Origin of the sequence: Streptomyces sp. SID13666, assembly GCF_010548325.1 — a bacterium.
Taxonomy (GTDB): domain Bacteria; phylum Actinomycetota; class Actinomycetes; order Streptomycetales; family Streptomycetaceae; genus Actinacidiphila; species Actinacidiphila fildesensis.
This window is the reverse complement of sequence record NZ_JAAGLX010000003.1, coordinates 1-461,373: the sequence shown is the minus strand read 5'-3', so window position 1 is coordinate 461,373 and position 461,373 is coordinate 1. Positions and strand designations below refer to the sequence as shown.

The 461,373-nt window shown below is 69.9% G+C and carries 361 protein-coding genes and 28 pseudogenes (1 of these 389 only partly in view); 236 read left to right on the top strand and 153 right to left on the bottom strand.

Going from position 1 to position 461,373, the window contains the following annotated elements:
• On the bottom strand, positions 1–518 hold the start of the coding sequence (locus G3I60_RS08950) for an RHS repeat-associated core domain-containing protein (RefSeq protein WP_343240850.1). Its footprint begins 2,272 nt before the window's first position; 518 of the gene's 2,790 nt are visible here — the first part of the coding sequence; the start codon lies at positions 516–518; the stop codon falls past the left edge of the window.
• Positions 466–2,058: a DUF6531 domain-containing protein gene (locus G3I60_RS45260; protein ID WP_239069632.1), complete on the bottom strand. Its 1,593-nt coding sequence runs from the start codon at positions 2,056–2,058 to the stop codon at positions 466–468. The genes G3I60_RS08950 and G3I60_RS45260 overlap by 53 nt, the downstream gene beginning before the upstream one ends.
• Before the next feature lie 1,682 nt (positions 2,059–3,740).
• On the opposite strand from G3I60_RS45260, the gene G3I60_RS46740 reads away from it, so the two are divergent.
• The 3 genes from G3I60_RS46740 to G3I60_RS08935 all read left to right on the top strand — a co-directional run bounded on the left by G3I60_RS46740 (position 3,741) and on the right by G3I60_RS08935 (position 15,343).
• Positions 3,741–8,042 (top strand): LamG domain-containing protein, encoded by a 4,302-nt coding sequence (locus tag G3I60_RS46740; RefSeq protein ID WP_164293075.1) that lies wholly within the window; start codon positions 3,741–3,743, stop codon positions 8,040–8,042.
• A gap of 591 nt (positions 8,043–8,633) precedes the next feature.
• Positions 8,634–14,723: an RHS repeat domain-containing protein gene (locus tag G3I60_RS08940; protein ID WP_164293074.1), complete on the top strand. Its 6,090-nt coding sequence runs from the start codon at positions 8,634–8,636 to the stop codon at positions 14,721–14,723.
• Positions 14,724–14,914: 191 nt separating this feature from the next.
• Positions 14,915–15,343 (top strand): hypothetical protein, encoded by a 429-nt coding sequence (locus G3I60_RS08935; protein WP_164293073.1) that lies wholly within the window; start codon positions 14,915–14,917, stop codon positions 15,341–15,343.
• 754 nt (positions 15,344–16,097) lie between these two features.
• Here G3I60_RS08935 and G3I60_RS08930 read toward each other — a convergent pair.
• Both G3I60_RS08930 and G3I60_RS08925 read right to left on the bottom strand, forming a co-directional pair.
• Positions 16,098–16,517 (bottom strand): hypothetical protein, encoded by a 420-nt coding sequence (locus G3I60_RS08930; protein ID WP_164293072.1) that lies wholly within the window; start codon positions 16,515–16,517, stop codon positions 16,098–16,100.
• Between the two features lie 183 nt (positions 16,518–16,700).
• Positions 16,701–17,648, bottom strand: a complete 948-nt coding sequence (locus G3I60_RS08925; RefSeq protein WP_164293071.1) for a PD40 domain-containing protein — start codon at positions 17,646–17,648, stop codon at positions 16,701–16,703.
• Between the two features lie 453 nt (positions 17,649–18,101).
• Between G3I60_RS08925 and G3I60_RS08920 the strand changes: the two genes are divergently transcribed.
• Positions 18,102–23,105 (top strand): VWD domain-containing protein, encoded by a 5,004-nt coding sequence (locus G3I60_RS08920; RefSeq protein ID WP_164293070.1) that lies wholly within the window; start codon positions 18,102–18,104, stop codon positions 23,103–23,105.
• Positions 23,106–23,160: 55 nt separating this feature from the next.
• Positions 23,161–23,619, top strand: coding sequence for a hypothetical protein (locus G3I60_RS08915; protein WP_164293069.1), 459 nt, complete (start codon positions 23,161–23,163; stop codon positions 23,617–23,619).
• Between the two features lie 525 nt (positions 23,620–24,144).
• Here G3I60_RS08915 and G3I60_RS08910 read toward each other — a convergent pair.
• Positions 24,145–24,951: a site-specific integrase gene (locus tag G3I60_RS08910; RefSeq protein WP_239069664.1), complete on the bottom strand. Its 807-nt coding sequence runs from the start codon at positions 24,949–24,951 to the stop codon at positions 24,145–24,147.
• 836 nt (positions 24,952–25,787) lie between these two features.
• A complete protein-coding gene (locus tag G3I60_RS08905; RefSeq protein ID WP_164293068.1) occupies positions 25,788–26,684 on the bottom strand; it encodes a hypothetical protein in 897 nt (298 codons plus the stop codon).
• A gap of 1,793 nt (positions 26,685–28,477) precedes the next feature.
• On the opposite strand from G3I60_RS08905, the gene G3I60_RS08900 reads away from it, so the two are divergent.
• The 5 genes and pseudogenes from G3I60_RS08900 to G3I60_RS45250 all read left to right on the top strand — a co-directional run.
• Positions 28,478–28,840 carry a hypothetical protein gene (locus G3I60_RS08900; protein WP_164293067.1) on the top strand — a complete coding sequence of 121 codons (363 nt, stop codon included), beginning with the start codon at positions 28,478–28,480 and terminating at the stop codon, positions 28,838–28,840.
• A gap of 496 nt (positions 28,841–29,336) precedes the next feature.
• Entirely contained in the window at positions 29,337–29,546 is a 210-nt protein-coding gene (locus tag G3I60_RS08895; RefSeq protein WP_164293066.1) for a hypothetical protein, read from the top strand.
• 205 nt (positions 29,547–29,751) lie between these two features.
• Complete coding sequence (locus G3I60_RS08890) at positions 29,752–30,036, top strand: hypothetical protein (protein WP_203672448.1); 285 nt, start codon at positions 29,752–29,754, stop codon at positions 30,034–30,036.
• 223 nt (positions 30,037–30,259) lie between these two features.
• Complete coding sequence (locus tag G3I60_RS08885; RefSeq protein WP_164293065.1) at positions 30,260–30,676, top strand: DUF5958 family protein; 417 nt, start codon at positions 30,260–30,262, stop codon at positions 30,674–30,676.
• Positions 30,677–30,769: 93 nt separating this feature from the next.
• Positions 30,770–30,892, top strand: a pseudogene (locus G3I60_RS45250) (IS701 family transposase); the annotation flags it as partial.
• A 38-nt stretch (positions 30,893–30,930) separates the two neighbouring features.
• On the opposite strand, the pseudogene G3I60_RS08875 reads toward G3I60_RS45250, so the two are convergent.
• Both G3I60_RS08875 and G3I60_RS08870 read right to left on the bottom strand, forming a co-directional pair.
• Positions 30,931–32,064: pseudogene (locus G3I60_RS08875) on the bottom strand (helix-turn-helix domain-containing protein).
• A gap of 289 nt (positions 32,065–32,353) precedes the next feature.
• Positions 32,354–32,802 (bottom strand): annotated as a pseudogene (locus tag G3I60_RS08870) (IS701 family transposase); the annotation flags it as partial.
• 510 nt (positions 32,803–33,312) lie between these two features.
• Here G3I60_RS08870 and G3I60_RS08865 point away from each other — a divergent pair.
• Positions 33,313–34,401, top strand: coding sequence for a sensor histidine kinase (locus tag G3I60_RS08865; RefSeq protein ID WP_239069631.1), 1,089 nt, complete (start codon positions 33,313–33,315; stop codon positions 34,399–34,401).
• 20 nt (positions 34,402–34,421) lie between these two features.
• Positions 34,422–34,697, top strand: a pseudogene (locus G3I60_RS08860) (response regulator transcription factor); the annotation flags it as partial.
• Between the two features lie 2 nt (positions 34,698–34,699).
• On the opposite strand, the pseudogene G3I60_RS08855 reads toward G3I60_RS08860, so the two are convergent.
• Both G3I60_RS08855 and G3I60_RS08850 read right to left on the bottom strand, forming a co-directional pair.
• Positions 34,700–35,245, bottom strand: a pseudogene (locus G3I60_RS08855) (integrase); the annotation flags it as partial.
• Between the two features lie 217 nt (positions 35,246–35,462).
• Positions 35,463–35,849: a hypothetical protein gene (locus tag G3I60_RS08850; RefSeq protein WP_343240847.1), complete on the bottom strand. Its 387-nt coding sequence runs from the start codon at positions 35,847–35,849 to the stop codon at positions 35,463–35,465.
• A 541-nt stretch (positions 35,850–36,390) separates the two neighbouring features.
• Here G3I60_RS08850 and G3I60_RS08845 point away from each other — a divergent pair.
• The gene (locus G3I60_RS08845) at positions 36,391–36,594 is read left to right on the top strand and encodes a cold-shock protein (RefSeq protein WP_164293062.1); all 204 of its coding nucleotides are present in this window, start codon (positions 36,391–36,393) and stop codon (positions 36,592–36,594) included.
• 943 nt (positions 36,595–37,537) lie between these two features.
• Here G3I60_RS08845 and G3I60_RS08840 read toward each other — a convergent pair.
• The 4 genes from G3I60_RS08840 to G3I60_RS08825 are packed head-to-tail and all read right to left on the bottom strand — an operon-like array spanning position 37,538 to position 41,299.
• A complete protein-coding gene (locus G3I60_RS08840) occupies positions 37,538–38,428 on the bottom strand; it encodes an SDR family oxidoreductase (protein ID WP_203672446.1) in 891 nt (296 codons plus the stop codon).
• 2 nt (positions 38,429–38,430) lie between these two features.
• The gene (locus G3I60_RS08835) at positions 38,431–39,885 is read right to left on the bottom strand and encodes an NAD(P)/FAD-dependent oxidoreductase (RefSeq protein WP_164293060.1); all 1,455 of its coding nucleotides are present in this window, start codon (positions 39,883–39,885) and stop codon (positions 38,431–38,433) included.
• Positions 39,882–40,706 (bottom strand): ABC transporter permease, encoded by an 825-nt coding sequence (locus G3I60_RS08830; RefSeq protein ID WP_164293059.1) that lies wholly within the window; start codon positions 40,704–40,706, stop codon positions 39,882–39,884. The genes G3I60_RS08835 and G3I60_RS08830 overlap by 4 nt, the downstream gene beginning before the upstream one ends.
• Positions 40,703–41,299 (bottom strand): ATP-binding cassette domain-containing protein, encoded by a 597-nt coding sequence (locus G3I60_RS08825; protein ID WP_164293106.1) that lies wholly within the window; start codon positions 41,297–41,299, stop codon positions 40,703–40,705. The genes G3I60_RS08830 and G3I60_RS08825 overlap by 4 nt, the downstream gene beginning before the upstream one ends.
• Before the next feature lie 57 nt (positions 41,300–41,356).
• Here G3I60_RS08825 and G3I60_RS08820 point away from each other — a divergent pair, with 57 nt between their 5' ends.
• From G3I60_RS08820 to G3I60_RS08810, 3 genes are all read left to right on the top strand, one after another.
• On the top strand, positions 41,357–41,554 hold the full coding sequence (locus G3I60_RS08820) for a hypothetical protein (RefSeq protein ID WP_164293058.1): 198 nt from the start codon (positions 41,357–41,359) through the stop codon (positions 41,552–41,554).
• Positions 41,555–42,199: 645 nt separating this feature from the next.
• Positions 42,200–45,934 carry a S8 family serine peptidase gene (locus G3I60_RS08815; RefSeq protein WP_164293057.1) on the top strand — a complete coding sequence of 1,245 codons (3,735 nt, stop codon included), beginning with the start codon at positions 42,200–42,202 and terminating at the stop codon, positions 45,932–45,934.
• A gap of 137 nt (positions 45,935–46,071) precedes the next feature.
• Entirely contained in the window at positions 46,072–47,064 is a 993-nt protein-coding gene (locus G3I60_RS08810; RefSeq protein ID WP_164293056.1) for a helix-turn-helix domain-containing protein, read from the top strand.
• Between the two features lie 80 nt (positions 47,065–47,144).
• On the opposite strand, the gene G3I60_RS08805 is transcribed toward G3I60_RS08810, so the two are convergent.
• The 8 genes from G3I60_RS08805 to G3I60_RS08770 form a co-directional block, all read right to left on the bottom strand.
• Entirely contained in the window at positions 47,145–48,671 is a 1,527-nt protein-coding gene (locus G3I60_RS08805; RefSeq protein WP_164293055.1) for an NAD(P)-binding protein, read from the bottom strand.
• 153 nt (positions 48,672–48,824) lie between these two features.
• Positions 48,825–49,670 (bottom strand): neprosin family prolyl endopeptidase, encoded by an 846-nt coding sequence (locus G3I60_RS08800; RefSeq protein WP_164293054.1) that lies wholly within the window; start codon positions 49,668–49,670, stop codon positions 48,825–48,827.
• Positions 49,671–49,904: 234 nt separating this feature from the next.
• The gene (locus tag G3I60_RS08795) at positions 49,905–50,654 is read right to left on the bottom strand and encodes a neprosin family prolyl endopeptidase (protein ID WP_164293053.1); all 750 of its coding nucleotides are present in this window, start codon (positions 50,652–50,654) and stop codon (positions 49,905–49,907) included.
• Positions 50,655–50,732: 78 nt separating this feature from the next.
• Positions 50,733–52,088 (bottom strand): alpha/beta fold hydrolase, encoded by a 1,356-nt coding sequence (locus G3I60_RS08790; RefSeq protein WP_164293052.1) that lies wholly within the window; start codon positions 52,086–52,088, stop codon positions 50,733–50,735.
• Between the two features lie 35 nt (positions 52,089–52,123).
• Positions 52,124–53,860 (bottom strand): ABC transporter ATP-binding protein, encoded by a 1,737-nt coding sequence (locus tag G3I60_RS08785; protein ID WP_164293051.1) that lies wholly within the window; start codon positions 53,858–53,860, stop codon positions 52,124–52,126.
• Between the two features lie 82 nt (positions 53,861–53,942).
• The gene (locus G3I60_RS08780; protein WP_164293050.1) at positions 53,943–54,935 is read right to left on the bottom strand and encodes an ABC transporter permease; all 993 of its coding nucleotides are present in this window, start codon (positions 54,933–54,935) and stop codon (positions 53,943–53,945) included.
• A gap of 13 nt (positions 54,936–54,948) precedes the next feature.
• The gene (locus G3I60_RS08775) at positions 54,949–56,703 is read right to left on the bottom strand and encodes an ABC transporter substrate-binding protein (RefSeq protein ID WP_164293049.1); all 1,755 of its coding nucleotides are present in this window, start codon (positions 56,701–56,703) and stop codon (positions 54,949–54,951) included.
• Between the two features lie 26 nt (positions 56,704–56,729).
• The gene (locus G3I60_RS08770; RefSeq protein ID WP_164293048.1) at positions 56,730–57,740 is read right to left on the bottom strand and encodes an ABC transporter permease; all 1,011 of its coding nucleotides are present in this window, start codon (positions 57,738–57,740) and stop codon (positions 56,730–56,732) included.
• A 472-nt stretch (positions 57,741–58,212) separates the two neighbouring features.
• On the opposite strand from G3I60_RS08770, the gene G3I60_RS08765 reads away from it, so the two are divergent.
• From G3I60_RS08765 to G3I60_RS08685, 18 genes and pseudogenes are all read left to right on the top strand, one after another.
• Positions 58,213–59,601, top strand: coding sequence for a tetratricopeptide repeat protein (locus G3I60_RS08765; RefSeq protein WP_164293047.1), 1,389 nt, complete (start codon positions 58,213–58,215; stop codon positions 59,599–59,601).
• A 447-nt stretch (positions 59,602–60,048) separates the two neighbouring features.
• Positions 60,049–60,945, top strand: coding sequence for an SDR family oxidoreductase (locus tag G3I60_RS08760; RefSeq protein ID WP_164293046.1), 897 nt, complete (start codon positions 60,049–60,051; stop codon positions 60,943–60,945).
• 285 nt (positions 60,946–61,230) lie between these two features.
• Positions 61,231–61,932 (top strand): HemK2/MTQ2 family protein methyltransferase, encoded by a 702-nt coding sequence (locus tag G3I60_RS08755; RefSeq protein ID WP_164293045.1) that lies wholly within the window; start codon positions 61,231–61,233, stop codon positions 61,930–61,932.
• A 13-nt stretch (positions 61,933–61,945) separates the two neighbouring features.
• Positions 61,946–62,221 (top strand): CDGSH iron-sulfur domain-containing protein, encoded by a 276-nt coding sequence (locus G3I60_RS46735; RefSeq protein WP_187145111.1) that lies wholly within the window; start codon positions 61,946–61,948, stop codon positions 62,219–62,221.
• Complete coding sequence (locus G3I60_RS08745; protein WP_164293044.1) at positions 62,218–63,300, top strand: iron-containing redox enzyme family protein; 1,083 nt, start codon at positions 62,218–62,220, stop codon at positions 63,298–63,300. The genes G3I60_RS46735 and G3I60_RS08745 overlap by 4 nt, the downstream gene beginning before the upstream one ends.
• A 49-nt stretch (positions 63,301–63,349) precedes the next feature.
• On the top strand, positions 63,350–64,639 hold the full coding sequence (locus G3I60_RS08740) for a peptide ligase PGM1-related protein (protein ID WP_164293043.1): 1,290 nt from the start codon (positions 63,350–63,352) through the stop codon (positions 64,637–64,639).
• Between the two features lie 376 nt (positions 64,640–65,015).
• Complete coding sequence (locus tag G3I60_RS08735; protein WP_138352754.1) at positions 65,016–65,339, top strand: plasmid stabilization protein; 324 nt, start codon at positions 65,016–65,018, stop codon at positions 65,337–65,339.
• A gap of 229 nt (positions 65,340–65,568) precedes the next feature.
• A complete protein-coding gene (locus G3I60_RS46325) occupies positions 65,569–65,697 on the top strand; it encodes an LPFR motif small protein (RefSeq protein ID WP_275405880.1) in 129 nt (42 codons plus the stop codon).
• A 152-nt stretch (positions 65,698–65,849) separates the two neighbouring features.
• The gene (locus G3I60_RS08730) at positions 65,850–66,500 is read left to right on the top strand and encodes a carbonic anhydrase (RefSeq protein ID WP_164293042.1); all 651 of its coding nucleotides are present in this window, start codon (positions 65,850–65,852) and stop codon (positions 66,498–66,500) included.
• A 140-nt stretch (positions 66,501–66,640) separates the two neighbouring features.
• Positions 66,641–68,215 carry an FMN-binding glutamate synthase family protein gene (locus tag G3I60_RS08725; protein WP_164293105.1) on the top strand — a complete coding sequence of 525 codons (1,575 nt, stop codon included), beginning with the start codon at positions 66,641–66,643 and terminating at the stop codon, positions 68,213–68,215.
• 62 nt (positions 68,216–68,277) lie between these two features.
• On the top strand, positions 68,278–70,008 hold the full coding sequence (locus tag G3I60_RS08720) for a thiamine pyrophosphate-dependent enzyme (protein WP_164293041.1): 1,731 nt from the start codon (positions 68,278–68,280) through the stop codon (positions 70,006–70,008).
• A gap of 320 nt (positions 70,009–70,328) precedes the next feature.
• Positions 70,329–70,523 (top strand): annotated as a pseudogene (locus tag G3I60_RS08715) (sigma-70 family RNA polymerase sigma factor); the annotation flags it as partial.
• A 201-nt stretch (positions 70,524–70,724) separates the two neighbouring features.
• A complete protein-coding gene (locus tag G3I60_RS08710; RefSeq protein ID WP_232486016.1) occupies positions 70,725–71,840 on the top strand; it encodes an AI-2E family transporter in 1,116 nt (371 codons plus the stop codon).
• A 218-nt stretch (positions 71,841–72,058) separates the two neighbouring features.
• On the top strand, positions 72,059–72,229 hold the full coding sequence (locus G3I60_RS08705; RefSeq protein ID WP_164293039.1) for a hydrophobic protein: 171 nt from the start codon (positions 72,059–72,061) through the stop codon (positions 72,227–72,229).
• 285 nt (positions 72,230–72,514) lie between these two features.
• Positions 72,515–72,967 carry a hypothetical protein gene (locus G3I60_RS08700; protein WP_138352758.1) on the top strand — a complete coding sequence of 151 codons (453 nt, stop codon included), beginning with the start codon at positions 72,515–72,517 and terminating at the stop codon, positions 72,965–72,967.
• 105 nt (positions 72,968–73,072) lie between these two features.
• On the top strand, positions 73,073–73,996 hold the full coding sequence (locus tag G3I60_RS08695) for a hypothetical protein (protein ID WP_164293038.1): 924 nt from the start codon (positions 73,073–73,075) through the stop codon (positions 73,994–73,996).
• Positions 73,997–74,074: 78 nt separating this feature from the next.
• A pseudogene (locus G3I60_RS08690) lies at positions 74,075–74,326 on the top strand (permease); the annotation flags it as partial.
• A gap of 296 nt (positions 74,327–74,622) precedes the next feature.
• Positions 74,623–75,435 carry a VOC family protein gene (locus tag G3I60_RS08685; protein ID WP_138352760.1) on the top strand — a complete coding sequence of 271 codons (813 nt, stop codon included), beginning with the start codon at positions 74,623–74,625 and terminating at the stop codon, positions 75,433–75,435.
• Between the two features lie 149 nt (positions 75,436–75,584).
• Here G3I60_RS08685 and G3I60_RS08680 read toward each other — a convergent pair whose 3' ends face one another.
• The gene (locus G3I60_RS08680) at positions 75,585–76,097 is read right to left on the bottom strand and encodes a hypothetical protein (protein WP_138352761.1); all 513 of its coding nucleotides are present in this window, start codon (positions 76,095–76,097) and stop codon (positions 75,585–75,587) included.
• A gap of 455 nt (positions 76,098–76,552) precedes the next feature.
• On the opposite strand from G3I60_RS08680, the gene G3I60_RS08675 reads away from it, so the two are divergent.
• Positions 76,553–77,383, top strand: a complete 831-nt coding sequence (locus G3I60_RS08675) for a ZIP family metal transporter (RefSeq protein WP_164293037.1) — start codon at positions 76,553–76,555, stop codon at positions 77,381–77,383.
• A gap of 7 nt (positions 77,384–77,390) precedes the next feature.
• On the opposite strand, the gene G3I60_RS08670 is transcribed toward G3I60_RS08675, so the two are convergent.
• On the bottom strand, positions 77,391–78,689 hold the full coding sequence (locus G3I60_RS08670) for a HAMP domain-containing sensor histidine kinase (protein WP_203672445.1): 1,299 nt from the start codon (positions 78,687–78,689) through the stop codon (positions 77,391–77,393).
• 151 nt (positions 78,690–78,840) lie between these two features.
• Between G3I60_RS08670 and G3I60_RS08665 the strand changes: the two genes are divergently transcribed.
• The 10 genes from G3I60_RS08665 to G3I60_RS08625 all read left to right on the top strand — a co-directional run bounded on the left by G3I60_RS08665 (position 78,841) and on the right by G3I60_RS08625 (position 87,849).
• The gene (locus G3I60_RS08665) at positions 78,841–79,497 is read left to right on the top strand and encodes a hypothetical protein (RefSeq protein ID WP_164293036.1); all 657 of its coding nucleotides are present in this window, start codon (positions 78,841–78,843) and stop codon (positions 79,495–79,497) included.
• Complete coding sequence (locus G3I60_RS08660) at positions 79,497–80,222, top strand: ABC transporter ATP-binding protein (protein ID WP_138352766.1); 726 nt, start codon at positions 79,497–79,499, stop codon at positions 80,220–80,222. The genes G3I60_RS08665 and G3I60_RS08660 overlap by 1 nt, the downstream gene beginning before the upstream one ends.
• Positions 80,219–80,959, top strand: a complete 741-nt coding sequence (locus G3I60_RS08655; RefSeq protein WP_164293035.1) for an ABC transporter ATP-binding protein — start codon at positions 80,219–80,221, stop codon at positions 80,957–80,959. The genes G3I60_RS08660 and G3I60_RS08655 overlap by 4 nt, the downstream gene beginning before the upstream one ends.
• A complete protein-coding gene (locus G3I60_RS08650; protein WP_164293034.1) occupies positions 80,956–83,616 on the top strand; it encodes an ABC transporter permease in 2,661 nt (886 codons plus the stop codon). Before G3I60_RS08655 ends, G3I60_RS08650 begins: the two co-directional genes overlap by 4 nt.
• Before the next feature lie 85 nt (positions 83,617–83,701).
• The gene (locus tag G3I60_RS08645) at positions 83,702–84,442 is read left to right on the top strand and encodes a response regulator transcription factor (protein WP_164293033.1); all 741 of its coding nucleotides are present in this window, start codon (positions 83,702–83,704) and stop codon (positions 84,440–84,442) included.
• A 68-nt stretch (positions 84,443–84,510) separates the two neighbouring features.
• Positions 84,511–85,353, top strand: coding sequence for a hypothetical protein (locus tag G3I60_RS08640; RefSeq protein ID WP_203672444.1), 843 nt, complete (start codon positions 84,511–84,513; stop codon positions 85,351–85,353).
• Between the two features lie 100 nt (positions 85,354–85,453).
• On the top strand, positions 85,454–86,131 hold the full coding sequence (locus G3I60_RS08635) for a response regulator transcription factor (RefSeq protein ID WP_138352852.1): 678 nt from the start codon (positions 85,454–85,456) through the stop codon (positions 86,129–86,131).
• Entirely contained in the window at positions 86,128–87,429 is a 1,302-nt protein-coding gene (locus G3I60_RS08630) for a HAMP domain-containing sensor histidine kinase (RefSeq protein WP_239069629.1), read from the top strand. Before G3I60_RS08635 ends, G3I60_RS08630 begins: the two co-directional genes overlap by 4 nt.
• Positions 87,383–87,490: an ATP-binding protein gene (locus G3I60_RS46730; RefSeq protein WP_343241931.1), complete on the top strand. Its 108-nt coding sequence runs from the start codon at positions 87,383–87,385 to the stop codon at positions 87,488–87,490. Before G3I60_RS08630 ends, G3I60_RS46730 begins: the two co-directional genes overlap by 47 nt.
• Before the next feature lie 164 nt (positions 87,491–87,654).
• A complete protein-coding gene (locus G3I60_RS08625) occupies positions 87,655–87,849 on the top strand; it encodes a hypothetical protein (RefSeq protein WP_164293031.1) in 195 nt (64 codons plus the stop codon).
• On the opposite strand, the gene G3I60_RS08620 is transcribed toward G3I60_RS08625, so the two are convergent.
• Positions 87,838–88,452: a phosphatase PAP2 family protein gene (locus G3I60_RS08620; RefSeq protein WP_307811579.1), complete on the bottom strand. Its 615-nt coding sequence runs from the start codon at positions 88,450–88,452 to the stop codon at positions 87,838–87,840. The genes G3I60_RS08625 and G3I60_RS08620 overlap by 12 nt on opposite strands.
• Before the next feature lie 145 nt (positions 88,453–88,597).
• On the opposite strand from G3I60_RS08620, the gene G3I60_RS08615 reads away from it, so the two are divergent.
• Positions 88,598–88,993, top strand: a complete 396-nt coding sequence (locus G3I60_RS08615) for a BlaI/MecI/CopY family transcriptional regulator (protein ID WP_164293030.1) — start codon at positions 88,598–88,600, stop codon at positions 88,991–88,993.
• A 13-nt stretch (positions 88,994–89,006) separates the two neighbouring features.
• Complete coding sequence (locus G3I60_RS08610) at positions 89,007–89,948, top strand: M56 family metallopeptidase (protein WP_164293029.1); 942 nt, start codon at positions 89,007–89,009, stop codon at positions 89,946–89,948.
• A 155-nt stretch (positions 89,949–90,103) separates the two neighbouring features.
• On the opposite strand, the pseudogene G3I60_RS08605 reads toward G3I60_RS08610, so the two are convergent.
• From G3I60_RS08605 to G3I60_RS08590, 4 genes and pseudogenes are all read right to left on the bottom strand, one after another.
• A pseudogene (locus tag G3I60_RS08605) lies at positions 90,104–90,271 on the bottom strand (cobalamin biosynthesis protein CobW); the annotation flags it as partial.
• Between the two features lie 483 nt (positions 90,272–90,754).
• On the bottom strand, positions 90,755–92,287 hold the full coding sequence (locus G3I60_RS08600) for a S1 family peptidase (protein ID WP_343240846.1): 1,533 nt from the start codon (positions 92,285–92,287) through the stop codon (positions 90,755–90,757).
• 770 nt (positions 92,288–93,057) lie between these two features.
• A complete protein-coding gene (locus tag G3I60_RS08595) occupies positions 93,058–94,212 on the bottom strand; it encodes a ferritin-like protein (RefSeq protein WP_343240845.1) in 1,155 nt (384 codons plus the stop codon).
• Between the two features lie 618 nt (positions 94,213–94,830).
• Positions 94,831–96,165: a helix-turn-helix domain-containing protein gene (locus tag G3I60_RS08590; protein WP_343240844.1), complete on the bottom strand. Its 1,335-nt coding sequence runs from the start codon at positions 96,163–96,165 to the stop codon at positions 94,831–94,833.
• Between the two features lie 343 nt (positions 96,166–96,508).
• Here G3I60_RS08590 and G3I60_RS08585 point away from each other — a divergent pair, with 343 nt between their 5' ends.
• Entirely contained in the window at positions 96,509–97,765 is a 1,257-nt protein-coding gene (locus tag G3I60_RS08585) for an Ig-like domain-containing protein (RefSeq protein WP_343240843.1), read from the top strand.
• 104 nt (positions 97,766–97,869) lie between these two features.
• On the opposite strand, the gene G3I60_RS08580 is transcribed toward G3I60_RS08585, so the two are convergent.
• Positions 97,870–98,325, bottom strand: coding sequence for a MarR family transcriptional regulator (locus G3I60_RS08580; RefSeq protein ID WP_164293028.1), 456 nt, complete (start codon positions 98,323–98,325; stop codon positions 97,870–97,872).
• Positions 98,326–98,452: 127 nt separating this feature from the next.
• On the opposite strand from G3I60_RS08580, the gene G3I60_RS08575 reads away from it, so the two are divergent.
• A complete protein-coding gene (locus tag G3I60_RS08575) occupies positions 98,453–98,845 on the top strand; it encodes a nuclear transport factor 2 family protein (RefSeq protein ID WP_138352787.1) in 393 nt (130 codons plus the stop codon).
• A gap of 168 nt (positions 98,846–99,013) precedes the next feature.
• Positions 99,014–100,228 carry a S9 family peptidase gene (locus G3I60_RS08570; protein WP_164293027.1) on the top strand — a complete coding sequence of 405 codons (1,215 nt, stop codon included), beginning with the start codon at positions 99,014–99,016 and terminating at the stop codon, positions 100,226–100,228.
• Between the two features lie 460 nt (positions 100,229–100,688).
• On the opposite strand, the gene G3I60_RS08565 is transcribed toward G3I60_RS08570, so the two are convergent.
• A complete protein-coding gene (locus tag G3I60_RS08565; RefSeq protein WP_164293026.1) occupies positions 100,689–101,081 on the bottom strand; it encodes a hypothetical protein in 393 nt (130 codons plus the stop codon).
• A 404-nt stretch (positions 101,082–101,485) separates the two neighbouring features.
• Here G3I60_RS08565 and G3I60_RS08560 point away from each other — a divergent pair, with 404 nt between their 5' ends.
• The 4 genes from G3I60_RS08560 (at position 101,486) to G3I60_RS08545 (ending at position 107,885) form a co-directional block, all read left to right on the top strand.
• Entirely contained in the window at positions 101,486–104,419 is a 2,934-nt protein-coding gene (locus G3I60_RS08560; RefSeq protein ID WP_164293025.1) for a BTAD domain-containing putative transcriptional regulator, read from the top strand.
• A gap of 584 nt (positions 104,420–105,003) precedes the next feature.
• Positions 105,004–105,837, top strand: a complete 834-nt coding sequence (locus G3I60_RS08555; RefSeq protein ID WP_138352792.1) for a PIG-L family deacetylase — start codon at positions 105,004–105,006, stop codon at positions 105,835–105,837.
• Positions 105,838–105,991: 154 nt separating this feature from the next.
• A complete protein-coding gene (locus G3I60_RS08550; RefSeq protein ID WP_164293024.1) occupies positions 105,992–107,194 on the top strand; it encodes a PQQ-binding-like beta-propeller repeat protein in 1,203 nt (400 codons plus the stop codon).
• Between the two features lie 157 nt (positions 107,195–107,351).
• Positions 107,352–107,885: a YbaK/EbsC family protein gene (locus G3I60_RS08545; RefSeq protein WP_138352794.1), complete on the top strand. Its 534-nt coding sequence runs from the start codon at positions 107,352–107,354 to the stop codon at positions 107,883–107,885.
• A 303-nt stretch (positions 107,886–108,188) separates the two neighbouring features.
• Here G3I60_RS08545 and G3I60_RS08540 read toward each other — a convergent pair whose 3' ends face one another.
• A complete protein-coding gene (locus G3I60_RS08540; RefSeq protein WP_239069627.1) occupies positions 108,189–108,917 on the bottom strand; it encodes a carbon-nitrogen hydrolase family protein in 729 nt (242 codons plus the stop codon).
• A gap of 230 nt (positions 108,918–109,147) precedes the next feature.
• Between G3I60_RS08540 and G3I60_RS08535 the strand changes: the two genes are divergently transcribed.
• On the top strand, positions 109,148–109,294 hold the full coding sequence (locus G3I60_RS08535; protein ID WP_164606945.1) for a hypothetical protein: 147 nt from the start codon (positions 109,148–109,150) through the stop codon (positions 109,292–109,294).
• A gap of 335 nt (positions 109,295–109,629) precedes the next feature.
• Here the strand turns inward: G3I60_RS08535 and G3I60_RS08530 are convergent, their stop codons facing one another.
• On the bottom strand, positions 109,630–111,414 hold the full coding sequence (locus G3I60_RS08530) for a hypothetical protein (RefSeq protein ID WP_164293022.1): 1,785 nt from the start codon (positions 111,412–111,414) through the stop codon (positions 109,630–109,632).
• A gap of 477 nt (positions 111,415–111,891) precedes the next feature.
• Between G3I60_RS08530 and G3I60_RS08525 the strand changes: the two genes are divergently transcribed.
• Both G3I60_RS08525 and G3I60_RS08520 read left to right on the top strand, forming a co-directional pair.
• A complete protein-coding gene (locus G3I60_RS08525) occupies positions 111,892–114,786 on the top strand; it encodes an AAA family ATPase (RefSeq protein WP_203672443.1) in 2,895 nt (964 codons plus the stop codon).
• 153 nt (positions 114,787–114,939) lie between these two features.
• Positions 114,940–115,608, top strand: coding sequence for a hypothetical protein (locus tag G3I60_RS08520; RefSeq protein ID WP_164293020.1), 669 nt, complete (start codon positions 114,940–114,942; stop codon positions 115,606–115,608).
• 158 nt (positions 115,609–115,766) lie between these two features.
• Here G3I60_RS08520 and G3I60_RS08515 read toward each other — a convergent pair whose 3' ends face one another.
• Positions 115,767–116,837: a zinc-binding dehydrogenase gene (locus G3I60_RS08515; protein ID WP_164293019.1), complete on the bottom strand. Its 1,071-nt coding sequence runs from the start codon at positions 116,835–116,837 to the stop codon at positions 115,767–115,769.
• Between the two features lie 259 nt (positions 116,838–117,096).
• On the opposite strand from G3I60_RS08515, the gene G3I60_RS08510 reads away from it, so the two are divergent.
• Positions 117,097–117,330 carry an agmatine deiminase family protein gene (locus G3I60_RS08510; RefSeq protein ID WP_343241930.1) on the top strand — a complete coding sequence of 78 codons (234 nt, stop codon included), beginning with the start codon at positions 117,097–117,099 and terminating at the stop codon, positions 117,328–117,330.
• Between the two features lie 71 nt (positions 117,331–117,401).
• On the opposite strand, the gene G3I60_RS08505 is transcribed toward G3I60_RS08510, so the two are convergent.
• On the bottom strand, positions 117,402–118,619 hold the full coding sequence (locus G3I60_RS08505; protein ID WP_164606943.1) for an AI-2E family transporter: 1,218 nt from the start codon (positions 118,617–118,619) through the stop codon (positions 117,402–117,404).
• 276 nt (positions 118,620–118,895) lie between these two features.
• On the opposite strand from G3I60_RS08505, the gene G3I60_RS08500 reads away from it, so the two are divergent.
• The gene (locus G3I60_RS08500) at positions 118,896–121,055 is read left to right on the top strand and encodes an MMPL family transporter (protein ID WP_164606940.1); all 2,160 of its coding nucleotides are present in this window, start codon (positions 118,896–118,898) and stop codon (positions 121,053–121,055) included.
• A gap of 75 nt (positions 121,056–121,130) precedes the next feature.
• Here G3I60_RS08500 and G3I60_RS08495 read toward each other — a convergent pair whose 3' ends face one another.
• The 3 genes from G3I60_RS08495 to G3I60_RS08485 all read right to left on the bottom strand — a co-directional run bounded on the left by G3I60_RS08495 (position 121,131) and on the right by G3I60_RS08485 (position 125,724).
• Complete coding sequence (locus G3I60_RS08495; protein WP_164293015.1) at positions 121,131–122,612, bottom strand: alpha/beta fold hydrolase; 1,482 nt, start codon at positions 122,610–122,612, stop codon at positions 121,131–121,133.
• A 120-nt stretch (positions 122,613–122,732) separates the two neighbouring features.
• On the bottom strand, positions 122,733–124,097 hold the full coding sequence (locus tag G3I60_RS08490; RefSeq protein WP_164293014.1) for a carotenoid oxygenase family protein: 1,365 nt from the start codon (positions 124,095–124,097) through the stop codon (positions 122,733–122,735).
• Between the two features lie 145 nt (positions 124,098–124,242).
• Positions 124,243–125,724, bottom strand: coding sequence for an MFS transporter (locus tag G3I60_RS08485; protein WP_164293013.1), 1,482 nt, complete (start codon positions 125,722–125,724; stop codon positions 124,243–124,245).
• 423 nt (positions 125,725–126,147) lie between these two features.
• Between G3I60_RS08485 and G3I60_RS08480 the strand changes: the two genes are divergently transcribed.
• The 6 genes and pseudogenes from G3I60_RS08480 to G3I60_RS08460 all read left to right on the top strand — a co-directional run.
• Positions 126,148–127,500, top strand: coding sequence for a cytochrome P450, cyclodipeptide synthase-associated (locus tag G3I60_RS08480; RefSeq protein WP_164606938.1), 1,353 nt, complete (start codon positions 126,148–126,150; stop codon positions 127,498–127,500).
• A complete protein-coding gene (locus G3I60_RS08475; protein WP_164293012.1) occupies positions 127,497–127,889 on the top strand; it encodes a nuclear transport factor 2 family protein in 393 nt (130 codons plus the stop codon). The genes G3I60_RS08480 and G3I60_RS08475 overlap by 4 nt, the downstream gene beginning before the upstream one ends.
• Before the next feature lie 115 nt (positions 127,890–128,004).
• Entirely contained in the window at positions 128,005–130,014 is a 2,010-nt protein-coding gene (locus G3I60_RS08470; RefSeq protein ID WP_164293011.1) for an AAA family ATPase, read from the top strand.
• A 73-nt stretch (positions 130,015–130,087) separates the two neighbouring features.
• Positions 130,088–130,147 (top strand): annotated as a pseudogene (locus G3I60_RS47050) (hypothetical protein); the annotation flags it as partial.
• A gap of 89 nt (positions 130,148–130,236) precedes the next feature.
• A complete protein-coding gene (locus G3I60_RS46320) occupies positions 130,237–130,365 on the top strand; it encodes a hypothetical protein (protein ID WP_269286235.1) in 129 nt (42 codons plus the stop codon).
• Positions 130,366–130,415: 50 nt separating this feature from the next.
• A pseudogene (locus tag G3I60_RS08460) lies at positions 130,416–130,589 on the top strand (molybdopterin-dependent oxidoreductase); the annotation flags it as partial.
• 27 nt (positions 130,590–130,616) lie between these two features.
• Here the strand turns inward: G3I60_RS08460 and G3I60_RS08455 are convergent.
• A complete protein-coding gene (locus tag G3I60_RS08455) occupies positions 130,617–133,067 on the bottom strand; it encodes a tetratricopeptide repeat protein (protein WP_164293009.1) in 2,451 nt (816 codons plus the stop codon).
• A 187-nt stretch (positions 133,068–133,254) separates the two neighbouring features.
• On the opposite strand from G3I60_RS08455, the gene G3I60_RS08450 reads away from it, so the two are divergent.
• Positions 133,255–133,710, top strand: a complete 456-nt coding sequence (locus G3I60_RS08450; protein ID WP_138352809.1) for a carboxymuconolactone decarboxylase family protein — start codon at positions 133,255–133,257, stop codon at positions 133,708–133,710.
• Between the two features lie 164 nt (positions 133,711–133,874).
• Entirely contained in the window at positions 133,875–134,366 is a 492-nt protein-coding gene (locus G3I60_RS08445; RefSeq protein WP_164293008.1) for an iron chaperone, read from the top strand.
• Positions 134,367–134,428: 62 nt separating this feature from the next.
• Here the strand turns inward: G3I60_RS08445 and G3I60_RS08440 are convergent, their stop codons facing one another.
• Positions 134,429–134,803, bottom strand: a complete 375-nt coding sequence (locus G3I60_RS08440; protein ID WP_239069654.1) for a DUF4440 domain-containing protein — start codon at positions 134,801–134,803, stop codon at positions 134,429–134,431.
• Between the two features lie 122 nt (positions 134,804–134,925).
• Positions 134,926–135,393, bottom strand: a complete 468-nt coding sequence (locus tag G3I60_RS08435; protein ID WP_164293006.1) for an Lrp/AsnC family transcriptional regulator — start codon at positions 135,391–135,393, stop codon at positions 134,926–134,928.
• Between the two features lie 94 nt (positions 135,394–135,487).
• Between G3I60_RS08435 and G3I60_RS08430 the strand changes: the two genes are divergently transcribed.
• Entirely contained in the window at positions 135,488–136,351 is an 864-nt protein-coding gene (locus G3I60_RS08430) for an LLM class flavin-dependent oxidoreductase (RefSeq protein ID WP_164293005.1), read from the top strand.
• Positions 136,348–136,776 (top strand): nucleoside deaminase, encoded by a 429-nt coding sequence (locus G3I60_RS08425; protein ID WP_164293004.1) that lies wholly within the window; start codon positions 136,348–136,350, stop codon positions 136,774–136,776. The genes G3I60_RS08430 and G3I60_RS08425 overlap by 4 nt, the downstream gene beginning before the upstream one ends.
• A gap of 37 nt (positions 136,777–136,813) precedes the next feature.
• Here G3I60_RS08425 and G3I60_RS08420 read toward each other — a convergent pair whose 3' ends face one another.
• From G3I60_RS08420 to G3I60_RS46310, 5 genes are all read right to left on the bottom strand, one after another.
• The gene (locus tag G3I60_RS08420) at positions 136,814–138,157 is read right to left on the bottom strand and encodes an LLM class flavin-dependent oxidoreductase (RefSeq protein ID WP_203672442.1); all 1,344 of its coding nucleotides are present in this window, start codon (positions 138,155–138,157) and stop codon (positions 136,814–136,816) included.
• A complete protein-coding gene (locus G3I60_RS08415) occupies positions 138,154–138,699 on the bottom strand; it encodes a flavin reductase family protein (RefSeq protein WP_164293003.1) in 546 nt (181 codons plus the stop codon). Before G3I60_RS08415 ends, G3I60_RS08420 begins: the two co-directional genes overlap by 4 nt.
• Positions 138,696–138,827 (bottom strand): hypothetical protein, encoded by a 132-nt coding sequence (locus tag G3I60_RS46315; RefSeq protein WP_275405879.1) that lies wholly within the window; start codon positions 138,825–138,827, stop codon positions 138,696–138,698. Before G3I60_RS46315 ends, G3I60_RS08415 begins: the two co-directional genes overlap by 4 nt.
• 494 nt (positions 138,828–139,321) lie before the next feature.
• Complete coding sequence (locus G3I60_RS08410) at positions 139,322–140,182, bottom strand: class I SAM-dependent methyltransferase (RefSeq protein WP_164293002.1); 861 nt, start codon at positions 140,180–140,182, stop codon at positions 139,322–139,324.
• Between the two features lie 252 nt (positions 140,183–140,434).
• Positions 140,435–140,557 carry a hypothetical protein gene (locus tag G3I60_RS46310; protein WP_275405878.1) on the bottom strand — a complete coding sequence of 41 codons (123 nt, stop codon included), beginning with the start codon at positions 140,555–140,557 and terminating at the stop codon, positions 140,435–140,437.
• A 543-nt stretch (positions 140,558–141,100) separates the two neighbouring features.
• On the opposite strand from G3I60_RS46310, the gene G3I60_RS08405 reads away from it, so the two are divergent.
• Complete coding sequence (locus tag G3I60_RS08405) at positions 141,101–141,913, top strand: bifunctional terpene synthase/polyprenyl synthetase family protein (protein WP_164293001.1); 813 nt, start codon at positions 141,101–141,103, stop codon at positions 141,911–141,913.
• A 45-nt stretch (positions 141,914–141,958) separates the two neighbouring features.
• On the opposite strand, the gene G3I60_RS08400 is transcribed toward G3I60_RS08405, so the two are convergent.
• From G3I60_RS08400 to G3I60_RS08380, 5 genes are read right to left on the bottom strand one after another with little or no spacing between them, the layout of a single operon-like run.
• Complete coding sequence (locus G3I60_RS08400; RefSeq protein ID WP_164293000.1) at positions 141,959–143,431, bottom strand: cytochrome P450; 1,473 nt, start codon at positions 143,429–143,431, stop codon at positions 141,959–141,961.
• Complete coding sequence (locus G3I60_RS08395; protein ID WP_138352818.1) at positions 143,428–144,048, bottom strand: ATP/GTP-binding protein; 621 nt, start codon at positions 144,046–144,048, stop codon at positions 143,428–143,430. The genes G3I60_RS08400 and G3I60_RS08395 overlap by 4 nt, the downstream gene beginning before the upstream one ends.
• Positions 144,029–144,388 carry a DUF742 domain-containing protein gene (locus tag G3I60_RS08390; RefSeq protein ID WP_138352819.1) on the bottom strand — a complete coding sequence of 120 codons (360 nt, stop codon included), beginning with the start codon at positions 144,386–144,388 and terminating at the stop codon, positions 144,029–144,031. Before G3I60_RS08390 ends, G3I60_RS08395 begins: the two co-directional genes overlap by 20 nt.
• Positions 144,385–144,792, bottom strand: coding sequence for a roadblock/LC7 domain-containing protein (locus G3I60_RS08385; protein WP_138352820.1), 408 nt, complete (start codon positions 144,790–144,792; stop codon positions 144,385–144,387). Before G3I60_RS08385 ends, G3I60_RS08390 begins: the two co-directional genes overlap by 4 nt.
• 2 nt (positions 144,793–144,794) lie before the next feature.
• Positions 144,795–146,300, bottom strand: a complete 1,506-nt coding sequence (locus G3I60_RS08380) for a sensor histidine kinase KdpD (protein ID WP_203672440.1) — start codon at positions 146,298–146,300, stop codon at positions 144,795–144,797.
• Between the two features lie 767 nt (positions 146,301–147,067).
• On the opposite strand from G3I60_RS08380, the gene G3I60_RS08375 reads away from it, so the two are divergent.
• From G3I60_RS08375 to G3I60_RS08365, 3 genes are all read left to right on the top strand, one after another.
• On the top strand, positions 147,068–147,619 hold the full coding sequence (locus G3I60_RS08375) for a PadR family transcriptional regulator (RefSeq protein WP_164292999.1): 552 nt from the start codon (positions 147,068–147,070) through the stop codon (positions 147,617–147,619).
• A 22-nt stretch (positions 147,620–147,641) separates the two neighbouring features.
• Complete coding sequence (locus G3I60_RS08370; RefSeq protein WP_164292998.1) at positions 147,642–149,342, top strand: acyl-CoA dehydrogenase; 1,701 nt, start codon at positions 147,642–147,644, stop codon at positions 149,340–149,342.
• Between the two features lie 104 nt (positions 149,343–149,446).
• Positions 149,447–150,838, top strand: a complete 1,392-nt coding sequence (locus tag G3I60_RS08365) for a VWA domain-containing protein (protein ID WP_164292997.1) — start codon at positions 149,447–149,449, stop codon at positions 150,836–150,838.
• A 92-nt stretch (positions 150,839–150,930) separates the two neighbouring features.
• Here the strand turns inward: G3I60_RS08365 and katG are convergent, their stop codons facing one another.
• Complete coding sequence (katG, locus tag G3I60_RS08360; RefSeq protein ID WP_164292996.1) at positions 150,931–153,162, bottom strand: catalase/peroxidase HPI; 2,232 nt, start codon at positions 153,160–153,162, stop codon at positions 150,931–150,933.
• A gap of 82 nt (positions 153,163–153,244) precedes the next feature.
• Positions 153,245–153,439: pseudogene (locus G3I60_RS45240) on the bottom strand (transcriptional repressor); the annotation flags it as partial.
• Between the two features lie 194 nt (positions 153,440–153,633).
• Between G3I60_RS45240 and G3I60_RS08350 the strand changes: the two are divergent.
• The 4 genes from G3I60_RS08350 to G3I60_RS08335 all read left to right on the top strand — a co-directional run bounded on the left by G3I60_RS08350 (position 153,634) and on the right by G3I60_RS08335 (position 158,154).
• A complete protein-coding gene (locus G3I60_RS08350) occupies positions 153,634–154,044 on the top strand; it encodes a Fur family transcriptional regulator (RefSeq protein WP_164292995.1) in 411 nt (136 codons plus the stop codon).
• A 182-nt stretch (positions 154,045–154,226) separates the two neighbouring features.
• Complete coding sequence (locus G3I60_RS08345; RefSeq protein ID WP_164292994.1) at positions 154,227–155,423, top strand: cytochrome P450; 1,197 nt, start codon at positions 154,227–154,229, stop codon at positions 155,421–155,423.
• A gap of 158 nt (positions 155,424–155,581) precedes the next feature.
• Positions 155,582–156,820 (top strand): cytochrome P450, encoded by a 1,239-nt coding sequence (locus tag G3I60_RS08340; protein ID WP_164292993.1) that lies wholly within the window; start codon positions 155,582–155,584, stop codon positions 156,818–156,820.
• 77 nt (positions 156,821–156,897) lie between these two features.
• Complete coding sequence (locus G3I60_RS08335) at positions 156,898–158,154, top strand: MFS transporter (protein ID WP_164292992.1); 1,257 nt, start codon at positions 156,898–156,900, stop codon at positions 158,152–158,154.
• An 80-nt stretch (positions 158,155–158,234) separates the two neighbouring features.
• Here G3I60_RS08335 and G3I60_RS08330 read toward each other — a convergent pair whose 3' ends face one another.
• Complete coding sequence (locus G3I60_RS08330; RefSeq protein WP_239069626.1) at positions 158,235–159,536, bottom strand: serine hydrolase; 1,302 nt, start codon at positions 159,534–159,536, stop codon at positions 158,235–158,237.
• 328 nt (positions 159,537–159,864) lie between these two features.
• Between G3I60_RS08330 and G3I60_RS44515 the strand changes: the two genes are divergently transcribed.
• Positions 159,865–160,020, top strand: coding sequence for an SflA family class IV lanthipeptide (locus G3I60_RS44515; protein WP_187145120.1), 156 nt, complete (start codon positions 159,865–159,867; stop codon positions 160,018–160,020).
• Between the two features lie 66 nt (positions 160,021–160,086).
• On the top strand, positions 160,087–162,690 hold the full coding sequence (gene lanL, locus G3I60_RS08325) for a class IV lanthionine synthetase LanL (protein ID WP_343240837.1): 2,604 nt from the start codon (positions 160,087–160,089) through the stop codon (positions 162,688–162,690).
• Positions 162,691–162,773: 83 nt separating this feature from the next.
• Here lanL and G3I60_RS08320 read toward each other — a convergent pair whose 3' ends face one another.
• Complete coding sequence (locus G3I60_RS08320) at positions 162,774–163,658, bottom strand: sigma-70 family RNA polymerase sigma factor (RefSeq protein ID WP_138352830.1); 885 nt, start codon at positions 163,656–163,658, stop codon at positions 162,774–162,776.
• Between the two features lie 103 nt (positions 163,659–163,761).
• Between G3I60_RS08320 and G3I60_RS08315 the strand changes: the two genes are divergently transcribed.
• On the top strand, positions 163,762–164,523 hold the full coding sequence (locus G3I60_RS08315) for an SDR family oxidoreductase (RefSeq protein WP_164292991.1): 762 nt from the start codon (positions 163,762–163,764) through the stop codon (positions 164,521–164,523).
• Between the two features lie 10 nt (positions 164,524–164,533).
• Here the strand turns inward: G3I60_RS08315 and G3I60_RS08310 are convergent, their stop codons facing one another.
• A complete protein-coding gene (locus G3I60_RS08310; RefSeq protein WP_138352832.1) occupies positions 164,534–164,887 on the bottom strand; it encodes a helix-turn-helix transcriptional regulator in 354 nt (117 codons plus the stop codon).
• A 98-nt stretch (positions 164,888–164,985) separates the two neighbouring features.
• On the opposite strand from G3I60_RS08310, the gene G3I60_RS08305 reads away from it, so the two are divergent.
• Both G3I60_RS08305 and G3I60_RS08300 read left to right on the top strand, forming a co-directional pair.
• Positions 164,986–166,344, top strand: coding sequence for an NAD(P)-binding domain-containing protein (locus G3I60_RS08305; RefSeq protein ID WP_138352833.1), 1,359 nt, complete (start codon positions 164,986–164,988; stop codon positions 166,342–166,344).
• A 194-nt stretch (positions 166,345–166,538) separates the two neighbouring features.
• On the top strand, positions 166,539–169,019 hold the full coding sequence (locus G3I60_RS08300) for a SpoIIE family protein phosphatase (protein ID WP_164292990.1): 2,481 nt from the start codon (positions 166,539–166,541) through the stop codon (positions 169,017–169,019).
• 48 nt (positions 169,020–169,067) lie between these two features.
• Here G3I60_RS08300 and G3I60_RS08295 read toward each other — a convergent pair whose 3' ends face one another.
• A complete protein-coding gene (locus tag G3I60_RS08295; protein WP_164292989.1) occupies positions 169,068–169,718 on the bottom strand; it encodes a DUF1707 domain-containing protein in 651 nt (216 codons plus the stop codon).
• A 74-nt stretch (positions 169,719–169,792) separates the two neighbouring features.
• Positions 169,793–170,194, bottom strand: a complete 402-nt coding sequence (locus tag G3I60_RS08290) for a recombinase family protein (protein WP_164292988.1) — start codon at positions 170,192–170,194, stop codon at positions 169,793–169,795.
• 353 nt (positions 170,195–170,547) lie between these two features.
• On the opposite strand from G3I60_RS08290, the gene G3I60_RS08285 reads away from it, so the two are divergent.
• Positions 170,548–171,345 (top strand): maleylpyruvate isomerase family mycothiol-dependent enzyme, encoded by a 798-nt coding sequence (locus G3I60_RS08285; protein ID WP_343240836.1) that lies wholly within the window; start codon positions 170,548–170,550, stop codon positions 171,343–171,345.
• A 20-nt stretch (positions 171,346–171,365) separates the two neighbouring features.
• Here G3I60_RS08285 and G3I60_RS08280 read toward each other — a convergent pair whose 3' ends face one another.
• Entirely contained in the window at positions 171,366–171,776 is a 411-nt protein-coding gene (locus tag G3I60_RS08280) for a DUF1003 domain-containing protein (RefSeq protein ID WP_164292986.1), read from the bottom strand.
• Positions 171,777–172,023: 247 nt separating this feature from the next.
• Between G3I60_RS08280 and G3I60_RS08275 the strand changes: the two genes are divergently transcribed.
• The 3 genes from G3I60_RS08275 to G3I60_RS08265 all read left to right on the top strand — a co-directional run bounded on the left by G3I60_RS08275 (position 172,024) and on the right by G3I60_RS08265 (position 174,409).
• Positions 172,024–172,647: a DoxX family membrane protein gene (locus G3I60_RS08275; RefSeq protein ID WP_164292985.1), complete on the top strand. Its 624-nt coding sequence runs from the start codon at positions 172,024–172,026 to the stop codon at positions 172,645–172,647.
• Positions 172,648–172,806: 159 nt separating this feature from the next.
• Positions 172,807–173,799, top strand: coding sequence for a universal stress protein (locus tag G3I60_RS08270; RefSeq protein WP_164606936.1), 993 nt, complete (start codon positions 172,807–172,809; stop codon positions 173,797–173,799).
• 151 nt (positions 173,800–173,950) lie between these two features.
• Positions 173,951–174,409: a pyridoxamine 5'-phosphate oxidase family protein gene (locus G3I60_RS08265; RefSeq protein WP_138352840.1), complete on the top strand. Its 459-nt coding sequence runs from the start codon at positions 173,951–173,953 to the stop codon at positions 174,407–174,409.
• Between the two features lie 39 nt (positions 174,410–174,448).
• On the opposite strand, the gene G3I60_RS08260 is transcribed toward G3I60_RS08265, so the two are convergent.
• A complete protein-coding gene (locus tag G3I60_RS08260) occupies positions 174,449–176,164 on the bottom strand; it encodes a GAF domain-containing sensor histidine kinase (RefSeq protein ID WP_164292983.1) in 1,716 nt (571 codons plus the stop codon).
• A 283-nt stretch (positions 176,165–176,447) separates the two neighbouring features.
• On the opposite strand from G3I60_RS08260, the gene G3I60_RS08255 reads away from it, so the two are divergent.
• From G3I60_RS08255 to G3I60_RS08230, 6 genes are all read left to right on the top strand, one after another.
• Complete coding sequence (locus G3I60_RS08255) at positions 176,448–177,161, top strand: response regulator transcription factor (RefSeq protein ID WP_138352842.1); 714 nt, start codon at positions 176,448–176,450, stop codon at positions 177,159–177,161.
• Between the two features lie 241 nt (positions 177,162–177,402).
• Positions 177,403–177,894, top strand: a complete 492-nt coding sequence (locus tag G3I60_RS08250) for a Crp/Fnr family transcriptional regulator (protein WP_164292982.1) — start codon at positions 177,403–177,405, stop codon at positions 177,892–177,894.
• Positions 177,895–178,026: 132 nt separating this feature from the next.
• A complete protein-coding gene (locus G3I60_RS08245; protein WP_203672430.1) occupies positions 178,027–180,420 on the top strand; it encodes a phosphoketolase in 2,394 nt (797 codons plus the stop codon).
• Between the two features lie 79 nt (positions 180,421–180,499).
• Positions 180,500–180,733, top strand: a complete 234-nt coding sequence (locus G3I60_RS08240) for a DUF5133 domain-containing protein (protein WP_164292980.1) — start codon at positions 180,500–180,502, stop codon at positions 180,731–180,733.
• Between the two features lie 186 nt (positions 180,734–180,919).
• A complete protein-coding gene (locus G3I60_RS08235) occupies positions 180,920–183,232 on the top strand; it encodes a germacradienol/geosmin synthase (RefSeq protein WP_164292979.1) in 2,313 nt (770 codons plus the stop codon).
• 272 nt (positions 183,233–183,504) lie between these two features.
• Positions 183,505–184,407, top strand: a complete 903-nt coding sequence (locus tag G3I60_RS08230) for an oxidoreductase (RefSeq protein WP_164292978.1) — start codon at positions 183,505–183,507, stop codon at positions 184,405–184,407.
• A gap of 62 nt (positions 184,408–184,469) precedes the next feature.
• Here G3I60_RS08230 and fusA read toward each other — a convergent pair whose 3' ends face one another.
• The 3 genes from fusA to G3I60_RS08215 form a co-directional block, all read right to left on the bottom strand.
• A complete protein-coding gene (fusA, locus tag G3I60_RS08225; RefSeq protein WP_343240835.1) occupies positions 184,470–186,566 on the bottom strand; it encodes an elongation factor G in 2,097 nt (698 codons plus the stop codon).
• Positions 186,567–187,311: 745 nt separating this feature from the next.
• Complete coding sequence (locus G3I60_RS08220) at positions 187,312–188,670, bottom strand: hypothetical protein (RefSeq protein ID WP_164292976.1); 1,359 nt, start codon at positions 188,668–188,670, stop codon at positions 187,312–187,314.
• A gap of 81 nt (positions 188,671–188,751) precedes the next feature.
• A complete protein-coding gene (locus G3I60_RS08215; protein ID WP_187145353.1) occupies positions 188,752–188,976 on the bottom strand; it encodes a hypothetical protein in 225 nt (74 codons plus the stop codon).
• Between the two features lie 166 nt (positions 188,977–189,142).
• On the opposite strand from G3I60_RS08215, the gene G3I60_RS08210 reads away from it, so the two are divergent.
• Positions 189,143–189,652 carry a DUF664 domain-containing protein gene (locus G3I60_RS08210; protein WP_164292975.1) on the top strand — a complete coding sequence of 170 codons (510 nt, stop codon included), beginning with the start codon at positions 189,143–189,145 and terminating at the stop codon, positions 189,650–189,652.
• Between the two features lie 60 nt (positions 189,653–189,712).
• Here the strand turns inward: G3I60_RS08210 and G3I60_RS08205 are convergent, their stop codons facing one another.
• The 5 genes from G3I60_RS08205 to G3I60_RS08185 all read right to left on the bottom strand — a co-directional run bounded on the left by G3I60_RS08205 (position 189,713) and on the right by G3I60_RS08185 (position 194,938).
• Positions 189,713–190,726: a hypothetical protein gene (locus G3I60_RS08205; protein ID WP_164606934.1), complete on the bottom strand. Its 1,014-nt coding sequence runs from the start codon at positions 190,724–190,726 to the stop codon at positions 189,713–189,715.
• Between the two features lie 74 nt (positions 190,727–190,800).
• The gene (locus tag G3I60_RS08200; RefSeq protein WP_164292973.1) at positions 190,801–192,552 is read right to left on the bottom strand and encodes a serine/threonine protein kinase; all 1,752 of its coding nucleotides are present in this window, start codon (positions 192,550–192,552) and stop codon (positions 190,801–190,803) included.
• Between the two features lie 398 nt (positions 192,553–192,950).
• Entirely contained in the window at positions 192,951–193,865 is a 915-nt protein-coding gene (locus G3I60_RS08195; RefSeq protein WP_343240834.1) for a hypothetical protein, read from the bottom strand.
• Positions 193,866–193,932: 67 nt separating this feature from the next.
• On the bottom strand, positions 193,933–194,415 hold the full coding sequence (locus tag G3I60_RS08190; protein ID WP_164292971.1) for an N-acetyltransferase: 483 nt from the start codon (positions 194,413–194,415) through the stop codon (positions 193,933–193,935).
• A gap of 238 nt (positions 194,416–194,653) precedes the next feature.
• Positions 194,654–194,938, bottom strand: a complete 285-nt coding sequence (locus tag G3I60_RS08185) for a hypothetical protein (protein WP_138352464.1) — start codon at positions 194,936–194,938, stop codon at positions 194,654–194,656.
• 455 nt (positions 194,939–195,393) lie between these two features.
• On the opposite strand from G3I60_RS08185, the gene G3I60_RS08180 reads away from it, so the two are divergent.
• The 4 genes from G3I60_RS08180 to G3I60_RS08165 all read left to right on the top strand — a co-directional run bounded on the left by G3I60_RS08180 (position 195,394) and on the right by G3I60_RS08165 (position 198,721).
• Positions 195,394–195,912, top strand: coding sequence for a hypothetical protein (locus tag G3I60_RS08180; RefSeq protein ID WP_164292970.1), 519 nt, complete (start codon positions 195,394–195,396; stop codon positions 195,910–195,912).
• An 89-nt stretch (positions 195,913–196,001) separates the two neighbouring features.
• Positions 196,002–196,847 carry a DUF4097 family beta strand repeat-containing protein gene (locus tag G3I60_RS08175; RefSeq protein ID WP_164292969.1) on the top strand — a complete coding sequence of 282 codons (846 nt, stop codon included), beginning with the start codon at positions 196,002–196,004 and terminating at the stop codon, positions 196,845–196,847.
• 84 nt (positions 196,848–196,931) lie between these two features.
• Positions 196,932–197,933 carry an ATP-binding cassette domain-containing protein gene (locus G3I60_RS08170; RefSeq protein ID WP_164292968.1) on the top strand — a complete coding sequence of 334 codons (1,002 nt, stop codon included), beginning with the start codon at positions 196,932–196,934 and terminating at the stop codon, positions 197,931–197,933.
• Positions 197,930–198,721, top strand: coding sequence for an ABC transporter permease (locus G3I60_RS08165; protein ID WP_164292967.1), 792 nt, complete (start codon positions 197,930–197,932; stop codon positions 198,719–198,721). The genes G3I60_RS08170 and G3I60_RS08165 overlap by 4 nt, the downstream gene beginning before the upstream one ends.
• Positions 198,722–199,395: 674 nt before the next feature.
• Here the strand turns inward: G3I60_RS08165 and G3I60_RS08160 are convergent.
• Positions 199,396–199,848 carry a MarR family winged helix-turn-helix transcriptional regulator gene (locus tag G3I60_RS08160; RefSeq protein WP_164292966.1) on the bottom strand — a complete coding sequence of 151 codons (453 nt, stop codon included), beginning with the start codon at positions 199,846–199,848 and terminating at the stop codon, positions 199,396–199,398.
• Positions 199,849–199,927: 79 nt separating this feature from the next.
• Between G3I60_RS08160 and G3I60_RS08155 the strand changes: the two genes are divergently transcribed.
• The gene (locus G3I60_RS08155; protein ID WP_164292965.1) at positions 199,928–200,827 is read left to right on the top strand and encodes an alpha/beta hydrolase; all 900 of its coding nucleotides are present in this window, start codon (positions 199,928–199,930) and stop codon (positions 200,825–200,827) included.
• 141 nt (positions 200,828–200,968) lie between these two features.
• Positions 200,969–201,199 (top strand): annotated as a pseudogene (locus tag G3I60_RS45235) (diaminopimelate decarboxylase); the annotation flags it as partial.
• Between the two features lie 697 nt (positions 201,200–201,896).
• On the opposite strand, the gene G3I60_RS08145 reads toward G3I60_RS45235, so the two are convergent.
• The 3 genes from G3I60_RS08145 to G3I60_RS08135 form a co-directional block, all read right to left on the bottom strand.
• Positions 201,897–202,874, bottom strand: a complete 978-nt coding sequence (locus G3I60_RS08145; RefSeq protein WP_164292964.1) for a Ppx/GppA phosphatase family protein — start codon at positions 202,872–202,874, stop codon at positions 201,897–201,899.
• Between the two features lie 374 nt (positions 202,875–203,248).
• Positions 203,249–203,809 (bottom strand): hypothetical protein, encoded by a 561-nt coding sequence (locus G3I60_RS08140; protein ID WP_239069625.1) that lies wholly within the window; start codon positions 203,807–203,809, stop codon positions 203,249–203,251.
• A 120-nt stretch (positions 203,810–203,929) separates the two neighbouring features.
• A complete protein-coding gene (locus G3I60_RS08135) occupies positions 203,930–204,433 on the bottom strand; it encodes a hypothetical protein (protein ID WP_239069624.1) in 504 nt (167 codons plus the stop codon).
• A 221-nt stretch (positions 204,434–204,654) separates the two neighbouring features.
• Between G3I60_RS08135 and G3I60_RS08130 the strand changes: the two genes are divergently transcribed.
• The 6 genes and pseudogenes from G3I60_RS08130 to G3I60_RS45230 form a co-directional block, all read left to right on the top strand.
• Positions 204,655–206,508, top strand: coding sequence for an APC family permease (locus G3I60_RS08130; protein ID WP_164292963.1), 1,854 nt, complete (start codon positions 204,655–204,657; stop codon positions 206,506–206,508).
• A 460-nt stretch (positions 206,509–206,968) separates the two neighbouring features.
• Positions 206,969–207,058 (top strand): K(+)-transporting ATPase subunit F, encoded by a 90-nt coding sequence (gene kdpF / locus G3I60_RS08125; protein WP_078075662.1) that lies wholly within the window; start codon positions 206,969–206,971, stop codon positions 207,056–207,058.
• Positions 207,059–207,066: 8 nt separating this feature from the next.
• Positions 207,067–208,731: a potassium-transporting ATPase subunit KdpA gene (gene kdpA / locus G3I60_RS08120; RefSeq protein ID WP_138352474.1), complete on the top strand. Its 1,665-nt coding sequence runs from the start codon at positions 207,067–207,069 to the stop codon at positions 208,729–208,731.
• Positions 208,728–210,857, top strand: a complete 2,130-nt coding sequence (gene kdpB, locus G3I60_RS08115) for a potassium-transporting ATPase subunit KdpB (protein WP_164292962.1) — start codon at positions 208,728–208,730, stop codon at positions 210,855–210,857. The genes kdpA and kdpB overlap by 4 nt, the downstream gene beginning before the upstream one ends.
• 4 nt (positions 210,858–210,861) lie before the next feature.
• Positions 210,862–211,527, top strand: coding sequence for a potassium-transporting ATPase subunit C (locus G3I60_RS08110; RefSeq protein ID WP_164292961.1), 666 nt, complete (start codon positions 210,862–210,864; stop codon positions 211,525–211,527).
• Positions 211,528–211,660: 133 nt separating this feature from the next.
• A pseudogene (locus G3I60_RS45230) lies at positions 211,661–211,777 on the top strand (DNA-binding response regulator); the annotation flags it as partial.
• Positions 211,778–212,078: 301 nt separating this feature from the next.
• Here the strand turns inward: G3I60_RS45230 and G3I60_RS08100 are convergent.
• Together G3I60_RS08100 and G3I60_RS08095 are read right to left on the bottom strand one after the other, a co-directional pair.
• Positions 212,079–212,903: an SDR family NAD(P)-dependent oxidoreductase gene (locus G3I60_RS08100; RefSeq protein WP_164292960.1), complete on the bottom strand. Its 825-nt coding sequence runs from the start codon at positions 212,901–212,903 to the stop codon at positions 212,079–212,081.
• Between the two features lie 695 nt (positions 212,904–213,598).
• Positions 213,599–215,683, bottom strand: coding sequence for an APC family permease (locus G3I60_RS08095; protein ID WP_164606932.1), 2,085 nt, complete (start codon positions 215,681–215,683; stop codon positions 213,599–213,601).
• Between the two features lie 322 nt (positions 215,684–216,005).
• On the opposite strand from G3I60_RS08095, the gene chrA reads away from it, so the two are divergent.
• Positions 216,006–217,175 (top strand): chromate efflux transporter, encoded by a 1,170-nt coding sequence (chrA, locus tag G3I60_RS08090; RefSeq protein WP_343240832.1) that lies wholly within the window; start codon positions 216,006–216,008, stop codon positions 217,173–217,175.
• 36 nt (positions 217,176–217,211) lie between these two features.
• Here chrA and G3I60_RS08085 read toward each other — a convergent pair whose 3' ends face one another.
• Complete coding sequence (locus G3I60_RS08085) at positions 217,212–218,078, bottom strand: Fpg/Nei family DNA glycosylase (protein WP_164606930.1); 867 nt, start codon at positions 218,076–218,078, stop codon at positions 217,212–217,214.
• Between the two features lie 141 nt (positions 218,079–218,219).
• Positions 218,220–219,011 carry a trypsin-like serine protease gene (locus tag G3I60_RS08080; protein ID WP_138352578.1) on the bottom strand — a complete coding sequence of 264 codons (792 nt, stop codon included), beginning with the start codon at positions 219,009–219,011 and terminating at the stop codon, positions 218,220–218,222.
• 319 nt (positions 219,012–219,330) lie between these two features.
• Between G3I60_RS08080 and G3I60_RS08075 the strand changes: the two genes are divergently transcribed.
• The gene (locus G3I60_RS08075; RefSeq protein ID WP_164292957.1) at positions 219,331–221,550 is read left to right on the top strand and encodes an NADP-dependent isocitrate dehydrogenase; all 2,220 of its coding nucleotides are present in this window, start codon (positions 219,331–219,333) and stop codon (positions 221,548–221,550) included.
• A 220-nt stretch (positions 221,551–221,770) separates the two neighbouring features.
• Here G3I60_RS08075 and G3I60_RS08065 read toward each other — a convergent pair whose 3' ends face one another.
• The 3 genes from G3I60_RS08065 to G3I60_RS45225 all read right to left on the bottom strand — a co-directional run bounded on the left by G3I60_RS08065 (position 221,771) and on the right by G3I60_RS45225 (position 222,832).
• Positions 221,771–222,346 (bottom strand): YetF domain-containing protein, encoded by a 576-nt coding sequence (locus G3I60_RS08065; RefSeq protein WP_164292956.1) that lies wholly within the window; start codon positions 222,344–222,346, stop codon positions 221,771–221,773.
• Between the two features lie 109 nt (positions 222,347–222,455).
• Positions 222,456–222,611: a hypothetical protein gene (locus G3I60_RS47045; RefSeq protein ID WP_369334863.1), complete on the bottom strand. Its 156-nt coding sequence runs from the start codon at positions 222,609–222,611 to the stop codon at positions 222,456–222,458.
• Positions 222,608–222,832, bottom strand: coding sequence for a hypothetical protein (locus G3I60_RS45225; RefSeq protein ID WP_239069623.1), 225 nt, complete (start codon positions 222,830–222,832; stop codon positions 222,608–222,610). The genes G3I60_RS47045 and G3I60_RS45225 overlap by 4 nt, the downstream gene beginning before the upstream one ends.
• 10 nt (positions 222,833–222,842) lie before the next feature.
• Here G3I60_RS45225 and G3I60_RS08055 point away from each other — a divergent pair, with 10 nt between their 5' ends.
• The 26 genes and pseudogenes from G3I60_RS08055 (at position 222,843) to G3I60_RS07930 (ending at position 255,106) form a co-directional block, all read left to right on the top strand.
• Complete coding sequence (locus G3I60_RS08055) at positions 222,843–223,052, top strand: hypothetical protein (RefSeq protein ID WP_164292954.1); 210 nt, start codon at positions 222,843–222,845, stop codon at positions 223,050–223,052.
• A 164-nt stretch (positions 223,053–223,216) separates the two neighbouring features.
• Positions 223,217–224,527: an MFS transporter gene (locus tag G3I60_RS08050; RefSeq protein ID WP_164292953.1), complete on the top strand. Its 1,311-nt coding sequence runs from the start codon at positions 223,217–223,219 to the stop codon at positions 224,525–224,527.
• A 104-nt stretch (positions 224,528–224,631) separates the two neighbouring features.
• Positions 224,632–224,850 (top strand): hypothetical protein, encoded by a 219-nt coding sequence (locus G3I60_RS08045; protein WP_164292916.1) that lies wholly within the window; start codon positions 224,632–224,634, stop codon positions 224,848–224,850.
• 198 nt (positions 224,851–225,048) lie between these two features.
• Positions 225,049–226,581, top strand: a complete 1,533-nt coding sequence (locus G3I60_RS08040; protein ID WP_164292952.1) for a carboxylesterase/lipase family protein — start codon at positions 225,049–225,051, stop codon at positions 226,579–226,581.
• A gap of 86 nt (positions 226,582–226,667) precedes the next feature.
• Positions 226,668–227,681 carry a LacI family DNA-binding transcriptional regulator gene (locus tag G3I60_RS08035; RefSeq protein WP_164292951.1) on the top strand — a complete coding sequence of 338 codons (1,014 nt, stop codon included), beginning with the start codon at positions 226,668–226,670 and terminating at the stop codon, positions 227,679–227,681.
• Positions 227,682–228,623: 942 nt separating this feature from the next.
• Positions 228,624–228,942: pseudogene (locus G3I60_RS08030) on the top strand (sugar transferase); the annotation flags it as partial.
• 157 nt (positions 228,943–229,099) lie between these two features.
• Entirely contained in the window at positions 229,100–230,416 is a 1,317-nt protein-coding gene (locus G3I60_RS08025; protein WP_164292950.1) for a nucleotide sugar dehydrogenase, read from the top strand.
• Positions 230,406–231,671 carry a glycosyltransferase family 4 protein gene (locus G3I60_RS08020; RefSeq protein WP_164292949.1) on the top strand — a complete coding sequence of 422 codons (1,266 nt, stop codon included), beginning with the start codon at positions 230,406–230,408 and terminating at the stop codon, positions 231,669–231,671. Before G3I60_RS08025 ends, G3I60_RS08020 begins: the two co-directional genes overlap by 11 nt.
• Positions 231,668–233,035, top strand: a complete 1,368-nt coding sequence (locus G3I60_RS08015; protein ID WP_164292948.1) for a Wzz/FepE/Etk N-terminal domain-containing protein — start codon at positions 231,668–231,670, stop codon at positions 233,033–233,035. Before G3I60_RS08020 ends, G3I60_RS08015 begins: the two co-directional genes overlap by 4 nt.
• Positions 233,032–234,549: a Wzz/FepE/Etk N-terminal domain-containing protein gene (locus tag G3I60_RS08010; RefSeq protein ID WP_164292947.1), complete on the top strand. Its 1,518-nt coding sequence runs from the start codon at positions 233,032–233,034 to the stop codon at positions 234,547–234,549. The genes G3I60_RS08015 and G3I60_RS08010 overlap by 4 nt, the downstream gene beginning before the upstream one ends.
• 3 nt (positions 234,550–234,552) lie before the next feature.
• Complete coding sequence (gene asnB, locus G3I60_RS08005; RefSeq protein ID WP_138352492.1) at positions 234,553–236,478, top strand: asparagine synthase (glutamine-hydrolyzing); 1,926 nt, start codon at positions 234,553–234,555, stop codon at positions 236,476–236,478.
• A gap of 25 nt (positions 236,479–236,503) precedes the next feature.
• Positions 236,504–238,684, top strand: coding sequence for a bi-domain-containing oxidoreductase (locus tag G3I60_RS08000; RefSeq protein WP_164292946.1), 2,181 nt, complete (start codon positions 236,504–236,506; stop codon positions 238,682–238,684).
• Positions 238,681–240,663 (top strand): alginate lyase family protein, encoded by a 1,983-nt coding sequence (locus G3I60_RS07995; RefSeq protein ID WP_164292945.1) that lies wholly within the window; start codon positions 238,681–238,683, stop codon positions 240,661–240,663. Before G3I60_RS08000 ends, G3I60_RS07995 begins: the two co-directional genes overlap by 4 nt.
• Positions 240,657–242,189, top strand: coding sequence for a right-handed parallel beta-helix repeat-containing protein (locus G3I60_RS07990; RefSeq protein ID WP_164606928.1), 1,533 nt, complete (start codon positions 240,657–240,659; stop codon positions 242,187–242,189). The genes G3I60_RS07995 and G3I60_RS07990 overlap by 7 nt, the downstream gene beginning before the upstream one ends.
• 1 nt (position 242,190) lies before the next feature.
• Positions 242,191–243,432, top strand: coding sequence for an O-antigen ligase domain-containing protein (locus G3I60_RS07985; protein ID WP_164292943.1), 1,242 nt, complete (start codon positions 242,191–242,193; stop codon positions 243,430–243,432).
• A gap of 2 nt (positions 243,433–243,434) precedes the next feature.
• The gene (locus G3I60_RS07980; protein ID WP_164292942.1) at positions 243,435–244,676 is read left to right on the top strand and encodes a glycosyltransferase; all 1,242 of its coding nucleotides are present in this window, start codon (positions 243,435–243,437) and stop codon (positions 244,674–244,676) included.
• Entirely contained in the window at positions 244,673–245,917 is a 1,245-nt protein-coding gene (locus G3I60_RS07975; protein WP_164292941.1) for a class I SAM-dependent methyltransferase, read from the top strand. Before G3I60_RS07980 ends, G3I60_RS07975 begins: the two co-directional genes overlap by 4 nt.
• Positions 245,914–246,741 carry a glucose-1-phosphate cytidylyltransferase gene (locus tag G3I60_RS07970; protein ID WP_138352499.1) on the top strand — a complete coding sequence of 276 codons (828 nt, stop codon included), beginning with the start codon at positions 245,914–245,916 and terminating at the stop codon, positions 246,739–246,741. The genes G3I60_RS07975 and G3I60_RS07970 overlap by 4 nt, the downstream gene beginning before the upstream one ends.
• Positions 246,738–247,385: a PIG-L deacetylase family protein gene (locus G3I60_RS07965; RefSeq protein WP_138352500.1), complete on the top strand. Its 648-nt coding sequence runs from the start codon at positions 246,738–246,740 to the stop codon at positions 247,383–247,385. Before G3I60_RS07970 ends, G3I60_RS07965 begins: the two co-directional genes overlap by 4 nt.
• A gap of 3 nt (positions 247,386–247,388) precedes the next feature.
• Complete coding sequence (locus G3I60_RS07960) at positions 247,389–248,414, top strand: NAD(P)-dependent oxidoreductase (protein ID WP_164292940.1); 1,026 nt, start codon at positions 247,389–247,391, stop codon at positions 248,412–248,414.
• The gene (locus G3I60_RS07955; RefSeq protein WP_164292939.1) at positions 248,402–249,685 is read left to right on the top strand and encodes a DUF4910 domain-containing protein; all 1,284 of its coding nucleotides are present in this window, start codon (positions 248,402–248,404) and stop codon (positions 249,683–249,685) included. Before G3I60_RS07960 ends, G3I60_RS07955 begins: the two co-directional genes overlap by 13 nt.
• A 5-nt stretch (positions 249,686–249,690) precedes the next feature.
• Positions 249,691–250,998, top strand: coding sequence for a hypothetical protein (locus G3I60_RS07950; RefSeq protein ID WP_164293088.1), 1,308 nt, complete (start codon positions 249,691–249,693; stop codon positions 250,996–250,998).
• Positions 250,995–251,942 carry a glycosyltransferase family 2 protein gene (locus G3I60_RS07945; protein WP_138352503.1) on the top strand — a complete coding sequence of 316 codons (948 nt, stop codon included), beginning with the start codon at positions 250,995–250,997 and terminating at the stop codon, positions 251,940–251,942. Before G3I60_RS07950 ends, G3I60_RS07945 begins: the two co-directional genes overlap by 4 nt.
• Entirely contained in the window at positions 251,939–253,180 is a 1,242-nt protein-coding gene (locus G3I60_RS07940) for a polysaccharide pyruvyl transferase family protein (RefSeq protein WP_164292938.1), read from the top strand. Before G3I60_RS07945 ends, G3I60_RS07940 begins: the two co-directional genes overlap by 4 nt.
• The gene (gene rfbC / locus G3I60_RS07935; protein WP_138352505.1) at positions 253,177–253,728 is read left to right on the top strand and encodes a dTDP-4-dehydrorhamnose 3,5-epimerase; all 552 of its coding nucleotides are present in this window, start codon (positions 253,177–253,179) and stop codon (positions 253,726–253,728) included. The genes G3I60_RS07940 and rfbC overlap by 4 nt, the downstream gene beginning before the upstream one ends.
• Positions 253,729–253,780: 52 nt before the next feature.
• Positions 253,781–255,106, top strand: a complete 1,326-nt coding sequence (locus G3I60_RS07930; protein WP_164293087.1) for a glutamate-1-semialdehyde 2,1-aminomutase — start codon at positions 253,781–253,783, stop codon at positions 255,104–255,106.
• A 7-nt stretch (positions 255,107–255,113) separates the two neighbouring features.
• Here G3I60_RS07930 and G3I60_RS07925 read toward each other — a convergent pair whose 3' ends face one another.
• A complete protein-coding gene (locus tag G3I60_RS07925) occupies positions 255,114–255,797 on the bottom strand; it encodes a phosphatase PAP2 family protein (protein WP_164292937.1) in 684 nt (227 codons plus the stop codon).
• Positions 255,798–255,883: 86 nt separating this feature from the next.
• On the opposite strand from G3I60_RS07925, the gene G3I60_RS07920 reads away from it, so the two are divergent.
• Complete coding sequence (locus G3I60_RS07920; RefSeq protein ID WP_343240827.1) at positions 255,884–256,705, top strand: substrate-binding domain-containing protein; 822 nt, start codon at positions 255,884–255,886, stop codon at positions 256,703–256,705.
• Positions 256,706–256,718: 13 nt separating this feature from the next.
• Here the strand turns inward: G3I60_RS07920 and G3I60_RS07915 are convergent, their stop codons facing one another.
• Both G3I60_RS07915 and G3I60_RS07910 read right to left on the bottom strand, forming a co-directional pair.
• Positions 256,719–257,417 carry a phosphatase PAP2 family protein gene (locus G3I60_RS07915; protein WP_343240825.1) on the bottom strand — a complete coding sequence of 233 codons (699 nt, stop codon included), beginning with the start codon at positions 257,415–257,417 and terminating at the stop codon, positions 256,719–256,721.
• Between the two features lie 153 nt (positions 257,418–257,570).
• A complete protein-coding gene (locus G3I60_RS07910; RefSeq protein ID WP_164292935.1) occupies positions 257,571–258,521 on the bottom strand; it encodes an alpha/beta hydrolase in 951 nt (316 codons plus the stop codon).
• A gap of 390 nt (positions 258,522–258,911) precedes the next feature.
• On the opposite strand from G3I60_RS07910, the gene G3I60_RS07905 reads away from it, so the two are divergent.
• From G3I60_RS07905 to G3I60_RS07840, 15 genes and pseudogenes are all read left to right on the top strand, one after another.
• Entirely contained in the window at positions 258,912–259,475 is a 564-nt protein-coding gene (locus G3I60_RS07905; protein WP_164292934.1) for an ATP-binding protein, read from the top strand.
• Between the two features lie 177 nt (positions 259,476–259,652).
• A pseudogene (locus G3I60_RS07900) lies at positions 259,653–261,251 on the top strand (AMP-binding protein); the annotation flags it as partial.
• 3 nt (positions 261,252–261,254) lie between these two features.
• On the top strand, positions 261,255–261,725 hold the full coding sequence (locus tag G3I60_RS45220; RefSeq protein WP_232485188.1) for a thioesterase family protein: 471 nt from the start codon (positions 261,255–261,257) through the stop codon (positions 261,723–261,725).
• A 109-nt stretch (positions 261,726–261,834) separates the two neighbouring features.
• A complete protein-coding gene (locus G3I60_RS07895; protein ID WP_164292932.1) occupies positions 261,835–264,255 on the top strand; it encodes a bifunctional salicylyl-CoA 5-hydroxylase/oxidoreductase in 2,421 nt (806 codons plus the stop codon).
• 64 nt (positions 264,256–264,319) lie between these two features.
• The gene (locus G3I60_RS07890) at positions 264,320–265,417 is read left to right on the top strand and encodes a carbon-nitrogen hydrolase family protein (RefSeq protein ID WP_164292931.1); all 1,098 of its coding nucleotides are present in this window, start codon (positions 264,320–264,322) and stop codon (positions 265,415–265,417) included.
• Positions 265,414–266,526 (top strand): cupin domain-containing protein, encoded by a 1,113-nt coding sequence (locus G3I60_RS07885; protein WP_164292930.1) that lies wholly within the window; start codon positions 265,414–265,416, stop codon positions 266,524–266,526. The genes G3I60_RS07890 and G3I60_RS07885 overlap by 4 nt, the downstream gene beginning before the upstream one ends.
• 414 nt (positions 266,527–266,940) lie before the next feature.
• On the top strand, positions 266,941–267,846 hold the full coding sequence (locus tag G3I60_RS07880; RefSeq protein ID WP_138352513.1) for a fumarylacetoacetate hydrolase family protein: 906 nt from the start codon (positions 266,941–266,943) through the stop codon (positions 267,844–267,846).
• Positions 267,847–267,944: 98 nt separating this feature from the next.
• Positions 267,945–268,685, top strand: coding sequence for an Asp/Glu racemase (locus tag G3I60_RS07875; protein ID WP_138352584.1), 741 nt, complete (start codon positions 267,945–267,947; stop codon positions 268,683–268,685).
• Positions 268,686–268,816: 131 nt separating this feature from the next.
• Complete coding sequence (locus G3I60_RS07870; protein ID WP_164292929.1) at positions 268,817–269,644, top strand: PaaX family transcriptional regulator C-terminal domain-containing protein; 828 nt, start codon at positions 268,817–268,819, stop codon at positions 269,642–269,644.
• Positions 269,645–269,991: 347 nt separating this feature from the next.
• A complete protein-coding gene (locus G3I60_RS07865) occupies positions 269,992–270,939 on the top strand; it encodes an ABC transporter permease (protein WP_203672418.1) in 948 nt (315 codons plus the stop codon).
• Positions 270,936–272,861, top strand: coding sequence for a dipeptide/oligopeptide/nickel ABC transporter permease/ATP-binding protein (locus tag G3I60_RS07860; RefSeq protein ID WP_164292928.1), 1,926 nt, complete (start codon positions 270,936–270,938; stop codon positions 272,859–272,861). Before G3I60_RS07865 ends, G3I60_RS07860 begins: the two co-directional genes overlap by 4 nt.
• On the top strand, positions 272,858–273,919 hold the full coding sequence (locus G3I60_RS07855) for an ABC transporter ATP-binding protein (RefSeq protein ID WP_138352516.1): 1,062 nt from the start codon (positions 272,858–272,860) through the stop codon (positions 273,917–273,919). The genes G3I60_RS07860 and G3I60_RS07855 overlap by 4 nt, the downstream gene beginning before the upstream one ends.
• Complete coding sequence (locus tag G3I60_RS07850; protein WP_164292927.1) at positions 273,901–275,445, top strand: ABC transporter substrate-binding protein; 1,545 nt, start codon at positions 273,901–273,903, stop codon at positions 275,443–275,445. Before G3I60_RS07855 ends, G3I60_RS07850 begins: the two co-directional genes overlap by 19 nt.
• Positions 275,446–275,704: 259 nt before the next feature.
• Positions 275,705–275,945, top strand: a pseudogene (locus G3I60_RS07845) (ABC transporter permease); the annotation flags it as partial.
• Positions 275,946–276,079: 134 nt separating this feature from the next.
• A complete protein-coding gene (locus G3I60_RS07840; RefSeq protein ID WP_239069622.1) occupies positions 276,080–277,033 on the top strand; it encodes a DUF4352 domain-containing protein in 954 nt (317 codons plus the stop codon).
• Between the two features lie 25 nt (positions 277,034–277,058).
• On the opposite strand, the gene G3I60_RS07835 is transcribed toward G3I60_RS07840, so the two are convergent.
• The 3 genes from G3I60_RS07835 to G3I60_RS07825 form a co-directional block, all read right to left on the bottom strand.
• Positions 277,059–277,808 (bottom strand): DUF4232 domain-containing protein, encoded by a 750-nt coding sequence (locus tag G3I60_RS07835; protein ID WP_164606969.1) that lies wholly within the window; start codon positions 277,806–277,808, stop codon positions 277,059–277,061.
• 168 nt (positions 277,809–277,976) lie between these two features.
• The gene (locus G3I60_RS07830; RefSeq protein WP_164292926.1) at positions 277,977–279,167 is read right to left on the bottom strand and encodes a helix-turn-helix domain-containing protein; all 1,191 of its coding nucleotides are present in this window, start codon (positions 279,165–279,167) and stop codon (positions 277,977–277,979) included.
• 106 nt (positions 279,168–279,273) lie between these two features.
• Positions 279,274–280,710: an MFS transporter gene (locus G3I60_RS07825; protein WP_164292925.1), complete on the bottom strand. Its 1,437-nt coding sequence runs from the start codon at positions 280,708–280,710 to the stop codon at positions 279,274–279,276.
• 227 nt (positions 280,711–280,937) lie between these two features.
• Here G3I60_RS07825 and G3I60_RS07820 point away from each other — a divergent pair, with 227 nt between their 5' ends.
• The 4 genes from G3I60_RS07820 (at position 280,938) to G3I60_RS07805 (ending at position 289,782) form a co-directional block, all read left to right on the top strand.
• Positions 280,938–282,485, top strand: a complete 1,548-nt coding sequence (locus tag G3I60_RS07820) for an acyl-CoA carboxylase subunit beta (RefSeq protein ID WP_138352523.1) — start codon at positions 280,938–280,940, stop codon at positions 282,483–282,485.
• 127 nt (positions 282,486–282,612) lie between these two features.
• Positions 282,613–284,388, top strand: a complete 1,776-nt coding sequence (locus G3I60_RS07815) for a fatty acyl-AMP ligase (protein WP_164292924.1) — start codon at positions 282,613–282,615, stop codon at positions 284,386–284,388.
• Positions 284,381–288,769 (top strand): beta-ketoacyl synthase N-terminal-like domain-containing protein, encoded by a 4,389-nt coding sequence (locus G3I60_RS46305; RefSeq protein WP_343240821.1) that lies wholly within the window; start codon positions 284,381–284,383, stop codon positions 288,767–288,769. The genes G3I60_RS07815 and G3I60_RS46305 overlap by 8 nt, the downstream gene beginning before the upstream one ends.
• Positions 288,769–289,782 carry an alpha/beta hydrolase family protein gene (locus G3I60_RS07805; RefSeq protein WP_164606927.1) on the top strand — a complete coding sequence of 338 codons (1,014 nt, stop codon included), beginning with the start codon at positions 288,769–288,771 and terminating at the stop codon, positions 289,780–289,782. Before G3I60_RS46305 ends, G3I60_RS07805 begins: the two co-directional genes overlap by 1 nt.
• A 31-nt stretch (positions 289,783–289,813) precedes the next feature.
• Here G3I60_RS07805 and G3I60_RS07800 read toward each other — a convergent pair whose 3' ends face one another.
• Entirely contained in the window at positions 289,814–290,623 is an 810-nt protein-coding gene (locus G3I60_RS07800) for an ABC transporter permease (RefSeq protein WP_164292922.1), read from the bottom strand.
• Complete coding sequence (locus G3I60_RS07795; RefSeq protein ID WP_164292921.1) at positions 290,620–291,591, bottom strand: ABC transporter ATP-binding protein; 972 nt, start codon at positions 291,589–291,591, stop codon at positions 290,620–290,622. The genes G3I60_RS07800 and G3I60_RS07795 overlap by 4 nt, the downstream gene beginning before the upstream one ends.
• A 281-nt stretch (positions 291,592–291,872) precedes the next feature.
• On the opposite strand from G3I60_RS07795, the gene G3I60_RS07790 reads away from it, so the two are divergent.
• From G3I60_RS07790 to G3I60_RS07755, 8 genes are all read left to right on the top strand, one after another.
• On the top strand, positions 291,873–292,034 hold the full coding sequence (locus G3I60_RS07790; RefSeq protein WP_164292920.1) for a hypothetical protein: 162 nt from the start codon (positions 291,873–291,875) through the stop codon (positions 292,032–292,034).
• A 234-nt stretch (positions 292,035–292,268) separates the two neighbouring features.
• Positions 292,269–293,504, top strand: coding sequence for a cytochrome P450 (locus tag G3I60_RS07785; protein ID WP_164292919.1), 1,236 nt, complete (start codon positions 292,269–292,271; stop codon positions 293,502–293,504).
• Positions 293,505–293,509: 5 nt separating this feature from the next.
• A complete protein-coding gene (locus tag G3I60_RS07780; RefSeq protein WP_164292918.1) occupies positions 293,510–294,370 on the top strand; it encodes an HlyD family efflux transporter periplasmic adaptor subunit in 861 nt (286 codons plus the stop codon).
• Positions 294,367–296,706 (top strand): ATP-binding cassette domain-containing protein, encoded by a 2,340-nt coding sequence (locus G3I60_RS07775; RefSeq protein WP_164606925.1) that lies wholly within the window; start codon positions 294,367–294,369, stop codon positions 296,704–296,706. The genes G3I60_RS07780 and G3I60_RS07775 overlap by 4 nt, the downstream gene beginning before the upstream one ends.
• Positions 296,703–298,994, top strand: coding sequence for an ATP-binding cassette domain-containing protein (locus G3I60_RS07770; RefSeq protein ID WP_164606922.1), 2,292 nt, complete (start codon positions 296,703–296,705; stop codon positions 298,992–298,994). The genes G3I60_RS07775 and G3I60_RS07770 overlap by 4 nt, the downstream gene beginning before the upstream one ends.
• Position 298,995: 1 nt before the next feature.
• Positions 298,996–302,403: a type 2 lanthipeptide synthetase LanM gene (locus G3I60_RS07765; RefSeq protein WP_164606920.1), complete on the top strand. Its 3,408-nt coding sequence runs from the start codon at positions 298,996–298,998 to the stop codon at positions 302,401–302,403.
• A gap of 66 nt (positions 302,404–302,469) precedes the next feature.
• Positions 302,470–304,800, top strand: coding sequence for a TOMM precursor leader peptide-binding protein (locus tag G3I60_RS07760; protein ID WP_164293421.1), 2,331 nt, complete (start codon positions 302,470–302,472; stop codon positions 304,798–304,800).
• A 21-nt stretch (positions 304,801–304,821) separates the two neighbouring features.
• Positions 304,822–306,387 carry a SagB family peptide dehydrogenase gene (locus tag G3I60_RS07755; protein WP_164293422.1) on the top strand — a complete coding sequence of 522 codons (1,566 nt, stop codon included), beginning with the start codon at positions 304,822–304,824 and terminating at the stop codon, positions 306,385–306,387.
• Between the two features lie 28 nt (positions 306,388–306,415).
• Here the strand turns inward: G3I60_RS07755 and G3I60_RS07750 are convergent, their stop codons facing one another.
• Both G3I60_RS07750 and G3I60_RS07745 read right to left on the bottom strand, forming a co-directional pair.
• Entirely contained in the window at positions 306,416–307,099 is a 684-nt protein-coding gene (locus tag G3I60_RS07750; RefSeq protein WP_164293423.1) for a response regulator, read from the bottom strand.
• A 40-nt stretch (positions 307,100–307,139) separates the two neighbouring features.
• Positions 307,140–307,361: a hypothetical protein gene (locus G3I60_RS07745; RefSeq protein ID WP_138352537.1), complete on the bottom strand. Its 222-nt coding sequence runs from the start codon at positions 307,359–307,361 to the stop codon at positions 307,140–307,142.
• A gap of 714 nt (positions 307,362–308,075) precedes the next feature.
• Between G3I60_RS07745 and G3I60_RS07740 the strand changes: the two genes are divergently transcribed.
• The gene (locus tag G3I60_RS07740) at positions 308,076–309,053 is read left to right on the top strand and encodes a LuxR C-terminal-related transcriptional regulator (RefSeq protein WP_239069621.1); all 978 of its coding nucleotides are present in this window, start codon (positions 308,076–308,078) and stop codon (positions 309,051–309,053) included.
• Between the two features lie 69 nt (positions 309,054–309,122).
• On the opposite strand, the gene G3I60_RS07735 is transcribed toward G3I60_RS07740, so the two are convergent.
• From G3I60_RS07735 to G3I60_RS07720, 4 genes and pseudogenes are all read right to left on the bottom strand, one after another.
• Complete coding sequence (locus G3I60_RS07735) at positions 309,123–309,881, bottom strand: GAF and ANTAR domain-containing protein (protein ID WP_164293425.1); 759 nt, start codon at positions 309,879–309,881, stop codon at positions 309,123–309,125.
• 186 nt (positions 309,882–310,067) lie between these two features.
• Entirely contained in the window at positions 310,068–311,459 is a 1,392-nt protein-coding gene (locus tag G3I60_RS07730) for a S8 family serine peptidase (RefSeq protein WP_164293426.1), read from the bottom strand.
• A 165-nt stretch (positions 311,460–311,624) separates the two neighbouring features.
• Positions 311,625–311,903 (bottom strand): annotated as a pseudogene (locus G3I60_RS45210) (ECF transporter S component); the annotation flags it as partial.
• Positions 311,904–311,966: 63 nt separating this feature from the next.
• Positions 311,967–312,539 (bottom strand): histidine phosphatase family protein, encoded by a 573-nt coding sequence (locus G3I60_RS07720; RefSeq protein ID WP_164293427.1) that lies wholly within the window; start codon positions 312,537–312,539, stop codon positions 311,967–311,969.
• A gap of 265 nt (positions 312,540–312,804) precedes the next feature.
• On the opposite strand from G3I60_RS07720, the gene G3I60_RS07715 reads away from it, so the two are divergent.
• The 4 genes from G3I60_RS07715 to G3I60_RS07700 all read left to right on the top strand — a co-directional run bounded on the left by G3I60_RS07715 (position 312,805) and on the right by G3I60_RS07700 (position 316,550).
• Positions 312,805–313,026 carry a CbtB domain-containing protein gene (locus tag G3I60_RS07715; protein WP_138352543.1) on the top strand — a complete coding sequence of 74 codons (222 nt, stop codon included), beginning with the start codon at positions 312,805–312,807 and terminating at the stop codon, positions 313,024–313,026.
• A 15-nt stretch (positions 313,027–313,041) separates the two neighbouring features.
• Complete coding sequence (locus tag G3I60_RS07710) at positions 313,042–313,824, top strand: CbtA family protein (RefSeq protein ID WP_164293428.1); 783 nt, start codon at positions 313,042–313,044, stop codon at positions 313,822–313,824.
• Positions 313,825–313,935: 111 nt separating this feature from the next.
• Positions 313,936–314,343: a (2Fe-2S) ferredoxin domain-containing protein gene (locus G3I60_RS07705; protein WP_138352546.1), complete on the top strand. Its 408-nt coding sequence runs from the start codon at positions 313,936–313,938 to the stop codon at positions 314,341–314,343.
• 119 nt (positions 314,344–314,462) lie between these two features.
• Positions 314,463–316,550 carry an APC family permease gene (locus G3I60_RS07700; RefSeq protein ID WP_164293429.1) on the top strand — a complete coding sequence of 696 codons (2,088 nt, stop codon included), beginning with the start codon at positions 314,463–314,465 and terminating at the stop codon, positions 316,548–316,550.
• Positions 316,551–316,573: 23 nt separating this feature from the next.
• Here G3I60_RS07700 and G3I60_RS07695 read toward each other — a convergent pair whose 3' ends face one another.
• The 3 genes from G3I60_RS07695 to G3I60_RS07685 form a co-directional block, all read right to left on the bottom strand.
• Positions 316,574–318,010: an MAB_1171c family putative transporter gene (locus G3I60_RS07695; protein WP_164293430.1), complete on the bottom strand. Its 1,437-nt coding sequence runs from the start codon at positions 318,008–318,010 to the stop codon at positions 316,574–316,576.
• The gene (locus G3I60_RS07690) at positions 318,007–318,642 is read right to left on the bottom strand and encodes a ParH-like protein (RefSeq protein ID WP_203672414.1); all 636 of its coding nucleotides are present in this window, start codon (positions 318,640–318,642) and stop codon (positions 318,007–318,009) included. The genes G3I60_RS07695 and G3I60_RS07690 overlap by 4 nt, the downstream gene beginning before the upstream one ends.
• 99 nt (positions 318,643–318,741) lie before the next feature.
• Entirely contained in the window at positions 318,742–319,170 is a 429-nt protein-coding gene (locus tag G3I60_RS07685; RefSeq protein ID WP_244809591.1) for a helix-turn-helix domain-containing protein, read from the bottom strand.
• Between the two features lie 626 nt (positions 319,171–319,796).
• Between G3I60_RS07685 and G3I60_RS07680 the strand changes: the two genes are divergently transcribed.
• From G3I60_RS07680 to G3I60_RS07665, 4 genes are all read left to right on the top strand, one after another.
• Entirely contained in the window at positions 319,797–320,999 is a 1,203-nt protein-coding gene (locus G3I60_RS07680) for a hypothetical protein (protein WP_164606918.1), read from the top strand.
• Positions 321,000–321,081: 82 nt separating this feature from the next.
• Positions 321,082–323,166, top strand: a complete 2,085-nt coding sequence (locus G3I60_RS07675) for a tetratricopeptide repeat protein (protein WP_164293432.1) — start codon at positions 321,082–321,084, stop codon at positions 323,164–323,166.
• Complete coding sequence (locus G3I60_RS07670; protein ID WP_164293433.1) at positions 323,163–323,699, top strand: flavin reductase family protein; 537 nt, start codon at positions 323,163–323,165, stop codon at positions 323,697–323,699. Before G3I60_RS07675 ends, G3I60_RS07670 begins: the two co-directional genes overlap by 4 nt.
• Positions 323,700–323,823: 124 nt before the next feature.
• The gene (locus G3I60_RS07665) at positions 323,824–325,884 is read left to right on the top strand and encodes a restriction endonuclease (RefSeq protein WP_164293434.1); all 2,061 of its coding nucleotides are present in this window, start codon (positions 323,824–323,826) and stop codon (positions 325,882–325,884) included.
• 428 nt (positions 325,885–326,312) lie between these two features.
• Here G3I60_RS07665 and G3I60_RS07660 read toward each other — a convergent pair whose 3' ends face one another.
• Positions 326,313–327,062, bottom strand: coding sequence for a peptidoglycan-binding protein (locus G3I60_RS07660; protein WP_343240921.1), 750 nt, complete (start codon positions 327,060–327,062; stop codon positions 326,313–326,315).
• 190 nt (positions 327,063–327,252) lie between these two features.
• Here G3I60_RS07660 and G3I60_RS07655 point away from each other — a divergent pair, with 190 nt between their 5' ends.
• Positions 327,253–328,071: an AfsR/SARP family transcriptional regulator gene (locus tag G3I60_RS07655; RefSeq protein ID WP_343241929.1), complete on the top strand. Its 819-nt coding sequence runs from the start codon at positions 327,253–327,255 to the stop codon at positions 328,069–328,071.
• Between the two features lie 34 nt (positions 328,072–328,105).
• On the opposite strand, the gene G3I60_RS07650 is transcribed toward G3I60_RS07655, so the two are convergent.
• On the bottom strand, positions 328,106–330,175 hold the full coding sequence (locus tag G3I60_RS07650) for a phosphocholine-specific phospholipase C (protein WP_164293437.1): 2,070 nt from the start codon (positions 330,173–330,175) through the stop codon (positions 328,106–328,108).
• A 300-nt stretch (positions 330,176–330,475) separates the two neighbouring features.
• Here G3I60_RS07650 and G3I60_RS07645 point away from each other — a divergent pair, with 300 nt between their 5' ends.
• The 3 genes from G3I60_RS07645 to G3I60_RS07635 all read left to right on the top strand — a co-directional run bounded on the left by G3I60_RS07645 (position 330,476) and on the right by G3I60_RS07635 (position 332,979).
• The gene (locus tag G3I60_RS07645) at positions 330,476–331,216 is read left to right on the top strand and encodes a hypothetical protein (protein ID WP_164293438.1); all 741 of its coding nucleotides are present in this window, start codon (positions 330,476–330,478) and stop codon (positions 331,214–331,216) included.
• A gap of 270 nt (positions 331,217–331,486) precedes the next feature.
• Positions 331,487–332,230 carry a sigma-70 family RNA polymerase sigma factor gene (locus G3I60_RS07640; RefSeq protein ID WP_164293439.1) on the top strand — a complete coding sequence of 248 codons (744 nt, stop codon included), beginning with the start codon at positions 331,487–331,489 and terminating at the stop codon, positions 332,228–332,230.
• Complete coding sequence (locus G3I60_RS07635; RefSeq protein WP_164293440.1) at positions 332,227–332,979, top strand: aspartyl/asparaginyl beta-hydroxylase domain-containing protein; 753 nt, start codon at positions 332,227–332,229, stop codon at positions 332,977–332,979. The genes G3I60_RS07640 and G3I60_RS07635 overlap by 4 nt, the downstream gene beginning before the upstream one ends.
• Positions 332,980–333,010: 31 nt before the next feature.
• Here the strand turns inward: G3I60_RS07635 and G3I60_RS07630 are convergent, their stop codons facing one another.
• A complete protein-coding gene (locus G3I60_RS07630) occupies positions 333,011–333,544 on the bottom strand; it encodes a copper chaperone PCu(A)C (protein WP_164293441.1) in 534 nt (177 codons plus the stop codon).
• Positions 333,541–335,904, bottom strand: coding sequence for a cation-translocating P-type ATPase (locus G3I60_RS07625; protein ID WP_164293442.1), 2,364 nt, complete (start codon positions 335,902–335,904; stop codon positions 333,541–333,543). Before G3I60_RS07625 ends, G3I60_RS07630 begins: the two co-directional genes overlap by 4 nt.
• Positions 335,905–336,748: 844 nt before the next feature.
• Between G3I60_RS07625 and G3I60_RS07620 the strand changes: the two genes are divergently transcribed.
• The 12 genes and pseudogenes from G3I60_RS07620 (at position 336,749) to G3I60_RS07570 (ending at position 351,813) form a co-directional block, all read left to right on the top strand.
• A complete protein-coding gene (locus G3I60_RS07620; protein ID WP_164293443.1) occupies positions 336,749–338,191 on the top strand; it encodes an MFS transporter in 1,443 nt (480 codons plus the stop codon).
• A 132-nt stretch (positions 338,192–338,323) separates the two neighbouring features.
• Positions 338,324–339,358 (top strand): annotated as a pseudogene (locus G3I60_RS07615) (beta-ketoacyl-ACP synthase III); the annotation flags it as partial.
• Between the two features lie 42 nt (positions 339,359–339,400).
• Positions 339,401–339,673 carry an acyl carrier protein gene (locus G3I60_RS45205; RefSeq protein ID WP_232485180.1) on the top strand — a complete coding sequence of 91 codons (273 nt, stop codon included), beginning with the start codon at positions 339,401–339,403 and terminating at the stop codon, positions 339,671–339,673.
• 4 nt (positions 339,674–339,677) lie between these two features.
• Positions 339,678–340,571, top strand: coding sequence for a TauD/TfdA family dioxygenase (locus G3I60_RS07610; protein WP_164293445.1), 894 nt, complete (start codon positions 339,678–339,680; stop codon positions 340,569–340,571).
• 4 nt (positions 340,572–340,575) lie between these two features.
• Positions 340,576–341,109 carry an FcoT family thioesterase gene (locus G3I60_RS07605; protein ID WP_164293446.1) on the top strand — a complete coding sequence of 178 codons (534 nt, stop codon included), beginning with the start codon at positions 340,576–340,578 and terminating at the stop codon, positions 341,107–341,109.
• Between the two features lie 72 nt (positions 341,110–341,181).
• Positions 341,182–342,789: a long-chain-fatty-acid--CoA ligase gene (locus G3I60_RS07600; protein WP_343240923.1), complete on the top strand. Its 1,608-nt coding sequence runs from the start codon at positions 341,182–341,184 to the stop codon at positions 342,787–342,789.
• Between the two features lie 42 nt (positions 342,790–342,831).
• Positions 342,832–343,131 carry a phosphopantetheine attachment domain protein gene (locus G3I60_RS07595; RefSeq protein ID WP_164293447.1) on the top strand — a complete coding sequence of 100 codons (300 nt, stop codon included), beginning with the start codon at positions 342,832–342,834 and terminating at the stop codon, positions 343,129–343,131.
• Positions 343,118–347,602 carry a non-ribosomal peptide synthetase gene (locus tag G3I60_RS07590; protein WP_164293448.1) on the top strand — a complete coding sequence of 1,495 codons (4,485 nt, stop codon included), beginning with the start codon at positions 343,118–343,120 and terminating at the stop codon, positions 347,600–347,602. The genes G3I60_RS07595 and G3I60_RS07590 overlap by 14 nt, the downstream gene beginning before the upstream one ends.
• 90 nt (positions 347,603–347,692) lie before the next feature.
• The gene (locus G3I60_RS07585; protein ID WP_164293449.1) at positions 347,693–348,757 is read left to right on the top strand and encodes an ABC transporter substrate-binding protein; all 1,065 of its coding nucleotides are present in this window, start codon (positions 347,693–347,695) and stop codon (positions 348,755–348,757) included.
• A gap of 94 nt (positions 348,758–348,851) precedes the next feature.
• The gene (locus tag G3I60_RS07580; RefSeq protein WP_203672474.1) at positions 348,852–349,817 is read left to right on the top strand and encodes an iron ABC transporter permease; all 966 of its coding nucleotides are present in this window, start codon (positions 348,852–348,854) and stop codon (positions 349,815–349,817) included.
• Positions 349,814–350,614 carry an ABC transporter ATP-binding protein gene (locus G3I60_RS07575; protein WP_164293451.1) on the top strand — a complete coding sequence of 267 codons (801 nt, stop codon included), beginning with the start codon at positions 349,814–349,816 and terminating at the stop codon, positions 350,612–350,614. Before G3I60_RS07580 ends, G3I60_RS07575 begins: the two co-directional genes overlap by 4 nt.
• 155 nt (positions 350,615–350,769) lie before the next feature.
• Positions 350,770–351,813, top strand: a complete 1,044-nt coding sequence (locus tag G3I60_RS07570) for an alpha/beta fold hydrolase (RefSeq protein ID WP_138352571.1) — start codon at positions 350,770–350,772, stop codon at positions 351,811–351,813.
• Between the two features lie 121 nt (positions 351,814–351,934).
• Here the strand turns inward: G3I60_RS07570 and G3I60_RS07565 are convergent.
• The 3 genes and pseudogenes from G3I60_RS07565 to G3I60_RS07555 all read right to left on the bottom strand — a co-directional run bounded on the left by G3I60_RS07565 (position 351,935) and on the right by G3I60_RS07555 (position 353,072).
• Positions 351,935–352,208: pseudogene (locus tag G3I60_RS07565) on the bottom strand (helix-turn-helix domain-containing protein).
• 299 nt (positions 352,209–352,507) lie between these two features.
• Entirely contained in the window at positions 352,508–352,753 is a 246-nt protein-coding gene (locus G3I60_RS07560) for a hypothetical protein (RefSeq protein WP_138352572.1), read from the bottom strand.
• A 115-nt stretch (positions 352,754–352,868) separates the two neighbouring features.
• Positions 352,869–353,072 (bottom strand): hypothetical protein, encoded by a 204-nt coding sequence (locus G3I60_RS07555; RefSeq protein ID WP_164293452.1) that lies wholly within the window; start codon positions 353,070–353,072, stop codon positions 352,869–352,871.
• A 265-nt stretch (positions 353,073–353,337) separates the two neighbouring features.
• On the opposite strand from G3I60_RS07555, the gene G3I60_RS07550 reads away from it, so the two are divergent.
• Together G3I60_RS07550 and G3I60_RS07545 are read left to right on the top strand one after the other, a co-directional pair.
• On the top strand, positions 353,338–353,727 hold the full coding sequence (locus G3I60_RS07550; protein WP_164293453.1) for a hypothetical protein: 390 nt from the start codon (positions 353,338–353,340) through the stop codon (positions 353,725–353,727).
• Positions 353,728–353,794: 67 nt separating this feature from the next.
• Positions 353,795–353,983, top strand: a complete 189-nt coding sequence (locus G3I60_RS07545) for a hypothetical protein (RefSeq protein ID WP_164293454.1) — start codon at positions 353,795–353,797, stop codon at positions 353,981–353,983.
• A gap of 120 nt (positions 353,984–354,103) precedes the next feature.
• Here G3I60_RS07545 and G3I60_RS07540 read toward each other — a convergent pair whose 3' ends face one another.
• A complete protein-coding gene (locus G3I60_RS07540) occupies positions 354,104–354,460 on the bottom strand; it encodes a beta-1,3-glucanase family protein (protein WP_164293455.1) in 357 nt (118 codons plus the stop codon).
• Positions 354,461–354,650: 190 nt separating this feature from the next.
• On the opposite strand from G3I60_RS07540, the gene G3I60_RS07535 reads away from it, so the two are divergent.
• The 4 genes from G3I60_RS07535 (at position 354,651) to G3I60_RS07520 (ending at position 359,497) form a co-directional block, all read left to right on the top strand.
• On the top strand, positions 354,651–355,961 hold the full coding sequence (locus tag G3I60_RS07535) for an ABC transporter substrate-binding protein (RefSeq protein WP_164293456.1): 1,311 nt from the start codon (positions 354,651–354,653) through the stop codon (positions 355,959–355,961).
• 143 nt (positions 355,962–356,104) lie between these two features.
• Positions 356,105–357,067, top strand: coding sequence for a carbohydrate ABC transporter permease (locus G3I60_RS07530; RefSeq protein WP_164293457.1), 963 nt, complete (start codon positions 356,105–356,107; stop codon positions 357,065–357,067).
• Positions 357,064–357,993 (top strand): carbohydrate ABC transporter permease, encoded by a 930-nt coding sequence (locus G3I60_RS07525; protein ID WP_138354240.1) that lies wholly within the window; start codon positions 357,064–357,066, stop codon positions 357,991–357,993. The genes G3I60_RS07530 and G3I60_RS07525 overlap by 4 nt, the downstream gene beginning before the upstream one ends.
• A 73-nt stretch (positions 357,994–358,066) precedes the next feature.
• On the top strand, positions 358,067–359,497 hold the full coding sequence (locus G3I60_RS07520) for a GH1 family beta-glucosidase (RefSeq protein WP_164293458.1): 1,431 nt from the start codon (positions 358,067–358,069) through the stop codon (positions 359,495–359,497).
• A 25-nt stretch (positions 359,498–359,522) separates the two neighbouring features.
• On the opposite strand, the gene G3I60_RS07515 is transcribed toward G3I60_RS07520, so the two are convergent.
• Complete coding sequence (locus G3I60_RS07515) at positions 359,523–360,776, bottom strand: phosphodiester glycosidase family protein (RefSeq protein WP_164293459.1); 1,254 nt, start codon at positions 360,774–360,776, stop codon at positions 359,523–359,525.
• Positions 360,777–361,094: 318 nt separating this feature from the next.
• On the opposite strand from G3I60_RS07515, the gene G3I60_RS07510 reads away from it, so the two are divergent.
• The gene (locus G3I60_RS07510) at positions 361,095–361,874 is read left to right on the top strand and encodes a DUF6227 family protein (protein ID WP_138354237.1); all 780 of its coding nucleotides are present in this window, start codon (positions 361,095–361,097) and stop codon (positions 361,872–361,874) included.
• Between the two features lie 24 nt (positions 361,875–361,898).
• Here the strand turns inward: G3I60_RS07510 and G3I60_RS07505 are convergent, their stop codons facing one another.
• Together G3I60_RS07505 and G3I60_RS07500 are read right to left on the bottom strand one after the other, a co-directional pair.
• A complete protein-coding gene (locus G3I60_RS07505) occupies positions 361,899–362,399 on the bottom strand; it encodes a cupin domain-containing protein (RefSeq protein WP_164293460.1) in 501 nt (166 codons plus the stop codon).
• 158 nt (positions 362,400–362,557) lie between these two features.
• Positions 362,558–366,517, bottom strand: coding sequence for a discoidin domain-containing protein (locus G3I60_RS07500; protein WP_164293545.1), 3,960 nt, complete (start codon positions 366,515–366,517; stop codon positions 362,558–362,560).
• Between the two features lie 472 nt (positions 366,518–366,989).
• Between G3I60_RS07500 and G3I60_RS07495 the strand changes: the two genes are divergently transcribed.
• Positions 366,990–368,675, top strand: coding sequence for a discoidin domain-containing protein (locus tag G3I60_RS07495; RefSeq protein WP_164293461.1), 1,686 nt, complete (start codon positions 366,990–366,992; stop codon positions 368,673–368,675).
• Positions 368,676–368,761: 86 nt separating this feature from the next.
• Here G3I60_RS07495 and G3I60_RS07490 read toward each other — a convergent pair whose 3' ends face one another.
• Positions 368,762–369,508 carry an SRPBCC domain-containing protein gene (locus G3I60_RS07490; RefSeq protein WP_164293462.1) on the bottom strand — a complete coding sequence of 249 codons (747 nt, stop codon included), beginning with the start codon at positions 369,506–369,508 and terminating at the stop codon, positions 368,762–368,764.
• Positions 369,509–369,535: 27 nt separating this feature from the next.
• Positions 369,536–370,195: a helix-turn-helix domain-containing protein gene (locus tag G3I60_RS07485; protein WP_138354233.1), complete on the bottom strand. Its 660-nt coding sequence runs from the start codon at positions 370,193–370,195 to the stop codon at positions 369,536–369,538.
• Between the two features lie 105 nt (positions 370,196–370,300).
• Here G3I60_RS07485 and G3I60_RS07480 point away from each other — a divergent pair, with 105 nt between their 5' ends.
• From G3I60_RS07480 to G3I60_RS07470, 3 genes are all read left to right on the top strand, one after another.
• The gene (locus G3I60_RS07480) at positions 370,301–371,209 is read left to right on the top strand and encodes a LysR family transcriptional regulator (RefSeq protein WP_164606914.1); all 909 of its coding nucleotides are present in this window, start codon (positions 370,301–370,303) and stop codon (positions 371,207–371,209) included.
• Between the two features lie 129 nt (positions 371,210–371,338).
• The gene (locus G3I60_RS07475) at positions 371,339–373,360 is read left to right on the top strand and encodes an NADPH-dependent 2,4-dienoyl-CoA reductase (RefSeq protein WP_164293464.1); all 2,022 of its coding nucleotides are present in this window, start codon (positions 371,339–371,341) and stop codon (positions 373,358–373,360) included.
• Between the two features lie 104 nt (positions 373,361–373,464).
• Positions 373,465–374,022 carry a PadR family transcriptional regulator gene (locus tag G3I60_RS07470; RefSeq protein ID WP_164293465.1) on the top strand — a complete coding sequence of 186 codons (558 nt, stop codon included), beginning with the start codon at positions 373,465–373,467 and terminating at the stop codon, positions 374,020–374,022.
• Positions 374,023–374,250: 228 nt separating this feature from the next.
• On the opposite strand, the gene G3I60_RS07465 is transcribed toward G3I60_RS07470, so the two are convergent.
• From G3I60_RS07465 to G3I60_RS07455, 3 genes are all read right to left on the bottom strand, one after another.
• Positions 374,251–375,645 (bottom strand): DUF1254 domain-containing protein, encoded by a 1,395-nt coding sequence (locus G3I60_RS07465; protein WP_164293466.1) that lies wholly within the window; start codon positions 375,643–375,645, stop codon positions 374,251–374,253.
• 132 nt (positions 375,646–375,777) lie between these two features.
• Positions 375,778–377,040 (bottom strand): serine hydrolase, encoded by a 1,263-nt coding sequence (locus G3I60_RS07460; RefSeq protein ID WP_239069620.1) that lies wholly within the window; start codon positions 377,038–377,040, stop codon positions 375,778–375,780.
• Positions 377,041–377,477: 437 nt separating this feature from the next.
• Complete coding sequence (locus G3I60_RS07455) at positions 377,478–377,738, bottom strand: UBP-type zinc finger domain-containing protein (protein WP_138354227.1); 261 nt, start codon at positions 377,736–377,738, stop codon at positions 377,478–377,480.
• Between the two features lie 68 nt (positions 377,739–377,806).
• On the opposite strand from G3I60_RS07455, the gene G3I60_RS07450 reads away from it, so the two are divergent.
• Positions 377,807–379,405, top strand: coding sequence for a Na+/H+ antiporter (locus G3I60_RS07450; protein ID WP_164293468.1), 1,599 nt, complete (start codon positions 377,807–377,809; stop codon positions 379,403–379,405).
• A 49-nt stretch (positions 379,406–379,454) separates the two neighbouring features.
• On the opposite strand, the gene G3I60_RS07445 is transcribed toward G3I60_RS07450, so the two are convergent.
• Complete coding sequence (locus G3I60_RS07445) at positions 379,455–379,727, bottom strand: GlsB/YeaQ/YmgE family stress response membrane protein (RefSeq protein WP_138354225.1); 273 nt, start codon at positions 379,725–379,727, stop codon at positions 379,455–379,457.
• A 165-nt stretch (positions 379,728–379,892) separates the two neighbouring features.
• Between G3I60_RS07445 and G3I60_RS07440 the strand changes: the two genes are divergently transcribed.
• Together G3I60_RS07440 and G3I60_RS07435 are read left to right on the top strand one after the other, a co-directional pair.
• Positions 379,893–380,363 carry an SLATT domain-containing protein gene (locus G3I60_RS07440; RefSeq protein ID WP_343240926.1) on the top strand — a complete coding sequence of 157 codons (471 nt, stop codon included), beginning with the start codon at positions 379,893–379,895 and terminating at the stop codon, positions 380,361–380,363.
• A 228-nt stretch (positions 380,364–380,591) separates the two neighbouring features.
• Positions 380,592–381,041, top strand: a complete 450-nt coding sequence (locus tag G3I60_RS07435) for an RNA polymerase sigma factor (protein WP_164293546.1) — start codon at positions 380,592–380,594, stop codon at positions 381,039–381,041.
• Here the strand turns inward: G3I60_RS07435 and G3I60_RS07430 are convergent.
• The 4 genes from G3I60_RS07430 to G3I60_RS07415 form a co-directional block, all read right to left on the bottom strand.
• On the bottom strand, positions 381,006–381,578 hold the full coding sequence (locus G3I60_RS07430) for a hypothetical protein (protein WP_164606910.1): 573 nt from the start codon (positions 381,576–381,578) through the stop codon (positions 381,006–381,008). The genes G3I60_RS07435 and G3I60_RS07430 overlap by 36 nt on opposite strands.
• A gap of 61 nt (positions 381,579–381,639) precedes the next feature.
• Entirely contained in the window at positions 381,640–382,488 is an 849-nt protein-coding gene (locus G3I60_RS07425) for an alpha/beta fold hydrolase (protein ID WP_164293469.1), read from the bottom strand.
• 317 nt (positions 382,489–382,805) lie between these two features.
• The gene (locus G3I60_RS07420) at positions 382,806–385,154 is read right to left on the bottom strand and encodes an AbfB domain-containing protein (protein WP_164293470.1); all 2,349 of its coding nucleotides are present in this window, start codon (positions 385,152–385,154) and stop codon (positions 382,806–382,808) included.
• Between the two features lie 436 nt (positions 385,155–385,590).
• Complete coding sequence (locus G3I60_RS07415) at positions 385,591–386,820, bottom strand: glycoside hydrolase family 6 protein (RefSeq protein ID WP_239069618.1); 1,230 nt, start codon at positions 386,818–386,820, stop codon at positions 385,591–385,593.
• A gap of 377 nt (positions 386,821–387,197) precedes the next feature.
• On the opposite strand from G3I60_RS07415, the gene G3I60_RS07410 reads away from it, so the two are divergent.
• Positions 387,198–388,988: a cellulase family glycosylhydrolase gene (locus G3I60_RS07410; RefSeq protein WP_164293549.1), complete on the top strand. Its 1,791-nt coding sequence runs from the start codon at positions 387,198–387,200 to the stop codon at positions 388,986–388,988.
• A gap of 70 nt (positions 388,989–389,058) precedes the next feature.
• Here the strand turns inward: G3I60_RS07410 and G3I60_RS07405 are convergent, their stop codons facing one another.
• The 7 genes from G3I60_RS07405 to G3I60_RS07375 form a co-directional block, all read right to left on the bottom strand.
• Positions 389,059–390,153, bottom strand: a complete 1,095-nt coding sequence (locus tag G3I60_RS07405; RefSeq protein ID WP_164293471.1) for an aldose epimerase family protein — start codon at positions 390,151–390,153, stop codon at positions 389,059–389,061.
• A 71-nt stretch (positions 390,154–390,224) separates the two neighbouring features.
• Positions 390,225–391,241: a LacI family DNA-binding transcriptional regulator gene (locus G3I60_RS07400; protein WP_138354218.1), complete on the bottom strand. Its 1,017-nt coding sequence runs from the start codon at positions 391,239–391,241 to the stop codon at positions 390,225–390,227.
• Positions 391,242–391,375: 134 nt separating this feature from the next.
• Entirely contained in the window at positions 391,376–392,407 is a 1,032-nt protein-coding gene (locus G3I60_RS07395) for an ABC transporter permease (protein ID WP_164293472.1), read from the bottom strand.
• The gene (locus G3I60_RS07390) at positions 392,404–393,375 is read right to left on the bottom strand and encodes an ABC transporter permease (RefSeq protein WP_164293473.1); all 972 of its coding nucleotides are present in this window, start codon (positions 393,373–393,375) and stop codon (positions 392,404–392,406) included. Before G3I60_RS07390 ends, G3I60_RS07395 begins: the two co-directional genes overlap by 4 nt.
• Positions 393,372–395,030: a sugar ABC transporter ATP-binding protein gene (locus tag G3I60_RS07385; protein ID WP_164293474.1), complete on the bottom strand. Its 1,659-nt coding sequence runs from the start codon at positions 395,028–395,030 to the stop codon at positions 393,372–393,374. The genes G3I60_RS07390 and G3I60_RS07385 overlap by 4 nt, the downstream gene beginning before the upstream one ends.
• Positions 395,031–395,139: 109 nt before the next feature.
• Positions 395,140–396,222: an ABC transporter substrate-binding protein gene (locus tag G3I60_RS07380; protein ID WP_164606908.1), complete on the bottom strand. Its 1,083-nt coding sequence runs from the start codon at positions 396,220–396,222 to the stop codon at positions 395,140–395,142.
• Positions 396,223–396,633: 411 nt separating this feature from the next.
• A complete protein-coding gene (locus tag G3I60_RS07375; protein ID WP_164293476.1) occupies positions 396,634–398,766 on the bottom strand; it encodes a discoidin domain-containing protein in 2,133 nt (710 codons plus the stop codon).
• A 183-nt stretch (positions 398,767–398,949) separates the two neighbouring features.
• Between G3I60_RS07375 and G3I60_RS07370 the strand changes: the two genes are divergently transcribed.
• The 3 genes from G3I60_RS07370 to G3I60_RS07360 are packed head-to-tail and all read left to right on the top strand — an operon-like array spanning position 398,950 to position 399,838.
• Positions 398,950–399,138: a hypothetical protein gene (locus tag G3I60_RS07370; protein WP_138354212.1), complete on the top strand. Its 189-nt coding sequence runs from the start codon at positions 398,950–398,952 to the stop codon at positions 399,136–399,138.
• Between the two features lie 5 nt (positions 399,139–399,143).
• Positions 399,144–399,476: a metalloregulator ArsR/SmtB family transcription factor gene (locus G3I60_RS07365; protein WP_138354211.1), complete on the top strand. Its 333-nt coding sequence runs from the start codon at positions 399,144–399,146 to the stop codon at positions 399,474–399,476.
• Entirely contained in the window at positions 399,473–399,838 is a 366-nt protein-coding gene (locus G3I60_RS07360) for a hypothetical protein (protein WP_244809595.1), read from the top strand. Before G3I60_RS07365 ends, G3I60_RS07360 begins: the two co-directional genes overlap by 4 nt.
• Positions 399,839–399,941: 103 nt before the next feature.
• Here the strand turns inward: G3I60_RS07360 and G3I60_RS07355 are convergent, their stop codons facing one another.
• A complete protein-coding gene (locus tag G3I60_RS07355; protein ID WP_164293477.1) occupies positions 399,942–402,545 on the bottom strand; it encodes a discoidin domain-containing protein in 2,604 nt (867 codons plus the stop codon).
• A gap of 624 nt (positions 402,546–403,169) precedes the next feature.
• On the opposite strand from G3I60_RS07355, the gene G3I60_RS07350 reads away from it, so the two are divergent.
• The 8 genes and pseudogenes from G3I60_RS07350 to G3I60_RS07320 form a co-directional block, all read left to right on the top strand.
• Positions 403,170–404,306: a site-specific integrase gene (locus G3I60_RS07350; RefSeq protein WP_164606906.1), complete on the top strand. Its 1,137-nt coding sequence runs from the start codon at positions 403,170–403,172 to the stop codon at positions 404,304–404,306.
• Positions 404,307–405,614: 1,308 nt separating this feature from the next.
• The gene (locus G3I60_RS07345; RefSeq protein ID WP_164606904.1) at positions 405,615–406,961 is read left to right on the top strand and encodes a GTPase-associated system all-helical protein GASH; all 1,347 of its coding nucleotides are present in this window, start codon (positions 405,615–405,617) and stop codon (positions 406,959–406,961) included.
• Positions 406,962–406,966: 5 nt separating this feature from the next.
• A complete protein-coding gene (locus tag G3I60_RS45200) occupies positions 406,967–407,926 on the top strand; it encodes a hypothetical protein (protein WP_275416299.1) in 960 nt (319 codons plus the stop codon).
• Positions 407,923–408,771 (top strand): hypothetical protein, encoded by an 849-nt coding sequence (locus G3I60_RS07340; RefSeq protein WP_239069617.1) that lies wholly within the window; start codon positions 407,923–407,925, stop codon positions 408,769–408,771. Before G3I60_RS45200 ends, G3I60_RS07340 begins: the two co-directional genes overlap by 4 nt.
• Positions 408,740–411,256 carry an effector-associated domain EAD1-containing protein gene (locus G3I60_RS07335; protein ID WP_343241928.1) on the top strand — a complete coding sequence of 839 codons (2,517 nt, stop codon included), beginning with the start codon at positions 408,740–408,742 and terminating at the stop codon, positions 411,254–411,256. The genes G3I60_RS07340 and G3I60_RS07335 overlap by 32 nt, the downstream gene beginning before the upstream one ends.
• 39 nt (positions 411,257–411,295) lie before the next feature.
• Entirely contained in the window at positions 411,296–412,372 is a 1,077-nt protein-coding gene (locus G3I60_RS07330) for a caspase family protein (RefSeq protein ID WP_164606900.1), read from the top strand.
• A 193-nt stretch (positions 412,373–412,565) separates the two neighbouring features.
• A pseudogene (locus G3I60_RS07325) lies at positions 412,566–412,718 on the top strand (transporter); the annotation flags it as partial.
• 44 nt (positions 412,719–412,762) lie between these two features.
• A pseudogene (locus G3I60_RS07320) lies at positions 412,763–413,123 on the top strand (hypothetical protein); the annotation flags it as partial.
• A gap of 449 nt (positions 413,124–413,572) precedes the next feature.
• Here G3I60_RS07320 and G3I60_RS44510 read toward each other — a convergent pair.
• Positions 413,573–414,603: pseudogene (locus G3I60_RS44510) on the bottom strand (hypothetical protein).
• 69 nt (positions 414,604–414,672) lie between these two features.
• Positions 414,673–414,870 carry a hypothetical protein gene (locus tag G3I60_RS44500; protein ID WP_203672409.1) on the bottom strand — a complete coding sequence of 66 codons (198 nt, stop codon included), beginning with the start codon at positions 414,868–414,870 and terminating at the stop codon, positions 414,673–414,675.
• A gap of 379 nt (positions 414,871–415,249) precedes the next feature.
• Here G3I60_RS44500 and G3I60_RS07310 point away from each other — a divergent pair, with 379 nt between their 5' ends.
• On the top strand, positions 415,250–415,999 hold the full coding sequence (locus G3I60_RS07310) for a SpoIIE family protein phosphatase (protein WP_164606898.1): 750 nt from the start codon (positions 415,250–415,252) through the stop codon (positions 415,997–415,999).
• On the opposite strand, the gene G3I60_RS07305 is transcribed toward G3I60_RS07310, so the two are convergent.
• Positions 415,971–417,416 (bottom strand): NF041680 family putative transposase, encoded by a 1,446-nt coding sequence (locus G3I60_RS07305; protein WP_164606896.1) that lies wholly within the window; start codon positions 417,414–417,416, stop codon positions 415,971–415,973. The two genes, G3I60_RS07310 and G3I60_RS07305, sit on opposite strands and share 29 nt — an antisense overlap.
• A 140-nt stretch (positions 417,417–417,556) precedes the next feature.
• Between G3I60_RS07305 and G3I60_RS07300 the strand changes: the two are divergent.
• The 3 genes and pseudogenes from G3I60_RS07300 to G3I60_RS45195 form a co-directional block, all read left to right on the top strand.
• Positions 417,557–417,889 (top strand): annotated as a pseudogene (locus tag G3I60_RS07300) (PP2C family protein-serine/threonine phosphatase); the annotation flags it as partial.
• Positions 417,890–417,920: 31 nt separating this feature from the next.
• Entirely contained in the window at positions 417,921–418,403 is a 483-nt protein-coding gene (locus G3I60_RS07295) for a universal stress protein (RefSeq protein ID WP_164606894.1), read from the top strand.
• A gap of 311 nt (positions 418,404–418,714) precedes the next feature.
• Positions 418,715–418,858 (top strand): annotated as a pseudogene (locus G3I60_RS45195) (transaldolase family protein); the annotation flags it as partial.
• A 36-nt stretch (positions 418,859–418,894) separates the two neighbouring features.
• Here the strand turns inward: G3I60_RS45195 and G3I60_RS07285 are convergent.
• The gene (locus tag G3I60_RS07285) at positions 418,895–419,383 is read right to left on the bottom strand and encodes a carbonic anhydrase (RefSeq protein WP_164606890.1); all 489 of its coding nucleotides are present in this window, start codon (positions 419,381–419,383) and stop codon (positions 418,895–418,897) included.
• A 237-nt stretch (positions 419,384–419,620) separates the two neighbouring features.
• Here G3I60_RS07285 and G3I60_RS07280 point away from each other — a divergent pair, with 237 nt between their 5' ends.
• Positions 419,621–420,070: a universal stress protein gene (locus G3I60_RS07280; RefSeq protein ID WP_239069615.1), complete on the top strand. Its 450-nt coding sequence runs from the start codon at positions 419,621–419,623 to the stop codon at positions 420,068–420,070.
• Positions 420,071–420,404: 334 nt separating this feature from the next.
• Here the strand turns inward: G3I60_RS07280 and G3I60_RS07275 are convergent, their stop codons facing one another.
• The 3 genes from G3I60_RS07275 to G3I60_RS07265 all read right to left on the bottom strand — a co-directional run bounded on the left by G3I60_RS07275 (position 420,405) and on the right by G3I60_RS07265 (position 423,317).
• Positions 420,405–420,875, bottom strand: coding sequence for a VOC family protein (locus G3I60_RS07275; RefSeq protein WP_203672408.1), 471 nt, complete (start codon positions 420,873–420,875; stop codon positions 420,405–420,407).
• Positions 420,876–421,056: 181 nt separating this feature from the next.
• Entirely contained in the window at positions 421,057–421,446 is a 390-nt protein-coding gene (locus G3I60_RS07270) for a hypothetical protein (protein WP_239069614.1), read from the bottom strand.
• 89 nt (positions 421,447–421,535) lie between these two features.
• A complete protein-coding gene (locus G3I60_RS07265) occupies positions 421,536–423,317 on the bottom strand; it encodes a glycoside hydrolase family 15 protein (protein ID WP_269286017.1) in 1,782 nt (593 codons plus the stop codon).
• A 161-nt stretch (positions 423,318–423,478) separates the two neighbouring features.
• Here G3I60_RS07265 and G3I60_RS45190 point away from each other — a divergent pair, with 161 nt between their 5' ends.
• Both G3I60_RS45190 and G3I60_RS07255 read left to right on the top strand, forming a co-directional pair.
• Entirely contained in the window at positions 423,479–424,279 is an 801-nt protein-coding gene (locus tag G3I60_RS45190) for a universal stress protein (protein ID WP_343241927.1), read from the top strand.
• A gap of 329 nt (positions 424,280–424,608) precedes the next feature.
• Positions 424,609–425,844: a PP2C family protein-serine/threonine phosphatase gene (locus G3I60_RS07255; protein ID WP_239069612.1), complete on the top strand. Its 1,236-nt coding sequence runs from the start codon at positions 424,609–424,611 to the stop codon at positions 425,842–425,844.
• Between the two features lie 45 nt (positions 425,845–425,889).
• Here G3I60_RS07255 and G3I60_RS07250 read toward each other — a convergent pair whose 3' ends face one another.
• From G3I60_RS07250 to G3I60_RS45185, 3 genes and pseudogenes are all read right to left on the bottom strand, one after another.
• A complete protein-coding gene (locus G3I60_RS07250) occupies positions 425,890–428,673 on the bottom strand; it encodes an aconitate hydratase (protein WP_164606879.1) in 2,784 nt (927 codons plus the stop codon).
• 10 nt (positions 428,674–428,683) lie between these two features.
• Positions 428,684–428,893 carry a hypothetical protein gene (locus G3I60_RS07245; RefSeq protein ID WP_164606877.1) on the bottom strand — a complete coding sequence of 70 codons (210 nt, stop codon included), beginning with the start codon at positions 428,891–428,893 and terminating at the stop codon, positions 428,684–428,686.
• Between the two features lie 295 nt (positions 428,894–429,188).
• A pseudogene (locus tag G3I60_RS45185) lies at positions 429,189–429,338 on the bottom strand (acetylxylan esterase); the annotation flags it as partial.
• A gap of 127 nt (positions 429,339–429,465) precedes the next feature.
• Here G3I60_RS45185 and G3I60_RS07235 point away from each other — a divergent pair.
• A pseudogene (locus G3I60_RS07235) lies at positions 429,466–429,855 on the top strand (2-oxo acid dehydrogenase subunit E2); the annotation flags it as partial.
• 183 nt (positions 429,856–430,038) lie between these two features.
• Positions 430,039–430,461, top strand: coding sequence for a carboxymuconolactone decarboxylase family protein (locus tag G3I60_RS47040; RefSeq protein WP_203672405.1), 423 nt, complete (start codon positions 430,039–430,041; stop codon positions 430,459–430,461).
• Here the strand turns inward: G3I60_RS47040 and G3I60_RS07225 are convergent.
• The gene (locus G3I60_RS07225; protein WP_239069611.1) at positions 430,374–430,748 is read right to left on the bottom strand and encodes an STAS domain-containing protein; all 375 of its coding nucleotides are present in this window, start codon (positions 430,746–430,748) and stop codon (positions 430,374–430,376) included. The two genes, G3I60_RS47040 and G3I60_RS07225, sit on opposite strands and share 88 nt — an antisense overlap.
• Positions 430,749–431,076: 328 nt before the next feature.
• Positions 431,077–431,439: a DUF488 domain-containing protein gene (locus tag G3I60_RS07220; protein ID WP_164606872.1), complete on the bottom strand. Its 363-nt coding sequence runs from the start codon at positions 431,437–431,439 to the stop codon at positions 431,077–431,079.
• Positions 431,440–431,676: 237 nt separating this feature from the next.
• Between G3I60_RS07220 and G3I60_RS07215 the strand changes: the two genes are divergently transcribed.
• Positions 431,677–432,417: a uracil-DNA glycosylase gene (locus G3I60_RS07215; protein WP_164606957.1), complete on the top strand. Its 741-nt coding sequence runs from the start codon at positions 431,677–431,679 to the stop codon at positions 432,415–432,417.
• Between the two features lie 188 nt (positions 432,418–432,605).
• Here G3I60_RS07215 and G3I60_RS07210 read toward each other — a convergent pair whose 3' ends face one another.
• From G3I60_RS07210 to folE, 4 genes are all read right to left on the bottom strand, one after another.
• On the bottom strand, positions 432,606–433,127 hold the full coding sequence (locus tag G3I60_RS07210; RefSeq protein WP_164606870.1) for a DUF2231 domain-containing protein: 522 nt from the start codon (positions 433,125–433,127) through the stop codon (positions 432,606–432,608).
• Between the two features lie 117 nt (positions 433,128–433,244).
• Complete coding sequence (locus tag G3I60_RS07205) at positions 433,245–433,532, bottom strand: hypothetical protein (protein WP_164606868.1); 288 nt, start codon at positions 433,530–433,532, stop codon at positions 433,245–433,247.
• A 209-nt stretch (positions 433,533–433,741) separates the two neighbouring features.
• Entirely contained in the window at positions 433,742–434,635 is an 894-nt protein-coding gene (locus tag G3I60_RS07200) for a dihydrofolate reductase family protein (RefSeq protein ID WP_164606866.1), read from the bottom strand.
• A complete protein-coding gene (gene folE, locus G3I60_RS07195) occupies positions 434,628–435,329 on the bottom strand; it encodes a GTP cyclohydrolase I (RefSeq protein ID WP_164606864.1) in 702 nt (233 codons plus the stop codon). The genes G3I60_RS07200 and folE overlap by 8 nt, the downstream gene beginning before the upstream one ends.
• Positions 435,330–435,617: 288 nt before the next feature.
• On the opposite strand from folE, the gene tal reads away from it, so the two are divergent.
• Both tal and G3I60_RS07185 read left to right on the top strand, forming a co-directional pair.
• The gene (gene tal, locus G3I60_RS07190; RefSeq protein WP_164606862.1) at positions 435,618–436,769 is read left to right on the top strand and encodes a transaldolase; all 1,152 of its coding nucleotides are present in this window, start codon (positions 435,618–435,620) and stop codon (positions 436,767–436,769) included.
• Positions 436,766–437,998 (top strand): NAD(P)/FAD-dependent oxidoreductase, encoded by a 1,233-nt coding sequence (locus G3I60_RS07185; protein ID WP_164606860.1) that lies wholly within the window; start codon positions 436,766–436,768, stop codon positions 437,996–437,998. Before tal ends, G3I60_RS07185 begins: the two co-directional genes overlap by 4 nt.
• Before the next feature lie 99 nt (positions 437,999–438,097).
• Here G3I60_RS07185 and G3I60_RS45180 read toward each other — a convergent pair.
• Positions 438,098–438,290: pseudogene (locus G3I60_RS45180) on the bottom strand (ATP-binding protein); the annotation flags it as partial.
• A gap of 505 nt (positions 438,291–438,795) precedes the next feature.
• Here G3I60_RS45180 and ctaD point away from each other — a divergent pair.
• Positions 438,796–440,511 carry a cytochrome c oxidase subunit I gene (gene ctaD / locus G3I60_RS07180; protein WP_164606858.1) on the top strand — a complete coding sequence of 572 codons (1,716 nt, stop codon included), beginning with the start codon at positions 438,796–438,798 and terminating at the stop codon, positions 440,509–440,511.
• Between the two features lie 18 nt (positions 440,512–440,529).
• Entirely contained in the window at positions 440,530–440,874 is a 345-nt protein-coding gene (locus G3I60_RS07175) for a hypothetical protein (protein WP_164606856.1), read from the top strand.
• A 916-nt stretch (positions 440,875–441,790) separates the two neighbouring features.
• Here the strand turns inward: G3I60_RS07175 and G3I60_RS07170 are convergent.
• Positions 441,791–441,934, bottom strand: a complete 144-nt coding sequence (locus tag G3I60_RS07170) for a hypothetical protein (protein WP_164606854.1) — start codon at positions 441,932–441,934, stop codon at positions 441,791–441,793.
• A 290-nt stretch (positions 441,935–442,224) separates the two neighbouring features.
• Between G3I60_RS07170 and G3I60_RS07165 the strand changes: the two genes are divergently transcribed.
• The 7 genes from G3I60_RS07165 to G3I60_RS07140 all read left to right on the top strand — a co-directional run bounded on the left by G3I60_RS07165 (position 442,225) and on the right by G3I60_RS07140 (position 447,369).
• A complete protein-coding gene (locus G3I60_RS07165; protein ID WP_164606852.1) occupies positions 442,225–442,875 on the top strand; it encodes a carbonic anhydrase in 651 nt (216 codons plus the stop codon).
• Positions 442,876–443,629: 754 nt separating this feature from the next.
• On the top strand, positions 443,630–443,890 hold the full coding sequence (locus G3I60_RS46725) for a hypothetical protein (RefSeq protein ID WP_331284069.1): 261 nt from the start codon (positions 443,630–443,632) through the stop codon (positions 443,888–443,890).
• Between the two features lie 6 nt (positions 443,891–443,896).
• Positions 443,897–444,262, top strand: a complete 366-nt coding sequence (locus G3I60_RS07160) for a hypothetical protein (protein WP_331284070.1) — start codon at positions 443,897–443,899, stop codon at positions 444,260–444,262.
• A gap of 312 nt (positions 444,263–444,574) precedes the next feature.
• Complete coding sequence (locus G3I60_RS07155) at positions 444,575–445,777, top strand: globin domain-containing protein (RefSeq protein ID WP_164606850.1); 1,203 nt, start codon at positions 444,575–444,577, stop codon at positions 445,775–445,777.
• A 58-nt stretch (positions 445,778–445,835) separates the two neighbouring features.
• Positions 445,836–446,240, top strand: coding sequence for a cupin domain-containing protein (locus tag G3I60_RS07150; protein WP_164606848.1), 405 nt, complete (start codon positions 445,836–445,838; stop codon positions 446,238–446,240).
• Positions 446,240–446,668 (top strand): hypothetical protein, encoded by a 429-nt coding sequence (locus G3I60_RS07145; protein ID WP_164606846.1) that lies wholly within the window; start codon positions 446,240–446,242, stop codon positions 446,666–446,668. Before G3I60_RS07150 ends, G3I60_RS07145 begins: the two co-directional genes overlap by 1 nt.
• A gap of 254 nt (positions 446,669–446,922) precedes the next feature.
• Positions 446,923–447,369 (top strand): Rrf2 family transcriptional regulator, encoded by a 447-nt coding sequence (locus G3I60_RS07140; protein WP_164606845.1) that lies wholly within the window; start codon positions 446,923–446,925, stop codon positions 447,367–447,369.
• A gap of 169 nt (positions 447,370–447,538) precedes the next feature.
• On the opposite strand, the gene G3I60_RS07135 is transcribed toward G3I60_RS07140, so the two are convergent.
• The 7 genes from G3I60_RS07135 to G3I60_RS07105 form a co-directional block, all read right to left on the bottom strand.
• Complete coding sequence (locus tag G3I60_RS07135) at positions 447,539–447,847, bottom strand: hypothetical protein (RefSeq protein ID WP_164606842.1); 309 nt, start codon at positions 447,845–447,847, stop codon at positions 447,539–447,541.
• Between the two features lie 428 nt (positions 447,848–448,275).
• The gene (gene narI / locus G3I60_RS07130) at positions 448,276–448,995 is read right to left on the bottom strand and encodes a respiratory nitrate reductase subunit gamma (protein ID WP_164606840.1); all 720 of its coding nucleotides are present in this window, start codon (positions 448,993–448,995) and stop codon (positions 448,276–448,278) included.
• Positions 448,992–449,690, bottom strand: coding sequence for a nitrate reductase molybdenum cofactor assembly chaperone (narJ, locus tag G3I60_RS07125; protein ID WP_164606838.1), 699 nt, complete (start codon positions 449,688–449,690; stop codon positions 448,992–448,994). The genes narI and narJ overlap by 4 nt, the downstream gene beginning before the upstream one ends.
• Positions 449,687–451,345 carry a nitrate reductase subunit beta gene (gene narH / locus G3I60_RS07120; protein ID WP_164295532.1) on the bottom strand — a complete coding sequence of 553 codons (1,659 nt, stop codon included), beginning with the start codon at positions 451,343–451,345 and terminating at the stop codon, positions 449,687–449,689. The genes narJ and narH overlap by 4 nt, the downstream gene beginning before the upstream one ends.
• Positions 451,345–455,076: a nitrate reductase subunit alpha gene (locus G3I60_RS07115; protein ID WP_164606836.1), complete on the bottom strand. Its 3,732-nt coding sequence runs from the start codon at positions 455,074–455,076 to the stop codon at positions 451,345–451,347. Before G3I60_RS07115 ends, narH begins: the two co-directional genes overlap by 1 nt.
• Before the next feature lie 246 nt (positions 455,077–455,322).
• Positions 455,323–455,655 carry a cupin domain-containing protein gene (locus tag G3I60_RS07110; protein WP_164606834.1) on the bottom strand — a complete coding sequence of 111 codons (333 nt, stop codon included), beginning with the start codon at positions 455,653–455,655 and terminating at the stop codon, positions 455,323–455,325.
• A 510-nt stretch (positions 455,656–456,165) separates the two neighbouring features.
• A complete protein-coding gene (locus G3I60_RS07105; protein WP_164606832.1) occupies positions 456,166–456,312 on the bottom strand; it encodes a hypothetical protein in 147 nt (48 codons plus the stop codon).
• Between the two features lie 336 nt (positions 456,313–456,648).
• On the opposite strand from G3I60_RS07105, the gene G3I60_RS07100 reads away from it, so the two are divergent.
• From G3I60_RS07100 to G3I60_RS07090, 3 genes and pseudogenes are all read left to right on the top strand, one after another.
• A complete protein-coding gene (locus tag G3I60_RS07100; RefSeq protein ID WP_164606955.1) occupies positions 456,649–457,566 on the top strand; it encodes a nitroreductase family protein in 918 nt (305 codons plus the stop codon).
• A gap of 256 nt (positions 457,567–457,822) precedes the next feature.
• Positions 457,823–459,010: an MFS transporter gene (locus G3I60_RS07095; protein WP_164606953.1), complete on the top strand. Its 1,188-nt coding sequence runs from the start codon at positions 457,823–457,825 to the stop codon at positions 459,008–459,010.
• A 60-nt stretch (positions 459,011–459,070) separates the two neighbouring features.
• Positions 459,071–459,541, top strand: a pseudogene (locus tag G3I60_RS07090) (IS5 family transposase); the annotation flags it as partial.
• Between the two features lie 179 nt (positions 459,542–459,720).
• On the opposite strand, the gene G3I60_RS07085 reads toward G3I60_RS07090, so the two are convergent.
• The 3 genes from G3I60_RS07085 to G3I60_RS07075 form a co-directional block, all read right to left on the bottom strand.
• Entirely contained in the window at positions 459,721–459,900 is a 180-nt protein-coding gene (locus G3I60_RS07085) for a hypothetical protein (RefSeq protein WP_164606830.1), read from the bottom strand.
• Positions 459,897–460,124, bottom strand: coding sequence for a nucleotidyltransferase domain-containing protein (locus G3I60_RS07080; protein WP_164606828.1), 228 nt, complete (start codon positions 460,122–460,124; stop codon positions 459,897–459,899). Before G3I60_RS07080 ends, G3I60_RS07085 begins: the two co-directional genes overlap by 4 nt.
• 160 nt (positions 460,125–460,284) lie before the next feature.
• On the bottom strand, positions 460,285–461,307 hold the full coding sequence (locus tag G3I60_RS07075; RefSeq protein ID WP_203672452.1) for a DUF317 domain-containing protein: 1,023 nt from the start codon (positions 461,305–461,307) through the stop codon (positions 460,285–460,287).
• Positions 461,308–461,373 lie beyond the last annotated feature (66 nt).

Here is a 461,373-nt window from a genome sequence, read left to right as displayed (position 1 = left end):
GCGACGCTCGTGCCGTTCGGGTACACGACGGCGGTGAGGTTGTCGGCCGCGTCGTAGCCGAGGCGCGTGGTGCGGCCGAGCGGATCGGTGACGGCGGTCAGCAGCCGGTTCTGCTGGTCCCACTCCTGCACGGTGATGTTGCCGAGCGGGTCCGTGGTGCTGATGGTCCGGTAGGCGTCGTTGTGCACGTGTGTCGTCGTATGACCGAGCGAGTTGGTGAACCTGGTGGTCCTGGTCGCATCGTCGTAGGCGAACGTGCCGGACATGAAGCCGTCCGTCCCGGTGGTGCGGACGACTCGCCCCGCGGGGTCGTACATATAGCCGTACTCGGTGCCGTTGCGGTCGGACCAACTGGTGAGACGGTGCTGGTCGTCGTAGCTGAAGCCCAGCGGCAGCCCGGAGGAGTTGTAGACCTCGGCGAGGTTGCCGCCCTGGTCGTAGGCGAACCGGACGAGGGTCGGGGCGTCAGGATCGGACAGCAGCTTGAAGGAGGTGATCCGGTTCTCGTGGGACTCCACGCCTATGTGGTAGCCGCCGTGATGCCGGATCGTGCTCGATGACGAAGCGGTTGCCCTCGCGGTCGACGACAGCGGTCAGCGGCAACCGGACGGACCCGGAGGAGGAGCCTGGAGTATCCAGGGGCCGGAACTCGAGCCTGCTCGCCTCACCGGGCACAGTGACGGACATGACGCCGCCCGGCGTTCCGTCCCAGGTCAACGGCCAACGGGGGCCGACCACCGGCGTGATCTGCTGCCCGGGCGCCGGGACCTGATAGTGCAGCAGCATTCCATCGGCCGCGGCGAAGCGTACTCCTTGACCGTCGATCTCCAGGTGCTGGTCGACGGTGGAGGCCCACGACGGACCGAACCAGGTTCCGGCCCTATACGAGGACACGTGCGTGCGCTGGAGGAGCAGAGGGAGGATCCCGGGCAGCTCCACATCGGTCTGCTCCAGGACCATCTCACCCGTGGAGACGTCGACCGGGTCCGTCTCGCAGACCCGCTCGCCCATGGTCTTTCCGCCCCGCCGGAGCGAGCCGAGCCCTTTGCGGAGCGCGTTACCCAGGCCGCCGAGATGACTGCCCATGCCCTTCATGAGCTTGGGCAGGTTCTTGGCCATCTTGAGCAGGCCGCCGGCGGTGGTCAGGCCTTTGAAACCGGGGATGCAGTCGAGGGCGGCGAACAACACGTCCCAGAGGGATGCTTTGCCTTGCGCGTACTTGATGAGGGTGTCGGCGAGGACGACCAGGGCGGCGGCGAGCACGATCCAGGCCAGCGGACCGCCGATGATCATCACGATGATGCCGAGCACGGCCACGATGACCTTGCAGACCGCGACGATCTCGTCCCAGTGGTCGGCGACCCAGTCGACCGCCTTCTCCCACCAGTGCTTGTTCTTGATCCCCGCGTCCGACGCCTCGTGCAGCGCGTGCTCGGCGGTCGACGCGGCCGTGTCCCGCAAATGCGCGGCCTGGGCGGCCAGTTCCTTGGCCGCGTCCAGGCGCTGCTGGGCCTCGTGGACGGCGGAGTTCGCGGACTTCTGCGCGTTCGAGGCGTCCAGCGCGTTTCGGGTGGCCGTCCGGACCTCTTCCGCCGACGGCGGCTCCACGCCCGGCTTCGGATCGGCCTGGTACTCCTTGGACTTGTCCCCGGCCCGCTTCACCCAGTCGTCCGCGTTGCCCTGCGTGGTCTTCGCCGCGTCCAGGTCATGGCGGGCCGTACGGCCCTGCGCCAGCGCCCGGTCGGCGTCCGCCTGCGCGGTCTCGAGCTTCGGCCAGTACGTCTCCAACGCACCCGACGCCAACCGGTAGGACTTCTCCAACTTCGTCAGCTCACCGGGCAGATCCCCGAACTGCTCCCGGTACGCGTCCGCCGCCAACCCGGCCCAGTCCTGCACCGCGTTGTTGCCGCTCAATCCCTTGACCGACCGCAGCGCCGACGACACGTCGTCCGCGAAGTCCCCCAGCTTGCGGGCGAGTTCCTTCACCTCGTACGGATCACCCGGAACCGGATCCCGGTCGAGGTCGAGTATGTGCCAGTCCGTAGGCCGATTTCCCATGTACGTGCCCCCGCGCATCGACTACCCGCCGCAGCTCCTGCCACTGTGCGAACGCTTGACCCTACAGAAGGGGTTCGAACCGGTCGACCGTGCCATGAGGACGGAGGGCTTCCCGCCGCAGGTCAACCGTGGGGGTGCCCAATCTCCGCAACCGGCAGGGACTGTCGACTTCCCGCAAACGGGCGGATCAGTCTATGCAGCGGTCGGAGGACAAAGGGCCGTGCTCTCTCTCGCCTGTCTCTCACAGGCTCCTCAGGGACGGGGCGTCATGGAGCCGGACCAGTCGTCATGGTGGTGCTTGCGGAACAGGACCCGGCCTGGGTGTTGGGGACTGCACCGGACCAGCTGATACGGTCCGTCAGGCTTTAACGAACGCTGGGGGTCAAGGGGTCGCAGGTTCAAATCCTGTTCGTCCCGACGGTGTTTACGCAGGTCAGAGGCCGTCTCCGCATTGCGGAGGCGGCCTCTGGTGTCTGGATTGTTCGATTCCAAATGTGAGAGCTTGTGGGAGGCGCGCCGCGCCGCCGTCTCGCAGGTCACGGCCCGTTCGAATCGGGATTCACTTGATTCGTTGCACGTAACCATCGCGGTGACTCGGAGAGCCGGACGCTCTTTCGTTGATGCCCGCAATGGGGTGCTGGGTGGGCAGCGCTGGCGGCGTTGCGGGCGGCTGACTGTAGGCGGGAGCATCGCCGCCATCGGAGCTTCGACCCGGCCGGACAGAGCCGGCGCGGCGACGAGGGCGGGGTGGTGCTAGAAACCGCCGTCCGTCGCGGGATGGCCGGCCCTCGATCTTCTCGACAAAAGTACGGCGGGGGCACGTTGGCCGATCGCTGCCGAGCGGCGGACCGACATGCCGATGACTACCAGCAGTGCGTCGGTCGTGGCTTCGGCGATCCAGGCCATTGGACGCTCGCAACGGCCCACACAGACCGGCCCGTTGACCCTGTGGTGTCGGCGTTGCGGACGGTGTGCACGTCATGGCGTGCAGTGGGCTGGTTGTTCCTGGGCCCGCCAGTGAGCTGGCCCTGACCATGTACAGTCGCAATCCGGTTGACTCCCTGCAACTGGACGGCGACCGACTTATCGTCGACCAGCTCGTTGCCTGGGACCCAGATGAGTAGTGTGACGATGCGTCACATCGTCCGGCCCGAGGACATGCCTCCCGCCTACGGCGGCACGGTTCAGGTGCTTGCGGCCCGCGTCAGTGCCTGTTGCCAAGATGGCTGCCCGTGCGACGCATTCCCTGCCGACAGCGCCCGCTTCTCCGTAGCGACAGTTCGGACCTTTCCCGTACATCACCGCTGCGGATCTGACCGGTGGATCCGAGGATGTCCTGCTCCCCGGAGCAGGGAAGAGGCGCCCCGCAGAGCTCGGCTCGGCCGCGCGCCTCGGTGACCTAGTTCACATCCGCCGCTACAACCATGTCGGCTTCATCCTGTTTAAGGCGCCTGTCTGTTCGCGAAAATGAAGCCCGGCTTTTGCCGCGCCCGAGTCGGCCGTTGACAAGAAATCTGGGCTGACCGTTTACTGCCCCAGTTCCTTGTGTCGGTTGCGGGTGGGGGGAAGTTGTGGGGATTGTGGGAGCGCGTCCGGGTCCGAGACGCACGTGGCTGGCGGGATTGGCTGTCACGGGTGTTCTGCTAGGGCTCCCGGAGGTGGTGGGGGGATTGCCTCCCGCAGTGGCCGCCGACAATCCTTCGCCTGCAGCCGGCACGGGCCGGAGCGACCGCGCGCCGCTGGAAACCCCGGAGAGTTTGGCTGTGTCCGAGGCCAAACGGACCAAGAAGCCAGTGCAGGTCCCGGCGTTGACGTCCGAGACGAGCGAGGTGCTGGCGCAACCCGACGGCACATTGGCGTCGACCACGCATATCGTGCCGGTCCGCACCCGTAAAGCTGGTCGATGGGTCGCGATCGACACTGCGCTGAGCACTCGACCGGACGGTTCATTGGCGCCGAAGGCGATGTTGGCCGATCTGGCGTTCTCCGGCGGGGGTGACAAGCAGCCGCTGGTGGTGATGTCGCGCGCGGGCAAGGATCTCAAGCTCACGTGGCCCCGGCCACTGCCCAAGCCGGTGGTGTCCCACGGCACGGCGGAGTATCGGTCCGTGCTGCCGGACGTGGACCTGCAGTTGACCGCGACCGCCACAGGTTTCACGCAGTTGCTGGTGGTCAAGACCGCGCAGGCGGCGAAGAACCCCGAGCTGAACCAGCTCAAGCTGGGCCTGGCCAATGGCGGTCTGAGCGTGCAGGAGCGACCGGACGGTTCCCTGGCCGCGGTGGACACTTCCGCGGGCGGAACGGTCTTCGAGGCGCCCCGGCCAGTGATGTACGACTCGTCGGAGATGGCGAAGAGCGGGACAGCGCCGGTAGCGGCGCCGGCTGCGGCGGCCCGGACCAGCGCACCGCCCGCTGCGGCCCTTTCCACCGAGCTGTTCGCCGTCGCGCCGTCGCGTGTGGACGGTGCGTCGCACGCCGCATCGGTAGAGGTCCAGGTCCCGACCGACCAGAAGTCGATGGTCCTTACTCCTGACCAGGCCCTGCTGGACGCGCCGACGACGGTATTTCCAGTCATGATCGACCCGAAGTGGGATACCCCCCTCAAATCCGCGTGGACGGGCGTGTCCCAGTACTGGAACAGTCATGCGTACTGGCACTTCGGGGCGACGGACAATTACGACTTCGGCGTCGGATTCTGTGGGGACAAGGAGAACTGCGAGCCGCTGGACCGCAAGCGGGTGTTCTACGAGATCCCCTCGGCTCAGTTCGCGAACAAGCACATCTTGTCGGCCACATTCAGCGCGCACGAGTCGCACTCCTTCAGCTGTGCGAAGAAGAACGTGCAACTGTGGCTGACCAGGCGAATAGGATCCGGAACCACTTGGGACAATTCCCAAGGTACGGCCAAGGACCCGTTCTGGCAGAAGTGGCTCCAGACGGTGCCCGCGGCTTTCGGCTACACCGGGTGTGGCGCCGCTGAGGTGGAGTTCGGCGGCACCGCTACGGGCGCGGTGAGGGACCTGGTGCAGACGGCCGCGAACAGCGGTTGGCCGACGATCACCTTCGGCCTGAAGGCGGAGGACGAGAACGACAAGTACGCATGGAAGCGCTTCAGCGCCGAAGCGAGTCTTCATGTGTTGTACAACCTTCCCCCGCGCCAGGCGCCGATGAGCGACCTGTCCATGTCGCCCGGCTCGCAGTGCCTGGCCACGGGTGTGCAGATCAACAAAATGCCGCAGATCAGCGCCAAAGTCTCGGACCCGGACGGCGAGAAGATCGGGATCCAGTTCGGCGCGGCCTGGGATTCCGGCGACGGCAAGGGGGTCATCCGCCGTTGGTGGTCCACCGGCGCGGAGGCCACTGCTCCTGCCCCGAACACATTCAAGGCTTCGGGCTCGATGTTCTCGATCACCCTGCCTCCGGCCATTCCGCTGAACAAGTGGTTCGGCTGGGAGGTCCGAGCATGGGACGGCTCGGAATGGGGACCGTGGAGTTCCACCGGCAGTCCGACCGCCTGCTACGTCCAGGTGGATACGACGACTCCATCGGGCCCGACGGTGACCTCGCCCTCGTACCCGGGCTCCACCGACGCGCAGGCCACCCTTCCCTATACCGACGGCGTAGGCCGGTATGGCGCCTTCACCATGACGTCCGCCTCCCCCGACGTCACGAAGTATCAGTGGGGGCTCGACACGTCCCCTTCGGCGGCCAACCAGGTGAGTACCACTGGAGGTGCGGCACAGACGGTCAACATAATGCCGCCGTCGGCCGGCCCGCACCTGCTGTCCGTCCGTGCGCTCGACTCGGCCGGCAACGCCTCCCAGCCGGAGACCTATTACTTCAACGTCAGTAATGGCGCTCCGCAACGTGCTGGTTGGTCGATGGACGACAGCCCCGGGTCGAGCACATTTACCGGCACCGGAGGAGCGTTCACCGTGGCGCCCGCCTCCGGCGCCACGGCCGGCGCGGCAGGCCACAATGGGAATGCCCTGGCGCTGGACGGAACAACGAACGGCTATGCGGCCACCCAGGCATCGGTTGTGGACACCACGCGCAGCTTTACGGTTGCCGCATGGGTCAATCCGACTGCCGTCACGGGCAGCCACATGGTGGTCAGCCAGGACGGATATCCCTACACCGGCGGCTTCGGTCTGGGTCTTGACAACGGCAAGTGGGCCTTCATGACGACCGCCGTCGCCAATGGACCGGGCTTGCGCTGGCAGGTGGCGTTCTCCGATGCACCCGTGACCGCCGGGACGTGGACACACCTGCTGGGTGAGTACAACGCAGCGGCCAAGACGGTGTCCGTGTACGTCGACGGTTCCGCACCCGCTTCTGCTCCGGCTCCGCTTGCCGAGGAGGCCCGTGGTCCGCTGGAGTTCGGCAGGTTCCAACTGGTCGGTGCCTATACCTTTCCCTGGCAAGGTGCGGTGGACGATGTCCACATCTGGGACCGGGCGTTGCCCGCCGCCGATGCGGTCCAAGCCGCCGCCGGCACCGGGCCAACGGCGGGGACTGCGGCCAAGGTGATCTGGCCGTTCGACGAACCCACCGGTGCCGCCGCGCTCACCGGCAAGGCAGAATCCAGCGACGCAGCCGTCTTCGGGAATCCACAGAACGGCATCACGGGCGTGACCGGGAAAGCGGTGCACTTCGACGGTGTGGACGACTACGCCGTCACCGCCCGCCCGCAGGTGGACGGGGCTGCCTCCTTCTCGGTCTCGGCGTGGGTCCGGCTGCCTGCGATTGCCGCGGGCGATACCCGGACCCGTACGGTCCTGACCCAGGCTGGTCTGCACAACAGCGAGTTCGCGATGTACTACGCGCCCGATGTGAAGAAGTGGGTTTTCGGCCGGTACCGGGATGACATTTCCGCCGACACCCTGGTGCGCGCCTCGCAACCCGCCTGTGCCGGCCCGATCGGCACGACGCCGTGCTTCGGCGCCGCGGCGAACGAGTGGACACACCTGCTCGGTGTGTCCGATGCCACCGCCGGCAGGATTCGCCTGTACATCAACGGATACCTGGTCGGTGAGAACACCTACGTGCAGACCAAGCCGTGGACTGCTCCGGGCGGGATGCAGATCGGCGCCGCCAGCCGCGAGGGCAAAGCCGGTGAGTGGTTCGGAGGTGACGTCGACGACGTGCGCGTCTTCGACCGCGTGTTGACCGACCCCGAGGCTCACGAGATGGTCCAGCAACGCCCCCAACTGGCGGGCCACTGGAAGTTCGACACCGCCTCCGGTACACCGCTTGCCGCTCCCGACGAGGCAGGCCCGGCACACAACGCGGTCCTGTACAACCAGGCGTACATCGACGGCGCGGGTGGTGTGACCGGCACCGGCGGTCTGTCGACGAACGGTACGACCGACTATGCCGCCACCGTGGCGCCCCCGCTGCACACCGGCCAGTCGTTCACCCTCGCTGGTTGGGCGCAGACAGCCGGTTCGCCCGACCGGGACATGACCGTCCTATCACTCGGCGGCGGCACCAACAGCTCCGTGACCATCCGCTGGGACTTCCTGAAAACGGTCAGCGTTCCGGGAAGCCAGGAAGTCGAGAACCTCGGTCAGTGGCAGGTGGAGGTGACCGACAAGGACGCCTCCGGAGCCACCCGTACCGGTGCTGTCCACACCTTCGATCCCGCGATGCGGATGGGTTATTGGAACCATCTGGCCGTGGTCTACGACAGTTTCACCGACCAGCTGACGCTCTACGTCAACGGCCAACCCGAGAACCAGCTGTGTCCCGACGGCGATACGTCCGGTACGTGTACCGATCACGTCTCATGGACCACCGCGAGCCAGCCCTTCGAGTCCACCGGCGGACTGCAGTTCGGCCGCAACCGATCCGGCGCCGCTTGGACGGAGTACTTCTCGGGCGAGCTGAACGACGTGTGGGCCTACCAGGGTGTCCTCAGTGCGGCGCAGATCACCACCTTGGCCGACCCCACCGCCGGGCTGGACGTCACCACCGCACCATGACCGACGACGGGGGGAGGAGCCGGGCCACCGGCCCTCCCTCGCGCCCTGTTGAGTCCCTTCCCACCATTTGCACAGAGCCAGGCGCACCCCTTCACGGGTACCGCTGCGAAAGGGCTGGAGATGCGTACGACACAGACCAAGGCTGGCAGACCACGCCGCCTTGTGTCCGCCAGACTCGCCGTGATCCTTACGGCGGCCCTCGCGGGTACCCTGCTGCAGACCCTCCCGGCGGTGTCCCCCAGCGTCGCGGCGGAGACCGGGCATTCCGGCGCGCAAGTCTCGGAAACGCCGGTCAAGGGCAGCGCCGGCAGCGTCAAACCCCGTAAGAGGGAAGCAACTACGACGCCGTCCGCACCCGCGACCGTGTGGCCGCTCGAGAGCAGCACCGTTGTCAACCTGCTGCCCTCGGCGCAGGCAACGGCCCCACGGCGGGGTTTGAAGTCAGCCGCCGCGCTTCCAGTCACCCTCGCCGTGCCTGCTGCCCCCCGCTCACCGAACGCTGCGAAGGCCGCCGCACCGCCCGTGTCTGCCGCCACGGTGAAGGTTCTGAACCGAGCCGCCGCCGGCCGAGCCGGTGTGGACGGTGTCTTGATGACGTTGGGCCCGGTCGGCACCGCAGCCAAAGCCGGTCGGACGACGTTGACCTTGGACTACAGCGGCTTCGCCCGCGCCGCCGGCGCCGGCTACGGGTCGCGGCTGCGCCTGGTGCAGCTCCCGGCCTGTGCGCTGACCCATCCGGAGCGGACCGAGTGCCGCCAACAGACCCCGCTGGCAGGTGCCAACGACTCCGAGCGGCAAACAATCAGCGCCGACGCTGTGACCGTTCCCGCCGCTGCCACTTCGCGCGCACTGCCGGCCGCCATGGGAGGGGTGACGGTGCTGGCCGCGACCGCCACAACATCCGGCCCGAGCGGTGACTACAAGGCATCCCCGCTGTCCTCCGCCTCGACCTGGAAGACCGGCCTCAACAGCGGGTCGTTCTCGTGGTCGTACAACATGCCGGTACCGCAGGTCCCCAATCCTCTGAGCCCCAAGCTCGATCTGTCGTACTCGTCGGGCGCGGTTGACGGCCGGACGGCCAACAGCAATAACCAGTCGTCCTGGGCCGGCGACGGCTTCGACATCGCACCCGGTTTCGTCGAGCGCAGCTACAAGCCCTGCGGCGACGACGGCGTCAAGACCAATGACACCGAACCGGGAGACCTGTGCTGGGGGTACGACAACGCCACGATTGACTTCAACGGCCACTCGGGTGAGCTGATCGCGGTCTCGGCGGACGAATGGCGGATCAAGGGCGACGACGGCACCAAGGTCACCCGCGCGAAGGACCTCGGGCGCGGCAACGGCGACAACGACGGCGAGTACTTCAAGGCCGTCACCAAGGACGGTACCCAGTACTTCTTCGGCTACAACCGGCTGCCCAACTGGGCATCCGGCAAAGCGGAGACGCAGTCCGTCTACACCGTCCCGGTCTTCGGCAATGATGCCGGCGAACCGTGCCACGGATCCTCGTTCGCCACCTCGTGGTGTCAGCAGGGCTGGCGCTGGAACCTCGACCTGGTGCTCGACGTCCATGGCAATGACATCACCTACTGGTACCACCCGGAGAGCAACTCCTACGGCCGCAATCTCACGGACACCGACGACACCCCCTACGTGCGAGGCGGCACGCTCGACCACATCGAGTACGGTCAGCAGAAGTCCGACATCTACTCCGCAACCGTCAAGCCGATGGCACGGGTGGACTTCAGCCCCGCGGAGCGCTGCCTGGAGAGCACGACGGTCTGCGACCCCGCGACCATCGATGCCAACCGGCAGTACTGGTACGACACACCGTGGGACATGAACTGTGCCGCAGGCCAGACCTGCGATTCGGGCCGGCTGGCGCCGACGTTCTGGACGCGTACCCGGCTGGCCAAGGTGACCGCACGCACCCTGCAGTCCGATGGCGGCTACAAGGACGTCGACTCCTGGGCCCTTCATTACCACTGGGGTACCGCCGACAGCGACTACCAGCTGCTGCTCGACTCCATCCTGCACACCGGGCTCGCCGGCACCCCCTCCGCCGCACTTCCGGCCACCACTTTCGGCTACGACCAGAGGCCCAACCGTCTGGACCGGACCGGCGACGGCCGCTCCGCTTTCATCAAGGAGCGCCTCGGCACCGTCGACGACGAGCTCGGCGGCCAGCTGGACATCAACTACTCCGCAGCGGCGTGCGACGCGAACGCGCTGCCCACGCCGCAGGCCAACACCACCCGTTGCTTCCCACAGAAGTACCGGCCCGGCTACGACTCCCCGGTCACCACGGAGTGGTTCAACAAGTATGTCGTCGACTCGGTTCTCGCCACCGACCGTACCGGGGGCGCCCCCGACATGGTCACCCGCTACACGTATCTCGACGGTGCCGCTTGGCACTTCGATGACGACGACGGCCTGACCAAAGACGCGCTCAAGACATGGTCGCAGTGGCACGGGTACGGCCGTACCCGCGTCCAGACCGGCGGCACACAGAGGATGTCCACCCAGACCGACCACTATTTCCTCCGTGGCATGGACGGCGACCGCTCGGATCCGGCGGACAAGAGCAAGACCCGTTCGGTGAGGGTGCCGAACGGTGAGGGCTCTGCGGTCACCGACGATCCTGCCTGGGCGGGCTACGAGTACCGCACTGAGTACGACACGGGGCCCGATGGTCCTGTCTTGATCAAGTCGGTCAACACGCCGTGGAAGGAGGAGACCGCCAAGCGCATCCGGGACTGGGGTACCACCACAGCCGATCTGGTCGCAACGTCAGTGGCACGCGCATTCACCTCCCTCGACAACGGCGCCGGCGCCACATGGCGTGAGGTCCGAGTCAACACGACTCTCGACGCCAACGCGCGCGCCGTGCAGGTCGAGTCGCTGGGTGACGTGGGTATCGCCGGCGACGACACATGTGCCCGGTCGACCTACGCGGACAACACCACCGACTGGATATTCACCGCTGCGATCCATTCAGAAACGGTGGCGGGTAACTGCTCGGCGGCCGTCAACCGCGACACCCGGCCCGACGGATCCTCGGCAGTGCTGTCGGACTCCCGGACCCGCTACGACGGTCAGTCTTACGGCAAGGCACCCATCAAGGGCCTCGCTACCATGACCGAAGCCCTCAAGTCCCGCAGTGGCAACACCGCCATCTATCTGGACAACACAGCCGCCTACGACGCGTACGGGCGTCAGATCGCCACCACCGCCCTCGCTTCCACCAGCGTCTTCAACCCGTCCAGCGACGCAGTCGCGCCGATCACCACGGCCGTCGCCAACCCGCGGACCACGACCACCGCCTACACCCCGGCCACCGGCCGACCGACGAAGGCCGTTGTCACCACCCCGCCCGCGAAGATCGGCACCGCGGCCTCCGCACAGTCCATCACCACCGAGTACGATCCGCTCCGAGGTCTGGCAGCCGCCACCGTCGACATCAATGGCCTGCGTACCGACTTCCAGTTCGACGCGCTGGGCCGCTATCAGAAGGTATGGCAGCCGAACCGTTCCAAGTCCTCTGGTCAGTCGCCCAACTTCCAGTTCACCTACAACAGCCAGGACGGCGCGATCCGCTCCCTGGCCACCGCTTCGGTGAACAACGACGGCTCCCAGGAAACTGCTTACACCCTCTTCGACGGTTTCGGCCGGAAGCGTCAGACCCAAACCAGAGGCGACGGCGGCGGCCGGATCCTCACCGACACGTTCTACGACGAGCGCGGCCTGAACGCGCTCGCCTACTCCTCGTACTACGCCACAGGCGTCCCGACCGGGACGTTGTTCAAGATCGAGGACGCCACCGGCGTCGAGACGCAGAACTCAACGCAGTTCGACGGTCTGGGCCGTCCGACCAAGATCACCCAGCTGGCGGGGAACGGCGTCGGCACTCCGTTGTGGACCACGACCAGGGTTTACGGCGGGGACCGCCTCACCGTGACCCCGCCCAAGGGCTCGCCCCCGACCACCACCTTGATGGACGCCGCCGGGCGGGCGACCGAGTTGCGCCAGTACAAGGACGGCACAGCTACCGGCGCCTACGACTCGACCGCGTACGACTACGACGCCGCGGGGCGCCTCACCACGCTCACCGATCCGTCGCACACGGTGTGGTCATGGACCTATGACCAGTTCGGCCGCCAGGTCAAAGCGGTCGATCCCGACAGCGGCACCACCTCCAAGGCGTACAACGACCGCGGTGAACTGGTGACGACCCAGGACAACCGTGGCAAGGTCGTCGCGCACATCTACGACAACCTCTCCCGCCAGATCGAAACCCGGGACGGATCGGTCACGGGAGCTCAGCTCACGTCGCAGAGTTGGGATCCAGCCGGGAACAAGGGGGAAGTGGACTCAACCGTCCGCTACGTAACGGTCAGCGGTGCCACCTACCAGTACAAGGTCGCGTACAGCCTGTACGACGCCTTGTACCGCCCGCAGCGAACCACGGTCACTGTTCCGTCGCTGCCGGGCCAGGAAGGGCTCGCGGGCGTCTACACCACCGGATCCACCTACAACCTCGACGGAACGACCAAGTCGGTTGCCTATCCCGCCGCAGGACACCTCCCCGCTGAATCCGTTGCCTTCACCTACGACGCCCTGCACCGCCCGGTGGGCATCGGTGGCAATCTGTCGACCTACCTCACCGGCCAGACCTTCAGCCTCACCGGAAAACCGCTGAAGTCCACCCTCAACGCCGGCGCGAAGAAGACCTGGATCACCAATTCCTACGAGTGGGGCACCCAGCGTCTGTCCGGGAGCCGCACCGACCAGGAAGACGTCGCCGGAGCGGCCCGGGCCACTTCTTACAGTTACGACGAGACGGGCAACGTCACCTCGCTGACAGACTCCTCCCGCACTGGCACCGACCGGCAGTGCTTCACCTACGACTACCAAGCGCGATTGACAACGGCGTTCACCCCGAGCCGCGCCGATTGTTCCGCCGCACCGGACGCTTCCGCACTGGCCGGTCCGGCCCCGTACTGGAGCAGTTACACCTACAACACCGACGGCACCCGCCACACCCAGACCCAGCACGACACGGATGGCGACAGCACTCAGGACAAGTCCAGTACGTACACCTACCCAGCTCCCGGCGCGGCCCAGCCGCACTCCCTGAGCGCCACCAGCACCCGCACCGACGCCGGCGGCACTCCCGTCGACCAGAACTACGTCTACGACGCGTCGGGCAACACCATCGAGCGACACCTGAAGCTGAGCCCGGCCACCAGCAGTGACCAGCTGCTGACGTGGGATACCGAAGGCCACCTGGCCAAGGCCACCAGTTCGATCAAGACCGGAACCTCCAGCTCCACCAAGACCACCGACTACGTCTACGCCGCCGATGGCACGCGGCTGCTGCAGCACTCGACCGACACCGCCGTTCCCGCAGCGGAGAACACCACTTTGTACTTCGGTACGACCGAGCTGAACCTGGTGAAGGGGGCCGCCAAACCCACCGCGACCCGCTACTACCCCTTGGGCTCGGCCACCGCGGTCCGTACCGACGACAACAAGGTCGTCTTCCAGATCGCAGACTCCCACGGCACGGCCGACGCGAGCATCGATGCCGCTTCTGGGCTACTGACCCAGCGGCGCGAGAGTCCCTTCGGAGAGGACCGCGGCGCTCAACCGGCCAGTTGGGCGGGCACCAAGAGCTTCGTCGGCGGCGTCAAGGACACCGGCACCGGCCTCATCCACCTCGGTGCACGCGAGTACGATCCCGCTACCGGGCGTTTCCTTTCTGTGGACCCGCTACTCGCCGCCGACGACGTCCAATCTCTCAACGGCTACGTCTATTCCCACAGCAATCCCCTCACCCGGAGCGATCCGACGGGCCAGTACGACCCCGACGAGCGCGCCTATTGCACCAGCAATCCCACTCAGTGCAAGGACGGTCGATACACGGGCGGAGGTGTCCCGGAGGAGTCTGCCGCAACCGTCGGCGAACCGGACAAGGCCGACAGCGGCGCCCGGAAGCTCACGACCCGTGACGGCCGCGTCTACCGGCTGAGCAACCGCGAGATCAACGCCGACCCCGACGAGAAGTCGGTCTTTGAGTATCTCAATGCAGGTCTCAAGGACAGTGGCAAGTACTCGGAATTCGGCGACCAAGATGGCGTTCAGTACGTCGGAGTCCTCAGGAGCAATAAACCAGGTGTCCGTACCGCCGACATGGTCCGTCTCGAGTGGAAGGGCGGAAAGGTTGTCGAAGTCACGAGGGTCGACATCGTCACTCGCATGACCAACGCAGTGAACGGCGCCGTCATGCGGCTCAAGGACAAAGCAGGGCAGTTGGGCAAGGATCGGCAGTCGGACTCGGCTGTCGTCAACTTCAAGGGTGTTTCCGCGGAGGACGCCAGTAAGATCCTTGACGCCGCGAGAGACCAAGGGGTCGACATGGACGCGGTTCGGGCCATCAACACCGAAAAGAGTCAATGGTACGACCAACTTGTCGAGCTCAAGTCGGGTGGCGTCCGCCTCACGGACGTTGATCCGATTGTGGGCATCGGCGGTGGCGGCCCACCGATAATCGAGGACGGAGCTCCCGCCGCCCCGCGAGGAACGTCGCCCAACGAAGGCAGAGATCCGATGGAGGAGCCGGCACCTCTCCTGCCGGAAGAACCCGTAGCACCAATCGAGCCCATCGAACCCTTTTAGGTTTCGGAACCGCTTGGTACATCTAACCTGACGGATGCCCCGAACCTGCTAAAGTGCATATGCTTCACGTGCGTTGGCAGGTTCGGGGCATCTTCTGATGTCGCACAGAATGGGGAGAGGAATTGAGTGGCTTCAAATGCGCTTGTGGGAACATTTTCCGCGGTTCGAGTAGGACCGGCGAACATTTTCGAATGATTCCCGACGAGCACTTTGACACGATCGCCTGGCCGGACGTTGTCGATCTGGGCAGTGATGAGCGTCGAAGTGCTGTCGAGGCGTCGCTCGCCTCCCTGTATCTGTGCGGAAATTGTGGACGGTTGTATCGCGAAGATGCATCCGGCCATACGTTCGCTTACATTGCGAACGCTGCTCCACCCCGCGTCTGGGCCGACTTCACCGACCTCGACTCCCTGGGGCGGGTCCTGCTCCGCGGGGACCGGAGTCTTGCAGATATTCGTCGCCAAAAGCTCATTTTCAATCCGCCACTCGATGTGCTGCTCTATGACGACTCCGGTGCCGAATGCCCCGGCGAGGCAAATTTCGGCCTCTCGGCCTCCTCCGATTCCGAGAGTTCCGACGTCTACGATATGACGCTGTGGGCTGTCACACTGCAGAAGTGAGTTCGGCGGGAGCATCGCGGAGACATGTTCCGGCAAAGAAACCGTCGGCCGCCCGCTCCGCTTTCTTCCGCCGGAGCTCGGATGCGACGGGCGGGGCGACTCCGAAGCGCTCTGCCCTCGCCTCGCTCGGCGTTCAACTCCGTTCTACCGTCCGACCCGTCCCAGCCTCAGGTCCCCCCGAGCAGCGGATCCGAAGATCGCCGTGCCACAGTCGTGCCAGATTTGTCGGACGACGCCAGAACCGGGTCCCGTCCAGCAGCCGTCCTGCTCAGGTCGGCCAGGACGATCGACACCCGTGTTCCTGAAGCTGGTGTCTCTGGCAGGAACTGCTTGGGACAGACCCGCGCCGCTAGTAGACGACGCGCAGAGAGCCAGGCCACCGGGCTGATCCGGGAGTCTGGACCTCGGGGGTCGTCCGAACCCCCGCGGAGTCCTGTTCTGGCTGATCACGGCGTACAGGTCGATGGCGATCAGGGCGCGGCTGCCGGGCACTTCGGCGGCGAAGATCCCGTCTTTGGCGGTGCGTTGGGTTGCGGTCTGCAGCAGCTCCATGTGCGTCAGCAGTGGGGTGTCGATGTCATGGAGCCGCTCGTTGGGGTTGTCCCCGGGCAGTGCCGATCCGGTGCGGATGGCCTCGTATCCGGTCGCGATCCGGTGCTCCTGGACAATTGCGGTACCTGGGGTTGGTCTTGCTCTCATAGGTGTGGTCCGTCGTCCTACCAGACAGTGGTGTCGCCGATCCGCAGGCAGTTGGTCAGGTCGTGCATGAGTGCGAACGGCCGCTGTCGCGCCAGTGGCTCTCTACGGTCTCCAGCTCCGTTTTCAAGCCGGCCTTGCGCGCCATGATTCCGGGCGGTGCGTTTCGGCACAGGGCCAGGATGTACCGGCGGTGGTGGTTGAAGGCCCGCCAGGCCAATGCGTCACCTACCGAGCAGAACTGCCGCGCCACGCGCTCGCACAGCTCACGCTCGAGGATCCACGTCTCGATGTCGGACAGGGGTGGCCCTGACTGCGGTTCGGGCACACCGGCTTGGGGTCTTACCACCGCGCATGCGCTTGACGCCTTGCTGAAGGCGTTGCGGTGTTCCTCCACGTCGAGGAGGCGTCGAAGCAGGTCCTGTTGCAGTTCGTAGCTGTCCTGCGGGCTACGGCAGGCTCGTACGAGCTCGATCAACGGCAGCAAGTACACCTGTGCGGACTGGTGTCTGGGCGCGTGATCACCCCTTCGGGCTCAAAGCCAGATTCGAACAGTTTCACCCTCGCAGTGTCGTCCCACCATGCCCCGCAACGAGACAGATTTTCCGAGCTCCGCCTCAGCGAGCTGCCGTGGGTGTTGGGAGTTCCTCCATGCGAGGCGTTACGGCAGGGGCGACGCGTCCGGGGCGATGTCGACGACGGTGACCTGGATCGTCGGCTCGTGAGTGAGCAGGAGGCGCGGGTTGCTTCCGTCGAGGGCGGCGGTGCCGATGCCGTGGGGTGGAAACGGCCCGATCATCCGGCCGTTGCCGACGGCGATGCAGCCGTCGGGCAGGTCTTCGGTCTGGTCGATGCGCCGGGTCGTGCCGCTCACGACGTCGACGATGAGTGCGGGCGCCCGGGGAGTCTCGTCGTAGTCGACGTCTTCGGGGAACATGACGAGTTCCTGCTCGCTGAACCAGGAACCCTGTGAGGAGTCCAGGGCTTCCATCTCGGTGAAGTGGGTGACCAGTCTGCCGGTACTGGAATCGAGGACAGTGATGGCGCACGTCTCGTCGACATCAAGGTGGACGATGGCGATGAAGTGGCCGTCCGGCGACCAGCTGATGGCCCTCTCCGCGGGCGCGAGGCCCGGACCGGACCACAGGCGGCGCCGGTCGCCGGTGACGAGGTCGATGAGACTGACGATCAGCAGGTCTGCTTCGAACCGGTCGTCGGGCCCTCGGTCCTGGTCGGCGGACAGGACAGCGAGTGAGCGCCCGTCCGGAGAGAACCCCGCGCGCAGGTCCGAGCCGTCGGTCTCGGCGTCGAACCGTGCCTCGGTGCCGTCGGCCAAAAGGTGAACCACCAGCAGTTCCCTTCCGTGGCCGGAGGCGGTACTGCTGAGATAGGCCATTCGGCGTCCGTCACGGGAGAGGGCGATTGCGTCGGTGCGCGCATCTGTCGGCGTACACGGGACCCTGACGAACGATCCGCTGTCCGCGTCCTGGACGATCACTGTCCGACGTCCGTTGTCGGGCGTCTCCGCCTGGAGCAGCAGTCCGGCCCGCTCGATGCGACGCACCTCCAGCCCGTCCATCGACAGTTCCCATGGCCGATCCGCTGCCACCGAGCCTCCCACCGAAGTGATGCCTGCCTTCGCACTGCCGCCGGAAACCGTATCAGGCGGGTACGGCCGGCGAGGTGCGACCACTCATGGGCACGGGCACTTCCCCCGACCGCGGTCGAATCGGCGGAATTCGGCCCCGAAGACTTTCGATTCGGAATCCACCGTTCCGGAGGGAGGAATTCCGATTTTCCACGCCCGTGTCAAAATTGAGGCCCCCTTGTTGCGCGTGATCACCTCGGCTAGCATCACGTCCTCATGGGGATACTTCTGGGGTTTCGGCTGCGAACGGTGCGTCAACTCTGCATATTCGTGGCGGCCATTCTGGTCGCCGCATTGCTCGTTCCTGTTGAGGCTGCATGGTTCCCCCAAAAGGCTTTTGCTGCCACATGCACGAATAGCTCCGACTGGTCGGCGGGAACCCGCAAGGAGTCGGCCCGATGCATCAACAGTTTCATGTACAAGACGCGCCGTATCCTCAAGCCGAACCCGGGCTGCTTCGATAATGTCGCCCCCGTAGACGGCTACCTGCGATTCACCTGCGGCCCAGGCGTCGAGGCCATCGGCCAGGCGCGGGCCATCAAGTATCTGAGCGATCATTTGGAGAGCCCGAGCCAGGGGCTGATCAGCCCTAACGTGCAGTGGGAGATGTACCTGCCCGGGAACAAACGACCTGACATCTTCGTCTACGACCGCGCCAACCCGGCTGCCGGGGTGGATGTGATCGAGGCGAAGGTCAAGGGCGAGAACGCCGATTACGCGCAGTGGGGCACCCAGGTCGACGGCTACGTCCAGCAGTTCACCCAGCGGGGAATGGTGAATGTGCGGCGGGGTAACACCCTTAACCGGTGGGGTGCGTACGCCGACGAGTTCCTGGTCCGGGACACGAACAAGGCCTGCACATCCACAGGCGGCACCGGATACATCTGGCGGACCTACAAGGCCACCTCGCCGCAATCCGGCCTGCTGAGCATCGAGGAAGTCCGGGACAAGCGCACCTGCAGTGAGGAGAAGCCCCCGACGTCCTCCAATCCCCAGCCACCGGTGCTGATCGCCGTCCCCGACACGCTGCCTGAGGTGATCTCGACCGTGGCCGAGGACGGTGGACTCGCCGGTGATGTGGCTGCGGCGGGCGGACCAGAGGCCGCTGCTGCGGATTTGATCGCGGAGCTGGAGGTGATGCTGGGCGGCGCCGACGGCTCAGTGATCCTCGCGGAGGCCGGATTCATCACGGTGGAGGCGGCGTTGGGTGCCGGAGCCGTGGCGATCCTGCTGTTCGCCCTCTGGTATCTGATCCACCACGGCGGCCTGGCCAACGGCGATCCGCATATGACCACCGTCGACGGGCTGCACTACGACCTGCAGTCCGCAGGCGAGTTCACCCTCGCCCACTCGGATACGTACGGGATGGACGTCCAGGGACGCTTCACCCCGCTGAGTTCCTCCAGTTCCGTCTCCACGATCAGCCGCGTCGCGATGGAGGTGAATGAGCACCGGGTGGAGTTCACCTCCAGCCAGCTGTTCGTCGACGGCCAGGTGCGGAGCCTGGGCTACGGAAAGATCCTGTCGCTCGGCGAGGGCGGCTACGTCATCCACGATCCCAACGGCGGCTACCTGGTGCTGTGGCGGGGCGTCGGCGGACCTGTCCTGTCCTGGAAGTCCGGCTCGGCCGGCCTGTGGGTGCCGCCGTCCCAGGACGGCGACCTGACGGGCCTGTTCGGCAACGGCGACGGTAATCCGGACAACGACCTGCGGCTCGCCGACGGCACCCAGCTGCCGGCCGACACCTCGCCGACCGTCCTGCACAGCGATTTCGCCGATTCCTGGCGCATCAGCGCCGACGAGTCGCTGTTCACCTACGCCGACGGGCAGGACACGTCCACCTTCACCGACCTGACCTTCCCGTCGACCATCACCACCGTGCATGACCTGACTCCGGACCAGGTCTCACTCGCCTCTGCCCAGTGCGAGACGGCCGGCGTGGCCCCGGGCCCGGCCTTCAACAGCTGCGTCCTGGACCTGGCGCTGACCGCCAACACCGACTTCGCCACCGCCGCCGCCCAACAGCAGAACATCACCTACGACCCGACGGCCCGGGGCGTGGACGCCGCAGGCGATCTGTCCGTCAACTTTGAGAGCTCCTCGCTGCCGTCGAACCTGCTGCCCGCGCGGGTGTCCACCGACCCGGGCACGACCGCCTTCGCCGGTCCCTTCAGCGGCACCGACGCATACCGCTTCTATGTCCAGTCCCTACCGTCCCACCTGCAGGGGACTCTGAGCTTCAACCTGCTGACGATCGGCGACTGGACGACGGGTACCGACACCAAGTCCGTCACAGTGTCGACCGACCGGCAGGAGCCGTACACCATCAAGCCGCAGTCCCTGACGCCGGCGTCGACGGGCACGCTTGCCAGCAGTGTGCGCTACGCGGTGTATCGGGTGACGGTGCCCTTCACGCACGCCGACAGCCAAGCCGAGTTCAAGGTCTCCGCGATGGGTGTCACCGGCATCGCCGACCAGGCTTTCGGAGTCGACGACGTCGCACTGCACATCGACGTGGTACCACCCCAGACCTTCGCCACGTCCCTGCCGTTCTCAGTGTCCGACGGGACCCCTGCGGCCGGCGCCGGGAACCTCGAGAACGGCGCATCGGAGGACGACTACACCTTCGCCGTGACCGCCGGCGCATCGCTGTTCATCGACCCGCACACCTGCCCCGGCGGCACGCGACAACTCCAGTGGGAACTGGAGAACGCCGCGGGCCGAAAGGTCGCATCGGACTACAGTTGTATGGGAGACGAAGTCCATGACCTGCCCGCGGGCACTTACCGGCTGCGCGTCCACCCCCAGAACCAGACGCCGGGCCGATACACGCTCGGCGTCACCAACATCCCGGCCGACGCCTCCGCGATCGCCTCGCTGGACGGACCACCCTCGACGCTGACTACTACCTCGCCGGGACAGAACGGCACCTGGACGTTCACAGGAAACGCCGGACAGCGGGTGTTCCTCGGCTTCCACGGGGGCACCATCAGCGAGTACGACGCCGCGGTGACGGTGCTCAAGCCCGACGGCAGCACACTGCTGGACAGGCAGTACTGCGGGACCTCCTGCACCTTCGACACCACCGTGCTCCCGGTCGGCGGCACCTACACGGTGCGGTTCGACCCGAGCGGCAACGCCACCGGCGCGCTGACCGCGTCCCTCCTCACCGTGCCAGCCGACCTGGCCGCGGCGATCCCGACCAACGGCACGCCGTCCACGCTCACCACGACCATCCCGGGCGAGAACGGACGGTGGACGTTCACCGGAACGGCCGGGCAGAAGGTGTCCTTCGGCCTGTCAGGCGGCACGATCAGCCAGTACGCAGCCCACGCGTCGGTGCTCAAGCCGGACGGCAGCACGCTGCTGAACTGGCAGTACTGTGGGCAGTCCTGCAACTTCGGTGTCACGACGTTGCCGGTCGCCGGGACATACACGGTGTTGTTCGACCCGGATGGAAACCTCACCGGCGCACTGACCGCCAGCGTCTCCAGTCTCGCCACCGCAACCGCCACCGTCGGCGGGCCGGCCGTGACGCTGACGACCACCGCACCAGGGCAGAACGGTGTCTGGACGTTCACCGGCACTGCCGGGCAGCGGGTCTACCTCGACCTGGCGGGCGGTGCCTTCGGCCAGTACAACGCCCGGGTCTCCGTCATATCCCCGGACGGCAGCGTTTTCCTCGCCGAGCAGTACTGCGGGACCGCCTGCGGTTTCGACACCACCGCCCTCCCAGCAGACGGCACGTACACCGTCCTTGTTCGGCCCCTGAGCACTACCTACGGCGCTCTCGTACTTCGCGCTTACCAGGTACCCACGGATGCCGTTGCGGCGATCTCGACCACGGGCACGGCGTCCACACTGACCGCGGGTACACCGGGGCAGAACGGGTGGTGGACGTTCGCCGGGACCGCGGGCCAGAAGGTGGCTGTGGGTCTGTCGGGCGGCACGATCGGCCAGTACAACTCTCATGCTTCGGTGCTCAAGTCGGACGGCAGTGTGTTGCTGGCCGGGCAGTATTGCGGTGCGTCCTGCAACTTCGGCGTCACGACGTTGCCGGTCGCCGGGACGTACACGGTGCTGTTCGATCCGGACGGCAACGCCACCGGGTCGCTGACCGCCAGCGTCTCCGGGGTCGTCACCGCCACCGTCACCGTCGGCGGGCCCGCCATCACCCTCACCACCACCGCAGCGGGGCAGTACGCGAGCTGGGCGTTCACCGGGACCGCGGGGCAGCGCCTTTTCGCTGACCTCAGCGCCGGCGGCTTCGGGCAGTACAACGCCGAGGTGTCGGTGCTGAAGCCGGACGGTAGCGTGTTCCTCGCCGAGCAGTACTGCGGAACGTCCTGCGTCTTCGACGCCACCGCCCTGCCGGTGGCAGGCACGTACACGGTGCTCCTGCGTCCGGTCAGTACCACGCACGGCGCTCTCACCCTCCGCCTCTACCAGGTGCCCGCGGATGCCGGCGCGATGATCTCGACCACCGGCACGGCGTCCACACTGACTGCGGGCACGCCGGGTCAGAACGGCCGGTGGACGTTCTCCGGGACCGCGGGCCAGAAGGTGGCTGTGGGTCTGTCGGGCGGCATGATCAGCCAGTACAACTCTCATGTTTCGGTGCTGAAGCCGGACGGCAGTGTGTTGTCGGCCGCGCAGTACTGCGGGGCGTCCTGCAACTTCGGCGTCACGACGCTGCCGGTCGCCGGGACGTACACGGTGCTGTTCGATCCGGACGGTAACGCCACCGGGTCGCTGACCGCCAGCGTCTCCGGGGTCGCCACCGCCACTGCCACCATCGGCGGGCCCGCCATCAAGCTGACCACCACCGCAGTGGGGCAGAACGGGTCATGGACGTTCGCTGGAACGTCCGGCCAGCGGGTCTACCTCGACCTGACGGCCGGTGCCTTCGGCCAGTACAACGCCGAGGTGTCGGTGCTGAAGCCGGACGGCAGCGTGTTCCTCGCCGAGCAGTACTGCGGGACGTCCTGCGGCTTCGACACGACCGCTCTGCCGGCGACCGGGACGTACACCGTGCTGCTGCGTCCGGTCAGCACCACATACGGCGCTCTGAGCCTGCGCGTCTATCTGGTCCCGGCGGATGTCACTGCGGCGCTGCCCACCACCGGGACCGCGTCCAAACTGACGATCACCACGCCCGGCCAAAACGGGGCGTGGACCTTCGCGGGGACCGCAGGAAAGAAAGCCACCCTCACCTTCTCCGCCGGAACCCTCGGCCAGTACAACGCCGAGGTGTCGGTGCTGAAACCGGACGGCACGACGTTGGTCACCACCACGTACTGCGGAACCTCCTGCACCCCGGCGGCTGTGGCCCTCCCCACCACCGGCACCTACCGAGTCGTCCTCAATCCGCTGGCCAATGCCGTGGGAACGCTCACAGCCACCGTGAAGCTCGCCTGACGGTCCGGCGACCTGACCAGCTGACAACGTGATGAGACGACGAACAAGGAGAACCATGCGCAAGCCCTGGCGCCTGCTCGGCACGGCCGTGGCCCTGGCCCTGATGCTCACCGCGTGCGGAGCCTCAGCCAGTAGGCCCAGGGCCACCGCCTCCGCCCCTGCCCGCGCTGCGGCCCCCGCCGCTGGCGCTGACAGGGCGGTGGTCCAGGGCTATGAATCCGTCCCGCGCACGGCTCTCACCGGCTACCTTTCGTCCCTGCGCGCCATCGACCCCTCGCTCGCTGCCAACGACGTGGAGGCATGGCGGCAGGGCACCTTCCTCTGCTATGAGATCTACGCCGGCGGCCCGCCCCCGGCAGTCGCCGTGTTCGCCGCCCAGGCGTACCAAAGCCTGGGAGCAACGCCAGGCGACGCCGCTGCGATCGTGGCCGCGGCCAAGGCGCACCTGTGCGGGGTCCCCGCACTCAAGAAACAGTGGCAGCAGCACAGTTACCCCAGCTCCCCGTCGCGCTGACCCCTCCGGACCAGATATCCCGCACGAGCGGTCTCAGCCCTTGGCTGTCGTGCGTTGAGCAGGCACCTTACCGGACCCCGCTGTTGCAGGCCGAGACCAGCTCAGCGACGGTGGTGCGCGGCCCACAAAGCCGATATCACGAGTGCGAATTCAGTAGCTGGGCGGTTACGACTATCCTGCCTGGTTCCGCCAATTCGGCGTGGATTGGGCGGTCTGGCGGGGCTATGCGCGTCGTGCAATTGGAAGAAGATGAGAAGAAGCTGTAGCAACTACGAGTGGGGGCGCACTGGAGGCCCGCACGACCGTCACGGTACCTCTCTGGAGGCGCCTGAACGGAAGTCACGTCCCGGGCTTGCCTCACCTGGCTCTCACGGGCGTCTCACGGAGGGGGCGTCACCGAGCGGGACAGGTCGTCACGGCGGTGCTCGTGCAACAGGACCTGACCTGGGCGATCAGGACTGCACCGGACCAGCGGATACGGTCCGTCAGGCACTGACGAATGCTGGGGGTCAAGGGATCGCAGGTTCAAATCCTGTCGTCCCGACCAGCATTTTCGCAGGTCGGAGGCCGTTTTCGCAGAAATGCGGAGGCGGCCTTTTTGTTGTCTCTTTGGGCTGTGGTCGCAGTCTTTTGATCTTCTTGTTGGGGCGGTGGAGAAGTCGGGGAGTGGGGTGCCGGGTTGATCGCCGTGAGCTGGTTGTGGCTTTGGGGGATGTGGTCGTCAGGTGGTCGCGGCCGACCCTGGCGATCGGGGTCGGGGCTTGGTGGGGCGCTTGAGCTGAGGGTGTGGTCGATGCAGTCGACGGCTTGGCGGGCGGCTTGGGCGGTGAGGTGGCTGTAGATGTTGGCGGTGGTGGACAGGGTGGAATGGCGCAGCGTCTTGGAGACGATGGTGAGGGGGACGCCGCCCGTGATGGAGATCGTTGCGGTGAGATGGCGTAGGTCGTGGACGGTGGTGCGGGACACGGCTGCTTTGGCGGCGAGGGCGTGGAAGTGATTGAGGACGTATTCGGGGTGGAGCGGCTGACCGTCGGGTTGGTGGAAGACGTAGCCGCGCAGTGGCTGGATGGTGTCGTGGGCACGGTTGCGGAGTACGGTTTCGACGCGGGGTGATAGTGCGACCCAGGCTTTACTACTGCGGGTTTTGGGTGTGGTGAGGATGAGTTTCCTGTTGTCGATGGCGGATAGTGTCCAGCGGACGTAGAGGGCGTGTTGGTCCAGGTGGACCTCTTCCCAGTGGAGTCCTAGTGCTTCGCCTTTGCGTAGGCCGGTGCCGATGAGGACTTCGACGAGGTCGGCGAAGAGTGGGTCTGCTGTGTGGCAGTAGTGCAGGAATTGAGTTGCTTCGCCGGGTGTCCAGATGTGACGTTCTGTCGCTGCGGGGCGGGGGATGGCGGTGGGTCTGGCCGGGTTGCCGGCGAGACGGTGGTGGCGTACGGCGTCGCCGAGTGCGCTGGAAAGCGTCGCGAGGATGCGGTGGACGGTAACTTTGCCACGTCCTGCGGCGAGTTGGGTGCGGACGAGTGCGGCGATGTGGGGGTAAGCGAGGTCCGACGACCATGGCTGCTACCGCGACTACGTCACCCACGACCTCATCCCGCCCTCGGCGACATCGCCCTGGACGATTGCACTATCAGGTTCTTCGCCTCGAGCCACGCGGTGAGGTCGGCGAGGTCCGGTGTGGGCTGAATCTTCGCTGGGGTAGCCGCCGCGGCGGACGGTGTGCCGTCCTGGTGTGGGGGAGGGGAGGTCGACGGAGAAGTGCCTGCTCGAAGGGCAAAGCGCCGGGTTCACCGCCGACCCCAACCAGACCGTCGCCGACCCGATGGCGACCGCGGGTCGTACGTGGCCGCGGTGGGGGCTGCCATCCCGTCCGCCGACGTCCCAGGCAGAGCCGAGCAGCCGCGGCCCAGGGCGTCAAGGTCGTTCGTCCAGCAGAGCGCTCCACCTTGACGCCCTGAACCACGCCCGCTCCACGAAGTGTGGGACGACGGCAGGCGGGATGGCAGCCAGGAGCGTCGTGGCGAGCGCGCCGGACAAGTCCGCACGGATGCGGCCCGTGCCCAGCCTCAACTGGCCCGATTCCGGGGGCCGTCGATCAATTGCCTACCCGGAAAACTGGGCCTGACTGGATCGAAGAGCGCCCATCACCGAGAACCGGGAGGCGATCAAGGAAGGAGGCTACGGCCGGCGTCGTACAGGAGTTGCGCAACGCCGTCGGTGGAGTGCCGTACGAGGGTCTCCATCAGCCCATCCAGAGCCCGGCGTACGCGGCTCGGTTCAGGGGCGGGTCTGGTGCCTTCCTCTTCGAGGTGGAAGGCGTCGCGGACAATCTGCCCCCGGAGTTCATCCGTGATCTCTACCCGCGGCGCGGCTGCTAGCACCTGGCGAGCGAAGGCGATGAACTGAGAGGGATCGAAGCCAGAGTTATTGTTCTGGACGTTTTCCTGGCCGACTTGGATGTTGCTACCGCCGTGAATATCGATGTCGTAGGTCGGGAGGTGGCCGTTCTGCATAAGGAAGTCCTTTACGAGGAGTGGGCTCTCGGCGCATTGGATTCCTACTCCAGTCAGCGTCAAGAGAGCTTCGAGCGGATGCTGGGTGTTCCCTTCGTAAAGGGTAGCCAAGCCCCGTTCCACCAGATACCCCGCCGCTACGCGCACCTCGTCGAGGGTCAGGGAGTCGCCGTACATATGCGATTGAGGCATCGCGAGGAATGCTTCGAGACCGATGGTGGGGCTGTAGGAAGCGCGGGAGGCCGCGGTTATCAGGCCGTTGTGGGCATGCTGCTGGCGCCCTTCGGGGTCACGTCGCAGGTGCAGGAGCCGCCGCGCTTCCAGCTCACCAGCATGTGTGAGGCGGTACAGGTTACCCCGGCGGAATACGAAGTTCCGTTCCATCTGGCCTCGTCGGACCAGGTCGTTCAGGTCGGCACGGAGTCTGAAGCGGCTACCGCGTTTCCACTCCTCGGGGAAATCCTCCGGACCAGCCAGACCTCCCATTCCCTGCGCACTGCGCTCGTGCATCCAGATCAGTAGGTAAGCATCTGCCCCAACTCCCGTCATAGCTAGATGCTACGGCCGATCAGGCCTGCACGGACTGCTTATGTGTAGCCCGGCCCCATTCCCAGCTCCTTTTGACTGCCGGTGGTCGGGCGCAGCGCGACGGATGGTGCCCGCCGCCGACAACCTGGAGAACCTCGAAGACTCCCTGGAGCGGGTCGCACGGAAGATCCACCGTGCCGCAAGCGCGCTGGCTGATGCCTGTGGCCGAGGTTGCTTGGACCCTTCAGGTTCGGCCCCGAAAGATCACACTGAGTGACAGAAGTAGCAAGGTGAGAGTCCGCACTGGTCGCGGTACGGACTCTGGTGCAAAGGCAGCCAGGGGAGCGGGGGCTCTCCTCAGGGCGGACAACGGACAGATCGAACGACCCCCATAGGGGGTTCTACCTCATCTACAGGCAGCGCCAGTGGAAGCAGGAGCCGCCGCGCCTCGGCCAATCAGTGCACGTGCCCTTCGCGCAGAAGGCATACCTCGTGTGCGGATGGGTGTGCGCGGTCTTTGGAACCATCGCTCTGATAACGGCGGTAGGGGTGGCAGCAACCAACTGACGAGACGCCCCAGCGGTGGGGGTTGCGCAGGTGGGATCTGACATCGCCGAGTGACACCAACGGCGGCAACCAAGGCCGGAAGACCAAGGACTCAGTGCGTCCAGATTTCGGGTCTCCACCGACCACACAAAAGTCGCCCAGGATGACAAGACCCAGGCAGAAGAGGGGATTTGGGTCTTCCGCGGAGTCCCCCCGCCGTCCTCGGTCAGCGGTACATTGCCGATTGGACAGGCGAAAGGTGATCATGAAGTACCGGCCCAGGGACGGCGGATCTGTGGGTAAGGCCATGCCCTATTTGGGCCTGATCATCGCCGTGATCCTCTTGATCCACGGACTCTCCATGTATCGCCAGGGCGCCTCGCCGCTGTGGGTTATCACCGCAGGGGCCTGGCCTGGGCCCTGATCGCTTGCCGCGAGATCTACCAACAGATCCGCTCACGAGGCACCCCCACATAAGCGACGTGCCCGTGACGTGCCCGGTCCGGCGGGAAGCAGCGGGGGACTCGCGGGGAACCACGGCGGCGGGCCCGCTCCGGCCAAGGTCAGACGCTTCCCAGGTCGGCCGGCATCTGTATCCCTGGTCTTCCAAACTAGTGCTCGAACGGGCGGTACTCTCCTGAGCCACGGACGAAGGAGTAGGCACACAGGTGCGTCAGCAGATAAGCAAGTTCGGCACGTGGCTTCTGTGGTGCCTCGGGTTGCTGTGGTTTGCCATCCACGCGGTCATGAGCACTGGCGCCGTACAGGTGGGATCGACCATCATGCTCATCCTCATGTTGGCTCACGCTTCTCTCACTCTCTGGGAACGCACCCACCCGCGGTCCAAGCGTCGGCGAGTACGTGAGAGCGACAAGCGCGGCTGAGAGTCGGAGCACCCGCTTCTGTGATCTGGCCTGTAGTACAGCAGCGGAGTACCGCAAGCACAGCAACCGGCAGCGACCTGTAGCGACCCCTGGAAGTCCCTCAGGGACCGGTATGACCCTCAGCGACCGTTCTACCTAGAGCTACGGATCAGAAGGTCGATCTCCACCAGATGGGGCGGGGATCGGCGGTCAATGACGGGTAGACGGTGGGCCGCCAGGATTCTCGGTTGCGTCCATCGCCGTAGGTCAACATCCGTTTTCGGATCCGACCATCGGGGATTCCCAAGCTGATGGCACCCTCGGCCGAGAAACCGTCCGTCGGCGCCCCCTGCCCGTTCCGCCCAGCAGGGCCGGTCTGTCAGTGCGGTGTGGCAGCCTCCCGGCATGAGTTGCGACTTGGCTGTCTGGGACGGCGAGCGCCCTGCGGACGACAGGGTGGCTGGGCGAGCGTTCACAGACCTCTATGACCGCTACGTCGATACGGACGAGGAGCATGCACCGACCGAGCGCATAACGGCATACGTTGCCGCTCTTCTGGAAGGGTGGTGCGACCTGGCCGAGGACGAGGAAGACACCTCTCCCTGGTCGACGGGGCCGTTGATCGGGGAGGCGTGCGGCCCGCTCATCTACTTCCCGATGCGATGGAGCATGGCGGAGGAAGCATCCACCTATGCGGCGGCCCTCGCACACTCCATGGGGCTGGTCTGCTTCGACCCTCAAGAGAACCGGCTCAGGCCCTGCAGCTGAGGGGAGCGCTGCCGTCTCAGGTACTCGCCGAAACGGCCGGGGCGGAGCAGCTTCGGCGGCAGTTGCGGCTCGACCAGGCCCAGAGCGCTGGGGATCGTCGGTCGCGCAGTCGGTAGGTCGGTGTGGCTCTCAGAGTGAGGCCAGATCCCCGCGTGGACCAGGTCGGCCTACGCGGCCCGCGCTTGATGACGTCAAGGCAGTTCAGAGGTCGGATGGGGACGTGAGAGTGCCCCAAGAGTGCCCCGTCTTGAAAGCCGTTCGTTCACCAACGTGATGAGAGCCGTCGGTGCCGCGGATGCGGCAGAGAGAAACGATGGCTCCGCCGGGCCCACTCTCGGAGGGACCGGGGGTCGGCGCACGGGTGCTGCATTGACGTGGTGATTGTGACGGGTCGCGGAACGGCCCCACCCGCACAGCAGCAAGATGCCAGTACCAAGGCTCGGGCTTACCGTAGATGTAGCGCGGTTACCACGACCAACACATGTTGGAGTCCGGTATGGCCGACTACGAAGCACACGCCCAAGCCGCGAGCGATATTTTGGCGCGGATCAAGATCCATGGAATGACCGTCACCCCCGACCTGCTCACACAAGTTGCCCAGGTCCAGGCCCTGCTGGCGCTCGCCGCAGCCATAGCCGGTCGACAGACGGCAGCGTCATCCCAACCGCCACCGTACCCGCCCAACGGGATCACCGACTCCTACTGACAGAAGCAGCCGCCCTCTGGCGACGGCATACGACAGTAGCGGCCGAGTGTCTAGCTGCGCTACAACGGCCCCGTACTTCGGCGGACAACCGCGGACGCTCGGGAACTGTCTGCGCAGGTCAGCGGCGCTATTTCCCCACGTCGGGTGGGTGCGCGAATTTTGCTTCAGGACGAAGAGTCGCAAGATCTCGGGGGATGATGAGCGCATGAACTTCGAGTCCGACAGCGCTCCGCCGGCCAGCACACAGGTCACCGTCACGACGGATGCTGTCGCCCGGGTCTTCTCTTGGGAAGATGACGCGCGCATTGAGGTGCGCAACCTGGGCGGCGAGGTTGTCATCGAAGCGAATGCAGTAGGGCTGAGAACACTCGCCAACCACCTGATGACACTCGCCCAGGACGGCACTCCGAACGGGAGCCACCTGCACTTGGACGAGGGCAACGGCCTTGAAGACGGCTCCGTAGGGTTGGTTCTGGAACGCAACGAGTGAGGCTCCGCCATGGGCATCCGCAAGGGCCGAGGAATCCATGGGGGCCGTGCCACAGCCGTGCCAGATCGGACGGGGACTCACGGGGAATCGCGGTAGCGGGCGGGGTTCGAACCAGGTGTTGCCTTGCACCCGCCTAGTACTCCAGTCATACTCCGCGATCTGCTGCGATATCCTGCCGAGGTGTTGGTCTGAGCCGGTCTGAGCCGAGTCACGGGGTGGGTAGATGGACGGGCGCACGGTCAGGCTGAACGAGCTCGCGCAGGGACAGCGTTCGCTCGGACGGGGTGTCGAGTGGTTCAAGGGCATTTCCGCCGACGAGCAGTTCGAGGTCCTGCGTGACTTGAGCGGGTTCTGCATCCAGGCCCGCGCGACGGTGGAGGACGGCCCTGAGAGTGTTCGTCTGGCAGGCATCCGGCCGACGCATACGCCCGCGGTCCTGATCGTGCGCGGCCAACTGCCCGGACAGCTGACAAAGATCATCAATCTGCCGCAGGACGAGCGCGTGAAGGCATTTAGGTTATTGGTAGCTCTGCTGGGAGTGGCCGACAAGCGCCGCCGGGAGCGGTTCTGTGCTGACGGGTGCCCCCACGCCTGGCACCAGTTGGGTTCCGGGACCGATGCAGAAGCGGCCACCGCGTGATCATCAGAGGTTGTGTGGACTCCTGAAGATGGTGCGGTGGCCGCGGGCCATAGCGTGGACCCTGCCTGCTGGCGCGAGATGTTCGACCAGGCCATGGCCCGCATCGCGGGCCAGTTCCGGCGCGTTGAACCCCGGGCGACGGCGCGGGCGTTCGTGCTCGGGCTGCTGTCCGGTGTCGAACGCAAGAACTGCTGGCAGCTGGCCGAGCAGGCCGGACACGACCGTGCCCCTGTCGATAACCTCATCCGTACAGGTCACGCAGCATGTTGGTACTCGTGGAGGATGCCGCCGAGTCGTTCGCGTCTACGTATGTCGAGGCGGTCGATCTGTTCTGGATCGGTGACGGGAACCGGCAGCGGGTGCAGTGGGCGGGCGTTGGCGATGCCCTGATGGGGCCGGTGGGAGGTGTAGTGCTCTTCGAACTCCCGTAGCGCGTGCAGTAAGTGTCGCTGGTTCCAGATCAAGGTGCGGTCCAGCAGTTCGCGCCGGCAGGTCTGCACCCACCGTTCCATGATCGAGTTCATCCGTGGCATCCGTGGCATCCGTGGCATCCGTGGCATCCGTGGCATCCGTACGCCGCTGAGCACCACGTCGACCCCCGCGTCCGCCAGGACGGCGTCGAACAGGGCGGGGAACTTCCCGTCACGGTCCCGGATCAGGAACCTGGCCCGGCAGCCGGCGTCTTCGAGATCCATGACGAGGTTTTTCGCGGCTTGAATGACCCAGGTGGCTGTGGGGTGGGCGGTGGCGCCAAGGATCCGGATCCGCCGGCTGGCATGCTCGATCACCGCGAACACGTACAGCCGCGCCCCGGACAAGGTGACCGTCTCCAGGAAGTCGCACGCCAGCAGGGCGTCGGCCTGGGAGTGCAGGAAGTCCGCCCACGTACTGGAAGCGTGTTCGGGCGCCGGGTCGATCCCGGCATCCTTCAGGATCTCCCAGACGGTGGAGGCACTTACCTTGATCCCGAGAACGAGGAGTTCACCGTGGATGCGGCGTTATCCCCAGTGGGGATTCTCCCGTGCGAGCCGCAGGACCAGGGTGCGGATGGAGCGCACGGTGCGTGGCCTTCCCGGGCGCTTGGGCCGGGATCGGGCCGCGTGGCGGCGTGCGACCATGTCGCGGTGCCAGCGCAGCACCGTGTCCGGACGCACCACCACCCGTATCTTGCGCAGCGCCTCCGACGGCATCCGGTGCAGCAGGGCTGCCAGGAACGCGCGATCGCCCGGGGTGAACCGCACTCTGTCTTTGCCGAGTTGGCGCTGCAACACCGTGATCTGATGGCGCAACGCGAGGATCTCCGCGTCCTTGTCCCGGTCGCTCATCGGCAGCAGGCGGAGCATGGCGAAGGCGTTCGTGACGGTCAGGTAAGCCAGTCGCAACAGCACGCGATCATCATGGCGGGGCGGTGACCAACCGTGCGAGAGGCCCATTTTGTGCGCTGGTACCCGTGATCGCGCGCACCCCGTAAACCGGCTCCCACCAGGGCGGATGAGGTTATCGGCAGGGGCAACCCCGCCACCCGTCATGACGTGGGCAAAACCGTCAAACGCCCTGAGACACTGATCGAACGCGATCAAGCCCGACGTTAACGAACAAGTTCAATGACCCACAGAAATGCCGCTGAGACGGCGGTACATCATTGTTGCGTAGTACTCCAGCTGTAGATGGTGATCTTCACGCTTCGGCGGGTTGTCGTCGGTAGTGGCTGGCTCGGGATCTAGCCTGGTGGCGACGTCGCCAGTGAGACCAGTCGAGCCGATGAGCGACATGGTGGATGGGGCGGACCACGAGAGCGATGAACAGGCGCTGGATCTCGTTGCTCGTGAGCGGTACGAGATCTCCGGATGCAGGCTGACGGTTGTGTTCGTCTGCGCGTACGACCGCGTGGAAGGCGTGCGCGAGCATGGCCAAGGTGACCCACCGCGACCAGGAGGTACAGCGGCGGACCTGGTGCTCATCCAGGCCCGCCAAGCCCTTTCCGGACTGGAAGAACTCCTCCACTCGCATCGCGCACCGGCGACCCGGACCAAGGTGGTGAGCGGGACCGGCATGGGCGAGTAGCAGCGGTAGAAGGCGAGTTCGCCGGTGTTCGGGTTGCGGCGGATCAGCAGTTGACTGCTACCGGAGCTCCGAAGCGTCATCTGACAACGCGCGACGGCCAGTCAGCACAAGCCAACCTCTCGGCATCCAGCCGCCTTCACCAGCAAGATCGCGATCTACAGCTGGATTATTTGGGGCAGGGCTGATGTGTCTAGCAGGCTGAAGCACAGTTTGATGACGATGCTCACCGGAGTATAGTGCCTGTTCCACCGGGCCCGGTCTACCTGCCGGCAGCCAGCAGAAGCCGACCTACCGACCCGAGATGCTGTCCGCCCACAGGCCAAGATCAAGATCTACAGCTGGTACTAGGTTCACCATGAGATCGGGTACAGGTTTCATGGCACCGTCCTCCTTTGGTGCCCTAGCGTCGTGCCATGACGATTCCAGCTGGACTGAGACGCACGGTCCTCCGGGCGCGGCGGGACAGCGGCTTTCTTGCCGCTGGTGTGCTGCCGCACCTGGCGCTGGTGCCCGTGTGGGCCTGGGCGGCGACGACTACCGCCAGGACGGGGAACTGGCTCCTTACGGTTTCCATGTCGGCTGCCCTGGTCCTGCTCGGCACCCCGGTGCTGACGGCCGTTCAGCGGGCTCGCTACCGGGTGCTCATCGGTGTGGACGTCCCCCGGCTCACCCCCACCGCGCCGGAACAATGGACGTGGGCCTCGACCGCCCGGTGGCTCGCGGCGACGCGGCCTTGGCGCAAGATCGGCTACCACCTCCTGCTGGGCCCGCTGCTCGCGCTGCTGGAGCTGCTGGTGCTCGCGGTGACAGCGGCGTGCCTGGCGGGCGTCATCGCCTACGCCTGGTCAGGGGCGCTGCCAACCGGAATCCGCCAGGACTGGTTCGGCTACCTGACCCAGCTGCCGGCTTACACAGCGGCTGGACTCCTCCTCCTGTGCGCCCTGCCCTGGACCGCGCGGGCAGTAGCCCGGGCCGAGGCGCGGCTGGCGTTGGGCCTGCTCGGGCCCAGCCGGGCGCAGCGGCTCCAGGAGCGGGTCGATCAGCTGGCCGTGAGCCGGACCGACTTGATCGAGGCCGTCGACGCGGAGCGCCGCCGGATCGAGCGCGACCTGCACGACGGAACCCAGCAGCGGTTGGTGTCTCTCGCGGTCAACCTGGGTCTGGCCATTGCCACCCGCCCGGACCGGCCGAGTGATGCCCGCGAGGTGATCGCGAGAGCGCACCTGGAGGCGAAGGAGGCGATCGCCGAACTGAATGACCTGGTGCGGGGGCTGCACCCGGCCGTGCTCGAAGACCGAGGTCTGGACGCGGCGTTGTCCGGGCTGGCTGCCCGCACGCCCCTGCCGGTGCGGCTGCGGATCGATCTGGAGGAGCGGGTGGCACCCAACGTGGAGTCGGTCGCGTACTTCGTGATCTCTGAGGCGCTGACCAATGCAACGAAGCACGCCAACGCGATGCGTGCAGAGGTGATAGTCCATCAGGTCGGCGAGGTGCTGCGAGTGCGCGTTACCGACGACGGGCTGGGCGGTGCCGACGCCGCCGCCGGCACGGGGCTGACCGGGCTGGCCAAGCGGGTCGGCTCCCTCGACGGGGCCTTCCACGTCAGCAGCCCCGTTGGCGGGCCCACCACCATCACCGCGGAGCTGCCGTGCGCGCGGTGATCGCCGAGGATTCGGTGTAGTTGCGGGTCGGCCTGATCAAGGTGCTGGAGATGGGCGGGTTCCAGGTCGCCGCGGAGGCCGGCGACGCGGAGGGGCTGTTGGCAGCAGTGGCGGAGCACCGGCCCGAACTTGCCTTGATCGACGTCCGGATGCCGCCCGGCTTCACCGACGAGGGGGTGCGGGCGGCGATGGAGATCCGTCGGCGCTGGCCGGGGACGCCGGTAGTGCTGCTTTCGCAGTACGTGGAGGAGCGGTACGCGGCTGACCTGCTGTCTGCGAACAGCAGCGGTGTGGGCTAGTCGCAGGCGAGCAGAGCGTGTGCCTGGCTGCGCAGGAAGTCGGCCCAGGTGGTGTCCTGTCGTTGCGGCGCGGGTGGGATGCCGTGCTCCTTGAGGATTTCCCGGACGGTGGAGGCGGCGACCTTGATACCCAGGGCTGCGAGCTCGCCGTGGATGCGCCGGTATCCCCAGGAAGTGTTCTCTCAGGCGAGGCGCAGGACCAGGGCGCGGATCGAGCGGGCGGTGGGTGGTCGTCCACGCCGCTTCGGCACGCAGGATGCGGCATGGCGCCGTTCGAGCAGGTTGCGGTGCGAGCGCATGATCGTGTCGGGGCGTACCAGCAGCAGGAGCTGGCGCAGTTTGTTCATAGGGAGGTGGTGGAGCAGGCCGGCGAGGATGGCGCGGTCGGTGTCGGTGAAGGTGGGCTTGCCGACCTGGCGCTGTAGAACCAGCAGCTGGTGTCGCAGGGCAAGGATCTCGATGTCCTTGTCGCGGTCGCTCATCGGCAGCAGGCGCAGGAAGGCGAAGGCGTTGGTCGCGGCGAGGTAGGCCAGACGAAGCAGCACGACAGATCATGATGCCGCTGACGCCCTGCGGGTAAAGACATCAGAGGTGGGGGACAGCCACAGTGGATACCGGCGATCAAGACCGCGGCCTGGGCGGATGGTTAATCGGCACCCGCAGTGTCGGAGATTGCTTCCTCCTGGTGGGTGGGGGTCAGCGACGGTCGGCCTCGGCTCGGCGGCCTGCCCGCAGTTGATGAGGTCGGATTGCTGCCACGGTTCATCGGCGGCGTCCAGCGCCCGGGACCGCCCAGTGGATGGTCGGTGCGTAGGTGGGCTTCGGCGGGATCGGCCAGGCCGACGGCGGCGACGTGGAGGGTGCCGGACTGCGCTGCGGCGATCGGCCGGCAGCGGCCTGCGCGAGGCGGCAGCGGCGCTCCAGCACCCCGTCCGGCAAAGCGGGCCGCAGGGGGCTGACCGGGGTTGCAGGGTCGAGGGAGAGGTCGGCGTGCACGGCATATCCGTGACTGCGAAGATCCTTTACAGCCTGGCGTGTGCGGCGGGGGCCGTCACGCTCGGGTTCGCTGAGCCGGAACAGCCTGGGCTGGTGGGGGGCGGGCTCGAACTGCTCGCAGGCCAGGAACCATTCGGCGAGGTGCGGGGTCACGGAGGGGGTGAAGGAGGCGACGAAGCCGTGTTCGTCGTGGGTGCCCTGCCGAAGACGAAGTGGGTGCCAGGGTCCAAAGGGGCGGGACTCTCCTCACGTTGGTGGTGGTTGCGGGACGGTCCTGTTCGCCTGTTCGCCTGACGCGATGGCGACGATGCCCGCGTCCCGGCTGTAGGACAGGGTGATCTGCACGTCAGACATGGGTCAGGGCCTCGGGTAGGGTCCGCGACTTCGCGCGCAATGGTTCCTGCGAGAGCGCTGGAATTCGGGCTACGCGAGCGCCGCATGTGTCAGCTTTTGGTACGCAATCGGCTTTGGCCGTCAACTGGTTGGTGACTACGGGTGGCACATCAGTAGTCGAGACGAAGGTCGGTTTGACCAGCCGGGGGTTTCCGGCTGCAGACGATTTGGTGCTTGGCTCAGTCGGGGGAGGCGAGCCTCGTACGCGTCGGCCGTGCGGCCGACCTCTGGCCGTTTGAGCAGTCCGCCCTGGGGGGTAGCTTGTCCGAGATGACGCGTTTCTACCTTTGAGGAGTCAGACATGGCGCAGGGCACGGTGAAGTGGTTCGACGGTGAGAAGGGGTTCGGGTTCATCACGGTGGACGACGGGGGGAAAGACGTCTACGTCCACTTCTCCGAGATTCAGAGCAACGGCTACCGATCGCTGGAGGAGAACCAGCGCGTCGAGTTCGACGTCACACAGGGGCCCAGGGGACCACAGGCTTCAGGTGTGCGAGTCATCTGACGGCTCAGGAGCGAACCGACAGGAGTCGCTGACCGCCCGGTGCTGCCCGCGCTCCGCACAGCCATGTTGGGGTGGCATGGAGGACGGGCAGCGCGAACTCAGCGGAGATCGTAGGAGCCTCAGGAAGGGCCGCTACCGAACGTAGTCATTGTCAGCGGGATCGCGGATTTGCCAATCCGTTGTCACCCAAGCGCCTTCATTATCAGGGAAGTCGCGGATCCGAGACCTCGTGTAGGGAGCGCGCTTTCGTGAGCACCGGCTCCTGCGGAAACGCTGGTTTCCGCGAGAGGTGAGCAGAGGGCGTGTCGGCTGATCATGAGCAGAACGGCCCGCCGTACTCAAAAGAGCGGTCGCTCTCGGTGACGCACCGAGGATCCGGGCATCGCCACGAGGCCAGAGTTTGTGCGGTTCGTATGGGCTCCACGGGAAGCTCGTCGGGGGCTCGGGTGAACTTCAATGGTCGCGACGATCGCCGGTTACCCCAACCGGCGATCGTCGTCTATGTTGCGGTCGCTCGGCTGGTGCGGTCGTGCTTATACGGGCCCTCCGGCACTGCTGCGACCACGAACGCGCACCTGAGCTGAGTCACTCGTCACCTGGGCGTCCATCACGCTTATGACGAGGCGTCTCACTCGCCGAGCGAAGAACTCCGGGCGGCCGGTACGGCTCATGCAAGGTCATCCGGCGGATGAGCGTTTGCCGGGGTTAGTCGACTCTGAGTTCGCGGGCTGCAATAGGGCTGCGTGGTTCGTGTTCTCTGCGGGAGGCTCGTGGTTGTGGTGAGCTTCCATGGTCGCGACGATCACCGGTTGCCCAAACCGACGATCCTTGGCTATGTGGCCGCCGCTTGTCGGTGGCGCCCCGCCCGGGCCGCCGCCGACCGACATGGCATCGAGAGCGCACCAGGCGCTACGCCTCAGTGACGGACATGACGGCGCGAAGGTCACCCCAGGCGGCGGCACGACATCTGGGCCTGGTGCGCAGGGTCAGTCGCTGTCGTGACAGCACGCTTCGGGTCGGCAGGTAGGGCTGCGTGAGCAGCGGTGCTGAGGGCGCGTGCTGTGAGCATGTGGTTGAGCTTGTCGGCGAGGCGGGGTGTGTGCCGGTTGAGGCGATCGTAGGCGCGTGCGCGGGCGGGGGCGATGATGACGGCTTTATTGCGGGTGAGGCGGGTGAGGATGTGCTGAGCCAGGCGTTCGGGTGGGTAGGGCCAGGGGTGCAGGGTGCGCATGAGGGGTTTTGCGGCGGCTGCGAGGGCTGTTGCGGGCAGGTCCGGGTTGAGGTGGTCGAGGATGGGGGTATCGACCAGGCTGGGGCACACGACGTTGACGCGGATGTTGTACCGGGCGGCCTCGGCGCGAAGTCCCAGGCTCATGCCGACGACGGCGTGTTTGCTGGCGATGTAGGGGCTGAGCCCGCCGATGGCGACGCGGCCGGCGATGGATGCGGTGTTGATGATCTGGCCGTGCCCCTGTTCGATCATCAGGGGGTAGCAGGCGCGGACGCCGTGCACGACGCCGAAGAAGTTGACGTCCATGGCGCGTTGCCAGTGGGCGAGGCTGAGTGTTTCGGTGGCACCACAGGTGACGATGCCGGCGTTGTTGAAGACCATGTCCAGGCGGCCGTGGCGCTCGAAGACGCCCTGGTAGGTGCGGGTGACGGCGTCGGGGTCGGTGACGTCGAGAACGAGTGATTCCCGTCGGGGACCGTCGGGGCCGGGGTGCAGGTCCGCGGAAACTACGGTGATCCCGCGGTGGGTGAGTGCGTCGCACAGGGCCAGGCCGATGCCGGAGGCGCCGCCGGTGACGAGCGCGACGGCGGGGAAGGCGGGCACTATCAATTCTCCTGGTGCAGGTGGTAGTGGCCGCGGCGGGGGGAGCGGGTGCGCAGCCAGTACGCGACGGTGGACTTCGGCCACATGACGCGGTTGGTGCCGGTGCGGTCGAGGTACCAGCTGTCGCAGCCGCCGGTGGTCCATACGCTGCGGCGTGAGCGGCGTTGGATGTCGTCCTCGAAGCGTTGCTGTGCGTCGGCCCGCACATCCAGGGAGCGGGCTCCGGTCCTGTCCAGGAGACGCAGGCAGCGCAGGATGTAGTGCATCTGGGCTTCAGCCATGAACAGCACCGAGGTGTGTCCGGCAGCGGAGTAGGGGCCAAGCAGGAGGAACATGTTGGGAAAGCCGGCCACGTTCACCCCGAGGTAGGAGCTCAGTCCGGTGCTCCACACCTGTGCCAGATTGCGTCCGTGGGTACCAGTGATGTCCAGCCGGGCGTATTCGTCGATGACGTCGTACCCGGTCGCGCAGATGATCACGTCCGTCGGGTGCCGTGTGCCGTCTTGGGTGACGATCTCGTGTCCGCGGATCTCGCTGATCGGCTCGCTGACGGCGCGCACGTGGGGCTGGCGCAGTGCGGGCAGAAAGTCACTGGAGAGCAGGATGCGCTTGCAGCCGATGCGATAAAGCGGGGTCAGCGCCTTTCGCACGTCCGGGGCGTGCACGTGCCGGTGCAGGTGCCGGCGTGCGACGGCTTCCGCCAGCCGGCCCAGACGGGGCAGGGCGTACATGACCGGACCGCGGACTTCCAGGCTCCAGTAGGCCGCGGCCCGGCGAAGCCGCTGCAGTCCTGGCAGGCGCCGGGTGAGCCGCTGTTCCCAGAGGCGGTGGGTGCGTTGCAACCGGGGCAGGATCCAGGCCGGTGTGCGTTGGAAGACGTTCAACTGGGCTGCCTGGATGGCGATGTGGGGTACGACTTGAATGGCGCTGGCGCCCGTTCCGATCACCGCGACCCGTTTGCCCTGCAGCTCGCACGTGTGATCCCACTGGGAGGTGTGGAACGCCGTCCCGGTGAAGGAGTCGAGGTTCGGCATGAGCGGTTTGCTCAGTCCGCCGGTGGCCAGGATCAAAAACCGTGTCCGGTATTGACCGTGTGCGGTGTGGATGGTCCAGCGCTGGGTGTCCTTGTCGAAGGCAGCTGTGAGCATCTCGCGCCGGTAGGCGATGTGCTCTTTGATGCCGAAGTCCCGCACGCATTGCCGCAGGTAGGCCCAGATCTCTTCTTGCGGGGGGTAGGTGGAGGACCAGGGGTGGTGAGGGGTGAGGGAGAATGAGTAGAAGGTGGCCGGCACGTCGGCCCCACAGCCGGGGTAGGTGTGGTCGCGCCAGACCCCTCCTACATCTTCGCCCTTCTCCAGGACAAGGAAGTCGCGTAGCCCGGCCAGGCACAGCTTGATGGCCATGCCGATGCCGCTGAACCCGCCGCCCACGATGACAGTCTCGTGTTCGCTGATCATCCGCGTACCGCCCGAATGGCCGCTTCGGCCCCCGCCGCACCGCTCGGCGCCGTGGGTGTGCGATGGCCGAACGAGCGGGTCTTGTAGTAGAAGGCCAGCATTCCCGCGGCGCAGGACAGGGCGCACCAGACCAGGGCCCGCGCTGCCGTCCAGCCGGGATCGGTATGGGTGAGGGCTGCGGCGTTGACCGCCTGAGCCGGCCCGTAGAGCGGTAGGGCCCCCAGGCCGGTCTGCTGGGCGTGGGGGTTGGTGACGGGGTTCTGCAGGCTGGTGTCGAGGAACGTCGTCATGACGATGAGGAAGAACCCCTCCAACTCCCCGCGCACCAACGAGCCCGCCAGGATGCCGAGGCCGCCGTAAGCGAGGGCCGCGGTGGCCAGACCAGCGCACAAAGGTGCGGGCTGCAGGACGGGCCACGACAGTCGTAGCAGCACGGTCGCGTACAGGGACAGCACCACGGATGCTCCAGTCAAGGCGGTGACCTTGGCGAGCACCAGTTGCGGGCGGGGATAGCCCGCCAGCACCAGGCGTTCGTCCATGTCCCGGGCCGTGAACGTCGCCCGGAACATCATGAAACCGCAGATCACTGTGAGCGCGTGCAGAGCGCTGCTGATTTGAAAGATCCTGTCGATGGTGCTGGAAGCCTCGGTGCCCACCGCCCGCAAGTAGAAGACGACCGCAGTGGGATACGCGGTCACTTTGACTACCCAGATCCACACGGGAACGAAGAACACCGCCATGAGCAGGGCGAGTCGGTCGCGAACAAGACTCAGCACGGCGAACTGCAAGGCCACCGCATAGGCAGCCCAGGCACGGGTCACAGCGCCGCTACCCTCTCTTCAAGCAGCCCGTCGCACAGCTGGTACACCGCGTCGAAGTGCCGCAGGTCATCGGGAATGTGGGAAACCACGACCACGGAGCGGCCTTGGGCGCGCAGATGTCCTGCCAGTTCCCAAAACCTCTGGTGGGTGTCCCAATCGAAGCCCTGATACGGCTCGTCCAGCACTAGCAACGCCGGCTCGTGCATCAACGCGAGAGTGAGGTTCAACTTCTGCCGCGTTCCGCCGCTCAACTCGCCAGCGCGTCGGCGTCGGCAGTCGGCGAACGCCAAAACGTCCATCAACTCATACGCGGGACGTAGGTTCGTCTGTCGGTGAGCGATCTGGAAGAGCCGCAGATGCTGATCGACGGTGAGCATGTCGTTCACCACGGCCCGCTGAGGGCAGAATCCGACGGCTCCGAACCGCTCGACCCGCCCGGCGTCAGCAACCGTCCGTCCCACAGCGATCTGCAGCAGAGTGCTCTTGCCGGCACCGTTCTCACCGACCACGCCCGTCAACGTCCCGGGAAAAACCTCCAAATCGACTCCACGCAACACCGCACGCCTGCCGTACACCTTGCACACACCGCTCATCCGTAGACGAACCTGCGTTTCCACCGACCTCACCCTGCTAACAAGTACGCCGTTCCGGTGCTGGTCAACGATCAAGGGGCGGCGAAGACACCGCAGGCCGCCAAGGTCGAGAAGGTCATGCGCGAGCCCGTGCGACCGACAGCCTTCGTCAACTTGCCGGGTCCGGTGGAAGCCCAGCCACCAACTCGTAACCCGCATGCTTCACCCGCCGCATCCAAGAACTGCGCGCGCAGGTTCCGGGCGTTGGAGATCTGAGGAATCGCTTAGTGGGCGGGGCCTTTCATCAGATAGAGCGGCTTCGGATCATGGCTGGAAACCGGCGGTTCCGCGCCCTCTGCGAATGGTGCGGACTCACCCAAGTCGTCCTGCCGCGGCCTGCACGATCCTCCGGAATCGATCGTGATCAGTACTTCCCGGGCGCGTACAGCCGGGTGCCGACAACTGCGGAGAGATCCGCAGCGATACGCACCTCAACCGCGCGGAGTTGAGGATGCGTCAGCCAATGGATGCGGGGATGGTCCGGCGCTCCATTGAAATGCGGCGGCCAGGAAGTGGCCGGAGTGAAGTCGTCGATCACCACCGTCCTGCCGGGAACGAGCAGGTCTCCTGGATCAGCGACACCGTTGCCCCATTCCGAGCCCCACAGGGTCGCGCTGTGGGGCGGATCCGCCGTGGGCCGGTACCGCCCGGACGGTGTTCTCGACCTGCACGTGGCGCTCGTCACCGGGCCGCGAGCGGTCGACAAGGGCTTCGCGCTGCATCCGTTGACTGACTGACCACGTGCGGAAAGTGCGGTCTTGCCAAGATTCGCGCGATTTGCGGCCGACAAGTCTTTGCCATGGCGAGGACTTGCCGCCATGGGGCCTTCACGTCGTCGCTACCGGCCGATAGACCCATGGCATGTCCTCCCTCTCGCAACATTCCGCCTTCCGCCGCAGGCGCTGGCAGCTGATCGCGGCCGTCACCGCGGTGCCGCTGCTGGCGTCGGGGCTCGCGGTAATGCAAGCGCCCGCACAGGCCGCTCCGAGCAAGCCCACCGTTCCCGCCAAGCCCTCGGCGACCCACAAGGTCACCCTGGTCACTGGCGACATCGTCACGGTCACCACGATGGCCGACGGCAAGCAGACCGCCGACGTCGACCGGCCGGACAGCGCCGTCGGCGGCGTAAAGATCCAGGAAATCAAGGGCGACCTGTTCGTCATTCCGGACGAGGTGGTGCCGCTGTTGGGCATGGACAAGCTGGACCGGCGGCTGTTCAACGTCACCGACCTGATCGAGATGGGCTACGACGACGCGAAGTCGGCCGCGGTGCCCCTGATCGCGACCTACACCCAGCCGAAGTCTCGCTCGGCCGTTGAGCCGACAGCCCCCCGCGGCAGCAAGCTGACCCGCAAGCTCAAGGGCATCCACGGCGCCGCCCTCAGCACCGAGAAGCGGCAGGCCCGCACCTTCTGGACCACCGTCGCGCCGCAGGGCAGCGCGACGTTGGGCGCGGGTGTGGCGAAGCTGTGGCTCGACGGCCGCGTGAAGGTCAACCTGAAGGAGAGCGTGCCGCTGATCGGCGCGCCCGAGGCCTGGGCGGCCGGGTACACCGGCAAGGGCGTCAAGGTCGCAGTGCTCGACACCGGCATCGACGTCAACCACCCCGACTTCGCCGGCCTGATCGACGGTACGGTCAGCTTCGTGCCGGGTGAGGCCGTCACCGACGTCAACGGGCACGGCACACATGTGGCCAGCACGATCGTCGGTTCGGGCGCCGCCTCGGGAGGTGACTACAAGGGCGTTGCCCCGGGAGCCGACCTGTTCGTCGGGAAGGTGCTCGGCGGCGCGGAGGGCTCCGGCCAGGACTCCTGGGTCATGGCCGGCATGCAGTGGGCCGCCGAGTTCGGTGCGGACGTCGTCAACATGAGCCTCGGCGACTCCTACCCGACGGACGGCAGCGACCCGATGTCGCAGGAGGTCGACGCGCTGTCCGCGCAGTACGGCACTCTGTTCGTCATCGCCGCCGGCAACGCGGGCCCGGAGAGCATCTCCTCCCCGGGCGCGGCCGCCTCGGCGCTGACCGTGGCCGCCACGGACAAGCAGGACCAGCTCGCGTCCTTCTCCAGCACCGGCCCGCTGGCCAACTCCGGCGGCATGAAGCCGGACATCGCGGCGCCCGGCGTGGACATCACCGCGGCCCGCTCGCAGGACATGACCGACGGTGGTGCGGGCCTTTACCGCACCCTCAGCGGCACCTCGATGGCCACCCCGCACGTGGTCGGCGCGGCGGCGATCCTGGCCCAGCAGCACCCGGACTGGACCGGCGCGCAGCTCAAGGAACACCTGATGAGCACCGCGAAGGGCCTGGACGGCGGGTACTCGCCGTACGAGGTCGGCACCGGCCGTGTCGACGTGGCCGCCGCCGTGCGCACCACGGTCCGCGGCACCGGATCGCTCTTCTTCGGCAACTACACATGGCCGCACGAGCCGAGCGACATCGCCGTCACGAAGGACCTGACCTTCACCAACGCCGGTTCCACCGAGGTCACGCTGAACCTGGCGCTGACCAATGACGGCGGCCCGTTCGCGCTGGGAGCGACCAAGGTGACCGTCCCGGCGGGCGGTACTGCCGCCGTCCCGGTGACCGGTGACCCGCAAGCCGCCTCGGCAGGCCGGCACGTCGGATACGTGACAGGTACCGATGCGACCACCGGGAAGCCGGTGACCCGCACGTCCGTGGCACTGCTCAAGGAGGAGGAGCGCTACGACCTGAACATCAAGCTGGTCGGCCGGGACGGCAAGCCCGCCGCCGGCTGGGTCGGAATCAACCTGGCCGGCGACTCCTGGCCGTGGACGGTCTACGTCGACGGCTCGACCACCATGCGCATGGCACCCGGCCTGTACACCGTCGCGGGTTACGTCGACGTGGCCGGCGAGAAGGCGGACCGCTCGGGTCTGGCCGTGCTGGTCGCCCCGGAGACCGTGCTCAAGGACCGCTCCGCGAACGTGGTCCTGGACGCGAGCAAGGCACGCCTGCTGCAGACCGAGGCGCCGCAGCGCACCGAGGACCGCCAGCGCAAGGTCGACTTCAACGTCCACTACAAGGGACTCGACCCGTTCATGGACTACCGCAGCGCGTACGTGCTGCCGCCGACGTACGACGACGTCTACGTCGCGCCGACGAAGCCGATGACGCAGGGCGAGTTCATGCTGACCACCCGCTGGCGCAAAGGCGAGCCGCAACTCAGCCTGAGCACGCTGGGTGGCCGGCTCAGCTTCGAGGCACTGGTGCAGGGGGGCAGCGCCCTGGGCACCGCCACGGACAGGCTGGACGCCGTCTACGCGGGCAACGGCGCGGCGGCCGCCTACGGGAAGGTGAGGGCCAAGGGCAAGATCGTCGTCATCAACCGCAGCGACGAGGTCACGCCGCAGGAACGCACCCAGGCCGCGGTCGCGGCCGGTGCGAAGGCGCTGATCGTGGTCAACGACGGTGTCGGTGCCCTGATGGAGTACGTCGGTGAGTCGACCATCCCGGTCGCCACCGTGCACCGCGACGCGGGCAAGTCCCTTGTCCCGATGGCCAAGGCCGGCATCTTGAAGCTGACCGCACAGCAGACCCAGTACACGCCGTTCGTCTACGACCTGACCCGGGACTACCCCGGCCAGGTGCCGGACCGGGCCCTGGTCTACAAGCCGACCAAGAGTGACCTCGCCCGGATCGATGCCCGCTACTACTCGGCCACGGACGGCGGAGTGGCGGAAGGCTACAGGTCCGACTTCACACTCAGCCCGTCGTTCAACCTCCCCGAGCTCGAGTGGCACCCAGGCACCCGCACCGAATGGGTGACCCCGGACCAGGTCTGGAGAGAGTTCCACACTCAGGGCGTCGAGGGAGCCCTGCCCTGGTCAATGGTGTCGGGCGACAACACGTATGCCAAGGGCAGCACTACCCGTCTGAACTGGTTCGCTCCGGCGACCCGGCCCGGCCAGGGCGAGTCCTTCGGTGTGTACAACTCCCGTTGCCAGAACTACATGACCTGGAACGTGCAGGCGTGGGCCTCCGCCAGCGACAACATGCGGCTGGGGGGCTACCTGCCGTGGGGTGAGACACCGTCCCACCTGCAGGTCTTCCAGGGCGACACGCTGATCCACGACAACCCGAACGGCGGAGACATGCAGTGGGTGGAGGTGCCGGCGGGCAACCTGCCCTATCGCGCCGTCCTCGACGCGGAGCGGCCTGGTGATGTCTTCCGGCTGTCGACGCGCACACACTCCGAGTGGACCTTCATGTCCGACACGGTCGACTCGGACTTCTTCGAGCGATTCTCGGTGCTGAACCTGAACTACCAGCTGGCGTCGGACCTGCACGGCGACGTCAGGGCCGACGCGACCCAGCAGATCGCGCTCAAGCCGGTGTCGATGGACCTCGGCACCGTGCCGGGCACCGTCACCAAGGTGACGCTGGACGTCTCGTACGACGACGGAGCCACCTGGCAGAAGGTGACACTGACCAAGGTCGCCGGCGGCTATTGGAAGGGTTCGTTCAGGACGGCGAAGAAGCCCGGCGGCTTCATCTCGGTCCGCGCGAGCGCTGGGACGGACAGCGGTTTCAGCGTCAAGAACGAGATCATCCGGGCGTACGGCCTGCGATGAGTCGTACTGTCGGGCCCCGGGGAGGCGACTCCCCGGGGCCCTTCCCGTCACACCTGCTCCCAGCAGGGACTATTCACGGCTTGCCACCATGGCGCATACTCTCCCCGCTGCTGCAAGGGAAAGCGAGTCGGTCGCCGATGCTGGATGTTCTGGGCCTCGAACCCGATGACGAGCGCGTCTACCGGGCCCTGCTCGGGCGGCCGGACTCCACCGCGACGCTGCTGTCGGATCTGCTCGTCGTATCGCGGGCCCACGTCGACAAGGCTTTGTCCCGCCTGGTCGAGTGGGGACTGGTGATCGGGTCGGCGGATGAGCGGTTCACCGCCGCGCCGCCGGCCATGGCGCTCGGCGCTCTCATCAGCCAGCGCCGAGACGGGTTGCGCGTGGCCGAGCAGGCACTGGTGACCTTCGCCGAGGAACACCGGGCGGCGATGACCGGGAGCAGCATCAACGATCTGATCGAGGTCGTCACGGGCGTCGACGCCATCCGGCATCGGTTCCTACAGGTGCAGCAGGCAGCTCGCACACAGGTCCGCACCTTCATCACCGCACCGTTCGTGGCCGTACCGCCGGACGAGAACACCGCCGAACCGGTGGCCATCCGCCGCGGCGTGCACTTCCGGGCGGTACTGGACCGGGCGGTGCTGGCAGAGCCGGGCATCATCACCGATGCGATCGATTCACTGCACAACGGTGTGCAACTGCGGGTCGCCGACCAGCTGCCGATGAAACTCGTGCTGGCCGACAGCGACCTCGGCCTCGTCCCGCTCGCGGTCACACCGGCCGGAGAGCCCGGCGCGGTGCTGCTGCACCGCAGCGGCCTGTTGGATGCCCTGGACGCGCTGTTCGAGACGGTATGGCGCACCGCCCACCCGCTCCAGCTGTCGGGCACCGGCGGAGAATCCGAAACCACCATCGAGCACGGTGCGGACGGCCCGACCGACCTCGACCGAAGGATCCTCGCGCTACTGCTCGCCGGCCTGACCGACCCGACGGCCGCGACACAGCTTGGTCTGTCACCGCGCACGCTGCACCGACGGCTGCGCCACCTCATGGACATAGCCGGAGTACGGACCCGGATGCAGCTTGGCGGTCACGCCATCCGACACGGCTGGGTAGAGACACACTGAGGGTCCCGCGACATCAGCAATCTCCCCGCCGCCGACCCGCGAGCGGTGCCCTGCCGTCGCGGTGCGCGATTCGGTGTCGGTCACCGGTGTTCTCCCGGTGGGCTCGTGGGCATGGGCTCGGGTGGGTGACCGCAGTGGAGGCGGCCGGCGAGTGGGCGGGCGACGAGGCCCTGGCCGGGAAGGTCCAGATAGTCGCAGTCGGTGTCGGACACGACCAGACGCGGTTGCTCGCCGGTGAGGTGGGAGATGACGAAGACGGCGCTGGCCCTGGTGATGTCGCGGGTGTGACCGAGCGGCAGCAGGGACCGGGTCTCCGCTATGGCTTCGTTCTCGCCTGCCCGCAGTACGACGCGGATGCCGGGCGCGGCGCCATGCGCGGCGACGGCGACCGCGACGTTGTCGCGCTCGTCGGATCCCATCGCGGCCAGGGCGCGGGCACGGCGCAGTCCGAGGCGCTGCAGGACACTGCGGTCCTCGGCGTGGGCCAGAACGACGGGTATGCCCAGGGAGCGGGCCAGGCGCAGATTGGCCGCGGTGGGGTTGCGTTCGATGCCGACGACGGGGATACCCAGTTGCAGCAGGGTGTGGCACAGGCGGATGCCGACCTGCCCCAGGCCGACCACCAGGACGTGACCGGAGCGCGGTACGGCCCGCGGGCCGAGGATGCCGACGTGCCGGGAGCCGCTCATGCGGTTGACGAGGCCGGCGGTGAGCAGCGCGGTGAGGCCGACGGTGGTGAGCATCATCGCGGTGGAGACCATCTGGTAGGCGGTGTGACCGCGGTGGTCAGGGGCAGGGCCGACACCGGCGATGACGCGTGCGGCCGCGGCAAGGGCGTACGCGGCGGGTTCGTGGAAGGCGATGGTCGACCAGGCCCAGTCCAGTCCGAGGACGGTGGCGATGCCGGCCAGGCCACCGAGGAGCAGGCGGGCATCGGTGTCGTGAGGGCGTAGTTGTCCGCTCAGGCGCCCGACAAGAGCCTGGCGCCGGGCGGCTGAGCTGTCCCGCCAGGGCGTGCGGACGACAGTGGCGTGTTGCCGGCGTACCGCGGTGGTGGTGCGGCGGTCGGTTCGGAGCAGGGCGAGGGTCGCGGGGTCCGCGCACAGTCCTGCCAGGGTCGGCGCGAGGAGTTCGGCGGGGGACAGTACGGTGCACCGGTGCAGGAGGGTCCGCAGCTGCTCGGCGATGGTGCGGTCGAATACGCAGACCACGAGCGGCACGTCGGGGTGCACGTGGCGGACCGCGAGGGCGTAGCGCAGAGCGGATACGTCATCGTGGACGAGGACGGCGACACCTGGCGGCCCGTCGGCGGTGGCTTGCGCGAGTTCATGGTCGTCCGGTTCGGGAAGGTGGCGTGTGCGGTGCCGGCCCAGTCCCGCGCAGACCCGCCTGGCCAGGCTGGTTGCGCCGATGACGACGAATGTGGCTCCACCCGGGCCGAGGGGTGATGCGCTGCTGCTCGGATACGCCTTCGCGGGCACTGACGTGCCGCAGTCGTCGGACTGATAGGGCTCGCAGTGCTCGCAGCGCCATGCCGCGCAGCCGGAGCAGCGGTGCAGTGCCTGCCCGCAGTGGCATCGCGGGGCGGCGGGGGCGGATGCATCCATTGGCTGATCCCCTATGTGCGGCACGTGGGTTGGTTGCGGTACGGGGTGGGCGGGGTGCGGGGCCGGTTGACGGGATGTGAGCACCGGCCCCGCGGTTTGCGGTGTGCCGCGGTTGTCAGCGGGTGCTGTGACCGTCGGCGCTCACCGCGGTCTTCAGCACCGGCCGCTGCCGGACCCGCCGAGGCGGAAGGAGGTGGCCTTGGCCTTGCCGTAGGTGTAGAGCTGGGGGCTGCTGGCGCTCACGGTGAAACGAGGCTTGTCCGCGGCCTTGTACAGGCGGTAGTCGGATATCCATGAGGCGCGGGGGGAGGCGCCAGGTCGTCCGTTGCCCATGTCGGTACAGGAGGGGACGTCGGCGGTGTTGGCGGCGACTTCGCCGAAGGCGGTGACGACCTGGGCCCGGGAGTAGGTGCCCTTCCACAAGGAGCCGGGGAAGTATCCGACGTCGTGGTGGTCGTAGGAGATCCACCAGTCGCCGCCGATGTTGCGGATCGCGAAGTCGGCAGCGTGGCCGGGGCGCAGGGCCATCCCGGCGGTGAACTTGGTGGACACGGGGACGAAGCCACAGCCGTTGTAACAGGACGTCTGGCCGTCGACCCAGTGGTAGACGAACAGGTGCGGTTTGCTGTCGCCGTTGAGCTGGGGGTCGACGGTCCAGCCGACCTCGACGGTGGAGACCCGGTTGGTGTCCTGCAGGGCGAGCTCCTGAAGGGAATGTTCGCCGATCTGTGTGGGGTTGACCTCAGGATCTGAGATCTCCATCCGGACCGCCGCGCCGGCGGTGTCGGTGGTCTGGCGGCCGTAGACGTAGTCGTAGCAGGCGCCGAACCAGCAGGTGGGGCCGGTCGGGGTGGTCGCGTCGGCGGCAGGCGGGACAGTCGGGGCACTGGAGGTGGCGGTGGCGGGTGTCGGTTCGGTGGCGTGTGCCGGCGACCCGGTCAGCACGGCGAGGGCGGCGGCAGCGGCGAGGCCGACCGCGAAGGAGGTGCGTAGGTGCATGGTGGCTCCAAGGAGTGGATGTGGGTTTTGGCTGTTCGGTGAGGGCGGGAGGCGGTGGCGGGCGTGGTCGACGCACGCCACCTGGGGGTTTCGGCTTGTGGCCGCGTCGTGTCAGGTCGTCCGGCCGGCGCGCAGAAGTCCGGACGGCCCTGACACGAACGTGGTACGGGTGCGGCTGCGGAAGGGGGTGGGGGAGGACCGTCCGCAGCCGCACCCGGGCATGGGACGCGCCGGTCAGCAGGCTCCAGGGCCGCCGAGGGTGAAGGAAGTGGCGGTGGCGTGACCGGAGTTGTAGTAACTGGGGTCGGTCGCGGAGACGGAGAAGTGCGGGGCCGAGTTGGCTCCGTAGAGCTGGTAGCCGGCGATGGAGGAGGCGCCGGAGCCGCTGCCGTACTGGCCGTTGGCCATGTCGTCGCAGCTGGTCTGCCCGGAGTCGGCCACCTCTCCGAAGGCGCTGACGTTCTGCGCGGCAGTGAACCGTCCGCCCCACAAGGAGCCGGGGAAGTACCCGAAGGGCTGGTTGTCGTAGTACACGTACCAGTTGCCGCTGTAGTTGATGATGCTGAAGTTGGCCGAGGTGCCGGAGCGGACGGTCATGCCGGCCCTGATGCTGCTGGAAGTGGGCACGAAGCCGCAGCCGTTGTAGCAGGACGTCTGGTTGTTCACCCAGTGGTAGACGAACAGGTGAGGCTGGTAGTCGCCGTTGGTGACCGGGTCGACCATCCAGCCGATCTCGACGATGGCGCTGCGGTCGTCGGTGCGCAGGGCCAATTCCTGCAGCGAGTGGCCGGCGGTGACCTGGGGGGTGGCCTGGGTCATGGTGACGGAGGCGCCGGTGGCGCTGACCTCCTGCTGGCCCGAGACGTAGCTGAAGCACGAGCCGTACCAGCAGGTGGAAGCATTCGCGCTCTGGGCGGGGAGCAGGAGTGCCATTGCCAGCACCAGTGCCACACCGAGCGCGGTGAGTATCTTTCTCCGAGACATCGTCCGACCTTTCTGTGGGGGGCTGCCCGGGGCCTGATGTCCCGGGAGATGGGGGGGAGTGGGTGGCCGGACCCGGTGTCAGCCGTCGCCTCGGGCGGCGGTGAGCAGCATGTCCAGCACGGCGGTGCCGCTTGCGGCCAGACCGTCGTGCTCGTGGTCGCCCGTGACGACGGTGCGGGTGCTGCCGATGGCTGCCGCGGTGCGCAGCGAATCGCCCGCGTCGACGTACAAGTCGTCCTGGTAGACGACCGCGCAGGTGGGCACCTGATTGGCGGCCAGCAGCGCCTTGTCGTACAGCGGTGTCCACGACGTGTCCTCGGCCAGCAGTTGGGCCGTGTCGCGCAGCGGCCGCAGCGCGGGGTCGATGCGGAAGTGCCAGGGGTGGATGGTTTCGCCGGTGAACAGCAGCCGGGCGTGCGGGTCTTCGAGAGCGGCGCAGGCGTCGAACTGCGGGAACTCCGCGCGGACGCGTTCGGCCGCCCACGCGGTCGGCTGTCCGTCCTGGGCGTAGGCGGCCTCGTGCAGCACCGCGTACAGCGGTCGGGTCGCGAAGGACAGCAGGGACTGCACCTGGTGCTGGAAGGCGTCGGACAGTTCGGGGCCCCGGGTTCCGGACAGGAAGGCGCCTTCGAGGAGGTAGTGCAGGCGGGTCGCGCCGTCGATGGTTCCCAGCAGGATGCCCAGACTCTGGAATGCCTCGGCGGTCAACAGCAGGCCGCCGGGCAGCACGACCTCGTGCTCCCTGAGGTGCCGGGCGATGCTACGGGCCCGTTCCTCGTCCTCGGGATAGCGGGCGTAGTAAGCGACGTTCTTGCGTTCCATGCGGGGGTAGGCCGCGCGATAGACGGTTTCGGCATCCGAGTCCAGCCCGGGCAGGCCGCCGACGATGAACGCCTCACGCAGTCCTTCGGGCGCCAGGCAGAGATAGGTGACCGTACAGAATCCGCCGAAGCTCTGCCCGAGCACGCTCCACGGCCTTCCGCCGGTCAGTTGGCGGCGGATCATCTCGGCGTCGCGGACGATGGAGTCGGCCCGGAAGAAGGGCAGATGCTCCGCCTGGTGACGGGCAGTGCCGCGCAGCGGGAGGGTCTGCCGGTTCAGGGGAGCGGAGCGTCCGGTACCGCGCTGGTCCATCAGGAGCACGCGGTAGTCGCGGGCGGCGCGGGCGAGCCAGCCGCCGGCCGTCTGGGTGTCCAGCGGCCGCGGGGCGGCGCAGCCGGGGCCGCCTTCGAGGTAGAGCAGCCAAGGCCGCCCATCCGAGTCGGCCCCCGGGGCGGTGACTTCGCGGGCGAAGACCTCGATGTGCTCGCCGTCGGGACGGTGGTGATCCAGTGGCACCGTGAAGACGTGCTCGGTCAGCCGGAGCCCGGCCTGCCGGTAGGCGGGCGGCTGCTCGGTCGTGGGTTTCTCGGCGGGCGGTCGGTGCGCGGTCATCGAAGCCTCATGGATATCGGGGGCAGGCGGCTGGGTCAGGCGGTGGTGCGGAAGCAGGGGACCGCGTCGAGAAGGCTGCGCGTGTACGGGTGCTGGGGAGTCTCGAAGATCTCCTCGCGGGTGCCGGTCTCGACGATCCGGCCGGCTCGCATGACGGCGATGCGGTCGCAGAAGTGCCGCACGACGGCCAGGTCGTGGGAGACGAACAGGTAGGAGATGCCGAGTTCGTCCCGGAGATCGGACAGCAGGTTGAGCACCTGGGCCTGCACCGAGACGTCCAGGGCGGACACCGGTTCGTCGGCGATCAGGAGTTCCGGCCCCAGGGCCAGCGCGCGGGCGATGCCGATGCGCTGGCGCTGCCCGCCGGAGAATTCGTGCGGATAGCGATCCAGGTGCAGGCGTTCGAGTCCGACCTGTTCCAGCAGTTCGGCGGCCCGCTCGCGGCGTGCGTCGGCATCCAGGCCGGTGTGGACGCGCAGCGGTGCTGTGATGATCTGCGCGACGCTGCGCCGGGGGTTGAGGGAGGCGTAGGGGTCCTGGAAAATGATCTGGACGCGCTGGGCAAGCTCCGTGCGGACCGGTCCTGAGGCCGCCGTCACATCGGTGCCGCGGAACGCGACCGTGCCGGCGGTGGGCCGTATCAGGCCCATGACGACCTGCGCGGTGGTGCTCTTTCCACAGCCCGACTCGCCGACCAGGCCGAAGCTTTCGCCGGCGCCGATGGTGAAGCTCACGTCGTGCACGGCGTACGACCGGGGTGTCCCGTGCCACCGCAGCAGCGAATGAGGGGCGTAGTCGACGGTCAGTTCCTGGACGGACAGGATGTCGGCCCCGGTTGCGGCGGGCGCGGCAGCCCGGTTGCTGAGTGACACCGGTGTGGGGGCCCGCGGGGCAGGTGGCGTGGTCGCGGCGGACACCGTCGCCAGCCGAATGCCGGGCGGGGTGTCCATGGTGGGCACGGCGGCCACCAGCGCGCGGGTGTAGGGGTGCTGGGGGGCGGCCAGGAGCGCGTCGGTGGGACCTTCCTCGACCTTCTCGCCCCGGTACATCACCAGTGTGCGGTCCGTGGTCTCGGCGACCACGCCGAAGTCGTGGGTGATGAGGACCAGGGACAGGGACAGGTCGCGTCGCAGGTCGTTGAGGAGCGCCAGCACCTGTGCCTGGAGGGTGACGTCCAAGGCGGTGGTGGGCTCATCGGCGATGACGATCTCAGGCTCGTTCATCAGGGCCATGGCGATGCAGACGCGTTGACGCATGCCGCCGGAGAACTGGTGCGGGTACTGGCGGGATCTGCGGTCGGGCTCGGGGATGCCGACCCGGTCGAGCATGTCCACGGCTCGGGTCCTGGTCCGGGTCCGGCCGGCCCGCGGGTGGTGGAGCCGGTACATCTCCTCCAGTTGGGCACCGACGCGGTGGAAGGGACTGAGGGCGGCCAGCGCGTCCTGGAAGATCATGGCGATGCGGTTTCCGCGCACGTGGCGCATCACCGTCTCGGGCGCGTCGACCAGTTCCTCCCCGGCCAGTAGCGCACTGCCCGAAATGTGGGTGGTCGCCCGGGGCTGCAGTCCCATGAGGGCGAGCAGCGCCGCGGTCTTGCCCGAACCCGACTCTCCGACGATGCCCAGGGCCTCGCCGCGCTGAAGGTCGAAGGACAGATCCCGCACTGCGTGCACTCGGTTGCCGCGCGCCGCGAAGGTGACGTCCAGGCCGCGGACACGCAGTGCGGGTGGCGCCGCGACGGCCGGCGGAGCCTGAAGCGATGGCAGAGACATGGCGAACTCCCTGGTGGGCGCACGGAAGGAAGCGGAACGGCGGCGGGCATGGGCTGGGGCGGTGGGACGGCCCGGCTGGGAATCACGACAGGCGGATACGCGGGTCGAGCAGCGCGATCAGGCAGTCGGTGAGGGCGACGAAGACCACCACGAACAGCGCGGCGAGCAGTACCGTGCCGACGACGGTCGGCAGGTCGTTCTGGGTGATGGCGGTCAGGGCGAGCTTGCCGACTCCGTTGAGGCCGAAGACCGTCTCGGCGATCACCGACCCGCCCAGCAGCCAGCCGATCTCCAGGCCGATGAGCTGGACCAGCGGTGCCGCGCTGCCACGCGCGGTGTACTTCAGATGGGCCTGCCACCAGCCCATCCCCTTGCTGCGGGCGGTGCGGATGTACTCCTCGCCCATCGTGTCGAGCATCTGGGTGCGGGCGAGGCGGGCGTAGACCGCGGCACTGACCCAGCCGAGCATCAGCCAGGGAACCAGCATCCCGCGGAACCAGCCGGCGGGATCGTGCCAGGGAGAGGTGTAGCCGGGCTGCGGCAGCAGATGCGCCTGGTAGACCAGGTAGTACTGGACGGCGTAGCCGATGAAGATGAGCTGGACGCTGGCGCCGACCAAGGTGAAGGTGTTCAGAGCCCGGTCCAGCCAACTGCGCGGGAAGAGCGCCGAAAGGAAGCCGGTGCCGCCACCGATGACGGCGAGCACGAGGACCGCGCCGAGCGTGAGGGACAGCGTGACCGGGAACGCCTGGCCGATCGCGGTCACCACGGGCTCGTGCAGGAAGTAGGAGTACCCCAGGCACGGTGCCGGGCAGGCCACCGGGGCGCCGTTGATGTCCTGCAGGGTGCGGCCGGCGACCAACCCGCTGAGGTAGTGCCAGTACTGCGCCGGCACCGCCTGGTCCAGGCCCATTCCGTGCCGGATCGAGGCCACGGCGGCGGCGTCGCACTTGGCGCCGCAGGCGCTGCGTGCGGCGTCCTGCGGGCCGGCGTAGAACAGCGCGAACGTCACGGCACTGATGGCCACGAGGACCGCGAGGACTTGGGCGGTGCGCCGCACTGCGAAGGCGAGCATCTGTCGACTCCGTTCAGGCCACGTGGGCGCCGTTGAGGGGATTGCCGTTCGCCGCCCGGGGCAGCCGCAGGTTCACCCCGTGGATTTGGTAGCCCTGCGAGTACAGGTAGGGGATGACCGGGACGCCGGCCATGATCTTCTTCTCCAGGGCGATGTACGCGGCGGCCTTGGCGGAGGCATCGCTCAGGGCCGCGATGCGGTCGAACTCCGCGGTGTCGGCGGAGCTGTCGAACCGGGAGGAGTCGTACCAGGGGCCCTGCCGGGCGTCGAAGACGTTGGGCAGTACCGTCGACGGGGAGGGCCAGTCCGCTCCCCAGCCGGTCAGGAACATGTCGTACGGTGCGCCCTTGGCACCGATGGTGTCGTAGTACGTCGTCGCGTCGAGCGGTTTGGCCACGACATGGATACCGATCTTGGCGTAGGCCGAGGCCAGCACCTGCACCTGCTGCTGTCCGGCCCCGTCCCCGCTGCGGTAGGCGTACACCAAGGTGCTGAGTTTCTGCGCCGAGCGGGCCAGGTACTTCTGGGCGGTGGCCACGTCACCGCGCGCCGGAGCGTGGAAGGTGTCGTAGTCGCGGTAGCCCAGCAGATCAGGGGTGGTGACGGTGGTGCCGTACTGACCTGCGAACGCACCGCCCTGCAGCTGCCTGAGCTGCTCCTTGGGGAAGGCGTACAGCAGGGCCGTGCGCAGATTCACGTCGGTGATGCGGGCTGTGTTGATGGCGAACCAGTAGCCGAAGATCCCCTGCGGCTGGTAGGCGATCGACCCACGGTCCGCGCGGTTGTTGACCGTGTCGTTCAGAGAGGGTGCGATGGCGTTGCTGAGGCTCATGGTGGTGGGGCCGTTGCCGGCGGTGGACAGCATCTGCTGGTCGATGTTGACCAGTTCCTTGCCGAAACCGAACTCGTAGGCGTCGGCGTACTGGTAGCGGATCGGGTCGGTGTCGGCCTTCCAGTGCAGGTTGGGGACGAGCTTCATCGACACGTTCTGGGTGTGCGCGGCGATCTGGTAGGGCCCGCAGGAGTACGGACTGAGGTCGTAGGCGCTGCCGGTGTCCTTGTCCTTGCGGACCGGGCTGGCGGTTCCCAGCGCGGCGGCGAACGGCACGTCGGACTGCGGCTTGGGGAAGTGGAACACGATGGTGGATGCGTCCGGGGTGACGATGGCGGGCATGTCCCCCGTGGCGGGCCCGGCGTACTTCTTCTGGGCGTCGGTGATCGTGCTGGTGCCGGTCAGCCACTCCTGCCAGTACACCGGGCCGTTCTCGAAACCCTTCTGGAAGGAGCGCTCGATGCCGTACCTGACCTGCTGGGCGGTGACGGCTTGGCCGTCCTGCCAGGTCGCACCGGACTTGAGGTGGAACGTCCAGGTCCTGCCCTGGTCCGATGCCTGACCGGTGTTCGTGGCCAGGTCACCGACCAGGACCCGCTGCCCGTTGATCACGGTATAGCCGGTGAGCTGCCGGTCCACCATGTTCAGCACGTCATAGCCCTGGGAGACGTACACCTTCTGTGGGTCGAGGTGGTCGTAGTCGGCGGTGTCCAACACGGTGACGGTCCCGCCCCGTCCCGCACCGGAGATGACCGGCGCCGGGCCATGGCTCTCGGCCTCGGTACCCATCCGCACCGCACTCTGGCCGGCTTTGATGGCGGGCGCTTTGCCGTGCTGGGTACCGGTGTTGCCGCCCGCGGAGCTGCAGGCCGAGAGCACGGCGAGGGAGGTGGAAGCGGCGATCGCTGCGCACAGGGCGCGGGACATGGTTCTCATCGCGGGAGTTCCTTGGAGGGTTCGGTTCACGCGGACTTGGGGTCGAGTGCGTCACGGACGCTGTCGCCGAGCAGGTTGAAGGCCAGAACGAAGATCAACATTGCTCCGCCGGGGAAGAGCATGTAGGTGGGGTCGGAGTAGAAGACCTGCCCGGCGTGGCCGATCATTCGGCCCCAGTCCGGGACGGGCTCGTTGATGCCCTGTCCCAGGAAGGACAGAGCCGCCTCGAAAGCGACGTAGGCGGGGACCGCGACGGTGATGTGCACGATCACCGGGCCCCACAGGTTGGGCAGCAGTTCGGTGAGCACGATCCGACGCCGGCTCATCCCCAGCGCCCGCGCGGCCTTGACGAACTCCCGTTCACGCAGGGACCGCACCACCGACCGCAGCACCATCGCCTGGGTGATCCACCCGAACAGCGACAGCACCAGGATCACTGAGGTGAACTGCATCCAGGCCGGCTCGTTCTGGTCCGGTGCGACCAGCCGGGAATTGATCACCGGGGTGAGGGCGATCAGCAGCAGCAGTGAGGGGAAGGCGAGCATCACGTTCGCGACGAACTCGAAGCCCTTCTCCACCACCCCGCCCAGATAGCCCACCGCGATACCGACCACCGCGCCGATGAGGCTGGTGATCAGCACGCAGGACACCGCGATCAGCAGTGAAGTGCGGATGCCGTACAGCAGTTGGGTGAACACGTCCCGCCCGAGTCCGGGTTCCAGGCCGAACCAGAAGCGAGCGCCGATCCCGCCGTTGGCGCCCGCGGGGTACCCGCTGTCGGTGAGCAGGCCGGCATCGTCCTGCCCGTAGTGCTCGGCGGGATTCTTGCCGTAGACCCACGCGATCACCGGGGCCAGCGCCCCGATCACGACCACGCCGAGGACCACACCCAGGCACACCATCCCGACGCGGTCCCTGCGGAACCGGGCCCAGGCCAGCCGGGCCGGGGACTGCCCCGGCCGCTCGTCGGCGTTGTCGGTCCCGTCAGGCGGAGCCGTCGCCGCCCGGGGTATTACGGCTTGCTGCGGATCGGACATGACGCCTCAATCACCAGGGTCAACACGGAAACTGCATGTAAGTGAGCGGATAATCTCACTTACATGTGGAGTTAAGTTAGGGCTCGTGGTCGGGGTCCGCAAGGCCTACCGACGGGTTGCTTGGCCTCGGTTGGGTCACGACGGTCCGGCCGGGCGCCGGAGCGATCCCGTGCCCGATGCGGCCACGGGGGAGGACTCGGGCGCGGCCGGACCGGACCGGGAGGAGACGGAGTGTGCCCTCGGCCCGCTGGTCCAGTGGGTCCCGCTACCATGCAAATGGACGTATTGATGGAGACGCTCCCGGTTGCGCTGGGGACGCTCCGCGCACCCCAAGGGCTCCGGGGCAGTCACATCGCGTTCATGCGACCGAGAGCCGGTCGGCTCGTGGACGGCTCAAGCAGGTGCCCGTGCCGGGGGGCGTGATAGGACTTGTGCCGAGGGCGTCCGCCCGCGCGAAGCCAGGAAGGTGCGCATGCCCATCGGTGGTACGGACGACGGCGCGCCCGGCGACGCCAAGGGGATCGGGGAACGCGTTCAGTCCCTGCGGACCGGCCTGCGGCTCACTCAGCGCCAGTTGGCCGAACCCAAATACACTCCGGCGTACGTTTCCACCGTCGAAGCCGGAAAAGTCAGGGCGTCCGAGACAGCGCTGCGTTACTTCGCCGGCAAACTCGGGACCACTTATGAGCAGTTGGCGACCGGGGTCCCGGCCGAACTGCGGGCCGAACTGCGGGAGGGCCTCGCACAGGCGAGCGCTCTGATGGACAGCGGCTCCAGCACGGATGCCGAATCGCTGCTGATCGGCCTCATCGAGCAGGCGCAAGCGCACCAACTCCACGACCTTGAATCACAGCTGCGGGTCTCACTCGGGCATTGCATGTTGCGGCGCGGCGCGCTGGCAGAGGGGCGCTCACAGTTCGAGCGGGCCGAAAGCCTGATGGCGGACGAGCCGCTTCCCTCGCGGGTCCGCGCGGTGCGCGGCCTGGCCACCGCCCACCAGTTGGAAGGCGACGTGCGCTACGCCTGCTACCTGCTGGAGAAGACCATCAACGAACTGAACGCCGAGGGCCTGCCGGACCCCGAGGCGTTGCTTCTGCTGTACGTCACCGTCATCACCCCGTACATGGACCTCGGGGCCTACGAGCGCGCCGCCAAGGCCGCCGGCCTTGCCCTCGACCTCGCTCCCCAGGTGAAAGACCCTGTCGCGATTGCCGGCCTCCACCGGTCCGTCGCCCGAACCCTGGCCGCCCAGGGACGCTACGAGGACGCGGAGAACTACCTGGTGAAAGCCCAGGAGCTCTACCAGCGGCGCGAAATCCGCTCGGAACTGGCGCTGTGCCACTGGATGCACGGCTATCTGCACACCCAGCACGGCCGCCTGGCCGAAGCGGAAGACGAACTGCGCACGGCGCGCGAGATGCTCCGGGAGACCGGAGGAACGTTCTACGCCGTGCAGGTCGAGGTCGAACTCGCCGATGTCCGCCGCCGCCGCGGCCACGACACCGACGCCGAGCAACTCCTGCTCGACCTCCTCAAGGGGCTCGGACCAGGCCGGGGTGCCGTGCACGCCGCTGCCGCCCACCGGCTGCTCGGGCTGATCCACGAAGAACGAGGCGACACCGGGGGGGCCGAGCAGCAATACCTGGCCGCCATCCCCCTGCAGGAAGAAGCCGACGTCATCGGCGACCTGGCCGACACCTGCCGCCTCCTCGGAGATCTGCTCAACCGGCAGGGCCGCACCCAGGAAGCCATCGCCGTCTACCGCCGCGGCCTGACCCGTCTCGCCCGCCCGGGCACCGTGACCCTCGGTCCGGTTCCCGCCTTCCCGCCTCTGCGGACCCTCGGTGCCGACTCGATGTAAGCGGAGGCTCGTCCAGCGCATCGCCGACGCCTTCGCACTCACATCAACGACCTGCGCCACTCGGCGTCACCACCGAATGTGAGACAGAGCGTTAAATTGACACACCCGTACGCCCTGCTGTGAGGGCCGCAGATTCGGGAGGCCGGGCGCTGCCACGCGCCTTGCTCGGCGGAGTGCCGGCGGTCGCGCGGCGCACTCCGCACGGAGCGCTGTGCGACGCGTCCGGCCAGGCCCGCCGACGGACTCCTGGCGCGCTGGTGCGCGGCGACCGGGGTGGTGAGGGGCTGCGCGAGCCCCCCTCTGTGCGTGCCCAATCTGGTGAAATGAGCTTATTGAGGGCGTTAGGGGCAGGCGCTTCCGGGCACGCGAAGGGTGAAGCGAGTCGTATCGCCCCGGCATGCACCACTCATCAAGCATGCACCCTTCGTCATACCCCAGGAGCTCTCCGTGTCTCCAGATCAGTTCTCTCCACGTCACCCCGCGGAGCAGTACCCGCAGCCGGAATTCGAGGAGCAGGATCAAACCCATCCGGGGCTGAGCGGAGCCATGGATCCGGAGCCTGACTACGGCGAGGACACCTATCGCGGCTCCGGCCGGTTGCAGGACAGAAAGGCTCTGATCACCGGAGGGGATTCCGGGATCGGTCGTGCCGTTGCGCTCGCCTTCGCTCGTGAGGGCGCGGACGTGGCAATCTCCTACTTGCCGAGCGAGGAGGAGGACGCACAGGAGACCGTCCGGCTGATCGAGCACGCGGGACGTCGGGCGCTTGCCGTGCCGGGCGACGTGCGGCAGGAGGACTACTGCGGCGCTGTAGTGCGCCGCGCGGTGGACCAGCTCGGTGGCCTGGACGTCCTGGTCAACAACGCGGCCTACCAGATGTCTCAGCCCGATGGCCTGTCAGCCATCGATACCGAGCAGTTCGACCGCGTCATGAAGACCAATCTCTACGCGATGTTCTGGCTGAGCAAAGCTGCCCTTCCCCATCTGGCTCCGGGGTCGTCCATTATCAACACCGCCTCCGTCCAGGCCTACCAGCCCAGCCCGCACTTGCTGGACTACGCCATGACCAAGGGTGCCATCGTCACCTTCACACAGGGTCTGGCTCAGCAACTCGCAACCGAGGGGATCCGGGTCAACGCGGTCGCCCCCGGTCCGGTGTGGACTCCTCTCATCCCCGCCACGATGTCCCCCCAGAAGGTCGCCGAGTTCGGCAAGCAATCGCCCCTTCAGCGGCCGGCGCAGCCGGCTGAGATGGCTCCCGCCTATGTCTTCCTCGCCTCTCAGGAAGCCGGCTACATCACCGGGGAGATTCTGAACGCCACCGGCGGCACCCCACTGCCCTGACGGGCAGCAGGTCGTTCTCGCCCGGTTGTGCCGGGTCCCGTGAGCGGTGTTGTGAGGCCCGTGACGGGGGTGATGTGTGGGAAGGGGAAGCCGGGGCACGCGGGATTTGTGTGGGTTGGCCCGCTGAAAGGTCGAACGGTGCTGAATTCAGGAAGAGAAGGCCGTGACGCCGGCTGGCGGTCTTCGGCTGTGGAATGGCGGAGCGGTACGGCCCCGGAAAGGTCGCGGCGCGGCTCGGACGGGCGGAGCCTGGCACAGGAGCCGTCCGGCGGTGGCGGTGGTGTGATGACCCGAGAGGCTGCGGTGAGCGTCACCAGCGAGTTGTCTCCGTGGGCGGGCAGGATCCTGCGATTGCCTGGCGTGTACAGCCCACAGGCCGACAGTTCGCTTTTGGCAGCTGCCATGGGGCGGGAGGGTGTCGGTGCGGGGATGGACGTCCTGGACGTGTGCACCGGCAGTGGGGCGTTGGCTCTGCATGCTGCTCGGCTGGGCGCCAGGGTGACGGCGGTGGACATCAGCCGTCGGGCCGTGGCATCGGCGCGGTTGAACGCATCGCTTGCCCGTCTGCCGGTCCGCGTCCTGCGCGGGGATCTGCTGTCGGTAGTGCCGGGCCGTTCGTTCGACGTGCTGGTCTCCAACCCGCCGTACGTACCCTCGGCCAGTGCGCAACTGCCGCGACGTGGTGCCCGCCGCGCATGGGACGCAGGTGTCGATGGGCGGGCCTTGGTGGACCGGATCTGTGAAGCCGCTCCTACCGCGCTGCGTCCGGGCGGCGTGTTGCTCATGGTCCATTCGGGGTTCAGCGGCCCGGAGGAAACGGTGAGCCGACTTGTCCGGGCAGGGCTGAGCGCTTCGGTCAGTGATCGGGTGGCGATCCCCTTCGGACCGGTGATGCGCGGGCGACTGTCATGGCTCCGGGAGCGTGGTGTGGTGCCGGCCGGCACCGACAGGGAAGAACTGGTGATCATCCGTGCACACAAGGACTGAACAACCGCGCCGCGTGACCGTGGTGGACGGCGGCCCGATCCTCGTGGAGGGTCCCGTCGAAGTGATGACGGACGACGGGAAGCTGGTGGTCTCCGATCGGGTCGTCGTCGCGCTCTGCACCTGTCGGCGCAGCCGCATCCACCCCTGGTGTGACACCAGCCATCGCCGTCGGGAGCACATTCCCGCCGCGGCCGACACCGTCCGAGCCCCGGCGTGCGGAGCCGGAGCGACTTCCGGACGTGGAGTCGAAGGGACGGACGGAAGGCAGGACAAGGAGGGAGCACCGTGACCACTCGTCAGACGGAACACCTTGGCCGTATCACTTCGGAACCGAGCCTGCCTCCAGCACGCGGACCTCTCTCCGGCAGCGTTCTTGCCGCCCTGAGCGGCCGGCGTACGCCGTTGCCCTCCGAGGGCGAGATCCGTCAAGCCGATCCCTACGGCGATGATCTCCAGCTTCTTCTGTACGTCCTGTACGAACTGCATTACCGCGGTTTCGAGGCGGTCGACGAGGGCCTGGAATGGGACCCCGCTCTGCTGCGCGTGCGTGCAGCCGCCGAGGGCATCTTTCTGAGCGCCCTTCGCGCGCACACCTCAGGCGGCAGCGACGTGCGACAGACAGTGGACGCGCTGCTGGTGGAGCCGGTGGAGGACGACGGCCACAGCGTGAGCCACCACCTGCAACGCGAGGGGGAGCGCTGGCAGATTCGGGAGTATGCGGCTCTGCGCTCGCTCTACCACCTCAAGGAGGCGGACCCCCACCTGTGGGTGGTGCCGAGGCTGCGGGGGCGAGCGAAGGCGGCCATGGTGGCCATCGAGTTCGACGAGTTCGGTGCCGGCAGGGCGGAGAACATCCACGCGCAGCTGTTCGCCGACCTGATGGCCGACCTCGATCTCGACATCGCCTACGGGCGCTACCTCGAGGAGGGGCCCGCTCAAGCGCTGGCCACGGTCAACCTGATGTCCCTGTTCGGACTCCACCGATCCCTGCGCGGTGCGCTGGTCGGTCATTTCGCCGCAGTGGAAGTGACCTCGTCCCCGGGATCCCGGAGGATGGCGAAGGCGATGAGACGCGTCGGAGCAGGTGCCGCCGCGCAACGGTTCTACGACGAGCATGTGGAAGCCGACGCGGTCCATGAACAACTGGTCCGCCGCGATGTGATCGGCGGACTTCTCGAGGACGAGCCGTACCTCGCACCGGACATCGTTCTGGGTATCGAGGCCACCGGGCATCTGGAGAACCTCCTCGCCGACCATCTTCTGTCCGCCTGGCGGGACGGAAGTACCGCCCTGCGCACACCGCTCGGCGGAGCAACGCGGCCTGTGCCGGACGGAGCCCCGCCACCGGAAGTCGCGCCTCAGCACTGAGCCCGACCGGAAAGTGCGCCCGCCGGCAGGGCACCCATGATTCACCGTAGTGAACGAGGAGTTGGCCATGCTGCCACCCCGCCCACGCGACAGACCGTTGGTCATTCTGGCGAACTTCGCCTCCGACACAGCCATAGACCTTGAACAGAGCGCGATACTCCGGCGGTGGTCGCTCCAGGCTCCCCGTGAAATCTGGCTTGCGCGCCCAGGGGATGTGCTGCTCACCCCGGTCCCGCTGTCGCCGGCATTCATCCGCTACGCCTGCTCCGTGCTGGACATGCCGATCGACGCGATCGGCGTCCTCACCGTTCCGGATGTCGCGGGGGCGGCGATGGCCGACACCGTGCGGTCCACCCGCGCGCTCACATCGCTGCGCGACCTCGTTGCACAGCGGCCCGGATACCGCCTCTTGCCCACTGCTCTGGACAGCGCGACGGTGGCACTCGCGGCGGAGCTCGACATCCCGATCTCGCCCTACGATCTCAGCACTCGGGCGGCGGGCCCGGACGCTGTTGCTGTCACCGCGCTCCTCAACACCAAAGCGGGTTTCCGGACCGCAGCACAGGATCTGGGGATGCGGCTGCCCGACGGACAGCTCTGCGATGGCTCGCGGCTCCCGGCCGTGGCCCGGGAACTCATCGGCGCCTACCAGGACATCGTCGTGAAACCGGACCGCTCCGCAGGTGGCCACGGTCTGCGGTTCATCAGTGGCAGAGATCTGCCCCTGGCCGCGGAACCCGCCGCCGGCCAATGGGTGGTCGAGGAATACCTCGCCCACTGCAGATCGGTCAGCGCCCAGTTCCATACCGGGGAACATGAGCCCCGCATGCTGTTCAGCGGAGAGATGAGCACCCGCGACGGTGCCTTCACCGGCTACCGCTCACCACTGGCCGACGTGCCCGAATACACCGTGAAGAAGCTGGAGCGATGGGGCCTCGATCTGGGCGACTACCTCGCCGCGCGAGGCTACCGAGGCCCCTACAGCATTGATGCCTTGGTCACCCGGCAGGGTGGGCTGTACGCAACGGAAGCGAATGTGCGGCGCACGGCGACCACGACCCCGCACGCCATGATCACCCGGCTGCTTCCGTCCTCCCCGACGCCCGCTTGGCTGATGGGGACTCGTCGCGCCGACCGCGTGTACACGTTCCCCGAGGCTGTAGATCTCCTGGCGGCAGCGGGCCTGGCCTATGATCCCGGCACCGGTGCAGGTGTGCTGCTGTACGCGGACGACCCCGCTGACGGTATGAGCTGGCGCTATGCGATCACTGCGCCAGACCCCGACGGTGTCCGCCAACTCGACCGTCAGTTCGCCCTGCTCTTCGCCCCATCCTGTTAGGACGGGGATCAGTGAGCCGATCCGACTCAGGTCCCGAGCATGACGGAATGGGTCCTGGCCGGCCAGCGGTTTGGGCTCCGCGGCGGATCGCACTCCGGTGGACGTCCAGGTGGCACCTCCAGCCTCCGCTCCAGGAACCTCAACCGCAGGCTCGTCAGCTGCCATCGCTGTATCCCACCCGTCGGACCGGCTGACGACTGCCGGAAGGTCGACGTCGAGGTTCCCCTGGGACTGGTACCGGCACGGTCCCCATGTCGCTGCGCCACCCCGAATGGCGTCACCCAGGATGCCGGGCTCATCGACGGACGCGACGATCGGCGGGGACCGCCGGACAGAACCGAGCGGCTCCAACCACACGCGATATCAGGAGGCAGACATGCCGCAAGGTTCCACCGCCAAGGGGAAACGGCAGAACGAGCGCATCAAGGCCGGCTCGACCAAGCGGGGCGTGAGCGCACCACGCACCAAGAAGGTCACCACCCGCGCGGTGAGCAAGGATCGCGCTCCGGTGAGTGCGGCGCGCACCATCGCTCGCACCTCGCACAAGAACACCCCCGCGGCGCGGCGCAGCGGCCTGAGCTCCCACACCGGGCCGGCCAGCCGCACTTACGACCAGCTGTACGCAGAAGCCCGGCGTCGCCGCATCGAGGGTCGTTCCTCCATGCGCAAGGCCGAACTCATAAAGGCCCTCGGCCGCTGATCGCAGCGTCGTCAGAGCACCGTCGCTCCTGACGGTCATCGCGGGCTGCTCTGAGGAGGTGAGCGGGTCCGGGCTTCGCCGCCCGGGCCCGCCCACCTTACCTCTCTATCAGCTCGTGATGATCCATAGGGGGATTCCGGGCGCCCGCCCCGCCGCTGGCCCGGGATTCGGCGGCGTTCACATCTCAGCGACGTCTCGGCGTGTGGTGCATGACTGGAGGCACGTTCTCATGTTGAAGGCCATCGCAGATGCCCTGCGAAGCATCGGTTCAGCCATCGCCACTGTGGTCACACTGCCCTTCCGCCTGATCGCCAGGCTCTTCGGCGGCGCCTCGGACAGCGCACACGGCCGCCATTGACGTCGCCTTCCGCAGATTCAGCCCCTGCGATCCGAGAGCGGCTGGGGTGGCCTGGTGACCCCAGGACCATCCGTCTCCCGGTCACCGCACCGGAGCTTCCTTTGGCGGACCCTTGCGAGGTGGTGGGCTGGGGCTGGTCGTAGCCTGCTGCTATGACTGAGGCCCCGATGCTGACTCCCTCCGAAGCCTTCGAGCTGCTGCTGGCCGGCAACCAGCGTTTTGTTGCCGGCGAGCTGCAACACCCCAACCAGGACGCCGCGCGCCGCGCTGAGACCGCGGCCGGCCAGCGTCCGTTCGCCGTGCTGTTCGGCTGCTCCGACTCCCGTCTGGCCGCAGAGATCATCTTCGATCGGGGCCTGGGTGACCTCTTCGTGGTCCGTACTGCCGGCCATGTGGCGGGGCCGGAGGTGCTGGGGAGCATCGAGTACGGGGTGAGTGTGCTGGACTGCCCGCTGGTCGTGGTGCTGGGCCACGACTCGTGCGGTGCGGTCGCGGCCACCCGTGCCGCCCTCGTCGACGGCCTGGGGACCACGGGGTATGTGCGTGACGTCATAGAGCGCGTCACGCCGAGCGTCCTGGCCGCCCGCGCCGCCGGGCTCACCGGGGACGACGACTTCATCGCCGAGCACGTACGGCAGACCGTGGATCTCCTCCTGGACCGCTCGCGGGTGCTCGCAGACGGTGTCGCCACCGGACGGACCGCGGTGGTGGGGCTGTCCTACCGGCTGGCCGACGGCAGTGCTCGACGCCTCGCAGCCCGCGGCCTGCCGACGGAAGCGATTGCCACGGGGCCAGGCGCCTGAACGAGCACCATCACCGGCACGTCGTGTGCGTCCGGCGGCCCCACAGCCGCCGGACGGCCCGGTCCCCGACGCCGACCCGGAAGCAGCCACACAGGACCGCTTGATCTGCGCGATCGGGGTAGGCGCGTGGTGTGCTGAGGATGCTGTGGGTCGCGTTGCTGGGTTGTCTTGCTGTCGCCGGTGCCGTTTTGGCGCTGGTGGCCTCGCCGTGGTGGTGGTTTGCCGGGGGACCGCTGACGGCTTTGCTGGTGCTTGCGGTGTGGGATCTGGTGCAGCGGCGGCATTCGGTGCTGCGGAACTATCCGGTGCTGGGTCATCTGCGGTTCGCCCTGGAGGGCATCCGCCCTGAGATGCAGCAGTACTTCGTGGAACGCAACGTCGACGGCAGGCCGTTCGACCGGGACACCCGCAGCATCGTCTACGAGCGTGCCAAGGGAACCGACGCCGAGGAGCCCTTCGGCACGGAGCAGGACCTGTACGCGACGGGAAGCGAGTTCCTGGTCCCATCGATGGCCCCGCACCCGGTGCGTACGGATGTGCCGCGGGTGCGGGTCGGCGGCCCGGGCTGCAAGCAGCCCTACGACATGGCGTTGCTGAACGTTTCCGCGATGAGTTTCGGCTCCCTGTCCTCGAACGCGATCCTCGCGTTGAACTCCGGTGCCGCGTTGGGCGGTTTCGCCCACGACACCGGTGAGGGTGGCCTGTCGGAGTACCACCTGCGGCCGGGCGGGGACCTGGTCTGGGAGATCGGTACCGGGTATTTCGGCTGCCGCACCGATCAGGGCGGCTTCGACCCCGCGATGTTCGCCGACAAGGCCGCGCACGAGCAGGTCCGGTGCGTGTCTCTCAAGCTGAGTCAGGGGGCCAAGCCCGGAATCGGCGGGGTGCTGCCCGGCACCAAGGTCAACGCGGAGATAGCCCAGGTCCGAGGCGTCCCGCAAGGCAGGACCATCATCTCCCCGCCTTACCACCAGGTCTTCTCCACCCCGCGCGAACTGGTTGCCTTCGTGGCCCGGATGCGGGAGCTGTCCGGCGGCAAGCCGACCGGGTTCAAACTGTGCATCGGCTCCCGAAGCCAGTTCCTGGCGGTGTGCAAGGCGATGCTGGACGAGGGCGTCACACCCGACTTCATCATCGTCGATGGTGCCGAGGGCGGGACCGGGGCCGCGCCCCTGGAGTTCGCCGACAACCTGGGCATGCCCCTGACGGACGGCCTGACCACGGTCCACCAGGCCCTGGTCGGTACGGGCCTGCGGGACCGGATCAAGATCGGGGCCAGTGGCAAGGTCGCCACCGGCAGTGACCTGGTCAAGCGTCTCCTTCAGGGGGCCGACTACACCAACGCCGCCCGGGCGATGATGTTCGCGGTGGGCTGCATCCAGGCCCAGCGGTGCCACACCAACACCTGCCCGACCGGGGTGACCACCCAGGACCCGCGCCGGGCACGCGCCCTGGACGTCGGCGACAAGTCCCGGCGGGTCCAGCGCTTCCAGGAAGCGACCGTCAAGAGCGCCCTGCAGATCATGGCGTCGATGGGCGTGGACGAACCCTCAGACCTGGCCCCGCACATGCTGCGCCGCCGCATCGACTCCGTCACCGTCCGCTCGTACGCCGAGCTGTACCCGCCCCTGGCGCCGGGCGAGCTGATCCACCAGGCGCCGGAATTCTGGGCGGCGGACTGGAAGGCCGCGGACCCCGACCGCTTCACCGTCTGACCCGGCTGGCCCTGCCGGCCCGTTTCCCTGCTCGACCGCCTGACGAACCGGAGGATTTTTCCGTGGCACGCACTGTGGCTCGTGTGATCATCGACGCCCTGCAGGAACTGGAGGTCGGTCACGTCTTCGGCGTGGTCGGCGACGCGTTGAACCCGCTGACCGACGCCATCCGCACCACCGATGGTTTGGAGTGGGTGGGGTGCCGCCATGAGGAGGCCGCCGCGTTCGCCGCGAGCGCGCAGTCCCAGCTTTCCGGGAGTCTGGGTGTGTGCATGGGCACCGTCGGGCCGGGCGCGATCCACCTGCTCAACGGCCTCTACGACGCCGCGAAGAGCCGCACTCCCGTGCTGGCCATCGCCGGACAGGTACCGCTGGCCGAAATGGGCAGCGACTACTTCCAGGAGGTCGACAACGACCTGCTGTTCCGCGACGTCGCCGTCTACCGCGCCACCGTCACCTCACCCGACCAGATGCCCCGTCTCCTGGAGGCGGCTGTGCGCGCCGCGGTCGGCCACGGCGGGGTTGCGGTCCTGACAGTGCCCGGCGACCTGGGCGACCAGGAGCTGACGCAGGACCGTCCCGCCCGCTTCCCCCGGACCCGCCAGCTCACCCGCCCCGATGAGCCCGGCATCCTGCAGGCGGCCGAGATCATCAACGCCGCGTCCAAGGTGACCCTGCTGGTGGGACGCGGTGCCCGCGACGCCCGCGAGGAAGTCCTGGCACTGGCCGAGCACATTGGCGCGCCCATGGTGCTCACCCTCAAGGCCAAGGAGGGCTTCGAGGGCGACAACCCCTACCAGGTCGGCCAGACCGGCTTGATCGGCAATCCCGCCGCGGCCGGCGCACTCGACGAGTGCGACACCCTGCTCATGCTCGGCACCGACTTCCCCTACCGCGACTGGTACCCCACCGGCTGCCGTGTCGTCCAGATCGACACCCAGGAACAGAACCTCGGGCGGCGTGTACCCATCGACGCAGGACTGGCCGGCGACACCGGCGCCACCCTGCGCGCCCTGCTACCTCACCTGGACGCCAAGCCCGACCGCGCGCACCTCGATACCGCGCGCAAGCACTTCGCCACCTGGCACGATGGCCAGCAGCGCCTGGCCGAACCCGCGCACGACACCAAGCGCTGGACCGGACGGCTGCGCAGCGCACTGGACAACCCCGACCACGACATCCGGCCCGAAGCTCTGGCCGCCGCGGTCGACGCGTGCGCCGACGACGACGCGATCTTCACCTCCGACACCGGTATGGCCACCGTGTGGCTGTCCCGCTTCGTGACGATGCACGGTGACCGCCGTCTGATCGGGTCCTACAACCTCGGCTCCATGGCCAATGCCATGCCCCAGGCGCTGGGCGCACAGCTGTGGGCACCGGGCCGCCAGGTCGTCGCGTTCTGCGGCGACGGCGGACTGAGCATGCTGCTCGGCGACTTGATGACCATCAAGACGTATCAGTTGCCGGTGAAGCTGGTCGTCTTCGACAACCGCCGTCTGGGCATGGTCAAACTCGAACAGGAACAGGCCGGACTGGCCGAGTTCGGCACCGAGCTCGACAACCCCGATTTCGCCGCGGTCGCCACCGCCCTCGGGCTGACCGGCATCCGCGTCACCGACCCCGGCACCCTCACCGACAGCGTCCGCCGCGCCTTCGCCACCCCGGGGCCGGTCCTCCTCGACGTACTGACCAACCCGCAAGAAGTCGCCGTCCCCGGCAAGCCCACCGTCCAGCAGGGCTGGGGCTTCGCCATCGCCAAGGTCAAGGAACTCCTCCAGAGCCACGAGGGCTGACCACCAGGAGCACGGTAACGGGGTCCCCGCAGCCCTCTCTTCGGCCACCAGCAGACGCTTTCTGCAATGAACCCGGTGCGGCTTTCGTCCGTGCGCGACACGCGCCGAAATGCATCTCGGAACAGATGTTCGGCGTGCGGCGGGAATGGCTGGGGTGATACCGGGTATCCGCAGCTTCAGCACGCCAGGCAGCCACCACACTCCGGGAGTCAACTCATGGCCACTGCATCCGCAGCGATAGCCTCCCCGGCCACTCACGTTGCGACGGTGGCAGACCTGCCTTGGGTGGAGGATGCCGGGAAGGTCGCTCCGAAGGACGCCTGCACGTTCTCAAGCCGCTCATGGCGCAGCTGGGTGAGCGCGACCTGCGCATCCTACAGATGCGTTTCGGCGACGAGATGACCCAGGCGCAGATCGGCGTCGAGCTCGGCATCTCTCAGATGCACGTCAGCAGACTCCTGACCAAGGTCCTGGACCGCTTGCGGCAAGGAATGCTCGCAGAGGCCACCACCTGATTGCGCTCCCGTAGCCGCGAGATCACGCAGGCCCGCCCCGCATCGCGCGAGGCGGGCCTTTCGCTGCACGTCTGGAAGGGTGCAGAGGGGGAAGTCGACCGGTTGGCCGTGATGTCTTCGCGGTGGGTGTGTGGCAGGCCGCCGGGATCGCTCTGCAGTGATGACGATGCCCCGCGGGTCGCAGAAAGCAGAGGGCAGATCATGTCGTCGATATCCGGGCCCGCGCAGGACCCGGTCGAGATACCACCAGCACAAGGCCTGTCGGGGCCGGCGGCGCTGAATGTGCGGGGCATGCGGCGCAGGTCCTGGTTCGTCGCCGGATTCACCTTCACCCTGGGGGCCTTCCTGGCGTGGCAGGTCGCGCAGGCGGTGCTCCGGGCCAGTCAGGTGCTGCTGCTGGTAGTGCTGGCGTTCTTGCTGGCGGTCAGCCTGGAACCCTTGGTCGGGTGGCTGGTGGCGCGGGGGCACCGGCGCGGGCGCGCGGTGCTGATCGTGTGCGCCGTGTTGCTCCTGATCGTGGCGGGCCTGCTCGCCGTGGTCGTCCCCCCGGTGGTCACCGAAGTGGAAGCGCTCATCCACGCGGTGCCGGGCTGGCTGCAGCAATTGCACGACCACCAGTCGACCCTGGGCCGCTTGGAGGACCGCTACCACCTCACGGACAAGGCCAAGACCCAGATCGGCTCCGGTGGCGGATCCAGCATCTTCGGCGGCCTGTTGGGCGCCGGCCTGTATGTCGTCAGCGCCCTCACCGCGACTGCCGTGGTCGTGACCCTGACGGTGTACTTCATGGCCGGCATGCCTGCCATCAAGCGCTTCTTCTACCAGTTGGTCCCTGGCAGCCGCCGCGCCCGCACCCAGGAGATCACCGAGGAGATCCTGGTGCGCATCGGCAGGTTCATGCTCGGCAACGTGGCCACCTCCGCGATTGCCGGAGTGGCCACGTTCGCGTGGTGCGCTCCGATGAGCGTCCCGTACGCGGCGGCACTGGGAGTGTTCACCGCGGTGATGGACATGATCCCGATGGTCGGCTCAACGATCGCGGGTGTGGTCGTGAGCCTGGTGGCGCTGTCGGTGTCCTGGCCGGTCGCGGTCGCCACCGCGGGTTTCTACATCGCCTTCCGCCTGCTGGAGGACTACCTGATCATGCCCCGGGCGATGCGCTACGCGGTCGACGTCCACCCCCTCGTCACCGTGGTCGCGGTCCTCGCGGGAGGAGCCCTGCTCGGGATCGTCGGAGCACTGGTCGCCGTCCCGGTCGCCGTGGCCATCAACCTGGTCCTGGACGAAGTCGTCTTCCCCGAACTCGACGCCGCCTGAGCGCGGCAGCCCCACCCTGCACGAGGTTGCCTCAACCGGTCACCCCCGCGGGGCCACAGACAGGCGGCGTACTTCGGTGATCCTGCACTCCTGGGTCATCGCCGCAGGTCAGGTCGTCTGCCTGATCGGGTCGCCCTCCCGGAGCGGCAGATCACCGCCCTCGTCGGGCGCATGATCGAATCAAGTGGGGGAATGCGCTGGCCAGGAGGCTGATAACCATGGGTCCACTTCTTTTGGTTCTACTGCTCGCGCTCATCCTGTTCGGTGCCGGGTTCGCTCTGAAGATCCTTTGGTGGGTCGCCGTCATCGTCCTGGTGGTCTGGTTGTTGGGCTTCGTCATGCGGGGCACGCACTCCAGCGGCGGCCGTAACCGCTGGTATCGCTGGTAGTCGTACGCGGCACCAGCACACTGCGTGGCTGTGGGTCCGGACGGTCGTCCGGACCCACAGCCATGTGTCCTCCTGCGGCCCTCCGGAAGTCCGTCCGTAGGAGAGACGACCACACCCCGGGCAGTGGCGACCCGCACGCTGTCCTGGCCCACCACGCGCGATAGCGCTCGACGGTCCCGGCTCTGGCGGCCGGAGTGTGACACCCCGACACTGAGTACCCGCCCGGGGTATGGTCAGAACGTGGCGCCCCTCGGTAGCGCCCATGGTCTGAGAAGGGAACCGGCAGTGGCAGGCATCGGACGGGCGCGCAGGCGGGGCATCGCCCGGCTGCTGACGCTGTGTGCGGTGCTGCTCGGCCTGTTCCTCATGCACGGCGCACCGGCCACCGCGGCCGAAGGCTGCCACGGAGCGATGACCGCCACCTCCCCGACACCGCACCGCCATGCCACCGCCGCGATGACGTCCACGGTTCCGGCAACTATGACGACGGTGACGACGCCTCCAGCGATGGCACATCCCGACGTACCGCAGGCGTCGAGCGGCGCGATGTGCGTCTCGACTCCCGCTCGGGACCGGAACCCGCTGCCGATGGGCGGGGCCCTGATGGCTGTCGTCGCGGTGCTGGTGGCCGGCTTCCTCTCGAACCGTCCGGTGTCCCTGGGCGGGTCGCGGCGGCGCGGACCCCCGCCACCGGGCGGGCGAAGTCTGCTCCTGACGGTGTGTATCGCGCGGACCTGACAGGACCGTGCCGGAATCCGGATCTTCTACGGGGCCCGGCGAGGTGTCCTGCTCACTCCCGCGCGCCCGCCCGGCGTGGTGCGCCCACTCGGAAAGACCACCGCAATGACTCCCTCCTCCCGTACCACCGCGCGCCGACGTGCCCTCGCGGCCGCCGGCACCGCAGCCGCCCTCGCCCTGACCCTGGCCGCCTGCGGATCCTCCAACGACTCCTCGATGCCCGGCATGGACCACGGCGCCAAGCCCTCCGCGTCATCCTCAACGCAGGCCACACCCCCGATGAGCACCATGCCCGGCATGGGCACCATGGCCGACGGCGACGGCCTGTCCGACACGAAGGACGGCTACCGCCTCACCAGCCAGGACACCACCCTCCCGGCAGGTCAGCAGGCCGCGTACCGGTTCACTGTCACCGGTCCGGACGGCAGGCCCGTCACCGACTTCGCCGTCGAGCAGAGCAAACGGATGCACTTCTACGCCATCCGCTCGGACCTGACCGGCTTCCAGCACCTCCACCCGACCATGGCCGCTGACGGCACCTGGACGGCCGACCTGGCCGCCCTCGCGCCCGGCACCTGGCACCTGTTCACCTCCTTCACCCCCAGCACCGGAACAGGCAAGGGCACAGCGTTCGTCCTCAGCCGCACCGCCACCGTCCCCGGGGCGGCGACGAAGACCTCGCTGCCGGCGGCAACCACCTCCGCCGAAGTCGACGGCTACACCATCACCGTCAAGGGCTCCCCGATGGCCGGCATGGAACACCCGCTGACCGTCAACATCACCCGGGGCGGCAAGCCCGTCACCGACCTCCAGCCCTACCTGGACACCTACGCACACCTCACCGCCTTCCACGAGGGCGACACCGCCTTCGCCCACCTCCACCCGACGACCAAGGTCAACGGCGACCACGGGGGACCGGAACTGTCCTTCCACGCCGAACTGCCCACGCCCGGCAACTGGCGGCTGTTCCTGCAGTTCCAGACCGGCGGAAAACTCCACACCGCCGCCCTGACCCTGAACGTCGGCTGAACCCTTGCGGGGCGCCGCCAGACGGCGGCGCCCCGCGCTCACCCACCCGCTGCGCGACCGCGGAGGCGGAGCGTGTCGGTGGGCCCCAGGCCGTACTCCTGTCGGAAGGCTTCAGGAAGGGTCCACGCCGTACTGCATGCACGGTCGATCGCCGGTTCGATGACCTGGGAGATCACCTGGGCTCTGATCCTGGGCTTCGCCCTGTCCGCCGTGGTCCAGGCAGTCGTCCGCAAATCCACCGTCGTCTCACTCCTCGGCGACGACCGCCCCCGCACCCTGGCCATCGCCGCCGGCCTCGGCGCCGCCTCTTCCTCGGGCTCCTACGCCGCCGCAGCAGGGGGGCCAGGGTGCCGAACTCGTGTGCGGGGGCGGCGATGCTCAGTACGGCGCCGGTCATGCCGGTGAGGGTGCGCAGCAGGCTCTGGACGCCTTTGAGCGAGGGGTGACGTCGTGGGCGGCGATCGAGTGTGCGTCCGTTGTCGGAGCCGAGGCGCCGGGCGATCTTCCATGGCTCCGAGAACCCCCACTTCAGCAGCAGCGGCGCTCCCCGCGCGATTGTCAGACCCTGCGTCTAGCGTGGGAACGGAGTCGGGTCACGTCGTCCACGACACAGGAGTCGATCGATCATGGCTGAGTTCCCCGAAGGCGCACCCTGCTGGGTGGACGCGATGTTCTCCGATCTGGAGGGCGCGAAGAGCTTCTACGCCGACGTACTGGGCTGGACCTTCGCCGAGTCCAGCAGCGAGTACGGCAATTACACGCAGGCTTACTCCGACGGCAAGGCTGTCGCGGCCGTCGTGCCGCCGATGCCGGGGCAGGAGGGCCAGTCGCAGTGGTGTCTCTACCTGTCCTCGCCCGACGCGGCGGCCACCGCGGAGAAGATCAAGGCAGCGGGTGGTGAGCTGTTGATGGAGCCGATGCAGGTGGGCTCCTTCGGCACGATGGCTATCGCGAAGGAGCCGAGCGGCGCGGTGTTCGGTGTCTGGCAGCCGGGTGATCACAAGGGCTTCGAGAAGCTCGGCGAGCCGGGCTCGTACTGCTGGGCCGAGTTCTTCTCGCGCGACGTGGCCAAGGCGGACGCGTTCCTTCCGCGGGTCTTCCCGTACGGGACCCAGCAGATGGACCTCGGCGATTCCCCGGAGGCGGCGGGGATGGACTTCAAGGTCTTCAGCCTTGGCGGTCCGGAGAACCCGGTGCTGGGCCGGATGAACATGGGTAGTGATTTCCCGCCGGAGATCCCCTCCTATGTCCAGGTCTATTTTGGCGTCCCGGACTGCGATGAGGCGGTCGCGAAGACGACCAAGCGCGGCGGCAAGCTCCTCTTCGGGCCCATGGACAGCCCCTTCGGCCGCTTCGCGGCGGTGTCGGACCCGCAGGGCGCGGCGTTCGCCGTGATCGACATGTCGAAGACGGTCGGCGAGATGCCGAAGTTCGCCTGACGGGAGCCCGATCGTCCGAGGGGCGGGGTCGCCGCAGGGCCGGTTGCTCGTCGACCGCGACGGCACTCTGAGCGCCAGCGGATCAACGGCGGTCGGGGTGGCCCGTTCCGCAAGGGCTGAATACGGTGCGTCGCTGAGGAGCGCAGTGCTCAGCGTTCTTCGCGCTGGACGAGTCGGTAGCGGTTGCCTGGAGTGGTGCCCTTTTTGGCGGTTGCATGCTGCTGTCGATGCGTGGTGGAGGCGTTGACGAGGGCGTTGACCAGCGGGTTGCGTGAGCGCAGCCGCCTGAGTACGGCGGTGGAGTAGCCCACGAGTGCCGTGGCGGCCGCCAGGGTGGATCCGGAGGCGACTTGGCTGAGAACCAGGCGTAGTTCGGGCGCCGAGAAACCTGGTTCGTCGCCATGGCGGCCGTGCGCCTGCGCCATGGCCTGGACGCTGGCCATGGCGGCGTGGAAGGACGGATCCTGTTCGCGCCAGTCACTGAGCAGGGCCTCGGAGATGCCTGCCGCTGCGGCACACGCCGCCGGGGGCAGACCGAGTGCTGCCGCTCGGATGGCATCGGCCCGGCGGAGGGCATTTTCCTCGGAGAGCACCGCCGTCCCGTGGAGGACCGAGACGAGCGTGTGGTCGATCGTCTCCGGGGGCGTGACGAGGCCGGCCACGACGGAGCGGGCCCACCCGTCATGGTTGCTTGACTCACCCTGTGGGTATGCGGCCAATTTCCTCGGTCCCCCTGTGGTTCTGTCCGTGCGATAGGTGTCCGTCCGGTTCAGGCCGCCACGACGGTTGTACGATCGTCGGTTCGAGCGGTGAGGGAGGCGGAGGATCAGCGCACGAGCAGGATAGCGGTGGTGGCGCGGTCGGTGAGTACCAAGCCTGCGGCCCACAGTCTCGAAGTGCAGGGGGTGGCGAGGATCCATGCTGGGGGAAGGCCGACGACCCAGGGCGCAGCACAGGACGCCGACGGCGCAGGCGGCGGCCACCGGCCGGTCCACGGGTGGGGCACGTTCGACTACACCCTTGTAGACGGATGGCTGATCAACCTCTATGGTTAGCCGAGCCTTGCCTAAGCATGAGGGCAGGTTCCTTCGCGTCCGCCCGTTGCCATGGAGTAGGTATGTCCAGTTCCCAGATTGCCTTGCTCGGCGCGGTTGCGGGGTTCACGATCTACCTCGGGCTTCCGCTGGGCAGGTTGCGCAACGCCGCACCGCGCTTGAGGGCCGGACTGAATGCCGTTGCGATCGGTGTCCTGGTGTTCCTCGTCTGGGACATCCTGACCCATGCATGGGAGCCCACGGACGCGGCGCTGAGCGACAAGCACTGGGGTACCGCGCTCGTCGGCGGAACAGTGCTGGCGGCCGGGCTGGCGATCGGACTCGCCGGATTGGTGCACTACGACCGCTGGGCGGCGGCACGGCGAGCCAAGTCCGGGCTCCCGCACGGACCCGGCGCCGCGGATACCGCCGAACTCGCCCCCGCCAAGCGGTCGCAGGCCGGTGAGCTCGCTTTGATGATCGCTACCGGTATCGGTCTGCACAACTTCGCCGAGGGGCTGGCGATCGGCAACTCCGCGGCGCAGGGTGAGATTTCCCTGGCGGTGCTGCTGGTCATCGGCTTTGGCCTGCACAACGCCACCGAAGGGTTCGGCATCGTCGCTCCCCTGGCGGCTGAGGGTGAACGCCCGACGTGGTCGACGTTGCTCTGGCTGGGTCTGATCGGTGGTGGGCCGACGTTCCTGGGCACCCTTCTTGGCCAGCACCTGGTCAATGACACGTTGTCGATCGCGTTCCTCGGCCTGGCCGCCGGATCCATCCTCTATGTCGTCATCGAACTTCTCGCGGTGGCCCGCCGTGCGGCGGCGTCGAAGGAACTGACGACGTGGTGCATTCTGCTCGGCCTGCTCCTCGGATTCGCGACCGACGCCGTGGTCACCGCCGCCGGGGTATGACCCTTCGCTAAGCATCCGGGCCCGGTAGCAGGAGGGTGAATGCCGTGGGGTCGGTGGCACTGACGGTGAGCCGTCCGCCCGCCGCCTCGGCCAGCTCCCGCGCGACCGCCAGGCCGATACCGCTGCCGAACCCGGTGGTGGTGCCCCGTTCGAAGGCGGCCCGCGAGGCGATGCGCAGAGCCCCTTCGTCCGTGACATCCACGGCGATCGCCCCGGTCGCTTCGCGCACGGTGATCAGCACGGTGCCCCGGCCGTGTCGCAGTGCGTTGTCGAGCAGGACGTCGAGGACCTGGTCGGTGGTGCGGCCGGGGAGACGAAGGGGGCCGGCCCCGGAGTGGACCGCGACATCCAGGCGCCGCCCCGCGTCGGCGAACGCGCCGTGCCAGCGGCGTTCAGCCCGCGCGCTGAGTTCGGCGGCGGTTTCATCGGGCGTGGGGACCAGCTCGCCGGAAGGTGCGCCGGCCAGGCGAAGGACTTCGTCAACGGTTCGCTGAAGATGCTGCGATCGTTCCAGGGCGTCCTCGAGTGCCTGCCGCAGGTCCGTGTCGGGGGACCGGGTCGCGTCCAGGGCGGTTTCGAGTCCGAGCTGCAGTCCTGCCAGTGGGTTGCGCAACTGGTGAGAGGCGTTGGCGCTGAAGTGCCGTTCGCGCTGCAGGAGCGTGGTCAGCCGCGCGACCATGGTGTCCTGGGCCGTGGCCAGCTGATCGATCTCCACAATGCCGCAGCGCCCCGCGCGCGCGGTGAGATCACCGTCGGCGACGGCCCGCGCCGTGGTGGACAAGGACTCCAGCGGTCGGCTGAGTGCCCGTGCCTGGCGCCGGGCGACAGCGATCGCTGCGCACAGGGCGAGAAGCACCACGCCCAGGAGCGCCAGCCAGGTCAGCAGGATGCGGTGCCATACCTCCGAGGTCGGGGTCGTGGCGCGGACGACGCCGATGACCTGTTCCGAGGTCGAGACAGGAACGGCGACGACCAGGTCACCTCCGGAACTCCCGCGCACCACCACTCCACGGGCCGCGCGCCGCGTCACGTCATCGGCCTGCGCGGAACCCGAGCCCGAGCGCAGCCGCATCGTGAGGTCGTACACGCCCAGCTTGCCCTCCGTTTCCGGTGCGGGCAGTTCCACCTCGTCACCGGCCGCGAACTGCGGTCCGACGCGGACGGCGGCGGCCAGCGCTGTCCTCTCCAGTTCCCCGCGCTCGTCGTCGAAGAAGGACCGCTGGATCACTACCGCCAGGGGGACGGCGAGCAGGACAAGGGCCACCAGGACCGCGGCGACGGCCACCCGGACCACATGCGCTCTCATATGCCCATCATGGGCGCCGGTGGCTGCTGCGGCCCGGTTGTGCGGGGGCGGGGGCGAGGTTTTGCCGTCGTCTAACCCTCATTGCGCCGGGGTTTTGCCGCCTGGTCCCTAGCGTCGTGGTCATCGCAGTCATCCCCCTGTGGAGGCCATCATGACCTTGCGAGGCTCCCTCACCGTCACGGCTGCCCTGTTGGCTGCGGTGGCGATCGCCGGATGCGGCGGCTCCGGCGGCGCCAAGGGCACGACCAGCGTACCCACGACCGCCGGCCCTTCCACCGCCTCCAGCCCCGCCGCCCCAGGCGCTTCCTCCGGCAGCCAGACACCGGCGCCGGTGGAGTCCAATCCGCCCGGTGACATCCCCGACAACCAGGCGTACGTCGCCTACGCCCCGGCTGGAGGCGGCTTCCAGGTCAAGGTGCCCGAGGGCTGGGCCCGCACCCGGACCAGCACGGTCACGGTCTTCACCGACAAACTCAACCGCATCGAGGTCTCGCAGAGCACCGCCCCGACCACCCCCACAGTGCAGGCGGCCGAGTCGGCGGTCGTGCCCCAGCTGGCCCGGGAGGTCCCCGCGTTCGCCCGGGGATCGGCCTCGCTGGTCTCCCGGCAGGCCGGTCAGGCCGTGCTGCTCACCTATCAGGGCAACTCCGCTCCCGACCCGGTGACCGGCAAGGTCAGCCGGGACGCCTTCGAGCGGTACGCCTTCCACCAGGGCAGCCGCGAGGTCGTCATCACGCTGTCCGGTCCCGTCAATGCCGACAACGTGGACCCGTGGCGTCTGGTCACCGATTCCTTCCGGTGGCAGTGATGAGCGGAACCGCGCCCGCCCCGGCCAAGGACGAGGACAAGGGAAAGGGCAAGGACGAGCCCCATGTCCTCGACGCGCGGGACCTCTACCGGTTCTTCCGCTCGGGGGAGGAGGAGACCCTCGCCTTGCGCGGGGTCAGCCTGCACGTCGGCCGAGGGGAGACGGTCGCCGTCGTGGGCCCCTCCGGATCGGGAAAATCCACCCTCCTGGCATGCCTGGCAGGGCTGGACGAGCCCGCCGGCGGGGTGGTGCATGTCGGCGGTGAGCGCATCAGCCACCGTCCGGAAGCCGAGCGGGCCCGGGCGCGGCTCCGCCGCATCGGCGTGCTGCTGCAGTCCGGCAACCTCATCGCGCACCTCAGTGTCCGCGACAACATTCGCCTCGTCCATATGGCAGCGGGACGCAGCCGAGGTCCGGCGCCGGACGCCGACCGCCTCCTCGAGCAGGTGGGCCTCAGCAGCCGGGCACGGGCACTGCCGCACGAACTGGCCGGCGGTGAACTGGCGCGTGCGGGACTGGCGGTCGCCCTGGCCAACGACCCGGACATCCTGCTCGCCGACGAGCCCACCGGTGAACTCGACGGACAGACCGAACAGCGGGTACTGGCCCTGCTCAGGGACCGTGCGAAGGACGGACGCGGGGTCCTCGTGGTCACCCACAGCCCCGAGGTCGTCAGGATCGCCGACCGGGTCATCGGTCTGCGCGACGGAAGGATCGAGTCATGAACGCGCCGACCGTGGCCCAAACCCCGGCCGCCACGGTACTGGTGAGCTGCCAGAACGTCGCCCGGACCTTCGGCAGGGGAGCGGGCGCCGTGGTCGCGGTGCACGGCACCTCCTGCCTGGTGCGCGCGCACGACCGGATCGCTGTCATGGGCCCCTCCGGGTCCGGGAAGTCCACGCTGCTCCATCTGATGGCCGGCCTGGAACGGCCGACCGGCGGCACGGTGACCTGGCCCGGCTTCACCATCGACGGTGGACTGCGCGCACGGGACATCGGGGTCGTCTTCCAGAGCCCGAGTCTGATCAACAACCTGGACGTGGCCGAGAACGCCGGTCTCCCGTTGGTCCTGGCCGGCAGGCCCGAGGGCGAGGCCCGGCGGCGGGCACTCGAAGCTCTCGACCTCGTGGGAGCCGGCGATCTGATGGGCAAGCTTCCCCAGGAACTCTCCGGCGGCCAGGCCCAACGGGTCGCCATCGCCCGTGTGCTGGCGCTGCGGCCCCGACTGATGCTGGCCGATGAACCCACCGGTCAGCTGGACCGCGTCACCGGCCGGCACATCGTCGACGTCCTGCTGGGCGTGGCCGACCGGATCGGCGCCGCACTGGTCGTCAGCACGCACGACCCCAGCGTCGGTGAGCGGTTCCCGGCGCGCTGGACCATGTCCGAAGGCCGGCTGACCGTTCCCTTCGACTCCGGTCCGCCGACCGCGGGCGACACCTGCCGGGGAGACACACCATGATCGTCACCTGGTCGGTCGGCCTGCTGCGGCGGCGTGGCGGCAGATTGCTGGTCACGGCGCTGGGCATCGCGCTGGCCGTGGCACTCATGTCCGCGCTGGGTTCGTTCCTCACCGCGTCGAAGTCGACCATGACGGCCCGCGCGGTCCACTCGGTCGCCGTCGACTGGCAGGTGGAGGTGCAGCCCGGCGCCGATCCCGCCACCGTACTCGGCACGGTCCGCGCCGCCGCGGGTGTACGGACCGCGCTGCTGGTCCGCTTCGCCCGCAGCACCGGCTTCCAGGCCACGGTCGCGGGTTCGGTACAGAGCACCGGCTCGGGGGTCCTGCTCGGTCTCCCGGAAGGCTACCGGTCCGCGTTCCCGCGCGAGATACGGCAGTTGACCGGAGCGGCCGACGGCGTGCTGCTGGCACAGCAGACGGCCGCGAACCTGCATGTGGCACCAGGCGACACGGTGCGCATCGGCCGGCCGGGCGCGAGCCCCGTGTCCGTCACGGTGGCCGGTGTCGTCGACCTGCCGCAGGCGGACTCGCTGTTCCAGAAGGTCGGTGCCCCGCCCCAGACGCAGCCCTCCGCGCCGCCCGACAACGTCATCCTGCTTCCGGCCGCCCTGTTCAGCACCCTGACGACCCCGGTGAAGGCCGTGGACCCGGCCGCCGTCACCACCCAGATCCATGTGTCCCGCGACGCGCGCCTGCCGCAGGACCCCGCCGCTGCGTACTCGGCGGTCACCAGTGCGGCGCACAACCTCGAAGCGCACCTGTCCGGCGGAGTACTCGTGGGCGACAACCTCGGCGCCTCCCTCGGCGCGGCCCGCCAGGACGCCGTCTACGCCCAGATCCTCTTCCTGTTCCTGGGCGCCCCCGGAGCCGTCCTGGCCGCCCTGCTGACCGCGGCACTGGCGGGTGCGGGAGCCGACCGCCGTCGCCGGGAGCAGGCACTGCTGCGCACCAGGGGGCTGCGCCCCCGTCAGGTGGCCAGGCTCGCCGCGGTGGAAGCGGGTGTGGTCGGTCTGGCCGGCGGCGCGGTTGGGATCGGAATTGCCGCGCTGACCGGGCGGCTGGCCTTCGGCACCGCGTCGTTCGGCGCCACCACCGCTTCGGCCGCCACGTGGTCCGCCCTCGCCCTGATCCTGGGACTCGTCATCGCAGCGGGCGCCGTGCTGCTGCCCGCTCTGCGGGATCTGCGGGCCGGCACCGTGGCCGAGGCGCGGCACACAGTCAGGCACGGCCGGAATGCACTGTGGATGCGGTGGGGTCTGGACGTCGTATTGCTGGTGGTCTCCCTCCTGATTTTCCGGGCGTCCAGCCGAAACAACTACGCGCTGGTACTGGCCCCGGAAGGCGTGGCCGCCATCTCGGTGTCCTACTGGGCCTTCCTGGGCCCGGCCCTGCTCTGGCTGGGCTCCTCGCTCCTGCTGTGGCGGCTGGCAACGATGGTTCTGGCTCACGGCCGCCGGCCGTTGGTCCGGCTGGTCAGGCCGCTGACGGGAACGCTGGCCGGGGCGGCCGCAGCGAGCATGTCGCGCCGGCACCGTCCGCTGGCGCGGTCCATGGTGCTGCTGGCGCTGGCGGTCTCGTTCGCAGCCTCCACCGCGACCTTCAACGCGACATACCGCCAGCAGTCGGAGATCGATGCCCAGCTGACCAACGGCGCGGACGTCACGGTCACACAGTCACCGGGTTCCACCACCGGACCCGGCGGCGCGAGCGCTCTGGCCTCGGTCGCCGGAGTGCGGCATGTCGAGCCGTTGCAGCACCGGTTCGCGTACATCGGATCCGATCTGCAGGACCTCTACGGAGTGCGGCCGTCCACGATCGCCTCTGCCACCTCCTTGCAGGACGCCTACTTCTCCGGCGGCAGTGCGCAGAGCTTGATGCAGCGGCTTGCCGCCCGGCCCGACTCCGTTCTGGTCAGCGACGAAACCGTGAAGGACTTCCAGCTCGCCCCCGGAGACCTGCTGAATCTGCGCCTGCAGGACAGTCGCACGCAGCAGTTCCGCACCGTGGCGTTCCACTACGCGGGCATCGTGAAGGAATTCCCGACCGCCCCCCGCGACAGCTTCTTCGTCGCGAACGCCGACTACATCGCCAAGGCCACCGGCAGTGACGCGGTCGGCGCCTTCCTGGTCGACACCGGCGGCACCCACCAGAGGGACGTGGCCGCGAAGCTGCGCAGCGAACTCGGCACCAGGGCGAGCGTCACAGACGTCACCCAGGCACGGACCGCAGTCGGCTCCAGCCTCACCTCGGTCGACCTCGCCGGACTGACCCGGATCGAACTCGCCTTCGCGATCGTGCTGGCCGCGGCGGCAGGCGGCATCGTGCTGGCTCTGGGCCTGGCGGAACGCCGCCGCACCTTCGCCATCGCCACGGTGCTCGGGGCCTCCAGACGACAGCTGCGAGGGTTGGTGCTCAGCGAAGCCGCCGCCCTACTCACCGGCGGAGTGCTCGGTGGCGCCGTCATCGCCTGGGCGTTGTCGCAGATGCTCGTCAAGGTACTGACCGGGGTCTTCGACCCGCCGCCCAGCACGGTGGCCGTGCCCTGGCAGTACCTGGGCCTGACCCTGCTGATCACCATGACCGCGCTGGCCGCCGCTGCCCTGGCCGCGGCCCGTGCCTCCCACCGGCCGGCTGTCGAGGAGCTGCGGGAACTCTGACGGCTCACCCGGCCGGCGGGGCAGGCGCCACGCTCTCCCTGGTGTCTGCCCTGCTCCTGCCTGCCCGACCCCTACGCTTCGGAGCATGCCCATGGCCACCGCATCCGACCGGCCCGCCGCTCTGGTGATCGAGGACGACGAGACCATCGGACGCCACCTGCACACCGGCCTGCTCGGTAACGGATACAGCGCCACCTGGTGCCGCACCGGGACTTCCGGGCTGAGCGCAGCGCACAAGGCTCTCCCCGACGTCGTCCTCCTGGACCTCGGCCTGCCCGACATGGACGGCATCGACGTCGCCCGCAGCCTCCGCGCGGACCACCCCGATCTGCTCATCGTCATCCTGACCGCCCGCTCCGACGAGATCGATGTCATCGCCGGCCTGGACGCGGGCGCTGATGACTACCTCGTCAAGCCCTTCAGCCTGACCGTTCTGCTCGCCCGGCTCCGCGCACACCTGCGCCGACGCCCCACCACAGCGCCGGAGGGCCCGGAGTCCCTCGTGATCGGTCCTTTGACCCTGGACATCGCCGCACGGCGCTGCCTGCTCAACGGAGTGGAAATCGTGCTGCGCGCGAAGGAGTTCGAACTCCTGGCCGTACTGGGCCGCAACCAGGGCGCGGCCGTGTCACGGGAGGACCTGATGGCGCAGGTGTGGGACGAGAACTGGTTCGGCCCCACGAAGACCCTGGACGTCACCATGGCCTCATTGCGACGTCGCCTGCACCATGCCGCTGCCACCGCCGCCGCCCCGACACGGCCGCTGGAGATCACCACGCTCCGAGGCCACGGCTACCGGCTCGAAAGACCGGAGGAGAGCCTGTAGCGCCCGGCCGACGGCGGCTGGGACGGACAGTCAGGTTCTGTTCAGGTGCGTCGTGCCAGCCTCGCGCCATGACGATCACGACGGAATGGTCCGGGGCTGCGCCCACGCGCCGCCAGATGTTGAACAAGGTGCCGGAGGTCACGATCTACTTCTGGGTCATCAAAGTGCTCTGCACCACCGTGGGCGAAACGGCAGCGGACTTCCTGAACAGCAATCTCGACCTCGGCCTGACCAACACGACCTACATCATGGCCGGCCTGCTGATCATCACGCTGTTCTTCCAGTTCATGGCGAAGAAGTACGTGCCCGCGGTCTACTGGATGGCGGTCGTTCTGATCAGCGTGGTCGGCACGCTGGTCACCGACAACCTCACGGACAACTTCGGCGTTCCCCTCGCGACCACCGCGATCCTGTTCGCCGTCGCGCTGGCCGCCACCTTCGTGATCTGGTTCGCGAGTGAGAAGACGCTGTCCATCCACAGCATCGTCACCGTACGGCGTGAGGCCTTCTACTGGGCGGCCATCCTGTTCACGTTCGCCCTGGGTACCGCCGCGGGCGATCTCACCGCGGAGCAGCTGGGCCTGGGCTACTGGGTGTCGACGGTCGTGTTCGGGGCGCTGATCGCTCTTGTCGCACTGGCGCACACCGGCATCAAGCTGAACGCTGTGGTGGCCTTCTGGATCGCCTATATCCTGACCCGCCCCCTCGGCGCCTCACTGGGCGACTACCTCTCGCAGCCCGATGACGAGGGCGGCCTCGGCCTGGGGACGGTCGGGACCAGCGCGCTCTTCCTCGTGACGATCTCGGCTCTCGTCGCCTTCCTGTCCTTCACCCGTAAGGATCAGACGGATGCCGGAGCCGCCGAACCCGTCGCGCGCGACCTCGTCCGGGGTGCCTCCGAGGGCGGGTGATACTGACCCCGTGGCTGTTCACACCCCTTCCCACCGCGACGCGCCGTCCGAACGCCGGGCCGAGCCGGCCGAAGAACCCGGCGCGCGGTCCGGCCCGGCCGTGCGCAGGACGCGGCCCCTGGTGCTGGTCGTCGAGGACGATCACGCGCTGAGGGACGTGCTGGCCCGAGGCCTCCGCGAGGAGGACTTCGAAGTGGTGACCGCCGCCGACGGCCGCAGCGCACTGCGAACCCTTGCCGCCACCGGCCACGCGGACGCCGTTGTGCTGGATGTCGGCCTGCCGGACTCCGACGGACGCGACGTGTGCCAGGCCATGCGGGCCCGCGGCCTGGTCGCACCGGTGCTGTTCCTGACCGCGCGCGACGGACTGACCGACCGACTGTCGGGCTTCTCCGCGGGAGGCGACGACTACCTCTCCAAGCCGTTCCACATGAGCGAGCTCGCCGCGCGACTGCGGGCGGCCGTGCGGCGCACCGGAAGCGAACGTGTGGTGCACGGCGCCGGGGTCCGACTCGACCCGGCACGGCATCTGCTCGAGGTGCGCGACCGCACCGCATCCCTGACACCCACCGAATTCCGTCTCCTGGCCTGCCTGATGGCCGAGCCCGGCGCGGTGGTGCGACGGCGGACCCTGATCCGCACGGGATGGCCCGACGGCGCCAGCGTCAGCGACAACACGCTCGACCAGTTCCTGGCGCGGCTGCGCCGTAAATTGCGGGAAGTGGACGCGGTCGAGGGCATCGACACCGTCCGCGGAGTCGGATACCGGTTCGCATGAGACGCTTCACGCGCCGCCCGGCCACCTTGCGCGGCCGGCTCGCACTGCTTGCTCTGGCCAGCACCGCCATATGGGTGGCGCTGCTCACCGCCGCGTTCAATGTGGTGCTCGACGCGCGGCTGCGCGCGCAGGCCGATGATCTGCTGCGTACGCGTGCGGCCGCCGTCGCCGCCACCGTCGAAGTGCGGTCCAACGGCTCACTCACCGTCCATGAACCGTCCGACGACCATGTCCTGGACACCGGAATCTGGATCTACCAGGGCCGGCGCGTCGTGGAAGGACCGCCGCCGCCCGGCGGCCCGCAGGCCTGGGCCGACCGGCTCGCCGGCGGGGAAGGGTTCGCGGACGAGTCGTCCGGCTCCGCTCCGTTCCGACTGTACGCACTGCCGATCCGGGACCGGGGTCGCCAGGTTGGCACGGTTGTCGCAGCGGTGGAAGTCACTCCGTACCGGCATACGGCCGAGACCGCGCTCATTGGGTCGATCGGTCTGGCGGTGCTGCTACTCGGGGGTGTCTACCCGGTGACCCGTGCGGTCGTGGCCCGGGCACTACGCCCAGTCGGCGTCATGAGCCGGCAGGCGGCACGGTGGAGCGGGGAGGACGCCGGTCACCGCTTCGGAGCAGAGCGACGCCCGGCGGAACTGGCCGACCTGGCGGGGACACTCGACGCACTCCTGGACCGGCTGGCCGCGGTGCTCCGGCATGAGCAGCAGTTGACCGGTGAGATGTCACACGAACTGCGCACCCCGCTGGCCGCTCTCACCGCCGAGATCGAATGGCTGCAAGCCAGGCCGCGCGGCGCCGAGGAGCAGGAGACCGCGCACCGGGCCATCGCGTCCGGGGCAGCCCGCATGCGCGGCATCGTCGAAACGCTGCTCACTGAAGCGCGCACCCGCGGCTCCGAGACATCCGGACGGTGTTCACTGCGGGAGACGATCGAGGAAGTTGCGCGCCACAGCGCCGAAGCCCACCCCCAGGATCCACCCGTGGTGGTACGAACCGGCATCGACGGGGAGCAGCCCACTGTGGGCGTCTCCGCTCCGCTCCTGGAACGGATCCTGGTGCCACTGCTGGACAACGCCCGCCGGTACGCGGTGCGGTGCGTAGCGATCGAGTATGCGGCCGTTCCCGGACGGAACGTGGAGGTCACGGTCTCCGACGATGGCCCCGGGATTCCGGCCGGCCTGTGGGGGGGCCGTCTTCGAACCGGGATTCAGGGCCGATCCCGCCAGCAGGCACGACGGAGCCGGCCTGGGCCTGCCACTCGCACGCCGCCTGGCGCGAGCGGCAGGCGGTGAGATCACGGTGTCTCCTGCCGATACCGGCGCCCGCTTCGTGGTCTCACTTCCCGCCGGATAGCGTGCGGCTCGGGGCAGCCGAGGGGTGTCAGGGCACTGCCCCTCCTCATACTGGCGCCGGAGTCGACGACTGCGCCGAACCAGGGAGAAGGCCATCCTGGAGGCTTTCGCCCACCACTGCGTGATCAAGCCCGCGCGTGGCGGCACGTTGATCCTCTGTGCCCGATGATGGCTATGCGTGATCCTGTCCACCAGCCCTGCAGGCACGACGATTTCGGCCTGTTCTGGACAGTGTTCGTCCTGACCCGTCCGCTCGGTGCGACTGCGGGTGACTACCTGAGCGAGCTGGAATCCGAAGGCGGCCTCGGGTACGGCACGGTCGGCTCCTCCATCGTCCTTGCGTCGGTCCTATCGGGTTAGTACGGGGCGCAGCCGGCTGGTGCGGAGTCGTTCGACGACCGGGGCGCCGTAGCGACGGCCGAGGAGGACGGTCGGGGCGGCAATGGCGGTGCCGACCAGGGCGGCGGTGATGACGTCGTGGGGGTAGTGGGCGCCGACGTAGACGCGGGAAGCGGCCATCAGCACGGCGAGGACGAGAGCCAATGCGCCGAGGCGCCGGTGGATGAGCAGCAGCGCGGTGGCGGCGGCGAAGGCGACGGTGGTGTGGTTGCTGGGGAAGGCGTAGTCGTTCAGCGGTGGGCAGGCTTCGACGAGGAAGTCGTGCGGCAGGGCGCGGCAGGGGCGCGGTTCGACGAAGACTTCCTTGATGCCGGAGTTGACGACGTAGGCGAGGACGACGGCGATGCCGCCCGCCAGCGACGCGGCCATCGCGGCGGCATCGGCACGGCGGGCCATCCACCAACCGGCGAGCAGGGCCACGACGAACAACGCCGCTCCGTAGCTGGTGAAGGCCAGCATCGGGGCGTTGAGCCAGTGGGTGTCGCGGGCGAAGTCGGTGACGGTGGTGTACCAGCCGCCGTCGATGGCTGCGCCGTCCAGGGCCTGGAACGAGGTTGCGGTCACGAGGATGCCTTTGCGCTGGGGAGGCGGGCGCCGGGGCTGCTCGCCAGGCGCGGGAGGGCATGGCACACTCGGGGGCGCCAGCAGCTTCTACAGTCACGTAGACGTTCTACGCGACTGTAGATGATGAACGGAAGGTAGCCAAATCATGAACGACGACGGCGCGGCGACCCCGGCAGCCGGACGGCGCCCCAACGGCGCTCTGGAGGCCGAGGTGCTGGCGATCCTGCAGGCCGCCGAGGAGGCGCTGACCCCCGCGCAGGCGGCTGAGCGCCTGGGCGGCGGACTGTCGTACAGCACGGTGGTGACGATCCTCTCCCGGCTGCACGCCAAGGGCGTCCTGGAGCGCGCCCCTCGCGGCCGGGCCTACGCCTACGCCCCCGTGACCGATGCACCGGGCCTGGCCGCACGCCAGATGCACCAGGTCCTGGGGAGCAAACCGGATCGAGAGAAGGTCCTGACCCGGTTCGTCGATGATCTGTCCGCCGACGACGAGCAGTTGCTGCGCCGCTTGCTCGGCGCCGAACTCGACCCCGGCCAGTAGGGACCGCCCCCGGATGCGCCTCGCCGTCTATCTGCCGCTGCTCTTCCCTGCCTTGGCCGCACTCGCTGTCCGGCCGCTGACGGAGCGGCTGGAACCGCGACTGGCCACCTGGATCCTCGCCGTCGGAGCGGTCGTCCTGGCCCTCGGCAGCACCACGGTCCTCGGGCTGCTCGTACTGGCCGCAGTGGTCCGGATCCCGCCTGTCGCCGCCTTGGGCGGGTACTCGCTCCAGGTGATGCAACGCCACGATCCCACCACCCGGGCGGTTGGGCTGCTCGCCGCCGTACTCCTCGGCGCCGCGGCGACGGCTGCGACCCGCATGGTGTGGCGGCGCGTGCGGGCATTGTTCAACGCGGCCCTGGAAGCGGCCTGCTTTCCCGGCACGAACCGATTGGTCGTCCTCGACGAACCGGCCGCCGACGCCTTCGCCATGCCCGGGCTGCCCGGCCGCATCGTTGTTTCCACCGGCATGCTCACCGCCTTGGACGACGGCGAGCGCGCAGTCCTGCTCGCCCACGAATGCGCCCATCTACGCGGCCACCACTACCTGTTCACCGCTGCCGTTCAGTTGGCAGCCGCAGCCAATCCACTGCTGCGCCCGGCAGTCACGGCTGTGACCTACACGGTGGAGCGGTGGGCCGACGAACACGCCGCCAGGGTGATCGGCGACCGCCGTCGCGTCGCCCGCACCGTGGGTAAGGCAGCCCTGGCAGCCCGGAGCGGTGCGAGCCGCAGCCGCTTGCCGGGCGCGGCGCTGGGACTGCTCGGCCGGGACCGCAAGCGGACCGCCGCTGGACCGGTGCCCCGCCGCGTTGCCGCCCTGCTCGCCCCTGCCCCGCGCAATCGGGCTGTGGTGCTGCTGGGCGTTGTGGCGGTGCTGGCGGCAACGGCGTTGTGCACGCTGGAGGCGGCCCAGGATCTGCACGAATTGCTGGAACTGGCCAAGGGTGGTTGACCCGGGGCCGGGAATCCGGTCAACGGCATCAAGAACGCAGACCGCTCCGGTCCAGTGGGTTGGGGCGGGTCTTCAGCGGCTTGTGGGCGGCCTGGCGGCGAGCCATGTGGGTTCCTTGGAGGTCGTCGGTGTCGGGGGTTGTCGATGCCGGGTGTTCAGGAGGCGGGGTCGAGGAGGGAGTCGAAGGCGGTGGGGAGTGTCTTCCACGCCTCGGGTCCTGAGGCGTATTCGGCGTCGGTGAGCAGGCAGGACTCCAGGAGTTGTTCCAGGCCGTGCCGGTCGAGGCCGGGGGAGGTGAAGACGAGGTGCTGGCAGCAGTCACCGCCCCCCGCCCCGCCGCACGACCGCCCTGGCCGCCGAGTCGGCAATCGACGGCGCGAAGACCGACTGCTGGAAGTAACGTCGTCGGAGGGCTTCCCGCTCCTGGGATCTTGTGATTTGCCCTGGTCAGGGAGCATGCTCAAGAGGCCCACCCGTACACCCGCACATTCTGCACCAGCGCTGAGTCTGTTCCGTGATGGTCCACCATCCGGAAGGGTTTGTACGGCCGTGTTTCCGTGCAGCCCTCTTCGCCCTTCTCTCACATGTGTCTCACGGATGGGGTGTCATGGAGCTGAAGTAGTCATCATGGCGGCGCCTGTGGAACGAGACATGACCCGACTGGAGGAGTGGGGCGCGCTCGCTGACGGTGCCGCTGCGGTGGCCAGCCCCAGGGGAGGAGGGGCCGGTCACCGCAGCTCCATCGTGCGGTCAGTTCGGTGGAGTTCCGGTGTCACCGCCGACCGGAGCCGATGGTCCCCGCGGACCTACTGCTGTCCGTCGCCACCATCCGCGCCGGTTGTGGCGCCGGTGGTGGAGCCAGCACCCGCATCAGTGCCGTTCGCGTCACCGGAACCAGCACCCGCATCAGTGCCGTTCGCGTCACCCGTACCCGCACCCGCACTTGAACCCGCACTGGCGTCGTTGCCGTTGGTGTCACCGCCACCAGTAGCGTTGCCGGAACCAGCACTCGCGCCGGTGCCGTTCGCGTTGTCGCCACCGGTGGCGTTCCCGTTCGCGTCACCACCACCGGCCGCGCTGCCGCTGCCACCGGCGTCGCCCGCTCCGATGACGGCTCCGGTGGCCGCGAGCGCGGCCGTGACCGGCTGGAAGAAGGTCTCGCCGCCCTGCTGGCAGTCACCGCTGCCGCCCGAGGTCAGCCCCACGGCCGCGTCGCCGGCGAACATCGGGCCTCCGCTGTCACCGGGCTCCGCGCACACGTCGGTCTGGATGAGTCCGTTGACGATGTCGCCGTTGCCGTAGTTGACCGTGGCGTTGAGACCGGTCACGGTGCCGTCCTTGAGACCCGTTCTGCTGCCGGATCGCTGCACCTTCATGCCCACGGCCGCGTCCGCGGCCTGGGTGATCTGCTGGGTGCTGCCGTTGTGGAGGTCGACCGCGCTGGACGGCTTCGTGGTCGGGTCGTCGTACGTCACCAGGGCGAAGTCGGTTTTGGGGAACCGGGAGTCCGCGACGGTGCCCAGCGGCTGACTACCTGCCTGATCGGCCGCCCAGGTCTTCGATTCGTTGCCGCAGTGGCCTGCTGTGATGAAGGCGGGCGCTCCCTGCACGGTGACGTTGAATCCCAGTGAGCACTGCGCTCGGCCACCGAAGATGGCGGAGCCGCCGATAGCTTCCGTCGCGGTGTTCGCGCCGCCCGCCTGGCCTCCCGCCCCTCCCGCCCCTCCCGCCGCCGGGGAGCCACCGCCGGCCGCTGGGGGGTTGCCTCCGGCCGAGCCTTGGCGGCGACCGCCCGCGTCGTAGAGTGTGAACTCGCCCGAAGTCCGTTTGACGCTCACCAGACCGGCCAGCCGGTCCGTGGCCCGTGTCAGGGTGGCCATCTTCGTGCCGGTCACCGTCTGGTCGGCGAGGACCACGATCTGGTTGGTCTTCGGGTCGATGGACCAGGCGGTGCCGGGTATCGAGGCGGTGTCGCTCAAGGTGCGAACGCCGTCGCGCAGTGCGGGCATGGTGTTCCGCACGACCTTGGCGATGGCCCCCTGGGACTGGACCCGCCGGGCGTCGTCGTTGCTCAGTACGTTCACGACCAGGTGGCTGGTGGGGGTGTCCAGGTACCAGCCCGCTGTCCTGCCGCCGAGGTCCGTGTCGAGGGATGCCGCGAGCATCGCGGCCGACTGCGAGGAGAACGTCTCAGGGGGTTGTGGCGTGTTGGTACTCGCGTTGGCGTGGGGAAGCAGGATCGCCACCCCTGCGACAACTGCCGCCACGGCGCCGGTGATGGCGCCGGTCCGCTTGTTCACATGTCGGTGGCTCAACTCAAGGACCTCCAGCTGGATCACGCGGGAAGCACACGGGCGTCCGCCCTGGCGTTTCCTTCAACACCTGTGCACGCTTGCCACCCAGTGGTACGTCGCTGCGTGTGGGTCGGCCTCACGGCCACTCAAACTGTGATGAATTCCGGCACATGCCACAGTGAGCACCTACCCTCCGCCGATTCGTTTCGCGCGCGGAAGAGTTGACCGGCGTTCGTGATCGTTTCGCCGGGCCTCCCGGTCCCCGGAGCAGGGCGGGACGCCGCGACGCTTCCGACGGTGTGAGCGGGCGGCAAGCGTCCACGGGAGCCACCGCCGTGGGCCGCGTCGGGGCGGGTTCGTTGTGACCCGGACGGCCGGTTCCATCGGATGGGGGTTCAACCGCCCTCTCCCGGCGGAACGCCCGGCCACGGAGCCGATCGCTGTGGGACCGCCGGGTACGGAGTTGATGCCGCCGTTGTCGGCGGGGGTCAGCCCCAGCCGGGGGAAGCGATTGAGGAAGTGGTAGCCCACAACCAAGCGCACCGGTGAGTTGTTCGAGTTCCCGTCGATGTACGGCCGGCCGCCCGCGGTTTTCAGGGCCACCACCAGGGCTCAGGACGCCGGCACACCCGCGGACACGGCGTTCCGTCCGGGAGTTCGCCATTGCGGTGTCGCGGTGAGGCGCCGAAGGCTGGAACGTCGCGGTGGCGCTCCGGGTCATCGCGTCGACTGCGGACGCGCACACTCCTTTACGGCGTGGCGGCGGCCCAGCGGCTCGGCCTGTGCGGGCATGTCCGTTGCCGGGATATCGGCGATCATTGTCCGGTGGGGCGGGAGGAGAGGGGCGGGCGGAACTGGGGGCCGTAATTCCCCGGGGTACCGGGGATACCGATCTCCATCAATGCGACGGCTGGGGTCTCCAGCCCCCGCATGGCGTGGACGGCCGCGCGCAGGGCGCTGGGGTCGCCGCCATCCCACGCTGTTTCGAGAGTGTCGAGCACGGCGTGGTAAGTGGTGTCGAAGTGGTCGAGGAGTCGCCGGACCGGCACTGACGCGTGGGGCCAGCCGCCGGCTGGGACCGTGGCCATGGGACGGGTGTCGGGGAAGGGCACGGGCGCGCCGGTGAACTGCCTGCTTCCGCCGACCTTGAGCAGCCGCCGTCCGTGGTAGATCTCACCGAAGGCGTAGTAGTGCGCCGGGTGGTCGTCGCCGAAGGACTCATCCGGGGAGGTGATCGTGCCCTCGCCCTGCTCCTTGATGACTTCGAGGCAGCGTTCGACGTCATCGAGGTTCTCGACCGGCTTCAGCACGGCGGAGCCGATGTGTTCGGACAGCTGCCCCCGCGCCGACAGTTCCGGTGCCGCCTGTCGGAACGCCTGCTGCAGGGTGGAGTAGAAGTCAGCAACGCTCGGCGAGGTGGCCCTGCTGCGGGTGAGCGGAGCGTCGGGGGCCTCAATCGCCATCATCACGTCGTGGACGACGGACTTGGTGAGGCCCGACAAATAGACGTTCACTCCGGCGCGCACGCCGCCGGGTAGCGGGCCGGGGTAGGTGGGGGCGGCGTCGCTGATCCGGGGCCGCCCGCCCACAGCCACCAGGAGGTTGCAGACCACTCCCAGGTGGTACATCTCGTCGCCGACGATCCGCCGGATCAGACGCGCGACCTCGCTGCCGCGGTCCTTGACCGACCACCAGCCGCACAGATACGGCGGGATAGTGGAGAGTTCGAGTTCCACCGCAACCTGAAGGGCCTGCCTGAGCCAGCCGACGTCGCGGCCGATGGCGGGAACAGCCATCAGACGCGCGACAGACCCGAACGGTGCGGCCTGCGGCGGCCCGGCCGCGCGCGCGGCTGCGGCGGGCCCGGCCAGCGAGACCGGCGCGGCCGCCAGGGCTGCCGCCGCCACGAAACTCCTGCGCTTGAACGGGGAAGCCTCCGGTTTGTCCGGGTCGCTCGTTGTACCTGTCACCGTGGTCTCCGCTCGTCGCGGTGGGCCCCGCCTGCTCCTGGGGCTCCTCGGGTCTTCCGAAGGTTCGCGAAGCTAGCAGCGGTTGTCCCCGTTCCCGAGGTGCGGGATCCGCGCGGTGCAATTGCCACCCGTTCGGCCCAGACGAGGCGAAGCGGCACCCTTGCGGGGGAGGTCCGCAGCAACCCCTTGCGAACCCGCGGGCTGGGGGTGCGCGGGCCCTATCGTCGGGCCTGCCCGGCCGCACCACGTATCTGAGGCCGCGGGCGCACCGTCTGCTCTCCGACGGACCAGACCTCCGGACCAACCCCGCTCGCACGGGAGGAATGTTCGCGGCCCGCTCCCGCTCGGTGGCAGCGGCGGACTACCTCCGCTCGCGCGGGAAGAACGGTTCCGCAGCGGTGGCCAGTGCCGGACCGTCGGACCACCCCCGCGCAGGGGTGTTTTGGCGATGCTGCTGAGGCGCGGCCGGCCACCGGCTTGTTGAAGGGTGCGGTTGGCGCGGAGGAGCGCGTTGATGCCGGTGGATTCGGTGTGAAGGTGAGGTGGGGGAGGCCGGGTGAGCAGCGGTCGTTCCGGGGCCGGCCCCGGAACACCGGGACGTCCGGGGCCGCATCGCTGTCACCGCTGGAACGGGCTCGGCTCCCAGGCTTGTCCGCCGATCGGGTGGACGTACAGCGGCCGGCCCTTCACCGCGCTGATGCGGAACGGCGTGCCGTGGCCGAGGTCGACGGGGAGCGTCCCCTTCCGGTCACCGCTGGACCACTCCAGCTCCAGGTACCAGGACACGTCGTGGGCGGTGGTCCGGGCGGTGATCTCGATGACCTCCGGGTCGCCCTCGCTCACCTTCAGCGGCAGGCCGGTGCTGCCCTCGGTCACGACCGGCCGCGGGCGGGCCGCGTCGAGATCGAGGTCGTAGGAATGGACGTCGACTCCGCCGCCGCAGCCCTCGCCCATGGAATAGGCGTTCCAGGCGAGGGGAGCCGCGCTCCGGGCGACCCGGACGTTGAGGCCCGACAGCACCACGGTGTCCCTGCTCGTGCCCTGCACGACGATCTCGATCGACAGGTAGGGGCCGGGAACCGCGCCGAGCCGGGAGACCCAGCCCGCCACGTCCGGCACCTGGGGCGGTCGGGGGACTTCGGACGGCGGGCGGTCGACCAGGTACTGATCGCACGGGGTGTCCCACCCGGAAGGCTTGACCGAAACCTTGATCGGAGCGCTCGTGTCCGTCCCGCCGCTCGGCCCCGGCGAGCCCGCGCCCGGGCCCGCGCCGGCGGAGGCGAGCGCGGGCGAGGACGACGACGAGTCGAGGCCCCCCGCGGCCGGAGATCCGGAGGACGACCCGCCGGCCGTGGCCCGCCCAGGATCGGTGTCACTGCCGGTGGCCGACTCCAGCCCCGTAGCGACCGCCCCGATGGTGGCCAGCACCACGGCGACCGCCGCCGCGGCCAGGATCCCCCGGTGGCGGACCCGCCACCGCGGCGGCACCGCCCGGGGGACAGGGTCCGGTTCGGCGCGGGCGGCGGGGACAGGTCCGGCCTCGTCACCTCTCCCGTCCGGTGTCGCCTGCGCCTCCGGCCCCGCCTGTGCCTCCGCCCGTGCCTCCGTCGGACCCGTCGCCCCCGTCGCCCCCGTCGCCTCCGTCGGACCCGTCGGACGTGACGGTTCGGACCCGGATGACGTCCTGGTCCCCCGCACCGCGCGGACGACGACCCACAGCCGATACAGCTCGACGAGCTCTTGCGGCGTCGCCCTGCACAGCCGCGCGAGGTGGTCCAGCGGGGCGAACTCCGTCGGCACCACGTCGCCGGTGCAGTAGCGGTGGAGCGTCGAGGTGCTCAGATGCAGCCTCTTCGCCAGCGCGCCGTAACTGAGTCCCGACCGGCTCTTCAGCTCCCCGAGGAGCCGCGCGATCTCGTCCCGCTCCCTCAACTCCCCGAACTCCTCTGGCACCGTTCCTCCACCCCGCTCTTGCGTCCCGCAATGATCGCGCCCCGCCGTCCCCGGCCGACATCGGCGGTCGGGTTCGGCGGTCGGGTTCGGCGCTGTCGCGTCCCGCTGCGGCCGGACCACCGTGAAGCGATCTCCGGGGCAGAAGCACGCCCGCTCACGCTCCCGCGGTTCCCGCCGCCGGGCACGCCGTTCCTGCGTCCCATTCACGCGTCCCAGGAAGGTTACGTCTTCCCAGCTCAAAGGAGGTAAAGGCGTCCCTGCGTCCCAGATCGGACGCCGGCCGTTGCTGCTGGGACGAAGCGGCCGACAAGCTTTCGGTGATCACCGAGAAGGAGCAACAACAGTGAGCACTGTTCAGGCGGCCCGGCGCGCGATACGTACCGGCGACCGATTCCACCGCGGCGCGGTGGCGCTGACGATGGGCGGCATCCTGCTGATGACCGCGGCCTGCGCCAACCCGCACGCCGAGGGCGCCGAGGCCTCCCGTGCGACGGACACGGCTGCCGCAGGCGGCCCGGCCGCCACGACCACAGGCGGGGCTGTGCCGAAGACGTCGGCCGCGGTGTTGGACGTCGAGCCGAAGGACGGCGCCCAGGGCGTCGCCCCGAACGCGCTTCGGGTGTCGGTCTCCCACGGGAGGCTCACCACCGTGGACGTGACCGACAAGAACGGCAAGCCCGTGCCCGGCTCGCTCACCCCGGACGGCACCGGCTGGAAGCCCGCCGCCGCGCTCGCACCCGGCACGGCGTACACGGTGAACGCCCAGGCGACGGACGCCGACGGCCTCGTGGCCGCAGCCACCACCGCGTTCACCACACGCACGCCCGGCAGGCAGGTCTCCACCAACGACAACATCGGCGACGGCCGGACCTACGGCGTGGGCATGATCGTCAAGGTGGAGTTCAGCAAGAAGATCGTGAACAAGGACGCCGTCGCCAAGGGCATCACCTTCGCGACCGACAACGGCACCGAGGTGAAGGGCCACTGGTTCGGCGACGACCGGCTGGACTTCCGCCCGGCCGAGTACTGGAAGCCGGGCACCAAGGTCACCATCCACTACCGGCTGAAGAACGTCGAGGTCTCACCGGGCGTCTACGGCGACGTGGACAAGGACGAGCCGTTCACCATCGGCCGGTCGCAGGTGTCCACCGCGAACGCCGCCACGCACCAGCTCACGATCGTCCGGGACGGCAAGGCCACCACCGTGCCCGCCACGCTCGGCGACGAGAAGCACCCGTCGTGGAGCGGCACGATGGTGATCATGTCCAAGGAGAAGGTCACCCACATGAACTCCCGGACCGTCGGACTCGGCGACGAGTACGACATCCCCGCCGTCCCGCACGCGATGCGGCTGACCAGCAGCGGCACCTACCTCCACGGCAACTACTGGTACAAGGGCGACCCGTTCGGCAAGGCCAACACCAGCCACGGCTGCGTCTCGCTCAAGGACGTGGAGGGTGGCAGCGACAACTCCGTCGCGGGCGCGTTCTTCAACAGCTCGCTGATCGGCGACGTGGTCAAGGTCGTGCACTCGAAGGAGAAGGCGGTCGCCCCCGACAACGGGCTCGGCGGCTGGAACCTCCCCTGGGCGAACTGGTAGACCCGCCTGCCCGCCTGCCCGCCTGCCCGCCTGCCCGCCTGCCCGCCTGCCCGCCTGCCCGCCTGCTGGCCCGCTCGACCGCTCGATCGCACCGCCCGTGACGGTCAGTCGTGGTCGCCGGCGAAGGGTCCCTCGTCGACGAAGCGGCGCAGGAGGCGGGCGAAGGTGCGGGCGTCGGCCTGCGGCCAGCTGGCGAGTGAGTCCTCGATGGCGTCCGCGAGTCGCTGCCGGGTGACGGCCACGACGGCGCGGCCGTCGTCGGTGAGGGTGAGCAGGGTGGCGCGGCTGTCGTCCGGGTCCGGGTGGCGCTCGAGGAGGCCGGACCGCTCCAGGCGGTCGGCGCGCCGGCTGACGGTGGTGCGGTCCAGTCCGACCTCGCGGCCGAGGTCGGCGGCGCTACACGGGCCGGTGCGGGCCAGGCCGCTGAGGACCGGGTAGGTGAGGTCGTCAACCTCCTCCTCCAGACCGTCGGTGAGGCGGGTATGGAGACGGGTGCGGGTGCTGCGCCGCAGGAGCAGCCCGAGGGTCTGGGCGATGTCGTCGCCGGTCGTGTTCGTCACCGCTTCAGAATAGCGTGCGCGAAGCACGCTTTCCCTGTACAGTCATAAGCGTGCTCAAAGCACGCATCTCTCGTGCATCTCTTGTGCTCGCCTTGCGGGCCGCTACCACCACACCGGAGGAAATCCCATGAACCGCACCGACATCCGCGCCGCCCTCACCGACCTGCTCCTCACCCCGGGCCTGGATCTGGACGAGGCCGCCGAGCGGCACTTCGCCCCCGACTACCGCCAGCGCACCGACGGCAGCTGGGCGGATCGCACCGAGTTCCTCGCCCATATCGCCCACCTGCGCACGGTCGTGGCCGGCGGCTCGGTCGAGGTCCACGACGAACTCGCGGACGGCGACCGGTACGCCGACCGCCACACCATGGAGGTCGTGAAGACGGACGGCTCCACGGTCCGCATGGAGGTCTACGTGTTCGGCGAGTTCGCGCCCGACGGCCGCTTCCGCCGGATCGAGGAGACCACCTTGCTGCTCGCAGGCTCCGAGGCCGACCGCGACCTCGGCAGCGCCCGCTGACCCCCTCGTGCCGACCCTCGTCGTGCCGATCCCCGTCGTGCCGATCCCCGCCGTGTCGATCCCCGTCGTGTCGATCCCCGGCGTCGGAAGGCTCAGACGCCGACCGCAACCCCGCCCCCGCCGCCCCCGCCCGGCCCTGCTCATTCCCTCACCTTCAAGGACACTGTCATGAAGCAGTTGCTGTTCCCGGACAACACCCAGTTCTGGTACGAGACCCTGCGGTCGATGAGTCACATCGCTTATGGCGGCGCTGATTTCGGTGAGGTGGTCTCGACGTGTGAGCGCATCGTTGAGGGTGATTACGACAGTTGGCACACGGAGTGGCTCGCGACGGCGGACCGGGTGGCCGGCGAGGCGCGGATGGCGCTGGAGGCCGGTCACCCGGTCAGTGCGCGGGACGGGTTCTTGCGGGCGTCGAACTATTACCGGTCGGCTGAGTTCTTCCTGCACGGTCACCCGTGCGACCCGCGCCATGACCATGCCTACGACCGCAGCGTGGCCTGTTTCCAGGCGGCCGCCGCGCTGTCCACCCCGCGGATCGAGCCGGTCCGTATCCCGTACGAGGACACCACGCTGCCCGGCTACCTCTACCGGGCCGACACCACTGGCGCACCTCGGCCGACGCTGATCATGCACTCCGGTTTCGACGGCACCGCCGAGGAGCTCCACTTCAGCGGTGCGCTGGCGGCCGTGGAGCGCGGCTACACGGTGCTGACCTTCGACGGCCCAGGACAGCCCGGACCGCGCCACCGCGAAGGGCTGGTCTTCCGCCCCGACTGGGAGAACGTCATCACCCCCGTGATCGACTTCGCCGAGACTCTTCCCGAGGTCGACGCCAGCCGTATCGCGCTGCTGGGCTCCAGCATGGGCGGTGTGCTCGCCCCCCGGGCGGCGGCCTTCGAACACCGCCTGGCCGCGCTGATAGCCGTGGACGGTGTCTATGACCTCGGCCAGATCTCCGTCCGCAACATCCCCGGCGACCGCGCCGCGGCCGAACGTCTCCTGCGCGCGGACTCGGCCCCTGAACTCGACGCGGGCTTCGAGCAGCTCATGGCCCAGGACGCCACCGCCCGCTGGGCGATCAACCACGGCATGTACGTCATGGGCGTCGACACCCCCCGCGCCTTCAGCGCCTCCTACCTCGACTACACCCTTCACCACGGCATCGCCGAACAGATCCGGTGCCCCACCCTGGTCTGCGACGCCGCCGACGACGAATTCTTCAAGGGCCAGCCCGAGCAGCTCTACCACCACCTGACCTGCCCCAAAACCCTCATGGTCTTCACCGCCGAAGAAGGCGCCGGCGCGCACTGCCACCCCGGCGCCATGCGCCTGTCCCTCGCCCGCATCTACGACTGGCTCGACGACACCCTCACGACGTGAGCGGCGGTCGCCGGATGGCCCTCCCGGTCGGCCCAGACCGCCCGGTGGGCCCAGACCGCCCGGTGGGCCGCCGCCGGACGTCGGCGGTGCTGCCGCCGTCCGGAGCCGGCACCGCGAGCGGATGAAACCCAGTAGCCCGAAGCTCGGTCGTGTACCCAAGGTCATGGAGCCAGACGGCTGCCTTCAGAAGGTCTCGCTCCTCCTCAGGCACGGCTGCCGCGATCCGTCGGGCGCGCTTCGCTACCGTCTGCGTGCGTAGCCAGCGGTTCCCCAACGGAGGCAGGAGGGGCCCCAGCAAGTTCGGCGGCGTCGATTGGACTGCCCACACGTAAGAGCAGCATGCAGGCCACGGTGGCTCAGTGCCTCGTTCCGGCTCCTCGCGCGACTCTGAGCCGGTCAGAACCGGAAAGTCATAGCCGATCCAATGGGAAACGTCATCAGCTTGTATGCCGCCGCCGCGTCAGCGGGTGGTGGGCAGGTCACCTGTGACCAGAGGCCAGTGGGTGGTGCAGAAGTCGCAGCCACAGGTAACGAGGGAGTTCGCGCGGCAGTGGGCGGCCGGCCAGAAGCGGGACGCACAGGGGCTCGGGTCGAGTGGTGTGCCGTCGCCGGGCACTGTCCGGTCGCACCAGGTGCATTGGGCCGTCGCATGGACACCGGCCTGCTGCAGCCGCCGTACTGCATCGGTGGCCGCGTCGAACGGGATGTCCTCCAAAACCGTCGCGGGCGCACTCTTCAAAAGGAGTTTGCTGTGCCACGGACTCAGCCCGGCCAGTGCCATGACCGCGCGCAGAGCATCTTGTCCACCGTTGCCCGATTCGGTCAGCCACACAGTGAACGACGGATCCTCCACGGACACATCTCCTTCAGCGACGGGGCACTCGATTCAAGGTAACTCGACATCTCGCCGGATAGGGCATGCGTCCTGTGGATTTCGGACGAACGCCGGGGAGCGATGTCCCCTCGTCGTCGGTGATCTTTGACGCCGCAGCGACCGCGGGGACGGACTCTCTCCACCAGATCAAGGCAACTCGCTCCGCTCGCCGCCGCCCTCAACTGTTCCGGTTCAGGTACTGGAGGAACAAGGAAACATAGGTCCGATCGGTGGCTTGCGAGCAGGGAAATGTCCGGCCCGCTCGCCTTCGGTGAGCCGTGCAACAGGGACGCTATGGACACGGATCCGTCAGCCGTCCTAGATTCGTCCCAGTGCGAGGTCAGCCGGGGGATTGACGCTCATCATCGTGTGCCGGGGGGAACATGAGATTCGGCTTGCTGGGGCCGTTGCACGCCCAGATCGCCGGACGCGCGGTCCCGTTGAACGGGCCGCGGCAGACCAAGATGCTGGCAGCGCTTCTGATCGACGCCAACAACATCGTCGCCATGGAGCGGCTCGTCGCCGTGATGTGGGACGGGAACGCGCCCGCCACCGCGGTCCGCCAGGTCCAGGATGCTGTCTCCGGGCTGCGCCGCAACCTCGTCGTCTGCGGAGCACCCGGCTCCTTGATCAGCACCCGGCGCGGCGGCTATGAGATCCACCTGGCCCGGGATCAGCTCGACCTGCTGGAGTTCGACCACGAGCGACACCTCGCCGAACAGCGCACGGCCCCGTTCGAGACAGCCCTCGCGCTGCGGCGGGCGCTGGCCTGCTGGCGCGGAAGCGCCCTGGCCGACACTCCCAGTCAAGTCCTGGAAATCGATGCGGCGGGGCTGAACGAGAAGCGTGCGGCCACGCACAAACAGTGCCTCGCCATCGAACTCGACCTGGGGCGCCACCGAGAGGTCATCGATGAACTGACCGTTCTGCTCCGCGAGCACTCCTACGACGAGCAGGTCGCCGAACACCTGATGGTCGCCCTCTACCGGTGCGGAAGACAAGGTGAGGCGCTGCAGGCGTACGAGCGGCTGCGCCGGACACTGGCCGACGAACTCGGCGTCGACCCCACCCCGCCGCTCCAGGCGCTGCATCAGCGCATCCTGACCGCAGATCCCGCCCTGGCCGCTCCGGTCCCGGCACAGGGTCCCTCGGGCACACCACCGGAGAGTCCTGCCCCGGCGGCCCCCGGGCCGGCAATGGCGATGCCCGTGCGTCAATTGCCGCTCGACGTAACCGACTTCGTGGGCCGGGCAGAAACACTGGCCGAGATCGCCGGACTGCTCGACGTGTCGGCGTCGAACCGGGCCCCGGTGGCCGTCATCGTGGGCAGTCCCGGTGTCGGCAAGTCCAGCCTGGTGACGCACGCTGCGCGGCTGGCGAGCGCCAACTTCCCCGACGGCCAGCTCTACCTCAACCTCGCGGCAACATCGGACGAGCCACGGGACCCGGGACTGATGCTGGCCGAAGCACTGCGCGCGCTCTCCATCGCCGGCAGCGCGATCCCGAACGGCCTGTCCGAGCGCGCCGCGCTCTACCGTTCGTTGCTGGTCGACCGTCACATGCTGGTGGTACTGGACGATGCCGGTCACGCCGATCAGGTGCTGCCGCTGCTGCCAGGCGCCGACGGTTGTGCCGTGTTGATCACCAGCCGCACTCTGCTGACGCAACTTCCCGGCGCTCGACACATCGACCTGGACGTGCTGAGCCCGGCAGAGGCGCGGGAGTTGTTCACCGGAATTGTCGGGCGGCGGCGGGTCGAGCGGGAACCGGGCGAAGCTGACGCGATCCTCGACTGCTGCGGCAACCTGCCGCTGGCGATCCGAATCGCCGGCGGCAAACTCGCGGGCCGCCCGGCCTGGTCGCTGCGGGTGCTGCGGGAACGCATCGAGGACGAGTCCCGGCGGCTGGCCGAGCTGAGGATCGGGGACCTCAACGTGCGGGCCAGCGTCGAACTGAGCCTACGGCTGCTGCCGGCCGACGCTGTGCGCGCGCTGAGTCTGCTGGGTCTGCTCGGCCCCTACACCCTGCCCGGCTGGGTGGTCGGCCCGTTGCTGGACCGCCCGGACGGCGAAGAAGTGCTGGACACCCTCGTCGACGCCAGCCTGGTGCGGCTGACCGCCACCGACGCCATCGGCCAGCCGCGCTACCGACTGCACGACCTGATCAGGACCTGCGCCGTGGAGATCGCCGCCCCCCTGCCGACCGCGGACAAGCGGGACGCGATCATCCGGGTGCTGTCCGTCTGGCTCGATCTGGTCAGGCGCGGTACCGACCGGCTGCCGGCCGGGCTGCTGACCGCCGCGCCTGGTTCGGCACCGCGCCGGTCGCTGCCCGACGCGGTCATGGACCGGCTCATGGCCGATCCGTTCGGCTGGTTCGACGCGGAACGCGACAACCTGCTCGGTGCGGTGAAACTTGCCGTGGACCGGGGCCTGGACGAGTTGGCCTGGGAGCTGGCGGCCGGCACGGCCACCTACTACGACCACCGGTGTCTGTATCAGGACTGGCAGCACGGGCACCGACTCGCGCTGGACGCGGCCGAGGCCACCGGCAACGCGCGCGGCGCATCGGTGCTGCTCCGCGGACTTGGTCAACTGCACATCTACCAAGACGAATTCGACCGAGCCACCCGTGCCCTCGACATGTCCATCGAGCTGTGCCGGGACAACGGGGACAAACGCGGCGAGGCACTGTCGGTGGCGATGCTCAGTACGGTCAGCCGGGTGCAGGGCCGTGACGACGAAGCACTCGAACGTGTCGAGCAAGCGCTGGCCATCGCGGTCGGTGAAGGCGACCGGGACGTCGAAGCGCAGCTGTCCTGCTCCATGGCCGTGATGCGACTCATGCAGGGCCAACTCGAAGAGGCGGAGTCCTGGTTCACCGGAGCCTTGAACCTGTCCAGGGCGCTTGACGACGAGCATCGCGTCGCCGTCGTGCTGCGGCGGTTCAGCAGACTGCACGATCGGCGCGGTGATCCGGACGAGGCGCTGCGCTGTCTGTGGCAGGCGTTGGCCACCTTCGAGAGACTGGCCGACGAGCGGTGCACCGCGTACACGCTGCTGGAAGTCGGCCGCGTGTACGCCGGCCAGGACGACCGGAACCAGGCGAGCCCGGCGTTGGAGCGCGCGGCTGGCCTCTTCCACCGGCACGGCGACCGCCAGGACGAGGCCACGTGCTGGCAACTGATCGGCGACCTGGACGCCGCGGCCGGCAGCCACCACATGGCGCGCCAACACCGAGGGCGGGCGCTGCGCCTGTGGCAGACGATCGGTGAAATGAACCAGACGACAGCTCCAGCGCGACCATCTTCCCCGTGAAGGGAGGCTGTGACGCGCCCTGAGGCCGTGCGGAACAGGCAGTTCGAAGTCATCCGTACCTACCATCCAGCCGACAAGCACTGTGGTCGGCCGATCCCGAAGTTCGCGCCGCCCGAGAGCAGGATCGCGCCGAGGCGTACCGCCGCGCGGCAGCCGTCATCCAGAGTTAGCAGAAGCGCGAGCATGGCGCGGCATACCTTGGGCGAGTATCCAATGAGACGGGGCTCAGCGGGTCCACCGCTGCGGAAACCCACAGGGTGGCCGGACCGATGGACCGCCGTCGGATGATCAAGGGTCCTGTGGGCGGACGGCCGCCCGGCGTCGGCACGAGGCCGGCCTGGTCACCTGCGGGCTGCCGCGGAATTCGGCATGGGTCTCGTGAGCACTCGGCTCGGCCGGATGCTGGGAGATGGAGCCATCCGGCTGCGCCGGGAACATCCAGACCGGCCGACACGGTTGCATTGGGCGAGGGGCCGGCGCCGCACGGGCGGGAATATGGAGACCGCGAGGTCATCCCACCTGGAGTCGGGCCCCAGGATCGCGGTAGGCCTGCCGTGATCTCTATTTCTGCAGAGGACTGTTCAATGACTGACCGACCCTTGACGCTGATGGCAGTACACGCCCACCCCGACGATGAGGCCACCGGAACCGGAGGGGTCCTCGCGCGGTATGCGGCGGAAGGCATCCGCACGGTTCTTGTGACGTGTACCGACGGCGGTTGTGGTGACGGACCGGGGGGTGTCAAGCCGGGTGACGCCGGGCACGATCCGGCGGCCGTCGTCCTGATGCGCCGTCAAGAACTCGAGGCGAGCTGTGAGGTCCTGAAGGTCAGTGATCTGGAGACGCTGGACTATGCCGACTCCGGGATGATGGGCTGGCCGAGTAACAAGGCCCCGGGAGCCTTCTGGCAGACCCCCGTGGAGGAAGGCGCCGCCCGGCTCGCGGAACTCATGCGGCACTACCAACCTGATGTGGTCGTCACCTATGACGAGAACGGGTTCTACGGCCACCCCGACCACATTCAGGCCCACCGCATCACGATGGCGGCGCTGGAGATGACCGAGCTGACACCGAAGGTGTACTGGACGACGATGCCCCGCTCGATGATGCAGCGCTTCGGGGAGATCATGCGCGAGTTCAATGAGGACATGCCGGAGCCGGATCCTGCCGAGGCCGCCGCGATGGCCGAGATCGGCCTGCCCGACGATGAGATCTTCACGTGGGTGGACACCACGCCCTTCAGCGGTCAGAAGTTCGATGCGCTGGCCGCGCACGCCAGTCAGGGCGAGAACATCTTCTTCCTCAAGATGGGCAAGGAGAAGTTCGGCGAGTTGATGGGCGTGGAGACCTTCGTACGGGTCAAGGACGCCACCGGCGCGGCCGTACCCGAGAACGATCTCTTCGCCGGATTGCGCTGACCCGCCCGTCCGACCGAGAGCCGGAAAGGTCATCGGCCGCACAGCGCGATCGAGCGGGTCACGCACCCGGAGGCTTGTCCGCCGACGCCGCTCGGCTCGAGGACCTGGAGCGGTAAGGCGCTGGTCACAGCGGTGAGGGCTGCCGGAGGTGGGGATGGAACGGATCGCCAAGAGACGGCTGCGGCAGGTGCGGCCCGCCTGGCGGGTTCCGGGGGTTTCAGGTGCGTTCGGCAGCCAGGATGCCGTGGGGGGCTGGTGCGCGGCCGGTTCGGTGGTGCGCGGGCGGGCGGACGGGTTGCACGCTTACGACCTGGGCACCGGGGAAGCCGTCTGGTCGTGGACCGTTCCCGGCCGCACGGCGCTGCTCGCCATGAGCCGCACGGCTGTGAGCGGGGTGGGTCTGGCCGTCCACGCGGACGACAGCGCAGGTGGCGAGGTCGAGGACTGCGCTGTCACCGCCGTTGGGGTCGAGGACGGCACTGCCCTGTGGTCCGTTCCGTTCGACCTCAGCGGCGGATCCTGGAGCCTGCACGAGCAGCACGTCCGCGGAGCCGTCGCAGTCGCCCCGAACCGCGCCGTCCTCCTGACGGACGGGCTCGGGCTCCAGGCCTACGCACTGAACAGCGGACGTCCCGTCTGGCCCCCGACCGCAGCGTTGAGGGGCAACGTCCAACTCGCCGTCTGCCGGACCGGCATCATCCAGGTCGGGCTGGACGACGGCCACCTCACCGTCCGGTGTCTCGACGCGGCCGAAGGGACCGTCCGCTGGGAGACCGCTCCGTCCACGCACGGGCCCGTGGCCACGGTCCACGTCCTGCAGGAAGATCCGCTCGCCGTCCTGTGCCGAGGTCGTGGCCGGGGCCGCCGCGGGCCGGAGGAGGTGCTGGTCCTCGACGCCGAGGACGGGCGGACGGCCGGGCGGATACCGGTCTCCGCGCACGGCGAGCTGCGTGTCGCGGCGTACGGACGTGTGGATGGACTCTCCGACGGACAGCGCGTGGCCGCGGTGGGTGAACTGCTGGTTGCCGTGGTGCGTCCGGTGAACGCCTGCGCCGATCAGCTGACCGCGTTCGCCCTGGACGGCGGGGCGCCCCGCTGGACCTGGTGGTCGCATGGGGTGGTCGTCAATGTCTTCGCGGCAGACGGTCACGTCGCGGTGGTGAGCCAAGCGGACCCTCTCGTCCGTGTGCACCTGCTCGACGGCGCGACCGGAGCGGTCCGGGCGGTGCGACGGCTGGACGGGTACGAGGTGGGAATGCGTGGCCGGTACTACCTCGACGCCCACCACCGCCTGGTCCACCTGTCGCAATGGGGGGACGGGAGATGGCATCCGCTACAGATGTTCCCCTTGCGTTGACAGCGGCGCGGCCCTGGTGCGGCCATCGTGAGCGAGCCTGAGTGTGCCGCAGGTGGCGTGGACCGCGTGACCCCGCAGCCGTCTGCCCGATCCGGCCGTTGCGCCCATGCACCTTCGGCTTTGCCGACAACCAATCGGATTCCGCGATGGTTCGGGGATGAGCGACACACTGATTCAAGCCACGCCCGTCGACCGCACGGCGCGTGCTCATCTCCTCGACCATCTCACCCACCACCGCGCCCGCTTCCGGCGGATCGAGCACGCATCTGAAGGCAGAACCGACGTGGTGAGCGCCCTGCGCGGGCACCCGGTGGGGCAGGCAGCGAAGTGCATCGTCGTCCGAGTGAAGATGACCAAGAAGAGTTCTCACTACGTCCTGGCCGTGGTGCCCGGTGACCGCCGGGTCAATCTGGACAGGATCCAGGAGCTCTGGGAGGCACGGCAGGCGTCCTTCGCCGACCGCGCCACCGCTGAACGCCTTTCCGGTTGTGTCAGCGGCGCCATCGTGCCTTTCACCTTCGATCCAGCGCTGGAACTCGTCGTCGACCCGGCCCTCCTGGAACACGAAGAGATCTTCTTCAACGCAGCCGATCTGAACCTGTCCGTGGCGCTGGACGTGCGCGACTACGTACGGATCGCGGAGCCCCGCACCGAGGCCATCGCGGAGAACGCTGTTGCCCTCGCCGACTGAGCCCCGGCCTGCCGTTGTGTCCCGTCCCACGGGGGCGCAGCGGCAGGCGCCGCACCGGCCGTCAGGACGTGCGGATGCCTGCCGGGTCGGCATCCGTCCGAAAGGACCACCGGCTCGAACCGGGGGAGAGGAGGCCCGCCCCTGGCTGTGGTCACGGGGACGTTCCTCTTGGCGTAGCGCGCGCACTCGTCAGGCTTCGGCGAAGCTACGACAGACCACATCCACTCAGCACATCAGCCCCCGATGCCTCCGGTCCTGCTCGGGGGATGCAGGACCGGACGCGTCGGCATCGCGACCGTGGTGTTACGCGGTCCCGCCCTTGAGCCAGTCCGGTGTGCGGAAGGTTCCGCCGCTGTACATCGGGAGATGTATCGATTCTCCGTATCGGGCGAGCCGACTCCAGGGTCGGTTGATTCCGGCGGAGCCGTAGCGGCGCACCCTGGTGACGGTGACGGTGACGGTGACGGTGACGGTGACGGTGTCGAGGACGTCGACGTGGATCTCCTCGCCGGAGCCGGCCTGTTGGCGGACGATGCCCTCCGGGTCGACGACGGCGCTGGTGCCGACCCCGGCCGGGTCGCAGACGTTGACGTTGATGACGTAGACCTGGTTGGTCCAGGCGTTGGCGCGGGCGCAGACGAGTTCCATCTCCCGGTCGCGGGTGGGGGTCAGGGTGGGCTGGATGACGATCTCCGCTCTCAGCCAGGCGAGCTGGCGGACGGTTTCCGGGAAGGAGCCGTCGTAGCAGATGGCCAGGCCCACCCGGCCGGTGCCGGGAATGTCGAAGACGGTGAACTCGTTTCCGGGCGTCGCTCTTTCGTAGGGCTGCCAGGGGAAGACCTTGCGGTAGCGGGCAACGATCTCGCCGCCGGGTGGGACGGCGAGGGCGGTGTTGTAGATGTGGCCGTCCTCGGCGCGCTCGTAGAGGCTTCCCGGGATGAGCCACGGGCTGGTCTCCGTGGCGAGGGAACAGATCCGGTCGGTGAGCGGTCCGGGGATCGCCGTACGCCATGAGCAGGCGGCCCGCCTCATGGCCGCGAGCTCGCTACTGGGTCCGGGCCTGGGCGCCCGGCAAGTCCTCGGCTGAGCGGCGCGTCGACCTCGCGGCAGACCTGTGGCCGGAGTTATGGCGGGCATCGCTGGAAGCGTTCGTGCACTGCCCCGACCTCGACTTGCGGATATGCAGTTGCGCAGCTGCACATCGGGTCCAACTCACTGAGATGAAACGGGGATGTTTCATAGACTCAAGTCACCACCACGCAATGGGCACTCAGAGAGTGGAGATGGACGTGTCACGACGATGGAAGATCGCGATCATCGTGTTGACGGCGGGGATCGCTGCCTTGGTCCTGATCTTGCTCTACGGGCCCTCCTGGTTCATTGCCTGGGCGGACGACCCGGGCAAGTAGGGCACGTGCATCGGTGCGCGGTGGTACGGCATCCCCGTGTGATCGTCCCTTTGAGTCGTCGGACCGCGAGGTCATGTCCGTAGTCCTCGGCGAAGGCCAGTGGCGTGAGCCCTTCGGGGTCGGGAGTCGGGTCGGTGTACGGCCGAGGGGTACCAAGCGATCACCGCGGTGCGGGCGTGATCCAGGGACGTGCGAAGTGCGAGGGACCCGACAACCGGAAGCCCCGACACAGTGGCCGTCCCTCACTCTTCGCTACCGGCATCTCGAAGCGTGGAGGACGGCCACTGCCTGTCTCAACGACGGGACGACATCCGGCCGACCGTGGTCGTGTGGGCTCAGGAGCCGTTGGTGAAGACGGTGACGGAGTTGCCCGGGACGGTCACGTTGTGACCGCCCGTGAAGTCCGCGGTCAGCGTGCGGACCTTGGTGGGGAAGCCGTTGGCGTCGACGGTCGGCGCTGAAGTGCTGGTGTAGACGTACTTGTCCAAGGTGACGGTGCCGGTCGGTTCGTTGAGCGAGACGGTCTGCGTGTCGGCGGTGCGATTGACCAGGACGAAGGTCCAGGCGCCGGTGGGCAGTTGGGCGGCCAGGACGCGCACGCCGGTCGGCTGGGCGGGGGCGTGGATGGTGGACCCGGTGGGAAGGTAGCGGCTCAGCAGACTCCAGGTGTAGAACCAGGGCCGGAGCGCGGTCGAGTGCGCCGAGACCGTGTTGGGGTCTTCGGTGCCGCGTCCCCACATGCCGCAGTATGTCTGGGCCGCGTAGCCGTCGAGGCACCATGCGGCGGCGCCGTCGACCCCTGCTCGGGCCTCCTGCACGGCCAGGTCGGCCATGCGGAGCGGCTGCGTCGTGTCCAGCGCGAAGTCGTAGTTCTTGCTGCCGTCCGGGTTCTGGGCCGCCTTCATCCCTGTCTCGCCGAGCAGCACCGGGGTGCCGGTGGGCGTGGCCGCGCGGAGCTGAGCGACCGCCCGGGTCATCACCGGCTCGACGTACGCGGGTGCCGCACCGTACAGCTCCTGGTCGTAGAAGTGCGCCTCACTGGCGCCGAGCAGGCCGCTCTGCGCGGAGCGCAGCCACCAGGAGTTGCTGTTGGTCCAGGAGCCCGAGTTCAGAGCGGTCTGCGTCTGCGTCAGGTCGTTGAGCGGATCGTTGAGGGCACTGCCGGCGCCGGCGATCGCCATGCCGCCGACCGTGTGATCCAGGGTCGAGGACGCGACCGACAGACGCAGGTATGTGGCGTTGGTGATGCCCGAGGCCGTGTAGGTGTACTGCCACATACTGCCGCTGTTCTGGCCGGTGACGGTGGCCACCGGCGTCGGTGCGGCAACGGGCAGGCTCTTCCAGGTGGTCCCGTCGGACGAGGTCTGGAAGGTGACGGCGGTGTCGGTCGCGCTGGCGGCGTACACCTGCGATGTGAAGGACTTGAGCGCGGCCGTCTTCCAGACCAGTGCGGAACTGCAGCCCGGGTTGCAGCTCTTCGCGGTCTGGTGGCCCAGGTCGCCGCTGTAGGCGGAGATGCCGGCCTCGGCGGTGTCCGCACCGGAGACGACGGTCTTCGAGGTGCTCACCCCCGCGATGGTGAAGGCGGTGGTCAGGTTGGTGGTCGCGGTCACCCAGTCCGGGTAGGAGTACGACTTCGGTCCGGTCGAGACATTGGGCTCGTTGAGGCCCACCCAGTACTTCGGTGCGGCACCGTCGACCTGAAGGTGCTTCACCAGCGTCGCCTCGATGGTGGCGGTGCCCGGATCCGTGTAGTTCAGCGGGTCGACGCCGAACAGCCCGCTGACGACGGGGATGCCCTCATCGACGTAGTGTTTGATCACCTTTTCGGCGCTCAGGTAGGCGTCGTTGGTGAAGTCGTAGCCGCCGGTGCTCGTCCAGAACCAGGGCAGGTTGAACATCACCCGCACCACGCTAGGCTTGATGTAGTCCGTGCGGGACACCATCAGATTCCAGTCGGCGGCGGTCCAGGTGGTGCCGTTCGGCGGCTGCGGGGCCTGGTTGTACCCGAAGCCGATCCAGTCGCTGGCGACAACGTCGCTCGGTGCGACGGCGCTGCTGGGTTCGACGGCGCTGCTGGGGGTCGGCACGGCCAGGAAGCTCGTCAGCAGAGCGCCCACCCCCGCAAGAGTCGCGAACGCGGAACGGCCGGCCAGGGAGGGGGAGGGGCGGCGAGAAGGTCGTCGTGGACGCATGATGCGGGGTCTCCAGATCTGCGGGCGGAGCTGAGTCGGAGACGTCACCGTCGATGAGGGTGGTGAGTTCGCCCCAATACCTCAAACTCAGCGTCCACCACGGTTGATGGTCGTCACTCAGGTGGTGACCGCCTCAAGTCTGGTCTGTGGCGCGGTCCGTGGCATCCGTGAAACTACGTAGTGAGCGGCGGGGCCGGACGTGGTGTCGCCGGGCGGCGGGAACCATGGGCTCGTGCGGTGGCCCGCGACCGGCCCGCGACCGGCCCGCGACCGGCCCGCGACCCGGCCGGGGACGGGGCCCAAGGCTCGACATCGCGTCAGCGCCCGTCACCGGATCTCCGCGACCCCGAAACGCTGGGTAGCCTGTTCACATCAGGGCCTGACGAGCGGGGCGAGAGCGTGATGACGGTGGTCGGCAGGTCCGCGGAGGTGCAGCAGCTCGACTCGCTCATCAACGGCCTGGGGATGAACGCGGGGCCCTGGGTGGTCGACATCTCCGGGGACGCCGGTATCGGGAAGAGTCGGCTCCTGGGCGAGGCGTGTGCGCAGGCCAGGCGGCGCGGGCTGACCGTGCTGTGCGGCAGGGCCACCGAGTACGAGCGACACACACCGTTCCAGATCTTTACGGACGCGTTCGCGGACATCGATCCCACGGTGCTCGACGAGGAACTCGTGGCGGCGCTGACGCCGCTGTTGCAGGGTGTCCGCGGTGCGGGGGGCTCCCTGTCACACGCGGGATTATCCGACCGCTTCTCCGTGTATCGCGCCGTCGCCGGGGCGCTGGCACGGCTCGGGGAGAACGGGCTGGTGGTGGCGCTCGACGACCTTCACTGGGCGGATCCCGCGTCCTTGGAGCTGGTGGAGCATCTGATCCGGCATCCGGTGCACGGCCCGGTGCTGCTCCTCCTGGCGCACCGGAAACGGCAGACTCCGACCCCCTTGACCGCCGCTCTCACCCGTGGAGTCGACAGCGGCGCCGTGCTGCCCATGGCGCTCGGGCCGCTGGGTGAACGGGAGTCCATCACGGCACTGGCCCCCGACCTGCCTGAGGACGATGCGAGGCAACTGCATGCCGCCAGTGAGGGAAACCCGCTGTATCTGCACGCCCTCCTCCACGCGTACCGGAACGGGGCGTCATTGCCGGGAGTCACCGCCCGGATCCACCCCCACGTACCGGACGACAACGCGGCCGGAGTACCCAATGGGCTGGACTCCTTGCTGCTGGATGAACTGACCGCGCTGACGGAGCCGCAGCGCCTCGTCATCGAGGCAGTGGCCGTGCTCGGCGACCACGCGACCTCTTCGATGCTGCGTGTGGCGATCGGTCATTCCGGGCGCGAAGAGCCGGGTGACCCGACCGCCGAACTCGCCCGACGCGACCTGCTCCGGAGGGGAGCGGGCGACAAGTGGACGCTGCGCCACCCGCTGCTGCGGGCACTGGTCTATGAGAACACCGCCCCCCGGCTGCGTACCGAGATCCACTGCCGAGCGGCGGACGAGCTGGCCAGGACCGGTGCCTCCGCCGCCGAGCGCGCCCATCACGTCGAGAGGTCACTCAACGGCTGGGATCCGGCGTCCGCTGCCGTGCTGAGTGAAGCGGCCGTCCAGTTCGCCGATACGGCGCCGGCAACGGCAGCCCATTTGCTGGACGTGGTCCTGCAGATGCTGCCGGAGGCCCCTGAGTTCGACGGACAGCGCGGTGAGCTGACGCTGTCGCGAGCCAAGGCGCTGGGGATCAGCGGCAATCTGCGGCAGAGCCGGGATCTGCTGCACGCACTGATCAGCGTGTCAGGGGACGGCACCCCTGCCCTGCGCGCCGATGCCATCGCCTTGTGCGCCATGATGGAACGGCATCTGGGTCACTCGGCGGAGGCCACCGCGCTGCTCCGCAACGAGCTGTCCCGCACTCCCGGCCCTCCGCCCGGCCAGGTGGTCCCCCTGGGGCTGGCGCTGGGCATGTCCGCGCTGCTGACCGTTTCCTATCCCGACGTACGCGCGGACATCGAGCGGACCCTTGCCGCCGCTCGCTCCCAGGGCGACACCACCGGCGAGGCCGGGGTCCTCGGGCTCGCGGCGCTGGGGGAGGCGTACGAGGGCCGGACCGGGGACGCGGAGCGGTTCGCCGACGCAGCCGCAGGCCTCGTGGACGGCCTGACCGACCCCGGTCTCACCGACCTGTGCGAGTCGCTGGTGTGGCTCGCCTGGGCGGAAGCCCTGCTGGAGCGGTACGCCGAGGCGGAACGGCACGCGGAGCGGGGACTGGACATCGCCCGTCGCGCCGGACAACTCCATGTCCTGCCGCATCTGTTGATGAGCAAGGCCTACGTGCACCTGAGCACCTGCCGACTGCCATCGGCACTGGAGGCCGCCGAGGAGGCCGAATCCGTCGCGCGAGCCATCGGCAGCGGCGACCTGCTGGCGTTCACGTTGTCCACCAAGACGCTGATCGTGCTCGTGGGGAGCCCTCTTGGCGATCACCGGGCCCTGGCGACCGCCGAGGAAGCGGTGGCGGCGGCCGGCACGGGCTGCAACTGGTGGGCGTCACTGGCCTGGTGCATGCTCGGCCAGGCCGCGTACATGGCCGGCGATCCGTACCGTACGACGGAAGCCATCCTGAGGGCGGGAGGCGGCCCCGGACTTCTACGGCTGCAACCTTCGCTCCGCCCGGCCCAACTGGAGACCCTCACCAATGCCGCCATCGCGACAGGCGACCTCGACCAGGCGGCAAGCTGGGCCTCCCGGGCCGCGGAGGAGGCGGCCCACATTGGGCTTGCGGGCCAACGCGCGGCGGCGTTGCGCGCCAGGGCCGCGATCGCCGAGCAGCGGGGAGACACCAGCGCTGCCGCGCGTCTGTTCCACGACGCGGCCCAGGAACACGCTCACACCGGCGGGCTCCTCTGGGAGGTGGTGTCCTTGTTGCGGGCGGCCTCGCCGGCGAAGGTCACCGGCCACGGACCTCGTGCCGACGCCATGCTTCGCCGCGCCGAGCGGGTGGCCACCGGAGGCGGGGCGCGGTTGGTCTCCGACCTGGCCGAGTTGATCCGGTCACAGATGGAAGACCCGCCGCACGTCCCCGCGGAGCCGGCCCAGCTCACGGCACGCGAGCTGGAAGTCGCCGCATTGGTGGCCGAGGGACTGAGCAACCAGAACATCGCGACCAAACTCCACCTCAGCCGCCGGACCGTCGAGACCCACCTGTCGACGATCTATCGCAAGACCTCCGTACCTTCACGCTCGGCCCTGGCGAGTCTCATGACCCGGATCGCTTGTGACGGCCGCGGGTGGCCGACAGCCTGAGCCTCAAGGACCACTGACCGGGCCCACCGATCCGGTGCGGATGTCGGGGGTTCGTCACAACGGTCCGCCGTTGGACCCAGGTTCGTGACGTCACGCTGTGCGGTGCCGCGGGCGCGGTACGTTCTCGGCAGGCATCAACACCTCGGGGGGACCATGCGTAAGATCCTGCTCGCGACGGCGGGCACCGCCTGCCTCGCGCTGACGGCGTGCAACGGCACGACCGGCAGCGACGCGCACACGACGCCGACGGGCACACCGTCCGCCGGGCAGCCGACCACCGTGCTGCCGACGGCCACCGGCAGTCCTACCGGCACCGCGACCGCTCCCAGCGGCGACACCGGCAACGGCAGCGCCGCGCAGGCGCTCGGAACGCCGGCACGGACGGTGGGGACCAAGCTCGTCGGCATCGTGGAGATCACGCCGACGACCGTCGTCCATGCCACGGCAGGTGGCGGGCAGACCTCGCGGTACGGCACCTTCGTCGTCATCACGACCCTGGACACGTCGCTCTCCGCGAACGCGGCCGACGAGGAGACCACGGACGGCACGGGCGCCGGCTGGCAGTGGATCGGCTCGAACGGCCAGACCGTCTCCGAGGGCAAGGGCAACGCCTTCAAGGTCAGCATCGCGGGGTACGACAGCCTCGGCCGGATCGAGCCGGGAGCTCGGCAGAACCGCGCCGAGATCTTCGATCTCACCCCGGAGCAGGCCAAGGGCGGCACACTCGTCTACACCGACTCCACCAAGGCCTCCTACCGCTGGAGGATCCCGGCGGCCGACGCCGGGCCCGATGTGGCCACGGTGAAGCAGCGTCTGGGCTGATGGTCACGAGGCGGCCGTGCTCGTGTGACCACAACTGCGCGGGGCCCGCACTCTGCCCATGGACTGAGAGTGCGGGCCCGTCGCGCTCCGGCGCGTTCTGGGAGATCAACCCTCCAAGCGCATGGCCGCTTCCCTGGGGTTGCCCGTGACGAACGTGCCTACCTCGGGTCCGAGTTCGGCAGCCTGACGATGGTTTTGCCGTCTGCTTCGCCCGCGGCCATGCGCATCAGCCCGGCCGTCACGACGTCCTCGAGGTCGATGACCGCGTCTATTGACGTGGTGGCGATCTCCGGGTGGTCGTTGAGCAGGGCCAGCGCCTCAGGCAGATCCTGATCGCAGATGTGTACCTTCGACGTCGAGATCCGGATCTCGTCGAGGACCAGCCGGGTCAGGTTCAGGGGCGAGGGGTCACGGTGCAGGCCGACCAGGCGGATGTGGCCGCCACGGCTCACCGCGTTCATGGCAGTCTCCAGCCCCTTGGGCACACCCGACGTCTCCAACACGATGTCGGCGCCGTCGCCACCGGTGGCCCGCTTGATCGCGGCGGCGGCGTCCTCCTGGGACGCGTCGATGAGCACCGAGGCACCACTTCGCTTCGCGATGTCCAAGCGGGCCGGCGAGACGTCGACGGCTATCGTCTCGATGCCCTGCGCCGTGCAGGCAGCCACCGCCAACGAGCCGATCCCGCCCAGTCCGATCACCGCGATGCGCGCACCCGCCTTGGCCTCGGCGCCGCGCACCGCGTGCAGTGCGACGGCGAGCGGCTGAGCCATGATCACGATGTCGGCCGGCATGCTCCCGACGGAGCGGCTGATGCGCGCTGGGACGTTCACCCGCTCGGCGAGGCCGCCGTCCACGTGCAGTCCCACGGTGAAGTAGCTTGAACAGAGGTTCGTCCGGCCGGCATGACACCACCGGCAGTGCCCGCAGGAGACGCCGGAACCCGGGACCACCACGTCCCCGACGGCGAACCCGGTGACCTCCGCCCCCACCGCCGCCACCCTTCCGACCATCTCGTGCCCCAGCACGAGCGGACCGACATGACGGCTCGCCGGATGCGGCTTGGTGAGGGGGATCAGGTGGGGACCCGAAGCGAACTCATCCACGTCGGTACCGCAGATGCTGGCCCGCAGAATCTCCAGTTGGAGTTCTCCTGCCGCCGGTAACTGAGGATCAGGCCATTCCTGGACACGCACATCGCGTTGACCGTGGTAGACGGCAGCAAGCATCTGTTCAACTCCCAGAATTCAAAAGGATCTTCACCCTAGTGGAGGATCGTGGACCAGAGACGGTGGAAACGAGACAACAGCGCTCGCACCGCTCGTCGGGAACCGGCCTCGCGGCCGGATTCCGCCGGCCGGCAGCCGCCGCTGAAGAGAGCTCTCCCACAGTGGGCTACGTCATGCGGTGGTCTCGGTCCGGGGGCTGTTGAACGCCTCGGCGCGCAGTGAGACCGGTCCGTGGTGGGCGCCGTCCGGCCAGGATGCGGTGACGGTCTGCTGTTCCACCAACCCGGAGTTCCTCGCCTCCTTCGCCAACTACTACGTGGGCAACGGGGCGGTCATCAGCGGCCAGTTCGGCGACACCCGGGCGGACACCGCGGCCAAGGCCACCCTGACCCGCCTCTTCCCCGGCCGCGTCATCGAACAGCTCAACATCGACCGCCTCGGCACCGGCGGTGGCGGCATCCACTGCGTCACCCAGCAGCAGCCGGTGCCGTAACGGGACCGCGGCACACCGGAGAGCGGTGCCTGACGAGGTTTTCGGGTGGGTCGGGCACCGCGCTCATCTCCTCATGATCCCGTGCCCCGGTCGGGGGCCGGGTTCTGCGGCGGACCCGGTTCGTCCGTCCGGCGCAGTGCCTGATGGACCGACCACAGGACGGACACCAGCGGTACGGCCACCACCGCGCCCATGACTCCGGCCGCGATGGCGCCGCCGATGACCGTGAACGCGACCACCACCGGATGCAGCCGGACGGCCCAGCTCATCACGATCGGGTGCAGCAGATGGCCCTCGATCTGCCCGATGACCACGATGAGGGCGACGACCATGGCCGCGATCAGCGGGCCTTTGGCCGCCAGCGCCACCACGGCGGCGACGGCAAGGGCGATGGGTGAGCCGATCAGCGGAATGAACGCGGCGAAGAACTCCAGCAGGGCCAGCGGGACCGCGAGCGGCACGCCGAGGGCGAAGAGAGCGACGCCGACCAGGGTCGCGTTGATCGCGGCCACCAGCACGATGCCGTGGGTGTAGCCGGTGAAGGTCCGCCAGGCGGCGCGGCCCCCGACCATCACCCGTTCCCGCGCGGCCGGCGGAAGCTGGTCGCAGAACCAGCCCCACTGCCGGTCGCCGGAGTGGATGAAGAAGACCGAGGAGAACAGGGCCAGCGCGAACACGGTCAGGACTTCGACCAGCCGGCCGGCGCCACTGACCGCCGTACTGATGAGAGTGGACCGGTGGCTCGACAGGAACTGCCCGATCCGGGACTGGACGTCGGTGAGCGCCTCGGGGTTGAGCCGGAACGGCGGCTGCTGGAGCCAGTGCTCGATCCTGTTGATGCCTGCCCGGAACTCCCGCGCCAGCCCGGTGCTCTCTCCCGCCACCGACCCGCCGACCAGGGCCAGGACGCCGAGGGCGAGCAGAATGCTGCCGATCAGGGTCACCGCGACAGCCAGCGGTCGTGGCAGGAAGCGCGCCAGGAGGTCGGTCACCGGTCGGAGCATCGCGGTGATGACCAGGCCGAGGAAGACGGCCACGGCGATCTCGTGGAACCGCCCCAGCACGGAGAAGACCGCGTACACGAGGACGCCCACCACGAGGATCCGCCAGGCGTACGCGGCGGCCGTCCGCAGGGCGGGGAACACCCGCGGCTCGCCGCCGGGCCCGGCCGGAGGTGGGGTGATGCCGCGCAGCGCTTGACGCGACGCCTTCCGGATCCGGTGCCCGCGCCCGGCGGACGGCGCGACGGGGTCCGGTTTGCCGGACTGCGGATGCGATGGCCTGGACATCTCCAAGCGCGTACCACCGGAGCCCGTTCCCGCCACGCCGTCGGCGCGACATTCGCCCGAAGGCGCGCCGACCGTGTGGCGTAGCGCCGGGGGACGCGTCACGGGAACGGACATTCGATGCCCCCGTCCCCGTACGGGCCGGCGCCTGCACGAGCGCTGCGTCGACCCCGCCCGCTGGCTCTGCCGTGTGGTGCAAAGTATGCAAATCTGTCGGATAACAGAGGAAAGGGACCGAGGGCTGAGCTCGGCACCCTACGGCGTGCGGGAGGACCGGACATGCGTCGGTGGGCCGAGTTCGTTCTGCGGCATCGCAGGGCGGTTGTGGCGTTCTGGGGTCTCGTGCTGGTTGCCGGCGTGCTGCTGGCGGGCCGGACGACGGATCGGCTGACGATCGACTTCTCGCTGCCGGGTCAGCCCGGCACCGTGACGGCGCACAAGATCGAGGCCGCTTTCGGCAGCGGCGGCGACACGAGTCCGTATCTGGTCGCGGTCACGCTCCCGGCAGGGCAGACGATCACCGGCCATGAGGCCGAGGTCGGCCGCGCATTCGCGGCCGTGGGCGCAGCGGTTCCGAACGTGCGAGTGATCGACGAGGCGAACACCGGCGACAAGGCCTTCAGGACGAAGGACGACCGCACCGCCTACGCGATGGTGTTCTACCGGTTCAACCCGTCACCGAGCCAGAAGCTGCTCACCGATCCCATCCAAGTGGCGGCGGCGAAGGCCTTGCCGTCCGGCGCCACGGTCGGGGTGACGGGTCAGGACGTCCTGGCCTCCGGGGGCAATGACAGCGGCGGGCCGGGGGTGCTCGGGGAGACACTCCTCGGTGCCGTCGGAGCCCTCGCCGTGCTCGCCTTCGTCTTCGCCTCGTTCCTCGCCCTGCTGCCGTTGCTGGTGGCCGCGGTGTCGATCCTCGCGACCTTCGTGATGCTGCTGCCGCTCACCTACGCCACCGATGTGTCGTTCATCGTGCAGTTCCTGGTCGCCCTCATCGGCCTGGGTGTGGCGATCGACTACTCGCTGCTGTTCGTCACCCGCTGGCGTGAGGAGCGCGACCGCGGCCGGGAGAATCACGAGGCGGTCGTGGTCGCGATGGAACGGGCCGGTCATGCGGTGGTGTTCAGTGGTGTGACGGTGGCCATCGGCCTGCTCGCCCTCGTCGTCCTGCCGGTCCCGTTCCTGCGCAGCATGGGCTACGGCGGCGCGCTCATCCCGCTCGCGAGCGTGTTGACCACTCTCACCCTGACCCCCGCGATCCTGGGCGGCATCGGGCCGAAGGTCGACTGGCCGAAGATCCGGCACGAGAACCGGGCGAGCCGGTTCTGGAGCCGTTGGACCGCCGCCGTGGTACGGCGCCGCTGGATCGCGGCCGCCGCCGCCCTCGCCATGCTCGGGATCCTGATCGGCGTTTTCTTCGGTATCAAGATCGGCCTGGCCTCCTCGGAATCGCTGGCCAAGAACGGCCCGGCCTACGACACCCTGCAGACCCTGGAGCGCGGCGGCGTCCCGACCGGCGCGCTGACCCCGATGGAGGTACTGGTCCGCACCGACCAGGCCGGACCGGTCGCCGCCGAACTGGGCAAGGTCGACGGTGTGCGTGGGGCGTTCGTGCCCTCCGGGCCGGCCGGCAACCGGGACGGACAGAGCATCGTCGTGGTCGTCCCGGACCACGAGACGGTGAACTCGAAGAGCATCGACGTCGTCAAGCGGGTCAAGAGCGTCGCGGCGACCTTTCCTGGGGTCACCGGCGTCGCCGGGATCGGTGCGGCGCAGATCGACTTCCTGCACGCCGTCTACGGCAACTTCCCCCTGATGCTCACCATCATCGCGCTGCTCACGTACATCCTGCTCGTGCGCGCCTTCCGCTCCCTGTTGCTGCCGCTGAAGGCGGTGCTGCTCAATCTGATCTCCCTGGCGGCGACCCTGGGTCTGATGGTGCTCTTCTGGCAGAACGGTCACGGCTCCAACGCGATCTTCGGCATCGCCGCCACAGGGGCCGTCACGTTCTGGATCCCGATCATGATCTTCGCGTTCCTGTTCGGACTGTCCATGGACTACGAGGTGTTCATCCTCTCCCGCATCCGCGAGGAGTACGACGCCGGCCACTCGACCGACGAAGCGGTCATCGAGGGCATCGGTCGCACCGGCCGGCTCGTCACCAGCGCCGCACTCATCCTCTTCCTCGCCTTCGCCGCGCTCGCCTCCGGCCCCGGCACCGATCTCAAAACCCTGGCGACCGGCCTCGGCCTGGGCATCCTGATCGACGCGACCATCGTGCGGATGCTGCTCGTTCCGTCCCTCGTCTCCCTGTTCGGCAAGTGGAACTGGTACCTGCCCGAATGGGCAGCCCGCCCCCTCCGCGTACAGCCGTCCTCCCCACACCCCGAGCAGCCCGCGCCCGGGCCGCAGCCCGAGCCGCAACCGCCCATGGGCTGAACCTTCAACGACCGCGGAAATGGGTGACGTCCGGCGTGTGGGCGCCGGACGTCACCTTTGGTGAGGGGGTGGTTCTCAGTCGGTGCAGACGGTGCCGGGGGCGGGCAGGGCTCGGGTGGTCAGGTAGCGGTTGGTGGCTTCCAGGGCGCACTTGGAGACCAGGAACATGCTGTAGTCGTCGCCTTCATGGCCCAGGACGACGCTGCCCGGGAGTTGGGCGGCCATGGCTGCGCCCGCACGGAAGGGGGCGAGGGCCTGGTGGGTGGACTGGAGGATCAGTGCGGGCGGTGCGCCGTGGACCGGCGCGCCCGCCTTGACGGGCTGGGACGGGGTGGGCCAGCCGAGGCAGCCGGCGATGGCCTTGTAGGAGCGCACGGCGCCACCGAGGTGTGGGGACACCCGGGCGAGTTCCTTCCCCAGCTGGGTGAGCTGGGCGAGGGAGTGCACCGGGCGGGTGTCGTCGAGACAGGCCGGCACCTGTACCTGGACCGGGTCGAGGGTGTCGTCCTGGTCGTGGGTGAAGTCCATCGGGTCGCCCGCCTGGGCCTTGACGATGGCTTTCGCGAAGTCCGGCCAGGCCTGACCGGACAGGGTCAGGTAGTCCTGGGTGGCCTCGCGGATGTCCTCACCGGTCAGCGGCTGGTGGGACGCGCCCCCGGTCGGGATCGGGGTGCGGTCGGCGCGGGCGACGAGGGCGTCGTACTCGGCCGCGACGTCCTTGCCGTGCAGGGCGCAGTCCTTCGACGTGGCGCACCATGCGGCGAAGCGGTTGAAGGCCGATTCTGCGGTGGCCGCCTCCTGGGTGACCCGGGCGAGCGGCGAGCCGGTGTCGTCCAGGGCGGTGTCGAGGACCATGGTGCGGAGCCTGCCCGGGTAGAGCTTGGCGTAGGTGCGTCCGAGGAGCGTGCTGTAGTGGATGCCGTACCAGTTCAGCTGCTTCTCGCCCAGCCCGATCCGGACCGCCTCGAAGTCCCGTGCGGTGCTGGTCTGGTCGAGGTGGTCGGTGAGCGGGCCGTTGCGGCGCTGGCAGTCCTCGGCGAAGGCCCGGTTGTGGGACACGAGTGCGTTGAACGCGGCCTGGTTCTGCGGGAAGTGGCTGACTCCGGCGGGCTTGAGCGGTTCCGCGCAGAGGATCGGCGTGCTGTGCCCCACACCTCGCGGGTCCACGGCGACCAGGTCGAAGTTCTGGGTCATGGCGCCGGCGAAGGCCGGGAGGTGGATGTGCATCGCCAGCCGCAGCTGCTCGATGGAGGAGCCGCCGGCTCCGTCGTTCAGGAGCACGGTGCCCTGGCGGTGGGCCCGGTCGTCCGCCGGGCGGCGGACCAGGGCGAGGGTGGTGCTGCCGGCGCGGGGGCGGGACCGGTCGACGGGTACCTGGATCGATCCGCACTGCATGTTCGTGAAGTCGGTGTCGGCGCAGGCGTGCCAGTCGATGCTGTTGGCGGGGGTCCGGTGATCGGCGTCCTCGGTCTGCGCGAGCGCCGGTACGGCGATGGTGGCCACGAGCGCGGAGAGGGCCGCGGCGATCCAGCCCGCGTTCTTCCGGATTCTTGTCATGTCGACTTTCCTTGGTCATGAGCCTCGGCCTGTTCGGGCTCGAGGGGTTGTTCGGGATGTTCCGGTGGGAGTGTTCCGGTCGGGGTGCTCAGGTCAGGGCGTTTCCGGGAGGAAGCGGGGTCAGCTTTCGCTTCCGTCCAGGGCGCTGTCGGGGATCCAGGAGCCGTGGATGCCGGCGGTCACGCGGCGCGGCAGGTGGACGGTGGCGATCCGGTCGAGGCCGGAGGCGTCCAGGACCAGCAGCTGGGAGGCGTCCTGCTTCAGGTCGGAGACGACGGTGAGCAGATAGCCGTCGTCCTCGTTGGTGGCGCCGGCCGCGGGGACGAACACCGCCTCACTGGGCAGCCGGGCGTCGCCGACCTGGTGGATGCGGCGGGCGCCGGTGGTGCGGTCGTATTTGACGACGCCGTAGCCGCCGAACCCTTCCTGGTCCGGGAAGGACACCGCGTACTGGTAGCGGTGCTCGGCGCCCAGGTAGTCCTCGTTGAGGGTCGGGAACTCCACCGCGAGGTCGTCGATGATCTGCTCGTCGACGGTGCCGGCCGCCGGGTCGATCACCCAGCGGCGGGTGTAGGAACGGGTGTTGGGCTCGGTACCGCGCCCCGGCGCGCCGACCCACCAGTTCCAGGAGAGCTGGAACCCCTCGCGGTCCACGGTGGGGCCTTCCAGAACGATGCGTCCCTGGCCGTCCTCGTAGGCGTTGCCCGCGTGCAGCATGTTGCCGGGTTCGACGGAGAACCAGCGGATCTTCCGGGCGCCGTCGCCGCCGCGGGGCATGACGCCGATACGGGAGGGCTGCTGGTCGCTCCAGCTGTAGGGGATGCCGGAGTGCTCGGTGTGGTCGAAGGTGACGTTGCCCTCGATGAAGACCACGTGGCGGCGGGTGATGGCGAAGTCGTGCTTGAGGGAGGCGGTCGCTCCCGGGATCTCGGCGCTGTGGACGATCTCGCCCTTGGCGTCGGCGACGTAGTACGTCAGGAACGGCGGGAAGGGCGAGGAGGCGAAGAAGTGGAGCTCTCCGGTCACCGGATCGACCTTGGGGTGCGCGGTCATGGCGTTGTTCAGCCGACCGTTGAAGTCATGGGCGCCGACCGTCTCCAGGTCCCGGGTGAGCTCGAAGGGGAGGTTGGCCTCGCAGAGCGCCAGCAGACGGCCGGCGTGCTCGATGACGTGGGTGCCGGCGGTGCTCGCGGTCAGGTCGGGCCCCTTGTCGGTCATGTAGGGGGCACCGTCGAGGGCGGGGGTGTGCACCCACCGGTTGCGGTACCACTCGGCGCGGCCCTCGCGGAGCCGGATCCCGTGCACCATGCCGCTGCCCTTGAACCAGTGGGTCGGGGTGACGCCGGGCTTGGGGTTGTGGCTGTTGCGGATCAGCCGGCCGGTCAGCTCGGGGGGCAGGTGGCCCTCGACGGTGAGGTCGGTGGCGGTGATCTCGTCGGCGACGGGGGTGTAGTGGCCGGTCAGGTAGGGCTTCGCAGCAGTCATGGCAGGAATCTCTCTCCGTGGATGTGTGATGTGTGATGTGAGATGCGGGTCGGGTGTGTTGTCCGGTGTCAGGCCGCCTGTTCGGCGCGGGGCACGGCTGATCCATGGACCGGCTGATCCATCGGTACGGCCGGATTCAGGGGATTCAGGCGAGTTGTGGGTCGGAAGCCGGGCTGGTGGCGACAGCGGCGTCGGTGGGGGTCCGCGGGCGGATGCGGCGGGTGAGGAGCACCGCGAGGAGCGCTGTTGCGGCCAGGACCGCGGCGGCGACGGTGAAGACGGCGCGGTAGCCGGCGGTGAGCGCTTCCAGATGGGGTTGGTGGGTGGCCGCGTGGGCGGTGACGGAGCCGGCCAGGGTGGTCAGGGCGGCGAGGCCGATCGCCCCGCCGACCTGGCGGGTGGTGTTCACCAGTCCGCCGGCCACGCCCGCGTCCTGTTGCGGGACGCCGTCCACGGCGAACGCGGTGAGCTGGACGAAGGCGATGCTCAGACCGAGGCCGATCAGGATGCTGGGACCGAGGACGTCGGCGAGGTAGCTCCCGTCGGCGCTGATCCGTGACAGCCACAGCAGTCCGGCGGCCTCGGTGAGCAGGGCCGCGGTCACGGTCGCGGTGCCGCCGACGCGCCGGGAGATGCGGGGCGCCATGGCGGCGCCGAGCATGTTGGCCCCGGCCAGGGGGAGCTGGCCCGCACCAGTGGCCAACGGACTCGATCCGAGCACCAGTTGCTGGTAGAGCGGCAGGAAGAAGAACAGGGCGATCCACACGGACCCCAGCAGCGCCATCAGCAGGTTGCCCGCCGCGACGCGGCCGGTGGTGAACAGTCGCGGCGGCATCAGCGCGTTCGGCCGGCGGAGCTCGATCACGACGAAGGCCGCGAGCAACGCGGCGGCGCCGAGGAGGGCGCCGAGCACCCGGCCGTCCGTCCAGCCGGCGCCGCGTGCGGTGGTCAGCCCCCAGACCAGGCAGGTCAGGGCGAGTGTGACGGTGGTGGTGCCCAGCAGGTCGAACCGTCCGGCCGTCCGGGCGGGCGCCGCCCGTGGCACGAGGGCCGCGACGGCGACCAGGACCAGCACCGACCCGAGTGCGACGGCGTAGAAGATCCAGGGCCAGCCCCAGGCCTGGGTGAGCACACCGCCCAGCAGGACGCCGCCCGCCCCTCCCGCACCGGAGACCGCGCCCCACACCCCCAGGGCCCGGCCACGCCCGGGGCCGGACGGGTACAGGTCCATCGTCAGAGCGAGTGCGGCCGGGGCGATGGCGGCGGCGCCGAGGCCCTGAACGGCGCGGGCGGTGATCAGGACGCCGGGGGAGGCGGCCACTCCTGCGGCCAGCGACGACACCGCGAACAGCGTGAGGCCGGCGATGAGTACCCGGCGGCGCCCGAGCAGGTCGGCGGTCCGCCCGCCGGCCAGGAGCAGCGCTCCGAACGCCAGGCCGTAGGCGTTGACCACCCACGTGGTGCCGCCGTCCGACAGGCCCACCCCGGCCCGGATCTGGGGGAGCGCCACGTTCACGATCGAGGTGGCGAGCATGACGGTGAACTGGGCCGCGGCGAGCGCCGCGAGCACGGCCGCCGGCCGAGGGGTGGGGGGTGTCCGGCCCTTTTGTACGCGTCGGAGGTTCATGACGCTGAGCTTCGTGCCGGGCGCTGTCCACTTTCCAGGCCCGGCGGGGACGGGCACTGTCCACTCCTGTCCGCACCTGTCCACGCGGTCCTACGGGGTGCGGGTTATAGTCCACCCAGCAATTTCCATGGGTGAATCAGCGTCGAGTCATCCTGACGGTGGACCTCGTCGACCGTCCCGACGTAGGGGCCGACAGCGTTGTCCGGAGTGCGAGTTGCCTGCCCCTCCGCGGGGCGGCAGACGGTGCTCGGCCTTCTGCGCATCGTGCACGGGTCGGCGGACGACCACCCCCGTCCCGGTCTCCGACCCCGTCCCGGGCGTCGGCGCATCGCGCGGCGCTTACCAGGTTGCCCACCGTCACCGCAGCGCCTGCCGCCGTAGCGTTCGCTCCTCGTCCGTTCCCCTTGAGAGGCCGCCGTACCCATGGTCGATCCTCGCTTCAGCGTCCTGTCCGAGGACTTCGCCGCCGATCCCTACCGGCACTTCGCCCGGCTGAGGGACCGGTCACCGGTGCACTACGAACCGGCGATCGACAGCTACTTCCTCTCCCGCCATCAGGACGTGAAGCGGGTGCTGACCGACCATGAGGCGTTCACCACCGAGACGCTTCAGGTGCGCGCGGAGCCGGTGATGCGCGGACCGGTCCTCGCCCAGATGACCGGGGCCGAGCACACCGCCAAGCGGAAGATCGTCGTCCGGGCCTTCACCGGACAGGCCCTGCAGGAGCAGACCCGCGCCATCCGCGCCGACGCCGCCGAGCTCGTCGCGCCCTTGCTTTCCCAGGGGCGGATGGACCTCGTCAACGACTTCGGCAAGCCCTTCGCCGTCTACGTGACGCTCGACGTCCTCGGCCTGGACAAGCAGGACTGGCGGCAGGTCTCCGCCTGGCTCAACGGGGTCGGCGAGTTCATCACCAGCATGGGCCTCACTCCGGAACGCTGTCGGCACTGTCTGGACTGCGCCGAGCAGTTGGAGGCGTACCTCGTCCCGGTCATCGAACAGCGGCGCCGACACCCCGGCGAGGACCTGATATCGAAGCTGTGCACGGCCGGGTCCGACGGCATCGCCATGAGCAACCGCGACGTCACCGCGCTGGTCATCAACGTTCTGGTCGCCGCCGTCGAGCCCGCCGACAAGACCCTCGGGCTCCTCTTCAAGCACCTGATCGACCACCCCGAGCAACTGGCGCAGGTCCGCCAGGACCCGGCCCTGCTGCCGGCCGCGATCGCCGAGACGCTGCGGTACACCCCGCCCGTCCAGCTCATTCCCCGCCAGGCGGAGAAGGACGCCGGGTTCGCCGGCACCGTCGTCCCGGCAGGCGCCACCGTCTTCTGCATGATCGGCGCGGCGAACCGCGATCCCGCCGCCTTCAGCGCCCCCGACACCTTCGACATCCACCGCCAGGACCTGGGCACCGATCGCTCCTTCACCGCCGCCGCCCAGCACTTGGCCTTCGGCACCGGCCTCCACCAGTGCGTCGGTGCGGCCTTCGCCCGCGCCGAGATCGAGACCGTGGCCGCGCTGCTGCTCCCCCTGCTCGACCAGGTCCGCTACAGCCCCGGCTTCCGCTACCGGGAGGCCGGCCTGTACACCCGCGGTCCCGTCTCCCTGCCGCTGGACTTCACACCGGTCCACGAAAGCGCACCGGCCGTGGTGGAACCAGGCCCCTCGTCCCGGCCTCTACCAGGGCGGCCGGCGCCGTATCCTCCCCTGTTCCAGGAGTCAGGGCCCGCCGTGCACCCGACCATCACCCCCACCGGGAGAGAACAGCGATGACTCCGACCGACATCACCCGAGCCATCAACGACCTGCTGTTCACCCCGGGCCTCGACCTCGACGCGGCCATCGACCGGCACTTCACGCCCGACTACCGCCAGCGCACCAACGGCGAGTGGAGCGACCGGGCCGCCTTCACCCAGCACATGACGCGCCTCCGTTCCGTGGTGCTCAGCGGGCACATCGAGGTCCACGACGAAGTCCGCGACGGTCTGCGCTACGCCGACCGGCACTCCGTCACCGTCACCCGGGACAACGGCCGCACCTCGGTCACCGAGGTGTACCTCTTCGCCCAGTTCGCCCCCGACGGGCGTTTCCAGCGCGTCGAAGAGACCACCCTCCTGGTGACCGGCCACGACGACGACCGGAACCTGGGAGTCATCAAGTGACGGGCGGGCCGGACCGCCGGCGCACGTGCCTCGTGCCGGTGCCGGTCACCGCGAGGCCTGGAGGGGACTTCCGGACCGCGTCGTCCGGAGCTGAGACGAGCGGAGGGGAACCGCCATGGTCTCCATCGGAGAGAGACTGAGCAGCGCGCGAGTACAGGCCTTCATCGGCCGGGACGAGGAACTCGCGCGCTTCGCGGCGGCCTTGGCCTGCGATCCGCAGGCGCCGTTCGCGTTCTACGTGTTCGGGCCGGGTGGCATCGGGAAGTCGACGCTGCTGCGCCGGCTGGCGGACCATGCCCGTAAGGCGGGCCGGCTGCTCGTCGAACTGGACGGCCGATTCATCGGCCGGGATCCGGCCGACTTCGAGCGCGCGGCCGCCCCGTTCCTGGACGTCGCCGGCACGGTCCTGTTCGTGGACTCCTTCGAGCACTGCCAGTGGCTGGAGAGCTGGCTGTGGCACCACTTCCTGCCGCGCGCCGCGGACGGCGCCCTGGTCGTCCTGGGCGGCCGGCTCGCGCCGCAGCCGCAGTGGAGCTCCGATCCCGCCTGGGCCGGGCTCCTGCACGTGGCCGAACTGGAGCCGTTCTCCGCGGAGCAGGCCCGGAGCGTGCTGGTCGCGGCGCGGATCCGGCCCGAACTACGGGACCTGGTGCTGCGCTTCGCCGGAGGCAACCCGCTGGCCCTGTCCCTCGCGGCGGCGGCGGACTCGACGGGCTGGAGCAGGGAGGAGACGTGGTCGCCCTCGGGCGACGTCCTGCGCACCCTGTTGGCGGGGCTGATCGGAGAGGTGCCGACGGCGGCTCACCGCCGTGCCCTGGAGGTGGTGGCGCAGGCGCATTCGACCTCCGAGGAGCTGCTGGCCGCGGTGCTGCCCGAGGAGGACGCCCATCTGCTGTTCGGCTGGCTGCGGGAGCTGCCCTTCATGGAGTCCACGCACCGGGGGGTTCACCCGCACGACGCCGCACGCGAGACCCTCGCCGCCGACCTGCGCTGGCGGGCACCCAACGCCTTCCTGACGATGCGCCTGCGGCTGGCGGAGGAGTACATGCGCCTGCTGCGCGAGGCACCCGAGGAGCGGGTCTGGACGGTCACCGACGAACTCTTCTACCTCTTCCGTGAGGTGGAGCTCCTCGCGCGGCTGCGCACGTGGTCCCGCGAGGACGAGGTGCACGACCGTCCGCTGCACGCGGACGACCTCGACACCGTACTGCGCATGGCCGAGGAGACCGAGGGCCCGGAATCCGCGGAGCTGGTCCGCTACTGGGCGCGGCGTCAGCCGCAGGCGTTCAGCGTCTACCGTCTGGTGAACACGGGCCGGATCGTGGCGTTCACGGCCCGACTCGCCCTGCCGGCCCCTCCCGACCCCCAGGACCTGGCCACCGATCCCGTGGTCGCGGCCGCCTGGGCGTACACCGACGCCACGGCGCCGGTGAGCCCCGGCGATCACATCGGCGTGAGCCGCTTCTCGATCTACCCCGAGCGGTACCAGGTCCCCTCGCGCGTCATCGACCTGAGCAGTTCCCGCGCCCAGGCGGAGGCGGCCCGCGCCCGCGGTCGCGCCTACGGCTTCGCCGTCTGGCGCGACGCCGACACCTGGGCCGAGCGCGTCAGGGGCAGCCTCGCCGACACCGGTGCGCGACCGCTGGTCGGTGAGCACACCTACGGGCTGTTCGGCGTCGACTGGCGACAGGTGTCCGTCGAGGCCTGGATCGGCCGCTTCATATCGGCCCCCGGCGTGCCTGCCGAGTCCGGACCACCGCACGGCTCGCGGAGCGCGTTCGACCAGGCCGTACGCGAAGCCCTGTCGCACTGGCGCGACCCTGGCGCCTTCGCGGCCTGTGCCCTGATGCGCGCCCGTCTGGCGGCCGACTTCGCCGACCCCGTCGAGGAACTGCGCGCCCTGCTGCGCCAGGCCACCGACGACCTCGCCCGCGATCCGCGCGGAGTGCGGGCCCGCGAAGCCCTGACGGCGAGCTACTTCTCCGGCGCGCCCACCCAGGAGGCCGCCGCCCGCCGCCTCGGCCTGCCGTACGGCACCTACCGGCGTCACCTGCGCCAGGGACTGGACCTGCTGTGCGAGGCGCTGTGGGAGTGGGAGCTGCACGGTTCCCACAAGGCTCCGTAGCGGGAGACCGCACTCCCGGGACCGGGACCCGGCCTGGTGCAGCGGTACCGGTGTCAGGGTCGGCTGCGGCGTCGTGCTCGACATCGGGCGGGACGCCTCCACCGGCAGGCGAACCGTCGCGAAGGTCTCCGGGGACAGGAAGCACCCGACGAACTTCGGGCGGCTCTGCACGAAGGGCTCCAGGACGGCGCCCACTTCTCCGTCTGCGGCGACGCGGGTCGTATGGCCAAGGACGTCGACCGGACGCTGCGGCAGATCGTCGCGGCACACGGCGGCATGGACGGGCAGTCGGCCGCCGCGTACGTCCGGCAGTTGGCGTCCGACAAGCGGTACGTCCGCGACGTCTACTGATCGGCCGCCCGACTGCCGACCTGTCTGCCATCTGCAAGGCATCCTGCGAGTACAGCGCCAATCTCCGGCTCGCCGACTTCACCTCCGACCGCACGATCCTCGTGACCCACCGCAACGGTGAATCACTCACCGCCGAGCACGGCTTTCCGCTGCGTCCCGTCGTCCCGCACCGGGACCGCCGCTGCTCCCACCAGGAACACGAGGGAGACGGACCACCTCTGTGAGCGTCACGGGCGCAGTAGAGGGAACGATCAGTAAGCCCCGGGATTGAGTTCCCGCAGGACGGCCTCACCCGCCGCGCGGTGCTCGGCGGCCGCCGCCGGATCCGTTGCGTCCAACACGATCGCGATGCCCTCGTGGGCCAGCGCCTCCTCGGACCGGTATCCGAGCTTCGGGGCCAGCTCCAGTGCCTGCCGGTGCAGCCGCAGGGCCTCGTCGGGGAGGCCTGCGAGCCGGCAGGTCTCGCCGTAGCCGTTGAGGAAATGGATCTTCCAGTGTTCCTCGAACAACTCGTCCAGCAGTGCGAACGCCTCCCGGTGGCTGGCCAGCGCCTCCTCGTAGCGGCCCATCTGCCGCAGCGCGACGCCCAGGCAGTTGAGGCACCACGCCTCGTTGTTCATGTGCCCGTCCTCACGGGCCAGGGCCAGTGCCTGGTGCAGGTGCTCCGCCGCCTCGTCGGGTGCCTCGCCGGCGATGGCCACGCCGAGGGTGATCCGAGCCGTCAGCGTGGGCGGCCAGGACGGGTCCGCGTGGGGAATGTCGAGCACTTCGCGGGCCCGCTGCGCCGCCTGGTCGCGGTGTCCCAGCTGCAGCATCGCCCAGGCTTCCGACGCGGCCGCGTGGGCCGCCCCCGTCGGGCAACCCGCCTCCTCGTACAACTTCCCCGCCAGCCTGAAGAGTTCGAGCGGCTCGTCGACATGGCCCTCGTCCGACTTCAGATAGCCGCGGCGCATCGCCAGTTCGGCCTCCGACCGTACGTCCCCCGTCCGGGACAGCCCCAGTTCGGCCGCCTCGTACGCGGCGCCCGCCTCCGCCATCCGGCCCGCGTTGTAGCGCGCGAAGCCCAGGTCGCTGTGCGCCTCGGCCAGTTGCAGCGGATCGCCCAGGCGCTGCGCGGCGGCCAGTGACCGCTCGAAGAGGAAGTTGAGGTGCGTCGTGCCGCAGCGCCGCGCGAAGTACGCCCGCAGGAAGCGCGGCAGCTCGCTCACATGCACATCGGCTCCGATGGCGACCGCCGTCTCGAAGACGGCGATCAGCGTTTCGTACTCCGAGGTGAGCCAGGCGAGGGCCGCGTGCTTGTCCGCGAACTGCGGCAGGGCGGCCGGCGGCCGGCCCGCGGAGGCCGGGCGGCCGGGCGACAGGACCGGCAGCGCGGCGTCGGCGGCGGCAGCCGCGTGCACGTAGTAGTCGAGGAAGCGGGCCAGCGCCCGTTCCCGCTCGGCCGGCGAGTCCTGCTGTTCGCAGGCCCGGCGGGCGTGCTGGTGCACCAGGTCGTGCAGCCGGTAGCGGCCGGTCGCCGGCTGCTGGACCAGGTGCGCGTCGAGCAGGTCCTCCAGCATCTCCCTGGCGCTGTGCAGCGGCACGTCCGCCAGGGCCGCCGCCACGTACTCGTCGAAGGCGGTCCCGGGCAGCAGGCCCAGCATCCGGAACAGGCGGGCCTGGGCCCGGTCCAACTGTCGTACGGACATGGCGAACGCGGTGTCGAACTCGGTCGCGCCCTCCGACAGCCGCTCGACGAGGATGCCGACCGTCCAGCCGGGCCGGTGCCGCAGCCGGGCCGCGGCCAGCCGCAGGGCCAGCGGCAGATGGCCGCACAGCCGCAGCACCTCGGCGGCGGACTGCGGATCGCGGGCCAGCCGCCCGTCGGGGCCGCTGGGGTCACCGCTGGCGCGGGCCAGCAGCTCCGCGCTCTCCTCCGGACTCAGCACGTCCAGCGACACCGGGGGCACCTCGTCCAGGCCGAGCAGCCGGTTGCGGCTCGTGATCAGGGCCACGGAGGGGCCGGCGCCGGGCAGCAGCGGGCGGACCTGGTCGGCATCGGCGGCGTTGTCGAGGACCACGACGGCCCGCCGGCCGGCGAGCTCCGACCGCCAGCAGGCGGCCAGCTGTTCCACGCCCTCCTGCGGGACCCTCTCGGACGGGACGCCGAGCGCGCCGAGCAGCATCCGCAGGACCGAGCCGGGATCGAACGGCTCCCGGCCCTCGGTGAATCCGTGCAGGTCCACATAGAGCTGGGCGTCCGGGTACCGGTCGGTGAGCCGGTGCGCGGCATGCACCGCCAGACAGGTCTTGCCGACGCCCGCCATACCGTCGACGGCGACCACCTGATGGCTGTCCACCGCGGCGAGCACGGCCGAGAGTTGGGCCTCGCGTCCGGTGAAGTCCGGTACGTCGCGCGGCAGATCGTTGCGGGGCTTCGGCGGGACCAGGCGGCTGGCCTTCGGGGGCGCGGGCAACGGGTTCGAGGACCGTTCCCACAGGGGCCGCAGCGGGCGGGGGTCGCGCTTGACGAGCCGGCAGAGGGCGATCACCGCAGGCCAGGGCGGCACGGTCTGTCCGCTGAGGTAGCGCGACAGCGACGAGGAGCTGAGGCCTGCGTCCTTCGCGAGAGCACGGACACCGAGCCCGGACAGCTCCTGGAGCAGACGCAGTCGGGCGGCCAGTTCGTCCTGTGGGTCGGCCTGCGCTGTTCGCTGTTCCATGTCCACCGTTCCCCCGCTTCGCTGTCCCGCCCCGGCCGAAGTATTACGGGCCGTTTCTCCGCTGGTCAAGGCTGTTCCAGCTGTCCCAGAGCGTCCCATCGCCGTCGTCGTAGGAGGCCGGAACGGCTGTTATGGAGTCACACCCCGGGGAGAACGGGGCACCGAACAACACGAGGAGCAGACCGAGATGCAGTCCCGTATGCAGAACCCCGCCGTCGTCCTGTCCGACGCGATGCAGCCCATCCAGCAGATCTTCAAGGCCGTGCACTCCGGCGGGGTGGACGGTCAGACGCTGGAGCTGGTGCATCTGCGGGTCAGCCAGATCAACGGCTGCAGCGCCTGCGTCGACGGCGGCGCCAAGACGGCCCGCAAGGCCGGAGTGAGCGATGAGCGGCTGGCCACGGTCGTCGCCTGGAGGGAAGCCCCGTACTTCACCGACGAGGAGCGGGCGGCCCTCGCGCTGGCCGAGGCCGCGACGCGGCTGGCCGACACTCCCGACCCGGTGAGCGACGAGGTCTGGGACACGGCCGCCACCTACTTCGACGAGAAGCAGCTGGCCGCGATCGTCCTGATGATCGGCGTCACCAACATGTTCAACCGGCTCAACGCCACGACCCGTCAGATCGCCGGCGCGTGGGGATGACGGGCACCGGCCCCGGCCGGCGGGCACGGACCCGCCGGCCGCCCGACCCGGGGCCCCAGGGGTGAATGGCCCCGTGAACGCCGGTTTCGGAGGAGCCGCCCCCGCGGCGGCTCCTTAGCATGACGATGCCATCCATCACATCACGTACCAGGAGGAAATCCACCATGAAGGACACGCAGAAGCCCGCCAGCACCACCGCCAAGAGCACCACCGGGACCGACAAGAGCTTCGAGGGATTCACCGCCGAGGAACGCGATGCGATGAAGGAGCGCGCCAAGGAGCTGAAGGCGTCCGCGCGCCGCGGATCGCGCGCCGAGAAGGCGGCGGAGGAGGAAGCCGCCGTGGTCGCGAAGATCGCCGAAATGGAGGACTCGGACCGGGTGATGGCCGAACGGATCCATGCGGTCGTCAAGGCGAGTGCGCCGGACCTCGCACCGAAGCTCTGGTACGGGATGCCCGCGTACGCCAAGGACGGCAAGGTCGTCTGCTTCTTCCAGAGCGCGCAGAAGTTCAGCGCGAGGTACGCGACGTTCGGCTTCAGCGACAAGGCCAACCTCGACGAAGGCGCCATGTGGCCGACGTCCTACGCCCTGAGGGAGCTGAGCGCCACCGACGAGGCGCGGATCGGCGCGCTCGTGAAGCAAGCGGCGAGCTGAGGGAAACCCGTGGGTCCGGGGGCCTGGCCCTTCTGGAGCAAGGCCCGAGCCCCGGACGTCCTCTACTCCACGTCGTCCCAGGCCATCGAGCTCATGCGCCAGCCGGCGGGCGTCCGGATGAACTGGGTGGTCTTGTGGCCGGAGCCCTCGAACCAGTCGCCGTTGAGGAAACCGGACTTGCGGTAGTCGCTGAACCGGTGCGCGATCGACCCGAAGATCTCGGTCCGCTCGGCGACCTCCCACTCGGAGAACTCCGTCAGCGTCCCATCGGTGAGGATCTTCTCCCGGGGCTCGATGAACGCGTCGAGGTCGTAGACCACCGGCTCGGCGCCGACGTTCTTGATGATCATTCCTTGAGGGATGAACACCTCACGGACGACGTCGACGTTCGGCAGGCTGCCGGCGGTGTTGGTGAACGCGCCGAGGAAAGCGCGCATCAACTGGTCGAGTTCGGCCTTGACGTCGGACACGGGTACCCCTCCCACACGGTGATCGCTTCGCGCCTGATCGTGGCCCACCGCCCACGGGTCAGCAAGCCCCGTGGCGGCCGGGACGATCCTCAGCGCGGCCGGGTACCCGTCCGGGGCACTCGCGGGCCGCGGAACGGCAGGGTGCTGCTGAGCACGAGGTTGGTGGTCGTGCTGCCGAACTGGGCCAGGGCGTCGACGATCTCCTCCAGGTCGGCCATCGATGTGGTGGCCACCTTCAGGACGTAGCAGTCGTCGCCGGTGGTGCGCAGGCACTCCAGGATCTCGGGGCGCTCCTCGATCAGCCGGTGCAACGGCTCGTGCCGGGTCCCCGGGTATTTCAGCCGGACCACCGCCAGCACCCCGTACCCGGTCCGCTCCAGGTCCACCTCCGCCCGGTACCCGGTGATCACCTCGGCCGTCTCCAGCCGCCGTACCCGTTCCGTCGTCGCCGACGCGCTCAGGTTCACCCGCCGTGCCAGCTCCGTGAAGGCGATCCGGCCGTCCTTCTGGACCTCCGCGAGGATCGCCCAGTCCGTCTCGTCAAGACTCTCCGTCATCGGCCCAGATTACCGGCGAATCCACGGGCGAACCGCCTCTGAACAGGGAGGAATCCCTTCTGGCCGCCCGGGCGGCCTGGCTAGGCTGAGGTCTGTGAAGATCGGCGTCAACATCCTCAATTTCGGCCCCGGCACCGACCCGGGAGTCCTGCGGAGCTGGGCCCGGACCGTGGAAGGCCTGGGCTTCGATCTGCTGATGCTCTCGGATCACGTCGCCATCACTCCCGACGTCGCCGAGCGCTACCCGGCACCCTTCTACGAGCCCTTCACCACCCTGTCGTGGCTGGCGGGCCTCACCACCCGGATCCGGCTCGGCACGACCGTCCTCATCGCCCCGTACCGGCACCCGCTGCTCACCGCCCGGATGGCGGCCAACCTGAACGAACTGAGCGGCGGCCGGCTGGTCCTCGGCGTGGGGGTGGGCTGGGCGCGGCAGGAGTTCGCGGCCCTCGGGATCCCGTTCGAACAGCGTGGCCGCATCACTGACGACCATCTGCGCGACATCCGGGCGGCCTGGACGGACACCGCCTCCTACGGAACGCGGCGGATCCCGGTGTGGGTCGGCGGCAACAGCGACGCGGGCCTGCGCCGGGCCGTGCGGCTCGGCGACGCGTGGCATCCGCTGCGCTGCACCATGCCGTGGCTGCGCGAAGCCGCCGACAGGCTGCAGGAGTCCGCGGCCGGGCAACAGCTCCCGGTGCCCGCCTTCGCCCCGCGAATCGCTCTGAAGATCACCGCCGGACGGGTCGGCGGACCGGAACGACTCGCCGGTGAGGGCACGATCGACCAGATCATGGACGACCTCGACCAACTGCGGCTGCTCGGCGCCGACTCCGTAGTTCTCGACACCTACAGCGGCGACCCCGGTGAGACCTGCCGACCGCAGGGGAGTTGGCAGGCACTCGCCACGGTCGCCGCGCACTTCTGTCCGCCCCGCACCAGAACGGAGCCGTCATGACCACACCCGACGACCACGCCCTCCTCCGGCGGGCCATCGCGCTCGCGGCCAAGGCACGCGCGGGCGGTGACCCGCCGTTCGGGTCGCTGCTGGCAGCACCGGACGGGACGGTGCTGGCCGAGGAGCACAACACGACGCTCACCGGCCAGGACATCACCGCCCACCCGGAGCTGAAGCTGGCGCGGTGGGCCGCGAAGGAACTGGACGCGGCCACCGCGGCGCAGACCACGATGTACACCAGCTGCCAGCCGTGCGAGATGTGCGAGGCGGTCATCCAGCGGGCGGGGCTGCGGCGGGTGGTGTTCGCGCTGTCCAACGACCAGCTCCTGGACATCAGGCCCGGCAGCGGGCAGCCGCCCGTGCCGCAGGACGGCCCCGCGCTGCTCGACGAGGTACGGGCCGTCGTCGAGGGGTACTACCGCTGACCGTCCGGCAGCGCGGCCGTCCCGCCCGTCCCGCCCGTCAGGCGTTCACCAGGGCCGAGGAGAACTGGTTGGCGGGCCGGGGGAGGCCGTAGTGCTCGCGCAGGGTGCGGCCGGTGTACTCGGTGCGGAACAGACCGCGCTCCCGCAGGATCGGCACCACCCGCCGCACGAACACCTCAAGTCCTGAGGGCAGGACGGCGGGCATGATGTTGAACCCGTCGGCCGCCCCGTTCCTGAACCAGTGCTCGATGGTGTCCGCCACCTGCACCGGCGTGCCCGCGAAGGTTCGGTGGCCGCGGCCGCCGCCGAGCCGGCCGATCAGCTGGCGCACCGTCAGCCGCTCCCGGCGGGCGAGCTCCACGACCAGGGTGTAGCGGCTCTTGGAGCCCTCGATCTCGTCCTCGTCGGGCAGGTCCGCCGGCAGTTCCTCGTCGAGGGTGAACCGGTCGGGGTCGAGCCCCAGCAGGGTGGCGAGCTGGAGTTTGGCGTACTCCGGCTGGATCAGCCGGCCCAGCTCCGCGTCCAGCTCCAGCGCCTCGGCCTCGGTGTCGCCGATGACCGGCACGATGCCCGGCAGGATCTTCACGCCGTCCCGGTCCCGGCCGGCCGCCGCGGCCCGCCGCTTGACGTCGGCGTAGAACGCCTGGCCCTCCTCGAAGGTCGGCTGGGCGGTGAACACCGCCTCGGCGTAACGGGCCGCGAAGTCCTTGCCGTCCTCGCTGGATCCGGCCTGTACCAGCAGCGGATGGGCCTGCGGTGAGCGCGGCACGTTCAGCGGACCGTCCACCTGGAAGTACTTGCCGACATGGCCGAACCGGTGCACCCGGTCCGACTCGGCGTGCACCCCGCGGTCCTTGTCCGCCACGACGGCGTCGTCCTCCCAGCTGTCCCAGAGCTTGGTGGACACCTCGATGAACTCCGCCGCCCGCTCGTAGCGGTCGGCGTGCGCGGGCTGGGCTTCGAGGCCGAAGTTGCGCGCCGCGGCGTCGCCTGCGGTGGTGACGATGTTCCAGCCGGCCCGGCCGCCCGAGATGTGGTCCAGCGAGGAGAACCGCCGCGCCAGGTTGTACGGCTCGTTGTAGCTGGTCGACGCGGTGGCGATCAGCCCGATCCGGCTGGTCACGGCGGCCAGCGCGGTCAGCAGCACCGTCGGCTCCAGCCGGCCGCTCGGCCGCCGGCCCGGGTCGCCCCACAGCGCGGGACTGTCCGCCAGGAACAACGAGTCGAACGCGGCGTCCTCGGCGATCCGGGCGAGCCGCTGGTGGTAGGCGACGTCGATGTGTGCCAGCGGCTCGGACTCGGGCAGCCGCCACGACGCCTCGTGATGGCCGGTGTCATGGATGAACAGATTGAAGTGCAGGCTGCGGTCGGTGCTGCTCATGATGCGTCGGCTCCAAGGAGAAGGTCCGGGTGCGGGGCGGCGGGGAGGGAGTGGTAGCGGCCGTCGTGGTAGACGAGCGGCCGGTGCAGGTCGGCGAGCCAGGACGATTCGACGCGGGCGATGACGATGCGGTGGTCGCCCGCCGTGACGATGTCCGTGATCCGGACCTGCAGCCGGCCGGGCGCCTCGTCGAGCACCGGTTCACCGCCGGGCAGGCGGCTCCAGCGGGTCGGACCGCCGAAGCGGTCGATCCCGCCGGTGGCGAACCGCTGGGCGACGGCCTCCTGTCCGGCGCCGAGGAAGTTCACCACGGCGGTGTCGGCGTCCCGGATGTGCGGCCAGCTCGACGCGGTCGACGCGATGCCGAAGGACACCAGCGCGGGCTCCAGCGACAGCGAGGTGAGTGAGGTCGCGGTGAATCCGGCGGGACCGCGGCCGGCATCCGTGGTGATCACGACAACGCCCGCCGGGTGCCGCCGGAACACCTGCCGGAACCGGTCCGGCGTGACCGGACCTGCCTCGGAGAGGATGTCGATCGTCATGCCTCCTTCACCCCGCCGTCCTCCTCGACTCCCAGCGCGGCCAGGAGCTGCTCGCGGGGAGCAGGGCTTGCAGGAAGTCGCCGGTCGAGGCCGGGGACGAGGTTCGAAGGATGGCTTCTGCTGCGCACGGGGAAATCCTTATGGTCGGCCACAGGTGAACACCGCGCGGCGGCGCACGGCGGCGAGACGATGAAAGGGAGGTGAACGCGGCGCGGTGCTGCGCCGTCCTCACAGAGGTGGTCGCCCGGTGTGGTCTCTGTGCCCTGGATCGGAGACCGGCGCATCGAGCCGGCGGGCAGCCGACGGAAGCGGGGGTCTCAGGATCAGGGCGCGAGCGCCGCACCAGCCTGCTGGCGGCATGACGAAATATCGCGGCACAGGGATATCTGCCGGAAATGCGACTGGCGGAGCCAGTTCAGCAGGAAATGAGCCGACAGCGGCGACTACATCGCATCGCACCGAGGCAGGCGCATCGCGCCTGCTCTCCAGGGTGCCGAATCGATCTCATGTCCCGACACTAACCAGGCCCGGTCAGGGGCGACAAGGTTTGTTCCAGGCCTGGAATTAACTCCCGACGGAGCCTCGGGAGCGCGCGTGCGAGCGAGATGGGGCAGACCCGACGTCAGGCCGGGCGGCGGCCCCAGGCGGTGATCATGCCGGGGGAGAGCTCGGCGAGTTCTGGGGATGCCAGATAGGCCAGCGCCTCGTCCACCGTCCGCGCGTCCACCAGCCCGCTGGATTCCAGGCTGGGACGCATCCGTTCCCAGGTGGCCTGCCAGAAGGCGGTCACCGGCGCGTCGGGGGTCAGCGGCGGCACGTAGATCTCCGCTCCGACGTCGGACAGGCCGTGGGACCGCAGCAGCCCCGGATAGCCGGTGACCCAGCTGATGTCGGTGCCGATCGTGTCGCCCAGCGCGTGCCACATGGCTGCCATCGTGCGCCGGTAGGCCGGGTGCGCGGAACGGGCCGTGGTCAGATCGACGGCGTCGCTGACGACGAGCCATCCCCCGGGGGCCACCCAGTTCGCGAGCCGCGCCAGCACGGCATCGTGCCGGGGCAGGTGCATGAGGACGAACCGGCAGTGCACGAGGTCGAACCGGCCCGGTCCCAGGTTCGGATCGGCCAGCTCCGGGTCGGCGAGGTCGGCGATGACCGTGTGCACGGGGCCTCCCGGCTGCACCGCCAGGAAACGGGTGTCGCGATCGACGGCGACAACGCTCTCGACGCCCGCCGTCCCGGCCAGCCAGCGCGTGATGGTCCCCGTTCCGGCGCCCGCGTCCAGACAGGCCCATCCGGGCCCGGCCCCGAGCGCCGAGAGGCGCCGGAACGTCACGTCGTCGTAGGCCAGCGCGCCGTAGTCGATCCGCGCGGCCTCGCCCTGCCGCTCCGGCGGGAAGAGGTCCCTGCCGTAGTGGCCGGTGGCAGGGGGGCCGGCCGGCCGGTTGTCGCCGCCCGCAGGGGCGGACGGCCGGGAGTCGGACATCGGATCCTCGTTTCTGCCTCGCCCGGTCGAGATGCTCCACCGTCGTACTGCTCGCGGCGGCCCGGGCGCACCGGCTCCACGGTCGCACCGCCCGCTCGGGTGGTGGGAACACCGACCTTCCCGAGCGCTTCCGCGCACACCACGGCCCCTTCGATCCTGGAGCCACCGGACGGATCCCGCCACCGCAGCCGGTTGACGGCCCGGCTCATTGCGGCTCCCGTGCGTGGATCATGATCACGGCGGGAAGCCGGATCAGGGCTGCTCGTCGATGATGCGGCGGATCGCCACCCGGGCGTCGGTCTCCTGTCGGCAGCGCATATAGGGCATCGGCCGGCGACCGCGGGGATGCGCGCGCCGGACGGGGGTTCCGGTCATCAACTCGCCTCTGGTAGAACCTCCTTGATCACGGCTGGGACGGGGCGGCGGCTCCCGCGACGGCGGTGCTCCCGAGTCTCGACGGCATGGTTGGCTCCGGTTCTTCGATGGCATATTCCAAAGGCGAACTAAATGTCGCCTGCGCCCAGGACGGACAGCCCCGGCTGCTTCCTTCGGACGGTGCTTCGCGTCGCCCATCGATCGACGGAGGTCACAGAGGAGTCACGATCCAGACAGCCGCAACCGATCGGACGAAACGACCGTGCGCCCGCACCGGACCGGGCGCAGCCCCAGCCGAGGAGACCCCCCATGGCCACGAGAACCGCTCCTGAACTGCCGCCCTTCACCCTTGAGTGCCCCCCGATCTGGTGCCCGGTTCCGGCTCGCACGCATCCACAGGCGGACGGCATCGATGATCATCTCCTGGACTGGGTCAAACGCACCGATCTCATACGCAGTCGGCCGGCTGCCGAGCGCTTCCACTCGGCCGGCTTCGGTGAGTTCGCGGCTCGGGTGTATCCGCGAGCCACCCAGTTGCACTTGGTGGCGGAGTGGCAGGCGTTCAACTGGATCGTCGATGACCGGCTCGATGAGGGGTACCTCGAAGGCACCTACCAGGAACGCGAGGAGGTCGTCCGCGATCTGGTCGCCCAGCTGCCACTGGATCTTCGCGCCCCTCGCGCGTCCGGTCCGCTGACGGCGGCGCTGTCCGACCTCTGGCAGCGGACGGCGTCCCAGCATTCCTGGGCGTGGCGGGAGCGGTTCGCCACTCACTACGTGGACTTCCTGGCGTTCACCCTGCTGCCGCACTCAGATCCGGAGAAGTCACAGGAATCCCCCTCCGACATGACGGCATTCATTCGGCGCCGCCGGTTGAACTCCGGGTGTGAGATGAGCTTCGACCTCATCGAAACAGCGAATGCCCGGGAGGTTCCGGCCTCCGTGGCGCGCAGTGACGCCTATCGAGCCGTCCGATTGGCTGCCAATGACGTCATCTCCTGGACCAACGACATGTTCTCCATACGCAAGGAGAACGCCCGCGGCGACCAGGACCACCTCGCGGCTGTTCTCCGACACGACACCGGTAGTACCTGGGAGGAGGCCCTCACCCACGCGTCGGATCTGGTCGAGGCGCTCACCCGGGATTTCCTCGAGGCCGCCGCTGACCTTCGCGCCATTCGCGGCGTTTACGGCCTCGACGAGGACGCCTGGACACGGGTGGATGAATCGCTGACCGACCTCGGCGAATGGATCGCCGGCAGTTTGAGCTGGCACCGGTGGTCCCCCCGCTACAGAGACGTGGAGACCACCGAAGCAGGCGCCGTTCCTACCTACATCGAAAGGCACTTGATGTGACCGCAGTGATTCATATGCGGTCCGGCGCAGACCGCCCGGAGAAGGTCACCGACTCCGAAGCCAGCGGGTCAGCGCCCTCCACCAGGGCGTTCCCTGCTGTGGCGCGTGCTGTGGCGGCAGGGGGATCGGCGGGGCGGTGGGCGGCATCTCCGCCCTCGTCGGAGCCTGGGCCGTCGCCGGCGTCCGCTGAGCGGGCGGTGTGGTCGGCCACGGCGTCGCCGGCGTCGCCGATTGAGTGGGCCTGCGCGGGGTGAAGGTCACCGGAAGCGTGTCGAGGTTTCGGGACAGGAGGGTAGGAGTCCACGTCAACTCCTCCTCGTCGACGGCCAATGCCAGGTCCGGCAACCGGGTGAGCAGTGCGTCGATTCCCGTGTCCGCGATGGCGCGGCCGAGGTCCTGGCCCGGGCACTCGTGCGGCCCGCGACTGAATGCGAGGTGGGAACGGTTGCCGTACATCGGCACGGTCGGATCGGGGCGAACCGCGGGGTCGACGTTGCCGGCGGCGAGGCAGAGCACCAGCATGTCCCCACTCTTGATGCGCTGTCCGCCGAGTTCCGTGTCACCGGTGGCCCAGCGACCGTAGACGGCCGTGAAGGGCGGTGAGTCCCACAGTGACTGTTCCAGGGCGTCGGGAATGGTCATCTGGAGGCCGGCCAGCGACGCTCGGAACCGGCGGTCGGTGAGCACCATGCGCAGGGTGTTCACGATCAGGTTGGCCGTGGTCGAGTAGCCGGCGATGAGGACGAGGCGCAGGTGTTCCACGGCCTCGTCGTCGGTGAGCGACGCGGGATTGCCGATGAGCCAGGAGGCGAAGTCCTTGCCCGGTGTGGCGCGTTTGCGGGCTACGAGTGCCTGGAGCGTCCGCACCAAGTAGTCGTTGCTCGCGATGGCCGTCTCCGAGCCCTTCATCATGTCCTGAGCGGCCTCGACCAGACGCGGGCCGTAGTCGTCGGACATACCGAGCAGCTGCGTCATGACCAGCATCGGCAGGTGCCCGGCGAACCGCGTCACCAGGTCGGCATGGCCGTCGGAGCAGAAGGTGTCGACCAGTTGGTTGGCGAAGCGGTTGACGTAGCGGCGGATTCCGCGGCCGTCGAAGCGCTCCATGCTCTGGGTGACCGCGGCTCGCAGCCGTTGGTGCTCCTCGCCGTCGACGAAGGAGCACATGGGCTGCCAGGCGACGATCGGGAGCAGCGGTGAGTCCAGCGCGACGTTGCCCTTCTGCAGCTCCAGCCACCGGCGGGAGTCACGGGAGAACCGCGAGGGAGTACGAGCGACCTCCTCGTTCTCGCGATGGCCCAGGACCAGCCAGGCGGGGACGTCGCCGTGCAGCAGAACGGGCGCGACGGAGCCGTGTTCGCTGCGCAGCTGTTCGTACAGGGCCATCGGGTCCGCGTCGGCATCCGGCCCGTAGAGCCGTCGCCGGCCGGCAACCGCTCCCGTGGAGTGGGCCGGGCACTCGGGGGGTGGGGTGGCGAAGCTGTTGGCGCGTGTGTCGTCGGCGTGAGGGGAGGTCACGTGTGCTCCGGGGTCGCGGTGAGGGAGTGCAGGTAGCGCATGAGCGTCATCAGGACGTCCCGGCTCGACGTGCGCGCGCGGGCGTCGCAGTTGACGATCGGAACGTTGCCGGGCAGGTCCAGGGCGGACCGCAGTTCCTCCGTGGGGTAGGAAGGCGCCTCCGGGAAGGTGTTTATGGCGACCACGAAGGGAACGCCGCGCTCTTCGAGCCGCCCGATCACATCGAAACTGACTTCGAGACGTCGGGTGTCGACCATGACGACGGCTCCCAGCGCCCCGTCGAACAGGCCGTTCCACAGGAACCAGAAGCGTTGCTGGCCGGGCGTTCCGAAGAGGTACAGCACGAGTTGCTCGTTGAGGGTGATCCGGCCGAAGTCCATCGCCACGGTGGTGGCGGCCTTCTGTTCGACACCGTGGACATCGTCCACACCGACGCCCGCCTGCGTCATCGTCTCCTCGGTCGACAGCGGTCGGATCTCACTCACCGATCCGACCAGGGTTGTCTTGCCGACCCCGAAGCCACCGACGATCACGACCTTCACCGCAGCGGCGGCAGTCGACGGCAGTATGTCCTCGCTCCGCGGCCCTGGGAGCGTGTCAGAGCTTCTGAAGTCCACGCATTACCGCCTCCAAGAGTTCAACATCGGGAAGAAGGGCGGGTGGAACAGGCTTTCGTGCCTCCACCCGTTCATCGGCCAGCAGGTCGGCGAGCAGTACGGTGACCACGCTGAAGGGCAGCTCCAGATAGGCGGAGATCTCCGCGACCGAGAGCGGGGAACTGCACATGCGCACGATGGCGACATGTTCGGGCTGCATCGTCGGCTGCGGAGGTGACCGCGACACGATCAGGGTGACCAGGTCGAGGACGACGTGCTCGGACGGACCACTACGCCCTCCGGTGATGACGTAGAGCCGCTCGGGGCTTGCTTCATCCCAATCTTGGTCTGATTCGCTCATGCGCGCTGCTCGTCGTTGCGTGGGGGGCTGCTCAAGTGCTCACCGATGCGGGCCACCAGGTCACGCATCCGAAGCCCCATCAAGCCCGCGTCGACTCCCTCGTCGGCGAGCACGGCCAGATACGCCCGCTCGCCGGCGGCCATGAGGTAGAAGAAGCCACCGGTGATCTCGATGACGACCATCCGCATCCGGCCGTCACTGTGCGGGACTTCCGCGGCGACCGCGGCCGCAAGGCTCTGCAGACCCGCGCACGCCGCGGCGAGGCGCTCAGCGGTGTCCCTTTCGGTGCCGTGCTGCGCCATGCACAAGCCGTCGGACGACAGAACCACCACGTGGCGGGTCTGCGGAACGCCTTCCGCGAGGTCCTTGAGCAACCAGTCGAAGTTGGCCCGCTGCTGAATCACGGCTATTCATCCCTATCCGACGACGTCGTGTCACTGACGTGATGATCAGAACCGGTGCCCGACGTCTCGCCGGACACACCCCGTTGGAAATCCGCCAGCCACAGGCCGGGCGGCGCGGGCTGATCGGCAGGCGGCGGTGCGGACTCGGCCGGGGCGTGTCGTGCGGACGCCGGTCCCCCGGAGGTGCCCGTGCGGCGGCTGCGCCGCTGCGGCAGGCCGTTCGGCGCCCGGTCGTATTCCGGCTCCGCTTCGGTCGCCCTCACCGGGCCGGTCACCGGGGGCCGGGCCGAGGGGAGCGCCGGTCTCCGTACCGAGAGGGCGGGGACGGCGGCGGCAGCATGCCGGCCTCCTGCTGAGGGGACTTTGGTTCCGAGCTCCGGGCGGGTGACCGGGGCAGTCGTTGTGAGGTCGGTGGGAACGATCACCACCGCGCGGACGCCGCCATAGGCGGAGGGACGCAGCGAGACCTGCAGGTTGTGCTCCTGCGCCAGGCGTCCCACCACGGCCAGGCCGAGGCGCGGCGTTTCACCCAGGTCCTTCAGGTCGATCCCGGACTGCGCCTCGCGCAGCATTCGCTCGGCGCGCTCCCGGGCCTCCTCGCTCAGGCTCACACCGCCGTCCTCGATCTCGATGGCGATGCCGGACTGCACCTCCGATGCGGTCAGAATCACCCGCGTGTTCGGTGGCGAATACCGGGTCGCGTTGTCGAGAAGCTCGGCCAACGCGTGGATGACCGGCTCCACCGCAGGACCGACGAGGGCAATCTGCGTCACCGCCTGCAGGTCCACCCGCTGATAGTCCAGGATCCGCGACATGGCCCCGCGCAGCACGTTGTACAACGGGACCGCCTTGCTCCACTGCCGGCCGGAGCGCGCTCCGCCGAGTACGGCGATGCCGTCGGCGAGGCGTCCGACCAGCGCGGTGCCGTGGTCCAGACGCATCAGATCGCCGAGGACCTCGGGGTCCTGTCCGTGCCGTTCCTGCATCTCCCGGGTGGCGTGCGCCTGTTGGTGCACAATGGCTTGAACCCGACGGGCGATATTGACGAACGCGCGTTGCGCGGACTCCCGCAGACCCTCTTCGGCATCCACGGTTTCCAGCACCCAGCGCATCACCGCGAGGTGCTCGGTCCTGACGGGCCCCGCGAGGTCCAGCGCCTCGTCGACCGTCGCACCCTTCTGCAGCCGGCCCACGGCCTCCGGCAGCAGCTCTTCGGCCAGGCGCAGCGTCTGGATCTCCTGCTCGGCCAGCCGGCGTCCGAGGCCTTCGCTGGCTGCGGCGTGGTCCCTGCGCAGCTCGGCGATGACCTTCCCGCGCCGCACCGCGACAGCCGCCAGGACGGCGACGGCCAACGTGGCCGTCACAGCGCACCAGACGACCGACACACGTGCCTCAGCCGGAACGACGCACACGGCGACGGTCCCGACCACTGCGGTGACCACCGCGGGAAGCAGCAGCGCGAGGGCGGAGGATTGCCGTTGCCCAGGTGGCGATTGATCACGAACCATCTGCAACCTCAAGGTATCGAAAGTGGGGGGATGGCCCAGCGATTACACCTCGGACCAGTCGCTGCCGGCGGCCACACACAACCGACCTGACCCATACGTGTGACCATCACTGCGACGGCAGGCAGCAGGGCGACAACGGAGAGTATTGTGATCAACTCACCGCGCCGCCAAGGAGCATATCCGCTGCCGGCATGCCCCAGGCACATCCAGTCCAACTGATACGACGTGAACTCGCCTGTGGTACAAGGCATTTACTGGTTTCTGGCATCGCACATGTGGCCACTGCCGAAGCCGCGGACCCGGCTGCCGCAGCGAGCGCGAAGCGAACCGGCCACGCGGCGGACCACATGATTCGTCCCGGATTCGGCTCGTCGCCCCAGTCAGCCTGGGCCGGGCGCCCGGAATCAGCTCGAAGCGGAGGCGCGTTCCGGCCAGTTCCCTCGGCGTGATGCCGAGATCCGTGGCGACCTTCGGGCGGGCTTCTCGAACGTAGAGCTCGACCCGCTGGTGATGACCGCTGAGCCGTACTCCGTGGCCGGCCGCTCATGGATGGCCGAAGCCTTCACAGGATCTCCGCGCGGAGCATCGGGTCGACCAGCGGTGCGAACTCGTCGAACATCCTGGCGCGGGACCGCGCAGCCGGCGGTACCGTGCAGCCGCACGGCGCCCACCACCTGCTCGGACGGCCCGGCCGCGGCGCGTGATCCGTGTCTCAACCCGGCCGGGCCTCATTGCCTATGCAACTCGTTGCATAGCAGGATACGGGTATGGCCCTAGAGCACGCGATCCTCGTCTCCCTGCTGGAGCAGCCCGGCTCCGGGTACGAGCTGGCGCGCCGCTTCGACCGTTCCATCGGCCGTTTCTGGACCGCCACCCACCAGCAGATCTACCGGGTGCTGCGGCGGATGGAGACGGACGGCTGGATCGCCGTCGAGGAGGTCGCCCAGGACGGCCGCCCGGACAAGAAGGTGTACTCCGCCGCCGCGCCGGGCCGGGCCGCCCTGGCGTCCTGGCTGCGCGAGCCCGTCGAACCGGAGACGGTCCGGCACGAGCTCGCCGTCAAGATCCGCGCCGCCGCCTTCGACGACCAGGCCGCACTGACCTCACTCATCTCCGAGGTCGAGCGGCACCGCGAGAGCCATGCCGCGCTGCTGGCCCGCTACCTCACCGGCGAGCGGCGCGACTTTCCCGACCTGGCCTCGCCCTCCGCCCAGCAGGAACTGCAGCACGTGGTGCTGCGCGGCGGCATCGAGTACGAGCGGATGACCCTCGCCTGGCTGGACGACGTGCTCGCCACGCTCCACCGCATCGCCAACTGACCCTCATTCCCCTGGAGTCCACATGCTCTTCAACCCGCGTACCTACGACCCCGTACAGTTCGACGAGCGCACCCGACAGCTGCTCCGCGCCACCGTCGACTGGTTCGAGTCGCGCGGCAAGAAGGCACTCATCGACACCTACGTCGACCGCGCCTGGTACGGCGACTTCCTGGAGTTCGCGGCGAAGGAAGGGCTCTTCGCGGAGTTCCTCACCCCGTCCTCCGCGGACGACTCGAAGCGCTGGGACACCGCGCGGATCGCCGAGCTGAACGAGATCCTGGGCTTCTACGGTCTGGGCTACTGGTACACCTGGCAGGTCACCATCCTGGGCCTGGGACCGGTCTGGCAGAGCGGGAACGAGGCCGTGCGGGAGCGCGCCGCGAAGCTCCTGTCCGAGGGCCACGTCATGGCCTTCGGCCTCTCCGAGCGGACGCACGGCGCGGACATCTACTCGACCGACATGATCCTCACCCCGGACGGTGCGGGCGGCTTCACCGCGAGCGGCTCCAAGTACTACATCGGCAACGGCAACGTCGCCGGCCTGGTCTCGGTCTTCGGCCGCCGCTCGGACATCGAGGGTCCCGAGGGCTATGTCTTCTTCGCCGCCGACAGCCGGCACGAGGCGTACCACCTGGTGAAGAACGTGGTGAACTCGCAGATGTACGTCAGCGAGTTCCGCCTCGACAGCTACCCGGTGCGCGCCGAGGACGTGCTGCACACCGGCAAGGCCGCCTTCGACGCCGCGCTGAACACCGTCAACGTCGGCAAGTTCAACCTCTGCACCGCGTCCATCGGCATCTGCGAGCACGCGATGTACGAGGCCGTCACGCACGCGGACAACCGGGTGCTGTACGGCCGGAAGGTCACCGACTTCCCGCACGTGCGGCGCGAGCTGACCGACGCGTACACCCGCCTCACCGCGATGAAGCTGTTCAGCGACCGCGCCGTCGACTACTTCCGCTCCGCCTCGCCCGAGGACCGCCGCTACCTGCTCTTCAACCCGATGACCAAGATGAAGGTCACCACCGAGGGCGAGAAGGTCATCGACCTGATGTGGGACGTCATCGCGGCCAAGGGCTTCGAGACGGACACCTACTTCGACAAGGCCGCGCGCGACATCCGCGGCCTGCCGAAGCTGGAGGGCACGGTGCACGTCAACCTCGCCCTGATCCTCAAGTTCATGGCGAACTACCTGTTCGCCCCGGCCGAGTACCCCGCCGTGCCGAGCCGTCTCGACCCGGCCGACGACACCTTCCTGTTCCAGCAGGGCCCGGCCCGGGGCCTGGGCGCGATCCGCTTCCACGACTGGCGCACCGCGTACGACACGCACGCGCACCTGCCCAACGTGGCCCGCTTCCGCGAGCAGGCGGACGGCCTCTGCACCCTGCTCCGCACCCACGCGCCGAGCGAGGAGCAGCAGCAGGACCTGGACTTCCTGCTGGAGATCGGCCAGCTGTTCGCCCTGGTCGTCTACGGCCAGCTGGTGCTGGAGCAGGCCGAGCTGACCGGCCTGGACGCCGACCTGCTGGACGAGATCTTCGACGTCCTGGTGCGCGACTTCTCCACCCACGCCACCGACCTGCACGGCAAGAGCTCCACCACCGACGAGCAGGCTGCCTGGGCGCTGGCCCACATCCGCCGCCCGGTCTCGGACGCCGGCCGCGCGGCCCGGGTCTGGACCCAGGTCGAGGCACTGTCCGGCGCGTACGAGATGCAGCCGTAGGACCGATCGGTCGAGGGGGTGCCGCCGGTGCGGCGCCCCCTCGGCTACGCCGGGAGCCGACGGGCTCCGGTGAATTTTTCCGCCGGTGCGGCAGACTGGCCGTCGTGACCTCGACACCTTCGCTCGGTAAGGGCGCCAATGTCCCCGTTGCTGCCACCGCCGTCCGGGCCGTGCTGACCTGGGGCGCGGGCCCGGGCGTGCCGGACGTCGACGCTTCCGCGCTGCTGCTCACGGAGGCGGGACGGGTGCGTTCCGACGCCGACTTCGTCTTCTACAACCAGCCGGAACACCCCAGGGGCGCGGTGCGCCATGTGGGCTCGGCGGCGTCCGGCGAGGACGTGATCGACGTGGACCTGGGCCGGATCGAGCCCGCCATCGACCGCGTCCTGCTGGGCGCGTCCGCCGACGGTGGCACGTTCGGCCAGGTCCCGGCGCTGCGACTGCGGCTCCTCGACCTGGCGACCAACGCCGAGCTGGCGCGCTTCGACATGACGGCCACCACCGAGACCGCCTTCCTGGGCGGAGAGCTGTACCGGCGCGGGGACGGCTGGAAGTTCCGCGCGGTGGGACAGGGGTACGCGTCGGGGCTCGCGGGCCTCGCGCAGGACTTCGGGATCAGCGTGGACGAGGAGCCGCCGGCCGCGGCCGCGACGCCGACACCCGTGCCCGTAGTACCGCCGCCGCCCTCGCCGTCGCCGGCGGGGCGCGCCGCCCCGGCCATGCCCGCCCGGCTCACCAAGGGCGAGGAGAACCTGCCCGTCGACATGCGCAAGCGGCTCTCGCTGCGCAAGCAGCAGGTCGCCGTCAGCCTGCGCAAGCACGGTGCGGAAGGCGTGGTCGCCCGGGTGATCCTGGTCCTCGACGCCTCGGGATCGATGGCCGGCCTCTACTCGCGCGGCACCGTCCACAGCGTGGTCGAGCGGATGGCCGCGGTCGCCGCACAGGTCGACGACGACGGCGAGATGCAGGCCTGGACGTTCGCCTCGCACCCGGCCCGGCTGCCCGACCTGACCGTCGGCGATCTGCCCGACTGGCTCGAACTCCATGTACGGGTGGGCCAGATCAGCCTGTTCGGCCGCAAGAAGCCGCCGAAGGGACAGCGCCCGGGACAGGTCGACATGCGCGTGGTCGGCATCCAGAACGAGGAGCAGAAGGTCATCGCCGAGGTCCGCCGATTCGTGCGCGACAACCCGGCGCAGGCGCCGACCCTGGTGCTGTTCTTCTCCGACGGCGGGGTGTACCGCAACGCCGAGATCGAGCAGGAGCTGCGCGCGGCCGTGGAGGAGCCGGTGTTCTGGCAGTTCGTCGGTCTCGGCCGGGCCAACTTCGGGGTGCTGGAGAAGTTCGACAACATGCCCGGCCGGCGGGTCGACAACGTCGGCTTCTTCGCCGTGGACGACATCGACAAGGTCTCGGACGAGGAGCTGTACGACCGTCTGCTGCAGGAGTTCCCGTCCTGGCTGAAGGCGGCCCGCTCCGCCGGGATCCTTCGCTAGCCCCGAAGGTTCCGGCAGAACGGAAACGTCCGGGCCGGCCCCTGCGGGCCGACCCGGACGCGGTGATCACCGGCTGTGATCAGTCCTCGTGATCAGACGAGGTCGAACCGGTCGAGGTTCATGACCTTGTGCCACGCCGCGACGAAGTCCGTCACGAACTTCTCCTTGGCGTCATCGCTGGCGTAGACCTCCGCGAGCGCGCGCAGCTCGGAGTTCGACCCGAAGACGAGGTCGGCCCGGCTGCCGGTCCACTTGACCTCGCCCGTGGCGGCGTCGCGGCCCTCGAACGTGTTCGCGTCCTCGGACGTCGGCTGCCACGTCGTGCCCAGGTCGAGCAGGTTGACGAAGAAGTCGTTCGTCAGGGTCCCCGGGGTCGTGGTGAGGACACCGAGCGCCGACTGCTGGTGGTTCGCGCCCAGGACGCGGAGACCACCGACGAGGGCCGTCATCTCGGGGGCGCTCAGGGTCAGCAGGTTCGCCCGGTCGATCAGCAGGTACTCGGCCGGCAGCCGGTTGCCCTTCCCGAGGTAGTTGCGGAACCCGTCGGCGGCCGGCTCGAGCGCGGCGAACGACTCCACGTCCGTCTGCTCCTGCGACGCGTCGGCGCGGCCCGGCGTGAACGGGACCTCGACGTCGAAGCCCGCGTCCTTGGCGGCCTTCTCCACGGCGGCACCGCCGGCGAGCACGATCAGGTCGGCGAACGAGATCGCCTTGCCGCCGGCCAGGGTGGCGTTGAAGGCCTGCTGGACGCCTTCGAGCGTGCGCAGCACCTGCGCCAGCTCGTCGGGTTCATTGACCTCCCAGCCGCTCTGCGGCTGGAGACGGACGCGCGCACCGTTGGCGCCACCGCGCTTGTCACTGCCGCGGAAGGAGGAGGCCGACGCCCAGGCGGCGGACACGAGCTGGGCCACCGACAGGCCCGAGGCGAGGATCTGCCCCTTGAGGGACGCGACGTCCCCGGCGTCGACGAGCTCGTGCGTCACCGCGGGAAGCGGGTCCTGCCACAGCAGCGTCTCGGTCGGGACCTCCGGGCCGAGGTAGCGCACGACCGGGCCCATGTCGCGGTGGGTCAGCTTGAACCACGCGCGGGCGAAGGCGTCCGCGAGCTGGTCGGGGTTCTCCAGGAAGCGCCGCGAGATCTGCTCGTAGGCCGGGTCGAACCGGAGCGCGAGGTCGGTCGTCAGCATCGTCGGAGCGTGGCTCTTCGACGCGTCGTGGGCGTCCGGTACGGTGCCCGCACCCGCGCCGTTCTTCGGCCGCCACTGGTGCGCACCGGCGGGGCTCTTGAACAGCTCCCACTCGTTGCCGAACAGGATCTCGAAGAAGCTGTTGTCCCACGCGATCGGGGTGTTCGTCCAGATACCCTCGAGACCGCTGGTGATCGCGTCGCCGCCCTTGCCGGTGCGGTAGGAGCTCTTCCAGCCGAGGCCCTGCTGCTCGAGCGGGGCGGCCTCGGGATCGTCGCCGACGCTGTCCGCCGGGCCCGCGCCGTGCGTCTTGCCGAAGGTGTGACCGCCCGCGATCAGGGCGACCGTCTCCTCGTCGTTCATCGCCATCCGCAGGAACGTCTCACGGATGTCGCGTGCCGCGGCGAGCGGGTCCGGGTTGCCGTTGGGGCCTTCCGGGTTGACGTAGATGAGGCCCATCTGGACCGCGCCGAGGGGGTTCTCCAGCTCACGGTCGCCGGTGTAGCGCTCGTCGTCGAGCCAGGTGGTCTCAGGACCCCAGTAGACGTCCTCGTCGGGCTCCCAGACGTCCGCACGACCGCCGCCGAAGCCGAAGGTCTCGAAGCCCATCGTCTCCAGGGCGACGTTGCCGGTGAGGATCATGAGGTCGGCCCACGAGATGCTCTGGCCGTACTTCTTCTTGACCGGCCACAGCAGGCGGCGGGCCTTGTCGAGGCTCACGTTGTCCGGCCAGCTGTTGAGGGGGGCGAACCGCTGCTGACCGGCCCCGGCGCCGCCGCGGCCGTCGCTGATCCGGTAGGTACCCGCGCTGTGCCACGCCATGCGGATCATGAGCGGGCCGTAGTGGCCGAAGTCGGCGGGCCACCAGTCCTGCGAGGTCGTCAGCACCTCCGCGATGTCCCGCTTCACGGCCGGCAGGTCGAGGGCCTTGAACGCCTCGGCGTAGTCGAACTCCTCGCCGAGGGGGTTGGCCACTGCGGGGTTCTTGGCGAGGATCTTCAGGTTGAGCCGCTCCGGCCACCACTGGCGGTTTCCGCCGCCCTGCGTCGGGTGCGCGGCGCGCCCGTGCGCGACCGGGCAGCCACCCCCGCCCTCCGCCTTCGCGTCTGTGACGATCGCGTCGTTGTTCTCAGTCATGGGAATCCTTCCGGACCTGGGAGATCACGGTGCTCTGTAACTGCGGGCGGGGGGAACGGCCGGGGCGCGGGCCCCGGTGGACGGCTGGCTCGCCGCGGCGGACGAGTCCTGCCGCGGAGAGTGCCTGGAGACCCTCACCAGCGAGGTGAGGGGAGACAGGGCGCACGCGATCACGCACCCCGGAGGCGATCGCCTCGACGCCGTGGTGGTCACCGTCCCGGACGGTCCCGGGCAGCGCGACGTGGGCGGCCGTCACCCGCAGGCCGGCACCGCGCAGCTCCTCGGCGGTGGTCCCGTACGTCTCTGTCTCCTGCCGTACTGGAGGCTTCCTGTCTCTTGGCTATTGCCGGAACCGATCCTACGATGGACAGATTCCAAGTCAAGAAGCGCGCCAGGCCCACATCCAATCGGAACCCGGACATCCATCGGTAAACTTCGGGCATCCCACCGAACCTGAATAGGTGAACCGATATGAGTGACCTGCTGGAACGACTGCGTGGCCGTGGCTGGCGGATGACCTCCCAGCGACGTGTCGTTGCGGAGGTCCTCGACGGCGACCACGTGCATCTCACGGCCGACGAGGTGCACGCCCGCGCGGCGCAGCGGCTGCCCGAGATCTCCCGGGCGACCGTCTACAACACCCTGGGCGAGATGGTGTCCCTCGGCGAGGTCATAGAGGTCGCCACCGACGGCCGCGCCAAGCGCTACGACCCCAATGCCCACCACCCGCACCAGCACCTGGTGTGCTCCACCTGCGGCACCATCCGCGACGTCCGCCCCACCGGCGATCCGCTGGCCGACCTCCCGGCGGAGGAGCGCTTCGGCTTCGCCGTGTCCCAGGCCGAGGTCACCTACCGCGGACTGTGCCCCTCCTGCGTCTAGGCGCCGCTTGACCGGACCGCACCGACGGATCGCACCGACTGGGCCGGATCAGGTCGTGACAGGGCGCCGGCGGCGGAGCACGCTGTCTCACGGCGGTCCGGTATCAGGGGGCGCGGGATCCACCGCGGCCGGACGCAGGCCCAGCCTTTCCCGTGGCCTCCCGTCCGTTCGAGGAGGATGCCATGGCGTCGGCGGCCGGCGGCGGAACGAACGGTCGAGCGGCGGGGCCGCGCCATGACGCGGCCGCCCACCGCCGAGACCCCTTGGCGTTCCTGGAGACGGAGTTCGACGCCACCCACGACGTGTGGCGCTCCGCGTCGGGCCGGCTGTGCGTGGCCGATCCGGAGGCCGCACGCGCGGTGATGGGCAACCGCCGGGGCCTGTTCGTCGAGACGTCCGATTTCTTCCACACCCGCGACGGCGTCTTCGGCCCCAGATCCGCGCAGATCGAGATCGGCCGGGCGGCCCGCGCGCTGGTGCGCGGCCGGCTCGACGCCCGCCGGGACCGGCTGCCGCTCCTGGTCGAAGAGCGGCTCGCACCCTCCGCCGACTGGCCGGACGCGGGAAATCTCCTGGTCCGCGAACACCTGCGGGACGTCCTGCTGTGCCCGGAAGCACCCGCGGAGCTGCACGAAACCGTCGACGGCATCATCACCCGCGCGGTGCTGTCCGGCGCGCCGCTGCGCCATTCCGCGCTGTCGCGGCTCGCGTTCCGCCGCCGGGCCATGCGCGTCCTGACCCGGGAGATCCGGGCCCGCCGGAGCGCGGGCCCTCACGACCGTCCGCCGCGCGACCTGCTCGACGTGACCATCACCGGAGCAGGACCGCCGGCGGATCCCGGCCAACTCGCCGAGGTCTATCTGTCGTTCCTGTTCGCCACGGTCGGCTCGATCGGCTTCGCCCTCGGCTGGGCGGTCCTCCTCGTCGGCACCCACCCCGGCACCGACGGCGACGAGCCGGAGTGGATCGTCAGGGAGGCGATGCGGCTCCGGCCGGTCGCGTGGCTGTTCGCCCGTACTCCGAGCCGTGTGCACGAGCTGGCCGGAGTCACGGTCGGCCCGCGGGACGACGTGGACGTGTGCTCCTACCTCGTGCACCGCCACCCGCGGCACTGGGACCGCCCTGACGAGTTCGCGCCACGTCGCTGGGCGCAGTCCCTCGTCGATCCGGCCTTCATGCCGTTCGGGTTCGGGCCGCACACCTGTGCCGGCGCGACCGTGACGATGACGCTGCTGGAGGACCTGATCCGCATCATCACCCACGACTGGCGGCTATCGGTCACAGCCGGCGGCGACAGGCCCCGTCCGGGCCCCGCGCTGGCTCCTCCGCGTTTCACCGCGGAACTGCACGCCCGCGTCGATCCCCCCGGGAGGAGGTGAACACGATGAGGAAGCTCTACCGCTCGGCGATGTCGGCACTCAACATCCGGGCCGGCTACTCCACGAACATCCACTGGTACCTCTACCACCACATCTGATCGGCAGAGCTGCGGGGAGCCGCCGACGGCGGCTCCCCGCACGCCGCGAGAGGCGAGGCGATGACCACTCCGCACCATCCCACCGACTTCCTGCACGATCTGCGCCAGCGCAGCGCGGCCGAAGGCGGCCTCTTCTGGATGGACGACGACCTGCTCGCCGTCTTCGAGCCGAACGCGGCACGCCAGGTGAGCGGTGCGAACTGGCACCACCTCGTCATGCCGGACCGCCTCGTCGATCTGATCAGGCGGCGCCGCAGCCCGCAGGTGCGGTGGACCCGGGTACGCGGCGCGTGGCTCGCCCAGCTGCACAAGCTCACCACCGGCGAGCACAACGCCGACATGATCACGCGGATGGAACGGATCATCGACGCGCGGCTCGGCGACGACGTGGACCTCGTCCTGCTCGCGCAGGACGTGGCCGTTCAGTCCATGCTGCCGGTCGCCCTGTCGGGCCTCACCCCTCGCGAGGCCGGCCACATCAGCCAGGACCTCGACCAGAAACTGCTCCGCCTGATCGCCCGCCAACCGGGCACCGGGCCATGGCACCATCTGCGTTTCGCCGCGGTACAGGTCCGGGCCGGCGTCGTCGTACGGCGGGTGCTGCGTGAGCGGGCCGCCGGCCGCCGCCCCCGTGAGCTGGACCTCGCCGATCCGATCGTCGACCTGCTTCCGGAGCTCGGCATGGACCGCGCGCTGGACGTGGTCACCGCCGTGCTCACCGCGATCGGCGGTCCGCCCGGTGCCGCGGCGGCGAGCGTGCTGTACGAGCTGGCCAGGAACCCGGAGTGGGCGCGGCGGCTGACCACCGAGCTGCGGGCCGTGGACCCGGCCGGGTTCTGTGCCGCACCGACGAAGGCGGCGCCGGTCACCCACCGGTTCGTGAAGGAGGTGCTGCGGATGTGGAGCCCGCCGCTGCTCCTCATGCGGCGCTCCCGGTTCTCGTTCGACCTCGGTACCACCCGGCTGGAGAAGGACCAGGGCTACCTGCTGAGCCCGCACATGATCCACCGCGACCCCCGGTGCTGGCAGCAGGCCGACACGTTCGACCCGGACCGCTTCCTGCCCGGCGCGCCGCACGGACCGGTCGACAAGAACCACTACGTACCCTTCGGCTGGGCGCCGAAGAACTGCGTCGGCGCCGACATCGGCATGATCCAGCTGATGACGCTCTGCTATCTGATGTGCACCCGCTACCGCCTCACCGTGCAGGACCCCGCATCGATCACCATGGCGTACCGCTTCGCGCCGGTGCCGCAGGGGTTCCGCGGCCACCTCGCGGCCGAACGATCGGTTGTTTGACCCACCGGTGCCCGGACCGCTTGGATCGCAGTGGCCAACGCGAGGTGGTCCGGGCGACACGGCAAGGGGCGGGCTGGATGCTGGGCAGGAGATCACTGGGGCGGCAGTTCGAGTGGCTCTGGGCGTCGTTCGCGGTCAGCACGTTCGGCAGCTGGATCGCGCTCGACGCGTTCCCGTTGATCGCGATCCTCGCGCTGCACGCAGGACCGGCCGCGGTGTCGGGGCTCGCGGCGGCGGGACTGGCGGTGGGGGCGGCGGTCGCGGTGCCGCTCGGCCCCTGGGTGGAGTTCCGCCGCAAGCGGCCGGTGATGATGGCGATGGACCTGACCCGGTTCGCCGCGCTGCTGACCGTCCTGGCCGCGTACGCGCTCGGGCGGCTCACCTTCGTCCAGCTGCTGGTCGTGTCGGTCGTCGTCGCCGCGGCCAACATCACCTTCCGATCAGCCGCCGGCGCCTGCCTGAAAGCACTCGTGCGGCCGGAGGACCTGCTCGTCGCGAACGGGCGGTTCGAATCCACGACCTGGACCGCCACCGCGCTCGGACCGCCGCTCGGCGGGGCGGCGATCGGGCTGTTCGGCCCGGTGACGACCGTGGTGGCCGACGCGGTCAGCTACTTGCTCTCGGCAGCCGGGATCCGCGCGATCGGCGGGAAGGAGCCGCGCCCCGAGCGAACCGCCGCACCCCGCTTCCGGGCCGGCGACCTGCTCGAAGGGTGGCGGTACATCCTGAGCCACCCGGCGCTGCGCCCCTTGTTCTTCAACACGATCCTGGTCAGCGGCCTGATCATGGCGACCTCGCCGGTGCTCGCCGTCCTGATGCTGAGTCACCTCGGCTTCGCACCGTGGCAGTACGGTCTCGCGTTCGGAGCACCGTGCGTCGGCGGTCTCATCGGCTCACGGCTGGCCCGTCCGCTCGTCGCGCGGTTCGGCCAGCACAAGGTCATGCTCACCGCCGGGACGCTGCGCGCCTGCTGGCTGCCCGGGCTGTTCTTCATCCGCCCAGGCGTCGCCGGGCTTGTACTCGTCATCGCCGTCGAACTCGGGTTGATCACCTGCATGGGCGTGTTCAACCCGGTGTTCGCCACCTACCGCCTCGAACAGACCCCGACGGACCGCGTCGCCCGCACCCTGTCCGCCTGGTCGGTCTCCAGCAACGCCACCATCGCCGTGCTGACCGCCCTGTGGGGTCTGCTCGCCGGCGTCACGAGCCCGCGCACCGCGATCGTGATCGCCGGACTCCTGATGCTGGCGACGCCGTTCCTGCTCCCGCGCCGTGACCGGACGCCGCACGAGGATGACGCCGCGGTCGGCAGCCGGGCCGTGACGGGCGTCTGATCCGGCCCTGCCGCGTCGGGTGCTCCCGGCCGGTGGCCGCGCGCCCTCGCCGGGTCGCACGGCCACCGGCCGGAACGCACTCAGTGCCGGGCGACGTTCGGCGCGATGTCCTCGTAGAACGGCGCCTTCGGGGTGGCGGCCGCCGACCGCTTCGAGGACGGGCCCTGGGCGGCCGGAGTCTTCGGGGCGGGGGCCTTGCCGCAGAAGGCCGCTTCGAGGGTGTTGCCGAGGATGGTGTTGACGTTGCCGTTGTTGGAGGTGTTGGCCATCGAGCTGACGCTGCGGCGGCCGTCACGGGTGGTGAAGGCGTAGGAGTAGAAGCCCTGCACGGTGCCGGTGTGACCGTAGACCGAGATCCCGCAGGACAGGTCGCGCTGACGCAGGCCGAGTCCGTAGAAACGGGTTCCGGTGTCGTCGCTGGGCGTCATCTTGAGCATCTCGGTGAGCATGCCCGAGCTCAGCAGCCGGCCGCCCAGCAGGGACGAGAAGAAGCGGTTGAGGTCCCGCGGGTTCGAGACCATGGCACCGGCCGACTGGGCCCAGGAGACCGTCTGGTCGGTGGAGTCGACCAGCGGCGCGCCCGCCTCGTCGGGGGTCAGATAGCCCTTGATGTGGCGGCCGGGGATGGTGGCGCTCGGGTGCACGTAGAAGGTGTTGTTCAGCTGCAGCGGAGTGATGATGCGCCGCTGGTACTCGGCGCCCACCGGGTTGCCGGTGACCTTCTCGATCAGTGCGCCGACGACCACGAAGTTGGTGTTGGAGTACTGGTAGGCGGCGCCCGGCTTGGCCGTCCTCGGGTGGGCGAGCGAGAGATTCACCAGCTCCTGGTACGTGAACACCTTGTTCCGGACCGCCTCGAATCCGGGAACCGTGTTGGCGAACATGTCGTTCGTGTAGTCCCACAGACCACTGCGGTGGGTCAGCAGATGCCGCACCGTGATCGTCGAGTCGGGCAGCAGACCCGGCAGGTACTGGTTGACCGGCGCGTCCAGCGCGATCTTGCCCTCCTGGACGAGCTGCAGCAGCACCACCGTCGAGAAGGACTTGGTGATGCTGCCGATGCGGAAGCGCGCATCGGTGTTCATGGCCTGCCCGTTGGCGCGGTCGGCCACCCCGGCGGTCTCCCGGTAGACGGTGTTCCCGCTGTCGATACGGGTCATCACGCCCGGCGCGCCGCCGGCCATCACCTGCGCGAAGACCTTGTGCAGGGCATCGAGATCCGGCTTCGGCAGCGTGTCGTCCTGCCGAGCGGTGATGCCCACTCCGGTCCCCGCCGTGGTCCGGGCTTCGGACGGGGCGGCGAGGGCCGGGACCGAGGCGACGGCGAGAGCCAGCACCGAAGCGCTCATCGCCGCGCGCCTACCGAACTTGCCTTGCACCATGACGCTCCTTGTTCCTGACTCGGCTGATCCGGTGATCATCGCAGCTGCGGATTCTGTTCCCGCGTATGCCGCGCTCCTTCTCGCCGTCGAAGAGAGACCGGCGCGGCGTTTGGTTCCACTGCGGATGATCTTGTTCGGATTTCCGGCCCGCAAGTCGGCTGGTTTACGACGTTCCTCCTTCGCGGGCGTCCAGGAGACTGTGACGGTCCGACAGCCCGCTACTCGCCGCTCTGGCTGCGCGCTCTCCGGCGCGGCGGGACGGCGTGGACGGCCGTGAGGACGCTCGGTTCGTGAAATGGAATGCCCGCTCTTTCGCGAAAGGATCGATATGAGCCCTGTGGAACTGGACATCCGTGACGCCGGTCCGCTGGATGTGGAAGCGGAGGGGATCACGTTCGAGGACGAGCTGGATCCCGGCCGCGGTGCCGAAGCGTGCCTGGCTGATCCCTGGGTCACCGCGACCACGCGGTTCGCATGTGACTAGCCCGGCCGGTCCACCGTCGGCAGAACCGATCCTTTGAGGCCGGAGCCGGAGCCGGAGCCGGCTCCGGTGCCGGCTCCGGTGCCGGGCTCGGTTCCGGGCGGGTCCGCGCCGGACCTGGGGGAGCGGCTCGACGCGCTCGTGGCCGGTCACGAGCGTCGCCGTAGTGCGGATGATGTCTGGCTCTATCTGTTCGATCCGCGTATGCCGGCGATGGAGCACGGCTGGAAACTGCACGTCTCCGCCCGGCCCGACGACCTCGCCGGGACCATGGAGCTACTCGTCCCGGTACTGCTGCGCTACACCTGCGAAGCGAAGTTCGCGCGGAGCGCCGCGGTGCTGGGGGAGTTGAACGCAGGGGTGCGGGACCAGGCCCTCGTCGGGAAGGCGGTCACCGTCTATCCCCGCGGGCAGGATGTGGCGGCGCTCGGCAGGGAACTGGCCGAGATCCTGGCCGGGCGCGCCGGACCGCGGGTGCTCAGCGATCGCCGGGTGCGGCCGGACGCTCCGGTCTACTACCGGTACGGCCCCTTCCGGGCGCCCGGGGTGATCGGAGCCGGCGCGTCGGCGCTCGTCATGACCGGTCCTGACGGACAGAGCTTCGCCGGTCGTGCGAGCAGCCGGTACCGCCAACCCCCGTGGACGAAGGATCCGTTCGGGGCGGCCGCGCCCGGCCCGGGGCGACCTGCCACGCGCCTTGTCGGCGGCAGATACCGGCTCACCGGGGGCATCGCGCGGTCCCCGCACGGGGACGTCTACCGCGCTGTGGACACGGTGACCGGTGGCCGGGTGGTGGTCAAGCAGGCCAGAGCGTATGCCGGCGAGGACGAGCACGGAGTGGACGCCCGTGGCCGGCTGCGCAACGAACGTGCCGTGCTGGCGGCGCTGGACGGCCTCGACGGCGTGCCGCGCGTCGTCGACCACGTGCGGCACGGCGAGGACGAGTACCTGGTCACCACGGACTGCGGTCCCCGTGACCTGCGCCGCGACGTGCTGGAGCACGGGCCTTATGGTGCAGATCCCCATCGCACGGGGCGTCAGATCTCCACGCTGGCACGTCAGTTGCTGGCCTCGCTCGACGCGGTGCATGCCCGAGGGGTGGTGGTGTGCGACCTGAAACCGGGCAACGTGGTCATCGGCTCGGACGGCATCTGTCGTCTTGTCGACTTCGGCATCAGTGCTCTGGGGTCTCGTCGCCCGGCCGGTGCGACACCCGGCTACACCCTCCCCGTGTACCGCGCCGGAGCCCCGCCCCACCCGGCGGACGACCTCTACGCACTCGGCGCGACCCTGCACTTCGCGCTGACCGGCATGGACCCGGTGGTCGTCGACCCCGACCACGCCGTCAACCGTGACCGGACACTGGCCTGCTTGGACGGCGCGCTGCCCGGCGCCGCCCACCGTCCGGTCCGCGCGCTGGTCGCCGGGCTGCTCAGCCTCGATCCCGCGGAAAGAGTGGCCTGTGCGGGACGGTTACGGGCCGGCCTGCCGGAACCGGTCGGCGGGCGCCGTCCGCCGACTCCGCCACGGATCACCGCCGGGCTGCTGGACGACGTGATCGCGCACACCGTCGCCGGTTGTGTGCGCGCCTCCCGGTCACCCGCCGGGCCGGGCGGACGTCACACGGGCTCGACCGTGACGCTCTACGCGGGCTCGGCCGGGGTGGGCCTGGAACTCCTGCACCACACTGACCATCCAGGCGTACCGCAGGCCGTCGCCGACCTGGCCCGCCGAACGGCGGAACACCCCGAGACGGCGGCGCTGTCCGCTGCCCTGTACACCGGCCGTACCGGAGTCGAGCTGTTCCTGGCATCGGCCGCCGACGCGTTCCCGTCTCCTCATGGCGGCCCGGCACCCTCGGATCCGCCCGGCCTGCCGCACTACGACGGCAGCGGCGACCAGATCGGCGGTGCGGCAGGCACCGGAACGGGCCAACTGCTCCTGGCACACCGGGCCCGGGTTGCGGGACATCAGGAGAGGGCAGCCGCGCACCTGGCCGCAGCGGGCCGATGCGCCCGGGAGCTGTTGAACCGGACCGGGCAGCCCGAGGAAGAGGGATCGGGGCTGCCGCAGGCACCCTCGCTCGCGGCCTACGACCACGGCTTCGCTCACGGCAGGGCGGGAATCGTCCACTTCCTGCACGTCTACCACCGGGCCACCGCCGACCGGGCCGTCGGTGCTGCGGCCCGGGCCGGCCTCACCCAACTCGCCGCGGACACCCCCGGCCTGCTCGCTGCCGCCGCCCGCCCTGCCGCCTCCCGGCGCTATGGATCGTGGTGCCGCGGAATGGCGGGCATAGGCGCCGTCCTGATCGCGGCGGGCAGCCGGGACGACGAGGACAGGGAGCTTCTCGAACTCGGCCTGTGCTGCGCCCGGTTGTGCCGCGCGCTCGCACCGCGGATGAGCCTGGTCTCCCAGTGCTGCGGTCTGGCCGGCGTCGGCGAACTGCTCGTCGACGCGGCCGTCGCCACGGGCGACGACAGCTTCTGGCGGGACGCGGAAGACGTGGCGGGGCTGATCCTGGCCCGTAGTGGCGGGACCGCCCGGCAGCCGTTGCTGCCTGACAACACCCTCGTCGGCTCCGACGCCGCCTGGGCGACGGGCAGCGCGGGAGTGCTGTCCTTCCTGCGCCGACTGCGCGACCACGGCGGGCAGCGTCTCTGCGGTGCGTGAGACGTCAGGTATGCGCCGCATGCATTGATGCCGGGAGCACTTCGTATCCGTGCTCCCGGCCGTGCTGAGGGTGTTGAGTCAGGTCAGCTGTCGAGGACGGCGAGGTCGACCTGGTGGAGGGCATCCGGGTCGGCGATGATCTCGATCTCGGTGACCAGGTCATCGGTGATGGTGAAGTCGAGCACCAGGTACAGCCGACCGAAGGGGGCCATGGCGAGCCCGACCGTTCCGTTGACCAGCGCCGCCACGGTGGACCGAGCGCGTTCCATGGCGGCCATCGCGCCCTTGGCCACGGTCTGCGCGCCGCTGATGAGGATGGGCTCGGGGGTGGGGACGACCGACCTGTCGGCCCGGAGTACGACATCCGGGTGGAGCAGGGCGACGAGCGCGTCGAAGTCGCCGCCTCGGGTGGCGGCCAGGAAGGCGTCCACGACCCGGCGTTGGCGGGTCAGATCGGTGTCGGGGACCGCCGTTCCCCCCTTGACCCGGCGGCGGGCCCGGCTCGCGAGCTGCCGTGTGGCGGCAGGGGAGCGTTCGATCAGCGGGGCGATCTCGTCGAAGGGCACGGTGAACATGTCGTGCAGCACGAAGGCGAGGCGCTCGGGCGGCGTCAGCGTGTCGAGCACCACCAGCAGGGCCAGGCCGACGGAGTCGGCCATCAACGCCTCCTGCTCGGGGTCGACCCCGTCCGGCCGGCCGAGGGCCGGGTCGGGCTCGTGGAATGCGAGGGGTTCCTCGCGGCGGTGGTCGCGCGAGCGCAGCATGTTCAGGCACACGCGTGACACGACGGTCGTCAGCCAGCCGCCGAGGTTCTCCACGCTGCCGGCGTCGGTACGACTGAGGCGCAGCCAGGTCTCCTGCACGGCGTCGTCGGCCTCGCTCACCGAGCCGAGCATCCGGTAGGCCACGGCCCGAAGGCGAACCCGGTCCTCCTCGAAACGCTCGATCAGCGATGCGTTCTCGTCCATCGGTCACATTCCTTCGTCGCCGGGGGTCATAGCAGTAGATCTACAAAACCGAGCTGAAGGTACCGGGAGGCCGACTCCCGGACCGAACGAATTTGGAGCAGCCATGACGTCAACGATCCTGGTCACCGGTGGTACGGGCACTCTGGGCGGCCACGTCGTCCCCCTGCTGCGGGCGGCCGGGCGCGAGGTTCGCGTCCTCAGCCGGCAGCACCGTGAGTCCGTGGACGGCGTCGCGTACGTGAGCGGCGATCTCCTCAAGGGCGGGGGAATCGAGGCGGCGGTGGACGGCATCGATGTCATCCTGCACCTCGCGGGCGGGCCCAAGGGCGATGACGAGGCGACCCGGAATCTGATGCGGGCCGCATCGCGCGCCGGAGTGCGACACGTGGTGTACGTCTCCGTGATCGGCACGGACAAGATGCCGCTGGGCTGGTTCCAGGCCAAGTTGGGCGCGGAGCGGGCCGTCGCCGAGTCCGGCATCCCGTGGACGACGCTGCGCGCGGCCCAGTTCCACGACCTGGTCCTGACGGTGGTGGAGAAGATGGGGAAGCTGCCGGTGATCCCGGTCCCGGGCGGACTGCGGTTCCAGCCGGTCGACTCGCGTGAGGTCGCGGCCCGGCTGGTGGAACTGGCCATCGGCGAACCGGCCGGCCTGGTGCCCGACCTGGCGGGGCCGAAGGTGTACGGGATGGCCGACCTGAGCCGCGGCTATCTGCGGGCGCGCGGCAAGCACCGCCTGATGATGCCGGTGCGGATGCCCGGAAAGGCCGGCCGCGCCTACCGGGCCGCCGAGAACCTGTCGCTCGACGGGGCAGCCGTGGGCGAGCGGACCTGGGAGGACTTCCTGGCGGAGCGGGTCGGCTGACACCCCGGTTTCAGGCGGTCAGTACGCCGGCCATGGCGGCGAGCACCGCGGGGACCACGCGGTAGTAGACCCAGGTGCCCCGCCGCTCGGAGGTGAGGAGGCCGGCCTCGCGCAGCTTCTTGAGGTGATGGCTGACGGTGGGCTGCGAGACGCCGACGTCGGAGATGTCGCAGACGCAGGCCTCCCCGCCGTCGTGCGAGGCGACCAGGGAGAACAGCCGCAGCCGGACCGGATCGCCGAGAGCCTTGAACATCGCCGCGGTCAGTTCCGCCTCGAGGACGGTCAGCGGCCGCTGCGTCAGCGGCGGGCAGCACGGCACGGCCGGCCGCAGAACCGGCAACTCGGCAACCTCTGAATTCGACATGCGTCTATGTTGACACCCATCGATGCTGGTGGCAAGGTTCACTGTATCGATGCATGTCGAAACAGCGCCGTCCTGCCGCTCTGAAAGGCTCAACCGCCATGAGTACGACCACCGTCCTTCCCGTCGTCGTCATCGGAGCCGGCCCCGTCGGGCTGGCCGCCGCCGCCCAGCTCCTGGACCGCGGACTGGAACCCTTGGTCCTGGAAGCCGGGACCGGTGCGGGCAGCGCGGTGCGCGAGTGGGGGCACGTGCGGCTCTTCTCCACCTGGAGCGAGGTCGTCGATCCGGCCGCGGAGAAGGTGCTGGCCCCCACCGGCTGGCTCCGCCCCGACGGGACCACCTACCCCTCCGGCGCGGACTGGGCTGAGAAGTACCTGCAGCCGCTGGCAGACGCTCTCGGTGACCGGGTCCGGTACGACGCCCGGGTGACCGGTGTGTCACGGGCCGGACGGGATCGCGTCGTGGACGCCGACCGTGCCGAGCAGCCCTTCACCGTTCACCTCACCGGTTCCGGCGGGGCCGAGGAGCGGATCACCGCCCGCGCCGTCATCGACGCCTCCGGCACCTGGTCGACCCCCGCCCCGCTGGGCGGCGACGGCCTGCCGGCGCTCGGCGAGCGCGCCGCCGCCGACCGCATCGCCTACCGCGTCCCGGACCTCGCAGACCCGGCCGTCCGCGCCCGGTACGCCGGCAGACGCACCGCTGTCGTGGGCTCCGGCGCCTCCGCGTTCACCGCGTTGGCCTACCTCGCCGACCTCGCCAAGGACGCCCCCGGCACGCACGCGGTGTGGATTCTGCGCCGTGGCCTCAGCGGCAGCACCTTCGGCGGCGGCGAAGCCGATCAGCTGCCCGCCCGCGGCGCCCTCGGCCTGCGCGCGAAGGCGGCCGTCGAGGCCGGTCACGCCAATGCCGTGACCGGATTCCGCACGGCCGCTGTGGAGCGTGACGGCGGGCGGCTCGTGCTGGTCGGGGAGGACGGCACCCGGCTGGAGCCGGTCGACGAGATCATCGGCCTGACCGGTCTGCGCCCCGACCTGTCGTTCGTCGGCGAACTGCGCCTCGGCCTGGACGAGCGCCTGCAGGCGCCCGTCGCACTCGCGCCGCTGATCGACCCCAACGTCCACTCGTGCGGCACCGTCTACCCGCACGGCGTCAAAGAGCTCTCCCACCCCGAGGCCGGCGCCTACCTGGTCGGCATGAAGTCCTACGGTCGCGCGCCGACGTTCCTGGCCATGACCGGCTATGAGCAGGTCCGCTCCATCGCCGCGTCCCTCGCCGGCGATCACGAGTCCGCCGAACGCGTCGAGTTGACCCTGCCCGAGACCGGAGTGTGCGGCGGAGCGGGGCTCTTCGACGAAGCCGAGGCCCCCACCGACGGCGGCGGCTGCTGCTCGGCCCCGGCCACCCTTCAGATCGGCACGGCCGCCCCCGCACGCACCGCGTCGGGTGGCTGCTGACGGTGGTGCTGCCCGGCGGCCGTACGCCGCCGGCCCCGTGGTGGGGCCGGGCTCGTGGTTGCGCCATTCGGGTGTACCGGTGGGTGGGCGGACCCGGCCGGTGCCCGACTGGGGAGCCCCGGGCGTACCGGAGCGGTTGTGGCGCCAGGGCTCCGGGCCCACCATGAGGTAGTGGATTAAGGCGGAACTGTGCGATGGACGGAGCTGACGGGGTGGACTCCCGTGGACCCCTCGACGTCACGAGAGCAGCCACAGCGGTTGTCGATGCCCGTGGCAGGGTCATCGGGTGGAGCCCGGCGGCGGCGGAGCTGCTCGGCTACGAGGCGCACGACGTGCTCGGACGCCCCGCTGACGACCTGCTGGGGCGCCGTGCGGGCACCGGCGAGCACACCGGCCCGCCAGGGGCGGAGCGGAGTACCCGCAGCGTGGTCCTCCATCTGCGGCACCGGGACGGCCGCTCGCTGCGGATCGCCACGACGATGGTTCCGGTCTCCTCCGAAGGGGCCGGGCCGGCCTGGCTCCTCGTAGCCGCCGATTCCGAGGAGCTGGCCCAGTGGGAGGCCCGGCAGGCGATGCTGCAGGGGCTCATCACCCGTTCCTCCGTCGGCCTCGCCATCTACAACGCCGACATGCGGGTGGTGTGGATCAACGCCGAGCTGAACCGCGAAATGGGGTCCACCCAGTACGTCGGCATGTCCCCGGACGAGATGATCCTGGACGCCGAGATTCTGTCCGAGGGGTATCCGCCCACGCTGGAACAGGTCATGAGGAAGGTGTTCGCCACCGGCGAGCCCGTCATCGATCTGCACTACGGCGGCCGCGCGCCCGTCGATCCGGAGCACGACCGCGTCTGGTCGTGCTCCTACTACCGGCTTCAGGACGCCCAGGGCAATTCGCTGGGCATGTGCGAGGAGTCGGTGGACATCACCGACCGTTACCGGGCCCAGCAGCGACTGGCCCTGCTGGTGCGCGCCGGAGCGCGCATCGGTACGACCCTGGACATGAGCCGCACGGCCCGGGAGCTCGCCGAGGTCGCCGTCCCGCAGTTCGCGGACTCGGTCACCGTGGACCTGCTGGAGGCGGTACTGGAGGGGGACCAGACCACGCCGGGGACCACGGCCGGACGGCGGCTGGTCCGAATGTGGGGGGAGACCGGGCAGGACGGCGGGACGACGGCCGAGGGGGGCCGGCGACGTACGGCGCGACAGTTGGTCGACTACCCACCGGCATCGGCCCAGGCCCGCAGCCTGACCTTGGGCCGGAAGGTCCTGGAGACCGGCACGAAACCGCAGGGCACAGCGCACGACGTGAAGGACCCGAAGGCCGCGGGGGAATCGCTGCTCCGCTCGTGTCTTGCCGTGCCGCTACGGGCCGGGCGCAGCCCGATCGGGCTCGTCACGTTCTTCCGGGACCGGGACACCAACCCGTTCGACGAAGGTGAGCTGGACCTCGCCGACGAGCTCGTCGCACGCACCGCGGTCTGTATCGACAACGCCCGCCGGTTCACCCGTGAGCACACGGCCGCCCTCAGACTGCAACGGAGCCTGCTGCCGCAGAGCCTGCCGCCACAGACAGCCGTCGAGCTGGCGTACCGGTATCTGCCCGCCGACAGCCGGGCCGGGGTCGGCGGCGACTGGTTCGACGTCATTCCGCTGTCGGGCACACGTGTCGGCCTGGTGGTCGGGGACGTGGTCGGGCACGGCCTGGGAGCCGCCGCCACCATGGGGCGGCTGCGCACCAGCGTCCGGGTGCTCGCCCAGCTGGACCTCGCCCCGGACGAACTCCTGACCCGGCTGGACAACCTGGTCGGGCAGTCCGCCAAGGAGTGGGCCGCGGTCAGGGGCGTGCGGGGCGGCGGGCCGGAGGACGACGAAGCGGTCGGCGCGACCTGCCTGTACGCGGTGTACGACCCGGTGACCGGACAGTGCAGCATGGCGCGCGCGGGCCACCCGGTGCCGGCCGTGGTCGACGCGGAGAGCGGCCTCGTCAGCTATCCGGAGCTTCCCGCGGGCCCGCCCCTGGGACTGGGCGGCCTGCCCTTCGAGAGCACGGACCTGCAGCTGCCCGCGGGCAGCCTCATCGCGCTCTTCACCAATGGTCTGGTCCAGTCCTCCGACCGCGACATCGACGCCGGGCTCGACCGGCTCGACGAAATCCTCGCCGAGCACCGGCGCCCCCTGGAAGAGCTCGCCGACCGGACCGTCTCGACGCTGCTCCCCGGGCCGTCGGACGACGACGCGGCCCTGCTCCTCGTCCGCACACGGAGGCTCGACAAGTACCGGGTGGCCGTGTGGGAGCTGGCCGCCGACCCGGTCATGGTCGGCCGCGCCCGCGCCGCTGCCACCGGGCAGCTCGGCGAATGGGGCCTGGACGACGTCTCGTTCACCACCGAACTGATCGTCAGCGAGCTGGTCACCAATGCCATCCGCTACGCCGAGGGTCCCATCCTGCTGCGGCTCATCCGCGATCAGACCCTCATCTGCGAGGTCTCCGACTCCGGACACACCTCACCCCATATGCGCCATGCGGCGAGCGACGACGAAGGCGGCCGCGGCCTCTTCCTCATCGCCCAGATGACCGAGCACTGGGGAACGCGCTACACGCCGACGGGCAAGACGATCTGGGCCGAACAGGACCTGCCGCCCGCGGACAGCGCGGAACGGGCCGACCCGTAGCGGAACGGGCCGCCCCGTAGGCCGCAGTCGACGCCGCCACGCTCTACGTCAGCGGGCGATCGACTTCATCGGCCCGGGCCGGCGCAGCAGCCACTGCAGGAAACCGCGGCGGGGCGGCTTGGGCGGTCGCACCGTGATGCTGCCGCTGCGCACCTTCCCCGTCACATGGATACGCAGCCGGATCGGCGTCCCGGCGGAGACATGCGCCCGATGGCGCACGCTGCCGCTGCTCACCGCGACCTCGTCGACGTCCACGAAAACGTCCGGCGGCACTATCAGGGTCACCGACCCGCTGCGCACCGACGCTTCGATCTCCAGGGTGGGCGATCCGATGACGGCACGGGTGAAGTCGAGAACGACGGAGCCGCTGTTGGACTCGATCTCCATCTGCCGGGGCACCGACCACGTGCCCTCCCGCTTCGCGCTCGCGCTGTCGACCGCGATCCGCGACCTGTCCTTCGGTGCGGGGGAGGGGACACCGCCACCCGCCCACGCCGGTCCGGTCGCCGGCAGATCGGTGAGCACCGCTTCGAGTTCTCGGTAGGTACGCGCCGTCAACGCCACCTCGAGCCGTTCGTCCAGCTCTTCGGCGGTCAGCCGGCCGTCTCCTGCGGCGACCCGTAGCCGCTCCACGACCTGGTCCCGGTCTTCGTGAGACGCGCGCAGTTCGCCGTGATCGGGTACCAATTCACCGGACATGCCCACACTGTAGTGGTTGTCCGACGAGGGGACACGGGAGCCGGTCGGAGGGGCGGCGGTCGGCTCTGTTGCGTTCAGAGCGTTCGCTGTCCGCCGTAGCCGGCGAGGGAGGGGTACGGCGAGGGGGAGAGTTCCCGGCGCTGCGGAAGTTCGACGACCTCGGCGCCGCATCCCCGGACGAAGTCCATCACGGAGTCGGCCGTGCGGTCGTCGAGGGAGAACACCCAGCGACCGGGTATCAACACCGTGTCGATGGTCCCCACCGCGACCCGGGCGAGCAGCAGGCTCAGCTCCGGCCGCACGGCCCGACAGGAGACGCCGTTGTCCAGGAAGATCTCCGGGGCGTGGTGGCCGAGCCGGTCGGCGTGCTCCTCGAGGGCGTGCAGATGGACGGCCATCCGCCATTGGTCGTACGGGTAGCAGCGGAGATAGGCGGCGATCCGCGCACGACCCCGATAGGTGTCCGCCGTGGACATGACCGCCTCCTCGTTCACCCGGGCGCCGGATTCACCGGAATCGCCGGAGCGGCCGGGTCCAGGCTGGGATCTGTCCCACGACCCGCTACATACCGCCCATAGTGGACGGGAGAAGTAGTTGTTGTCTATACCATTGGCGGTAAATCTTTGGGCAGGGGGCCCCGGGCGGTGGGACCGGACCCGGCCCCGGGTACATGCCGCCCGCGATGCCTGGGTGCGGTCGTCCGCCCCCGGCTGGTGCTGTGGCAGGCTGCGAGGAGAAATCCGGCTGCCCGGACCGTCGACTCCCGGGCCCGGAGATATCACGGAGGTACGCCACGGTGAGCACATCGTCGGATCATTCGCGACGCACAGTGACGTCGGCCGATCACCGCGCTGCCGTCGCCACCGAGACCGATCGCTTCGTGGCGGCGGTCAAGGGCGCTGACCTGACGACCCCGGTGCCGAGCTGCCCGGGCTGGACGCTTGCCGACCTGGTCAAGCACACCGGGAGCGTGCAGCGCTGGTTCTCCGTCCTGCTGCGCCAGCAGGTCCAGGAACGGCCCAGGAGCCGCGACGTCGAGCTGCGGCTGCCTCCGGCCGAGGACGGCTACCCCGACTGGTTGACGGCGAGCGCCGCCGAGGCCGCGAGCGCCTTCGCGGCCACCGAGCCCGATGCCCCGATGTGGGTGTGGGGCGCGGATCACCATGCCCGGTTCTGGGTGCGGCGGATGCTCTTCGAGACGCTGGTGCACCGCACCGACGCGGAACGCGCCCTGGACCTGCGGCCGGTGATCGACCGCGACCTGGCGGCCGACGGCGTCGACGAGTTCCTGACCAATCTGCCGTTCGCCGCGTCCTTCGCGCCCAAGGTGTCCAACCTGCGCGGCGACGGGAAGACCATCCGGTTCCAGTGCACGGACGTCAACGGCGACGGCGACGGCGACGTCAACAGCAACGGTGACTGGCTGGTCCGGCTGCGGCCCGACGGCTTCGGGCTCGACCCGCGCCCGCCCGGGTCGGCGACGCCTGCCGCCGACGCCACCGTGCGGGGCGCCGCAGCGGATCTGCTGCTGCTCCTGTACGGCCGGCTCGACCGTGACGCGGACCTCTTCGGGATCGAGGGCGACGAGGAACTGCTCGCGCACTGGTTCGCCAACTCGGAGTTCTGAGGCACCCGCACCACCGAACGTCAGGCGTTGCCGTCGGACTCGCCCGATGCCAATCGGCGGTGGATTTCCGTGGTCATGGCGTGGATGGCGCGCGTCAGCTCGGTGTTGGTCTTGAGCTCCAGCTCCTGCTCGACGAAGTCGTGATCCGCCTTGGCCTGCTGGAACACGGCCTGCCGATTCTGTCCGATCATGACGAACGTCGACAGGAAGATCGCCTCGAGCGATACGACGAGCGTCAACGTGGGCCAGGGGTTCGACTCGGCGACCAGCATCCAGACCAGGAAGGCGACGGCGTGGAGATAGACGAACATCATGGAGCCGGCGAACTTGGTGATCGCGTCGGCGATGCGCAGCTGAAGGTCGGATGAACGACTGGCGCGGTGCGCCACGACAACCGGATGGTGCCGCGCGTGGTCGTCGGGCCTGCTCATCGGGATCTACCGCCTTCTGGGGTCGTCGACCGGTGCCGTGGCGCCGGGTGAACTCGCTGCATGGTGTCAGACCTGCGGATCCCGGGCCCGGGCGCGTTCCCGGTCGGCCGAACGGGCCCTCGGAGTAGGGACGTTCGGCCCGGTCGTCGGGACTGCGGGCCCCTGCGCTCCCGCTCCCGGCGACGGCACATTGAGAGCGGACGCGGTTGCCGCGTCCGTCCTCCAGATCCCGGAAGGGATGGCCATCATGGCAGTCCACGAGCACCCGCAGCAGCACACCGGGTTCCACCTGCCGGCACGGCGCAGGGCCGGGACCTCGGCGGTGTCCGGCACGGCGCCCGCTCTGGCGGTCACGTCGACCGGCGCACGGGTCCTCGCCGGGATCCGGGTCCTGACGGGGTTCATCTTCCTGTGGGCCTTCCTCGACAAGGCGTTCGGCTGGGGTTACGCGACCGCGTCCGGCAAGGGCTGGGTCGACGGCGGCTCGCCGACGAAGGGCTTCCTCAGCGGGGTCTCGGCCGGTCCCATGGAGTCCACGTTCCATTCCTGGGCGGGTGCCGGCTGGGCGAACTGGCTGTTCATGCTCGGTCTGCTGAGCATCGGCGTGGCCCTGACGGCCGGTGTCGCACTGCGGTTCGCCGCCGTCGCGGGCACCGCCATGATGGCGCTGATGTGGATGGCGGAATGGCCGCCGGCCCGGCACGGCTCCGACGGAACGCTGAGCATGTCCAGCAACCCGCTCGTCGACTACCACCTGCTGTACGCGGCCGTCATGATCGCGCTCGCCGTCGCCTCCGCCGGCACCGTCTGGGGCCTCGGCCGGATGTGGGCGCGACTGCCGGTCGTCCGCGACCACCGCTGGCTGCTCTGACCCCCACCCGGCACCCGCCCAGCACCGTTCCGTCAGGTGGGGTGCGCCGTCCGTCACCTGACCGGGGCCGATCGGCCCCGGTCAGGTGATCCTGCGGCCCTCCTCCCGCCGTCCGGCGGCCGGGAGGCCGGCCCCACATCCCCGAGAGAGGCCCACACCATGTTCCCCACCATCACCGCCGGCCTGGACGGTTCCCCCGAGAGCATGGCCGCGGCGGACTGGGCGGCCGGCGAAGCACGCCGCCGCGGGCTGACCCTGCGCCTCGTCCACGCAGGCGAATGGCAGCCCGACACCGTCACCCCGCACACGCCGCTGGGCGGTCCCGGCCCCCCGCAGCGCCACTGGGGGGATCGCGTACTGCGCGACGCCGAGGCGCAGGTGCGGCTGCGCCACCCCGATCTGCGGATCGTCGGCGAGCAGATCGCCAACGAGCCCGTGGCGGCCCTCCTGGGCGCCGCGAACGACTCGGAGATGCTGGTCATCGGCTCACGGGGACTCAGCGCCGTCGCCGGCTTCCTGGTCGGCTCGGTGGCGCTCGGGGTCGTGGGACGGGCCACTCGGCCCGTCGTACTGGTCCGGGCCGGGGAACCGGACGGGACGGCGCAGCCGGCCGACCCCTCCACGACCACGACGGCGACTGGGACCGCGACCGCGACCGCGACCGCGACAGCGACTGGGACTGGGACTGGGACTGGGACGGCGACCATCCCGGCTCCGCCCCGCCATGTCGTGCTGGGTCTCGACCTGAACAGCCCGGGTGATGCCGTGATCGGCTTCGCCTTCGAGGCCGCCGCCGTGCGTCAGTCGGCGCTGCGCGTCGTCCACGGCTGGTACCTCCCGGCCTACTACAGCTTCGGGACCGCGGACCTCGCCGTGAACCAGGACGTCGGCGGGGAGCTGGCCGAGCAGAAGAGGACCGCGCTGGCGGACGCGCTGCGTCCGTGGCGGGAGAAGTTCCCCGGCGTGAGGGTCACCGCACAGGCGGTGATCGGCCGGGCCTCGCACCATCTGGTGGACTCCGCCCGCGGCGCGGGCCTGGTCGTCATCGGCCGGCGCACCCGCACCTCGGCGATCGGCGCGCACATCGGCTCGGTCACTCACGCCGTGATGCACCACGCCGCCGCTCCGGTCGCCGTCGTCCCGCACGACTGAGTACGACCGAGCACGTCCGCCCGGTGGCGCCCAGGGCCATGTGGCCCTGGTGGGGGACATGCGGCCCTACCGCGTGCGGGCGTCGTGAGGAAGCATGGTCGGTGGGCGAATGGATCGTCATGACGGCATGGACGGTATTGAGGATCGAACGATGCACCGACACAACGGTTTCCGGGAGCTGGATCGCCGGGAGAGTCTGCGTCTGCTGTCTCTGGTGACGATCGGCCGGGTCGTCTACACCGAGGATGCCCTGCCCACGATTCTGCCGGTGCACTTCCTCCTGGACCCGGACGGTGCCGTGCTGTTCCAGGCCTCCGCCGCCTCGCACATGGCGCGCGCGGTGCGGGGTGCGGTGGTCGCGTTCGAGGCGGACCACTTCGACGAGGCCGGCCACACCGGTTGGAGTGTGGTGGTCACCGGCCGCGCTTCCGTGGTCACGAACCCGGTCAAGGAAGCGCGGTTGAGGTCGAGCGGTCCGCGGCCGTGGCTGGAGACGGGTGACGGGATCTTCATCCATGTCGAACCCGAACTCGTGGCGGGGCGCGTCGTCGACCGGAACGGTCATGTCCCGGCGGAGCAGGTCGAGTTGTCGCCGGCCGACATGCCCTGACGGAGACGGACGCCACGCAGGGAGCCGGTCGGGGATCCGCTATTCCGCCTTCACCGGCACCTGCCAGACGAGGGTGGTCCCGCCGTCCGGCGGGCAGATCAGCTCCATGTCGCCGCCCAGCTGCAGGGCGCGCTCCCGCATGTTCCGCAGGCCGTTGCCGGTCCGTTGCGCCGGAAGTCCGACGCCGTTGTCGGTGGTGGTGAGGACGACCTGCCGGCCGTCGGTCTCCAGGGCCACCTGCACGCGGGTGGCGTGGGCGTGCTTGGCGACGTTGCTGAGCGACTCCGCGAGCACCGCCATCGCATGGTCGGCGACCTCCCGTGGCACCTGGGTGTCCAGCAGCCCTTCCATCCGCACGCTCGGCGTGAAGCCGAGTACCGCGGAGGCGTCGGAGGCGGCCCGCACCGTACGGGCCCTGAGGGTGTGTTCCGCGCCGGTCTCGCGGGACCGCAGGCCGAAGATGGTCGACCGGATGATCTTGATGGTCTCGTCCAGGTCGTCGACAGCGCGCCGGACCCGTTCCGAGGCCTCCGGGTGCTCGATGAAGCGGCCCGCGCTCTGCAGCGTCATCCCGGTGGCGAAGAGGCGCTGGATCGCGAGGTCGTGCAGATCGCGGGCGATCCGGTCCCGGTCCTCCAGCAGCGCGATCTGCTCGGCGCCGGTACGCCGTTCGGCCAGCTCCATCGCCACCGCCGCCTGCCCGGCGAAGCCCAGCAGCGGCTCGATCTCGTCCGCGGTGAAGGAGGTCCCGCCGGCCGCGCGGACCAGCAGCAGTACGCCACGCGGGCCGTCACCCGTACCGATGGGGACCGCGACCGCGGCCTCCAGCCGGTCATTGCGCGGCACGTCCGTGCGGACCGACTCGTCCAGGTTGATGTTCTCGCTGGTCACGGGCTTCCCGGAGGAGAAGGCAGCACCCACGAGGCTGCCCTCGACCGGCACGACCAGACCGCGCAGCGCGGGTGCGTCCCGGCCGATGACGAGTTCGACGGAGAGCGCCGCCGCGTCGTCGACGGGCAGCGCGATAAGGGCGAGTTCCGCAGCGGTGATCTCGCGGGCGCGTTCGGCGATGAGGCTGATGACCGCACTGCGCGGACTGCCCGCCATAAGCGTGTGGGTGATCTCCGCGTTGGCCTGGAGCCACCGCTCGCGCCGCCTGGACTCCTCGTACAGCCGGGCGTTGTCGATCGCCACCCCGGCGGCCACGGCCAGCGTGGCCAGGACGGACTCGTCCTCGGCGTCGAACTGCCCACCGCCGCGCTTCTCCGTCAGATACAGGTTGCCGAAGACGTGGTCGCGCACCCGGATCGGTACCCCGAGGAAGGAGTCCATCGGCGGGTGGTTCGGCGGAAAGCCGTACGAGGAGGGGTGATCGGAGATCCGCGGCAGCCGCAACGGGTGCGGATCGCGGATCAGCACGCCCAGGATTCCGTGCCCCGACGGGTACGCGCCGATCGCGGTGATCTGCTCGGGCGTGAAACCGACCGTCACGAACTCGGCGAGCCGCTCGCCGTCCGGCCCGATCACGCCCAGCGCCGCGTACTCGGCCTTCACCAGCACCGCCGCCGCCTCGACGATATTGCGCAGCACCTGCTCAAGATCCAGCTCACGCCCGACGGAGAGCACCGCCTCCAGCAGGCCGCGGACCTGGTCCCGGGTGCCGCGCGCCGCGTCCAGCCGGCCCTGCAGGTCCTCGAGAAGCTCGTCGATCCGCAGCTGAGGAGACTGCCCGGCGCCCTCGTCGACGTTACCCACCGATATGACTCCAGGTGCTCGTGACCGAATGCAGGCCCATCGTCACAGCCCCCTCCACCGTACTCGCCCCGGTCCACCCCACGGCGTGCCCGCGGGCGGCGGCCCTCCGGCGCCAGGTGGCCCCGAAGAGCGGAGAATGGGAGGGTGCGGTGGCGATGACACCACGGATCAGGGCCACCTGGCCCTGTCACCACGGCGCGGGGAGCCGCAGACTGAACGGTGAGCGCCGTTCGGGACCCGTCCGCTGGACGGCGAATCCCGGCGCAGGATTCAGGAGCTCTTGATGTCGGACAGCGACCGTCCCACCCCCGCGGCCGGGATCACGGTCTTCCTCCTCGACGACCATGAAGTGGTGCGGCGGGGGGTGCGTGACCTGCTGGACGACGAACCGGACATCACGGTGATCGGCGAGGCCGGCACCGTGGAGCAGGCCCTCATCCGCATTCCCGCGCTGCGCCCGCAGGTCGCCGTGCTGGACGTGCGGCTGCCGGACGGTGACGGAGTGACGGTCTGCCGGGAGCTCCGCTCCAAGATGCCCGAGCTCGCGTGCCTGATGCTCACGTCCTTCGACGACGAGGAGGCGCTCCTCGACGCGATCATGGCCGGTGCCTCGGGGTTCGTGCTGAAACAGATCCGCGGCTCCGACCTCGTCTCGGCCGTCCGCACCGTCGCCTCCGGACAGTCGACGCTCGACCCCAGCGCGGCGGCCCGGCTGATGTCCAAGCTGCGCGGCGCGGAGGAACCGGCACCGGAACTGGTCGCGCTGCCCAGCCTGACCGAACGGGAGCGGGAGATCCTGGCGCTGGTCGGCGAAGGGCTGACCAACCGGCAGATCGGACAGCGGTTGTACCTTGCGGAGAAGACCGTCAAGAACCACATCTCACGGCTGCTAGCCAAGCTGGGCGTTGAGCGACGCGTCCAGGCCGCCGTGATCGCGACCCAGGCCCAGGACCGGCTGAACCAGGAAGGCCGGCACGACGCCGGTCACCGACGGTGACCGGCGCACACCGACCGTTCGCCCCCGTCCCCGGTTGCTCGTCGGCGGATGCCGCCGCGCAAGCGGGCCACCCCGCCGGCAACTGAGGACGTTCGGGCCCCTGCGCGTCAGCGCCCCCTGGGTGAGGATGGGAGGGCAGGCAGGATTGATGGACAACCGGAGCACGGACAAACCAGAGCGGCGAAGCGCGACCACGCCTGCACACGTCGAAGACCGCGGAGCCGCGGAAACGGACAGTGCGATGTCCACCACACACTCCATTCTCGACAGGCTCACCACCGCACACCGTGACCGACTCATGGCGTTGTCCACACCGGTCGCCTTTCCCCTGGGCACCCGGATCTTCGACGCCGACCGGACCGCCGAACGCTTCTGGGTCCTGGACTGCGGCGAGGTGACCCTGGACCTGCACGTTCCCGGACGGCAGGCAGCCGTGGTGCAGACCGTCTCGGCGGGCGAACTCCTCGGCTGGTCCTGGCTGTTCCCGCCGTTCCGGTGGCAACTCGGCGCCCAGGCACACACCGCCGTGCGGGCCACCGAGTTCCCGGCGGCGGCGGTCCGTGAACTGTGTGCTGCCGATCCCGCTCTGGGACATGAGTTCGTCCTGCTCTGCGCCGCGGTCATCGGAGACCGGCTGCACTCCACGCGCACCCGGCTGCTCGACCTGTACGGCCCGTACGGCGTGTATCGCGACAGCTCCGTATCGGTGGGCGGCCCGGAGGACGACTTCTGACACCGCGGTTCACGCCGCTGGAAGTGAGGGCCGTTCGGCCCCCCGGATGTCCCTCATCGGCCCAAGAGGCAGGGCCGCACCGCGTCGCAGAGTAGGAGCGACGCCGGTCCGGCGCCTGCGGAGGAGATGGATATGCCTGGCACCAGGTCAGAGACGCAAAAGAACGACACCTACCTTGACGACGCCGAACTGGCGGCACTGAACGCGCACTGGCGGGCGGCGAACTACCTGGCCGTCGGCCAGATCTACCTGATGGCCAACCCGCTGCTCACCGAACCCCTGCTCCCGGAGCACATCAAGCCCCGGCTGCTGGGCCACTGGGGCACCTCGCCCGGTCTCAACCTCGTCCACACCCACCTCAACCGGGTGATCAAGGCACGCGACCAGGACACGCTGTGCGTGTGGGGGCCGGGGCACGGGGGGCCGGCGGTACTGGCGAACACCTGGCTGGAGGGGACCTACAGCCGCACGTACCCGGACATCGGCCGGGACGCCGCGGGCATGGGCAAGCTGTTCCGGCAGTTCTCCTTCCCGGGCGGGGTCCCCAGCCACGTGGCACCGGAGACGCCCGGATCGATCCACGAGGGCGGGGAGCTGGGCTACTCGCTCTCGCACGCCTACGGCGCCGCACTGGACAACCCCGGCCTGCTCGTCGCCTGCGTCATCGGCGACGGTGAGGCCGAGACGGGACCGCTGGCCGCCTCGTGGCACTCCAACAAGTTCCTCGACCCGGTGAACGACGGAGCGGTCCTGCCGATCCTGCATCTGAACGGCTACAAGATCGCCAATCCGACGGTCCTGGCACGGATCCCCGAGGCCGAACTCGACGACCTGATGCGCGGGCTGGGCCACGAACCGATCCACGTCACCGGGGACGACCCCCTGCGCGTGCACCAGGACATGGCCCGTGCGATGGACACGGCACTGGACCGCATCGCCCTCATCCAGCGCACCGCCCGCGAGGAGGGCGTTGGAGAACGCGCCCGCTGGCCGATGATCGTCCTGCGCACCCCCAAGGGCTGGACCGGTCCCGCGGAGGTCGACGGGCTGCCCGTCGAAGGCACCTGGCGCGCCCACCAGGTCCCGCTGTCCGGAGTGCGCGACAACCCCGAGCACCTGCGCCAGTTGGAGGCCTGGCTGCAGTCCTACCGGCCGGCCGAGCTGTTCGACGAGCACGGCCGCCCGCGGGATCAGGTGCTGGAATGCCTGCCGGACGACGAACGAAGGCTCGGCGCGAGCGCGCACGCCAACGGCGGTCTGCTGCTGCGGGACCTGCCGATCCCGGCGCTGGAGCGGTACGCCGTTCCCGTCGACAAACCCGGCGCGACCCTCCACGAGCCCACCCGCGTCCTGGGCGACCTGGTGGAGACGATCATGGAGGACACCGCGGAGCGCCGCGACTTCCGGCTGGTCGGCCCGGACGAGACCGCGTCCAACCGCCTGCAGAGCGTCTACCGGGCCACGGGCAAGGCATGGCAGGGCGAGACCCTGGAGGTCGACGCGGACCTGGACCGGCACGGCAGGGTCATGGAGATCCTCTCGGAACACACCTGCCAGGGCTGGCTGGAGGGCTATCTCCTGACCGGCAGGCACGGTCTGTTCTCCTGCTACGAGGCGTTCGTCCACATCGTCGACTCGATGGTCAACCAGCACATCAAATGGCTGCGCGTCTCCCGGCGGCTGCCCTGGCGCCGCCCCATCGCGTCGCTGAACTACCTGCTCACCTCGCACGTGTGGCGGCAGGACAACAACGGCTTCTCCCACCAGGACCCCGGCTTCATCGACCACGTCCTGAACAAGAGCCCCGAGGTCGTCCGGGTCTATCTGCCCCCGGACACCAACACCCTGCTGGCGGTGGCCGATCACGTGCTGCGCAGCCGCGACTACGTCAATGTCGTCGTCGCCGGCAAGCAGCCCTGCTTCGACTGGCTCACCCTGGACCAGGCCCGCGCGCACTGCGCCCGCGGCGCCGGGGTCTGGGAGTGGGCCGGCACGGAGGACGGCACCGGCGAGCCCGATGTGGTGCTGGCGTGCGCCGGGGACGTTCCCACGATGGAAGTCCTGGCCGCCGCGCAGCTGCTGCGCGTCCATCTGCCGGAGCTGAGGGTGCGGGTGGTGAACGTGGTCGACCTCGCCCGGCTGCTGCCGAAGGAGGAACACCCGCACGGCATGCACGACGCCGAGTACGACGCCCTGTTCACCCGCGACCGGCCGGTCGTCTTCGCGTACCACGGCTACCCGTGGCTCATCCACCGGCTGGCCTACCGCCGTGCCGGCCACGCGAACCTGCATGTGCGCGGCTACAAGGAGGAGGGCACCACCACCACGCCGTTCGACATGGTGGTCCGCAACGACCTCGACCGCTACCGCCTGGTCATGGACGTCATCGACCGCGTTCCCGGCCTCGCTGTCCGCGCCGCCTCCGTCCGGCAGGACATGGAGGACGTGCGGCTGCGCCACCACGCCTGGATCCGCGAACACGGGGTGGACCTGCCCGAGGTCGCGGACTGGACCTGGACCGGCTGAAACCGGCCGCACGCAACCGTCGTGCAGGGCTGACGCACGAAACCGCCGCACCGAACCGCCGAGCCGAGGGAGTTCCACGATGCTGATGGCCCACCCCGCCGTACTGCGGAACCTGCTGGAACGTTACGACGCCCTGCAGTTAATCGCCCGCTCCGACGCCGTCGACCCGTACGTCCACCGCCAACTCCAGGACACCGCGTACACGTTGTGCGTCTCCACCGGCACCCGGGACATCGGGGCGGCGCTCCTCGCCGCCCGCGAGCAGACCCGGCCGATTCCCACCGCTCCCCGCACGCCCACCGCGGTCGGCTGAGGGTCTGGATCCGTCGTCGCGCCGGTTCTGCGGAGTCAGCCGTCTGCAGAACCGGCCGCTCGTTCGGGGTGTTTTGGCGGAACGTCATACTTTCGTGTGAGACGACGCGGTACTCCGTATGGCCACCGGCTCCTTGGGCATGACTGGGCCTGACCAACTGGCGCGCAAAATTGGAGGGGCGGCCCAGTGACTCAGCCGTTTGACCTGCCCGAGTTCTACATGCCGTACCCGGCCCGGCTCAACCCGCATCTGGAAGCGGCCCGTGAGCAGTCCAGGGTGTGGGCCCGGGGAATGGGCATGTTGGAGGGTTCAGGGATCTGGGAGCAGAAGGACCTCGACGCCCACGACTACGCCCTGCTGTGCTCGTACACCCACCCGGACTGCGACGCCGACGTGTTGTCGCTGGTCACCGACTGGTACGTGTGGGTGTTCTTCTTCGATGACCACTTCCTGGAGCTGTACAAACGGACTCCCGACCGGGAGGGCGGCAAGGAGTATCTGGACCGGCTGCCGGCGTTCATGCCGATGGATCTGGCGGACGGCTTCCCGGAGCCGCGCAACCCGGTGGAGGCCGGGCTCGCCGACCTGTGGGCGCGCACCGTGCCGAGCATGTCGTACGCCTGGCGCGAGCGCTTCGCGGAGTCGACCCGCAACCTCCTCAACGAGTCCCTGTGGGAACTCGCCAACATCGACACCGGGCGGATCGCCAACCCCGTCGAGTACATCGAGATGCGCCGGAAGGTGGGCGGGGCGCCCTGGTCCGCGGGGATCATCGAGTTCGCGGCGAACGCCGAGCTCCCGGTCCCGGTCGCGGGGACCCGTCCGCTGCGCGTCCTCACCGACGCCTTCTCGGATGGCGTCCACCTGCGGAACGACCTCTTCTCGTACCAGCGGGAGGTGGAGGAGGAGGGCGAACTCAGCAACGGTGTCCTGGTGTTGGAGACCTTCCTGGGCTGTACGACCCAGGAGGCGGCCGAGGCCGTCAACGATCTGCTCACCTCGCGGCTGCAGCAGTTCGAGAACACCGCGCTGACCGAAGTCCCCGCGCTCTGCGTGGAGAAGGGCCTGGATCCGGCGCAGTGCGCCGCCGTCGCCGCGTACGTGAAGGGGCTGCAGGACTGGCAGTCCGGCGGCCACGAGTGGCATCTGCGCTCCAGCCGGTACATGAACGAAGGCGCGGTCACCACCCCGAACGCCCTGTTCGGGGGAGCCGTCGGCACGTCGGTCCTGGACATCAAGACGCTCTTCGGCCGGCCGGCCAAGGCCCGGCTGCGGAGCCACAGCAACGTGCCGCGCCGGCACGTCGGCCCCTCCCGACTACCGGACTTCGACCTGCCGTTCACTCTGACGGTCAGTCCGCACCTCGATCACGCGCGGAAGGAATCCGTCGCCTGGGCCGGGCGGATGGGCCTGCTCGCCGACATCTGGGACGAGGACAAGCTCGCCGGCTACGACTTCGCCCTCTGCTCGGCCGGCCTCGATCCGGACGCCACGCGTGAGGAACTGGAGCTCAGCGCGGAGTGGCTGACCTGGGGGACCTACGGCGACGACCTGTACCCGCTCGCCTTCGGCCGCACCCACGACCTCGCCGGCGCGAAGCTGTGCACCGATCGTCTGAAGGCCTGTATGACCGTCGAGGACCCGGCCGTCGGAGCCGCCCTGGCGGTCACCCCGATGGAACGCGGCCTCGCGGACCTGTGGGGCCGCACCATCGTGCCCATGGACATGGACCAGCGCCGGGCCTTCCAGCGCACCATCGAGGTCATGCTGGACAGCTGGCTGTGGGAACTCCACAACCAGCACCAGAACCGCATCCCCGACCCCATCGACTACCTGGAGATGCGCCGGTTCACCTTCGGCTCCGACCTCACCATGAGCCTGTGCCGGATGCGGCACGGCAAGAAGCTGCCGCCGGGGATCTATGAGAGCGGCACGTTGCGCGCGATCGAGAACGCGGTCTCCGACTACGGATTCCTGATCAACGACGTCTTCTCGTACCAGAAGGAGATCCAGTACGAGGGAGAGATCCACAACCTCATCCTCGTCGTCGAGAACTTCTTCGACTGCGACTATCCGACCGCCCTGAAGATCGTCGCGGATCTGATGTCGTCCCGGCTCGCCCAGTTCCAGCACGCGATGGAGCACGAACTTCCCGTGCTGTACGACGACTTCGACCTGGACGCCGAGGGCCGGGCGACCATGGACGAGTACATGAAGGAACTGCAGGACTGGCTCGTCGGCATCCTCAACTGGCACCGGGGCGCGCGCCGCTACTACGACGCCGACCTGCCGAGCACCCTGCCCTACAGCGGCGTCCCCCACACACCCACCCCCCGGACCACCCTCCCGTCCGAGCCCCCGGCACTGCCGTCCCTGCCTTCCCCGGAAGGACACGCCTGGGCCACCCCAGCCGGCCTGGGCACCTCGGCCGCCCGCATCTTCTTGCCCTCACCCGCAGAGCGCTCCCACGACCGCGGCGCCCGACGCGGCGCCGTCTGAGGCGCCGCAGCGATTTCAGGGCCGCTCCTCGGCAGTGTCGACACTGCAGAGGAGCGGCCCTGCACGGTAGAGCGTCATGCCGGCGGGCGTCCCCGCCGGCGGTGTGATGTCGTTGCCGATCCCAACCTGAATCCCCGGCCGCGGATTCCCGCTCCGGATGTGATGATCACCGCACCTCTCCCGGCTTCCCGGCACGCCGACCGGCGCCTCATAATCCGATCTCCGCAGTGCTGCCGGGACCACCGGACGAAGATCGATCGAGAGGACCGCTCTTGCCCGCACGGACGATCACCGCCGAGGCCGCAGGTACCTGGAAGCTCGGTGACCTGACGGTCAACCGGATCGGACTCGGCGCGATGCGCCTGACCGGGAGTGCCGCGTTCGATCTCGGGACGCCGAGCGACCGTGAGCGGTCGATCACGGTGCTGCGCCGGGCGATCGAGCTCGGTGTGAACCACATCGACACCGCCGCGTTCTACTTCTCGTCGCTGCGCTCCGCCAATGAGCTGATCAATCGGGCACTGGCCCCGTACCCGGACGATCTGGTGATCGTCACGAAGGTCGGTCCGAGCCGGGACGCTTCGGGTGCGTGGCTGCCCTGGCCCACGCCGGACCAGTTGCGCGGTCAGGTGGAGGAGAACCTGCGGCAGCTCGGACGGGACCACCTCGACGTGGTGAATCTGCGGATGAACGCACCCGGCTCGATCGCCGAGCACTTCGGGGCGCTGGCCGAACTGCGGGACGCCGGTCTCATCCGTCATCTGGGCCTGTCGAACGTCCGCGCCGAACATCTCGCCGAGGCCCAGGCCATCGCGCCCGTCGTCTGCGTGCAGAACCGCTACGGTATCGACGCGCGGCGCCCGGGTGCCGACGACTTCCTGAACCTCTGCGGGGAGCGGGGGATCGCGTTCGTGCCGTTCTTCGCCATCGCCGGTGAAGGGCGCGAGTCGGGCGCGACCGGTGCGGAGAACGCCCAGGTACGCGCCATCGCGGACGCGCGCGGTGTGTCGTCCGCGCAGGTCCGGCTCGCCTGGACGCTCCAGCAGGGTCCGCACGTGCTGGCCATTCCGGGGACCGGCAATCCGGACCACCTCACCGCCAATGTCGCCGCGGGCGCGCTGCGTCTCACGGAGCAGGAGATGACCCTCCTCGACGCGCCCGAGGCCGAGGCGTAGCGGGTCCCGCGAGCCGGCCCCGCTCGCATGGAGGCGAGCGGGGCCGGCCCTGAGCTACCGGCTCAGCGGGCTTCCACCGAGGCCGGGGCCGGCGCGTAGCCGGTGGGACGGGTGGTGAACGTGCCCCGGCCCTGGGTCCGGCTGCGCAGCCGGGTCGCGTAGCCGAACAGCTCGGCCAGCGGCACGGCCGCGGTGATCACCGCCGTGCCCGCCCGCGCGGTCGAGCCCGAGACCCGGCCGCGCCGTGCGGCCAGATCACCGAGCACTCCGCCCACGGCGTCGTCCGGCACCGTGACCGTGACCTCGACCACCGGCTCCAGCAGCACCATCGCGCTGGCGCGCAGTGCCTCCCGGAGCGCGAGCCGGCCGGCCGTACGGAACGCCATCTCCGAGGAGTCCTTGGGATGGGTGGCTCCGTCGGTCAGCGTGACCCGCAGTCCGGTGACCGGGTGACCGCCGAGGGGACCTTCGATCAGAGCGTCCCGGCAACCGGCCTCCACCGCCCGGACGTACTCCTGCGGAACCCGTCCACCGACGACGGCCGACCGGAACACGAACTCCACCGCACTGCCGCCGCTGTCGTCGCCGATGGCGTCGGCGGCATCCAGCGGATCCACGTCGAGGACGACATGGGCGAACTGGCCGGCGCCGCCGTCCTGCTTGACGTGCCGGTACAGCAGTCCGGTGACGCCGCGGGAGACCGTCTCCCGGTAGGCCACCTGCGGGCGGCCGACGCCGATCTCCAGACCGTGGGCACGGCGGATCTTCTCCACCGCGACCTCCAGATGCAGCTCGCCCATGCCCGACAGCACCGTCTGACCCGTCTCGGCGTCGGTCCTGACCACCAGCGAGGGATCCTCCTCGACCAGCCGCACCAACGCCGACACCAACCGGTCCGTATCGGTGCTCCTGCGAGCCTCGACCGCTACGGAAACGACCGGATCGGCCGTCGTTGGCGGTTCGAGGACCAGCGGGGCCTCGGGCACGCACAAGGTCGCTCCGGCGCGGGCGGCCTTCGGCCCGATCACCGCGACGATGTCCCCGGCGACCGCCTGGCCCATCTCCGCGTGCCGGTCGGCCTGTACCCGGAGGATCCGGCTGATCCGCTCGGAGCGCCGTGCGCCCACGTCCATCACCGTGTCTCCCTTCCGGATCGTTCCCGAGTACACCCGCAGATAGGTCAGCCGCCCGGTGGACGTCGACGTCACCTTGAACACCAGCGCCGCGAACGGCGCCGAAGGATCGGCGGCCCGCTCCTCCTCCATGCCGCGCAGGGTGCCGCGTACCGCCGGCACGTCCAGCGGCGACGGCAGATAGGCCCCGACGGCGTCGAGCAGCGGCTCGATGCCACGGTTGCGGTAGGCCGCACCGCACAGCACCACAACGCCCTCACCGGTACGGGTCAGGTCGCGCAGTGCCGCGGCCAGCGTCGGCGCGGAGATCGTCGACCCGGCACAGAACTCCTCCAACGCGAGCGGATGGAGTTCCGCCACCGCCTCTTCGAGCAACCGGCGGCGCCGGTGCGCCTCTTCGAGCAGGGCCTCGGGTACCGGGCCTTCCTCGAACGTGTCACCGTCGCCGGCCCAGACCAGCGCGCGCATGCGGAGCAGATCCACCACGCCGGTGAACCCGTCCTCCTTGCCGATCGGGAGCTGGACCACCAGCGGAGCCGGATGCAGCCGCTCCCGGATCGACTCGACGGCCGCGTCGAGGTCGGCGCCGACACGGTCCAGCTTGTTGACGAACGCGATCCGCGGTACGCCGTGCCGGTCGGCCTGCCGCCACACCGACTCGCTCTGCGGTTCGACCCCGGCGACGGCGTCGAACACCGCGACCGCGCCGTCGAGGACGCGGAGCGAGCGCTCCACCTCGTCGGCGAAGTCCACATGGCCGGGCGTGTCGATCAGGTTGATCCGGTGCCCGTCCCACGCGCAACTCACCGCGGCGGCGAAGATGGTGATGCCACGGTCGCGCTCCTGGGAGTCGAAGTCGGTGACGGTCGTCCCGTCGTGCACCTCGCCCCGCTTGTGGGTGGCGCCGGTGAAGTACAGGATCCGTTCGGTGACGGTGGTCTTTCCGGCGTCGACGTGGGCGAGGATGCCCAGATTGCGGACGGCGGTCAGTGGATTGACGGGTTGACGATGCAGGTCGGTACGCACGGCCCATGGCCTTTCGGGGTGATCCTGGGAACGGGTCGGCGCGATTCCGGACGAAGACGGCCTGCGACCAGGCCGCACGGAACCCTCTGACGCGGCACATCCGACGCGGCACATCGCATCAGGCCGTACCCGCTCAGCGGTTCACCACCGGACGGGACGGGTACAGGGGGGTCGGTTCGGAGGTCAGGCGTTCGTCACGGACATCCAGTGGCGGCCGCGCAGCCGGCACTGGGGGCACGAAGACACCAGGATCACCTCGTACCGTGACTGGGGAACAACGACAGCGGTGCGGTAACGCATGGCCGGTCTCCCCTCACTGGTCACGGTGCGCGCCGCGATGACGAAGACGTGGCGGCGCGCGATTCGTTGCGAGTGTAGTGAACCGGGGTGCGGGTGGGGAACCGGATTTCGGAACCCCTTCCGAACCCACCTCGACGATCTGATCGAGGCACTGGCGAAGGCGTTGGCCCACGAGAGCCAAGTCCCTTGCGAGCACGGCCCGGACGGTCATCCTCACCTGCCGGGCAGCGGACCGCCGGCCGCTGAACTCGGCATCAGACTGAGCCACCCCGGCGGACACCGCCTCCATGAACTCGACCGCGAAACGTCGGGCAGGGGGCCGCCGTTGGAGACCCTGCTCTGCCCGGCGTTCATGACCGGCCTGCCCGCGGTTCCTCGGCGAGGTCGCCGACGAGGCGGTGAGCGATGTGGAGCGCCTGATGGACGACGAGGACGAGGACGAGGACTAGCCCGTCCGTCTGATGACGTCGAGGACCTGCTCCGCCACCTCCGGGCGGTGCTCGCGGAGGTCCAGAGTGCCGCTGGGGTTGCTGACCGCGTTGGCCACGAGCAGCTTCATGACGGCCCAGAGCGGATCGGCCTGTCCCGTCAGGGTGACCTGCTGCCCGTCGGGACCGATCACCACGGCCGGGCCGACCCCGGCAAGAAGGTTGGTGCGTTCCCAGTCGATGTCGTACGACCTCCTGTTCGGGCTGACGCGGACGACGACCTCCTTCGTACGGTGCAGCAGCGCCAGGTAGTTCATCGGCACCGTCAGCTTGCGCCGCACGTCGAAGGGGGCGCCGCCGTCCTCAGGGCGGATGCGCAGCATCGTCTTCACCACCGGGCCGTCGGCCTGGAAGGTGGTCGTGCCCCGGATCTCGAGGAACCGGGCGCGGGCCAGCCGCCCTCCTCTGCGCGCCCAGCCCTTGCCGACACGGCCGAACGCTCCCTTTTCGCCGGGGAGGTCGTCGACCACCCAGGTCGGCCCCTCGCCCGGCGGCGCCGGGCGGTCCCGGTCCGCCGCGGCGGTACGGGCCCGCTCGGCCAGCCCCGCTATTCGTGCTGCCACCTCGGGTTCGAGCCGCTCGAGAACGACCGTGTCGACGACCAGGGCGATGTCGCCGGCGGCGCGCGAGATCTGCATCTGTTCCATCAGGAGGTCGGGATGTCCGGTCAGCTCGACGCTCCGGCCGTCGAGCCCGAGCACCTTGCAGGTTCTGGCACCGGACAGCAGGGCGCTGCGCGGCCAGTCGACGCCCAGCACCGTGGAGCTGTCCGGATCGACGTAGACGGCGAGGCGTCCGGCGGTGACGGCGGCCAGACACAGCGGTTGCACCCGCACTTCGTCGGTGGTCTCGAAGGAATCGATCCCGTCACCGCGCACCAGGAGCTTCAGCCGGATCAGGGGCCTGACCTCGGTGGGGTCGAAGTCGCCGACGTAATGGACGAAGCTCGCCTCCGAGTCGGGGGTGTACGACACGAACGTCGCTTCCAGAACATCGGCCCTGGCCAACCGGCCCTGCCGGATGTGGTCGTCGGCGCGCGGAGACCACAGGGCGAACGCATCGTCCTCGTGGTGGCCCGCGTCCTCGATGACCTCCCCGCGGCTGATCCGCGGGAAGTCCGCCCGCGCGAGACGCTTCGCCGAGAAGGGCACGGACAGGGCACCGAGCAGCCCCAGGCCGAGGGAAGCCGCCGACAACCTCCCATCGACTCCGGGTCCGGCAGCGGCCACGGCGATGAGGAGGACCACGGGCACCGAGAGATTGATGAAGACGGCGAGAACGAAGTTTCCGACGTACCTACGGGCGTAACCCTGCATGGCCCCTCCTCCGTTGAACGGCTGCCCCTTGATACCACTGACGGGCGGACCGGTCACGGTGGGAGCCCCGTCGAACGTCGCTCAGGAGCGGGCCAGTTCACGCAGCGCCATGCGCGCCGCCGGTGCCCGTCCGGTATGTGCCTCCCAGTACGGATGTGTGGACACCTGGACGGAGAGCCGGTGCAGACGGCGGCGCAGTGCCGTGGTCTGTGCGGCGGTGCTGCTACTGGTGCGGTCGGCGAGCTGGCCGTACACGGCGTACCACTCGCGCTGTGCTTGCAGGAGGTCGTGGGGGAAGGAGTACATCACCCGCTAATTCAAGCACGTGTTCGAATTGCGGCGCAGCGGCGACGCCGGTGATTTTTCCCGGCCGGTCCGGCCGGCGCCCCGCCGCCCGTGCTCCCGCCCACCCCGCCGGCCGGCGTGCACAATCGGAAGGGTCGGAACGTTGCCACTTTCTGAGGAGTCACGGATGAACAGCGCGGAGCTACTGGCCGATGCCTTCGGCCGGGTCCAGGAAACCGTCCACGGCGCCGTCGAAGGACTCGGCGCGGACGAGCTGTCCGTGCGTCTCGACGGTGAGGCCAACTCGATCGGCTGGCTGGTGTGGCATTTGACGCGCATTCAGGACGACCATGTCGCCGACCTGGCGGGCACCGAGGAGATCTGGACCGCCGAGGGCTGGTTCGACCGCTTCCAGCTGCCCTTCTCCACCGGAGCCACCGGCTACGGCCACCGCACCGACGACGTGGCCGCCGTCCGCGTCGACACCCCGGCGCTGCTCCTGGGCTACTACGACGCCGTTCACGAGCACACCGTCGGCTACGTGCGAGGGCTCAGCGAGGCCGACCTCGACCGCGTCGTCGACGAAGCCTGGACCCCGGCGGTGACGCAGGGCGTACGCCTCATGAGCGTCATCTCCGACGATCTGCAGCACGCGGGCCAGGCCGCCTTCATCCGTGGCGTCCTGCGGCGGCGCTGACGCGCCGGGCCGCCGTGTTCACCGTGCTCGACCACCAAAGGCTCGACCACCAAAGGTGAGTCAGCTTTTGGCGTCGGCGACCTTGGCGAACCAGCTCTCGGTCTCCGCCGCGTCCAGCACGCCTTCCAGCACGAGCTCACCGGGCATCCCGGGGAAGAAGCGGCCGGCGGGCCACCCCCGTGAGTACGGCGGCGGGTCGAGCACCAGGAGCCGTACGTCGTCCACGACCGGGATGTCGGACGGCGTGCCCTCGTTCCAGATCCATGTCCCGTCGGGCGCGGCCAGGTTGAACGCACCGGTCGTGGGCACCTGGCCCGGGGCGTTCCGGCACACGGCGACGGCCTCGGGGGTGGGCGCCTCGCCGGGGAGGTGCCCGGCGCCGACCAGTTCGGCGGCCAGCAGGGTGTGGAGCTGGAAGTTGTCACCGAGCCCGCTCATCCGCATCCGGTAGCCGGACCGGCTCTCCCGGTGCAGGACCACCAGCGGTTCGTCGTCGAGGACGAGCAGCGCGTAGATGAGGCACTTCAGCTCGTCGCCGCTCACCTCGGCGAGGTGGCGGGCGGCCGTGACCAACTCCTGGCGTCCGTCCACCTGGGCCCGTACCGACCGGTGGCTGAGCATGGCGACCGTGGCCATCTCCCACTGCGGCAGCGACCACCAAGCCTGGGCGGCGTCCGCGCCGACCCGGGCGACCACCGCGGCCTCCGGGCCGCTCCCGTCGGCGTGCGGCAGGTCGCCGCCGCCGGTGGCGGCCCACCGCTCGACGAACTCCGCCGCGCCGGCGAGTGCCTTCCCCAACTCCGCGAAGATCGCCGGGGCGCACCCGGCGGGATCGGCGCCGCGCTCCACACAGGCACCCACGAGGACCGCGATCACCGAACGGGGGCCGGCCGGCACCTCGGGCAGGAGCGCGGCGAGCCGCGGTGCGGCCGCGGCGAGTTCGGCGTCGTCCGCCCGCTGGAAGGACTGCTGCAGCTTCCCGAAGGACTTCCCCGACGCCCGGGAGTCCTGCGCGCGCACCGCGGCCTCGAAGGCGGCGACGGCGTCGGTGAACGTAGCTCGTGCGAATATCACTCGCGCACCCTACCGGCCCGGTCGGACAGTACGACCGGCCCGGTGGGGGAGGGGGGACGGGCCCCGGCAGAGGCTCAGCAGTGGTAGGCGGGGCCCTTCTGTTTGGTGAGGTTGTCGTTGGACATCCAGCCTGCGGTCTTGGTGCCGTCGATCCGCACGTAGGTCCAGGTGTGGCCGTACGCGTTGAGGATGAAGCAGTGGTAGAAGACCTTCGCTCCCGACTTGGCCATCGCCACGTCCGGGCATACCGCGTACGGGCCGGTCGTGAGGTGGAAGCTGCCGGTCATGTAGCCGTAGGTGCCTGGATGCGGGTCCTGGTGGGTCCAACCGGTGCAGCTCTTCGACACCGCGCTCGCCGACGTGCTGGGGGCCGCCGGCGACGACGGCGCCCCCCCGGCCTTGCTGCCGGAGGCGGAAGGGCTGCCGGCGTCACCCGGACTCGTGCCGCCGGACGGCTTCGTGGGCTTTCCGGACGTGCGAGAGGAGGACGCGGACGCTCCCGGGGACTTCGAGCCGGTCTTCTTGCCGGTCTTTCCATCGGCCTTCTCGCCCGCGATGTCGGCCTCGCCCTGCGGGGTGCCACTGGAGCCGGCCGCGTGGTTCTGCTGCCCGGCACCGCCCGAATCAACCGTTCCCACCAGGGCGTACGCCAGTCCGCCGCCGGCCAGTACAACGGCGGCGGCCGCCGCCGCGACGGTGATGCGGCCCCGGTTACGGCGGCGCGAGGGGAGCGGCTCGGTCCGCCGTTCCCTGCCACCGGCGGGGGAGACGAGAGGACCGCCCGAGCCGCCCAGGCCGGCGGACGGCCGGTATCCGGCGGCTCCGGGCGGCGGCGCCGCTTCCGCGGGAGACGCGGCGGGTGCGGGCGGCCGCCCGGCGGATGCGTTGCCCGCTCCCGCGACGGCCGGAGGCACCGCCCGGCGCAGCGGAGCGGCTCCCGCCACGGACGCGGGCGGCACACTCGTGCCGCTCCCGGCGGCGACCGTCTCCAGCATCCGGCGCGCCTGGTCGGCGGACGGGCGGTCCGCCGGTTCCTTGGCCATCAGTGCGAGGAGCACCGGCGCCAGCGGGCCGGACTGCCGGGGTTCCGGCAGCGGGTCCCCGACGATCGCGTTGAGCGTGGACCAGACGGAGGTGCGGCGGAACGCCGAACCGCCCTCCACCGCCGCGTAGAGCGTCATGCCGAGCGCCCAGATGTCCGAAGCGGGGCCGGGCTCCTGGCCCTTGGCGCGCTCCGGCGCGAGGAAGTCGAGCGAACCGACGATGACCCCGTCCTGGGTCAGCTTGGTCATCGCGTCCTCGTCGGGGGCTTCCACACTGGCGATGCCGAAGTCGGTGAGCACCACCCGCCCACTGCGGTCGAGGAGCACATTGCCGGGCTTGACGTCCCGGTGCAGCACCCCGGCCCGGTGCGCCGCGTCGAGCGCGTCCATCACCTTGGCGCCGATCGCGGCGGCCTCGCGCGGATCCATCGCGCCGTTCTCCGCCAGCACGTCGTCGAGCGAGGGGCCCTCGACCAACTCCATGACGATGACCGGCAGTCCCTGCTCCTCGGTCACGTCGTGCACGGTGATGACACCGCTGTGACGGATACGGGCGGCGGCCCGCGCCTCGCGCTGCATCCGGGCCCGCAGATCGGCCAGTTCGGGTCCTGACGCGTCGTTGTACGCGCGCAGGACCTTGACCGCGACCTCCCGGCCCAGCACCTCGTCCACCGCGCGGCAGACGACGCCCATGCCGCCCCGGCCCAGCTGCGCGGTCACCCGGTAACGCCCGGCTATGACCGTGCCGACCAGTTCGCCGCCGTTCGTGTCCCCCGTCGTCACCCTTGCTCCGTCCCATCCTGTTCAATTCCGTCGCGCGTCGTCGGGCCGGCGTTCGGCTGTCGTCCGTCTGCCGTCCGGAGGTGTTCCGGCCGTCTTCCGGCGGTCTTCCGTGTCCGCGACGTGGCGGGGTCCAGCGTAGGGGGTGAGGTCAGGGGCGGTTGCTGCCGGGTGGTCCGGCCACGGCCGCGTCAACCCCCTCAGCGTCTGTGTCCACCTCCTCGGCTGAGGTCGGCACCGTCAACCGTGCGTCGACGATAATAACAAGCCCTGTGGCTTCCCCGTTGTCGTCGAGGAAAGGACCGAACAGGCAGCGGGGGAGGGGGGTTTACGGCGCGGCTCACCGCGGGGCTCACGGCGGGCCTTACGGGGTCGCGCCCAGGAGGAACCGCAGCGCGGAACTACACCTGCGATGCCACGTATTGGTCCTCGGCGGCCCGGCGCAGCTGCTCCATCTTCGGGGGCAGGAGCCGTCGCAGTTCCTCGTACCGGGAGCGCCCGGCGCGGTAGGAGGTGATCAGTCCGTTCTCCTCCAGCGGCATCCCGGCCGGCCGCAGGGTGGCCCGGCCGTCGTCGTCCAGGGTGCCCGCGTGGTTCATGCGGAGGCTCACCCACAGGCGGGTCGTGCCGTGCGCGTGGCTCATCAGATCGGCGCGCAGCGGCAGCCACCGGTCGAGTGCGGCCCGGCTCAGGTCCGACAGCGGCAGCCATTCGCTCTCGGTCGCGACGCCGGTGCCGTGCTGCGGCTGCCGCCGCGAATGGATTCCGGTGTGCGGGCGGGTGTCGTCGCCGGTGAGATGCGTGACGCGCTGCACGGTCAGTTCGCCGGACCGTGACCGGGTGTCGAGCAGCAGGGCGAGTACGGCGGTCAGCCGGATCCGGCCGGGGGAGAGGTGGCCGCCGAGGTCCTGGCCGAGCTGCCGCCGCAGCGCGGCGAGCTGACCTGACTCGGGGGTGGGCCGCAGTATCGGGGTGCCGCCGCCGAGCGGCAGTCGGGGCAGGCCCAGTGCCTGCCGGGCGAGGTTCAGACAGTCGTAGCGGGCCTGGTTGGTGGGCGGGGAGGTCGGCGGGCGCCGTCCGCCGACGAGCCGGTGGCGCAGCGCGCCGGACTCGGCGAGGCGCAGGTAGGTCTCCAACGTTGCGGTCTCCAGCAGCCGTCGCAGGTTGCGCCGGGCCGTCACCGGCAGCGCGTCCCGCTCCAGTGCCGCCGCGAGTTCCCGCCGCACCATGCCCAGCTGTCGCCGGCGGGCTTCTCCTACGCCGGGCAGCGCGGCGAGCAGCGTGTCGAGTGCGGTGAGGGAGGGGTAGCCGGGCACTCGTCGATTGTCGCGCACCGATGGCTGGTCCCGCCCATGGGCCGCGTGGGTGGGGGAGTGCGGCGCGTCACGGTGTCGCGTCGTCGTACCGGAGCCATACGTAGGCAACCGGTTGGACGGCGTTCCAGCTCTCGGCGAGGCGGGGGTGGACCGGTGCGAAGCCGGCGGCCCGGTAGCACCGCAGGGCGCGGTCGTTGTCGGGGTGCACGCGCAGGAAGACGGCGGTATGCCCCGTCAGCAGTGCCTGGGCGAGCAGCTCGCGGACCAGGGTCCGTCCGTGACCATTCCCGCGGGCGTCGGGGGCGACGATGATCCGGGCGAGCTCGATCTCCTGCTCCTCGGCGTCGATCCACAACTCCCCGTAGCCGATGGGTCTTTCGCCGTCGACGAGCAGATGCGCCCGGACGTCGTCGGCCTGCTGCCAGGCCTCGACCGTGCACGCGGGCAGGGGGAACTCCCGCAGGCCGCACCACATCGACACCTCTGCGGGGGTGAGCGGCCAGCCGGCCACCATGACCGCGTGCGTCCGGTCGAAAGGCAGAAGATCCATGGTCCCGCAGGTGATCGGTGGCGGATCCCGTCCGGGTCCGCCTTCCGCTGTTGTGTGCACCTGAGTATGGGTCCCCGACCGTCCTGGGTACATGTCCTGGGCACGGGCTTCCGGGCGCACGTCCTGGGCACAGGTTTCCGGGCGCACGTCCTGGGCACAGGCTTCCGGGCCGGCGAAGCGCCTGGAAGGGCGGCCACGACGCCGGCCCGACGGTCTCCGCCGTTCGGGTGATGCCCGCTTACGCCTCGGGCACCCAGTAGTCGTGCACCGGCGAGACCTTCGGCATCTCGCCCATGGGGAGTCCGAGCTCCTGCGCGGCCGGCATGAGGAGGTCCGAGAACGTCCGCATGCTCTCCTCGGACTCCCAGACGTCGAAGATCTGCATCCCCGAGCCGGTCGGGATGGCGACGTGGGACATACAGCCCTTGAACGTGTCACCGGGCAAGGCCTGGAGCTTGGCGTTCAGGGCGTCGTACTGTGCGGTCGTCACGCCTGCCAATTCGGCCTGGATGAAAATCGCCATGGGGGTCTCCTCCGTGTGGCTTTTCCGGTTCCTCCCCGCCGCCCCGATGACGGCCTGCGCCGGAGCCAGCACACCACGGGCGTCCGCCGACGGCATTCCGTTCGGCGCCATCCGGGTGCGGCCTGCCGGCCTCCCGGAAAGTCGGCGGCGCGGAAGCCGGCCGCCGGCAAGTCGGCCGCAGGGCGCGGTCTGTACACCACCGTCGCCCTGCGCCGCGGCGGGACGCCCGTGGCCGTGCCCGCGCTCACTCCCGGAACGGTGACCGCCGACTGGCAAGGAGTGATGGCACCGCTTGGCGTCACTCCGCGACAATCTGGCGCCATGAACCCTCGCCCCCTCCTGTGCGCCCTTGACCTGCAATGACGTACCTGTCTTTCGTTCCTCGGCCATGCCCCGCGCCACGGGTGGCGCCTTTGTGCTTGCCAATGGCGCCATAGTGGTGCCACTATTGCGTCATGGACCTCACGCCGTACGTCGAAACACTCCGCAGGGAACTGGCGGTGGCCGCCGAAGCCGGGGGTGACGAAGCCCGCGAGCTCGCCGAGCGGCTGACCGCGCCGCTGGAGTCGGCCACCCGCCTGACCATGCTCAATGTGCTGTCCGCCGCCATGGCCGAGGTCACCCGTGAACTCGCTCCCGGCTCGGTCGACGTACGACTGCGCGGTCTCGACCCCGACTTCGTCGTGATGCTGCCGCAGCACGAGGACCGGAGCGAACCCCTCGACGCACCGGCGCCCGCACCGGCCCCGGTCCCCGCCGACACGGACGAGGGCGGCACCGCCCGCGTCAATCTGCGCCTGCCCGCCCATCTCAAGAACCGTGCCGAGGACGCCGCGGCACGCGAGGGCCTCTCGGTCAACGCATGGCTCGTACGGGTCGTGTCGGCCGCGGTCGACACGGGCGACGCCGCCACCCCCCGTACTCCCGGGAAGACCAGGACCATCGGCCAGAGCTTCAGGGGCTGGGTGCACTGACCAGCCCCTCAGAACACTTCCACTCACACCACGTCCCACCAGCGGGGACGCCACGAAAACCCAGGACGACCCAAGAGGACGGGACAGCCATGCCTGCTTTCGACACTCCCCAGCCGATCTCGGTCAACGCCCGCGTGGACGCGGGATCCATCCAGTTCGCCGCGGCCGACCGCGCCGACACCGTCGTGGACGTGACTCCCCGCGACCCGAAGAAGGACAAGGACGTACGGGCCGCCGAGCAGACCGAGGTCACCTACTCGGGTGGCGTCCTGGCCATCAGGACACCCAAGACGCGCTATCTCGTCGGGGCCACCGGCGCCGTCGACGTGACGGTCGAGCTGCCCACCGGCTCACGCGTCGACATGACCGGCTCCTGGACCCAGGTGCTCGGCGAGGGCCGGCTCGGCGAGGTCCGCGTGAAGACCTCGTCCGGCGATGTCCGCCTCGACACGACCGGGCCGCTGCACCTGACCGCGTCCCACGGCTCCATCACCGTGGACCACGTCGAGGGCTCCGCCGAGGTCACCACCAGTTCCGGCAGCCTGCGCGTCGGCACCGTCAACGGCACCGCCGTCCTGAAGAACTCGCACGGCACCACGACCGTCGGCACCGCGACCGGCGACCTCCGGGTCAGCGGCTCCAATGGCGACATCACCATCGAGCGCGCCGAGGGCTCGGTCGCCGCCACCACCGCGAACGGCACCCTGCGCGTCGCCGAAGTCGCCCGTGGGAACGTCCAGTTGGAGACCAACTACGGCGCCATCGACATCGGTATCCGTGCGGGCACCGCGGCTTGGCTCGACGTCAGCTCCGGCCGCGGGCAGGTACGCAACGCGCTCGACGCCTCCGAGGCTCCGGAGAAGACCGAGGACGCCGTCGAGGTCCGCGCCCGGACCCGCTGGGGCAACATCGACGTCCGCCGCGCCCGCGCCTGACGGTCCGCCCCGCACTCCTTCCAGCCCTCCCTTCCAGTCACTTCATCCAGTCGCTCCGTTCCAGCCTTCGATCGGGAGAGGCCCATGCCTTCATCTGTCATGCCCATGCCCAATAGTGGCGACGGTCAGAAGCCGCCCGCCGCCGTCTCCGCCGTCGGCCTGCGCAAGTCCTACGGCGACAAGCTCGTGCTCGACGGGATCGACCTGCGCATCCCGGCGGGTACTGTCTTCGCGCTGCTCGGCCCGAACGGCGCCGGCAAGACCACCGCCGTCAAGATCCTGTCCACGCTCATCACCGCCGACGGCGGGCAGGCCCAGGTCGGGGGCCACGACCTGGCCGCCGATCCGCAGGCGGTGCGTGCCGCGATCGGTGTCACCGGGCAGTTCTCGGCCGTTGACGGTCTGATCACGGGTGAGGAGAACATGCTCCTGATGGCGGATCTGCACCACCTGCCGAAGCAGGAGGGGCGGCGGGTCGCCGCCGAGCTGCTGGAGCGCTTCGATCTGGTGGAGGCGGCGAAGAAGCCGGCCTCCACCTACTCGGGCGGTATGAAGCGGCGCCTCGACATCGCCATGACGCTGGTCGGGAACCCGCGGATCATCTTCCTCGACGAGCCGACCACCGGTCTCGACCCGCGCAGCCGGCACAACATGTGGGGGATCATCCGCGAGTTGGTCTCCGACGGCGTCACCGTCTTCCTCACCACCCAGTACCTGGACGAGGCCGACGAGCTCGCCGACCGTATCGCGGTGCTCAACGACGGGAAGATCGCCGCCGAGGGCACCGCGGATGAGCTGAAGCGGCTCATTCCGGGTGGTCATGTCCGGCTGCGGTTCTCCGATCCGGACGTGTACCAGGCCGCCGCCGTCGCCCTGCGCGAGGTCACGCGGGACGACGAGGCGCTGGCGCTGCAGATCCTCTGCGACGGCAGTCAGCGCGAGCTGCGCGTCATCCTCGACTGGCTGGACGCGGCCGAGATCGAGGCGGACGAGCTGACCGTGCACACCCCCGACCTCGACGACGTCTTCTTCGCCCTGACCGGCGGGAACAACGTCCCCGACCAGTCCAAGGAGACCGTCCGATGAGTGCCTTCTCCCTCGCCGTCCGCGACTCGAACACGATGCTGCGCCGCAACCTCCTGCACGCCCGGCGCTACCCGTCCCTCACCCTGAACCTGCTGCTCACGCCGATCATGCTGTTGTTGCTCTTCGTCTACATCTTCGGCGACGTGATGAGCGCGGGCATCGGTGGCGGCGGCGCCGACCGCTCCGACTACATCGCCTACATCGTCCCGGGCATCCTGCTGATGACCATCGGCGGAACCGTGGTCGGGACCGCGGTGTCGGTCTCCAACGACATGACCGAGGGCATCATCGCCCGCTTCCGCACGATGGCGATCCACCGCGGCTCGGTGCTCGTCGGGCACGTCGTCGGCAGCGTGCTGCAGTCGGTCATGAGTGTGGTCCTCGTCGGCGCCGTCGCCGTGGCCATCGGCTTCCGGTCCACGGACGCCACCGTCCTGGAGTGGCTGGCGGCGTTCGGGCTGCTCGTGCTCTTCGCCATGGCGCTCACCTGGATCGCCGTCGGCATGGGCCTGATCAGTCCGAACGCCGAGGCCGCCAGCAACAACGCACTGCCGATGATCCTGCTGCCGCTCTTCTCCAGCGCCTTCATCCCGATCGACACCATGCCGGGCTGGTTCCAGCCGATCGCCGAATACCAGCCCTTCACCCCGGCCATCGAGACGCTGCGCGGCCTGCTGCTCGGCACCGGGATCGGCAACAACGGATGGCTCACCATCGCCTGGAGCCTGGGCCTGACCGTACTCGGATACTTCTGGTCGACCTCGAAGTTCAACCAGGACCCCAAGTAACCGCCATGACGACGCGGGCTCCTTCCCGCAACTCCTCCCGCCCCAGGGCGGCGTACCCGACACCGCGTCGGCGTACGCCGTCCGGGCGTTTCTACGCTCCGCTGCCCGCCGCGTCGAGGACGTCGCGGACGCCGAGTTCAACGTCTATCTCGAGCGTGACCACGCCGACCCCGCCGCCGACTCGGTGGGCTACCGGCAGCATGCGCTGTGGCTCAGCCAGGACGAACTCGGCGAGATGATCGGTGGGATGCGTGCCGCGATCGTGGCCCAGCTGCGTAACGAGCCGTCACCGGACCGCAGTCAGCATCTGCTCTCCCCGATCCTGTTCCCGATCGGGAGCCGCCCGCACCGAAAAGCTAGGCGCCGTTGTGTCAGGTCATGATCTGTCCGAGGACGGTTCGACGATGGCCTTGCGGCGGCAGTAGGCGGCCTTGCCTGGTGTGGTCCGCAGCTTGCGGGCCCATCCGTTCCTTGAGGGCGGCGTTCGCCGGGATGCGTCCGCGTGGTGCGGGTCGAACGCCCGGAACCGCTTGTCCACCACCGCTCCACGGCCCTGCGACCGACTCTTTCGGCCGGCTCGACCTCGAACAACCCGTCCCCAACTACGCAGACCACCATCTCCCGCACGAATGATCACGAAACACGGGCGGGTAGCCCATTGCTGGGACACGCTGCTAGCCGGCAGGCATTCCAGCCGAGGCGTCCTCCAGCGTCCTGCGTAGCAGGGCGACGGTGGATGCCAACCGCTCCAGCGAGCCGGGCGTCAGCGGCTCGGCGAGCCAGGAGCGCAGCCCGTCCTCGAAAGTGGGCGTGGCGGCGGCCAGCAGCGTGCCGCCATCGGGGGTCAGTTCCAGCAGTGACGAGCGGCGGTTGCTGGGATTGGGTCGCCGGACCACCCAGCCGGCGGCCTCCAAGCGGTCCACCGCCTTGCTGGTTGCCCCGACGGTGATGGCGGCCTCCTCGGCCAGGTCGTTGACCCGGCAGGCGTCCCGACTGTCGATGATGCGCAGGAACTCGAACTGGCCCATCGTCAGACCGTGCTCGGCGCGCAGTCGTTCGCCCAGCGCGTTGTAGAGCCTGGTCTCGTAGCGGACGAGATCCATGAACACCTGCGTGAGGTCGGTCACACTCTGCTCCAGATTCGCGGGAATGATATTCCTGGGAATATAGTTCCTAGTGAAGAACAGTACTCATCTGGAGGATCGCATGAGCAAGGCACAGCGCGCGACAATCGACACCCTGATGCGGCAGGCCCCGTTCGACGGCAGCCTCCCGCCGGAGCAACTGCGCAAGGACTTCGAAACCCAGATGACCTCGGGCCCGGCCCCGGCCGGGGTGACCGTCAGCCCCTCCGTCCTCGGCGGGCGTCCCGCCCTGACCGTCGAGCCCGAGGGCAGCCCCGCCACCGGGACGATCATCTACTTCCACGGCGGATGCTGGGTCCTCGGCTCACCCGCCACGGCCCTGCAACTTACCGCCGCGCTGGTGCGCCGCACCGGCGTCCGCGCCGTCTCGGTCGACTACCGGCTCGCCCCCGAGCACCCCTTCCCCGCTGCCGTCGAGGACGGCCTCGCCGCCTACCGCGACCTGCTCGACCAGGGCGTTCCGGCCGAGCAGATCGTCCTGGCCGGGGAGTCGGCCGGCGGCGGTCTCAGCATCACCACCCTGCTCACCGCCCGCGAGGCCGGACTGCCGATGCCGGCCGCCGCGGTCGCCTTCTCCCCGGGCCTGGACGCCACTCGCTCGGGCGAGAGCATGACCACCAAGCACGACGCCGACCCGCTCTTCACCCGCGCGGACCTGACCACCGTCTTCGCCCACTACCTGGCCGGACAGGACCCCGACCAGCCGCTGCTGAGCCCGGCCCTCCACGCCGACCTGACCGGGCTGCCACCGCTGCTGCTCCAGGCCGGCTCCAACGAGGTCCTGCTGGACGACTCCACCCGGTTCGCCGTCCGGGCGGCCGCTGCCGGGGTCGACGTCCAGCTCGACATCACCGCCGACGTCCCCCACGTCTTCCAGGCCTTCGAGGGCCTGCTGGACGAGGCCGACGCGGCCCTGGACCGCGCCGCCCGCTTCATCACCGCCGCACTGGCCCGCACCTGAACCGTTCCGCTCTCCGGCGGCACCTCCGGGTCCTGGCGCTCCTGGGATCCGCAGAGCGTCGGTGTCCTGCGCGTGGCCGGCATCGCGGCCGTCGTGTCCTGCGTGAACCTGCTGATCGGCTGAGGAGGCCCTTCATGTCTGCACGGCGTCGCGCTGCCCGAACTGGACCTCGGTGGCGGACACGCGGTTCCGTACGGGCCGGGGGAGAGCGCGCTCGACATCACCACGCTCGCGGACCGGATCCGCCATGAACTTGCCGACGGCTGCGCCCGATCGGGGCTGCCGCTGCCACGGCTGACCATCGAACCCGGCCGAGCGGTCGTCGGACCTGCCGGAGTCGCGCTCTACGACGTGGTGTCCGTCAAGCGGAGCGCGCATGGGTTCGCCACCTCAAGGCCCACCGGACGACGCTGGAGCGCCGCCTCGAAGCACGGAGCGGTGTGGAAGGCGCCAACGCTGTCACCGTTGGTGCGGAGCTGTTCAACCGCTACCTGGCCAACTCTGAGGAACCGAACGGAGAGGGTGAGCAGGTCGTCATGCAGTCCTCGACTTGAGGATCTGCACCCGCTCGGCGGTGAGGGGACGCCCAGCCTTGCGGAGCCTGTGGATGATGGGCACGGCGGGATCCTCCAAGCGGCGGGAGCCGTCAGGACGCGTACGCGGTCGGTTCAGGGTGTGCCGGCGCCGTGGTTCGGGTCGAGCGCGATGAGCAGGACGATGGCGGTGACCCAGCTGAGGAGCGCTGTGATGATCAAGTAGGGCGCGTACTTGCGCATGGCGGCATCCTTCTTCTCACGGCGGTTCCAGCGAGGGAAGCCAGAGATTGAAGCCGGCGATTGAAGCCGGCGATTGAAGCGTACGCACAGCCCGCGGCCATCAGGTCGATGACAAGCGGGCACAGGTGCCCCGACCCTGTGAGCAGGTCGATGGTGCATCCACGGGCCGGGACCGTGGCGGGCCGGGACGAACAGGGTCGGTGCCCGGCACCACAGCCACAGGCACACTCTTGACGGTTCTCCTCCGCGGGGTCGCGGAAGACCCGACAACGTCGGGGAGGGTAAGCCGCAGGTCAGCCGACGAGAGGGAGGTCGTGCCGGGGTGCCGCGGAGACCGTGCCGAGGCGTTCCAGCAGTAGTCCCTCCCGGGTGGACCAGGGGCAGATGTCGACGCTCTTGGCCTCGCACGCGGAGAGGAGGGCCTCGGCGACCAGAGCGCCGGCCAGGGACTGTCCCGCGCGGTGCCGGGAGATGCCCGGCAGGTGGGTGAGCAGGCCGGGGTCCGCTGCGGCCAGCACTGGGATCCATCCGCGCAACTGGGGCAGCGTCAGCTGCTGCCCGGCATGAGGCTTCATGTCCGGGCACGGGGCGCCGGCCAGTTCGGCGAGCTGCTCGAAGGTCTTGGAGCAGGCGACGACGCGCCCGTTCCGGGAGGCCACCGGCAGGTCGGGCACTGCCCCCAGGGTATGGCTGAGGTACTCCCGGATCTCCTGCAGACGCCCCGCCGACGGGAGGGTGCCGGCCGGGAACCAGTCCCGGGTGATCCGGCGGGCGCCCAGCGGCAGCGAAAGTGTGCTGCGGGGCTGCTCTCCGCGGCCCGAGGCGATCTCCACGGTGCCACCGCCGATGTCCAGCATCAGCAGTGAGCCCGTCCCGGAGCCCGCCCACTGCCGGGCCGCCACATAGGCCAGGCGGGCCTCCTCCTCGCCGGGCAGAACCCGCAGCCGGGTCCCGGTGGCACGGGCCACCCGCGCGATGATCTCTTCCCGGTTGGGCGCGTCCCGGATGACGGAGGTCGCGAAGGGGAACACCGCCGACGGGCAGCCGAACCGGGCGGCGGCCGTCGCCTCGGCCACCGCGCGCTGCACGCTGGTGATTCCCGCCTCGCGTATGCGGCCTCTTCGGTCGAGCGACTCGTGCAACCGCAGCCGCGTCTTGTACGAGAAGACCGGCTTCAATCCCCCACCGGGCCGCCGCCGGACCACTGCCAGCAACGCGCTGTGGCACCCGACATCCAGTACCGCGGCCACTTCCGGGCGTGCCCCTTCCATCCGACTGTTTCCCCCGTTTCACAGTTCGATTGCGTTCGATCCTAGGCGGTGGGTGTCTGTGCGGGGTTGCTCGTGACACAACGTTGATCTCCGCCCATGGGCCGCTGACGCAACGTTGACACCTTCCTCGCCCGGGCCGAGCGGACGAGGGGGCCGCGCGGACGAGGGGCCGGCCGGGGTTCAGCCGACGTGGACGCGGGGTCGGCGGTCGCGGTCCGGTTCGGCCTCGCGCAGTACGTCGCGGGTGACGGGTGCGACCTCGCCCTGTCCGAAGAGGAAGAACCGCAGGAACTGGGCGAAGGAGCCGTCCTCAGCGCTCGGGCTGCGCCCCCGTCTCGCGGAGTTCCGCTGACGTGAGCGGCCGAAGGAGCCCGTTACTCCAGCCCCGATGCGCGGAAGGTGGCCCGCGCCGCGGCCCCGTCGATCTGCTCCGCCGCCCGCAGCAGATCACCTGCCCCGCTCTGCAGGGTCCCGGTGGCGAGGGAGTTGCGGACACCGGCGTCCAGCGCGATCCACAGCAGCGGATTGTCGACAAGCACCCGTGCGTTCAGTTCGACGACGCCACCGAGCGTGTCCCGCAGGACGAGCCGGGGAGCCGTGCCCTGGTGCCAGCGCACGCTCGCCAGGTGGTCCGTGCGGACCCGGCGGCGGCGCAGCAGTCCGCGTGAGACCAGCCACTCCTGGTCCACCGACACCCTCGCCGGTGCGAGAACGGCGAACAGCAGGACGGCCAGCGCCGCCCAGATCCCGGCGCGCGGCGCGGTGAGCTGGCCCTTCCAGGCGTCGGCCAGCGTCAGCACGGCGAAGAGCGCACAAGCGCAGCCCGCCGCGGACCGGAGCTCTCCGGCCCAGAAGCGGTCGCGGGCGCTCGTCCATCCTGAGTCCGCGGAATAGGCCCCGCTCAGCGGAGCGGAGCGTGCGGTTCGCCGTCCCATACGGCCGACGCTAGACACGCCGCACGTCGAAACACCGTGCTTTGATGCATCGCTGATGGATTTTTAACGTCGATCGCCCGGACGGAAGCACCCTCGGTCACGTCACCGGTTCGGCCGGATTCACGCACTCAGCGACGGGCCCACTCCGTACCGCGCCGCCATGGCCTCCACCTCGGTCCAGCCACAGAGCAGCGTGCCGCTCTCCCAGGAGCGGCACGCCCCCGCGTTGACCAGCAGCCACAGGGCCGGATTGGTGGCGAGCACCTTCGGGTTGAACTCCACGCGGTTGCCGTACACGTCGCGCAGCACGAGGCGGGTGGCGACGCCGTCGATGCGGCGCACCGATACCAGGCAGTCGGTGCTGACGCGCTGTTCGCGCAGCGGTCCGCCGACCGCCAGCCATCCGTGGCCCGCGGTCACCCGGGGCGGATGGAGGATGACGTAGAGCAGCGCCGCCAGCGCGGTCCACAGCACGGCGCGGGTCGTGTCGAGCCCGCCCGACCCCCAGTCCATGACCAGCAGCAGCGCGAGGACCGCCGCCGAGGAGGACAGCGCGGTGAACGCCTCGCCCTCCCAGGTCCGGTCGTGGGCCAGTACGTCCTCGGCTTCGTCTGCGCGTCCCATGCGGCAGACGGTAGGAGCGGCCGCGGCGCCGACAGCGGCCGTTGACACATCGCTGACGCGGGCCCCTGGGCTCTTGACGGTCCTCTGATGGCGGGGGTGAAGAACGGTGACAGGAAAGCGTCAAGAAGGCGCCGTTCGGCGTCAGGACCGCGTACGAACCGCGCATCGGCTCCGCGAGCCGCCTCCACGCTGGGTATCCACACCATGGAGGTACGACCACGATGTCCGTTCTGACCAGCGAGCCGACTCTCGAGGCATCCGACGGGGAACCCCCGGACCCAGCTCAGGAGCAGCACAAGCTGACCGCGCTGCAAGGGTTGGCCGCCCTGTCGCTGGACGCGATGGCGTCGGTGGCGTACGGCCCCGAGGCCATCGTCCTGGTGCTGGCCGCGGCGGGCGGGTACGGGCTCGGGTTCACCCTTCCCGTCACCCTCGCGATAGCCGGCCTGCTGGCCGTCCTTGTCGCCTCCTACCGCCAGGTGATCGCGGCCTTCCCGGACGGCGGCGGCTCGTACGCGGTCGCCAAGCGGCACCTGGGGCGGCGTACCAGCCTGGTGACGGCGGCCTCCCTGATCCTGGACTACGTCCTGAACGTGGCCGTGTCGGTGACCGCCGGAGTGGCCGCACTCACCTCGGCGTTCCCCGCCCTGTACGGCGACCGGGTGTGGATCTGCCTGGCGGTCCTGGTTCTCGTCACCGCCGTCAACCTGCGCGGCATCGTCGACTCGGCCCGGGCGTTCATCATCCCCACCGCGGTCTTCGTCGGCTCCATCCTCACGATCATCGTCGTCGGGCTGTTCCGGGACGCCCCCGCCAGCACCGAGGCCGCGGCCGGCCACGCCTCCGCGCTGGGCGCCAACGCGACCACGGTCGGCGCGCTGCTCCTGATGAAGGCGTTCGCGGCGGGGTGCTCCGCCCTGACCGGCGTCGAGGCCGTCGCCAACGCCGTCCCGTCCTTCCGTGCTCCGGCGCGCAAGCGCGCCCAGCGCACCGAGGTGGCGCTGGGCGGGCTGCTCGGCGTCATGCTGATCGGCCTGTCGGTCCTCATCGGCCGCTTCCACCTCCAGCCGGTCGAGGGCGTGACCGTACTCGCCCAGCTCGCCGACGCCTCGCTCGGCCACAACTGGGCCTTCTACGTCGTCCAGTTCGCGACCGTCGTGCTGCTCGCGCTCGCCGCGAACACCTCGTTCGGCGGGCTGCCCGTGCTGATGGGCCTGCTGGCCCGGGACAACTTCCTCCCGCACGTCTTCGGCCTCAAGGCCGACCGTCAGGTCCACCGGCACGGCGTGCTGGCGCTCGCCGCCGTCTCCGCGCTGCTGCTGGCGTTCTCGGGCGGTGACACCAACACGCTCGTGCCGCTCTTCGCGATCGGAGTGTTCGTCGGCTTCACCATCTGCCAGACCGGCATGGTGCGCCACTGGCGCGCGGAGCGATCGCCGGGGTGGCGGGCGAAGGCCGCGCTGAACGGTTTCGGGGCGGTGCTGACCGGTGTCGCCGCGGTGATCACCACGTCGGTCAAGTTCACCGAGGGCGCCTGGATGATCGTGCTGGCGCTGCCGCTCCTCGTCCTGCTCTTCGAGGCGGTCCACCGCGCCTATGTCCGCATCGCCGGCCGGCTGGGCCTGGGATTCATTCCCGACGCCCCGCACCGCGACCGGTCCGTGATCATCGTCCCGGTGGCGTCGCTGTCCCGTCTCACCAGCGAGGCGCTGACCGCCGCAGTCTCCCTGGGCGACGAGGTCATCGCGGTCACCGTCACCGACCCCGACGACCGCGAACGCACCGAGGCCCTGCACCGCGACTGGGCGCTGTGGTCGCCCGGCGTCGAACTGCGCGACCTGCCGTCCCCCACGCGTTCCGTCGGCCGCCCCGTCGCCGCCCTCGTCCGTCGGATGGCCGCCGACCAGCCCGGCACCCGGATCACGGTCCTCATCCCGGAGGTGGAGCCCGCCCACATGTGGCAGCGCCTGCTGCAGAACCAGCGCGGCGCGGTCGTCGCCCACGCCGTCCGTCGTGACACGGACGCCGTCATCTGCCGGCTCCGCTTCCGTCTGGCGGCCCCGGACGACCAGTGAGCCACCACGCGGGAACCGGTGAGGAGATCTCCACCACCCGCCCGTCCGCCACCGTGAACTGCAGCAGTGGCCGGACCGCGGTGTCGGTGGCGGCCGGACCGGTGCGTTTGACCAGGGCCCGGCCCGACGGCCACCGCCGGCGCCTCAGGGACACGTCAGGATCGCGCAGTGGAGCGGGGCGCCCCAGCGGTGGAGCAGGCGTCCGGAATCCGGCGTGCGCAGCCCTCGGCACCGGCTTTTCCGCAGGTGAGGCCGGGTGCGTAAGAGAGGCGTCAAAAGCGTGCCAGTGGCCGTAAGGGACGCATCAACGAAAGACGAAGCGGCCTGTTCAGGAGGTTTGCTCAGAGGGTCAGAGATTCCGACTCTTCTAGGAGCACACGATGGCCGACATGGCCTTCGTCGTCACCACGATCGCGGTGTTCGCGTTGGTGGCTCTCATCGCCAAGGGGGTGGCAAAGCTGTGACCGCCGAGAACATCGTCGGCCTCGTCGTGGCCGTCGCCCTCCTGGGCTACCTCGTCCTCGCCCTTCTTTACCCGGAGAGGTTCTGAGTCCAGATATGAGCCCCGTCCTCGCCGGTGTGCTCCAGATGCTCGCGCTGATAGCCGCGCTCGCACTGGCATACCGTCCGCTCGGCGACTTCATGGCCGGCGTCTACTCCTCCGACAAGCACCTGCGGGTCGAGAAGTGGATCTACAAGGCCATCGGCGCCAACCCGTCCACCGAGATGCGCTGGCCCGCGTACCTGCGCGGTGTCCTCGCCTTCTCCGCGGCGAGCGTCCTCTTCCTCTACGTGATGCAGCGGATCCAGGGCAGCCTGCCCGGTTCGCTCGGCTTCTCCGCGATCGACCCGGACCAGGCGTTCAACACCGCCGCGTCCTTCGTGTCGAACACCAACTGGCAGTCGTACTACGGCGAGCAGGCCATGGGCCACGTCGTACAGACCGGCGGCCTCGCGGTGCAGAACTTCGTCTCGGCGGCCGTCGGCCTCGCCGTGGCGGTGGCCCTGGTACGCGGCTTCGCCCGCTCCCGCACCGGTGAGCTCGGCAACTTCTGGGCCGATCTGGTGCGCGGCACCGTACGCATCCTGATCCCGATCGCGGTGATCGGCGCGATCGTGCTGGTCGCCTGCGGCGCGATCCAGAACTTCTCCGGTATCCACGGTGTCGGCCAGTTCATGGGCGGCTCGCAGCAGTGGAACGGCGGCGCGGTGGCTTCCCAGGAGGCCATCAAGGAGCTGGGCACCAACGGTGGCGGCTACTTCAACGCCAACTCGGCGCACCCCTTCGAGAACCCGAACGGCATCTCGAACCTCTTCGAGATCTTCCTGATCCTCGTCATCCCCTTCGCGCTCACCCGCACCTTCGGCAAGATGGTCGGCAGCGTCAAGCAGGGCTACGCGATCCTCGCCACGATGGTGACGATCTGGATCGGCTTCACCGCGCTGATGATGTGGACCGAGTTCCACCACGGCGGCCCGGCCTTCAACATCGCCGGTGGTGCGATGGAGGGCAAGGAGACCCGGTTCGGTGTCGGCGGCTCGTCGATCTTCGCGGTGGCGACCACACTGACCTCGACCGGCGCCGTGAACTCGTTCCACTCCTCGTTCACCGGCTTCGGCGGCGGCATCACCATGCTGGGCATGCAGCTCGGCGAGATCGCTCCCGGTGGTGTCGGCTCCGGCCTCTACGGCATGCTGATCATGGCCATCATCGCGGTGTTCATCGCGGGCCTGATGGTGGGGCGCACCCCCGAGTACCTGGGCAAGAAGATCGGCACCCGCGAGATCAAGTTCGCGGCGTGCTACATCCTCATTACCCCGGCGCTGGCGCTGTGCTTCACCGCCGCCGCCATGGCGCTGCCGACCCCGATGACGTCGATGACGAACTCGGGCGCGCACGGCTTCTCCGAGATCCTGTACGCGTACACCTCGGGCGCCAACAACAACGGCTCGGCCTTCGCCGGGCTCAACGCCGACACCCAGTGGTTCAACACCACGATCGGGCTCGCGATGCTGCTCGGCCGGTTCCTGCCGATGGTGTTCGTGCTGGCGCTGGCCGGCTCGCTCGCCGAGCAGAAGCCGGTCCCGGCCACCGCGGGCACCCTGGGCACCCACAAGCCGCTCTTCACCGGGCTGCTGGTCGGCACGATCATCATCGTCACTGGCCTGACCTACTTCCCCGCGCTGGCGCTGGGGCCGCTCGCCGAGGGGCTGGGGTCATGACCACTCGTCTGAAGCAAGAGGACTCGATGTCCACTGTCACTCCGACCCGTGCCCCGCACCACGATGTGCCCACCGGTCACCAGCCCGACGGCGCACGCGTCGGTGGGGGCCTGTTCGACCCCAAGCAGCTGATCAGGTCCTTCCCGGACGCGGTCCGCAAGCTCGACCCGCGGGTGATGGTCAAGTCCCCCGTGATGTTCGTGGTCGAGATCGGCTCCGTGCTGAGCACGATCTTCGCGTTCACCAACCCGGGCGACTGGTTCGGCTGGGCCATCGCCGCCTGGCTCTGGCTCACCACGATCTTCGCCAACCTGGCGGAGGCGGTGGCCGAGGGCCGCGGCAAGGCGCAGGCCGACACCCTGCGCAAGGCCAAGACCGACACCGTCGCGCGGCGGCTCAACGGCGGCGTGGAGGAGAGCGTTCCCGGTGCCGAGCTGCGCATCGGTGACCTGGTGGTCTGCGAGGCCGGCGACGTCATCCCCGGTGACGGGGACGTCGTCGAGGGCGTCGCGAGCGTCGACGAGTCGGCCATCACCGGCGAATCGGCCCCGGTCATCCGGGAGTCCGGCGGTGACCGCTGCGCGGTGACCGGTGGCACGAAGGTGCTCTCCGACCGCGTCGTCATCAAGATCACGACGAAGCCGGGCGAGACGTTCATCGACCGGATGATCGCCCTGGTCGAAGGTGCCTCCCGGCAGAAGACGCCGAACGAGATCGCGCTGAACATCCTGCTGGCGTCGCTCACGATCGTCTTCCTGCTCGCGGTCGTCACGCTCCAGCCGTTCGCGATCTACGCCGGCCAGAAGCAGTCGATGATCGTGCTGGTCGCGCTCCTCGTCTGCCTCATCCCGACGACCATCGGCGCGCTGCTGTCGGCGATCGGCATCGCGGGTATGGACCGGCTGGTGCAGCGCAACGTGCTGGCGATGTCGGGCCGTGCCGTCGAGGCCGCCGGCGACGTCTCCACGCTGCTGCTCGACAAGACCGGCACCATCACCCTGGGCAACCGCCAGGCGTCGGAGTTCGTACCCGTCCAGGGCACCACGGACGCCGAGCTCGCCGACGCCGCTCAGCTCTCCTCACTCTCCGACGAGACGCCGGAAGGCCGCTCCATCGTCGTGCTGGCGAAGGAGAAGTACGGGCTGCGCGAACGGCAGCAGGGCGAACTGAAGGGCGCCGACTGGGTCGCGTTCACCGCCCAGACCCGCATGTCGGGTGTGGACGTGGACGGCCGCAAGGTCCGCAAGGGCGCGGCCGGTTCGGTCATCGCCTGGATCAACGAGCGCGGCGGAGTCGTCGCCAAGGACGCCCGGACGCTCACCGACGCGATCTCCCAGGCCGGCGGTACGCCGCTGCTCGTCGCCGTCGAGGACACCGAGGGCGCCCGCGTACTGGGCGTCATCCACCTCAAGGACGTCGTCAAGGAGGGCATGCGGGAGCGGTTCGACGAGCTGCGCCGGATGGGCATCAAGACCATCATGATCACCGGCGACAACCCGCTGACGGCCAAGGCGATCGCCGAGGAGGCCGGCGTCGACGATTTCCTCGCGGAGGCGACTCCTGAGGACAAGATGGCGCTGATCAAGCGGGAGCAGGCGGGCGGCAAGCTCGTCGCGATGACCGGTGACGGCACCAATGACGCTCCCGCGCTGGCACAGGCGGACGTGGGCGTGGCGATGAACACCGGTACCTCGGCCGCCAAGGAGGCCGGGAACATGGTGGACCTGGACTCCAACCCCACCAAGCTCATCGAGATCGTGGAGATCGGCAAGCAGTTGCTGATCACCCGTGGCGCGCTGACGACGTTCTCCATCGCCAACGACGTCGCGAAGTACTTCGCGATCATCCCCGCCATGTTCGCGGTCGCCTACCCCGGCCTGGACAAGCTCAACATCATGGGCCTGCACAGCCCGCAGTCGGCGATCCTGTCCGCCGTCATCTTCAACGCGCTGATCATCATCGCGCTGGTGCCCCTCGCCCTCCGGGGCGTGCGGTACAAGCCGATGGGCGCCGACAAGATGCTCCGCCGCAACCTGGCCGTCTACGGACTCGGCGGCCTGATCGCCCCGTTCATCGGCATCAAGATCATTGACCTGCTCATCTCCCTCATCCCTGGCATCGGGTGACGTCGTGAACAACTCATTTGGAAACACCGTGCGGTTGTTCGGAGCCGGGGTGCGCGCGCTGCTCGTCCTGACCTTGGTCTGCGGCGTGCTCTACCCGCTCCTGATCACCGGCATGGCCCAGGGCCTGTTCCACAACAAGGCCAACGGTTCGGAGATCAAGGACGGCGGCAAGGTCGTCGGTTCCAGCCTCATCGGACAGACCTACAACCTTCCGCTGAAGAACGGCGAGGAGACTCCCGCGCCCGACCTGAAGTGGTTCCAGCCGCGGCCGTCCAACGGACTGGGCACCAACTCCGTCAACACCCAGTACTCGCTCATCCTCTCCGGGGCCACCAACCGCTCCGGCGACAACGCGGACCTGATCAAGTGGGTGACGGAGGCCAAGGCCGCCGTCGTCAAGGACAACTCCACGGCGGACTTCAAGGTCAAGCCCTCGGACGTGCCGGCCGACGCCGTCACCTCCTCCGGCTCCGGCCTCGACCCGCAGATCTCGCCCGAGTACGCCGAGCTCCAGGTCCACCGGGTCGCCGCGCTCAACAAGCTCGACGCCCAGCAGGTCGAGAAGCTGGTGGCGGACAACACCGACGGCCGGATCCTCGGCTTCATCGGTGAGCCGCGGGTGAACGTCCTGAAGCTCAACATCGCCCTCAAAGCGCTCATCGCGCATTGATCGCGTTACAGCGGATACGCCGGGCAAGGCCGGCGCGGCCGGAGGTCTGCGGCCCGAGACATCTCTCTCGGGCCGCAGACCCGCCGCGTTCCGGCAGACGCTCCCTCACGCACGACAGGAAGGCGGCACACCGATGACCCGGGTGCTGGTGGTGGAGGACGAACCACAGCTCGTGCGGGCTCTCGAGATGAATCTGAAGGCACGCAAGTACGAGGTCGACACGGCACCCAGCGGGGGAACCGCCAGGGAACCAGTCCACCCAGGGCCCGGAGGCCAGGAGGGCATGGCAGGACAGCTCACTCACGGGGTTCGGGGTTCCGTTCCACGGTACGTGATGGTGGCGCGAGCTGGTGGTCCGTGCCCCTCCTACGCGCCGACAGGTGCGCAGGAGGGCCGGGAAGGGCGGTGCGGATCCCCCCCCACGGGAACCGCACCGCCCTCGTCTCAACGGCCGTTGGGCTTCCTGCCGTGATTGGCCTTCTTCTTGCGGCGGGCCTTCTTCTTACGGGCGCGCTTGGACATGTACCGCCTCGGTTCGGGGTGTGGGTGGTTCAGCCGGTCCGGCCGACCAACTGGTCGGCGACCTTGCACAGCCGGCGGACGGTGCGGTCCTCCATCGCGACGGGCGCGGCGGGCGAGATCGCGGTGCGGTCGTAGTAGGCGCCGGGTACGAGCTCGGTCGCGGGGTCGCACAGCCGGACCACGCGGGAGGCGCCCTCGGCGGACGAGTCGCCCTCGTGCGCGTACAGCGGCAGCAGGGCGGTATCGCAGATGCCCGGGTGCACGCTGACGGAGGTGCATCCGGCGTCCGATCCCGCGCCCGCCCTGGCGAAGATCGTCAGCGCGAGCTGGGACTGGGCGTAGGCGGCCAGCCGGGAGTAACGGCGGGACCGGTTCAGGTCGTTCCAGGCGATGGACGCCGTGCGGTGCATGGACGACGACACGTTGACGACGCGGCTGCCGGGCCGGGCGGTCAGCGGCCCGGTCAGTTCGCGGGTGAGGAGGAATGCCGCGAGGAAGTTGACCTGGAAGGCGATCTCGTTGCCGTCGGGCGTCATCGTGTGGCGCTCGGGGGCGGCGACCGCCGCGTTGTTCACCAGCACGTCCAGTACGGGATGCGCGTCCGCGACCTTGGCGGCCATCGCCCGCACGTCCTCCAGCCGGGAGAAGTCCGCCACCACGAGGTCCAGCCGGGACGCCGCGACGCCGGCGGCCACCAGCCGGGTGACGGCCTGCTGCCCGGAGGTGAGGTCCGGCGCGTGCACGATGACGGTGCTGCCCTGTTCGGCGAGCAGCCCGGCGGTCTCCCAGCCGATACCGGAGGTGGCGCCGGTGACGAGCGCGGTGCGGCGGACGGGTGAGACGGGTGAAGACATGATCCACTCCGGGATGCGGGATTGCGGGTTTACGGATTGGTTGTGGAACAGGGCTCAGGAGAGCGGGACGGCACAGAGGTGCCGGGAAACGCGCCACCGGGCTCGTTGAGCGATGGGCGGTGACGGGGAAAGTGCGTCAGCGCACCGGAGGTGAACAGGGCGCAGCCGGCGGCACCGTATGCGGTGGCCGGTCGTCATGGCGCAGGCAGCTGTTCACGTCTCCATCCAAGGAGACTGCGGAGCCCGGACTCAAGGGGAGCGGCGGAACCCTGACGGTCTCCTGACAGCGCTTTCGGAGGATGCGTCAGCCCGGCGTCAAGAATCGACGGTGCGCTGTCATAGGCGTATCAAGAACCGTGTACGTGACCGATGTCGGGGTTGAGGCTCTGTTCGGGAACGGTCGTCGGCCGTTCGTGATGTGAAGCTGGAGGGCCGCGGACATGACAGAGACCATCGCGGCCGGTACGTCGCACGGCGACGGCTCGGGGGCACCGTCCCGGGCGCACACACAGCACGGAGAAGCCGTCGCACCGTCGAACGCCGGCCGTCAGGCCGGGCGGGACCCTGCTGGGCCGCCACCACCTTCCCTGTGGCGGCCCAGCGCAGGCACCGGAACAGCGAACTGCCCCGGACCGGTTGATCTCGCCGGTGGGCCCGGGGCAGTTCGTCGTGCTCAGGTGGCGCGTGGCCGGCGGTCAGTGGGTGTCGACGTGCGGGGCCCGGTCGGGTTCGGCGGCGGGGTCGTCGGCGGGGTCGGGGTGGTTCGCCCAGGGGGTGAGGCGGGGTTCGCCGCGGCGGACGGAGCCGGGGGCGCGGCGGGTCGGGCGCTGCGGCCGGTGTTCGGACGAGCTCAGCTGCCAGGGCACGCTGATGACCATGACGCCAGGGGTGAACAGCAGCCGGCTCTTGAGCCACAGCGCGGACTGGTTGTGCAGCAGGTTCTCCCACCAGTGCCCGACGACGTACTCGGGGATGAAGACACTGATCACATCGCGGGGGCTGGTGCGGTTGAGCGACCGTACGTACTCCACGACCGGGCGGGTCACTTCCCGGTACGGCGACGCCAACGTCTTCAGCGGCACCTCGATCCCGAAGGCGTCCCACTGGTCCTGGAGGACCTTGGCCTCGTCGCGGTCGACCGAGACGGTGAGCGCTTCGAGGGTGTCGGGGCGGCAGGCGCGGGCGTAGGCGAGGGCCCGCAGCGTCGGTTTGTGGACCTTCGAGACCAGCACGACGGCATGCACGCGCGCGGGCAGCACCGTCTCGTCCGTCGGGTCGGTGACCGCCAGCTCGGCGGCGGTTCTGTCGTAGTGCCGCCGGATGCCGCGCATCATCAGCCACAACGCCACCGCGGCGATCACGGCCAGGTACGCGCCCTGCATGAACTTCGTCAGCAGCACGATGACCAGCACCAGACCCGTGACGAACGCCCCGAGCCCGTTGATCAGCCGGGCGGTCTGGTGCCGGCGCCGCTGCGCGGGGTCGGGCTCATCGCGCAGGGCACGGTTCCAGTGCCGGACCATGCCGGTCTGCGACAGCGTGAAGGAGGTGAAGACACCCAGGATGTACAGGTGGATGAGGTTGGTGACCGACGCGTCGAACACCCAGAGGAGGCCACCGGCGACGACGGCCAGCGCGACGATGCCGTTGGAGAACGCGAGCCGGTCACCGCGGGTGTGCAGCTGACGGGGCAGGTAGCGGTGCTGCGCCAGGATCGACGAGAGCAGCGGGAATCCGTTGAACGCGGTGTTGGCGGCCAGCACCAGCACCAGGGCGGTGGCGGCCTGGATGAAGAAGAAGCCGAAGCTGTGATCGCCGCCGAAGATCGCGGCGGCCAGCTGGGCGATGACGGTGCGCTGCGGGGTGGTCGCGCAGTCCCCGGCGAAGCCCGTGAGACGGCAGGTGTCCTCGGTGATGTGCACCTTCGCGATCATCGCGAGGGCGGTGATGCCGGAGAACATCACGACGGCGATCAGGCCCATCGCGGTCATGGTGGAGGCCGCGTTGCGCGACTTGGGCTTGCGGAACGCGGGCACGCCGTTCGAGATCGCCTCGACACCGGTGAGGGCGGTGCAGCCGCTGGAGAACGCCCGCAGCCCCAGCATCAGCAGTGCGAGACCGGTCAGATTGCTGTTACCGGGGGCCGCGGTGACGCCGTAGGCGGCGGACTCCGCCACCGGGGCGTCGCCGACCAGCCAGCGGAACAGCCCGGTGGCACACATGATCAGCACGCCCGCGACGAACAGGTACGTGGGCGCCGCGAACGCCCGGCCGGACTCGCGCACGCCGCGCAGGTTCACGGCCGCCAGCAGAGCCACGAACCCCACGGCCATGGCGGTGCGGTAGTCGTTGAGCGAGGGCACCGCGGAGATGATGTTGTCGACGCCGGAGGCGACGGACACCGCGACGGTCATCACGTAGTCGACGAGCAATGACGCGGCGACGACCAGCCCCGCGGAGGGGCCGAGGTTGGTGGCGACCACCTCGTACGATCCGCCGCCGGACGGGTACGCGTGCACGACCTGCCGGTAGGAGAGCACCACGACGGCCATCAGGCCGACCACGGCTATCGCCACCCAGGTCGTCAGATGGAGAAAGGCCAGCCCGCCGAGGGTGAGGACCAGCAGGATCTCCTGCGTGGCGTACGCGACCGACGACAGCGGGTCCGACGCGAAGATCGGCAGCGCCAGCCGCTTGGGCAGCAGCGTCTCCTGCAACCCCTCGCTCGGCAACGCCCGCCCGATGACTACCCGCTTGATTCCATCCACGATTCTCGCCACGCGGGGGAGCGTAAGGGCCGTCCGGCGGTCCGGATGGCGGCGGACAGGGCGCCGCAGAGCCCGTGATCCGATGGGATGTGCCGCCAACTGCCGTACAGAGCAGGGGAATACGTCTTCCGGAGGTCATCGGGCCGACCCGAGTGCCACTGCTTGTCGCTCACCAGTCTTAACGAAATCCATACGGCTCGCCGCGTCGCGCCCGTCGCCGGTCCGACCCAGCACGGAAGTGCGGCACCTCGACGTCACCGGGGTCCTATAGGGTCACGGCGCCGTACGAGCCGATGACGTAAGGAACGAGCGACGAGTGAGGGCGGACCGGAGCGTGGACCGGAGCACGGGTACGGGCCGGGTGGGGCTGGTCACGATCGGGCGGGAGTGGGGTCGGATCGGCTGTATCGGCTTCGGCGGACCACCGACCCACATCTCTCTCCTGCGGCAGTTGTGTGTGGAGCGCCGCAACTGGATCCCGGCGGAGGAGTTCGAGGATTCCATCACCGCGACGAACCTGTTGCCGGGCCCTGCCTCCACACAGCTGGCGATCCTCACCGCCTGGCGCCTGCGCGGCCTCCCCGGCGCGCTGGTCGGCGGTCTGAGTTTCATCCTGCCGGGCCTCGCGCTGATCCTGGCCCTTGCCGCGCTGTTCCTGTCCGGGAACCCGCCGCTGTGGGTGCTCGGGGCGGCCGCCGGGGCCGGTTCCGCCGTCGCCGCCGTTGCCGTGCACGCGGCCTGGTCGTTGGCTCCCGGCAGCTGGAAGCGTGCGGGGAAGGCACGTTCCGCCCGTGCCCGCTGGCTCGGGTACGCGCTGGCGGGCGCGGCCGCTGCCGCTCTGACGGGGCCATGGCTCGTGCTGGTCCTGCTCGCGGCGGGTCTGGTGGAGATCGCCGTACGCGCCCGCGGCCGGCGCTTCGGCCGACGCGTCGCGTCGTGGCCGGTAGTGGCTGCTGCTCCGGTGCTCGGCGGGGGAATGGTGGCGCTGGCCTGGGTGGCGCTCAAGGTGGGAGCTCTGTCGTACGGCGGAGGGTTCGTCATCATTCCGCTGATGCAGGCGGACGCCGTCGACCATTACCACTGGATGACCGACAGCCAGTTCCTCAACGCCGTCGCCCTCGGCCAGATCACCCCGGGCCCGGTCGTGCAGACCGTCGCCGTGGTCGGGTACGCGGCCGGTGGAGTGTGGGGTGGTCTGCTGGCCGCCTCGGTGGCGTTCGCCCCGTCGTTCCTGTTCGTGATCCTCGGCGGGCGGCATTTCGACGGCCTGCGCTCCAGCGAGCGGGTGCAGGCGTTCTTCACCGGCGCCGGCCCCGCTGTGATCGGGGCCATCGCCGGCTCAGCGATCCCGCTCTCCCTGGCCCTGCGGAACGGCTGGCAGTACGCCGTGCTGGCGGCAGCAGCCCTCTGGCTGCTGGCTGCCCGGCATGGAGTGGTCAGCGCGCTGCTGGGAGCAGGAGCGCTCGGCGTGGCGGCGGCGCTGGCCGGCTGGGCGGTGGGCTGACCACCATCCGTGCCTCAGCGGCGTTCCCTGCGGCCGCTATTTCAGCAGCCGGGACATCCGCCGGTCCGCGAGGGGGTTGCCGCCGGTCTGGCAGGTGGGGCAGTACTGCAGCGCGGAATCGCTGAAGGACACCTCGCGGATGGTGTCGCCGCAGACCGGGCAGGGTTCGCCCTTCCGTCCATGGACCCGGAGCCCGCTCTTCTTCTCGCTCTTGAGATCCCGCAGGGCCAGCCCGCTGGACCGCTCGATCGCGTCGGCGAGGGTCGAGCCGATCGCCGCGTAGATCCGGGCCACCTCGTCCTCGGAGAGGTTGGCCGCGAGTTTGAACGGCGACATCTTGGCGGTGTGCAGGATCTCGTCGGAGTAGGCGTTGCCGATTCCGGCGATCGTGCTCTGGTCGCGGAGGAGCCCCTTGATCTGGCGGCGGTCGTCCTTCAGCAGCCCGGCGAAGACCGCCGGGGTGAAGGCCGCGGAGAGGGGGTCGGGCCCGAGCCGCGCGATACCGGGTACGTCCTGCGGATCCCGTACGACGTAGACCGCGAGGTGCTTCTTGGTGCCGGCCTCGGTGACGTCGAAACCCGCGCCGTCGGGTTCGGTGAGTCGCACCCGCAGGGCGAGCGGGCCTTTGCCGGGGCGCGGCGGCTCCGCCGGCAGGGCGTCGTTCCAGCGCACCCAGCCGGCGCGGGCGAGATGGATGACCAGGTGCAGGTCCCCTGCCTGGAGGTCGAGGAACTTCCCGTGCCGGGTCACGCTCCCGAAGACGAGGCCTTCGAGTGCGCCCGGCGGTGGGTCGTAGGTCTTGAGCGCGTGGACGGCGAGCGGGTACACCCGCGCGACGGAACGGCCGACGACGTGTTCGGCCAGGAAGCGGGTGAGGGACTCGACCTCCGGCAGTTCGGGCATGTCCTCAGTCTGCCCCGGCGCGGCCCGATCGGCCGGATACGGCGGCACACACCCCGGCCGGCCTCGCCGAACCGGGCCGGGACCGCAGGTGCCGCCCGCGCGTGGCTTCGCGCGGGCGGCGGACCGTACGTGGGGGGATGTTCAGAGGCCGGCGGCGGCGCTCTGGATTGCGGAGGCGAAGGTGCTCACCTCGGTGTAGACGCCCGGGTACCCGGCTCGCGCGCAGCCTTCGCCCCAGCTGACGATGCCGACCTGGATCCACTGGTTGTTGTTGTCCTTGCGGAACATCGGACCGCCGGAGTCGCCCTGGCACGTGTCGACGCCGCCCTGGGTGAAGCCGGCGCAGATCTCCTCGCCGGGTATCAGGTCGCCGCCGTAGGAGCTGCTGCAGGACGCGTCGCTGACGAACGGGACCTTGGCCTTGTACAGGTAGCGCTGCTGGCCGCCGCCCTCGCTTCTGGCGCCCCAGCCCGCGATGTCGAACGTGCCGGAGTTGAACGCGGTCGTGCCGGCGATGTTCAGGGTCGGCAGGTTGATGGGCTTGGCGAGCTTGATCAGCGCCCAGTCCTTTCCGCTGCCGTTGTAGCCGGGGGCCTGCAGCACACGCGTGGACTTGACCTTGATGGCGCTGCCGCTCTGCAGGTCGACGACGCCCGCCGTCGCGGTGATGGACGTGTTCGCGCCGCTGCCGTTCACACAGTGCGCGGCGGTGAGGACGATCTGCTGGGTGTACAGCGCGCCACCGCAGCCCATGGACAGTCGGACCATCCAGGGGAACTCGCCCTGCGCCGCGCGGGTGCCGCCGACGACGGACGGACTGGGCTCCGGGCTGGGGGCGGTCGCCTGGGCGCTGAGGGGCTGGAGGCTGAAGACGGCGAGGGTGATCGCGCCGAGCGCCGCGTACCTTTTGAGTGGCTTCAGGCCGAGGTGCAGGCCGAGTGGCTTCAGGAAGTTCTTCAACGTTCTTCCTCTCGTGTGGGGGAAGGCACGTAGCGGCAGGTGCATGACAACTCTGAATCCGGAAGGCACCGCAGGACTTCCGGTTCAGGTGGGGGATGCCGCAAGAGTGCCGGTGTGAGTGTGCTGGCGGAGCGAACCCTCCGGCAAGTGGGCCTTTTCGGCCACGGACGTCCGCTCCCGGAAGCCGGCACGGCCGGCACGTCGCCGCCCGACCCCGGGGGTCGGTTTCAGGTAGCGGCGCTCACGAGATATCTTGATGTCGAGACGTTTGTCGATGTGAAGCGGAGTACTGGTGACTGACTCGACCATTATCTATACGCACACTGACGAGGCCCCGGCCTTGGCGACGTATTCGCTTCTGCCGGTGATCCAGGCCTATGCCTCGACCGCGGGCGTCCGCGTCGAGACCCGCGACATCTCGCTCAGCGGCCGCATCATCGCCAGCTTCCCCGAGCGTCTCGCGGAGAACCAGCGGGTCGACGACGCGCTCGCCGAGCTCGGCACGCTGGCCAAGACCCCCGAAGCCAACATCGTCAAGCTGCCGAACATCTCGGCCTCGATCCCGCAGCTCAAGGCGGCCATCGCCGAGCTGCAGTCGATCGGCTACGCGCTGCCGGACTACCCGGACGACCCGAAGACCGACGAGGACCGGGACGTCCGCGCCCGCTACGACAAGGTCAAGGGCAGCGCCGTCAACCCGGTGCTCCGCGAGGGCAACTCCGACCGCCGCGCGCCCGCGTCCGTCAAGAACTACGCCAAGGCGCACCCGCACCGCATGGGCGCGTGGACGGCCGACTCGAAGACGAACGTCGCGCACATGACCGCCGACGACTTCCGCTCCACCGAGAAGTCCACGGTCATCGCCGCGGACGGCTCGCTGCGCATCGAGCTCGTGGGTGACGACGGCAGCACCACGGTGCTGCGCGAGTCGGTACCCGTGCTCGCCGGCGAGGTCGTGGACGTGTCCGTCATGCGGGTCGCCGCGCTGCGTGAGTTCTTCACCGCGCAGGTCGCCCGGGCCAAGGCCGAGGGCGTGCTGTTCTCGGTGCACCTCAAGGCCACGATGATGAAGGTCTCCGACCCGATCATCTTCGGCCACGTCGTGCGGGCCTTCTTCCCGAAGACGTTCGCCGAGTACGGCCAGACGCTGGCCGCGGCCGGCCTGAGCCCGAACGACGGGCTCGGCGGCATCCTCAAGGGCCTGGAGTCGCTGCCCGAGGGCGCGAAGATCAAGGCGTCCTTCGAGGCCGAGATCGCCGAGGGCCCCGAGCTGGCCATGGTGGACTCCGACCGGGGCATCACCAACCTGCACGTGCCGAGCGATGTCATCGTCGACGCCTCGATGCCGGCCATGATCCGCACCTCCGGCCACATGTGGGGCCCGGACGGTTCGGAGGCCGACACCCTCGCCGTCATCCCCGACAGCAGCTACGCGGGCATCTACCAGGTCGTCATCGACGACTGCCGCGCGCACGGCGCCTACGACCCGGCGACCATGGGCTCCGTCCCGAACGTCGGCCTCATGGCGCAGGCGGCCGAGGAGTACGGCAGCCACGACAAGACCTTCGAGATCCCGGCCACCGGCACCGTCCGGGTCATCGACACCGACGGCAACGCCGTACTCGAGCAGACGGTCGGCGCGGGCGATGTGTTCCGCATGTGCCAGACCAAGGACGTGCCGATCCGCGACTGGGTCAAGCTCGCCGTGAAGCGGGCTCGCGCCACCGGCAACCCGACCGTGTTCTGGCTCGACGAGGGCCGCGCGCACGACGCCAACCTGATCGCCAAGGTCAAGGCGTACCTGCCCGAGCACGACACCGACGGTCTGCAGATCGAGATCATGACCCCGGAGCAGGCGACCGCGTTCTCCCTGGAGCGCATCCGCCGCGGCGAGGACACCATCTCGGTCACCGGCAACGTGCTGCGCGACTACCTGACGGACCTCTTCCCGATCCTGGAGCTCGGCACGAGCGCCAAGATGCTCTCCGTCGTCCCGCTGATCAACGGCGGCGGCCTGTTCGAGACGGGCGCCGGCGGCTCCGCCCCGAAGCACGTCCAGCAGCTGCTCAAGGAGAACTACCTCCGCTGGGACAGCCTGGGTGAGTTCCTCGCCCTCGCGGTCAGCTTCGAGCACCTGGCGCAGACCACGGGCAACGCGCGCGCCCAGGTCCTCGCCGACACCCTCGACCGGGCGACCGGCACGTTCCTCAACGAGGACAAGTCGCCGAGCCGCAAGCTCGGTGGCATCGACAACCGCGGCAGCCACTTCTACCTGGCGCTGTACTGGGCGCAGGAGCTGGCCGAGCAGACCGAGGACGCGCAACTGGCCGGCGCGTTCGCGGGTCTCGCCGCGACGCTGGCCGAGCAGGAGCGGACCATCGTCGACGAGCTCATCGCCGTCCAGGGTTCGCCGACCGACATCGGCAGCTACTACCGTCCCGACGACGCCAAGGCCTCGGCCGTGATGCGCCCGTCGAAGACGTTCAACGACGCCATCGCGACCCTCGGCTGACGAGAGACGCACGGCGGGGCCCGCCGGCCCGGGAGCGATCCCGGGCCGGCGGGCCTTCGTGTTTCCCGGACGTCGGCGCGCGGCCGGCGTGGTGGTGGAGTAGGAGTGGCCGCCCGTTCCGGCCAGCGCGCCCTTGTCGACGATGAGGTACTCGTCGCGGATGGGCGCACCGGCGAACCAGGATTCGAGGATCTCGCGTGGTGCCCTGGCGGGGCGACCGCTACGAGGGGCGGCCCGTGGCGAGGTCCTTCAGCAGGTTCTCGATCGTCGTCAGGCGGGCCTGCAGGGCCTCGACGTCACCGCGGGTGGCGTTCTGCTCGGTGGGCTTGAGGGTGATGATCAGATGGCCGTCCGGTTCCAGCCGGCCCGAGGCGACATCCGCGATCGCCTCACCGTTCTGCATCCGGACCGCGTGCTCGATCTCGGCAGACCTCAGCGCCAGGTCACGCATGGCCTGCGGTACGAGCTTGCCGTCCTCGATGAGGGTGGTCGGGGTTCCTTCCAGCAGCCGCTCCGCCCGGGAGTCGCCGGCCAGCCAGCGGTTCACCGCGGAGTTGACGGCGATCAGGGTGAACGCGCCGATCACCCCGCCGAGCAGACTGTTGTCCGGCCCGATGATCGCGTTCTGCACGACGTTGGACAGCAGGAAGATCACGACGAAGTCGAAGGTGTTCAGGTTCGCCAGGCCCCGCTTCCCGGCCAGCCGGAACAGGACCAGGATCAGGACGTAGACCAGCACGGTGCGGACGATCTTCTCCGCGATCGGCACCTGAACGGACATCAGGTCATGCCACACGACAACTCCTCAGGGACGGTGACGCGCGCCAGGACCCGCCGGCCCGGCAACGCAGAGGGTCACGCTACGCGCCGTCGGTCCGGCGCACGCCCGTGCGCCGCGCCGTCGGTCACCGGCGGTCCGCAGCCACTGCTGGCTCGTGCTTCCTGTGTCGCTCTGCTGCACGACGGCCGCCCAGATCGGCGGTGGAGTCACCGGCCACGCCGAGGAGCTTTCCGCTGCGCAGGCTCATGATCTTGACGTAGCCGCCGCCCGCGTCGGTCAGCGTCCACTGCTGGTTCGTGCCGCCGTGCGGCTGTACCGGATCAGCGCCGTACCGGTGGAGGTGGAGGCGCCGGGTACGTGGATGGCCTTGTCGCTGCGGCGGTTGACCAGCGTGAAGACGGTCGGCATGGGGGTGGGGGTCAGGGTGGTGGTCCCGCCGGAGGCCAGGGTCACGTCCTGGCTCCACGCGCCGGCCCGGACGGTGGTACGGGTGCCGCCCACGCTGTGCAGGGTGACCGAGGTGACCTGGCCCGCGCTCCCGGCCCTCGGCGCGACGAGCAAGGCGGATCTCCGTGCGCTGCTCCGGGCGGAGCCGAAGCTGATCCTCGGGGTCCTCGTCTTCATCGCGGCGGCCGTCGCGGCCCGCCGGGGATCCAGGAAGGCCATCAGGTCGCAGGACTTCGGAACGTGGCTGTGGGACGAGAGCAGCCGACAGGGCTGACCGGCCGTTAACGGCTGTTCAATGCCCCGTTCTCCGGGAAGCACCTCCGCCATCACATACAACCATTAAGGTCTCATTCGCACGTTCGAGTACATGGACGGCCTCGGCTGCGCCGGCAACTCCTCCGCCGATTCCGCCGCCACCGGCAACTGGAGCTCCTGAGCATGTATCTCGCGGACCGCTCCGCCCCCAGCGGGGCGACCACCACGCCGGGCCGTACACGCGGCCGCCGGTTCCCCGGGGTCTCCTCGGTGGTGTTCGCGCTGGGCGCGGTCAGCCTCATCACCGACATCTCCTCCGAGATGGTCACCGCCGTCCTGCCGCTGTACCTCGTCGTGGGGCTCGGCCTCAGCCCGCTGGGCTTCGGCGCGCTCGACGGTGTCTACAACGGTGTCAGCGCGCTGGTCCAACTGGCGGGCGGCCACCTCGCCGACCGGGTGCGGAACCACAAACTCATAGCCGGGCTCGGCTACGGACTGTCCGCGGTGTGCAAACCGCTGCTGCTCCTCGTGCACAGCCTGGGTCCGCTGGGCGTGGTGCTCGCGCTGGAGCGCACGGGCAAGGGGCTGCGCACCGCCCCGCGCGACGCGATGATCTCCCTGTCCACGCCACCGGAGTTCCAGGGCCGGGCCTTCGGCGTGCACCGGGCGATGGACACCACCGGCGCGGTTCTCGGACCCATCGCCGCGTTCCTGATCCTGCGCGCGGCGACCGACGGCTACGACGCCGTCTTCGGCGTCAGCGCCTGCGTGGCCGTGCTCGGCGTGCTGGTCCTGATACTGTTCGTACCCGGGAAAGTGCGCGCCGGGCAGGCCGAACCGGTGACACCGGACGAGGCCGGGAGTGGGGAGCGGGCCGGGGCCGAGGTCGTGGACAAGCAACCCGTCGACCTTCGCGAGGCGTTGCGCCTCTTGCGCATGCCGCGGCTGCGCGGGCTCGCCGGCTGCGCCGCCCTGCTCGGCCTCACCACCGTCAGCGACGCCTTCGTCTATCTGCTGCTGCAACGCCGTACCGGCATCAGCGAGTACTGGTTCCCGCTGATGCCGCTCGGCACCGCCGCGGTGTTCCTGCTGCTGGCCGTGCCCGTCGGTACGTTGGCCGACCGGGTCGGGCGGCGCGTCGTGTTCCTTGTGGGGCACGCCCTGCTGCTCCTCGCGTACACGCTGCTGCTCTGGGCCCCCGACCTGCCGGCCCTGCCCTATCTCGTGCTCGCGCTGCACGGCATGTTCTACGCCGCGACCGATGGTGTGCTGCCGGCCGCGGTCGCCGCCATCGTGCCCGAGCAGTTGCGGGCCAGCGGCCTCGCGCTGGTCGGCACCGGCCAGGCGCTGGCCCGGTTCTGCTGCTCGATCGCCTTCGGTGCGGCCTGGACCGTCTGGGGAGACGGTCCGGCGCTGGCGGGATCCGCGGTGGGCCTGCTCTGCTGCGCGGCCGTCGCGGGTGTGGTGCTGCGGCCGCCGGGCGGCCGCGCATGATCCGGCACCGTGTACCGACGCCCGCCGCGGTGACGTGTGTACCGACGCTTTCTGTCGCCTCGCAGCTCCCCGCCACTCCTGTCCCGGCATCCGCAAGGATCCCGATGACGCCAAAGCGCCGCCTGCTCATACTTGCCACGGCGGTGCTCCTCCTCGCGGGGCTGGGAATCGGACTGGTCCTGCACGCCGCCTCCCGCGCATACAAGAAGAACCAGCCACAGGCGGGCGCGGGCGGGACCACCGACTTGTGGAGCGTTCCCGCCGACGGCGCCGGAACGCCCCGCCTGCTGATCCCCGGCGCTTCTTCCCCCGCGCCTCTGTAACCACGCGGACGACCGCGGGACCACCCACGATATGCAGGATGGTTGACGATCGTCGAAATGGCGGCATAGCCTCAGGGGGAGCAGGTCGAGCGTGTGCGTGGCGCGCCGCGATGTCAGTGACACGTGTCTCTTCGCACCTCGGCCGTAGCTGCCAAGCCTCTGCCGACGCTCGTCGGCCGCCAGGGAAGGAAGCCTCTGATGGTTGGTGCCGGAGACCAGGATGTGCCCGTCGTGGAGTTGTCCACGGGCACGTTGCGCGGCCGCACGGAGGGCGGGGTCGCGGTGTTCAAGGGGGTGCCGTACGCCGAGCCGCCCATCGGCGACCTGCGGTGGCGCCCGGCGCGGCCGCACCCGGGCTGGAGCGGAACGAGGGATGCGACGGCCTACGGTCCCAGCGCCCCGCAGATGTTCATGGAGGGCGGTGACCCGGTACTCGGCGGCCACGGCTTCCCGCCCTTCGACGAGGACTGCCTGACGCTCAACGTCTGGACGCCGTCCTCCGACGCCTCCGGCCGGCCGGTGCTGGTCTGGATCCACGGCGGCGGCTTCGTCTCCGGGTCCGGCTCGCTGCCCAACTACTCCGGTGAGACCTTCGCGCGCAACGGCGACCTTGTGGTGGTGTCCATCAACTACCGCATCGGTCCGCTGGGTTACCTCTCGTTCGGCTCGGACGCGGACGGGGAGTCCGCCAATTTCTGGCTCACCGACCAGGTCGCCGCGCTGCGCTGGGTGCGGGAGAACATCGCGGAGTTCGGCGGCGACCCCGACAACATCACCGTTGCCGGCCAGTCGGGCGGCGCCATCTCCACGGCGGCGCTCGCCGGCCACCCGGAGGGCAGAACCCTGTTCCACCGCGCCATCCTGCAGAGCCCGCCCTTCGGCCTGCACGTTCCCACCCGCGCCGAAGCCCTGGAGCGGACCACCGTCTACCAGGAGATCCTCGGCGCCAAGGGAATCGCGGACCTGCGGGCCGTGCCCTGGCCGCGGCTGATCGAGGCGGGCGGGGAACTGTTCGGGCGCACGATGCGCTGGGGCTACTGGCCCACACCGTTCCTGCCCGTCATCGACGAGGCGACGATGGACCGGCACCCCGTCGAGACGCTGCTCAACGGCGCCGGGTCGGACATCGACGTGCTGATCGGCTGGACCAGGGAAGAGGCCAACTTCGGGTTCGGGCTCGACGAGAGGTACGCCGCCGCCACCCGGGACGAGGTGATCAGCAGGGCGGCGGACACCTTCGGTGAGGGGGCGGCGGAGGCGTACGCGGCCTACGCGGCGACCCGGCCGGGCGCGCGGCCGGTGGACGTGCTGATGGATCTGATCTCGGACGAGCTGTTCCGCGTGCCGAGCGTGGATCTGGCCGAGCGCCGGGCCGCCCAGGGGCGACCGGTGTGGGTGTACCAATTCGACTTCCCGACCCCCGCGCACGACGGCCGGCTCGGTGCCGCCCACTGCCTGGAACTGCCCTTCACCTTCAACAACTTCGACCAGTGGTCGCACGCGCCCTTCCTGGAGGGGATCCGGCCCGCGGCGCGCGACGGCCTCGCCGCGTCCATGCACCAGGCGTGGATCTCCTTCATCCGCACCGGCGATCCGAACCATGCGGCGCTGCCAGTCTGGGAGCGCTATGACGAGCAGTCCCGTACGACCATGCGTTTCGACTCCGTGATCACGGCCACCGCCGACCTCGCGGGGGACTCGCGGAGATTGCACGGTTCTGCGAGCCGGTGATAACGCGTGTAACCTGATCTCTGAACCTGTGTGCTCCGGGCTGACGTGCCCGTGGGCGCACCACCGGGGAATTGATCAAGGAAGTCATGGCCAAGGACGCTCCCGCTCAGCCGCCACGGACCATCACCAGCGCGGATGTGGCGCGCCTGGCCGGGGTGTCCCGGGCCACGGTGTCCTTCGTGCTCAACGACACCCAGGCGCACCGGGTCAGCGAGAGCACCCGCGCCCGGGTACTGACCGCCGCCGACCAGCTGGGCTACGTCCCGCACGCCGCCGCGCGTTCGCTGCGTGCCGGACGTAGCAATCTGGTGCTGATGCCGTCATCGGTGTCGGCGATCGGCAGGCTGGTCAGCGATTGGGTGGACGATCTGCACAGCGAGCTCGACCGGCGCGGTTACACGGTTGTGCTCCATGCCGGCCGCTTCCCCGACGCCGTCACCGCCGCGCGCGCGTGGGCCGAGCTGCGGCCGGCGGCGGTGTTCGCTCTCTCCGGCGACTCCTTCACCCCGGAAGCGGCCGATCTCCTGCAGCGCGCGGGAATCCGCGGGCTGCTGGCGTTCGCCGCCCGTCCGCTGGCCGGTGCGCACACCATCGCGTTCGACCACGCGGACATCGGCGCCGCCGCCGTCGACCACCTCGTCGCGCGGGGGCGGCGCAACATCGCCGTGCTGATGCCGCAGGAGCGCGGCCTGAGCGCCTTCGCCGAACCGCGGCTGGCCGGAGCGCAAGGCGTCGCGGCCACGCGCATGGCGACGGTGACCGCCGTGGAGGTGGCGTACACCCAGGACTCCGTGGCCCAGCTGGCGGAGCGCTGGCGGGAGCTGGGCTTCGACGCGGTGTTCGCCTACAACGACGAGTACGCGGCGCTGCTGATGCACGCCTTCCAGGACGTGGGCATCGGTGTCCCGGAGGACGTGGCCGTGGTCGGCGCCGACGATCTGGTGCTGGCCTCGCTGCAGCGCCCCCCGCTGACGTCCATCCGCCTCAACCTGCCGGGTCCGGGCGTTATCGCCGAGACCCTCCAGCAGCTGATCGAGCACGGCACGGCGGAGCCCGTCGACCCGGTGGACGTCACCCTCATCCACCGGGCGTCCTCCTAGCGTCCGATCATTGGGTCCGGCGACCGTTCAACTTGATCGGCTCCGCCCGCGACGCCGTTGACTTGGGAATTCACTGAGACGCCGTTGACTTGGGAATTCACTGATCCAACTGGCGCCCGCATCTGGCGTCGTGCGGGGGCTGCCGATTCGCCGGTGCACCCGCAAACGGGCCATGCCGTTCCTCCGTGCCGTCGATCGCCCACACCCGTATCCACCGCCCCGTGCTCCTCACCGGCAAGATCCGCCGGACAGGCTCTGAGTGCGGCCCAGTTGGCAGCGCCAGGACGCCTCCGGGTTGCCGCTACCGGCAACCCGGTGAACTCCGTCATCACAGGTCACAAGGCACGTCTTCGTCACCAAGGCACCCGCAGACGGTCACCGGTCCCTGGATCCACTGGATCCAGCTTCAAATGTTGGGCACAAATTCCACACATCCACCTCTTCAGACGGGCCCCGAGGGTCTAGACTGACCATGCTTCACATGGTGGGATACGAGGCGACAAATCATGATCTCCAGGTCAGGCGTTGCGGGCAGCCAACAGCCGCGTCTCCGCCGCCGGACATGGGGGTGATCAATTCCTGGAGCCCGCGAAGGGGGCTTGGGTGCGGGGAGCACCCGAGGTTTCGACGGGTTCCCGCGCACCTTGAGAGTTCGGCTGGACACGTGAGTCCGCTGTTGTCGGGGTGGGTTGTTCAAGTAGCTCTGAAATAGCCCGGGTTGTCATGCGGGCGGGGGCCTCCCGAGAGGAGGAACAGTGCGGGGGGCGGGGGCCTCCCGAGGGGAGCAACAGTGTTGGACGAACACGTCGAGCCACTGGGGACCTGGGGGGTTCTGTGCGGCAAGGGGGACTAGTCAGGCCGTTTCCGTCGGCGCGCGGGCGTCTGGCGAACGGAGCGATCAGACAGCCCGCGATCGAATGGGAGCAGCGGTACCGCCGTGCCGTGGTCACCGGCGATACGGTGGCCACCGCCTTCGTGGTGGCGGCGATCGGCAACTTCTTCAGGGCCCGGGATGCGGCCAACTGGCATGAGAACCGGGGAACTTCTCACATTCGGCACCGAGCTGCTGGTGCTGGGAGCGCTTGCGGTGAGCCGGTCGTGGGCTCCGGCCGTGCTCGGCCAGGGCGCCGAGGAATTCCGCCGGCTCGGACGCTCACTGTTGACGGCGACCGTCGTGCCGGCGCTCGGCGGGATCGCCCGCACCTCGCGCAACATCAAGCTCTGGATCTTCGTCGCGATCCCCGCGATCGCGCTCGTCACCACGGTGAATTTGTGGAAGACGCCGCGCGCGGTGCTTCAGGGGCAGGGGGCCTTCTGATGCGCGGGGGGCGCCGTCCGGTCGGCGCACGGACCGCAGGCCGAATGGCCGGCGGACGGACAGCAGGCCGAAAGGGCCTGCCCGGGGGGAGGAACGGGACATGAGAGTAAGCGTCTTTGGGCTCGGCTACGTGGGCTGCGTGTCGGCCGCGTGCCTGGCCAGCCTGGGTCACGAGGTCATCGGGGTGGACGTGAGCCAGGTGAAGGTCGACCTGGTCAACGACGGCAAGGCCCCGGTGGTCGAGGAGCGGATCGGCGAGCTCATCGCCGAGGCCGTGCGGACCGGAGCTTTACACGCCACCGGCGACGTCCGCGAGGCGATCATGGGCAGCGAGGTGTCGCTGATCTGCGTGGGCACGCCGTCGGAGCCCAACGGCAGCCTGTGCACCACGTACTTGGAGCGGGTCACCGAGCAGATCGGTGCTGCGGTGGCCGAGCGGGGTGGGCGGCAGACCGTCGTGTTCCGCAGCACCATGCTCCCGGGCACCTGCCTGAACCTGCTGGTGCCGATCCTGGAGAAGTACGTCGGCGGCACGGCCGGGGTGGACTTCGGGGTCGCGGTCAACCCGGAGTTCCTGCGCGAGGGCACGAGCGTGCGGGACTTCTTCGACCCGCCCAAGACCGTCATCGGCGAGCTCGACCCGGCAAGTGGCGACGTGGTGGCGGCGCTGTACGACGGAGTGCCCGGCGAGGTGTTCCGGGTGCCGATCCCGACGGCCGAGGCGATCAAGTACGCGGACAACGCGTTCCACGGACTGAAGATCGGCTTCGCGAACGAGCTGGGCGCGGTGTGCCAGGCGCTCGGGGTGGACTCGCACCAGGTGATAGACGTGTTCCTGGCCGACCGCAAGCTGAACATCAGCCCCGCCTACCTGCGACCCGGCTTCGCCTTCGGTGGCTCCTGCCTGCCCAAGGACCTGCGCAGCCTGGTCCACGCCGCACGGCGGGCCGACGTCTCGGTGCCCATCCTCGCCCACGTACTGGCCTCCAACTCCGACCATCTGCAGCGCGCGGTGGAGCTCGTCGAGCGCACCGGCAAGCGTCGGGTGGGCCTGTTCGGTCTTTCCTTCAAACCCGGCACCGACGACCTCCGCGAGAGCCCGCTCGTCGAGCTGGCGGAGAGACTCTTCGGCAAGGGTTACGACCTGCGGATCTACGACCCCAACGTGAACCTCTCCCGGCTGCTCGGCGCGAACCGCGAGTACATCGAGACCCGGCTGCCGCACCTCGCACAGCTGCTCGCGGGCTCCGTCGGCGAGGTGATGGAGCACGCCGAGGTGTGCCTGGTCGGAACCAGGGATCCGGACGTGCTTTCGGCGCTGCCCCATGGCGAAGGACCGGTGCTCATCGACCTCATCCACCTTCCCGACGCCGACGTGCGCCGGGCCGAACCGGGGTACGTGGGCCTTGCTTGGTGACGCGGTCAGCGGCGACGGGACGGCCGGTCGCGCGCTGATCCTGGTGGAGAACCTGTCGGTGCCGTTCGACCGGCGGGTGTGGCAGGAGTGCACGACGCTGCGCGACGCGGGCTGGACGGTGCACGTCATCTGCCCCCAAGGGACAAAGCGGGACACCGAGGCGGAGGCGGAGATCGACGGGGTGCGGATCCACCGCTACCCGTTGCGCGCGGCCACCGGAGGGCCGGCAGGCTACCTGCGGGAGTACGGTTCGGCGTTGTGGCACACGTTCCGGCTGGCCCGCAAGGTCGGCCCGGTCGACGTGGTCCACGCCTGCAACCCGCCCGACCTGCTGTTCCTGCCGGCACTGTGGCTGAAGCGGCGCGGGGCACGGTTCGTCTTCGACCAGCACGACCTGGTACCGGAGCTGTACCTTTCCCGGTTCGACCGCGGCGAGGATCTGCTCTACCGCGCCGTGTGCGCGCTGGAACGGCGGACCTACCGGGCCGCGGACGTCGTGCTCGCCACGAACGAGAGCTACCGGGACGTGGCACTGCGCCGTGGCGGCCGCCAACCGGCGGACGTCTTCGTGGTGCGCAGCGCGCCCCAGACCGACCGGTTCCAACCGGTGCCGCCCGAGCCGGAGTTGAAGAACGGCAAGCCCCATTTGCTGTGCTACCTCGGCGTCATGGGCCCGCAGGACGGCGTCGACTACGCCTTGCGGGCCCTCGCGAAGCTGCGCGACGAGCTCGGGCGGACCGACTGGCACGCCGTGTTCGTCGGTTCCGGCGACGCCTTCGACGCGATGGTGGAGCTGTCCCGGCAGCTCGGGCTGTCCGATCAGGTGGAGTTCACCGGGCGCATTCCGGACGCCGACCTGGTGCGCTACCTGTCCACCGCGGACGTGTGCCTCTCTCCCGACCCGCGCAATCCGCTCAACGACGTGTCGACCATGAACAAGGTCCTGGAGTACATGGCGATGGGCCGGCCGATCATCTCGTTCGACCTCCGGGAGGCGCGGGTCTCCGCCGGCGACGCCGCCCTCTACGCGCCCGCCAATGACGAGGCCGAATTCGCCAGGCTCATCGCGCTGCTCCTTGACGATCCGGAGAAGCGGGCCCAGATGGGCAAGATCGGCCAGGAGCGGATCAGCGGACAGCTTTCCTGGCGGAACTCGCAAGCGTCGCTGCTCGCCGCCTACGCCGCTGCGTGCCGTGACCACACCCCGGTGTCGGCGGGCGACCCGGTCCGCACAGGGAAGAGGCAGCACCGTTGAGCGATGACACGATCCGCCTGGTCACGATCGGGTGGATTCTCCGTCGACGGTGGCGGCTTCTCGCCGTCCTCGCCCTGGTGGGCGCGCTCGTCGGCTACGGCACCTCGGTGCTGTTCCCGCCGCGGTACACGACGTCGGCATCGGTACTGCTGCCAGGGCAGTGGGAAGAGCGCGAGCTCCTGACTCAGGTGGATATCGCGACCAGTTCGGTGGTGGTCGACCGCGCGGCCGCCGCTCTCGACTGGACCAAGGTCAGCGGCACCGAGCTGCGGGATCGAGTGAGCGCCAAGGCCGCCGACGGGAACATCATCAAGATCTCGGGAACGGCCGACACCCCGGAGCACGCGCAGCAGCTCTCCGACCGGATGGCCCAGCAATTCGTCAAATTCGCCGCGCGGATCGCAGGCGGCAGCACCGACCCCGACGCGGCTACCGGGATCGAGGCCCTGCGGCAGAACGTGGTGGAGACCAACCGCCGCATCACCGACCTGGCCAATGCGGCAGATCCGGGGCAGACCGTGGAGAGCGTGCAGGCCCGTACCGACCTCGAGAAGCTGCGCACCTCGCTGGAGGAGGCCATGACGAAGCTGGACCAGGCCGACCCGGCGACCAACAAGGCCGGCATGGTCGTCATGGGGCCGGCGGCCCGGCCGACCGGTGAGGCGCCGCCGACGAGGATGCAGCTCATCGTCGGCGGGGCGCTGCTGTTCTTCCTGCTCGCGGTCATCGGCCATCTCGTCGCCGCACGGGTGAATCGCCGACTGCGCACCGAACCGCAGATCGCCGCGGCGCTGGGCTCGGCGCTCCTCGGCACCGTCGACGTGCCTGATGAACGGCGCGCGCACCAGCCAGCAGGTCGTGGCCCGCGAGCCCGGATCCGCCGACTCCTCGGCGTCGACACCCGGTGGGACATACCGACCCCGCCGAGGTCCGGCGACGAGGCCGGCTCGCGGATCCGCTACCGGCGGGTGTGCGCTCGCCTCCGGGACCAGCTGCCGGCCCCCCGGCGGCTGCTGGTCGTCGTACCGGACGGCGACGAGATCGCCCGCCGGGCCGCCGGGCAGCTCGTCGCCGAGGCCCAGGACGATCCGCAGCTGCGGGTGGTGGAGGTCTCGGTGGACCGGCCGACAGTGCCGGACCGCGACACCGAGTCCGGTGCCCTGGTCGTGCTCAGCGCGGGCAGCTGGACCGCTGAGGAGCTCGCCGGCATCGCCGAGGCGTGTGCGGACGGCAGGCATGAGGTTGTCGGCATCGTCGTCGCCGGCACGGTCCGGGCCAGTCCGACGCGATCCGCCGACGATCCTCCGGACAACGCCACTCCGGCGCTCGCGGTGCACAGTCACGCGACGGGAGGTTCGGTGTGACGACGAGCACGACTTCGGAGTTGTCGGCAGCCACTCCGCTCCTTGACCTGCAGGGACTGGTGGTGGCGGTGCGCAGGCGCCGCCGCCTCTGGTGCTCCCTGGCGCTCCTGGGACTGCTGCTCGGCGCGGCGGTGGCGGTCCTGCGGCCGCCGCCGCCGGCCGCGGTGACCAAGGTGCTGGTCGCGCATCAGCAGGACCAGCCGAACGACCCCGGAACGCTGATCCGCACCGACGTCGCGCTGCTGCAAACCACGCGAATCGCCGGTATGGCCCTGCAGTCCCTCGGATCCCCTGAAAAACCAGAGGACTTCATGCCGGACTACGCGGGTGTCGGCCTGACCAACAACCTGATGCAGATCAATGTGACAGGTGACACCGACGCGGAAGCGGTGGTCCGCGCCAAGGCGCTGGCCGACGCGTTCGTCTCGGACCATGTGAGGCGGATTCAGGAAGCCGCGAACGCCGAGTCCAAGGCTCTGCTCGACCAGCGTGACCGCATGCGGGACGAACTCGCCAAGGTCAACAAGTCGATCGGAAACGGACGGCCGGGGAGTGGGCCGACAGCGTCGGCGGACCTGGAGTCGCTCTTCGCCCGCCGGGCCGAGCTCACCTCGCGGATCACCGATTTCGGCCAGCGCGCCGCGGAGGCGCGCATCGGCACGCCCCAGCTCGTCGCCGGCACACAGATCGTGGACGCCCCGCGCGCGGTGCAGCACTCCCTGCTCAGGGCCGCTGCCACCAACGCCGCGATCGGGCTCGTCCTAGGGCTCGTCCTCGGGCTCGCGGTGGCCGCGGTCGGCACGGTGGTGGCGGACCGCCCCGTGCTGCGCCGGGACATCGCGGCGAACCTGGGCGCCTCGGTCATCGCGGAGCTGCCCCGCCGGTCGGGCAGGCGGTGGCAGCGCCGACGGACCCGGGCGGCCCGCGAACGGCTCACCGCGACCCTGGCCCGCACCGTGCGCGGCTCCGCGGAACCGGTGTCGCTGCTGGAACTGGGCTGTGCGCGCAGCACGAGCGTGATCGCCCTGGACCTCGCCGAGGCACTGATGGCGGAGGGGCCAGTGGTCATCATCGATGGTCTGCCCGGCTCGCAGCTCGCAGGCCGCCGCCCGAAGCCGGGAGACCCGACCGTGGTCAGCGGCGAGGGTGCCGCGGCCCTGTCCCATCAGGAGCGCCGACTCGGTGTCGGCTCGGTGGCCCCCGGCACGGCGTGGACCGGCCTCCCGGACCTCGGTACCCAGACCGTGCTCGTCGTGCGTGCCGGGCACGGCAGCACCGCATGGCTGCACACCGTGGCGCGGCAACTCGCGGACCTGCTCATTCCGGTGATCGGTGTGGTGCTGATCGACCCCGATCCGCGGGACAGGACCGACGGCACCCTGTGGGACGGGCTGCACACCGCGCTGCGCGGTCACAACGAGCGGCTGGCCCGGCAGAACGCGCCGGGCCGACTGCTGACGGAGCGGCCGTCATGGGCCGTACGAGTCCCGGACAGCGATCAGGAGGCACGGTAATACATGTGCGGCATAGCAGGCACGTACCGATGGCCGGACGGGAAGGTCGTGACCGACCGGCTCACCGATACCCTCGCCCACCGCGGTCCTGACGGGGCGGGCCGGTACGGCCACCCCGTCGGTGACGGCGAAGTGCACCTGGGGCACCGCCGGCTGGCCATCATCGACCTGTCCGAGACCGGCGCCCAGCCGATGGTCTCGGACGGCCTCGTCCTGACGTACAACGGCGAGCTGTACAACGCGCCCGAGCTGCGCGGCGAACTGGCAGCCGCGGGGGTGCGCTTCCGCGGTACCTCCGACACCGAGGTGCTGCTGGAGGCCTGGCGGCGCTGGGGCACGGACTGCCTGCCCCGGCTGCGCGGCATGTTCGCGTTCGGGATCTTCGACGAGCGAACCGGTGACCTCGTGCTCGCCCGCGACCAACTCGGCATCAAGCCGCTGTTCCTGCTCCGGCGCGGTGCGGGCCTGGTGTTCGCCTCCGAGCTCAAGGCGCTCGCCGCCGCCACCGGCGGGTCGCTGCAGGTGGACGATGCGGCGCTGGTGGCCTCGCTGCTGTACTACTGGGTGCCGGACTCACGCTGCGCGTTCCGCGAAGCGGAGAAGCTGCCACCGGGGAGCTGGCTGCGGTGCCGGCCCGACGGCCGGGTGGAGCGCGGCCAGTACTGGAACCTGCGGGACGTCGCCGCCGAGGGCCAGGAGCGGGCCCGCAGCGGCGAGCGGCCGGATATCGCTGCCATCGTCGAGGAGTCGACTCGACGCCACCTGCTCTCCGACGTACCCGTGGCGACCTTCCTCTCCGGCGGTCTCGACTCCAGCTACCTCACCGCCCTGGCGGCCCGCGACCAACCCGGGATCTCCGCCTACACGATCGGGTTCCGCGCCGAGGACGCCAAGTTCGAGGCGATGCCGGACGACCTTCGCTACGCCCGGCAGGTGGCCGAGCGGTTCGGCGTCGACCTGCACGAGATCGAGATCGCTCCGAACGTGCTGGACCTGCTGCCGCAGATGACGTACCACCTGGACGAGCCGATCGGCGACCCCGCCGCGATCAACACGTTCCTGATCTGCGAGGCCGCCCGGGAGGCCGGGGTCAAGGTGATGCTCTCGGGGATGGGTGCCGACGAGCTGTTCGCCGGGTACCGCAAGCACCTGGCCAACCTGCTCGCGCTGCGCTACCAGCGCGTCCCGCGGCCCCTGCGGCGCGGCCTGTCCAGGGCCGTGGACCGGCTGCCGGTCGCCACGGCCCGCCGGGGGTACCGGTCGGTGCGCTTCGCGAAGCGGTTCCTCTCCTTCGCCGATCTGCCGGAGGAGACCGCGTTCCGGCGCAGCTACACCATGTACGACCAGGACGAACTGCTCGCCCTGGTCAATCCGGACCTGGCCGGGACGGTCGATGACGTGCTGACCGAGCACGCGGACATCTACCAGGACAACGAACTCGACGACTTCGTCAATCGCATGTGCCTGGGCGACGCCCGGATGTTCCTGCCGGGCCTGAACCTCGCCTACACGGACCGCTCCAGCATGGCCGCGTCGACCGAGGTGCGGGTGCCGTACGTGGACGTCGAGGTGGTCAAGGCGGCGTTCGCCGTGCCCGGCGATCGCAAGATCGTCGGCCGGCAGGGCAAGGCCGTCCTCAAGGAGGCGGCCACCTCGATCCTGCCCCGGGAGATCGCATACCGGCCCAAGGGCCTGTTCAGCGCCCCGCTGCGGGCCTGGATGAGCCGGGATCTGGCACCGCTGGTGCGCGAGGTGGTGAACGACGGCGTGCTCGTCAATTCCGGGATCCTGCGCCGCGACGCGCTGGCGCGGATGGTCGCCGAGGACGCCGCCGGGCAGCGGGACTTCTCCAAGCATCTGTGGCATGTGCTGACCCTCGAGTACTGGTATCGCGGCGCGACCTCCGGCTCCGGCCGGACCCACCCCTGACGGCGTAGAAACAAGAGGAGTTCGGGTGAAGCAGGTTGTGCAGAACTACAAGAGCGGCGAGTTGGCGCTGCTCGACGTACCGGTGCCGGGGTGCAAGCCGGGCGGTGTGCTGGTCCGCAGCGCGTACTCGCTGATATCCACCGGGACCGAGCTGATGAAGGTGTCCGAGGCCGGCCTGTCGATGGTGGGCAAGGCCCGCTCCCGTCCCGACCAGGTGGCCAAGGTGATGCAGAGCGTGGCCACCAACGGGGTGCCCGCCACCTACCGCAAGGTGATGGGCAAGCTGGACTCCTACACACCGTTGGGCTACTCGCTGTGCGGGGTGGTCGAGGAGGTCGGCACCGGGATCGACGATGTGAAGGTCGGCGACCTCGTGGCCTGCGCCGGCAATGAACACGCGCTGCACGCCGAGCTGAACTGGGTGCCGAAGAACCTCTACGCCCGGGTGCCGGACGGCCTCTCGCCACGGCACGCGGCCTTCGGCACGGTCGGGTCTATCGCGATGCAGGGCGTCCGCCGCGGCGAGCCACAGCTCGGCGACGTGGCGCTGGTCATCGGCCTCGGGCTGATCGGGCAGTTGGTGGTGCAGTTGCTCACCGCCTCGGGAGTCCGCGTCGTCGGCGTCGACCCCGACCCGGTGCGCTGCGAGCTCGCCGAGCGCCTGGGCGCCGCGGCCTGCGGCGATCCCTCGTCCGCGGCCGTGGAAGCCGCCGTTGTCGAGCTCACCGACGGGCACGGCGTGGACCAGGTGTACCTGGCCGCCGGCGGCGGTACCAACCAACCCGTCGAGTTGGCCGCCCGGTTGAGCCGGGACCGCGGCCGGGTCGTCGACATCGGCAAGTGCCGCCTTGACCTTCCGTGGAACGCGTACTACGAGAAAGAGCTCGACGTCCGGTTCTCCCGCAGTTACGGCCCCGGGCGCTACGACCCGGAGTACGAGTTGGAGGGGCGCGACTACCCGATCGGCTACGTGCGCTGGACCGAGCGCCGCAACCTGGCGTCCTTCCTCGATCTCCTCGCCCGCGGCCGCATCGACGTGGAGCCCCTGGTCTCCCACATCTCCGACTTCGATGACGCCGTCGAGACGTACCAGCGCCTGAAGGACGGCGACCTGAAGGCCGTGGCCGTGCTGTTCCGGTACCCCGAACAGAAGGAGGAAGCGCAGGCCCCGGCGGTGACCGTGCCCGCGGTGCGACGCAGCGACAAGGCGCCCACCACGGCCGGGTCACCCAAGGCGCAGGTGCGCCTTGCGTTCGTCGGCGCGGGAAACTACGCGACGTCGATGCTGCTGCCGCACCTGGCACAGCGCGACGGCGTCGAGTTGTCCACGGTCGTCACCACGACGGCGCTGTCCGCGGCCAACGCGCAGCGGAAGTTCGGCTTCGCCGAGGCGACCACCGATCTCGACGCCGTGCTCGGCGACCCGTCCATCGACGCGGTCTTCGTGGTCACCCGGCACAGCTCGCACGCCGAACTGACCCGAAGGGCACTGCTGGCAGGCAAGGCGGTGTTCGTCGAGAAGCCCCTGGCCCTCACCGAGGACGAGCTGGCAGGCGTGCTCGCGGCGGTGGAGGAGTCCGGCAACGACCGGCTGCAGGTGGGCTTCAACCGCCGGTTCGCGCCGCTGCTGCAGGAGGCCAGCAATCGGTTCGGCGCCAGGACCGGTCCTGCGAGCCTCCGCTACCTGGTCAACGCAGGTCGGCTGCAGCACGGCAGCTGGTACCTCCAACAGGGCGCCGAAGGCTCGCGGTTCGCCGGTGAGGGCGGGCACTTCATCGACACGGCGAGCTGGCTGCTCGCGGCCGACCCGGTCTCGGTGTACGCGGTCGCCACGTCCGGCAACGAGGACCTGCAGGTCGTGCTGCGCTACCCGGACGGGTCCACCGCCACCATCAGCTACATCACCACCGGCCCGCCCGGCTTCCCCAAGGAGACGCTGGACCTGATCGCGGACGGCAAGGTGCTGCGGCTCGACGACTTCGTCCGTGCCTCGGTATACGGCCGTAAGCGGTGGGTCAGTTCGCGGCTGCCCAAGGCCCGGGACAAGGGCCAGTCCGCCGAGCTGGCCGCGTTCATCAAGGCCGTGCGGATCGGCGGGCCGATGCCGGTGCCGCTGGAGTCGCTGGTCGCCACCACGGCGGCCACCCTCGCCGTGCGGGCCAGCCTGGTCGGCGGCGCGCCGGTGACGTTGGCGAGGGCCCGATGACCATGAGCGCGGGCTGGTACCTGCGGCGGTTGTCCCGGATGGGACCGCGAGAGGTCGGCGGCCGGGCGGGCGACGCGGTGCGCAGGCGGCGGTGGCGGTCGGCGCCGCCGGACTGCCCGAGCGTGACCGGCGCCCGGTTCACCGCGGTACTGCCCGCCGGGACGATCGCCGCAGTGCCACCGGACGCCGCGAAACGTCTCATCGCCGAGGCGGACCGGCTGATGGACGGGCACGCCGAGTACTTCGGGGTGGACCGCGACGACCTGGCCGACCCGGACTGGTCGTACGACCCGAAGACCGGGCGACGGGCTCCGTCCGGTTACGCCTTCGACGTGCCGTACCGGAACGAGGACGCGGTCGGGGACATCAAGCAGATCTGGGAGCTGTCCCGGCACCAGTACCTCACCGTGCTCGCCGCCGCCTACGCGATCACCGGGAACGAGCGGTACGCCGAGCGAGTGGCTGAGCACCTGCGGTCCTGGTGGACGGCCAACCCACCGCTGCGTGGCGTGCACTGGATCAGCGGCATCGAGCTGGGGATCCGGCTGTTGTCCTGGGTGTGGATCCGCCGGCTGCTCGACGGCTGGCCGGGCGCGGCCGGTCTTTTCGAGCGCAACCCGGTTGCGCTGAACCAGATCTGGCACCACCAGCGCTGGCTGGCCGCCTTCCCCAGTCGGGGGTCCTCGGCGAACAACCACGTCATCGCCGAGACCGCCGGGCAGTTCGCCGCGGCCTGCGCATTCGGGTGGTTCCCCTCATCGGCGCGCTGGCGAGCCGACGCGCTGCGGTCGCTGGAGCGGCAGCTGCGAAGCAACACCTTCCCCTCCGGCCTCAACCGCGAGTTGGCCACCGAGTATCACGGACTCGTCCTTGAACTCGGCCTGGCCGCGGTGGCCGAGGCGGATGCCGCCGACGTGTCCGTCCCCGCGTCGATCCGGCTGGTGCTGCTGCGGATGACCGACGCGCTCGCGGCCGTCGTGGACGGCCGGCTGCGGCCACCGCGCCAGGGGGACGCGGACGACGGGCACGGTCTGGTCGTGGACGGCGCGGGCACCGACCGCTGGGCCTCGCTCCTTGCCACCGGGGACGCCGTGTTCGGCCGACTCGACTGGTGGCCGACGGTGTCCGACACCGATGTGCGCACCCAGCTCCTTGCCGCGCTCATCCGGCCGTACGCGGAAATGGGAACCACACCGGCCGTGACCCGCCCGCCAAGCCGACCGGCCCACTTCGCCGACGCGGGGCTCACCATCCTGCGCGGTCCGGAGGAGATCTGGTGCCGCTGCGACGGCGGTCCGCACGGGTTCCTGTCCATCGCCGCGCATGGCCACGCGGACGCGCTGTCCGTGGAGGTCCGGCACGACGGGGTCGACGTGCTCGCCGACCCGGGGACGTACTGCTACCACGGACAGCCCCAGTGGCGGCAGTACTTCCGGTCGACCCTCGGCCACAACACCCTGCAACTGGACGACGGTGACCAGTCCGTCTCCGGCGGGCCGTTCCTGTGGACCCGGCATGCCCGCAGCCGCGTCCTGGTCGCGGACACATCCAGCGAAGGTGTGGCCCGCTGGAGCGCCGAGCACGACGGTTACCAGCGCTCCGTGCACCGCCGCCGGGTGGAACTGACGGCCGCAACAATGGAGTTGCGGGTGGTTGACGAGGTGCGCGGCCCGCGCCGGGCCGTGCGCCTGGCGTTCCACCTCGGCCCGGCGATCGCCGCGGACCTGGTGGGGAACCGGGCCGTGCTCACCTGGAACCGGGACGGCGAGGACCGCTCCGCGGTGCTCGACCTGTCCGGGCAGCTGAGTTGGCGGGCGCATCGCGGCGAGAGCGACCCGCCGCTGGGCTGGTACTCCACCGGCTTCGGGCGCAAGGAACCCAGCACCACGCTGGTCGGCACCGGCTTCACCGACGGCACCGCGCTGTTGGGGGAGTTCACCACCGTACTCACGTTCCGCGGGAGGGAGAACGCGTGGTGATCAAAAGGCGGCACCGGGCGCTGTCGACGGCACCGCTGGTACTGGTCCTGCTGGCGGCGACGGGCTGTGAGAGCACGCCGGGCGCGCGGCCGGAGCCGGCCGCCGCGCCATCCACGTCCGTGGCCCAACCCGTGACCCAGGTGTGCGCCAAGCCCCCGGCCGGGCCGGCGGAGGCGCCGGCGGGCGCGGTCGCGGTCGACCCCGCAGTGGTCGGTGACCTGGCTGCGAAGACCAAGAGCAGCCCCCCGAACACCACGTTCTGGCTTCGGCCGGGGACGCACAAGCTCGACCCGGACCGCTACGCCCAGGTCGTCCCCAAGCAGGGGAACCGCTACCTCGGTGCGCCGGGCGCGGTGCTCGACGGCCGCAAGACCAACCAGTACGCGTTCAGCGGTACCGCCGGCAACGTCACCGTTCAATACCTGACCGTGCAGAATTTCGTCGCGCCGCCGGATGAGGGCGTGGTCAACCACGACTCGGCCGACGGATGGCTGATCGAGCACTCGACCATCCAGTACAACTCCGGCGCCGGGCTGATGGCCGGTGCCCGCCAGCAGGTCCGCGCCAACTGCCTGCGCAACAACGGGCAGTACGGAATGAACGCGTACAAGTCCGGTGGCTCCATCAGCGGCCTGGTGGTCGAGGGCAACGAGATCGTCGGCAACAACACCGGCGACTGGGAGCGGCGGAAGGAAGGCTGCGGCTGCACCGGAGGCATCAAGTTCTGGGCCGTCAACGGCGCCGACATACGCGGCAACTGGGTGCACGACAACCGCGGACCCGGGTTGTGGGCGGACACCAACAACAACGACTTCCGCATCGAGGACAACGTGCTGGAGGCCAACGACGGTGCCGCGCTGATCTACGAGACCAGCTACAACGCGGTCATCCGGAAGAACACGATCCGGCGGAACAACTGGGTCGAGGGCCGCAAGTACGCCGACCGCGGCGACACCTTCCCGTTCGCGACCGTCTACGTGTCCGAGTCCGGCGGCGAACCACGGATCCGAGCCCGTACGGACAAGATCGAGATCTACCAGAACGTGCTGGAGAACAACTGGTCCGGGATCACCCTGTGGGAAAACGCTGACCGGTTCTGCAACAGCCCGGCCAACACCTCGTCCGGTGACTGCACGTTGCTGGTGAAGAAAACCGACCTCTGCGCACGGCCGGCGATCGCCACCGCACCGCTCTACGCCGACTGCCGGTGGAAGACCCAGCGGGTGGACATCCACGAGAACCGCTTCGTGCTGGACACGTCCGTCGTCCAGTGCACGGTGAAGTGCGACCGCATGGCGGTCCTCGCCAACTACGGCACCTATCCGGACTGGTCGCCGTACCAGGGCGAACGGGTCGCCGAGGCGATCACCGGCAAGCAGAACAACCGCTGGCACGACAACGTCTACATCGGACCGTGGAAGTTCGTCGCCCACGACCCGAGCCGGGTGCTCGACTTCGGGCAGTGGCAGGGCACGCCGTACCAGCAGGACACGGGCAGCACCCTCCGCGCACAGGGCGGTGGTTGAGATGAGCCCGGACCACACAGAGCACACGTCGAAGATCGTCGGGACGGTCTGGGGGCTGCTGATCCTCAACACGCTCGGCTCCACCGGAGCGAAGACCATTATCCCGCTGCCCCGCTCCCTCATCCAGATGGTCACCATGGGCGCGCTGGTCGCCGCGTTCGCGCTGGCGCTCGCAGGTAATCTCCAGCTGCGCATCCGGCCCAGCGCCTTCGTGTTCCTGCTCACCCTGCTCCTTGTGCCGAGCATGATCTCCAGCGCGAGCCTGGAGTCCGGGTCGGGCGCGCTGTTCCGCTGCGCCCGGCTTGCTCTGTTCATCGGCACGCTGTGGCTGCTCAGCCGCTGGTGGGACGGCGGCCTGACGTTCGTACGGCACCACATCCGGATCTACTTCGCGGTGCTCGGGTCGGTGGCCGTCGGCCTGGTCGCCTCACCGGGAGCGGCCATGCCCGGGCTCTACGGCGGGCGGCTTGTCGGCGCGTTGTGGCCGCTCACCCCGCCGCAGATCGGACAGTACGCCGCAGTGATCATCGGGCTCACCGTGCTGCTCGTACTGGGGCACCGGATCGACAGGGGCAGCGCGGCGGTAGTCATCGTGCCGTCACTCATCCTGCTCGCGCTGACCCATACCCGGACGGCCACGCTCGGCCTGCTCATCGGGCTGGTGCTGGCGATCGGCTCGCTCGTCCTGACCAGCGCTGCCGCCCGCCGGTTCTTCGGCTGGACGGTGGTGATCGCCACGGTGACCGCGGTGGGGTTCATGTCCGCGCTGCAGGCGTGGTTCCTGCGCGGACAGGACAAGGAGAACTTCTCCAACCTCACCGGTCGGGCCAAGGTCTGGGACGCCCTGCTGGCAGCCCCCCGGACGAGCTCGGAGCAGTGGTTCGGCATGGGCCTGGGCGACAAGTCGTTCGGCGGCCTGCCGATCGACAACAGCTGGCTGGCCGTTTACAACGAGCAGGGTCTGACCGGCGTCACCCTGGTAGCGGCGATCATCATCGTGCTCGGCGGCGTCGCGTTGCTGCGGCCACCGTCGCTGTCGAGGGCCTGCGCGATCTTCCTGATCAGCTACTGCGCGATCGCGTCGTACACCGAGGCCGGGCTTGGCGACGCCTCGCCGTATCTGCTGCATCTGGCCGTGGCCGCCTCGCTGCTTGCGGCACCTGCCGCGGTCACTCCCCGCTCCACGCCCCAAGTCCCTCGACGGCACATACCGCGATGGGCCCAGAGATCGGAGGTGATCTGAGCATGCATGTCCTCGTGGTGCACAACCGCTACGCCTCGGCGCAGCCGAGCGGGGAGAACAAGGTCGTCGACCAGGAGGTGGCTCTGCTGCGCGAGGCCGGCCACCGGGTCGAGGTGTTCGAGCGGCGCAGCGACGACATCGCCACCCTGTCCCTGCTCGCCAAGGTCGCGCTGCCGCTGCTCGTGCCGTGGAACCCGGCGGTCCGCTCGGAGCTCGCCGCCCGGCTTCGCACCTCACGCCCTGACGTGGTGCACGTCCACAACGTCTTCCCGCTCCTGTCGCCCGCGGTGCTTGCCGCCTGCGCCGACGCCGGTGTGCCCGTCGTCGCCACGCTGCACAACTACACCCAGGTCTGCCCGCCCGGCACGCTGCAGCGGGACGGCCGGCCGTGCACCGAGTGCGTCGGGTCGGCGCCGCTGCCCGCCGTACGGCACGGCTGCTACCGGAACTCCCGGCTTGCGACGGTGCCGCTCGCGGTCAGCCTCTCGGTCAACCGGCGGCGGTGGTGGTCCGGCGTGGAGCGGTTCTTCTGCATCTCCGCTGCGCAGCGCGATGTCCTGGTGCGGGCCGGCATGCCGGCCGAACGGCTGGCGGTGAAGCACAACTTCGTGCCGGACCCGGACGCCCGCCGAGCGGGCGACGGCGAGCATCTGCTCTATCTCGGGCGGCTCGCGGAGGCCAAGGGCGTGCGGTTGCTCATGGCCGCGTGGGACGAGATCGCCGCCGGCGGCGGTGTGGGCGTGCCGCTCGTGGTCGCCGGCACGGGGCCGCTGGAGCCAGAGGTGACCGCCTGGGCGGCGGGCCGGGACGACGTGCGGTACGTCGGCCTGTATGACGCGGAGGAGTGCCGGCAGGCCATCGCGCGTTCGGTCGCCGTGGTGGCTCCCTCGACGTGGCTGGAGGCGTTCGGCCTGGTGGTCGTGGAGGCGATGGCGGCCGGGGTCCCGGCCGTCGCCGCCGGTCACGGCGCCTTCGTCGAACTCGTCGAGGACGGGGTGACCGGGCTGCTGCACCGGCCGGGCGAGCCCGCCTCGCTCGCGTCCTGCATACGCCGGATCGCGGCCGAGCCGGCCCGCAACCAGGAGATGGGCCAGGCGGCCCGGCGCCGTTACGAGCAGGGCTTCAGCCCGGCCGTCGGCCTGGAGCGCCTGGTGGAGGGGTACCGCACCGCGATCGCGGTGCGGTCCGGCGGCGGGGACAGCGCGCCGCCGATAGGGATGGAATCAATGGGGGGCAGTAAATGACACGTTGCCGACTGTGCGGCTCGGCGTCGCTGGCGAGCGTCGTCGATCTGGGGGCGACCCCGCCGTGCGAGAGCTTTCTCGCCGCGGACCAACTGGACCTGCCGGAGCCCGCGTACCCGCTGCATTTGCGGGTCTGCACCGACTGCTGGCTCGCGCAGATCCCTCCCCTGATCACGCCGGAGGAGACGTTCAAGGAGTACGCGTACTTCTCCTCGTACTCGACCTCCTGGGTGGACCACGCGCGCACGTTCGTCGCGGATGCCGTGCAGCGGGTGGGTATCGGGTCCTCGGAAGAGGAAGCCTTCGTGGTCGAGGTCGCGAGCAACGACGGGTACCTGCTGCGGCATGTGGTGGACCGGGGGATCCGCTGCCTCGGCATCGAGCCGTCGGTCAACGTCGGGGCTGCGGCGCGGGACGCGGGTGTGCCCACGCTCACGGAGTTCCTGAGCCCGGACACCGGCGCCGCCGTCCGCGCCGAACACGGTCCGGCGGACCTGGTCGTGGCCAACAACGTGTACGCGCACATACCCGACGTGGTCGGGTTCACCCAGGGGCTGCGCGCCCTGGTCGCCGACGACGGCTGGGTCTCCATCGAGGTGCAGCACCTGTTGACCCTGATCGAGGACAACCAGTACGACACGATCTACCACGAGCACTTCCAGTACTACACGGTCGCGTCCGCGATCCGGGCCCTTGCGAGTGGCGGACTCGCGCTCGTGGACGTCGAGTTGCTGCCCACGCACGGCGGCTCCATCCGGCTGTGGGCCCGGCCCACCGAGGTGGCCGGCGAGCCGACACAGCAGGTGGCCGATGTACTGGCCCGGGAGAAGGCCGCCGGGCTTCAGGAGCTGTCCGGGTACGCCGAGTTCTCCGCCCGGGTGGCCAAGGTGCGCCGGGACCTTCTGCGGTTCCTCATCGAGGCGGCCGAGCGCGGCGAGACGGTCGTCGGCTACGGCGCCCCGGGCAAGGGCAACACCCTGCTCAACCACTGCGGCATCCGGCCCGACCTGCTCGCGTACACGGTCGACCGCAACCCCTACAAGCACGGCAGGTTCACCCCGGGCACCCGCATCCCGATCCTGCCGCCCGAGCAGATAGCCGCCGACAAACCGGACTACGTCCTCGTCCTCCCGTGGAACCTGCGGGCCGAGCTGGTCGAGCAGCTCTCCTTCGTGCACGACTGGGGCGGCCGGCTGGTCTTTCCCATCCCGGAACTGAGCATTGTCGAGGCCAAGTCATGAAGGTCGTGCTGTTCTGTGGCGGTTACGGGATGCGCATGCGCAACGGAACCTCCGACGACGTCCCCAAGCCGATGGCGATGGTCGGACCGCGACCGCTGATCTGGCACGTCATGCGCTACTACGCGCACTTCGGGCACACGGAGTTCATTCTGTGCCTCGGGTACGGGGCGCACCACATCAAGGACTTCTTCCTCAACTACGAGGAGACGACGTCCAACGACTTCGTGCTGCGGGGCGGGCGGACCGAGCTGCTGTCCACCGACATCTCGGACTGGACGATCACGTTCGCGCAGACCGGCATCGAGTCGCCGATCGGGGAGCGGCTGCGCCGGGTGCGGCGCCACCTGGACGGCGACGAGATGTTCCTCGCCAACTACGCCGACGTGCTCACCGACGCCCCGCTGCCGGAGATGATCGACCAGTTCGCCCGGCGCGACGCCGGTGCGTCGATGATGGTGGTGCCGCCGCAGTCCTCGTTCCACTGCGTGGAACTGGGCGAGGACGGCCTGGTGGGGGGCATCACCGCGGTGAGCGACATGCCGCTGTGGGAGAACGGTGGCTACTTCGTACTCCGCCAGGAGGTCTTCGACCACATACCGGAGAACGGGGACCTGGTCGCCGACGGATGTGGACAACTGGCCAAGCGTGGACGGTTGGTGGCGCATCAGCACCGCGGCTTCTGGAAGCCGACCGACACCGTGAAGGAGCGGGCCGCGCTCGACGACGCCTACACCCGGGGCGACCGCCCGTGGGCCGTGTGGGAACGGGACGGCGCCGGGGCGAGCACGACCGGCAGCAGGCACGGCGCCGGAGCGAAGGCGTGATCCGGCTCGGGGCCGGGCGCCTGGACCGGATCGCTGCGGTGGGCGCGCACTGCGACGACATCGCCATCGGCGCCGGCGGCACGCTGCTGACGCTGTGCCTCGCGCGGCCGGGTATCCGCGTCGACGCGCTGGTGCTCTCCGGCGGTGGCGGCGCGCGGGAGCAGGAGGAGCGGGCCGCGCTCGCCGCCTTCTGCCCGGGCGCCGATCTGCGGCTGACGGTGCTCAAGCTGCCGGACGGCCGAATGCCCGTGCACTGGGACGAGGCCAAGGCCGCGGTCGAGGAGCTGCGCGCGGGGACCGAGCCGGATCTGGTGCTCGCGCCGCGTACCGATGACGCGCACCAGGATCACCGCGGCCTGGCGAAGCTGATACCCACCGCATTCCGCGACCACCTCGTGCTCGGCTACGAGATCGTCAAATGGGACGGCGATCTCGGCCGTCCGTCGGCGTACCAGCCGCTGTCGCCGGAGACCGCCGAACAGAAGGTGCGGCTGTTGCAGGAGCACTACCCCTCGCAACGGCACCGGCCCTGGTTCGACCGGGAGGCCTTCATCGGTCTTGCGCGGATCCGCGGCATCGAATGCCATGCGCGCTACGCCGAGGCGTTCGCCGTCACCAAACTCACGCTCAATCTGGAGGGATGAACCTTGCGCGTACTACTGACCGGCCACCAGGGCTACCTGGGCACCGTGATGGCCCCGGTCCTCAGCGCCGCCGGACACGAGGTCGTCGGGCTTGACGCCGGTCTGTTCGCGGACTGCGTGCTCGGCCCGCCGCCCGCGGACCCGTCGGGGTACCGGGTGGACCTGCGCGACGTCACGGCCGACCACGTGGCCGGGGTGGACGCCGTGATCCACCTGGCCGCGCTCTCCAACGACCCGCTGGGATCGCTGGCGCCGGAACTCACCTACGACATCAACCACCACGCGTCCGTCCGCCTCGCGCGGCTGGCCCGCGACGCCGGAGTGCGACGCTTCCTGTACGCGTCGACCTGCTCGGTCTACGGCGCCTCCGGCGGCGACGACCTGGTCGCCGAGGACGCCCCGCTGCGCCCGGTGACGCCGTACGCGGAGTCGAAGGTGCGGGTGGAGGACGACCTGCACGCGCTGGCGGACGGCGACTTCACCCCGGTGTTCATGCGCAACGCCACCGCCTTCGGCTACTCGCCCCGGCTGCGCGCCGACATCGTGCTGAACAACCTGGTGGGCCACGCGCTCCTGTCCGGCGAGGTGTTGGTGCTCTCCGACGGCACCCCGTGGCGCCCGCTGGTGCACGCCGCCGACATCGCGCGCGCCTTCACGGCCGCGCTGACCGCGCCGCGCGAAGCCGTGCACGACCGGGCCTTCAACATCGGCAGCGAGATCAACAACGTCACGGTCGCCGAGATCGCCGACCAGGTCGCCGAGGCGGTGTCCGGCGCGAAGGTGGTGATCACCGGGGAGAACGGTGCCGATCCGCGGTCGTACCGGGTGGACTTCTCCCGGTTCCGCGCCGCGATACCCGGCTTCGACTGCGAGTGGACGGTGAAGCGGGGTGCGCTCGAACTTGCCGCGGCCTACCGGAAGTTCGACCTGACCCGGGAGGACTTCGAGCAGCGTTTCACCCGGCTTGCCGTGCTGCGCGCGGCGTCCGACGCGGGCACCGTCGACGACACCCTGCGGTGGCGCCGATGACCGACACCGCCGAAGAGATGTACACGCTGGTGGAGCGGCTGTACCCGTTGTGCCGGAGCATCACCGGCGACGGTGTGCGCGCCACCCTGGACATCGTCGGGGAGTACATCCCCTTGCGGGTGCATGAGGTGCCGACCGGGACGCAGGTGCTCGACTGGACGGTGCCGCAGGAGTGGAACATCCGGGACGCGTACGTCGCCGACGCCGCCGGCAACCGTGTCGTCGACTTCGCCGCGTCCAGCCTGCACGTGCTCGGCTACAGCGTGCCGGTGTCGGCGACCATGCCGTTGGCCGAGCTGCGCGAACACCTGCACACCCTGCCGGACCAACCGTCCTGGGTGCCGTACCGCACCAGCTACTACAAGCCGGAATGGGGGTTCTGCCTGGCCCAGGAGACCCTGGACGCGCTGCCGGACGGCGATTACGAGGTGCGCATCGACTCCACACTCGCGGACGGCCACCTCACCTACGCCGAGCACGTGGTCCCCGGACAGGTCGCCGACGAGGTCATCGTCTCCTGCCACACCTGTCACCCGTCGCTGGCCAACGACAACCTCGCCGGTATCGCCGTGGCGACGTTCCTGGCCCGCGCGCTGGCGCAGGAGACGCCGTACTACACCTACCGGTTCATCTACGCGCCCGGCACCGTCGGGGCGATCACCTGGCTGGCCCGCAACGCGGAGCGGGTGGAACGGGTCAAGCACGGCCTGGTGCTGGCCTGCGCCGGGGACCCGGGACAGTTGACGTACAAGCAGAGCAGGCGCGGCGACGCGGAGATCGACCGCGTGATGCGGCACGTGCTGGCCGCATCCGAACGCCCGCACCACGTCAACGAGTTCACCCCGTACGGCTACGACGAGCGGCAGTACTGCTCGCCCGGTTTCAACCTGGGCGTGGGCTCGCTCACCCGCACCCCGTACGCCGGCTACCCCGAGTACCACACCTCGGCGGACAACCTGGACTTCGTCTCCCCGGACGCGATGGCGGACACCCTCGCGGTCTGCCGCGAGGCATTCGCCGTCCTCGACCGCAACCGGCGGTACCTCAACCTCAGCCCCTACGGCGAACCACAGCTGGGCCGACGCGGGTTGTACGACGCGCTCGGCGGCCGCAGCGACACCAAGCAGGCCCAGATGGCCATGCTCTGGGTGCTCAACCTCTCCGACGGCGAGCACAGTCTGCTGGACGTCGCCGAGCGGTCCGGGCTTCCGTTCGACACCGTGGCCGCCGCCGCCGACGCCCTGCGCGGCGCCGAACTGATCAAGGCATGAAGCCGATGACCACCGAGGGGGAGAAGACGACGGCACCGGCGGCCCCGGCCGGACCCGCCCGGCAGACCGCCAAGCGGGCCATGGTCGGCCGGCTGTCCTGGGGACTGGCCGACCAGGCGGCCTCCAGCGTGAGCAACTTCGCGGTGGGCATCTACGTGGCCCGCTCGCTGGGGGTGACCGCGTTCGGCGTGTTCAGCCTGGCCTGGGTGACCTACGGTGTGGTGCTCAACGTCTCCCGCGGCCTTGCCACCGACCCTCTGGTGGTGCGCTTCAGCGGCGCGCCGGACACGTCCTGGCGCGGGGCGGTGGCCCGGTCGACGGGTACCGCACTCGGCGTCGGTACGGCCATCGGCGCGGTGTGTCTGGTGGCCGGGCTCGGCCTCGGCGGCCGCCTGGGGCCCGCGTTCGCCGCCCTTGGTGTCATGTTGCCCGGGCTGCTGCTCCAGGACGCCTGGCGGTTCTCGTTCTTCGCCGCCGGCGCCGGGCGGAAGGCGTTCGTCAACGACGTCGTGTGGGGTGTCGCGCTCGTCCCGGCCCTGGTGGTGGCGGCCCGGGTGGGCAGTGTGGCCGCCTTCGTGTTCGCCTGGGGCGCGTCCGCCACGGTGGCGGCGGGGTACGGCTACATCCAGTCCGGCATCGGGCCCCGGATGACCGAGGCACGCGGGTGGCTTCGCGAGCAGCGCGATCTCGGCTACCGGTACCTGGTCGAGAACGTCAGCCTCAGTGGCGCGAGCCAGTTGCGGGCCTACGGGCTCGGCGCGATCGTCGGGGTCGGCGCGGTGGGCGCGGTGCGGGGCGCCGAGCTCCTGCTCGGCCCGTTCCTGGCAGTGCTCATGGGACTTTCGCTGGTCACCGTCCCGGAGGCGGCACGGGTGCTGCGGCGGGCCCCGCATCAACTGGGCAGATTCTGCCTCCTCCTTGGCGGCGGGCAGGCCGCCGGCGCGCTGATCTGGGGCTCGGCGCTGCTGCTGATGCCTGGCCGGTTCGGCGAGCTGGTGCTCGGCGACGTCTGGCACTCCGCCTCGCAGCTCATCGTGCCCATCACCCTCGGCGTCGCGGGCGCGGGACTCGGCACCGGCGCGGCGGCCGGGCTGCGCGCGTTCGGCGCGGCTCGGCGCAGCCTGCGCTGCCAACTGTTCGCCTCCGCCTGCTATGTCAGCGGCGGGCTCGGCGGGGCGGCTGTGGCCGGCACGGTCGGCTCGGCCTGGGGCGTCGCCGCCGCGACCGTCAGCGGCTCGGCCGTGTGGTGGCTGCAACTGCGGTCCGCCCTGCGCGAGCACAACCACCCCCTCCCCGAAGTGAGGACCTCATGACCGCCCAACCCAGGCTGAGCATCGGCCTGCCCGTCTACAATGGCGAGGAGTACCTGGCCGAGTCGCTCGACGCCCTGCTCGGCCAGACCTACGAGGACTTCGAGCTGGTCATCTGCGACAACGCCTCGACCGACGGGACTCAGGACATCTGCCGCAAGTACACCGAGCAGGACTCGCGCATCCGGTACCTCCGGCTGCCGCGGAACATCGGCGCCACGCCGAACCACAACCATGTGCTCGCCGAGTCCCGCGGCGAGCTGTTCAAGTGGGCCTCGCACGACGACCTTTACGCCCGCGACCTGCTGCGGCGCTGCGTCCAGGCGCTGGACGAGCGGCCGGACGTGATCCTCGCGCACACCGGCCAGGCGGTCATCGACGGCGACGGTCAGGTGACAGTCCCGTACGAGTACACGCTCGCCACCGACTCGCCGCACGCGCCGGAGCGCTTCCGCAGCATGCTGTTCGAGCCCGGCGGTGACGACTTCTACGGGGTGATCCGGGCCGACGCGCTGCGCCGGGTGAAGCCGATGGACAGCTACCACCACGCGGACCGCACGTACGTCGCCGAGATCGCCCTGCACGGGCGCTTCCACCAGGTGCCGGAACTCCTGTACTTCCGCCGCGACCACCCCACCCGCGCCGAGCGGGCGAACCCGTCCAAGCGCTCCCGGTGCGTCAATCTCGACCCGCGCCGGGCGGGCCTGCTGCACCCGACGCCCCGGCTGCTCGCCGAGTACGTCTGGGGCTTCGCCTCGGCGATCCGGCGGGCGCCGTTGTCCGCGGCCGACCGGCGCTCGTGCTACCGCCACCTGGCCGCATGGATGACCAGCCGGGTCCGGCCGGGCGCCGGCGAGCGGGTCGAGGACCGCGCTCCGGTCGATCCGGCCCTGCTCACGGTCTCCGTCGACGCCGTCGTCGCCGGCCGTGAGGGGAGGCAGAGATGACGTCCACGGACGAAACTCCGGTGCGTGTCGGCGTGTTCGGCCTGCTCGGATCCGGCAACCTCGGCAACGACGGATCGCTCGAAGCCGTGCTCGGGTACCTCCGCACCGACCACCCGGACGCGGTCGTGGACGCGCTGTGCGGCGGACCCGAGGCCGTGACGACCCGGTTCGGGATACCCGCGACGCGGCTGCACTGGTACCGAGGCGAGTACCGGACCGCGTCGCGTGCGGGCGCCGTCGCGGCGAAGGGTCTGGGCAAAGTCGTCGACGTCTTCCGCACCGCTGCCTGGGTGCGCCGGCACGACGTGGTGATCGTGCCGGGCATGGGCGTCCTGGAGGCCACGCTGCCGCTGCGGCCGTGGGGCTTCCCGTACTCGCTGTTCCTGCTCTGCGCGAGCGGCCGACTGTTCGGCACCCGGGTCGCGCTGGTCAGCGTCGGCGCCGCGACGATCGGCAACCGGCCGACCCGGCTCCTGGTCCGCTGGTCGGCGCGGCTGGCCGCATACCGGTCGTACCGGGACGCGCAGTCCCGCGACGCGATGCGGGCGATGGGCGTGGACACCGCGCGCGACGAGGTCTACCCGGACCTCGCGTTCGCCCTGCCGACGCCGCGGGCCGGCGCGCCCTCGGACCCGTCGGCACCGCCGGGACCGGTCTGCGTCGGTGTCATGGACTTCCACGGCGGCAACGACGACCGCGCCCAGGCCGAGGAGATATACCGGCGCTACCTCGACGGGACGATCCGGTTCGTCGGCGCGCTGGTCCAGGAGGGCAGGTCGGTCCGGCTGCTCACCGGCGACGAGTGCGATGCGTCGGTGGTCGCCGCGATCCTCGACGCGGTGGACTCGCCGCTGGTCACCGCTGCCGAGCCGTCCTCACTGGCCGACCTGATGAAGGAGATGGCGGCTGCCGACACCGTGGTGGCGATCAGGTACCACAACCTGATCTGCGCGCTGAAGACCAGCACGCCGGTGCTCGCCCTCTGCTATGCGGCGAAGAGTGACGCGCTCATGACGGAGATGGGTCTCGGCGCGTACTGCCACCCGGCGCGCGAGGTCGACGCCGACCGGCTGCTCGAGCAGTTCTGGGCGCTGGAGAAGCGATCGGCCGAGCTGCGGCAGACCCTCACCGAGCGGAACCTGGCCGCCGCCCGGCAACTCGAGCACCAGTTCAACTCCTTGACCGCGGCCCTGTTCCCTGCGGCCGACCACGTCCACACCTCGAGGAAGGCTCCATGAAGGCGACCGAAGTCCCGGAGATCACCGGCGCGTACCTCTTCGAGCCGACGCGGTACGCCGACGAGCGCGGCTTCTTCTGCCGTACCTTCGACGCCGACGTGGTCCGCTCGGTGGGCCTCGACCCGGACGCCTTCGTCCAGGACAGCGTGTCCCGCTCGGTCCGGGGCGTGCTGCGCGGCCTGCACCTGCGCTCCGGAGCCGGCGAGGCGAAGCTGGTGCGGTGCTCGTACGGGAGGATCTTCGACGTCGTCGTGGACCTGCGGACGGACTCGCCGACCTATCGCAACCGAGCCTTCTTCGAGCTGTCCGGCGAGACGCAGACGACCCTGTACATCCCGGCGGGGTGCGCGCACGGCTTCCAGGCGCTGACCGAAACCGCTGACACCTCGTACCGGATCGACCGCCCGCACGATCCGGCCGAGGACGTGACGATCGCCTTCGACGACCCGGAGCTCGCCATTCCCTGGCCGCTGCCGGCCACATCGATGTCCCAGCGGGACCGGGAGGCGCCCAGCCTCGCCGAAGTCCTGAAGCACAGCGAGAAGTGAGGTCGGCGTGGACACCCAACACACCGAAGAGATCGAAGAGACTCAAGTCACTGTGGACACCGAAGAGTTCCTCCTGCCCCGGTCGCGGATGGCGAACGAGCGGTTGCACGCCATGATCCCCGGGGGCGCGCACACCTACGCCAAGGGCGACGACCAGTACCCCGAGAACGTGGCGCCGGTCATCAGCCACGGCCGCGGTGCCCACGTGTGGGACATCGACGGCAACCGCTATATCGAGTACGGCTCCGGCCTGCGGTCGGTCAGCCTCGGCCACGCCCACCCACGCGTGCTCGAGGCGGTGCGGCGGGAACTCGACCGCGGCAGCAACTTCGTCCGGCCGTCCATCGTGGAGGTCGAGGCCGCGGAGCGCTTCCTGGCCACGGTGCCGACCGCGGAGATGGTGAAGTTCGCGAAGAACGGCTCCGACGTCACCACCGCCGCGGTGCGCCTCGCCCGCGCCGTCACCGGGCGCCCGCGGGTGGCCATCTGCGGCGACCATCCGTTCTTCTCCGTCGACGACTGGTTCATCGGCATCACGCCGATGTCCGCAGGCATTCCGGCGGCGACCACCGAGCTCACCGTGGCGTTCCCTTACGGGGACCTGGCCGCCACGGAGGAATTGCTCACCCGGTACCAGGATGAGGTCGCCTGCCTGATCCTCGAACCGGCCGGGCACACCGAGCCCCCGCCCGGATACCTCGCCGGCCTGCGCGAGCTGGCCGACCGGCACGGCTGCGTACTCATCTTCGATGAGATGATCACCGGCTTCCGCTGGTCCGAGGCGGGCGCCCAGGGCCTGTACGGCGTGGTGCCCGACCTCTCCACGTTCGGCAAGGCGCTGGGCAACGGGTTCGCCGTCTCCGCGCTGGCCGGGCGCCGCGACCTGATGGAGTGGGGCGGGCTGCGTCACTCCGGCGACCGGGTGTTCCTGCTGTCCACCACGCATGGTGCGGAAACGCACTCCCTGGCCGCCGCGATGGCCGTGCAGACCACCTATGTCGAGGAGGGCATCACCGCACAACTGCACGCCCTGGGCGAGCGGTTGGCCGCCGGTGTCCGCGCCGCCGCGGCTGGCATGGGCGTCGGCGACCACGTCGTCGTACGAGGCCGGGCCAGCAACCTGGTCTTCGCCACCCTGGACGAGAACGGGCAGCCGTCGCAGCAGTACCGCACCCTGTTCCTGCGCCGGCTCCTCGCGGGCGGAGTGCTGGCCCAGTCGTTCGTGGTGAGCAGCGCGCTTGACGACGCAGACATCGACCGTACCGTCGACGTGGTGGCTCAGGCATGTGCGGTGTACCGGAAGGCACTGGACGCCGCTGACCCCACCCCCTGGCTGGCCGGGCGGCCGGTGAAGCCCGTGTTCCGCCGCTTGGTGTGACGTGACGTCAGCGACGCTCCCGCCAACCGGCCGCGGCCATCCGATCGACGAGCTGGTCGGCCATCCGGTCGACCAGCCACGCGGTCGCCGGTATCACCGCCAGCGCGGTGCACCAGCCGCCGAGGACGTCGGTCGGGTAGTGCGCGCCCAGGGCGACCTCGGCCCAGCCCATGGCCGCGCCGACAACCAGCGCCGCGGCGAGCACGAGTAACGTGCGGCCCGTCCTGCCGAGGCCGAGCCGGCCGGTCGCGAGCAGCGCCACCATGAGGGCGAGCGCGGTGGCGAAGGCGGCGTGCCCGCTCGGGTAGGACAGGTTGCCGTCGCCGTGGATGGTGCGCCCCACCAGATGCTTGAGCAGCGTCGCCGTTCCCACGGTCATGCCGACACCGGCAACGACGAGCACCGCTGCGCGAGGACTCCGAAGCAGCAGGCACCCCGTCACGATGGCCACGATCAGCATCACCGCTCCCACGGGCTCCCCCAAGAAGTCCATGGTCAGAGCGACGTTCCGCCACGGCGGCCGCACACCCTCCACCGCCGGCTGGATCCACCCGTCCACCCTGCCGGGCTGGCTGTGGCCGGCATACAGGACCCCGAGTACCGTGACCGCCAGCGCGGCGAGGGCCGCGATCAGCCCGAGCCACACGCGCAGCGATGGGGGCAGCATCGCGGGCGCCGGCCGGCCGGTCACCCGCCCACCGCGTCCGGTCGACCTGCGGTAGTGACCATCTTTTCTGCCGTGCGCAGCGTCGGGCGTTGCGGGCTTGCGTCGCAGCCGTGCCGGCGCCGCGGGACCGCATCAAGACGCTGACCGCGTTGGCGGAGCCGGTGACCGCGCCCCACGCCGGCGGGGCGTGGTTTCCGAACGACTCCGGTGCCCGGAAGTCCGGGCACGCCACGGCTTACCGCCCGCTGCCGCCCGCCGACATGGCCGGGATCGTCAGCCTGTACGGGTTGCTCGGCTGGACCGAGGAGGATGACAAACCCGTGCAGGATGAACTGGTCTTGGCCGACTTCCAGGTCCGCTCCGGCCAGGCGATCCAACGCGAGCCCCCGTCGTGTCCGACTCATCCTCCAGCGACCATGACCATCCCGCGAAGAACCGCTCCTGGCCTGTACGACCCCTTTACGTGTCATCCTAACGATCCGAACCATGCGGCGCTGCCGGTCTGGGAGCGTTACAACGAGCAGTCCCGTACCACCATGCGTTTCGACTTCGTGATCACGGCCACCGGTGACCTCGCGGAGACGGCGACGGTGACCGCCGTCGAGGTGGCGTACACGCAGGACTCGGTGGCCCAACTGGTGGAACGCTGGCCGGGGCTGGGTCTGGACGCGGTCTTCGCGTACAACGACGAGTACGCGGCGCTGCTGATGCACGCCTTCCAGGACGCGGGCAACGTCCCGGACGACGTGGCCGTGGTCGGCGCCGACGATCTGATGCTGGCCTCGCTGCAGCGCCCGCCGCTCACTTCCATCCGCCTCAACCTGCCGGGGCCAGGCGTCATCGCCGAGACGCTCCAGCAGCTGATCGAGCACGGAACGGCGGAGCCCGTCGACCCGGTGGACTTCACCCTCATCCACCGGGCGTCCTCGTAGCGTCCCTGCCGGCTCAGCCGGCGCGCCGCTCCCGGGCGAGCAGCGGGGCGAAGGCCCACCAGAGCAGCAGCGACGTACCCGCACCGGCAAGGGCTCCCGCGACCGTGTCGCTGAGCCAGTGCGCGTGCAGCCACGTCCGGCTCCACATCATCAGCGCGACGAACAACCCGCCCCCCAGCCACCAGGCCCGGCGCCGGGCGAGCGGGATCAGCAGGACGCCGACGATCACCACGAGGGTCGCCGCGCCGGCGGCGTGGCCGGACGGGAACGAGCCGTGGTCCACCCTGACCAGCGGGTGGGCGGGCCGTGGCCGGTCCACCACCTGCTTGAGGACCTGGACGACGAGCATGTTCGCCGCGAGGTAGGTGGTGAGCAGATACAGCACCGACCACCAGCGCCTCAGGACGAGCAGCGCCACCAGGAGCGCCAGCGGGACCACCACGCCGAGCGGTCCGCCGAACCAGTTCAGGACCGTGGCGACCGCCTCGTAGACACCTCGGTGCGGTCCTCCCATCCAGCCGAGCCACCGCTCGTCCAGCCCCTGGAAGAAGGGGCGCCGGACGTCGGCGCGCGTGGCGATCCCGATCAGCGCGGTGGCCAGCAGGCAGACCAGCGCGAGGGGGAGCACGCGTGGTCGCGGGGGAGCGGCGGGCAGCCGGTGGTTCCCGGCGGCGGTCGGGAGCTCGGGAACGGCGGTCGATGTGTCGGTCACGTGGTGCCTCTCGCGGCCCGGTCCGCGGGGGCGGACGGACGGGGAAACGGATGAACGGATACGGATAGGGAAGAGCCGGACGAGGGACGGGGGCGGCGTGCCGCGAGCGGCGGCCGGAGGTCCGGCCGCCGCTCGCGGAAGCAACCGCCCGGGTCAGGGCTGGGACGGACCGTTCAACCGGCCGGCGATGAAGGCGACGCTGTCGCAGACGATCGAGACGATGTCCGGAGAGCCGAGGAAGATGTGGTCGGCGCCGTCCACCGGCGTGAGGGTGACCTCGCCGCCCGCGGTGCGCAGCTCCGCGGCGAGGAGCTCGCTCTGGCTGTAGGGCACCAGACCGTCCTTGGTCCCGTGGATCAGCAGGAAGGGCGGGGCGCCCGCGCCGACATAGGTGACGGGGCTGGCGGCCCGTGCCAGGTCGGTCCGCTCGTCCTCGGTGCCGCCGAGCAGCGCCGCGAACGGGTTGGGGTACTCGGGCGCGCCGGGCGGTGACGGCGGCATCGGGTGGGCGAGCAGCGAGGCGATCTCGTGGACCCCGTACCAGTCGACGACGGCCTGTACCGCGGTCGGCTCGCCGAGGACGCCCTCGGTGCCCTCCATCGCGCCGCCGCCGGGGCCGTCGGCCGTGGTGAGCCCGGCCAGTGCCGCCAGATGACCGCCGGCCGACTCGCCCCACACGGCGATCCGGTCGGTGTCGATGCCGAAACTGCCGGCGAAGCGGCGGATGTAGCGGATCGCCGCCTTGACGTCGTGCAGCTGCGCCGGGAACGGCGCCTCCAGGCTGTGCCGGTAGTCGATGGAGACGAGGGCGAAGCCGGCGCCGAGGACCGAGCCGTGCAGCAGCTCGACGGGCACGGTGGGCGGCGGGTAGCGCCGGTCGCCCTCCATCCAGCCTCCGCCGTGGATCCAGAGGACGACCGGCGGGGGCGTCGCGCTCGCGGGCACCTGGACGTCGAGCAACCGCGGCCGGTACCCCGGCGAGGTCGCGTAGGTGACGCCCTCGAACCGGGTCACGCCGTCGTCGCCCACCACGGGCGGCACGGGGGCCAGGAAGGGCGGCGGAGGCCACCCCAGGTCGAGTTGGGCTGGCGGTGACTGCGTCATTCCGGTCCCTTTCCATCCAGGTCGATCGACGTGTGTCCGCGGCGGCGCACGGGCCGTGTGCTCGGCGGAGACCACCGCGGACGGCCGCGCACGTCAGTGGAGGTCCACGAGGTCCACGAGGTCTATGAGGTCTATGAGGCGCACGGGAGTGCGCGGCGGTTCACGGCGTCGGTGAAATCAGACATCCTGCAACTTTTGCCCGAAATGCCTTGCGCTTGGCGCGGAGGGCTGCCTAGCATGTTACACGTGTAACAACGATCCGTACCGGCACTGACCCCAGAATTTCGGTCCAGTTGATCCGAGAGGTGGCGCAGGAGCCGGCGGAGGTTGCACGAGCGACACAGGCGTCCGTCCCCCCTCGCCTCGCCGTCCCGCCCCGGGAGTCCCGCGATGCTCACCGTCACCGCGTTCACCGTCTCCGCTCCGTCCACCCCGCCGATGCCGTCCACGTCGTCGGCCCCGCCGGTCCTGCCGGCGCCCGCCGGCGCCGGGCGGGCGCGGTCCCGCCCGTCCGCGCCGCCTCCTCCGGGCCGCGCGCTCGTCCACTGGGTGCTGTCGCCCGAGGTGGCGGCCGTCCCGCGGATCCGCCGGCGGCTGCACCGCGTCCTGCTGGACTGGCACATCCAAGCCGACGTCATCGACACCCTCCTGCTGGCCGTCACCGAACTGGCCGCCAACTCCGTGCAGCACGCCGGGCCGGCCACTGAGCGGCTGCGTGTCACCGCGGCCGTCGGTGGAGGTCGGCTGTGGCTGGACGTGAGCGACGGGGACCCGTGCCCGCCCCGGGTCGGGGCGGCCGTCGATCCGGATGCGGAGTGCGGGCGCGGTCTGCTGATGGTGGACCTGCTGGTCGACGAGGCGTGCGGCTCGGTGGAGGTGCTCCCGTACGGCGGGCGGGGCACAGGTGGTGGCGCCGGGAAAACCGTCCGGGTGCGGGTTCCCGTCGCGCGGTGACGGTCACCCGGGCCGCTCCCGGAGGCTGCCTTGGCTCGTCGCGAGGCACGCTTCCGTCACCGTCCGTGACGAAACCTGTTCTTAACGAGAATCTTTATAGCGAATCATTGACTGTCGTCATTTTGGCGAGATACTGGCTCCACTCTCCCCGCTGCCCCGAGATTGAGGTGCCGCCCCATGGAGCTCTCTCCGTCCGCGCATGCCGATACCTTCTGTCGCGACCGGCTGCCACCGTTCGCCCAGTGGCCCGAACTCAGCTTCGACCTACCGGAGTTGAAGTATCCGACCCGGCTCAACTGCGCGCAGTCGCTGCTCGACGACGCCGTCGCCCGCTGGGGTCCTGACCGGCCGTGCCTGCTCACTCCGACCGGGCGATGGACGTACGGGGACCTCCTGCGGCGCGCCAACCAGGTGGCGCAGGTGCTCACCGAGGACCTCGGCCTCCAGCCCGGAAACCGTGTGCTGCTGCGCGGCCCGAACAATCCGTGGCTGGTCGCGTCCTGGTTCGGCGTCCTGAAGGCCGGCGGCGTCGCCGTCACCACCATGCCGCTGCTGCGCGCCGCGGAACTCGCCGAACTGCACGACATCAGCCGTCCGGTCGCCGCCCTGTGCGATCACCGCTATCTCGAAGAGCTCGACGCGGCCGGTGCCGCCGGCCTGACCGTCGTCCCCTACGGCGGCACCGGACCGGACGACCTGGCGGCCCGCAGCGGGACGAAGAGCGGCTCGTTCGTGAACGTCGACACCGCCGCGGACGATGTGGCGCTGATCGCCTTCACCTCCGGCACGACGGGACGCCCCAAGGCGACCATGCACTTCCACCGGGACGTGCTCGCCAACGCCGACACGTTCTCCCGGCATGTCCTCCAGCCCCGGCAGGACGACGTGTTCACCGGAACGCCTCCGCTGGCGTTCACGTTCGGGCTGGGCGGGCTGGTGGTGTTCCCGCTGCACGTCGGCGCGGCGACCCTGCTGATCGAGCAGGCGACACCGACCCAACTCGCCGACCTGGTGGCCGAGCACGGTGTCACGGTGCTCTTCACCGCACCCACTGCCTATCGCGCGATCATGGCCGCCGGTGTCGCGGACCGGCTGGCGGGCGTCCGCCGGTGCGTCTCCGCCGGAGAGGCGCTGCCGGCGAGCGTGTGGGAGGAGTTCCGCGCCACCACCGGACTGCACATCATCGACGGCATCGGTGCGACCGAGATGCTGCACGTGTTCATCTCCGCCGCCGACGGCGACATACGCCCCGGTGCGACGGGCAAGCCGGTCCCGGGCTACCGGGCGGCCGTCGTCGACGAGACGGGGGCGGCCGTCCCCGACGGGCAGCCGGGCCTGCTCGCCGTCAAGGGCCCCACCGGCTGCCGGTACCTGTCGGACCCACGGCAGTCGGAGTACGTCAGGGACGGCTGGAACATCACCGGCGACACCTACATCCGGGACGCCGACGGCTACTTCTGGTACGTGGCCCGCAGCGACGACATGATCGTCTCGTCCGGCTACAACATCGCGGGTCCCGAGGTGGAGAAGGCGCTCGTCGTCCATCCCGACGTCGAGGAGTGCGGTGTGGTGGGAGCCCCGGACGGCAGGCGCGGCATGGTCGTCACGGCCTATGTCGTCCTGCGGGCCGGGGTCGAGGCCGGCGCGGACACCGTCAAGGCGCTGCAGGACCACGTCAAGCGGACCATCGCGCCCTACAAGTACCCCCGCGCCATCGAGTTCGTCACCGCGCTGCCGCGCACCAGCAACGGGAAGCTGCGCCGCGGTGAGCTGCGCAGGATGGCGGTGGACGGTGCGACGGGCGGCGAGGCGTCGCTGCCCAGCGTGACCGTCGAACGGCGGGTCGAGTGGCCGGACACGGACGCGGCCGGGCACTACCACCACTCCACGGTGGTGCGCTGGGTCGAGGCGGCCGAAGCGGTCCTGCTGCGCAGGCTCGGCCTCGGCCATCTCTTCGGCAGCATCCCCCGGGTCCACTTCGAGGCGGACTACCGGGAGCGGCTGTGGTTCGGGCAGGCCGTCCGCACCGAGCTGCGGATCACCAAGGTGGGCACCAGTTCGCTGCATTACGCCTTCACCGTGCGCGGTGAGAGCGAGGACGGGGCGGCGGACGGGGACGGGGTCGCCGCCACCGGGCGTATGACGATCGTCCACTCCGCCGCGCGCGCCAAGGGCTCCGAGCCCTGGCCCGACGACGTCCGCCGGCTGCTGTCGACGGCGGGCGCACAGGCTCCCGAGCTGTTCGCCTGACCGGCGCGAGCCGGGCGGGACCGCATCCGGTCCCGCCCCGCCATGTTGCAATATTGACGATCGCAGAAAATGCGGCATATCTTATGTCGCAGAACCACGAGGAGGACCCGTGCGCGTAGCAGTCATCGGAGGAGGGCCCGGCGGGCTGTACTTCGCAGCCCTGGCCAAGCAGCTCTCACCGCGATGGGACGTCACCGTCTGGGAGCGCAACGCCGCTGACGACACGTTCGGCTTCGGGGTCGTGTTCTCGGACGAGACGCTCGACGGCATCGCGCAGGCCGACCCCGAGGTCTACGCCGCCATGTCGGAGGAGTTCGCCCGCTGGAGCGACATCGACGTCTGTTACGGCGGCCAGGTCCTCACCTCCGGCGGCCACGGCTTCGCCGCCCTGGGACGCAAGCGGCTGCTGCAGATCCTGCAGCAGCGCTGCGCCGCCCTGGGGGTCGACGTCCGGTACAGCACCCAGGCGCCGCCGGCGGCGGAACTCGCCGCGGAGTACGACCTCGTGGTGGCCTCCGACGGGGTGCGGTCGGCGACCCGGGAGCACTTCGCCGACCGCTTCGGGCCGGATCTCGACGAGCGCGGGTCCCGCTACATGTGGCTGGGCACCGACCGGGTCTTCGAGGCGTTCACCTTCATCGTCGCCGAGGCGGACTTCGGCACCCTGCAGGTCCATGCCTATCCCTTCGACGGGAAGCGCAGCACCTTCATCGTCGAGATCGACGAGGCGGCCTGGCGGCGCGCGGGCTTCGACACGTTCGCGGCCCGTGACCTGCCGCCCGGCACCAGCGACGAGGAGAGCATCCGGCTCTGCGAGGATCTCCTCGCGGACCACCTCGACGGGCACCGGCTCATACCCAACAACTCCAAGTGGCTGCGGTTCACGACCGTGCGCAACCGGTCCTGGCAGCACGGCAACGTCGTGCTGCTGGGGGACGCGGCGCACACCGCGCACTTCTCGATCGGCTCCGGCACCAAGCTGGCGATGGAGGACGCGCTCGCCCTCGCCGCCTGTCTGCAGGAGCACCCGGACGTTCCCGCGGCGCTGAGCGCCTACGAGGCGGAGCGCAGGCCGGTGGTCGAATCCACCCAGCGCGCGGCCCAGGCCAGCCTGGAGTGGTTCGAGAACGTCGGCCGGTACACCGGCCAGGACCCGCACCAGTTCGCGTTCAACCTGCTCACCCGCAGCCGCCGCGTCACCTACGACAACCTCCGGGTGCGGGACGGGGAGTTCACCGCGGCGGTCGACTCCTGGCTCGCCGAGGCGGAGGAACCGCTGACCGCGGCGGTGCGGCCGGCGGCGGTGGCCGTGCCGCCGATGTTCCGGCCGTTCCGGCTCGGCGGACTGCACCTGCGCAACCGGGTGGTCGTGCCGCCCACGGCGCTGTACACCGCACGCGACGGTGTGCCGGGGGACTTCGACCTCGTGCACCTGAGCACCCGGGCACTCGGCGGCTCGGCGCTGGTCTTCGCGGGGATGACGGCCGTCAGCCCGCAGGGGCGCGCCACCCCCGGCTGCCCGGGGCTGTACACCGACGGGCAGGAGACCGCCTGGCGGCGGATCACCGACTTCGTCCACCAGCAGTCGGACACCTGCCTGGGCATCCAGCTCACCCACGCCGGACGCCGCGCCGCGACCACCACGCCCCGCTCCGACGGCAGTTCCGGCCCGCTCGGTGACGACGGCTGGCCGACCATCGCCGCCTCGGCCCTGCCCTGGAACGAGGCGGACCCGGTGCCGCGCGAGGCCACCCGCACGGACATGGACGAGATCGCCCGGGACTTCACCGCCGCCGCGGAACGCGCCCACCGGGCCGGATTCGACGTCCTGGAGCTGCAGTACGGCCACGGCCATCTGATGTCCGGCTTCCTCTCCCCGCTGACCAACCTCCGCACCGACGCCTACGGCGGCACGCTGGAGGGACGGCTGCGCTTCCCCCTGGAGGTGCTGCGGGCGGTGCGCGCCGTATGGCCGGCGGGGAAGGCGCTGGTGATCCGGATCTCCGCGGCCGACTGGGCCGAGGGCGGCACCAGCGAAGCCGACGTGGTGGAGATCTGCCGCGCCCTCGCGGACGCCGGGGCGGACGCGCTCGACGTCTCCACCGGTGAGGTCGTCGCCCATGAGCGGCCGCGCTACGGGCGCAGCTACCAGACGCCGTTCGCCGACCTGGTGCGCAACGCCACCGGGATCCCGACCATCGCCGTGGGCGCCATCTCCACCTACGACGACGTCAACTCGATCATCCTGGCGGGCCGCGCCGACCTGTGCGCCGTCGGCCGGGCCCAGCTCCACGACCCGCTGTGGACCCTGCACGCCGCCGCGGCCCAGGACTACACCGGGCCGGGAGCGACCTGGCCGCACTCCTGGAAGGCGGGCAGCGGAAAGCCGCCCGGCGCCCGCACCGACCGGGTGCCGCCCCGGCTCCAGCTGCTGCGCGAACCGCCCGTGCCCGTACACCAGCGCTGGCTTCCGCACCCGGCGGCGGGGCTGCCGGACGCGGACCTGTCCGGCGCGACGAGCGGCCGCTGACCGTGCCGACCACCGACCGGGCGCCGTTGACCGGGCCCACCACCGCAGAAGCAAGGAGGACCGGATGCTGAACCTGCCCCGCTTCACCGCCGCCGCGGTCCAGGCGTCACCGGTGTACCTGGACGCCGGCGCGACCGTCGACAAAGCGATCGCCCTCATCGGGGAGGCGGCCGGCAACGGCGCCTCGCTGATCGTCTTCCCCGAGGTCTTCATCCCCGGATACCCGTACTGGAACTGGACGATGAACCCGGTCCAGGGCTCCCCGTGGTTCGAGCGCCTCTACCGCTCGTCGGTCGACATCCCGGGACCGGAGGTGGACGCGCTGCGCGCCGCCGCCCGCCAGTACGGCGTCGTCCTCGTCATCGGCGTCAACGAGCGCGGCGCGCACAGCCTCGGCGTCCTGTACAACACGATGCTGACCATCGGCACCGAGGGCGAACTGCTGGGCGTGCACCGCAAATTGGTGCCGACGTGGGCGGAGAAGCTGACCTGGACCGGCGGCGACGGCAGCTCCCTGCAGGTGCACCGGACCCCGATCGGCCCGCTCGGCGTCCTGGCCTGCGGCGAGAACACCAACACGCTGGCCCGCTTCACGCTGCTGGCGCAGGGCGAACTCGTCCACGCCTCCAGCTACATCGCCCTGCCGGTGGCCCCCGAGGACTACGACATGGCGGACGCCATCGCGGTCCGCACCGCCGCGCACTCCTTCGAGGGCAAGGTCTTCTCGGTCGTGGCCTGCTCCACGATCTCCCCGGAGATCGTGGACACCATCGCCGGCGACGACCAGGAGGTGCGCCGGATGCTCGCCCGCCCCCGCAGCGCGCTGTCCGGGATCTTCGGCCCGGACGGCCGCCCGGTCACCGAACCGCTGATCGACGACGAGGGCATCGTCTACGCCGAGATCGACCTCGGCAAGTGCATCCAGCCCAAGCAGATGCACGACATCACCGGCCACTACAACCGCTTCGACGTCTTCCAGCTCCACGTCGACAACCGTCCACGCCAACCGGTGACCTTCGCGACCGACCCCGCGCCGGCGGCTCCCGCCCCGGACGTCAAAGCCAGCACGGACAAGGACCTCAAGGACCTCAAGGACCTCAAGGACGTCAAGGACCTCAACGACCGCCGCAACGGTCTCAAGGACCTCAAGGAGGAGATATGACCGCCGAGAACGACGACACCATGCTGGGACGCGCCCGCGTGTCCGACACCCCCGAGCTGACGGCGTACTACGGCGAGCTCGCCGGCCTCGAGGCCGGCGCCCTGTGGACCGTCGCCAACGAGATCGAACCCTGGTTCCCGCAGCCGAAGTCCGTGCCCGTCCTGTGGCGTTACGAGGAACTGCGGCCGCTGGTCCACAAGGCGCTCGACCTCGTCAAGGCCGACGACGCCGGCAGGCGGGTCGTCATGCTCGTCAACCCCGGCCGCAAGGACGTCAGCGCCGCCGCGGGACTGCTCTACACCGGACTGCAGATCATGGGCCCCGGCGAGGCGATGACCGCCCACCGGCACCAGGCCGCCGCACTGCGCTTCGTCCAGGAGAGCACCGGTGCCTGGACGATCGTGGACGGGCAGAAGCTGAAGGTCGGCGCCCGCGACTTCGCCATCACCCCCAACGGCACCTGGCACGAGCACGGCAACGACTCCGACGACGCCCCCGTCATCTGGCAGGACGGCCTGGACATCCCCCTGGTCAACTCCCTGGACGCGGGCTTCTACGAGGTCCACCCCGACCTCTACCAGACGCCCGGAAAGGTGATCAACTCCTCCGTTCTCACCTACGGCGGCAATCTCCTGCCCTACGGCGTGGAGAAGTGGACGCGGCCGTACTCTCCGCTGCTGGCCTATCCCTGGGAGCCGACCTACGCGGCGCTGCGCGACCTGGCGAAGACCACGGACGGCTCCCCGTACGACGGCGTGATCATGGAGTACACCAACCCGCTCACCGGCGGATCCGTGATGCCCACGATGAGCGCCCACATGCAGCTGCTGCGCCCCGGCCAGGCGACCCGCGCCCACCGGCACACCGGATCCGTCATCTACACGGCCGCCAAGGGCCACGGTGTCTCGGTGATCGCCGGGCAGCGGTTCGCGTGGAAGCAGGGCGACATCTTCTGCGTGCCGTCCTGGGCCTGGCACGAGCACGAGAACCTCGACCGGTCCGAGGACGCCTGCCTGTTCTCGTTCAACGACTTCCCGGTGATGCGCTCGCTCGGCTTCTTCCGTGAAGAGGCGTACACCGCGAACGACGGGCACCAGCCCGTCATTTAGGGCGTGTTGCGAAAGTCCCGCCTGGCCCACGACGCCTGGCACGCGCCCTCGCTGCGTTGTCGGGCTCGTCCAAGTACCCCAGTACGAGGACGACCCTCCGCCTTGCGAGCGCACGCACCAGACGCCGTGGGCCACGCCCTCCGGGCGAACGGCGCTCCTTTCGCAACACGCCCTAGGCCAACCCGTGACCCGGCCGGCCCGTCACCCGACGGGCCCGCCACCCAAGACGGCCCGCGCCGCCGGATCCGCCGGCCCTGACACCGGCTCCGGCGCCGGAGCCTCCGGGGACACTCCTGTCGCGCCGACACCGTCCCCGGCCAGGACCGGCGGTGTCCTCCTGATGGGGACACCGCCGGTTCACCCCCGGCCCTCCCGACCCCGACGTACCCCGTCCCACCCTCGCAAGGAGCAGCCATGCGCCTGATCACGTACACCCACAACGACGCGCCCGACCGCCTGGGCGCCCAGCTCGACGACCGGGTGGTCGACCTCGCCGCGCTGGCCGGGCACGCCGGGACCGAGCTCCCGGCCGACCTGCTCTCCTTCATCCGGTCGGGATCCGCCGCTCTGGACGCGGCCCGCGAGCTGCTGAGCGGCGACCCGGCCGGCTGGCCGGCCGGCGTCGTGCACCGCCTCGCCGATGTCGAACTCCGCGCGCCGCTGCGGCCGGGCAAGGTCGTCGGCGTCGGTCTGAACTACGTCGAGCACGTCGCGGAGTCCAGCCGCACGCTGGACACCGCGAAGGAACTGCCCGACCGGCCCGTGCTGTTCGGCAAGCCCGCCACCGCGATCACCGGCCCCGGCCGGCCGATCCTGCACAACGCGGACCTGACGACACAGCTGGACTGGGAGTGCGAACTCGCCGTCGTCATCGGCCGTACGGCCTTCCGTGTCTCGGAGGCGGACGCCTGGGACCACATCTTCGGCTACAGCATCATCAACGACATCAGCGCCCGCGACCAGCGCCGCTCCGGCCAGTGGTTCTTCTCCAAGGGCCAGGACTCCTACGCGCCGTTCGGCCCGGCCGTGGTCACCGCCGACGCGGTGGGGGACCCGATGGCGCTGGACCTGTCGCTGCGGGTCAACGACGTGATCAAGCAGAAGTCGAACACCCGGCACATGCTCTTCCCGATCGCCCGGCTCATCGCGGACATCACCTCGGGCATGACCCTGGAACCCGGTGACGTCATCGCGACCGGCTCCCCGTCGGGCGTCGGCGCCGGCATGGTCCCGCCGGAGTTCCTGCAGCCCGGCGACCTGGTCGAAGCCACGATCGAGGGCATCGGCACGCTGTCGAACCCGGTGATCGACGCCCGCTGACCCACCGTCATCAGCCAACCCCCGCACCGAAGGAGCGCACCGCCTTGTCCCACCGCAGCTACCGGATCGGCCAGATCGTGCCGAGTTCGAACGTCACGATGGAAACCGAAGTGCCCGCCATCCTGCGCGCCCGGGAGACCATCGCACCGGAACGGTTCACCTTCCACTCCAGCCGGATGCGGATGACCCACGTCACGCCGGAACAGCTCAGGGCCATGGACGCCGACTCCGACCGGTGCGCCCTGGAGCTCTCCGACGCCCGGGTGGACGTGCTCGGTTACGCCTGCCTGGTGGCGATCATGAGCATGGGTCTGGGCTACCACCGCGTCTCCGAGAGCCGGCTGCACGCGCGCACCGCCGAGAACGGCGGAGCGGCCCCGGTGGTCACCAGCGCCGGCGCCCTCGTGCACGGGCTGCGCACCCTCGGCGCCAAGAAGATCGCGCTCGTCGCCCCCTATATGCGCCCGCTCACGCAGACCGTCGTCGACTACCTCACCCATGAGGGTTTCGAGGTGCTCGACTACGAGGCGCTGGAGATCCCCGACAACCTCGACGTCGCGGCCCACGACCCGGCCCTGCTGCCGGACATCGCGCGGGCGCTGGACTACGAGGAGGCCGACGCCGTCGTGCTCTCCGCGTGCGTGCAGATGCCCTCGCTGGGCGCCATCGACCAGGCCGAGCAGCTGCTCGGCAAGCCCGTGGTGTCCGCGGCGGTGTGCACCGCCCACCAGCTGCTCCGCGCGCTGGACCTGCCGGCGGTCGCGCCCGGAGCGGGACATCTGCTGTCCGGCGGCTACGCCGAGGTGCCCATCCTCGGGCAGGAGGTGGCCGCCGGGTGACCACCGGGGGATACCGCCGGGTGCCCGCCGGCCCGCTTCCCGGACCGGCCGGGCCGGCCCGCCGTGCCCTGGGGACGGGCCGAGGGCGTACGTCTCGGTAGGATCGCCTCCGCACACGACGGAAGGCGATCATGTCGGACAGCTCGACCCGGCCCAGCTCCCTGATCAACACGGTCTACGGGGCCTTCGTCCGGCATCTCGGCGGATGGATCTCCATCGCCGACCTGATCGTCCTGATGGCGGAACTGGACGTGGACGGCCCCGCGGTGCGGTCGGCGATCTCCCGGCTCAAGAAGCGGGGCATTCTCGAACCCGAGCGGCAGGGGGCGACCGGGTACCGGCTCAGCCCCGCCGTGCACGCGATCTTCGACGAGGGCGACCGGCGGATCTTCGGCAGCCTGGAACCGGCGAACCTCAGCGACGGCTGGGTGATGGCCGTCTTCTCCGTGCCCGAGTCCGAGCGCGCCCACCGTTACCAGCTGCGCACCCGGCTGACCTGGCTGGGCTTCGGGAACACCGCGGCCGGCGTGTGGCTGGCGCCCGGCCGGCTGCTGGAGGACGCGCGCAACACGCTCGAACGCCTCGGGCTGAGCGACTACGTCCATCTCTTCACGGCCGACTACGCCGCGTTCAGCGATCTGCGGACCGCCGTCAGCTCCTGGTGGGACTTCCCGGCCATCGAGGCGCAGTACGAGGCGTTCACCGGGACGTACGCGCCCATCGCGGCCCGGCTGGCGGAGCAGTCCGCCATCGAACCCACCGAGGCCTTCCGCGCCTATGTGCCGATGCTGACGCAGTGGCGCCGGCTGCCGTACCTCGACCCCGGCCTGCCCGCCGAGCTGCTTCCCGGTGACTGGAACGCGGTGGAGGCCCGCCGGGTCTTCCAGCAGCTGCACGAGCTGCTCGCCGAGCCGAGCCTTCGCCATGTGCGCAAGGTGACGGGCTCCGAAGCGCCGTAGACCGGGCTTCCCCCGGGGTGAAATCCCCGCCAATCCACCCTCAGGTATCACGTGTAACCCGCCATCTTGAGTAGTGCGGTGCAGTCTATTGACACGTGTAAATTTCGTATGTTCTTCTTCTGGCTGTAGCTAAATCAGCTCGATAATCTTCGCTGGAGCCGCGCAAGCGGCCATGCCCGCCGCGTAGTCGCACCGCCTGTGGCGGTGGCCCGGCCGGGGGATTCGGCGTAACCCGCCACCGCCCTCCGTTCCGCGACCCGGCATCCAGGATCTCTCTCGCCATCGCCGCCGAGGCGCCCTCAGCGCTCCCCAGATCCTCCCTTCGTACAACTTCCGATGAGGTGAGCATGGCAATATTCCGGCTGGTGATCCGGCGGCTGCTGTCGTCGACTCCGCTGCTGTTCATGGTCTCGGCCCTGACGTTCGTGCTGGTGTCACTGGTGCCGGGGGACCCGGCCCGGACGATCGTCGGGCAGCACGCGACCGAGGAGCAGTACCGGACCGTCCGCGGCCAACTGGGCCTGGACGAACCGCTGCCGGTGCAGTACTGGCACTGGCTGGTGCGGGTGTTCCACGGCGACCTCGGCTCCTCGCTGTTCAGCGGTGAGCCGGTCACGTCGGTGCTGAACAACCGGCTGCCGGTATCGATATCGCTGATCGTCGCGGGCACCGTGGTGTCCGGGATCCTGGGCGTGGCGCTGGGCCTGCTGAGCGCGCGGCGCGGCGGTTTCCTCGTCAGGATCGTGGACGGGCTGTCGCTGATCGGCCTGGCCGTCCCGGCGTTCTGGCTCGCGCTGGTCCTGATCGCGGTGCTGGCGGTGCAGTTGCGCTGGTTCCCGGTGACGGGCTACGTACCGTTCGCCGACGACCCGGCGCAGTGGGCGCGTTCGCTGGTGCTGCCGGTCATGTCGCTGTCGGTGGGCGCGGTGGCGATCATCGCCAAGCAGACCCGTGACTCGGTGCTGGACACCTCCACCCGCGACTTCATCCGGGTGATGCAGGCCAACGGCTTCTCACCGCGCTCGATCCTCTACCGGCACGTGCTGCGCAACGCCGCGCTGCCGGTGGTGACCGTCCTGGGCGTGGTGCTGGTCAGCCTGCTCTCCGCCGCTGTCTTCGTCGAGACGGTGTTCGCCATGCCCGGCCTCGGCAGCCTGACGCAACAGGCCACCATCCAGCACGACATCCCCCTCATCCAAGGAGCCGTCTTGTACATCACGGTGCTGGTGGTCCTGGTCAACCTGCTGGTGGACCTGGCGTACGGCCGTCTCGACCCGCGGGTGCGTGCCGCATGAGCACCGCCGCGAAGAGACCGGGTCTGCTCGCCCGGGTCGTGCGCCGCCCGTCGGGCGCGGCCGCCATCGGCTGGCTGGTGCTGCTGACCGCGGCCACCGCCGGAGCCTCGTTCACCGCCCCGCGCGGGCCGCTGGAGCAGGACCTCGGACACGTGCTGGCCGGCCCCTCGGGCGGCCATCTGCTCGGCACCGACAACCTGGGCCGGGACCTGCTGAGCCGGCTGCTGTTCGGCGGCCGCTCCACGCTGCTGGCGGTGGCCGAGTCGCTGCTGGTCTACCTGGTGATCGGCACCGTCCTGGGGCTGGCCTCGGGGTATCTCGGCGGCTGGGTGGACTGGCTGGTCACCCGTACCGCGGACCTGATGTTCGCGCTCCCGGGCATCATCATCGTGCTCGTCGTCCTGTCGGTGTTCCCCGGCAATCTGCACGCCGCGATGATCACCTTCGGGGTGCTCGGCAGTCCGGGCCTGATCCGGATCCTGCGGTCACAGACCCTCGGCATCCGCGAGGAGTTGTACGTCGCCGCGGCGAAGGTCGCGGGGCTGACGCGCTCCCAGATCCTGCGCCGGCACGTGCTGCCGCGGATGACCAGCATGGTCATCGTCCAGGCGGCGCTGTTCTCCGCGATCGTCGTCACCATCCAGGCGGGGCTGGGGTTTCTTGGCCTCGGGGCGCAGCCGCCCGACCCGTCGTGGGGCGGTCTGGTCGCGGACGCGTCCCAGAACATCGACCGTGATCCCTGGATGCTGGTCCCCGCGGGCATTCCGCTGGTCATCACCGTGATCGCGCTGGGTCTGCTGGGCGACGCGATCCGCGACGCGGCCATCGAGGGCTGGTCGGTCTCCAAGATGGCGGCACCGCCGGGCCGCACGGTGCCGGCGCCGAGGTCCGCCGAGGGCGCCGTGGCCCCGGTGGAGGGCTCGATTGAACCGGACGCGCGGGCGCTGCTGTCGGTGCGGAACCTGTCGGTCGAGATCGGCGGCATCCCCGTCGTCCAGGGAGTGTCCTTCGACGTCATGGCGGGCGAAACACTCGGCGTCGTCGGTGAGTCCGGGTGCGGCAAGTCGGTGACGGCGCTGGGCGTGCTGGGCCTTGTGCCCGGCGGCGGCCGGGTCGCCGGCGGCCAGGTGGTGTTCGACGGGGTCGACCTGGCCGGCTCCCCGGCCGAGCTGGCCCGGGTCCGTGGCTCCGGGATCGCCTATGTGTCCCAGGAACCGATGGTGGCCCTCGACCCGACCTTCCCGGTCGGCCGCCAACTCGCCGAGGCCGTACGGCGGCACAGCCACGCGGACCGGCGGACGACCCGCGCCGCGGCCCACCGCCGGGTGATCGAGCTGCTGACCATGGTGAACATCCCCGACCCGGAGGCGGTGGCCGGCCGTTACCCGCACCAGCTGTCCGGCGGGATGGCCCAGCGTGTCGCCATCGCGCTCGCCCTGGCGGGCGACCCGAAGTTGCTGATCGCCGACGAGCCGACCACCGCGCTGGACGTGACCGTCCAGGCCGAGATCCTGACGCTGCTGCGCGGGCTGCAGGCAGAGACGGGGATGGCCGTGCTCATCGTCACCCACGACTGGGGGGTGGTGGCGGACCTCTGCCACCGGTCGGTCGTGATGTACGCGGGGCAGGTCGTGGAGCAGGCGGACGTCGAGTCGATGTTCACCCTGCCGCTGCATCCGTACACCGCGGGCCTGCTGGCGGCCAACCCGCACCTGGCCGGCGGCGGAGAGCCGCTGCCGACGATCCCCGGCACTGTGCCTGCCCCCCGCGACTGGCCGCAGGGCTGCCGGTTCGCCGCCCGGTGCTCGCGCGTCACCGACGCGTGCGCGGCGACACCGGTCGCCCTCACCCGGCCCGTACCCGACCGCCTCACGCGGTGCGTCCATTCCCAGCAGCTCCTCGTGGAGGGCACCCCCAGATGACTCCGCAGACCATCCTCGACATCCAGGACCTGACCGTCGAGTTCCGCCAGGGCCGGCGTACCGCGCCGTTCCGTGCCGTGGACTCGGTGTCCCTGACCATCGCGGCGGGGGAGACCGTCGGCCTGGTCGGCGAGTCCGGCTCGGGCAAGTCGACCATCGGCCGGGCCGTGCTCGGTCTCAACCCCGTCCGCTCGGGCCGGATCCACTTCGAGGGCGCCGACATCACCAGCGCCCGGCCGGGTGTCCGGCGGGAGCTCAGCGCCCGGCTGCAAGTGGTCTTCCAGGACCCGTACTCATCGCTCAATCCGGCCCGCACCATCGGCCGGACGCTCGCCGAACCGCTGCTGGTGCACCGGAAGATCGGTGCGGCGGAGACCGCCGAGCGGGTCACGGAGATGCTGGCGCGGGTCGGGATGCCCGCCGACACCGCGAACCGGTACCCCGGGCAGTTCTCCGGCGGGCAGCGGCAGCGGATCGCCATCGCCCGCGCGCTGATGCTCTCACCACGCCTGGTGATCTGCGACGAACCGGTCAGCGCACTCGACCTGTCCATCCAGGCCCAGGTGATGAACCTGCTGGCCGACCTGCAGAGCGAGCTCTCCCTCAGCTATCTGTTCATCGCCCACGACCTCCCCGTCGTCCGGCACCTCTCGCACCGCATCGTCGTCCTGTACCGCGGCCAGGTCATGGAGTCCGGGCCCGCCGACGACGTCTACGCCGATCCCGTGCACCCCTACACCCAGGCGCTGCTCGCCGCGGTCCCCGAACCCGATCCCCGGGTGCAACGGGCCCGCAGGGCCGACAAGGAGGCGGCCGGCGCCACGGTCCTGTCCACCCAGCCGCCCGCGGCCACCGGCTGTGCCTTCGCGCACCGCTGCCCGCACGCGATCGACATCTGCCACAGCCTGCGCCCCGAGCTGCTGCCCGTCCCCGGCGGCGAAGCGTCGGGCGGCGGGCGGACCGCCGCCTGCCATCGCGCCGCGGACCTGCATCCGCTGACCGTTCCAGCACATTCAGGAATCACAGGAGAGGAAGTGCCGTGTTCAGGCAACGAATGATCAGCGGGCTGGCGACCTTGGTGGTGCTCGCCGCCGCGGCCACCGCGTGCGGCGGGTCGTCGAAGGAATCCGGCGGCCAGGGCGACACCCTGACCGTCATCTCCCCGAGCGCCCCGGCAAGCCTCGACCCGGCGAAGGCCAACGTCGGTTCCGACAACTGGTTCGTCAACCTGGCCTACGACACCGTTCTGCGGCAGGGGCAGGACGGGAAGACCGGTCCCGCGCTCGCCACCAAGTGGGGGTACGTCGGCACCGGCAACCGGGAGTTCGAGTTCACCCTGCGCGACGGGGTGAAGTTCGCCGACGGCACGGCCATGACCGCCCAGACCGTCGCGGCGTCACTGAACTACACCCGCAAGAACGGGCTCAACGTCTCCTGGACCTCGGCGATCGACTCCGTCACCGCCACCGGTCCGCTCACCGTGCGGATCCACTGCTCCAGCCCGCACCCCAACGTGCCGCAGCTGCTCAACCAGATCCTGCTCGTCGGCTCGGTGATCAGCCCGGCGGGCCTGGCCGACGCCAAGAAGATGGGCACCCAGTCCTTCGGCGCGGGCCCGTACGTTCTGGACACGGCGCACACGGCCACCGGCGACCACTACACCTACACCCCCAACCCCAACTACTGGGACAAGACGAAGATCCACTGGAAGAAGGTGATCATCAAGATCGTCGCCAACCCCAACTCGGCCCTCCAGGCCGTGAAGACCGGGCAGGCCGACATCCTGGGCATCACAGCCAACCAGGTCGACACCGCCACCTCGGGCGGCCTGAGCGTGATCCGCTCGCCCAACGCCTTCCTCGGCATCGACCTCGTCGACCGGGACGGGGTCCTCGCCAAGCCCCTCAAGGACGTCCGGGTCCGCCAAGCCCTCAACTACGGCGTCGACCGCGAGAGCATCACCAAGGCTCTCTTCCAGCAGTACGGCCACGCCACCGACCAGATATCCCTCCCCGGCCTGGACGGTTTCGCCGCCGACTACGACAACCACTACTCCTACGATCCGGCGAAGGCCAAGCAGTTGCTCGCCGCGGCGGGATACCCGAACGGGTTCGCGCTGCACATGGAGACCCAGAACTTCTTCGGCATCGACCTGGTCACCCAGGCCGTCGTCCAGCAGTGGAAGCAGATCGGCGTCACCACCACCGTCACCACGGACACCAGCATCGGCCAGTGGCTGGGCAACGCCACGTCGAAGAAGTTCCCCGCGCTCGGGTTCGGTTACGGCGGCGCCTCCACCTACACGCTGTCGCTGGACTGGATGCTGCCGCACCCGACCGCGTTCAACCCGTTCGCCTCGCAGGACCCCGCACTGACCGCCATGCTGGCCACCGCCGCGGCCGCCCCCCAGGAGCAGCAGCCGGCGCTCTACCAGAACGTCATGCGCCGGGTCGTCGACCAGGCGTGGTTCGTCTCGGTGCTGCGGACCGACGGGATCTACGCCTTCAACAGCCGCAAGCTGAAGGGGTTCGCGGTGGCACCCAGTTACCTTCCCGACCTCGCCTGGGCCACCGCACCGAAGTAGTACCCGTCCCTGCCGCCTCACGCTTTCCGCCTCGCGCCTTCCGCCTCGCGCCTTCCGTCTCCCGCCCGCCCGCCCGCCCCGTTCCGGCCGGCGGGAGGCGGGAGGCGCGCTTCGCCATGGGGCCCTCGGGCGGCTCGCACCTGATCGTCCCTGATCAGTTCCCGCTCCCGTGCGCAGGTCGGCGCAGCGTGGCCGTCCGGTGACCGAGAGGTAGGCGACAACCCTTAGGGCGGGCTGGACGGCCCGGCGGCCCGCCGCGACCGGCGGCATCCCGTACATCGGCTACCTGGTGCCCGGCATCATCGCCCAGTCCGCGATGTTCATCGCGATCTTCTACGGGATCATGATCATCTGGGAACGCGACGCCGGGATCCTCACCAAACTGCTGGTGACCCCGACACCGCGATCCGCCCTGATCGCCGGCAAGGCGTTCCGCGGCCGGGGTGAAGGCGCTGATCCAGGCGGTCGTGGTGATCGTCATCGCGGCCCTGGGCATCGCGGCGGCCTCGTCCCTCCTGGGCCGCCTGGCCCGCTGACCGGGAGCACCGACGCGCGGGGGTACGGCGAGGAACCTATGGTGAGATAGGGAACCAAAAGCGGACGATGTGCAGACGCTTCCCAGGAGGCGATGACCATGCATCGCGCTCAATGGCTGTGTGCGTCGTCCCTCTTCGCCGTGGTGCTCGCCACCGTCGCCGTCGGCTGCTCCTCCCCGACGGTCACCACGTCCCCCGCGTCCGTGCGGCCTTCCACGTCCGGATCGTCCGTCCCGGGTCCCACCGCGTCACCGACCGGTGCGGGGCAGCAGGAGGCACAGATCGGCGACACCCTGGATCTGGTGGGTACCGGTGACGGTGAGCGCATGGCCGTCACGGTCACGCGGGTCGTGGATCCCGCGGGCGCCGGCGTCTTCGGTCCGGACGCGGGAAACCGCTTCGTGGCCGTGCAGTTCCGGCTGCGGGACACCGGGACGGCCGTGTACGCGGATTCCCCCACCAACGGGGCGCAGGTGATCGACACCCAGGGCCAGGCCTTCAACTCCACGATCGCCGACACGAATGCGGGGCCCAGCTTCCCCGGCAGTGTCCGGATCACCCCGGGGGACACGGCGCTGGGCTTCATCACGTTCGAAGTGCCGAAGGCCTCCGTGATCGCCAAAGTGCAGTTCACCCTGAATTCCGGCTTCGCCGCCAACACCGGCCAGTGGACCGTGCAGGGCGTGGAGAAGGGCTCGCCGACCACGGGCACCGCCCCGGTGCCCCAGCCGACCGTCTCCACGGCACCCGCGCCCACGTCCGCCGCCGGGGCGACGAGTCCCCGCCAGGTCGTCGAGAACTACTACGCCGCCATCAACGCCCACGCCTATCTCACGGCATGGAACCTGGGCGGCAAGAACCTCAACGGGTCCATGCAGGGCTTCGTGGCCGGCTTCGCCGGTACCGCCCACGACACGGTGACGGTGACGGATGTCCAGGGCGACACCGTGAGCGTCGTTCTCGACGCCACACAGACGGACGGCAGCCACCGCGTCTTCTCCGGGACCTACACGGTCCGTGACGGCATGATCGTCAGCGCGGACATCCACTGAGACACCACCATCGTCCATGGGTCGGTCAGGAGCCCACGGGGTTCACGAAGGTGCCGGGGTGGGTGGCGCCGTCCTGGCGGACGATCGAGCCGCCCCAGGGCCACTTCAGCGCGAACTGGGTCTTCTCGTCCGGCGGCGTGATGCGGACCAGGGCGGGCTCGAAGGCCTCGGCGGCGGGGGCGGTGGTGGGGAGGAGAGTGATGGAGAAGTTCGTGGTGTCCGAGGGCTTGAGCAGGATCTTGGTGGGCGTCGTCGAGGCGCGGATCAGCGACCAGGTGCCGTCCGTCGCGCGGTTGCCGACGATGTCGACGCCGGGGAAGCCGATGAGCGAACAGGTGTGGCGGCTGATGTTGGTGAAGAAGACGGAGGCCCGGGTCTGGCCGGTCGAGGCCATGTCCGGGGCCGCGCCGCCGCCGGCGGCGAAGCCCGCCTTGAGGTCGCCGGTGTGGCAGCGGGCGATGGACGCGAGATCGACGACCGTGGACGTGCCGGAGGTGGACGTATCGGCGTTCGACGGGCCGTCATCGGACGACGCGGATCCGCCGGTCGTATCGTTTCCGCTGTTCTTGGCACCGTCGGTCACGCCGCCGCTGCCGGCGGTGGGTGTCGCCTTCGGAACGCCCGTGGTGGGGGCGGGGGCCGGGGTGGTCGGCGCGGGGTTGGGGCGTCCGCTGGATCGCGCGCCGTCCGCCGAGGTCTGGCACGCGACGGCGCCGGTGCTCAGGGCAGCGATGGCGAGTATCACAGCCGCGTGGCGGGGCAGGCGATTCAGCATGGCGGTCATGGGTACCGGACTCTCTGCGTGCGGCGGCGCGACGATCTCTGTGCGTTCACGCGCGGAACGCGGGCCGCGGTTCCCGCGGACTGCCACCGGCCGGGTCGGTCAGGGCCGCGGGGTCCGCCGGAAGGTGCCGCTCCGCACCGGACCGGCGACAGGGAGCGCTCAGCGCAGCTGCTGGACGCGCAGGGCCAGTTCCATCTCGAAGCGGGCGTCGGGGTCCTGGAGCCGGTCGCCGAACAGTTCGTCGAGCTGGCGCAGCCGGTAGCGGACGGTCTGCGGGTGGATGCCGAGCCGGCCCGCCACCTCGTTGGCGTTGCGGCTGCACTGCAGCCAGCAGAGCAGCGTGTCGGCGAGGCGGGCCCGGTACGGCGGGCGCATCCGTTCCAGCGGGCCGAGATGGCGCTCGGCGAGGGCGTCCACCAGGGCCTCGTCCTGGAAGAGCAGCATGGTGGCGAGGTTCTCGGAACAGCGCACGACCTCGCCGCCCGGCAGCACATCGCGCCGGGCGAGGGTCAGCGCGTCCATCGCCCAGCGCAGCGACCGGGCGCCTTCGGTCAGTTGGACGGTGGGGCCAAGGGCGGCGCGGTGGCCCTGCAGCGCCGAGTCGACGGCGCGGGTCCGGCCCGGTCCGCCCGGGTCGGGGACGATGATGCACCCGGGCCGCTGGTCGAAGCGGGCCAGGAAGCCGGGCGGCAGGATCGGGTAGAGGGTCTCGCGTTCCCAGTGGTGGTCCACGACGACCACGGCGAGGGAGGTGGGGACCGGCCAGTGGGCGGCGTGGGCGAGATCGCGGATGGCCTCCTCGGTGGGGGGCCGCTCGGCGATCAGCATGTCGAACAGCCGCAGCCGCCGGCGTTGCAGCTCACCCGCCAGATGTAACTGGGCCTCGGCGTACCCGGCGGAGGTGGCCGTGGCGATCTCGTCGATATGGACCAGCGCGGCCTCGCCCAGCAGGCCGAGGACCTCACGCGGCAGGACGTCGGCGTCGGCGAGGGAGACGATGCGGCGCCAGGAGATCCGGGCGCCGATGCGGAGCGCGCCCTGGAAGGAGTCGAGGCTGCGGCCCTCCCGGGCTTCGCCGCGGCCGATACCGCGGTAGATGCCGATGACCTCCTGTGCGCTGATGCCCGGGGTGGAGAGGCGGTCCAGCAGGAGGTTCAGACCCAATTCCACGCCGGTGTGGATGGTTTTCGTGTAGGTGTCGTTCGTCGGGCGGTCGTACTCGGGAATCTCGGCCTGGATGGCTGCGACCACCTCCTTCCGGATAGCGTCGAGGAAGGGCCGGAGATGGTGGGCGAGCTCCGGGGGGATCCGGCTGAACGGCTCATCTGCCAGTTCTTGGGTCTGTCGCACCGTGGCGGAGTTCCTTCCGCTTATTGGTTCGATTGCTTGCGACGGTACTCCCCGGAAGCAGCTGCCCGCCACGGTGCCTGACGGAGCATCAGATTACGATGCGTTGTCACTTGAGTGACAACGAGTTCCCGACGGCGCGGCCCTCCGGCACAGCCGGTGCCCGGTGGCGGAGGGCGAGGAACGTCACCAGGGCGCCGCACAGCACACAACCGGCCGCGAGTCGCAGGCCGGACGCATAGCCGTCGAGGAACGCGGTACGCGGATCGGAACCGGCGGCGAGTTCCGCGCTCCGGGTGTGCGTCAGGACGACGCCGACCAGGGCGATACCGAAGACCCCGGAGATCTCCCGGGCCGCGCTGACCACCCCGGACGCCATGCCGTTGCGGGATGCCGGCACCGAGGCGAGGGAGCGGACCGTCAGCGGCGTGGTGAGCGCGGAGCCCGCGCCGATCAGCAACAGGCCCGGCTGCAGACCGAGATAGCTCGTCCGCAGACCGGTCGCGGACACCTGCACCAGCCCCCACGCCACCAGCACCAGCCCGGCCGCGATCACCCGGTGCGCGCCCCAGGCCGCGCAGAGCCGCTCCGCGAACGGCGTCAGCGCCAGCAGCGCGAGCGCCAGCGGCAGAAAGGCGAGACCGGCCTTGGTCGCGGAGAATCCGAGCACCTGCTGCAGATACAGCGTGGTGAAGAAGAACACGCCGTTGACGCCGATGCCCCAGAGCACCTGCGCGGCCGTACCGCCGCTGAGGAGGCGGTCACGGAAGAGGCCCAGTTCGAGCAGCGGCGCCGCCCTGCGGATCTCCAGAGCCACGAACAACCGGCCCGCCAGCGCCGCCGCGAACAGACACTGGGGCACCGGCCAGCGGGTGAAGCCGTGCGCCCCGCCCTCCAGCAGTCCGTAGGCCAGCAGATACAGCGCCGCACTCGACAACACGACCCCGGACACGTCGAGTCGGCGCAGCGCGGACGGACCCGGGCGGCGTACGGCCGGGGGCACCGCGCCGGCCAGCAGCAGTCCGAGGACGCCGAAGGGCACGTTCAGGAAGAACACCCACCGCCAGCCCCACCGCTCGGTGATGAAACCGCCGAGCACCGGCCCCAGGGCCAGCGCGACCGCCAGCGCCCCGGTCCACAGCCCGACCGCGAGCGAGCGGCGCGCCGCGGGCAGTTGGCCGGTGATCACCGCCAGTGTCGCGGGGATGACCAGCGCGGCCCCGGCGCCCTGCACGGTCCTGGCCGCGATCAGCGTCGGGCCGTTCGCCGCGAGACCGCCCGCCACGGAGGCGGCCGTGAAGACCGTCAGCCCCGCGATCAGCACCGGGCGGCAGGACAGCAGGTCGGCGAGCCGGCCGCCGGCCAGCAGCAGCGCGCCGAAGCTCAGGACGTAACTGGTGCCCACCCACTCCAGATCCGGCAGGTCGAGACCCAACGCCCGTTGCACGGAGGGCAACGCGACGTTGACGACGGTGTTGTCCAGCGTCGTGATGAACCCGGTCACCGCGATCCCCAGCATGATCGGCAGCGTCCTGACCCGGTCCACCGGCGGCTCCTCTCCCGGGTCAGGGGCTCCTGGTCCTGGCGGGTCATGTGCTCGGGGCCGTCCGACCTTAACCACCGCACCCGCCGTTCGGCTTGTCATCGGAGTGACAGAAGGCGGACGGGCGGCTGTCACGCCCCGCTCTAGTGGCCCGGCACCCGGAAGCGGAACCTGTTGCCCCCATGACGCTCCAGAATTCCGGATCCCCCCTCCGGGAAGGAGAGCCGCGCATGACCCGTTTCGCCGAGTTCGAGTCCCGTCGCGCCCAGGTTCTGCGAGGAGGCTCACCAGCGGCCGTGGAGCGCCAGCACTCCCGAGGCCGGCTCACCGCGCGGGAGCGCATCGACCTGCTGCTCGACCCCGGCTCCTTCACCGAGACCGACGCCTTCGTACGGCACCGCTGCACCGCCTACGGCATGGACGCCTCCCGCCCCGACGGCGACGGGGTCGTCACCGGTCACGGCACCGTCGACGACCGCCCGGTCGCGGTCTTCGCGCAGGACGCCACCGTCTTCGGCGGAAGCATGGGGGAGGCGTTCGGCGAGAAGGTCCTCAAGGTCATGGACCACGCGCTGAAGGTCGGCTGTCCCGTGATCGGCCTCAACGACTCGGGCGGCGCGCGCATCCAGGAGGGGGTCGTCGCCCTCGCCCACTACGCGGAACTCGTCCACCGCAACGTCATGGTCTCCGGGGTGATCCCCCAACTGTCCATGATCCTCGGCCCGTGCGCGGGCGGCGCCGCGTACTCGCCGGCGCTCACCGACTTCACGGTCATGGTGAAGGACATCTCCCACATGTTCGTCACCGGCCCCGACGTCATCCACTCGGTGACGGGGGAGGAGACCACGGCCGAGGAACTGGGCGGCGCCCGCACCAGCTCCGCCGTCAACGGCACCGCCCACTACCTCGCCCACGACGAGGCGGACGCCTTCGACTTCGTGCGCGGGCTGCTCTCCTACCTGCCCGCCAACAACCGTGAGGCGCCACCGCGCTACCGGCAGCGCTCCGACCCCGGCATCACCGCGACGGACCGGGAACTCGACGAGATCGTGCCCGCCAACCTCGGTCACGCCTACGACATGCGGGAGATCCTGCGGCGCGTCGTGGACGACGGCGAACTGCTGGAGATCCAGGAACTGTTCGCGCCGAACATCATCTGCGCCTTCGGCCGGGTCGAGGGCTCGTCGGTGGGCATCGTCGCCAACCAGCCGCTGCACTCCGCCGGCGCCCTGGACATCAACGCCTCCGAGAAGGCCGCCCGGTTCGTGCGGTTCTGCGACGCCTTCGGTATCCCGATCCTCTCGTTCGTCGACGTGCCCGGCTACCTCTCCGGCGTACGGCTGGAGCACGAGGGCATCGTCCGCCGGGGCGCCAAGCTGCTGTACGCGTACGCCGAGGCCACCGTGCCCGCCATCACCGTCGTCGTCCGCAAGGCCTACGGCGGCGGCTACGCCGTCATGGGGTCCAAGCACCTCGGCGCCGATCTCAACCTGGCGTGGCCGACCGCGCAGATCGCCGTCATGGGAGCACAGGGCGCGGTCGCCGTCCTGCACCGCAAGGAACTGCGCGACGCCGAGGACCCGGAGCTGCTGCGCAAGCAGCTCACCGCCGAGTACGAGAACGATTACGCCACCCCGTACCTGGCCGCGGAGCGCGGCTACCTCGACGCCGTCATCCTCCCGCACGAGACCCGCGGCCGGATCGTCCGTGGACTGCGGTCGCTGCACGGAAAACACCGGCCCGCACCGCAGCGCCAGCACGGCAACATCCCCCTCTGAACCCCTCTGAACCCCTCTGAACCCGTCTGAACCACCCGCCCCCGGTCCCACGGATCCCCCCACCGGCCCCACGGAACCACCTCCTCCGAGAGCGGCCCCCCTCGCGCCCCCACCCCTCTGGAGTCCCATGCCCCCCGCGCGCCCTCTCCCGCCGACCGAGTTCCCACTGACCGAGTCCCTGCGCCGCTGGTCCACCGAGCGCGGCGCCCAGCGGGCCTTCACCTTCGTCGACTTCCCCACCCCGGACTCGCCGGGCCGGCACCGCAGCCTGACCTGGAAACGGCTCGACCAGCAGGCCCGCACGATCGCTTGGCGGCTGCGGGCCGATGTGGGCCCCGGCGAGCGGGCCGCGCTGATGCTGCCCCAGGGCCTGGGCTACGTGGCGGCCTTCCTCGGCTGCCTCTACGCGGGGGTGATAGCCGTCCCGCTGTTCAGCCCCGACCTGCCGGGGCACGCGGGCCGGCTCGCCGCCGTGCTCGACGACTGCGAACCGTCCTGCATCCTGACCGACACCCCGACCGCCCCCGCCATCGCGGCCTTCGCCGCCGAGCACGGGATCCCGCACCTCCCGGTCGTCCCCATCGACCGGCCGGCCGGCGCGGGCCCGCTGACCGACGCGCTCCCCGATCCGGACCGGCCGTTACCCGTACCCGAACTGGACGACATCGCCTACCTCCAGTACACGTCGGGCTCCACCAGGGTCCCCGCCGGGGTGATGATCAGCCACGGCAACGTCGTCGCCAACGCCCGGCAGGCCGTCGGGGCGTTCGGCGTGACGGCGGACGGCAGCACCAGCGTCGGCTGGCTGCCGCTCTTCCACGACATGGGCCTGGTGCTGAGCATCGCCGCACCCGTACTGGCCGGCATGTCGTCGGTGCTGATGGACCCGGTCTCCTTCCTGGAACGGCCCGTGCGCTGGCTGCGGTTGCTCGGCGCGTACCCGGGCACCATCAGCGCCGCCCCCAACTTCGCCTACGACTACTGCGCCACCCGCATCGACGAGGAACAGACCGCGGCACTGCGGCTCGACCGCGTCCGCGTCATGATCAACGGCAGCGAACCCGTACGGCAGGGCACCGTGGAACGCTTCCAGCGGGCCTTCGCCCGCACAGGACTGCCGCCGGAGGCGCACTGCCCCTCGTACGGCCTGGCCGAGGCGACCGTCTTCGTCACCACCGAACCGCCCGCCGACCTGCCCCGGAAGCTGGTCTGCGACCGCGAGGCACTGGCGGCGGGGCACATCCGGCCGTGTGCGGACGACGACGCCCTGGCGACCGTACTCGTCGGCTGCGGAACCCCGGTGGGGCAGGAGCTGCGCATCACGGACCCGGTGACGGGGCTGGTGCTGCCCGAGGACCGGATCGGTGAGATCCGGCTGCGCGGTCCCAACATCGGCCTGGGCTACTGGAAGCGGACCGGCCGTTCGCAGGCGTCCTTCGCCTCCCGCATCCCCGGCGAGCTGGGCGACTGGCTGCGCACCGGCGATCTCGGGGCGCTGCACGAGGGCCGGCTCCAGGTCACCGGACGGCTGAAGGACCTGCTGATCGTGGACGGCCGCAACCACTACCCGCAGGACCTGGAGGAGACCGTCCAGTCCTGCCTGGACTGCGTACGCCGCGACCGGCTCGCCCTGTTCACCGTCACCGGCGACGGCCGGCCCGACGAGGTGGTCGCCGTCGCCGAGCACGCCCGGGACCTTGACGTCACCGCCGAGCTGTGCGCGGCGGCGGAGCGGGCCGCCCGCGCCCGGATCTTCGCCCGGCACGGGGTACGGCTGGCCCGGCTGCTCCTCGTACCGCCCGGCGCGGTGCCGCGCACGTCCAGCGGCAAGGTCTCCCGTTCCGCCTGCCGCGAGCGGTATCTCGCGGGCGAGTACGAGAGGGAGGCGGCGGCAGGTGAGTGACGGCGCCGGGGGCGCGGGGGAGTCCGGCATCGCCGGGGAACTCCGCCGCACGATCGTCTCGCGGCTCTCCCAGTGGTACGGGCTCGACCCGGCAGAGATCGACGACGACCGGCCGTTCGCGGAGCTCGGCATCACCTCACGGGACGCCATCGCCCTCACCGCCGAACTGCGCGCCCTCACCTCGGTCCGACTCCCCGCGACCCTGCTGTGGGAGGCGCCGACGCTGGGCCGGCTGCTGTCGGTGGTCGAGGCCGCGGTCGGCGTCGGGGAAACGGCCGGCCTCCCGGCGCCGACTCCCCGGTCCGCCCCGGCACAGCCACCGGGCGGCGCGTCGAGTGCCGTCGCCGTCGTCGGTATCGGCTGCCGGCTCCCGGGCGGCATCACCTCCCCGGCCGCCTTCTGGGAACTGCTCAGTGCCGGCGGCAACGCGGTGGGCACGCTCCCCGAAGGGCGGTGGGCTCCGTTTCTTCCCGACGGCGTGCCGCCCGAGGGCATCAACCGGCATGGCGCGTTCCTGTCCGATGTCGCGGGGTTCGACGCCGAGTTCTTCGGCATCTCGCCGCACGAGGCCACCCTCATGGACCCGCAGCAGCGGCTACTGCTGGAAGTGGCACGGGAGAGCCTGGACCACGCCGCGATCCCCGCGCCAGGACTGGCCGGTACCCGCACCGGCGTGTACGTCGGGATCAGCGGCAACGAGTACGCCCAGCTCACCACCGCCGACCTGGAAGCGGTCGACGCGTGGACGCCGCCGGGCGCCGCCCTGAGCATTGCCGCGAACCGCCTCTCGTACGCGCTGGACCTGCGCGGACCCAGCCTCGCCCTGGACACCGCCTGCTCCTCGTCGCTGGTCGCCGTGCACCACGCCGTCCGCAGTCTGGTGTCCGGCGAGACCGACACGGCTCTCGCCGGTGGTGTGAACCTGCTGCTGTCGCCCGCGCTGACCCTGGCGTTCCAGCGCGCGGGCGCGCTCGCGCCCGACGGACGCTGCAAGACCTTCGACGCCGCGGCCGACGGCATGGTGCGCGGCGAGGGCTGCGCGGTCGTCGTCCTCAAACGACTGGCCGACGCCGAGCGGGACGGGAACCGCGTCCTCGCCGTCATCCGGTCGACCGCCGTGAACTCCGACGGCCGCTCCAACGGGCTGCTGGCCCCCAACCCCGAGGCCCAGCGGGCCCTGTTGGAACAGGCCCACGCCGGTGAGGGCTCCGAACTGGACTACGTCGAGGCGCACGGCACCGGCACCGCGCTCGGCGACCCGATCGAGGCTCACGCCCTGGGGGCGGTACTCGGCCAGGGCCGCGAACCGGACCAACCGCTGCTCATCGGCTCGGCGAAGACCAACGTCGGCCATCTGGAGGCCGCGGCCGGAATCACCGGGCTGGTCAAGACGGTGCTGGCGCTGCACCACGACGAACTGCCGCCGCACCTCAACTTCGGCACCCCCAACCCGCACATCGACTTCGACGCGCTGGGCCTGCGGGTCGTCGACTCCCCGGAGCCCTGGCCCCGTTACTCGGGCCGCGCCACCGCGGGCGTCTCCGCCTTCGGGTTCGGCGGCACCAACGCGCATGTCGTGCTGGAGGAGTACCGGCCCGCGCTGAGGAAGGCGCCCATGCCAGGGGGAGCGCCGGCGATCACCGTTCTCGACGCCCTCTCCACCGCACGGCTGCGCGAGGACGCGGCGCGGCTGAGCCGCTGGCTGTCGTCGCCCGCGGCCCGAGGGGTCAGGATCGAGGACGTCGCCCGTACGCTGCACGGCCGCACCGGTCGCGGCCGGTACCGCGCGGCCGTGGTCGCGGGCAGCATCGAGGACGCCGCGGCGGCCCTCTCCTGCCTCGCCGCAGGCCGCCCCCATCCGGCGGTCGTCACCGGCGGCCCGGTCACCGAAACCGCCCGCCCCGTCTGGGTGTTCTCCGGCTACGGCTCACAGTGGCCGGGCATGGCCCGCCGGCTGCTCACGGCGGAACCAGCGTTCGCCGAGGCGGTGGACCGGCTGGAACCCCTGTTGCTCGAGCACGCGGGCCTCTCGCTGCGCGCGGGACTCGAACCCGGCGCGGAGTTGTCGTCCCCTTCGGTCGTCCAGCCCGTGCTGTACGGGCTCCAGGTCGCCCTGGCCGGACTCTGGCGGGCGTACGGGATCGAACCGGCGGCCGTCATCGGCCACTCGATGGGCGAGGTCGCCGCGGCCGTGGTCGCCGGTGCGCTCGACGCCGAAACCGGCGCCCGTGTCATCGCGACCCGCTCCCGGCTGCTCGACGGGCTGACGGGCGGGGCGATGGCCGTGGTGGAACTCTCCGCCGCGCAGGTACGGGCACACGCCGGAACATGGCCCAGTCTGCGGGTCGCCGTCCACTCCTCGCCCGGCCAGAGCGTCGTCACCGGCACGGCGGACGACATCGGCGAACTGATCCGACAGGTCGCGCGGGAGGGCGGGCTCGCCCGATCGCTGGGGGTCACCGCGGCGGGCCATTCCCCGCAGGTCGACCCGCTGCTCGGCCCGCTGGCCGAACAACTCGGCGAGGTGCCGCACGTGCCGCCCGGCGTTCCCTTCTACAGCACCGTCCTGGACTCGCCCCGCGACCTGCCGGTCTTCGACACCGGGTACTGGGTGGCCGCGCTGCGCCGACCCGTGCGCTTCGCGCAGGCGGTTGCCGCCGCGGCGGCGGACGGGCACCGGCTGTTCGTCGAGGTCTCCCCGCACCCCACACAACTGCATCCGCTCGCCGAGACGCTGCGCGCTTCGGATGCCGCTTCGGATGCCGCATCGGGAGCCGCTTCGGGAGCCGGGGACGCCGCGCTGTTCCCGACCCTGCGCCGGAACACCGACGACGCCTTGTCGTTCCGGCACAGCCTGGCGGCGCAGCTGGTCAGGGGCGCGGCGATCGACCCCGGGGCGCTGCACGGGAGCGGCCGGATCGTCGACGTACCGAGCGCCGGGTGGCGGCACCGTCCCTACTGGGTGAAGGGCCGGCTGGCGGCGCAACGGCAGGAACCCGATCCCGTACCGCTGCCGGTCCCCGGAGCCTCCGAACCGGCGGACCGGCCCAGGACCGTCATCGACCGGCTGCGCGAGCATGTCGCCCAGGTCATGGGGTACGCGCCGGAACACATCGACCCCGGGACGCCGCTCACGGAACTCGGGCTCGACTCCCTCATGGCCACCCGCATCCTGGCCGCCGTCCAGCGGGACTTCGGCACCGTCGTCGAACCGCGCGTGCTGCTGCGTAACGGCACCGTCGCCGCGCTCGCCGCGTGGCTGGAGCCGTCGGGCGCGGGGGACGGTACGGAGCAGGCGGCCGAGGATACGTTGACGGGTGTGCTTCCCCGGGACGCCGCCGAGCGGCTGGTCTCCCGGGCCTGGCAGAGCGTCGCCGGCGGCCGGCCGCCCGGCGCCGAGGACGACCTCGGTCTGCGGGAACTGCCCCGGGAGCGGCTGGCGGAGCTGGCCCGGGAACTGTCGGAGCGGGCCGGATGCGAGGTACCGGCCGGTGACCTGCTGACCGGCCCCTCCACCGTCGCCGCCGTCGCCGGTCTGTTGCGCCCGCGCCTGGAGACACCCGTCAGCGGTCCACTGCGCGTCCTGCGGGCGGGCGGGAGCCGGCCGCCGCTGTTCCTGATCCATCCCGCGGGCGGATCCACCGCCGTCTACCGCGCCCTCGTCCAGCGGCTCGGCGACGAACAGCCCTGCTACGGACTGGAACGGCTGCCCGGCCCCGACGCTGTGCACAAGCGGGCGGCGGCGTACGCGCGGATCGTCCGTGAGACCCGCCCGCGCGGGCCGTGGCTGCTCGGTGGCTGGTCCTACGGCGGGGTGGTGGCCCAGGAGACGGCACGGCTGCTGGCCGGCGACGGAACCGTGCCCGCGCTGATCCTGATCGACAGCGTGCTGCCGCTCCCCGTCCCCGAGTTGTCGCCTGCCGAGGAAGCCCGCCGCCGCTTCGCGGAGTTCGCCGCGTACGTGGAGCGCACCTACGGCAGTCCGCTGCCGCTGCCCTACGACGAACTCGCGACGCTCGACGACGCCGGGCAGATCGAGCTGGTGGTCAAGGCGCTGGAGCAGGCGGCGGATCTGCCCGCGGCCGTGCTGGAACACCAGCGCACCTCGTACCTGGACCTGCGTAGCGGGGAACGGCACACCCCGCGCCCGTACACCGGCCGCACGCTGCTCTACCGCGCCACGCGGAGCGCGCCGCACACCGTCCAGGACGCGCGCTACACCCGTACCGACGAGGCGCTCGGCTGGGACGGGTCCTGCACCGACCTCTCCGTCGCGCCGATCGAGGGAGATCACCTCTCCCTCCTCGATCCGCCCGCGGTCGACGAGCTCGCCGCGCTGCTCACCCGCGATCTCAACCCACCCACGACAAGAGGGATCTGATGCACACACAGCGCCGTCGCCGTACGTCCCGCGCCGCCGTCGCCGGAGCGGCCATGCTCGCGGCGACCGCCGCGCTGACCCTCGGCCCCACCGCTCTCGCCCCCGCCGCCGCCGCTTCCACGACGGCCGCCGCCCCGGCGCGTACCGCCCTGGACGGGGCCGGCATCGTCTCCGAGACCTGGCTCGACAGCCGTACCGTCGATCTGCAGATCAACTCCCCGGCGATCCGCGGCACCGTCGGGACCAGGCTGCTGCTGCCGGCCGACTGGTCGGCCCAGGCCACCCGCACCTGGCCGGTGCTCTATCTGCTCCAGGGTGCGCACGACGACTACACCTCGTGGACCCGCGAGACGGATATCGAGCAGTTCACCGCGGACAAGGAAGTCATCGTCGCCATGCCGTCGTCGGGGCCCACCGGCATCCCCAGCACCTGGTGGAACTTCGGCTCGGGCGCCCCGGACTACGAGACCTTCCAGGTCACGGAGTTGATGCAGCTGCTGCAGCAGAACTACCGGGCCGGGACGACGCGGGCCATCGGCGGGGTGTCCACCGGCGGTTGGGGCGCGATCGCGTTCGCCGCCCGGCACCCCGGAACGTTCAAGGCGGCGGCCTCGTACAGCGGTGTCCTCCACACGACGATGCCCGGTATGCCGATCATCGTCGAGGCGATCGTGGGCCGTGAAGGCCTTCTGCCCTGGGCGCTGTGGGGCTCCCCGATCTTCCAGAGCCCGCTGTGGAACGCCCAGAACCCCTACGCCCTGGCATCGAAGCTGACCGGCACCAGTCTCTACCTGTCCTCCGGCACCGGTGTCGTCGGCGGGAACGGGGAGCTGAGCGCCGAGGCACTGGAGACCACCCTGTGGCCCGCGTCCCAGAGCTTCGCCGCCCGGCTGCAGCAGCTCGGCATCCCCGTCCAGACGCACTTCTACCTCGGCGGCACCCACAGCTGGACCTACTGGCGCAACGAGTACAAGACGTCCTGGCCGCTCCTCTCGCAGGCCCTGGGGCTGTGAACGACTGACGCCCGGCGCGCTGTGACCCCGGTCAGGCGCGCCGGGGCTCCCAGCGGAAGAGGCGCCGGGCGGCCAGCAGCACGCCGGCCGTCCACAGAGCGGTGATCAGCAGGGCGGGGCCGGCGGACTGCCAGGTGTGCAGCAAGGAGAGATCGGCCAACGGGCCGCCGTTCCAGCTCTCCTGGCCGAAGCTCTTGCCGAACCACGCGGTTCGGAGGGCCTGCACGACCGGGGTGAGGGGCAGGGCGTGCGCCGGACCCTGCAGCCAGGAGGGGAGCGACGACAGAGGCGTCGCGACACCCGCGCCGAACATGCAGAGCATGAGGACCGGAGTGGCGACCAGCGGGGATGTCTCGGCGCTCGGCGTCAGCCCGGACAGCGCCACGGCGAGCAGGGCGAACAGTAGATAGCCCGCGACCAGGGTGAGCAGCAGCAGCGCCGGGTCGGCGGGCAGCGGCGCGTGGAACAGACCCACCGAGAGGGTGCCCAGCACCACGGCCTGCAGCAGGACGACGATGCCGCTCGCGCCGATCTGGCCGGCGAACACGGCGCTGGGGGGCACCTCCGTACCGCGCAGCCGCTTGAGCACCAGATCGTCGCGGCGGGCGACGACCGCGTTGAGGAGATTGACGAAGGACGTGACGAGCGCCAGCCCGATGAAGCCGACGGTGACGTAGCCGGCCGCGCTCACCCCGCCGATCTCCTTGTCGCGCAAGGGCGCCGCGACGAACAGATCCAGCAGGACGGGGAGCAGGAACCCGATGAAGGTGGAGCGGCGGTTGCGCCAGAAGACCTTCCAGGACAGCAGGAGTTGGCCGTGGGCGTAGCGGGTCCAGGTCATCGGGCGGCCGCCTTGCTGTGGTGGTCCGGGCGGACGGTGCCGTGGTCGTCGGACGCCGTCCGTCGGTCGCCGGCGAGGGCGAGGAACACGTCCTCCAGCGAGGCGTGCCGTACTTCGATGCCGTCGAGTTCGACGCCGCGCGCGCCGGCCCATTCGTGCAGGACGGCCAGCGCGGGCGCCGTCCGGGCGACGGCGTAGGACACCGCGTCACCCTGTACGGCCAGGTCCGCGCCGGGAAGCCGCGGCAGGTCCGAGGCGGTGGTGGCGAACGGCAGCGGGAAGGTGATCCGGCTGCGCTGCCCGGAGAGGACCTCGGCGACCGTGCCGGTGGCGGTGATGCGGCCGGCGTCCATGATGGCGACCCGGTCCGCGAGTTGCTGGGCCTCTTCCAGGTAGTGCGTGGTCAGCACCACGGTGGTGCCGGCCGCCCGCAGTTCCCTGACGAGCTGCCAGGTGTTGCGGCGGGCCTCGGGGTCCATGCCTGTGGTGGGCTCGTCGAGGAAGAGCAGCTCGGGGTCGTTGAGCACGGCGAGCGCGAGGTCCAGCCGGCGGCGCTCACCCCCGGAGAGCTGGCCGACGCGGGTGCCGGCCTTGGTGTCGAGCCGTACCTGGCCGAGGACGTCGGCGGTGGCGCGGGCCCGCCCGCTGAAACGGCGCCAGGCGTCCACCGTCTCCCGGACGGTCAACTCCTTGAAGAATCCGCCCTCCTGGAGCATCACCCCCGTCCTGCGGCGGAGCGCTGGCCCGTCCGCGTAGGGATCCAGCCCCAGCACCCGCACCGTACCCGCGGTGGGCGGACGGTAGCCCTCGACGACCTCGAGGGTGGTGGTCTTGCCGGCGCCGTTCGTTCCCAGCAGCGCGAACAGCTCTCCGCGCCGGACGGTGAAAGACGCTCCGCGTACTGCTTCGTAGTCCCCGTAGGACTGCCGCAATTCCACTACTTCTATGACTTCGGGAATCTCCTTCATGCGCACATGGTGCGCGGTATCAGAGAGGGTCTGCAAGAGGGAATGAATTCATTTTACCTTCCTGAGCTGCGAGTTCGTCGAATATGTAAAACGTCATAAGAAAGCGGTATGACATTTTGCAGGCGGTGTTTCTGACTTTTCCCACTGATGTGCGGACGGCCCTCGGGTGCATATTTCTCTCATCGCCGGAAGCGGCCGGGAAAACCGGAAGCCGAAGGGGATGAGGGAATCGGCAGACCGGCCCACCAGGGGCCGGCGCCGTGAAACGAGAGGAGTCGGCCATGGCTGACAACAAGGACATCACCGAGACCGCCGCTGTCGCCGAGACCGAGCAGTTCGACATCGAGGTCGAGGAGCTGGACACCGTCTCCGGCGGCATCAGCGTCAGCTCGCTGCTCTCCGCGGCCTGCCCGGTCTCGTCCTTCAGCTCGGTCTCCAACTGACCTCACGGTCCGTGTTGGTAAGGCCTCCGAGTCTGACGCAGTAGCGGCCGACTGAGGCCGGGCCGGCGGGCGTCCTCGCTCCGCCGGCCCGCCACGGCCGCGGGAATCCGCGCCTCGGTGGGACCTGAACGGTCCCACCGGGGCGCCCCTCGTCCGGCACCCGGCTCCATCCCTGACGACACAACGACACATCGATACATCGACCAACTCACGGACCGACAAGGAGAACCGGGCATGGAAAGCCTCCGCCACCAGCTCACGCGGTTCATCCAGGACCCGGCCGCGCGACGCGACCCCGCCGGGCTCTACCGGCGGCTGCTGACCGAGGCCCCGGTACTGGACCTGGGACGCGTCCACGTCATCTCCGGCTACGAGGAGATCGTCACCGTCCTGATGCACCCCGGAACCGCGGTGGACCCCGCCGCGATCGGGCTCGACCGCCCCGGTTCCTCCGCACTCGCCCAGGTGCTCGCCCGTACGCTGCCGATGCGGGACGGCGCCGACCACACCCGGCTGAAGCGCCTCGCGACCGCCGCGTTCAGCGCCCGCCGGCTCGCCGAGATCCGCGCCAGGATCGAGACCACCACCGAGGAACTGCTCGCGCCCCTGCTGGCCGGCGGCTCCTTCGACCTGGTGGCCGACCTCGCCGTGCCGCTGCCGGTCGCGGTGTCGTGCGCGATCCTCGACGTGCCGCCCGAAGAGCGCGAGCGGGTCACCGGCTGGGCCGGACTGGTCGCGCGGTCCCTCCTGGACCCGTTCGCCGACGCCGAACAGACCGCCGCCCTGGACGCCGAGTTCGAGGGGTTCCGCGACTGGGTCGAAGAGCTGTGCGCCGCCCGCGCGGCGCGCCCCGGCGGCGATCTCATCAGCCGCCTCGTCCTGGCCAGGGACGCGGGACAGCTGGACGACGAGGACCTGCTCGCCTTCGTCGTCATGCTGTTCGCCAACGGGCTCGAAACACTCACCTCCGGACTCGCGGTCGCCGCCTGGCAGTTGCTGCGGAACCCCGCGCTGGCCGCCGGGATCCGCGCGGAACCGCACACCGCCGAGGCCGTCTTCGACGAATGCCAGCGGCTGGGCAGCCCGGTACGGGCCAGCGCCCGCGGGCTGGGCGGCGACGTACAGGTCGGGGACACACTGCTGCCCGCCGGACGGGTGGTGCTGCTGCTGTACGCGGCCGCCAACCGCGATCCGCGCCGCTTCCCCGATCCCGACCGATTCGACCCGGCCCGGGCGGAGCGCCGACATCTGGCCTTCGGACACGGGCCGCACCACTGCCTGGGCGCTCCGCTGTCACTGATGGCCGGCGGAACGGTCCTGGCCCTGCTCGCGGCGGCAGGCGCCGATCGGGAGTTGAGCACCCCGCTCGACGAGAGCACCGCCCGCTGGAGCGAGCAGTTCGTCTTCGGCGGGCTGCGGGAACTGCCCGTCGAGGTCAGGCAGCTCACCTCCCTCGGCGCGGGGATGTGACGGCGATGACGACAACGATCCCGATGAAGACCGTCCCGGCCGTCCCCGACGGAGAACCGCCCGCGTCAGCGGAGCGCACGGGCCCGTCCGCTCAAGCGGTGACGATCGCCGCCGCGGCGGCCGCCGCACAGCTCGAACCGGGCCTCGACCGCCCGGTCCGTGTCATCGGCAGCCGCCTCGGCTCCGCCCTCGTCGCCCTGGTCCTGGCCCTGGGAGCGGGCGGTGCCTGGGTGGGCTGGGGGTCGCTCCCGAACACCCTGTCCCTGCACGGCGTGCTGGCCCACGGCCCCGCGCCGGTCCTCGCCCGCGCCGACGTCGCCGGTACGGTGCTCGACCTGCGGGTCCACCCGGGGGACCGGGTCACCCGCGGGCAGCTCCTCGCGCTGCTGCGCACCACGGCCCCCGGCCCGGGCGGCACCGCCGAGCTCCGCTCTCCCGCGGACGGCACGGTCGCCGGTGTGCTGACCGCGCCCGGCGGCACTCTGCCGGCCGGGGCCGCGCTGCTCGCGCTCGACCCGGCCGGCGAACCGGCCACGTTGCGGCTCTACACCGGTTCCGCCCGGGACCTGGCACGCCTGCGACCCGGCCAGTCCGTACTGCTGCCCCTGCCGTCCGGCACGGTGCGCGCCCGCATCACGGCCGTGGACCCGTATCCCGCCCGCGCCGACTCGCTCGACGGTGCACTGCCGCTCGGCGAAAGCGACCTGGGGTCGGGGGCCGACCCGGTCTGGACGATCACCGCCGTGCCGGATGCCGCGTCCGGCGCGCTGCCCCCGACGTACGGCCCGGTGCCCGTGGACGTCTCCGTCGACCTCGGCTCCCGCCGCCCCTACCAGGTCATCCTGGGTACGGGGGCCGGGCGATGAGCCTCGACACCCGGACCGCCGAGGAGCGGAAGAGCCAGGAGCCGGCGGCGGCCGCCCCGGGTCCGCCACCGAAGAGCAGCGCTCTCGGCGCGGGCCGCCGGCGCCGCTATCTGCGGACGCCCGTCGTCCCGCAGATGGAGGAGCAGGACTGCGGCGCCGCCTGTCTCGCGATCGTCCTCGGCGCGTTCGGCCGCCGGACGACCCTGCACGAGGCGTCCCGCTCCTGCGGTGTCTCCCGCGACGGTGTGAGCGCCGCCGCGGTGGCCCGCGCCGCGGGCCGCTACGGCCTGGTGGCGCGGGGCCGCCGGGTGGTGCGCGGCGAGGACCGGCTGCTGGGCCTGGACGCCGTGCCGGTGCCGTCGATGGTGCTCGTCACCGGTCCGCACTTCGCGGTCTTCGAAGGCATCAAGCGCGGCCGTGTACGCGTCAACGATCCCTCGCTGGGCAGCCATTCGGCGACACCGGCCGAGTTCTGGGACTCCTTCGCGGGCATCGCGGTCGGCTTCGAACCGGGGCCCGACTTCGAACGGGGCGGAGCCCGGTTCCCGTTCCTGCGGGGGCTGTTGACGAGGATCCGGCCGTACGGGTTCGCGCTGCTGATCGCCGTGCTGGTCGCGGTGCTGCTCACCGTTCCCGCGATGGCCGCGGCGTTCCTGCTGCGGGCCTACCTCACCTCGGTGACGATCGGCGGAACCGGCGCCTGGGCCCTCCCGCTCGTCCTGGCCACCGGCGGTTCGGCCGCCGCGGTGCTGCTCGGCACCTGGCTGCAACAGAGCGTCGTCAACCGGGTGCTGGCCTCCATGGCGGCCCGCACCTCGACCGGATTCCTGTGGCGCATGCTGCGGCTGCCCGGTTCGTTCTTCCACCGCAGGCAGCTCGGCGGTCTGGTGACCAGGGTCCAGATCAACGACGGGCTCTCGGCGCTGCTCTCGTACCGCGCCGCCGGCGGCGCCGCCTCGGCCGCCACCGCCGCCGCGCATCTCGCGGCTCTGATCTGGCTGCAACCCCGGCTGGCAATCGTGCCGGTGGTGGTGGCGGTCATCGACATCGCGGCGCTGAAACTCGCCGACCGGCGGCGCGGCGGCATGCTGCACCAGCTCCACTCCGAGCAGCACAAGCGCGACGGGGTGGCCTTCGCCGGGATCTCCGCCATCGAGACACTGAAGGCGGAGGGGGCCGAGGACTCGTTCTTCCGCTCCTGGTCGGGCTGGCAGGCGCGGGCCATGGACACCGCGCAGAACGTCGCCACCGCCGTCCTCGTACCGCTCTCACTGCCGACCGCGCTCACCACGGCGGGCACCGCGGCCGTCGTGGTGGCCGGGACCGCGCTGCTGATCGGCGGCAGCGTGACCGTAGGAACCCTGCTCGCCTTCCTGCTGCTGCTCAACGGGTTCCTGCTGCCGGTCACCCAGCTCGTCGGCACGGGATCCGAGCTGACGATGGCGCGAGCCCAGTCCGCGCTCCTCGACGACGTCGAACTCTCCGAGCCCGACCCCTATCTGACGGCCGTCCTGGACCCGGTGGACGGCTCGGCCGGACCCGTCGCGCTCAGCGGCCTGCTGGAGCTGCGGGACGTCTCCTTCGGCTACGACCCCAACCGGCCGGCGACGCTGGAGGGCATCTCGCTGACGGTGCGGCCGGGGGAGTGGGTCGCGGTCGTCGGATCGAGCGGCAGCGGCAAGTCCACGCTGGCCCGGCTCGCCGCCGGAGTGCTCCGGCCCTGGACCGGCGACGTGCTGCTGGACGGAGTGCCGCGCGAATCACTGCCGCGCGCCGTGGTGACCAGCCAGGTCGCTTACGTGGAGCAGCGGTTGCGGCTCTTCGAGGGCACCATGCGCGACAACCTCACGCTGTGGAACCCGGCGGCCGACGAGACCGCCCTGCACCGCGCGCTCGCCGACGCCGAGGCCGCCGACCTGGTCCGTGGCCGTGGTGGCCTGGACGCCGGGCGGATCGAGGAGGACGCACGGAATCTCTCCGGCGGAGAGCGGCAGCGACTGGAGCTGGCCCGTGCGCTGGCCCTCGACCCGCCGCTGCTGGTGCTGGACGAGGCGACCTCCGCGCTGGACGCCCGCACCGAGGCCTTGGTCAACACGCACCTCCGGCGGCGCGGTACCAGCTGCCTGGTGCTCGCCCACCGGCTGAGCACCGTCCGCTCCGCCGACCGGGTGGTCGTCCTGGAGGGCGGCCGCATCGTCCAGCAGGGCACCCCGGCGGAACTGGCCGCGGTGCCGGGCCGCTACCGGACGCTGCTGTCCGAGGCCGGTGGCCAGGACGCCACCGCCGCCGCCCCGGTCGCACCGACCCCGAACCGTCCTGTTCAGGAGCAGTCATGACGCCCACTCAGCAGGCGGAGCGCAGCCGCGCCGCCGACGCGACGGCCGCACTGAACGCGACGGCGGCGGCCAACCGCGCGACCCTCGCGGCCGCGCTCGACGGGCTCGGCCCGGCGGCCCGCCGCCCGAGCGGGGAGGCCCGCGCGGTGGCCGTCCCACCGCCGGACGCCGCCGCCCACGCGCTCGCCGTGCTCGCGGCCCTCGGCCCCGCCCTGGGGATCGAGGTGCCGGCCGAACTGCCCGCCTCGGTGCGCACTGCCCGCGACCCGCTGATCGCCCTGCTGCGGCGGCTGGGCGTGCGCTGGCGGCAGGTCACCCTCCCGGCCGCCAAGGCGCCCAAGGGCGCGAAGAGTCCGGACGGCGACGACGTTCACGGTGATCCCGGTGGCACCGCCGGTGCGATGATCGCGTTCGCCTCCGACGACGGCCGCCCGCTCGCCCTGGTGCCGCGCGGCCGGGGCCATCTGGTGCACGACCCGGCGGCCCGGGACACCGGCGGTGCCCGGCGCCGGCCGGCGGGACCCGCCTGCTCACGCCAGGCGCTGCTGCTCTACCGGCCGCTGCCGCCCGGCACCCCGACCCCCGGTTCATTGCTGCGCTTCGCGCTCGGCGCCCCCGGCACCCGGCGCGACCTGGTGGTCCTCGCGGGCGCCGGTCTGCTCACCGCCGTTCTGACGCTGCTCGTGCCACTGAGCGCAGGACTGCTCATGCCGCGGCTGCTGGCCGCCGACCGCCACCCGCTGCGCTGGCTGGCGCTGCTGCTCGGCGCGGCCTCGGCGGCGGGACTCCTGCTCCTGCTGGTCCGCAACACCGCCGCCGTGCGGCTCACCGGACGCATTCAGGCGGCGCTGGAACCGGCCGTCTGGGACCGGCTGCTCACCCATGACGCCCGGTTCTTCCGGGACTTCTCCACCGGCGACCTCGTGCACCGGGCCAACGCCGTCGCCGAGGCCCGTCAGGCACTGTCGGAAGTGCTGGTCTCCGCGGTACTGGGAGCGTTCTTCTCGCTGTCGGGACTTCTACTGCTGCTCACCGTGGATCTGCGGCTCGGCGGTGTGCTGCTGGCCGACGAGGTCGCCGCCGTCACCGTCCTGCTCCTGCTGGGACGGCGCAGGCAACGGTACGAATCCGAGGTGTACGCGCTGCACGGCCGGCTGCACGGAGTGCTGTACGGGCTGCTGCTGGGCATCGACAAGCTCCAGACGGCGGGGCGCGAGATCCAGGCCTTCGCCCGCTGGGCCGGGCCCTTCGCCCGGCAGAAGCGCGCCGACGCCGCCGCGATGCGCGCCGACGCCGCATCGGGCGCCGTCACCGCCGCTCTGCAACCGCTGCTGCTCGCCGTGCTGCTGGCGGCGGCAGCCGCCGGGGGCGCCGGGGGCGTCTCCGCAGGGCATCTGATGGCGGCCGGTATCGCGGCCGGACAGGTGGCGCTGGCACTCGGCCAGCTCACCCACGCGGCGGCCACCGCGTACGGCATCGCGCCGGTGCTGGACCGGCTGCGGCCGGTGCTCGCGGCGCCCGCCGTCCCCGCCTCGGGACCGCACCGCCGCGACCCCGGGGTGCTGGGCGGCGCGGTCGCCCTCGAAGAGGTGACCTTCCGCTACCCGGGCGCTGCGGTGCCGGCTCTGGACCGTGTCAGCCTGCGGGCCGAGGAGGGCGAGTTCGTCGCCGTCGTCGGACCGTCCGGCGCCGGCAAGTCCACACTGATCCGGCTGATCCTGGGGTTCGACATCCCCGAGTCCGGAACCGTGCGGCATGACGGACAGGACCTCGCCGCCCTCGATCTTCGTCTGGTGCGCGGTCAGTTGGGCACCGTCCTGCAGAACGGGCGGACGCTGCGCGGCAACCTGCTGGAGAACCTGGCGGGCACCGACCCCGACGTCACCGAGGACGACGTCTGGGCCGCCGCGGAACAAGCCGGCATCGCCGCCGAACTCCGGGCCCTGCCGCTCGGCCTGGGCACTCGCATCGGTGAGGACGCGCAGGGTTTCTCGGGTGGTCAGATCCAGCGCATCCTGCTCGCCCGCGCGCTGGTCAGACGCCCCGCCGTGCTGCTGCTCGACGAGGCGACATCCGCCCTCGACAACGCCACCCAGGCCCACGTCGCCGACGCCGTGGCCGCCCTCGACCGCACCCGCATCGTCATCGCCCACCGGCTCAGCACCATCCGCCGGGCCGACCGCATCCACGTCATGGACGCCGGGCGGGTCACCGCCTCGGGGACCTACGACGAACTGCTCGACCACGACCCCCTGTTCACCCGCCTCGTCCGACCCCAGGAGATCTGAGATGACGCTCGACCTGCAGGCCTGGCTCACCACCCCCGCCGTGCCGGGAACGGCCGCCGGGTCCCCGGCGGGCGACGGCACGCTCCTGCCCGGCGTCCCCCGCGGCGACGACCGGCTGCGTGCCGTGATCGCCCTGGCCGCCTCCTTCCCGGAGCGCGCCGCGGCCTCGACCACCGCCGACGGGACACCGGACGGGGCCGGACCACCCGTCTTCGCCGCCGCCGAGGACGAACAGCACAGCCGTTCCACCGCCGTCGCGGGCTGGCTGCGGCGGGCGGCGGGCGACCCGGCGTCGGCCGGGGTGCTGCTCGACCACCTGGCGGCCACCGGCCGTGAACTCGGCGACGGGCTGCGGCCGGTCGCGCTGCGCGACCCGTCCGTCGTCCCGGACTGGGCGCACGCCCTCATCGGCTTCCTGCGCGCCCAGCCCGCCGCCCCCACCGCCGAGACCGTCGCACCGGGTGCGATCACCGCGTCCTTCCGCACCGCCGCCGGCGCCCTGCTGCCCTACGACCTCACGGGAGCCGCGGACACCGCGTCCGTGCTCGGTGTCCAGGTGCTCGACTCCGCGCGGGCCGACCTGGCGGAGACCCTGGTGCGGCGGCTGACCGAGGCGCTGGACCTGCCGATGCGCTACGAGGTCCAGTCGTCGTCCGCGCACCCCGGCGGTGGTGACTGGGACGCGCAGGGCGGCCCCGACGCCTCGCAGGAGGGCTGGCTGGCCCGGCTGGAACGGCTGCCCGCGCTCGCCTTCCTCGTCGGCACCGCCTGCCGCCACTGGCAGCACGTCTACACCGAGATGTTCGCCCGGCTCGCCTCCGACCGGGAACTGCTGCGCACCCGCCTCTGGGACGGCGCCGACCCGGGCGCCCTGGCCGCGGTGCACGGTGACGCGGGCGACCGCCACGCGGGCGGCCGGTCCGTCGCGCTGCTGCACTTCGCGGACGGCCAAGGCGTCGTCTACAAGCCGAAGGACCTGCGGCACGCCACGGCCTACATGGACCTGGTCCGTGACCTCAACGCCGCGGGCCTGTCACCCGAACTCCACGTCCGCACCGTGCTGGTGCGCAGCGACCGCAGCGCACCGGACGACGGCGCCGCGACCGGCCCCGCCGCCGATCCGGTGACCGAGCACGAGCCCGACCACGGCGACGCCTACGGCTGGGAGGAGCTCGTTCCCGCGCTGCCCTGCACCGACCGGGAGGGCTTCGCCCGCTTCTACCGCCGGCTCGGGATGACCGTCCGGCTGGTGCAGCTGCTCGAAGGCCGCGACCTGTGGTCCGACAACCTGCTGGCCAGCGGCGAGTATCCGGTCATCACCGATCTGGAGTGCCTGCTCTACCCACGGGTCCAGACCCCGCCGGCGCTGCCCGCGGGCCAGGGTGGACTGCTGGACGTACTGGAGTCGACCGTCGTGCGCACGGCCATGGCCGTGCAGCCGTGGGTGCCGTCCAAGGACCGCCCGGTGGTGGACATCGGCTGCCTCTCCCGCGCCGACGACCTGGAGATCGAACCCGGCAAGCCCGCCCTGCCACTGCCGCCGTACCGGCCGGTGCACGACGGCGAGAAGGCCGACCCGTGGGAGTACGCGGACGAGGTCGTCGCGGGCTACCGCGACATGCACCGCACACTCGCCGGGATGCGGGACCGGCTGGCGTCCCCGGACGGCCCGCTGGCCGGCTTCAAGGGCGTCTGGGTGCGCTACATCTGGCGGCACACCTGGGACGGCTACAAGATCCTGCGCACCTCGACCAGCCCGCTCGCGCTCTCCGACGGCGCCACCCGCGAGACCGTGATCGCCGGCGCCCTGCGCGGCGCCGTGGCCGCCCGCGCCGGCGACAGCGCACGCGGCGACCTGCTTGAGGTGGTGCTCAGCGAACTCGACTCCTACCGCGTCCTGGACATCCCGTTCTTCCGCTCGCTGACCACGTCGTCCTCGGTGTTCACCGCCCAGGGCCACGAGATCCCCGGTCACTTCCAGAGCACCGCCTGGGACCGGCTGCACGCCCGCATCACCGAACTCGACCGCTTCGACCTGGATCTGCACACCGCGGTCCTCTCCGGCTGCATCGACGCGGCACGGTCCGGGACGCAGCTCCCGCCCGCCACCACCGCCTCCCGGGGACCGGCCCCGCTCTCCGTACCGACGTCCGGTGAACTCCTCGACCACGCCGTGCGGCTGGGCGACCGGATGCTCGCCGACCGGCAGCGCACCGCCGCGGGCGGCGGCTGGATCGGGCTGAGCTGGTACCCGGCCACCGGGCTGCGCCAGGTCGAGGTGCTCAGCGGCGTCGACCTCGTCACCAGCGGTGTCGGCGTGGCGCTGTTCCTCGCCGAACTGTGGTCGGCGACCGGGTCGCCGCGCTTCCGGCAGGCGGCGCACGAGACGCTGTGGGCCGCGGCTTCCCTCATCGACCCGCGCCACCCGGCCTCCTTCGGCTTCGCCCGCGACACCCGGCTGGCCTCGGGGGTCCCGGTGCCCGGCGGTCTCGCCGGACCCGGCTCCCTCATCCACGCCCTGGCCCGCGGCGCCGAAACCCTCGCCGAGCCCGCCTTCCTCGACGTGGCGCGGGCCCTGGTCCCCGGAGCGGCGGCCCTCGCGGCGGCGCCCGCCGGCCGGTCCTCGGCCCGCGACGCCGACCGGCTCCCGTACCAGGACAGCCCGTTGGGCGCGGCCGGTTTGCTGCTGAACCTGCTGCGGCTGCGCCGCGCCACAGGCGCCGGAACGACGGGCGTCGCCACCGACGCCGACGCGGCGATCCGCGACCTCGCCGAGGCCGCTCGCCAGGAACTGGCGGGCGACACCCCGGCCGGCCGCTTCACCACCCCGGCGACCTTCCTCGACCTGGTGCCGACCGGCGCCGACAGCATCGCCGCGGCCCTCGCCCGTACCGTCGCGGAAGCCCCCGGCCTGCTGGCCGATCCCGACGCCGCCCGCGCGCTGCTGCGCGCGCACCGGTTCACGACGACCGCCCGCGGCGGACGGCTGGCCTGCCTGGACACCGCCGTCTCGCTGGGCACCGGCGCCGTCCACCCCGGCGACCTCGCCGGGCTCACCCCGCCCGTCACCGCCGCCGAGATCGCGGCGCTCGGCACCCGCGAACTGGTCGCCGCAGCGGGCGAGGCACTGACCTCGGCCGAGGCCGGCCTGCTGCACACCCTGGACGACGACCTCGCCGGCAGCACCGCCGAGACCCTGGTGCCGGGACCGTTCTTCGACGGCCGGGAAGCGGCCGGCGTCCTCGTCGCCGAACTGCTGCGCCGGCACCACGCCACCGGCAGCTGGTTCGGGGACCGCGCCGCCGACGACCGCGTCAACCTCGGCGCGCTGGACGGCGGCGCCGCCGTCGGCCTCCTCCTGCTGCGGCTGATCGACCCGGCCACCGCCCCGCTCGCCACCCTGCGCTGAGCCCGGCACCAACGCCCTGGGTCGCAGCCCGGCCCGCCCCGCCCCAATTCGGACTACGGAGTCACCATGACCAGTACCCGGCCGACGCCCGGCATCGGCTTCAAGCGGCACTACACCCCCTACGTCGTCGACGGCGAGGCCGTCTACCTGGTGTCCGAACGCGGCGTCTGCGTCGTCAACGGCTCACTGGCCGAACGGCTGGCGCCGCTCCTGGACGGCACCAGGAGCGCCCACGAGATCGGTGCTGAGCTGGCGCCCGCGGTGCCCGCCGACCGGGTAGCGGTGGCCCTGGACCAACTCGTGGCCGGTGGCTGGGCCGCCGCCTCCGACCCGGCGACCGACCCGGCCGCCGCCGGATTCTTCGAGATGGCGGGCCGCGACGGCGACACGGCCGTCGCCGCGCTGCGGGACGCCCGGGTGCGGGTGGAGGTCTACGGGAAGGTGACACCGGAGCCGTTCGTCGCGGCGCTGCTCGCGGCCGGCGCCGCGCACGTGGCGCTCGCACCGGCGGACGCGCCGCCCGCCGACACCGAGGGTGCCGACCTCGTCGTCGCGCTGACCGACGACTACCTCAACCCCGGCCTTGCGGGCCGGAACGCGGCCGCCCTCGCCTCCGGCACCCCGTGGATGCTGGCCCGGCCGGTCGGTTCGATCGTCTGGGCGGGACCGGTCTTCGTCCCGGACGCACCGGCGTCCGCGGACACCCCGGCCGGAGCGCCCGGCACCGGAACCGGCTGCTGGGAGTGCCTCGCGCACCGGCTCTCCGCCAACCGGCAGTCGCTCAGCTACCTCCAGCACCGGCTGGGCAGGGACCAGCCGGTACCGACCGTCGGGGCGCACCTGGCGCCCACGGCCGCCCTCGGGGTGCAGCTCGCCGCGCTGGAGGCGGCGAAGTGGGCCGCGGGGGTCCGCTCGGAGAAGGCCCAGGTGCTGACGTTCGACACCGTGCTCGCCGAGGCGGAACGCCATGAGCTGGTCCGCCGGCCGCAGTGCCCGTCCTGCGGCGACGCCGCGACCATGGAGCGCCGCCAGCTGGCACCGGTGCGCTTCGAGAGCCGGGCCAAGGCGTTCACCGCGGACGGCGGCCACCGGTCCGCCTCGCCCGAGGACATGCTGCTGAAGTACCGGCCCCAGCTCAGCCCGGTCACCGGTGTGGTGACCACCCTGGTGCCCGCCGAACGGACGCCCGGCGGCCTGCGGGTCTACGTCGCGGGCCAGAACCTCGCCCGCCAGGTCGGCGACCTGCGCCAGCTCCGTACCGGTCTGCGCAGCATCAGCTGCGGCAAGGGGCGGACGGACTCGCAGGCGCGGGCGAGCGCGATGGGCGAGGCGATGGAGCGCTACTCCGGGGTGTTCCAGGGCGACGAGGCGCGCCGCACCGCCCGTTACGAGGAGCTCGGCGAGCAGGCGGTGCACCCGTCCACCAGCCTGCTCTTCAGCGACCGGCAGTTCCGCGAGCGGGAGCTGTGGAACGCCAAGAAGTCGATGTTCAACACCGTGCCCGAGCGGTTCCGCGAGGACGCGGTCATCGAGTGGTCGCCCGCCTGGTCGCTGACGTCGGAGCGCACCCGCTGGCTGCCGACGATGTCGCTGTACTACGGCTACCGGCACAACGGCCCGTTCTTCGCCATGGGCGACTCCAACGGGGCCGCCGCGGGCACCTCGTTCGAGGACGCGACGCTGCAGGGCTTCCTGGAGCTCGTGGAACGTGACGCGGTCGCCCTGTGGTGGTACAACCGCGTCCAGCGACCGGCCGTCGACCTGGACTCCTTCGGCGACCCGTACATCGACCGGATGCGCGAGGTCTACGCGGGCCTGAACCGTGAGATGTGGGCCCTGGACCTGACGGCCGACTTCGGGATCCCGGTGGTGGGCGCGTTCTCCCGGCGGACCGACAAGCCGGCCGAGGACATCCTGATCGCCTTCGGTGCCCACCTCGATCCGCACATCGCGCTGACCCGGGCCCTCACCGAGATGAACCAGTTCCTGTCACCGGTGGCCGACGCCGGTCCTGGCGAGACGACGTACTCGGGCGCCGACCACGAGCAGAAGGCCTGGTGGAAGAGCGCGACGCTGGCCAACCAGCCGTACCTCAGGCCCCTCGACGGCCACGCCCCCGCCGCGGCCGGCCGCTGGGACCCGCTGGCCGCCGACGATCTGCGCACGGACCTCGAGACGGTGCAGCGCCTGGTGGCGGACCACGGCATGGAGATGCTCGTCCTGGACCAGACCCGCCCCGACGTGGGCCTGCCCGTCGCCAAGGTGATCGTCCCCGGGATGCGGCACTTCTGGGCCCGGTTCGCGCCCGGCCGGCTCTACGACGTTCCCGTGCGGCTGGGCTGGAAGGCCGCGCCCACCGCGGAGGCCGACCTCAACCCGACCGCCATCTTCATCTGACCGCAGGACGGAAGGCGCGCCATGACCATCACAGAACAGCCGCTGACCACCGCTGACGCCGAACTGTCCCGGGTACGACGGATGCTGACGCTCCGCCAGGACGTGAAAGTGGCGGCGGAGGGCGACGACGTCGAACTCACCCACCCCTGGGGCCGCCAGCGCGTCCACGCGCTCGGCGCGCCGACCGTGCGCCGGCTGCTGGCGCTGGGCGCCGGCCCGGTCGACGCCGACGCGCTGGCCGGGGACCGCGAGGCCGGCCGGCTGCTGAGCCTGCTGGGCCGGTTCCCCTATCTGGTGACCAGCATCCTCGACGACCCGCTGACCGGACCGCTGGCCACCGCCGTGCCGATCGCCCGCTCGGCGGCCACCCCCGGCGCGCCGGACCTCGGCACCACGGCCGTGGTGCTGTCCCGGTTCGCCTATCTGCGCAGACTGCCCGACGGACCCGCCGACGGCGGCGGGGGAACGATCGGCCAGGGCTGCGTCATGGAATCCCCGCTGGCGCCCTACCGGGTGACACTGCACCAGCCGGCCGCGGCGGCGTTCGTCGCGGCGCTGACCACGCCGCGCACCGTGGCGGAGGCGGCCGCGCTGGCCGGGCTGCCGGAGCAGTCGGGCGCCGCGCTGGCCGCCCTGCTGGCGGGGACCGGCTTCATGGAGCCCGCCGCGGGTGCCGCGGTGGGCGCCGCCCCCGCGCTCCCGGCGGCGGACCCGCCGCTGTGGGACTTCCACGATCTGCTCTTCCACTCCCGCAGCCGGGCCGGCCGGCACGACTACACCAGCGGCGGCGTCTTCGCCCACCAGGACGTACCGCACCCGCCGGCCCTGCCGGGCGCCGGGAGCAACGAGGACGAGCCGGGTATCGACCTGCCGGTGCCGGACTGGGACGAGGTGACGGCCCGGGACCCGCGGCTGACCGAGGTGCTGGAGGGGCGCCGGTCCATCCGCACCTACGCGGAGACCCCGGTGACGCTGGAGCAGATCGCCGAACTGCTCTACCGGGCGGCCCGGGTCCGGCAGGTGATCCCGCGCGACCCGTCCTCCCCGAACTCGTACGACGCGATCGACCGCCCCTACCCGGCCGGCGGCGCCACGGGCGAGCTGGAGATCTATCTGTCGGTCGCCGCCTGCGAGGGGCTGCCCACGGGGGTCTACCGCTACGACGCCGCCGCACACCGACTGCAGCCGCGCCGTTGGCACGGCGCGGCTGACGAGGCGGCGTTCAGGGAACTGCTGACGGCGGCATGGCGGGCCACCAACTGCACGGTGGATCCGCAGGTGCTGCTGACGGTGACCTCGCGGTTCGGCCGGCTGTCGTGGAAGTACAGCCAGATCGCGTACGCGCTGACGCTCAAGCACGTGGGAGTGCTCTACCAGACCCTCTACCTGGTGGCGACGGCGATGGGTCTGGCACCGTGCGGGCTCGGTTCGGGTGACACCGACGCGGCGGCGCGCGCCCTGGGTCTGGACTGGACGTCGGAGTCCTCGGTGGGGGAGTTCCTGATCGGCAGCCGCCCGGCATCGGGTTCCGGCAGCCTGCCCCAGGGCTTCTGCGACATCGTCGACACGATGCGAGAGCAAGGCTGAGGACGGGGGTCCGTCGTTCGGCCGGCCGCTACAGCCAGTCGTTCTCGCGGGCGATCCTTATGGCGTCGCAGCGGTTCCTGGCGCCGGTCCTGGCGATGGCCGACGAGACGTAGTTGCGCACCGTCCCCGGGGACAGCGACAGCTGGTTCGCGACCTCGCCGATGGTGCTGCCGGCGGCGACCAGCCGCAGGACCGCGAGTTCCCGGCGGGTCGGCGTGTCAGGCCCCGGCCGGATCGCCACCAGCACCAGCTCGGGGTCGAAGACCCGTCGTCCCGCCGCGAGTTCACGGACGGTGCTGATGAGGCGCTCGGGCCGTACGTCCTTGCGGAGCATGCCGTGCACACCGTCGGCGTAGGCGCGCTGCACCTCGTCGGCGCGGGGTGCGGCACCGAGCAGCAGAACGGCCGTTCGCGGGGAGAGCGACCGGATCAGCTCGGCGGTCCGCAGTCCGCCGGCTCCCGGCACGTCGAGATCGACGACCGCGATGTCGGGCCGGTCCCCGGTGGCCTGGGCCACGGCGCTCTCCGCGTCGCACGCCTCGGAGCAGACGGTGAGGTCCGGTTCGCGGTCGAGCAGGGCGCTCAGACCGGAACGGAACAGGTGGTGTCCGTCGGCGAGCAGGACGCTGGTGGTCGTGGTCACGGTGGTCGTCGCGGCCGCCATGGTCAGGGTGGGCGGGAGGTTCTGCGGTCGGTCCAGTGCCGTGGTCATGTTCCCCGTACTCCCTTCGTCCCCGGATACGAACCGCTGCTCAGCCCCAGCCCCAGGTGTCCGGGTGCGTCGGGTCGGGCTCGACCGGCGGGTGGGTGGGCGCCGGGGTGGGCGTCGGAGCCGGCGTGGGGCCGTCGGCCACGACGCTGACGGAGTGGGCGGGAGCGGTGGCGGGGGACGCGGCGCCCAGTGAGCTCCCCACGGAGACGGACGCACCGAGGATGACAGCGACAGAGGCGATGGATACCGCGAGCTTGCGCATAGGAATGCCCGAGCCTTCCGTTCGTGGGGATCCCGGACTCCCGCCGGGGTCATGGCCGAACCGGTGTGAAACCGGTGGGTGGTGCTGGTGGTTCGCGCTTCGGATGGTCCGGCTGCCGTGCCGTTCTTCCGACACCATGAGAGTGGCCCGCGGTGCCCCCGGCTGTCAGTAGCCGGAGCTGTCACCAAGCTGCACTGGCACCCTCGGGCCAGCTCCGGCCACCGGCCGGCCCACTCGAACAGCGTCGACGCCCCAACCATCCCTGGCATCACTGGCACCCCTTGAACACCAGCGGTCACAGAGGCCTGCGGCGACTTCCTTACAGCAAGGCGTCAATGGCGCATGGCAGGAAGGTGACACCGACGGTGGACAGGGGTTGCGGGACCGGTAGAAAGGGTTCCCTTTGCAACGTTCTGAACTGCGTCTTTACCGCGCGCCCGCGGGCGGTTCGCGATCGATATGTCCGCGCACCCCGCCCGGCCACGCGTTTTCCGCAGAATCGGAGCTTCCGAAGCCCTCACCTAAGGTTGCTGCACCGCTACGCTGACGCCCTGAGTCGGTCGTCGAACACCTTCAGCGGGGTGTTCCTCGACGGCGTTTTTGTCACGGGCGGGTGCGTCGCAGTCTGACCACCCAGGGGAGCTCGGGGGGTACCAGGTGGGAGAACGGCTAGTTCTTGACGCGGTGGCCGAGGGGGTCTATCGGACGATGCTCATGCATCCCGAGTTAGACATCCCCGACGTGGCCGATCTGTTGGAGCAGTCGGTGGAAGCCATACGCGGTTCGCTGGACCAGCTCGCTGACCTCGCGCTGGTCCGCCCGGCAGGACCGACCGGGCGCTGGCGTGCCGTCAATCCGGAGCTGGGGCTCGCCGCCATGCTCGCCCGTCAGGAAGCGGAGGCACAGCGCCGGCAGAACGAGATGGACCGCAGTCGCAACGCGATGGCCAGTCTGATCACCGAGTTCGCGACCACGCGGCCGGCCAGCAGCTCCTCCGGCGTCGAGATCCTCTGCGACCTGAGTGAAGTGCGGGTCCGGCTGGAGGAGTTGGCGGCGGACGCGGCGGGGGAGGTGCTCTCCTTCGCCCCCGGCGGACCGCAGCCGGCCCATGTCATGGAGGCCAGCCGCGACCTGGACCAGGAGACGCTGGACCGCGGGGTACGGATGCGGACCGTCTACCTCGACAGTGTCCGCAACGACCCGGCCACCGTGCAGTACGCGCGCTGGCTCAGCGAGCTGGGCGGCAGTGTGCGCACCACGCCCACCCTGCCGTTGCGCATGATCATCGTCGACGGCAGGACCGCCGTCGTCCCCGTCGATCCCGAAGACCCGCGCAAGGGCGCGGTGCTGCTGCACAGCCCCGGGGTCATCGCGGCACTGCGGGCCCTGTTCGAGCAGGTGTGGGACCAGGCGCGGGCGCTCGGTGAGACGCCGACCCGTGATCCCGCCGGACTCACCGTCCAGGAGCGGCAGTTGCTGCGGCTGCTCGCGTGCGGTCTCACCGACGAACGTGCCGCGCAGCGGCTGGGCGTCTCGCTGCGCACGATCCGTCGCATGATGGCCGACCTCATGACCCGGGTGGACGCGCGCAGCCGCTTCCAGGCCGGTGTGCAGATCGCCGCGATGGGCTGGCTCGGCGCCCGCACACCGGCCCCGCTCGGGGTCGACATCAACGCGGTGCCCGTCGAGTGACCGCGGCGGGGTGAGCGCGGGCGGCCCGGTCGTCGCGTGCTCCGGTCGAGGGTTCGCGGCCGGCGTCGCTCACTGTCGGGTGTCCGGCCCCGCCGGTTCGTCGATGATCCGTTCGGCGAGTTCGGCGAGCCGCAGCTGATGGCTGCGGGCGTGCCGGCGCAGGAGGGCGAAGGCGTCGTCGGGGCTGCAGTGGTGGCGTTCGGCGAGGATGCCCTTCGCCTGCTCGATCACGATGCGGCTGTCGAGCGCGTTGTGCAACTGGCCGATCCGCGCCTGCTGTTCGGCCAGGGCTCTGCCGTGCCGGAGGGTGATGGCGGCCGCTTCGGCGAGCGACTGGCCGAGATCCAGGACGGACGGCGTCAGCGTCCCGGCGCGCCGGTGGAACAGCGCCACGGCGCCCTGGGTGCGGTCCGCGCGGCGCAGCGGGATCACTGCCACCGTGGTGAACCCGCAGGCCAGCGCCTGCCCGGTGAAGTGCGGCCAGCGGATGCGGTGCACGGGCCGGCTCAGCGGTGTCTCGGCCAGCCGTGTCCCGGACCGCAGTACGTCGTGGCCGGGCCCCTGGCCCTTGTCGAGCTGGATCCGGGCCAGCCGGCCCACCGCCTCGGCGCCGGCCGGGTCGGCGGCGGACGCCGCGGTGTGCAGGGAGTGGTCACCGGCCGGGCCCTGGCCCTGCGCGAGGACGGTGGCGGCGTCGAGGTCCAACAGGTCCACGGTGTGGTCGGCCAGCCGCTGCAGGAGCCCGACGCAGTCCTGGCTGTCGTCGAGGGCCTGGGAGAGAGCGAGGAAGGCATCGGCCAGCCGGACCTCCCGCAGCGTGGAGGACATGATGCGGTGCCGCCTTCCTCGCGGTGCTCGGGGCCCCGGATCCGCACGCCCCCGGCCAGCGTCCCAGCTCGGGGGTCCGCCCGCCACGGCATTCCCCGACCGGGCGGCCACCCGCTGCGGGTCCCGGCATGCGGACGGCCGCCGCCGTACCCGGAGGTACGACGGCGGCCGGGAAGTGCCGTTCGGTCAGTGGTGCAGCCAGCTCTGCAGTGCCAGAGCCGGGACGAAGCGGGCCGCGTCGAGGGTGCCGATGCCGGTCGCCATGTCGTAGCCCTTCACCGCGGTATAGCCGGTGACACCGTCATAGGTGTTGTTCGTACCGTCCGCGACGTCCACGACGCCCGTGAACGGGTTGTGCGGGGCCTGCTGGGACAGCGCGTACAGCGCGCTGTGGATGTCGCCCACCCGGTGCCCCGCGAGCTGGTCGGCCAGTGCCACGATGCCCGCGAAGAGCGGACTCGACTCGCTCGTACCGCCGTTGACGCCCCAGCCGACCGACGTCGGGTCGTAGCTGGAGTACACCCAGGCGCCCCCGTCGACCGCTGCGGCCATCGAGATGTCCGGCGTGCCGCGGTGGTTGCCGACGATGCCCTTGACGCCGTTCTGGTACGCGGGACGGCCGAAGACGTGGGACTGGCCACCGCCACTGGCGCCGTAGTCGTTGTAGACACTGTCCGGCGCGGTGCGGTTGCCCGCGTCGTTCAGGTGCAGCTGGGTGCCGCCGATCGAGGTGACCAGCGGGTCCGACGACGGCCAGGAGTTGACCTGGTAGGGGTAGTTGGCGCTGCCGTCCTCGATGTAGTCCGTGGCACCGCTGTCACCGGAGGACCCCAGCACCGTCACCCCGTGCCTGGCCGCGTCCTTGAACGCGTACCGCAGCTTCTCGATGCTCGAGAAGTTGCCCTGCTCGAAGCCGGGGAAGGTGTTCTCGGTCGCCCCGAAGCTCTGCGAGATGACATCACCGATGCCGCGGTCGATCAGCGACTTCTCGGCGTCCATCATCTCCGGCAGGCCGACGACGCCCTCGGTCTCGGCGACCGCCGTCTCCACCAGGATGATCTTCGCGTCCGGCGCCACGGCGTGCGCCATCTCCACGTCCAGCGTGGACTCACCCGCCCAGCCGGTCATGTCCGGGTTCGTGGCGTCCCACGGCGGGACGTTGCCCCACTTGACCACCTGCACCGGCGCGCTCTTGATGCCGAACTGCGCGCTGTACACGTCCAGGTCGTGCTGGATCGTCGGCGAGCCGAACGAGTCCACGATGACGATCGTGCGGCCCTTGCCGGTGATGCCGGCCCGGTACAGCGGGTTCAGGTTGTAAGCCTGCCGGTACTGGGTCGGGCTATAGCAGTTGATCCCCCACTTGGCCTGGCACTGCTCGATGCTGAGCGGGCCGTCGGCGGCGCGGACCAGTTGGTGCCCTTCGACGGCCGGTACCACCCTGGCCACCGGGGCCTTGGCGGCAGGCGCCGCGGTGGCGGCCCCTGACAGCGGGGCGGATATGAGCGCTGCGGCCGTGAGGGCGGTGGCCCCGGCCGCTGCGACCACGGCACGCTGCCGCGGACGAACTCTGGGCATGGATCCTCCTTGTATGGAGTCGGGCCGCGCTGGGCGGCTGCCGTGATCACATCCGTACATCATGAGCAGGACAAGCGTGTTGGCGGATTACTGCCGACGCCTTTACCTGGGAGCCGATAACTTTGCGGAGCCATTACCCGGGCGGTCTCCGCTGTCCCTGCCGTCTCAGCGCTCCCCGTCGTCCGCCACCGGATCAAAGCGCACCGGCGCCTCGGAGTTGGCCCGCCGGGCGGTGCGCCGGAACGTGATGAGGACGGCGGGCCCCGCGACCAGGATGCAGATGAAGTTGGTGACGGCCCGGCCGGTGTCCCAGCCCAGCGACGTGGCGAGGTCGAAGGCCGGGTAGCGGTACCACTGCTCGGTGAACGGCAGCCCCGGCAGACAGGCGATCCAGCTGTTGGGGTCGAGCGAGAACGGCCAGAACGACAGGTTCAGCAGGAAGCCGCCTGACGACGCAAGGACGACTCAAGCCCTGACGACCGCGACCCGCGGTGCGTGCGTGCCCGGTCACCCCGCCAACGGCCGCCCGCACCGCAGGTTCCACCGTCCTGCGCGGCCGACCAGCTCGGTGACCGTCAGCGGCAGGACGTCCAGCCGCCAGAACGCCTGCGGCGGCAGGCCGACGGCGTGCACGACCGCGGCCCGCACGACCGCGGGCTCCACGACCGCGAGCACCCGCCCGCCGTCCGGCGCCCCGCCGTCCAGCCAGCCGCCGACCCGTTCGCAGAGCTCCGTCAGCGATTCGCCGCCGTGCGGGGCCGCGGCGGGGTCCGACAGCCAGCCGGCCACCGCCTCCGGCTCGGCGGCCGAGACCTCGTCCAGCCGGAGCCCTCGCCAGCGGCCCATGTCCCAGTCCCGCAAGGGCGGCTGCTCCCCTGCGGCGATGCCGAGGAGCTCTGCGGTCCGCCGGCAGCGCTCCGACGAGGCGGTCAAGTACGCGGTCGCGCCCGGCAGTCCGGGCGCGCCGGCGCGCGCCCGGCGCTCTCCGGCGTCGGTCAGCGGGCTGGTTCCGTCGTCGAACCGCGCCTCCGCGAAGGCCTGGCTCTCCGCCGACGAGACCAAGAACACACGCACCGTCATCCCCGCTACCCCTCCCTTGTCGCACCGGCCCCACAGCGGAACACATCGTCGCAGGTTGGCGCGTATCGCCTTCGCGCACGCCCTTGGCCGCGGGTGTCGCTTCACGGTACGGTTCAGCCCGACCCGACGACGGTGTGAACGGAAGCACGGTGAAAATCCGGCACGGTCGCGCCACTGTGAAACCGGCTCACCCCGGTAAGTCAGACCCGGCACCTTCGTCAACAGCACCACCAAGTGGGACGCGTGTTCCCGAGGAGGCACTGCCATGGCCCAGTCCGCTGCACCCGCGGCCGCCAGCCCAGCCCTACCCATCACCCCGCTGCCGCTGAAGGCGATCCTGCCCTGGGCAGTGTTCTTCGGCATGCTCGCGCTCGTTCTGCTGTACTTCGTCGGTGCGGAGCAGGGCGCCACGTCCCTGGTCGCCGGATCGGACGTTCACGAGTGGGTCCACGACGGGCGCCATCTGCTCGGCTTCCCCTGCCACTGATCGGAAGCCGCTCCAATGAACTCCACCACTGTGCGCTCCCTGCTGGTCCGGGGGATGCTCGCCGGGCTCGTCGCCGGTCTGCTGGCCCTCGTCGTCGCCTATCTCATGGGCGAACCGAGGGTCGACGCGGCCATCGCCTTCGAGGACTCCCACTCCCACGAACACGAGATGGAGATCGTCAGCCGCTCCCTGCAGTCCACCGCGGGACTGGCGACCGGCGTTCTGATCTTCGGCGTCTCCCTGGGCGGGATAGCGGCCCTCGCGTTCTGCTTCGCCCTGGGCCGCGTCGGCCGCTTCACCCCGCGGGCCACCGCCGTGCTCATCTCGGGCGCGGCGCTGCTCACCGTCTACGTGGTGCCGTTCCTGAAGTATCCGGCCAACCCGCCGTCGATCGGCGACCCGGAGACCATCGGTAAACGCACCACCCTGTACTTCCTCATGATCGCGCTGAGCGTGCTGCTCGCGGTGGCCGCCGTCATCCTCGGCAAGCGGCTGGCACCGCGGCTGACCACCTGGTACGCCAGTGTCGTGGCCAGTGTCGCGTATCTGGTCGCCATCGGGCTGGCCTACGCGTTCCTGCCCGCGATCAACGAAGTACCCGCGGACTTCTCCGCCACTCTCCTGTGGCAGTTCCGCCTTGCGGCCGTGGCCATCCAACTCACCCTGTGGACCGCCTTCGCCCTGACGTTCGGCTATCTCGCCGAACGCGTACTCACCCCCCGGCCCGCCAAGAGCGAGGCCGCGGAGGCGAACAGCGAGAGCAACACGGCGGCACGGACGGCCGCCTCCGCCGGCTGACACCGACCGACGTCCACCTGACACGACCGACAGCCCGCCGGGGCCCGCCCCGGCGGGCTGTCGGTCGCGCCGCGCTGTGCCGGGACCCGGCACGCAGCCGAAGGAGTCCGCGTGACCGCCCCCTTTCCCACGCCGTACGCGGCCCGGCCCTGCACCCTGGTGGTGTGCCGGGGGTGCTGCTGCGGCAATGCGAGCAAGCACCCGGGCACCGACCACCAGCGGCAGTTGGACCGGCTGAGCGCCGCGGCCGCGGACTCCGGCGGCCGGCTCGCGCTGCGCACCACCGACTGCCTGGGGCCCTGCGACCAGGCGAACATCGTGGTCGTCCAGCCGTCCGCCGAAGGACGCCGCAAGGGCGGCCGGGCCGTATGGATCGGCTTCGCCACCGATGACGGCTCCACCGACGACATCCTCGCCTGGGTGGCGTCGGGCGGCCCCGGAGAGACCGAACCACCCGCCTCCCTCGCCCTCCAGATCGTGAGCCCACGGCGCGCGACCCCGCTGCGCCGGCGCCGCTGACCTTCCACGGCGAGCCGGGCGCGCCGCGTGCGGCGGGCACTGGGCCGCCCGGACCACGGGGACCGGAGCCGCCGCGCGGCGCTGATCAAGAGTCCTGGCCTGCCCTTACGCTCACCCGCGTGGCAAGAATCGTGGATGCGGTCAAACGGTTGGTGATCGGGCGGGCGTTGCCGAGCGAGGGGTTGCAGGGGACGCTGCTGCCCAAGCGGCTGGCGCTGCCGATCTTTGCGTCGGACCCGCTGTCGTCGGTCGCGTACGCCACACAGGAGATCCTGCTGGTCCTCACCCTCGGCGGGCTGGCGTATCTGCACCTGACGACCTGGGTGGCGATGGCGGTCGTCGGGCTGATGGCCGTCGTGGTGCTCTCCTACCGGCAGGTCGTGCACGCCTACCCGTCCGGCGGCGGATCGTACGAGGTGGTCGCCACCAACCTCGGCCCGTCCGCCGGGCTCGTCGTGGCCGCGTCGCTGCTCGTCGACTACGTGATGACCGTCGCGGTGTCCGTCGCCTCCGGCGTCGACAACATCATCTCGGCGATCCCGTCCGTCAACGAGTACCGGACCGTGATGGCGGTCGCCTTCGTCGCGCTGCTGGCGGCGATCAACCTGCGGGGGACGAGGGAGTCGGGGCGGGCGTTCGCCGCTCCCACCTATCTGTTCATCGCGGGCGTGCTGATCATGTGCGCCACCGGACTGTTCCGCTGGCTGGTGGGCGACGCGCCGGTGGCGGAGTCCGCCGCGTACGGCATCACGCCGGAGCCGGGCGACACCAACCTCGCGGGTCTGGCGCTGCTGATGCTGGGGCTGCGCGCGTTCTCCAGCGGTTGTACCGCACTGACCGGTGTCGAGGCGATCTCGAACGGCGTGCCCGCGTTCCGCAAGCCCAAGTCCCGCAACGCGGCCTCCACCATGACCGCGATGGGCCTGATCGCCGTCGTGATGTTCTCCGGCATCACCGCGCTCGCGATGATCTCGGACGTCCACATCACCGAGGACACCTGCCGGCTGACCGGCTTCTCCGGGGACTGCGCGACCACTCCGCAGCGCACCGTCATCGCCCAGCTGGCCGCCGCGATCTTCGGCGGTGAACACAGCTTCGGCTTCTTCTTCATCCAGGCCGCCACCGCCCTGGTGCTCGTACTCGCCGCCAACACCGCGTTCAACGGTTTCCCGCTGCTCTCGTCGATCCTGGCGCAGCACCGCTACCTGCCCCGTCAGCTGCACACCCGAGGCGACCGGCTCGCGTTCTCCAACGGCATCGTCGCGCTGGCCGTCGTCGCCGGCGCCCTGTTGTGGGCCTTCCACGCGTCGGTCACCAACCTCATCCACCTGTACATCCTGGGCGTCTTCACCTCGTTCACGCTCTCGCAGACCGGGATGGTCCGGCACTGGAACCGCGCGCTGCGCACCGAGACCGATCCGGCGCAGCGCCGCCGGCACCGGACGGCACGGGTGATCAACGGTGTCGGGGCGTTCGTCACCGGACTGGTGCTGGTGATCGTGCTCATCACCAAGTTCACCGAGGGCGCGTATCTGGCGGTGATCGCCGCGGTGGTCCTGTGGGTGAACATGCGCGCCATCCGGCGGCACTACGACAGAACCGCCGCCGAACTGGCGGTCACCGAACCGGCGGAGGAACTGGCGCTGCCGGCCCGGGTGCACGCCATCGTGCTGGTCTCCAAGATCCACAAACCGACGCTGCGAGCCCTGGCCTACGCCCGCGCCTGCCGCCCCGACACCCTCGAAGCCCTCACCGTCGACGTCGACCGCGACGAGACGAAGGCGCTGCAGACCGCGTGGGACACCTTCGACATGCAGGTGCCGCTCAAGACCCTGGCGTCGCCCTACCGGGAGATCACCCGGCCGGTCGTGGGATACGTGCGGTCGCTGAACCGCGCCAGCCCGCGCGACATCGTCAGCGTGTTCATCCCCGAGTACGTCGTCGGGCACTGGTGGGAGAACGGGCTGCACAACCAGTCCGCGCTGTGGCTCAAGAGCCGGCTGCTGTTCACCCCCGGGGTCATGGTCATCAGCGTGCCCTGGCAGCTCAGTTCATCTCAGCTCAGGCCGCACCGCCCGACCCGCCGTGCCCCCGGCTCCGTCCGCCGCGGCGAACCCGACCCGGTGCTCCGGGCGGGCGTCGGCGCCGCCGCGGGGAAGCCGGAGGCCGGACGGGAAGAACCTCCGCGCCCCGGTGGCCCGCGCTGAACGGCGGGCGCAGGGGAGCCGTCTCAGTCCGGGGGCATGGACACACCCCGGTCCTGTAACGCCGCGCGGGCCGCTGCCGGGCCGTCGGTGACCGGGTACCCGTCGACCGTGCGGCCGTCGACCAGGCCGGCCCTGACCCGGCAGCGGACCCGTTCGACGGCGGGGGAGCCGATGAAGGCGTCCGAGACCTGCATGAGCCAGGCCGCCTCGGCCTCGACACTCGCCCGGACCTTCGGCGGTACGTACCCCTCACAACCGCCCGGGGTGGAGCGGCGTCCCGAGCGGGCGGCCTCCAGGGCCGCGGCGATGGTCGCCGCCTCCACGATGGGCGCCAGCCGTTCCGAGGCCGCGTCCAGGCCCGACCCCTCCGCCTCGGCGGTCCAGGCCGCGACCTCCGGATGGAAGTACGGGCGCAGCGCCAGATGCCCGTCCCGGATCTCGATGATGCGGCGGTACAGCGCGAACTGGGCGCCGAGCGGCAGGATGCGGCCGAGCCGCAGGGCGGGCCCGGCCAGGGTGATCTCCGGCAGCGCGGCGTGCATCGCGGTCCACAGCGGACCGATCCGCCGGTAGCCGTGCCAGGCCCGCAGCCAGCCGGCCGGGGTGGGCAGCGCCCGCCCGTTCGGCAGCCGGTCCCGTAACCCGGCGGCCGCGTCGTACGCCGCGCTCCAGGGCGGGCCGATCCAGCGGTAGCCGCGCCAGGCCCGCAGCCGGACCAGCCCCCGCCGGACGCGGGCCGCCACGGGCGGCCCCCACGCGGAGGACATCGTCCCGCCCAGCCCCAGTGCCAGGCAGACCATGCCGGCCAGCGCCGACACCGTGCTCTCGCAGCCGTCCTCGCGGCCGGTGCCCAGCGCGGAGAGCACATCGCCCAGACTCCACACCGTCCACAGCAGCCCCAGGGCCGCGCTCGCGGTGATCAGTCCGAGCCCGCCGCGCAGCAGCCGCGACCGGATGTACCGGGTGCAGCGCCGGATCAGCACGATGAACACCATCAGGCACCAGGCGGTGTGCAGCGTGAGCAGGATGTTGTACGCCGCCAGGAACCCCTCGCGCCCGTCGGCCGCGACCAGGTCCCGGCCGTCGCGGGTCACCCCGGCACACAGATACGCGACCAGGCTGGCGACCATGACCACCGATGTTCCGGTGAGTTGCCGGCGGACCGCTGTGCGGCTGTACGGCTCGGTCCCCGCCGAGCGCGCGACCAGCGCGAGGAACGCCATCGCCGCCAGATTGCAGCACTGTCCCGCGGGCGCGGTCCACAGCGCGAACGGCCCCGCCCGGCCCGCCAGCCGGGTCGTCGCCGGGGCCAGGACGGCGAGCGAGCTCCCCATGGACACCGCACAGCCGAACAGATGGCGTACGGGAGTGCCGGTCGGAGTCCCCCGGGTGGTGAGGAGCCGCCAGCAGACGCCCGCCAGGACGATCAAGCAGCCGGTCAAGGCGACCGCGTCGGTCACCTATCGGTCCCCGGACCGGGAAACGTCCGACCGGGAAGCGTGCGCAAGGGTCCGACGACCGCGGTGGTCCGGATCGGGGCGGCGCCGGCGAGTCCGACGATCGGCCCGAGCCGGGCGAACGCCTCGGCGATGTCGAGGCCGCCCTCCAAGGGGAACCAGGCCTCGCGTGAGCGCCTGACCTTGCGGGCCGGACGGTGCAGGGCGAGCGAGGCGATGAGTTCGGCCTCCTGCTCCTGGGCGTCGGAGTAGACGCTGCGCCCCAGGACCCGCCGGACCAGCTCGCCCGACAGATGCGGCAGCAGCACCCGCGACGCCGACGAGCCGAGGTGCGCGACGCCGGTGTGGCCGCAGACGAGATGTCCCACCTCGTGCAGCAGTATGTGCTGTTGATGCAGGGCGCTGGTGCTGGTCGGATAGCCGATGTAGTCGGCCCGGTCGGTGGTCACCAGCATGCCGCAGGGTGTGCACGCGTGGGGCGGTAACGGCACCAGCACCAGGGGCCGGCCCCGCTGTTCCGCCAGTGCGTCGGTGAAGCCGGTGGCGTCGAACGGCCGTGGCAGTGGCAGCGCCGCCACGGTTCGCCGACATCGCCGCCACAACATTTTGTTCTGCTGTTCCGCGTAGTCCCCCATAAGACCCTCCCCGGGCAAGGCACCGCACAACGATCAGCAACCACTCATGAGCGATATGAGCGATGAGCGATCCTATGCCCAGGGGTGGACCAGTGGATATCAGTCCGCGCGGCGCAATCCCGCCTCTCTGCGGGCAATGACTTCGATCATGTCGCTGATGGTGCCCAGGCCCTCGGGCGACAGGTTGACCGCGCGCAACGCCACCTCGCGTACTCCTGCGTCCCGCAGCGCCCCGAGGAGCTGGAGCTCCTGCGCGATCTGGGCGCTCTGTTGGTCGTCGAAGAAATACATCGGCGGCACCTGGAAGAATTGAGCCAGTGCTTCGAGGTGACGTTTGGTCGGATTGTCCCTTCGGCCCGTGCGCAGTTGCCACAAATAAGTGGCTGAAAAGCTCTCCCCGGTGGCCTCGCGGCACGCCCGCGCCACTTCCTCGTGGGTGTACGGCGTGTGGTCCGGTCCGCGGACGACGTCGAACAGCCGGTCGATCTTGTCCGCGAGCGTCGGGGTGCCGGACATCGGATCAGGCACCGCATACCTCCCTTGGTCGAGTGCCCTGCGTATCGCCTGTGGTAAGCGCGGGTGGGGTCCGCTCTGCGTCTCACGCATCTTAGTTGGTGACGCGCGGGTTCTGACCGCCTTGGCTGTGGAGACCGGGTGCATGTTCGCCGGGTCCCGAGGGACTCCCCAACTGGCTTGAAACGAGCGCTTGTTGGCCTGACATCCGATCTGTCGTCCTGTCAGATGTACGCCGTGTCCGACTGTTGACGGCCGGGAGGACGCGTGCCAGCCTGTCAGCGGAGATGAATGAGGGAGCAAATCTCATTCACATCAGTCTCTGTTCCTTTGCGCCACACAGACCCTCCCGGCTGCCGGGAGCATCGGGCGCGACCGCGCCCGACGATGCGTCACATCACGGAAAAGGAGCACAACATGAAGAAGATCGTTGTCCGCAAGGCCGGCACCGTCCGTCTGACCTCCGCCGCGACGTCCTGCTACTGCGGTGGCACGCCCGTCCTCGCCTGACCCAACCCTTACGGGCCGCGGCGAGCCGGTCGAGACCGGTCCGCCGCGGCTCGTGGAGCTCCAGCCGGTCCGGGCCACGGTGTCCGCGGCCCGGACCGGCACTTCTGCGGACCAGTGACAGTGAGGTAGTGATGGACGCCGCGGCAGTGGACCTCGACCGACCCCTGAGGCTGTACCCGCTGACCTTCCTCGAGGAAGGCGACGAGGTCACCGTGGGACGGGCCGACATCGATTCCTACGGCCTCTTCCCCGCCGACGGCGCGGCGCTGCTGCGCCGCCTGGAGACCGGGGAGACCCCGAACGACGCCGCCCGCTGGTACAACACCCAGTACGGCGAGACCGTGGACATGGTGGAATTCCTCGAAGTCCTGGAGGCCTTCGAACTGCTCGTGCCGGACGGCGAGGAGGTCGGCGAGGCGGGCGCGGTGCGCTGGCAGCGGCTCGGCCGGGCGCTCTTCTCTCCCGTGGCCTGGGTGCTGTACGGACTGCTGTTCATCGCCGGCATCGTCGCCATGTTCCGTGAACCGGCCGTGGTCCCGACCTACCACAACATCTTCTTCACCAGCTCGTCCCTGGTGGCGCTCGCCCTCGGCAACGTCCTCGGCCAGGCGCCGTGGATCCTGCTGCACGAGTCCTACCACGCACTGGCCGGACGCAGACTGGGCCTCAACTCCTCCCTCAGCATCGGCCGGCGCTTCTACTACGTCGTCTTCCTGACCAAGCTGGACGGCCTCGTCGCCGTACCCCGGCGCAAGCGCTACCTGCCGATGCTCGCGGGCATGCTCGTCGACGTCCTGGTCGTCACCGGGCTGACGCTCGCCGCGGTGCCCCTGGTCTCGTCCGACGGCTTCGCCGGATTCATGGGCCGCTTCCTGCTCGCGATGGCCTTCGGCACCCTGCTCCGCTTCGCCTGGCAGTTCTACTTCTTCCTGCGCACCGACCTGTACTACCTCGCCACCACGGTGCTGGGCTGCAACGATCTGCAGACCGTCGCCAAGGGCATGCTGCAGAACCGGCTCTACGGCCTGATCGGGCGGCGCGACAAGATCGTGGACGCGGAGACCTGGACCCCGCGCGACCGCGAGGTCGCCCGCTGGTACGTCTGGCTCATGGTCACCGGCTACGCGGTCCTCACCGGCCTGCTGATCACCGCCGTGGTCCCCGCCGCGATCCGGATCACCGAGATGGCCGTCAGAAAGCTCTTCTCCGACATCTCGCCGCTGAACGTCCTGGACGTGACGGTCTTCCTGATCCTCAACTTCGGCGAGCTGATCCTCGCTGGCATCCTCGCCGTCCGCGGCTACCGCCGCCGCACCCCCGCCACCGCCAGCTGAACCGAGGCCGGCACCGACCACGGCCCGCACCGACCGCAGCCCACCGGAACGCCGTACGACGCGACGCAGAGGAGCAGTCCGCATGAACGAGGTTGTCCCCACTCACCACTGGGTCCGCGGCGGGCTGGTCCGGGACCGCGAGGCCGCCATGGAACGGCTCGGCCTGCCGGCCGGACCGGTCACGGTCGTGAACGCGCACCGCGGACTGCGCGGACCGTACACCGCTGCCGGGACCCTCGTACGCGCCATGGTGCCCGACGTCCTGCTCCGCGACCGGAAGCTGGTCGAGCGGTACGACATCGAACTGCTCTCCGCCGCGCCGGACCTCCGCTCCGTCGTCCCCAACTCCCGCGAGACGCTCACCTCCATGGCGCTCCCGGCCGAGCGCACCCGCTACTACGCCCGGCTGCGCACCACGCGTATCTCCAACGGCCTGGTGGAGTTCGTCCGCGACGGCCTGGCCGCCGACGGGCCGCGCGTCCTCGTCGTGGAGAACGCCGACCGGGCCGAGGCCACCGACCTGGAGTTCCTCACCGCACTGGTCCGCCGGATCGACCCCGCGCACCTGACCGTCGTCCTGCGCAGCGGCGGCACCGGACCCGCCGACGAGGCCCTGCTCGCCGTCCTCGCAGCCCGCGCCCGGGTCACCGAGGTCCGTCAGGCCGACGCGGCGGGCGGGCCCGCCGACGCGTGGGCCTATGTCGCCTCGGACTGCACCACCGACGAGCCGGCGCCGCGCGCGGCCTACGAGGCACTCGACCCCGCGGCACGGGCACTGCTGCACGACCGGCGCGCCGCCGAACTCGCCGAACGGGACGAGGAGTCGCTCCGCCTCGGCGCCATCGCCTACCACCTGGAGCACGGCTCCGACCCCGGCGGCGCGGGCGTTCCCGCGGTCTTCCACGCCATGGACCACAGCCTGTGCAACGGATTCTACGAGGCGTGCGTCGACTACGGCCGGCGCGGACTGGCGCTCGTCGACCCCCGGACGGAACACGACCGCTGGTGGGCGTTCACCAAGGGCGTGACGCTCTCCCTCTCCATCCTCGGCCGCACCTACGAGGCCGAGAAGCTGGACGACCAGGCCCGGCTGAACTCCGTCAAGCCCGCCGTCCACATGGCCGCCGCCTACAACACGGCCATGCTCTACACCCGGCACAACGACCCCGAGGACCGCGACGAGTTCAAGGCCAAGGCCTGGCTGAACTCCGCCATCGCCACCGCGTCACTGATCGAGAACCGCAGCGACCGGGCCTTCCAGAGCGCCTTCTACAAGAACGGCCTGGCCCTGGTGGAGGTCAATCTCGGCGAGCCGACCGAGGCGCTGCGGCTGGTCGACGAGGCGATCAGCAGCCTCGACGAGCTGCTCGGCCCGGACGAGCACGTCCTGCACCGCTCGGTGCTGAAGAACAACAGGGCCCGGGTCTACCTCAGTCTCGGCCGCATCCAGGAAGCCCTCGCGGACTACGCGATCGTCATCCGGGAGGATCCCAACCACGCCGAGCACTACCTGGAACGCGGCAACATCCTGCGCCGGCTGGGCCGCCCCGAGGAGGCGTTCGAGGACTACGCGAGGGCCATGCGGCTCTCCCCGCCGTTCCCGGAGATCTACTACAACCGCGGCGACCTCCGGCTCAACGAGGGTGACACCGAGGGCGCGCTCGCCGACTTCAGCTATGTACTCGAACTCGTCCCGGAGTTCGTCGACGCGTACGTCAACCGGGCCGGTCTGCTGCTGGAGGCGGGCGAGCTGGACGCGGCCGAGCAGGACGCGAACACCGGCCTCGGCTACGAGCCCGACAACCCGTATCTGCACGCGGTCCTGGGCCAGGTGCACGCGGAGCGCGAGGAGTTCGAGGAGTCCCGGGCCGCGTTCGACCGCGCGCTCACCGCCGATCCGGACATGATCACGGCACTGTCCGGACGCGCCGCCCTCGCCTACGACATGGGCGAACTGGACACCGCCGCCCTCGACCTCGGCCACGCCGTGGAACTGCAGCCGGACGACCCCGCGCTGCGCTACAACCGTGCCTTCGTCCACCAGGACACCGGCCACTGGGAGGAAGCCCTCGCCGACCTGGAGATCGCCGCCGGGCTGGCACCGGACGACTCCGACATCACCGAGGCACTGGACACCTGCCGGCGCAAGGCGGCAGCCGCGCGATGAGCGCGGACGGAGCGGTGACGACGGACGGGGCGGTGACGGCGGACGAGGCGGTACGCGAGCAGCAGCGGCCGCTGCGGTCGGTGCTCGGCCGCTTCGCCACCGGCGTGGCGGTCGTCACCACCGTCCGCCGGGGGCGCCCGGCCGGACTGACGGTGAACTCCTTCACCTCCCTGTCCCTCGACCCGCCGCTGGTCCTGTGGTGCCTCAACCGCGCGTCCAACCACCGGGCCGCCTTCACCGCCGCCCCGCACTTCGCGGTGCATCTGCTCGCCGCCGACCAGCGCGAACTGGCGGCCCGCTTCGCCGGCCCCGGCGACCGCTTCGAACGCCTCACCACCCGGCCGGGACCCTACGGGGTACCGCTCCTCGACGGCACGATCGGCACCCTGATCTGCCGCCGCGACCGTATCGTCCCCGCCGGGGACCATCTCGTCCTCATCGGAGAGGTGCTCGACCACCACGCGGAGCCCGGCGCGCCGCTGCTCTTCCTCGACGGCCGTTTCCATCGCGGTCCCGACCCGGAAACGACCTGAACAGGTATCAACCGGCCGGACGCCGACTAGAGTCGGATCACCGCGAAATGCCGTACTGCTGGTGGGTGTGCCAGTGCACAGTTCCGGGTCCGTGATGCGACCCGGGGGGAGGGCGTGTGCCCGGATGAGTAGTCGCTCCAACCGGTCGATGGGCGTGTGGGCCGAGGCGCAGCGGCAGAGGCAGCGCCAGTTGGAAGCGCATCAACGGGAACAGCGCTACGCCGAACGGGAACTCGCCCGCAGCAACCGGGAGCAGCAGGCCGCGTACCGGCAGCGCCGCGAGGCGGATGCCAGGCGGCGTACCGAGGAACTGGACGCGCGGGTCGAGTCGTTGACCCGGCTGCTCGCGACGGGCTGCCGGGCCCCGGCGTTCCGCACGTCGGCCCTGCTCCGGTCCGAGCAGCTGGAGCCGTTCGCCCCCGGCCGGCTCGCCGTCCCCGTCCCGATGCCGCAGCAGAGCGCCTACCGCCCGCAGTCCGGCTGGGGTTTCGGCTCGGGCCGGCGGGCCCAGGAGGAGGCCCAGGCCCGGTACGAGCACGACCTGGCGGCCGCGCGGACCGCCGAGGCGCAGCGGCAGCAGCAACTGACGTCGCACGGGCGGCAGTACGACGCCTGGCGCGCCACCCAGCTGGCGGAGATCCGCCGGCACAACACCGGTATCGCGGAGAACGTGAGCGGGATGCGCCGGGGGGACCCGGAGACGGTGGTGGAGTACTTCTCCGCGGCGCTGTACGCCTCCACGGCCTGGCCGGAGGGATTCCCGCGCCAGGTGTCGTGCGCCTACGACGCGGCCGCCCGCCGCCTCGTGCTGAACTGGGAACTCCCGGGTTACGACATCGTGCCGGAGGCCAAGCTGGTGCGGTACATGCCGGGCGCGGACCAGGACAAGGAGACGGCCAGGCCGGTCGGGCAGCGCCGGGCCGTCTACCGGGACGTGGTGGCGCAGTGCGTGCTGCTGGCGCTGCGCGAGCTGTTCGCGGCGGACGAGTTCGGCACGCTGGACTCGGTCACGCTCAACGGTTTCGTGGACGACCACGACCCCTCGACCGGACTGCGCGCCCAGCTCTTCCTCGCCACGGTCGCGGCGGACCGCCAGGTCTTCGAGCGGCTGAACCTGGTGCAGGTCAGCGCGGTGGACTGTCTCGTCGACGGCCTGGGCGGCAAGCTGTCCGCGCGCCCCGACCAGCGCACCGTGGTGCGGCCGGGCGCGGTTCCGGCGGACCTGGGCCGTGGCACGGTCTCGCACGGGGGAGGGGAGGACCCGGACCTCTTCGAGATGGACCCCATCGAGTTCGAGTCGCTGGTTGCGGAGCTGTTCAGGGCCCGCGGCATGCAGGCGGTCATGACGCAGCGCTCCAACGACGGCGGTGTCGACGTCGAGGCGCTGGACCCGGACCCCATCAGCGGCGGCACGATCATCGTGCAGGTGAAGCGATACCGCCACACGGTGCCTCCCACCGCCGTACGCGATCTGTTCGGAACGGTGCAGGGGGCGGGGGCGATCAAGGGCGTCCTGGTGACGACCTCGGGCTACGGCCCCGGCTCCTACACCTTCGCCAGCGGCAAACCGCTGACGCTGATCTCCGGCCCCGAGCTCGTCGATCTGCTGGGCCGCCACGGGCTGCGCGGCCGGCTCGGCGGCGCCCCCGCGGTGCCCGCCCAGCGGACGACTCCACCGGCCGCGGCGGCCGTCCCTGACACCGAGTACAACCTGTTGGGAATGTCCTGGTCGGGTGGCGTCGCGCTGGATGTGTGCGCACTCGTCTGCCGGGGGAACCGCGCGCTGAGCGACGACCACTTCGTCTTCTTCAACAACGCGCAGACTCCCGACGGGGCGGTGCGGGCGGTGTCCCGGCCCGCCCGGGACAAGGCGGCCGTCCTGGTCGCCTTCGACGCCCTTCCCGCGAGTGCCGACCGGCTCGTGCTGGCGGTGTCGATCGACCCCGAGATCAATCCGCACGCCGACCTCGCCGGCTTCACCGACTCCTTCATCCGGCTGTCCGACGGTTCGGGAGCCGAACTCGACCGGCTGGAGGTCTCCGACGGCCGGGCCGGCGAGACCGCGCTGATCCTCGGCTCCTTCCGCCGTCGGGCCAGCGGCGACTGGGAGTTCGTCATCGGCGGCAAGGGATACGAGGGCGGGCTGGAAGCGCTGGTCCGGGAGTACGGCATCGACGTCGGTTAGGGCCCTCCCGCAGGGCCCCGACCGACGCCGTGCCCGTTCAGGTGATCGTGTAGTTGACGACGAGGAAGATCTCGTCGACGGCGGCGGCGGCAGAGCCACGCGCCGTCCTCCTCGGGGCGAGGAGTCCCGGTGTCGTGCTCGCCGTAGTTGGGGTCCGGCGCGGACGGGCCGGGGCTCGTCGCGATCGGCACGGTCATCCGACCCGTTCCGGTTGCCGGATTCGCGGCGAATTTCTCACCGATCCCGCGCACCGCTCCGCCGCCCTTGGGCAGGGAGACGGAGGGCGCGGTCGGCTGTGTCGGCGCAGGATTCCTGGGTGTGCTGGATCGAGGCATGGCGAACTTCCGGAGTGGAATTCCCTCGTGTCGCAGGAATGCGAACTCATGTACGCGGGACGGGAATTCGAAGAGGGAATTCCGGGCGAAAGGTCAGGTATTCGGCACGCGCAGGTTCGCCCAGGAAACCGGACCGGGCCAGCCGTCGGCGTCCGAACCCCGGTAACCGATCTTCAGCTGGAACTTCGCGTACGAACGCCGGTCGGTATCCGTCCACTGCGGGCCGGGCCCCTGGCTGTACAGCGCCACCCCTTCGGCCACCAGCCGGCGGCCCATCGCCGTGATGACCGGGCTGTGCGGAGCGGTGTGGAACCACTGCGCACCGGGGAACGGTTCCAGAGCGGGCGGGTGCGGGGTGGGTGTCGGGCGGGGCCAGGCCGGATCGGCGGAGGCGATGCCGCCCGGGTACTTCGGGTAGCCGTAGCCGTACACCCGGGGCGAGGTGCGTTCGCGCACCCGCCGGTAGACCCCGTCGCCCTCGGCGGAGCCGTTCACGTTGGTGTTGCCCTCGATGGTGTAGATGCGCGTGGCGTCGAACCGCTCCACCACGCCGGTGTGCTCAGAACCGCCGACACCGTAGAAGACCTGGGCTCCTACCGCCGGATACTCCGAGAACCGCCCGCGCTCCTTGAACCAGGCGACGCCCGTGGCGCACGACGCGGTACGCGGGAACAGGGCGGCCGCGCCGGCGCGCAGCGCCACCCAGGAGACGAAGGTCGCGCACCAGGGCTGCCCCTGCGACCACTCCAGGCCGGGGACCTCGTCGCTGTACCGCTGGATGTTGTTCCAGTCGCCGTGATCGCGGCCCTCATGGACGCCGACCTGCCCGGCCGCGGTCCGCATGACCGCGTCGGGATCTCCTTGTACCGTTTGCGCCGATAATGGGTCTGCGGACATGTGAATCACCCCCGTCGGCTCCACCGTTGGAGCCGGTAAGGACACAGTCCCCGGGTGGCCTTGCAGAATTCGTGCAACTTGCGTGCAAGGTGCGTACCAGGCCTACTTCTCATCCATGAGATGCGCGTGTTAAACAATGACCGTGAAAGACGCACCATCGGTCTGGGGGGAGACCATGGAGTTCCGCTTACTCGGACCTGTCACCATCGCCGACGAAAACCGTTCGATCAGCCCGGGAGGGCGTAGACAACAGGCTGTCGTGGCAGCTCTGTTGATGCACCGCAACACATTCGTTCCGGTGCCCCGGCTCATCGACTACGTATGGGGGGACGAGGCGCCGCCCAGCGCGGTCAACAGTCTCCAGAGTTATGTCTCGCGATTCAGGAAACTCCTGGAACCGGGGCCGCCCGACGGATCGGTGCGCCTGGTGCGCAGCGTTCCCGGCGGGTATTCACTGCACGCTCCGGACGAACAGGTCGACGGAGTCCGGTTCGCGCGGCTCGTGTCGGACGGCAGGTCGCTGCTCGAGGCGGGCCGAGCGATGGAGGCGTACCGCTGTCTGACCAGGGCGCTGCGGCTGTGGCGCGGGCCCGCGATGGCCGGTCTCGCCGATCATGAGCCGCTCGCCGCGGAGATCGCGAGGCTGGAGGAGTTGCGGACGTCCGCGACCGAGTACCTGGCGACGGCCGCCCTGGCACTCGGCCGGAACGAGGAGGCCGTCGCCCTGCTGAAGGGCGTCATCCGCGAATGCCCGCTGCGGGAGCGGCCGCGCGCCGGCCTCATGCTGGCGCTCTACCGCTCGGGCCGGCAGGCGGAGGCACTCGCGCTGTTCAGGACGACCCGGGCGATGCTCATCGACGAGCTGGGGGTGGAGCCGGGCCATGAACTGGCCCGGCTCCAGCAGTCGATCCTCCGCCAGGACCCGGCGCTCGCCAGGCCGGCTCTGACCGTCTAGCAGAGGAGGGACGAAGGAACAGCGGGAGCAGCGGTCAGCGCGTGGCGATCGCCGGGTCGCTCGTACCGGGCTTGCCGGTCTCGACATGGCCGGCCAGCCGGCGAAGGAAACCGCCGTCCTGCTCGGAGCAGACCGTCAGGTCGTACCAGTCGTGGCTGTGGCGCGGGTGCGCGGTGTGAACGGCGCGCGCGCCGGGCCGCAGCCGGTACGTGGCCGGGCGCTCGTGCCCGTACCCGTCCTTGACGGTGAGCTTGACGGTCGTCGTGCCCGGATTGCTGAGCACCAGCCGCACCTGGCCGCTGCTGCCGTCATGGGCCGCGGTGACCTCCGGGCCCCGGCTGCCGGCGTGGCCCGCGAACTGCCGCAGGAAGCCGTTGGGGCCGTGCACGGTGAAGTCGTAAGCGCTGTGCCCCGCCGGAGCGATGGCCAGGCTGTCGGACAGCCGTCGTCCCGCCTCGACGGTGTACGTCCACGGGCCGTCCGTGTTGGTCGGGGAGGTGACGTACAGGTTCGCGCCGGCCTTGCCGTGGTTGGCGAAGTCGATCTTCAGCCGATGGCCCTTGACGTCGACCCCGGCGTCGGCGGCCAGGTTGTACGGCAGCGCGCGGGCCGGCCGCAGACCGGGTTCCTGCTTCGGCAGCACCGGGTTGGCCGGGGGCACCGGCACGTAGTCGGGGTGCCGGTCCCGGTCCGGCGGCACGTAGCCGGCGGTGTCGGGGAGCGACGGGACCCTGGTGTCGGTCCTGCCGAACTGGAACGCGGTGGTGAGGTCGCCGCAGACCGCCCGGCGCCAGGGCGAGATGTTCGGCTCGTGGACGCCGAAGCGCTGCTCGATGAACCGGATGATCGAGGTGTGGTCGAAGACCTGGGAGTTGACCCAGCCGCCCTTGCTCCACGGGGACACCACGAACATCGGGACCCGCTGCCCCAGGCCGTAGGCGCCGGGCACGCTGTGGTCGGTTCCGGTGGGCGTGAACAGCTCGCCCGTGATGTCCACGGTCGACGTGCCCTGCGCCGGGGAGGACGGCGGGTACGGCGGCACGGCGTGGTCGAAGAAGCCGTCGTTCTCGTCGTAGGTGATGAAGACCGCGGTCTTGCTCCACACCTCGGGGTTGGACGTCAGCGCGTCCAGCACCTGGGAGATGTACCAGGCGCCGTAGTTGACCGGCCAGTTCGGGTGCTCGGTGAAGGCCTCGGGGGCCGCGATCCAGGAGACCGCGGGCAGCCGGTCGGCCGCCACATCGGCCTTGAGGATGTCGAAGAACCCCTCGCCCGCCTTGGCGTCGGTGCCGGTGCGGGCCTTGTCGTACAGCGGGTCGCCCGGCTTCGCGTTGCGGTACTGGTTGAAGTAGAGCAGCGAGTTGTCGCCGTAGTTGCCCCGGTAGGCGTCCTCGATCCAGCCCCAGCCGCCGGCGGCGTCGAGTCCGTCGCCCACGTCCTGGTAGATCTTCCAGGAGACCCCGGCCTTCTCCAGGCGCTCGGGGTAGGTCGTCCAGGAGTAGCCGGCCTCGGCGTTGGTGATGACGGGTCCGCCGCCGGTGCCGTCGTTGCCGACGAAGCCGGTCCACATGTAGTAGCGGTTGGGGTCCGTGGGGCCCAGCAGCGAGCAGTGGTACGCGTCGCAGATGGTGAACGTGTCGGCCAGAGCGTAGTGGAAGGGGATGTCCTCGCGCGTCAGGTAGGCCATCGTCGTCGCGGTCTTGGCCGGTACCCAGCGGTCGTACTTGCCCTGGTTGAAGGCGGCGTGGCCGCCGTTCCAGTCGTGGTTGAGGTCCTGGAGGAACTGCAGGCCGAGATTGTCCGCCTCCGGGTGGAAGGGCAGGACGTCCTTCGTGCCGTCGGACTGGTGGAAGACCGTCTTGCCGCTGGGCAGCACCACCGGCCGGGGGTCGCCGAACCCGCGGGTGCCGCGCAGGGTGCCGAAGTAGTGGTCGAAGGAGCGGTTCTCCTGCATCAGGACGACGATGTGCTCGACGTCGCGCAGGGAGCCGGTGCGGCGGTTCGCCGGGATCTCCGCCGCTCGGGCGATGCTGTTCGACAGCAGGGAGGCGGCGGCGGTGCCACCGGCCAGCTGCATGAATCGTCGGCGGTCGATGGCGGTCATGAGAGGCCGGCCTCCAGGGTCGTCCGTGGCAGTGCGGATGCGCTGCCAGTCTCCTCAGGTGGTGGAGAACCCTCCGTGACCGATGGATGGAACCACGGTGAATACTCCGCCAACCACGATCACTCGTGGGCGAGCGACATGCTCGCAGCCACCGGCACCGAAACCAAGAGGACGCCCCGGCCCCGTACGATCCGGCCCGGCGACCGCCGAACCGCCGGATTCTCATCACGTACATCACAAACGGTCAGGTCCGGGGCCATATCGCTCCCACCGGGCGGGCCGGGGTGGCACGATGGCCGCATGACCACCGGGCCGGCGTCCCGCACCGCACGAGCCGCGATGTTCGCGGCCGTCTGCGTGCTGATGGCAGCGCTCGGGCACTCCTGGGCCTCCGGCGTCGCCGTTCCGTGGTGGTCGCTCTGCGCGGCCTTCTCCGGTACGGCCTCGGCCGCCTGGTGGCTGGCCGGGCGGGAACGCGGCGTTCTGGTCGTCGCCGGATCCACCGTCCTGGCCCAACTCGGCCTGCACACCCTGTTCGGCCTGACCCAGCCGCTCGGCCGCGGAACGGCCGGCCTCATGTCCCACGACATGCCCGGCATGCACAGCGGCACCGCCGCGATGTCCGCGGTCATGCGCATCGGCGACATGGACATGAGCATGAACATGGGCATGGGCATGGGTATGTCCGGTTCCGAGGGCCGCCCGACCGCCGCCTCGGACCTCATGGGCATGGCGTCCGGCGGCCACGACTCCACCACGATGTTCCTCGCCCACCTGCTCGCCGCCATGGTCTGCGGACTGTGGCTGTGGCGCGGTGAGGCGGGCGCCTTCCGTCTCGGACGGGCTCTGTCGGCCCTGATGGCCGCCCCGTTGCGACGCGTCTGGCGCGTGCTGTGCCACTTCTTCCGCACAGCCCAGGACGACGGCCGGCCGTGCCCGCGCCGTACCGCCGACGACGCTCCCGCGCACGCGCTGCGCGGCGCCCTGCTGCACCACGTCCTGTCCCGCAGGGGCCCACCAGCAGCCGCCCAGTACTGCTGACACCGCTCGTCCCCGCGCGCCCGGCCGACAAAAGCCGCGCGCCCGGTGACGGGCGGAGTACCCGCCTGCCCGTACGCCGCCGCGCCCACGGCGGGCGCCGTCGCGCAGGCCGGTCCCTGACCATACGGATCTCTCCCACCGCCCGCCGACCGCGGCCGGGGGACACGGACCGGGCCCGTCCGGACGGACACCGCCGGTCCTGAGATGCCGTTCGCCGACGGCCGCTTCACGCCGTGGTGCGGCCGTGCAGCACGAGAAGGACCTTTTGTGATGACTCATGCCCTGGTGAGGGGCGCCCCGAGGGCGTCGGCTCGCAAGGACGACGAACAGGTCACCGAGTGGGCGCTGGCCGCGCGCGGCGGTGATCCAGCGGCGGTCGAGCGCTTCGTACAGGCCACGTACAGCGACGTCTGGCGGTTCACCGCCCATCTCAGCGGCGATGTGCACGGCGCCGACGACCTGACACAGGACACGTTCCTGCGGGCGCTGGGCGGCCTGCCGCGGTTCGCCGGCCGCTCGGGCGCGCGGACCTGGCTGCTGTCGATCGCCCGCCGGGCCGTCATCGACCGCTACCGGCACGCCGCCGCCCGGCCCCGTATCTCCGACGCCGTCGACTGGCGCAGCGCCGCCGAGGGAACCCAGCCCGTCGGGGTGCCGGGCTTCGAGGAGGGCGTGGCGATGCTCGAACTCCTCGACACGCTGCAGGCGCCACGCCGTGAGGCGTTCGTCCTCACCCAGCTGCTCGGTCTGTCCTACGCCGAGGCCGCCTCCACGACCGGCTGCCCGATCGGCACCGTACGGTCCCGCGTCGCCCGCGCCCGCGACGACCTGGTCGTCCTGCTGAAGGCGGCGGAGACGGCGCCACGCCCGGGAGCCGTGCACCGGCAGCACGGCACGGAGCACCAGGCCACGGAGCACTCCGCCGCGGAGCACCCCAGCCGTGAGCGCGAGACCGCCGAATACCCCGTCCGTTCACGCCACATCACCCAGCAGCACGTCTGGAGCCACGCATGACCCCCGAGATAGAGAAGGCCTTCGCCGCGCTGCGGGAGCAGTACGGAGCGGGGGCCATCGTGCGCGTCGAGCAGATGCTGGAGCCGGGGCGGCAGGACCGGCACCCGCTGCAGAATGGCGCGAAGTGGATCATGCCCGGGATCTCGCAGCGCCCATGGCACGACCCGTACGAACACCAGGAGCTGGCCCCCGTGGTGCACGCTCTCGAAGCCGCGCACACCGCCGTCAGGGACGAGTTGGCGCAGGCCTGGTCCGTGCGCCGGGCCGCGTTCTCCGACTACGAGCACTACCTGACGCGCCAGGAGGACTGGCAGGCGCTGTATCTGTACCGCGGGGGAGCACTGGTGCGGGAGTCGGCGGACGTCGTGCCGACGGCGTTCGGCGTGCTCGAGGAGTACGCGGTCGACACCGGGAAGATCTGCCCGCTCCTGGAGAGCCACTTCTCCACACTGCTGCCCGGCGCGTCGATCGCCCCGCACCACGACCTGTGGAACTTCAGCATCAACCTGCACCTCGCCGTGGACATCCCGGACGGCTGCGGCATCACCGTCGCCGGTGAGACCAGGAGCTGGGAGGAGGGCAAGTGCCTGCTGTTCGACTACTCCTTCGAGCACGAGGCGTGGAACCGCGGCACCCGGCCGCGCACCGCCCTCCTGATCGACCTCTGGCACCCCGACACCACGATCCCGGAGCGGGCCGCGCTCGTCGCCCTCATCACCGAGATCCGGAAGCTGATGGGGGAGGGGTGACCGAGGGCTGACGGCCGTCGTCCGTCCGGGGTCAGGCTCCCGGACGGACGACCACGGCCTCGACCCGTACTTCCCCGCTGTCCCGGAAGCGCAGGACGAACGGCACCCGCTCGCCCAGCGGCAGCCGCGGCGGGCGCGGGATCATGACGTCGAGCCCGGCCGGATCCATGGTCACGGCGGTGTGCGCGCGCACGGCGACCGGGCCTGCGGGCGCCATCCGCCCGGCTCCGTCGCGGACGACCGTGCGGGTGAGCATCGCCGGCCCCAGGACCGGGGAGTCCACCGACAGCAGGATGTCGTCGGTGCCGCCGGAGTTGCGCAGGGTGAAGAAAGCCGCGGTCGCCTCGGTGTTGGCGGGCCGGAGGACCCGGGCGTCGGTGACGGTGATGCGGGCCGGGGGTTCACCGGCCGCGCCCGTCGTCGTATAGGCGGTGAGCAGCGCCAGCACGGCCACGCAGGTGGCCACCGGGACCAGGGCGGCGCGCACCGCACCCGGCACCTCAAGGACGATGCCGTCCGAGGCGGAAGCGGGCCGGTCGTGGTCGTCGCGGGTCGGCGTACTCATCGCGCACCCGCCAGGGACCGTTCGCCGCCCTGCCGCCGCCCCGGCGTACGCCCGGACCGTCCGCCGCCGCCCGGCCCGGACCCCGGGCCGGGTCCGGTGCCGGACGAAGGAGCGAGCAGCCGCAGGCTGTTGCCGACGACGAGCACCGAGCTGGCCGACATCGCCAGCGCCGCGAACATCGGGTCGAGCCAGCCGGTCGCCGCGAGCGGCACGGTGAGGATGTTGTACCCGAACGCCCAGCCGAGGTTGGCGCGGATCGTGCGCAGGGTGCGGCGGGTGAGCCGGACCGCTTCCACGACCGCCTCCATGTCCTCGCGGACGAGGGTGATGTCGGCCGCGCCGATCGCCACGTCGGTTCCCGCTCCCATCGCCATCCCGAGATCGGCGACGGCCAGTGCCGCGGCATCGTTGATGCCGTCACCGACCATCGCCACCCGCCGCCCGGCGGCCTGCAGTTCGGTGATGATCTCCGCCTTGCCCTGCGGGAGGACACCCGCGTGCACGTGAGTGATGCCGGCCTGCTCGGCGACCGCCTCGGCCGCGGCGGGACCGTCGCCGGTCAGCAGGACGGATTCGATGCCCAGCTCCCGCAGATGGCGTACGGCGCGATAGCTGGAAGGACGTACGGTGTCGCCGACGGCCAGCACGGCGACCGCCCGGCCGTCCAACTCCACGACGACGGCGGTGTGCGCGGCGCGCTCCGCCCGGTCCAGCGCCTGCCGCAGGACATCGGGGAGAGCCGATCGGCCGCGGGGGCCGGTCACCCGGATCTCATGGCTCTCGACCCGGCCGGACACACCGACGCCGGGTAGCGCCCGGAAGTCCTCGGCCGCGGGGAGCGCGTTTCCTTCTCCCGCGCGGCGGCGCGCCGCGGCGGCCACCGCCCGCCCGATGGGGTGCTCAGAGCCGTGCTCCACCGCGCCCGCCAGCCGCAGCACCTCGGCCGCGGCCGGCCCGTCGGGGACGGTCGTGGCCTCGACGAGTGTCATCCGGCCGGTGGTGAGCGTGCCGGTCTTGTCGAACACGACGGTGTCCACCCGGCGCAGCCGCTCCAGTGCCTCGGGCTCGCGGATCAGGATGCCCAGTTGGGCGCCGCGTCCGGTGGCGGCGAGAAAGGCGGTCGGAGTGGCGAGACCGAGCGCGCACGGGCAGGCGACGACCAGTACGGCTACGGCCGCGGTCACGGCAGCTTCCGCGCCGGCACCCGCTCCCAGCCAGAAGCTGAGCACGGTGGCGGCGACCGTCACGATGGCGGGGACGAAGACACCCGCGATGGAGTCCGCGAGCCGCTGGATACGGGCCTTGCCCGCCTGGGCGTCGGTCACCAGGCGGGTGATGCGGTCGAGTTGGGTGTCGGCGCCGACGGCGGTCGCCCGTACCACCAGCAGCCCGCCGGAGTTGACCGCCGCGCCCACGACCGTGGTCCCGGGCCCGACCTCCACCGGAGTGCTCTCACCCGTGACCAGGGAGAGGTCGAGCGCGGAACTGCCCTCGACCACGACGCCGTCGGTGGCGACCCTCTCACCGGGCCGGACGAGGAACTCCTGGCCCACCCGCAGCTCCGCGATCGGAATCCGCGGGCCGCCGTGTCCGTTCCGGTCCCGCAACTCGACGTCCTTGGCGCCGAGTTCGGCCAGCGCGCGGAGCGCCGAGCCGGTGCCGCGCCGCGCGTGTGCCTCCAGCCAGCGTCCGGTCAGTACGAACAGCGGGACGCCGACCGCCGCCTCCAGATACACATGGGCGACCCCGTCGCCCGCTGTCGGCAGCCAGTTGAACGGCATCCGCATGTTCTGTTCACCGGCCCCGCCGAGGAACAGCGCGTACACGGACCAGAGGAAGGACGCGGCCACCCCCACGGACACCAGCGTGTCCATGGTGGCCGCCGAGTGCCGCAGCCCCCGCAGGGCCAGCCGGTGGAAGGGCCAGGCCCCCCATACGGCGACGGGTGCGGCGAGGGTGAAGCACAGCCACTGCCAGTGGTTGAACTGCCAGGCCGGGACCATGGACAGCAGCATGACGGGGAGCGCGAGCGCCGCGGTGCCGAGCAGCCGGTCACGGTCGGCGCCACGGGCCGGGGCGCCATCGGTCCCGGCGCCGTCGGCTGTTGCGGTGGTTCCGGAGCCGGCCGTTGCGGGCGGCCGCGGGAGTTCGGCGGTGTACCCGGCCTGTTCCACGGCTGAAATCAGCTGCTCGGCGGACGTCTCCGGCGGGTGGGTGACCCGGGCCCGTCCGGTGGCCAGATTCACGCTGGCGGTCACGTCCGGGAGCCTCGCGAGCTTCTTCTCCACCCGGCCGACGCAGGCCGCGCACGTCATACCACCGACGACCAGGTCCGTGGTGACCGGACCGGTGGCCGTCATCGTCCGGCCCCCGGGAGCTCGGGCCCCTGCGATCCCATGCCGCCCATGCCCGGCATCCCACCGCCGTCGGAGTCCGGTTCGGACGGTGCTCCCGGCTCCGCACCGGGACCGGATCCCGGCCCGGAATCCGGCGACGGATCGCCCGGGACACGTGGTGCGTCATTGCCCGTCCGGTGGATTCCGGGGGATACGGGACCGGCCGCCCGGCCGACCGCGAACGAGCCCGCCATCAACACGGCCAACAACACGAGGAATCCGAGCAGGGCCGGTGGTGGCGCGGCCCGGGATATACGCCAGGAGCTGGCGGAACGCGAGGGAGTGCGGGTTTCTGCCACGGGAGTCAATGCCACTCCCTAATGTTTGCATGCCGTACGGGGCTGGTAGCCCGATCGGCAACTCAGTAAGGTGTGAGGAAAAATATCGAAGGGGCCGGGAACTGAACGGCTCCGTCATCCGACTACTGTAAAAGACCTGTTGAAGTCCGGTGTCGTGAGAACGACGCGGTGTCGCGGGAGTTACGGTCGGAATTCGCCATCTCCTCTGCCGTGCAGGGCCGCAGGAATGGCCAAAAATAGCAGGTTTGGTCAGCTGCTCGGGTTGACATCGTCTCCAAGAGTGCCCAATATTTTGGCCAGATATCGGCGGCACATCCCCTTGCTCCGAAACGGCGGCTCCTCCGGATCATAAGGAAGCCGCATTCGCAACAGGACGTCAGGTCAGTCCAAAACGAATACACGGCGTTTGCCGCGTTCCGGGACCTCGGTCAGGATCCAGGACGGGCCGCCGCTCCCGGCGTATGACGGGCATACGACCAGGGGCGGATTCCAAGGGGGAACGTCCGAGCATGTCTGCACTGAAGGCACCACCCGCTCCATCGCGCCAACGTCTCGGACTGTCCTTGTTCGTTCTGGCCACCGCCCAACTCGTCATCGCTCTCGACTTCAACGTCGTCTATGTCGCGCTCCCGAGCATCGGCAGCGGTCTCGGCTTCTCGGCCCAGGACCTCCAGTGGGTGGTCAGCGCCTACGTCGTCGCCACCGCCGGCTTCCTGCTGCTGGGCGGCCGGACCACGGACCTGGTCGGCCGCCGCCGGATCTTCGTCGTCGCCGCGCTGCTGTACGCCGGCTCCTCGCTCGTCGGCGGACTGGCCGGATCCGCCACCGTCCTGGTGGCCGTCCGAGCCGTCCAGGGCATCGGCGGGGCACTGCTGTTTCCCGCCACTCTCTCTTTGATCACTACGCTGTTCAGCGAGGGACCGGCCCGCAACCGGGCGCTCGCCGTCTGGGGCGCCGCGGGTGCGGGCGGACTCTGCTTCGGCTCACTGCTCGGCGGAGTGCTCGTCGACGCGTTCGGCTGGCCGTCGGTCTTCTACGTCAACGTGCCGCTGGCCGGGGCGATCGCCGTGGCGGGGTGGATGCTGTTCCCCGCTGACGAAGTGCGGGGGCAGCGGCGGGAGTTCGACGTGGCCGGCGCGCTCGCGGCGACCGGCGGCATCACGCTGCTGGTCTTCGTCCTGGTGCACGCGCCCGAAGCCGGCTGGACCAGCGCCTCCGTCCTCGGCTGCTCGGTGGCTTCCGTCGCCCTGCTCGCGGCCTTCGCGGCCATCGAGACCCGCACCCGCGATCCGCTCACCCCGGCCCGGCTGTTCGCCCACCGGAGCCTGGTCGCCGCCATGGGACTGACCGCGGTGTTCAGCGCCACCTTCAGCTCACTGCCGTACTTCCTGACGCTGTACTTCCAGACGGTCCGCGGCTACAGCGCCCTCGAGACCGGGCTCGCCTTCCTCGTGCCGGCGCTCGTGGTCGCGGCCGGCACCAAGGCGGGCGAGCTGGCGGTCGGCGCGATCGGGATGACGAAGACCCTGCTGGGATCACTGCTGCTGGGCGCCGCCGGTGCCGCGCTGCTGGCGCTGGGGCTGACCACCGACGGCTCGTACGCGCGGGTGCTGCCGGGGATCGTGCTGCTGAGTGTTGGGCAGGGCGCCGGATGGACCGCGATGTGGATCGCGGCGGCCGCCGGGGTCGCGCCCGGGGACCAGGGCGTCGCGTCCGGTCTCGCGTCCACGACCCTCCAGGTCGGTGGTGCGGTCGGCCTCGCGGTGCTGGTGGCCGTCGCCGACACCGGCCGGCACGGTGGACTCACCGGCGAGGCGCTGCGGCTCGCCCTGCTGGGCGACATCCGCACGGCCGTGTACGTGATCGCGGCCGGCATCTGTCTGGGCACGGTGGTGCTGCTGGCTTTCCGCAGAGCGCCGGGCCCCTTAACTCCGGCCCCTCCGGCGCCCTGACCCGGGTCACGCGTGGCGTTGCGGACTGCCGCCCGCCGTCCCCGTCGCTTCCGATTTCCTCCCGGCCTCCGTGGCCGCGCAAGTGCACGCATACCGAGGAGAACCGTCGTGCTCAGCCCGAACACTCCGACCCTGCCGAACACCGTCACCGATCCGACCCACCCGGCCCACCGGCCCGACGGGTCACGGCCCGTCGCCGTCGTCTGCGGACTCGCCGGGTGGCTACCGCCCCGGGCCGTCACCAATGAAGAACTGTCGCAGCGTCTGGACACCACCGACGCGTGGATCAGGACCCGTACCGGCATCGGCCGGCGGCACTTCGTGGACCCCGGGCAGGCCACCTCCGACCTGGCGGTCGAGGCGGGCCGCCGGGCGCTGGAGTCGGCCGGCATCGAGTCGGTGGACGCGGTGATCGTCGCCACCACCACACCGGACCGCTCCTGCCCGGCCACCGCGCCCGTCGTCGCCGACCGGCTAAGTCTGAACGGTGTGGCCGCGTTCGACGTCAGCGCGGTCTGCACCGGATTCGTCTACGGGCTGGCGTCCGCGGCCGGGCTCATCGCGGCCGGTGTCGCGCGCCGGGTGCTGCTGATCGGCGCGGACACGTACTCCGCCATCGTGGACCCCGACGACCGGGCGAACGCGATCATCTTCGGCGACGGTGCGGGAGCGGTGGTGCTGCGCGCCGGGCACGCCGACGAGCTCGGCGCCGTGACCCACTTCGACCTCGGCAGCGACGGCGCCAACGAGGACCTCATCATGGTCGCGGCCGGCGGCTCCCGGCAGCGCGCCGACGGCGCCACCCGCGCGGACCAGCACTTCGCGATGCGCGGCCGGGAGGTCTACCGGCACGCCGTGACCCGTATGGCCGGCTCGGCGCGCGCGGTGCTGGAGCGCGCCGACTGGAAGGTCGAGGACGTCGACCACTTCGTGCCCCACCAGGCCAATCTGCGGATCCTGCACTCGGTGGCCGACGAGCTCGGCCTCGCCAGGACCGCCTGTGTGTCCAACATCGAGTCCGTCGGCAACACCGGCGCCGCCTCGATACCGCTCGCCCTCGCCGACGCCGCCGCCCGGCGGGCCGTCCGGCCGGGCCAGCGCATCCTGCTCACCGCGTTCGGAGGCGGCCTCACGTGGGGCTCCTGCGTGCTGCGGTGGCCCGACCTCACCGCTTCCGGTACCCGAAGGACAACGGAGGAGACAGCCCACATGAGTACCACCTATGAGCAGTTGGTCGCGATCATCGCGAAGCTGCACGACGCGGACCCGGAGCTGGTCCGCCCCGAGGCGTCGTTCGCCGAACTCGACGTCGACTCGCTGACGATGGTCGAGATCAGCATGCGCCTGGAGCGTGACCTCGGCATCGAGGTGGCGGACAACGAACTCCGCGGCGACCTCACCCTCGACGAGGCCGTACGGCTGATCGACGCCAAACTCGACGGCCCGATCGGCACCCCGGCCACCCACCACACGAAGGGCTGACCCCATGAAGATCACTCCGCAGGCCGGCAAGACGCTCGGCGCGAGCGTCGAGGGCTTCGACCACGCCGCCGCCTCCGACGACGACATCGCCACGCTCAAGCAGACGGTCTACACGCGCAAGATCGCGGTGCTGAAGGGCCAGGACCTGTCGCCCAAACAGTTCCTCGAACTCGGCAAGCGGCTGGGCCGTCCCGAGACGTACTACGAGCCCATGTACCAGCACCCCGAAGTCGAGGAGATATTCGTCTCCTCGAACGTCCCCAAGGACGGAAAGCAGATCGGGGTACCGAAGACCGGCAAGTTCTGGCACGCCGACTACATGTTCATGCCGGACCCGTTCGGACTCACCCTCATCTACCCACAGGTGATTCCGCAGAAGAGCCGCGGAACCTATTTCATCGACATGGGGCGGGCGTACGAGGCGCTGCCCGAGGACCTGAAGCAGGACATCGAAGGAACCTACGCACGGCATTCCGTACGGAAGTACTTCAAGATTCGGCCGCACGACGTGTACCGGCCCATCTCCGAAATCCTGGAGGAGGTCGAGACCAAGACCCCGCCGGTGGTGAAGCCCACCACCTTCACCCACCCGTTCACCGGTGAGACGGTGCTGTACCTCAGTGAGGGATTCACCGTCGGCCTGGAGGACGCGAACGGCGTGCCGATCGACGAGGCGCTGCTGCGCCGGCTGTTCGAGGCCACCGGCCAGCTCGACGACGAGTTCACCCATCCCGGCATCCACCTGCAGAGTTTCGAGCAGGGCGACCTGCTGGTCTGGGACAACCGCAGCCTGATCCACCGGGCCCTGCACACCGCCACTCCGGAGCCGACGGTCTCCTTCCGCGTCACGGTGCACGACGAGCGCAAGCTCTACGACACCGAGTCTCCGGCGGCGTAGCGCGATGACCTTCTTCGCCACCGACACCGAACTCCTGTCGCAGGTACTGCGGCCTTACAAGGCGAATTGCCGTTATCTCCAGTCCGCCGAGGTCACCGCGGAGAACGGCCGGGTGTCGGCCGTGTGTGAATTCTCCATCGACGAGTCCTGCTACATCGACGACACCGGGCACCTCAACGCGGTCGAAGTGAACATCAGCTACAACCAGATGATGTATTACGTGGTTGCCAAATCCGTCAAGGAGGGGCTGCTGGCGGAATTCAGCTCCTGGACGCTGGAGGACTACTGGCGGCACCAGCTGCCCGACATCCTCATCGCCCGGTTCGGCGGGAGTTTCCGGCGTCCCATCAACGCCCGTGCCTTCTCGGGGGAGTTCGCATTCCTCGCGGTGGACCGGCGCTCACCCGGCGGCGGTGCTCCGCTGATCATCGCGGACACCTCCTACCGGTACTGGGACGCGGCGGGCGGCCGCTGTGACGGCGAGGTGAAGCTCGCCTTCGTCAACGCCTTCGACGAAGCCGCCGTCGGCACGTCCTGAAGGCCCCCTGAAACCGCCGCGCGCCGCCGTCCTGTCCAGCGGCGGCGCGCGGCCCCGGAAAGGACAGTGGCTGTGAGCACCGTGGGTCGTCCGCAGGACGACGAGAACCCGTACTACCCGTTCCTGCGGACGCTGTGGGAGACCGCCGCCTTCCACGCCGCCCAGCGGCCGGAGACCCCGGCCGTGCGCTGCGGGGACCGCACGCTCACCTACGGCGAACTGCACCGGGAGAGCAACCGCGTCGCCCACGCGATCCGGGCCGCGGGCCTGGCGCCGGGCGCGCGGGTCGCTTACCTCGGCCGGGAGTCCGAGCACTACTACGTGATCCTCTTCGCGTGTGCCAAGAGCGAGACGGTACTGGTGCCGGTCAACTGGCGGCTCACCGCTCCCGAGGTGAGTCATATCCTCCAGGACTCGGCGAGTGAACTTCTCTTCCTGGAGGGTGAGTTCGGCCCGGTCGTCGACCGGATGCCGACCGATCCGCCGGGAACGGTGGTCCTGCTCAGCGGTGCTCCCGACGGTGACCGGCCGGAGTACCGGTCCTGGAAGGACGCGCAGCCCGACACCGATCCGCACCCCGGATCGGGCCCCGACGACGCCATCGCCCAGCTCTACACCAGCGGAACCACCGGACTGCCCAAGGGAGTCGTCCTCGCGCACCGCAGCTTCTTCGCCGTCCGGGACGCGCTGGCCGGCGAGGGTCTGGATTGGATCGACTGGCGGACCGGCGACATGGCCCTGGTCGGTATACCCGGCTTCCACGTCGGCGGCCTGTGGTGGGCCACCCAGAACTTCAACGCCGGGGTCACGGTGGTGGCGATGCGCGCCTTCTCCGCCCCCGACGCGGTCGCCCTCATCCGGGACCTCGGTATCACCACCGCCTGCGTGGTGCCCGCGATGCTGCGCATGATCCTCGCAGAACCCGGAGTGACACCGGGGGACTTCGGCACTCTGCGGAAGATCGTCTACGGCGGTTCGCCGATCTCCGAGGCGCTGCTGGAGGAGAGCCTGGCGATGTTCGGCAGCGACTTCGCCCAGATCTACGGTCTGACCGAGACCGGCAACACGGCGGTGTGCCTGCCGCCCGCCGCCCATGTGCCGGGCGGGGCACGGATGAAGGCCGCCGGACGGCCCTACCCGGGCATCGGCTGCAAGGTGATCGACGACAAGGGCGAACCGCTGCCGCCCGGTGCCGTCGGCGAGGTGTGCCTGGCCACTCCGGCCCGCATGCTGGAGTACTGGGGCCTGCCCGACAAGACCCGCGAGACGCTCGTCGACGGCTGGGTGCACACCGGTGACGCCGGGTACCTGGACGACGAGGGCTATGTCTTCATCAGCGACCGCATCAAGGACGCCGTCATCGTGGCCGGCGAGAACGTCTACCCGGCCGAGATCGAGTCGGCGCTGGAAGCACACCCGGGTGTCGCGGAAGCGGTGATCGTCGGGGCGCCGGACGAGCGCTGGGGCGAGAGCGTCCGGGCCTTCGTCGTCGCCGTCCCGGGTCAGGAGCCGCCGAAACCCCGGGATCTGCACCGCTTCCTGGTGGAACGGCTGGCCGCGTTCAAGCTGCCCGCAACCTACGAGTTCATCGACCACGTGCCCCGCAATCCGAGCGGCAAGATCCTGCGCCGGGAGCTGCGTGACCGCTTCTGGGGCGACGCCCGGCGCAAGGTCAACTGACCCGGCGCCCGCGACGCCCCGCGTGACTTCGAGAGAGACCACATGACTGTGCCTGAGCCCCTGACGCCCTCAACGTCCCCGACACCCCCGACGCCGCTCACCCTCGCGGACTTCCGTGCCGACCTGGCCGAGTTCCTCCACCAGCAGCCCGACGAGGTCGACCTGGAGGAGAACCCGCTCTACGCCGGCCTGGACTCGCTGCGCATCGTCACCCTCGCCGAGCGCTGGCGCGCGGCCGGGTCCGAGGTCAGCTTCGTCGAACTGGCGGAACGCACCTCGTTCGCCCAGTGGTGGCAGCTGCTGTCGGACCGGCAGTCCGGAGGCGAACGTGCCGACGCCTGACCACCGCACCGCGCCCGGGGGCCGCCGGGCCCTGCTCACCGCGCAGGAGGGCATCTGGACCGGCCATCAGCTCGACGCGGAGAGCCCCGCGTACAACACCGCCGAATACGTGCAGATCCACGGGCCGGTGGACGTGGCGGCGTTCGACAAGGCCCTGCACCATGTCGTCGGCGAGGTCGAGGCGCTGAACGTACGGTTCGTCGAGATGGACGGCCGGCCGTGGGAGATCGCGGTGCCCGCCGTGGACTGGCGCCTGCACACCGCGGACCTGACCGCCGAGCCGGACCCGCGGGCCGCCGCCACCGCCTGGATGGAGCGCGATCTGGCCCGCCCGGTGGATCTCGCCCACGACCCCGTCTTCGGGCACGCCCTGCTGCAGACCGGACCCGGGGAGTTCCTCTGGTACCACCGCGTCCACCACATCGCGCTCGACGGCTTCGGCCTGTCGCTCGTCGCCCGCCGTGTCGCGGACGTCTACACGGCGCTGGCCCAGGGCACACCTCTGGGGGAGAGCGGCTTCGGCACCCTGGAGTCGGTCTTCGAGGAGGACCGGGCCTATCTGGCGTCGAAGCGGCGGGAGACCGACGGCGCCTATTGGACCCGGCGGTTCGCGGACCGCCCGGCGGTCCCCAGCCTCGCCGACCGTTCCGCACTGCCCGCCCGCACCTTCCGGCGCCGGGTGACCGACCTCGGCGCTGCGGAGACCGAAGCGCTGCGCGCGGTCGCCCGCGAGCTCTCCGTCACCTGGTCCGATGTGGTGCTCGCGGTCACCGCCGGGTACCTCGGCCACGTGTCGGGCGAGCCCGAAGTGGTGCTGAGCCTGCCCGCGATGGGCCGGCTCGGCTCGGTGTCGCTGCGCGTACCGAGCATGGTCCGCAACGTCCTGCCGCTGCGGATCGCGGTCGGCGACGGCGACACGCTGCGCGACCTGGCCACCCGCGTCTCGGCGGAGCTGCGCGCCGGGCTCCCGCACCAGCGCTACCGGTACGAGCACCTGCGCCGGGAACTCAAGCTGGTCGGCGGCAAGCGCCGCTTGTCGGGACCCGGCGTCAACATCATGCCGTTCGAGTACGACCTGCGTTTCGCGGGGCACCGCAGCACCGTCCACAACGTGTCGGCGGGACCGGTCGACGACCTGTCCGTCAACGTCTACGACCGGGCCGAGGGCGCGGGTCTGCGGTTCGCCTTCGACGCGCACCCGGAGCTGTACAGCGAGACCGAACTCGCCCGGCACCAGTACGCGGTGCTGGCTCTGCTGAACGACGCGACGGACGCACCGGACCGCCCATTGGGCGAACTGGGGACCCGCCGGACCACCCGGCCCGCCAGGACCGCGGTGACCCTCGACGGGGGGCCGCTGCCCCGCCCCGCGCGTCCCGTCCTCGACCTGATCGCCGAGCACGCCGCCACCCGCGGGGACGCGACCGCCGTCGAGTTCGACGGCGCCACGCTCAGCTACGCCGGACTGCTGGCCGCCGCGCACGGCGTGGCCGGCCGGCTCGCCGATGCGGGCACCGCTCCCGGAGACCTGGTGATCGTCGCGCTGCCGCGTGGGATCGAGGCGGCCACCGCCATTCTCGGAGTCCTCCTCGCGGGCGCCGCCTACTGCCCGGTGGACCCCGGCGCTCCGGCCGCGCGGATCGGGACGCTGCGCGCCGAGTCCGGGGCACGGGCCGTCCTCACCACGGCGCGGTACGCCGACCGGTTCGCGGGCGGCGGCCTGCCGCAACTGCTGCTGGACGGGCCGGATGCTGTGGACAAAACGGGTTCCGCAGCTTCCGTTCCGGACCCCGACCCGCACCGGCTCGCCTACGTCATCCACACCTCCGGCTCCACCGGCCGGCCCAAGGGCGTGGAGATCAGCCACGCCGCGCTGGCTCATTTCGTGGCAGGGGCGACCGACCGGTACGGGATCGGCGCGGAGGACCGCGTCCTGCAGTTCGCGCCGCTGCACTTCGACGCGAGCGTGGAGGAGATCTTCCTGACGCTCTGCGCCGGAGCCGCGCTCGTGGTGCGCACCGACGCGATGACCGAGTCCGTTCCGGTGCTGTCGCGGTCGTGCGAGCGGCTGGGGATCACCGTTCTCGACCTGCCGACGGCGTACTGGCACGAGCTGTCGTACGCGGTCTCGACCGGGGCCGCGGAACTTCCGTCAGGGTTGCGGACCGTCATCATCGGTGGCGAGGCGGCGCTACCCGAGCGGGTGGACCGCTGGCGGGATGCCGTCGGGTCCTCGGTGCGGCTGTTCAACACCTACGGGCCGACGGAGGCGACTGTCGTGGCCACCGTGGCGGAGCTGCACGCGCCGGAACTGGCGCGCGGGGACGTCCCGATCGGACGCCCGCTGGCCGGCACGAGGGCCGTTGTCGTCACCTCGCCCGCGAACGACGGCAGCGTGGATTCCGCCACCGGCGAGCTGTACCTCGTCGGCGGGTCCCTCGCCCGGGGCTACCGGGGCGGTGCGGGCGCCGACGACTCCCGGTTCCAGCCGCTGCCGGAGCTGCCGGACCGGCCGCGTGCGTACCGGACCGGCGACCTCGTACGGCTCGGAGCGGACGGACAGCTGCGGTTCGTGGGGCGGGCTGACGGTGAGTTCAAGATCAGCGGGCACCGGGTGCAGCCCGCCGAGGTCGAGACCGTCCTGCTCACACATCAGGGGATACGGGAGACGGCAGTCGTCGGGCAGGTGCTGCCGGACGGTACGCGGCGGCTCGTCGCGCATGTCGTCGCCGACGCGCCGGCACCGGCAGCCGCCGAGGTGCGTGAGCATCTGCGGGCGACCCTGCCCGCCGCGATGATCCCGTCCGCCGTCGTCTTCACCGACCGGCTGCCCCGCACGGGCGCGGGCAAGATCGACCGCAACGCGCTCGCGGCGCCAGTTGTGGCGGAGCCCGCCCTGCCGGCCCCCGACGGGGTCGGCGACGTGACCGTCAACCGTACGGAGCAGGTCATCATCGCCGCCTGGGCGCGGATCCTGGGCACCGCGGACATCTCCCCGCAGGACGACTTCTTCGACCTCGGCGCCCAGTCCCTGCAGGCGATCCAGGTCGCCAACCGGCTCGGTGTGGAGCTGGAGACCGATGTACGCGTCGCCTGGCTCTTCACGTACCCCACGGCCGCCGAACTCGCCCGTCATCTGGACGATCAGCGCGGCCCGACCGGAACCGAAACCATGTCGAGCGGATCGCTACCGGACGCCGTCCTCGCCGACGCCGTCCTCGCCGACGCCGTCCTCGACGACGACATCACCGTCCGTCCCGTCGACGAGCCCACCCCAGAGTCCGCCGCAGGGCCCGCCGCCGTGGCCGTAGCGCCGCCGCGCCGGGTGCTGCTCACCGGGGCGACCGGCTTCGTGGGGGCCCAGCTGCTCACCGAACTGCTGACGGCCACCGAGGCGGACGTCGTCTGCCTGGTGCGGGCCGAGGACCGGGCGGCGGCCGAGGACCGGATCCGCCGGGCCCTCGAGGAGCAGGAACTGACCCTGCCGCCCGGATCCGAGCGCCGCGTCATCGCCGAGCCGGGCGATCTCGCCCGGCCGCTGCTCGGGCTCACCGAGGCACGTTTCGCGGAGCTGGCGGCCGGCTGCGACGCGATCTACCACAACGCGGCGACCGTCAGCATCATGCGCGAGTACGCCAGCCTGCGTGGGCCCAATGTGGAGTCCACCCGGCAGCTGTTGCGGATGGCCGCGGCCCGTTCGACACCGTTCCATCTCGTCTCCACCCTGTCCGTCGCACCGCCCGCCGGAGCGAGCCCCGAGGTCGCGGAGACGTTCCTGCCCCCGCACCCGGGCCTCGTCCACGGCTATCAGCAGTCCAAGTGGGCCTCGGAGCGGCTGGTGGAACAGGCCGCGGAACGCGGGCTGCCCGTCACGGTGCACCGGCTCGGCCGGGTCGTCGGCGCGGCCGGCACCGGCTACGTCAACGAGCGCGACTTCCTGTGGAGCGTGCTGCGCGCCGGCATCCCGGCCGGCATCGTGCCCGACCTGTTCGAGGCCGAGGTGTGGACGCCGGTCGACTACGTGGCCCGGGCCGTCGTACAGCTGTCCTCCGGCGTGACGGCGGCCGCTCCGGCGGAGCGGCCGGTGTACAACTACGCCCCGGTGCCGACCGTCCGGCTGGCCGACATCTACTCCTGGACACGGGAGTTCGGCTATCCGGTGGAGCGCATGCCCCTGGCGAGGTGGCGGGCGGAACTGCCCCGCGCCGCCGACGTGGCGACCACGACCCTGGCGTTCTTCGACTCCTGGAACGGTGACGACGACACGGTGGCCGAGAGCGCGGAACCCGAGTTGGGGCTGGGCCGGGTCGTCGCCGACAACCTGCTGAGCGGGCTCGACGGCAGCGGGATCTCCTGCCCGCCCGTCGACCGGGCGCTGGTCTTCCGCTACCTGGAGCGCTGCGTCGCCACGGGCGCGCTGCCGCCGCCCGTTCAGTGGCGGAACCGCATCCCGCGCCAGACCCGCCGCTGATCCGGAAGATCTGATGCACGGCATCCGGGAACCCGGGCGGACTCCGCTCCGACTACTGAAGCGGAGTCCGCACCACCCTGAGGAGCCCGCATGTCATGGAAACGGCCAACCGCCGCATTCGCGGTCGGAGCACTCTGTCTGGCCACCGCCGCCTGTGGCACCTCGTCAGGGACGGCGGCGAGCGCGGGGAAAGCGGAACCACCGGGGCCCGGCTATCCGGTGACCGTCACCGACTGCGGGCAGACCACCACGTACACCAAGGCGCCGAGCCGGGTCGTCGTCATGAACGGCGCGTCCGTCGCCGAGGTGTCCTCGATGCTCGCCCTCGGGCTCGGTGACCGCATCGTCGCCAACGCCCAGTCCTACGGCATGTCGGAGGTGCCTGGGCGTGTCCAGGCGATCGCGAAGCTGCCCACCGGGGGAGTGAAGCTCAACGACATCCAGGACATCCCGCGCGAGGCGATGCTCAACCTCCGCCCGGACTTCGTGCTGTCCACCACCGGGTTCGGCTTCGACCCCAAGAACGGCTACGCCACCCGCAAGGACCTCGCGTCGATCGGCGCGCACACCTACATGCCGGTCAAGGGCTGCGACGACGCCAGCTCCGTCAAGGGCCCGCCGTCCATCGACGACAGCTACTCGATGCTGCGCGACCTCGGCACGATCTTCGGCGTCAGCGCCCGCGCCGAGAAGCTGATCGCGGACTCCCGCGCGCGCATCGCCGCCATCGGCGCGAAGGTCACCACCAAGCTCAAGGCGTCGGCCGGCACCGCGCAGCCGTCGAAGGTGATGGTGATCTTCTCCAACATGTCGATGGGCGCGAACGAGTTCAGCTCGATCGCGGGCGTCGGCATCTGGAACGACATCCTCGCCAAGGCCGCGGGATCCAACGCGTTCGCCTCCGTCACCAGCAACTCCTTCGCCGACCTCAGCAAGGAGAAGGTCGCCGCCGCGCAGGTGGACGCGGTCGTCGTCGTCAGCTATCACGACCCGGATCCGGACGCCTACGCGCGCAAGCTGTTCGCGCAGTTCCCGCAGTGGAACGCCGCCCGGGACAAGAGATTCACCGTCCTGTCCGACTCCATCTATCTCGGACCGAGCAACGACATCGCCGTCGAGCGCATCGCCCGGATACTGCACCCCGACGCCCTCTGACGCGCCGCAGATGACCCCACGCGCGCTCAGTCCCCGCTCCCCGCTGTCCGTCCTGGTGCTCCTGCCCGTCCTCCTCGCGCTGCTGGTCCTGGTGATGATGGTGGCCGTGGGCATCGGAGCCGTGAACGTGCCGCTCGGGGACATCTGGCACATCGTCCTCGCCCACCTGGGCGGTGGCAGCTACGCCGGCGATCCCGTCCAGGACCAGATCGTCTGGAACTTCCGCATCCCCCGGGTGGTCCTCGCCGCGCTCGCGGGCGGCGGCCTCGCCGTCGCCGGAGTCGTGCTGCAGGCGGTCGTCGCCAACCCACTGGCCGACCCCTATGTCCTGGGGGTCTCCTCCGGGGCGTCGCTCGGCGCGGTGCTGGTCATGACACTGACCACCGGCGCCCTCGGCGGCCTCGGCGTCTCCTCGGCGGCGTTCGCCGGGGCCGTGGCGGCCGTCGCGCTCGTCTTCCTCCTCGGACAGCGCGGCGGCCGGCTGGCGCCCACCCGGCTGGTCCTGTCCGGTGTCGCCATCGGCTATCTGTTCCTCGCGGCCACCAGTTATCTGCAGCTGCGGGCCACCCCCAACGAGCTGCGCTCGGTGATGTTCTGGATGCTCGGCAGCGTCGCCGGGGCGCAGTGGAGCCAACTGCCGCTGGTGAGCGGCGCGGTGCTCGGAACGACCGTGGTCCTCGCGCTGTACGGACGGCAGCTGAACGCGCTGCTGGCGGGGGACGAGTCCGCGACGGCGCTCGGGGTGGAGGTGCACCGGCTGCGGGCCGCGCTGCTGGTGCTGTCCTCCCTGCTGACCGGCACCATCATCGCGGTCGCGGGCGGTATCGGCTTCGTCGGCCTGATGATCCCGCACCTCGTGCGGCTCGCCGTCGGCGCCGATCACCGCAGGCTGCTCCCGCTCGCCGCGGTGACCGGTGCGATCTACCTCGTCGTCGTCGATCTCCTGTCCCGCACCCTGGACCGGCCCAACGAACTGCCGCTCGGCATCCTCACCGCCCTCTTCGGCGCACCGTTCTTCCTGTGGCTGCTGCGGCGGAACAAGAGCTTGGATTCCGTATGAGACTCAGCGTCGACCAGCTCGACATCACCCTGGACCGCCGGCCCATCCTCCGGAACGTGTGCCTGGAGGTGGGCCCGGGCGAGATCGTCGGACTCGTCGGGCCCAACGGCAGCGGCAAGTCCACGCTGCTGCGCGCCGTCTACCGCTCGCTGCGGCCGGAGGGCGGGGCGGTACGGGTCGACGGGGACGACATCTGGACGATCCCCGCCCGCGCCGCCGCCCGCCGCACCGCCGCGGTCCTCCAGGACGTGGGCCATGCGACAGGGCTGTGCGTCCGGGAGATCGTGGCGCTGGGCCGCACACCGCACCACGGACTGCTCGGCCGGGACGGCCCCGAGGACCACGAGGCGGTCGACCGGGCGCTGGACCAGTGCGGCGCCCGACCGCTGGCCGACCGTGACTTCGCCTCGCTCTCCGGCGGCGAACGGCAACGGGTGCTGCTGGCCCGCGCGCTGGCCCAGCGCCCGCACCTGCTCGTCCTCGACGAGCTCACCAACCATCTCGACATCCGCGCGCGCTTCGAACTGCTCTCCCTGATCCGCGCCATCGGCACCACCACGCTGGCCGTCCTGCACGACCTGGATCTCGCCGTCCGGCTCTGCGACCACCTCGTCGTCCTCCAGCAGGGCGCCGTGGTCGCGGCCGGCCCGGTGCTGGACGTGCTCACCCCGGCGGTGCTCCGCGACGTCTTCGGCGTCGCGGCGAGCGCGGACCGGCACGCCGACGGGGTCGTGCGGATCGTCTACGCCGCCGACCCGCTCGCACTGCAACTCGTCGAACGGGCCGCCGCCGGGTGATCCGCTCTCTCACGAGAATCTCCGGGGGAGCGGGCGTTGTTGCGGCGGGGAAACCTTCCGGAAACCCCGCGCGCGGCGGGCGTTCCTACGCTCGGTGCAGGTGCGGTACGCCCGGTCGGCACGCACATCGGCACGGTGAACAGGGAGGCGGGCCCATGAGCGGAACCTTCAGGGCGAGTCACCGTGAGGACCGGCTCCGCCCGGTGTCCCTCCCGGACGTCGAACTGCGCCACCATGTCGTGCACGGCTACCGCAGGGCCTACCGGATCGCCGGGGAGGGCCCGGCCATCCTGCTCATCCACGGCATCGGCGACTCCTCCGCCACCTGGGCGGACCTCATCCCCGGGCTGGCCCGCCACAACACCGTCATCGCCCCGGATCTGCTCGGCCACGGCGCCTCGGACAAGCCCCGCGCCGACTACTCGGTGGCCGCGTACGCGAACGGCATGCGCGATCTGCTCGGTGTCCTCGGCATCGAACGGGCCACCCTGATCGGCCACTCCCTCGGCGGCGGTGTGGCGATGCAGTTCGCGTACCAGTTCCCCGAGCGCACGGAACGGCTGGTGCTGGTCAGCACCGGTGGAGTGGGCAGGGAGGTCAACCCCGTGCTGCGCGCGGTCTCGCTGCCGGGGGCGGACCTGATGCTCTCGCTGCTCAAACTGCCCACCATGGGCCTGCAGACCCGCGCCTTCGTCCAGTTGATGAAGTTCCTGGACACCGATCTGGGCCAGGACGCGCCCGATCTGCTCAACCTGGTCGACGCCCTTCCCGACGCGACCTCCCGCAGTGCCTTCATCAGGACCCTGCGGGCGGTGGTCGACTGGCGGGGCCAGGTGGTCACCATGCTCGACCGCTGTTATCTGGTGCGGGGCATGCCCACCATGCTGCTGTGGGGATCGCGGGACAGCGTGCTGCCGGTACGGCACGCCCATGACGCGCACAGCGCGATGCCGGGCAGCCGGCTGGAGGTCTTCGAAGGGGCGGGCCACTTCCCCTTCCACACCGATCCCATCCGCTTCCTGGCGCTCGTCGAGAACTTCATCGCGACCACAGAACCGGGCAGTCTGAGCAGTGAGCAGTGGCGGGACCTGCTGCGTGCCGGCCGCCGGGGGGAAGCGACGACCGGTCCGGCGGGGAACGCGGCCGACCGCCTCACCGGGCGGGAGATCAGGGAAGCGAGCGAACGCAGCGCGACCTGAACCGGGTTGCCCGGTCCTGGCCCTTTCGGCCACGGCCCAGGGTCCGGGTGCTGGCGGGCGCGGCCCGTTTCGTACCCGGTGGCTGACGCGCGGCGCCCGCCGTCAGCGCCGCTCATGCGCGTCAATCGCGCAGTTCCGCGTCGATGGCGGACGCCATGAGCTCGCGTGCGTGTGCCAGCGGGAGCGAGCCGCTCAGCCAGCGGACGCTGAGGCCTTCCAGGAGTGCGGTCAGCCGCCCGGCGGACGATGAACTCCAGCGTCCGGCGGAGGACTCCGGCGCGGTCGGTGAAGTGGTAGTAGATCAGCGAGGTCGACACCCCCGCGTCGGCCGCGAGTTCTTCCACGCGCAGGCCGCGCACGCCACGCCGCGCGATGACGCGCGTGGCGGGAATGATCAGGGGTCGGGCGGGCAGCAGTCAGGGGGAGAGTGCGGGTGGGGCAGGAGGCGCCCCGGCCCCACCATGGAACTGCGCGGCCCGTACCGGAATCTCGGCAGCCGTCCCCCGTGCGCCGTAGCAACCGGCCGGGCCGCGCGCAGACCAGCACCGCCCGACTGGTTCCCGGGCGTGCCCCCGCCGGGCAGCGTTTGTGAGGGCGCTGCCCCGGCTCCGTCGGCCCCGCACTCACCCCCCTCGGGTGCGGGGCCGGCGCATGTCCCGAGCGGGCCCGGTCGGAGGCCCGTCGGGTCACACCGCTATCGGTGCCTGCTGCGGTCGGCGTCGGGCAGGTTGCACCACAGGTCGATCGTCGCGGACAGCTCCCGGGCCTGGGTGTCCGTACGGCGCTCGGCCTGTTCCGACGCCTCGGCGGCGGCATCGAGCGAGCCGAAACCCCGTACGAGGGCGATCAGGTCCTCGACCAGGCCCGGATCCTCGTCCTGGGCACGGGCGTGCGCGTGCAGGGCCTGCAGGATGGCGAGTTCGTCGTCTTCGGCGTCCATGTGCACAGTCTGCCGTGTGGGTCTGACACTCCGTAGGTTCTGCGGGCGCGCCGGACACCGTGCCTACCGGTGCCCCGCTCCGAGCGGCCGGCGGACCAGCGGTGATGCGAGCGGACTACCGCCTGGCGGCAGCCCTCGGTGTGCGTCGGGGCCGCGCCTGGGCCGGCGCCGCCGGGGGAGCGGCCTCTTCCTCGTCCTCGTCCAGGTCGTCGGGCTCGTCACCCAGGTCGGCCTGCTGGAAGGGGTCGGTCGACGGGATGGGCGAGGTGTGGGCCGCGACCGGCATGGAGGGATCAGGATTGGAGAACAGCGTGGTCATGGCACCTTCGTCGGGTTTCGCAAAACGGGGCCACCCGGAACGGACCAGACGGTGGCGATCGCGGCCTGAAATGGCGGCCGTCTCCTACCAGCATCCCACGTGGAGCGTTCCGCGTGGGTATCCGCAGCGGAACGGGCCCGTCACCCGGTGTGTGCCGTGGCTCACCGATTCGAATGAAACCGCAGGCCAAGCGGGGGACGCAGACCGCTTCCCGGTGATCGACGGACCGAATGCGGATAGGACCCGTGTCCAGGAGGTCTGATCCATGGGTGCCGTCTTCCCGTGCCGCCGCGCTCAGCGCCGCAGCGGGCGCGACGCTGCCCTGGACGCCCTGCTGGCCCTCCTCGCGCTGGTCCTGCTGGTGGGCGGGGCGCTGTCACCGGAGCTGATGGCCGACCGGGGAGCGCAGTCCAGGACGGCGGTCTCCGAGCCGCTGTCCACCGCGGGCGACGAGCACCCGGACGAGGCCGCCACCGCCGTACGGGCGGCGGCCCGGGCCCAGCGGGCCGCCGAGTCGTCGCGTGCGGTGCGCGACGCGACCCGCGGCGGTGTCCGTCCGGCCCTGGCCGCGCCGTCGCACCGCGACCCCGTGCCGGGCGACGGACGGCCGGGAGCGGGCCTCCTGGGGCTGAGCTGTGTGGTTCTGCGCTGCTGACCGGTCCAGGGGCCTTCCCGGCCCCGTTCCGCAGGCACACCCCCACTTCTCGTCCCGGAGGACCCCCATGCCCATCGACCCTTTCGTGGCCCTGAACGCCATGCTGCGCGCCGAGGTCACCCGCGCGGAAGTCACCCGCGCCGAGGTCACCCGCGCCGCCGCGCCGGAGTCCGAGCCCCGGCAGCCCGCCGCCCCTGACACGCACGACGCCCCCGAGCGCCCTTCTGCCACCCACACCCAGAGCGACGGCGCCTGACCGAGCCGTTCGACCGGAGCCGTTCGACCGGAGCCGTCCGACCGGCGACGTCCGACCGGCGACGTCCGACCGGCGGTGCCGGGCAGGCCTCGAAGCCTGCCCGGCACCGCCGGGGGTGGATCACCAGCCGATGCCGAGCGTCAGGGCGGTCGGCGGGTTCGCGTTGTTGAGGATCTGGACCGACGACTGGTCGTTGATGTCGTCGTACGGGAATCCGTAGGCCCGCTTGTTGATGCCGACGGTGTGGAAGAAGGCGGCGTAGTCGTTCTTGACGGCGCCGGTGTAGGAGGCGGACGGGGTGTACCAGGTGGTGGCGTCCAGTGCGACGCCACGGTTCAGCGCCGCGCAGAACTCCGCGCCGAGCTGCTTCTCGGTGTCACTGCCCGCGGCCGGCGCCCCGGCGCACGCCACCACGTCGGGCGAGGTGGGCTTGTTGAGCGTGAACGGGCCGACGCCGCGCCGGCGCTTGCCGACCACCCCGGCGGAGCACCCCGGGCAGGCGATGCGGACCGGCCGCGCTGACGGCCGTCAAGAATTCCCTCCTCGCCTCCGCGAGCCATTTCCGCTTCAACACTTGACGCCGACCCGATGTCCGGGCACTCTCCTGGCCATTGCTTGAGAGCGCTCTCAAGACATCACGTCCGTCCTGAAGCCATGGGAGGCTTCCATGCCCGTTGCCCGAGCCGCCAGACACGTCGCCATTCGATTCGGGGCGGTCGCACTGGCCGGGGCACTGCTCGCCGCCTGTGGATCCAGCTCCTCGGGGAGCAGTTCCGCGGACAGTGCCGACGGGGGCAAGGTCACGCTCACCGTCGACCTCTTCGGCACCTTCGGTTACAAGGAGGCCGGCCTCTACGCGGAGTACCAGAAGCTCCACCCGAATGTGACGATCAAGGAGAGCGACACCGAGAACGAGGCCGACTACTGGAAGGCGCTGCAGACCCGTCTCGCCGGCGGTGGCGGCCTCGCCGACGTGCAGGGGGTCGAGGTCGGCAGGATCGCCTCGGTGACCCAGCAGCAGGCCGACAAGTTCGAGGACCTGAGCGCTCTCGGCGCCAAGGACCTGCAGGCTCAGTTCTCGCAGTCCAAGTGGTCGGCCGCGACCGCGCCCGACGGGCGGGTGCTGGGCCTCGGTACCGACACCGGACCCGAGGCGATCTGCTACCGCTCCGACCTGTTCAAGGCGGCCGGGCTGCCCACCGACCGGGCCGAGCTCGCCAAGCAGTGGGCGACCTGGGACGGCTATCTCGCGCTGGGCAAGCAGTACGCCGCCAAGGCACCGGCCAAGAGCCACTGGATGGACAGCATCGCCAGCCTCTACTCGGTGATGGTCGGACAGCAGAAGGAGCGCTACTACGACGCGTCCGGCAAGTTGATCTACGACTCCAACCCCGCCGTGAAGACGGCCTGGAACGCCTCGGTCAAGGCCGCGCAGGACGGTCTGAGCGCCAAGCTCGCCCAGTGGGCCCCCGAGTGGAACCAGGCCTTCAGCAGCGGCTCCTTCGCCACCATCGCCTGCCCGGCCTGGATGCTGGGCTACATCAAGGGCCAGGCCGCCGACGCGGGCAAGGGCAAGTGGGACGTCGCGGCCCTGCCGGGCGGCGCGGGCAACTGGGGCGGCTCGTACCTGTCGATCCCCAAGGGTGCCAAGAACACCAAGGAGGCCTTCGACTTCATCAAGTGGATCACCGCCAAGGAGCAGCAGGCGAAGCTCTTCACCAAGCAGGGCAGCTTCCCCTCCAACCTCGGTGCGATCGACCTGGTAAAGGACGTGAAGGACCCCTACTTCAGCAACGCGCCCATCGGCACGGTCTTCGGCGCGGCCGCCGAGCAGGCGCCGGTGCAGGTGCCGGGGCTGCGCGACAACGATGTGAACACCCAGATCACCAACGCCCTGGGTGAGGTCGAGCGCAAGGGCACCTCGTCCGACGAGGCCTGGAGCCACGCGCAGAAGGGCGTGAAGAACGCCCTCGGCTGACCCGGACGGCCTGCCGTGCCGGGTCCGGACGCATCCACCTCCCCACGCCCGCGCCCGGACCCGGCGCACCACCACCGCCCCGTCGCCGTCACCCGCTCGCTCCCGGTACGACAGCACCGTTCCCCGATCCGAAGGCCTGGCACATGACCGTGTCCGTCGATACGCCGCCCGCCCGGACGGCACCCCCGCCACGGCCCCGCGCCGAGCGTCGCACCCGGCTGCTGCGCCGGGTGTCGCCGTATGCCTACATAGCCCCGTTCTTCACCCTCTTCGCCGCCTTCGGGCTCTTCCCGCTGATCTACACCGCGTATGTCTCGCTGTACCGGGTCGAGCTGCAGACCCCGGACCAGATGGAGTGGCGCGGCCTCGACAACTACACCGCGCTGCTGAGCGACAGCTACTTCTGGACCGCGCTGCGCAACACCTTCAGCATCGGCGTCCTCTCCACCGTGCCCCAGCTGCTGATGGCCCTCGGGCTGGCCCATCTCCTCAACTACAAGCTGCGCGGCAGGACGTTCCTGCGGGTCGCGGTGCTGCTGCCGTACGCGACCTCCGTCGCGGCGGCGACCCTGGTCTTCGCCCAGCTCTTCGGCCGTGACTTCGGCCTGATCAACTGGGTTCTCGGGCTGGTCGGCCTCTCCCCGGTCGACTGGCAGTCCGGCACGGTGGCCTCGCAGATCGCCGTGTCCACCATCGTCACCTGGCGCTGGACCGGCTACAACGCGCTCATCTATCTCGCGGGCATGCAGTCCATCCCCGGTGAGCTGTACGAGGCCGCGCAGATCGACGGGGCGTCGCGCTGGCGGCAGTTCCTGCATGTGACGCTGCCCGGCCTGCGTCCGACCATCCTGTTCACCGTCGTCGTCTCGACGATCGGCGCGACGCAGCTGTTCGGCGAGCCGCTGCTGTTCGAGGGCAGCATCTCCGGCGGTATCTCGCACCAGTACCAGACGCTCGGCCTCTACATGTACGAGCAGGGCTGGGGCTACTTCCACCTCGGCCGCGCCGCCGCCATCGCCTGGATCATGTTCGTCCTCATCCTGCTGCTGGTCAGCGTCAACGCCGCCGTCGCCCGCCGGCGCACCCGTAAGGAGGCCGTCCGATGACCTCACTCGCCGCACCCGCGCGCCGACCGGGCCCCGAGGACGACAAGGACCGCCCGGCCGCCGGACGGCGCGGACACGCACGGCGCCACCGGTCCACCGGCGCCGGCCGCCAGCACCACGCGGGCCGGCTCGCCTACGCGATCCTCATCGTCGCCGCGCTGCTGTCGGCCTTCCCGTTCTACTGGACCATCGTCGCGGCGACCCGGTCCAACGCCGAACTGGCCCAGAGCCCGCCCTCGTTGCTGCCGGGGCCGAACCTGATGCACAACTTCCAGCAGGTGCTGGACCAGGCGGACATCGGCAAGGCGCTGCTCAACTCCTTCATCGTGTCCGGCTCGGTGACCATCGGGACCGTGCTGTGCTCCACGCTCGCCGGTTTCGCCTTCGCCAAGCTGCGCTTCCGGGGCCGCAACCCACTGCTCGCCATCACCGTCGGCACGATGATGATCCCGCCGCAGCTGGGCGTCATCCCGCTGTTCATGCTGATCGCCAAGTTGCACTGGATCAACCAGCTGCAGGCGGTGATCCTGCCCGGCCTCGTCTCGGCCTTCGGGGTGTTCTTCATGCGGCAGTACCTGGTGCAGGCGCTGCCGGACGAGCTCATCGAGGCCGGCCGGGTGGACGGCGCGTCCACCGCGCGGATCTTCTGGAGCATCGTCGTGCCCATCGCCCGGCCCGGGATGGCGGTGCTCGGCATGCTGACCTTCATGGCCTCCTGGAACGAGTTCTTCTGGCCGGTCATCGCCCTCACCTCCCAGGAACCCACCGTGCAGGTCGCGCTGCGCCAGCTGGGCGGCGGCTATGTGCACGACCAGTCGGTGATCATGGCCGGCACGCTGCTCGGAACCCTCCCCGTACTGCTGGTCTTCGGGCTGCTGGGACGGCAGATCGTCGGCGGCATCATGCACGGCGCCGTCAAGGGGTGAGCCGCCCGCCGCCCCGCCCTCCGCTCCGTGCCACCACCCCGAATCCTTACGACCGTGTTGGGAGTTTTTCCTGATGACCGCCATCGACGCGCGCCCGGAAGCCGCCACCGCCCTCACTTTCCCTCCGGGTTTCCGATGGGGCGCCGCCACCGCCGCCTACCAGATCGAAGGCGCGGCCCGGGAGGACGGCCGTACCCCGTCCATCTGGGACACCTTCAGCCACACCCCCGGCAAGGTCCGCAACGGCGACACCGGTGACATCGCCGCCGACCACTTCCACCGGATGCCGGAGGACGTCGCCCTGATGTCCGGCCTCGGCCTGACCGACTACCGGCTGTCGGTGTCCTGGCCGCGCGTCCAGCCCACCGGGCGCGGCCCCGCCCTGCAGAAGGGCCTGGACTTCTACCGCTCCCTCGTCGACGAGCTGCTGGGCAAGGGCATCCGGCCCGTCCTGACGCTCTACCACTGGGACCTGCCGCAGGAGCTGGAGGACGCGGGCGGCTGGCCGGTCCGCGAGACCGCCGAGCGGTTCGCCGACTACACGGCGATCGTCGCCGGCGCCCTCGGCGACCGGGTACCGACCTGGACGACCCTCAACGAGCCCTGGTGCAGCGCCTTCCTGGGGTACGCGGAGGGCGTGCACGCGCCCGGCCGCGCCGAGCCCACCGACGCGCTGCGCGCCGCGCACCACCTGAACCTCGCGCACGGCCGGGCCGTCGGAGTGCTGCGGGACCTGCTGCCGTCGACGGCGGAGGTCTCCCTCACGCTCAACCTCGCCGCGGTCCGGCCGCTGACCCGGTCGGCGGCCGACCTGGACGCGGCGCGCCGTATCGACGCGCTCGCCAACCGGGTCTTCCTCGACCCGGTGTTCCACGGCAGCTACCCCCAGGACCTGCTCGACGACACGGCCGCGCTCACCGACTGGCACTTCGTCCGCGACGGTGACCTCGCCGCGATCTCCCGGCCGCTCGACTCGCTCGGCCTGAACTACTACACCCCCACCGTCGTCGCCGCAGGCACCAGCGCCATCCCGTCGGCCTGGCCGGGGGCCGAGAAGCACGCCCGGTTCGTGGCCGCTCCCGGCCCGCGCACCGCGATGGACTGGCCGGTGGACGCGGGCGGGCTGCACGAGATCCTCACGCGGCTGCGCGCCGAACTGCCCGACGTGCCCATCCTCATCACGGAGAACGGCGCCGCGTACGACGACTACCGGGACCCGTCGGGCGACGTCCACGACCCGGAGCGCATCTCCTACCTGCGTGCCCACCTCGCCGCTGTCCACCGGGCCATCGCCGAAGGCGCGGACATCCGCGGCTTCTTCCTCTGGTCGCTGCTGGACAACTTCGAATGGGCGTACGGATACAGCAAGCGTTTCGGCATGGTTCACGTCGACTTCGCCAGCCAGCAGCGCACCCTGAAGGACAGCGCGCGATGGTATGCCGAGGTCATCCGCGCCGGCGGGCTGCCGGCCGACGGGGACGAGGAGGCACCGGCAGCCCGGTGACGCGGGGCGCGCGGGACGGCGTGAGTTACCTGCCGTAGACGGCCACGAAGTCGCGCGTCGCCTTGACGTAGTAGCGGTCCGCCGGGTTCTCGAAGTCGAGGAGATTGGTGGGGGTGGGGTTGGCCGGGTTGCGGCTGCCGTTGTAGGCCATGAAGGAGGGCCAGGCGCGGTTCATGTCCAGCGGCATGGCACGGACCGCGCCGGCCCGTTGCATCAGATCCGCCAGCGTGCGGGCGGTCAGCGCCTGTCCGACGACCATGATGATGTCGCCCGAGGAGGTGACCCCCACACCGGACCGCTCCACGTACATCCTGCTCTGGTCGGTGACGCCCCACTTGGAGTCGTTGCCGATGTCCGGTACGACCTGGCCGCTGTCGACCATCAGCTCCAGGCACTGCCGGACGCCGACGACATCCGGAGTCATGGAGACATCGCGGCCCCACACACCGATCCTGATGGAGCCGTCGCGGTAGAAGACCTCGGAGGCGGCGCCGTCCCGCAGTTCGCCGGCGGTCCGGCCGTTGAGGTAGAAGCCGCCGTTCGACCCGCCGTCGGTGACCCGGAAACCACCGTTCCAGGTCGCGACGAGTCCGGTGCGCTGGCCAGGGGGAATGGTCGGCGGAACGGAGAAGGTCCCGCCCGGCTCGCGGAAGCCCGGGTGGAGCTGGAAGCGCGCGTGCTTCGCGCTGATCCAGGCGATCGCCGCCTGGTACGAGGTGTGGGCGTCGTCGGGGCGGACATACGTCGCCTGCACGATCGGCAGCCCGTGGGAGCTGGCCACCGCGCGCCAGACGCCCTCGCCCGGCAGCCCGGGGCTGACGACGGGCTCCATCGGCTCGCGCAGCGGCAGCCCTGGTTGATGGGCGGTCGCGGGAGTGGTCGCCTTCATACGGGCCAGCGCGTCGGGCGGCAGCGTGCCGCCGACCTCCGGTGGGTCGAGCTGGTACTGGAGGTCCTCCAGCTTGTCGACCACCACGCCCATCCGGTGGTCGCGGCTCCATTCGGCGAGCCGCGCCATCACGCTGTCCTTGCCCGGGTAGGTGAGGGCCTGCCCCACCGACCAGCCCACCGTGCCGACACACACCAGCCCGACGGCGAGGCTGCCCCGGGTGACGGCCTGTCTCCGGCGCAGTTGGGCGGGCGTCAGATCCCGCTTGTGCTTCCACGGCAGCAGACGCCGTCGGCGGGCACCGTTCGCGGCCACGTCGTCACCGGCGATGTCACCGTGCTCCGTCGTTTCGTGAAGGTCCGTGATCTGTCCGCCCGCCCCTTGCGTCATGACGCTCCTTCTCCCGGCCGTTCCGTGCGGATCGCGTCACGCCGGAACGGTCACGTTATGAGTAACTTAATACGCTTTAACCTTTCGCTGGTCGGCCTAACCGCAACGGCGGGGAGAAACACCCGCCCGCCTGCGACGGCCCACGATCGGCCCAGTAACGAGGGGCGCTGACCCGGCGTCATGCGGTGGGCACCGCGCGCCCTGACCGCGACCTTCTCCGGAGTGGGTACGAACATCGCACAACCACTGGCACAGAGTGTGTATGGACCACTACTCTGAGCGCCTGAACGGCAGGGACGTGATCATCAAGAGGGCCACATGACCTACCCGGAACCCACCATGCCGCGAGACGACTTCAACGACCGGACCCCGTCCGACCACCTCGACGGGTTACTGGCCCGCGCGGGCCGGCCGGCACCGGTCACCGCGGCACTGCTCGCACGGCTGCGCACCGCCATCGTGCACCGCACCGAGCTGGTCTCGAACCGCTGCAGCAGGGAGCCCGGCCGGCTGCTCAGCCGCCGCACCCTGCGGCATGTCTTCCTGCTGCCGGACGGCACGACGCCGGTCCTCTGGGAGCTGGAGCACGACACCGGCCCCCGCGAACACCTGGTCCACGAGGTGTTCGCGGACGAGCCGGCACTGCTCTCGGCCGAGCTGGCGGTGGACATCCGGTTCGGCGACCTGGAGCACAGCCGTGCTCTCGGGGACCCGCCGGAGAGCCGGTTCGACCTGCACTTCACACCCTCCGCCACACGCCGCCGGCGGAGGTACGAGGCGGCCGACTCCGCCGACCACGCGGTGCGGCTGCTGCGCCGGGCGGTCAACCCCGACCTCCCCGGCGAAACGGTCCGCCTGCGGGTGCTCTCCGCCGTCGGCCACGACATAGCGTTCGCGGGCAACAACAGCAGGATGATCGAAGAGCGCTGCGCCGGCTGGACCCTGTACGAGCACGCGTTCCTGCTCCCGGGCGGCGAGGAGATCAGCCTCTGGGAGGTGGACCACTCCATGACGCCGGACCGGCACCCCGTCTGCGAGGTCTACGACCGCAGGGACACGGCCCGCGACTCGGCGGAACGGCGCCTCGAATCGCTCTGATCCCACCGAAGGGCCGGACAGTCCCTAGCGGGTGGGCTCGTCCTCGTCGACGAAGAAACTGTCGTGCCGGACCAGGAAGTCCGCGAACTCCTGGCCGCCGCGCTGCGCCATCTCCGCGACCCGCTCGAAGTACTCCTCGCGCGGAGCGCCGGGGGAGAAGAGCAGCAGCATGGACGAGGGCTCGTCGGAGTCGTTCTTGAACGCGTGCAGCCCGCCGACCGGGACGTACAGGAAGTCACCGGCGCCGGCCGTGATCCATTTCTCGCCGTTGTACAGGCCCACTTCGCCGGAGAGCACGAAGAAGGACTCCGAGATCGACTTGTGGAAGTGAGTCTTCGGGCCGGGCGACTTCGGGCCCATGTCCACCTTGTAGAGCCCGAACTCACCCCCCGTGGTGGCGTGCGTCGCGAGGTAGTGGGTGCGGTTCCCCGAGGCCGAGGTCAGTTCCGCCTCGGTGTCCGAGGGCCGGAACACCGCGTTGATCTCACCCTTGTCCCCGAGGTAGCGGGGCTCCGGGTACGACATGGTCAGCTCCTTCGAGAGTGGATCACAGCATTGTCACCCCGGAGTCCGCAGCTCCGGGGCCGGATCGCCGCAACATCCCCACCCGCACACACGAGTGCCGCCGGGAGCGGTCAGGTCTCCCGGCGGCACTCGCGTCCAGCTGACTGGCTCTCTGCTCCTTACGGGTTCTGGACGATGGTGAAGGTCGAGGTGGTGTTCTTGATGTTCTGGAAGTTGTCGCTCATCCGGAGGTTGTTGAAGGTGACGGTGCCGACGGCCGGGCCCTGGCCGGGCTCGGGCAGTTCGTTGGCCCAGATGCCGTAGCCGGACTTGGCGTCGAAGGCGTCGCCGCTCTTGTGGGCGCCGGTGATGGAGATGTTGGTGAAGATGGTGTCCTTCACCGGGAACTGCGGCTGTCCGCCGACATAGTTCGTCTGGAACATGATGCCGCTGTAGGTCGGATCCACGATGTCCACATCACTGACGCGGATGCCCTGGAAGATCTTCGAGGCCGAGAAGACCCAGATGGCCGGGAAGACCTGACTGCCCCAGAAGTGCCCGCCGGCCCGCACGATCGAGATGTTCTGCAGGTTGGTCGGGTCGGTGCCGAAGCCGTTCATCGGGTAGCCGAAGTCCAGCGAGCTGATCGTGATGCCCGAGTAGACCAGGGTGTCGGCGATATAGATGTTCCGGAAGGTGTTGGCGAAGCCGCCGTAGACCGCGACACCGGCGGCGCGCCAGGTCAGGATCGACGTCAGGTTCTCGAAGACGTTGTTCTTCTCGTCCGCCCCGCCGGCGTCGATGGCGGAGAAGAGCGCGAAGCTGTCGTCGCCCGTCGACCTGGCCTCGATGTTGTTGAGGTGGTTGTCCGTGCTGCCGTTCGTCATGTTGATGCCGTCGGCGAACGTGTCACGGATACGACTGTTCGTGATGGAGATGTTGTCGGTGTTGGCGCCCCAGTACAGGCACACCGTGTGCTCGTTCCAGACGTTGTCGATGGAGATGCTGGCGACGTTGGAGAAGTCGAACACCTTGCCCGGGCCGTCGATCCGCGACGTGTAGTTCCCGAAGTAGGCGAAGCCCGAGAACGAGGAGCCGTTCGCGGAGGCCTCCGCCCGGAAACCGATGTCGGTGTTGGCCTGGGTCGAGGGCGCGTTGAACCGGGTGAACCAGGGACCGGCGCCGACCACCTTCACGGCCTTGCCGTACACCTGGAACTTGCTGGCCGTCTGGTACTCGCCCGGGGGCAGGTAGACGCCGACCAGGGTGCCCGTGGTGTCCATCCGGACCTTGTCGAGCGCGTTCTGGACGTCCTGATGCGTGACGCCCGCCGGCACCGTGTACTTGGCGGGGTCCGGGTTGGCGATCGCGGTGGCCTGCTCGAGGTTGATGAAGTCGATCGCGTAGGTGGTGGTGTTGGCGGCATCCTTCTGGAGCTTGATCTTCGCTCCGGCCGGGACGGTCGTCCCGAGCATGATGTTGGCCTCGTCGTAGATGTGCCGCGGGCCGCCGGCGCCGGGCGAGTTGCCGGGACCGGCCTCTTTGCCGTACAGCCAGGCGTACTTGGACGTCAGGTCGATGGCCTTGAGGAAGCTGCCGTTGACGTAGATGTCCAGGGTGGAGTTGATGCCGTCGCCGCCCGCGGCGTCCGGGATGGAGAACCGGGTGACCAGGGTGTTGGTGCTGGCCTTGGTGGTGAACTCGACGGATGAGCCGGTCGAGTTCAGGGTGACGGCCTTGCGGCCGGACGCCTCGCCGGCCACGTCGCCGACGGTCCGGTTCGGTCCGACGACTGCCGCGCCGCCACCGAGGACGCCGTCCTCGGCCTCGTACATGTCGTACGGCATGTTGGCGCCGCGTCCGACGAACAGCGACTGGGTGCTGGTGTTGTTGGCCTGTTTGACCGGCAGCTCGTTGGCGTCGTTGGCCAGGACGGTCTTGACGCTGTACTTGCCGTTGCCGGCCGTCCAGGTGCCCAGGCTGACCGGGCTCGCCGTGGCGCCGGCCGCGATCGCCCCGTTGTACGCCCCGGTCAGCGTCTTGACGACGGATCCGGACGTGGTGTCGGTGACCGTCAGGGTGATGCCGTGGGCGCCGCTCGTGGAGGCCACGGTGCCCTGGTTCTTGATGGCCACGGAGAAGGTCACCGTGTTGCCGGCCGCCGGGTTGCCCGGGGTCCAGCTGACGGGCGACGCGATCAGGTCGGAGCTGGCCACCGGGGTGACGACCAGCGGGCCAGGGCTGCTGAAGCTGTTGTTCGCCTCGTTCTGCTCGATGACGGCGTTGGCCTCGTCGACCTTGGCGCTCAGCGGGTAGGAGCCCGCGTTGCGTACGCCGATGTTGGCGGAGACGGTGGCGGACGCCCCGGCCGCGAGTGCGGCCACCGGCGCGGTGCTGGCGAGCGTGGTGCCGAGGTAGAGGTTGACGTTGGTCGCGCCGGCGGCCGCGGGGCCGATGTTCTTGACCGTCGCGGACAGCGTGATCGGGTCCGTCTCGACCGGCGAGGCGGGCGAGGCGGTGAGCGCGGACACCGTCAGGTCCGGGTTGGGAGCCGGCGTGCCGATCACCTGGAATTCGGCGGCCTGGCCGCCGCCCGCGCCGGAGTTGGATGTGATCTTGAGCTGGACGTCCGCGACCCGTCCGCCGACCGGGATCGTCACCGTGTTGCCCGAGGCCGGGTTGAACGTGTAAACGGTCGGTGAGGTCAGGCTGGTGAAGGTCGAGGAGCTCTGCTCACGTCCGAGGACCTGGATGGTCTGGGTGCGCGTCGACCAGGCGCCGTCGGGGTTGAGCTTCACCACGACCGAGTTGACGTCGGCGTTGGAGCCCAGTGCGACGGTCAGCGTGTTCGGGTAGCTGCCGCCGTTCGCCTCCCAGTAGGTCGCCACGTTGTTGTCGTTCGCGTTCGTGGCGACGAAGTTCTGGATGGTGGACGAGGCGGTGATGTCCTTGCCGACCGCCAGGTTCGAGCCGCCGCCACCGGTCCCCGTGCGGGTGACGGTGTTGCTGTTGCCGGACTCGTTGCCGGCCGCGTCCTTGGCCTTGACGTAGTAGGCCACGGTCGCGGAGTCGGGCTGGCTGTCGGTGTAGGTGAGTACGTTTCCGGCCACGCTGGTGCGCAGCACGTTGTTGGCGTACACGTCGTAGCCGGTGACGCCGACGTTGTCCGTCGAGGCGTTCCAGGTCAGCTTGATCTGGCCGGACGCCGGCTGTGTGCAGGCCAGGCCCGTCGGCGCGGTCGGCGCCTGGGTGTCACCCGTCGTCGGTCCGTACAGCTCGAACTCGGACAGCTGGGCCGCGGGCCAGGCGGTGTTGGCGGTGATGTTCAGCCGTACGTACCGGGTGTTGATCGTGTTGAAGTCGACCGTCACGGTGTTACCGGCGGACGGATTGAAGACATAGCCCTTGGACGCGGCGATGTCGGTGAAGGACGAGCCGTTGGTGCTGCCCTGGACCGACAGCGTCTGGGTCCTGGTCTCCCACCCGGCCGGCAGCTTCAGCACCAGCTGGTTCACGCCGACGGTGGCGCCCAGGTCGGCCTGGATCCACTGCGGGAAGGCGTTGTTGTTGCTCTCCCAGTAGCTGGCCTGGTTGCTGTCGTTGGCGTTGCCCGCCACGTAGGGGGAGTTGGAGCTGCTCGCCGTGATGGTCTTGGAGATGGCGAGGTTGACGGTCGAGGCCGCCGCCTCGGAGACCTGCAGTTCGGAGATCTGAGCGGCCGGCTTGGCGGTGTTCGCCGTGACGGCGACGCGGACGAAACGAGTGTTGGCCGCCGGGAACCTGATCTTCACGGCGTTGCCGGAGCCGGGAGCGAAGACGTACTTGGCGGAACTGACGATCGTCTCGTAGCTCGTGCCGTCCGCGCTGCCCTGCACGGCGAGCGTCTGGGTGCGACTCGACCAGCCGGCCGGGACCTTCAGAGTCACCTGGTCAATGGTCCTGCTGCGCCCGAGGTCGACCTGCGCCCACTGCGGGAGGGCGCTGCCGTTGCCCTCCCAGTACGTGGACTGGTCACCGTCGTTGAGGTTTCCGGCCGTGCTGCCGCCGCTGGAGGCGCTGGCCGAGGCCGTCTTCCCCGCCGCCACATTGGGGGCGGCCTCGGCCGCCGCGGCCCGGAGCACCGGCCCGCCGAGAAGCATCAGACTGGCCGCGAGCGAGCCCGCGACCAGCTTGGGTATCCGCTTCGATCTCACTGCGTTCCTCTGTCTCTCGTCCGGAGTGTCAGGAGTGGGGGGCGAGTGAGGCCACGGCCACGCTCTCGCCGTCGAAGTTGCGGAGAATGGTGAGGAATGAACATCACTCTGCAATGAATTTGCGTTGGGTTAGCAGAGTGTTACAGACGTGCTACAGCCACGTCTACGCCCCCGCAAGATCGGCTTGTGGGTGTCCGGAACCGAGTGGTCCGGCAGGGACCGGTGGGGCGGTCGAGGGGTAATCGCTGGACGGAATGCTGCACTCCACCCGTTGCGAGCTGCACGTGGGCCTAATTTGCAGATCTCTTCACATATATTGCTCATCCTGCGTGCTCTATTGCGGCAGTGTTTCGCCGTGGCTACGATCTGCCGCTGACCGGTCAACGGCGCGCAACCGTGCACAACGGGAGGAGTCCACATGGGGATCTCACGCCGGGTGTTCATCGGATCGGTGACGGCGGGAGTCGCCGTCGGCGCCCTTCCGGCCACCGGGACGCTCGGGGCGGCGGCCGTTGCCGCGAGCCCTCCAGGAGACGTGGTCGGGAAGATCACCGTCGGCTATCAGGGCTGGTTCGCCGCCCCCGGTGACGGAGCGCCCATCAACGGCTGGTGGCACTGGAGCCAGAACTGGTCCCAGCCGCCGTCCCCGTCCAACAACGCGATCAGGGCATGGCCCGACATGCGGGACTACACGGGCGCCTACCGGACCGCCTACGGCAACCTCGGCAACGGGCAGCCCGCGACGCTCTTCTCCTCCTACGACCAGCAGACGGTCAACGCCCACTTCCTGTCGATGCGGCAGAACGGCTGTGACACCGCGGCCCTGCAGCGGTTCAACCCGAACGGCGGCGAGGGCGCCACCCGCGACGCGATGGCCGTCAAGGTCAGGGCTGCCGCGGAGGCCAACGACCGCAAGTTCTACGTGATGTACGACGTCAGCGGCTGGGCGAACATGCAGCCGGAGATCAAGGCCGACTGGACCGCCAAGATGTCGGCGCTGACGTCCTCCGCCGCGTACGCGCGGCAGAACGGCAAGCCGGTCGTGGGCATCTGGGGCTTCGGCTTCGCCGACGACAACCACCCCTGGTCCCCGGCGGCCTGCCTCGACGTCGTCAACTGGTTCAAGAGCCAGGGCTGTTACGTCATGGGCGGCGTCCCGACGTACTGGCGGACCGGGGTCAACGACTCAAAGCCCGGGTACCTCGACGTCTACCGCGCCTTCCACATGCTCTCCCCGTGGATGGTGGGCCGGATCGGCAACGCGGGCGACTCCGACCACTTCTACGACCTGTGCACCGTGCCCGACCAGGCCGACTGCAACGCCCACGGCATCGACTACCAACCGTGCGTGCTCCCTGGCGACGTCGGCGGACGGCAGCGGGCGCACGGCGACTTCATGTGGCGGCAGTTCTACAACGTGGTCCGGGCGGGCGCCCAGGGCATCTACATTTCGATGTTCGACGAGTACAACGAGGGCAACCAGATCGCCAAGACGGCCGAGACGTCGGCGACCGTCCCGGTCGGCTCCGGCCTGCTGGGGCTGGACGAGGACGGGACGGCCTGCTCGGCGGACTACTATCTGCGGCTCACGGCCGACGGCGGCAGAATGCTCAAGGGGCAGCTCGCGCTGACCCCGGTCCGCCCGACCGCCCCGGTCACCGGCGGCGGGCCCCCTCCCGTCGACACCAACCTGGCGCTGCACCGGCCGACGTCGGAGAGCAGCCACACGCAGGGCTACGGTTCGGGCAACGCCGTCGACGGTGACGCCAACAGCTACTGGGAGAGCGCCAACAACGCGTTCCCGCAGTGGCTCCAGGTCGATCTCGGTGCCGCGACCGGCGCCAAGCGCGTCGTTCTGTCCGTGCCGCCGGCCACCGCCTGGGGAGCCAGGACCCAGACGCTCTCCGTCCTGGGCAGCACCGACGGTTCGAACTTCGCCACGGTGGCCGGCCCGGCGGGCTACACCTTCGACCCTGCCACCGGCAACAAGGCCACCATCACCTTCGCGGCCACCGCGACCGTCCGCTACCTGCGGCTCGGCTTCACCGCCAACACGGGGTGGCCGGCCGGGCAGGTCGCCGAATTCCAGGTCTACGGGTCCTGAGGGCCGGCTGACGGCTCATCCCGGTTCCAGGTCTACGGGTCCTGAGGGCGGCTGGCGGCTCATTCCGGCGCGTTCACCGGAGGCCGTCAGGCGAACACTCCGTCGATCCAGTTCTGCCAGGCGGCTTCGGTCCCCTTCACGCCCGGTTCGGCGTCGGCGTCATGGCCGGTGCCGAACCGGTGCACCACGACACCGACCGTTCCGCCGAAGGCGTTCCTGCCGAAGAAGCGATAGAGCGAATCGGCGGTGCGCAGGCCGATGAAGTACTGGTTGCGGTAGTCGATCACGGCGTCGACCGCGTCGGGGCCGGGCAGCCCGACCCGTACCGCGGTGCCAGCCGCCGCGTCGTCGGGCAGCCCCAGCGCCCTGCCGAGCACGGTGAACGCGTCCGCCGCACCGGACGCCGTCGGGCCCTCGACCGCGGCGTAGACCGGGGTCAGTCCGGGGAAGTGCTCGAGGTACTGCCGCAGCGTGTGCAGATAGAAGTCCGTGTGCTTGCTGGCGCCGTCGTACTGGTTGTCCCAGTCGTCGACGAAGATGCCGCTGTGCACATAGCGCACCCAGGCGCGGCCGCCCTCACGCGGTTCGATGACGTGGTCCAGCTGATTGAACGTCTGGTTCTCCACGCCCTCCGGGCTCTCCACCCGGCCGGTGAGCCGGTGCGGCGGATCCCAGGCGGTCACGGTGCCGCCGAACGGGGCCGCGCCGCCCTCGCGGTGCTCGTACTCCATCGGCCACAGCCAGCCGGCCGTACCTTCGGTGAGCGCTTCCCAGACCTGCTCGGGGGTCGCCTGGACCTCGAACTCCCGGATGATCTCGAATTCCTTGGACATGGTGACTCCTTGTACGGGTTATGCGGGCTATACGGGCTTGTCGGTGGGGGATGCGGCCGTGGTGCGTTCGTCCGCGGCGGGCAGCGACTCGGCCGGGCCGACCGCCGGCATCTTGACGGTCGGGTGGACGGCGACGACCACACGGTGGTCCCGGCCGCCCTCCGCCGACGCGTCGTGATACTTCAGAACCAGCGCGCCGACTCCGGCCGCCAGTTCCTCGATGAACGCCGCCCGGTCGGCGGCGGAGGCGAAGCGCACCTCGCCGTCCAGCGCGAAGGTCGCGAGCGGCCGGCGAGCCTTGGCCGCGCCCGTGAGCAGCGTGCCGACGTCACGCACCAGGCGCGCGGCGACCGCGAGCAGCCAGCGGGCGGAGAACTGGTCACGGGAGCGGGCCGGATCGGGCTGTACCGCGGCCAGCGCGAGCGGCGAGATCACGTACGACGCCGCCGTCGCGCGCATCATCCGCTCGGTCACATTGCCCTTCCTGCGCTCATCGACCAGCTCGATCAGGCCGTGCCGCTCCAGCGCCTTGAGGTGGTAGTTCACCTTCTGCCGGGGCAGGCCGACCCGGGCCGCAAGCATGGTCGCCGAGGCGGGCTCCATCAGCTCGGCGAGGAGCCGGGCCCTTATCGGCGCAAGCGAGACCTCGGCGGCTGCCGGGTCCTCGATCACTGTCACGTCCAACATGGCTCCAGGCTCTCACCGACAAATATTTTTGTCCAGACGTATCTTCTTGTCGGAGGAGCCCATAAGCCATGAGTCTGGACAGTGCTACTGCTAGCGTTCCGGGTTATGGAACTGCGCCAGCTGGAATACCTCGTGACGGTCACCGAAGAGGCGAGTTTCACCAAGGCCGCGGCCAAGCTCCATGTGGCGCAGCCCGGGGTGAGCGCCCAGATCCGGCAGTTGGAACGGGAGCTGGGACAGGACCTGCTGGACCGTTCCGGCCGCACGGTCCGGCCCACCGACGTGGGCGCCGCGGTGCTGCCGTACGCGCGGGCGGCGCTCGCCGCCGTCGCCGGCGCCCGGCAGGCCGTCGAAGAACTGGCCGGCCTGGTCCGCGGGCATGTCGCGGTCGGCACCGTGACCTCGCTCGGGCAGGCCGTCGACCTGGCCGGGCTGCTGGCCGACTTCCATCGCAGCCACCCCGCGGTGGAGATCGGCCTCATCGAGGACACCTCGGACAACCTGCTCCAGGCGCTGCTCACCGGGCGGCTGGATGTGGCGGTCGTCAGCCTGGCGGGCGAGCTCCCGCCGGGGATCGGGGTGCAGGTCGTCGTCGACGAGCCGTTCGTCGTCGCCGTCGCCCCCGGCGATCCGCTGGCCGCCCGGACCTCGATCACGCTCGACGCCCTCGCCGGCCGTCCCCTGATGTGCCTGCCGCGCGGCGCCGGGCTGCGCACCGTGGTCGACCTCGCCTGTGCGGCGGCGGGCTTCCGGCCGCGGATCGCGTTCGAGGCGGCGGATCCCACCGTCCTCGCGCAGTTCGCCATCCGGGGGCTGGGCGTGGCGATCCTGCCCGAGTCGCTCGCCCGTTCCTACCCGGGTGAACTGCACGCGGTGAACCTGGTCCGGCCGAAACTGCGCGGGCGCCTCGCCCTCGCCTGGCGCGCGGAGGGGCCGTCGGCCTCGGCGGCCCGCGCCCTGGTCCGGCAGGCCCGCGCCGCGCTGCCGGAGCGGACGGAGGATGCTCCGGCCTGAGCCGGCGGAGGATGCTCCCGCCTCGACCTCGTGGCCCATGAGGTGGCCGCCCCCTCTATGCAACTTGTTGCATAATCGGCTCGACTCGTCTAGAACTTGCGCTAAGAGTTCGCGCGAGGAGGCCCCCTGATGAGCGACTACCCCCACCTGCTGAGCCCGCTGGACCTGGGCTTCACCACCCTGCCCAACCGGGTGCTGATGGGTTCGATGCACGTCGGTCTGGAGGAGGCGCCCCGCGGCTTCGAGCGGATGGCCGAGTTCTACGCCACCCGCGCCCGTGGCGGCGTCGGCCTCATGGTGACCGGCGGGATCGCCCCCAACGACGCGGGGCGCCCGTACGAGGGCGGTGCGAAGCTGACGACGGAGGCCGAGGCGGAGCAGCACACCGCGGTGACCGCGGCCGTGCACCGCGAGGGCGCGAAGATCGCGATGCAGATCCTGCACTTCGGCCGGTACGCGCACCATGCCGATCTCGTCGCGCCCAGCGCCCTCCAGGCGCCCATCAGCGGCTTCACCCCCCACGCGCTGACCGAGGACGAGGTCGAGCGGACCGTCGAGGACTTCGTACGGGCGGCCGCGCTCGCGCAGCTCGCCGGCTACGACGGCGTCGAGATCATGGGGTCCGAGGGATATCTGCTCAACGAGTTCATCGCGGCACCCACCAACCAGCGGCAGGACCGCTGGGGCGGCGAGTACCGGAACCGGATCCGCTTCCCGGTCGAGATCGTGCGCCGGGTCCGCGAGCGGTTGGGCCCGGACTTCATCCTCATCTACCGGCTCTCGATGCTCGACCTCATACCGGGCGGATCCACCCTCGCGGAAGTGATCACTCTCGCCCAGGAGATCGAGGCGGCCGGCGCGACCATCATCAACACCGGCATCGGTTGGCACGAAGCACGGATCCCGACGATCGCGACCTCCGTCCCGCGCGGCGCCTTCACCTGGGTGACGAAGAAGGTCATGGGCTCCGTGGGCATCCCCCTGGTGACCAGCAACCGGATCAACACCCCCGAACTCGCAGAGCAGTTGCTCGCCGAAGGCTGCGCGGACATGGTGTCGCTGGCCCGCCCGCTGCTGGCCGACCCCGACTTCGTCGCCAAGGCCCGGCGCGGGCAGTCCGCCACCATCAACACCTGCATCGGGTGCAACCAGGCCTGCCTGGACCACACGTTCAGCGGGAAGATCACGTCCTGCCTGGTCAACCCCCGCGCCTGCAACGAGACCGAGCTGATCCTGCAGCCGACCAGGCGCCGCAAGAGCGTCGGGGTGGTCGGCGCGGGGCCGGCCGGACTCGCCTTCGCGGTCTCGGCCGCCGAACGCGGGCACGCGGTCACCCTCTTCGACGGCGCGACCGAGATCGGCGGACAGCTCAACATCGCCCGCAAGGTCCCGGGCAAGGAGGAGTTCAATGAGACGCTGCGCTACTACCGCGAGCAGCTGGAGCTCCACGGCGTCGACGTCCGGCTGAAGACCACGGTCACCGTCGACACCCTCACCGCCGAAGGGTTCGACGAGATCGTGCTCGCCACCGGCGTCGTCCCCCGCACCCCGGACATCGAGGGAGTCGGCCACCCCAGCGTCCTCAGCTACCTGGACGTGCTGCGCGACGGGGCCCACGTCGGGCAGTCCGTCGCGATCCTCGGCGCCGGCGGTATCGGCTTCGACGTGGCGGAGTTCCTCAGCGACGGCGGCGACGCGGCGAGCCTCGACCCCGAGGCGTTCTTCCGCCAGTGGGGGATCGACTCCGGCTACGAGACGCGGGGCGGAGTGCGCAAGCCCGAGCGGGCCACCTCGCCGCGCAGCCTGCACCTGTTGCAGCGCAAGGAGAGCAAGGTCGGCGCGGGGCTGGGCAAGACCACCGGCTGGATCCACCGCACCGAACTGCGGCACCGCGGCGTCACGATGGTCGCCGGCGCCACCTACCACCGCATCGACGACGCCGGCCTCCATGTGACGGTCGACGGCAGGAGCGAGGTCCTCGGCGTCGACACCGTCGTGCTCTGCACCGGCCAGGAGCCGCGCCGCGACCTGTACGAGGCGCTGCGCGAGGCGGGGCACTCGGCGCACCTCATCGGCGGCGCCGACGTCGCAGCCGAACTCGACGCGAAGCGCGCGATCCGCCAGGGCACCGAGTTGGCGGCGGCGCTCTGACGGCGCGCCGGCGGCGCCGATCCTAGGATGCCTCCCAGTACGTCCATCGTCCGGCCGGGATGCCCCGGCCGGACGACCGGGTCCCAGAGAGGCGCCGTAAGACCATGTCGCTGCCGCACGCCATCCTCACCGCTCTGCTGGAGAAGCCGTCCTCGGGGCTGGAGCTGACGCGTCGGTTCGACCGCTCGATCGGCTTCTTCTGGTCCGCCACCCACCAGCAGATCTACCGCGAGCTGGGAAAGCTGGAGCAGGGCGGCCTCATTCACGCACTCGCCCAGTCGCCGTCGCGTGGCCAGAAGCGCGAGTACGAGGTGCTGCCCGCGGGCCGTGCGGAACTGACCACCTGGGTGGCCACCAGCCAGGACCCCAAGCCGATCCGCGACGCCCTGCTGCTGCGCCTGCGCGCGGCGGCGGTCGTCGGCCGGGACGGCCTCGAACCCGAGCTGGAACGTCATCTCGCGGACCACCGGCGGCAGTTGGCCGAGTACACCGCGATCGAGGAACGCGACTTCGCCGCCGGGGACCCCAGCGGCGAGGACCGGCTGCGGCATCTGGTGCTGCGCGCGGGGATCGGGCTGGAGACGTTCTGGATCGAGTGGCTCACCGAGTCGCTGGCGGAGTTCCGCCGACCGGACACCGCGGACGAGGTCGACGAGGGCTGACGTCGACCACGGCCCGGTCGGGCCGTAATGATCCGGGCTGATACAGATACACCTTCATCGTCAGCGCCGGCACCGGCCAGGTGCTCGGGCAGGAGGAGACCCTGACCACGACGGCCGGGAAGCTCAATGTGCCCGTCCCCGCCGTCATCAGTTACCGGTCTTACCTGACGACCAGCTCCTCCTTCTGACGCCCTGAGGGGCCTCAGCCAGGGATACCGGTCAGAGATCTCAATCGGCGCGGATGTCGTCGAGCTTCCAGGTGTGGTCGAAGTACGGCTCCAGGGGGCCGTAGAGGCGGAAATAGCAGAACCAGTGGCGGCCGGGGACGGTCTGGACCCAGTTGGATTCGCGGCCGGCCGGGGCCTCCGGTCCGAAGTGCAGGTCGACCGATCCGTCCTCGTTGTACTCGAGCTCGGGGTCGCGCGATCCGCGGTCGCCGCGCTCCTGTGGGTTGTCGATCAGACAGCGGGTGTCGGCGGAGTAGACCGTCGCCGACCAGAACAGCTTCGCGGGCGGGTCGGCGGGCACGCGGAGGGTGTACTGGCGGGCGCCGTCGAGCCAGCGGCCGTTCGCGTCGGTGTAGGTGCCCAGGTAGGCCTGGCCGAGCCCAGGGGTCCGGCTCTTCATGGCCGCGGAGAAGCTGACCGCCTCGTAGAACCAGGCCGTCCGCTCCAGCAGCTGGTCGTAGCCGGCGGCGCGTTGGTCGGAGCGGTCGAGCATGAGGACGAGGTCCCACTGCCGGTCGGGCCAATGGAGGGAGCCGGGGAACCGCTTGGCGAACGCGTTCGCCTGCGCCATCAGCTCGCCGGCCGCCGCAGCCTCGGTGAGAATGCGTGTCATCCGCTCGTCCGGGGTGAAGAGCTTGTCCTGCTCGATGCCCAGTTGCCGGAGCATGGCGAGGAAGAAGCGGTCGCGTTCGTCGACGATCTCGGACTGGTAGATCTCGTGCAGCCGCTCCCAGTACTCCAGCCCCCTCGGCTGGACACCGGACCACGTCCGGCCGGCAGGCGAGAGCACCCTGGTCGGCGGGGGCGCGTCGCGGTGGGCGTAGGGGTAGAGCCCTACGGCGTCCACCAGCTGCTGGGCCTGCGCGGCGTCGGTCCCCAGGGTGCGGAAGCCGAACATCACGTTCATGCCCGTCGCGGTGAGGACGTGGTAGCCGTCGGCATCGTCGGGCACCTCCTGGCCCGGGGGGACGATGAGATAGCGCCCGCCCTCGCCCTGGTCGGGGCCCATCTCACCCATCGCGCCGATCTCGCGCTGCCAGAAGTCGGACACGCCGCCCGCCGTGGGCCCGGCCGGCAGGTCCACCACGAGCGGTCCGGTGATGCCGAGGTCGATGAAGCCGAGGACGTAGGGAGTGGTGGCGTTGGCGGTCAGCAGGCCCAGCCGGTCGCGATAGCTCTCGTAGTGGACCAGATCGCTGGGACCCGCCCCGAACTCGTCGGTGTGCACCCGCTGCCACTGCGCGTACGAGACCAGGGGCAGCGCCCACAGATACGCCTGGGTGGCCATCTGGTGGTCGAGCTCGTCGAAGACGATGCCGAGGTCTTCGCGGCGCGGGAGCTCACCGTCCATGACTACGGAGCCGAGCCGTCCTGGGTGGGCCGCAGGCGTGTCCATGGACCGAGCGTAGGGGCGGAATCCGCAGGTCGCAGCCGGAGCCCGCGCCCACCCCGGCGCGCCGGAACGGCCCGGTCCCGGTCCCGATCCCGGTCACGCCGTCGCGTGACCGGGACCAGGACCGGTGTGCCGTCAGAAGCCCGTGGCCCGGGCGAGGGTGGTCCGGAAAGCGGTGGCGGGTGATGCGGTGGTCGGGGAGGTGGCGGAAGAGGACGGGCAGAACTCCGGCACCACGGGAGCGACCGGGCTCTCGACCCAGTCCGCGTTGACGTTGGAGGACAGGCTGTGCCGCCCGTCGCGGGTCGTGGCTGCGGACGAGGAGGAACCGAAGATCCCGCCGTCATGGCCCCAGACGGTCACCCCGCAGGGCAGCCGTACGGACATCATGGCCAGGCCGTACCGGAGATCGGGGGTGTCCGGGCCGGTCGACACCGTGGTGAGCATCTCGTCGAGCTGGTGGGCGGGGAGCAGCCGGCCGCGCAGAAGAGCGCTGAAGAAGCGGTTCAGGTCCGCGGTCGTGGAGATCATCTCGCCCGCAGAGCCGGCCAGCGACGGATTGAACTCGGTGACGTCGTAGAGCCGGTCGGGTGTCTGGGCGAAGAGCACGGAGTAGGCGCGGCCGTGGCGTCCGGGAATCGTGGGCGAGGTGCCGGGAACGCTGGTCGAGCGCAGTCCCAGCGGCCGCAGGATCCGCCGTTCGATCTCCTGGGCGTAGGAATGGCCGGTCACCTTCTGCACCACCATGCCGGCGACTATGTAGTTGGTGTTGGAGTAGCTCCAGGACGTGCCCGGTGCGAAGTTCGGCGGATGGGCGAGGGCGATCGCGACGATCTGCTGCGGCCGGTATGTCTCATAGCGGTGGTCGAGGAATCCCTGACCGCCCATCCGGGTCCGGAGCGCGGAGTCTTCCGTGTAGTTGAAGAGACCGCTGGTGTGGTTGAGCACCTGACGGAGCGTGATGTGCCGGCCGTCGTTGCCGTTCCCCTGGACCACGCCCGGCAGCAGCCGGTCCATCGTGTCGTCCAGGCTCAGCTTCTTCTCGGCTTCCAGCTGCAGCAGCACCGTCGCGACGAACGATTTGGTGATGCTGCCGATCCGGAACTCGTCACCGGGGCGGAACGGACGCCCAGACGACAGATCCGCGGTGCCCGCCGCACCGAACCAGGTGTCCCCGCCCACCTGCGCCTGGGCCTGTACACCGGGAGCGCCCGCCGCGACGGTGCCGTCGAGGGCGGCCTGGGTGGCGGCATGCCCGGTATAGAGCCCCGGCGCCGAGTGCGGTGCGGGGGAGGGCGCGGCCGTGGCGGCGGTCGCGGGCCCGGCCAACAGGGTCGCGCCCGCCGCGAGCGCGGCCGTCAGGCCCAGTACGCCCCGGCCGAAGTGGAGTTTCGACATGGAGTTCCTCTCCATCGGTACGGAATCCGTTGCAGTGCGCGGCTTGTGTGCCGCGTGGGGCAGGACGCCGTCGATGGCTCCACTCGTTGACAGACCCCGAATGTCACCGGCAGGATTCGGCCAACCGGTTGGCGAGGACATTTCGGCGCGCGATCCGCGGGATTAATGCGTGCCTGCGCCGTGACGTGTATCCGCAGCACGGGTTACGGGCCAGACGTCGAAATTACGCGTGTCGCCTCGCTACCGTTGTTCCACAGGCCCGGCAGGCCGCCACCCCCGTGCGAACCTGCCGGGCCTGCTGCTGTCCCACAGCGCGCCGCCCTCAGCGCCGGACGAGACCGGAGAACAGGCTCGGAGAACGGGCCGGGAGTGCGGGCCCGGAGAACCAGCCCGGACAGCGGGCCCGGGTGCCTGCCGCTGCCACTGGATGCCGGGAATCAGACCAGGTGCAGATCGACGAAGCACCAGCTCCAGCTCTCGCCCGGCTCGAAGCTCCGCATCACCGGATGCCCGGTCTCCTCGAAATGCCCCGTGGCATGCCGGTACGGCGACGAGTCGCAGCAGCCGACATGGCCACAGACGAGACATAGCCTGAGCTGCACCGGATGGCTGCCCACGGCCAGGCACTCCAGGCAGGTGTCGCTCAGCGGAGCCGGCTCGAGGCGCGGCAGGTCGGGAACATGCGGGCACTCGCTCATGATTGCCAGGTTAGAGCGAGTGAAGAGCATTCGAAGAACGCGAACGAGATGGGAACGGGCCGAAGCTGATGGATGCCATGCCACTGCTGATGTTGATCGCGTGCAGTGCGGTGATCGCGGCCGCGGCCCGCCGCACGCCCGTGCCCGCGCCGCTGCTGCTGGTCGCCGCCGGGCTGCTCGCGTCCTATGTGCCGGGCATCCCCGACTACACCCTCGACCCGGAGATCGTGCTGCCGCTGCTGCTGCCGCCGCTCCTGCACACGGCCGCCCTCGACAGCTCCTACCTCGATCTGCGGGCCAATGCGCGGCCGGTCGCGCTGCTCTCCGTCGGCTATGTGCTGTTCGCGACGATCGCCGTCGGATACGTCGCCTATCTGGTGGTGCCCGACCTGCCGCTGACCGCCGCCCTGGTGCTGGGCGCCGTGATCGCCCCGCCCGACGCGGTCGCCGCCACCGCCATCGCGCGGCGCCTCAAGCTGCCCAACCGGATCACCACGATCCTGCAGGGCGAGTCACTGGTGAACGACGCGACCGCGATCACCGCGTACAAGGTCGCCCTGGCCGCCGTGGTGGGGGAGGGAGCCACCTGGGGCGAGGGCATCAGGGAATTCGGCGTCGCCGCGGCGGGCGGTGTCGTCGTCGGCCTCATCCTCATGGTGCCGCTGCACTGGCTGCGCACCCATCTGAAGGAGCCACTGCTCCAGAACACCCTGTCGCTGCTCATCCCGTTCGTGGCCTATGCGGCGGCCGAACGCGTCGGGGCTTCGGGGGTGCTCGCCGTCGTGGTCGTCGGGCTCTACCTGGGACACCGCTCCTGGCAGGTCGACTTCGCGACCAGGCTCCAGGAGGCGGCGGTGTGGAAGATGGTCGGCTTCATCCTGGAGTCGACGGTCTTCGCCCTCATCGGGCTGCAGTTGCGCGTGGTGCTCGGGGGGCTCGGCGAATACGGGGTGGGGGAGGCCATCTGGTACGCGTTCGCGGTCTTCGTCGTCGTGGTGGCCGCCCGCTTCGCCTGGGTCTTCCCCGCGACGTTCCTGCCCCGCAAGCTCTCGTCCCGCATCCGGGAGCGCGAACCGGACACGAACTGGACCGGGCCCGTCATCGTCGGCTGGGCCGGGATGCGCGGCGTCGTCTCGCTCGCCATCGCCTTCTCGATCCCGCTGACGATGGACAACGGCGAGGCCTTCCCCGCCCGCAACCTGGTGCTCTTCCTGACGTTCACCACCGTGATCGCCACCCTCGTCGTGCAGGGCCTCACCCTGCCGCCGCTGATCCGCTGGCTGAAGATCCCGTCCCCCGACGTACGCGCCGAGACGCTCGCCGAGGCGCAGGCCCAGAGCGAGGCCTCGGCCGCCGCGGAACGCCTGCTCAACGAACTGCTCGCCGAGGGGCGGAACGACCTGCCGCAGCCGCTCGCCGACCGGCTGCGCACCGTCATGGACCGGCGGCGCAACGCCGTGTGGGAGCGGCTGGGAGCGGTCAACGAGACCACCGGGGAGTCCGCGGACGACACCTATCGGCGGCTCGCCCGGCAGATGATCGGGGCCGAACGCGAGGTGTTCGTGGAACTGCGCGACGCCCGGCGCATCGATGACGAGATGCTCCGGACGCTGCTGCGCCGACTGGACCTTGAGGAGGCCGCCGCCTACCGCGAGGAGACGGGCTGACGGCGGCCGGGGGGCGGCGAGTGCTGCGGGTGCTGGGGTGCCGCGCAGGTCAGCGGCGTGCGCGCGAGTCGCCGAAGAAGATCCGGTAGAGGATCAGCAGGACCAGCGAGCCACCGATGGCCGCACCCCACGTGGCCAGGTCGAAGAACTGGTGCCCGACGGGCTTGTCGAGGAGGCGGGCGGAGAGCCAGCCACCGACGAACGCGCCCGCGATACCGATCAGCGTGGTGATGATGATGCCGCCGGGATCACGTCCGGGCAGCAGGACCTTGGCGATGACCCCGGCGATGAGTCCGAGGACGATCCAGGCGAGAATGCCCATGGTGCGTTCCTTCCTTTCGACGTACCACTTCCGCGGGGCCGACCCACTCCCCTCCCCGCACTGAAAGGGACGCAGCCCAGGTGCGAGGGGTTCCCGGGTGCCACTTCGGACAACGGTCTTCCCTGATGCGTTCCGCCTGCCCCGATCGCGGGGCAACATGTTCGAGTGTTGATACGCAGACGGACTCCCGCCCCGCCACCGGCTCCCGACGACCCCGTACTGGCCTACGCCCTCACGGACTTGGACTGGTACGCGCGCACTCGTGACGGCGCCCGCAGATGGCACTGGACCACCGAACTGGGCGCGCTGTCGGCGGGCTCCGCCACGGTGGTCGCGGCCGGAATCCAGGCACCCGCCGCCGTCACGGCCACCGTGGCGGGAATCGCCGTCTTCATCGGCGGGTTCCGCCAGGTCTTCAACCACACCGAGCGCTACGTGCTGGCCGCGGAGTCCTGGTCGCGGCTGCGCCCCGCCGTCGAGCGGTACCGGCTGCTGCCGGAGGACGAACGGGACGCCGACGCCCGCCGGGTGCTGGTGGAGGCGATCGAGGCCGTCTCGGCCGCGGAGATCCAGAGCTGGGCCGTCCACCGGCGTGGAGCGCGGTCGGGTTCGGACGCGGGCCCGGGCATCGGGTGAGCCCGGGTGGCGTGATTCCGGCCCGCCGGAACGGTGGTTGACGTGCGTCGGAGGCACTGAACACCGCGGGAACGGCCCTCGCAGGGCAGCCCGGAGCCGGTGTTAGAGTCGGCCCCGGCCGATGGGGGCGCAGTGGCGGAGGAAGCCGGCGAGAGCCGTGCGGGGGAGCGGGATCCGGCTGTACTGGCCCTGCTGGTGGCGGGCGCGCAGCGCGGCGACCGGCTGGCGATGGACGAACTGCTCACCGTCCTCACCCCGTACGTCGGCCGGATCTGCGGCCCGGTGGCCCTGGAGGACGGGGACGACGCGGCGCAGGAGGCGCTGATCGCGGTCTTCCGTCACATCCGGCAGTTGAAGGAGCCCGCGGCGCTCTTCGGCTGGGTACGGGTGATCGCCGTCCGTGAAGCCGTCCGCCTCGCCGGACAGCGGCAGCGGACGGTGCCGGCGGAACTGTCAGAACTGCCCGCGCCGGGCGACCCGGAACTCGCCCAGGACATCGGGGATGTGCTGCGCAGACTCTCGCCCGAGCACCGCGCCGTCCTGATGCTCCGTCACGTCGAGGGGCTGGACGAGCAGGAAGTGGCGCGGGTGCTCGCGGTACCGCTGGGGACCGTCAGATCCCGGCTGTTCCGTGCCAGAAGGTCATTCCGGGGCGCCTGGGGCGGCGCCGGGAAGTGACCGTGCGTCGATCCGCCCCTGCAGTGCGGCCATCAGGGCGGCGCCGCGCGCCCGCGCCCCGGGCCGGCGCAGCCACTGGAGTGCGGCGCCGGCCGGGGAGCGGTAGGCGCTGAAGAAGGCGAACCGGGTGCCCGTCCCCTCGGGCACCGCGGCCATGCCACCGGCCAGCAGCCGGCTCTGCATCAGACACCAGCCCGGCCGCAGCACGACCTCGAACCGCTCCCGGTGGCCCAGAACGCTCACCGCCCGGAAGGACAGCCGGTCGTCGGACGGTCGGTCGTCGGCTGCCCGTCGGTCGTCGTCGGCCCGCCGATCCGCAGTCCGCCGGTCCGCTGCCCGTTCGGCGGTGAACGAGCGCAGCCCAGGGATGAGGTGCGGCAGTTCGCCCTCGAGGTCGGCTGCCACCGCCCACACCTGGTCCGGGGCGGCGTCGAAGTGGTGCTCGACGTAAAAGGCGTGTTTCGAGGCCCCCGCGACCACCTTCAGACGCCGCAGCGGATCCAGACCGGCCCGCGGCCAGCCGGCGTCGTCGCTCATCGGGCATCGCCCATCGGATCGGCTCCCCTTCGCACGGTCTGCGGGAGAGCGTCGCATCAACTCAGCTCGCGAACAAACGCCTGGCCGCCGCCACGACCAGCTCGGGCCACTCGTGCTGCGGGCAGTGCCCGCACCCCGGGAGCACCTCGACGGCCAGTGCGTCGGCGAAGAGCTCACCGCCCGCCAGCAGCCCCGGCGGGATGACCACGTCGCGCTCTCCCGCCAGGATCACGGTCGGGACCGTCAGCCGCAGGGAATGGAACTCCTTGCGGCGCAGGGCCGCGATGTCGTGCGCCACGAACGCGCGGTGGATCCCCTCACCGGCTCGCGCGCTGTGCGGTTGCCGGGCCGCGGTGGCGAACTCCTCGATCTCGCCCGCGCGCCAGGCCGCGCGGTCGGCCACCCCGCGCCGCAACAAGTAGCGGGTGAAGGCGGGCCAGCGCCGCAGGACCTGACGGCCGAGCGGTGGCCACTCCAGCAGCACGGTGTACCAGAAGCGCCAGGCGTGCCGGAGGGTGTTCCGGCGGGTCGGCCAGGGGTGGACCATGTTCAGCGCCAGGAAGTGGCTGAAGCGTTCGGGAGACCGGGCGCACGCGAGGAACCCCGCCCAGGCGCCCCAGTCATGGGCGAGCAGCCGCACCCGCTCCAGCCCGAGCGCGTCCAGCACCGCGACGAGGTCCGCCGCCCGCCGGTCCGTGCCGTAGCCGCCGGATGACGCCTGCGACCAGCCGAAGCCGGGCATGTCCAGGCAGATCAGCCGGTACTCGCCGGCCAGTCCCGGCAGGAGGTGCCGCCAGGTGTACCAGTGCTGGGGGAAGCCATGGACGAGCAGCACCGGCGGTGCGCCCGGGTCGCCGGCCTCGGCGTAGTGCAACCGGACGCCGTCGACCGTGACGTGGTGATGGCGCACTCCCGGAACGGGAGGGTAGGGCCGGGGAGACGACGTCCCCCCGGCCGTTTCCGGCGGTGTCGCTGTTCCGGCCGTCCGCGGTGTGCGGGCTCCGGGTGTCCTCTGGACCGGCATGGGACCGCCTTCCGTGTGTTGTCCCTTTGTCCCTGTGCCGGTGGAGAGGGCGGCGGCGGTCCGTGCAATCCCCGGGCCGCCCGGATTTCCGTGTGCGGTGGGTCACACGCGGGGCGCCGGGTGGCGGCTGGAGGGGTGAGGAGGGAGGCGAACCCCTTCCAGCCGCCGGTCAGGGCGCCCCGTGGTTCGGCGTCGTGGTCAGCTCACGGCGCCCAGGGCGGGTCGACGGCCCAGGTGGTGTCCTCGGTGAAGGTGGCCGGGTTGTCCCAGGTGTGACCGCCGCCCGGAGTGGCCAGCCAGACCTCGGCGTTGATGTGCCGGATATAGCTCCCCGGGTAGTTGGCGGCCGATAACCGGACGCCGCCGTTGCCCTGGACGGCGCAGAAGGTGGCGTCGGCCTTGAAGAGCGCCGATCCGTCGTCGGGATCCCGCCGGACCCGGAAGTTCTGGTGGCGGAGGAACTCGCCGGGGAAGTTGCGGGATTCGAAGGAGTAGCAGGCGCTGTTGGCGAGGCCGGTGACGATCTTCCACGTCGCGTCGCTCTTCAGCACCGCGCTGCTGTTGCCGTCGACGACCTCGGTGTAGGCCAGTGCGTTGGTGTGCCGCAGATACCGGTTGGTGAAGCCCGGTGTGGTGACCCGCAGGGACTTGTACTGGCCGACGGGGAGGACGACCGGTGGCGGCGGGTTGAGGGACGCGTTGATCAGAGCCTGGTTGGCGGCCTTCACCCGGGCCGCGTCGACCTTCATCACCTGGCGGTCGTAGGTGAGCAGGCCGTTGACCTCGTTCTCGACATCGGTGATCTCGGTGTAGACCGACGCGGAGAGGCCGGCGGGCAGCTGGTTGAGGCGGATGGCGTCCAGCAACCCGGTGAACCGGTCGTTGAGGGCCGTCAGGGTCGGCTGGTCCTCGTAGCTGAAACCGCCACCCGGATACCACTCATGGCCCGCCACCTTGAAGCCGAGCCCGCCGTACTCACCCAGCACGGCGGCACGGGTGGGGCTGGGAGCGGTGTTGCCCGGTCCGACGTAGTTGTGGTTGTCGACGACGTCCCCGTTGCCGCCGTCGACGGAGCCGCAGCAGTTGACGCCGCTCATGTTGTCGACGAGGCGGGACGGGTCGTAGGCCTTGACGTCATTGGCGATACGGGCCTGGTCGTACTGGCCCCAGCCCTCGTTCTGGTCCACCCACTGGATCAGCGCGGGGGAGCTGCGGTGCTGGTCGATGACGGCGTGGAACTCGGTCTCCCACTGGGCACGCGCCGCGCTGTCCGGTGACTTGCCGGTGTCCATGGCGGGCATGTCCTGCCACACCAGCAGCCCGAGCCGGTCGGCCCAGTAGAACCAGCGCTGCGGTTCGACCTTGATGTGCTTGCGGACCATGTTGAAGCCCAGGTCCTTGTGCGCCTGCAGATCGGACCTGAGCGCGGCGTCGGTCGGCGCGGTGTAGATGCCGTCGGGCCAGAAACCCTGGTCGAGGGTGCCGCTTTGGAAGACGAACTTCCCGTTCAGGACGGGCCGCATGATGTTGTCGACCTTGGCGAGCGCGATCGAGCGCATCCCGGTGTAACTGCCGACCGAGTCGACGGTCGCGCCGCCGCTGGTGAGATCGGCGCGCACGTCGTACAGGAACGGATCGTCCGGGCTCCACCGATGCGCGTTGGGAACGGCGACGGAGAACTCAGTGCCGACGGGTCCGGTCGCGGTGCCGACCGTGCCGCCCGCGGCGGAGACGGTGACCCTGGCACTCTGGCCGCTGATGCCGTCGCCTCTGACGGTGACGCGCAGCGTGTTGTTCGCCAGGTTCGGAGTCATGTCCACGCGGGTGATGTGCGCGGCGGCGACGGGCTCCAGCCAGACGGTCTGCCAGATTCCGGAGGCCGCGGTGTAGAAGATCCCGCCGCCCGGGTGCGGGGCGACATCGTTGATCCGCTGTTTGCCGACGGCCTGGCCACCGGTCTGGGTCGGGTCGTAGACGGAGACCACGACGGTGTTGGAACCGCCGGTCAGCAGCGAGGTGATGTCGTAGCTGAAGGCGTCGTAGCCGCCCTTGTGCACCGCCCCGGCCTGACGGCCGTTGACCCACACCGTCGTCTGCCAGTCGGAGGCGCCGAAGTTGAGCTGAACGCGGCGGCCGTTCCAGGTGGAGGGGACGGTGAACGTGCGCTTGTACCAGAGCTTGTCGTTCTGGGTGATCTTGCGCTGGATGCCCGAAAGTGCGGACTCGGCGACGAACGGGACGCGGATCTGCTCGCCGAACACTGCGGGCTGGCCGGCGTCACGGCCGGTGACGGCGAAATCCCAGATGCCGTTGAGATTGGCCCAGTCGGGCCGGGTGAGCTGGGGGCGGGGGTACTCGGGCAGCGGGTTGTCGACCGAAACCTGGTTCGTCCAGGGGGTGGTCATGGGGGAGGGCTTCGGCGACCAGGTGGCGGCACTGGCCGGCGCCGGACCGAGCGCGGCCAGCGCGCCGGCGGCGAGCGCCAGGACCGCGAACGCGGAGACGAGCCGGCGCCGCCAGGGCGCGTTCCCGGTGCCGGGTGGGCGTTTCATCAGAGCGGCTCCTTCGTGGGGGTGGGCCGTGCTGGGTCCGTCGGTGCCGTGCAAGTCCTTCCGTGGCAGGGGGTGTTGGGAGCAGTCCTTCTAACGTTGGAAATGCCATGCCCAGCGGAATGACAGCACGCCGCCAAGTCACTGTCCAGACCTCCGGCAGCAATCAGCCACTGCGGTACGGGGGTTGTGGCGGACCCGGCAAGGGTGCGGCACCGGCGCGGCCTGGAGTTTTACCGTCGGTGCAGGGGTGGGATGGTCCGTCGTTGTCATTTAACGATGTAAAGCGCAACGCCACCCCGTCCGACCGGAACCGCGAGGGTCCGGTCGGACGGGGTGGCGTTGGTGGTGGCCGGGTGCGGGGAGATGCGTTGAGAACGCCGGGGGGCCTGGAGGTACGCGGTGCGGTCCGGTCAGGTGTGCCGCACCGCGTACCGGTTTACGGCCGACCCAGGTTCCAGGTCAGGGCCGGGAGGGCCCGATTTGTCAGGCCGTGGGCCTGGTCCGCCCACCAGACGCCGGCGGCCGGGTCGGTGATGCCGTACTCCGGATCGGTGGTTCCCGAAGTGCCGCGGGTGCAACTGCCGTCGGACTCCCCGGGGACCTTGATCCACAGGAACGCGTCGAGCAGCGGGACGCCGGTGTTGCTGGTCGGACGGGTGCCCAGTCCGCGTCCTGGGGGGTTGCACCAGGTCTGCGGGTCGCTGTAGTCGGCGGTCGGGGTCCACGGGCCCTGGCCGTTGCGGCTGCTGTCGATCACGAAGTGCGGGAGCACGGCCGCGGCGGGCACATGGCTCGCGTACCAGGCGTCCGCGTCGGCGGCCGGCCAATACTGGTTCGCGCAGTCGCCGCCCGTCGCACCGGGAACGTTGCGCAGGTACCAGGTGCACTGCGCGACCTGGGTGCCGTAACGGATCAGGTCCGCGTCGGTCTGGTAGTTGGAGACGTTCAGGAAGAAGCCCTGTGCCTGAGCGATACCGCCTTCGACCAGCAATCCGGCCATCACCCCCACGTTCTGCCAGGCGCTGTGCCCGGCGTCGAGATAGACGACCGCGCCGGACTGCCGCTCCAGTCGTTGGACGGCGGCACGGATCTCGGCGATGCGGTCCGTCTGCTGGGCGGCGGTGCCGCCGCAGTAAGCCGGGCTCAGTGCCAGACCGTCCGGTTCCAGGATGACGACGGTGCGGTGGCTGCCGATGCCGCGGGCGAGAGCGTCGATCCACGCGGCGTACTCGGTGGAGTTCGACGCGCCGCCCGCCGAGTACTGCGAGCAGTCGCGGCCCGGCACGTTGTAGGCCACCGCCACCGGCACCTGGCCCTGCAACGCGGCCTTGGCTTGCAGCTTCGCCATGTCGGCGGTGGTCTGTTGGGGCGTGCTCGTGCCGTTGAACCACTGCGCGACCGGCCAGGAGGCCAGCTTCGCCATGGACAGGGCGCCGGCGTAGTCGTGCGCCCTGAGGTCGGCCACCGCCTGGTGCGCCGCCTTGCTGTCGAGGTCGGTGTAGAAGCGGGTGACGGCCGGGACCGAGTGGTCGGCGGTCGTGGTGGTGGCGCCTGAGGCCGGAGTGGACAGGACGCAGAGCGCGGTCGCTGTGGCGGCGGCCGTGGCGGTGAGGAACGTGGTCCAACGACGGATATATGGGAGCGCTCCCATATTTTTTCGGTTCATCGTGCCCACTTCTCTTCGATTCGCATCAGGAATGTTCGTTCAAGAGATGAACGCTGTTCGGCATCTTGACGCCGTCTGCAGGCGTCGCTTCTATGGCGCGGGGCCACTGTGGTCGTCCGTGGCTATGAAAACTGAAGGAATCGTGCCGCAGATCCCTTCTCCTGACCAGTCCCTTGACGCGGATTGCGGAGGTGAAGTTCCGAGATAAGTGGAAGCGCTCCCACGCTGAATGATCAGAGCCGCACCACCAGGGCCGCACCATCCCGAGCTGAAACCGTCAGAGCTGAACTGTCAGAAGAGCTGAATCGTCAGAGAGGACCAGGGACGTGTTCCATCTCTTGCGCCGACTGCGCACGGCCGGCACCGCCGTCGCCGTCATGGCCGCGCTGCTCATCCCGCTCGCCGGAACCCAGGGCGCGCAGGCCGCCGACACCGCCTTACCCACCCGTACCGAGCCCGCCGCACCCTCAGCCGCACCCGCAGCCGCCGTCGGAGCGGGCTACTGGCACACCAGCGGACGGCAGATCCTGGACGCGGCCAACCAGCCGGTCCGGATCGCCGGAGTGAACTGGTTCGGGTTCGAGACCGCCAACTACGTGCCGCACGGCCTCTGGTCGCGCGACTACAAGAGCATGATCGACCAGATGAAGTCGCTGGGCTACAACACGATCCGGCTGCCGTACAGCGACGACATCTTCAAAGGCACCGTCCCGAACGGCATCAACACCTCCGGCGGCATGAACGCGGATCTCCCGGGCCTGACGTCGCTCCAGGTGATGGACAAGATCGTCAACTATGCCGGGACGATCGGCCTCAAGGTCATCCTCGACCGGCACCGTCCCGACTCCAGCGCCCAGTCGGCGCTCTGGTACACCGGCGCGGTTCCCGAGTCGACCTGGATCGGCGACCTCACCGCCCTCGCGACCCGCTACCGGGGCAACCCCGCCGTCATCGGCATCGATCTGCACAACGAACCGCACGACCCTGCCTGCTGGGGCTGCGGCGACACCTCTGTCGACTGGCGGCTGGCGGCCGAGCGCGGCGGGAACGCGGTGCTCGCGGCCAACCCGTCCCTCCTCGTCTTCGTCGAGGGCATCCAGACCTACAACGGCGACTCGTACTGGTGGGGCGGCAACCTGCAGGGCGCCGGCCAGAACCCGGTCCGGCTGAACGTCGCCAACCGGCTCGTGTACTCCGCGCACGACTACGCGACCAGCGTCTTCGCCCAGACCTGGTTCAGCGACCCCACCTTCCCCAACAACATGGCGGGCATCTGGAACAAGAACTGGGGCTATCTCTTCCAGCAGAACACCGCCCCGGTCTGGCTGGGGGAGTTCGGCACCACCCTGCAGTCCTCCGTGGACCAGACCTGGCTCAGGACGCTGGTGCAGTATCTGCGGCCCACGGCCCAGTACGGGGGCGACGCCTTCCAGTGGACGTTCTGGTCCTGGAACCCCAACTCCGGTGACACCGGCGGGATCCTCAACGACGACTGGACCACCGTCAACACCGCCAAGGACGCCTATCTGACCAGCATCAAGGCGCCCTCCTTCGGCTCCGGCGGCGGAGGCGGCGACACCCAGCCGCCGAGTGCTCCCGCGAACGTCGCGGTCACCGGAACCACGAGCAGCACCGCTTCCCTCTCCTGGGGCGCGGCCACCGACAACGTGGGCGTCACCGGCTACGACGTCTACCGTGGCGGCGCGCTGGCCGGCAGCAGCACCGGGACCACCTACACCGACACGGGTCTGACCCCGTCCACCGCGTACGTCTACACCGTCAAGGCCCATGACGCGGCCGGGAACGCCTCGCCCGCGTCCGGCGCCGTCACCGCCACCACAGCCTCCGGCGGGGGTGGCGGGGGATCCGGGTGTGTGGCGGGCTGGCATGTCGACAGCCAGTGGACCCCGGGCTTCAACGCCACCGTCACCGTCACCAATTCGGGGACAGCGCCGAGTAGGTCCTGGACGGTCAACTGGACCTGGCCCGACGGGCAGCACGTGTCCAGCTTCTGGAACGCGGCCGTCCAGCAGTCCGGTACGGGGGTGAGTGCCGCGAACCTCACGTACAACGGCATGCTCGCCCCCGGCGCGTCGACCTCCTTCGGAATCCAGGGCACCTGGAGCGGCACCAACACGTCGCCCACGCTGACCTGTACCGCGTCCTGACCGGTTCAGCGCTCCTGACCGGCTTCCGTGGGGCGGCACACCGCCGCCCCACGGGACCACCGACGCACGCTCAGAGCAGGTGGGGGAAGCGGAATTCGGTGCGGCTGCGGAAAGCGGAGCCGGGACGCAGCACGGTCGTGGGGTAGGACGGCCGGTTCGGTGAGTCGGGGAAGTGCTGGGTCTCCAGGCAGACGGCTCCGTGCCGCTCATGGCGGTTGCCTTCGGCGTCGGTGAGCGAGCCGTCGAGGTGGTTGGACGTATAGACCTGCAGGCCGGGCTCGGTCGTCCAGACCTGGAGTTCCCGGCCGGACGCGGGATCGCGCAGCAGGGCGGCGGCCCGCAGACCGTCAGGACCCTCCGGCGGGCGCAGGACCCAGCAGTGGTCGTAGCCGTTGGCGTCCTTCAGCTGCGGATCGTCGGTCGCCAGGCCGTCGCCCAGCCGCCGAGGTGCGGTGAAGTCGAAGGGCGTGCCGGCCACTTCCCGGGCCGGGCCGAGCGGGATCGCGTCCGCCGACACCGGGAGATAGCTGTCCGCGCCGACGCTCAGCCAGTGGCCCAGCACAGCGCCCGGCCCCGACCCAGCCCCTGCCCCCACCCCCGCTCCCGCCAGGTTGAAGTAGGCGTGGTGGGTGAGGTTGATGACGGTCGGCCGGTCGGTGACGGCTTCGAAGGTGACGGAGAGCGTGCCCCGGTCGTCGAGCGCGTACGTCGCCGTCACCGTCAGCTCACCGGGGAATCCCATGTCGCCGTCGGGGCTGCGCAGCGTCAGCCGTACGTCGGCGCCGTCGCCGACCGGTTCCGCCTGCCACACCCGGCTGTTGAAACCCTCGGGGCCGCCGTGCAGGGCGTGCCCGTGGTCGTTGGCCGGTATGTGGTGTTCCTGCCCGTCGAGGGTGAACCGGCCGCCCGCGATGCGGTTGGCGTAGCGCCCGACCAGGGCTCCGACATACGGGTTCGGTGCGGCGTAGCTCTCCAGGTCCGGCAGCGCCAGGACGACGGAACGGCTGTGGCCCGCGCGGTCCGGGACCGTGAGGGCGTGCAGGATGCCCCCGTAGGTGAGGACCTCGGCGGTGACTCCGGTCGCCGACCGCAGCGTCCAGCGGTCCACGGCCCGGCCGTCCGGGGTGACGCCGAACGGTTCACGGTGCGCTGCGGGTCGGGGCATGGTGAGTCCTCGGGAAGGGTGCGGTGCTGGACGGATACGCGGCGGTCGGTGCCCATGGAGGGCGGCCCGGATCAGCCCGGCCGGCGGGCGGTGGACTCCCTGGCCACCAGCGTGTAGCCGGGCTGGATCCGCTCCGGCACCAAGTGGGGGGCGCCCGCGAGCCGGGCCACCACCCGCTCGACCGCGAGCCGGGCGATGGCCTGCTTGTCGGGGGAGACCGTGGTGAGGGCGATGGTCGAGAACCGCCCCTCCTCGATGTCGTCGAAGCCGACCACGGCGACATCGTCCGGTACCCGCAGCCCGCGGTCGGTCAGCGCGCGCATCGCGCCGATCGCGATCAGGTCGTTGTACGCGAAGACGGCGTCGGGCCGCTCCCCGCGGTCCAGCAGGGCGTTCATGGCGGCGGCGCCGTCGACCCGGCCGTAGCCGTCGGTGGCGGCCACCAGCGAGTCGTCGCAGGGCAGTCCGGCGGCGGTCAGCTCCTCCCGCCAGCCGCGCAGCCGCAGATGGGCGGGTTGCCTGGCGCTCTCCCTGCGGGCGCCGAGGAACGCGATCCGGCGGTGCCCGAGCCCGGTGAGATGGCGTACGGCGGTGCGCGCGGCGGAGACGTTGTCGATGGCGATCTGGTCGTAGGGCGCGTCGTACTCGCGCTCACCGAGCAGCACCAGCGGGGCGTCGTCGGTCCGGCCCAGCAGGTCGGCGGCCTCCAGCTCGATGGGGCTGAGGATGAGGCCGTCGATGACATGGGCGCGGAAGCCCTGGGAGACCAGGATCTCCTTCTGCCGTTCGCCCGCCGTGTGGTCGAGCAGGACGGTGTAGTCGTGCCGGGCGGCGGCGTCGACGACGGCGCCCGCGAGTTCCGCGAAGTACGGGTTGCCCAGTTCGGGGACGGCGAGCGCGATGATTCCGGTGCGGCCCTTGCGCAGATGCCGGGCGGTCAGGTTGGGGCGGTAGCCGAGCTCGTCGATGGCCCGTTGCACCTTCGCGCGCATTCCGGGAGTGACGTGCGGATAGTTGTTGACCACGTTCGAGACGGTCTTGATGGAAACGCCCGCCAGCTGCGCGACGTCCTTGAGGCTGGCGCCCACGAATGTCCTTCCTTCGGCCGAGCTGTCGAGATCCGGGCTGTTGGGGCCCGGCTGTTGAGACCCGGCGGTTTCCGGCCCCAGTGTGCTGCGTCCGGCTCCGCCCGGTCCACGACCGGCGGCGGAGCCGGGCGGGTTCAGGTACTGCGGCGGGCCGTGGACAGAGAGCGCTGGGCGACCACCACGAGGATCAGGAAGCCGCCGCTGACGACCGACTGGTAGGAGGAGTTCAGCGAGCCGATCTGGTTGATCAGATTCTGGATCACCGCCAGCAGCAGGACACCCCAGAGCGTGCCGGAGACCGACCCCGCGCCGCCGACCAGCAGCGTGCCGCCGATCACCACGGCGGCGATGGCGTCGAGTTCCATCCCTACCCCGATGATGGTGACGCCCGAGGAGAGCCGGGCGGCGTTGAGCGCGCCGGCGAGCCCGGCCAGCAGCCCGCTCAGCACGTAGACCAGGACCTTCGTCCTGGCCACCGGCAGACCCATCAAGGTGGCGGCGTCGCTGCTGCCGCCGACCGCGAACAGGGTCTGGCCGAACGAGGTGCGCTGCAGCACCAGACCGCCGCCCGCGAACAGCGCCAGCGCGATGAACACCGGGTACCCGAAGCCCCCGAGGCTGCCGCCGCCCAGTTCGGCGAAGGCCGAGCCGCGCGGCACGAGATAGGTGGTGGCGCCTTCGTGCGTGAGGGCGAGCAGCAGTCCACGGGCGCCGAGCAGCGAAGCCAGCGTCACGATGAACGGCGCCATGCCGGCCCGCGCGACGAGCAGGCCGTTCACCGCCCCGATCGCCCCGCAGACGGCGAGCGGCACCAGGAGCGCGGGCAGCACGCCCCACTGCGAGGCCCAGGCCGCGAGCACGCCGCCGAGCGCGAAGACGGAACCGACGGACAGGTCGATCCCGCCGGTGATGATCACCAGCGTCATCCCGAGGGCGACGATCGACAGGAAGGACGCCTGGACCGTCACGCCGCGCGCGTTGTCCAGGCTCGCGAAGGACGGGAAGACGAACGAGGAGACGAGAACCACCAGCAGCAGGACCACGAGGACGCCCTGGCGCTGCAGCAGTTCGGCCGCGCGCTGCCGGCCGGTGGGGCGGGCGGTGTACGCCGGGGCCGCCTGTCGGGGAACGGTGGGTGCGGAGGTGGCTTTGACGAGGGATTTCATCGGGATCGACGCTCCCGGGCGACATAGACGGCGACGAGGATGATGGCCGCCTGGGCCATCTGGGCGGTGGAGTCGTGCAGGTTGTGGGTGACCAGGGTGGCGTGCAGCAGCTGCATCAGCAGGGCGCCCGTCACCGTGCCCAGGACCCGTACCGAGCCACCGGTCAGCGGGGTGCCGCCGACGACCACGGCGGTAATGGCGGACAGCTCCATCAGATTGCCGAGCGCGGAGGGATCGCTGGCGGTCAGCCGCGCGGTGGCGAGGACACCGGCCAGCGCCGCCAGGACACCGCACACCACGTACACGCCGATCAGCACGCGCTTGACGGGCAGACCGGCCAGCGCGGCGGCGGCCCGGTTGCCGCCGACCGCGACCAGCTGCCGCCCGAAGGTGGTGCGCTGGACGAGGAAGGAGATGACGACGGCGAGCACTCCGGCGATCAGGACGACCAGCGGGATGCCCAGCAGGCTGTCGGTGCCCAGGCCCAACAGGTCGCGGTTCTGAATCTGTTTGAGCTGTCCGTCCGCGATGACCAGCGCCAGACCGCGGCCGCCGACGAACAGCGCGAGGGTGGCGACGATGGGCTGCAGTCCCACGAGGGCGACCAACGAGCCGTTCACCAGGCCGACCACGACCCCGGCGAACAGCGCGAGCAGCAGCGCCGGGGCCAGGCCGTAGCCGAGGTAGAGCGGCAGCAGCGCGCCGGCGAGCGCCATCGTGGACCCGACCGACAGATCGACGCCCTCGGTGCCGATGACCAGCGCCATGCCGAGCGCGACGATGACGATGGGGGAGACCTGGACGAGCTGGGTGCGCAGATTGCCGACGGTCAGGAAGTGGTCGGTGAAGACCGCGTTGAAGACCAGGAGCGCGGCGACGGCGCCGTAGACGCCGTACCGCTGGAGCAGTCCGGTGACCCCGGACCTGTCGAGGCCGCGGGCGGCGAGGGTGATGGGGACGTCGGTCATCGCCGGTCCTCCTTGGGGGCAGCGGGTTCTTCGGGGACCGCGGATCCCTTCGTCGCACCGACTGTCGCATCAGCTGTCTCATCAGCTGTCTCGTCGGCCAGGACGGCGAGGAGTTCGCTCTCCTCGACCCGGTCGCCGGTCAGTTCGCCCGCCACCGCGCCGCCGCGCAGGACGAGGATGCGGTCGGAGCCCTCGATGAGCTCATCGATGTCGGAGGAGATCAGCAGCACCGCCAGACCCTCCTGCGCGAGGTCGTCGATCAGCGCCTGCACCTCGGCCTTGGCGCCCACGTCGATGCCGCGGGTGGGCTCGTCGAGCAGCAGGACCTTGGGCTCCAGGCAGAGCCAGCGGGCCAGCAGCACCTTCTGCTGGTTGCCGCCGGACAGTTCGCCGACCTTCTGCTCCGGGCTGGACGCCTTGATCCGCAGCCGCTTCATGAACACGTCGACGATGCGGTCCTGCCGCCCGCGCGAGACGATCCCGGCGCGCGAGAGCCGGGGCAGCGCGGCGAGCACGATGTTCTCCCGGACCGACAGACCGGGGACGATGCCCTCGGCCTTGCGGTCCTCGGGCAGCAGGCTGATCCCGGCCCTGATCGCCGCGGCGGGGGTGAGCCGGCGCAGGGGGCGGCCGCCGACGCTGATCTCGCCGCCGTCCAGCGCCAGCGCCCCGGCCACGGCCTTGGCGGTCTCGCTGCGACCGGAGCCCAGCAGTCCGCCCAGCCCGAGCACTTCGCCCGGATGCAGTTCCAGGCCGACGTCACGCAGTACCAGCCCGCTGGTCAGCCCGGTCGCGGTGAGTACGGGCCGACGTTCGGCCTGGTGCCCGTCGCCGAAACCGGTGGTGCCGTGCCGGCGGACCTCCGCGATCTCGCGGCCGAGCATCATCGACACCAGCCGCATCCGGTCGAGCTCGCGCAGCTCGCCGGTGTGCACATGCCGGCCGTCCCGCAGGACCGTGACGCGGTCGCAGATCCGGTACAGCTCGTCCAGCCGGTGGCTGACGTAGACGATCGCGATGCCGCGGTCGTGCAGCTCGCCGATCACCCGGAAGAGCGTCTCGACCTCGCGCGGTTCCAGCGAGGACGTGGGCTCGTCCATCACGACCACCCGGGCCCGCACGGACACCGCCCGCGCCAGGGCCACCATCTGCTGGGTGCCGACGCCGAGCGTGTGCAGCGGCCGGCGCGGATCGGCCCTGACCCCGAAGCCGGTCAGCAACTCGGCGGCCTCGCGGTGCATCCGGGGGAAGTCGATCAGACCGAACCGGTTCTTGGGCTCACGGCCGAGGAAGATGTTGCGGGCCACGCTCATCAGGGGGACGAGGTTGACCTCCTGGTAGATGGTCGAGATCCCCGCCTGCTGCGCCTCGTAGGGGCGGTGGAACGAGACCGGGGCGTCGCCGAGCCGCAGCTCCCCGCCGTCCGGGCGGTGGACGCCGGTGAGCAGCTTGATCAGCGTCGACTTGCCGGCGCCGTTCTCCCCGACCAGTGCGTGGATCTCACCGGCCCGAAGGGCGAAGGACACCTCGTCGAGCGCCACCACGCCGGGGAAGCGCTTGCTGACGCGGACGGCCTCCAACACGGCCGGTGCGCCGGGTGGTTCCGCGGTGCCGGCCGGCACGGACGCCGCCTCGACGGCTTCGGATGGTGCCATGGTCGTGGCCTTCCGGGGGAGAGCTGGTGGGGGTCCGGACCGCCCGCGCCTGTGCGGGGGCGGCCCGTCGCGCGGCCTGCGGCCTCGGGCTCGGGGCTGTGGGCCCGGGTCAGTACGCCCCGCCCAGCGACGCCTTGGCGTTGCTGTCGTCGTACGCCCGGTCGGAGATGATCACGTTCTCCGGGATGCCCTCGCCGCCGAAGAACTTCTGGGCGGTGGCGAACGCCAGCGGCCCGAAGCGCGGGTTGGACTCGATGACGGCGTTGTACTCGCCGTTGACCAGCGCCTGGACGGCGTTGCGGGTGCCGTCGACCGACACGATCTTGATGTCCTTGCCCGGCTTCTTGTTCGCGCCCTTGAGCGCGGTGACCGCGCCGAGGCCCATCTCGTCGTTCTCGGCGTAGACGGCGGTGATGTCCGGCTTGGACTGGATGAGCTGCTCCATGACCTGCTGGCCCTTGTCACGGGCGAACTCGCCGGTCTGCTGGGCGACGATCTCCAGTCCGGGCGCCTGGGCCTTGAGCTGGTCCACGAAGCCCTTGGTGCGGTCGGTGGTGACGTTGTTGCCCGACGCCCCGAGCAGGATCGCCACCTTGCCCTTGCCGCCGGTCGCCTTGATCATCGCGTCGGCCGCGCGCTTGCCCTGCTCGACGAAGTTGGAGCCGAGAAAGGCCACATAGTCCTTGCAGGCGGTGGCGTTGAGCTTGCGGTCGATGGTGATGACCGGGACGTGCTTGGCCGCGGCGGCCTGCAGCGCCGGCTCCAGCCCGTCGGAGTTGAGCGGCGCGACGATGAGCAGCTGCGCTCCCTGGGAGAGCATGTCCTGGATGTCGCTGATCTGCTTGGGCAGCTGGGACTGGGCGTTGGTGGTGAGCAGCTTTTTCACACCGAGCTTGGCGGCCTCGTCCTTGATCGACTGGGTCTCCGCGATCCGGAAGGGGTTGGCCTCCTTCTCGGACTGGGAGAAGCCGACCACCGCGTTCTTGAGGTCCAGCTTGGTGGCGCCGTAGCTCTGCAGCGTGCAGCCCGTGCCCGCGGCACCGGTGGTGGGCGCGACGGTCTGCGCTCCCGCGCCGGTGTCGCCGGTGGCCTTGTCGGTCGTCTCCTGCTTCGAGCAGCCGGCGGTCGCCAGCCCGGCCATCACGACGAGTACACAGGCGGCGGCGAGGGTGCGGGATCTCTGGGTGGTCATGCTCACGACACTCCTTGGGTACGACGGCGGTGCCGCCGAGCAGTACGTGGTCCGGTCCTGGAGTTCTGCGGGGCGCGCACGCCGGCGGACCACCGCGCGAGGGGAGCGCGGTGCCCGGGCAGCGAGGTGACGTGCGCCGATACCGGTGATCCGGCGGCTGAGGAGGCTCTCCCGCCACTCGGCTTTACAACGTTATATACGCGCTGCGCGGCGCCGACAAGCGTTCGGTTCCCGCATTTCCAAAATGTGTCCGGCCTGGAACTCGCCATCCGGCACCCATCGTTGATGTCCTGCGTGGACTGCGCGGACCTTCTTTCCAACGATGCATGCCGAAATGCCGGTCGGGCCCCGTCCAGGTGCGGACGGCGCCCGACCGGCAGCCGGCGCCCGAGCGGGCGTGGCGGCGGCGTCCTACTGGGAGACGCGCACGTAGTCGATCTGCATCTTCTGCGGGAGGACGGTCGTGGCGTCGGGCGCCCCGGGCCAGTCACCGCCGACCGCGTTGTTGAGGATGAGGTAGAAGGGGTGGTCGTACACCCACGGGCCCCTCGTCGACTCCACCACCGCCTTGTCCGCGGTGAAGAAGGCGTGGCCGTCCACCGAGAACGTCATGTGGGTGGAGTCCCAGTCCACGGCGTAGATGTGGAAGGCCGAGGCGAAGTCGCTGCCCGCGAGGGTGTACGGGGAGCCGTAGCCGTTTCCGCCGTTGTAGGCCGGGGCGTGCAGCGTGGAGTAGACCGAGTCGGCGACCTTGCCGACATGCTCCATGATGTCGATCTCACCGGAGTTCGGCCACGGCGTACCGGTCTTGAAGTTGGACCCGAGCATCCAGAACGCGGGCCACAGGCCCTGCGTGCCGCTCACCTTGATCCGCGCCTCGACGTGGCCGTAGGTGAAGTTGAAGTGGTCCGACGTGTTGATCCGGCCGGAGGTGTACTGGCCGCTGGCCTCCTTGCGCGCTTCGATGACGAGGCTGCCCGCGCCGTCCATGGCGGTGTTGTCACCGTTGGTGTAGTACTCGAGCTCGCCGTTCTGGCCGTTGCCGACGTCCTGGGTCCACTTGCCGGTGTCCGGCCTGGTGCCCGCAGCGCCGTTGAACTCGTCGCTCCACACCAGGTGTTCGGGGTTTCCGGGGTTCGGCGGCAGGGCGGGCGGCGCCGTGGGGCTGCCGCCGGTGCCGTAGACGTCGAAGGTCCACAGCGAGTAGCCGTAGCTGCTGCTGCGGGCGGTGCCGTACATCCGCACATAGCGGCCGTTGCCGTCGACGGTCAGGGTTTCCTTGAAGCCCTTGCCGGTGGTTGTGGAGTAGATGCTCGCCCAGTTGGTGCCGTCGGGCGAGACCTGGATCTGGTAGGCGGTGGCGTAGGCCGGGTCCCACTGGAGCACGACCTTGGTGACGTGCGCGGTCGCGCCCAGGTCGACGGCTATCCAGCCGGGGTCGACCCAGCCGTCGGTGTCGCTGGTCGCCCACCGGGTGGCCGGGTCCTCGTCGAGGGCCTTGGCCGGGGTGCAGCCGGTGCAGCTGTTGGCGTTCTGGTAGGTCGAGGCGGTGGCCGGCTTGTTGTACGAGAGCAGCGCCGAGCCGTCCTGGGGCGGCTGCGTGCCGCCGCCGGTGGTGAAGACCTGGAACTCCCAGAGCGAGTACCCGTACGCGGTGGCGCGCTGGGTGCCGTACACGCGGATGTAGCGGCCGGTTCCCGACAGCGTGATCAGTTCGGTCGCGCCCGGTCCCGTGGTGGTGGAGTGGATCGTGGTCCAGTTGATGCCGTCCGCCGAGGTCTGGATCTGGTAGGCCCTGGCGTAGGCGGTCTCCCAGCTCAGCTGCACTCCGCAGATGCTCTGGCCGGTGCCGAGGTCGACCTGGAGCCACTGGGGGTCGGCGGCGGCGCTGGACCAGCGGGTCCCGGCGTTGCCGTCCACCGCCGCGGTGGCGGGGGTGCCGGCGTTCTCGGTGGAGGACGCGGTCGCCGGCTGGTTCAGCGCGGCGTCGGCGGTGCCGCAGGCGGGAGTGGCGGGGCCGGTGGTGCCGTAGACCTGGAACTCCCACAGGGAGTAGCCGTACTGGGTGTGCCGGACGGTCCCGTTGATCCGCACGTACCGGCCGCTGCCGGTGACGTTGAGGGTCTCGGTGCCGCCCGCGCCGGTGGTGGTCGTGTACACCGTGGTCCAGTCGGTGCCGTCGGGCGACGTCTGGATCCGGTACGCGGAGCCGTACGCGGTCTCCCAGTTGAGCACGACCTTGCTGATCGTGGCGGTCGCGCCGAGATCGACCCGCAGCCACTGCGGATCGGCGGCGGCGCTGGACCAACGGGTCCCGGCGTTGCCGTCGACGGCCGCGGAAGCGGGAGTGCCGGCGTTCTCCGTGGACGACGCCGTCACCGGCTTCCCCTGCGACAGCAGCGCGTCGGCCGCTTGCGCGGGGGCTCCGGCCGCAGTCAGGGAAAGGGCTGCCACCAGTGCGGCGACCAGGGTCAGGACGAGGGACCGCCAGGGGTGTCGATGGGGCTTCCGGCGGGGCCGGATGGTGCCGGGACTGCCTGTCATGGCATCTCCAATCGGTGGAAGCGCTCTCTGCGCAGGAATGAGTGCGGCGGTGCCGCCATCACGTCAGAAGAGGGAGAGCGCTCCACCGCGGTGAGCGCGAACCGGCCTGGCCGGGTGAATTGAAGAATTCTTCACTTCCGTACATCATGTCCTCATCAAGGGGGGCGGCATGCGGGAGGCGCGATGACGGAGATGACACCCGAGGCGGTCCGTGGGCAGGTGGCGGAAGCGCGTGCCGCCCTGGCGGCAGCGGTGGACAGCGGCGAGTACGGGGCGATCTCCGGGGCCCTCGACGCGCTGGAGGAATCGCTGGGGCTGGCCAGGCTCCATGGTGTCGAGCTCCCCGCGGCCGACGGGGGCGAGAGGACGTGAGGACCGTGCCGGTTCCGCTGTACCAGGCGAAGGCGGAGCTCTTCCGGATGCTGGGGCACCCGGTCCGCATCCGGGTCCTGGAGCTCCTGCAGGACGGGCCGATGCCGGTCCGCGAGCTGCTGGCCGCGATCGAGGTGGAGCGCTCCAACCTCTCGCAGCAGCTGGCGATCCTGCGCCGGTCGGGGATCGTCACCTCGACCCGTGAGAAGGACACCGTGGTCTACTCCCTGTCTGCCGGGGATGTCGCCGATCTGATGCGGGCGTCACGCCGGGTCCTGAACGGACTGGTCGGTGAAGTGGCCGCGGGCCACGTCCCAGGCCCTAGGCTCAGCCCGTGACCACAACCGGCGATGAAGAACTCGACAGCCAGCAGCTCGGCCCGCGATGGCAGGACGCGACACCGCGGGAGCGGCTCGCCCTGATCCGCGACTTCCGTCATCAGCCGCTGACTCCCCGGCAGGCGCGCCGGATCCGCATCGTCGTCGCCGCGTTCTTCATGGCCGTCGCGGCGGCTGTGCTGGTGGTGCGGCTCGGCGACCAGCCGTCGGTCCTGGTCGTGGGCGTGTACGGGGCGGCGCTGATCGTGTGCGGCGTGGTCATCGAGCTGAGCCGGAAGGGCCGGACCCGGGTGGCCATGTGGCTGCTGGGCGCCGGTCTCCTCGCGGTCGCCGGCGCCGAACAACTGCTGCGGACCCTCTGAACACCTGCTGAGGCATACAGAGGGAGAGCGCTCTCCTCCTGCTGTGACACGGGGCGGCTCACTCCCGTGCCGCCCCGTGCCCGGCACTCGTGCCGTCAGCGGGTTACGGGTACGACGTCACCGTGGACGGCACCGTCGAGGTACCCGACGTCGGCGACCCGACGTCGTTGATGACGTGGGCGTACTGGCCCATGCCGCCGAGCGACACCACCAGCAGGTCGTGGAACCTCACGCCCGGCTTGTTCGGTGCCTCGAAACCGTGGTCCTGCACGATCGTCGGATCCGCGGTGAAGTTGCAGTAACTGCCGAGGCCCCAGCCCTCATGCGTCGTGACGTTGTCGTCGACCTTGTAGGCGGCGAAGCCCCTGATGCTGCCGTTCTGGATGGCGGCCTGGTTCGGCGGGTCGTAGGCGATCTCGTTCTGGAAGAAGATCGTCCTGCCGTTCTCGCCGCTCCACTCCACGTCGTACTTCTTGAAGTGCTCGACGAAGAGTCCGGTCGCCAGCACATTGGCGCCGTTGACCTTCAGCCCGTAGTCGGACGGGTTGGTGTTCCAGCCGACGCCCGCGCCGTGGTCGGCGCGCCACAGCCAGGTGTGGTCGATGATCGTGTCGTTGCTGTTCACCTCGACCGCGGTGGTCGCCTGGCCGGGGCCCGCGCCACCGATCCGCACGAACACGTCCTGCATGGACGTGGGGTCGGCGGCGTGGCCGGCGGAGGACCCGGCCGGGCCGATCTGCAGCAGCACCGGCGAGTTGACCGTACCGGCGTCGATCAGGAAGCCGGCCAGCTTGACGCCGTTGACGTCGGCGACCTTGACCGCTGTCACGCCGTTGTCCGGAACGATGGTGGCCAGGCCGAGACCGAGCACGACGGTGTCGGCGCGGGTCACGTTGATCGCCTGGTCGACGTGGTAGACGCCAGGGGTGAAGAGCAGATTGAGACCCTGGGCGAGCGCCGCGTTGATGGTCGCCGCGGAGACCCCCGGCTTCGCCACGTAGAACTGGCTCAGCGGAAGCGAGGTGCCCGGCGTGTTCGGCCAGGACGTACCGACGGCGTTGACGCGCTTGGACGGGACGAAGACCTTGTAGTCGTTGCCGTCCAGGTACATGTACGGCTTCTCGCGCGACACCGGGGTGGTGGCGAGCGTCGTGTACACGGGGTTCGGGAAGCCCTGCGCCGGAGCGCCCTGGACACCCGAGAACACCATGTTCCAGACGCCGTTGGTCCAGCCGCCGACCGAGCTGTCACGGGTGTACCACTGCTGCTGCGAGTACGGGCCGACGGTGCCGTCGATCTTGCTGTCGGCGATGTAGCCGCCGCTCGCCCAGCCGTAGCTCGCGGGCGCCAGGTTCAGCCCGCCCTTGACGTGGATCCGGCGGAAGGGCGCGGCCTGCGCGACCGCCCACCGGTCGGTGCCGTTGGACGGCGTGATCGCCAGGTTCTCCGCGGAGCGCCAGAAGTTCTGGGTGGCGTTGCCCGCCATCCAGCCGGCGTCGACGGTGATGTCACCGTTGATCTGGGTGTCGTCGGGGTTGAGGCCGAGACCCGAGATCGAGGTGTAGAAGCCGATCTGCGCGTTCAGGCCGCTGTACGTGCCCGGCTTGAAGAACAGCTGGTACCGGCCGGTGCCGAACTGGGCCGACTCCTGCTGCGTGAAGATCTGGTCCAGCGTCCCCTGGATGTTGGGGGTGGACGGGTCGAAGACCTTCACGTTGGGACCGAGGTCACCGCCGCCCTCGATCGGGCCACCGGGGTCGGTGGTGCCGCCCGGGGTGCCGTAGACCTGGAACTCCCACAGCGAGTAGCCGTATACGGTCGCGCGGGTGGTGCCGTAGACCCGGACGTAGCGCCCGGTGCCGGTCACGTTCAGCGTCTGGTTGCCGCCGGTGCCCGTGCTGGTGGAGTAGACGTCGGTCCACGTCGACGCGTTGTCCGACGTCTGGACCTTGAAGGCCTTGGCGTACGCCGCTTCCCAGTTGAGGGTGACGGAGCTGATGGTGGCGGTGGCGCCGAGGTCGACCTGGATCCACTGGGGGTCGGTCGCGGCGCTGGACCAGCGGGTGCCGGTGTTGCCGTCGACCGCGGAGGCGGCGGGCGTGCCCGCGTTCTCGGTGGACGACGCCGTGGCGGCCTTGCCCTGCGAGAGCGGCGTGCCCCCGGTGGGCGGCGTGGTGCCGCCCGGGGTGCCGAAGACCTGGAACTCCCAGAGGGAGTAGCCGTAGCCGGTGGCGCGGACGGTGCCGTACATACGGACGTAGCGCCCGGAAGCGTTGACGTCCAGCGTCTGGCTACCGCCGGGGCCCGTCGTGGTGGAGTACGCGTCGGTCCAGGTGGTGCCGTTGTCGGAGACCTGGATCGCGAAGGCCTTGGCGGACGCCGTCTCCCAGGTGAGGGCTATCCGGCTGATGGTGGCGGTGGTGCCGAGGTCGACCTGGATCCACTGGGGATCGGCGGCGGCGCTGGACCAGCGGGTGCCGGTGTTGCCGTCGACCGCGGCCGCGGCGGGGGTGCCGCCGTTCTCGGTGGAGGACGCCGTCGCGGCCTTGCCCTGCGACAGGAGGGTGCCCGCCGCGTGCGCGGAGTGCGAGGGGATGAAGAGGAGCAGCGAGGCGATCAGCGCCGTGATGACCGCCACGGCCGTGTTGCGCAGGTTCACCGGCGCCGTCGGTCTCGGCGCCGGTGGACCGGTGGGGGGTGCGAGCATGAGCAACTCTCCTGTTTTCCACGTGCGAGGGCAGGACTCGGTGGCCGTCCGGCCGTGCGGTGGCCGGACGACGCGATGAGGGCAGCGACATGCGGGTGCGTCCTCACGGGTGAGTCCTCACGCGTGAGAGAGCGCTCTCCCGGTACACCGCGATGGTTCTCCCTGTGTTTCCTGCATGTCAAGAGTTGTGCACGCAGTGCGAACGGGGACCGGGAGAAGCTCGGCGAACAACGGTAAATGGCCCGGAAATTGCGACAGATGTTGAAGCGGAGCGATGACCAGCGGGTATCCCGGAAAGTAGGTGTCTTCGGGTTCTGAACACGGGCGAGACCGTGACGGGGGTCATCGCCGCGCTTCGCCGGGCATGTCCTACGCTGTTCGCTGACGGCGCGCACCCTTCAGGGGCGCGACCTTTCACCGCCAGGAGTCGCAGCCATGCAGCGCACCATGTTCAAGTCCAAGATCTAGCATCTGGGCATGTGTGCAGGTCAAAGCTATGATCGGGTGGCTCAGGTCAGCAAACGGTCAGCATTGGGCGCGGATGCGTCGTGACATGCTGACCTGGCGACCGCCGCGCGGGGACCAGAGCGCAGATGCTTGGCTCTCGCTCGGAAGGTTCATCACATGGCTCGTCAACTCGCCCGGGGTATGGGCTCGTTCTCCAAGGGTTGTGCCTGCGCCAAGCCGACTCGGTGCCCCCATCCGTACACCATCCGTTTCCGCAGCGGTCTGGGGAAGCAGCTCGAAGAGGGCGGCTTCGCCACGCAGGACGACGCGATCGAACGCCTCACGCAGATCTACGCGGAGAAGAAGCGCACGGCGCCGTCTGTCGCGGAAGCGCGCCGGGAGTTGGGACAGAAGACGGTCGCGGAGTACGCCAAGCAGTGGCGCCCCCGGCAGCGCCGGATGACTGAATACTCAACGGGCGAGCACGTCAACAGCTCCATCAACGTCCATATCGTTCCGCGCCTAGGTTCGCGGAAGCTGATATCCGTGACCCCCATCGTGGTGGAGCGTTTCCTGGACGAGCTGGAGGCCGACGGCGTTGGCCGGGGGAATCAGGTCAACATACTGCGCACCCTCAAGGCGATTCTGCGGGACGCCTACGACAAGGGGGCGATGGCGGATGATCCGATCAAGGGGGTGCAGGAGCCGGAGTACGTTCGCCAGAAGGTGGTTATTCCGGACCTGGCATATGTGAAGCAGGCGTTGGCGGTCGCGGGTGACGACCTTGCTCTGGAGATCGTGATGATGGCGGGGTGCGGATTGCGCAATGGCGAAGCCAGGTCCGTGAATATCAACAACGCGGTAGCGGACGACGTGTACCGGGTACACGAGCAGATCCACTCCAACACGCACCGTCCGGCGAAGCTGAAGCATCGCAAGGTGGGGGAGTTTCGGGAGGTTCCGCTGCCCCGCTCGGTGCGGGAGGCGATCGAACGTTATGAGGCGAAGCACGGCACGACGAGGGAAGGGTATTTGCTGCGGGGGCCGAGCGGGTACTACACGGAGCCGATGGAACGTCGGCGCGTCCGCGCACTGTTTGAGAAGCTGCCCGTAGTGGACGGGATGGGGATGTACGGCTTTCGGCACTACTTCGCCTCCAACGCGCTGGGTAGTGGCATCCCGATCACCGACGTGGCGGAGTGGATGGGGCACAAATCGATCGAGGAGACGTACCGCACCTACCGGCACCTGATGCCGGGGAGCATCGCCAAGGCGGCACGCGTCCTGGACGCCGGCCTGTGGGACGCGGCCTGATCGCAGCCAAACCTGCCCGCGACTGCCCTTCGGAGTGAGCTGTAACGGCACCACCTGGCACAGGTTGTAGGGGCCGTCCAGAGGCGTCCACTGGGTACAAGGAAGTGGCGTAATGCCAGGTCGGGGTCTTGTGGTCTAGGGTCGTCGGTGTTGTTAGTGAGACGTCTGTGAGAGGTGAGGGCCCCGCCGGTTGCATCTGGCGGGGCTCTGCCGTCAGGCGTGGGGGGCTGCAGTGGGGGTGGTGCTGGCGGGTTCTGTGTCTGGCGGCAGGGTGTGCTCCGGGGTGATTGACGCGGTTTGGTGATGCCCCGGCTCGCCCATCCCGCTTCTGCTGTGGGGCGGGCGGTGACGACACTGCGTGGTATCCGGCGGGGGTACCTTCTGCGGAGATCGGGAAGGGCGGATCGTCAACGGGGCGTTCAGTGACCGCCGAATTCAAAAAGGCGCAGGGGTCCGTAATGTCCGAGTCGATGGAAGTGCTTCAAATCCGAGTTCCTGAGGCTGACTTCGCAGGTCACCAGCCTGCTCCCCGCTCGCGCGGGATGGACCCGTCATAGAGACGACGGGCCTGGGCCGGCCACCCTGCTCCCCGCACCCGCGGGGATGGACCCTGCCGTGTCCCGCCTGAGGTCGGCGTGATCAGAGAGGCCACGCAGGAGCTGCTCCCCGCACTCGTGGGGAGCCGTAGTGGGGGCGACAAGGGTGCGCTGGATCGGTCCGGGACGCCTGCGGGTGCGGCCCGATCACGTACTGGGCGACAAAGGCTGCAACTCGAAGGCGATCCGGAGTGGCTGCGGCGGCACGATATCGGCCGCACCATCCCCGAACGGTGCGACCAGATCGCCAACCGCCTGCGGCGCGGCCGCCGCCCGCCTACTCTCATTCAGAGCTCTATAAGTACCGCCACCTGGTCGAACGGTGCTTATAGACCGCCTGAAGCAGCGGCGCGGCCTCGCCACCCGCTACGAGAATCTGCGGAGTCCTACCAAGCAGCCTCCACCCTCGCATCGCTCCTGACGTGGGCGTGACGTCTCGAGGCAGCCAGCCCCAGCCGGTACTTCCGTCGGGGTGGCCGTGTGCCGTATCCGATGTACGTAGTGTGCGGTTCCTGGGCGGATGCAGCGCAGCTTATGCGAGTGTCGCGACATGCGGACCAGGCCCAGTGGGTCTACTGTCGGTAAGCTCTGGTGCCTGACTTGCAGTTCAGAACCGAGGCAACTGCGGGACGTGAACCACATGCGGCGACAAGCCGGCTGGCCGGTGTTTGACCGCGATACGGTAGCGGGGCACGGCGGGAATGGGGCGTAAGTGGCTGAAAGTATCCTTCTGCGTTTCTTGACAAGTGGGCTTATTGATGTCCAAGGAGATGACACCAAGCTCGAGAAGATTGGCCTTGCGGCCGGTGACCTGGCCGGTGCACTCCGGAAGTCTCCTTCCAAGGCGGTCGCCTACGTCCTAACGGCTGTCGACCCTGAGGTAGATGCTGGCGATCCCGTGATCGTCGAAGCGCTCGCCGCTCTCGCCAAGCACTGGGTGACGTATGTCAACACCTTCTCCGGCCCGCCGGTGGCAGTGGCTCGCGCCATCGTTCTTGAGGCTCTCGTCCAGGCGGCTGCGGACAACGCCCCAGTCGGAGCGGCCTTTGTCGCTCTGACTCGCAATGCCTTCGCGGTTTCGGAGTTGGGTGCGGACACTTCGGTGTGGGCCGATGTGATCACGGGGATCGAGAAGGTAGTCGACGCGCGGGCCGAAGCCGAGTGGGCGGTGCCCTCCTCCGTCCCAGCCCCGGTCGCGGACTTCAAGGTCCCGGACCTCACGCCGCTGGCGGTATCCGCCGGTCGCACGGATGTTGACCAGCTCAGGGCCGAGTTCCAAGCAGCGGCGGGCCCTCAATACGCGCACCCGCAGCAGGGGCAGGTGGCCACGAACGGAAATCCCCACTGGGCGCACAACGCCCCCCACAACTGGGTAGGTGAGTTCGGTGATCGTATGGCTGTCTCTGTGGCTGAGGCTCTGGATGCGGCCGTAGACGGAGTGACAGTTCAAAGCGTCGATTTGTCGGAGCCGATCCGGTCGCTGGCAGCGGGCGTGTCCGGGTACGTCGCGGAAGCACTGACCGCCGTGGCAGCCGCCACCGCGGGCCTCCAGCGGAGGGTAGCCCTGTTGTGGTGGAAGGAGTCTCTGTTCTCTCCGACCGGTCAGGTCAGTTACCGGGACCTGCCACCGACCGTGGCGGCAACCCTGATGGCCTTCGACCTGCACCAGCAGGTGCCAGCGTCCTCCCCTGCTAGCGTGGTTGCCTTCCTGGCTGAGACGGTTATGTCGCTTCCCCTCGTTGAGGTGGAACAGACCTACGCGGTCCGTGACCTTGTCGAACGTGCGCAGACCGATGCCTCGCTAAATGGAGCCCGGGATGCCGGGGCACTGATCACGGCAGAACCCGAAGGCCGCGGGCCGGTGATCGCGCTGATCGCCCACCGCGATGTTCCTGCCTCACGCGACGAGAACGCCTTTCGCCGCTTGACGGGGGTACCACATGATGCACGCTTGACACTGCCGCAGTGGGCGTGCTGGGTGTTTCGCGAGTTCCAAGCCACCAGCGCCACAGCCGCCACCAAGGCCAGCCGCAGCGGCAGACGGCGGACACGAGCGTGAACGGTATGAATGACTGCTCACAGCAGAGCTGCTTCGTTCCCGACACCGGTTGTGCCCTCGGCCACGTAGACCTTTCCGCATGCCCCGTGTATCACGGCACAGGCAAGGCGACTTCCGCGCCCGAGCCAACGGATGACGTACTGCTGCCCTGGTCCGGCAGTGCACTGGGACTTGCTGATCTCGCCTTCGTCGCGGGCCGCGCTCGTCCCCGCATCATCGCAACCATTGGGCCACAGAACGCCGGGAAGACGACCATGTTGGGCGCCTGGTACTTGCTCCTCGGCCGCGGCGCTGCTGATCTGCGCGCAGGCCAGTTTGCAGGCTCGTTCTCCCTGGCCGGCTGGGAGGCAGTGTCGAACTCCCTCCGGTGGGCCCCGGGCCAGGCGCCCAGTTTTCCCCCCCACACAACCAGCCGCAGCGGACGGGCCCCAGGGCTGCTGCATCTGAGCTTCCGTGCCGAGCAGAAGAAGCAGCCCACGGACTACCTGTTCACCGACGCGCCAGGCGAGTGGTTCCAAAAGTGGGCAGTCAACAAGGGCGGGTCCGAGGCCGCAGGGGCCCGTTGGATCGCCGAACATGCCGATGTCCTACTTCTCGTCGCCGACCGTGAGGCGCTGTCGGGCGCGACCATGGGGTCCGCCCGCAATGCCCTGCAGCTACTCGCCGCCCGCGTGGCTGACGAACGAAAATCTCGCCCTACTGCACTGGTATGGACCAAATCAGACGTCCCTATCACTCCCGGAATGGAGGACTCCGTCCGTCAGTCCGTATTTGGCCCCATGCCCGGGGCTGGAGAATTCTCAGTCCGCATCACCTCGGGCGACACCGGCGAACGGCAGGCAGACGGCTCCCTGGCTAGCCTTCTGGACTGGGCACTCACCTCACGACCGCCGTGCGCCGTTCTGCCGCCAGTCCCATCCGCCAGCGACGACCCGCTATTCATGTACGGGGTGGGGTCAGCATGAGCACTTCGGGCGATTCCATCCTTCTGCTCGGCGAGAGTGGTGTGGGAAAAACGCATTACGGGGCGCAACTTCTCAGGCGGCTCATGAAGAAGGACTGCCGACTTCGCATGGACGGCCAAGCGACAAACCTTGAGTCGTTTGAAGCGGCACTGGAAAGTCTCAGCGAAGGAAGAGCAGCCGATCACACCGCTACCTCCACCTACGTGGACAGCGTGTGGCCCGTATCGCAAGAGAATGGCACATGCGGACAACTCATTTGGCCCGAATACGGCGGCGAGCAGATCAAATCCATGATCGAGTCGCGTCGCGTGCCAAGTGCGTGGCGTACGCGTGTGCAGCATACAAACAGCTGGATGCTGATGATCCGCCTCCAACAGACGCAACTGGGCGAAGACGTACTCTCACGCCCCCTTTCCGACCTGCGGAAAGCGGCTCCTGAGAACTCAGCCCACCAGATCTCGGACCAGGCGCGCCTCATTGAGCTTCTCCAAATGCTCATCTACGTCAGGGATATGTCGTCCCCACTTCGACTGGGAAACCCACAGTTGGCCGTACTGCTCACTTGCTGGGACGAACTCGGATTCGACGGCACCCCGGCCGAGGCACTCCGGGCACGCCTGCCAATGTTTTGGGCGTTCCTCAGTGCCAGATGGCCTGAGCCTTGCGTCTTGGGGCTGTCAGCCCTGGGGCGCCCCCTCAACCCGCACACATCCGACAGCGAGTACTCCAGTTGCGGCCCTGAGCACTTCGGGTTCGTCGTGATGCCTGAGGGGACGCACTCACCCGACCTCACCTGGCCAATCCACCTCCTTCTTGACGAACACAGCCGACAAAAGGCGGACTAGGGCCTTGCGTATTCATGCAGAGCAGGCGCTGTTCGGGGAAGTCCGGGGAGGGCATGCGCTCAGGGAAACCAGTGGCCTCCGGGGCCTTGCAGCCGAGCTAGCACCCCGACTCGACCTGCCCGACACCGCACCGTCTGGCGTGGAGTGGTCACCTTTCCTGTCAGGGTTTCCCCACGATGACTACTACGTGCTCGCTCGCACCTTCCGGGACCCGCAAGCAACGCGGGCAGGAATGGTGCTGTCTCACGCGCTCATCGTGTCTCTCAACGACCTCGTCTCCGCCTCCGACCTGCGACCCCTTCTCGCTCGGCTGATGGCCCGACCCCACGCCCCTCTGACCATCGCACCCCTGGAACTCGAATTCGAGAACGACATCCCCCCTGCCGCAGCCGATCTGCCAGCGGCCGCAGCAGCGCTCGTACAGCGCCCGGCCGGCCCCGCGGTCCGCCTAGGCCACCAAGACTTCGACGACCTTGTCGTGTCCTTGTGGGCTCGGCTGTGGCCGGCGATGCGCCGAAACTTCGCGTTCCGCCTCAGCTTCGGCCCCGCCGACCTTGTCGAGATTCCAACGCCAGCACTGGTATGCACCCCCCGTAGCCTCGAAGCGCGGTGGCGCGGGTACAAGCGGCTGGACACCGTGACACCGGTGCCGGGCTCCCTGGTGGCCGCCGCACTCACCGACCACGAGGAGAGCACACTACTACTCTCCTTCGCTGACGAAATCGGAGCCGAAAGCAACGGGTTCAGCGAACTCTCCCTGCTGGAACAGGCATACCGGCTCACTACTGACGTGCCGGCCACGATCGACAGCACCATCGCCGCCGTGCGGCTAGTGCAGAGACTGTCACCCGAGCCCACCCGCGGCACGAGCGGCAAGGCCGATCTCATTAGGCGCCTACTGCACCAGCTTGAGACCGCGACCACAGACGACGTCCTGACACTGCGGAACCTCGACATGCAAGGGTTCGACCACGCCCAGGCGGTATGGAAACAACTGGCGACGTGGACGGGGGACAACGCCTTCCCGGCCACCCAGGATATGTCATTCACCACGATGATTCAGGACGCCACACAGCCGTCCAAGAGCACGCGCCTATGGCGGGAAGCCGTTCTCGGAGGACTGCGGAAGGCGGCGTGCGCGCCAGGTCCGGGGTTCGCTCGCGCTGTATGGCGCTGGGTTGCAGCTGATCCAGATCTTTTGCGGCCTCTGTGGACAGCGGCTGAACCGGAGGGGGAGTTGGAGGGACGACTGGTTGAGACTGCCCCGCGCACGCTGCCCCTCGGCGCGGCGCAACACATGATCGCCCTTGCCCGCGAAGGGCGTTTCTTGCGACTGCACGGCGTCGCGGCGTCGACGGCCTTCCCCCCATGCGAGGCCGCCCGCCTCCAACTCGCCATCCAAGCCAACCCTTTCGCGGACGGCCTGGAGCTAGCGTTGAGGAACGCGACGCCGGAACAGATTGTGCGCTGCTCGATCGACATCGGCGACCCACGGATGATTGACCTGGCAGGCGCTTACGCCTCCCGGACACTAACGCTCCTCACGAACGTCGACTTCTCCACTCAGACGGCTCAAGCCCTGTGGGCGGCCTCGCTGAACTACGACCTGAACGCTTGGCGAGGGCCCGCTAACCCAGAGGCCGCATTTCAATCGGCTCTCATCGACCTTATTGACGGCCGACCTGTCCATGACGGCCTCATCGGCGCTCTGTCCCGTACGCCCCTAGCCGACCTGAGCGGTTTCTCACGCCGTTCCGAACTATGGGCGAAACTCAGCGGCCCGGATCACGACGCCCTCATCAGGGCGACCGTGCAGGGATGGCTGGAGAAGGCTGCTACGGGCCTGCCCCCGTTCCACCTGGAACCGCTTCTCCAAACCGCTGTTCTCAGTAGTCCCGAACTCGACGGTCAGCTTGGCCGTTTGGAAGCCGGTGCGGTTGTCGGGATTGTGACGGTGTTGCCAGCATTCGAGGAAGATCGCTTCCGCAGATGGCTTCGCACGGTTGTCTCCAGTGGGCAGCGCATTCCTGCCGCTACCTGGGAGGCCATCGGCCATCTCGCACTGGATCGGCATTGGCGCCACACGGCCGGGGATTTGACAGTCATGCTGCGTTACGGGCGTGAGGACATCCGGCCTGCGCTACGCGCGTGCCTGCCTATAATCAGTCTGTTGGACCGATGGCGACACGGACTGTCCGCGGTCAGCTCCGCCGAGCGGTGGAAAGCGCTGGAAGACCTGGCGGCCGAGCTATACCCGGCAGGACCCAACGACCGCGAGTTGTGGGAACGAGCAGGCGGCCGTGCCGCCGATCTCGATCAAACAGGCACCGGCCGCACACGATGGCACCAAGCACTCCAACGCATCGAGCACGGCAGCAGAAAGCCTCGCTTGAAGTCACTTCTGGACGAAATGCGGAACGACTACCCGGCGAACCAATCCCTTAGTTTTTTCGCTAGTAACCAAAAATTCACGAACGAGCGATGACCGCCGAGCGGTGCTCGAAGAAAATGGGGCTGTGAGAAAATGACCCACGGGGCAAGGCGTGCACTAGTTATCGGTGTGGCAAACTACGACAATATAAGCAGTCTCCCAGAGGCCGTACTGAACGATGCCCGGGATATTGCATCCACCCTCCGGGCGGTAGAGTACTGCGGATTCCCGCCGAACCAAGTCCAGGTCCTCCTGGACGACCAGGCGACTTTGGAAGGGATTCGCTCTGGCTTGGCCGACCTGGCATCATCATCCGTGGCGCAGGACACAGTCGTTATCTTCTTTTCGGGACATGGTGCCCGATTCCCCGCAGCCGTAGGCGAAATCAGCGCCCTCCTTCCTGTCGACTGTCAGGCCAACAATCTTCCTGGAACGGCACTCCTCGAAGTTGAGCTCACCGCAGCACTTTCCGCAATCAATGCACAGCGACTGGTGGTGCTGGTCGACGCCTGCCACGCTGGTGGAGTGGCCGCACTGAAGACACATCGCGAAGAAGATCCCATCCGCACAGGGTTTAGCGAAAAAGCCCTCCATCAGCTCACCCAGGGAACCGGCCGCGTCGTTATTGCATCATCCCGCGCGCAGGAATTCTCCCTGGTGATGAACGGTGCTCGTAACAGCGTGTTCACGCAGTACCTCCTCGAAGCATTTAAAGGAAAAGCGCGCACAACAGGAGACGGTCTAATCCGGGTATTCGACGTCTTCAACCACGTCGCCGAAAATGTCCGCACATCCTTTCCCGGTCGACAGCACCCCATCTTCAAGGCTTCCGATCTGGAAGACAATTTCCCCGTCGCACTCGATCGTGGCGGTCTCAAAGCCCCGACCCCCACGGAACCAGTTGAGCCCGACAGCTGGCGCGAGATCGAGACGATCATGGCGGACCTATACCCCGCAGGCCCGACCGATCAGGAAGTCTGGGCCCGGGCAGGCGGAGACCTCTCACGCCTAAGGCTCTACGGGACCGGTCGGGCGAACTGGTTCGGTGCGCTGCGTAACCTCAAACTCGGCGGGGGAGGACAGCGGATTAGTCTCCGCACACTGCTCGAAACAGCAACTGGAGACTTCCCCCACCATCCTGAACTCGCAGCCCTGAAACGCCAAGAATAGGCGCACCAGCGCGTCCGTTTGTGCGTCTTTAGCTGTCTGCTAGGAGATATCGCGCTCTACGAGGTTGTGTCAAACCAACGGCTGATCTTGGTCATTCAGGGTCAGCCGTGCCGCTTGCACGGGTTTGATCTCTTCCTCCGGAAACGATCTTGCCCCGGCCGTTGTTGCAGGACGGGAACGCGGGGAGGGGGAGGTGTCGGGCCTGAAGCTGTTCAACACAAAAGGCGGCGTGACCGAGGTCATGCCGCGTCTTGCTGACGTCGAGGCAGATATTCAGAGCCTCATCGAGGCGCATATGGAGCCCATGCTGGGGGTCCGGTTTCTCGCAAGCCAGTACTCCACCGGGCGTCTGCCGCCGTGGCGGGCGCGGCCACTTTCGTCTGGCTCGGAATGGTGCTGGCGATCTCCTTCCTGGAGGCACCGCTGAAATTCCGCGCCTCCAGGGGTGACCATCCCCATCGGACTGGGCATCGGCTGGCTGGTCTTCCGGGCGCTGAACCTCGTGGAGGCCGTGCTGGCCGGCGCTGTAATCGTCGCGGTCGTCGTGGGCGGCGCTCCCGGCGTGGTCACCCTCCTGACCGTCGCCGTGTCCCTCCTGCTCCTGGTACAGGTGGCCGTGATCCGTCCCCAGCTCAACCGCAGGTCCGACCGGGTACTGGCCGGAGAGTGCCTCCCTCGTTCCCGTGGGCACCTGTACTACGTGGCCGCCGAGGTCGCGAAGGTCGCCGTCCTGATCTGCCTGGGGATCAGCCCGGGCTCGTTGTTCACACTCTTCCTTCGAAGAGGCATGGGCGCCGGAATAGCCAGGGTCCAGGGAATCGCGAATCCCGTGGGCCAGACCGCGATCACACATGGTCAGAGATGAGGAGTCCGTCACCGCGTACACCAGCACCATGAATGAGGGCGGTCAGGTCCTCGCGTGCGGCAAGGCCGTGTCCGAACGTCAGCAGTGTCACGGGAGGCATCACAGCACGCTATCAGCGGCGGACGCCGATGCGTCGTCGGCAGCGTTAGCTGGTTTCCAGCTCCGCACGGCGGGCCCGGACTCGGCTGCGGTAGACGATGAATCGCGAGGCCGCGCAATGCATGTGAGTGCTGCCCGGGCCTGTGAGCAGGGCCCGCTCCGCGGTGTTAGCGCGTCCTCCCGCCCCTCCCGCCTCTGGTTCGCGGCGACGGCGATCCGCGCGGCGTCAGGCGCTCTCACGAGTCTCTCCTCTGTTCCCGATGCCGTTCCGCTGAGTACCGGGGCTGGTGGCTGGTGGACCAGCCATGTGCCGCCGCGATCCGGTACGCGTGCGCGACGATCTCAGCCGCCGCGTCCTCGGTGGGGAGGGTGTCGGTGCCAGGGCGACGGCGAGGATCTGCATCACCGTCAGCGGTTGGGGAAGGGCTCCGCTCGAGAGGGCGAACGCCAGGAAGGGGACCGCTTCGCGGACCGCGTGAGTGAAGATGTAGACGATGAATTTGCGGATGTTGTCGTAGGTGCGGCGGCTGGCTTCCAACTGCGGCGCCGACGAGGATGTGTACGCCCGCCGACGGGGGTGCCGGATCGTCCGCCGGGCGTTCGCCCTGCGGGATCCACAGAGCGACCGCCCGCATCCGGTTCTCGATAAGGGTGCCGGTCTTGTCGGTGCAGACGACGGTGGTCGCGCCGAGCGCCTCGCCGGCGGACAGCCATTTGACCACCGCTCCCCGGAGGGCCAGCTCCCGCACGCCCATGGCCAGGGCGAGGGTGATCGCCGGAAGCAGTCCCTCGGGTAAGTTGGCGACGAGCAGCCCGATGGCGAAGGTCGCGCCCGCTCCGAGGGAGAGACCTGCGGCGAGGCCGAGGGGCAGAAAGGCCACCCCCACCGCGATCGCGATGATCCCGATGAGCCGGGCTGCGCGCTTCACCTGGTGTTCCAGGGAGCTCTCCCTGCGGTGGGTGCGCTGGCTGAGCGCCGCTACCCGGCCCAGTTCGGTATGCATCCCGATTACGGTGATCACTGCTGAAGCCTGGCCGCCGGTGCACGCCGTACCTGAGAACAGCAGATCCCTCGTGTCAAGAAGCGGACCCGGACGGTCGACAGACTCGGCCGTCCGGAACGCGGGGAAGGACTCTCCCGTGAGCGCCGACAGGTCCACTTCGACCCCCCGCCGATCAGCCGTGCGTCCGCGGATACGCCGTCGCCCTCCTCGACGATCAGGACGTCCCCCAGCACCAGGGACGCGGCGGCAACATCACGGGTCACTCCGTCGCGGACCACCGTCGCCAGTTCCGGCAGGAACTCGGACAGCGCCTCGACCGCCCGCTCGGCCTGCTACTCCTGGGCGAAGGCCAGCAGCGCATTGAGCAGGATCACCGCCAGGATGGCCACGGCCAGCGAGGTCGTGCCGGTTGCGGCGGCCAGTACGGCGGCAAGCACCAGCAGCAGCGCGAGCGGATGGGCGAACTGGTGTACGAGTTCCCTGAGTGTGTGCCGTCCTCCGCGCCGCCAGCGCGTTGGGTGTGTCGGCACACTGCGCCTTCGGCATCTCGGGCACTCCTGTTCCGCGACGACGTCAGAGCGGACAGCGCGTGGACCGGGGCGGTACGGAGCGGCCGACAACATCTTTCCCCTTTCCCAAGGTCCCACCGCGGAGCGCGCCCGGCATCTCCCAACGCCATGCCCCACCATGGAGCGTGTGCCTCACGTTGATCGTGACGCCTGGCTGTAAGCGCGTACCGGGAGGTGAACCGTCAGGCTCTGGTAGGGCAGCCCGACAGCAAAACTTGCGTGGATGGGATTTCGGCGGGACGGTAGAAATGTGTTCCGTTGGCTGATGTGGCCTCACCTCATTGACGCGCTCTCCAAGGCGCGCGGGCGGCGGAAGACATCGCGAAGGCGTGTTCAGCACATGCCCGGCGTCGCCTTGATGTCCGTGGTGGCGCTGACCATTCCCCTCGTGCTGCTGGAGCTGGCCATCAGTGACAGCACGGTGCGATTGATCCCCCTCATGATTATCTTTCCCGCTCTGACGGCTACCATCGGTACGCTACGCGAGACGGTTTATGCCGTCGGGTGGGTGATCCTGGTAATCATCGCAGTACTGGTCTACCGGCCGCTTCCCTCACTCGGCGACCAGGTCATCGTGATGGTGCTGGCCTTTGTTCTCGGCATGCTGTGCGTGCTGACCTGCCATAAGCGGATCAGACGGGAGGAGGAATCCCGGCGGATGCGATCTGGCGCTGCCGCGCTTCAGCGCCAGATGCTGCGCCCCTTGCCTGTGCTCACTGATCGGGTGATCGTCGACGGAGTATGTCTTCCGGTGGAGGAAGACCTACTGGTGGGCGGTGACATCTACGAGGCTGTGGCTTCGCCGTACGGGACGCGTCTGCTCATCGGCGACGTTCAGGGCAAGGGCTTGCCCGCGGTGGCAGCCGCCTTCGCTGTGCTCGGCGCGTTTCGTGAGACTGCTCAGCGTGAGCCTACGCTCACCGCTGTAGCGGACGCTCTGGAGACGGCAGTCGGCCTCCACAATGCCTTTGCGGCGCAGACCGGAGAGCCCGAACGGTTCGTCACTGCTCTCATCCTCGGCGTCGATGGTTCGGACGCAACGCAGGCCCTTAGCTTGGCGTTTAACCCCGCTGGGCTTGGTGTTCCTTGATCGATTCGGCGCGTTTGACGGTCTTGCCGACGTCGTGGCGCCTGGCCCGTTGCTTGTTCTTCGAGCCGGGAGGCCGTCCGGGACCTGGTCGGGACGGTTTCGGCGCGCTTGCCGGGCTGACTGCTGTCGCGCGGACGTTGCGAAACCCCCGGCGGACCCGTGCTGGGGTGAGGCGGCGGGACTCGCTGGGTCGTTCCCAGGGGCGACGCAGGTCCTCGGCGAGGGGCCGGGCGAGGCGGAGTTGGTTGTGGGCGGCGATGATCAGCCAGGTCCACAGGTCGGCCGTGTCGGGATTCCTGATTTTCGGGGCGGTCCAGCCCAGGGTCTGTTTCATCAGGCGGAAGGTGTGCTCCAGGTCGAAGCGGCGGAGGAAGGACTGCCACCAGCGGTCCAGGTCCGCCGGTGCGGCGGCGGTGGCCGAGCACCACAGCCAGACCGGTTTCGGGTCACGGTCACCGGGCAGGCGCTCGACCTTCAGGCGGATCAACGTGCCGTGCAGGACGGGGAGTTCTTCCTTGGCGTGGTTCAGCCAGGGTCCGCGGTGGGTGAGTCGGGGGTGCATCCGGTCCCAGGCCGTCGCGGTGGCCGTGCCATAGCGGGTTGTGTCCGTGGCGGTTGTGACGTCGGGCCCGTGCCAGCTGTCGGGCTTCTTAAATGTGAGGACGCCGCCATGCCGGCGGGGGCGCCCGCCCCGGGGACCCGACCGGGCGGGGCCGGGGTCGCGGAGCATGACCCGGTCTGAGCGCAGGCGCCCGACCAGCGCGACGGGCAGGTCGGCGAGAGCGTGGGTCAGATAGGCGACGTCGTAGCCGGAGTCCATCACGATCAGGATGTCCGGGTCGCCTGGTCTCCAGTGACCTGCGCTCATCAACCGTACGACGACATCGCGGAGTTGGGCGGCAGTGACGGTAGTCGCGTCGTCGGCCGGGCCCAGGCGGACCGCGTCCAGGAGAGCGACCCAGGAGGTGCGGCCGGACTCCAGGGCCGCGACGAAGGAGTAGGGCCAGCCGGGCACCAGCTGGTCCGAGCTGCGGTCGCCGCGTCCGTAGACATGGCAGAAGAGCCGGTCGCCGCTGGTGGGAGCGTCGGGTCGCAGCCAGTGCGACACGTCCACGGCGAGCACGATCCGCCCGTCGGCCGCCTTCGGCAGCGGCAGGCCCGCCAGCGCGCGGCGCAACCGTGTCGGCTCCAGCCAGCCACGGTCCAGGGCCGCGTACAGCGCACCGTGCCCGCGCCGATGCTCGACCGCCAAGGAGAGCTCGACCAGAGTTTTCACCGGCCCGTCCGCACACAGCACCGCGTCGGTGAGCTCGAAGAGCGCGTCCGCGCGTCTGTACAGGCAGTCGTAGAACTCGACACGAAAGCGGGACAACACACCCAATGCCTCGCCTGCGGGTGCGTCGACGGGGAGACTCATATGCAGCGGCCGTTCTCTCACGATTCGTTACTCGACATCTCGAAGCGTGAGGAACGGCCGCGTCCGCTGTCCCGGGAAGAACCGCAGTTCAGCAGGTCGGGTGACCTGCGGGGTTAAACGCCAAGCTTAGCTGCGGCCACCTTCCGCTGTACCTCTTGGACGGGGGACCCGTCACCACCGCTCCCACGGGCGAACCAGGCGTGCCGCTCGGTCTGGCGGAACTTTCTGCGGAACCCAGGATCGTCGACTGGTTCGACTTCCCCCCTGGTGCGACACTCCTGCTCTGCAGCGACGGCGTCACCGAGGCACGTGACACCGCAGGCGGGTTCTATCCCCTCGAAGAACAACTCCGGGTCTGGGCGGATGTGTCTCCGTGGGACGTGGCCCACGACCTGGCCGACGACTTGCGCCGTTACACCAGAGGTGACCAACGGGACGACATCACCGCGCTGGTGGTCCGCAGGGTCACCTGAACCCGCAGTGCCAACCGAAATGGATATTTCCATGACGCAGTTCACGGGGCATGCACCAATCGTTGTGGGAACCGATGGCTCAGACATCTCCGAACTCGCCATGCGCTTCGCCCTGCACGAGGCACAGTCGCGGAATACCAGCCTGCGTGCGGTTTGTGCGTACGATTTCACGGCCTCCAGGGCAAGCAGTTACGGATGGCTGACCGTGCCGGATTCCTACGGCCTGGACACACAGATACGTGACGCCACGTATGAGGCCATTGCCCACACCGTGGAAGAAGCCATGCAGCAGTTGGGGGGTACCCCGGTCGAGGTAGAGATCAAAGTGGAGCCGGGACGCCCCTCGCAAGTCCTGCTCGAAGCGAGTGCAGATGCCTGCCTCTTGGTCGTGGGCAGCAGAGGCTCGGGCGCGTGGGGACGCCTCACCCTGGGGTCCACCAGCACCGAGGTCGTGCATCACGCACACCTCCCTGTCGTGGTCGTGCCGTCCAGCACGCCAGCAAAACCATCCTGATGCACGACAATCACCTGCTGTGTTCCTCGGATGCCGAAATGAGAAGGAAGCGTCGTGGATGTGCTTGCTCGGCTATCGGAGAGCGGGAGATCTATCTGGCTCGACGCTGAGCCGGCAGAGGCTGACCGACCGTAGCCTGGCACAGCTGGTCAGGGGCCGGCATGTCGTAGGGGTGACGACGAACCCGATGATCTTCGCAAAGGCCAGCGATGCCTACGGCCCAGATTCAGGACTTGGCGCTGCGCACCGTCGAGGTCGGCGAGGCACTGCAGGCACTGCAGGCACTGACCACGTTGGTTGTGCGCAGGATGTCGCGCGCCCAGCTCTGGGCGTCCGCTGGGGTGAAGGACCCGGCCTACGACGACACCTGGTACGTGATGGACCTGGTCGCCCCCGACGTGGTCAGCACCATGTCTGAGGGGACACTGGATGCTGTTGCCGACCACGGTGTCGTTCCGGCTCGCAGCATCCGCGACGTATCGCTCCTGTGATCACTGCACCTTGTTGAGCCGCCCCGTGGCGACGTCATAGACATACCCGCGCATGGCATCATGGTGAGGGATGTAGGGGCTCGCCTTGATACGGCTCATCGAGCGGCGGACATCGATCTCGACATCGTGGAACGACTCTTCCGGCCAAAGGGGCTTGCGGCCGCCCGTGCTGCGGATCGGCGGCTTGAGGCTATAGGCGGGATACGTGAGCATCCGGCAGTCGGTGTGATGGACCAGGATGATCTCGCGAGTATTCAGCAATTGCTGGCTGATGGCGAGGGAGCGGATGACGTCGTCCGTGACAACGCCGCCAGCATTCCGTATCACACTTGCCTCACCCTCCCTCAGGCCGAGGATTGCGTAGATGTTCATCCGCGCGTCCATACAGGCCACCACGGCGACGTGCTGGGTCGGCTCCATCGGTAGTGGTCCGGGGAACTCCAGGGCGAAGACCTCGTTGTTCTTGAGGTAACGATCGATGGCTGACATCGTGCCTCCTTCGCTGCCGAGTTTGCAGGCCCCGGCCTGGGCCAGTGCCCGAAGGCGGTCGACTGGTGCTGTCGCAGCCGCCGGTCGTGCGCGGGCGAGACTGCGAGCCTTTGCCGACCTCTCATTTTAATAGTCAGTCCGTTTCCCAACGCGCGCGCACGGGACCGCGTCTCCGCGCAGCAGAGCGTCCATACTCAGGCAAGGTAGCCAGTTGACCTTGAAAGACAGGTGGTCTATATGCGCGAAATGCCAGGCGGACTCGACCGGCGGATTGTCGTCGGTGTGGATGGATCGGAGGCGTCGATGGTTGCATTGCGTTGGGCAGTCGGGCACGCCAAGGGCTTCGATGCAGTGGTGGCGGCTGTGATCGCATGGGAATTCCCCACTACGTACGGCTGGGTGCCGAAGCCACCGGAGGAGTGGAACTTCGAGAAGATCGCCAAGGAAAGGCTTGCTGCCACGCTTGAGCTGGCACTGCCCCACGGTGGACACGTCGGGGTGCGCTCATACGTCCGGAAGGGTCACCCTGCGGGTGTCCTGGTGGATTTTGCTCGGGGCGCGGAACTACTCGTGGTCGGAAGCCGCGGACACGGCGGATTTGCTGGCGTCCTGCTCGGCTCTGTCAGTCAGCACTGTGTGACCCACGCCACCTGTCCCGTCCTGGTTGTCCGTGGCGCGGGCACCTGATTCAAACAGCCGGACCTGGCGAGTACCCATGAACAGTGTTCAGCGTGTGACCGACGGTGGCGAGCGTGGAAGGCCCTGCGCCAGACGCACCAGGGCTACTCGACGAGCGCTTTGAGAGCGGCGAGAAATGCGACACAGGGGCGCCGTCGAAGGAACTACCAGAAGTAACCCCACCAAGGGGAGCCGACCATGGCGGTGGCCGGCTCACCACTGATCTGCGCGGTCCCGCAGCGCCGGCGCTCACAGCACCCACCCTGCCGTGACCCACTGGCCGGCAATTCCGCAGACGTTGGCGACCTGATGCCTCCCGGGGGCAGAGCGGCCAGGGCGATGCTCACCAGGTGTAGATCCGCGTCATAATCTCATGCCGTGCTGCCTTGTTCGGCCCGGGGTAGGCGATGACCAGAGGCACATTGTCGGGATCGCGTCCCTCGACCACGGTGAAGCCGTCGGCCATCTCTCTGGACGAGGTGTGGGCAGAGCGCTCTTTGAGGATCCGCTCACACCGGTGGAGATCATCGAGGCTGTCCGCAGTCCAGATCACGTACTGAACGCCAATACCGCCCAGGGCGTGGGTGACCCTGCCCATGCCGCGCACGTATACCTGCATGTCGTCGGAGCCAACGAGCAGCGCAGCGGTAGTGGTGCGGACTGTGACCCTCATCTTCAGCAGTTCGCGGTAGAACTCCACCGACCGGTCGAGGTCAGATACGAACATCACCACCGATGCAAGCTGCGGTCCGCGGTCCGCCCCCGGCGGATCGGCCCGTTCGGCGCCGGCTGCCGACTCGCCGGCACCGGACATCGAGGCTGCGTCTGATCCCATCGAGGCCCCCAATTTCTGCCCGCTGCCGTCTCGGCTTTCCCAGGAAGACCTTCTCTGTACGCTACAGGCCCCCCGCACCTACCGCTCGGTAAGGCAGGGGTGGTGGGAAGCCTCGTACCAGGGCGCGACACTTTCATCCGCGCCAGTTTCTCGTGGTGCCTCAACCGGAGAGCGAGGCGAATCCGCCGATCAGAGCTCCGTAGGCGATGTGGGCCAATATGGTGACGGCCGGTGTGCTCGGGCCGTAGTTGAGCATCAGGAAGCCGGGGGGTTCGAGCAGTGCCACGTCCGGAGCACTGGTCATTGGGCTGCCCATGCGGGGGTGGACGAGCGGCAGCAGGGTATTCACCAGCGCCGTGACGGCGAAGAGTCCGTGGACCAGGCCGAACAGCGCGCCCAACCACCAGCCGGCGTGATGGATAGCGAGGAAGACGGCATAGTAGACGAAGGCGAAGATCTGCCCGTTGGCGAAGTGCATCAGGTACCCGAGGGCCTTCGCGCGGGTGCGGTCGACCGTGACCACCGTGCCGAGCAGAAACGGCAGATCCATGCGTGTCAGGCTCAACGCGCTGGCTGCGCGCAACGCGGTAGTCAGAATGAGCGTTCCGATGAATCCGCCTGCGGCGATACCTGCCGGGTTCATCGGGCTGCCACGCTACGGGCCGTGTCGATGGCGGTGGCCGCGCTGATGAGTGCCAGATGGCTGAGTGCTTGGGGGAGGTTGCCGAGGAATGCGCCGTCAGCCGGGTCGATCTCCTCGCTGTACAGGCCAACGTCATTGGCCAGCGCGACCAGGTCATCCATCAAGGTGGCGGCCCGCTCCACCCGCCCGGTCCGTGCCAGGGACTCCGCCAGCCAGAACGAGCAGGCCACGAACGCCCCCTCGCTGCCTTTGATGCCGTCTTCACCGGAGTACCTGGCAACATACGGACCGTTGCGCAGTCTGCGATCGATGGCGTCTACCGTGGAGCGCAGGCGCGGATGGGCGCCGTCGTAGCCGTACAGCAGGCCGAGCAGCACGGCGGCGTCCAGGTCCTCGCTTCCGGCGGACCGTACATAGCAGCCGCCGCGATCTGAGAAGCACTGGTTCTCGATGAAATGGTGGACCTCTTGCCGGGCGGCGCGCCAGCGAGGCGCGTGTCGATCGGGGATCAGCCGCCGTTGTGCCAGATCGATGGCCCGGTCGAGCGCCACCCAGCACATCATCTTGGACTGTGTGAAGTGGAGGGGCGTGCTGCGGACCTCCCAGATTCCGGAGTCGGGCCGCTGCCAGCCGGCGCAGACGAAGTCAGCCAGTTCCGCCAGCCTGCGGGCTACGTCCGCGTCCAGCCGCCCCGTCGCACCGGCATACAACCAACCGGTATGCAGCAACTCGCCGTAGGTGTCCAACTGGACCTGGTCGACGGCCGCATTGCCGGTCCGCACCGGAGCCGAGCCCCGGTAGCCCGCCAGTGGAAGGACCCGCTCGTGGGCGGGGGCTCCGCCGTCCAGCCGGTAGAGGACCCGCAGCCGTGGGTGCGTGAGCTGGGAGGCGTGCATCAGCCACCAGAAGTAGGCATGTGCCTCAGCAGGGCACCCGAGTTGCAGGAACGCGTCCAGAGCAAACGCTGAGTCCCGAATCCAGGAGAACCGGTAGTCCCAGTTGCGTTGGCCGCCTATGTACTCCGGCAGGGAGGAGGTCGCCGCGGCGGCGACCGCTCCTGACTGGGCGAAGACGAGCAGCTTCAGTACGAGCGCACTGCGTGAGACCGCTTCCTGCCACGGCCCGGAGTACTCCCGTGAGCCGGCCCAGCGGCGCCATGTTTGGCACGTGCGCTCCATCCTCGCCTCGCACTCGCCGCGGGTCGGCAGAACGAGCGGCTCCTGGTGGGCAAACGGCACAGCGATCAGGGCCGTGGCGCCTTCGCACAGGTCGAACCGGCCTCCGACTGCGCCGTCATGGCACTCCACCACGCCGACATCCCAGCCACACACAGCCAGCGCATCGGCACCATCGATGGCCACCGGGATACCCCGGCGCCATTCCATGCGCGGTGCGCGAGAGCCGTAGCCGTACCGGGGCCGTAGGCTCCAGCGCATCGGCACGGTCCCCGCCACACCGTCGAGCCTGCGCTGCAGTTCCCGCATCGGAGTGAGCGCCAGGTCGTCGTCCAGCGAAAGCGCGTCCGTGACCCTTGCCGTCCCCCGCTCCGTACGGAATGTCGTCTCCAGTACATTCGTGCCAGGCAGGTACCTGCGGGTCACCTGGTACGGCTCCTCGGGCTCCAACTGGAACCGGCCACCACGAGAGGCGTCCAGGGCACCGGCGAAGACCGTCGGCGCGTCCAGGTCCGGCAGCCCCAGCCAGTCCAACGAACCGTCCGCAGCGATCAAAGCCACGGTCCGGCCGTCACCGATCACCGCGTAGTCACGCAGAGGCACGTAGCCGTCCACCCGAGCCGTCCTGCGCGCCGCCGCAGCCCAGCCGGTCCCAGGTCGACCGTCAGCCTCCATGGCTCTACTGTCCCACCGGCCGCATTGTCCCGCTCGCCTCCCAGCAAGCGCGCACGACCGCCTGGTCAGGCTTACCCCGCCCGTCCGAGGTGGAGCGGCACCGCCGGGATGGAGGCCAACATGGATACGTCCTGAATCGCGCCGGCTTCGTTGGAGACTGTGACTCGCGGAGTCGTATCGCGTCGCATCCGGGTACTACGCCGCCATTGCTCCCACGGTGCAGCAGGCGCCGCCATGCGCCGAGAGCGAACAGGAGCGGGACTAGCCACGTGCACAACGACGACAGCACTGTGGGCGAACGGGCCGCGGCACAGCAGCCGATTGGGTGCGGCAGGCCCCCGGCTGTGCGCGAGGCTGATCCCGAGCCCGAGGCACCGGTATCCTGCCCAGTGTGCCCCTCCATCGAGCGTGTGAGTGCAGCCGTGACGTCAGATGAGACGTCGCCTGCGCCGCCTGCTGCTCCGGCGCATCCTGTTCTGGTGGGCTATGACGGATCGAGAGCCAGCCGCCGTGCACTGGCCTGGGCCACCGGGCTGGCCCGCCGGACCAGCAGGCCACTGCTCGTGGCACACATCAGCCCGGATCCCTCGCGGTATGATATGGGAACGGACGCCCCCTTCGTCTTCGTCGCCGACCCCGAGGACGATGTGCTCGATCGGCTACGCGCGGAACTCGCCGACGCACTCACCGCGGCCACCCTGGCCGGCGTGGAGGTTCACGTCGCCGACTGCGTCGGCGACACGGCGCGCCAGCTGGCTCGCCTGGCGGACGAGCACTGGGCGGAGGCCCTGGTGCTGGGAGCACCGGAGCACCGGTTGCACCACTTGATCGGGTCGGTACCGGCATGGATGGCCCGCCGCGCGCACTGCCCCGTCGTCGTCGTGCCCTGACCTCTCCTTTGCCGTGGTCGGCCTGGCAAGGGCTTGCGGAGGCAGGCGCCGTTCCGACATCGTGCCGCATGCTGCGGCGGTGTGTTCCTGGGCTGGGATCTCCACGCGTCAAGCGCGAGTTGTGGCTGCTCCCAATTCGGGCAAGACCGTAGGGTGTCGGACAGGCGTCCAGGTGCTGACGGCGCAGGGAGGAAGCAGGCATGGCGCACAATCCCAGGCGGCGGCCGGAGCAGACTTCCAAGCCTCCAACGACGGCGAGCGACGAGACCCAACTGTCGGCTGAGGCGCAATCCCCGGATGCGCCGAGGACGGAGCCCACGCCCCGCGCATTGGGGCAGCGCCAGCTGCAACGATTGCTGGACGCAGTGGTGGCCATCAGCGCCGACATGGACACCCGGGCGGTCTTGCACCACATCGTGGAGGCGGGCACCGACCTGGTAGGCGCGCGCTACGGAGCACTGGGCGTGCTCGGGGAGAGCGGTGAGTTCGCCGATCTGATCACGGTCGGGGTGGATGCGGAGCACCTTACGGCCACCGTGGGGCTCCCGCAGCGGCACGGCTTGCTCGGCAGCCTGGTCTCGGACCGGCAACCGCTTCAGGTGCCAGACATCCTGGCCGACCCCCGCTCCGTCGGCTTCCCGCCCGGCCACCCCGTGATGAGGACGCTGCTGGGGGCGCCGCTGATGGTGCGCGGCACGGTCTACGGCAACCTGTACCTGGCCGACAAGACGGACGGGACGTCCTTCGGTGACGACGACGAGGCGCTGCTGACCGCGCTGGCCAGCGCTGCGGGCGTCAGCATCGAGAACGCCCGCCTGTACGGGCAGCTCAACCGTGCCGCCGAGCACTTCCAGCGCAGCATGCTGCCCACTCTGCCCGACCTGGCGCCGGTCGAGGTCTATGCCCGCTACGAGCCCGCGTCGGACCTGCCGAAACTCGGCGGTGACTGGTACGACGCCCTGGTGCTGCCAGACGGGGCGACCTGTGTCGTTGTTGGCGACGTCACCGGCCACGATGCGCAGGTCGCCCCGGTGATGGGGCAGATCCGCAACATGCTGCGTGCCCTGGCCTACGACCGGGGCGGGCCGCCCAGCCTGGTGGTGTCGAAGCTCGACGCGGCCCTGACCATGTTCGGCGATCCGACCGCCGCCACGCTGGTGCTCGGCCGCATCGAGCGCGGCGGTGAGAGCGAGGACGCGTACAGGTTCCGCTGGACCAACGCCGGGCATCCGCCGCCGCTGCTGGTCGCCGCGGACGGCCACACCCGCTACCTCGCCCCGGCCCGCCATGGGATCCCCGTCGGCATCGACCCGTCCGTGCCCCGGTTCGACCACACACACCCGCTGTCACCGGGTACCACGCTGCTGCTGTTCACCGACGGCCTGGTGGAACGCCGTGACCAGGACATCGACGACACGCTGCGCGCGCTGGCCGACCATGCCTCTAGGCTGGCCCGCGCGCCGCTGGACGCGTTCTGCGACGAGCTGCTGACCGAGCGCGGCCAGAGGTTCGACGACGATGTCGCCCTGCTCGCCGTGCGCCTGCCCGACACGGCCGGCCAGTGAGCCACGTCGGCTGGTTTCCGTAGGCCCGGGTGGAGCGGTGCCGGTTCACGCCGACGGCAGCAGGGTGCGCAGTGCGTAGGGCAGGATGCCGCCATGACGGAAGTAGTCGCCCTCGGTGGGGGTGTCGATACGGACACGGGCCGCGAACTGAAGCACGCCGGCCGGACCCACGGCGGTGACCGTGACCTCCCGGGGCATTTCCCCCGGGCCCGCCAGGCCGCGGACTGCGTACGTTTCCTCGCCGGTCAGGCCGAGGGACTCTCGGCTCTGGCCGGGGGTGAACTGCAGAGGCAGGACGCCCAGGCCGATGAGGTTGGAGCGGTGAATGCGCTCATACGACTCGGCCAGTACGGCGCGCACACCCAGCAGGGCGGTGCCCTTGGCTGCCCAGTCGCGGGAGGAGCCGGAGCCGTACTCCTTTCCGGCGATCACCAGCAGCGGCACGCCCTCGGCCGCGTACCGTGTCGCCGCGTCGTAGATGGTGCTCTGCTCCCCGTCGGGAAGGTGCCGGGTGACGCCCCCCTCAGTGCCCGGCGCGAGCAGGTTGCGGAGCCTGATGTTGGCAAAGGTGCCTCGGATCATCACCTCGTGGTTGCCGCGCCGGGAACCGTAGGAGTTGAACTCCCTCGGTGCGACGCCGTGGCCGGTGAGGTACTCCCCGGCGGGAGAGTCGCGCTTGATGGCGCCCGCGGGTGAGATGTGGTCGGTGGTGACCGAGTCGCCGAGCAGGGCCAGCACCCGAGCGCCCTCGATGTCGTGCAACGGCTCGGGCGTGCGACTCATGCCGTCGAAGTAGGGCGGCCTGCGCACATAGGTGGAATCGGGGTCCCAGGCGAACAACTCGCCTTCCGGGGTGGGCAGGGCCCGCCACTGCTCGCCACCCGCGAAGACGTCCGCGTAGTCGCGGGTGAACATCTCCGGCCGCAGGCAGGAAGCGATGACGTCCTGGACCTCCTGCTGGCTGGGCCAGATGTCGCGCAGGAACACCGGCTTGCCGTCGCCTCCGGTGCCGAGTGGGTCGCGGGTGAGGTCGAAGGTCATTGACCCGGCCAGTGCGTAGGCGACCACCAGCGGCGGGGAGGCAAGGTAGTTGAGTTTCGTCTGGGGGTGGATGCGGCCTTCGAAGTTGCGGTTGCCGGAGAGCACCGCGGCCACTGCCAGATCGTGTTCGGACACGGCGCGGGCCACCTCGTCGATCAATGGGCCGGAATTTCCGATGCAGGTGGTGCAGCCGTAGCCGACGAGGGCGAAGCCGAGCTTGTCCAGGTACGGGACCAGGCCGGCGCTTGCCAAGTAGTCCATGACGACCTTCGAGCCGGGGGCGAGGGAAGTCTTCACCCACGGTTTCGGCCTCAGCCCGTGTTCGACCGCCTTCCTGGCGAGCAGGGCGGCGCCGACCATGACCTGCGGGTTGGACGTGTTGGTGCAGGAGGTGATCGCGGCGATCACCACCGAGCCGTGACCGATCTCGACGCTGGTTCCGTCCTTCAGCGTCAGACGGGTGATGTTCAGGGGCGGGTCGTCCGCGGCTGGGGCGGTCTCGAAGTGTGCGGGTGCGTCACCGGGGCGGTTGCCGGTCACCGCGACGGGGTCGGAGGCGGGGAAGGATTCCGCGCTGCTCGCGTCCAGCCCGACCGGCGCGGGGTCCCAGCGGACATATCCGTCCAGTGTGGCGTGGAAGGCGCGCGGTGCGTCCGCGAGCGGGATGCGGTCCTGTGGGCGTTTCGGCCCGGCGATCGACGGCACGACAGCCGACAGGTCCAACTCCAGCGTCTGGGAGTAGGTGGGCTCGTGACTGGCGTCGTGCCACAGGCCCTGTTCCTTGGCGTACGCCTCGACGAGCGCCACCTGCTCGGCGCTGCGTCCGGTGAGCCGCAGGTAGGAGAGTGTCTCGTCATCGATGGGGAAGATCGCACAGGTCGCGCCGTACTCCGGGCTCATGTTGCCGATGGTGGCCCTGTTGGCGAGCGGCACGTTGGCCACGCCGGGACCGTAGAACTCCACGAAGGTGCCCACCACGCCGTGCGCGCGCAGTTTCTCGGCGATGGTCAGCACCAGGTCGGTGGCGGTGCTGCCCTCGGGCAGTGCGCCGGTCAGCTTCACTCCGATGACCCGGGGGATGAGCATGCTCAGGGGCAGGCCGAGCATGGCCGCTTCCGCTTCGATGCCGCCCACGCCCCAGCCGAGTACGCCAAGTCCGTTGACCATCGGGGTGTGGGAGTCGGTGCCGACCAGGGTGTCGGGGAAGGCCACCCCGTCTTCGCCGAAAACGACGCGTGCCAAGTGCTCCAGGTTCACCTGGTGACAGATGCCGGTGCCCGGCGGAACGACGCGCAGGTTGTCGAAGGCGTTCTGGCCCCAGCGCAGGAACTGGTAGCGCTCGGCATTGCGCCGGAACTCCAACTCGACATTGCGGTCGAACGCCTCCGGAACGCCGTAGTGGTCGGCAATCACGGAGTGGTCGATGACCAGTTCCACCGGCCGCAACGGGTCGATGCGCGCCGCATCGCCACCCAGGGCGGCCAACGCCTCGCGCATCGCCACCAGGTCCACGATGCACGGCACGCCCGTGAAGTCCTGCATCAGCACTCGTGCCGGGGTGAACTGGATCTCGGTGGCCGGCTCGGCGGCCGGATCCCAGCCGGCCAGCGCGCTGATCTGGTCGGCGGTCACCGTATGGCCGTCCTCGTTGCGCAGTAGGTTCTCCAACAGCAACTTCAGGCTGTACGGGAGCCGCGCGGCCCTTTCGACCGCGTCGAGCCGGTAGATGGTGAAGGAGAATCCGGCGGCGGAAAGCGGTCCTCGGGCGGCAAAACTGTCGACGGTCACGGAAGGCTCCTCAGGATCGGCTGGCTCCAGGGATGTTCGGCGGCAGGTCGAGTCCGTCGAGGCTGGTGACCGGTGCGTGCAGTCCTGCAGCGAGCCTGTTCCAGCCGTTGATCACCACGAGGGCGAAGGTCAGGGCGACGGTTTTCTCTGATGTACAGACGGACTCTGCGGTGTGGGCTTCGTTCGGGGCCAGCCCGTAGGCCACGTACGCCGTCGCCACCGGTCGGTGCGACGCGTACGCGCCCCGGTGTCGGCCCGGGGCCTGTTCTTCGCGTTCACCGCCATCATCGGTTCCCGTCCCGCGCCGCAGGCGGGCGCTCCAGCGGCCCCCGTCACAGTCGGAGAACCGCCCGCACTCATGGTCAGCGGCTTTCCCGCCTCCGGCAACCCGGGCGACGGAGCCCAGGCCCTCCACCGTGCAGGCTCGGCAGGCGGCAGCGCCACACTGGTCCGCCGCACCCGCCGCTCAGGAGTGGACATCCCGAACCGTCGGGCATTGCGTTGTCGCCGGGAGCGAACTCCACGACCAGCGGCAGCAGACCCTCGGCGGCGGCCAGCATCTTCAGCCAGCCCTTCACCAGATGGCCGCTGTACCCCGCGAACGTCACGTCGTAGACCGTGACCATGGCCAGGCCCGTGTCGACCGGCTCGAAGCAGGCGTCCAGGCGAGGGACGAACAGGGCCATGAAGGACTGCATTACTAAGTGGCCATACTGACCGTCCCCGTCATCCACGACGTCGACCGCAAGACCCTCACCGAGAGCGCTCGCGAAGCCCCGCGCCCTCGCCGACAGGGCCCCGCGCCGGGCACCTCAGCCTCGACAATCTCGCCGACGGCACCTTCACCACGGCAACCTCGGCCCCTACGGCATCGACCACTTCACCGCCGTCATCAGTCCCCCGCAGGCATCCATCCTCGCCGTCGGAGCCGCCCACCCCGAACCCGTCGTCCGCGACGGCGAACTCGCCGCCGGCACAGTGATGGCCCTGACCCACTCCATCGACCACCGGGCCCTCGACGGCGCCACCGGCGCCCTTTTCCTCACCGCCCTCAAGGCACTGCTCGAACAGCCGATGCGCATCGTCGTGTACGAAGACCGCCGTGATTTCGCTCTACTGCGGCACCAGGCAGCCCAGCTGCCCATCGACAGCATGAGTAGCAGCTCCTCACCCGCTCACTGACGCGCCCGTCCGACACCCTGACGCGAACAAGCGGAGGCAACACCACGAGTGAGGCCGTCTACCACCCAGCCACCCGCTGAGATCGGCCGGCGACGCGGCCAACTCGCCCCGGTCATCAACGAAGCGTTCGACAACTTCAGCCGCGCCTTCTTCGCAGAGGCTCTGCCGGAGTAGACCAAGCAGTTGATCGCCGTCGCAGTCGCCCACCTGACCCAGTGTCCGTACTGCGTCCAGGGGCACACCCGCCTCGCGCGGCGCAAAGGCGCCGAGCCTCAGGAGACCATGGGCGATCTGGGTCGCGGCCGAGGTGCGTGTCGGCGGCGCCGATGCCCACTCCACCCTCCCCCTGCACGCCATGGAGGAGACCGAACCCCCCGTACCCGTGACCTCACCATGGTTGCCGTATCTCTCGCCATCCCTCACCGGCGCGATGCCTCAGGCCGGGATGCGCTGCTCCAAACCGGGCGAGGCTTCGACAACGTTGCGCAGCAGAAGCAGGTCGTTCCCGTGAGAGTTCCTCAGCTTGACGGGCGGGGCCAGTGCGCCAGGCTGCCGAGCGAGGGAGCACTGCGCGTTGCCTCTTCTGGTGAGGGGTGGATCTCGTAAGCGTTACGCAGGCCGCTGATGTCGAAGACTCTGACGATCCGGCCGGAGGCGGACGCGATCCGCAGTGAGCCTTCGTGTTCACGGATGCGTTTCGTGACCGCCACGACCATGCCCAGCCCCATCGAGTCCATGAAGGATACGAAGCTCAGATCCAGGACGAAGTGGCGGTGTCCGCCGTCGACGAGCTTGATCACTGCTTCACGGACCAGGGGGGAGGTGTGGGCGTCCACCTCGCCGTCGATCTCAACAACCGTCCAGCCGTTCACCACGTCGTAGCTGACGGTCATGCGCTCCTTGCGGATGATGTTCGTTCGCACCATCATCGCTCCTCACATCTCGGGCGCAGGATCCCCCAGCATGGCGCCACACCTGGCGATGGACTCGTCCGCGCGGCGCCGATGGACCAGCACCCCGAGGTCCTTGATGGCGGAGACAGTCGACCAGGACTCGTCCGCGGTCTGTCAGAGAGAGCGAGCCGGGGCATGGTCGACGCAGACCGTGACGGGCCAGTGCAGGCCACGCCCACGACACAGCACCGCACGACGTAAGCTGCGCCCCACCCGCCGTCGACGACAAAAATCAGCCCTCGCCGTCCTTGAGACCCTCGTGTGTTCGTCACCGTTTCTTGGTTAGCCATGCGGCCAGGACAGCGGCCTGGCTGTGGTCCACGTCCTTGGTGGCGGTCAACAGCATGAGCTTGTCGTGCGCCGCCAGGCCACGCAGATGCTCGGCGGCTTCGCGGTGCCCGGCATCGCGTAGTTCTGCCAGGTAGCGGCGACGGAACTCCGTGAAGCGGCTGGGCTCATGGCTGTACCACTTGCGCAGTTCGCTTGTCGGGGCGACATCACGCAGCCACTCGTCCAGGTTGGCGTCCTCCTTGCGCATGCCCCGCGGCCAAACCCGGTCGACGAGCACCCGCTTGCCGTCCTCGGGCGAGGTCTCCTCATAGACTCGGCGATAGGTGATCTGTTCGGCCATGACGGCACCCTTCAGATCGATCGGCCGCTCCTGGCCCGGGACCGGTGGACAGCGGTGACGTCACCTGTGGGAGCGGATGTGTTCGGCTCACCCAATTTTATCGCCGAGTGGGTGGGCTGGCCGGAGATCGGCTGTCGGTACCCGCGCCCTCAGCCCGAAGGAGAGGAGAACGGTGTGCGCGACACAGGCCCTGCCACCCCGGAGCCGCAGCAGTTCCCGGCCGCGACCGCACCACGGATGCGTGACGTGAGCAGGCTGGACGCCGCCGTGACCACCTGCCGGGCCTGCCCGCGCCTGGTGGCCTGGCGGGAAGAGGTCGCCCTGGTCAAGCGCCGGGCATACAGAGAGTGGGAGTACTGGGCGAGGCCGGTACCCGGCCTCGGCCCGCCGGACGCGGCGCTGGCCATCGTCGGCCTGGCACCGGCCGCGCACGGCGGCAACCGCACCGGGCGCATCTTCACCGGCGACCCGTCCGGCGACGTGCTGTACGCCGCCCTGTACGACCTCGGCCTGGCCTCCCAGCCGACCGCCACCCACCGCGGTGACGGTATGCAACTGTACGGGCTGCGGATCACGGTGCCCGTGCACTGCGCGCCGCCCGGCAATCAGCCCACCACTACCGAGCGCGACACCTGCCGTCCGTGGCTCGCCCGCGAACTGCAACTTTTGCGACCGACGCTGCGGGCCATCGTGGTGCTCGGCGGCTTCGCCTGGCAGGCGCTGCTGCCCGTGCTGACGAGCGCAGGCTGGCAGCTGCCCCGCCCCCGCCCAGCCTTTGGCCACGGCACCGAAGCCCTCCTCACCGACGCAGGCGGTGAACGGCGGATACACCTGATCGGCGGGTACCACCCCAGCCAGCGCAACATGTCCACCCGCACCCTGACCCCCGCCATGCTCCGCGACGTGCTGCACCGGGGCGCCGTGCTCGCCGGGCTGCCACAGGAGCCACAGCACCCGCAGGCACCCTTCCCTCCCTGAGACGCCGCGGTAGGCATCCTCCGTTCGCCTCCGCCTGTCTGCGCGTCCAAGAGGCTTCGGTGTCGAAGCCGCCCTGCGCTATATCCAGCCGTCGGCTCAGAGGCCGTCGTGAGGACGCTTCCTCCAGCCGCACGGGCGGGGTGCCTCCCGGGGCCCGGGGCCGCCGGGCCCAGCCAACGCGACGTGGGTCAGGCGGCGTGACGCTTGTGAGTGACGATCCGGTGCACGTTCTGCACCTCGAGTTCGTCGAGTTCCTGTGTCGGGGTGAGGCGGATGCCGATGTGATAGTCCTGAACCAGCATCCAGCCGAGGAAGCCGGCGGCGAGGGTGCACAGGACGCCAGCCGAGGTGAGGGCGAGGCCAAGGGTGGTTCCGGTGGCCGGGCCATTCCAGTGGGTGACGTACGTCCCCAGGCTGATGGCGAACAGCGCGAGGGCGGTCACGTTGAGGCCGGCGTGGGCCAGACCGACGGTTTTGGCCGCCGAGCCGCGCGGGATCCCGAAGGCCCAGTCGACGAGTCCGGGGATTGCGGCGAGCAGTGCGCTGCCGACGCCCACGATGTTCAGTGCGATCGCCAGGTTGAGCCAGAACTGGTGCCCGGTGGCCGCGTACACGGCGAAGCCCACCAGGGTTCCGGTGTAACTGGCGACCGGAAAGCCGATCAGCATCGGGTGAATGGGGTGACCGGCGAGCGTGGCTTTGCTGTACATGTAGCCTCCCAAGTGCGCCCCCCGTTCGATCGCTCTTCGTCTCTCCGCGGGTGGGATCCGCAACCCGTCCGGCGCGCTGGCGGACCCCGCCAGGCCAAACGTGTGCAGGGCGGCGCGTCAGGAACCCTTGAGGCGGCGGCTCAGCTCATCGATGTAGTGGTCACCGTAGACGGCCGCGACATCGTCGAGATCGACCATCGGGGGAAAGTCCATGACGGGCTGCCGCTCGGCGAGGTAGAGGGCGGTTTCCTCGATCACCCGCTGCTCGTCGGCCTCTGCCGCACCGACCTGGTCGACGACGGCCGGACTTGCCTGGAACCGGGACTCGATCACGTCACCGCTGTACCAGGTGCGCACCAGATAGTCGTGATCCCCCATCGGCTCGATCTGGAATTGCTCGGACATGACCACAGACTACCCGTGATGCCGGCGACTATCACGGCGTGGCTCACCATGAGGGCTTTGGTGTGTCCCGGGATGCCACAGGTGGCTACGGAGTGTTCCGGATGAGCTCTGGGGGCGCTTGCCCGGGGCCGTGTTTGATCAGTGCCGGTACGGCTACGCTCCGGTGGGCGGGCCTGAAGGGCCGCGCGGTCGATCTGGGCTGCCTCTCTTCATCGAGGCGGCACTTGGCGGTAGCTGTCGTCGGCCTCGGGGCGGCGACCGGGCAGTCGGTAGCGCAGGAACACATAGGAAGCGCGCTGCCGGGCGCTGATCAGGTCGGCTGTCTCGTGCCAGGTCGGGAGGAGTTCGAGCCCGGCGATCAGTCCGTGGCGGGTGGTGTCTGCGCGGCCGGCCAGTACGGGAGACAGGGTCAGGAACAGTTCGTTCAGGATGCCGGCGCCGACGAGTTGCCCGACCAGGCGCGGCCCTGCCTCGGAGAGGATCGTGGTGTGCCCGCGGGCGCGGATGGTGTCGAGCACCTGCGGGATGCGCAGGGTCGGGCCGTCGCCGAGGGGAAGGATGGTGCAGGTCGGTGGGAGGCGTCCGGCGAGGCGGCCGGCACCTTGGGTGGTGGTGGCGATGAGCGCGCCCGCCTGCAGGGCGGGGTGCTCGGCCGGCAGGATGCCGCTCGCGGTGACGACGACCAGTTCCGGCTCGGCAGCTCGGCGCCGGTGGTGGCGGAGCTGGGCGAAGTCTGCTGCGGCGGCCGGGTAGACGTGCTCGGGCGTCCACCGGTGGCGGGGTGAGGCGCGCAGCGTGCCTGCTCCGATGAGGACGGCGTCGGCGCAGGCCCGCAGCAGTCCCATGACGAACCGGTCCGCGGGTTCGCGTCCGCTGATCGTCGAACCGGATGACGAGTATTGCGGGCCGAGCGACACCACCCCGTCGAGGGAAGCGACGAAGTTGGCGTACAGGCACGGTTCGGGGAAGCCGAGGTCGCCTCCGTACAGTGCGGCGAGCGCCGGTGGCAGGCCCCAGCGGGGCGCCTCGGGTTCCTCATACAGCCGCACCAGCGGCTCGGTGTGGGGGACGGGGGCCGTGGGGGCGGCGTCAGGTTCAGCCACGGCTGGTGCTTCTGGGGCCGCACAGGTGGAAGAACTCCATTCTCAGCTGGTCCTCGGTGTCGTAGGTGCCGCGCCAGTAGGTGGTGCGGGTGCTGGACTCGATCTCGCGGACGCCGCGCATCTGCGTGCACAGGTGCACCGCCTCCAGGTGCACGGCGACGCCGTGCGGTTGCAGGATGCGTACCAGCGCGTCGGCGAGTTGCTGGCCGATGCGCTCCTGCACCGAGAAGCGGCGGGCGAACAGCCGTACCAGTCGGGTCAATTTGGACAGGCCGAGGATGTGCTCGTGGGCGACGTAACCGACGTAGGCGATGCCGAAGAACGGCAGGCTGTGGTGCTCACAGAGGGCGAAGAACGGGATCGGCCCCTCCACCACCTGGCTGATGCGGCAGTCAGGGCCGCCGCGGCACTCGGTCGGGAACGCGGTGACCAGCTTCTCGTCCCCCTCGTATCCGCTGGTCGCGTCGAAGAGCGCGCGGAGGAAGCGGCGCGGGGTATCGGCCGTCGAGAGGGATCCCGGCATGCCCAGGGCTGTGAAGATCTCCTGCATGTAGCCCTCGAACTGCTGCCACTGCTCGGGGGTGATGCGCCGGGGGCGGACGGCGGCCCATTCTTCACTGTCGTAACCGATGTCGTCGCCGGCCAGGCCGCCGACTTTCGGCGCCTCACTCGGTGGCTGCTGTTGATCATTCACGTATCGTCACTTCCTGTGGACGTCTGTTCGCCGCAGCCGCCTGGGCCCGGGCCTGCTCCTCGCGGTCGATCTCGAACCGGCCGTCCGTGCACCGGCTATACCTTCGACGTCTTGATCATGCAGTCAGCGCGGTGATGGTGCACCCTGGGGCGGCCTCGCCGTAGGTGTGCGTTTGGCCGGTGTCTGACCCGCCGAGGGTCGACCTGCGGCCGGGCGCGTTCTGGGTGAGTCTTGACTTGAGGAGTCTTTCGCGGTTCATGACGCCCGCGCCGGCAAGGGAGGCATACGGTGACCGACACGCTCGCTCAGCTGTCCGAGTCCGGGGTTTCGGTCTGGTTGGACGACCTGAGCCGGCAGCGGCTCGTCGAGGGCAGCCTGGCCAGGCTGATCGCGGAACGGCACGTCGTCGGCGTGACGACCAATCCGACGATCTTCGCCAGGGCCATCGAGCACAGCGACTGCTACGACGAGCAGATCACGGATCTGTCGTTGCGCGGGGTCGGTGTGGAGGAGGCGCTGCGCGTGCTGACCACTTTCGACGTGCGCTGGGCCTGCGACGTGCTGCGGCCGGCGTACGACGCCAGCGGGGGTGTGGACGGGCGGGTATCGATCGAGGTCGACCCGCGGCTCGCGCATGACACCGCGCGCACGGTCGCCGAGGCCCGGGCGCTGTGGTGGCTGGTGGACCGGCCGAACCTGTTCGTGAAGATCCCCGCCGCCAAACAGGGCCTGGAGGCGATCAGCGCCTGTCTAGCCGAGGGCATCAGCATCAACGTCACGCTGCTGTTCTCACTGGAGCGCTACGACGCGGTGACGGAGGCGTTCCTGACCGGGATGGAACGCGCCCGGGACGCCGGACACGACCTGTCCGGCATCACGTCGGTGGCGTCGTTCTTCGTCTCCCGGGTGGATACAGAGATCGACCGGCGGCTCGACCGGACGGGCGGCGAGAAGGCCGCCGCGCTGCGAGGGCGCGCCGCCATCGCCAACGCCCGCATTGCCTACGAGCACTACGAGCACATGCTCGCCACCGACCGGTGGCAGCGGCTGGAACAGGCCGGTGCCCGGCCGCAGCGGCTGCTGTGGGCGTCCACAGGCGTGAAGGATCCCGCGTATGAGGACACCCGGTACGTCGTCGACCTGGTCGCACCAGACGTGGTCAACACCATGCCGGAGGCCACCCTGAACGCGGTCGCCGACCACGCGGTGCTGCCGGCCGGCAGCATCCGCGACACCTACGGCGAGGCACACCAGGTGCTCGAGGACCTCGCTGACGCCGGGGTCGACTACCGCGACGTTGTCCAGGTGCTGGAGGACCAGGGCCTCGAGACGTTCGACGCCAGCTGGGACGAACTGGCAGGGAAACTCGCGGCACGACTGCACGCCTCCGACAGCGCCCGGCCCGAGCGCACCGCTGACAGCAGGGAGCACGCGCGATGACACCACCCACGTTCGTAATCGTCGGAGCGAGCCTGGCCGGCGCCAAAGCCGCCGAAGCGCTGCGCGGGCACGGCTTCGACGGCCGGATCCTACTCATCGGGGACGAGCCGGACCGGCCCTACGAGCGGCCGCCACTGTCCAAGGGCTACCTGCAGGGCAAGCAGGACCGCGACACGATCTTCGTCCACCCGGCACAGTGGTACATCGACCAGGCCATCGACCTGCGGAGGGACACCCTCGTCACCGAACTCGACCGCGACCAGCGCACGGTCACCGTCTCCGGCGGCGAGACGATCGGCTACGACAAGCTGCTGCTGACCACAGGCGCCTCCCCGCGCCGCCTCCCCGTACCCGGCGCGGACCTCGACGGCGTGCTCTACCTGCGCCGCGTCGGCGACTGCGAACGCATCCAGCGGACCTTCCAGTCCGCCTCCCGCATCGTCTTCGTCGGCGGCGGCTGGATCGGCCTGGAAGTGGCCGCCGCCGCCCGGGAGGCCGGCGTGGAGGTGACCGTCCTGGAGGCGGACGAACTGCCGCTGCTGCGCGTGCTGGGCCGGCAGATCGCTCCCGTCTTCGCCGACCTCCACCGGGAACACGGCGTGGACCTGCGCCTGACCGCACAGGTCGCCGAGATCGTCGGCGAGAACGGGACGGCCGCCGGCGTCCGGCTGGCCGACGGCACCCGCATCGACGCCGACGCTGTCGTGGTCGGCATCGGCGCCGTCCCCAACTCCCAACTGGCCGTCGCATCGGGCCTCCACGTCGACAACGGCATCACCGTTGACGCCTCCCTGCGGACCTCCGACCCGAACATCCACGCAGCGGGCGACGTGGGCAACGCCTTCCACCCGATGCTCGGCAAGCACATCCGGGTGGAACACTGGGCCAACGCCCTCCACCAGCCCGAGACGGCAGCACGATCGATGCTGGGCGAGGCTGCCTCCTACGACCGCGTGCCCTACTTCTTCACCGACCAGTACGACCTGGGCATGGAGTACGCCGGCTACGCCGAACCCGGCGACTACGACGACGTGGTCGTCCGCGGCGACCTGACGAGCATGCAGTTCATCGCCTTCTGGACGGCCCAGGGCCGCGTGCTGGCCGGCATGAACGTCAACATCTGGGACGTTAACGAAGCGATCCAGCACCTGGTCCGCTCCGGCACTCAGGTCGACCGGGACCGGCTGGCCGATCCGGACGTGCCACTGGAGGAACTCGCCGCCGGGTGAGGTCCTGGTGAGAAACCCGCATAGACCAGCCGGAGGTGCCGCCGATCCCCAGCGTGCCGTGACGGCTGGGCCACGCCCATCACATCTCTCGGCCAGATCACCGGTGATCCGCAACTCCAGAAGCACGGGACCGGGGGCGTACTTGCCGGCATTGGTAACCAGTTCGCTGACCACCAGTGCGTGAGGTCCGTGGCGCCGATACCGGCAGCCCGAATTCGGCCTGCAACCGCGTGAGAAGACCGGCAGCCGCCAGACAGCGGGCCTTGGCGATGCACTCGCTGTCACCGTCCAACGCTGCTGTGAGCCGCGGGGCTCGGGACCCGGCACCGTACGGCCCTCGCCCAGGGAGATGTGTTCCATCTAGGTCGCCTTGCACCTTGTTCGCAGAAGACGCACGTATACCCGCAGCCGCGTCGCATACGCGCCTGCGGCACCTCTTGACGAGCGGCTCGCCTCACACCGCGAGGGACTCGTCGAAACCTCCGGCTCCGGCCGCGGCGACACCAGCAACGACCACCCCCGCCGAAGCCCGCACGGTCAGCAGGCCAGACCTGGACAGCCTCACCAAAAGATGGCGCGCACACCCGAACGGCCCACTCTCCGAGCCGACAAGAACCCACGGTCACCCATCCCCCTCCGACACGAGGGAACTTGATCCGCATCACCCGCGCTGACGCGCGACCGCCCCGGATTGCGCCAAACGAATGATTCATTTCATTCCGCCGCATGTCCGCAGCGGATAGGGGGGGCACACAGCGGACACTGCCCAGGTTCCGTAAGGCGGGAGGGAGACCAATATGGCGGTGCAGACCGAACCGATCGGAGCACCAAGGCCGGCGACGCAACGAGGATCCGCGGTCGTGCAGTGGCTGACCACCACCGATCACAAGAAGATCGGCTCCCTGTACATGACCACGTCGTTCGCCTTCTTCCTGCTCGGCGGAGTACTGGCGCTGGTGATGCGCGGTGAGCTGGCGCGTCCGGGGCTACAAATCATGTCGACGGAGCAGTTCAACCAGGCGTTCACCATGCACGGGGCGATCATGCTGCTGATGTTCGCCACCCCGCTGTTCGCCGGCTTCACGAACTGGATCATGCCGCTACAGATCGGTGCCCCCGATGTCGCCTTCCCCAGACTGAACATGCTCGCGTACTGGCTCTACCTGCTCGGATCGCTCATCGCCGTGGGCGGCTTCCTCACCCCGCAGGGCGCCGCGAGCTTCGGCTGGTTCGCCTACGCGCCGCTCAACGACGCCCAGCACTCGCCGGGGGTCGGCGGCGATATGTGGATCATGGGGCTGGCGCTGTCCGGGTTCGGCACAATCCTGGGCGCGGTCAACTTCATCACCACCATCCTCTGCATGCGCGCCCCCGGCCTCACCATGTTCCGTATGTCGATCTTCTGCTGGAACGCGCTGCTGACCAGCGTCCTGGTGATCATGGTGTTCCCGGTGCTCGCCGCCGCGCTGCTCACCCTGGAGGCGGACCGCAAATTCGGGGCGCACGTCTTCGACGCCGCCAACGGCGGAGCACTGCTGTGGCAACACCTGTTCTGGTTCTTCGGCCATCCCGAGGTGTACATCATCGCGGTGCCGTTCTTCGGCATCATCACTGAGGTCATCCCCGTCTTCTCACGCAAGCCCGTTTTCGGCTACCTGGGTCTGGTCGGAGCGACCATCGCGATCTGCGGACTGTCGATGACGGTATGGGCCCACCACATGTTCGCGACCGGCGGGGTGCTGCTGCCGTTCTTCTCCTTCATGTCGTTCCTGATCGCGGTGCCGACCGGGGTGAAGTTCTTCAACTGGATCGGCACCATGTGGCACGGCTCCCTCAGCTTCGAGACGCCCATGCTGTGGGCGGCAGGCTTCCTGATGACCTTCTTGTTCGGCGGACTGACCGGGGTGCTGCTGGCCTCCCCGCCAATCGACTTCCACGTCACCGACAGCTACTTCGTCGTCGCCCACTTCCACTACGTGGTCTTCGGCACCGTCGTGTTCGCAATGTTCTCCGGCTTCTACTTCTGGTGGCCTAAGTTCACCGGGAGGATGCTCGACGAGCGCCTGGGGAAGATCCACTTCTGGACACTGTTCGTCGGCTTCCACACCACCTTCCTGGTCCAGCACTGGCTGGGAGCGGAGGGCATGCCGCGCCGCTACGCCGACTACCTCGCCTCCGACGGCTTCACCGCCCTCAACACCGTCTCGACCATCGGGGCGTTCCTGCTGGGCCTGTCCACCCTGCCCTTCCTCTACAACGTCTGGAAGACCGCCAAGTACGGCGAGAAGGTCGAGACCGACGACCCGTGGGGCTACGGCCGCTCACTGGAGTGGGCCACCTCCTGCCCACCGCCACGGCACAACTTCCTCACCCTGCCCAAAATCCGCTCCGAGTCCCCCGCCTTCGACCTGCACCACCCCGACATCGCCGCCCTCGAGGGACGGTACGCCGGCGCCCGCCACGGCTCAGCCTCCGCACAGGCAGACGGCCAGAACAACGGCGCCAAGGACTGAGGCGGAGACGGTACGCGGATGGACAGCCCACGGGACATCGCCGCTGGCATCGCCCGGCTGGAAGGACACCTGATCCGCCAGGCGGAGATCCACAACGCGCAGGCCGAGGCCGAGGCGTTCGCCGACCGCATGCCGTGGCTGACCGATACCCAGCGCGACGAGATCGTCCGCCTGTACGCCGATGCCCGCCTTGATGTCTCTCTCAGGGTCCTGCGGCAGGTCACGGTCCGTTGCCACGAGCTGCGGGCCGAATACACCACCCGCTACGAACAACTGCGTCTACGGCTGCTGTGTACCTGCGTCGCCCTCACGCTGGGGGCATTCTCTTTGTGCGGCTGTGTGGTGTTTCTGACCGTCGGCTGACGCCAGCCCTCTTCATTGGGGGGCTGTGACTCGACAGCGACCAGTTATCCACTGCGACCGCGCTGGACTGCAATGACTCTCGACGCGTCGCCAAAGCCAGGGAGACGTCCTCGGGCCCAACTGGTGGTCGGCGCTGTCCGGGTGCTTGGCGATCAGGCGGGCCAAGCGGTGCTCGTACTCCTCGCCCATGGCCGCATCATGCCGTCGGCCTCGGACAACGCTCACGAGGCGTCGTGCCGGATGGGCGAGCTGGAAGCTATCGGGCTCGTGACAAGGGGGGTCTTCCGGCTGCCATACGCGTTGGTGGATTCGACGCTCGCTGTCGCCCCACGGCGGGCCGGTGTGGTCCGCGGCTCCGATTCCCGCCCGGGGGCGGGGGCGCGTCAGTTTCCCTCCTGATCCCCCGAGTGGTCAGGGCCTTCGTGGTACCGGGCGGCGTTCCTTCCGGGCCGGGTCGGGTGGTGGACTGGTGGGGCTGCCGGACCGGTGGGCCCAACCACGGTGTGCCGGTCCGGCAGCCCGGAAGCGCGACGCCGGTGGCGTCTGCGGGCTCCTTGGGGGGTGCGGTGCGGGGGCGGCGGGGGCCGTGCTCGCACCGCGCGGTCAGCGGGCCCGCCAGGAAATGCCGACGGGCGAGGATCATCCATTCCTCGTCCCTCTGGCCGGGGACGGATCGTCCAGCTCCCACTGCTGGGCAAGCTCGGTGAGGATCGGCTCTAGCTCGGGGTTGGGAACCGTTTCACTTCCACTGCACTGCACCCCGATGACGGGCGCGAGCCGCATCGTCATGGTCACGCCGGGTTCAACGCCGCCTGGGCCGTCCGGGTTACTCAGTTGGCGGGGCCGGATTCCTTCAAGGCGGCGCTGGCCTGGTAGGCGTCCAAGACCAGCGCGAACTCATCGAACGCCACGGCTATCACTGACTCGGCGTGGCCTGCTGGGCCGCCGGGGCCCGACGGACGGCGAGCTGGGCGGCGCCGCGGGCCACGCTGGCCTCCCGTTCCGCGTCGCCGAGGCTGTCATCGTTCAGTGCCGCCAGGACCTGCCGCCACAGCGTCACTGGACGCTCCCGTCCCTGGGCGACGGCACCACGGGCGCCGCCCGTCCGCCGGGGCCTGCATCCGCGTCGGTGTCGCCCATCTGCTCCGGCTCGGGCGGCGGCCGAACGGCCCTTCCTGGCCGGGCAGCGCACCCAGGGCCGGTGCGCCCTTGGCGCGGTGATACCCGTAGACAATTCATCCATTCTCCCCGCTCACCGGCCCGGAATGCCGCCGGCAGCCTGACAGGCAGCGAAGTCTGTTCGGCGCCCCGGGCTGCGTGGCGACGGCGGCCTCCTCATAGGCTGCCTGCATGGCATCCACTCCTGTCTCTCCTGCCCAAGCTCTCGACGCCCTGCTCACCGGGAACCAGCGTTTCGTGGCCGGTGCCCCGCAGCACCCGAACCAGGACGCCGCCCGGCGGGCCGAGCTTGCACCGGTCCAGAAGCCCTTCGCGGTGCTGCTCGGGTGCTCCGACTCGCGGCTGGCCGCCGAGATCATCTTCGACCAGGGGCTAGGGGACCTGTTCGTGGTCCGCACCGCCGGCCACGTGCTCGGGCCGGAGGTCCTGGGCAGCATCGAGTACGGCACGAGCGTGCTGGACTGCCGCCTCGTCGTGGTCCTCGGACACGACTCCTGCGGCGCCGTCGCTGCCGCCCGCGCCGCTGTCGAAGACGGGCTGCCGGCCATCGGGTACGTCCGGAACATCGTTGAGCGCGTCACCCCGAGCGTGCTCACCGCCCGCGCGGCGGGCCTCACGGCGGACAGAGACCTGATCGACGCGCACGTACAGCACACCGTGGACCTGCTCCTGGACCGCTCCCGTATCCTGGCCGACCAGGTCGCCGCCGGACACGCCGGCGTCGTCGGCCTGGCCTACCAACTCACGGAGGGCAGCGCCCGGCTGGTGGTCACCTCCCACGGCGTCTCCACCACGGCAGCCTCCACCGCGGCTACCGGTTGACCGCCTCTGACGCGGGCAGCGTCCATACGCCGACAGCCTCAGAGCGGCGACGATGACTGCCCATTGGGGCCCGGGCCCTGGTGGTCACGCTTCGACATTGCGACAGGCTAGCGACCGGCCCAGACGAGCAACAGGGCTTAAGGAGCAATGTGGAGGGCGAGTTGATGTCTTGGCCGCCAGCTGATTCATAACGCCACGAAAGCGGACCTGACGCCGGTTAGCGTGATCAGAAAGGCTCTCGCCACCGCGTCCCAGCCCGGGAAGGACCGCCCGCATGAGTAGGCATGCCACCGCATGCGTGCACAGTTTTCAGCATCGCCGATTTGACCGGCTGCAGGGTTGTGGTCCTTCTGGCCGGACGCACCCACGCATCCGGCGACCCGCACCGTCCGGAAGACGTCCCTGAGGTCATGGGCTTACACCTTCAGGATTCCGACATCCCCGCCCTCGCAGCCCAGGCCGGGTTCGATTCGGATGCGTTCCACCAGCAGCCGCGCGGGCTCAAGCAGCCAGATCGTCGACAACGACCTGGAGGTCGTCTCCATGCTCGCGACCCGGGCCCGTACTCTCTACCTGGGAACGGCTGAACTACTGCTGGTTCATCGATCCGGCCAAGGCGTTGTGCCTGCGCTTGGCCGGCACTCCCGACGCCGACCGGCCACTTGCCGACATGTGTGACTCCGCACGCTGTCCCCAAGCCACGCACCATCCGTGCCACCGGCCAGCGTGGGAGGAATCCCGGGAGACCGCCAAGGTGTTCATCGGCGGCCTCAGCCGCCGGCAGAAGATCGAGCGGACCCGGCTGGAAGTCAGCGTGAGCCGCGCCGAGCGGGTGCTCGCTGAGATCGACCAAGCCGCAAGCAGGAGCGGCGGGGAAGGACGCCATCTGATGGGACGGATCAGCGACAGCGACCGCGCGCGCAACGAGGACGCCATCCGAGCAGCCATGGACCGGCTCTTGCGCGGGGAGTTCCCGCCGGGCGGCGAGTGCGATCTCAAATCCCTGGCTCTCTAGTCCGGCGTGATCCGGACCGGCTTCTACCCGAAGAAAAGCCGGGACGGCACTCCTCGGCCGGGCCCCTACCAGCACCTGGCCGAGGAGTTCGAGCGGCGCCTTGTTGCTTTGCGGCAGGCCGGCGAGATCATCGACCCATGGGCCGCGCAGATCGAACGGCTCAAGACCGAGGTCGCCGAGCTCAAGGACCGGGTCACCAAGCGGGACGAAGTCGTCGCCGCGCTCACCGAGTTCAAGACCGTCGCCATCTCTCGACTCGCTGCACAGCATGACGAGATCATCCGGCTCCGGGAACAGGCGGCTGCCCTCGGCAACGTTCGCCGCCTGCCTGCCGCCCGTGGTGGGACGGCGCCGTACGGGTCGTGCAGCTGAGCACAGTCGCGAAGCAGGGGCAGGCCGCCCGGTTGAAGAATGTGACCGCATCGGTGGATGTGGCGCTCCCCACAACCAATAAGTGGCATCCCAGTTGCGTATTTAGATATCGTCGCAGTGCACGGTCGGCAGGGTCGGATGCGGCGGTCACGGTCGCCGGATCGTCGCGGAGCGTGCGGCAGTCTCACTGCGTGACGCCCGGTATCCCCCCGCCGGGGCTGCTGGTGTGTCGAATGCCGTTCGAGGTCTGTCGCCTGCCCCGGGGCGGGTGGTGTCACAAATGCGAATATCATCTACCTCTTTGGAGTCGGTGTGCTTTCCGAGCAGTCCCTTCCGGTCGTCCGTGCCACGCTGCCCCTCGTGGGCTCGGCCATCGGCGAGATCAGTGAGCGTTTCTACTCCCGGATGTTCGCGTCCCACCCGGAGCTGCTGCGGGATCTGTTCAACCGCGGCAACCAGGCTAACGGGGCGCAGAAGCAGGCGCTGGCCGGGTCCATCGCCGCGTTCGCGACCGCTCTGGTCGCTCACCCCGAGGCCCGGCCGGATGTGATGCTGTCACGGATCGCCCACAAGCACGCCTCGCTCGGGATCACTTCGGACCAGTACAAGATCGTCCACCATCACCTGTTCGCAGCGATCGCCGAGGTCCTCGGCGACGCGGTCACGTCCGAGGTAGCAGCCGCCTGGGACGAGGTGTACTGGCTGATGGCCAACGCCCTGATCGCGGTGGAGGCCCGGCTCTACCAGGAGGCCGGTGTCACCGAGGGCGATGTCTGGCACCCCCTGCGGGTGAGCGGACGCTGTGAGGAGACACCGGACACGGTCTCGTTCACTCTGTGCCGCGCCGACGGCCGGCCTACGCAACCGTTCCTGCCCGGCCAGTACGTCAGCGTCCAGGTGCAACTGCCGGACGGGGCGCGGCAGATCCGCCAGTACAGCCTCTCCCACTCCCCGGGTCACCCGGACTGGCGGATCACCGTCAAGCAGGTGCGAGGGAAAAGCGGTGCCGGGCCGGACGGGGAAGTCTCCTCCTGGCTGCACCAGCACCTTCGAGTGGGTGACACTCTCACGGTGTCAGCACCGTGCGGTGGGCTGACGCTGCCCGGCGGTGACGGCCCGCTGCTGCTCGCCTCCGCCGGAATAGGCAACACCCCCATGCTCTCCATGCTCGACCACCTCGCGGCCACCGGATCCAGTCGTCCGGTGCTGATCGCACACGCGGACCGCTCCCCGTCCGATCACCCGCACCGCGAAGAGACCACCCGGCTCGCGGACAGGCTGCCGCACGCCGCACTGCACCTGTGGTATGAGGAAGCCCACGCCGAGATGCCCGGCGCACGGGAGGGACGCACCAACGTGGGACTGCTCGACCTTCCAGACGGCCTGACGGCCTTCCTGTGCGGGCCCCTGCCGTACCTGAGGGCGGTGCGCGGCGCCCTGCTGCAGGCGGGAGTACCGGCCGCGGACATCCACTACGAGATCTTCGGCCCCGACCTCTGGCTCGGCAGCAACTGACAGCCGTGGACTCGCGCGCCGCCACCGAGAACGGCGCCTCCCGCCATTGGAGAATCCCATGACCGCTCCATCGCCCGAATCCGCCGCGGTGCCCCACATGCTGTGCGACGTGTCGCGACTGGGCCAGGACCGCGACGCCGGCAGTAAGGGCGCGCTCTGGCGTCTGGATGTGCCAGAGCGTCAACTCGATGCCAATCTCGTCCGTCTCCCGCCGGGTGAGCGCATCGACTGGCACCGCGAACCCGATCTCGATGTCCTCCTCCTCGTCACCGCAGGCGAGGGCGTAGCCGATACCGGGCAGGGCACCCTCCCCCTGGTGGCGGGGGTTACGTTGTGGCTTCCGCACGGCTCGGCGCGGGCCCTCGCCGCGGGTGCCGGCGGCCTGACCTATCTGACCGTGCACCGGCGGCGACCGGGACTGCGGATCGGCGCACGCCCTGCCGACGCGCAGGCGGGCGCCTGATGACCCCGGGCACCGCCGTTGCTGCCGCCGCGGCCTTCGTCTGGCTGGGTATGTTGCTGGCCATCTCGTTCCTGGAAGCACCACTGAAGTTCCGCGCGCCCGGCGTGACCGTACCCGTCGGGCTGAGCATCGGCCGACTCGTCTTCCGCGCGCTCAATACGGTCGAGGCCGTTCTGGCGCTCACCGTGATCACCGCGATCACCACCACGACCCCACCGGTGGCGGTGACCGCCACAGCCGTCACGGTTGTGGTGCTGCTCGCCGTGCAGCTCACGGTGATCCGCCCTCGCCTGAACCGCCGCTCCGACCGGGTCCTGGCCGGGGAGAACCTGCCCCGCTCACGCGGACACCTGTACTACGTGACGCTGGAGGCCGCCAAGGTCATCGGCCTGACCGCACTCGGCATCAGCGCCCTGGCCGCGCGATAGGGCGCCGCAGGGTGTGCCGTCATGGACGAGAGGACGGTTGTCCCGCACCCGGCAGGCGGCCGGTCCCTTGGGTCAGCGGCTCCTCGCGCATGGAGATGGCCGGCAGTTGCGGCAGTCGCGCCCATTCGGCGCCGGCGTGGGACGACACCCATCGAGTGAGGGCTTCTGCATGACCTTGAGTGCGCCACCGCACGGGTGACGCACACCACAAAGCAAATTCGGAGTTCAGGATGCGTATTAACTAGACTGGGGTCGTGCGACTGACCAAGGGAACCGATCTGGCGCTGCGTGTCGCGATGCGGCTGGCGGTGCTGGAAGAGAATGCGGCGCCGACCACGCGTGAGGTGGCCGATGCCGTGGCCGCGTCCTACAGTCACGCCGCGAAAGTCGTCGCCCGCCTCCAGCATCTGGGTGTCCTGGAGGCGAGGCGCGGGCGGGGCGGCGGCCTGTCCCTCACCGAGCACGGGCGCCGCCATTCGGTCGGCCGCTTGGTGCGCGACTTGGAAGGCACGGGCGATGTGGTGGGCTGCGAGGACGATCCGCCGTGTCCGCTCCGCGGCGCCTGCCGGCTGCGCCACGCCCTGCGGGCTGCGCAGGAAGCCTTCTACGCCGCCCTGGACCCGATCACTGTTGAGGATCTGGTGGCCGCCCCGACTGGCCCTCTTCTCCTGGGCTTGTCGCCGCTCCGCACGATGAACTGAATCCACTTGTCGTCCCCCGCCACTGAACACGCCAGGAGCATGTCCTGCGTCATGGCGCTGACAGGCGGGGCTGCGGGCGTGCTGGGAGGGAAGACGGGTAGTGGAGTGCCCAGTTGCCCAGGGGATCGGGGCGTGTGGCCGCCGCCCGGACGCTGTCTGAGTGTGGCGTTCAAAGCACCGGGCGGGAAGGCGGAGGGCCAGCAGCGCGCCGGTGAAGTCTCGCATCGGCATCAGGCGGGCCGAGGGCGGTGACGAGTATGCCGTAGCGGGTGGCTGTTTCTGGGGCGGTGATCCAGGTGAGGGTTCCGGCGGTGCGGTCCAGGCGTGCGTGGTGGCGCGCCTCGGCATCGGCTGTCAGGTGCGGCATCCGCTGCTGTCCGGCGATGTCCGGCACGTGCAGGCGTGCGCCCGCAGCGTGTGCGACGGTCGCCATCTCGGCCACGATCGGTTCGAGCACCGGCCGGCCGGAGAACGGCATCCGGCTGGAGTGCCGCTGCGCGATGGCCTCATAGAGTCCGAGGTCCCGCGGTTGGCCGTCCGGGGTGAGAGGGCCGGTCCGTCGTACGGCGGCCGGCAGGCCGGGGTCGTGCGGTGGTGTGGCAGCGGAATCACGGCACTGCTCTCCGCACACCGGGCAGGCCGAGACGGCCCTGCCGGTGAGGAGCCGGACGACGGCCAGGCCATGTGGGGGCTTTCGTCCTGGGCGGTCCTGGTGTGCAGGCGGGACGTCGGACGACGGAGGTGAGGATCATGGCCGGAGCCCGAGAATCCGCTGTTCAGGCGGCGCGGCCCGCTGACCGTGCCCTGGAGGGCCGGCTGCGGCTGTTCGGCTTCGCCGAGCGCCCGGCAGGGGGAAGCAAGCGGGAGGTTCTTGCCACGGTCGGTGGTTCTTGGCCTTCGCGGGTGTCAGCCCACCCGGTCCCAGCCGCGGCGTGGTTGATGGCTGCCGAGCTGTGTGACGTCGCGGCTGCGGTAGACGATGTAGGGGCGGGTGAGGTAGCCGAGGGGGGCGCTGAACACGTGGACGAGCCGTGTGAAGGGCCACAGCGCGAAGAGCGCCATGGCGAACAGGCCATGGAGCTGGAATCCGAGCGGCGCTTCGCCCATGAGTTCAGGGTGGAGGTCGAATCGGAAGATCCCGCGGAACCAGACCGAGACACCGTCCCGGTAGTCGTAGTGCTCGAAGACGTTGGCCGCCACCGTGTTGAACAGGCCGAGGAAGATCACCACGGCGAGAAAGAGGTACATCACCTTGTCCATCCGGGTGGTGGCCGAGAAGACCGGGCCAACGGTGCGCCGACGGTAGATCAGGATCACCATCCCGACGACCGTGGCCAGCCCCGCCAGCGCCCCGACCGAAAAGGCCAGGAAGTGGTAGATCCCCTCGGATACACCGACCGTTTCGGTCCAGGACTTGGGGATGCCCAGCCCGATCACGTGGCCGAAGAACACCCCGATGATCCCGAAGTGGAACAGGGGACTGCCGATCCGCAGGAACCGGTTCTCGTAGAGCTGGGAGGAGCGGGTGGTCCAGCCGAACTTGTCGTATCGGTAGCGCCACAGATGTCCCAGGACGAAGGCCGTCAGGCAGATGTAGGGGAAGACCACGTACAGGAACTGATTCATGCGCGGGCTCCTGGGAAGGTGGGCATGGGCAGCGGTGTCGTCTCCCGCGACGCGGCAGGGCTGAACTGGGGGTTGGCGAAGGGTGCGAGTCCGACCTCTTCTTCGGGCGGTCCCTCTGCGGCGAGGCGGCTCACGGCGTCCCGTTCGTCCCCGCGCAGCGGCGGCAGGGTCGCGGTGACGGCTGCGACCAGGCGGGCCCACGGGGAGGCCATGTCCCGCAGCGACAGCCGTAGCAGTTCAAGACCGGCCCGGTGGTCGAGCATCAGCCCTCGGCCGAGCTCCTGGTCAACCGTCGCGGCGAACTCGAGCACGACGCACAAGTGGTCGGGCAGCTCCGCATCGTCGAGCGTGAAGCCGGCGCGCAGGTAGACCTGCTTGAATCGAAGCAGAGCCATTCCCCGCTTGCGGGTGTCCCCGTGGGCGAAGTAGGTCAGGAACAGGTTGCAGCGTCTGCGGTTGTCGAAGGTCTCGACGTACTTCGCCTGCAGCTCCGCCAGTGGCGTGGCCTCCAGCTGTTCCACGGACTCGCGAATCGTCCCGCCGAGCGCCGGGGGCAGTTGTCCGATCGCGGACCGGACCAGCGCGATCCGTCCGGTGAGCTGTTCGTCCGGGTAGTCCAGCAGGAGGGAGACCGACTGCCACACGATGGTCAGCTGGTGCGAAGCCAGCGCAGGCTTCGCGCGGGCTTTGCTCACGAGTCCGACCCCTTCGAGGGGAAGAGCCCGGAGGGAGAGCCCCTGCCGTCCCAGTTGAGCAGGTTGACCCGTTTGCCCTTGTCGTCGGGGCCGGCCAGGGAGTCGGAGGTCTGCCGGTCCTGCAGCATCTGGAAGTTCTCCACCGCGATCGGCGTCGGGGCGCCCGATCCTTCCCCGAACGGGCCGGAACCGCCCATCCCGGGCCCGCCCTCGTAATCGAGCGAGCACTCCGTGGCCAGCTCTTCCAGGGAGTGGGCCTGCTCGGCGTGGGCGGACGGGATGACGTAGCGCTCGTCGTACTTCGCGATCGCCAGCAGGCGATACATGTCGTACATGTCCTCTTCGCTCATCCCGACGGCGGCGGGGATCGAGGCGTCGGGTTCACGGCCCATGTTGATGTCGCGCATGTAGCAGCGCATCGCGGCGAGCTTCTTCAGCACGGCGTCCACCGGCGCGATGTCGCCGGCGGTGAAGAGCTCGGCGAGGTACTCGACCGGGATCCGCAGGGCGTCGATCGCGGCGAACAGATTGCCTTTGTCCTCGGCGTCCTCGCCGGTCTCCTTGACCACATCGACGACTGGGGACAGCGGCGGGATGTACCAGACCATGGGCATGGTGCGGTATTCCGGATGTAGCGGCAGTGCCACCTTGTAGGTGGTGATCAGGGCATGGATCGGGGAGCGCTGGGCGGCGTCGATCCAGTCGCGGGCGATGCCGGCCTGCTCGGCCGCGCGCACCACCTCGGGGTCGGACGGGTCGAGGAAGACGTCACGCTGGGCCTCGTAGAGCCCTTGGTCGTCGGTGGTGGACGCGGCCTCGAGCACCTTGTCGGCGTCGTACAGCATCAAGCCGATGTAGCGCAGCCGGCCGACGCAGGTCTCGGAGCAGATCGTGGGCTGCCCGACCTCGATGCGGGGGAAGCAGAAGGTGCACTTCTCGGCCTTGCCGGTGCGGTGGTTGAAGTAGATCTTCTTGTAGGGGCAGCCCGAGACGCACATCCGCCAGCCACGGCACTTGTCCTGGTCGACGAGGACGATGCCGTCCTCCTCGCGCTTGTAGATCGCACCGCTGGGGCACGATGCGGCGCACGAAGGGTTCAGGCAGTGCTCGCAGATGCGCGGCAGGTAGAACATGAAGGTCTGCTCGAACTCGAATTTCACCTTGTCGGCGATCTTCTTCAGCAGCGGGTCCCGGTGGCCGTTGAGTGTGGAGCCGCCGAGGTCGTCATCCCAGTTGGCCGACCACTCGATCTTCATGTCCTTACCGGAGATCAGCGACTTGGGACGCGCGACCGGCGTGTGCTCCTGAGCTGGCGCGTCGGTGAGCGTGGAGTAGTCGTAGGTCCAGGGCTCGTAGTACTCGTTGATCGAGGGAAGCTTGGGATTGGAGAAGATGGTCAGCAGCTTCTTGAACCGGCCACCGCCCTTGAGTGTGAGCCGGCCCCGCTTGTTGAGCGTCCAGCCGCCCTTCCACTTCTCCTGGTCCTCGTAGGTGCGGGGGTAGCCGAGCCCGGGCTTGGTCTCGACGTTGTTGAACCAGATGTACTCCGTGCCGGAGCGGTTGGTCCATGCCTGCTTGCACGTCACCGAGCAGGTGTGGCAGCCGATGCACTTGTCGAGGTTCATCACCATCGCCATCTGTGCCATGACTCTCATCAGTAGGTCACCTCCTGCGAGCGCTTGCGGATGACGGTGACCTCGTCGCGCTGGTTGCCGGTGGGACCGAGGTAGTTGAACGCGTAGGTGAGCTGGGCGTAGCCGCCGATCAGATGTGTGGGTTTGACCAGCAGCCGGGTGAGCGAGTTGTGGATGCCTCCGCGCTTGCCGGAGGTCTCGGCGATCGGTACGTCGATGAGCCGGTCCTGTGCGTGATACATGTACACCGTTCCCTCGGGCATCCGGTGGGACACGATCGCCCGGGCGACCACGACGCCGTTGCGATTGACCGCCTCGATCCAGTCGTTGTCCTTGATTCCGACCTTCGCGGCGTCGCGGTCACTCATCCAGATGTTCTGGCCGCCCCGCGAGAGGGAGAGCATGAACAGGTTGTCCTGGTATTCGGAGTGGATGGACCATTTGTTGTGCGGGGTGAGGTAGCGCACGGTGAGCCCTTCGACGCCCTGGCCGTCGGAGCCGTCCGAGACGTTGCCGAGGGAGGGCTCGGCGAACAGTGCCGCCATGTTCAGCGGGGGCCGGTAGACCGGCAGTCCCTCGCCGAGCTCGGCCATCCAGTCGTGATCGAGGTAGAAGTGCATACGCCCGGTCAGCGTGTGCCACGGCTTCTTACGCTCGACGTTGATGGTGAAGGGCGAGTACCGCCGGCCGCCGCTCTCCGATCCTGACCACTCCGGTGACGTGATCACGGGCACGGGCGGGCCCTGGGTGTCGGCGAAGGTGATCTGTTTGCCCTCGTGCTCCTCGGCGAGGTCGGCCAGCCGCACGCCGGTGCGCTTCTCGAGCGTTTTGAACCCTTGGGTGGCAAGCGCCCCATTGGTGGTGCCGGACAGCGTGAGGATCGCCTCGCAGACGTTCACATCACGCTTCAGCGACGGCCGGCCTGCCGCCGCACCGGTCCGGACCGTGCCGTTCTTGCGCCGCAGGTAGTCCACTTGGGCGCCGAGCTCGAAGGTGACCCCCTTGGTGGTCGCGCCGAGTGTGTCCACGAGCGGGCCGAGTGCGTTCATCTTCTCGGCCACGGCCCCGTAGTCGCGCTCGACTTCGACGAGCCTGGGCATCGTGACCCCGGGGACCGGCTCGCACTCGCCCTTCTTCCAGTCCCGCACGATTCCGTGCGGGTTCGCCATCGCGTCCGAGGTGTCGTGGGTGAGCGGAACGGCCACCACATCCTTGCGGACTCCCAGCCGGGTGGCGGCGAGCTCACTGAACTTCTCGGCGATCGTCTGCCAGGCATCCCAGTCTGTGCGGGTCTGCCAGGGCGGCGCGATGGCCGGGTTGAAGGAGTGCACGAACGGGTGCATGTCTGTGGTGTTGAGATCGTGCTTCTCGTACCACGTGGCGGCGGGCAGCACGACGTCGGAGAAGATCGTGGTGCTGGTCTGCCGGAAGTCGATCGTCATCAGCAGGTCGAGCTTGCCCTCGGGGGCCTCGTCGTGCCATTTCACGTCGACCGGACGTCGGTCCTGCGGCGTCTCGGTGGCCCGTACCGAGGAGTCGGCGCCGAGCAGATGCTTGAGGAAGTACTCGTTGCCCTTGCCGGACGAGCCGAGCAGGTTGGCCCTCCAGATGGACAGGATGCGCGGATAGTTCTCGGGGGCGTCCGGGTCCTCCCCCGCGAACTCCAGGGCCCCCGATTTCAACTGCTCGACCACGTACTCGCCCACCGGGATCCCCGCCGCGGCGGCCTGGTCGCTCAGGTCGAGTGGGTTCTGGTTGAAGGTCGGGTAGGACGGCATCCAGCCCATGCGCGCGCTCTGCGCGACTACATCGGCGGTGCTCATTCCCGCGAGCTGCCCGCTGCCCGTCTTGGCGGACAGAGTGTCGGCACCGAACTGGTCGTAGCGGAACTGGTTGGTGTGGAGGTACCAGTACGCGGTCTGGATCATGTTGCGCGGCGGCCGGTTCCAGTCCAGCGCGTTGGCGATCTGCGTGTAGCCGGTAAGCGGCCGGACCTTCTCCTGGCCGACGTAGTGCGCCCAGCCGCCGCCGTTGACCCCCTGGCAACCCGTCAGGTTGGTGAGGGTGAGGAACGCCCGGTAGATCGTGTCGGAATGGAACCAGTGGTTGGTTCCGGCACCCATCACGATCATCGAGCGTCCCTTGGACTCCTCGGCGTTCGCGGCGAACTCGCGCCCGACCCTGGCCGCCGTGGAGGCCGGGACACCGGTGATCGTCTCCTGCCATGCCGGAGTGTAGGGCGACTCGGCGTCGTCGTACCCGGTGGCCCATTCTCCCGGAAGGCCGTCTCGGCCAACGCCGTACTGCGCGAGCAGCAGGTCGTAGACGGTGGTGACCAGGTGGCCGTCGACCCGCCGGACCGGCACACCGCGCGGCAGATCGGCCGCCGCACCGTCGGGGGTGTCGAAGCGCGGGAACCGGACGAGCACGCTCTCCTGCGAGGTGTCGATCAGCGTCAGCTGGGGGTCGACGTCACCGAGTTCCAGATTCCACTTGCCCACACCGGCCTCGCCGTAGCGGTGCCCCAGGGAGCCGCCCGGAACAGTCGGCTGTCCTGTCCGCGCGTCAACGAGCACGGTCTTGAACGCGGCGTTCTCCTCATGCTGGTGCGCGGCGAGGTCCGAGGCGGTGAGGAACTTGCCCGCCGTGTACGTCTTCTCGCCGCTCGCGCCCGGTCCGGCTGCTTCGTCGAGCCGGACCAGGTACGGGAGGTCGGTGTAGGTCTTGACGTACTGCGTGAAGTACGGGGTGTGACGATCGACGAAGAACTCCTTGAGCACGACGTGGCCCATGGCCATGGCCAGGGCGGCGTCGGTACCTGGCTTGGCCGGCAGCCATTCGTCGGCGAACTTCACGTTGTCGGCGTAGTCGGGGGCGACCGCAATGACCTTCTGGCCGCGGTACCGGGCTTCGGTCATCCAGTGCGCGTCCGGTGTGCGCGTCACCGGCAGGTTGGAACCCCACATGATGAGGTAGCCCGCGTTCCACCAATCCCCGGACTCCGGGACGTCGGTCTGGTCGCCGAACACCTGGGGCGAGGCCACCGGGAGGTCGGCATACCAGTCGTAGAAGCTCAGCATCGAGCCGCCGATGAGGTTGACGAACCGGGCGCCGGAGGCATGGGAGACCATCGACATGGCCGGGATCGGCGAGAAACCCGCCACCCGGTCGGGGCCGTACTTCTCGATGGTGTGCACATGGGCCGCCGCGATGATCTCCGCAGCCTCCTCCCAGGTGGCGCGGACCAGACCACCCTTGCCCCGCGCGGACTTGTACGCCCTGGCCCGCAGCGGGTTCTCGACGATATGCGCCCACGCCCGCACCGGGTCACCGTCGTGCTGCGACTTCGCCTCACGGAACATCTGGAGCAGAACACCCCGGACGTAGGGGTAGCGCACCCGCGTCGGCGAATAGGTGTACCAGGAGAAAGCCGCGCCGCGCGGGCAACCGCGGGGCTCGTACTCCGGCGAGTCCGGGCCGACCGAGGGATAGTCGGTCTGCTGGGTCTCCCAGGTGATAATCCCGTCCTTGACGTAGACCTTCCAGGAACAGGAACCGGTGCAGTTGACACCATGAGTAGAGCGGACGACCTTGTCGTGGCTCCACCGGTCCCGGTAGAAGTCGTCGGCATCACGACCCCCGGTCTGCGACAGCGTCCTCAGATCGGCGGAGACCGTACCCCGGGTAAAGAACCGCCGACTGCGTACCAGGGCATCTGCCAAGACCCCGTCCATCCCGATGTCCTTGCTCATAGTGCTCCCTGCCCTTGCGCGTGCGGCGGACGGTCATCAAAGCCTCGGCAGGTGTGCAGGGCTCAGTGATCGCTGGTGTCGAAAGCCGATCGGATTCGAGCCGGTCCGGCCACGGAGGTCGCTCATGGTCAACAAGGCTCCTACGCCTTCCGCCATGCGAGAACGCACTTCCCCGCATCCGAGGCGGGGACAACCGCGCCAGGACAGTCGCTCAGCGCCCTCCCGCCGGCTGCACCGATGCCGAGCTCACCGATGCTTGACAACAGTGAGCAGAACAGCGGCTCTCTCGAGTGCCTCAAGGCTGTGCCGGACCGGCGGCACAACAATCATGTCGCCGCTCATCCCGTCCCACGACGCCTCGTCACTCTGCAAACGCACCCGCCCATGCAGCACGAACAGTGTGGCCTCGCCAGGATTCTCGTGCTCCGTGAGCGACTTTCCCGCCTCCAGCGCTACGAGCGTCTGCCGCAGCACATGCTCGTGACCGCCGTACACGGTCTCCGCGCTACGCCCCGATGCTGCCGATGCGGCGCGTTGCAAGTGCTCGCGAACCTTGGCATCCAGCGAGAACTTCTGCATAGCGCCGAGTCTGTCACTCATTGACTGATCGTCAATGCCTGGCGCGACGCGTCGCCGCACAGGACCGTCCGCAGGCCCGCGGGGACTGACAACCCCGATTCGGCGCCTCGCGGGCCTGCCGCGCGTCCCACGGGTGAGTACGCAGGAGCCGTTCGCGGGGAAGGTTGCCGGTTTCCGGATGCGCGCCGCGCACCGGGTGGAGAACGGACCCAGCAGCCGGGGTACGTCCTGGACCCCCGTCCCGCGCTGTTTCGGCCGGGCCGTGAGCGGACGGGTAAAGCGCACACCAGGCAGCGGGACGGGGCGCGACGCCTACGAACCGATTGCCGTCGCAGCAGCGGCATTCTTACTCCGGCGCTTCAAGGAGGCTGACCGGGCCGGGCCGCTCCTACCGGCACGGTTACCCAGCCATTCCGGTGTCTGGTCGACGTGCCCGCCGCTACGTCGCGCGTGTCCCGACGACAGGAGCGGGGGAGCGAGACGCAGCGCGTGCGTGCCCGGGGACGGATGTCAGTGCAGCCCTTCGTACAGGCGGTCACGGAGCAGCATGAGCGCCTGGAGGTCGGCCACATCCGCCAGATCCTGCAACAGGATACGGATGAGCTGGTCGTCGCCGGCGCGGGCGGCTTCCACGATCGCCTCGACCAGCTCGATCACTGCGACGGACACCCGTGGTGAACGGGGGGCCGGCCCAGCCTCATCCAGTTCCGGTACCGCGCGCGTCGTCCCCCGCGCCGGTTCGTCTGTCATGCCCGGTCCAACGAGCCGTGGTTCTTCAGGTCACGCGGCCGGGCACAAGCGGGCGCCCGGCCTCCCCGAGTCGCAGACGGGCAGTATGGGCGCCCGACCGGGCCGCGTTCTACTGTGGGTAGGAGGCTCCTGTCCCGATGTGGATTGCGGTGGGTTCCCATTCCCTGCGGAGGTGTTCCAGGGCAGCATGTCGATCCCGGAAGGGTGACAGTCCTGGTCGAGGACGCCACAGCGGCCCCGTCGATGCACAATGCTCAGCCATGGCGATTTCGCTGGCACTCATGGCGTCGTGTGATGGAGCTCCGTGCCGATACGGCACGGGCGATGCCGCACGCCGACCCGGACAACAGGGCTCTGCATCTGGGCTGTGGTGCGGCCTTGTTCAATCTGCGGGTCTCCGCAGCCCATGCCGGCCGTGAGCCGTTCTGTCGGTTGCTGCCCGATCCTGCTGACCAGCTGCTGCTCGCCACGGTCCGCCTCGATGAGCCACCGTCCGACAGCTCCGCTCTGAGCATCCTGCGCCCGGCCATTCACCGCCGTCACACCAGCCGGGACCCTTTCACGGAGCAAGAGATCCCGGAGGCAGTGCGGCGTGAGCTGCGCGGGGCGGCCCGTGCGGAGGGCGCCGATCTTCTCTTTCCCGGTGTCTGGCACATTCAGTCGCTCCTGGAGCGGGTCCAGGACGCCGAGGGCCGCGACAGCCTTGAATCCGCCAACCGTGAGGAGACCGAGAGCTGGATCCGCACCGGCCCTGACGCGGCACTCAGTATCGACGGCGTGCCGGATTACGCCTTCGGCCCCGTCCGGCACGACGGTAGAGCTCCGGTACGTGACTTCGCCGGCTGGCATCGTGTTGCAGGGCGTGCTGCGGCCACGTTCAAGGACTCCCCGCAGCTTGTCCTGCTGGGGACGGCGAAGGACCGGCCTGATGACTGGCTGCGGGCCGGTCAGGCCATGGAGCGGGTTCTGCTCACAGCCACCGCCCAAGGGCTGGCCACCTCTTTGACCTCTCATGCACTGGAGCGTCCTGATCTGCGGTGGAGCGCGCGCGATCCGCTCACTGCCATGGGGCATGTACAGATGGTGTTGCGGCTGGGGTACGGGCCCGGGGGTGTGCAGTCCCCCCGGCGTCCGGTGGGTGAGGTACTGGAATGCGTGTAGGCACCCGGACGCACGGACACCTGCTTCTAGGTCCCGGTTGGCCGGACGGGGAAGGCCGAATGGCCCTGCCACCCGCTCGGCCGTTGGCCGAATCTGAGGATGGAGCCGCTGCTGGAGGCCGGGGGCGTGCCCCAAGCCGGGCTGTGTGGCCGGGAATGAGACGGAGAGGGAAACTATGCGCCAGGTGGCGGAAGCGGCGATCGATGGGCGGCCGGACGCGGGTGGGCCGGTCCCGCCGGGTGCCCGGCCGGTGGCGATGCTGGCACTGGCCACACTGGGTTTCGCGATCAACTTCTGGGCGTGGGCTCTGCTGAGTCCGCTGGGGCCGCAGTTCAAGGACACGCTGCTGCTCAGCTCATTCGAGCAGTCGCTGCTGGTCGCGGTGCCGGTGGTGGTGGGGTCTCTGGGCCGGATTCCTGTGGGCGCCCTGACCGACCGGTTCGGCGGACGGGTGATGTTCCCGCTGGTATCCGCCGCGACGGTGCTTCCGGTGCTCTTCCTGGGCCTGGCCGGTCACTCCTCGTTCGCCGCGCTGCTGGTGGGCGGATTCTTCCTCGGCATCGGCGGCACGTCGTTCGCCGTCGGGGTGCCCTTCGTGAGTGCCTGGTTCCCGCCCGAGCGGCGTGGTCTGGCCATCGGGATCTTCGGAGCGGGAATGGGCGGCACCGCGATCAGCGCGCTCACCACGGTGAAGCTGGTCAACGCCCACAGCATGACCAGCCCCTTCCTGATCACCGCCGCCGCACTGGCCGCCTACGCGGTGCTGGCCGCCATGGTGCTGCGGGACGCCCCGGGGCGCACCGCGCCGACCGAGTCGCTCGGCCGCCGGCTGGCCGCCACCGCCCGCCTGGGCATCACCCGGCAGGCGTCCGCCCTCTATGCAGTCGCGTTCGGTGGCTATGTGGCGTTCTCGGTGTACCTGCCGACCTATCTGAAGACCGGTTACGGCCTCGGTCAGGCGGACGCGGCGAACCGCATGGCGGGATTCGTTCTGCTGGCGGTCGCGATGCGCCCGGTAGGCGGCTGGATGTCGGACCGCGTGGGACCGACATGCGTACTCGTCGCGTCCATGGCGGTCGTGGTCGTCGGCGCGACCGTGCAGGCCACCACCCCGTCACTGGCTCCGGTGGGCACCTTCGCATTGCTGGCCATGGCCGCTGCCCTGGGCGCCGGTAGCGGTGCCACCTTCGCCCTGGTCGCCCTGCTGTCCCCGGCGAACACGGTGGGATCGGTCACCGGGATGGTCGGCGCCGCCGGCGGACTGGGCGGATTCATCCCTCCCCTGGTCATGGGCACCCTCTACGGCGCCACCGCCTCCTACGCCCTGGGACTGGTCCTGCTCGCCGTCGTGGCGGCAGCGGCACTGGCCTACACCATCACCGGCGTACGCCGGGCAGCAGCCCGTCCCGCAACGCCCGACACCGCACCCTCACCCGTGCTGTGAGGGAGGAAGCCTCATGTGTGAGACGGCGTCCTACATGGTCAGTTGGCAGTTGTACTGGTCATGGGGAGTGGGCGTTGGGCGTGGATTGTTCCGGACGGTCTGTGGGAGATCGCACGGCCGTTGTTGCCGGCGGCGCGGGTGCGGCCGCAGGGCGGCAGAGTGGCGAACATCGACGAGGAGGCGGTCTTCGCCGCAATCATTTACGTCCTGGTCAGCGGATGCGCCTGGCGGGCGCTACCGCCGTGTTTCGAAGCGTCGAAGTCGACCGGGCACCGGCGCTTCGCGATTTGGTCCCGCGCCGGCGTGTGGGGCCAGCCGCACCAGAGGGTTCTCCAACTCTTGGACGAACACGGCCTGGTCGACCTGTCCCGCGCTATCCTCGACTCTGCCCACGTCCGCGCTAAAAAGGGCGAACTTGCAGACCCGAGTCCCGTGGACCGGGGCAAGCCCGGTTCCAAAATGCATGTCCTGCCCGACGCGAACGGCCTGCCCCTCCGCGTCGGACTCACCGCAGCAAATACCCACGACAGCCTCGCAGCCGCCCTCTGCTGCTACAAACGACAGTGAGGATGGGTGATGGCACCGTCTTACAGGCTCGTCATCCTTCAGCTCGACGCGCCGGACCTCGATCCCTCCGGCATTGAGTAGCTCCACCAACTTGGTCCGTACGGGCAAAGGGATCCATCGGTCGAGACCCTCGAACTGCTCAATCATCGCGTCACGCGGGCTCGGCGGGCTGTAGGGTCTGCGGTGATCGACTGCATTCGCCCCTTTGCTGTGGTCTGGGTGTCGCCGCGCGTCCACAACAGCTTCAGATCAACGCCGTTGGGGAGGGTGTTGTTCTGGTTGAACTGGAAGCCTCTCCTTGACCCTTTGAGCGCGCGCTTCATGGGCGCCATGGGATCTCGCCCGGACATGAGGCACTGACGACATCCTCGGCGAATTCGGTGTCGGCCCGGTGAACCACTGCCACATCGAGGTCGCCTGGGGCCAGTGTGCCTCGGGCGTACGAACCGAAGACGTGGACCTCGTCGACAAGGTCAAGGGGGCGAGCACCCTGCCCCAGCCGGTCGATCATCTCGCGGAGCAGCTCCGTCGCCCGTTCACGCTTCACTTTGACTCTCCTGCCATCCGTGAGCTCGTGTCGGACCCTACGGCGCCACACGGTCTGCCGTGAGTGCACTGAAGAGTGAATCTCCGATGCATTGCACGGCCTCGGTACACATCGGCTGCGCAGTCTTCTCCGCCCTCAGAGCCAGAACTCTGTTCGTCGGTCAGCGGAGCCGGTGATTTTGAGGTCTCGCGCTGATTGGCGTTGCGGTGGGGAACGTGGCGGCAGGCCGGGATACGCCCGAGCGTGGTTCTCGGCGGGTGCCGGTTGCGTGGGCGAGGGTTTGCGACAGGTCAGCCAGCAGTGGGCTGGGGGTTCGTGGAGACGCGCTGATCATCCAGGTGGGGTGGTCGAGGTTCGGGCCGGCCCAGATGGTCCAGGTGGTGAGGCTTTGGTTCGGGTGCTGTGCGGCGAAGGCGTCGAATTGGATGCCCGCGTCTGAGTCGGGGGATGTCCAGCGGATCCAGCGCCCTTCCACGGTGTGTTTCCACCCGGCGTCGGAGAGGGGCTGCGAGGCGGCGGTGACCGTCTTCTCGTCCACCGCGGTGCCGACGGTTGTGTTCCAGCCGTCGCCCGAGGCGAGGTGATCCAGGAGTTCCTGCAGCACGGGGGCGGGGGTCGAGCCGGTGGCGGTGAGGACCCACATGCGGTCGGAGACGGGGGTCTCGTAGGCGGCCACGGTCCATGCGGTCTCGTGGGCGGGGACGTCGTGGATGCGCTCGATGCGCAGGGTCTGGTCTTCGTGGATGGCGTGGGTGGTGTCGTCGGACCAGGTCCTCCACTTCTGCCAGTCGCCGTGAGCGTCGAGGAATGCATCCAAGACAGCGTCGTGATCGCTGGCATCGGCGGCGTAGGCGGGCACGATCTCCAGCTCGGGGAGGGGCGGGCCGGGCTCGACTGCCCTTGTGCCGAGGGAGGTTCGGGCCTCGGCGGCGTTGCGCTCGGTGTCGGTCATCGGTGCGGGGCCGGGGCGCATGGCGTCGCCGTGGACCTTCTCGAAGGCAACCAGGGCCTGGGCGGGCGAGTCGTAGGTGTCGGCGATCTGCCGCAGGTCGTCCTCGCCGTGGAGGTAGACGCTCTTGCCACCGCTGAGGTACGTGCCGACCGCGACGGTGGTGTGGCCGTAAAGAGGCGGAATTTCATCGGATGCATCATTCGGTGAGGTTCGGTGACGTCTGCTGACCAGCTCAGACTCACGCCGGGCATGACTCTTTCGGGTGAAGAGAATTGGCCTGGCCTCGCCCGATCTACT

Bases quoted from the DNA above. Each gene is read 5' to 3' on its own strand.
- G3I60_RS07530 (WP_164293457.1), top strand. From the start codon at position 356,105: ATGACCGTGTCCGTCGATACGCCGCCCGCCCGGACGGCACCCCCGCCA.
- G3I60_RS08810 (WP_164293056.1), top strand. From the start codon at position 46,072: ATGCTGGATGTTCTGGGCCTCGAACCCGATGACGAGCGCGTCTACCGG.
- G3I60_RS08435 (WP_164293006.1), bottom strand. From the start codon at position 135,393: ATGACGGAGAGTCTTGACGAGACGGACTGGGCGATCCTCGCGGAGGTC.
- G3I60_RS08735 (WP_138352754.1), top strand. From the start codon at position 65,016: ATGCCGCAAGGTTCCACCGCCAAGGGGAAACGGCAGAACGAGCGCATC.
- G3I60_RS08540 (WP_239069627.1), bottom strand. From the start codon at position 108,917: ATGAGGCGGGCCGCCTGCTCATGGCGTACGGCGATCCCCGGACCGCTC.
- G3I60_RS08525 (WP_203672443.1), top strand. From the start codon at position 111,892: ATGACGGTGGTCGGCAGGTCCGCGGAGGTGCAGCAGCTCGACTCGCTC.
- G3I60_RS08845 (WP_164293062.1), top strand. From the start codon at position 36,391: ATGGCGCAGGGCACGGTGAAGTGGTTCGACGGTGAGAAGGGGTTCGGG.
- G3I60_RS07880 (WP_138352513.1), top strand. From the start codon at position 266,941: ATGCGCCTGATCACGTACACCCACAACGACGCGCCCGACCGCCTGGGC.
- G3I60_RS08035 (WP_164292951.1), top strand. From the start codon at position 226,668: ATGGCCAAGGACGCTCCCGCTCAGCCGCCACGGACCATCACCAGCGCG.
- G3I60_RS08825 (WP_164293106.1), bottom strand. From the start codon at position 41,299: ATGAGCGGTGTGTGCAAGGTGTACGGCAGGCGTGCGGTGTTGCGTGGA.
- G3I60_RS07495 (WP_164293461.1), top strand. From the start codon at position 366,990: ATGGGGATCTCACGCCGGGTGTTCATCGGATCGGTGACGGCGGGAGTC.
- G3I60_RS08790 (WP_164293052.1), bottom strand. From the start codon at position 52,088: ATGACCGCGCACCGACCGCCCGCCGAGAAACCCACGACCGAGCAGCCG.
- G3I60_RS07480 (WP_164606914.1), top strand. From the start codon at position 370,301: ATGGAACTGCGCCAGCTGGAATACCTCGTGACGGTCACCGAAGAGGCG.
- G3I60_RS08210 (WP_164292975.1), top strand. From the start codon at position 189,143: ATGAACAGCGCGGAGCTACTGGCCGATGCCTTCGGCCGGGTCCAGGAA.
- rfbC (WP_138352505.1), top strand. From the start codon at position 253,177: ATGAAGGCGACCGAAGTCCCGGAGATCACCGGCGCGTACCTCTTCGAG.
- G3I60_RS08275 (WP_164292985.1), top strand. From the start codon at position 172,024: ATGGCAGTCCACGAGCACCCGCAGCAGCACACCGGGTTCCACCTGCCG.
- G3I60_RS08630 (WP_239069629.1), top strand. From the start codon at position 86,128: ATGAGACGCTTCACGCGCCGCCCGGCCACCTTGCGCGGCCGGCTCGCA.
- G3I60_RS07865 (WP_203672418.1), top strand. From the start codon at position 269,992: ATGGCAATATTCCGGCTGGTGATCCGGCGGCTGCTGTCGTCGACTCCG.
- G3I60_RS07210 (WP_164606870.1), bottom strand. From the start codon at position 433,127: ATGTACAGCAAAGCCACGCTCGCCGGTCACCCCATTCACCCGATGCTG.
- G3I60_RS07890 (WP_164292931.1), top strand. From the start codon at position 264,320: ATGCTGAACCTGCCCCGCTTCACCGCCGCCGCGGTCCAGGCGTCACCG.
- G3I60_RS08305 (WP_138352833.1), top strand. From the start codon at position 164,986: ATGAGTACGACCACCGTCCTTCCCGTCGTCGTCATCGGAGCCGGCCCC.
- G3I60_RS08695 (WP_164293038.1), top strand. From the start codon at position 73,073: ATGACTCCCTCCTCCCGTACCACCGCGCGCCGACGTGCCCTCGCGGCC.
- G3I60_RS08175 (WP_164292969.1), top strand. From the start codon at position 196,002: ATGCCTGCTTTCGACACTCCCCAGCCGATCTCGGTCAACGCCCGCGTG.
- G3I60_RS07945 (WP_138352503.1), top strand. From the start codon at position 250,995: ATGACCGCCCAACCCAGGCTGAGCATCGGCCTGCCCGTCTACAATGGC.
- G3I60_RS07975 (WP_164292941.1), top strand. From the start codon at position 244,673: ATGACACGTTGCCGACTGTGCGGCTCGGCGTCGCTGGCGAGCGTCGTC.
- G3I60_RS08940 (WP_164293074.1), top strand. From the start codon at position 8,634: ATGACGTTGGGCCCGGTCGGCACCGCAGCCAAAGCCGGTCGGACGACG.
- G3I60_RS08545 (WP_138352794.1), top strand. From the start codon at position 107,352: ATGAGCGACACACTGATTCAAGCCACGCCCGTCGACCGCACGGCGCGT.
- G3I60_RS08340 (WP_164292993.1), top strand. From the start codon at position 155,582: ATGACCACTCCGCACCATCCCACCGACTTCCTGCACGATCTGCGCCAG.
- G3I60_RS08455 (WP_164293009.1), bottom strand. From the start codon at position 133,067: ATGGAACAGCGAACAGCGCAGGCCGACCCACAGGACGAACTGGCCGCC.
- G3I60_RS08470 (WP_164293011.1), top strand. From the start codon at position 128,005: ATGGTCTCCATCGGAGAGAGACTGAGCAGCGCGCGAGTACAGGCCTTC.
- G3I60_RS07905 (WP_164292934.1), top strand. From the start codon at position 258,912: ATGCTCACCGTCACCGCGTTCACCGTCTCCGCTCCGTCCACCCCGCCG.
- G3I60_RS08185 (WP_138352464.1), bottom strand. From the start codon at position 194,938: ATGGCGATTTTCATCCAGGCCGAATTGGCAGGCGTGACGACCGCACAG.
- G3I60_RS07840 (WP_239069622.1), top strand. From the start codon at position 276,080: ATGCATCGCGCTCAATGGCTGTGTGCGTCGTCCCTCTTCGCCGTGGTG.
- G3I60_RS08520 (WP_164293020.1), top strand. From the start codon at position 114,940: ATGCGTAAGATCCTGCTCGCGACGGCGGGCACCGCCTGCCTCGCGCTG.
- G3I60_RS07430 (WP_164606910.1), bottom strand. From the start codon at position 381,578: ATGAGCGACGACGCCGGCTGGCCGCGGGCCGGTCTGGATCCGCTGCGG.
- G3I60_RS08145 (WP_164292964.1), bottom strand. From the start codon at position 202,874: ATGGAAGGGGCACGCCCGGAAGTGGCCGCGGTACTGGATGTCGGGTGC.
- G3I60_RS08130 (WP_164292963.1), top strand. From the start codon at position 204,655: ATGTCCGTTCTGACCAGCGAGCCGACTCTCGAGGCATCCGACGGGGAA.
- G3I60_RS08140 (WP_239069625.1), bottom strand. From the start codon at position 203,809: ATGGGACGGCGAACCGCACGCTCCGCTCCGCTGAGCGGGGCCTATTCC.
- G3I60_RS08040 (WP_164292952.1), top strand. From the start codon at position 225,049: ATGGTTGGTGCCGGAGACCAGGATGTGCCCGTCGTGGAGTTGTCCACG.
- G3I60_RS08650 (WP_164293034.1), top strand. From the start codon at position 80,956: ATGATCGTCACCTGGTCGGTCGGCCTGCTGCGGCGGCGTGGCGGCAGA.
- G3I60_RS08515 (WP_164293019.1), bottom strand. From the start codon at position 116,837: ATGCTTGCTGCCGTCTACCACGGTCAACGCGATGTGCGTGTCCAGGAA.
- G3I60_RS07805 (WP_164606927.1), top strand. From the start codon at position 288,769: ATGCACACACAGCGCCGTCGCCGTACGTCCCGCGCCGCCGTCGCCGGA.
- G3I60_RS07625 (WP_164293442.1), bottom strand. From the start codon at position 335,904: ATGACGGCCACCGGTCCGGTCACCACGGACCTGGTCGTCGGTGGTATG.
- G3I60_RS07630 (WP_164293441.1), bottom strand. From the start codon at position 333,544: ATGAGTACGCCGACCCGCGACGACCACGACCGGCCCGCTTCCGCCTCG.
- G3I60_RS08480 (WP_164606938.1), top strand. From the start codon at position 126,148: ATGGTCGATCCTCGCTTCAGCGTCCTGTCCGAGGACTTCGCCGCCGAT.
- G3I60_RS08280 (WP_164292986.1), bottom strand. From the start codon at position 171,776: ATGAGCAGGCCCGACGACCACGCGCGGCACCATCCGGTTGTCGTGGCG.
- G3I60_RS08755 (WP_164293045.1), top strand. From the start codon at position 61,231: ATGACCCGAGAGGCTGCGGTGAGCGTCACCAGCGAGTTGTCTCCGTGG.
- G3I60_RS07560 (WP_138352572.1), bottom strand. From the start codon at position 352,753: ATGGACGCCGAAGACGACGAACTCGCCATCCTGCAGGCCCTGCACGCG.
- G3I60_RS07490 (WP_164293462.1), bottom strand. From the start codon at position 369,508: ATGTCCAAGGAATTCGAGATCATCCGGGAGTTCGAGGTCCAGGCGACC.
- G3I60_RS07650 (WP_164293437.1), bottom strand. From the start codon at position 330,175: ATGACCGCCATCGACCGCCGACGATTCATGCAGCTGGCCGGTGGCACC.
- G3I60_RS07175 (WP_164606856.1), top strand. From the start codon at position 440,530: ATGGACAGCCCACGGGACATCGCCGCTGGCATCGCCCGGCTGGAAGGA.
- G3I60_RS07750 (WP_164293423.1), bottom strand. From the start codon at position 307,099: ATGACCACGGCACTGGACCGACCGCAGAACCTCCCGCCCACCCTGACC.
- G3I60_RS07515 (WP_164293459.1), bottom strand. From the start codon at position 360,776: ATGACGCAAGGGGCGGGCGGACAGATCACGGACCTTCACGAAACGACG.
- G3I60_RS07605 (WP_164293446.1), top strand. From the start codon at position 340,576: ATGACCTTCTTCGCCACCGACACCGAACTCCTGTCGCAGGTACTGCGG.
- G3I60_RS08420 (WP_203672442.1), bottom strand. From the start codon at position 138,157: ATGAGCAGCACCGACCGCAGCCTGCACTTCAATCTGTTCATCCATGAC.
- G3I60_RS07755 (WP_164293422.1), top strand. From the start codon at position 304,822: ATGACCATCACAGAACAGCCGCTGACCACCGCTGACGCCGAACTGTCC.
- G3I60_RS08450 (WP_138352809.1), top strand. From the start codon at position 133,255: ATGCAGTCCCGTATGCAGAACCCCGCCGTCGTCCTGTCCGACGCGATG.
- G3I60_RS07100 (WP_164606955.1), top strand. From the start codon at position 456,649: ATGCACAATGCTCAGCCATGGCGATTTCGCTGGCACTCATGGCGTCGT.
- G3I60_RS08350 (WP_164292995.1), top strand. From the start codon at position 153,634: ATGAGTGACCTGCTGGAACGACTGCGTGGCCGTGGCTGGCGGATGACC.
- G3I60_RS08775 (WP_164293049.1), bottom strand. From the start codon at position 56,703: ATGAGAACCATGTCCCGCGCCCTGTGCGCAGCGATCGCCGCTTCCACC.
- G3I60_RS07085 (WP_164606830.1), bottom strand. From the start codon at position 459,900: ATGAAGCGCGCGCTCAAAGGGTCAAGGAGAGGCTTCCAGTTCAACCAG.
- G3I60_RS08935 (WP_164293073.1), top strand. From the start codon at position 14,915: ATGATTCCCGACGAGCACTTTGACACGATCGCCTGGCCGGACGTTGTC.
- G3I60_RS45200 (WP_275416299.1), top strand. From the start codon at position 406,967: ATGAATGACTGCTCACAGCAGAGCTGCTTCGTTCCCGACACCGGTTGT.
- G3I60_RS07550 (WP_164293453.1), top strand. From the start codon at position 353,338: ATGGGTGCCGTCTTCCCGTGCCGCCGCGCTCAGCGCCGCAGCGGGCGC.
- G3I60_RS07465 (WP_164293466.1), bottom strand. From the start codon at position 375,645: ATGGACACGCCTGCGGCCCACCCAGGACGGCTCGGCTCCGTAGTCATG.
- G3I60_RS08900 (WP_164293067.1), top strand. From the start codon at position 28,478: ATGAGTTGCGACTTGGCTGTCTGGGACGGCGAGCGCCCTGCGGACGAC.
- ctaD (WP_164606858.1), top strand. From the start codon at position 438,796: ATGGCGGTGCAGACCGAACCGATCGGAGCACCAAGGCCGGCGACGCAA.
- G3I60_RS07860 (WP_164292928.1), top strand. From the start codon at position 270,936: ATGAGCACCGCCGCGAAGAGACCGGGTCTGCTCGCCCGGGTCGTGCGC.
- narH (WP_164295532.1), bottom strand. From the start codon at position 451,345: ATGAGAGTCATGGCACAGATGGCGATGGTGATGAACCTCGACAAGTGC.
- G3I60_RS08295 (WP_164292989.1), bottom strand. From the start codon at position 169,718: ATGTCCGGTGAATTGGTACCCGATCACGGCGAACTGCGCGCGTCTCAC.
- G3I60_RS07980 (WP_164292942.1), top strand. From the start codon at position 243,435: ATGCATGTCCTCGTGGTGCACAACCGCTACGCCTCGGCGCAGCCGAGC.
- G3I60_RS08730 (WP_164293042.1), top strand. From the start codon at position 65,850: ATGACTGAGGCCCCGATGCTGACTCCCTCCGAAGCCTTCGAGCTGCTG.
- G3I60_RS07285 (WP_164606890.1), bottom strand. From the start codon at position 419,383: ATGTCAGCCATCGATCGTTACCTCAAGAACAACGAGGTCTTCGCCCTG.
- G3I60_RS07535 (WP_164293456.1), top strand. From the start codon at position 354,651: ATGCCCGTTGCCCGAGCCGCCAGACACGTCGCCATTCGATTCGGGGCG.
- G3I60_RS07520 (WP_164293458.1), top strand. From the start codon at position 358,067: ATGACCGCCATCGACGCGCGCCCGGAAGCCGCCACCGCCCTCACTTTC.
- G3I60_RS07620 (WP_164293443.1), top strand. From the start codon at position 336,749: ATGTCTGCACTGAAGGCACCACCCGCTCCATCGCGCCAACGTCTCGGA.
- G3I60_RS07675 (WP_164293432.1), top strand. From the start codon at position 321,082: ATGAACGAGGTTGTCCCCACTCACCACTGGGTCCGCGGCGGGCTGGTC.
- G3I60_RS08410 (WP_164293002.1), bottom strand. From the start codon at position 140,182: ATGTCCGACTCCCGGCCGTCCGCCCCTGCGGGCGGCGACAACCGGCCG.
- katG (WP_164292996.1), bottom strand. From the start codon at position 153,162: ATGACTGAGAACAACGACGCGATCGTCACAGACGCGAAGGCGGAGGGC.
- G3I60_RS08710 (WP_232486016.1), top strand. From the start codon at position 70,725: ATGTCGTCGATATCCGGGCCCGCGCAGGACCCGGTCGAGATACCACCA.
- G3I60_RS08785 (WP_164293051.1), bottom strand. From the start codon at position 53,860: ATGTCTCTGCCATCGCTTCAGGCTCCGCCGGCCGTCGCGGCGCCACCC.
- G3I60_RS07570 (WP_138352571.1), top strand. From the start codon at position 350,770: ATGAGCGGAACCTTCAGGGCGAGTCACCGTGAGGACCGGCTCCGCCCG.
- G3I60_RS08780 (WP_164293050.1), bottom strand. From the start codon at position 54,935: ATGCTCGCCTTCGCAGTGCGGCGCACCGCCCAAGTCCTCGCGGTCCTC.
- G3I60_RS07800 (WP_164292922.1), bottom strand. From the start codon at position 290,623: ATGACCTGGACCCGCTACGCCCACGGCCAACTCCTGCTGTCCTGGAAG.
- G3I60_RS08625 (WP_164293031.1), top strand. From the start codon at position 87,655: ATGATGGCTATGCGTGATCCTGTCCACCAGCCCTGCAGGCACGACGAT.
- G3I60_RS07415 (WP_239069618.1), bottom strand. From the start codon at position 386,820: ATGAACCGAAAAAATATGGGAGCGCTCCCATATATCCGTCGTTGGACC.
- G3I60_RS07215 (WP_164606957.1), top strand. From the start codon at position 431,677: ATGCGTGACGTGAGCAGGCTGGACGCCGCCGTGACCACCTGCCGGGCC.
- G3I60_RS08270 (WP_164606936.1), top strand. From the start codon at position 172,807: ATGTTCCCCACCATCACCGCCGGCCTGGACGGTTCCCCCGAGAGCATG.
- G3I60_RS08155 (WP_164292965.1), top strand. From the start codon at position 199,928: ATGAGCAAGGCACAGCGCGCGACAATCGACACCCTGATGCGGCAGGCC.
- G3I60_RS08645 (WP_164293033.1), top strand. From the start codon at position 83,702: ATGCCCATGGCCACCGCATCCGACCGGCCCGCCGCTCTGGTGATCGAG.
- G3I60_RS07885 (WP_164292930.1), top strand. From the start codon at position 265,414: ATGACCGCCGAGAACGACGACACCATGCTGGGACGCGCCCGCGTGTCC.
- G3I60_RS08265 (WP_138352840.1), top strand. From the start codon at position 173,951: ATGCACCGACACAACGGTTTCCGGGAGCTGGATCGCCGGGAGAGTCTG.
- G3I60_RS07985 (WP_164292943.1), top strand. From the start codon at position 242,191: ATGAGCCCGGACCACACAGAGCACACGTCGAAGATCGTCGGGACGGTC.
- G3I60_RS08375 (WP_164292999.1), top strand. From the start codon at position 147,068: ATGGCCCTAGAGCACGCGATCCTCGTCTCCCTGCTGGAGCAGCCCGGC.
- G3I60_RS07635 (WP_164293440.1), top strand. From the start codon at position 332,227: ATGACCCCCGAGATAGAGAAGGCCTTCGCCGCGCTGCGGGAGCAGTAC.
- G3I60_RS07390 (WP_164293473.1), bottom strand. From the start codon at position 393,375: ATGACCGACGTCCCCATCACCCTCGCCGCCCGCGGCCTCGACAGGTCC.
- G3I60_RS07665 (WP_164293434.1), top strand. From the start codon at position 323,824: ATGAGTAGTCGCTCCAACCGGTCGATGGGCGTGTGGGCCGAGGCGCAG.
- G3I60_RS07270 (WP_239069614.1), bottom strand. From the start codon at position 421,446: ATGGATCTGCCGTTTCTGCTCGGCACGGTGGTCACGGTCGACCGCACC.
- G3I60_RS07790 (WP_164292920.1), top strand. From the start codon at position 291,873: ATGGCTGACAACAAGGACATCACCGAGACCGCCGCTGTCGCCGAGACC.
- G3I60_RS07555 (WP_164293452.1), bottom strand. From the start codon at position 353,072: ATGACCACGCTGTTCTCCAATCCTGATCCCTCCATGCCGGTCGCGGCC.
- G3I60_RS07875 (WP_138352584.1), top strand. From the start codon at position 267,945: ATGGAAACCGAAGTGCCCGCCATCCTGCGCGCCCGGGAGACCATCGCA.
- G3I60_RS08685 (WP_138352760.1), top strand. From the start codon at position 74,623: ATGGCTGAGTTCCCCGAAGGCGCACCCTGCTGGGTGGACGCGATGTTC.
- G3I60_RS08795 (WP_164293053.1), bottom strand. From the start codon at position 50,654: ATGTCTCGGAGAAAGATACTCACCGCGCTCGGTGTGGCACTGGTGCTG.
- G3I60_RS08025 (WP_164292950.1), top strand. From the start codon at position 229,100: ATGAGAGTAAGCGTCTTTGGGCTCGGCTACGTGGGCTGCGTGTCGGCC.
- G3I60_RS08640 (WP_203672444.1), top strand. From the start codon at position 84,511: ATGACGATCACGACGGAATGGTCCGGGGCTGCGCCCACGCGCCGCCAG.
- G3I60_RS07095 (WP_164606953.1), top strand. From the start codon at position 457,823: ATGCTGGCACTGGCCACACTGGGTTTCGCGATCAACTTCTGGGCGTGG.
- G3I60_RS46320 (WP_269286235.1), top strand. From the start codon at position 130,237: ATGGCCAAGGACGTCGACCGGACGCTGCGGCAGATCGTCGCGGCACAC.
- asnB (WP_138352492.1), top strand. From the start codon at position 234,553: ATGTGCGGCATAGCAGGCACGTACCGATGGCCGGACGGGAAGGTCGTG.
- G3I60_RS08805 (WP_164293055.1), bottom strand. From the start codon at position 48,671: ATGGATGCATCCGCCCCCGCCGCCCCGCGATGCCACTGCGGGCAGGCA.
- G3I60_RS08575 (WP_138352787.1), top strand. From the start codon at position 98,453: ATGAACCGCACCGACATCCGCGCCGCCCTCACCGACCTGCTCCTCACC.
- G3I60_RS07435 (WP_164293546.1), top strand. From the start codon at position 380,592: ATGGACGAACTGCTCACCGTCCTCACCCCGTACGTCGGCCGGATCTGC.
- G3I60_RS07505 (WP_164293460.1), bottom strand. From the start codon at position 362,399: ATGTCGTACCCGGAGCCCCGCTACCTCGGGGACAAGGGTGAGATCAAC.
- G3I60_RS07375 (WP_164293476.1), bottom strand. From the start codon at position 398,766: ATGACAGGCAGTCCCGGCACCATCCGGCCCCGCCGGAAGCCCCATCGA.
- G3I60_RS07340 (WP_239069617.1), top strand. From the start codon at position 407,923: ATGAGCACTTCGGGCGATTCCATCCTTCTGCTCGGCGAGAGTGGTGTG.
- G3I60_RS08555 (WP_138352792.1), top strand. From the start codon at position 105,004: ATGACTGACCGACCCTTGACGCTGATGGCAGTACACGCCCACCCCGAC.
- G3I60_RS08425 (WP_164293004.1), top strand. From the start codon at position 136,348: ATGACCACACCCGACGACCACGCCCTCCTCCGGCGGGCCATCGCGCTC.
- G3I60_RS08335 (WP_164292992.1), top strand. From the start codon at position 156,898: ATGCTGGGCAGGAGATCACTGGGGCGGCAGTTCGAGTGGCTCTGGGCG.
- G3I60_RS08665 (WP_164293036.1), top strand. From the start codon at position 78,841: ATGACCTTGCGAGGCTCCCTCACCGTCACGGCTGCCCTGTTGGCTGCG.
- G3I60_RS08505 (WP_164606943.1), bottom strand. From the start codon at position 118,619: ATGTCCAGGCCATCGCATCCGCAGTCCGGCAAACCGGACCCCGTCGCG.
- G3I60_RS08615 (WP_164293030.1), top strand. From the start codon at position 88,598: ATGAACGACGACGGCGCGGCGACCCCGGCAGCCGGACGGCGCCCCAAC.
- G3I60_RS08100 (WP_164292960.1), bottom strand. From the start codon at position 212,903: ATGTCTTCACCCGTCTCACCCGTCCGCCGCACCGCGCTCGTCACCGGC.
- G3I60_RS07720 (WP_164293427.1), bottom strand. From the start codon at position 312,539: ATGACGGTGCGTGTGTTCTTGGTCTCGTCGGCGGAGAGCCAGGCCTTC.
- G3I60_RS07575 (WP_164293451.1), top strand. From the start codon at position 349,814: ATGAGACTCAGCGTCGACCAGCTCGACATCACCCTGGACCGCCGGCCC.
- G3I60_RS08300 (WP_164292990.1), top strand. From the start codon at position 166,539: ATGGACGGAGCTGACGGGGTGGACTCCCGTGGACCCCTCGACGTCACG.
- G3I60_RS08920 (WP_164293070.1), top strand. From the start codon at position 18,102: ATGTACAAGACGCGCCGTATCCTCAAGCCGAACCCGGGCTGCTTCGAT.
- G3I60_RS08190 (WP_164292971.1), bottom strand. From the start codon at position 194,415: ATGGATCTTCTGCCTTTCGACCGGACGCACGCGGTCATGGTGGCCGGC.
- G3I60_RS07385 (WP_164293474.1), bottom strand. From the start codon at position 395,030: ATGGCACCATCCGAAGCCGTCGAGGCGGCGTCCGTGCCGGCCGGCACC.
- G3I60_RS45260 (WP_239069632.1), bottom strand. From the start codon at position 2,058: ATGGGAAATCGGCCTACGGACTGGCACATACTCGACCTCGACCGGGAT.
- G3I60_RS07455 (WP_138354227.1), bottom strand. From the start codon at position 377,738: ATGAGCGAGTGCCCGCATGTTCCCGACCTGCCGCGCCTCGAGCCGGCT.
- G3I60_RS07950 (WP_164293088.1), top strand. From the start codon at position 249,691: ATGACCACCGAGGGGGAGAAGACGACGGCACCGGCGGCCCCGGCCGGA.
- G3I60_RS08905 (WP_164293068.1), bottom strand. From the start codon at position 26,684: ATGACGGGAGTTGGGGCAGATGCTTACCTACTGATCTGGATGCACGAG.
- kdpA (WP_138352474.1), top strand. From the start codon at position 207,067: ATGAGCCCCGTCCTCGCCGGTGTGCTCCAGATGCTCGCGCTGATAGCC.
- G3I60_RS07310 (WP_164606898.1), top strand. From the start codon at position 415,250: ATGCCCGGCGTCGCCTTGATGTCCGTGGTGGCGCTGACCATTCCCCTC.
- G3I60_RS08765 (WP_164293047.1), top strand. From the start codon at position 58,213: ATGCCCATCGGTGGTACGGACGACGGCGCGCCCGGCGACGCCAAGGGG.
- G3I60_RS08890 (WP_203672448.1), top strand. From the start codon at position 29,752: ATGAACTTCGAGTCCGACAGCGCTCCGCCGGCCAGCACACAGGTCACC.
- G3I60_RS07780 (WP_164292918.1), top strand. From the start codon at position 293,510: ATGACGACAACGATCCCGATGAAGACCGTCCCGGCCGTCCCCGACGGA.
- G3I60_RS08050 (WP_164292953.1), top strand. From the start codon at position 223,217: ATGTATCTCGCGGACCGCTCCGCCCCCAGCGGGGCGACCACCACGCCG.
- G3I60_RS08495 (WP_164293015.1), bottom strand. From the start codon at position 122,612: ATGACAAGAATCCGGAAGAACGCGGGCTGGATCGCCGCGGCCCTCTCC.
- G3I60_RS08705 (WP_164293039.1), top strand. From the start codon at position 72,059: ATGGGTCCACTTCTTTTGGTTCTACTGCTCGCGCTCATCCTGTTCGGT.
- G3I60_RS07205 (WP_164606868.1), bottom strand. From the start codon at position 433,532: ATGTCCGAGCAATTCCAGATCGAGCCGATGGGGGATCACGACTATCTG.
- G3I60_RS08220 (WP_164292976.1), bottom strand. From the start codon at position 188,670: ATGCAGGGTTACGCCCGTAGGTACGTCGGAAACTTCGTTCTCGCCGTC.
- G3I60_RS07660 (WP_343240921.1), bottom strand. From the start codon at position 327,062: ATGCGGACCGCGGCCGGGCAGGTCGGCGTCCATGAGGGCCGCGATCAC.
- G3I60_RS08485 (WP_164293013.1), bottom strand. From the start codon at position 125,724: ATGAACCTCCGACGCGTACAAAAGGGCCGGACACCCCCCACCCCTCGG.
- G3I60_RS08475 (WP_164293012.1), top strand. From the start codon at position 127,497: ATGACTCCGACCGACATCACCCGAGCCATCAACGACCTGCTGTTCACC.
- G3I60_RS07855 (WP_138352516.1), top strand. From the start codon at position 272,858: ATGACTCCGCAGACCATCCTCGACATCCAGGACCTGACCGTCGAGTTC.
- G3I60_RS08550 (WP_164293024.1), top strand. From the start codon at position 105,992: ATGGAACGGATCGCCAAGAGACGGCTGCGGCAGGTGCGGCCCGCCTGG.
- G3I60_RS07305 (WP_164606896.1), bottom strand. From the start codon at position 417,416: ATGAGTCTCCCCGTCGACGCACCCGCAGGCGAGGCATTGGGTGTGTTG.
- G3I60_RS46325 (WP_275405880.1), top strand. From the start codon at position 65,569: ATGTTGAAGGCCATCGCAGATGCCCTGCGAAGCATCGGTTCAGCCATC.
- G3I60_RS08315 (WP_164292991.1), top strand. From the start codon at position 163,762: ATGACGTCAACGATCCTGGTCACCGGTGGTACGGGCACTCTGGGCGGC.
- kdpB (WP_164292962.1), top strand. From the start codon at position 208,728: ATGACCACTCGTCTGAAGCAAGAGGACTCGATGTCCACTGTCACTCCG.
- G3I60_RS08345 (WP_164292994.1), top strand. From the start codon at position 154,227: ATGGCGTCGGCGGCCGGCGGCGGAACGAACGGTCGAGCGGCGGGGCCG.
- G3I60_RS08815 (WP_164293057.1), top strand. From the start codon at position 42,200: ATGTCCTCCCTCTCGCAACATTCCGCCTTCCGCCGCAGGCGCTGGCAG.
- G3I60_RS07610 (WP_164293445.1), top strand. From the start codon at position 339,678: ATGAAGATCACTCCGCAGGCCGGCAAGACGCTCGGCGCGAGCGTCGAG.
- G3I60_RS07580 (WP_203672474.1), top strand. From the start codon at position 348,852: ATGATGGTGGCCGTGGGCATCGGAGCCGTGAACGTGCCGCTCGGGGAC.
- G3I60_RS07500 (WP_164293545.1), bottom strand. From the start codon at position 366,517: ATGCTTCTCGGCGGGCCGGTGCTCCGGGCCGCGGCGGCCGAGGCCGCC.
- G3I60_RS08660 (WP_138352766.1), top strand. From the start codon at position 79,497: ATGAGCGGAACCGCGCCCGCCCCGGCCAAGGACGAGGACAAGGGAAAG.
- G3I60_RS07940 (WP_164292938.1), top strand. From the start codon at position 251,939: ATGACGTCCACGGACGAAACTCCGGTGCGTGTCGGCGTGTTCGGCCTG.
- G3I60_RS08170 (WP_164292968.1), top strand. From the start codon at position 196,932: ATGCCTTCATCTGTCATGCCCATGCCCAATAGTGGCGACGGTCAGAAG.
- G3I60_RS07395 (WP_164293472.1), bottom strand. From the start codon at position 392,407: ATGAAATCCCTCGTCAAAGCCACCTCCGCACCCACCGTTCCCCGACAG.
- G3I60_RS08655 (WP_164293035.1), top strand. From the start codon at position 80,219: ATGAACGCGCCGACCGTGGCCCAAACCCCGGCCGCCACGGTACTGGTG.
- G3I60_RS08310 (WP_138352832.1), bottom strand. From the start codon at position 164,887: ATGTCGAATTCAGAGGTTGCCGAGTTGCCGGTTCTGCGGCCGGCCGTG.
- G3I60_RS07765 (WP_164606920.1), top strand. From the start codon at position 298,996: ATGACGCTCGACCTGCAGGCCTGGCTCACCACCCCCGCCGTGCCGGGA.
- G3I60_RS07510 (WP_138354237.1), top strand. From the start codon at position 361,095: ATGACCTACCCGGAACCCACCATGCCGCGAGACGACTTCAACGACCGG.
- G3I60_RS07785 (WP_164292919.1), top strand. From the start codon at position 292,269: ATGGAAAGCCTCCGCCACCAGCTCACGCGGTTCATCCAGGACCCGGCC.
- G3I60_RS07670 (WP_164293433.1), top strand. From the start codon at position 323,163: ATGAGCGCGGACGGAGCGGTGACGACGGACGGGGCGGTGACGGCGGAC.
- G3I60_RS07115 (WP_164606836.1), bottom strand. From the start codon at position 455,076: ATGAGCAAGGACATCGGGATGGACGGGGTCTTGGCAGATGCCCTGGTA.
- G3I60_RS07280 (WP_239069615.1), top strand. From the start codon at position 419,621: ATGCGCGAAATGCCAGGCGGACTCGACCGGCGGATTGTCGTCGGTGTG.
- G3I60_RS08800 (WP_164293054.1), bottom strand. From the start codon at position 49,670: ATGCACCTACGCACCTCCTTCGCGGTCGGCCTCGCCGCTGCCGCCGCC.
- G3I60_RS07970 (WP_138352499.1), top strand. From the start codon at position 245,914: ATGAAGGTCGTGCTGTTCTGTGGCGGTTACGGGATGCGCATGCGCAAC.
- G3I60_RS07330 (WP_164606900.1), top strand. From the start codon at position 411,296: ATGACCCACGGGGCAAGGCGTGCACTAGTTATCGGTGTGGCAAACTAC.
- G3I60_RS07380 (WP_164606908.1), bottom strand. From the start codon at position 396,222: ATGACCACCCAGAGATCCCGCACCCTCGCCGCCGCCTGTGTACTCGTC.
- G3I60_RS07460 (WP_239069620.1), bottom strand. From the start codon at position 377,040: ATGTCGAAACTCCACTTCGGCCGGGGCGTACTGGGCCTGACGGCCGCG.
- G3I60_RS07110 (WP_164606834.1), bottom strand. From the start codon at position 455,655: ATGCAGAAGTTCTCGCTGGATGCCAAGGTTCGCGAGCACTTGCAACGC.
- G3I60_RS07795 (WP_164292921.1), bottom strand. From the start codon at position 291,591: ATGAAGGAGATTCCCGAAGTCATAGAAGTAGTGGAATTGCGGCAGTCC.
- G3I60_RS07135 (WP_164606842.1), bottom strand. From the start codon at position 447,847: ATGCCGTTCTCCGGCCGGCCGGTGCTCGAACCGATCGTGGCCGAGATG.
- G3I60_RS07525 (WP_138354240.1), top strand. From the start codon at position 357,064: ATGACCTCACTCGCCGCACCCGCGCGCCGACCGGGCCCCGAGGACGAC.
- G3I60_RS07655 (WP_343241929.1), top strand. From the start codon at position 327,253: ATGACCGTGAAAGACGCACCATCGGTCTGGGGGGAGACCATGGAGTTC.
- G3I60_RS08675 (WP_164293037.1), top strand. From the start codon at position 76,553: ATGTCCAGTTCCCAGATTGCCTTGCTCGGCGCGGTTGCGGGGTTCACG.
- G3I60_RS44515 (WP_187145120.1), top strand. From the start codon at position 159,865: ATGAGCCCTGTGGAACTGGACATCCGTGACGCCGGTCCGCTGGATGTG.
- G3I60_RS07690 (WP_203672414.1), bottom strand. From the start codon at position 318,642: ATGGGGGACTACGCGGAACAGCAGAACAAAATGTTGTGGCGGCGATGT.
- G3I60_RS07350 (WP_164606906.1), top strand. From the start codon at position 403,170: ATGGCTCGTCAACTCGCCCGGGGTATGGGCTCGTTCTCCAAGGGTTGT.
- G3I60_RS07835 (WP_164606969.1), bottom strand. From the start codon at position 277,808: ATGCTGAATCGCCTGCCCCGCCACGCGGCTGTGATACTCGCCATCGCT.
- G3I60_RS08250 (WP_164292982.1), top strand. From the start codon at position 177,403: ATGTCCACCACACACTCCATTCTCGACAGGCTCACCACCGCACACCGT.
- G3I60_RS08330 (WP_239069626.1), bottom strand. From the start codon at position 159,536: ATGGTGCAAGGCAAGTTCGGTAGGCGCGCGGCGATGAGCGCTTCGGTG.
- G3I60_RS07815 (WP_164292924.1), top strand. From the start codon at position 282,613: ATGCCCCCCGCGCGCCCTCTCCCGCCGACCGAGTTCCCACTGACCGAG.
- G3I60_RS07595 (WP_164293447.1), top strand. From the start codon at position 342,832: ATGACTGTGCCTGAGCCCCTGACGCCCTCAACGTCCCCGACACCCCCG.
- G3I60_RS08240 (WP_164292980.1), top strand. From the start codon at position 180,500: ATGCTGATGGCCCACCCCGCCGTACTGCGGAACCTGCTGGAACGTTAC.
- G3I60_RS07735 (WP_164293425.1), bottom strand. From the start codon at position 309,881: ATGTCCTCCACGCTGCGGGAGGTCCGGCTGGCCGATGCCTTCCTCGCT.
- G3I60_RS08770 (WP_164293048.1), bottom strand. From the start codon at position 57,740: ATGTCCGATCCGCAGCAAGCCGTAATACCCCGGGCGGCGACGGCTCCG.
- G3I60_RS07645 (WP_164293438.1), top strand. From the start codon at position 330,476: ATGACCACCGGGCCGGCGTCCCGCACCGCACGAGCCGCGATGTTCGCG.
- G3I60_RS07775 (WP_164606925.1), top strand. From the start codon at position 294,367: ATGAGCCTCGACACCCGGACCGCCGAGGAGCGGAAGAGCCAGGAGCCG.
- G3I60_RS07760 (WP_164293421.1), top strand. From the start codon at position 302,470: ATGACCAGTACCCGGCCGACGCCCGGCATCGGCTTCAAGCGGCACTAC.
- G3I60_RS08490 (WP_164293014.1), bottom strand. From the start codon at position 124,097: ATGACTGCTGCGAAGCCCTACCTGACCGGCCACTACACCCCCGTCGCC.
- G3I60_RS07730 (WP_164293426.1), bottom strand. From the start codon at position 311,459: ATGCCCAGAGTTCGTCCGCGGCAGCGTGCCGTGGTCGCAGCGGCCGGG.
- G3I60_RS08445 (WP_164293008.1), top strand. From the start codon at position 133,875: ATGAAGGACACGCAGAAGCCCGCCAGCACCACCGCCAAGAGCACCACC.
- G3I60_RS08165 (WP_164292967.1), top strand. From the start codon at position 197,930: ATGAGTGCCTTCTCCCTCGCCGTCCGCGACTCGAACACGATGCTGCGC.
- G3I60_RS08670 (WP_203672445.1), bottom strand. From the start codon at position 78,689: ATGAGAGCGCATGTGGTCCGGGTGGCCGTCGCCGCGGTCCTGGTGGCC.
- G3I60_RS07770 (WP_164606922.1), top strand. From the start codon at position 296,703: ATGACGCCCACTCAGCAGGCGGAGCGCAGCCGCGCCGCCGACGCGACG.
- G3I60_RS08245 (WP_203672430.1), top strand. From the start codon at position 178,027: ATGCCTGGCACCAGGTCAGAGACGCAAAAGAACGACACCTACCTTGAC.
- G3I60_RS07715 (WP_138352543.1), top strand. From the start codon at position 312,805: ATGGCCCAGTCCGCTGCACCCGCGGCCGCCAGCCCAGCCCTACCCATC.
- G3I60_RS07995 (WP_164292945.1), top strand. From the start codon at position 238,681: ATGACCATGAGCGCGGGCTGGTACCTGCGGCGGTTGTCCCGGATGGGA.
- G3I60_RS08885 (WP_164293065.1), top strand. From the start codon at position 30,260: ATGGACGGGCGCACGGTCAGGCTGAACGAGCTCGCGCAGGGACAGCGT.
- G3I60_RS08865 (WP_239069631.1), top strand. From the start codon at position 33,313: ATGTCGGCTGCCCTGGTCCTGCTCGGCACCCCGGTGCTGACGGCCGTT.
- G3I60_RS45220 (WP_232485188.1), top strand. From the start codon at position 261,255: ATGGCGGTGGACGGTGCGACGGGCGGCGAGGCGTCGCTGCCCAGCGTG.
- G3I60_RS07640 (WP_164293439.1), top strand. From the start codon at position 331,487: ATGACTCATGCCCTGGTGAGGGGCGCCCCGAGGGCGTCGGCTCGCAAG.
- G3I60_RS45205 (WP_232485180.1), top strand. From the start codon at position 339,401: ATGAGTACCACCTATGAGCAGTTGGTCGCGATCATCGCGAAGCTGCAC.
- G3I60_RS07470 (WP_164293465.1), top strand. From the start codon at position 373,465: ATGTCGCTGCCGCACGCCATCCTCACCGCTCTGCTGGAGAAGCCGTCC.
- G3I60_RS07165 (WP_164606852.1), top strand. From the start codon at position 442,225: ATGGCATCCACTCCTGTCTCTCCTGCCCAAGCTCTCGACGCCCTGCTC.
- G3I60_RS07150 (WP_164606848.1), top strand. From the start codon at position 445,836: ATGACCGCTCCATCGCCCGAATCCGCCGCGGTGCCCCACATGCTGTGC.
- G3I60_RS07870 (WP_164292929.1), top strand. From the start codon at position 268,817: ATGTCGGACAGCTCGACCCGGCCCAGCTCCCTGATCAACACGGTCTAC.
- G3I60_RS07410 (WP_164293549.1), top strand. From the start codon at position 387,198: ATGGCCGCGCTGCTCATCCCGCTCGCCGGAACCCAGGGCGCGCAGGCC.
- G3I60_RS07220 (WP_164606872.1), bottom strand. From the start codon at position 431,439: ATGGCCGAACAGATCACCTATCGCCGAGTCTATGAGGAGACCTCGCCC.
- G3I60_RS07295 (WP_164606894.1), top strand. From the start codon at position 417,921: ATGACGCAGTTCACGGGGCATGCACCAATCGTTGTGGGAACCGATGGC.
- G3I60_RS08380 (WP_203672440.1), bottom strand. From the start codon at position 146,300: ATGGTTCGTGATCAATCGCCACCTGGGCAACGGCAATCCTCCGCCCTC.
- G3I60_RS07450 (WP_164293468.1), top strand. From the start codon at position 377,807: ATGGATGCCATGCCACTGCTGATGTTGATCGCGTGCAGTGCGGTGATC.
- G3I60_RS07225 (WP_239069611.1), bottom strand. From the start codon at position 430,748: ATGACCGTCAGCTACGACGTGGTGAACGGCTGGACGGTTGTTGAGATC.
- G3I60_RS07680 (WP_164606918.1), top strand. From the start codon at position 319,797: ATGGACGCCGCGGCAGTGGACCTCGACCGACCCCTGAGGCTGTACCCG.
- G3I60_RS07710 (WP_164293428.1), top strand. From the start codon at position 313,042: ATGAACTCCACCACTGTGCGCTCCCTGCTGGTCCGGGGGATGCTCGCC.
- G3I60_RS08215 (WP_187145353.1), bottom strand. From the start codon at position 188,976: ATGTACTCCTTCCCCCACGACCTCCTGCAAGCACAGCGCGAGTGGTAC.
- G3I60_RS07275 (WP_203672408.1), bottom strand. From the start codon at position 420,875: ATGTCCGGTGCCGGCGAGTCGGCAGCCGGCGCCGAACGGGCCGATCCG.
- G3I60_RS08255 (WP_138352842.1), top strand. From the start codon at position 176,448: ATGTCGGACAGCGACCGTCCCACCCCCGCGGCCGGGATCACGGTCTTC.
- G3I60_RS07820 (WP_138352523.1), top strand. From the start codon at position 280,938: ATGACCCGTTTCGCCGAGTTCGAGTCCCGTCGCGCCCAGGTTCTGCGA.
- G3I60_RS07910 (WP_164292935.1), bottom strand. From the start codon at position 258,521: ATGACGCAGTCACCGCCAGCCCAACTCGACCTGGGGTGGCCTCCGCCG.
- G3I60_RS08915 (WP_164293069.1), top strand. From the start codon at position 23,161: ATGCGCAAGCCCTGGCGCCTGCTCGGCACGGCCGTGGCCCTGGCCCTG.
- G3I60_RS08610 (WP_164293029.1), top strand. From the start codon at position 89,007: ATGCGCCTCGCCGTCTATCTGCCGCTGCTCTTCCCTGCCTTGGCCGCA.
- G3I60_RS08725 (WP_164293105.1), top strand. From the start codon at position 66,641: ATGCTGTGGGTCGCGTTGCTGGGTTGTCTTGCTGTCGCCGGTGCCGTT.
- G3I60_RS08320 (WP_138352830.1), bottom strand. From the start codon at position 163,658: ATGGACGAGAACGCATCGCTGATCGAGCGTTTCGAGGAGGACCGGGTT.
- G3I60_RS07405 (WP_164293471.1), bottom strand. From the start codon at position 390,153: ATGCCCCGACCCGCAGCGCACCGTGAACCGTTCGGCGTCACCCCGGAC.
- G3I60_RS07145 (WP_164606846.1), top strand. From the start codon at position 446,240: ATGACCCCGGGCACCGCCGTTGCTGCCGCCGCGGCCTTCGTCTGGCTG.
- G3I60_RS07745 (WP_138352537.1), bottom strand. From the start codon at position 307,361: ATGCGCAAGCTCGCGGTATCCATCGCCTCTGTCGCTGTCATCCTCGGT.
- G3I60_RS08085 (WP_164606930.1), bottom strand. From the start codon at position 218,078: ATGCCCGAACTGCCGGAGGTCGAGTCCCTCACCCGCTTCCTGGCCGAA.
- G3I60_RS07355 (WP_164293477.1), bottom strand. From the start codon at position 402,545: ATGCTCGCACCCCCCACCGGTCCACCGGCGCCGAGACCGACGGCGCCG.
- G3I60_RS08290 (WP_164292988.1), bottom strand. From the start codon at position 170,194: ATGTCCACGGCGGACACCTATCGGGGTCGTGCGCGGATCGCCGCCTAT.
- G3I60_RS07740 (WP_239069621.1), top strand. From the start codon at position 308,076: ATGCATCCCGAGTTAGACATCCCCGACGTGGCCGATCTGTTGGAGCAG.
- G3I60_RS07420 (WP_164293470.1), bottom strand. From the start codon at position 385,154: ATGAAACGCCCACCCGGCACCGGGAACGCGCCCTGGCGGCGCCGGCTC.
- G3I60_RS08045 (WP_164292916.1), top strand. From the start codon at position 224,632: ATGACGCCAAAGCGCCGCCTGCTCATACTTGCCACGGCGGTGCTCCTC.
- G3I60_RS08560 (WP_164293025.1), top strand. From the start codon at position 101,486: ATGAGATTCGGCTTGCTGGGGCCGTTGCACGCCCAGATCGCCGGACGC.
- G3I60_RS08895 (WP_164293066.1), top strand. From the start codon at position 29,337: ATGGCCGACTACGAAGCACACGCCCAAGCCGCGAGCGATATTTTGGCG.
- G3I60_RS07545 (WP_164293454.1), top strand. From the start codon at position 353,795: ATGCCCATCGACCCTTTCGTGGCCCTGAACGCCATGCTGCGCGCCGAG.
- G3I60_RS08370 (WP_164292998.1), top strand. From the start codon at position 147,642: ATGCTCTTCAACCCGCGTACCTACGACCCCGTACAGTTCGACGAGCGC.
- G3I60_RS46310 (WP_275405878.1), bottom strand. From the start codon at position 140,557: ATGACCGGAACCCCCGTCCGGCGCGCGCATCCCCGCGGTCGCCGGCCG.
- G3I60_RS07475 (WP_164293464.1), top strand. From the start codon at position 371,339: ATGAGCGACTACCCCCACCTGCTGAGCCCGCTGGACCTGGGCTTCACC.
- narI (WP_164606840.1), bottom strand. From the start codon at position 448,995: ATGAATCAGTTCCTGTACGTGGTCTTCCCCTACATCTGCCTGACGGCC.
- G3I60_RS07585 (WP_164293449.1), top strand. From the start codon at position 347,693: ATGTCATGGAAACGGCCAACCGCCGCATTCGCGGTCGGAGCACTCTGT.
- G3I60_RS08180 (WP_164292970.1), top strand. From the start codon at position 195,394: ATGGACCTCACGCCGTACGTCGAAACACTCCGCAGGGAACTGGCGGTG.
- G3I60_RS07370 (WP_138354212.1), top strand. From the start codon at position 398,950: ATGACGGAGATGACACCCGAGGCGGTCCGTGGGCAGGTGGCGGAAGCG.
- G3I60_RS08135 (WP_239069624.1), bottom strand. From the start codon at position 204,433: ATGGGACGCGCAGACGAAGCCGAGGACGTACTGGCCCACGACCGGACC.
- G3I60_RS08440 (WP_239069654.1), bottom strand. From the start codon at position 134,803: ATGCGCGCTTTCCTCGGCGCGTTCACCAACACCGCCGGCAGCCTGCCG.
- G3I60_RS08500 (WP_164606940.1), top strand. From the start codon at position 118,896: ATGCGTCGGTGGGCCGAGTTCGTTCTGCGGCATCGCAGGGCGGTTGTG.
- G3I60_RS08570 (WP_164293027.1), top strand. From the start codon at position 99,014: ATGAAGCAGTTGCTGTTCCCGGACAACACCCAGTTCTGGTACGAGACC.
- G3I60_RS08535 (WP_164606945.1), top strand. From the start codon at position 109,148: ATGGGCACTCAGAGAGTGGAGATGGACGTGTCACGACGATGGAAGATC.
- G3I60_RS07185 (WP_164606860.1), top strand. From the start codon at position 436,766: ATGACACCACCCACGTTCGTAATCGTCGGAGCGAGCCTGGCCGGCGCC.
- G3I60_RS08835 (WP_164293060.1), bottom strand. From the start codon at position 39,885: ATGATCAGCGAACACGAGACTGTCATCGTGGGCGGCGGGTTCAGCGGC.
- G3I60_RS07445 (WP_138354225.1), bottom strand. From the start codon at position 379,727: ATGGGCATTCTCGCCTGGATCGTCCTCGGACTCATCGCCGGGGTCATC.
- G3I60_RS08390 (WP_138352819.1), bottom strand. From the start codon at position 144,388: ATGAGCGAATCAGACCAAGATTGGGATGAAGCAAGCCCCGAGCGGCTC.
- G3I60_RS07485 (WP_138354233.1), bottom strand. From the start codon at position 370,195: ATGTTGGACGTGACAGTGATCGAGGACCCGGCAGCCGCCGAGGTCTCG.
- G3I60_RS08415 (WP_164293003.1), bottom strand. From the start codon at position 138,699: ATGACGATCGACATCCTCTCCGAGGCAGGTCCGGTCACGCCGGACCGG.